Source organism: Gordonia jacobaea, from assembly GCF_965344965.1.
GTDB lineage: Bacteria > Actinomycetota > Actinomycetes > Mycobacteriales > Mycobacteriaceae > Gordonia > Gordonia jacobaea.
The window spans coordinates 1-461,373 of record NZ_CBDRLS010000004.1 but is presented as its reverse complement, the minus strand read 5'-3'; the positions used below and the strand labels follow the sequence as shown (position 1 = coordinate 461,373).

General features: G+C 65.3%; 426 protein-coding genes, 2 tRNA genes, 1 other RNA gene and 3 pseudogenes (1 of these 432 only partly in view). 176 read left to right on the top strand and 256 right to left on the bottom strand.

Translation table 11 applies throughout. The features are described 5' to 3' along the window. A protein-coding gene (locus ACRVY7_RS16290; protein ID WP_431817886.1) for a DoxX family protein crosses the window boundary here: on the bottom strand, positions 1–414 show its 5' portion. The gene continues 822 nt to the left of window position 1, outside the view; the window shows 414 of its 1,236 coding nt (coding positions 1–414); the start codon lies at positions 412–414; the stop codon falls past the left edge of the window. A gap of 175 nt (positions 415–589) precedes the next feature. Between ACRVY7_RS16290 and ACRVY7_RS16285 the strand changes: the two genes are divergently transcribed. From ACRVY7_RS16285 to ACRVY7_RS16275, 3 genes are all read left to right on the top strand, one after another. Continuing rightward, entirely contained in the window at positions 590–1,759 is a 1,170-nt protein-coding gene (locus ACRVY7_RS16285; protein WP_231894270.1) for a PQQ-dependent sugar dehydrogenase, read from the top strand. 121 nt (positions 1,760–1,880) lie between these two features. Further along, the gene (locus ACRVY7_RS16280; RefSeq protein WP_431817790.1) at positions 1,881–2,609 is read left to right on the top strand and encodes a TNT domain-containing protein; all 729 of its coding nucleotides are present in this window, start codon (positions 1,881–1,883) and stop codon (positions 2,607–2,609) included. Then, a complete protein-coding gene (locus ACRVY7_RS16275; RefSeq protein WP_431817789.1) occupies positions 2,606–3,043 on the top strand; it encodes an Imm63 family immunity protein in 438 nt (145 codons plus the stop codon). The genes ACRVY7_RS16280 and ACRVY7_RS16275 overlap by 4 nt, the downstream gene beginning before the upstream one ends. Positions 3,044–3,058: 15 nt before the next feature. On the opposite strand, the gene gatB is transcribed toward ACRVY7_RS16275, so the two are convergent. From gatB to ACRVY7_RS16255, 4 genes are all read right to left on the bottom strand, one after another. Next, positions 3,059–4,561 carry an Asp-tRNA(Asn)/Glu-tRNA(Gln) amidotransferase subunit GatB gene (gatB, locus tag ACRVY7_RS16270; RefSeq protein WP_431817788.1) on the bottom strand — a complete coding sequence of 501 codons (1,503 nt, stop codon included), beginning with the start codon at positions 4,559–4,561 and terminating at the stop codon, positions 3,059–3,061. Between the two features lie 72 nt (positions 4,562–4,633). After that, entirely contained in the window at positions 4,634–5,668 is a 1,035-nt protein-coding gene (locus ACRVY7_RS16265) for an ATP-dependent 6-phosphofructokinase (protein WP_005205247.1), read from the bottom strand. 119 nt (positions 5,669–5,787) lie between these two features. Then, on the bottom strand, positions 5,788–6,483 hold the full coding sequence (locus ACRVY7_RS16260; RefSeq protein ID WP_064870409.1) for a LuxR C-terminal-related transcriptional regulator: 696 nt from the start codon (positions 6,481–6,483) through the stop codon (positions 5,788–5,790). 10 nt (positions 6,484–6,493) lie between these two features. After that, positions 6,494–7,798 carry a sensor histidine kinase gene (locus tag ACRVY7_RS16255; protein ID WP_431817885.1) on the bottom strand — a complete coding sequence of 435 codons (1,305 nt, stop codon included), beginning with the start codon at positions 7,796–7,798 and terminating at the stop codon, positions 6,494–6,496. Between the two features lie 181 nt (positions 7,799–7,979). Here ACRVY7_RS16255 and ACRVY7_RS16250 point away from each other — a divergent pair, with 181 nt between their 5' ends. Together ACRVY7_RS16250 and ACRVY7_RS16245 are read left to right on the top strand one after the other, a co-directional pair. Then, positions 7,980–8,690 carry a hypothetical protein gene (locus ACRVY7_RS16250; RefSeq protein WP_431817787.1) on the top strand — a complete coding sequence of 237 codons (711 nt, stop codon included), beginning with the start codon at positions 7,980–7,982 and terminating at the stop codon, positions 8,688–8,690. Further along, the gene (locus tag ACRVY7_RS16245; protein ID WP_431817786.1) at positions 8,687–9,913 is read left to right on the top strand and encodes an alpha/beta-hydrolase family protein; all 1,227 of its coding nucleotides are present in this window, start codon (positions 8,687–8,689) and stop codon (positions 9,911–9,913) included. The genes ACRVY7_RS16250 and ACRVY7_RS16245 overlap by 4 nt, the downstream gene beginning before the upstream one ends. On the opposite strand, the gene gatA is transcribed toward ACRVY7_RS16245, so the two are convergent. The 3 genes from gatA to ACRVY7_RS16230 all read right to left on the bottom strand — a co-directional run bounded on the left by gatA (position 9,865) and on the right by ACRVY7_RS16230 (position 12,434). Then, a complete protein-coding gene (gene gatA, locus ACRVY7_RS16240; RefSeq protein WP_064870251.1) occupies positions 9,865–11,364 on the bottom strand; it encodes an Asp-tRNA(Asn)/Glu-tRNA(Gln) amidotransferase subunit GatA in 1,500 nt (499 codons plus the stop codon). The genes ACRVY7_RS16245 and gatA overlap by 49 nt on opposite strands. Then, complete coding sequence (gene gatC, locus ACRVY7_RS16235) at positions 11,361–11,690, bottom strand: Asp-tRNA(Asn)/Glu-tRNA(Gln) amidotransferase subunit GatC (RefSeq protein WP_049698409.1); 330 nt, start codon at positions 11,688–11,690, stop codon at positions 11,361–11,363. The genes gatA and gatC overlap by 4 nt, the downstream gene beginning before the upstream one ends. A gap of 153 nt (positions 11,691–11,843) precedes the next feature. Next, positions 11,844–12,434: an antibiotic biosynthesis monooxygenase gene (locus tag ACRVY7_RS16230; protein WP_049698619.1), complete on the bottom strand. Its 591-nt coding sequence runs from the start codon at positions 12,432–12,434 to the stop codon at positions 11,844–11,846. 57 nt (positions 12,435–12,491) lie between these two features. Here ACRVY7_RS16230 and ACRVY7_RS16225 point away from each other — a divergent pair, with 57 nt between their 5' ends. Next, positions 12,492–13,160: an ACT domain-containing protein gene (locus ACRVY7_RS16225; protein WP_049698410.1), complete on the top strand. Its 669-nt coding sequence runs from the start codon at positions 12,492–12,494 to the stop codon at positions 13,158–13,160. 45 nt (positions 13,161–13,205) lie between these two features. Here ACRVY7_RS16225 and ACRVY7_RS16220 read toward each other — a convergent pair whose 3' ends face one another. Further along, positions 13,206–13,529, bottom strand: coding sequence for a nuclear transport factor 2 family protein (locus tag ACRVY7_RS16220; protein WP_431817785.1), 324 nt, complete (start codon positions 13,527–13,529; stop codon positions 13,206–13,208). A 100-nt stretch (positions 13,530–13,629) separates the two neighbouring features. Next, positions 13,630–14,409 (bottom strand): SDR family oxidoreductase, encoded by a 780-nt coding sequence (locus ACRVY7_RS16215; RefSeq protein WP_049698411.1) that lies wholly within the window; start codon positions 14,407–14,409, stop codon positions 13,630–13,632. A gap of 75 nt (positions 14,410–14,484) precedes the next feature. Between ACRVY7_RS16215 and ACRVY7_RS16210 the strand changes: the two genes are divergently transcribed. Beyond that, positions 14,485–15,435, top strand: a complete 951-nt coding sequence (locus tag ACRVY7_RS16210) for a LysR family transcriptional regulator (protein WP_431817784.1) — start codon at positions 14,485–14,487, stop codon at positions 15,433–15,435. Here the strand turns inward: ACRVY7_RS16210 and ligA are convergent. Continuing rightward, the gene (gene ligA / locus ACRVY7_RS16205) at positions 15,365–17,485 is read right to left on the bottom strand and encodes an NAD-dependent DNA ligase LigA (protein WP_431817783.1); all 2,121 of its coding nucleotides are present in this window, start codon (positions 17,483–17,485) and stop codon (positions 15,365–15,367) included. The genes ACRVY7_RS16210 and ligA overlap by 71 nt on opposite strands. Before the next feature lie 66 nt (positions 17,486–17,551). On the opposite strand from ligA, the gene ACRVY7_RS16200 reads away from it, so the two are divergent. Then, positions 17,552–17,935 carry an MmcQ/YjbR family DNA-binding protein gene (locus tag ACRVY7_RS16200; RefSeq protein WP_049698414.1) on the top strand — a complete coding sequence of 128 codons (384 nt, stop codon included), beginning with the start codon at positions 17,552–17,554 and terminating at the stop codon, positions 17,933–17,935. A gap of 170 nt (positions 17,936–18,105) precedes the next feature. On the opposite strand, the gene ACRVY7_RS16195 is transcribed toward ACRVY7_RS16200, so the two are convergent. From ACRVY7_RS16195 to ACRVY7_RS16145, 11 genes are all read right to left on the bottom strand, one after another. Then, entirely contained in the window at positions 18,106–19,140 is a 1,035-nt protein-coding gene (locus tag ACRVY7_RS16195) for a uroporphyrinogen decarboxylase/cobalamine-independent methonine synthase family protein (protein ID WP_431817782.1), read from the bottom strand. Positions 19,141–19,151: 11 nt separating this feature from the next. After that, the gene (mnmA, locus tag ACRVY7_RS16190; RefSeq protein WP_431817781.1) at positions 19,152–20,297 is read right to left on the bottom strand and encodes a tRNA 2-thiouridine(34) synthase MnmA; all 1,146 of its coding nucleotides are present in this window, start codon (positions 20,295–20,297) and stop codon (positions 19,152–19,154) included. Beyond that, positions 20,297–21,505, bottom strand: coding sequence for a cysteine desulfurase family protein (locus tag ACRVY7_RS16185; RefSeq protein ID WP_064870261.1), 1,209 nt, complete (start codon positions 21,503–21,505; stop codon positions 20,297–20,299). The genes mnmA and ACRVY7_RS16185 overlap by 1 nt, the downstream gene beginning before the upstream one ends. Before the next feature lie 75 nt (positions 21,506–21,580). After that, entirely contained in the window at positions 21,581–22,957 is a 1,377-nt protein-coding gene (locus ACRVY7_RS16180) for an FAD-binding oxidoreductase (protein ID WP_431817780.1), read from the bottom strand. 146 nt (positions 22,958–23,103) lie between these two features. After that, on the bottom strand, positions 23,104–26,652 hold the full coding sequence (locus ACRVY7_RS16175; protein ID WP_431817779.1) for an ATP-binding protein: 3,549 nt from the start codon (positions 26,650–26,652) through the stop codon (positions 23,104–23,106). A gap of 8 nt (positions 26,653–26,660) precedes the next feature. Continuing rightward, positions 26,661–28,109 carry an MFS transporter gene (locus tag ACRVY7_RS16170; RefSeq protein ID WP_431817884.1) on the bottom strand — a complete coding sequence of 483 codons (1,449 nt, stop codon included), beginning with the start codon at positions 28,107–28,109 and terminating at the stop codon, positions 26,661–26,663. 267 nt (positions 28,110–28,376) lie between these two features. Further along, complete coding sequence (locus tag ACRVY7_RS16165; RefSeq protein ID WP_431817778.1) at positions 28,377–28,886, bottom strand: DUF4334 domain-containing protein; 510 nt, start codon at positions 28,884–28,886, stop codon at positions 28,377–28,379. A gap of 127 nt (positions 28,887–29,013) precedes the next feature. After that, positions 29,014–29,952 carry a lysophospholipid acyltransferase family protein gene (locus ACRVY7_RS16160; protein WP_431817777.1) on the bottom strand — a complete coding sequence of 313 codons (939 nt, stop codon included), beginning with the start codon at positions 29,950–29,952 and terminating at the stop codon, positions 29,014–29,016. Positions 29,953–29,959: 7 nt separating this feature from the next. Further along, complete coding sequence (locus tag ACRVY7_RS16155) at positions 29,960–30,862, bottom strand: GNAT family N-acetyltransferase (RefSeq protein WP_431817883.1); 903 nt, start codon at positions 30,860–30,862, stop codon at positions 29,960–29,962. A 131-nt stretch (positions 30,863–30,993) separates the two neighbouring features. Continuing rightward, positions 30,994–31,947, bottom strand: a complete 954-nt coding sequence (locus ACRVY7_RS16150; RefSeq protein WP_049698423.1) for an electron transfer flavoprotein subunit alpha/FixB family protein — start codon at positions 31,945–31,947, stop codon at positions 30,994–30,996. 83 nt (positions 31,948–32,030) lie between these two features. Beyond that, positions 32,031–32,816, bottom strand: a complete 786-nt coding sequence (locus tag ACRVY7_RS16145; protein WP_049698424.1) for an electron transfer flavoprotein subunit beta/FixA family protein — start codon at positions 32,814–32,816, stop codon at positions 32,031–32,033. Positions 32,817–33,021: 205 nt separating this feature from the next. Here ACRVY7_RS16145 and ACRVY7_RS16140 point away from each other — a divergent pair, with 205 nt between their 5' ends. Genes ACRVY7_RS16140 through ACRVY7_RS16130 form a run of 3 tightly spaced genes read left to right on the top strand, consistent with a single transcriptional unit; the run spans position 33,022 to position 36,709 of the window. Continuing rightward, positions 33,022–33,855: a class I SAM-dependent methyltransferase gene (locus ACRVY7_RS16140; protein ID WP_431817776.1), complete on the top strand. Its 834-nt coding sequence runs from the start codon at positions 33,022–33,024 to the stop codon at positions 33,853–33,855. Between the two features lie 17 nt (positions 33,856–33,872). Continuing rightward, the gene (locus ACRVY7_RS16135) at positions 33,873–35,438 is read left to right on the top strand and encodes a 1,4-alpha-glucan branching protein domain-containing protein (protein ID WP_431817775.1); all 1,566 of its coding nucleotides are present in this window, start codon (positions 33,873–33,875) and stop codon (positions 35,436–35,438) included. Further along, complete coding sequence (locus ACRVY7_RS16130; RefSeq protein ID WP_431817774.1) at positions 35,435–36,709, top strand: glycosyltransferase family 4 protein; 1,275 nt, start codon at positions 35,435–35,437, stop codon at positions 36,707–36,709. The genes ACRVY7_RS16135 and ACRVY7_RS16130 overlap by 4 nt, the downstream gene beginning before the upstream one ends. 9 nt (positions 36,710–36,718) lie before the next feature. Here the strand turns inward: ACRVY7_RS16130 and ACRVY7_RS16125 are convergent, their stop codons facing one another. Next, the gene (locus tag ACRVY7_RS16125; protein ID WP_064870275.1) at positions 36,719–37,474 is read right to left on the bottom strand and encodes an acyltransferase; all 756 of its coding nucleotides are present in this window, start codon (positions 37,472–37,474) and stop codon (positions 36,719–36,721) included. Between the two features lie 161 nt (positions 37,475–37,635). Here ACRVY7_RS16125 and ACRVY7_RS16120 point away from each other — a divergent pair, with 161 nt between their 5' ends. Further along, positions 37,636–38,964 carry an outer membrane protein assembly factor BamB family protein gene (locus ACRVY7_RS16120; RefSeq protein ID WP_431817773.1) on the top strand — a complete coding sequence of 443 codons (1,329 nt, stop codon included), beginning with the start codon at positions 37,636–37,638 and terminating at the stop codon, positions 38,962–38,964. Then, a complete protein-coding gene (locus tag ACRVY7_RS16115; RefSeq protein WP_431817772.1) occupies positions 38,964–40,247 on the top strand; it encodes an alpha-amylase family glycosyl hydrolase in 1,284 nt (427 codons plus the stop codon). Before ACRVY7_RS16120 ends, ACRVY7_RS16115 begins: the two co-directional genes overlap by 1 nt. 135 nt (positions 40,248–40,382) lie before the next feature. Here the strand turns inward: ACRVY7_RS16115 and ACRVY7_RS16110 are convergent, their stop codons facing one another. Further along, positions 40,383–41,609 carry a THUMP-like domain-containing protein gene (locus ACRVY7_RS16110; RefSeq protein WP_431817771.1) on the bottom strand — a complete coding sequence of 409 codons (1,227 nt, stop codon included), beginning with the start codon at positions 41,607–41,609 and terminating at the stop codon, positions 40,383–40,385. Between the two features lie 119 nt (positions 41,610–41,728). Between ACRVY7_RS16110 and ACRVY7_RS16105 the strand changes: the two genes are divergently transcribed. Then, positions 41,729–42,088, top strand: a complete 360-nt coding sequence (locus tag ACRVY7_RS16105) for a hypothetical protein (protein ID WP_431817770.1) — start codon at positions 41,729–41,731, stop codon at positions 42,086–42,088. Positions 42,089–42,140: 52 nt separating this feature from the next. Here ACRVY7_RS16105 and ACRVY7_RS16100 read toward each other — a convergent pair whose 3' ends face one another. Further along, positions 42,141–43,127, bottom strand: a complete 987-nt coding sequence (locus ACRVY7_RS16100; protein WP_049698432.1) for a class I SAM-dependent methyltransferase — start codon at positions 43,125–43,127, stop codon at positions 42,141–42,143. A gap of 125 nt (positions 43,128–43,252) precedes the next feature. Beyond that, positions 43,253–44,041 (bottom strand): enoyl-CoA hydratase/isomerase family protein, encoded by a 789-nt coding sequence (locus tag ACRVY7_RS16095; RefSeq protein ID WP_431817769.1) that lies wholly within the window; start codon positions 44,039–44,041, stop codon positions 43,253–43,255. 77 nt (positions 44,042–44,118) lie between these two features. Here ACRVY7_RS16095 and ligD point away from each other — a divergent pair, with 77 nt between their 5' ends. Then, on the top strand, positions 44,119–45,138 hold the full coding sequence (gene ligD / locus ACRVY7_RS16090; protein ID WP_431817768.1) for a non-homologous end-joining DNA ligase: 1,020 nt from the start codon (positions 44,119–44,121) through the stop codon (positions 45,136–45,138). A gap of 34 nt (positions 45,139–45,172) precedes the next feature. On the opposite strand, the gene ACRVY7_RS16085 is transcribed toward ligD, so the two are convergent. After that, a complete protein-coding gene (locus tag ACRVY7_RS16085; RefSeq protein WP_431817767.1) occupies positions 45,173–46,003 on the bottom strand; it encodes an NUDIX hydrolase in 831 nt (276 codons plus the stop codon). 77 nt (positions 46,004–46,080) lie between these two features. Beyond that, positions 46,081–46,929, bottom strand: a complete 849-nt coding sequence (locus tag ACRVY7_RS16080) for an ABC transporter ATP-binding protein (RefSeq protein WP_064870289.1) — start codon at positions 46,927–46,929, stop codon at positions 46,081–46,083. Positions 46,930–47,061: 132 nt separating this feature from the next. On the opposite strand from ACRVY7_RS16080, the gene ACRVY7_RS16075 reads away from it, so the two are divergent. Both ACRVY7_RS16075 and ACRVY7_RS16070 read left to right on the top strand, forming a co-directional pair. After that, entirely contained in the window at positions 47,062–48,060 is a 999-nt protein-coding gene (locus ACRVY7_RS16075) for an LLM class flavin-dependent oxidoreductase (protein WP_431817766.1), read from the top strand. A 106-nt stretch (positions 48,061–48,166) separates the two neighbouring features. After that, the gene (locus tag ACRVY7_RS16070; RefSeq protein ID WP_431817765.1) at positions 48,167–49,141 is read left to right on the top strand and encodes a metal-dependent hydrolase; all 975 of its coding nucleotides are present in this window, start codon (positions 48,167–48,169) and stop codon (positions 49,139–49,141) included. Positions 49,142–49,149: 8 nt separating this feature from the next. On the opposite strand, the gene ACRVY7_RS16065 is transcribed toward ACRVY7_RS16070, so the two are convergent. The 4 genes from ACRVY7_RS16065 to ctaD are packed head-to-tail and all read right to left on the bottom strand — an operon-like array spanning position 49,150 to position 53,381. Further along, complete coding sequence (locus tag ACRVY7_RS16065; protein ID WP_431817764.1) at positions 49,150–49,614, bottom strand: cupin domain-containing protein; 465 nt, start codon at positions 49,612–49,614, stop codon at positions 49,150–49,152. Further along, positions 49,611–50,360 carry an aminoacyl-tRNA hydrolase gene (locus ACRVY7_RS16060; protein ID WP_431817763.1) on the bottom strand — a complete coding sequence of 250 codons (750 nt, stop codon included), beginning with the start codon at positions 50,358–50,360 and terminating at the stop codon, positions 49,611–49,613. Before ACRVY7_RS16060 ends, ACRVY7_RS16065 begins: the two co-directional genes overlap by 4 nt. Further along, on the bottom strand, positions 50,357–51,580 hold the full coding sequence (gene serB / locus ACRVY7_RS16055) for a phosphoserine phosphatase SerB (protein WP_064870299.1): 1,224 nt from the start codon (positions 51,578–51,580) through the stop codon (positions 50,357–50,359). Before serB ends, ACRVY7_RS16060 begins: the two co-directional genes overlap by 4 nt. 22 nt (positions 51,581–51,602) lie before the next feature. Then, complete coding sequence (gene ctaD / locus ACRVY7_RS16050) at positions 51,603–53,381, bottom strand: aa3-type cytochrome oxidase subunit I (protein ID WP_049698441.1); 1,779 nt, start codon at positions 53,379–53,381, stop codon at positions 51,603–51,605. A 296-nt stretch (positions 53,382–53,677) separates the two neighbouring features. Between ctaD and ACRVY7_RS16045 the strand changes: the two genes are divergently transcribed. The 3 genes from ACRVY7_RS16045 to ACRVY7_RS16035 all read left to right on the top strand — a co-directional run bounded on the left by ACRVY7_RS16045 (position 53,678) and on the right by ACRVY7_RS16035 (position 56,047). Then, entirely contained in the window at positions 53,678–54,709 is a 1,032-nt protein-coding gene (locus ACRVY7_RS16045) for an ABC transporter substrate-binding protein (RefSeq protein WP_431817762.1), read from the top strand. Continuing rightward, positions 54,687–55,472 (top strand): isocitrate lyase/PEP mutase family protein, encoded by a 786-nt coding sequence (locus ACRVY7_RS16040; RefSeq protein WP_431817761.1) that lies wholly within the window; start codon positions 54,687–54,689, stop codon positions 55,470–55,472. Before ACRVY7_RS16045 ends, ACRVY7_RS16040 begins: the two co-directional genes overlap by 23 nt. A gap of 86 nt (positions 55,473–55,558) precedes the next feature. Beyond that, positions 55,559–56,047 (top strand): beta-class carbonic anhydrase, encoded by a 489-nt coding sequence (locus tag ACRVY7_RS16035; RefSeq protein ID WP_049698623.1) that lies wholly within the window; start codon positions 55,559–55,561, stop codon positions 56,045–56,047. A 7-nt stretch (positions 56,048–56,054) separates the two neighbouring features. Here ACRVY7_RS16035 and ACRVY7_RS16030 read toward each other — a convergent pair whose 3' ends face one another. Beyond that, the gene (locus tag ACRVY7_RS16030; protein ID WP_431817760.1) at positions 56,055–57,530 is read right to left on the bottom strand and encodes a DUF2252 domain-containing protein; all 1,476 of its coding nucleotides are present in this window, start codon (positions 57,528–57,530) and stop codon (positions 56,055–56,057) included. A 191-nt stretch (positions 57,531–57,721) separates the two neighbouring features. On the opposite strand from ACRVY7_RS16030, the gene ACRVY7_RS16025 reads away from it, so the two are divergent. Both ACRVY7_RS16025 and ACRVY7_RS16020 read left to right on the top strand, forming a co-directional pair. Then, a complete protein-coding gene (locus ACRVY7_RS16025) occupies positions 57,722–60,670 on the top strand; it encodes a DEAD/DEAH box helicase (protein WP_431817759.1) in 2,949 nt (982 codons plus the stop codon). 40 nt (positions 60,671–60,710) lie between these two features. Continuing rightward, on the top strand, positions 60,711–61,574 hold the full coding sequence (locus tag ACRVY7_RS16020; protein WP_431817758.1) for an SWIM zinc finger family protein: 864 nt from the start codon (positions 60,711–60,713) through the stop codon (positions 61,572–61,574). Positions 61,575–61,599: 25 nt separating this feature from the next. Here ACRVY7_RS16020 and ACRVY7_RS16015 read toward each other — a convergent pair whose 3' ends face one another. Continuing rightward, complete coding sequence (locus tag ACRVY7_RS16015) at positions 61,600–62,007, bottom strand: VOC family protein (protein ID WP_431817757.1); 408 nt, start codon at positions 62,005–62,007, stop codon at positions 61,600–61,602. A 75-nt stretch (positions 62,008–62,082) separates the two neighbouring features. On the opposite strand from ACRVY7_RS16015, the gene ACRVY7_RS16010 reads away from it, so the two are divergent. Further along, positions 62,083–62,661, top strand: coding sequence for a TetR/AcrR family transcriptional regulator (locus tag ACRVY7_RS16010; protein WP_431817756.1), 579 nt, complete (start codon positions 62,083–62,085; stop codon positions 62,659–62,661). A gap of 108 nt (positions 62,662–62,769) precedes the next feature. Here ACRVY7_RS16010 and nrdF read toward each other — a convergent pair whose 3' ends face one another. From nrdF to ACRVY7_RS15985, 5 genes are all read right to left on the bottom strand, one after another. Continuing rightward, the gene (nrdF, locus tag ACRVY7_RS16005) at positions 62,770–63,771 is read right to left on the bottom strand and encodes a class 1b ribonucleoside-diphosphate reductase subunit beta (protein WP_005206006.1); all 1,002 of its coding nucleotides are present in this window, start codon (positions 63,769–63,771) and stop codon (positions 62,770–62,772) included. 56 nt (positions 63,772–63,827) lie between these two features. After that, positions 63,828–66,038 carry a class 1b ribonucleoside-diphosphate reductase subunit alpha gene (gene nrdE, locus ACRVY7_RS16000; protein ID WP_431817755.1) on the bottom strand — a complete coding sequence of 737 codons (2,211 nt, stop codon included), beginning with the start codon at positions 66,036–66,038 and terminating at the stop codon, positions 63,828–63,830. An 85-nt stretch (positions 66,039–66,123) separates the two neighbouring features. Next, the gene (gene nrdI, locus ACRVY7_RS15995; protein ID WP_431817754.1) at positions 66,124–66,636 is read right to left on the bottom strand and encodes a class Ib ribonucleoside-diphosphate reductase assembly flavoprotein NrdI; all 513 of its coding nucleotides are present in this window, start codon (positions 66,634–66,636) and stop codon (positions 66,124–66,126) included. 38 nt (positions 66,637–66,674) lie between these two features. Further along, the gene (gene nrdH, locus ACRVY7_RS15990) at positions 66,675–66,908 is read right to left on the bottom strand and encodes a glutaredoxin-like protein NrdH (protein WP_431817753.1); all 234 of its coding nucleotides are present in this window, start codon (positions 66,906–66,908) and stop codon (positions 66,675–66,677) included. A 340-nt stretch (positions 66,909–67,248) separates the two neighbouring features. Further along, complete coding sequence (locus ACRVY7_RS15985) at positions 67,249–67,842, bottom strand: NADPH-dependent FMN reductase (RefSeq protein ID WP_431817752.1); 594 nt, start codon at positions 67,840–67,842, stop codon at positions 67,249–67,251. Between the two features lie 112 nt (positions 67,843–67,954). On the opposite strand from ACRVY7_RS15985, the gene ACRVY7_RS15980 reads away from it, so the two are divergent. Both ACRVY7_RS15980 and hpxO read left to right on the top strand, forming a co-directional pair. Continuing rightward, on the top strand, positions 67,955–68,584 hold the full coding sequence (locus ACRVY7_RS15980) for a TetR/AcrR family transcriptional regulator (RefSeq protein ID WP_431817751.1): 630 nt from the start codon (positions 67,955–67,957) through the stop codon (positions 68,582–68,584). Positions 68,585–68,669: 85 nt separating this feature from the next. Beyond that, positions 68,670–69,827 carry an FAD-dependent urate hydroxylase HpxO gene (gene hpxO / locus ACRVY7_RS15975; RefSeq protein WP_431817750.1) on the top strand — a complete coding sequence of 386 codons (1,158 nt, stop codon included), beginning with the start codon at positions 68,670–68,672 and terminating at the stop codon, positions 69,825–69,827. Between the two features lie 30 nt (positions 69,828–69,857). Here the strand turns inward: hpxO and eccB are convergent, their stop codons facing one another. Next, positions 69,858–71,402 carry a type VII secretion protein EccB gene (eccB, locus tag ACRVY7_RS15970; RefSeq protein WP_431817749.1) on the bottom strand — a complete coding sequence of 515 codons (1,545 nt, stop codon included), beginning with the start codon at positions 71,400–71,402 and terminating at the stop codon, positions 69,858–69,860. 289 nt (positions 71,403–71,691) lie between these two features. Between eccB and eccE the strand changes: the two genes are divergently transcribed. Next, on the top strand, positions 71,692–73,443 hold the full coding sequence (gene eccE, locus ACRVY7_RS15965) for a type VII secretion protein EccE (RefSeq protein WP_431817748.1): 1,752 nt from the start codon (positions 71,692–71,694) through the stop codon (positions 73,441–73,443). 51 nt (positions 73,444–73,494) lie between these two features. Here eccE and manA read toward each other — a convergent pair whose 3' ends face one another. The 3 genes from manA to ACRVY7_RS15950 all read right to left on the bottom strand — a co-directional run bounded on the left by manA (position 73,495) and on the right by ACRVY7_RS15950 (position 76,460). After that, positions 73,495–74,760 carry a mannose-6-phosphate isomerase, class I gene (gene manA, locus ACRVY7_RS15960; RefSeq protein ID WP_431817747.1) on the bottom strand — a complete coding sequence of 422 codons (1,266 nt, stop codon included), beginning with the start codon at positions 74,758–74,760 and terminating at the stop codon, positions 73,495–73,497. Beyond that, on the bottom strand, positions 74,760–75,881 hold the full coding sequence (locus ACRVY7_RS15955; RefSeq protein WP_431817746.1) for a hypothetical protein: 1,122 nt from the start codon (positions 75,879–75,881) through the stop codon (positions 74,760–74,762). The genes manA and ACRVY7_RS15955 overlap by 1 nt, the downstream gene beginning before the upstream one ends. Positions 75,882–75,956: 75 nt before the next feature. Next, positions 75,957–76,460 carry a DUF3499 domain-containing protein gene (locus ACRVY7_RS15950; RefSeq protein WP_049698457.1) on the bottom strand — a complete coding sequence of 168 codons (504 nt, stop codon included), beginning with the start codon at positions 76,458–76,460 and terminating at the stop codon, positions 75,957–75,959. A gap of 217 nt (positions 76,461–76,677) precedes the next feature. Here ACRVY7_RS15950 and ACRVY7_RS15945 point away from each other — a divergent pair, with 217 nt between their 5' ends. Further along, on the top strand, positions 76,678–77,154 hold the full coding sequence (locus ACRVY7_RS15945) for a metallopeptidase family protein (RefSeq protein ID WP_049698626.1): 477 nt from the start codon (positions 76,678–76,680) through the stop codon (positions 77,152–77,154). A gap of 4 nt (positions 77,155–77,158) precedes the next feature. Here the strand turns inward: ACRVY7_RS15945 and ACRVY7_RS15940 are convergent, their stop codons facing one another. Continuing rightward, a complete protein-coding gene (locus ACRVY7_RS15940) occupies positions 77,159–77,416 on the bottom strand; it encodes a WhiB family transcriptional regulator (RefSeq protein ID WP_197494574.1) in 258 nt (85 codons plus the stop codon). Positions 77,417–78,010: 594 nt separating this feature from the next. Here ACRVY7_RS15940 and cofD point away from each other — a divergent pair. From cofD to ACRVY7_RS15925, 3 genes are read left to right on the top strand one after another with little or no spacing between them, the layout of a single operon-like run. Further along, on the top strand, positions 78,011–79,057 hold the full coding sequence (gene cofD / locus ACRVY7_RS15935; protein ID WP_431817745.1) for a 2-phospho-L-lactate transferase: 1,047 nt from the start codon (positions 78,011–78,013) through the stop codon (positions 79,055–79,057). After that, positions 79,054–80,433 (top strand): coenzyme F420-0:L-glutamate ligase, encoded by a 1,380-nt coding sequence (locus tag ACRVY7_RS15930; protein ID WP_431817744.1) that lies wholly within the window; start codon positions 79,054–79,056, stop codon positions 80,431–80,433. Before cofD ends, ACRVY7_RS15930 begins: the two co-directional genes overlap by 4 nt. Beyond that, positions 80,430–81,008 (top strand): NUDIX hydrolase, encoded by a 579-nt coding sequence (locus ACRVY7_RS15925; protein WP_431817743.1) that lies wholly within the window; start codon positions 80,430–80,432, stop codon positions 81,006–81,008. Before ACRVY7_RS15930 ends, ACRVY7_RS15925 begins: the two co-directional genes overlap by 4 nt. Before the next feature lie 39 nt (positions 81,009–81,047). On the opposite strand, the gene glgC is transcribed toward ACRVY7_RS15925, so the two are convergent. Next, entirely contained in the window at positions 81,048–82,262 is a 1,215-nt protein-coding gene (gene glgC / locus ACRVY7_RS15920; RefSeq protein ID WP_049698462.1) for a glucose-1-phosphate adenylyltransferase, read from the bottom strand. Positions 82,263–82,375: 113 nt separating this feature from the next. Here glgC and glgA point away from each other — a divergent pair, with 113 nt between their 5' ends. Next, positions 82,376–83,542: a glycogen synthase gene (gene glgA / locus ACRVY7_RS15915; protein ID WP_197494575.1), complete on the top strand. Its 1,167-nt coding sequence runs from the start codon at positions 82,376–82,378 to the stop codon at positions 83,540–83,542. Here glgA and ACRVY7_RS15910 read toward each other — a convergent pair. From ACRVY7_RS15910 to ACRVY7_RS15870, 9 genes are all read right to left on the bottom strand, one after another. Then, positions 83,521–84,381: a putative RNA methyltransferase gene (locus ACRVY7_RS15910; RefSeq protein WP_431817882.1), complete on the bottom strand. Its 861-nt coding sequence runs from the start codon at positions 84,379–84,381 to the stop codon at positions 83,521–83,523. The genes glgA and ACRVY7_RS15910 overlap by 22 nt on opposite strands. 65 nt (positions 84,382–84,446) lie before the next feature. Next, complete coding sequence (locus tag ACRVY7_RS15905) at positions 84,447–84,614, bottom strand: DUF3117 domain-containing protein (RefSeq protein WP_004019232.1); 168 nt, start codon at positions 84,612–84,614, stop codon at positions 84,447–84,449. A gap of 114 nt (positions 84,615–84,728) precedes the next feature. Next, positions 84,729–85,103 (bottom strand): DivIVA domain-containing protein, encoded by a 375-nt coding sequence (locus ACRVY7_RS15900; protein ID WP_049698464.1) that lies wholly within the window; start codon positions 85,101–85,103, stop codon positions 84,729–84,731. Between the two features lie 36 nt (positions 85,104–85,139). Continuing rightward, complete coding sequence (locus ACRVY7_RS15895; protein WP_064870330.1) at positions 85,140–86,183, bottom strand: glucosyl-3-phosphoglycerate synthase; 1,044 nt, start codon at positions 86,181–86,183, stop codon at positions 85,140–85,142. After that, positions 86,180–87,055 (bottom strand): dihydropteroate synthase, encoded by an 876-nt coding sequence (gene folP, locus ACRVY7_RS15890; protein ID WP_431817742.1) that lies wholly within the window; start codon positions 87,053–87,055, stop codon positions 86,180–86,182. The genes ACRVY7_RS15895 and folP overlap by 4 nt, the downstream gene beginning before the upstream one ends. A gap of 72 nt (positions 87,056–87,127) precedes the next feature. Continuing rightward, a complete protein-coding gene (locus ACRVY7_RS15885; protein WP_049698467.1) occupies positions 87,128–88,903 on the bottom strand; it encodes a long-chain-acyl-CoA synthetase in 1,776 nt (591 codons plus the stop codon). Between the two features lie 57 nt (positions 88,904–88,960). Continuing rightward, a complete protein-coding gene (locus ACRVY7_RS15880; RefSeq protein ID WP_331436092.1) occupies positions 88,961–89,497 on the bottom strand; it encodes an LOG family protein in 537 nt (178 codons plus the stop codon). Further along, positions 89,494–90,267 carry an LOG family protein gene (locus tag ACRVY7_RS15875; RefSeq protein ID WP_064870417.1) on the bottom strand — a complete coding sequence of 258 codons (774 nt, stop codon included), beginning with the start codon at positions 90,265–90,267 and terminating at the stop codon, positions 89,494–89,496. The genes ACRVY7_RS15880 and ACRVY7_RS15875 overlap by 4 nt, the downstream gene beginning before the upstream one ends. 300 nt (positions 90,268–90,567) lie before the next feature. Beyond that, on the bottom strand, positions 90,568–91,602 hold the full coding sequence (locus ACRVY7_RS15870) for an aldo/keto reductase (protein ID WP_431817741.1): 1,035 nt from the start codon (positions 91,600–91,602) through the stop codon (positions 90,568–90,570). A 104-nt stretch (positions 91,603–91,706) separates the two neighbouring features. On the opposite strand from ACRVY7_RS15870, the gene ACRVY7_RS15865 reads away from it, so the two are divergent. Then, the gene (locus ACRVY7_RS15865; RefSeq protein ID WP_431817740.1) at positions 91,707–92,384 is read left to right on the top strand and encodes a TetR/AcrR family transcriptional regulator; all 678 of its coding nucleotides are present in this window, start codon (positions 91,707–91,709) and stop codon (positions 92,382–92,384) included. Here ACRVY7_RS15865 and dapE read toward each other — a convergent pair. After that, positions 92,365–93,480, bottom strand: a complete 1,116-nt coding sequence (gene dapE / locus ACRVY7_RS15860; protein WP_049698470.1) for a succinyl-diaminopimelate desuccinylase — start codon at positions 93,478–93,480, stop codon at positions 92,365–92,367. The two genes, ACRVY7_RS15865 and dapE, sit on opposite strands and share 20 nt — an antisense overlap. A gap of 101 nt (positions 93,481–93,581) precedes the next feature. Here dapE and ACRVY7_RS15855 point away from each other — a divergent pair, with 101 nt between their 5' ends. Both ACRVY7_RS15855 and ACRVY7_RS15850 read left to right on the top strand, forming a co-directional pair. Then, on the top strand, positions 93,582–94,598 hold the full coding sequence (locus ACRVY7_RS15855; RefSeq protein WP_431817739.1) for a zinc-dependent alcohol dehydrogenase family protein: 1,017 nt from the start codon (positions 93,582–93,584) through the stop codon (positions 94,596–94,598). A 61-nt stretch (positions 94,599–94,659) separates the two neighbouring features. Beyond that, on the top strand, positions 94,660–95,067 hold the full coding sequence (locus ACRVY7_RS15850; protein ID WP_064870336.1) for a VOC family protein: 408 nt from the start codon (positions 94,660–94,662) through the stop codon (positions 95,065–95,067). Here the strand turns inward: ACRVY7_RS15850 and ACRVY7_RS15845 are convergent. Beyond that, a complete protein-coding gene (locus tag ACRVY7_RS15845; RefSeq protein WP_431817738.1) occupies positions 95,049–95,750 on the bottom strand; it encodes a helix-turn-helix domain-containing protein in 702 nt (233 codons plus the stop codon). The genes ACRVY7_RS15850 and ACRVY7_RS15845 overlap by 19 nt on opposite strands. Positions 95,751–95,914: 164 nt before the next feature. On the opposite strand from ACRVY7_RS15845, the gene ACRVY7_RS15840 reads away from it, so the two are divergent. The 3 genes from ACRVY7_RS15840 to dapD all read left to right on the top strand — a co-directional run bounded on the left by ACRVY7_RS15840 (position 95,915) and on the right by dapD (position 97,682). Further along, the gene (locus tag ACRVY7_RS15840; protein WP_064870337.1) at positions 95,915–96,205 is read left to right on the top strand and encodes a hypothetical protein; all 291 of its coding nucleotides are present in this window, start codon (positions 95,915–95,917) and stop codon (positions 96,203–96,205) included. A gap of 159 nt (positions 96,206–96,364) precedes the next feature. Further along, on the top strand, positions 96,365–96,652 hold the full coding sequence (locus ACRVY7_RS15835; protein WP_064870338.1) for a hypothetical protein: 288 nt from the start codon (positions 96,365–96,367) through the stop codon (positions 96,650–96,652). Positions 96,653–96,713: 61 nt separating this feature from the next. Further along, positions 96,714–97,682, top strand: coding sequence for a 2,3,4,5-tetrahydropyridine-2,6-dicarboxylate N-succinyltransferase (dapD, locus tag ACRVY7_RS15830; protein ID WP_082938049.1), 969 nt, complete (start codon positions 96,714–96,716; stop codon positions 97,680–97,682). Positions 97,683–97,979: 297 nt separating this feature from the next. Here the strand turns inward: dapD and dapC are convergent, their stop codons facing one another. Together dapC and fdxA are read right to left on the bottom strand one after the other, a co-directional pair. After that, positions 97,980–99,104 (bottom strand): succinyldiaminopimelate transaminase, encoded by a 1,125-nt coding sequence (gene dapC / locus ACRVY7_RS15825; RefSeq protein ID WP_431817737.1) that lies wholly within the window; start codon positions 99,102–99,104, stop codon positions 97,980–97,982. A 1-nt stretch (position 99,105) separates the two neighbouring features. Further along, positions 99,106–99,438: a ferredoxin gene (fdxA, locus tag ACRVY7_RS15820; RefSeq protein ID WP_049698476.1), complete on the bottom strand. Its 333-nt coding sequence runs from the start codon at positions 99,436–99,438 to the stop codon at positions 99,106–99,108. 465 nt (positions 99,439–99,903) lie between these two features. Here fdxA and ACRVY7_RS15815 point away from each other — a divergent pair, with 465 nt between their 5' ends. Beyond that, positions 99,904–100,503 carry a cupin domain-containing protein gene (locus tag ACRVY7_RS15815; protein ID WP_431817736.1) on the top strand — a complete coding sequence of 200 codons (600 nt, stop codon included), beginning with the start codon at positions 99,904–99,906 and terminating at the stop codon, positions 100,501–100,503. A gap of 24 nt (positions 100,504–100,527) precedes the next feature. Then, on the top strand, positions 100,528–100,896 hold the full coding sequence (locus ACRVY7_RS15810) for a rhodanese-like domain-containing protein (protein WP_431817735.1): 369 nt from the start codon (positions 100,528–100,530) through the stop codon (positions 100,894–100,896). 41 nt (positions 100,897–100,937) lie between these two features. On the opposite strand, the gene cofG is transcribed toward ACRVY7_RS15810, so the two are convergent. From cofG to ACRVY7_RS15745, 13 genes are all read right to left on the bottom strand, one after another. Beyond that, positions 100,938–102,170, bottom strand: coding sequence for a 7,8-didemethyl-8-hydroxy-5-deazariboflavin synthase CofG (gene cofG, locus ACRVY7_RS15805; protein WP_431817881.1), 1,233 nt, complete (start codon positions 102,168–102,170; stop codon positions 100,938–100,940). Between the two features lie 36 nt (positions 102,171–102,206). After that, positions 102,207–103,712 carry a flavin-containing monooxygenase gene (locus tag ACRVY7_RS15800; protein WP_431817734.1) on the bottom strand — a complete coding sequence of 502 codons (1,506 nt, stop codon included), beginning with the start codon at positions 103,710–103,712 and terminating at the stop codon, positions 102,207–102,209. Beyond that, positions 103,709–104,848, bottom strand: a complete 1,140-nt coding sequence (locus tag ACRVY7_RS15795; protein WP_431817733.1) for a radical SAM protein — start codon at positions 104,846–104,848, stop codon at positions 103,709–103,711. Before ACRVY7_RS15795 ends, ACRVY7_RS15800 begins: the two co-directional genes overlap by 4 nt. Before the next feature lie 80 nt (positions 104,849–104,928). Further along, positions 104,929–105,300, bottom strand: a complete 372-nt coding sequence (locus tag ACRVY7_RS15790; RefSeq protein WP_431817732.1) for a facilitated glucose transporter — start codon at positions 105,298–105,300, stop codon at positions 104,929–104,931. After that, entirely contained in the window at positions 105,300–106,193 is an 894-nt protein-coding gene (gene mshB / locus ACRVY7_RS15785; RefSeq protein WP_431817880.1) for an N-acetyl-1-D-myo-inositol-2-amino-2-deoxy-alpha-D-glucopyranoside deacetylase, read from the bottom strand. The genes ACRVY7_RS15790 and mshB overlap by 1 nt, the downstream gene beginning before the upstream one ends. Before the next feature lie 23 nt (positions 106,194–106,216). After that, positions 106,217–108,124 (bottom strand): ABC transporter family substrate-binding protein, encoded by a 1,908-nt coding sequence (locus ACRVY7_RS15780; RefSeq protein ID WP_431817731.1) that lies wholly within the window; start codon positions 108,122–108,124, stop codon positions 106,217–106,219. Positions 108,125–108,210: 86 nt separating this feature from the next. Then, the gene (typA, locus tag ACRVY7_RS15775) at positions 108,211–110,136 is read right to left on the bottom strand and encodes a translational GTPase TypA (RefSeq protein WP_064870355.1); all 1,926 of its coding nucleotides are present in this window, start codon (positions 110,134–110,136) and stop codon (positions 108,211–108,213) included. Between the two features lie 175 nt (positions 110,137–110,311). Continuing rightward, entirely contained in the window at positions 110,312–111,103 is a 792-nt protein-coding gene (locus ACRVY7_RS15770; RefSeq protein ID WP_431817879.1) for an EamA family transporter, read from the bottom strand. Between the two features lie 160 nt (positions 111,104–111,263). Further along, positions 111,264–112,703, bottom strand: a complete 1,440-nt coding sequence (locus ACRVY7_RS15765; RefSeq protein WP_431817730.1) for a lipase family protein — start codon at positions 112,701–112,703, stop codon at positions 111,264–111,266. A gap of 199 nt (positions 112,704–112,902) precedes the next feature. Further along, positions 112,903–113,313 carry an NUDIX domain-containing protein gene (locus tag ACRVY7_RS15760; protein ID WP_082938052.1) on the bottom strand — a complete coding sequence of 137 codons (411 nt, stop codon included), beginning with the start codon at positions 113,311–113,313 and terminating at the stop codon, positions 112,903–112,905. Beyond that, positions 113,310–114,359: an ABC transporter ATP-binding protein gene (locus ACRVY7_RS15755; protein WP_431817729.1), complete on the bottom strand. Its 1,050-nt coding sequence runs from the start codon at positions 114,357–114,359 to the stop codon at positions 113,310–113,312. Before ACRVY7_RS15755 ends, ACRVY7_RS15760 begins: the two co-directional genes overlap by 4 nt. Continuing rightward, the gene (locus ACRVY7_RS15750) at positions 114,356–115,999 is read right to left on the bottom strand and encodes an ABC transporter permease (RefSeq protein WP_431817878.1); all 1,644 of its coding nucleotides are present in this window, start codon (positions 115,997–115,999) and stop codon (positions 114,356–114,358) included. Before ACRVY7_RS15750 ends, ACRVY7_RS15755 begins: the two co-directional genes overlap by 4 nt. Beyond that, positions 115,975–116,991: a thiamine ABC transporter substrate-binding protein gene (locus tag ACRVY7_RS15745; RefSeq protein ID WP_431817728.1), complete on the bottom strand. Its 1,017-nt coding sequence runs from the start codon at positions 116,989–116,991 to the stop codon at positions 115,975–115,977. The genes ACRVY7_RS15750 and ACRVY7_RS15745 overlap by 25 nt, the downstream gene beginning before the upstream one ends. A 507-nt stretch (positions 116,992–117,498) precedes the next feature. Here ACRVY7_RS15745 and ACRVY7_RS15740 point away from each other — a divergent pair. From ACRVY7_RS15740 to ACRVY7_RS15725, 4 genes are all read left to right on the top strand, one after another. Next, positions 117,499–118,305 carry an Rv1157c family protein gene (locus ACRVY7_RS15740; protein WP_049698488.1) on the top strand — a complete coding sequence of 269 codons (807 nt, stop codon included), beginning with the start codon at positions 117,499–117,501 and terminating at the stop codon, positions 118,303–118,305. A gap of 266 nt (positions 118,306–118,571) precedes the next feature. Continuing rightward, on the top strand, positions 118,572–119,513 hold the full coding sequence (locus ACRVY7_RS15735; RefSeq protein WP_431817727.1) for a hypothetical protein: 942 nt from the start codon (positions 118,572–118,574) through the stop codon (positions 119,511–119,513). Positions 119,514–119,602: 89 nt separating this feature from the next. After that, the gene (locus ACRVY7_RS15730; RefSeq protein WP_431817726.1) at positions 119,603–120,790 is read left to right on the top strand and encodes an alpha/beta hydrolase; all 1,188 of its coding nucleotides are present in this window, start codon (positions 119,603–119,605) and stop codon (positions 120,788–120,790) included. Beyond that, positions 120,790–121,515 (top strand): lysoplasmalogenase, encoded by a 726-nt coding sequence (locus ACRVY7_RS15725; protein ID WP_431817725.1) that lies wholly within the window; start codon positions 120,790–120,792, stop codon positions 121,513–121,515. The genes ACRVY7_RS15730 and ACRVY7_RS15725 overlap by 1 nt, the downstream gene beginning before the upstream one ends. Positions 121,516–121,537: 22 nt before the next feature. Here ACRVY7_RS15725 and ACRVY7_RS15720 read toward each other — a convergent pair whose 3' ends face one another. Beyond that, complete coding sequence (locus tag ACRVY7_RS15720) at positions 121,538–123,058, bottom strand: sugar porter family MFS transporter (protein WP_064870363.1); 1,521 nt, start codon at positions 123,056–123,058, stop codon at positions 121,538–121,540. Positions 123,059–123,219: 161 nt separating this feature from the next. Beyond that, a complete protein-coding gene (locus ACRVY7_RS15715; protein ID WP_431817724.1) occupies positions 123,220–123,747 on the bottom strand; it encodes a hypothetical protein in 528 nt (175 codons plus the stop codon). A gap of 32 nt (positions 123,748–123,779) precedes the next feature. On the opposite strand from ACRVY7_RS15715, the pseudogene ACRVY7_RS15710 reads away from it, so the two are divergent. The 7 genes and pseudogenes from ACRVY7_RS15710 to ACRVY7_RS15680 form a co-directional block, all read left to right on the top strand. After that, positions 123,780–123,875: pseudogene (locus ACRVY7_RS15710) on the top strand (HhH-GPD-type base excision DNA repair protein); the annotation flags it as partial. Between the two features lie 19 nt (positions 123,876–123,894). Further along, complete coding sequence (locus ACRVY7_RS15705; RefSeq protein WP_431817723.1) at positions 123,895–124,269, top strand: recombinase family protein; 375 nt, start codon at positions 123,895–123,897, stop codon at positions 124,267–124,269. Between the two features lie 1,643 nt (positions 124,270–125,912). Further along, on the top strand, positions 125,913–126,038 hold the full coding sequence (locus ACRVY7_RS15700) for a hypothetical protein (RefSeq protein WP_431817722.1): 126 nt from the start codon (positions 125,913–125,915) through the stop codon (positions 126,036–126,038). Positions 126,039–126,606: 568 nt separating this feature from the next. Continuing rightward, on the top strand, positions 126,607–127,533 hold the full coding sequence (locus ACRVY7_RS22585) for a protein NO VEIN domain-containing protein (protein WP_488184319.1): 927 nt from the start codon (positions 126,607–126,609) through the stop codon (positions 127,531–127,533). A 75-nt stretch (positions 127,534–127,608) separates the two neighbouring features. Then, a complete protein-coding gene (locus tag ACRVY7_RS15690; RefSeq protein WP_431817720.1) occupies positions 127,609–127,803 on the top strand; it encodes a helix-turn-helix domain-containing protein in 195 nt (64 codons plus the stop codon). Positions 127,804–128,007: 204 nt separating this feature from the next. Then, positions 128,008–128,598, top strand: a complete 591-nt coding sequence (locus ACRVY7_RS15685; RefSeq protein ID WP_431817719.1) for an HhH-GPD-type base excision DNA repair protein — start codon at positions 128,008–128,010, stop codon at positions 128,596–128,598. Between the two features lie 9 nt (positions 128,599–128,607). Continuing rightward, positions 128,608–129,522 (top strand): hypothetical protein, encoded by a 915-nt coding sequence (locus tag ACRVY7_RS15680; RefSeq protein ID WP_270486790.1) that lies wholly within the window; start codon positions 128,608–128,610, stop codon positions 129,520–129,522. On the opposite strand, the gene ACRVY7_RS15675 is transcribed toward ACRVY7_RS15680, so the two are convergent. Genes ACRVY7_RS15675 through ACRVY7_RS15645 form a run of 7 tightly spaced genes read right to left on the bottom strand, consistent with a single transcriptional unit; the run spans position 129,452 to position 133,838 of the window. Next, complete coding sequence (locus tag ACRVY7_RS15675) at positions 129,452–130,927, bottom strand: WS/DGAT domain-containing protein (RefSeq protein ID WP_431817718.1); 1,476 nt, start codon at positions 130,925–130,927, stop codon at positions 129,452–129,454. The genes ACRVY7_RS15680 and ACRVY7_RS15675 overlap by 71 nt on opposite strands. 14 nt (positions 130,928–130,941) lie before the next feature. Beyond that, positions 130,942–131,499 carry an Asp23/Gls24 family envelope stress response protein gene (locus ACRVY7_RS15670; RefSeq protein ID WP_049698495.1) on the bottom strand — a complete coding sequence of 186 codons (558 nt, stop codon included), beginning with the start codon at positions 131,497–131,499 and terminating at the stop codon, positions 130,942–130,944. Next, positions 131,496–132,143 (bottom strand): DUF6286 domain-containing protein, encoded by a 648-nt coding sequence (locus ACRVY7_RS15665; RefSeq protein ID WP_431817717.1) that lies wholly within the window; start codon positions 132,141–132,143, stop codon positions 131,496–131,498. Before ACRVY7_RS15665 ends, ACRVY7_RS15670 begins: the two co-directional genes overlap by 4 nt. Then, a complete protein-coding gene (locus tag ACRVY7_RS15660; RefSeq protein WP_431817716.1) occupies positions 132,140–132,706 on the bottom strand; it encodes an Asp23/Gls24 family envelope stress response protein in 567 nt (188 codons plus the stop codon). The genes ACRVY7_RS15665 and ACRVY7_RS15660 overlap by 4 nt, the downstream gene beginning before the upstream one ends. Beyond that, positions 132,699–132,881, bottom strand: coding sequence for a DUF2273 domain-containing protein (locus tag ACRVY7_RS15655; RefSeq protein WP_049698497.1), 183 nt, complete (start codon positions 132,879–132,881; stop codon positions 132,699–132,701). Before ACRVY7_RS15655 ends, ACRVY7_RS15660 begins: the two co-directional genes overlap by 8 nt. Further along, entirely contained in the window at positions 132,874–133,332 is a 459-nt protein-coding gene (locus ACRVY7_RS15650; protein WP_431817715.1) for a hypothetical protein, read from the bottom strand. The genes ACRVY7_RS15655 and ACRVY7_RS15650 overlap by 8 nt, the downstream gene beginning before the upstream one ends. Continuing rightward, on the bottom strand, positions 133,332–133,838 hold the full coding sequence (locus ACRVY7_RS15645) for an Asp23/Gls24 family envelope stress response protein (RefSeq protein WP_064870370.1): 507 nt from the start codon (positions 133,836–133,838) through the stop codon (positions 133,332–133,334). The genes ACRVY7_RS15650 and ACRVY7_RS15645 overlap by 1 nt, the downstream gene beginning before the upstream one ends. Positions 133,839–134,156: 318 nt before the next feature. On the opposite strand from ACRVY7_RS15645, the gene ACRVY7_RS15640 reads away from it, so the two are divergent. The 3 genes from ACRVY7_RS15640 to ACRVY7_RS15630 all read left to right on the top strand — a co-directional run bounded on the left by ACRVY7_RS15640 (position 134,157) and on the right by ACRVY7_RS15630 (position 136,828). Then, positions 134,157–134,777, top strand: a complete 621-nt coding sequence (locus ACRVY7_RS15640) for an RNA polymerase sigma factor (RefSeq protein ID WP_231894285.1) — start codon at positions 134,157–134,159, stop codon at positions 134,775–134,777. Continuing rightward, positions 134,774–135,358, top strand: a complete 585-nt coding sequence (locus ACRVY7_RS15635) for a hypothetical protein (RefSeq protein WP_431817714.1) — start codon at positions 134,774–134,776, stop codon at positions 135,356–135,358. The genes ACRVY7_RS15640 and ACRVY7_RS15635 overlap by 4 nt, the downstream gene beginning before the upstream one ends. Positions 135,359–135,586: 228 nt before the next feature. Continuing rightward, entirely contained in the window at positions 135,587–136,828 is a 1,242-nt protein-coding gene (locus ACRVY7_RS15630; protein ID WP_431817713.1) for an AI-2E family transporter, read from the top strand. A gap of 18 nt (positions 136,829–136,846) precedes the next feature. Here the strand turns inward: ACRVY7_RS15630 and ACRVY7_RS15625 are convergent, their stop codons facing one another. Next, entirely contained in the window at positions 136,847–137,632 is a 786-nt protein-coding gene (locus ACRVY7_RS15625) for an enoyl-CoA hydratase (RefSeq protein ID WP_431817712.1), read from the bottom strand. A gap of 308 nt (positions 137,633–137,940) precedes the next feature. On the opposite strand from ACRVY7_RS15625, the gene ACRVY7_RS15620 reads away from it, so the two are divergent. The 6 genes from ACRVY7_RS15620 (at position 137,941) to ACRVY7_RS15595 (ending at position 142,975) form a co-directional block, all read left to right on the top strand. Continuing rightward, positions 137,941–138,267 carry a transglycosylase family protein gene (locus tag ACRVY7_RS15620; RefSeq protein ID WP_049698503.1) on the top strand — a complete coding sequence of 109 codons (327 nt, stop codon included), beginning with the start codon at positions 137,941–137,943 and terminating at the stop codon, positions 138,265–138,267. Between the two features lie 168 nt (positions 138,268–138,435). Next, entirely contained in the window at positions 138,436–138,936 is a 501-nt protein-coding gene (locus ACRVY7_RS15615) for an acyl-CoA thioesterase (protein WP_049698504.1), read from the top strand. Between the two features lie 197 nt (positions 138,937–139,133). After that, positions 139,134–139,874 carry a (Fe-S)-binding protein gene (locus tag ACRVY7_RS15610; RefSeq protein WP_270486806.1) on the top strand — a complete coding sequence of 247 codons (741 nt, stop codon included), beginning with the start codon at positions 139,134–139,136 and terminating at the stop codon, positions 139,872–139,874. Between the two features lie 104 nt (positions 139,875–139,978). Further along, on the top strand, positions 139,979–141,421 hold the full coding sequence (locus tag ACRVY7_RS15605; protein ID WP_431817877.1) for a LutB/LldF family L-lactate oxidation iron-sulfur protein: 1,443 nt from the start codon (positions 139,979–139,981) through the stop codon (positions 141,419–141,421). After that, positions 141,418–142,053, top strand: a complete 636-nt coding sequence (locus tag ACRVY7_RS15600) for a LutC/YkgG family protein (RefSeq protein WP_431817711.1) — start codon at positions 141,418–141,420, stop codon at positions 142,051–142,053. The genes ACRVY7_RS15605 and ACRVY7_RS15600 overlap by 4 nt, the downstream gene beginning before the upstream one ends. 64 nt (positions 142,054–142,117) lie before the next feature. Further along, the gene (locus ACRVY7_RS15595) at positions 142,118–142,975 is read left to right on the top strand and encodes a TIGR03621 family F420-dependent LLM class oxidoreductase (RefSeq protein ID WP_431817710.1); all 858 of its coding nucleotides are present in this window, start codon (positions 142,118–142,120) and stop codon (positions 142,973–142,975) included. 4 nt (positions 142,976–142,979) lie between these two features. Here the strand turns inward: ACRVY7_RS15595 and ACRVY7_RS15590 are convergent, their stop codons facing one another. Both ACRVY7_RS15590 and ACRVY7_RS15585 read right to left on the bottom strand, forming a co-directional pair. Then, positions 142,980–143,615 carry a response regulator transcription factor gene (locus ACRVY7_RS15590; RefSeq protein ID WP_431817709.1) on the bottom strand — a complete coding sequence of 212 codons (636 nt, stop codon included), beginning with the start codon at positions 143,613–143,615 and terminating at the stop codon, positions 142,980–142,982. Continuing rightward, a complete protein-coding gene (locus ACRVY7_RS15585; RefSeq protein WP_431817708.1) occupies positions 143,612–144,811 on the bottom strand; it encodes a sensor histidine kinase in 1,200 nt (399 codons plus the stop codon). Before ACRVY7_RS15585 ends, ACRVY7_RS15590 begins: the two co-directional genes overlap by 4 nt. 204 nt (positions 144,812–145,015) lie before the next feature. Here ACRVY7_RS15585 and ACRVY7_RS15580 point away from each other — a divergent pair, with 204 nt between their 5' ends. Together ACRVY7_RS15580 and ACRVY7_RS15575 are read left to right on the top strand one after the other, a co-directional pair. After that, the gene (locus tag ACRVY7_RS15580) at positions 145,016–146,053 is read left to right on the top strand and encodes an ABC transporter permease (protein WP_431817707.1); all 1,038 of its coding nucleotides are present in this window, start codon (positions 145,016–145,018) and stop codon (positions 146,051–146,053) included. Then, positions 146,050–146,916, top strand: coding sequence for an ABC transporter ATP-binding protein (locus tag ACRVY7_RS15575; protein WP_431817706.1), 867 nt, complete (start codon positions 146,050–146,052; stop codon positions 146,914–146,916). The genes ACRVY7_RS15580 and ACRVY7_RS15575 overlap by 4 nt, the downstream gene beginning before the upstream one ends. Here ACRVY7_RS15575 and ACRVY7_RS15570 read toward each other — a convergent pair. The 6 genes from ACRVY7_RS15570 to ACRVY7_RS15545 all read right to left on the bottom strand — a co-directional run bounded on the left by ACRVY7_RS15570 (position 146,799) and on the right by ACRVY7_RS15545 (position 151,565). Next, on the bottom strand, positions 146,799–147,242 hold the full coding sequence (locus ACRVY7_RS15570; RefSeq protein WP_156525530.1) for a hypothetical protein: 444 nt from the start codon (positions 147,240–147,242) through the stop codon (positions 146,799–146,801). The genes ACRVY7_RS15575 and ACRVY7_RS15570 overlap by 118 nt on opposite strands. A gap of 328 nt (positions 147,243–147,570) precedes the next feature. Continuing rightward, on the bottom strand, positions 147,571–148,242 hold the full coding sequence (locus ACRVY7_RS15565; RefSeq protein ID WP_270486816.1) for a class I SAM-dependent methyltransferase: 672 nt from the start codon (positions 148,240–148,242) through the stop codon (positions 147,571–147,573). A 92-nt stretch (positions 148,243–148,334) separates the two neighbouring features. Next, positions 148,335–148,787: a cyanase gene (cynS, locus tag ACRVY7_RS15560; protein ID WP_005207731.1), complete on the bottom strand. Its 453-nt coding sequence runs from the start codon at positions 148,785–148,787 to the stop codon at positions 148,335–148,337. A 67-nt stretch (positions 148,788–148,854) separates the two neighbouring features. Next, the gene (locus tag ACRVY7_RS15555; protein WP_431817705.1) at positions 148,855–149,925 is read right to left on the bottom strand and encodes a PHP domain-containing protein; all 1,071 of its coding nucleotides are present in this window, start codon (positions 149,923–149,925) and stop codon (positions 148,855–148,857) included. A gap of 144 nt (positions 149,926–150,069) precedes the next feature. After that, positions 150,070–151,050, bottom strand: a complete 981-nt coding sequence (locus tag ACRVY7_RS15550; protein WP_431817704.1) for an isopenicillin N synthase family dioxygenase — start codon at positions 151,048–151,050, stop codon at positions 150,070–150,072. After that, the gene (locus ACRVY7_RS15545; RefSeq protein ID WP_064870429.1) at positions 151,047–151,565 is read right to left on the bottom strand and encodes a nucleoside deaminase; all 519 of its coding nucleotides are present in this window, start codon (positions 151,563–151,565) and stop codon (positions 151,047–151,049) included. The genes ACRVY7_RS15550 and ACRVY7_RS15545 overlap by 4 nt, the downstream gene beginning before the upstream one ends. A gap of 86 nt (positions 151,566–151,651) precedes the next feature. On the opposite strand from ACRVY7_RS15545, the gene ACRVY7_RS15540 reads away from it, so the two are divergent. Next, positions 151,652–153,232, top strand: a complete 1,581-nt coding sequence (locus ACRVY7_RS15540; RefSeq protein WP_431817703.1) for a helix-turn-helix domain-containing protein — start codon at positions 151,652–151,654, stop codon at positions 153,230–153,232. Between the two features lie 72 nt (positions 153,233–153,304). Here ACRVY7_RS15540 and ACRVY7_RS15535 read toward each other — a convergent pair whose 3' ends face one another. Continuing rightward, complete coding sequence (locus tag ACRVY7_RS15535) at positions 153,305–154,720, bottom strand: purine-cytosine permease family protein (RefSeq protein ID WP_431817702.1); 1,416 nt, start codon at positions 154,718–154,720, stop codon at positions 153,305–153,307. 116 nt (positions 154,721–154,836) lie between these two features. Next, a complete protein-coding gene (locus ACRVY7_RS15530) occupies positions 154,837–156,006 on the bottom strand; it encodes an LCP family protein (RefSeq protein WP_431817701.1) in 1,170 nt (389 codons plus the stop codon). Between the two features lie 646 nt (positions 156,007–156,652). Here ACRVY7_RS15530 and ACRVY7_RS15525 point away from each other — a divergent pair. The 4 genes from ACRVY7_RS15525 to ACRVY7_RS15510 all read left to right on the top strand — a co-directional run bounded on the left by ACRVY7_RS15525 (position 156,653) and on the right by ACRVY7_RS15510 (position 162,838). Continuing rightward, on the top strand, positions 156,653–158,839 hold the full coding sequence (locus ACRVY7_RS15525) for an ArnT family glycosyltransferase (protein ID WP_431817700.1): 2,187 nt from the start codon (positions 156,653–156,655) through the stop codon (positions 158,837–158,839). A 79-nt stretch (positions 158,840–158,918) separates the two neighbouring features. Beyond that, positions 158,919–160,385: a S1C family serine protease gene (locus ACRVY7_RS15520; protein ID WP_431817699.1), complete on the top strand. Its 1,467-nt coding sequence runs from the start codon at positions 158,919–158,921 to the stop codon at positions 160,383–160,385. Positions 160,386–160,585: 200 nt separating this feature from the next. Further along, positions 160,586–161,524 (top strand): alpha/beta hydrolase, encoded by a 939-nt coding sequence (locus ACRVY7_RS15515; RefSeq protein WP_431817698.1) that lies wholly within the window; start codon positions 160,586–160,588, stop codon positions 161,522–161,524. Between the two features lie 138 nt (positions 161,525–161,662). Then, entirely contained in the window at positions 161,663–162,838 is a 1,176-nt protein-coding gene (locus tag ACRVY7_RS15510) for an NADH:flavin oxidoreductase/NADH oxidase (protein ID WP_431817697.1), read from the top strand. A gap of 53 nt (positions 162,839–162,891) precedes the next feature. On the opposite strand, the gene ACRVY7_RS15505 is transcribed toward ACRVY7_RS15510, so the two are convergent. The 6 genes from ACRVY7_RS15505 to ACRVY7_RS15480 form a co-directional block, all read right to left on the bottom strand. Beyond that, positions 162,892–163,653 (bottom strand): fructosamine kinase family protein, encoded by a 762-nt coding sequence (locus tag ACRVY7_RS15505; protein WP_431817696.1) that lies wholly within the window; start codon positions 163,651–163,653, stop codon positions 162,892–162,894. Positions 163,654–163,705: 52 nt separating this feature from the next. After that, positions 163,706–164,653, bottom strand: coding sequence for a TIGR03564 family F420-dependent LLM class oxidoreductase (locus tag ACRVY7_RS15500; RefSeq protein ID WP_431817695.1), 948 nt, complete (start codon positions 164,651–164,653; stop codon positions 163,706–163,708). 78 nt (positions 164,654–164,731) lie between these two features. After that, complete coding sequence (locus ACRVY7_RS15495; protein ID WP_431817876.1) at positions 164,732–165,691, bottom strand: glycoside hydrolase family protein; 960 nt, start codon at positions 165,689–165,691, stop codon at positions 164,732–164,734. A gap of 138 nt (positions 165,692–165,829) precedes the next feature. After that, the gene (locus ACRVY7_RS15490) at positions 165,830–166,171 is read right to left on the bottom strand and encodes a DUF1801 domain-containing protein (RefSeq protein ID WP_049698520.1); all 342 of its coding nucleotides are present in this window, start codon (positions 166,169–166,171) and stop codon (positions 165,830–165,832) included. 47 nt (positions 166,172–166,218) lie between these two features. Next, positions 166,219–166,656, bottom strand: a complete 438-nt coding sequence (locus ACRVY7_RS15485) for a VOC family protein (RefSeq protein ID WP_431817694.1) — start codon at positions 166,654–166,656, stop codon at positions 166,219–166,221. A 140-nt stretch (positions 166,657–166,796) separates the two neighbouring features. Next, the gene (locus tag ACRVY7_RS15480) at positions 166,797–167,264 is read right to left on the bottom strand and encodes a hypothetical protein (RefSeq protein WP_431817693.1); all 468 of its coding nucleotides are present in this window, start codon (positions 167,262–167,264) and stop codon (positions 166,797–166,799) included. Positions 167,265–167,456: 192 nt separating this feature from the next. Here ACRVY7_RS15480 and arr point away from each other — a divergent pair, with 192 nt between their 5' ends. Next, positions 167,457–167,867: an NAD(+)--rifampin ADP-ribosyltransferase gene (gene arr, locus ACRVY7_RS15475; protein WP_431817692.1), complete on the top strand. Its 411-nt coding sequence runs from the start codon at positions 167,457–167,459 to the stop codon at positions 167,865–167,867. Between the two features lie 452 nt (positions 167,868–168,319). Here arr and ACRVY7_RS15470 read toward each other — a convergent pair whose 3' ends face one another. The 4 genes from ACRVY7_RS15470 to ACRVY7_RS15455 all read right to left on the bottom strand — a co-directional run bounded on the left by ACRVY7_RS15470 (position 168,320) and on the right by ACRVY7_RS15455 (position 170,275). Then, positions 168,320–168,787: a GNAT family N-acetyltransferase gene (locus ACRVY7_RS15470; RefSeq protein WP_431817691.1), complete on the bottom strand. Its 468-nt coding sequence runs from the start codon at positions 168,785–168,787 to the stop codon at positions 168,320–168,322. Continuing rightward, positions 168,780–169,322 carry a putative immunity protein gene (locus tag ACRVY7_RS15465; protein WP_431817690.1) on the bottom strand — a complete coding sequence of 181 codons (543 nt, stop codon included), beginning with the start codon at positions 169,320–169,322 and terminating at the stop codon, positions 168,780–168,782. Before ACRVY7_RS15465 ends, ACRVY7_RS15470 begins: the two co-directional genes overlap by 8 nt. After that, a complete protein-coding gene (locus ACRVY7_RS15460) occupies positions 169,319–169,765 on the bottom strand; it encodes an acetyltransferase (protein ID WP_431817689.1) in 447 nt (148 codons plus the stop codon). The genes ACRVY7_RS15465 and ACRVY7_RS15460 overlap by 4 nt, the downstream gene beginning before the upstream one ends. Before the next feature lie 156 nt (positions 169,766–169,921). After that, complete coding sequence (locus ACRVY7_RS15455) at positions 169,922–170,275, bottom strand: DUF1801 domain-containing protein (RefSeq protein WP_431817688.1); 354 nt, start codon at positions 170,273–170,275, stop codon at positions 169,922–169,924. A gap of 361 nt (positions 170,276–170,636) precedes the next feature. On the opposite strand from ACRVY7_RS15455, the gene ACRVY7_RS15450 reads away from it, so the two are divergent. After that, positions 170,637–172,625: a hypothetical protein gene (locus tag ACRVY7_RS15450; protein WP_431817687.1), complete on the top strand. Its 1,989-nt coding sequence runs from the start codon at positions 170,637–170,639 to the stop codon at positions 172,623–172,625. Between the two features lie 58 nt (positions 172,626–172,683). Here the strand turns inward: ACRVY7_RS15450 and ACRVY7_RS15445 are convergent, their stop codons facing one another. The 5 genes from ACRVY7_RS15445 to ACRVY7_RS15425 all read right to left on the bottom strand — a co-directional run bounded on the left by ACRVY7_RS15445 (position 172,684) and on the right by ACRVY7_RS15425 (position 176,194). Beyond that, positions 172,684–173,052 (bottom strand): type II toxin-antitoxin system VapC family toxin, encoded by a 369-nt coding sequence (locus ACRVY7_RS15445; RefSeq protein ID WP_431817686.1) that lies wholly within the window; start codon positions 173,050–173,052, stop codon positions 172,684–172,686. After that, on the bottom strand, positions 173,049–173,246 hold the full coding sequence (locus ACRVY7_RS15440) for a type II toxin-antitoxin system VapB family antitoxin (protein ID WP_431817685.1): 198 nt from the start codon (positions 173,244–173,246) through the stop codon (positions 173,049–173,051). The genes ACRVY7_RS15445 and ACRVY7_RS15440 overlap by 4 nt, the downstream gene beginning before the upstream one ends. A 132-nt stretch (positions 173,247–173,378) precedes the next feature. Further along, a complete protein-coding gene (gene ychF, locus ACRVY7_RS15435) occupies positions 173,379–174,458 on the bottom strand; it encodes a redox-regulated ATPase YchF (protein WP_049698527.1) in 1,080 nt (359 codons plus the stop codon). Positions 174,459–174,469: 11 nt separating this feature from the next. After that, positions 174,470–175,750 (bottom strand): AI-2E family transporter, encoded by a 1,281-nt coding sequence (locus tag ACRVY7_RS15430; RefSeq protein ID WP_431817684.1) that lies wholly within the window; start codon positions 175,748–175,750, stop codon positions 174,470–174,472. A gap of 57 nt (positions 175,751–175,807) precedes the next feature. Next, positions 175,808–176,194 (bottom strand): hypothetical protein, encoded by a 387-nt coding sequence (locus tag ACRVY7_RS15425; RefSeq protein WP_431817683.1) that lies wholly within the window; start codon positions 176,192–176,194, stop codon positions 175,808–175,810. 69 nt (positions 176,195–176,263) lie between these two features. Between ACRVY7_RS15425 and ACRVY7_RS15420 the strand changes: the two genes are divergently transcribed. The 4 genes from ACRVY7_RS15420 to ACRVY7_RS15405 all read left to right on the top strand — a co-directional run bounded on the left by ACRVY7_RS15420 (position 176,264) and on the right by ACRVY7_RS15405 (position 180,902). Further along, positions 176,264–177,829: an Ada metal-binding domain-containing protein gene (locus ACRVY7_RS15420; RefSeq protein ID WP_431817682.1), complete on the top strand. Its 1,566-nt coding sequence runs from the start codon at positions 176,264–176,266 to the stop codon at positions 177,827–177,829. A gap of 59 nt (positions 177,830–177,888) precedes the next feature. Then, positions 177,889–178,482 (top strand): methylated-DNA--[protein]-cysteine S-methyltransferase, encoded by a 594-nt coding sequence (locus tag ACRVY7_RS15415; RefSeq protein ID WP_431817681.1) that lies wholly within the window; start codon positions 177,889–177,891, stop codon positions 178,480–178,482. A 79-nt stretch (positions 178,483–178,561) separates the two neighbouring features. Then, positions 178,562–179,776, top strand: a complete 1,215-nt coding sequence (locus ACRVY7_RS15410) for a DNA recombination protein RmuC (RefSeq protein WP_431817680.1) — start codon at positions 178,562–178,564, stop codon at positions 179,774–179,776. Positions 179,777–179,810: 34 nt separating this feature from the next. Continuing rightward, positions 179,811–180,902: a DUF6542 domain-containing protein gene (locus ACRVY7_RS15405; protein ID WP_431817679.1), complete on the top strand. Its 1,092-nt coding sequence runs from the start codon at positions 179,811–179,813 to the stop codon at positions 180,900–180,902. A gap of 3 nt (positions 180,903–180,905) precedes the next feature. Here the strand turns inward: ACRVY7_RS15405 and ACRVY7_RS15400 are convergent, their stop codons facing one another. From ACRVY7_RS15400 to trhO, 6 genes are all read right to left on the bottom strand, one after another. Continuing rightward, on the bottom strand, positions 180,906–181,487 hold the full coding sequence (locus ACRVY7_RS15400) for a nucleosidase (protein WP_431817678.1): 582 nt from the start codon (positions 181,485–181,487) through the stop codon (positions 180,906–180,908). Continuing rightward, on the bottom strand, positions 181,484–182,260 hold the full coding sequence (locus ACRVY7_RS15395; RefSeq protein WP_431817677.1) for a fructosamine kinase family protein: 777 nt from the start codon (positions 182,258–182,260) through the stop codon (positions 181,484–181,486). Before ACRVY7_RS15395 ends, ACRVY7_RS15400 begins: the two co-directional genes overlap by 4 nt. Continuing rightward, the gene (locus ACRVY7_RS15390; RefSeq protein ID WP_431817676.1) at positions 182,253–183,197 is read right to left on the bottom strand and encodes an SDR family oxidoreductase; all 945 of its coding nucleotides are present in this window, start codon (positions 183,195–183,197) and stop codon (positions 182,253–182,255) included. The genes ACRVY7_RS15395 and ACRVY7_RS15390 overlap by 8 nt, the downstream gene beginning before the upstream one ends. A 74-nt stretch (positions 183,198–183,271) precedes the next feature. Beyond that, complete coding sequence (locus ACRVY7_RS15385) at positions 183,272–184,324, bottom strand: N-acetylmuramoyl-L-alanine amidase (RefSeq protein WP_431817875.1); 1,053 nt, start codon at positions 184,322–184,324, stop codon at positions 183,272–183,274. 201 nt (positions 184,325–184,525) lie between these two features. Continuing rightward, entirely contained in the window at positions 184,526–185,626 is a 1,101-nt protein-coding gene (locus ACRVY7_RS15380) for a CobW family GTP-binding protein (protein ID WP_431817675.1), read from the bottom strand. Further along, positions 185,623–186,486 (bottom strand): oxygen-dependent tRNA uridine(34) hydroxylase TrhO, encoded by an 864-nt coding sequence (gene trhO / locus ACRVY7_RS15375; protein ID WP_431817674.1) that lies wholly within the window; start codon positions 186,484–186,486, stop codon positions 185,623–185,625. The genes ACRVY7_RS15380 and trhO overlap by 4 nt, the downstream gene beginning before the upstream one ends. Before the next feature lie 1,081 nt (positions 186,487–187,567). Between trhO and ACRVY7_RS15370 the strand changes: the two genes are divergently transcribed. The 3 genes from ACRVY7_RS15370 to ACRVY7_RS15360 all read left to right on the top strand — a co-directional run bounded on the left by ACRVY7_RS15370 (position 187,568) and on the right by ACRVY7_RS15360 (position 189,222). After that, complete coding sequence (locus ACRVY7_RS15370; protein WP_049698537.1) at positions 187,568–187,906, top strand: histone-like nucleoid-structuring protein Lsr2; 339 nt, start codon at positions 187,568–187,570, stop codon at positions 187,904–187,906. A gap of 310 nt (positions 187,907–188,216) precedes the next feature. Then, positions 188,217–188,289, top strand: a tRNA-Ala gene (locus ACRVY7_RS15365). A gap of 99 nt (positions 188,290–188,388) precedes the next feature. Next, complete coding sequence (locus ACRVY7_RS15360; protein ID WP_431817673.1) at positions 188,389–189,222, top strand: CPBP family glutamic-type intramembrane protease; 834 nt, start codon at positions 188,389–188,391, stop codon at positions 189,220–189,222. 123 nt (positions 189,223–189,345) lie between these two features. On the opposite strand, the gene ACRVY7_RS15355 is transcribed toward ACRVY7_RS15360, so the two are convergent. Both ACRVY7_RS15355 and ykgO read right to left on the bottom strand, forming a co-directional pair. Continuing rightward, positions 189,346–191,115 carry an oleate hydratase gene (locus tag ACRVY7_RS15355; protein WP_064869996.1) on the bottom strand — a complete coding sequence of 590 codons (1,770 nt, stop codon included), beginning with the start codon at positions 191,113–191,115 and terminating at the stop codon, positions 189,346–189,348. A gap of 531 nt (positions 191,116–191,646) precedes the next feature. Beyond that, positions 191,647–191,769: a type B 50S ribosomal protein L36 gene (ykgO, locus tag ACRVY7_RS15350; protein WP_431817672.1), complete on the bottom strand. Its 123-nt coding sequence runs from the start codon at positions 191,767–191,769 to the stop codon at positions 191,647–191,649. 224 nt (positions 191,770–191,993) lie between these two features. Here ykgO and ACRVY7_RS15345 point away from each other — a divergent pair, with 224 nt between their 5' ends. Next, on the top strand, positions 191,994–193,199 hold the full coding sequence (locus ACRVY7_RS15345) for an aminotransferase-like domain-containing protein (RefSeq protein WP_431817671.1): 1,206 nt from the start codon (positions 191,994–191,996) through the stop codon (positions 193,197–193,199). A gap of 157 nt (positions 193,200–193,356) precedes the next feature. Here ACRVY7_RS15345 and ACRVY7_RS15340 read toward each other — a convergent pair whose 3' ends face one another. The 5 genes from ACRVY7_RS15340 to pgm all read right to left on the bottom strand — a co-directional run bounded on the left by ACRVY7_RS15340 (position 193,357) and on the right by pgm (position 199,739). Beyond that, positions 193,357–195,180 (bottom strand): HNH endonuclease signature motif containing protein, encoded by a 1,824-nt coding sequence (locus ACRVY7_RS15340; protein WP_431817670.1) that lies wholly within the window; start codon positions 195,178–195,180, stop codon positions 193,357–193,359. Positions 195,181–195,558: 378 nt separating this feature from the next. Beyond that, entirely contained in the window at positions 195,559–196,149 is a 591-nt protein-coding gene (locus ACRVY7_RS15335) for a DUF1269 domain-containing protein (protein ID WP_431817669.1), read from the bottom strand. A 112-nt stretch (positions 196,150–196,261) separates the two neighbouring features. Further along, a complete protein-coding gene (locus tag ACRVY7_RS15330) occupies positions 196,262–197,056 on the bottom strand; it encodes a YczE/YyaS/YitT family protein (RefSeq protein WP_049698543.1) in 795 nt (264 codons plus the stop codon). A 178-nt stretch (positions 197,057–197,234) separates the two neighbouring features. After that, positions 197,235–197,981, bottom strand: a complete 747-nt coding sequence (locus ACRVY7_RS15325; RefSeq protein ID WP_431817668.1) for a DsbA family protein — start codon at positions 197,979–197,981, stop codon at positions 197,235–197,237. 117 nt (positions 197,982–198,098) lie between these two features. Beyond that, a complete protein-coding gene (gene pgm / locus ACRVY7_RS15320; protein WP_049698545.1) occupies positions 198,099–199,739 on the bottom strand; it encodes a phosphoglucomutase (alpha-D-glucose-1,6-bisphosphate-dependent) in 1,641 nt (546 codons plus the stop codon). A gap of 69 nt (positions 199,740–199,808) precedes the next feature. Between pgm and ACRVY7_RS15315 the strand changes: the two genes are divergently transcribed. Together ACRVY7_RS15315 and ACRVY7_RS15310 are read left to right on the top strand one after the other, a co-directional pair. Further along, positions 199,809–200,396 (top strand): alpha/beta hydrolase, encoded by a 588-nt coding sequence (locus ACRVY7_RS15315; RefSeq protein WP_431817667.1) that lies wholly within the window; start codon positions 199,809–199,811, stop codon positions 200,394–200,396. Between the two features lie 107 nt (positions 200,397–200,503). After that, entirely contained in the window at positions 200,504–201,106 is a 603-nt protein-coding gene (locus ACRVY7_RS15310; RefSeq protein ID WP_431817666.1) for a TetR/AcrR family transcriptional regulator, read from the top strand. A 15-nt stretch (positions 201,107–201,121) separates the two neighbouring features. On the opposite strand, the gene ssrA is transcribed toward ACRVY7_RS15310, so the two are convergent. From ssrA to ACRVY7_RS15260, 10 genes are all read right to left on the bottom strand, one after another. Next, positions 201,122–201,494, bottom strand: a transfer-messenger RNA (tmRNA) gene (gene ssrA, locus ACRVY7_RS15305). 97 nt (positions 201,495–201,591) lie between these two features. Further along, complete coding sequence (locus tag ACRVY7_RS15300) at positions 201,592–202,518, bottom strand: alpha/beta hydrolase (protein WP_431817874.1); 927 nt, start codon at positions 202,516–202,518, stop codon at positions 201,592–201,594. 278 nt (positions 202,519–202,796) lie between these two features. After that, positions 202,797–204,032 carry a glycoside hydrolase family 27 protein gene (locus tag ACRVY7_RS15295; RefSeq protein WP_431817665.1) on the bottom strand — a complete coding sequence of 412 codons (1,236 nt, stop codon included), beginning with the start codon at positions 204,030–204,032 and terminating at the stop codon, positions 202,797–202,799. Between the two features lie 35 nt (positions 204,033–204,067). Then, a complete protein-coding gene (smpB, locus tag ACRVY7_RS15290; RefSeq protein WP_064868235.1) occupies positions 204,068–204,541 on the bottom strand; it encodes an SsrA-binding protein SmpB in 474 nt (157 codons plus the stop codon). Between the two features lie 68 nt (positions 204,542–204,609). Next, entirely contained in the window at positions 204,610–205,521 is a 912-nt protein-coding gene (gene ftsX / locus ACRVY7_RS15285; RefSeq protein ID WP_064868256.1) for a permease-like cell division protein FtsX, read from the bottom strand. Positions 205,522–205,631: 110 nt separating this feature from the next. Beyond that, positions 205,632–206,318: a cell division ATP-binding protein FtsE gene (gene ftsE / locus ACRVY7_RS15280; protein WP_049698999.1), complete on the bottom strand. Its 687-nt coding sequence runs from the start codon at positions 206,316–206,318 to the stop codon at positions 205,632–205,634. Between the two features lie 69 nt (positions 206,319–206,387). Next, positions 206,388–207,050 carry a hypothetical protein gene (locus ACRVY7_RS15275; protein WP_431817664.1) on the bottom strand — a complete coding sequence of 221 codons (663 nt, stop codon included), beginning with the start codon at positions 207,048–207,050 and terminating at the stop codon, positions 206,388–206,390. Then, positions 207,050–208,051: a mechanosensitive ion channel family protein gene (locus tag ACRVY7_RS15270; protein ID WP_152930072.1), complete on the bottom strand. Its 1,002-nt coding sequence runs from the start codon at positions 208,049–208,051 to the stop codon at positions 207,050–207,052. Before ACRVY7_RS15270 ends, ACRVY7_RS15275 begins: the two co-directional genes overlap by 1 nt. Beyond that, entirely contained in the window at positions 208,044–209,159 is a 1,116-nt protein-coding gene (gene prfB / locus ACRVY7_RS15265; protein ID WP_064862386.1) for a peptide chain release factor 2, read from the bottom strand. Before prfB ends, ACRVY7_RS15270 begins: the two co-directional genes overlap by 8 nt. 46 nt (positions 209,160–209,205) lie before the next feature. Then, positions 209,206–209,595, bottom strand: coding sequence for a hypothetical protein (locus ACRVY7_RS15260; RefSeq protein WP_049698996.1), 390 nt, complete (start codon positions 209,593–209,595; stop codon positions 209,206–209,208). A gap of 117 nt (positions 209,596–209,712) precedes the next feature. Between ACRVY7_RS15260 and hisN the strand changes: the two genes are divergently transcribed. Both hisN and ACRVY7_RS15250 read left to right on the top strand, forming a co-directional pair. Continuing rightward, on the top strand, positions 209,713–210,513 hold the full coding sequence (gene hisN / locus ACRVY7_RS15255) for a histidinol-phosphatase (protein WP_064868241.1): 801 nt from the start codon (positions 209,713–209,715) through the stop codon (positions 210,511–210,513). Between the two features lie 120 nt (positions 210,514–210,633). After that, positions 210,634–211,032, top strand: coding sequence for a VOC family protein (locus ACRVY7_RS15250; protein ID WP_431817663.1), 399 nt, complete (start codon positions 210,634–210,636; stop codon positions 211,030–211,032). Between the two features lie 15 nt (positions 211,033–211,047). Here ACRVY7_RS15250 and ACRVY7_RS15245 read toward each other — a convergent pair whose 3' ends face one another. Continuing rightward, the gene (locus ACRVY7_RS15245) at positions 211,048–211,707 is read right to left on the bottom strand and encodes an MBL fold metallo-hydrolase (protein WP_431817662.1); all 660 of its coding nucleotides are present in this window, start codon (positions 211,705–211,707) and stop codon (positions 211,048–211,050) included. 55 nt (positions 211,708–211,762) lie between these two features. Continuing rightward, positions 211,763–212,245, bottom strand: coding sequence for a DUF2752 domain-containing protein (locus ACRVY7_RS15240; protein ID WP_431817661.1), 483 nt, complete (start codon positions 212,243–212,245; stop codon positions 211,763–211,765). Positions 212,246–212,390: 145 nt separating this feature from the next. Between ACRVY7_RS15240 and ACRVY7_RS15235 the strand changes: the two genes are divergently transcribed. Next, positions 212,391–213,761 (top strand): acyl-CoA dehydrogenase family protein, encoded by a 1,371-nt coding sequence (locus ACRVY7_RS15235; protein WP_431817660.1) that lies wholly within the window; start codon positions 212,391–212,393, stop codon positions 213,759–213,761. Positions 213,762–213,811: 50 nt separating this feature from the next. Continuing rightward, complete coding sequence (locus ACRVY7_RS15230; protein ID WP_049698991.1) at positions 213,812–215,035, top strand: acyl-CoA dehydrogenase family protein; 1,224 nt, start codon at positions 213,812–213,814, stop codon at positions 215,033–215,035. Positions 215,036–215,283: 248 nt separating this feature from the next. Here the strand turns inward: ACRVY7_RS15230 and crcB (ACRVY7_RS15225) are convergent, their stop codons facing one another. Genes crcB (ACRVY7_RS15225) through ACRVY7_RS15205 form a run of 5 tightly spaced genes read right to left on the bottom strand, consistent with a single transcriptional unit; the run spans position 215,284 to position 218,653 of the window. Continuing rightward, entirely contained in the window at positions 215,284–215,652 is a 369-nt protein-coding gene (gene crcB / locus ACRVY7_RS15225) for a fluoride efflux transporter CrcB (RefSeq protein WP_431817659.1), read from the bottom strand. Further along, a complete protein-coding gene (crcB, locus tag ACRVY7_RS15220) occupies positions 215,649–216,161 on the bottom strand; it encodes a fluoride efflux transporter CrcB (protein ID WP_431817873.1) in 513 nt (170 codons plus the stop codon). Before crcB (ACRVY7_RS15220) ends, crcB (ACRVY7_RS15225) begins: the two co-directional genes overlap by 4 nt. Further along, the gene (locus ACRVY7_RS15215; RefSeq protein ID WP_431817658.1) at positions 216,118–218,019 is read right to left on the bottom strand and encodes a propionyl-CoA synthetase; all 1,902 of its coding nucleotides are present in this window, start codon (positions 218,017–218,019) and stop codon (positions 216,118–216,120) included. The genes crcB (ACRVY7_RS15220) and ACRVY7_RS15215 overlap by 44 nt, the downstream gene beginning before the upstream one ends. Positions 218,020–218,037: 18 nt before the next feature. Beyond that, positions 218,038–218,286 carry a DUF2630 family protein gene (locus ACRVY7_RS15210; protein WP_049698988.1) on the bottom strand — a complete coding sequence of 83 codons (249 nt, stop codon included), beginning with the start codon at positions 218,284–218,286 and terminating at the stop codon, positions 218,038–218,040. Between the two features lie 43 nt (positions 218,287–218,329). Then, entirely contained in the window at positions 218,330–218,653 is a 324-nt protein-coding gene (locus ACRVY7_RS15205; RefSeq protein ID WP_049698987.1) for a histone-like nucleoid-structuring protein Lsr2, read from the bottom strand. Positions 218,654–219,055: 402 nt separating this feature from the next. Here ACRVY7_RS15205 and ACRVY7_RS15200 point away from each other — a divergent pair, with 402 nt between their 5' ends. The 4 genes from ACRVY7_RS15200 (at position 219,056) to ACRVY7_RS15185 (ending at position 221,047) form a co-directional block, all read left to right on the top strand. After that, positions 219,056–219,775, top strand: coding sequence for a GNAT family N-acetyltransferase (locus ACRVY7_RS15200; RefSeq protein WP_431817657.1), 720 nt, complete (start codon positions 219,056–219,058; stop codon positions 219,773–219,775). A 117-nt stretch (positions 219,776–219,892) separates the two neighbouring features. Further along, the gene (locus ACRVY7_RS15195) at positions 219,893–220,183 is read left to right on the top strand and encodes a DUF1775 domain-containing protein (protein ID WP_431817656.1); all 291 of its coding nucleotides are present in this window, start codon (positions 219,893–219,895) and stop codon (positions 220,181–220,183) included. 49 nt (positions 220,184–220,232) lie between these two features. Continuing rightward, on the top strand, positions 220,233–220,616 hold the full coding sequence (locus ACRVY7_RS15190; RefSeq protein ID WP_431817655.1) for a hypothetical protein: 384 nt from the start codon (positions 220,233–220,235) through the stop codon (positions 220,614–220,616). 155 nt (positions 220,617–220,771) lie between these two features. Then, complete coding sequence (locus ACRVY7_RS15185) at positions 220,772–221,047, top strand: hypothetical protein (protein ID WP_431817654.1); 276 nt, start codon at positions 220,772–220,774, stop codon at positions 221,045–221,047. Between the two features lie 63 nt (positions 221,048–221,110). Here the strand turns inward: ACRVY7_RS15185 and ACRVY7_RS15180 are convergent, their stop codons facing one another. Then, positions 221,111–221,839 carry a hypothetical protein gene (locus ACRVY7_RS15180; RefSeq protein ID WP_431817653.1) on the bottom strand — a complete coding sequence of 243 codons (729 nt, stop codon included), beginning with the start codon at positions 221,837–221,839 and terminating at the stop codon, positions 221,111–221,113. Between the two features lie 340 nt (positions 221,840–222,179). Here ACRVY7_RS15180 and ACRVY7_RS15175 point away from each other — a divergent pair. Continuing rightward, a pseudogene (locus ACRVY7_RS15175) lies at positions 222,180–223,328 on the top strand (IS1249 family transposase). 132 nt (positions 223,329–223,460) lie between these two features. Here the strand turns inward: ACRVY7_RS15175 and ACRVY7_RS15170 are convergent. The 3 genes from ACRVY7_RS15170 to ACRVY7_RS15160 form a co-directional block, all read right to left on the bottom strand. Then, positions 223,461–223,534: transfer RNA gene (locus ACRVY7_RS15170), tRNA-Met, on the bottom strand. 132 nt (positions 223,535–223,666) lie between these two features. Further along, positions 223,667–224,917, bottom strand: coding sequence for an MCE family protein (locus ACRVY7_RS15165; RefSeq protein ID WP_431817652.1), 1,251 nt, complete (start codon positions 224,915–224,917; stop codon positions 223,667–223,669). Between the two features lie 243 nt (positions 224,918–225,160). Further along, complete coding sequence (locus ACRVY7_RS15160; RefSeq protein ID WP_049698984.1) at positions 225,161–228,136, bottom strand: UPF0182 family protein; 2,976 nt, start codon at positions 228,134–228,136, stop codon at positions 225,161–225,163. A gap of 213 nt (positions 228,137–228,349) precedes the next feature. Between ACRVY7_RS15160 and ACRVY7_RS15155 the strand changes: the two genes are divergently transcribed. After that, positions 228,350–228,964, top strand: coding sequence for a PPA1309 family protein (locus tag ACRVY7_RS15155; RefSeq protein WP_431817651.1), 615 nt, complete (start codon positions 228,350–228,352; stop codon positions 228,962–228,964). Between the two features lie 23 nt (positions 228,965–228,987). Here the strand turns inward: ACRVY7_RS15155 and ACRVY7_RS15150 are convergent, their stop codons facing one another. After that, the gene (locus tag ACRVY7_RS15150) at positions 228,988–230,025 is read right to left on the bottom strand and encodes a YlbL family protein (protein ID WP_431817872.1); all 1,038 of its coding nucleotides are present in this window, start codon (positions 230,023–230,025) and stop codon (positions 228,988–228,990) included. Between the two features lie 180 nt (positions 230,026–230,205). On the opposite strand from ACRVY7_RS15150, the gene ACRVY7_RS15145 reads away from it, so the two are divergent. From ACRVY7_RS15145 to ACRVY7_RS15130, 4 genes are all read left to right on the top strand, one after another. Further along, a complete protein-coding gene (locus tag ACRVY7_RS15145; protein ID WP_431817650.1) occupies positions 230,206–231,672 on the top strand; it encodes a zinc-dependent metalloprotease in 1,467 nt (488 codons plus the stop codon). 100 nt (positions 231,673–231,772) lie between these two features. Then, positions 231,773–232,723 carry a hypothetical protein gene (locus ACRVY7_RS15140; RefSeq protein ID WP_431817649.1) on the top strand — a complete coding sequence of 317 codons (951 nt, stop codon included), beginning with the start codon at positions 231,773–231,775 and terminating at the stop codon, positions 232,721–232,723. Between the two features lie 65 nt (positions 232,724–232,788). After that, positions 232,789–234,105 carry an ABC1 kinase family protein gene (locus ACRVY7_RS15135; RefSeq protein ID WP_049698981.1) on the top strand — a complete coding sequence of 439 codons (1,317 nt, stop codon included), beginning with the start codon at positions 232,789–232,791 and terminating at the stop codon, positions 234,103–234,105. 98 nt (positions 234,106–234,203) lie between these two features. Next, positions 234,204–235,721 (top strand): HNH endonuclease signature motif containing protein, encoded by a 1,518-nt coding sequence (locus tag ACRVY7_RS15130; protein ID WP_431817648.1) that lies wholly within the window; start codon positions 234,204–234,206, stop codon positions 235,719–235,721. Positions 235,722–236,093: 372 nt separating this feature from the next. On the opposite strand, the gene ACRVY7_RS15125 is transcribed toward ACRVY7_RS15130, so the two are convergent. The 3 genes from ACRVY7_RS15125 to ACRVY7_RS15115 form a co-directional block, all read right to left on the bottom strand. After that, positions 236,094–236,417: a WhiB family transcriptional regulator gene (locus ACRVY7_RS15125; RefSeq protein WP_431817647.1), complete on the bottom strand. Its 324-nt coding sequence runs from the start codon at positions 236,415–236,417 to the stop codon at positions 236,094–236,096. Between the two features lie 172 nt (positions 236,418–236,589). Further along, the gene (locus ACRVY7_RS15120; protein ID WP_431817646.1) at positions 236,590–236,877 is read right to left on the bottom strand and encodes a hypothetical protein; all 288 of its coding nucleotides are present in this window, start codon (positions 236,875–236,877) and stop codon (positions 236,590–236,592) included. A gap of 118 nt (positions 236,878–236,995) precedes the next feature. Then, entirely contained in the window at positions 236,996–239,221 is a 2,226-nt protein-coding gene (locus tag ACRVY7_RS15115) for an ATP-dependent DNA helicase UvrD2 (RefSeq protein WP_431817645.1), read from the bottom strand. On the opposite strand from ACRVY7_RS15115, the gene ACRVY7_RS15110 reads away from it, so the two are divergent. Beyond that, entirely contained in the window at positions 239,220–239,486 is a 267-nt protein-coding gene (locus ACRVY7_RS15110) for a mycoredoxin (RefSeq protein ID WP_049698979.1), read from the top strand. The genes ACRVY7_RS15115 and ACRVY7_RS15110 overlap by 2 nt on opposite strands. An 11-nt stretch (positions 239,487–239,497) precedes the next feature. Here ACRVY7_RS15110 and nudC read toward each other — a convergent pair whose 3' ends face one another. From nudC to ACRVY7_RS15090, 4 genes are read right to left on the bottom strand one after another with little or no spacing between them, the layout of a single operon-like run. Next, positions 239,498–240,436, bottom strand: coding sequence for an NAD(+) diphosphatase (gene nudC, locus ACRVY7_RS15105; RefSeq protein ID WP_431817644.1), 939 nt, complete (start codon positions 240,434–240,436; stop codon positions 239,498–239,500). Positions 240,437–240,470: 34 nt separating this feature from the next. Beyond that, the gene (locus tag ACRVY7_RS15100; RefSeq protein ID WP_049698977.1) at positions 240,471–241,541 is read right to left on the bottom strand and encodes a potassium channel family protein; all 1,071 of its coding nucleotides are present in this window, start codon (positions 241,539–241,541) and stop codon (positions 240,471–240,473) included. A 55-nt stretch (positions 241,542–241,596) separates the two neighbouring features. Further along, positions 241,597–245,058 (bottom strand): ATP-dependent DNA helicase, encoded by a 3,462-nt coding sequence (locus tag ACRVY7_RS15095; RefSeq protein WP_431817643.1) that lies wholly within the window; start codon positions 245,056–245,058, stop codon positions 241,597–241,599. Then, a complete protein-coding gene (locus ACRVY7_RS15090; protein WP_431817642.1) occupies positions 245,051–248,455 on the bottom strand; it encodes an ATP-dependent helicase in 3,405 nt (1,134 codons plus the stop codon). Before ACRVY7_RS15090 ends, ACRVY7_RS15095 begins: the two co-directional genes overlap by 8 nt. 197 nt (positions 248,456–248,652) lie before the next feature. On the opposite strand from ACRVY7_RS15090, the gene ACRVY7_RS15085 reads away from it, so the two are divergent. Together ACRVY7_RS15085 and ACRVY7_RS15080 are read left to right on the top strand one after the other, a co-directional pair. Continuing rightward, positions 248,653–249,432, top strand: a complete 780-nt coding sequence (locus ACRVY7_RS15085; protein ID WP_431817641.1) for an alpha/beta fold hydrolase — start codon at positions 248,653–248,655, stop codon at positions 249,430–249,432. Positions 249,433–249,439: 7 nt separating this feature from the next. Continuing rightward, positions 249,440–249,745, top strand: coding sequence for an MGMT family protein (locus tag ACRVY7_RS15080; protein WP_431817640.1), 306 nt, complete (start codon positions 249,440–249,442; stop codon positions 249,743–249,745). Between the two features lie 25 nt (positions 249,746–249,770). On the opposite strand, the gene ACRVY7_RS15075 is transcribed toward ACRVY7_RS15080, so the two are convergent. From ACRVY7_RS15075 to ACRVY7_RS15065, 3 genes are all read right to left on the bottom strand, one after another. Next, complete coding sequence (locus ACRVY7_RS15075; protein ID WP_431817639.1) at positions 249,771–250,625, bottom strand: TIGR02569 family protein; 855 nt, start codon at positions 250,623–250,625, stop codon at positions 249,771–249,773. 78 nt (positions 250,626–250,703) lie between these two features. Further along, positions 250,704–251,876, bottom strand: a complete 1,173-nt coding sequence (moeZ, locus tag ACRVY7_RS15070) for an adenylyltransferase/sulfurtransferase MoeZ (RefSeq protein WP_049698971.1) — start codon at positions 251,874–251,876, stop codon at positions 250,704–250,706. A gap of 103 nt (positions 251,877–251,979) precedes the next feature. Beyond that, a complete protein-coding gene (locus tag ACRVY7_RS15065; protein WP_414651998.1) occupies positions 251,980–253,011 on the bottom strand; it encodes a DUF3152 domain-containing protein in 1,032 nt (343 codons plus the stop codon). A 324-nt stretch (positions 253,012–253,335) separates the two neighbouring features. On the opposite strand from ACRVY7_RS15065, the gene fasR reads away from it, so the two are divergent. After that, complete coding sequence (fasR, locus tag ACRVY7_RS15060) at positions 253,336–254,031, top strand: HTH-type transcriptional activator FasR (protein ID WP_049698969.1); 696 nt, start codon at positions 253,336–253,338, stop codon at positions 254,029–254,031. A gap of 65 nt (positions 254,032–254,096) precedes the next feature. Here the strand turns inward: fasR and ACRVY7_RS15055 are convergent, their stop codons facing one another. Both ACRVY7_RS15055 and ACRVY7_RS15050 read right to left on the bottom strand, forming a co-directional pair. Then, on the bottom strand, positions 254,097–254,327 hold the full coding sequence (locus tag ACRVY7_RS15055; RefSeq protein ID WP_049698968.1) for a DUF3107 domain-containing protein: 231 nt from the start codon (positions 254,325–254,327) through the stop codon (positions 254,097–254,099). 236 nt (positions 254,328–254,563) lie between these two features. Beyond that, positions 254,564–255,295 (bottom strand): ferritin-like fold-containing protein, encoded by a 732-nt coding sequence (locus ACRVY7_RS15050; RefSeq protein WP_049699073.1) that lies wholly within the window; start codon positions 255,293–255,295, stop codon positions 254,564–254,566. Between the two features lie 346 nt (positions 255,296–255,641). Between ACRVY7_RS15050 and ACRVY7_RS15045 the strand changes: the two genes are divergently transcribed. After that, the gene (locus ACRVY7_RS15045) at positions 255,642–257,261 is read left to right on the top strand and encodes a DEAD/DEAH box helicase (protein WP_431817638.1); all 1,620 of its coding nucleotides are present in this window, start codon (positions 255,642–255,644) and stop codon (positions 257,259–257,261) included. 38 nt (positions 257,262–257,299) lie between these two features. After that, entirely contained in the window at positions 257,300–258,601 is a 1,302-nt protein-coding gene (locus ACRVY7_RS15040) for an Rv3212 family protein (RefSeq protein WP_431817637.1), read from the top strand. Between the two features lie 21 nt (positions 258,602–258,622). Here the strand turns inward: ACRVY7_RS15040 and ACRVY7_RS15035 are convergent, their stop codons facing one another. Next, positions 258,623–259,414 carry a ParA family protein gene (locus ACRVY7_RS15035; protein WP_049698965.1) on the bottom strand — a complete coding sequence of 264 codons (792 nt, stop codon included), beginning with the start codon at positions 259,412–259,414 and terminating at the stop codon, positions 258,623–258,625. 139 nt (positions 259,415–259,553) lie between these two features. Next, a complete protein-coding gene (locus tag ACRVY7_RS15030) occupies positions 259,554–260,036 on the bottom strand; it encodes a hypothetical protein (protein WP_431817636.1) in 483 nt (160 codons plus the stop codon). Between the two features lie 85 nt (positions 260,037–260,121). Between ACRVY7_RS15030 and ACRVY7_RS15025 the strand changes: the two genes are divergently transcribed. Then, positions 260,122–261,045, top strand: a complete 924-nt coding sequence (locus tag ACRVY7_RS15025) for a diacylglycerol/lipid kinase family protein (protein WP_049699072.1) — start codon at positions 260,122–260,124, stop codon at positions 261,043–261,045. Positions 261,046–261,511: 466 nt separating this feature from the next. Next, on the top strand, positions 261,512–261,766 hold the full coding sequence (locus ACRVY7_RS15020) for a WhiB family transcriptional regulator (RefSeq protein WP_005170735.1): 255 nt from the start codon (positions 261,512–261,514) through the stop codon (positions 261,764–261,766). A 90-nt stretch (positions 261,767–261,856) separates the two neighbouring features. Here the strand turns inward: ACRVY7_RS15020 and ACRVY7_RS15015 are convergent, their stop codons facing one another. The 5 genes from ACRVY7_RS15015 to ACRVY7_RS14995 all read right to left on the bottom strand — a co-directional run bounded on the left by ACRVY7_RS15015 (position 261,857) and on the right by ACRVY7_RS14995 (position 265,182). Next, the gene (locus ACRVY7_RS15015; RefSeq protein WP_431817635.1) at positions 261,857–263,395 is read right to left on the bottom strand and encodes a sensor histidine kinase; all 1,539 of its coding nucleotides are present in this window, start codon (positions 263,393–263,395) and stop codon (positions 261,857–261,859) included. A 16-nt stretch (positions 263,396–263,411) separates the two neighbouring features. Next, on the bottom strand, positions 263,412–263,627 hold the full coding sequence (locus ACRVY7_RS15010) for a biotin/lipoyl-binding carrier protein (protein ID WP_049698962.1): 216 nt from the start codon (positions 263,625–263,627) through the stop codon (positions 263,412–263,414). Between the two features lie 146 nt (positions 263,628–263,773). Continuing rightward, the gene (locus ACRVY7_RS15005) at positions 263,774–263,848 is read right to left on the bottom strand and encodes a 50S ribosomal protein bL37 (RefSeq protein ID WP_109239415.1); all 75 of its coding nucleotides are present in this window, start codon (positions 263,846–263,848) and stop codon (positions 263,774–263,776) included. Positions 263,849–263,953: 105 nt separating this feature from the next. Beyond that, positions 263,954–264,277 (bottom strand): mycothiol system anti-sigma-R factor, encoded by a 324-nt coding sequence (rsrA, locus tag ACRVY7_RS15000; protein ID WP_049698961.1) that lies wholly within the window; start codon positions 264,275–264,277, stop codon positions 263,954–263,956. Continuing rightward, positions 264,274–265,182 (bottom strand): sigma-70 family RNA polymerase sigma factor, encoded by a 909-nt coding sequence (locus tag ACRVY7_RS14995; protein ID WP_431817634.1) that lies wholly within the window; start codon positions 265,180–265,182, stop codon positions 264,274–264,276. Before ACRVY7_RS14995 ends, rsrA begins: the two co-directional genes overlap by 4 nt. A 216-nt stretch (positions 265,183–265,398) precedes the next feature. On the opposite strand from ACRVY7_RS14995, the gene ybaK reads away from it, so the two are divergent. Both ybaK and ACRVY7_RS14985 read left to right on the top strand, forming a co-directional pair. Further along, the gene (gene ybaK / locus ACRVY7_RS14990; protein WP_431817633.1) at positions 265,399–265,890 is read left to right on the top strand and encodes a Cys-tRNA(Pro) deacylase; all 492 of its coding nucleotides are present in this window, start codon (positions 265,399–265,401) and stop codon (positions 265,888–265,890) included. A gap of 85 nt (positions 265,891–265,975) precedes the next feature. Next, positions 265,976–266,743 (top strand): SOS response-associated peptidase, encoded by a 768-nt coding sequence (locus ACRVY7_RS14985; protein WP_431817632.1) that lies wholly within the window; start codon positions 265,976–265,978, stop codon positions 266,741–266,743. 15 nt (positions 266,744–266,758) lie between these two features. Here ACRVY7_RS14985 and ACRVY7_RS14980 read toward each other — a convergent pair whose 3' ends face one another. Next, positions 266,759–267,760: a zinc-binding alcohol dehydrogenase family protein gene (locus ACRVY7_RS14980; protein WP_049698958.1), complete on the bottom strand. Its 1,002-nt coding sequence runs from the start codon at positions 267,758–267,760 to the stop codon at positions 266,759–266,761. Positions 267,761–267,800: 40 nt separating this feature from the next. Between ACRVY7_RS14980 and ACRVY7_RS14975 the strand changes: the two genes are divergently transcribed. Beyond that, positions 267,801–268,472 (top strand): DUF1345 domain-containing protein, encoded by a 672-nt coding sequence (locus tag ACRVY7_RS14975; protein WP_431817631.1) that lies wholly within the window; start codon positions 267,801–267,803, stop codon positions 268,470–268,472. A gap of 33 nt (positions 268,473–268,505) precedes the next feature. On the opposite strand, the gene ACRVY7_RS14970 is transcribed toward ACRVY7_RS14975, so the two are convergent. Continuing rightward, on the bottom strand, positions 268,506–269,987 hold the full coding sequence (locus ACRVY7_RS14970; protein WP_431817871.1) for a flavin-containing monooxygenase: 1,482 nt from the start codon (positions 269,985–269,987) through the stop codon (positions 268,506–268,508). 99 nt (positions 269,988–270,086) lie between these two features. Continuing rightward, the gene (locus ACRVY7_RS14965; RefSeq protein ID WP_431817630.1) at positions 270,087–271,325 is read right to left on the bottom strand and encodes an ATP-grasp domain-containing protein; all 1,239 of its coding nucleotides are present in this window, start codon (positions 271,323–271,325) and stop codon (positions 270,087–270,089) included. Between the two features lie 178 nt (positions 271,326–271,503). Between ACRVY7_RS14965 and ACRVY7_RS14960 the strand changes: the two genes are divergently transcribed. Further along, positions 271,504–272,784 carry an MFS transporter gene (locus ACRVY7_RS14960; protein ID WP_431817629.1) on the top strand — a complete coding sequence of 427 codons (1,281 nt, stop codon included), beginning with the start codon at positions 271,504–271,506 and terminating at the stop codon, positions 272,782–272,784. Positions 272,785–272,829: 45 nt separating this feature from the next. Here ACRVY7_RS14960 and malQ read toward each other — a convergent pair whose 3' ends face one another. After that, on the bottom strand, positions 272,830–274,995 hold the full coding sequence (gene malQ, locus ACRVY7_RS14955) for a 4-alpha-glucanotransferase (RefSeq protein WP_431817628.1): 2,166 nt from the start codon (positions 274,993–274,995) through the stop codon (positions 272,830–272,832). 114 nt (positions 274,996–275,109) lie between these two features. Here malQ and ACRVY7_RS14950 point away from each other — a divergent pair, with 114 nt between their 5' ends. Next, positions 275,110–275,727: a cysteine hydrolase family protein gene (locus ACRVY7_RS14950; RefSeq protein WP_049698955.1), complete on the top strand. Its 618-nt coding sequence runs from the start codon at positions 275,110–275,112 to the stop codon at positions 275,725–275,727. 35 nt (positions 275,728–275,762) lie between these two features. On the opposite strand, the gene ACRVY7_RS14945 is transcribed toward ACRVY7_RS14950, so the two are convergent. From ACRVY7_RS14945 to ACRVY7_RS14930, 4 genes are all read right to left on the bottom strand, one after another. Further along, complete coding sequence (locus ACRVY7_RS14945) at positions 275,763–277,127, bottom strand: MFS transporter (protein ID WP_049698954.1); 1,365 nt, start codon at positions 277,125–277,127, stop codon at positions 275,763–275,765. Positions 277,128–277,213: 86 nt separating this feature from the next. Beyond that, positions 277,214–278,158 (bottom strand): esterase/lipase family protein, encoded by a 945-nt coding sequence (locus tag ACRVY7_RS14940; protein ID WP_431817627.1) that lies wholly within the window; start codon positions 278,156–278,158, stop codon positions 277,214–277,216. 295 nt (positions 278,159–278,453) lie between these two features. Then, a complete protein-coding gene (locus ACRVY7_RS14935; protein WP_431817626.1) occupies positions 278,454–279,860 on the bottom strand; it encodes an FAD-binding oxidoreductase in 1,407 nt (468 codons plus the stop codon). Between the two features lie 7 nt (positions 279,861–279,867). Then, positions 279,868–280,524 (bottom strand): SDR family oxidoreductase, encoded by a 657-nt coding sequence (locus tag ACRVY7_RS14930; protein WP_049699066.1) that lies wholly within the window; start codon positions 280,522–280,524, stop codon positions 279,868–279,870. A 261-nt stretch (positions 280,525–280,785) separates the two neighbouring features. On the opposite strand from ACRVY7_RS14930, the gene ACRVY7_RS14925 reads away from it, so the two are divergent. Continuing rightward, positions 280,786–281,262, top strand: coding sequence for a MarR family winged helix-turn-helix transcriptional regulator (locus tag ACRVY7_RS14925; protein WP_152930056.1), 477 nt, complete (start codon positions 280,786–280,788; stop codon positions 281,260–281,262). A gap of 77 nt (positions 281,263–281,339) precedes the next feature. Then, positions 281,340–283,175 (top strand): MFS transporter, encoded by a 1,836-nt coding sequence (locus tag ACRVY7_RS14920; RefSeq protein WP_431817625.1) that lies wholly within the window; start codon positions 281,340–281,342, stop codon positions 283,173–283,175. A 261-nt stretch (positions 283,176–283,436) separates the two neighbouring features. On the opposite strand, the gene ACRVY7_RS14915 is transcribed toward ACRVY7_RS14920, so the two are convergent. From ACRVY7_RS14915 to ACRVY7_RS14895, 5 genes are all read right to left on the bottom strand, one after another. Continuing rightward, the gene (locus tag ACRVY7_RS14915; RefSeq protein WP_431817624.1) at positions 283,437–283,727 is read right to left on the bottom strand and encodes a hypothetical protein; all 291 of its coding nucleotides are present in this window, start codon (positions 283,725–283,727) and stop codon (positions 283,437–283,439) included. Between the two features lie 81 nt (positions 283,728–283,808). Further along, positions 283,809–284,705, bottom strand: coding sequence for a hypothetical protein (locus tag ACRVY7_RS14910; RefSeq protein ID WP_431817623.1), 897 nt, complete (start codon positions 284,703–284,705; stop codon positions 283,809–283,811). A 133-nt stretch (positions 284,706–284,838) separates the two neighbouring features. Beyond that, positions 284,839–285,081, bottom strand: a complete 243-nt coding sequence (locus ACRVY7_RS14905; protein WP_049698948.1) for a hypothetical protein — start codon at positions 285,079–285,081, stop codon at positions 284,839–284,841. A gap of 62 nt (positions 285,082–285,143) precedes the next feature. Continuing rightward, positions 285,144–285,602: a hypothetical protein gene (locus ACRVY7_RS14900; protein WP_431817622.1), complete on the bottom strand. Its 459-nt coding sequence runs from the start codon at positions 285,600–285,602 to the stop codon at positions 285,144–285,146. Positions 285,603–285,714: 112 nt separating this feature from the next. Continuing rightward, entirely contained in the window at positions 285,715–286,044 is a 330-nt protein-coding gene (locus ACRVY7_RS14895; RefSeq protein ID WP_431817621.1) for a hypothetical protein, read from the bottom strand. A 131-nt stretch (positions 286,045–286,175) separates the two neighbouring features. Here ACRVY7_RS14895 and ACRVY7_RS14890 point away from each other — a divergent pair, with 131 nt between their 5' ends. From ACRVY7_RS14890 to ACRVY7_RS14870, 5 genes are all read left to right on the top strand, one after another. Next, positions 286,176–286,649 carry an NUDIX hydrolase gene (locus tag ACRVY7_RS14890; protein WP_431817620.1) on the top strand — a complete coding sequence of 158 codons (474 nt, stop codon included), beginning with the start codon at positions 286,176–286,178 and terminating at the stop codon, positions 286,647–286,649. 183 nt (positions 286,650–286,832) lie between these two features. After that, complete coding sequence (locus ACRVY7_RS14885; protein WP_431817619.1) at positions 286,833–287,867, top strand: NADP-dependent oxidoreductase; 1,035 nt, start codon at positions 286,833–286,835, stop codon at positions 287,865–287,867. A 127-nt stretch (positions 287,868–287,994) separates the two neighbouring features. Then, positions 287,995–288,825, top strand: coding sequence for an aldo/keto reductase (locus ACRVY7_RS14880; RefSeq protein ID WP_431817618.1), 831 nt, complete (start codon positions 287,995–287,997; stop codon positions 288,823–288,825). Positions 288,826–289,021: 196 nt separating this feature from the next. Further along, positions 289,022–290,212, top strand: coding sequence for an aminotransferase class I/II-fold pyridoxal phosphate-dependent enzyme (locus ACRVY7_RS14875; protein WP_431817617.1), 1,191 nt, complete (start codon positions 289,022–289,024; stop codon positions 290,210–290,212). After that, complete coding sequence (locus tag ACRVY7_RS14870) at positions 290,209–291,399, top strand: serine hydrolase domain-containing protein (protein ID WP_431817616.1); 1,191 nt, start codon at positions 290,209–290,211, stop codon at positions 291,397–291,399. Before ACRVY7_RS14875 ends, ACRVY7_RS14870 begins: the two co-directional genes overlap by 4 nt. A gap of 102 nt (positions 291,400–291,501) precedes the next feature. On the opposite strand, the gene ACRVY7_RS14865 is transcribed toward ACRVY7_RS14870, so the two are convergent. Next, the gene (locus ACRVY7_RS14865) at positions 291,502–292,581 is read right to left on the bottom strand and encodes a hypothetical protein (RefSeq protein WP_431817615.1); all 1,080 of its coding nucleotides are present in this window, start codon (positions 292,579–292,581) and stop codon (positions 291,502–291,504) included. Positions 292,582–292,938: 357 nt separating this feature from the next. Here ACRVY7_RS14865 and ACRVY7_RS14860 point away from each other — a divergent pair, with 357 nt between their 5' ends. From ACRVY7_RS14860 to ACRVY7_RS14820, 9 genes are all read left to right on the top strand, one after another. Continuing rightward, positions 292,939–294,576, top strand: coding sequence for an aromatic/alkene/methane monooxygenase hydroxylase/oxygenase subunit alpha (locus tag ACRVY7_RS14860; RefSeq protein ID WP_049698940.1), 1,638 nt, complete (start codon positions 292,939–292,941; stop codon positions 294,574–294,576). Between the two features lie 186 nt (positions 294,577–294,762). Next, positions 294,763–295,806, top strand: a complete 1,044-nt coding sequence (locus tag ACRVY7_RS14855; RefSeq protein WP_049698939.1) for a 2Fe-2S iron-sulfur cluster-binding protein — start codon at positions 294,763–294,765, stop codon at positions 295,804–295,806. A gap of 47 nt (positions 295,807–295,853) precedes the next feature. Then, positions 295,854–296,960, top strand: a complete 1,107-nt coding sequence (locus ACRVY7_RS14850; protein ID WP_431817614.1) for an aromatic/alkene monooxygenase hydroxylase subunit beta — start codon at positions 295,854–295,856, stop codon at positions 296,958–296,960. A gap of 5 nt (positions 296,961–296,965) precedes the next feature. Then, a complete protein-coding gene (gene mimD, locus ACRVY7_RS14845; protein ID WP_174273062.1) occupies positions 296,966–297,304 on the top strand; it encodes a propane 2-monooxygenase effector subunit MimD in 339 nt (112 codons plus the stop codon). A 162-nt stretch (positions 297,305–297,466) separates the two neighbouring features. Next, entirely contained in the window at positions 297,467–298,528 is a 1,062-nt protein-coding gene (locus ACRVY7_RS14840) for an amidohydrolase family protein (RefSeq protein ID WP_049698936.1), read from the top strand. Continuing rightward, positions 298,525–299,337 (top strand): metal-sulfur cluster assembly factor, encoded by an 813-nt coding sequence (locus ACRVY7_RS14835; RefSeq protein ID WP_431817613.1) that lies wholly within the window; start codon positions 298,525–298,527, stop codon positions 299,335–299,337. Before ACRVY7_RS14840 ends, ACRVY7_RS14835 begins: the two co-directional genes overlap by 4 nt. Beyond that, positions 299,334–300,359: an NAD(P)-dependent alcohol dehydrogenase gene (locus ACRVY7_RS14830; protein ID WP_049698934.1), complete on the top strand. Its 1,026-nt coding sequence runs from the start codon at positions 299,334–299,336 to the stop codon at positions 300,357–300,359. Before ACRVY7_RS14835 ends, ACRVY7_RS14830 begins: the two co-directional genes overlap by 4 nt. Positions 300,360–300,543: 184 nt before the next feature. Beyond that, on the top strand, positions 300,544–302,193 hold the full coding sequence (gene groL / locus ACRVY7_RS14825; RefSeq protein WP_049698933.1) for a chaperonin GroEL: 1,650 nt from the start codon (positions 300,544–300,546) through the stop codon (positions 302,191–302,193). 186 nt (positions 302,194–302,379) lie between these two features. Next, a complete protein-coding gene (locus tag ACRVY7_RS14820) occupies positions 302,380–304,161 on the top strand; it encodes a sigma-54-dependent Fis family transcriptional regulator (RefSeq protein ID WP_064870691.1) in 1,782 nt (593 codons plus the stop codon). 11 nt (positions 304,162–304,172) lie between these two features. On the opposite strand, the gene ACRVY7_RS14815 is transcribed toward ACRVY7_RS14820, so the two are convergent. The 3 genes from ACRVY7_RS14815 to ACRVY7_RS14805 are packed head-to-tail and all read right to left on the bottom strand — an operon-like array spanning position 304,173 to position 305,529. Then, a complete protein-coding gene (locus tag ACRVY7_RS14815) occupies positions 304,173–304,619 on the bottom strand; it encodes an SRPBCC family protein (RefSeq protein ID WP_431817612.1) in 447 nt (148 codons plus the stop codon). Next, on the bottom strand, positions 304,619–305,053 hold the full coding sequence (locus tag ACRVY7_RS14810; RefSeq protein ID WP_431817611.1) for an ArsR/SmtB family transcription factor: 435 nt from the start codon (positions 305,051–305,053) through the stop codon (positions 304,619–304,621). Before ACRVY7_RS14810 ends, ACRVY7_RS14815 begins: the two co-directional genes overlap by 1 nt. Next, a complete protein-coding gene (locus tag ACRVY7_RS14805) occupies positions 305,050–305,529 on the bottom strand; it encodes an SRPBCC domain-containing protein (protein ID WP_431817610.1) in 480 nt (159 codons plus the stop codon). Before ACRVY7_RS14805 ends, ACRVY7_RS14810 begins: the two co-directional genes overlap by 4 nt. Positions 305,530–305,719: 190 nt before the next feature. On the opposite strand from ACRVY7_RS14805, the gene ACRVY7_RS14800 reads away from it, so the two are divergent. The 6 genes from ACRVY7_RS14800 (at position 305,720) to ACRVY7_RS14775 (ending at position 311,725) form a co-directional block, all read left to right on the top strand. Further along, positions 305,720–306,376 carry a class II aldolase/adducin family protein gene (locus ACRVY7_RS14800; RefSeq protein ID WP_064870695.1) on the top strand — a complete coding sequence of 219 codons (657 nt, stop codon included), beginning with the start codon at positions 305,720–305,722 and terminating at the stop codon, positions 306,374–306,376. A gap of 123 nt (positions 306,377–306,499) precedes the next feature. After that, on the top strand, positions 306,500–307,846 hold the full coding sequence (locus ACRVY7_RS14795; RefSeq protein WP_431817870.1) for a flavin-containing monooxygenase: 1,347 nt from the start codon (positions 306,500–306,502) through the stop codon (positions 307,844–307,846). A gap of 64 nt (positions 307,847–307,910) precedes the next feature. Beyond that, positions 307,911–308,363 carry a RidA family protein gene (locus ACRVY7_RS14790; RefSeq protein WP_064870697.1) on the top strand — a complete coding sequence of 151 codons (453 nt, stop codon included), beginning with the start codon at positions 307,911–307,913 and terminating at the stop codon, positions 308,361–308,363. Continuing rightward, a complete protein-coding gene (locus tag ACRVY7_RS14785; RefSeq protein WP_431817609.1) occupies positions 308,360–309,034 on the top strand; it encodes a DUF1028 domain-containing protein in 675 nt (224 codons plus the stop codon). The genes ACRVY7_RS14790 and ACRVY7_RS14785 overlap by 4 nt, the downstream gene beginning before the upstream one ends. A gap of 50 nt (positions 309,035–309,084) precedes the next feature. Further along, complete coding sequence (locus ACRVY7_RS14780) at positions 309,085–310,245, top strand: M20 family metallopeptidase (protein WP_431817869.1); 1,161 nt, start codon at positions 309,085–309,087, stop codon at positions 310,243–310,245. Beyond that, on the top strand, positions 310,235–311,725 hold the full coding sequence (locus ACRVY7_RS14775; protein ID WP_431817608.1) for an aspartate ammonia-lyase: 1,491 nt from the start codon (positions 310,235–310,237) through the stop codon (positions 311,723–311,725). Before ACRVY7_RS14780 ends, ACRVY7_RS14775 begins: the two co-directional genes overlap by 11 nt. Here ACRVY7_RS14775 and ACRVY7_RS14770 read toward each other — a convergent pair. Then, a complete protein-coding gene (locus ACRVY7_RS14770) occupies positions 311,661–312,278 on the bottom strand; it encodes a TetR/AcrR family transcriptional regulator (RefSeq protein WP_049698923.1) in 618 nt (205 codons plus the stop codon). The genes ACRVY7_RS14775 and ACRVY7_RS14770 overlap by 65 nt on opposite strands. 271 nt (positions 312,279–312,549) lie before the next feature. Here ACRVY7_RS14770 and ACRVY7_RS14765 point away from each other — a divergent pair. After that, a pseudogene (locus tag ACRVY7_RS14765) lies at positions 312,550–314,644 on the top strand (oxidoreductase). A 26-nt stretch (positions 314,645–314,670) separates the two neighbouring features. Next, positions 314,671–316,365 (top strand): amidohydrolase, encoded by a 1,695-nt coding sequence (locus ACRVY7_RS14760; protein WP_431817607.1) that lies wholly within the window; start codon positions 314,671–314,673, stop codon positions 316,363–316,365. Here the strand turns inward: ACRVY7_RS14760 and ACRVY7_RS14755 are convergent. After that, on the bottom strand, positions 316,359–317,270 hold the full coding sequence (locus ACRVY7_RS14755) for a LysR family transcriptional regulator (RefSeq protein ID WP_049698920.1): 912 nt from the start codon (positions 317,268–317,270) through the stop codon (positions 316,359–316,361). The two genes, ACRVY7_RS14760 and ACRVY7_RS14755, sit on opposite strands and share 7 nt — an antisense overlap. 138 nt (positions 317,271–317,408) lie before the next feature. Between ACRVY7_RS14755 and ACRVY7_RS14750 the strand changes: the two genes are divergently transcribed. After that, positions 317,409–318,944, top strand: coding sequence for an APC family permease (locus ACRVY7_RS14750; protein ID WP_431817606.1), 1,536 nt, complete (start codon positions 317,409–317,411; stop codon positions 318,942–318,944). Here ACRVY7_RS14750 and ACRVY7_RS14745 read toward each other — a convergent pair. From ACRVY7_RS14745 to ACRVY7_RS14735, 3 genes are read right to left on the bottom strand one after another with little or no spacing between them, the layout of a single operon-like run. After that, positions 318,925–320,493, bottom strand: coding sequence for a GMC family oxidoreductase (locus tag ACRVY7_RS14745; protein ID WP_431817605.1), 1,569 nt, complete (start codon positions 320,491–320,493; stop codon positions 318,925–318,927). The two genes, ACRVY7_RS14750 and ACRVY7_RS14745, sit on opposite strands and share 20 nt — an antisense overlap. Further along, a complete protein-coding gene (locus ACRVY7_RS14740) occupies positions 320,490–321,290 on the bottom strand; it encodes a purine-cytosine permease family protein (protein WP_431817604.1) in 801 nt (266 codons plus the stop codon). Before ACRVY7_RS14740 ends, ACRVY7_RS14745 begins: the two co-directional genes overlap by 4 nt. Further along, on the bottom strand, positions 321,197–321,910 hold the full coding sequence (locus ACRVY7_RS14735) for a purine-cytosine permease family protein (protein WP_431817603.1): 714 nt from the start codon (positions 321,908–321,910) through the stop codon (positions 321,197–321,199). The genes ACRVY7_RS14740 and ACRVY7_RS14735 overlap by 94 nt, the downstream gene beginning before the upstream one ends. Positions 321,911–322,237: 327 nt before the next feature. On the opposite strand from ACRVY7_RS14735, the gene ACRVY7_RS14730 reads away from it, so the two are divergent. Next, positions 322,238–323,734 (top strand): aldehyde dehydrogenase family protein, encoded by a 1,497-nt coding sequence (locus ACRVY7_RS14730; protein ID WP_431817602.1) that lies wholly within the window; start codon positions 322,238–322,240, stop codon positions 323,732–323,734. A gap of 129 nt (positions 323,735–323,863) precedes the next feature. On the opposite strand, the gene ACRVY7_RS14725 is transcribed toward ACRVY7_RS14730, so the two are convergent. Next, a complete protein-coding gene (locus ACRVY7_RS14725; protein WP_331436135.1) occupies positions 323,864–324,451 on the bottom strand; it encodes a TetR/AcrR family transcriptional regulator in 588 nt (195 codons plus the stop codon). A 186-nt stretch (positions 324,452–324,637) separates the two neighbouring features. Here ACRVY7_RS14725 and ACRVY7_RS14720 point away from each other — a divergent pair, with 186 nt between their 5' ends. Together ACRVY7_RS14720 and ACRVY7_RS14715 are read left to right on the top strand one after the other, a co-directional pair. Further along, positions 324,638–326,443, top strand: a complete 1,806-nt coding sequence (locus ACRVY7_RS14720; protein ID WP_431817601.1) for an acyl-CoA dehydrogenase — start codon at positions 324,638–324,640, stop codon at positions 326,441–326,443. A gap of 41 nt (positions 326,444–326,484) precedes the next feature. Then, on the top strand, positions 326,485–327,246 hold the full coding sequence (locus tag ACRVY7_RS14715) for an SDR family NAD(P)-dependent oxidoreductase (RefSeq protein ID WP_431817600.1): 762 nt from the start codon (positions 326,485–326,487) through the stop codon (positions 327,244–327,246). Between the two features lie 41 nt (positions 327,247–327,287). On the opposite strand, the gene ACRVY7_RS14710 is transcribed toward ACRVY7_RS14715, so the two are convergent. Both ACRVY7_RS14710 and ACRVY7_RS14705 read right to left on the bottom strand, forming a co-directional pair. Continuing rightward, the gene (locus ACRVY7_RS14710) at positions 327,288–328,124 is read right to left on the bottom strand and encodes a class I SAM-dependent methyltransferase (RefSeq protein ID WP_431817599.1); all 837 of its coding nucleotides are present in this window, start codon (positions 328,122–328,124) and stop codon (positions 327,288–327,290) included. A 56-nt stretch (positions 328,125–328,180) separates the two neighbouring features. Beyond that, a complete protein-coding gene (locus tag ACRVY7_RS14705; RefSeq protein WP_431817598.1) occupies positions 328,181–328,699 on the bottom strand; it encodes an NUDIX hydrolase in 519 nt (172 codons plus the stop codon). A 78-nt stretch (positions 328,700–328,777) separates the two neighbouring features. Between ACRVY7_RS14705 and ACRVY7_RS14700 the strand changes: the two genes are divergently transcribed. After that, positions 328,778–330,478 carry a nucleobase:cation symporter-2 family protein gene (locus tag ACRVY7_RS14700; RefSeq protein ID WP_431817597.1) on the top strand — a complete coding sequence of 567 codons (1,701 nt, stop codon included), beginning with the start codon at positions 328,778–328,780 and terminating at the stop codon, positions 330,476–330,478. Positions 330,479–330,514: 36 nt separating this feature from the next. Here the strand turns inward: ACRVY7_RS14700 and ACRVY7_RS14695 are convergent, their stop codons facing one another. Further along, on the bottom strand, positions 330,515–330,853 hold the full coding sequence (locus ACRVY7_RS14695; protein ID WP_049698913.1) for a DUF2200 domain-containing protein: 339 nt from the start codon (positions 330,851–330,853) through the stop codon (positions 330,515–330,517). Positions 330,854–330,921: 68 nt separating this feature from the next. Here ACRVY7_RS14695 and ACRVY7_RS14690 point away from each other — a divergent pair, with 68 nt between their 5' ends. The 4 genes from ACRVY7_RS14690 (at position 330,922) to rsgA (ending at position 334,068) form a co-directional block, all read left to right on the top strand. Next, a complete protein-coding gene (locus tag ACRVY7_RS14690) occupies positions 330,922–331,167 on the top strand; it encodes a hypothetical protein (protein WP_431817596.1) in 246 nt (81 codons plus the stop codon). 105 nt (positions 331,168–331,272) lie between these two features. Continuing rightward, positions 331,273–331,659, top strand: a complete 387-nt coding sequence (locus ACRVY7_RS14685) for a VOC family protein (protein ID WP_049698911.1) — start codon at positions 331,273–331,275, stop codon at positions 331,657–331,659. 44 nt (positions 331,660–331,703) lie between these two features. Next, positions 331,704–332,969: a 3-phosphoshikimate 1-carboxyvinyltransferase gene (gene aroA, locus ACRVY7_RS14680; protein ID WP_431817595.1), complete on the top strand. Its 1,266-nt coding sequence runs from the start codon at positions 331,704–331,706 to the stop codon at positions 332,967–332,969. Positions 332,970–333,018: 49 nt separating this feature from the next. Further along, positions 333,019–334,068 carry a ribosome small subunit-dependent GTPase A gene (rsgA, locus tag ACRVY7_RS14675; RefSeq protein WP_431817594.1) on the top strand — a complete coding sequence of 350 codons (1,050 nt, stop codon included), beginning with the start codon at positions 333,019–333,021 and terminating at the stop codon, positions 334,066–334,068. 153 nt (positions 334,069–334,221) lie between these two features. Here rsgA and ACRVY7_RS14670 read toward each other — a convergent pair whose 3' ends face one another. After that, positions 334,222–334,437: a TOBE domain-containing protein gene (locus ACRVY7_RS14670; protein WP_005202233.1), complete on the bottom strand. Its 216-nt coding sequence runs from the start codon at positions 334,435–334,437 to the stop codon at positions 334,222–334,224. Between the two features lie 52 nt (positions 334,438–334,489). Further along, positions 334,490–335,383, bottom strand: coding sequence for a LysR family transcriptional regulator (locus ACRVY7_RS14665; RefSeq protein ID WP_431817593.1), 894 nt, complete (start codon positions 335,381–335,383; stop codon positions 334,490–334,492). A 112-nt stretch (positions 335,384–335,495) separates the two neighbouring features. Here ACRVY7_RS14665 and ACRVY7_RS14660 point away from each other — a divergent pair, with 112 nt between their 5' ends. Continuing rightward, entirely contained in the window at positions 335,496–336,836 is a 1,341-nt protein-coding gene (locus ACRVY7_RS14660; RefSeq protein WP_431817592.1) for an MFS transporter, read from the top strand. Here ACRVY7_RS14660 and ACRVY7_RS14655 read toward each other — a convergent pair. The 10 genes from ACRVY7_RS14655 to hpf form a co-directional block, all read right to left on the bottom strand. After that, positions 336,833–338,047 (bottom strand): fatty acid desaturase family protein, encoded by a 1,215-nt coding sequence (locus ACRVY7_RS14655; RefSeq protein WP_431817591.1) that lies wholly within the window; start codon positions 338,045–338,047, stop codon positions 336,833–336,835. The genes ACRVY7_RS14660 and ACRVY7_RS14655 overlap by 4 nt on opposite strands. A gap of 90 nt (positions 338,048–338,137) precedes the next feature. Further along, complete coding sequence (locus tag ACRVY7_RS14650; protein ID WP_049698907.1) at positions 338,138–339,469, bottom strand: fatty acid desaturase family protein; 1,332 nt, start codon at positions 339,467–339,469, stop codon at positions 338,138–338,140. A gap of 159 nt (positions 339,470–339,628) precedes the next feature. After that, positions 339,629–341,104: an NAD(P)-binding protein gene (locus tag ACRVY7_RS14645; RefSeq protein ID WP_431817590.1), complete on the bottom strand. Its 1,476-nt coding sequence runs from the start codon at positions 341,102–341,104 to the stop codon at positions 339,629–339,631. Between the two features lie 102 nt (positions 341,105–341,206). Further along, complete coding sequence (locus ACRVY7_RS14640) at positions 341,207–342,319, bottom strand: GNAT family N-acetyltransferase (RefSeq protein ID WP_049698905.1); 1,113 nt, start codon at positions 342,317–342,319, stop codon at positions 341,207–341,209. 134 nt (positions 342,320–342,453) lie between these two features. Further along, positions 342,454–343,578: a ferredoxin reductase gene (locus ACRVY7_RS14635; RefSeq protein ID WP_431817589.1), complete on the bottom strand. Its 1,125-nt coding sequence runs from the start codon at positions 343,576–343,578 to the stop codon at positions 342,454–342,456. Between the two features lie 130 nt (positions 343,579–343,708). Continuing rightward, positions 343,709–344,275: a DUF6912 family protein gene (locus ACRVY7_RS14630; protein ID WP_331436151.1), complete on the bottom strand. Its 567-nt coding sequence runs from the start codon at positions 344,273–344,275 to the stop codon at positions 343,709–343,711. Between the two features lie 55 nt (positions 344,276–344,330). Further along, positions 344,331–345,800, bottom strand: a complete 1,470-nt coding sequence (locus tag ACRVY7_RS14625) for a wax ester/triacylglycerol synthase family O-acyltransferase (RefSeq protein ID WP_049698903.1) — start codon at positions 345,798–345,800, stop codon at positions 344,331–344,333. Between the two features lie 84 nt (positions 345,801–345,884). Further along, the gene (locus ACRVY7_RS14620) at positions 345,885–346,373 is read right to left on the bottom strand and encodes an Rv3235 family protein (RefSeq protein WP_431817588.1); all 489 of its coding nucleotides are present in this window, start codon (positions 346,371–346,373) and stop codon (positions 345,885–345,887) included. A gap of 153 nt (positions 346,374–346,526) precedes the next feature. Then, the gene (gene secA, locus ACRVY7_RS14615) at positions 346,527–349,388 is read right to left on the bottom strand and encodes a preprotein translocase subunit SecA (RefSeq protein ID WP_431817587.1); all 2,862 of its coding nucleotides are present in this window, start codon (positions 349,386–349,388) and stop codon (positions 346,527–346,529) included. 134 nt (positions 349,389–349,522) lie between these two features. Further along, positions 349,523–350,290, bottom strand: a complete 768-nt coding sequence (gene hpf / locus ACRVY7_RS14610; protein WP_431817586.1) for a ribosome hibernation-promoting factor, HPF/YfiA family — start codon at positions 350,288–350,290, stop codon at positions 349,523–349,525. 430 nt (positions 350,291–350,720) lie between these two features. Between hpf and ACRVY7_RS14605 the strand changes: the two genes are divergently transcribed. After that, positions 350,721–351,416, top strand: coding sequence for a ComF family protein (locus ACRVY7_RS14605; RefSeq protein ID WP_431817585.1), 696 nt, complete (start codon positions 350,721–350,723; stop codon positions 351,414–351,416). A gap of 13 nt (positions 351,417–351,429) precedes the next feature. Here the strand turns inward: ACRVY7_RS14605 and lpqB are convergent, their stop codons facing one another. Genes lpqB through mtrA form a run of 3 tightly spaced genes read right to left on the bottom strand, consistent with a single transcriptional unit; the run spans position 351,430 to position 355,639 of the window. After that, the gene (gene lpqB / locus ACRVY7_RS14600; RefSeq protein WP_431817868.1) at positions 351,430–353,130 is read right to left on the bottom strand and encodes an MtrAB system accessory lipoprotein LpqB; all 1,701 of its coding nucleotides are present in this window, start codon (positions 353,128–353,130) and stop codon (positions 351,430–351,432) included. Between the two features lie 59 nt (positions 353,131–353,189). Continuing rightward, positions 353,190–354,965, bottom strand: a complete 1,776-nt coding sequence (gene mtrB, locus ACRVY7_RS14595) for an MtrAB system histidine kinase MtrB (protein WP_331436155.1) — start codon at positions 354,963–354,965, stop codon at positions 353,190–353,192. Then, positions 354,962–355,639, bottom strand: a complete 678-nt coding sequence (mtrA, locus tag ACRVY7_RS14590) for an MtrAB system response regulator MtrA (RefSeq protein WP_005170551.1) — start codon at positions 355,637–355,639, stop codon at positions 354,962–354,964. The genes mtrB and mtrA overlap by 4 nt, the downstream gene beginning before the upstream one ends. 96 nt (positions 355,640–355,735) lie before the next feature. Here mtrA and ACRVY7_RS14585 point away from each other — a divergent pair, with 96 nt between their 5' ends. Next, the gene (locus tag ACRVY7_RS14585; RefSeq protein ID WP_431817584.1) at positions 355,736–356,386 is read left to right on the top strand and encodes a dTMP kinase; all 651 of its coding nucleotides are present in this window, start codon (positions 355,736–355,738) and stop codon (positions 356,384–356,386) included. Positions 356,387–356,468: 82 nt separating this feature from the next. Continuing rightward, a complete protein-coding gene (locus ACRVY7_RS14580) occupies positions 356,469–357,266 on the top strand; it encodes a hypothetical protein (protein ID WP_431817583.1) in 798 nt (265 codons plus the stop codon). Between the two features lie 120 nt (positions 357,267–357,386). Here ACRVY7_RS14580 and ahcY read toward each other — a convergent pair whose 3' ends face one another. The 13 genes from ahcY to ACRVY7_RS14515 form a co-directional block, all read right to left on the bottom strand. Further along, a complete protein-coding gene (ahcY, locus tag ACRVY7_RS14575) occupies positions 357,387–358,859 on the bottom strand; it encodes an adenosylhomocysteinase (RefSeq protein ID WP_049698896.1) in 1,473 nt (490 codons plus the stop codon). Positions 358,860–359,086: 227 nt separating this feature from the next. Next, complete coding sequence (locus tag ACRVY7_RS14570) at positions 359,087–360,592, bottom strand: APC family permease (protein ID WP_431817582.1); 1,506 nt, start codon at positions 360,590–360,592, stop codon at positions 359,087–359,089. A 185-nt stretch (positions 360,593–360,777) separates the two neighbouring features. Then, positions 360,778–361,734 (bottom strand): cation diffusion facilitator family transporter, encoded by a 957-nt coding sequence (locus tag ACRVY7_RS14565; RefSeq protein ID WP_431817581.1) that lies wholly within the window; start codon positions 361,732–361,734, stop codon positions 360,778–360,780. A gap of 224 nt (positions 361,735–361,958) precedes the next feature. After that, the gene (locus ACRVY7_RS14560; RefSeq protein WP_049698893.1) at positions 361,959–362,255 is read right to left on the bottom strand and encodes a WXG100 family type VII secretion target; all 297 of its coding nucleotides are present in this window, start codon (positions 362,253–362,255) and stop codon (positions 361,959–361,961) included. A gap of 103 nt (positions 362,256–362,358) precedes the next feature. Further along, the gene (locus ACRVY7_RS14555; protein WP_049698892.1) at positions 362,359–362,688 is read right to left on the bottom strand and encodes a WXG100 family type VII secretion target; all 330 of its coding nucleotides are present in this window, start codon (positions 362,686–362,688) and stop codon (positions 362,359–362,361) included. A gap of 125 nt (positions 362,689–362,813) precedes the next feature. Further along, entirely contained in the window at positions 362,814–363,659 is an 846-nt protein-coding gene (locus tag ACRVY7_RS14550; protein ID WP_049698891.1) for an ESX secretion-associated protein EspG, read from the bottom strand. After that, the gene (locus ACRVY7_RS14545; RefSeq protein WP_431817580.1) at positions 363,656–364,717 is read right to left on the bottom strand and encodes a PPE domain-containing protein; all 1,062 of its coding nucleotides are present in this window, start codon (positions 364,715–364,717) and stop codon (positions 363,656–363,658) included. The genes ACRVY7_RS14550 and ACRVY7_RS14545 overlap by 4 nt, the downstream gene beginning before the upstream one ends. Positions 364,718–364,816: 99 nt before the next feature. Beyond that, positions 364,817–365,122, bottom strand: a complete 306-nt coding sequence (locus ACRVY7_RS14540; RefSeq protein ID WP_431817579.1) for a PE family protein — start codon at positions 365,120–365,122, stop codon at positions 364,817–364,819. Between the two features lie 62 nt (positions 365,123–365,184). Then, positions 365,185–366,612, bottom strand: a complete 1,428-nt coding sequence (locus ACRVY7_RS14535; protein WP_431817578.1) for a hypothetical protein — start codon at positions 366,610–366,612, stop codon at positions 365,185–365,187. Beyond that, the gene (locus ACRVY7_RS14530) at positions 366,609–366,917 is read right to left on the bottom strand and encodes a type VII secretion target (protein ID WP_431817577.1); all 309 of its coding nucleotides are present in this window, start codon (positions 366,915–366,917) and stop codon (positions 366,609–366,611) included. The genes ACRVY7_RS14535 and ACRVY7_RS14530 overlap by 4 nt, the downstream gene beginning before the upstream one ends. A gap of 133 nt (positions 366,918–367,050) precedes the next feature. Continuing rightward, positions 367,051–367,365, bottom strand: coding sequence for a YbaB/EbfC family nucleoid-associated protein (locus ACRVY7_RS14525; RefSeq protein WP_431817576.1), 315 nt, complete (start codon positions 367,363–367,365; stop codon positions 367,051–367,053). A 10-nt stretch (positions 367,366–367,375) separates the two neighbouring features. Then, positions 367,376–367,801, bottom strand: a complete 426-nt coding sequence (locus ACRVY7_RS14520) for a hypothetical protein (protein WP_431817575.1) — start codon at positions 367,799–367,801, stop codon at positions 367,376–367,378. A 304-nt stretch (positions 367,802–368,105) separates the two neighbouring features. Next, positions 368,106–368,903, bottom strand: coding sequence for a DedA family protein (locus tag ACRVY7_RS14515; protein WP_431817574.1), 798 nt, complete (start codon positions 368,901–368,903; stop codon positions 368,106–368,108). A gap of 274 nt (positions 368,904–369,177) precedes the next feature. On the opposite strand from ACRVY7_RS14515, the gene ACRVY7_RS14510 reads away from it, so the two are divergent. The 3 genes from ACRVY7_RS14510 (at position 369,178) to ACRVY7_RS14500 (ending at position 371,382) form a co-directional block, all read left to right on the top strand. Next, positions 369,178–370,188: an alpha/beta fold hydrolase gene (locus ACRVY7_RS14510; protein WP_431817867.1), complete on the top strand. Its 1,011-nt coding sequence runs from the start codon at positions 369,178–369,180 to the stop codon at positions 370,186–370,188. An 82-nt stretch (positions 370,189–370,270) separates the two neighbouring features. Next, the gene (locus ACRVY7_RS14505; protein ID WP_431817573.1) at positions 370,271–370,846 is read left to right on the top strand and encodes a TM2 domain-containing protein; all 576 of its coding nucleotides are present in this window, start codon (positions 370,271–370,273) and stop codon (positions 370,844–370,846) included. Between the two features lie 41 nt (positions 370,847–370,887). Further along, the gene (locus ACRVY7_RS14500; RefSeq protein WP_431817572.1) at positions 370,888–371,382 is read left to right on the top strand and encodes a hypothetical protein; all 495 of its coding nucleotides are present in this window, start codon (positions 370,888–370,890) and stop codon (positions 371,380–371,382) included. Between the two features lie 67 nt (positions 371,383–371,449). On the opposite strand, the gene truA is transcribed toward ACRVY7_RS14500, so the two are convergent. The 8 genes from truA to infA form a co-directional block, all read right to left on the bottom strand. Next, the gene (gene truA / locus ACRVY7_RS14495) at positions 371,450–372,334 is read right to left on the bottom strand and encodes a tRNA pseudouridine(38-40) synthase TruA (RefSeq protein ID WP_431817571.1); all 885 of its coding nucleotides are present in this window, start codon (positions 372,332–372,334) and stop codon (positions 371,450–371,452) included. Positions 372,335–372,358: 24 nt separating this feature from the next. Then, on the bottom strand, positions 372,359–372,967 hold the full coding sequence (rplQ, locus tag ACRVY7_RS14490) for a 50S ribosomal protein L17 (protein WP_431817570.1): 609 nt from the start codon (positions 372,965–372,967) through the stop codon (positions 372,359–372,361). 60 nt (positions 372,968–373,027) lie between these two features. After that, complete coding sequence (locus tag ACRVY7_RS14485; protein ID WP_005207982.1) at positions 373,028–374,080, bottom strand: DNA-directed RNA polymerase subunit alpha; 1,053 nt, start codon at positions 374,078–374,080, stop codon at positions 373,028–373,030. 75 nt (positions 374,081–374,155) lie between these two features. Beyond that, a complete protein-coding gene (gene rpsD / locus ACRVY7_RS14480; protein ID WP_005207981.1) occupies positions 374,156–374,761 on the bottom strand; it encodes a 30S ribosomal protein S4 in 606 nt (201 codons plus the stop codon). 24 nt (positions 374,762–374,785) lie between these two features. After that, positions 374,786–375,193: a 30S ribosomal protein S11 gene (gene rpsK, locus ACRVY7_RS14475; RefSeq protein WP_005207980.1), complete on the bottom strand. Its 408-nt coding sequence runs from the start codon at positions 375,191–375,193 to the stop codon at positions 374,786–374,788. After that, positions 375,193–375,561, bottom strand: coding sequence for a 30S ribosomal protein S13 (gene rpsM, locus ACRVY7_RS14470; RefSeq protein WP_005207979.1), 369 nt, complete (start codon positions 375,559–375,561; stop codon positions 375,193–375,195). Before rpsM ends, rpsK begins: the two co-directional genes overlap by 1 nt. A gap of 274 nt (positions 375,562–375,835) precedes the next feature. Further along, the gene (rpmJ, locus tag ACRVY7_RS14465) at positions 375,836–375,949 is read right to left on the bottom strand and encodes a 50S ribosomal protein L36 (protein WP_005207978.1); all 114 of its coding nucleotides are present in this window, start codon (positions 375,947–375,949) and stop codon (positions 375,836–375,838) included. Positions 375,950–376,036: 87 nt separating this feature from the next. Then, positions 376,037–376,258: a translation initiation factor IF-1 gene (infA, locus tag ACRVY7_RS14460; RefSeq protein ID WP_005170487.1), complete on the bottom strand. Its 222-nt coding sequence runs from the start codon at positions 376,256–376,258 to the stop codon at positions 376,037–376,039. A gap of 379 nt (positions 376,259–376,637) precedes the next feature. Between infA and ACRVY7_RS14455 the strand changes: the two genes are divergently transcribed. The 3 genes from ACRVY7_RS14455 to ACRVY7_RS14445 all read left to right on the top strand — a co-directional run bounded on the left by ACRVY7_RS14455 (position 376,638) and on the right by ACRVY7_RS14445 (position 378,834). Next, complete coding sequence (locus ACRVY7_RS14455) at positions 376,638–377,969, top strand: inorganic phosphate transporter (protein WP_431817569.1); 1,332 nt, start codon at positions 376,638–376,640, stop codon at positions 377,967–377,969. A 37-nt stretch (positions 377,970–378,006) separates the two neighbouring features. After that, positions 378,007–378,351, top strand: coding sequence for an iron chaperone (locus tag ACRVY7_RS14450; protein WP_431817568.1), 345 nt, complete (start codon positions 378,007–378,009; stop codon positions 378,349–378,351). Between the two features lie 87 nt (positions 378,352–378,438). Continuing rightward, positions 378,439–378,834 (top strand): phage holin family protein, encoded by a 396-nt coding sequence (locus ACRVY7_RS14445; protein WP_049698881.1) that lies wholly within the window; start codon positions 378,439–378,441, stop codon positions 378,832–378,834. Positions 378,835–378,901: 67 nt separating this feature from the next. On the opposite strand, the gene ACRVY7_RS14440 is transcribed toward ACRVY7_RS14445, so the two are convergent. Further along, positions 378,902–379,759, bottom strand: a complete 858-nt coding sequence (locus ACRVY7_RS14440; RefSeq protein ID WP_431817567.1) for an LLM class F420-dependent oxidoreductase — start codon at positions 379,757–379,759, stop codon at positions 378,902–378,904. Between the two features lie 129 nt (positions 379,760–379,888). On the opposite strand from ACRVY7_RS14440, the gene dtd reads away from it, so the two are divergent. Genes dtd through ACRVY7_RS14420 form a run of 4 tightly spaced genes read left to right on the top strand, consistent with a single transcriptional unit; the run spans position 379,889 to position 382,594 of the window. Then, positions 379,889–380,338, top strand: a complete 450-nt coding sequence (gene dtd, locus ACRVY7_RS14435; RefSeq protein WP_064870748.1) for a D-aminoacyl-tRNA deacylase — start codon at positions 379,889–379,891, stop codon at positions 380,336–380,338. 53 nt (positions 380,339–380,391) lie between these two features. Further along, positions 380,392–381,279: a formate dehydrogenase accessory sulfurtransferase FdhD gene (gene fdhD, locus ACRVY7_RS14430; protein ID WP_431817566.1), complete on the top strand. Its 888-nt coding sequence runs from the start codon at positions 380,392–380,394 to the stop codon at positions 381,277–381,279. Then, the gene (locus ACRVY7_RS14425) at positions 381,276–381,449 is read left to right on the top strand and encodes a DUF1059 domain-containing protein (protein ID WP_064870713.1); all 174 of its coding nucleotides are present in this window, start codon (positions 381,276–381,278) and stop codon (positions 381,447–381,449) included. Before fdhD ends, ACRVY7_RS14425 begins: the two co-directional genes overlap by 4 nt. Continuing rightward, on the top strand, positions 381,446–382,594 hold the full coding sequence (locus ACRVY7_RS14420) for an EAL domain-containing protein (RefSeq protein ID WP_431817565.1): 1,149 nt from the start codon (positions 381,446–381,448) through the stop codon (positions 382,592–382,594). Before ACRVY7_RS14425 ends, ACRVY7_RS14420 begins: the two co-directional genes overlap by 4 nt. Before the next feature lie 13 nt (positions 382,595–382,607). Here ACRVY7_RS14420 and ACRVY7_RS14415 read toward each other — a convergent pair whose 3' ends face one another. From ACRVY7_RS14415 to ACRVY7_RS14350, 14 genes are all read right to left on the bottom strand, one after another. Beyond that, on the bottom strand, positions 382,608–383,675 hold the full coding sequence (locus ACRVY7_RS14415) for an ABC transporter ATP-binding protein (RefSeq protein WP_431817564.1): 1,068 nt from the start codon (positions 383,673–383,675) through the stop codon (positions 382,608–382,610). Between the two features lie 69 nt (positions 383,676–383,744). After that, positions 383,745–385,061 carry an ABC transporter substrate-binding protein gene (locus ACRVY7_RS14410; protein WP_431817563.1) on the bottom strand — a complete coding sequence of 439 codons (1,317 nt, stop codon included), beginning with the start codon at positions 385,059–385,061 and terminating at the stop codon, positions 383,745–383,747. Positions 385,062–385,292: 231 nt separating this feature from the next. Then, a complete protein-coding gene (locus ACRVY7_RS14405) occupies positions 385,293–386,213 on the bottom strand; it encodes a carbohydrate ABC transporter permease (protein WP_431817562.1) in 921 nt (306 codons plus the stop codon). Next, positions 386,210–387,124, bottom strand: coding sequence for a carbohydrate ABC transporter permease (locus tag ACRVY7_RS14400; RefSeq protein ID WP_197494630.1), 915 nt, complete (start codon positions 387,122–387,124; stop codon positions 386,210–386,212). Before ACRVY7_RS14400 ends, ACRVY7_RS14405 begins: the two co-directional genes overlap by 4 nt. Positions 387,125–387,348: 224 nt before the next feature. Beyond that, positions 387,349–388,143 (bottom strand): type I methionyl aminopeptidase, encoded by a 795-nt coding sequence (map, locus tag ACRVY7_RS14395; RefSeq protein ID WP_431817561.1) that lies wholly within the window; start codon positions 388,141–388,143, stop codon positions 387,349–387,351. 14 nt (positions 388,144–388,157) lie between these two features. After that, a complete protein-coding gene (locus ACRVY7_RS14390; protein WP_431817560.1) occupies positions 388,158–388,712 on the bottom strand; it encodes an adenylate kinase in 555 nt (184 codons plus the stop codon). Beyond that, positions 388,709–390,028: a preprotein translocase subunit SecY gene (secY, locus tag ACRVY7_RS14385; RefSeq protein ID WP_049698875.1), complete on the bottom strand. Its 1,320-nt coding sequence runs from the start codon at positions 390,026–390,028 to the stop codon at positions 388,709–388,711. Before secY ends, ACRVY7_RS14390 begins: the two co-directional genes overlap by 4 nt. Positions 390,029–390,328: 300 nt before the next feature. Continuing rightward, entirely contained in the window at positions 390,329–390,769 is a 441-nt protein-coding gene (gene rplO, locus ACRVY7_RS14380; RefSeq protein WP_431817559.1) for a 50S ribosomal protein L15, read from the bottom strand. 5 nt (positions 390,770–390,774) lie between these two features. Further along, the gene (rpmD, locus tag ACRVY7_RS14375; RefSeq protein WP_005208385.1) at positions 390,775–390,954 is read right to left on the bottom strand and encodes a 50S ribosomal protein L30; all 180 of its coding nucleotides are present in this window, start codon (positions 390,952–390,954) and stop codon (positions 390,775–390,777) included. Positions 390,955–390,957: 3 nt separating this feature from the next. Then, positions 390,958–391,599, bottom strand: a complete 642-nt coding sequence (gene rpsE, locus ACRVY7_RS14370) for a 30S ribosomal protein S5 (protein WP_005170418.1) — start codon at positions 391,597–391,599, stop codon at positions 390,958–390,960. A 49-nt stretch (positions 391,600–391,648) separates the two neighbouring features. Beyond that, positions 391,649–392,053, bottom strand: coding sequence for a 50S ribosomal protein L18 (gene rplR / locus ACRVY7_RS14365; protein ID WP_049698873.1), 405 nt, complete (start codon positions 392,051–392,053; stop codon positions 391,649–391,651). 3 nt (positions 392,054–392,056) lie between these two features. Then, the gene (gene rplF, locus ACRVY7_RS14360; protein ID WP_005208387.1) at positions 392,057–392,593 is read right to left on the bottom strand and encodes a 50S ribosomal protein L6; all 537 of its coding nucleotides are present in this window, start codon (positions 392,591–392,593) and stop codon (positions 392,057–392,059) included. A 15-nt stretch (positions 392,594–392,608) separates the two neighbouring features. Then, positions 392,609–393,007 (bottom strand): 30S ribosomal protein S8, encoded by a 399-nt coding sequence (gene rpsH, locus ACRVY7_RS14355; protein ID WP_005170410.1) that lies wholly within the window; start codon positions 393,005–393,007, stop codon positions 392,609–392,611. Positions 393,008–393,267: 260 nt separating this feature from the next. Continuing rightward, the gene (locus tag ACRVY7_RS14350) at positions 393,268–394,659 is read right to left on the bottom strand and encodes an MFS transporter (RefSeq protein WP_431817558.1); all 1,392 of its coding nucleotides are present in this window, start codon (positions 394,657–394,659) and stop codon (positions 393,268–393,270) included. A gap of 121 nt (positions 394,660–394,780) precedes the next feature. Between ACRVY7_RS14350 and ACRVY7_RS14345 the strand changes: the two genes are divergently transcribed. Together ACRVY7_RS14345 and ACRVY7_RS14340 are read left to right on the top strand one after the other, a co-directional pair. Further along, entirely contained in the window at positions 394,781–395,725 is a 945-nt protein-coding gene (locus ACRVY7_RS14345; RefSeq protein WP_431817557.1) for a LysR family transcriptional regulator, read from the top strand. Positions 395,726–395,756: 31 nt separating this feature from the next. Then, entirely contained in the window at positions 395,757–396,506 is a 750-nt protein-coding gene (locus ACRVY7_RS14340; protein ID WP_431817556.1) for a DUF2127 domain-containing protein, read from the top strand. 632 nt (positions 396,507–397,138) lie between these two features. On the opposite strand, the gene ACRVY7_RS14335 is transcribed toward ACRVY7_RS14340, so the two are convergent. Genes ACRVY7_RS14335 through ACRVY7_RS14315 form a run of 5 tightly spaced genes read right to left on the bottom strand, consistent with a single transcriptional unit; the run spans position 397,139 to position 404,914 of the window. After that, positions 397,139–397,630 carry a hypothetical protein gene (locus ACRVY7_RS14335; RefSeq protein WP_431817555.1) on the bottom strand — a complete coding sequence of 164 codons (492 nt, stop codon included), beginning with the start codon at positions 397,628–397,630 and terminating at the stop codon, positions 397,139–397,141. Then, the gene (locus ACRVY7_RS14330) at positions 397,627–398,484 is read right to left on the bottom strand and encodes a ParA family protein (protein ID WP_064870721.1); all 858 of its coding nucleotides are present in this window, start codon (positions 398,482–398,484) and stop codon (positions 397,627–397,629) included. The genes ACRVY7_RS14335 and ACRVY7_RS14330 overlap by 4 nt, the downstream gene beginning before the upstream one ends. A gap of 57 nt (positions 398,485–398,541) precedes the next feature. Continuing rightward, the gene (locus ACRVY7_RS14325) at positions 398,542–401,469 is read right to left on the bottom strand and encodes a Z1 domain-containing protein (protein WP_431817554.1); all 2,928 of its coding nucleotides are present in this window, start codon (positions 401,467–401,469) and stop codon (positions 398,542–398,544) included. Beyond that, positions 401,466–402,896 (bottom strand): ATP-binding protein, encoded by a 1,431-nt coding sequence (locus tag ACRVY7_RS14320; RefSeq protein ID WP_431817553.1) that lies wholly within the window; start codon positions 402,894–402,896, stop codon positions 401,466–401,468. The genes ACRVY7_RS14325 and ACRVY7_RS14320 overlap by 4 nt, the downstream gene beginning before the upstream one ends. A 41-nt stretch (positions 402,897–402,937) precedes the next feature. After that, complete coding sequence (locus ACRVY7_RS14315; protein WP_431817552.1) at positions 402,938–404,914, bottom strand: hypothetical protein; 1,977 nt, start codon at positions 404,912–404,914, stop codon at positions 402,938–402,940. Between the two features lie 130 nt (positions 404,915–405,044). Between ACRVY7_RS14315 and ACRVY7_RS14310 the strand changes: the two genes are divergently transcribed. Next, positions 405,045–405,374: a cupin domain-containing protein gene (locus ACRVY7_RS14310; RefSeq protein WP_049698866.1), complete on the top strand. Its 330-nt coding sequence runs from the start codon at positions 405,045–405,047 to the stop codon at positions 405,372–405,374. Here the strand turns inward: ACRVY7_RS14310 and ACRVY7_RS14305 are convergent. Beyond that, positions 405,355–406,536 carry a tellurite resistance/C4-dicarboxylate transporter family protein gene (locus ACRVY7_RS14305; RefSeq protein WP_431817551.1) on the bottom strand — a complete coding sequence of 394 codons (1,182 nt, stop codon included), beginning with the start codon at positions 406,534–406,536 and terminating at the stop codon, positions 405,355–405,357. The genes ACRVY7_RS14310 and ACRVY7_RS14305 overlap by 20 nt on opposite strands. A gap of 140 nt (positions 406,537–406,676) precedes the next feature. Between ACRVY7_RS14305 and ACRVY7_RS14300 the strand changes: the two genes are divergently transcribed. Genes ACRVY7_RS14300 through ACRVY7_RS14280 form a run of 5 tightly spaced genes read left to right on the top strand, consistent with a single transcriptional unit; the run spans position 406,677 to position 414,634 of the window. Continuing rightward, positions 406,677–410,384, top strand: a complete 3,708-nt coding sequence (locus tag ACRVY7_RS14300; protein WP_431817550.1) for a nitrate reductase subunit alpha — start codon at positions 406,677–406,679, stop codon at positions 410,382–410,384. Continuing rightward, positions 410,384–412,075 carry a nitrate reductase subunit beta gene (narH, locus tag ACRVY7_RS14295; protein WP_431817549.1) on the top strand — a complete coding sequence of 564 codons (1,692 nt, stop codon included), beginning with the start codon at positions 410,384–410,386 and terminating at the stop codon, positions 412,073–412,075. The genes ACRVY7_RS14300 and narH overlap by 1 nt, the downstream gene beginning before the upstream one ends. Positions 412,076–412,110: 35 nt before the next feature. After that, positions 412,111–412,734, top strand: coding sequence for a nitrate reductase molybdenum cofactor assembly chaperone (narJ, locus tag ACRVY7_RS14290; RefSeq protein WP_431817548.1), 624 nt, complete (start codon positions 412,111–412,113; stop codon positions 412,732–412,734). Beyond that, complete coding sequence (gene narI, locus ACRVY7_RS14285; protein WP_431817866.1) at positions 412,734–413,483, top strand: respiratory nitrate reductase subunit gamma; 750 nt, start codon at positions 412,734–412,736, stop codon at positions 413,481–413,483. The genes narJ and narI overlap by 1 nt, the downstream gene beginning before the upstream one ends. A 56-nt stretch (positions 413,484–413,539) precedes the next feature. Beyond that, positions 413,540–414,634, top strand: coding sequence for an esterase/lipase family protein (locus ACRVY7_RS14280; RefSeq protein ID WP_431817547.1), 1,095 nt, complete (start codon positions 413,540–413,542; stop codon positions 414,632–414,634). An 84-nt stretch (positions 414,635–414,718) separates the two neighbouring features. Here ACRVY7_RS14280 and ACRVY7_RS14275 read toward each other — a convergent pair whose 3' ends face one another. Then, entirely contained in the window at positions 414,719–415,522 is an 804-nt protein-coding gene (locus ACRVY7_RS14275; protein WP_431817546.1) for a DUF8020 domain-containing protein, read from the bottom strand. A 510-nt stretch (positions 415,523–416,032) separates the two neighbouring features. On the opposite strand from ACRVY7_RS14275, the gene ACRVY7_RS14270 reads away from it, so the two are divergent. From ACRVY7_RS14270 to ACRVY7_RS14250, 5 genes are all read left to right on the top strand, one after another. Beyond that, entirely contained in the window at positions 416,033–416,602 is a 570-nt protein-coding gene (locus ACRVY7_RS14270; RefSeq protein WP_431817545.1) for an alternate-type signal peptide domain-containing protein, read from the top strand. A gap of 161 nt (positions 416,603–416,763) precedes the next feature. Then, complete coding sequence (locus ACRVY7_RS14265; protein ID WP_431817544.1) at positions 416,764–417,411, top strand: signal peptidase I; 648 nt, start codon at positions 416,764–416,766, stop codon at positions 417,409–417,411. An 86-nt stretch (positions 417,412–417,497) separates the two neighbouring features. After that, a complete protein-coding gene (locus ACRVY7_RS14260; RefSeq protein ID WP_431817543.1) occupies positions 417,498–417,989 on the top strand; it encodes a hypothetical protein in 492 nt (163 codons plus the stop codon). Beyond that, positions 417,986–418,633 (top strand): SipW-dependent-type signal peptide-containing protein, encoded by a 648-nt coding sequence (locus ACRVY7_RS14255; protein WP_431817542.1) that lies wholly within the window; start codon positions 417,986–417,988, stop codon positions 418,631–418,633. Before ACRVY7_RS14260 ends, ACRVY7_RS14255 begins: the two co-directional genes overlap by 4 nt. Before the next feature lies 1 nt (position 418,634). Beyond that, positions 418,635–420,371, top strand: coding sequence for a signal peptidase I (locus tag ACRVY7_RS14250; protein WP_431817541.1), 1,737 nt, complete (start codon positions 418,635–418,637; stop codon positions 420,369–420,371). Positions 420,372–420,469: 98 nt separating this feature from the next. Here ACRVY7_RS14250 and ACRVY7_RS14245 read toward each other — a convergent pair whose 3' ends face one another. The 6 genes from ACRVY7_RS14245 to ACRVY7_RS14220 all read right to left on the bottom strand — a co-directional run bounded on the left by ACRVY7_RS14245 (position 420,470) and on the right by ACRVY7_RS14220 (position 424,396). Further along, positions 420,470–422,134 carry an alpha-keto acid decarboxylase family protein gene (locus tag ACRVY7_RS14245; RefSeq protein WP_431817540.1) on the bottom strand — a complete coding sequence of 555 codons (1,665 nt, stop codon included), beginning with the start codon at positions 422,132–422,134 and terminating at the stop codon, positions 420,470–420,472. A 347-nt stretch (positions 422,135–422,481) separates the two neighbouring features. Then, complete coding sequence (locus tag ACRVY7_RS14240) at positions 422,482–422,667, bottom strand: type Z 30S ribosomal protein S14 (protein WP_005170384.1); 186 nt, start codon at positions 422,665–422,667, stop codon at positions 422,482–422,484. After that, the gene (gene rplE, locus ACRVY7_RS14235; protein ID WP_005208408.1) at positions 422,667–423,245 is read right to left on the bottom strand and encodes a 50S ribosomal protein L5; all 579 of its coding nucleotides are present in this window, start codon (positions 423,243–423,245) and stop codon (positions 422,667–422,669) included. The genes ACRVY7_RS14240 and rplE overlap by 1 nt, the downstream gene beginning before the upstream one ends. Before the next feature lies 1 nt (position 423,246). Beyond that, on the bottom strand, positions 423,247–423,564 hold the full coding sequence (gene rplX / locus ACRVY7_RS14230) for a 50S ribosomal protein L24 (RefSeq protein ID WP_005208409.1): 318 nt from the start codon (positions 423,562–423,564) through the stop codon (positions 423,247–423,249). 1 nt (position 423,565) lies between these two features. After that, on the bottom strand, positions 423,566–423,934 hold the full coding sequence (gene rplN / locus ACRVY7_RS14225) for a 50S ribosomal protein L14 (protein WP_005208410.1): 369 nt from the start codon (positions 423,932–423,934) through the stop codon (positions 423,566–423,568). A 147-nt stretch (positions 423,935–424,081) separates the two neighbouring features. Next, entirely contained in the window at positions 424,082–424,396 is a 315-nt protein-coding gene (locus ACRVY7_RS14220) for a hypothetical protein (protein ID WP_431817539.1), read from the bottom strand. Here ACRVY7_RS14220 and ACRVY7_RS14215 point away from each other — a divergent pair. From ACRVY7_RS14215 to ACRVY7_RS14185, 7 genes are all read left to right on the top strand, one after another. Beyond that, positions 424,377–438,104 (top strand): non-ribosomal peptide synthetase, encoded by a 13,728-nt coding sequence (locus ACRVY7_RS14215; RefSeq protein WP_431817538.1) that lies wholly within the window; start codon positions 424,377–424,379, stop codon positions 438,102–438,104. The two genes, ACRVY7_RS14220 and ACRVY7_RS14215, sit on opposite strands and share 20 nt — an antisense overlap. 13 nt (positions 438,105–438,117) lie before the next feature. Beyond that, positions 438,118–438,363: an MbtH family protein gene (locus ACRVY7_RS14210; protein ID WP_049698851.1), complete on the top strand. Its 246-nt coding sequence runs from the start codon at positions 438,118–438,120 to the stop codon at positions 438,361–438,363. Continuing rightward, positions 438,356–439,450 (top strand): ATP-binding cassette domain-containing protein, encoded by a 1,095-nt coding sequence (locus ACRVY7_RS14205; protein ID WP_431817537.1) that lies wholly within the window; start codon positions 438,356–438,358, stop codon positions 439,448–439,450. Before ACRVY7_RS14210 ends, ACRVY7_RS14205 begins: the two co-directional genes overlap by 8 nt. Then, positions 439,440–440,222, top strand: coding sequence for an ABC transporter permease (locus tag ACRVY7_RS14200; RefSeq protein ID WP_064870732.1), 783 nt, complete (start codon positions 439,440–439,442; stop codon positions 440,220–440,222). The genes ACRVY7_RS14205 and ACRVY7_RS14200 overlap by 11 nt, the downstream gene beginning before the upstream one ends. Positions 440,223–440,269: 47 nt before the next feature. Then, positions 440,270–440,929 (top strand): ECF RNA polymerase sigma factor SigK, encoded by a 660-nt coding sequence (gene sigK, locus ACRVY7_RS14195; RefSeq protein WP_431817536.1) that lies wholly within the window; start codon positions 440,270–440,272, stop codon positions 440,927–440,929. Beyond that, on the top strand, positions 440,922–441,740 hold the full coding sequence (locus ACRVY7_RS14190; RefSeq protein WP_431817535.1) for an anti-sigma factor: 819 nt from the start codon (positions 440,922–440,924) through the stop codon (positions 441,738–441,740). Before sigK ends, ACRVY7_RS14190 begins: the two co-directional genes overlap by 8 nt. Before the next feature lie 75 nt (positions 441,741–441,815). Beyond that, positions 441,816–442,808: an alpha/beta hydrolase gene (locus ACRVY7_RS14185; protein ID WP_049699044.1), complete on the top strand. Its 993-nt coding sequence runs from the start codon at positions 441,816–441,818 to the stop codon at positions 442,806–442,808. Positions 442,809–442,811: 3 nt separating this feature from the next. Here the strand turns inward: ACRVY7_RS14185 and ACRVY7_RS14180 are convergent, their stop codons facing one another. Further along, on the bottom strand, positions 442,812–443,192 hold the full coding sequence (locus ACRVY7_RS14180; protein WP_231894365.1) for a LuxR C-terminal-related transcriptional regulator: 381 nt from the start codon (positions 443,190–443,192) through the stop codon (positions 442,812–442,814). 291 nt (positions 443,193–443,483) lie between these two features. Here ACRVY7_RS14180 and ACRVY7_RS14175 point away from each other — a divergent pair, with 291 nt between their 5' ends. Both ACRVY7_RS14175 and ACRVY7_RS14170 read left to right on the top strand, forming a co-directional pair. Then, a complete protein-coding gene (locus ACRVY7_RS14175; protein ID WP_431817534.1) occupies positions 443,484–444,230 on the top strand; it encodes an acetoacetate decarboxylase family protein in 747 nt (248 codons plus the stop codon). 123 nt (positions 444,231–444,353) lie between these two features. Further along, positions 444,354–445,367: a pirin family protein gene (locus ACRVY7_RS14170; protein WP_431817533.1), complete on the top strand. Its 1,014-nt coding sequence runs from the start codon at positions 444,354–444,356 to the stop codon at positions 445,365–445,367. A 32-nt stretch (positions 445,368–445,399) separates the two neighbouring features. Here ACRVY7_RS14170 and ACRVY7_RS14165 read toward each other — a convergent pair whose 3' ends face one another. Beyond that, entirely contained in the window at positions 445,400–446,065 is a 666-nt protein-coding gene (locus ACRVY7_RS14165) for an FMN reductase (protein ID WP_431817532.1), read from the bottom strand. Next, positions 446,062–447,171: an LLM class flavin-dependent oxidoreductase gene (locus ACRVY7_RS14160; protein WP_064870736.1), complete on the bottom strand. Its 1,110-nt coding sequence runs from the start codon at positions 447,169–447,171 to the stop codon at positions 446,062–446,064. The genes ACRVY7_RS14165 and ACRVY7_RS14160 overlap by 4 nt, the downstream gene beginning before the upstream one ends. 146 nt (positions 447,172–447,317) lie before the next feature. On the opposite strand from ACRVY7_RS14160, the gene ACRVY7_RS14155 reads away from it, so the two are divergent. Then, positions 447,318–447,824, top strand: coding sequence for an MTB12 C-terminal domain-containing protein (locus ACRVY7_RS14155; RefSeq protein ID WP_064870737.1), 507 nt, complete (start codon positions 447,318–447,320; stop codon positions 447,822–447,824). Between the two features lie 104 nt (positions 447,825–447,928). Continuing rightward, positions 447,929–448,561, top strand: a complete 633-nt coding sequence (locus tag ACRVY7_RS14150; RefSeq protein WP_431817531.1) for a DUF4190 domain-containing protein — start codon at positions 447,929–447,931, stop codon at positions 448,559–448,561. Positions 448,562–448,624: 63 nt separating this feature from the next. On the opposite strand, the gene ACRVY7_RS14145 is transcribed toward ACRVY7_RS14150, so the two are convergent. The 3 genes from ACRVY7_RS14145 to ACRVY7_RS14135 form a co-directional block, all read right to left on the bottom strand. After that, positions 448,625–448,978, bottom strand: a complete 354-nt coding sequence (locus tag ACRVY7_RS14145) for a hypothetical protein (protein ID WP_231894366.1) — start codon at positions 448,976–448,978, stop codon at positions 448,625–448,627. A gap of 254 nt (positions 448,979–449,232) precedes the next feature. Then, the gene (locus ACRVY7_RS14140; RefSeq protein ID WP_049698840.1) at positions 449,233–449,445 is read right to left on the bottom strand and encodes an MbtH family protein; all 213 of its coding nucleotides are present in this window, start codon (positions 449,443–449,445) and stop codon (positions 449,233–449,235) included. Beyond that, positions 449,442–461,339, bottom strand: a complete 11,898-nt coding sequence (locus ACRVY7_RS14135; RefSeq protein ID WP_431817530.1) for an amino acid adenylation domain-containing protein — start codon at positions 461,337–461,339, stop codon at positions 449,442–449,444. Before ACRVY7_RS14135 ends, ACRVY7_RS14140 begins: the two co-directional genes overlap by 4 nt. Positions 461,340–461,373 lie beyond the last annotated feature (34 nt).

Below are 461,373 nucleotides of genomic sequence, written 5' to 3'. Positions count from 1 at the left end.
CTGCGCCGCGGCGGGACTCTCGAAGCGCTCGGTTGTGGCGTCGTCGCGTTGCGGCGCGGGCCTGCGGCGCCGTCGCTGTCCTGTCTCCCCCGCGGGCGGCGGCGTGGACGACGCCACCGAGGGCGGCGTCGACGTGCCTGCCCGTGGCGTCGTCTTCCCGGTCGGCATGTTCTTCGCGGCCGGCGGGGTCGCAGAGAACGGGCGGGTGTGCACCTCGTCCGGATCGAGATCGTCAAGTTCGTCGACGCGGGTCATACGTCCGCGAGAATGCCTGTCGTAGAAGGCATCTCGGTCGTCGGCCGGGCGTTGTTGGATGGGTATGCGTCCGGTCGTCTCGTCGTACGGACTCGCCGAGTCGCCGTCGGAACCAACGTAGGGTTCACTGCTGCCGGTCTCCGCGTTACCGGCCGCCACGCGCCCGGTACCGGTGCCGCGCCCGTGATCGTCGGAGCCCGACGCCGCTCCGGAGACGTCGTCGGCAGGAGTCCGGTCGTCTCGTTCAGTCACACAGTCGACTGTAGAGCGTCGTCAACGGGCCACCTCCCAACAGCGCGCGGTGAGTCGTCGACCATCGCCTACTGTGGTGTGCATGCGAGAGGGGCGGAACGAGCGGCACCGAACCGCCAGATCCCGGCGGGTGCGCCTGTGGGCGCTGCTCACGGGCGCAATGATGCTGGTGGCCGTCGCACTCACCGGGTGCGCCGATTTCTCCGCTCAGGACCGCGACCGCTCGGCAGGCGAATTCTCGGCCAACAACGACTCGCCCCGCAAGCAGCAACAGACGCCGACACCCGAGCCCAGCACACCGCAGAATCAGGGTCCGCCGCCGACCGGCCCGTGCGTCGACCCCGACCCCCAGGTCATCGCCACATGTCTCGCGTCGACCGGAGGACTCATGCCCGGCGACGATCAGGCAACCACAACGGTCGTCGCCGAACGCACGACAGGCAAACTGATCACCGCCAAGCGCTACGGACCGCAACGAGCGATCGCGTCGTTCGACGTCGACGGTTCGGGCGACGGCGGACTCGTCGACTTCGCGTTGTCTCCGACGTACAGCCAAGACCGCCTCATCTACGCGCTCATCACCACCCCGTCCGACAATCGCGTAGTCCGAATCGCGCCGGGCGACGTCGCCAAGCCGATTCTCACGGGCATTCCGAAGGGCGCCACCGGAAACATGGGGGCACTATACTTCCGCTCCCCCACCGAGCTCCTCGTCGCGACGGGCGACGCGGGAGATCCGTCGGCGGCAGCAAACCCCGCGTCGCTCGCGGGCAAATTGCTCTCCGTCACCTCGTTCGGGTCGGGTGCGAATCCGCCTCCCAAGGTCGTCGCGTCCGGCTTCGGATCGAACGTGGCACTGTGCCACAACGACAGCGGAGGGCTCTACGTCGCTGATCGCACCGCGACCGAGGATCGGCTGCAGATCGTCGAGTCGGGCGGACCGAAGGTGCTGTGGACGTGGCCGGACAAACCCGATGTCGCGGGTTGCGCTGTCTCGTCCGGTCAGATCTTCGTGACCACCACACGCACCCAGCAGATCCTCGCCCTCACCGAACCGACTCGCGACAAGCCGACGATCACTCCGCCCGCTGTCGTTCTCGAGAAGCGTTACGGCGCTTTGGGCAGGATCGTCAGCTCTGCAAGTGGCGCAATGCTTTTCGCCACCGTCAACAAGGCGTCGGGTAACCCTGTCGGCACCGACGACCGCGTTGTGCGCTTCATCCCGCCCGCGTCGTCGGAGAACCGGACTTAGGGTTACGAGCCGCGTTCACCGTCACCCGTTCGTCGTACGGATTTCGCGATACCGCCGATGAGCGGCGTCGGCGCACTCTACGCTGCCTTCACCACTGATCATTCAGCGAAAGGCACGGCCCATGCGTCGTCGCGGTCTGGTTCTCGTACTCTCGTTCATTTTCACCCTCGCCTTTGGGTCTGCCGGTGCAGCGGCCGCGGCGCCGGGATTGGGGTCATCCGACTTCGGCAGCCTCGGAGGCATTCCCGGCCTGCCGGGCACCTCGGCCGGCTGTTCGGCGGAACTCTACAGCCCTGGCGATTGGCGCCTCGGCCCGAAGGAGTTCGCGACGGAAGCGCCCGTCGGACCCCAATTGGCCGGCTACAAGCGCCTCGGCAACTTCACCGACGGCAAGGACTTCCTGACCAAGTGGTGGGACCCGGACGCGAAGCCCAAAGCAAACTGGCGCTATCCGGAACAACAGGGTTACGTCATCAGGAACGGCAAGCCCATCAAGCACCGCGCCGCGCTGGACGTCGGCAAGAGCATCGACCGGTACGGCGGTGAGGGCGGCAACTTCTTCGCCCCCACCGGCACGAGTTACATCAAACGGTCACTGCCGCCGTCGAATCTCGTCAACAGCTCCAGCCCACGGTATTGCAACTACCACGTGTACCGCGTGGTCAAGCAACTCCCGATCTACACCGGCCCGATCGCACCGGCCTTCGAACAACCTGGTCTCGGCACTCAGTACGAAGTGGTTCCACAGCTTCTGCCGAGCCGCCCGGAGTGCGGGACCGATGTCAACGTCGGCTGGCTGCTGTGCGCCGGATACCTGCTGCAGACGTTCCCGCCGGTGACCACCGGATGACCGGTATCGACAGCGGGCTCGGCGAGTCGATGACGACACGAATCGTCGAGCTCGGCCGTCGTATGGGGGCGGTCGCCGACGACCTCCCCGAGCTGTCACATCTGCGCGACGACGGTGTTCCGTCATGCTGGCAGCAGGACGGCGTGTGGCATCTGACGGTCAGAGAACGTGCACGCATCCTCTCCGACCGACAGACCACTTCTGCCGACGAGTTCCTCTTCTTCGTCGCCGAACAGGTATCGGAGGCGATGTCGCGGCGACTGCACCCGCCCGGCACCCCTGATTTCCGCAGGGTGTCGTGGCAGGCGCAGTACGACATCCTGCACGGCGTCGACCCTGAATGGGCCGACATGTGGCTCACTCAGACGCGCTCACGACTGGTCGACGCGGGCGTCGACGACGATGTGCTCGCCCTTCTTCCGAACGCGAGCTGATCGGCCCGGACCTCGTCAGGAGCAGGCAGCGATGACCAGCTCTTTCACCCGGGCCGGGTCGGCCTGACCACGCGTCGCCTTCATGACGTCGCCCACGATCTTGCCCGCGGCCGCAACCTTGCCGCCACGGATCTTGTCGGCGATGTCGGGGTTGGCGGCCAGTGCCTCGTCGACGGCCTTCTGCAGTGCGGAGTCGTCGCGCACCACCTCGAGCCCACGGTCGGCGACGATCTGCTCGGGCTCGCCCTCGCCGTCGAGCACCGCGACCGCAACCTGCTGCGCGAGCTTGGTGGTCAGCTTGCCCTCGTCGACGAGTCCGATGACTGTGGCTACCTGCGCCGGGGTGATCGGTAGGTCGGCCAGCTCGGCGCCGCGCGTATTGGCCTGTTGCGCGAGGAATGACACCCACCAGCCGCGCGCGGCCTCGGGAGCGGCACCCGCGTCGACGGTCGCGATGATGAGGTCGACGGCGCCGACGTTGACCAGGTCACGCATGACCTCGTCGGACACGCCCCACTCGGTCTGGATGCGCGCGCGTCGCACCCACGGCAACTCAGGCAACGTGCCTTGGATCTCGGCCACCCACGCCGAATCCGGTTGCACGGGAGGCAGATCGGGCTCCGGGAAGTAGCGGTAATCCTCCGCAGTCTCTTTCCGACGTCCCGCCGACGTGGTGCCGTCGGATTCGTGGAAGTGGCGCGTTTCCTGCACGACCTCGCCGCCCGACTCGAGAACCGCTGCCTGCCTTCGCATTTCGTAGGTAACAGCGACCTCGACACTCTTGAGCGAGTTGACGTTCTTGGTCTCGGTGCGGGTGCCGAACTCCACGGCATCCTTACGCATCAACGACACATTGGCATCGCAGCGCAGCGACCCCTGATCCATACGGACGTCCGAGACGTCGAGTGACTTGAGTAGGTCGCGCAACGCCGTGACGTAGGCGCGGGCGACCTCGGGGGCGCGTGCCCCGGCACCGGTGATCGGCTTGGTCACGATCTCGACGAGCGGCACGCCGGCGCGGTTGTAGTCGAGGAGTGAGTGGTCGGCGCCGTGGATGCGGCCGTCGCCACCCACGTGCAGCGACTTGCCCGTGTCCTCCTCCATGTGGGCGCGCTCGATCTCGACTCGCCACGTCGTTCCGTCGGAGAGCGCGACGTCGAGGTATCCCTCGTAGGCGATCGGGTCGTCGTACTGCGAGATCTGGTAGTTCTTCGGCTGGTCGGGATAGAAGTAGTTCTTCCGCGCGAAGGTGCTCGACGGCCGGATCGAACAGTTCAGCGCCAGCCCGATGCGGATCGCGTATTCGATGGCCTTGGCGTTTGCCACCGGGAGAGAACCGGGCAGGCCGATGCACACCGAGCACACCTGGGTGTTGGGATCGGCGCCGAACGTCGTCGGGCACGCACAGAACATCTTGGTGTCGGTACCGAGCTCGACGTGTACCTCGAGTCCCATCACGGGATCGAACTTCTCGATGACCTCGTCGTAGTCCATCAGTTCGGCGGTCGCGGCAGTCATGGCGTCCAGTTTATGCGTGCGCGCATCGCCGGGTCGGTCGGGTCGTGTGCATCGATAGGCCGCGCGGGGCCATCAACCGAAGATGACCCGCATTTCCTGATACTGGGCTGCCGGGACCTGCTTGTGGTTGGCCAGCGCCTCGTCGAATGTGGTGCGCTCGATCTCGGTGCCACGCAGCACCACCATCTGACCCCAGCCCTTGTCGGCGACGAGATCGGTCGTCGCCATGCCGAGTCTGGTGGCCAGCACACGGTCGAAAGCCGTCGGCACCCCACCCCGCTGCACATGGCCGAGGACCGTTGCGCGGGTCTCGATCCCGGTGCGCTCCTCGATCATCGGCGCGAGCACCTCGGCGATGCCGCCGAGTCGGGGGCGGTTGAAGCCGTCGAGCCCCTTCGTCGAATGTGCGGTCTCCATCTCGGGCAGCTTGAAGCCCTCGGCGACGACGACCATCGGCGAGCGACCGCGGTTCTTCACGCTCGTCACCCAGGCGCAGATCTGATTGAGACTCTCGGGGTGCTCCGGGATCAGAATCGCGTGTGCGCCGCCCGCGATGCCCGAGTGCAATGCGATCCACCCCGCGTGACGGCCCATCACCTCGAGCACCATGCAGCGCTTGTGCGAGTTGCCGGTGGTACGCAACCGGTCGATGGACTCCGTCGCGATCTCGACCGCCGTGTTGAAACCGAACGTGTAGTCGGTCGCTGCGATGTCGTTGTCGATGGTCTTCGGCACGCCGACGATGTTGATGCCGTCTTCGAAAAGCCGCTGCGACGCGGCGGCGGTGCCGTCACCGCCGATGGCGATCACCCCGTCGATCTCGAGGTTCTTGAGGACCTTCTTGATGTTCTCCGCGCCGCCGTCCGGCTCGGAGTACGGCCCGAATCGACTGGTACCGAGGATGGTTCCGCCCTCGTGGCTCAGACCACGCACACGCGCGCGGTCTAGCTCGATGATGTCGCCGTAGACCAGTCCGTACCAGCCGTCACGAAATCCGACGAACTCCTGCCCGTAGACGGTCTCTCCCTTGAGAACCGCGCCACGGATGACCGCATTCAAACCAGGGCAGTCGCCTCCGGAGGTGAGAATGCCGTATCTCTTCGCCATGTCTCTTCGTGCCTTCCGCCGTCCGAGGTCCCGCTATCGGTCTGGGTGATCGGTGTCCAATCTAGTTGGCCGTCGTGCCGTGCGCCGAGCGACAGCGAATGCCGCACAGTTGGGGTTCGTCACTTCACACCATGCTCGTAGGCGTAGACGACGGCTTGGGCACGATCGCGCAGGCCGAGTTTTCCCAGCAGCCCACTCACGTGCGTCTTGACGGTCTGCTCGGTGACGAACAGCTCGCCTGCGATCTCGGCGTTCGACTTTCCCTCAGCCACCAATTCGAGCACTTCACGCTCACGTGGAGTCAGCGATGCGAGTTCCGGTGACCTGGTGCGTCGCTCGCGACGCGACGTCACCTCGGCGATGAGTCTGCGGGTGATCGACGGCGCGAGCAACGCATCACCCGCCGCGACGACCCGCACAGCACGCACGAGTTCGTCGGCCGGCGCGTCCTTGAGTAGAAAGCCCGACGCCCCGATCCGCAATGCCTCGTACACATAGTCGTCGATGTCGAAGGTCGTCAGCATCAGCACACGCGTGTTGCCCGCGGCGCCGTTGGCCGGAATGCCTGCACCAGTACCTGATTCGGCACCCGTCTGGCTCGCAAGGATGCGCTGCGCCGCCCACAGTCCGTCACGCCTGGGCATCCGCACATCCATCAGCACGACGTCGGGGGTCACCCTGGCACACAATTCGACGGCCTCGACGCCGTCGGCGGCGTCGCCGAGCACCGAGAAGTCGGGTTGGGCGGCGAGTAACGCCGAGAATCCCTGTCGGACCATCGCCTGGTCGTCGACGATGACAAGCGTGATCGGCACCGGATGCACGCTACCTCTCTGTACCCGACGAATCGATGGGGTCCGACGAACCGGTCGCGTCCGCTGAGCCGATCGCACGCTGGTTCCCGGTGGGAATCCACGCGCGGACGGCGAATCCGCCGTCCGGGGTGAGCGCGGTGACAAGTGATCCGCCGACGCTGCGCGCTCGATCGGTCATACCGGGGATACCGGCGCCGTTGCCGACTAGGTCCAACGGCGGCCCGGTACCCGGACCATTGACGATCGCGAGTTCGAGCTGGCCTGCGGCGCCGTCGCGCAGCCAGATGTCTGTACGCGCCCCCTGCGCATGTCGGGTCGCGTTGGCCAGGGACTCCTGCACGATCCGATACACCGCCAGACCCGACGCCTCGCCGACCTCTGTTCCGAGAATCGCCTGATGCAACTGCACGTCGGCGCCTGCACGACGTGTCGCCTCGACCAACGACTCGATGTGTTCGAGGCCCGGGTTGGGCGCTGTCCGCGCGCTCGCTTCACCCGACGTGTCGTCGGGTTCACGCAGCACGCCGAGGAGCTGACGCACCTCGTCGAGGGAGGTGCGCGCTGCGACGGCAATCGCGTCGAATTCGGCGGCAGCGGCGTCGCCGACATCTGGCAGTCGATACCGAGCGGTCTGGGCCATCACCACCACCATGGACATCCGGTGTGCGACGACGTCGTGGAGGTCGCGCGCGATGCGTGCCCGCTCCTGCAGTACGGCCGCCTCGGATTCAGCGACTTTTGTCTCCTGCGTGCGCTGGGCGAGCTGTCTGCGCGACGCCAGCAGCCCGCGCAGCAGCGCGATGACGATGGCACCGAACGTCAGACCGAATATCCATCCTGGGCGTTGGTCGTCGGGGGCCGAATTGACCATCACCAACGTCGACGCCAACCAGATCACCGGCAACCACCGAAGCGGGCATCGGAGTGCGGCCATGAACGACAGCACCAGGATCGCGATGATGTGCGTCACCTGGATCGACCATGGCCACCCGTTGACGGTGGGGACCACCGACCCGATAATCATCGCCGCGAGCAGCGAGATCGCCCATCCCACAACGGGAGCCGACCATGCCAGCGCGACCGGCCATGCGATTGCCGCGGCAACCGCCGGCATCGCGTACGCCGGGACGTCGTGCGTCAGGCTCGACGTCGGCCACGCCACCGCGAACAGCACTGCGGCGCACAGGAGGAAGAAGACATTCGTGCGCGACGAGAAGTAGCGTCGTACATCAGGATCCGACAGCGCTGGAGTAGCGCGCACCTCGTCGACGAAGGCGGAACCGGCCTTACGGAGCCCGGTCCGCACGTGCTTCATCATCAGATCACCTCGACGTCCACCGTAGGCGAGCACGTTCCCGATGTCCTCATACCTAAGAGGGAGATCGGGATCGCTCCGCGGTAGCAGGTCGACGACGGCGGGCACTGCGAATGGACTGTGCGACAACCCCACTCGCGGCCGATGTGGGGTTGTGCTCTGCATTTCTAGCGTCGATCACATGACTTCGAGCCACCGACTCCCCCGTAACACCCAGAGACGTCGACGCTGGTCAGCCGCACTTCTGCTCGTCGGCGTCGCCGCGTTCACCGCACTGCCGATGACGCCAGCAGGCCACGCGACCGCGCAATCGTCGACCATCCGGTCCACGTCGAACAGCGAAGCCTCCGAGGGCAGAACCGAGTCCACCGGAGATCCCGCTGCGGCTGCGGTCGTCCGACAGCTTCTCGATCGCAACGGCGCGGGAGCGATAGCGGCGCTCCCGTCCGACTTCGCATCCAGGATGGGGTACCGGCCGGTGCTCGACGGCGACGATGCGAGCAATCCCGGCGGCGATTGCTCGTCACCTGTACCCATGCCCGCGAGGTTCGAACCACTGTGCCGCACACATGATTTCGGCTACGACATGCTGCGCTATGCGGCACGGGTCGGAAATCCGTTGGGCCCCTGGGCGCGACTGGGTCTCGACACCGCCCTGGTGACGCGGATGCGCGAAACCTGTCACGATCCGCTGTGTATGGGTGCGGCGGAGCTGGCACGGGTGGGGGTAGGACTCAACACCTGGCATGAAGGCGACGGCCCACCACAGGACCGCGGCAACGTGCTCGCCGCAACGTCGTCGGCTATCGGGCACCTCGTCCACGACGATCCCGATGGCAACAGCGACGCCGAACGCGATGGCACACAGGCATCGTCGGAGGCGACACGATGACGATCCCGGGAACCGATCGAGCACTCAGCGCACCTGCACCTCCTCACCCGGCGATCGCCTGGGCGATTGTGCTCGCCACCGGGATCGGGCTCTGGCCGTCTCCGCTTCCACGGACGCCGTGGCTCGCGGGTGTCGTCGTTGCCGGGTGCGCAGCCATCGTCGTGGGTGCCACGCTGGTCGGACTGAGACTGTGCCATCGTTCCCGGAGCGCGACTCGATGGTCACCGCTTGTGGCAGCGTGCACGTTCCTCGTGATCGCGGCTACGGCGAACATGTGGTGGCAGAACGGAATTCGCGGCGAGCTCGGCTATGCCCCCGTCGGCATCGAGTGGGTGGCGTTGCTCGTCGGACCGACAGCCGCGGTTGTCGCCGCGATCGTCTGGCTGCCACGCCTGAGCGCGCTGGCCGTCGCAGGCGCTGTCTCGGTTGCCGCCGGACTGCTCACGCCCGTCTCGGGCTCAGCGTCGGCGTCGACGTTGAGCGCACCGGTATCCAGCGCACGCGACGCGAATACCCTTGTCCAGCAATGGGTCGACGCGGGCGGCCGCGGTGACGACGCGGTGTTGATCGCGGTCCCGACGGGCTCGGGGTGGATCGACGCCGGTGCGGTCACGGCGATCGGTGAGCGCGTCGGCCGGATGCGCACCATCACGCCCCGCTACGCGTCGTCGCAGTCGTGGCGGGCATTCGTCACCGACCGGGGTGCGGCCGGACGCGCGTCTGTCGCGGTGGTCGCGGCAGTAACAGCAGCACTCGATTCTGTTCCCGCACAGCATCGTCCGCGCATCATCCTGTACGGCCAGAGCCTCGGAGCGATCGGCGCAGAGACGGCGCGGGTCTGGGCCGACGACCATCGCCCCGGCGCTGTCAGGGCCACCGTTCTCTCCGGGGTTCCCGCGGACACCATCGCGACGCGCGCGCACGGATCGCCACGCATGGTGGTCGCCAATGCAACCGACCCGGTGACCACGTGGTCACCGGCGGCGATCTGGCGCGCTCCGTCCCGACCTTCCGAGACGGTCACGGTCGGCAGACCGACCCGACGCGTTCCGTGGCTGCCCCTGGTCACGTTCGTGCAGAACTCCGCCGACCTGCTGGGGTCGCTCGACGGCCCCGCAGGCGTCGGCCACCGGTATTCCGGTCCGGATCAGGCGCACGGCCTACCCGAAACCGATCAGACGATCGGACCGCGGGCGGCCTCGTACGCTGCGCCCACCCGGTAGAGCCGGTCGTCGGCGAGTGCGGGAGCCATGATCTGCAGCCCGACGGGCAGCCCGTCGTCGACCGACAGACCGGACGGCACCGACATCGCTCCGACACCAGCAAGATTCACCGGCAGGGTGCACAGGTCGAACAGGTACATGCTCAGCGGATCGTCGACCTTGTCGCCGATGGGGAACGCGGTGGTCGGCGTCGTCGGCGAGACGAGGACGTCGACGCTCTCGAAGGCCGTGGCGAAGTCGCGCGCGATCAGCGTGCGGACCTTCTGCGCCTGGCCGTAGTACGCGTCGTAGTAGCCGGACGACAAGGCGTACGTACCGATCATGATGCGGCGCTTGACTTCTGGACCGAATCCGGCCTCGCGTGTCAGTGCCATGACCTCTTCGGCGCTGTGCTTGCCGTCGTCGCCGACGCGCAGCCCGTACCGCATGCCGTCGAAGCGAGCGAGGTTCGACGACACCTCGCTGGGGAGGATGAGGTAGTACGCGCCGAGAGCGTAGGTGAAGTGCGGGCAGGAGACCTCGACGACCTCGGCGCCACGCTCGGTGAGCGTTGCGACCGCCTGCTCGAACGACGCGAGCACGCCGGGCTGGTAGCCCTCCCCCTGGAGTTCGGTGACCACGCCGACCCGCACACCCGTCAGATCGCCGGACGCGCCCGCGCGTGCAGCGCCGACGACATCGGGCACGGCCACGTCGATCGAGGTGGAGTCGCGCGGGTCGTGTCCCGCGATGACCTCGTGGAGCAGCGCGGTGTCGAGGACCGTGCGCCCGCATGGGCCACCCTGGTCCAACGACGACGCGCAGGCGACGAGTCCGTAGCGCGACACCGTGCCGTAGGTCGGCTTCACACCGACCGTCGCGGTGACGGCGGCGGGCTGACGGATCGAGCCACCGGTGTCGGTGCCGATCGCCAGGGGCGCCTGGTACGACGCGAGCGCCGCAGCGCTGCCACCACCGGAACCGCCCGGGATGCGTGAGGTGTCCCAGGGATTCCGGGTCACCTGGTAGGCGGAGTTCTCGGTGGAACTGCCCATCGCGAACTCGTCCATGTTGGTCTTGCCGAGGATCGGGATACCCGCGGCACGCAGCCGCGCGGTCACGGTGGCGTCGTAGGGCGGGACCCAGCCCTCGAGGATCTTCGAGCCGCACGTGGTTGGTGCGTCGGTCGTCGTGAACACGTCCTTGAGCGCGAGCGGCACGCCGGTGAGCGGCGATGACGCCTCTCCCGCCGCGACGGCGTCGTCGGCGGCCTTGGCGGCGACGAGCGCCTCGGAGCTGCTCACGTGCAGGAATGCACCGAGTTGGTCGTCGATCTCGGCGATGCGGTCGAGGTGCGCCTGGGTGACCTCGACAGACGAGAGTTCACGGGAAGCGATCTTCTCGCCGAGTTCTGCGGCGGACAGTCCGGTGATGTCGGTGGCGGCGCGGGTGGCCGGTGTCTGAGAACTCACTGTTCCTCCCCCAGGATCTGCGGAACGGCGAACCGGTCCTGCTCGACGGCAGGCGCACCGGAGAGCGCCTCTTCGGTGGTCAGGCCGGGCTTGACGACGTCTTCGCGCAACACGTTTGCCAGCGCCGCCGGGTGGGCGGTCGGTGGGACATCGTCGGCAGCGACCTCGGAGACCTGCGCCACGTGCGCCAAGATCGAATCGAGCTGTTGCGCATAGAGATCGAGCTCGTCGTCGCTCAGCGCGAGTCGCGACAGCCGCGCCAGGTGCGCGACCTGTTCACGCGAGATCGTCGACCCTGCGTCCTCCGACCCAGATCCGTCAGACATTTGAAGAGATCACGTCCTTCCTCACCAGCAAAACCACCGGCATCGGCAACAGCGCACCGACAACCCCATCAAGCCTAGGCGACGACGGTCTCGGCCGAGTCGACGCGGTACTCGACGACGATCTGGCACGGCGAGGCCGGACCCCGACGCTCCTCAGTGGAGCCACCTCTTGAGGCGACGGGTGATCCACGGCAGCACCAGGTACACCATGAGCGGGGTGTTGATCAGCGTCGCGATCAACGTCTTGAGCACCAGTGGCATCCCACCGAGATGGGGAATCACCAGGAAGTTGATCAGCAGCGACATCGGGAAGAATCCCAGCCAGATGGTGACAGCCTGCTTCCACCGCGGCGGCGGCGCACCCATCACCCGGACCGCGTTGGTCAGCGTCGACTGTGGTTCGAACCACCCCTCGATACCCGAGAGGCGATGCGTCGCGTACTCGACGGCCACACCCTCACCGCGCGACAACCACGCTTTGCGCACCGGCGAGGAGTTCCAATCCTCGAGCGCATCGTCGTCGGCGAAGCGGTAGACGACGTAGTACTCGTCGGGCTTGCTGCTCGACCGCAACCATCCGCCGCCGAGAAAGCCGGGGAACGTACGGGCCAGCGCGATCCCGGCGTCCGTCCAGGTGACGAAGTCGTGTTCACGCCCGGACTCGATGCGTCGCGCGACGGACGTCGTGACGTGCTGTGTGCCGGGCGCGTCGTCGTGATCGGGAACCGAAACCATGTCCTCCATCGTGGCGGCAGCACGCGGCCGATGCCATCCGAGCACGCCCGCGGCCACGGTGCGACAATGTCGCACGTGTCATATCTGCTGCGCGTGTACCTCGAGGACCGCCCCGGCAGCCTCGGTCTGCTCGCCGTGCAGCTCGGGTCCGTCGGCGCTGACATCCTGTCCCTCGAGGTCGTCGAACGAGGTGACGGCTACGCCGTCGACGACCTCGTCGTCGACGTCGCGCCCGGCTCACTTCCCGATGCGTTGATCACCGCGGCCGAACGAGTCACCGGTGTGCGCGTCGACTCCATTCGTCCCTACAGCGGACTACTCGACACCCACCGCGAACTCGAGCTCGTCGACCAGGTGGCCACCGCCGACCACGACCGCCTACAGGTCCTCGTCGACAACGCGCCGCGCGTGCTGCGTGTGTCGTGGGCGATGGTCGTCACCCGGGCGGCGGGTGGTGTCCTCGCGCTCTACGGCAGCTCCGGCGCACCCGAGACGCCGCTGACCAGTGCTGACTGGCTTCCGCTCAGCGAGGCCGCGCAACTCGATCCCGACGCCGACTGGGTCCCCGGCGCCTGGCAGGACATGGACACCCGAATGGCAGCAGCCCCGCTCGGCGACGGCCGAAAAGCAGTGCTGCTCGGCAGGATCGGCGGCCCCGACTTCCGACCGTCGGAGATCGCGCGCCTCGGTTACCTCTCGGGCATCGTCAGCACTGTGCTGCGCACCGAGTCGTAGCCAGGCGGCACTCGGCGGGGATGCCGCCACCGTAGCGACGACGCGTCACTCGCGAATTGTCATGCGCGACAGCTTGTCTCCGCTGACTGTGTAGGTGAAGGTCGACGGACCGTTGAATCCGTCTCCGCCGACAGTCGCGATGACGACGGTGTCGGCACCCGCCGTCGTAGCCTTCGTGACGTCGAGAGTGACGTTCTCACCGATGAATTCGTTGTCGCTCCAACCGGTGATCGCGTCGGGTCCGGTGAAGACCCGCCCCCAATCGTCGACGGAACCGTCCGGCGTGAAGGCGTCGAGGAATGCATGCAGATCACCGGCATTCGTCGCGTCGATCGACGCGGCGACGGGCGCGGGTAGCGAGGTGGTCATGTCATCTCCCTTGATGAATCGGGTCGGGCAGGCACCCGGATCCGCAAGCAATCCGTCGGTGCCAGGTGAGGAAGTAGGGCCAGAATCCAGTCTGACCGGGTCAGCGCGTGGTGTACCCGCCGTTCGCGAAGATCGTTTGTCCGGTGATCCAATGCCCCTCTGTCGCAAGGAAGGTCACGATCGGCGCGATGTCTTCGATTCGGGTGAGGCGGTTTCCCATCGCCTGTGACTTGTGGAATTCCACACGCTCCGGCGTCTCTTGCGGATAGAAGAACGGCGTGTCCATCGGTCCGGGGCCGATGTTGTTGACCGAGATGCCGCGATCGGCGAACTCCTTGGAAGCCGCGCGGGTGAAGTGCTCGACAGGCGCCTTACCGCCGGCGTACGTCGAGTAGCCGTCGGTGTAGGCCGCGAGCAGAGAGGTGACGATGGTGATGATCGCACCGTCGTCGTTGAGCCGCTTTCCTGCTTCCTGCAGGAAGAAGTACGCAGCCTTCGCATTGATGTCGAACATCGAATCGTATTCGGCCTCAGTCGTTTCGACGATGGGCTTGCGCAACACTTTGCCGACGGTGTTGACCGCGATGTCGACGCCACCGAATGCGCCGACGGCCTCGTCGAAGAGCGCGGCGACCGCGGCAGGAGCGGTGAGGTCTCCCTGGACGATGATCGCCTTGCCGCCCAGCTCTTCGACCGCGGCCGCGGTCTTCTCCGCCTCCGGCCTGCTGGCATCGCTGTTGTAGTGGACGGCGACGTTGGCGCCGAGTCCCGCGAGATCGCGCGACACGAGTCCACCGAGATTCTTCGCACCTGCCGCCACGACGGCACTCTTTCCGTCGAGAGGGCGAGTGAGAACGGATGAGCTCTGATTCTGCGTCATGCCTTCGACGCTAGAAATCCCGAAACTCCAATTCAATCGGATCTTCCTGGACCTTACTCAAGTAAGATTTGCGCTATGGCTGAGCTGGACGACGCTGCCGCGCTGGACACCCGGCGACTCGAACAGTTCGTCGCGGTCGCGCAGGCCGGGACTCTGGCTGCGGCGGCGGAACAGATGTTCCTCACCCAGCAGGCGCTGTCGACGGCGCTGAGACAACTCGAGCGCGAGGTCGGCGTGACGTTGTTCGACCGGACAGGTCGACGCCTCGTATTGACCGCCGCAGGCGAGAATCTGCTCGAGGGTGCGCTTCCACTGCTCGCGGGCGCGCGCGAACTCGCACGATCGGTCCGACGTCGAGCCGCGGGCGTCCCCGACGCATTCACCATCGGACACTCGCCCGCCCTGTCGAGCGACGAGGTCTTCGCGCTCGTCGAACCCGCACTGCGGCTGCATCCCGCTGTATCGGTGACGCTGGTCAAGACATTTCCCGATCGATTCACCGACCAATTACTGTCGGGCGAGCTCGATGTGGTGTTGCGCCGAGGCGTCGAGACACCACCGCAACTGACGTCGTCGATCGTCACCTACCACCCGTTGCGGCTGGCGATGGCGGCGGACCACCGCTTGGCCGACGCGGACACCGTCTCGGTGAGCGCGCTCCTAGATGTACCCATCGTGGTGTGGGCACCGGAACGGCATTCCTTCTACACCGACTTTCTGGTCGCGCACCTGCGCGGCGGCGGCTTGGAGCCGACGTTGCGCATCTGCCGCGTCCAAGGTGCGCCGCCCGCGACGGCGGTGCTCGTCGACGACGACGCCGTCGCGTTCGTGACCGATCCGGTGGGCACGAGTCACGAAAATCGAGTCATCGTCAAGGATTTCGACGATCCGCCGCTGACCCCGGTGCAGGCGCTGTGGCTACCGCACACGGTTTCGGAGTTCAGGACCTCACTGCTCAACTCGGCTCCGCGTCGGACTCCGGAAGGGCGGCCGCCGGCCCCTCCCCCGTCTCCAGCAGGTGCTTGAAACCGTCTTCGTCGATCACAGGCACCTCGAGTTGTTCGGCCTTCGCAGCTTTGCTGCCCGGGGAATCGCCGACGACGACGTAGTCGGTTTTCTTCGACACCGAGCCCGACGCCTTGCCGCCGCGCACCAGGATTGCTTCCTTGGCGCCGTCGCGGGAGAAGTCCTGCAGCGAGCCGGTGACGACGATGGTCTTGCCCTCGAGCGTGCGCACGATGGACTCATCGCGCTCGTCTTCCATCGAAACCCCTGCGGCACGCCACTTCTCGACGATCTCGCGGTGCCAGTCGACGGCGAACCAGTCGTGAATACTCTGTGCGAGCGTTCCGCCGAGTCCCTCGACGTCGGCGAGTTGCTCGGGCGTCGCGTCTTCGATGGCCTGCAGCGAGCCGAATTCGGTTGCGAGAGAACGCGCCGCAGTGGGTCCGACGTGGCGGATCGACAGCGCGACGAGCACGCGCCAGAGCGGAACATCCTTGGCGCCTTGCAGATTGACGAGCAGACGCTTGCCGTTCGCCGAGAGTTTGCCGTCCTTGGTGGTGAACAGGTCGACCTTGGCGAGGTCGTCGGCGGTCAGTGAGAAGAGGTCGCCCTCGTTGACGATGACTCCGGAACCGAGCAGCGCTGTTGCTGCTTCGTACCCGAGCGCTTCGATGTCGAAGGCGCCGCGGCCGGCAAGGTGGAACAGCCGCTCACGCAGTTGTGCGGGACAGGATTTCGCGTTGGGGCAACGGATGTCGGCGTCGCTGTCTTTCTCGGGCCGCAGCGTGGAGCCGCATTCGGGGCAGCGCTCCGGCATCACGAACGCGCGTTCGCTACCGTCGCGCAACTCCACCACCGGGCCGAGCACCTCGGGGATCACGTCGCCTGCCTTGCGAATGGTGACAGTGTCGCCGATCAGCACACCCTTCCGGCGGACCTCGGACTCGTTGTGCAGCGTGGCACGCGAGACCGTCGAGCCTGCGACCAACACCGGTTCCATGAAGGCGAACGGGGTGACGCGGCCCGTCCGGCCGACGCCGACCTTGATGTCGAGTAGCTTGGTGGTGGCCTCCTCGGGTGGGTACTTGTACGCGATCGCCCAGCGAGGTGCACGCGAGGTGGAGCCGAGCCGACGCTGCTTGGCGAAGTCGTCGACCTTGACGACGATGCCGTCGATCTCATGCTCGACGTCGTGGCGGTGCTCGCCCCAGTACGCGATGCGGTCGAGGATCGCGTCGGCTCCCGACACCTTGGTTGTGTGCGTCGACACCGGTAGTCCCCACGCCCCGATCGCGAGGTAGGCGTCGTGCAGAGACTTCGGTTTCCAGCCCTCGGTGTGGCCGAGTCCGTGACAGATCATCCTGAGCCGACGCTTCGCCGTGATCTGCGGATTCTTCTGCCGCAACGAACCCGCCGCCGAGTTGCGCGGGTTGGCGAAGGGGGCCTTGCCGTCGTCGACGAGTGATGCGTTGAGCGCCTCGAAATCCTCGACGCGGAAGAAAACCTCACCGCGGACTTCGAGCACGTGCGGTATCGGGTACTCATCGGTCGCGGTCAGCCGCGCCGGGACGTCTTCAATGGTGCGGGCATTGAGGGTGACGTCTTCACCGGTGCGTCCGTCGCCGCGGGTGACGGCGTGGTCGAGCACGCCGTCGATGTAGACGAGCGCGAGCGCGACGCCGTCGATCTTGAGTTCGCACAGGTACTCGGTGCCGACACCGACTTCTTCCTCGACCCGCGAGACCCACGTACGCATCTCGTCGCCGTCGAAGACGTTGTCGAGCGACAGCATCCGCTCGAGGTGGTCGACCGGGGTGAACGCCGTGGAGAATCCGCCGCCGACCAGCTTGGTCGGCGAATCGGGCGTTGCGAGCTCGGGATGCGTGTCCTCGAGTTCTTGCAACTCACGCAGGAGACGGTCGAACTCGCCGTCGGAGATGATCGGCGCGTCCTTGACGTAATAGCGGAACTGGTGGTCGCGAATCTCTTCGGCGAGCTTCGACCACTGCTCACGCAGGTCTGCGCTGGGGTCCCTCGTCGTGGGATCCGTGGTTCCGACGTCTTGTGCCACCCTCAAAGACTATCGAAGGGCACCGACACGCCCTCCCATTCGGTGACGGTGCCCTATCGTCGACTCATGCCGCACCCCATCGTCTTCGACGACGCCGATCCGCTGCTCGGCCGGGTGCGTGCGATCGCACTCGCGCTACCCGACACCACCGAGGTGGTCGCGCACGGCCGTCCGACGTTCCGCTGCGGGAAGATGTTCGGCACGTACGGCGGCAGCATCAAGGGCGGCGAACGCCACGACCAGTCGTTGCTGTTCATCCCCGACGACGCCGAACGCGACGCCCTCGTCGACGATCCGCGGATCTTTCTGCCCGCGTACGTCGGCGTATACGGCTGGCTCGGAATGCTTCTCGACAAGAAGACCGACTGGGACGAGGTCGCCGAGCTTCTCGATGCGAGCTACCGCCACGTGGCGCCGAAGAAGTCGTTGGCCAAGCTTCCGCCGCTCTGAGGCGTCGACTCGGCTGTCGGACCGACCCACCGAGCTGAATGTGTGTCGAATGCGAGGATGTGTGTGCTGCAGCACCCACATCTTTCGAAACGACACACATTCAGGTGAGCGCCCGGCCGCCCACCAGTCCCAACGCCGCCAGCCCCCACGCAGCCGTCACAGCGCAGCCGTCACAGCGCCTGCGGGTCCTCCGACAGCAGTTCCCCTGCGCGTGCGCAGATGCCGAGGGCCGTGCGTGCCCAGGCTGGCGAGGCTCCGGCCAGGCCACACGTCGGAGTCGCGATCACGTTATCGGACAACACTTTTCGATCCAGTCCGATCCGATCGGTGATCGCGGCCAACCCGCTGGCGACCGTTTCGGCGCGGGCGCGTCGGTCGGCCCGCTGAGCCGACACCACACCCGCGACGAGGACATCGCCGCGTTCGATCAGCTCACCGATCCCGTCGAGGGTCTCGGTGTCGAGTACGTCTGGCCCCGAGGAGATCGCGGCGTCGAGCACCACCGAATGTCCGACGCCGCGCAACCGTCCGATCAGATCCCAGCGTGGCGCCGCGCAGTTGTGCACGATCGCCGGTCTACCCAACTGTTCGACGATGCCCGCGAGCGCGTCCACGACCTCGGGGAGTGGGATCGCGCGGATCGGATCGAGTCGGGTCAGCGGAGTCACCGTGCCGTCGAGGACTGCTCCAATCAGAGGTTCGTCGAGCTGCACGGTCACCTGCGCGCCCAGACGTCGGGCAACCTCCGCGGCGTGCTCGCGCAGTCCCTCGGCCGTCGACTCGACGACGTCATGCCACGCGCCGACGTCGCGGAGCACCTTGTGCCCATTGGGCAGCTCGACCGAGGCGGAGAAGGTGAACGGTCCACACACCGCCACCTTCACCTGACGCCCGGTACCGATGAATCCCGCTGTGTCCCAGAGCTCTTCGAGCGCGTCGAGGTCGAATCGCAGGTAGTCCGACGCCGCGCGGGTGACGGCGGAGGGGCGTGCCGCGAGCCGGTAGCCCCACGGCCCCGCGTCAATCGGCATGTCGACGAGCAGCGTACCCATCCGGCCGACCATGTCGGCTCCGATCCCGCGTGCGGGCAACTCCGCGAGGTAGGTGAAGTCGAGTTCGCCGCCCACGATCGCCGCGGCCTCAGTCGGATCGGTGCCCGGCATCGAGCCGACACCCGTACCGACACCGGTCGGCAGCGACGTCATCACATCACCGGTCAGTGCACACTCGACGACGCACCCGCGACGGCCTCGTCGTGGCGACGCACGTGCGAGGTGCCCGCGATACGACCCGAGCCGACGACCAGATCGCCTCGCTCGGCGTCGGGCAGGTACAGCACGGCTGCCTGGCCACGCGCGACGCCGGTCAGCGGCTCACGCAACTCGATGTCGATCCCGGGGCGTCCGTCGTCGCCGGTGACCGGTGTCGCGACCGCCTGCGCGAGTCCGCCGTGCGCGCGCACCTGCACGGTGCACTCGATCGGGCCGCTCGGCACCTGTCCGGACGTCCACACGGCCTTGGTGGCGGTGATCGACCAGACCTGCAGGTTCTCCGCGGCCCCGACGGTCACGGTGCCGGACTCGGGGTCGATGTCGGTGACGTAGCGCGGACGCCCGTCCGCGGCAGGTGCCTCGATACCGAGTCCCTTGCGCTGGCCGATGGTGAAGCCGTGGACGCCCTCGTGGTCGGCGAGACGTTCGCCGGAGTCGGCGTCGACGACGGCACCGGGACGCACCCCGATACGTGCGCCGAGGAACGCTCGGGTGTCGCCGGTCGGGATGAAGCAGATGTCGTGTGAGTCCGGCTTCGACGCGACCGACAGACCGCGTCGGGCGGCCTCGTCGCGGATCTGCGGCTTGGAGGTGTCGCCGACCGGGAACATGGCCCGCGACAACTGCTGCTGGGTCAGAACCGCGAGCACGTACGACTGGTCTTTGTCGTCGTCGACGGCACGACGCAGCTCACCGTCGGAGAGTCGCGCGTAGTGACCGGTTGCCAGTGCGTCGAAACCGAGCGCAACCGCCTTTTCGGCGAGCGCGGAGAACTTGATCTTCTCGTTGCAGGTCAGGCACGGGTTGGGCGTCTGCCCGGCGGCGTAGGCCTCGACGAACTCGTCGATCACGTCGTCCTTGAACTTCTCCGCGAAATCCCAGACGTAGAACGGGATGCCGAGAACGTCCGCAGCGCGTCGCGCATCGTCGGCGTCTTCGCGCGAACAACATCCGCGAGAGCCGGTGCGCAGCGCTCCGGGGGCCGTCGACAGAGCGAGGTGCACGCCGACCACCTCGTGGCCCGCGTCGACGGCACGTGCCGCGGCGACGGCCGAATCGACTCCTCCGCTCATGGCTGCCAGTACGCGCATCAGTTCCCCTTACCTGCGGGAGTCGAGACCAGTCCGGCGACGCGGGCGCGGTCGACGACCTCGCCGATGATCTCGGCGACCGACGCGATGTCGGCGTCGGTCGTGGAATGGGAGAGGGAGAAGCGCAGCGACCCGCGCGCGTCGGCCATGCTGACCCCCATGGCCAGCAACACATGGCTGGCCTGGGCAACGCCTGCGGTACATGCCGAACCCGTCGAGCACTCAACACCGTTGGCGTCGAGGAGCATCAGCAGCGAATCCCCTTCGCAGCCCGCGAAAGACACGTGCACGTTGCCGGGCAACCGACGATCGTCGCGAGGCCCGTTGGCGCTGGCTCCATCGATGGACAACAGCACGTCGAACAGTCGATCACGCATCGCTGAAACCTGCGGCAGCGTCTCGTCGAGAGTGTCGACCGACCGTCGCAGTGCAGCAGCAAGGCCGACGATCCCCGGCACGTCCTGGGTGCCCGATCGCAGATCCCGCTCGTGTCCGCCACCGTGCTGCAACGGAACACACTCGACGTCGCGCCCGAGAAGCAGGGCGCCACATCCGTACGGACCACCGAACTTGTGCCCGGCGATACTCATGGCGGAGAGCTTGCTGCCCGCGAAGTCGACGGGGACGTGACCGGCCGCCTGCACGGCGTCGGAATGCACGGGGACGCCGAACTCGATGCCGAGAGCCGCGATCTCGCTCACCGGCTGGATCGTTCCGACTTCGTTGTTGGCCCACATCACCGAGATCAGCGCCGTCTGCGCCGCATGCTGCTCGAGCTCGGCACGCACGTGCGCAACCGACACCGCACCCTCGGCGTCGACCGGGATCACGACGAGTTCGGCGCCGTCGTTGTCGGCCAACCACTGCGCGGCGTCGAGCACGGCGTGGTGCTCGACCGCGGAGACCATGATTCGACGACGCTGCGCGTCGCCTCTCCTACGTGCCCAAAAAATGCCCTTGACCGCCAGGTTGTCGGCCTCGGTGCCGCCGCTGGTGAAGATCACCTCCGACGGCCGCGCACCGAGTGCCGACGCGACGGTCTCGCGGGCTTCTTCCAGGTGACGCCGGGCACGACGACCCGAACCGTGCAACGACGACGCGTTACCCGGCTGGAGATAGCAGGCGGTCATCGCCTCGAGTGCCTCCGGCAGCAGGGCTGTCGTCGCGGCATTGTCGAGGTAGACCGGGGCGCGGGATGACGTGGACATACGCACCCCAGGATAAACGCGCGAACACCCGTGACCAATTCCGTCGTGCGGAGTCGGGTTACACCGGACCGGGAATCACCGGACGACTTGGCCCACAGCGAGCACGCCGGCGGGGTCGTGCTGGAGTGCCAGCGCTGCCAGCCAGGCCGCCGTCTCCTCGTCGTAGCAGGACCGGACACGTTCCGGGTCGGTGCTGGCGGTGAAGTTGGGAAGTCGTCCGCCGGTCGCCCACTCCGACATGTCGCCGAGCAGCCGGTCGGCGTGCCCGGGCACGATGTCGGCGATCGGTGGCACCAGGACGCCGACGACGTGCAGATTGAGCGCGGCGTCGCGGTGGCAGACCGCACTGTCGGGTCCGCGTTGCTCGGCGAACGCCCCTCCGAGCAGCCTCAGTTCCACCAGCAGTAGCGGCGAAGCGACCTCGGGTCCCGCGTGGTCGAGCAGCGTGCGCACCGCGTCGTCGGGCAGCCCCGACAGCAGCATGCCGTTCTCGTATGCAGGCTTCGGGTCGGTGGGGTCGGCATGGATCATGCCGACGGCGGCGTAGGGCATCGTGCCCACCGCGTCGAGAATCGGGGTCGCCACCGCGCGCATCGGCGCGAAGGTCGACGCCGCGGTGTCGGCGTCGGCGACGCTGGCGTAGCGCACGGCGACAGTGAGCTTGCCCGCGAGCATCGGCGGAACCCCCGGCATGTCGGGCAGCCGCAGGAGCGCGATCGACGTCGACGCCTCGCGGGGAAGATCCTGTGTCCACCGTTGCCATGCCGCGAGCACCGCCGCCGCGTCAGCTCCGTCGAAATAGACTGCGCCGCCATAGAATTCCGCGATCGGCAGTAATTCGATCTCCAACTCCGTGACGATGCCGAGCGTGGCCTTCCCGCCGCGGCAACCCCAGAACAGATCGGGATCTGCATCGGCGCTGACCCGCCGGACGAGCCCGTCACCGGTGACCATCTCGATGGCGCGCACATAATCCGACGACACCCCGACCGACCGGACGAGCGGCCCGATACCGCCGCCGGACAGAAATCCCGCTACGCCAACGCCAGGCGCCGATCCGCACAGCGGCGCGAGTCCGAACTGCGCTGCCGCCTCGATGACCCGCTGCCAGCGGACGCCTGCACCGACCCGCGCTGTCCGCGTTGCTGGATCGATCTCGCACGTGTCGAGCGCACCGGTCCGGATCAACAACGACCGTCCGTCGGTCGGCGTCGCGCCGTGTCCGGTGGCATGGACGGCAACCGTCATGTCGTTTGCCGCGGCGAACGCGACTGCCGCGGCAACATCGTCGCTGCCTGCCGCGTCGACGACCGCCCACGGGCGCCTCGACACCGAGGCGTTGAAGCTCACTGTCGCGTAGCCCTCCTCGGTCGGACGGAAGACATTTCCGCGAATCCTGGCCCGCAGGCCCGCGATGTCGGCTTGGTCGATCCCTGTCGGTGTCTGGGTCATGGCGATGCTCCTCGAATGTGCACGTGGCGACCGGCTGATCCGGCCGCACTCACACGATGTCGGCACACCCTTGGGATGATCTTGCGGTCTTCTTGGAGTGCACACCAGCCGATGTCCATCGTTTAGCGCACACCAATTCGTGCAGGTCAGACAATGCGCCCAGCGGTCGCCGCCGAAGCGAGTGCGCTCATGCCGGCAGCAGCAGCGAGCGCGGAGATATCGGCGAGCTCGCGCTCACGCCGCGCTCCTGCGGGCGCGCGGGATGCCGCGGCCATCCGACGCCGCAGGACCCCTGGTGTACTGGCCTGGGTCTCGGACAATTCTCGCGCACGCCCGAGCGCTTCGATGGCAGCGTCGTCGTCGCCGATCAGGAAATACAACTCCGCGAGGGCGAGGTCGACCGGGCCGATGCACCCGACCTGCCCCACGGTGGCGATGCACCGCGTGAATCGACCGAGGTACTCGATGAAGGGCTCTGCGCGATCGGTCAATTCGAGTTCGACGACGACGCCGGCCAGGATGACTGCCTGCGCGAGCGACGTCCACATCATGGGTTCTCGCTCCCCCAGCCAGGCGTCGATCATCGTGATCGCGAGGTCGACGTCTCCGTGGATGCCCGCAACGGTGGCGACGCCCGAGGCCAGCAGCGTCGCAACGGAATTGCCCGGCGCACCGGACACCACGGAGCGCACCCACTCCAGGCGGTCGCTTCCATCGATTCCCAGGACGTCGTCGACGATCTGCTCGAACATTCCCTCCTGCGTTGCCATCGCCATCATCGCGAGCGCACCACTACCGGCGACGTAGAGTTGCGTCTGCTGGTGGACCGCGTACGCGGTCTCGAAATGCGTACGCGCACGGTCGAATTCACCATGCCACACCGCGATGGCCGCCTCCATCCATCGCAGTTGTGCGCGCAGTATCGGTAGGCGCATCCGTTCGCTGCCGACGATCCCGCGCCGTAGGTGCCGTTCGGCGGCATCAAGGTCGCCGAGTTTTATCGTCGCCATCGACAGCACGGAATCGACGATCACCTCATCGAGCGCCGATGACGCATGCGGAAGTTCGCGAATGGCGACACCGAGTGCGACCGCCTCCTGTGCCCGATCGGCGACACCGGAGTACGTGAGCAGGCGCGCGACCATGACGTCGGCGAGCACGTCGGAATCATCGAGCCGGCGCGCGAGCACCTCCGCACGGGCGAGAAGCGTCGCAGGAATCGCGGCGTCGCGGTTGTAGCAGGTGCCAACGGCCAACGCGCCCAATACCCGTGCGCTGCTCGCGGCGTCGCCGTCGGTGAACTCACCGACGGTCGTCAAGATGTCCTGGAGCGGGCCGGTCTCGGTTCCCGGCGCAACCCACGGCCATCCCCCGCCGGACCTGATCAACGTGGCGGCGAGACGTCCAGCCGTCTGCGGACTCCCCGAACGCATCGCGTCCGTCAGCCGTTCGCCCACCATCTCGAGCACCGTCGCGACATTTCCGGCACGCAGATGGGCGTCGAGCAGGTCGACGAGCAGGGCATCGCGCACTGCGACATCGGCCACGGCCTGATCGGACGCCTCATATGTGCGTAGGGCGGCATCGAGCCAGTACGCGGCGTTGATCGAATCCCATCGTGACGTCGCGTCGGCCGCGACTCGACGACACGCCTCGATCACGTCGGCGACCTCGGCCAACGGCAGGGCTCGCAGGAGATGACCGGCCCGCCGCGCCAACGAAGCCGAATCCGTCGACGGCGCAAGCACGTCGGCTGTCCGCAGGTGAATTCTGCAGCGCCGCAACGTTTTGATGCCCGCCATCGCTTCTTCGCGCAGCAACGCGTGCCCGAACACGGCACGCCCGTGTCCAGCGTCGGTCACCACTATCCGCTCGTCGACGGCGTCGTCGATGCAGTCGGCAACCTCGTCGACATCACGGTCCATCACCTGAGCGAGAAGAGGGACGTCGATGTCGCCGCCGCCGATGACCGCGGCATAGCCGACGACCTCACGTGTCGCGGGGTCGAGCGAGGCGAGGCGTCGATCGAGTACCGAACGGACGGCAGCCGGAACGACTTCTCGGCGTTGCGAATCCGGCAGCCGCGCATACTCTGTGACGAAAAGTGGGTTACCGCCGGTGCGCTCGACGAGCTCGTCGAGCTCGCCCTGCGAGAGCTCGACGTCGGATATCTCTCGCACCAATGCCGTGACCTCGTGGCGTGCCAACGCGGGAACATCGACGACACGACCCCCTGCCCGCACCATCGCCGAACGCAGGCGAGCGATCGCAGGCCCGCCCTCCTCGTCTCGCACCGTGACGATCACCCGCACCGCCACCCGCTGCAACGCCGTGGTCAGGTAGACCAGCAGGTCTATCGACATCGGATCCGCCCACTGCGCGTCGTCGACGATGACGGTGACCGGTCGCGATGCAGCGCGCGACTCGAGGAGAGCCTGTACACGTTCGTACACAGCGAACCGTGCGGCGTCGGCGTCGACGCCGGGTGGAACCGACAACACCGAGTCGGCGTCGGCGTTCAGCCCGCGGCACAGTTGACGCATCGGCCACCACGCCGGAATGCCCTGGGAATCAGGACATCTCACCCACACGACGACGTCGCCGTTGGCCGACGCCATTCGAGCTGCCTCTTCGGCGAGCCTGGTCTTCCCGATCCCTGCCGCACCCCACAGCGCGAGCCATCGCGTGATCGGACCCCGGTCGTCGACGAAAAGCGTTGCCAGCGTGCGCCTCTGCGCATCACGTCCGACAAGGGCGCCTTCCGGCTCGGCCGCCACTCCTTCGACGGCGGCAGTGACGTCCGGAGCCCGGGCGTATGCGTCGCGTGCGTCGACCCCTGGCGCAGCAGGATTGTCGGCATCAGAGTTGTCGGCATCGATCCCGGTGATCGGCGAGGCCACCGTGCCGGCCCCCGACCAGCGGGGCGCGCGCGGCCACGCGGCGATTTCGGCGTCGTGGCGCAGAATGGCGCCCTGCAGATCGCGCAGTTCGTTGCCCGGTTCGAGGCCGAGTTCGTCGTCGAGTCGTCGAACATGCTCGGTGTAGGCCGCGAGCGCATCGGCACCTCGGCCCGCACGGTAGAGCGCCATCATGTGCAACCAGACAGCACGATCGCGGAGCGGGTCGAGCGCGCGCAACGCCGCTGTCTCGGTGAGCGCCTGACCGGTGTCGCCGTGTGCGAGCAGCGTCGTGATGTACGCCTCCGTGACGGAAAGTCGAGTCTCGGACGCCGCAACGGAATCGGCGCCAACCCACTTCTCGTCGGCCATATCTGCCAACAAGGGTCCACGCCATAGTCGGCGTGCCTGTTCGCAGAGTTGCAGTGCGTCATGCCAACGAGCGCCGTCGACCTCGTCGCGAATCCTGCGCGCGAGCGCGAGGTACTCGACAAGGTCGACGGAGTCGTCGGCGATGGTCAGTCGATATCCGGGATTGACCCTCTCGATGGGCGACGGCCCACCGGACTCGCCCCGCAGCGCGCGCCGCAGATTGGAGATGTAGGCCTGCAGGCTCGTCGTTGCGGCGGGCGGCGGATGCGTGCCCCACACCGAATCGATCAGCCGATCAACCGACACCACCGCGCCGCGCGCAAGGATCAACGCGCCCAGGACGATTCGCTGCTTGGGCGATCCGAGGTCGACTGTCTCGCCCGCGCGACGCACCTCGAGGGGACCGAGGATCAGATACTCCCGCATCTCTCCCCTCACACCTGTGGACCGGAATGTCGGAAAAACGGCGATTTCGAGTGTACGACCGGCATCGCAACGATGTTGGCTGTCTGAGCCGGATCGACCGACCCGACAGCATCGACACTCGCACGTGCCGACCGCATTGCCACGATCACCACGACCGCACCGAGTGCCGCGATCGCGGCACTGATCCACAACGCGCGGCCGAGCGCGTCGACGTAGGCGGCGGGCTGTCCGCCGTTCAAGACAGACACCGCAGGAAATACCGCACCCAGTGCTGCCACGCCTAGCGCGATTCCCGACTGACGGAAGACATCGTTGACACCGGCGGCAAGACCCGCGTCGTCGTGCGCTGCCTCGGCCAACACGACCCCGCTCATCACGGGATTGAACACACCCGCGCCGACGCAGGCCACGAGGAAGCCGGGCACCATGATCCAGCCACTGCTGTGCTCGCCGGCACGCGTCATCCAGACCAGTCCGGCGGCGACCGCGACCAGGGCCGTCGAGAGCAGCACCCAGGGCGCGATGCGTCCGACGACGCGATCGGTGAGACCCGCGACGACGAGCATGACCATCGTCCCCGGCAGGTACACGAGGCCCGCGGCGATCGCCGACATCCCGAGCACCCCCTGCAGGTAGATGGTCACGTATACGAACACGGCGAACATCGACGCACTGATCGCGAACGTCGCGACCTGAGCTCCCGTAAAGGCAGGGTTGGTGAACATGCGCAGCGGCAGCATAGGTTGCGCGACAACGGATTCGACGACGATGAGCGCAACGAGCGCGATCCCGGCGATGCCGAATGCGCTCAGGGTGACCGCATCCGCCCAACCGCGCGCGTTGGCTTCGACGAGTCCATAGGTCAGCGCACCCAGCGCGAGAACAACGCTGAGCTGACCCCAGACGTCGCCCCGTCGCGGACAACTACTCGCGGACTCGTCGATCCAGCGTGTCGCGTAGACCATTGCAATCCCCAGCGGAATGTTGACGACGAAGATCGCGCGCCAGTCGATCCAGTCGGTGAGGACGCCGCCGAGCAGTGGCCCCACAGCGAACGACGCTCCGATGGTCGCCCCATAGGCCGCCAATGCCTTGGTCCGTTCTTCTTTCCCGGGAAATGCGTTCGCCAGCAACGCAAGTGACGAGGCGAACAGCAGCGCGGCGCCGAGCCCCTGGCCGACACGAGCGGCATTCAAGGTGCCGATGTCACCCGCAGCCGCACAGACCGCGGACCCGATGGTGAACACCACGGCACCTACGACGAAGACGCGGCGTCGGCCGATGCGGTCGGCCCATGCACCTGCGCTGAGAACGATCGTCGCCAACGCCAGCGTGTATCCATCGATCACCCATTTGAGCGAGGTCATCCCCGCGTCGAACTCGCGTGCCATCGCGGGGAGCGCTGTGTTGACCACCGCGATGTCGAGCATGAGCATCGCGGTTGCCACACACACCACGGCGAGCGTCACGCGCTGGACCGGGGTCCACCTCGGCTTTGCAACGTCGGCGGGGCTGTCGGGCAGCCGGCCCGGGCCGGTTGCGTGAGCGTGTGCTGTGCGAATGTGTGGCCTGTGACTGCGTTTCGTCTGCGCCATGACTTCTGCCTTTGTGTCGATCCTTCAGGGACGACGACAGAGTGCGATGACGCGCTTGGCGATCCCTTGTCGACTTCTTGACGCGGGTGGTCAGGGCGCAGGTGTGGTTGGAGCGTCGACGCTCAGAACTCAGTCACGTTCGAGGTAGAAGTAGAAATGGCGGCCGCCGATGAGGCCGCCGGTGCCATTCATGATGCCCATCACCGTGGTGTCGTCGACGCGCTTGAAGTGGTCGATCACCGGCTGGCCGTCGTAGACCATCGACGCAGTGGCCTCGCCGCGGAACTCGATGGTCCACAGCGACGCTTCACCCTTACCGACGCGGGTGTTGGAATACAGCTCACCCGATTCGTTGCGACATACCAGCGGTTGCACCTCACTGAGCGAGATGAAGTTCTTACCGTGCCAACCGATCTTGGTCAGTAGCCCGTTCATCGCATGCCCGGTGGCGAACTCGCCACCGCGCCAACTCCCGAGCATGTCTGCCGGTCTGAGTGTCTCCAGGTCTGCCCAGACCGCGTCGAGGTCGGCGTCGGCGATGGTGCTGCGAGCCGAACGCAGCTCGACGAACCGCGCCCGTGCGGCCTCGCGGCGTGCGTCGACAGCGTTCTCGGTAGGTGTCTGCGAACTCAAGGTCACGAAATCTCCCCGACGGCTGGGCGCACCGATACACACGGCGCGGCTTTTTTCTCACCGTATCGGATCGAGCGATCGGGTGTGTCCGCAGTCACCGGCGCGAGTGCCGCCGTTCGCGCCCGTCGCCTACTCACGGATGAGCGTGCGCGGGAACCCCTCCGACAAGTTCGGCGCAGCGTTCGGCGAGTTCACGGCGGTCCGAACCGGGAAGTTGGGACTCGTGCACCTGGACGCGCACCGCGAGACCGCGGGTGCGCAGCACGCGTCGCAGCGTGTCTGCGGGCGAATCGTCGCCGATGAAACCTGGTGCGGACGTGACCATTCCGGAGACCTCGAACTCCACGTGAAGCGGAATGACAGGCACTCCGGCGTCGATCGCCGCCTGGAAGAACGCGGGTCGGAAGTCACCGCGGGCACGTCCGCACCACGTGGTGCCCTCCGGGAAGACCGCCACCGAGTTGTCGGCCTGCAGTTCTGCCACCGCCCTATCGACGGTTGCGGGCAGGGTACGCAGCGAGCCGCGATCGATCGAGATGATTCCGAGCCGCCGTGCGAGCGTCGACACGACGGGCATCGACATCACGTCGCATTTGGCGACGAACCGAGCCGGGTTGACGACGGCGACGGCGAGGATGTCGAGATACGAGATGTGATTGGAGACCACGAGCCCACGGGTGCTCGCGGAGAACGGTCGACGATCGTCGATCACCACTCGAACCCCCACCGACCACAGCAGGGTTCGCGCACTCGTGCGGATGTATGCCCGACGCAGGAGTCGTGGCAGGAACACCATGAGCGATCCCACCAGCAGGACGACGGCCGTCGATGCCGCGAGCAGCGCGACCCGAATCGCGACGACGAACACATTCGCCGGGGCGAATGGATTGTCGGCGTGGCAGAGGTCACCGCACGGGCTGGCCGGGTACCACGCGTGACGGTGGCTCTCGGTCCTGATCGTCGCAGGTGACGTGGAGTCGTGGGCGGGAGCAGGATGCACTGTGGGTGCCACTGTCTGCGTTGACAGTTGTCCGGCGGACGTCGGAGGGCTGATGATCGCTGCGGCCGTCATACGAACCTCACTCTCGGGGAGATACTGCGAGTCGCGCGCCTGTCGCACGAAGTCTGTCGAGGTAGCGGGTGTTGGCGTGTTCGCGGTCGATGATCGTGACGAAGTCGCCGACGTCGAAGATCTCGTCGACCGCCGGGTCGCCGCACACCGTCGCGCCGAGGCGCAGGTAGGCACGCAGCAGCGGCGGGAGGGTGAGCGTCGACGGTGGCTCGATCTCGCCGAGGGTGCGGCCGTCGATCAGTGGGGTGTGCAGCGGGAAGGTTCGCCACGGCGCCCGGTGACGCGCGAGCACGTGGTCGCGGACGCCGCGCAGCGTCGAACCCCGCAGTTCCTCACCGGGACCACTGAGCGGAACCGAGACGCAGCCCATCAGGTAGCGGTAGTCCGCATCGTCGAGGTATCGCAGCACCGCGGCCCAGAGCAGCGCGGTGATCGCCCCATGGCGATGGCCCGGCGCCACGCATGCGCGACCCATCTCGACGACCGACCCGCCGATCTCGTTGATCTCGGTCAGGTCGAACTCGGTTGCCGAGTACCAGCCGCCCGCGGCGATGGCTCGCGGCGGTGCGAGCAGTCGGGCGCAGCCGAGGACGCCGTACACGTCGTCGATGGCGACGAGGTGCTCGGCGAAGTCGTCGACGTGGTCGGCGTCGCGGCGGGTTGTCGCGTCGCCGATCTGATCGGAGAAACCCGGCTCTGCGGCGAAGACGTCGTAGCGGAGCCGTTGGACGGCGTCGATCAGCTCCGGGGACTCGGTGAGGACGATCCGCAGGCGCCCGGCATCGACCAGGGTGCGGCTGTGTGCAACACCGCGGGTGTCCAGTACGTCTGTCATGCCCCAGATGAAAGCCAGTCGCAACGACCGGCCTGCTACGTGCGCGTGACGTGTCGGGGCGCGCTCGGTGAACAGAAAGCAGCGATCCCCGACCCAGGTGGGCCGGGGATCGCTGTGGGTGGTTTCGACAGGCTCAACCAGCGGCGGGCAGCTCAACCAGCAAGCCCGATGATCGAGCGATTAACCGCTGATCGAGCTTGTCGAGATCACTTGCGCTTCTTGACCTCTTCGGTCAGCTGCGGTGCGACGTTGAAGAGGTCGCCGACGATGCCGAAGTCAGAGATCTCGAAGATCGGTGCTTCCTCATCCTTGTTGACGGCGACGATCGTCTTCGAGGTCTGCATGCCTGCGCGGTGCTGGATGGCGCCCGAGATGCCCAGTGCGACGTAGAGCTGCGGCGACACGGTCTTACCGGTCTGACCGACCTGGAACTGGCCCGGGTAGTAGCCCGAGTCGACGGCGGCACGCGAGGCGCCGACAGCGGCACCGAGCGAGTCGGCGAGTTCTTCGACGACGGAGAACTTCTCGGCGCTTCCGACGCCACGACCACCGGAGACGACGATCGACGCCTCGGTGAGCTCCGGACGGTCGCCACCGACGTTCGGCTCGACCTTGGTGATCTTCACGCCACCCTCCTGCGCCGGGACCTCGACGTCGACGCGCTCGCCCGCAGCAGCCTGCGGTGCGGCCTCGACGCCACCGGGGCGCACGGAGAAGATGGGGGTGTCACCCTTGGCCTGCGCGTCGACGGTGAACGCGCCACCGAAGATCGAGTGGACGCCGACAGCGCCTTCCTTGACGTCGACGACGTCGGCGAGCACGCCCGAGCCGAGACGCACGGCAAGACGACCTGCGATCTCCTTGCCGTCGGCGTTGGCCGCGACGAGGATGCCCGCGGGCGATGCCTGCTCAGCGACCGACGACAGGACGTCGACCTTGGGGCTGATCAGGTAGTTGGCCGCGTCGTCGGACTCGGCGACGTAGATCTTCTCGGCACCGGCGGCCTTGAGGTCGTCGATGATGCCGTCGGCGCCACCGGGTGCGCCGACCACGACGGCCGACGGCGTACCGAGTGCACGAGCGGCGGTGATCAGTTCGTTGGTCACCTTCTTGAGGGCGCCCTCGGCGTCCTGTTCGACCAGAACGAGTACTTCTGCCATTGTTTTGCTCCTGGATGTCTGGTGGCCTGCGGCGAGTCTGTCGACTGCGCGGGCCGGTGAGGTGGTCTCGGTGCGTTCGGCGCCTAGATGATCTTCTGGCCGACCAGGTACTCGGCAACCTTCACGCCGCCGTCGCCCTCGTCGGTGACACGCTCACCCGCGGTCTTCGGAGGCTTCGGGGTCGAGCTGGTGACGGTCGTGCCCGCATTCTCGAGGCCCACATCGGAAGGCTCGACGTCGATCTCGGCGAGGCCGACGACCTGAACTTCCTTCTTCTTGGCGGCCATGATGCCCTTGAAGGACGGGAAGCGCGGCTCGTTGATCTTCTCGTTGACGCTGACGATCGCGGGAAGCTCGGCCTCGACGTGGTAGATGCCGTCGTCGGTCTCGCGCTCACCCTTGAGGGACTCGCCCTCGACGGTCAGCTTGCGCAGATGCGTGAGATGCGGCAGTTCGAGGTACTCGGCGATCATCGCGGGGATCGCACCGACGCGACCGTCGGTGGCCTCATTACCTGCGATGACCAGCTCGACACCCTCGACGGTGCCGAGTGCGCGGGCGAGTACGTACGCGGTCTGAACCGCGTCCGAACCGTGCAGCGCATCGTCCTTGATGTGGATGGCCTTGTCGGCACCCATCGACAGTGCCTTGCGGATGGCTTCGGTGGCACGCTCGGGACCTGCGGTGAGGATGGTGACCTCGCCTCCGTTGGCCTCCTTGATCTGCAGCGCTTCCTCGACCGCGCGCTCGTTGATCTCGTCGAGCACAGCGTCAGCGGCCTCGCGATCGAGCGTGTAGTCGGTCTCGGAGAGCTTTCGCTCGGACCAGGTGTCCGGAACCTGCTTGATCAGAACGACAATGTTTGTCATGGGTCTACGTCGACCTCCTGCGTCGGGTTCGGCAACTTACCGGCGGGTAAGGCCATCGGTCTCCACCCACTTTAGCGTCTCCTATTTTGCCTTAGAACATCGCCTACCTCACACTATGGCGGCGTTCGAACGGGCGGGATGCGACGAGTGCGGCCGGGCGAAGCGACTGCGGCACGTTCTTGGGACGGCCCCGGGTACTAGTCTCATGGGGATGATCGACGCACAGGGCTCGACAACGGACCGTCGGCCGACGGCAAACCTGGACGCATTGGACACCGATGCCCAACTCGCACTGACCGGCGAGCGGACGGTTCCCGGCATCCCGGCAGAGAACTACTGGTTCCGGCGCCACGAGATCGCCTACCGGTTCATCGCGGAGTCGTGCAGAGGGAAACAGGTTCTCGAGGCAGGCTCCGGTGAGGGCTACGGCGGCGCGATGCTCGCCGCCGCGGGCGCGACGGTCACCTGCGTCGACTACGACGCGTCGGCCGTCGAACACACCCGCAGGCGCTACCCGGAACTGACGATGATCGCCGGCAACCTGGTTGATCTCCCCCTGCCAGACGAGTCGGTCGACGTGGTCGTGAACTTCCAGGTCATCGAACATCTGTGGGACCAGGCCGCCTTCATCGCCGAGTGCCGTCGAGTGCTGCGTCCCGGCGGGCGTCTCCTCATCTCGACGCCCAATCGCATCACCTTCTCGCCCGGCCGCGACACCCCGCTGAATCCGTTCCACACACGCGAACTCGACGCCGCCGAGCTCACCGATCTGCTGACCGACGGCGGGCTGGAATCCGTTGTGATGCACGGCGTTTACCACGGCGCGGGCTTGGCGGAGTTGGACGCGAAGTGGGGCGGATCGCTGATCGACGCACAGATCGAGCGAGCCTTGGCGGGAGAGGACTGGCCCGCCGACCTCGTCGCCGACGTCGCCGCGATCTCCGCTGACGACTTCGTCATCCTCGAAACCTCCCCCGACAGTGCAACCGCAGACATCGACGCGTCGCTCGACCTCTTCGCCATCGCGGTCCGACCCTGACGACCCCGGCACACCCGATGACTGTCTCCTCACCCCGCACTGCGGCGCACCCACAGAGCAGCGGTAGCGCCGTGCCCGGCCAGTTCACCCTGGTGCTGCACTCTCACCTGCCGTGGCTTGCCAACCACGGTCGCTGGCCGGTCGGCGAGGAGTGGCTCTACCAGTCGTGGGCGGCGTCGTACCTTCCGGTCTTCGCCATGCTCCGACGTCTGGCCGCCGACGGATTCACCGATCAGCTCTCGCTGGGCATCACACCCGTGTTGGCCGCCCAACTCGACGACCCGCACAGCCTTCGCTCGATGCACGAGTGGCTCGCCGACTGGCAACTGCGGGCGGTGGCGGCCGCAGACAATCCGGACCCGATCCGACGCGAGCTCGCCGGGCACGAATTCCGGTGTGCGGCAAGGGCGGTGGGCGACTTTGAACGCCACTGGCAACACGGTGCGAGTCCACTGATCCGAACACTCGCCGACAGCAACGTCGTCGAAATCCTCGGCGGCCCGCTCGCCCATCCGTTCGCGCCGCTGCTCGATCCGAGGTTGCGTCGATTCTCCCTCACCGAGGGGCTTGCCGACGCTCGATCACGGTGGGGTACTGCGCCGCAAGGGATCTGGGCGCCCGAGTGCGCGTTCACGCCGGGAATGGAGTCCGAGTATTCGGCTGCGGGCGTACGACACTTCATGGTCGACGGCCCCGCGCTGCACGGCGACACGTCGCTCGCCCGACCCGTCGGAGACTCCGACGTCCTCGCCTTCGGCCGCGACCTGACCGTGAGTTATCAAGTGTGGTCGCCCAAATCGGGATATCCGGGCCACTCCGCCTACCGCGACTTCCACACCTACGACCACACGACCGGCTTCAAGATGTCGCGCGTGACCGGCAAAACCGTTGCAGCGCAGCATAAGAAGCCCTACGACCCCGACCGCGTCGCGCCCGTGATCGAGCGCCAGGTCGACGACTTCGTCGAACACGTTCGCGCACGCCTGATCTCGGAATCGGAGCGGATCGGCCGACCCGCGCTGGTCGTCGCAGCGTTCGACACCGAGTTGTTCGGCCATTGGTGGCATGAGGGACCCGCGTGGCTCGAACAGGTGCTTCGACGCCTTCCCGAAGCCGGGGTGCGGGTCGGGACGATGGCATCGGCAGCGGCCGATGGCCTTGTCGGAGAACCGGTTTCCCTCACCGATAGCTCGTGGGGTTCCGGTAAGGATTGGCGTGTATGGAACGGGCCGCAGGTCGAGCACCTCGTCGAACTCAACGCAGAGGTCGTCGAGACAGCACTCGACACCGTCGACAAACTTCTCGATGCGGGGTCGGGTCGTGATCGCGTTGCCGATCAGATCGTCCGGGAGACACTGCTGACCGTCTCGTCGGACTGGCCCTTCATGGTCTCGAAAGACACCGCGGCCGAGTACGCGGTGCGTCGAGCCCACACCCATGCGCACGCCATGCGTGAGATCGCCGACGCCGCGTTGCGCGGACGCACCGAGCAGGCAGCGCGTCTCGCCGCCAATTGGAATCTCGCCGACGGCCTGTTCGCCGACCTCGACGCCCGTCGGCTCCGCGGAGACGAGCGCGCATGAGAGTTCTTCTCGTCTCGTGGGAGTACCCGCCCGTCGTGGTAGGTGGCCTCGGCAGGCACGTGCATCACCTCGCCACCGAACTCGCCGCCATCGGGCACGACGTCGCGGTGCTGACCCGCAAGCCGTCGGGTACCGACGCACTCACTCACCCGACCACCGACACCGTCGTCGAAGGCGTGCGGGTGATCGCCGTTGCGGAGGACCCGCCAGAGTTCGAATTCGGGCAAGACATGATGGCGTGGACACTCGCCATGGGTCACGCGTTCGTCCGCGCCGGACTGCGCATCCTCAGTACCGGCATCCTCACTGCAGACTCGGACACGCGCTGGACGCCCGAGGTGGTGCACGCCCACGACTGGCTCGTCGCGCACCCGGCGATCACGCTCGCCGAACTGTTCGACGTCCCGCTCGTCTCGACGATCCACGCCACCGAGGCGGGCAGACACAGCGGCTGGGTCAGCGGACGAACCAACCGTCAGGTGCACTCGGTCGAGTGGTGGCTCGCCAACGAGTCCGACGCTCTCATCGCCTGCTCGGCGTCGATGCGTGACGAGGTGACCAGACTCTTCGGGCCTGGGCTGCCCGACGTCCAGGTCATCCACAACGGCATCGACGTCGACACCTGGCCATACGCCGAACGGACACGCACGCAGGGACCCGCGGAGTTGCTGTTCGCCGGGCGCCTCGAATACGAGAAGGGCGTGCAGGATCTTCTCGCCGCGCTCCCCCGCATCCGACGAACCCACCCGGGCACCACGCTGACCGTTGCGGGCGACGGCACTCAGTACGACTGGCTCGTCGATACCGCTCGCCGACACCGGGTGTCGCGCGCGGTGCGGTTCCTCGGCGGCGTCGGGCACGACGAACTCGTCGACCTGATGCACCGGTGCGACGCGATCGTGTTGCCCTCTCGGTACGAGCCCTTCGGCATCGTCGCGCTTGAAGCCGCCGCCACCGGTGCGCCTCTCGTGGTCTCCACTGCGGGCGGACTCGGCGAGGCCGTCGTGGCGCCGGTGACAGGACTGACGTTCACGCCCGGCGACGTCGCGGGTCTGACCGCTGCCGTTCGGTCATCCCTGTCCGATCCGGTGCAGGCCGCTGCGCGCGCACGACGCGCCCGGGCGCGCTTGACTGCCGAGTTCTCCTGGCGGGAGGTGGCCGAACGCACCAGCGGCGTCTACCTCTCCGCAAAGCGTCGAGTCCGCCATCCCGTGGGACGCCCGTTCATCGCCGAAAGGCCGCTCCCGGAACGCGATCCAGGGCAGGCCTGAGCAGACGTGTCAGGCGCCAGGCCCCTGGCGGGCTTGCGCCTTCTTGCGTTCGATGTCGGCAAGTGCGCGTTCGAGTTCGGCGCGCTCCTCGGCATTGGTAGCCCAGTCGTCCTTGCGGTTCTTCACGACTCGCGCGGGCGCTCCCACGGCGATCGAATAGTCGGGGATCACGCCCTTGACCACGGCGTGCGACCCGAGCACGCACCCTCGCCCGACGATCGTGTTGCGCAGGACCGAGACCTTCGCGGCCACCCAGGTGTCGGCGCCGATGCGGACCGGACCCTTCACGATGCCCTGATCTTTGATGGGCAGCGTGATGTCGTCGGTCTTGTGGTCGAAGTCGCAGATGTAGCACCAGTCGGCGACGAGCACCGACCCGCCGATCTCGAGGTCGAGGTAGGAGTTGACCACGTTGTTGCAGCCGAAGACCGTCTTGTCGCCGATGCGCATCGTGCCCTCGTGGCAGCGGATCGAGTTGCCGTCACCGATGTGGACCCAGCGTCCGATCTCCATCCTGCTCAGCTCCGGCGTCGCGTGGATCTCGACGTTCCGGCCGAGGAAGAGCATTCCCCTGAGCACGATGTGCGGGTTGGCCATCCGGAACCGCGCGAGCCGGTAGTACCGAACCAGGTACCAGGGCGTGTACGCCTTGTTGCGCAACACCCAGCGGAGCGAATCGAGGGTGAGGAATCGTGCCTGGCGCGGGTCGCGGCGTCGACCTGCTCGCCACCGCGACCGATACGAGGCGTTCCACATCGTCGTCATGACGACTCACCATAATCGACGGCGCTGCCGGCTTCGGCGGCGGAGCCGCGGCTTCAGTGGGCAGCGGAGCCGCCGTGCGAACCAGCGGCGGAGCGTCGCACGATAGGCTCAACTGCTGGCGTCCCGGTGCAGTGCCGGAGACCGAACATGACGGGAGCAGGATGGCTGTGGTTGGCCCCCGGATTCGGGTACCGCGACGGGTTCTGGCGCCGCTGGCGCTCCTGCTCGGTGCCGTGGTGGCACTCAGCGCCTGCTCGGACGGGCACATCGACGTCCGTTCGGTGGCGAGCCCCGGCTGGGCCAGCTACGGCGGCAACGGCGCGAACTCGAACTACACCTATCCGTCGATCCCCGACGACCTCACCCTGAGCTGGACCCGCCCGACAGGCGGCCCGGTGACCGCACCTCTCACGCTGTCCAACCAATCGAACGTCAACGTCACCGCGAATACCGCCAACGGTTGCAACCTGCTCGCCCTCGATCCCAACTCGGGGCGTATGAACTTCTGCAAACGAATGCGTGCGGGCATCGAGGGAAACTCCACCCTGCTCGACCAATTCGATCAGCCCTACGTCGGCGAGGAGACCACCTTCGTGGCGTTCAACGCCGGCGGCGCGATCCGCTGGCGGATGCCGGTGATCGGGGTGCCGCTGTCGGCCAAGTTCGCCGCCCCCGGCGAGGTACTCGTGGTGACCACGCAGGGTCAGATCCTGATGCTCAACACCCAGAACAGCGACTTCACCGCACCCGAGGTGCGCCTGCGACCCGAGGCCGACCCCGGCGACCCGCTCTGGGGCTACGGCGACTGCGTCAGCAACGGCCCACGCTGCGCCGTGCCCGCGCCGCCCGCCGTCGACGAACAGCACAGCCGCTTCTTCCTGAACTTCTGGCCGACCGGCGCGATCGCGTCGCAGATCCGCGGCTTCTCGTACGCGAAGCAGAACGACGGCCGTGTTGTCCGGGAGGTCTGGCATGCCGACGTTCCCGGTGGTGTGATCGGCGCACCGACGCTGTCGGCCGACAGCAACACGCTCTACACCTTCAGCCGCCTCGGCCAGATCGTCGCGCTCGACGCCGCGACCGGCAAGACCAAGTGGACCTACGACAACGGCGGGTACGGATTCGCGTCCATGACCGTCTCCCCCGACGGCCTGATCATCCCGACCGGTGTCATCGGCGCCCCGCTGACCCTGCTTCGCGACCGCGGCGACAAAGCTGAGCAGGTGTGGCAGCGCAAGGATCTCGCCGCCGTGAGCCTGTCGACCCTCACGTCATCGAAGACCGCGTGGACCGTCGTACGCGATCAGGGCAAGAACTCGCTGTCGCTCATCGAGGTCGACACGTCGAACGGCTCCACGAAGCGCACCGTGGCGATGCCCGGCGCAGAGGGCTTCACGACGGGCGTCGCGGTGTCGCCGTCGGGACAGATCGCCACGGCCACGAACATCGGCGAGGTGTTCTTCTTCGACTCGAAGAAGAACATCGACTGATGACAGCCACCACGCCGAACTGGGTCGCGACGTCGATCTGGTGGCACGTGTACCCACTCGGTGCACTGGGCGCCGACACCACCGGCGTCGACCGGACCTGCCGACGCCCACTGTCGGCACTCATCGACTGGCTCGACTACGCAGTCGCGTTGGGAGTCAACGGGATCGCGCTCGGTCCGATCTTCCAGTCCGCAACCCACGGCTACGACACCCTGGACTACTTCACCATCGACGAACGTCTCGGCGACAAAGCCGATTTCGACGCCCTCGTCTCCGCATGCCGGTCGCGCGGCATCAGGATCATGCTCGACGGCGTGTTCAATCACGTGTCACGCCAGCATGATCGAGTTGCCGACGGTTCGAGCTTGGTGCGTCGCCAACGTGACGGCACCGTGCGCACCTTCGAAGGTCACGACGATCTGGTCGCGCTCGATCATCGCAATCCCGACGTCGCCGATCTGGTCGTCGACGTGATGTGTCACTGGCTCGACGCAGGCGCCGACGCGTGGCGTCTCGATGCGGCCTATGCGGTCCCGAGTGTCTTCTGGCGCACCGTTCTACCCCGCGTGCGTGAGCGATTCCCCGACACCTATGTGCTCGCGGAGGTCATTCACGGCGACTATCCCGGATTCGTCTCCGACAGTGGGGTCGACTCGGTAACCCAGTACGAGCTGTGGAAAGCCGTGTGGAGCAGCATCATCGATGCCAACATGCACGAACTGCAGTGGGCGCTGACACGACACGACGAGATGCTGACCACGTTTGTACCGTGGACGTTCGTCGGCAATCACGACGTGACCCGCATTGCGACCCGACTCGCCCAGCGTTCCGCTGATCTCGCCGTCGTGCTCCTGGCCACCCTGCCCGGCACCCCGGCGATCTACTACGGCGACGAATTGGGTTGGACCGGAACGAAAGAAGAACGCGTCGGCGGCGACGACGCGATCCGACCGACGCTGCCGCAGACACCTCCCGACGACGCGTCGCTGCCGAAAATCTACCGACTCCACCAGCGGCTGCTGGGACTTCGACGCCGCTTCCCCGACATCGAGCACGGGCACGTGCAGACACTCGACGTGAACCAGGGCCTACTGGTCTACCGCGTCCACACCGAACAGCCGATCACTGTGGCGCTCAACGCCGCTCAGGAACCTGCTGACGTGACTGTCGAGCTGGGTACCACCGGGCACCTCGAGTCGGAAGCCTCGCATCGCGAGGGCGACTCGATCCACCTCGAGCCGGGCGGCTGGTACATCGCCGGTACCGAGCTCGCGCAGGACTAGTCGTAGTCATCTGCCCGGGACTGACTTCGGGGGCGCTGACCACATCGCCGGCCGCGCAGAAAGTTACGCCTTGCGGGTGGCTCACATGTACCGGTACGTGCGGAGGACCCGAGGGGTGTGGTTTTCTGCGCGCGACTAGCGCGCCCTGACGCCGGCCTCGCACAGGAACCCGACGCCCTTGCGGCCAATGCGGGTGAGCACGAGCGCCAGTGACCGCGATCCCTTGAGGCGCAACCGCTTCCGCAACGCGTCGGGGTCGACGTCGAGTCCGCGGACGAGGATCTCCAACGTTCCGCAGTCGTGCGCGGCGAGGGTCTTGCGCAACACCTTCTCCGACGTCGAAACCTCCTCGATGACCTCGAATCCCCTCTCCCCCAACGGCACCTGCTCGCCGGTGAGGTAGGCGATCTGCGGGTCGAGTTGCCGCAGCCCGTGCCGCGCGGCGTACTGACGCACCAGTCCCGCGCGGACGACGGCGCCGTCGGGGTCGACGATCCACCGACCGACCGGACCGTGTTGGTCGACGTCGTCGGGCTCGTCGTCGGTGACCTCGAAACCGCTCACAACGCCGTCGCTACCGGTACGCAGCACCGTTGCTCGTGTTCGGTCGACGATCCCCGGTCCGCTCCAGAGGCAGGCTTCACGGACACCACCGTCGAGCGAGGTGATCTGCACCTCTCCGGTGAAGCCGAAGCGGTTACGCAGCGCCCGATAGTCAAGGCCCGGAGCACATTTGACGATCACGACGCGGCCCGCATAGGTCATCAAGACGTCGGGAAGCGGCGGCGTGAGTTGGTCGAGCCGAAAGACCCGTCCGGCGCCGGAACGTCGGGCAGGGTCGGCGATCACCACGTCGGCCGTCGACGTGGGGGTCAGTGCATCGGCGACGAGAAGCGCAGTCGGAGTGTGCAACTGACCGAGGACGTGCTGATTGTGTTGCGCCATGGACAGTCTCACGTGGTCGAGGTCGCTCCCGATCACGCCGGCGATCCCATCCTGTGATGCGAGTTCGACGACCTCACCGCCTATTGAACACGTGATGTCGTGGATCACCGCACCGGGGAAACGCTGCGCGATCTCAGCAGCGCGATGTGCCGCAACCACACTCGGCGTCGCCTGCTGAAGAGCATCGTCGGTGAGCAGCCACTGATCGGCGTCGCGCAGTTTGCGCGCAGCTCGGCGGCGATCACGCACCGTCTCGATGAGCGCGGCGTCGTGAGGCGCGTAGCGTCGTCGCGCCGCTTCGACGTCAGCGATCATCGACGACGGCGTCAACGCCATACCCGAGACGACGTCGAGCGCCTTCTCGCCGTAACGACCACGGAGGAAGGCGACATCGTCGAGCGTGAATTCGTATCCCACAGTCGCAACTCCCCTGGCGCGTGCCGGTTCCACAGACACCTTGGCACACGAGCGGTGAGCACAGGCGCTCGGGCATGCCCGATATTGACTACTAGGTAAGGCTAAGCAACTATGAGGCCGTGAACACGAAGAGAATGGTCATGGTCGGCACGCTCGTCGGGGCGGCGGTCGTCATCGGAACCGCAGTCGGTGCAGCGAATGCGGAGGCCGAGGTCGCCGACGGGCGCTACAACTTCTGCGTGAAGACCCAGTACGGAAGCTCCGTCGACGAGCGATGCAACGAATACCGCGTAGTGGGCAACCAACTGATCGGCCCGGCCAATCAGCCGCTGCAACTCATCGACACACCCAACGGTGCCGTCGCCGTGATCCCACCCGCCAGCGGGCTGGTCATCACGAAGAACGCCAACGGATACAGGGTCGTCAACACGATCCTCGGCGTCCCGGTCGCGACGTCGCAGTTGACGCCCCTGGGCTGATCCGCCACGCCGCGCCGGGAACCCGAGCCGCAGTCCGCAGATCACCCGCCGATCACTTCGGCTTGTACCCGCTCACCACGACGTTGTAGAAGAACTTCGGCGGCACGACCTTACGCAGCACGTTCTCGTCGAGCCAGGTCATCCGCTTCCACCCGCCGAAGGCGAAGCCGGCCCAACCCCAACCGAGCTTCTCCGACGGCACGGCGGCCTCGAAGGTGCGGACGGGCCAGCCGAGCATCGCGGCGGCCAACTCCTCGGTCGCGGTCTCGACCCGGGCTGCCCCGGCCGAACGCGCGATGTCTGCCAACTCGTCGGGATCGAAGGTGTGGATGTCGACAACGGCCTCGAGCGCTGCTGCGCGCGACGACTCGTCGAGCTCCTCCTGCGGTCGACGCCACGCCTTGAGCGGGCCGAACTTGGTGACGTGGGTGGTGGCCCACCAGGTGGCCCGGCTCATCCACCGCGCGTAGAAGTCGCCGATCGTCGAAGGCTCGCCTGCGAACACGAAGCGTCCGCCCGGCTTGAGCACACGAAGCACTTCGCTCAACGCCTGCTCGACGTCGGGGATGTGGTGCAGCACAGCGTGGCCGACGACGAGGTCGAAGGTGTTGTCGTCGTAGGGAATCCGCTCGGCGTCGGCGACACGGCCGTCGACGTCGAGGCCGAGGTTCTCCGCGTTACGCAGCGCGACCTTGACCATTCCCGGCGAGAGATCGGTGACCGAGCCCTTCTTCGCGACACCGGACTGCAACAGGTTGAGCAGGAAAAATCCTGTGCCACAACCGAGTTCCATTGCACGCTCGTAGGGCAGCGACTCGTCGGCGGCCACGGCGTCGAACCTGCCGCGCGCATAGTCGATGCACCGTTCGTCGAAGCTGATCGACCACTTCTCGTCGTAGGTCTCGGCCTCCCAGTCGTGGTAGAGCACCTGCGCGAGCTTGGTGTCTTCCAGCGCGGCCTTGACCTGCTCCTCGGTGGCATGCGGATTGGGTGCCGGATCGACGTGGTCTGCTGCCGACTCGTTCTCCGTGGTCGTCATGTCTCCTACTTTCGCCCTATCCTGTCTCGTCGCGACGGCTCTGGCTGCCGCGACAGCGATTCCTACTCGCCGGTAATGGCACGTTGCCGTTGAACCCTACCCGCCGTCGAATGCAGGACCAGCGGTCACTTCCCGGTGAACTGCGCCTTGCCCGGCCCGTTGGCGATGAACGAATCCATGCCGATCTTGCGATCGTCGGTGGCGAAGAGCGCCGCGAACTGCTGTCCCTCGATCTTCAGTCCGGTCTCGAGGTCGACGCCGAGCCCCTGGTCGACCGACCTCTTCGCCGCTGCCAGCGCCAGGCTCGCGGCATTGCGGAACTGCCCTGCCCACGCCAGTGCTGCGTTGTAGACCTCATCGGGCGCGACGACCTCGTCGACCAGGCCGATCCTCAGTGCCTCCTCTGCCCCGACGAAGCGGCCGGTGAAGATCATGTCCTTCGCCTTGGCGGGGCCGACGAGACGCGCCAGTCGCTGCGTGCCGCCGCCGCCGGGAATCACGCCGAGGAGCGCCTCGGGGACGCCCAGCTTCGCGTTGTCGCCCGCGATACGACGGTCGGCGCCGAGCGCCACCTCGAGCCCGCCACCGAGTGCGTATCCGGTGATCGCGGCGACGGTCGGCTTGGGGATCTCGGAGATCGATCCGAGCGCACGCTGCAGGCGACCGGCCACCTTCGACATCTCGGCGAACGTCATGTCGGTCATCTCTTTGATGTCGGCGCCTGCCGCCAACACCTTGGGTCCGCCGTAGACGACGACGGCCTTGATGTCGGAACGGTCGGTCGCCTCGTGTGCCGCCGCCTCCAACTCGGTCTGGACCTGCCGGTTCAGCGCGTTCATCGGCGGGCGGTTGAGCAGGATCGTTCCCACTCCTGGATGGTCGTCAGAGGTCTCTAGGGTCACGAACTCAGGCATGTGTCGAAGGCTACCGTCCAGCGACGCCCAGCCGTGATGTGGGCCACCGCCGAGACCCGACGACCTACAGTTGGTGCATGGCACCTTCGCCGTCCTCGAAGTCGTCGGCCGGCGAACCCGTCGAACTGTCCGTCGGCGAACGCACGATCCGACTCTCGAGTCCAGACCGCATCTACTTCTCCGAACGCGGCGAGACCAAACGTGACCTCGCCGACTACTACATCGCTGTCGGCGACGGCATTGTGCGGGCGCTGCGCAACCGGCCGTGCATGTTGCACAGATTCCCCAAGGGCGTCGACGGCAAGAAGGTCCACCAGAAGCGGGTACCCGCGGGCGCTCCCGACTGGCTGCAGACCACCGAGATCTACTTCCCGCGCTTCGGCCGCACCGCCGACGAGCTCTGTGTGACCGAACTGGGCAGCGTCATCTGGGCGGTGCAGATGTCGACGGTCGAGTTCCATCCCTGGAACTCACGATGTTCGGATCCCGAGCTGCCCGACGAATGGCGCATCGACCTCGACCCGATGCCGGAGTGCACCTTTGATCGCGTGCAACGGGTGGCGCACGTCGCGCACGAGGTGCTCGACGAACTGGGTGTGCGAGGCTTTCCCAAAACGTCCGGCGGACGTGGCATGCACATCTACGTGCGAATCGAACCGGAGTGGAGTTTCAACCAATTACGCCGCGCCGCATTGGCTTTCGCGCGCGAGGTCGAGCGTCGAGCACCCGACGAGGTCACCACGACGTGGTGGCGCAAGGACCGCGACCCCGCGGCGCTGTTCGTCGACTACAACCAGAACACGCGTGACCACACCATGGCTGCCGCCTACTCGGTACGCGGCAATCCGCGCGCGACGGTCTCGGCGCCGATCCTGTGGTCGGAGGTCGACGACGTCGCACCCGACGACTTCACCATCGCGACGATGCCTGCGCGCTTCGCCGAACTCGGCGACCTGCACGCGGAGATCGACGACGTCGCCTATCGCATCGACACCCTGCTGGAATGGGCCGACCGAGACGAGGTCGACCGGGGAGAGACCGATCAAGAAGAGACCGACGCCACCGACGACCCGGATGTCGTCGACCTCGACCGCTGAGACCCCGCACGCAGGCGGATTCAGGCAGTAGCTCTCAGAGCGTGATGTCGGGAATCGGTTGATCGGCGAGCGTCGCCATGTATGCGTCGGAACCGGAGAAACTCAAGCCGCTCAGCCCATGCCCTGCGCTCACCTCGGGTTCGATCGTCTCGATCGTGCGCTCCGCGGCCAGCAGCTCGTCGACGGTGTCGAACCGGGCGACCTCGGTCAGCTGAGACCAGGTCGGCGGCAGCAGGAAGTGCTTGCCGTCAGACCAGGCCGCGAGAGCGTCGGCCGCGCCTGCCCACCGCGCGACGTCGGCTTCCGACGTCGCGTCGTCGGCGACCTGCCCCTCAGGCATGGCTGCGAGGAAGAAGCGGGTGTCGTAGCGTCGCTTCTCGTTCTTCGGTGTGATCCAGTGCGCGAGCGGACGCAACAGGTCGGCACGCAGCGTGAGATTGTGGGCGCGGAGGAACTCGGCGAACGAGATCGTCTTGTCGACCAGCTTGCGGCGTTCGTCACGCAGCGTCGCCGGGTCGGCGAACGAGCCGTCGGGCCGCGACGCGAGCAGCACACCGCACTCCTCGAAGGTCTCGCGAACCGCCGCGCAGACGAGGGCCTGGGCGAGTTCTTCCGTGGTGCCCAACTGCTGTGCCCACCAGGCCGCGTCGGGGCCGGTCCAAGCGAGATCGGCGTCGGCGTCACGGGGATCGACGCCGCCGCCGGGAAAGACCGTCATCCCACCGGCGAACGCCATCTGCTTGACCCGACGCTGCAGGAAGACCTCGATACCGCCGTCGGCGTCGCGCGCCAGCACGACCGTCGCAGCGTCGCGCAATGGCGCGACGGTCTCCGCGTGGGCTGTCGCGGCCTCTGTATCGGTCATGTCGATCTCCTGCTCTGTGCCAACTCCTACGTGGGCCACAACCTGTGGTCCGCGTCACCGAATCGACACTATCGCTGCTACCCGGCGGCCCGTCGGTGGGATCCGGCACGACGCGAACGACGCGCGAAGAAGCGGGAGCCGTCCTTGGTCAACGTGATCTGCTGACGGAACGTGTCGGAGAGGTTCTTGCTCGTCAGTACGTCACCGAGCAGCCCCTGCGCGACGACGCCGCCTTCGGAGAGCAGCATCGCGTGGGTGAAGCCGGGCGGGATCTCCTCGACGTGGTGGGTGATGAGCACGGTGGCGGGGGCGTCGGGGTCCTGCGCGAGGATCGACAGCCGGTCGACGAGCTCCTCACGACCGCCGAGGTCGAGGCCCGCGGCGGGTTCGTCCAGGAGCAGCAACTCGGGGTCGGTCATCAACGCGCGCGCGATCAGCACTCGCTTACGCTCGCCCTCCGACAGGGTGCCGAATCTCCGGTCGGCGAGATGCTCGGCACCCATCGACTCGAGCGATTCGACGGCCTGCGCGCGATCGACGTCGTCATAATCCTCACGCCACCGACCGATCACCGAATAGCCCGCCGAGATCACGACGTCACTGACGACCTCGTCGTCGGGAACCCGGTCGGCGAGGCCGGGGCTACTGACGCCGATTCGCGTCGACAACTCACGCACCTCCACTCGGCCGAGTGGCTCGTTGAGCAGATACGCGGTGCCCGACGACGGGTGCAGTTCGGCGGCGGCCATACGCAAGAGCGACGTCTTGCCCGCACCGTTGGGGCCGATGATCACCCAGCGTTCGTCGAGCTCGACTTGCCAATCGATCGGCCCGACAAGCGTCTTGCCACCGCGCACGAGTGTGACGTCACGAAAATCGACGAGCAGGTCCGGGTCCGAGGATGCAGTGTCACTCACCCGTCCCATCGTGCCCTACCGGGCGGCCTCCCGGATGCTCGGACGCGAGAGAACATGTCGAGGTTTTCCTCGACGTGTTCGCCCACACCGAAACGGCCCACAAGAGGGAATACCTTCGACGCCGTACTCCTTGCCCTAGGTATGTCCGTTGATCTGTCCATCCTCGACCTCGCCCAGGTCGGTCGCAACGAAACCGTCGCCCAATCCCTGGCTGCCTCAACAGAAATGGCCACCAAAGCCGAGCTGTGGGGCTACCGGCGAATCTGGTACGCCGAGCATCACAACATGCGCTCGATCGCGTCGTCGGCACCCGCCGTTCTCATCGCGCACGTCGCCGCACACACCTCGACGATCCGCCTCGGCGCGGGCGGCGTGATGCTCCCCAATCACGCACCGCTGACGATCGCCGAGCAGTACGGCACACTCGCCGAACTGCACCCCGGCCGCATCGACCTCGGCCTCGGGCGGGCGCCCGGCAGCGACCAGCAAACCTTCACCGCGCTGCGTCGTGACATGGCGTCGGCCGACCGCTTCCCATCCGATGTGCTCGAACTGCAGGGCTATCTACGCGGCGAATCGCGCATTCCCGGAGTCGGCGCAACACCCGGTGCGGGCACCGACGTCCCGCTTTACATCCTCGGTTCGTCGTTGTTCGGTGCACAACTCGCCGCCGCGCTCGGCCTGCCGTATGCCTTCGCATCGCACTTCGCTCCGCAGGCCCTCACCGAGGCCGTCGCGCTCTACCGTGACCAGTTCCAGCCGTCCGAGGCACTCGCCGAGCCGTACGTGATCGCGGGTGTCTGCGTGATCGCCGACGACGATCCGGATGTCGCGGCAGCGCAGCTCCGCCAGGCCAAGCGCCAGCGAGTGACCGCGCTTCTCGGTCGAGGCCGTCGGCAGTTCACCGACGACGAGGCCGACGCGATCCTCGAGATGCCGCAGGGCAGGCAGATCGACTCGATGCTGACCTATGCGGGCGTCGGCACTCCCGCAGAGGTCCGCGACTACCTCGACTGGTTTGCCGGGCACGCCAACGCCGACGAACTCATCGTCGCGTCGATTGCTCCCGACCGTGATGTGTGGCTGAGCACGCTCGGCCACCTCGCGCCTGCGGTGCAGCCCTCCACGCAGCCGGTCTGACCGGAGCCGATCACTTCCGTTTTGGTCATACACACAATCGGTATATGTATGATCAACCTCATCACGCCGAGGCCGAGCCCGGCCCGGCGGGCGATGAGGAGTCAGGATGTCCGACCTCAAGGTCCGCAGAGTCAAGTTCGACCTCGCCGGAGACGACATCCCGTTCAACTGGCACCCGCAGCGACCCGCCTTCGCGATGCAGTGCAACGTCGTGTCGTTCTTCGCGCCCGGCTTCGAGAAGCTGATCGTGCAGTCGACACGCGAAGCTCTGCCGTTGATGCGCGATCCGGAGATGGTCGACGAAGCGACCGACTACATCAAACAGGAGGGGCAGCACACGGCCGCTCACCTGGCCCACCTGCGAGCGCTCATCCGTCGGTGGCCCGGACTCAAACACACGATGGACGAGGTCATCGCATCTTACGATCGGTTGCTCGCGACCAAGCCGCTCGCCTGGCGTCTGGCCTACGCCGCGGTGGTGGAGGCGACCTTCACGCCCTACTTCCGCGTGTTCCTCGACCACGACGACAAGCTGTTCGAACCCGGTGATGAGCGCATTTCGTCGCTCTTCATCTGGCATTTCGTCGAGGAGATGGAGCATCGGAGCTCGGCGCTGAGGGTGTACGACGCCGTCCACGACAGCTACCTCTACCGGCTCAAGACCCTCGCGGGAGTGGTCAGGCACATGAACGAGATGCTGCGGATCGTCGGCGACGGCTTTCGTGAGCACGTGCCCGTCGGTGAAGGCGGCGAATTCGCCGACCTGGTCCCGGCCGGGGTGACCCTGCGGTCGATGGCCGCCGTGTGGCGATTCAACCGGACGCATACGGAATACGACACGACCTACGCCGACGTGCCAATGCGCGAGATGATCGAGATGTTCGTCGGACTCGTGCGATCACAGGCACCCGACCACGATCCGCTCTACGAGCGACTCCCCGACTTCGCGGCCCGCTGGTTCCGACGCTACGACGAGGACCCACGGGCAGCCGCCCGCTGGTATTCGATCGGCGTCGGTGAGATCGCCAAACGTGTCCCCGACGGCCAGGGCGACGTCGTCGACGTAACGTCGACGGCCTGAACCCCTGCTTACCGTCGCGGTTCGAGTAGCGCGAAATCCGCGAAGTCGAAACCCGGCGCGACGACGCAACTGACGAGCGACGCCTCGTCGCCGACTGCACGCGCGCGTTGCCAATTCCCAGGCGGGACAAGGGCTTGCGGACGCTGCCCTATTTCGACGTCGGGTCCGACGACCACGGTCTCGACATCGTTCGGCGCCTCCCCGTCACCGCCGAGGTCGAGTTCCACCGGGGCGCCGCGATGGAAGAGCCACATCTCCGCGCCGCGCACCGTATGCCACGACGACTGCTCGCCCGGCAGCAACACAAAATAGATCGCTGTCGCAGCGACGCGCGTGCCCTCATATCCCAAAGGCAGTGCGCCACCGGGGATCTCGACGCCGCTACGCCAGGTCTCGCGATACCAGCCACCCTCGGGGTGGGGCTGCAGGTCAAGTGTTTGTGCCCACTCAGGTAGCCGCGACGCGTCGCTCATTCGCCGACCACCTCCGCGATCACGGTCACCGACCCGGGCGCGATCTCGGTGAAGCCGGCGTCACGCACCGCAACTGCCCGCTGCTGAGCGTCGGCGGCGAGCAGATCCTTCCATCGATCTCGATCAGCCAGGCACACCGACAGCGGACATCCCGCGTCGCGCCATTGACGCGCCGCCTGCTCGTCGAGGAGCTTCACGGCGAGCATCGACCCGTGGCCGACCTGCGCCGCCAGTTTGCCGACGGTCATCTCGAGATCGGGATTCACCCAGAGGCATACGCCTGCCCCACCGGGCGTCGATGGCAACGACCCGTCGACGTCGGTGCCGCCGATCTGCAGGCGAGAGATGCGGCGGTCGACGTCGCCGACACGTCCGGGGACGAACGCCCGCGCCTGCGCGTCACCCTCGGTGGCCGTGACACCCCACACCTCTTGTGCCGCAAGCCAATGCGTGCCTCGGGCACGGCGCGCGATCTTCCGGATGCGCGCATCACACCACGCCGTCATCGGCTCCGACCACGGGCCGTCGGAGCCGGATCGGTCATCGAGGCAGAGCAATGCGACCGACCGCGCTGCCGCGGTGAGCAACTCGGTGCGGTCGGGCGGGTCGGACTTCTCGATCCGCAACACCATCTGCATCGCGAGGACGTCGGCAGGATTATCGGGATCGTCAGCGCCGCCGACATAGCCGACGAGACGTCGATAGGCGTCGTCGAAGGGATCGACGACGGACTCCGTAGACGTCATGGCAACGGGACGCGCCGCAGGACTCCGTCGGCGGCGTCTGCGGCCTCGATTTCGTCGCGGGTCACGCCGAGGATGAACAGCACCGCGTCGAGGAACGGATGGTTCAACGCGGCGTCGGCGACCTCGCGAAGCGCGGGTTTGGCGTTGAAGGCGATTCCGAGGCCCGCGACCGAGAGCATGTCGATGTCGTTGGCTCCGTCGCCGACGGCGATTGTCTGTTCCATCGGCACGCCTACCTGGTCGGCGAATGCCCGCAACGCACGTGCTTTGCCGGGGCGATCGATGATCTCGCCGATGACCCGACCTGTCAGCCGGCCATCGACGACTTCCAGGGTGTTGGCACGGACGAAGTCGAGTTCGAGGTCGTGCGCGAGGCCGTCGATCACCTGACGGAACCCGCCGGAGACCACACCGCAGCGATATCCGAGGCGGTGCAGCGTGCGGATTGTGGTGCGCGCGCCGGGTGTCAGTTGCAGCGAACCCGCCACCTCGTCGAGGACGCGCGCATCGAGACCCTCGAGTGCCGCGACGCGTTCGCGCAGCGATTCGGCGAAGTCGAGTTCGCCGCGCATCGCAGCCTCGGTCACCGCGGCGACCTCGGCCTCGCGACCCGCATGTGCGGCGAGCATCTCGATGACCTCGCCCTGGATGAGCGTCGAGTCGACGTCGAAGACGACAAGTCGCTTGGCACGCCGTGCGAGTCCACCTCGCTCGATCGCGATGTCGACACCGTGCTTGGCCGCAACGCCCGCCAAACCCTTGCGGAGGTCGGCGTCGGCAGCGACGCTGTTGCGCCCACCGACGCTGACCATCAATTCGAGGCCGGTCACCGGATAGTCGGCAACACCCCGGATCGAATCGATGTTGCCGCCCTGGCCTGCGAGTTCGGCCGCGACCGCGCGGAAGGCTCTGGCGGTCACCGGACTTCCGAGCAAGACCACCGCGTGAGTCGACGGACGGTGCCCGGCCGGCGTGCCGCCGACCTCGACGATCACATCCATGCCGATCGAGCCCATCGCCTGCTCGACGACGTCCTGAACCTCTTCGGGGTCGGTGTCGACCGAGACCATGACCCCGAGCGTCAGGCGGTCGTTGATGACCACCTGCTCGACGTCGAGCAGACTCACCTGCTGCGCCGCGAGCGCTCCCATGAGGACCGAGGTGACGCCCGGCTTGTCCGGGCCGGTGACCGTGATCAGGACCGGTGTGGATTGCTCCATCGAGGCGTTGTGAGGGACGTGATCAGCGATCGCGGTCGCCGGATGCCTCGTGGCTGCCGGTGGTCAGCGGATCGCGGCGAACGTCCTCGGCCACCCTGCTCTCATGCCCGTGGCCACCACCGACGTGCGCTTCTTCACGCATTCGGTCGACCATGTGCGGGTAGTGCAGCTCGAACGCGGGACGCTCCGAACGGATGCGGGGAAGCTCGGTGAAGTTGTGACGCGGCGGCGGGCAGCTGGTCGCCCACTCGAGCGAGTTGCCGAAGCCCCACGGATCGTCGACGGTCACGACCTCGCCGTAGCGGTAGCTCTTGAAGACGTTCCACAGGAACGGCAGCGTCGACAGGCCGAGGATGAACGCACCGATGGTCGAGATCTCGTTCAGGCGGGTGAATCCGTCGGACGGGAGGTAGTCGGCGTAGCGGCGCGGCATGCCCTCGTTACCCAGCCAGTGCTGGACCAGGAAGGTGGTGTGGAAACCGATGAAGGTCAGCCAGAAGTGCCACTTGCCCAGTCGCTCGTCGAGCATGCGTCCGGTCATCTTGGGGAACCAGAAGTAGATACCCGCGTAGGTGGCGAACACGATCGTGCCGAACAACACGTAGTGGAAGTGCGCGACGACGAAGTAGCTGTCGGAGAGGTGGAAGTCCAGCGGCGGGCTGGCCAGCAGAACGCCGGTGAGGCCACCGAAGAGGAACGTCACGATGAAGCCGACAGAGAAGAGCATCGGCGTCTCGAACGTGATGTTTCCCTTCCACATCGTGCCTATCCAGTTGAAGAACTTCACACCGGTCGGCACTGCGATCAGGAACGTCATGAAGGAGAAGAACGGCAGCAGAACCGCGCCCGTGACGTACATGTGGTGCGCCCACACGGCCACCGACAGTGCAGCGATCGCGAGCGTTGCGTACACCAGACCGGAGTAACCGAAGATCGGCTTCCGGCTGAAGACAGGGAACACCTCCGACACGATGCCGAAGAACGGCAGCGCGATGACGTACACCTCGGGGTGTCCGAAGAACCAGAAGAGGTGCTGCCAGAGGATCACACCACCGTTGGCCGGGTCGTAGAGGTGCGCGCCGAACTGTCGATCGACCTCGAGGCCGAGCAGTGCGGCGGTCAGCAGCGGGAAGATCAGCAGGATCAGGACACTGGTCACCAGGATGTTCCAGGTGAAGATCGGCATGCGGAACATCGTCATGCCGGGTGCGCGGAGACAGACGACGGTCGTGACCATGTTGACCGCGCCGAGGATGGTGCCGAGACCCGACACACCGAGACCCATGATCCACAGGTCGGCGCCGACGCCGGGCGAGTGCACCGCGTCGGTCAGCGGCGTGTAGGCGGTCCAGCCGAAGTCGGCAGCGCCGCCCGGGGTCAGGAAGCCGCCGATGGCGATCGTCGAACCGAACACGAACAGCCAGAAGCCGAAGGCGTTCAGACGCGGGAACGCCACGTCGGGCGATCCGATCTGCAGCGGGAGAACGAAGTTGGCGAAGCCGATCACGATGGGCGTCGCGTACATCAGAAGCATCACGGTGCCGTGCATCGTGAAGAGCTGGTTGAACTGCTCCGTCGACAGGAACTGCATTCCGGGACGGGCCAGCTCGGCGCGCATGAGCAGCGCCATCAAACCGCCGATCAGGAAGAACGCGAAGCAGGCGGTGATGTACATCATGCCGATCAACTTGTGATCGGTCGTGGTGATCAGCTTGTAGATGAAAGAACCCTTGGGCTGATAGCGCGCAGGGTACGGGCGCGCTGGCACAACCTGGGTTGTGGGCTGGTCTACCGCGGTCACAGATCCTCCTCTAACCGACCGTGAGCTCGGGACGGCAACGAACGAAAAACTACCGCTGGCAATCACACACCGAGCGCTGGTTACCGATCGTAGCCCCTTCACCCCGGCTGGGCCGAGTGGGTCCTACGATCTGTCGTACAAATTCTCCAGACCACCCCAAAAGGGCACGTCAGTGACCATATTCGGGCGCCGACACGACGTGTCGCACGGCTAATTCCACACCCTGCACCGACGTCGCGCGAACCCGCACGGTCTGCCACGAAAGACGGCCACGCAGCGGTGCTAGGTTGATCTGCGTGTCAGGCGGTAAGCAGAGTGCGGTCGGTCGAGGTCGTACGCGCAAGGTCAGCGTCACTCTCGGCGCCTTCGTCGTGGCGGGTGCGCTCGCGGTGGGGTTGTCGGGGTGCTCCGACGACAACACGGCCTTGACCACGCCCGACGGCAAGACCATCAGCACCTCGACGACGCGCATCGCCGACGTCAACGTGGTCTCACCCGACCGCGATTACAGCAAGACGTGCCTTGCTCCGACGGCGTCGGACGACCCGCAGGCCGACGTCAACCGGATCGTCGTCACCGATCCCTCGCTCCTCGACGCGATCTGCGCACTGGGCATCGGCTCCAAGGTTGTCGCGGTGACCGCCGCACCCAACAGCATTCCCGCCTACCTCGGCCCACAGCTGACACCGGTACCCACGATCGGCACCTCGCCCGACGCCGCGACCGTCGGCACAGCCGCACCCGACGTCGTACTGACGACACCCGAGACGGCTGCGTCCGCCAAGGCATTCGGGTCCACCAGGGTGGCCACCATCGAGCCCGGCGACTGGCGCGCACAGTTCACCGAGGTCGCAGACGCACTCGGCAGGGCCTCGCAGGGACCACGGCTGCTCGACGAATTCGACACGGAAGCCCGCAAGACCGGCAAGCGTATGGATGCCGCCCACTCCCAGGTGTCGCTGGTCCGGTTCGGCAACAACTCGGAAGTGATCGCGGGAACCGACAGCTTCGCAGGCCAGATCCTCTCTACCGTGGGGGTGCAGCGGCCGGCGTCGCAACGCACTGCAGGCACCACCGTCCTCACCGACAAGAACTTCAAGGATGCCGACGCCGACCTCATCTATGTTTCCTTCGAGGGTTCGGCGGGTCTCGCACATGGCAAAGAGGTCTTGCTCAGCGACCGCTGGCTGGACATGGGTGCGCCGACCTGGAAGCGGGTCCTCATCGTCGACGACGACGTGTGGTACCGCAGTTCAGGCCTTGCCGCCGCGTGGCTCGTGCTGAACGACGTGAAAGGTTCACTCAATGGCAACTCCGGAAGCTACTGACTCCTCACCCGACGCTCTGACCGCCAAGGCGCAGGCGCTGCTCGCACTGCACCAGCCCGGTAACCCCGTCGTGCTGCCGACAGTCTGGGATGCATGGTCGGCACAGATCGCCACCAACGCCGAGTTCTCCGGCCTGACCGTCGGCAGTCATCCCGTCGCCGACTCGATCGGCAAGTCCGACAACGAGGGAATGACGTTCGACGACCTCCTCACCCGTGTCCGGCAGATCACCGCCTCCACTGATCTTCCGGTGTCGGTCGACGTCGAATCGGGGTACGGCGAAAGCGCGTCCCGGCTCATCGAGGGATTGCTCTCGGTGGGCGCCGTCGGGCTCAACATCGAGGACACCGTGCATTCCGAGGGCAGGCGTCTGCGCAGCGCCTCCGAGCACGCCGCGCTCATCGGCGAGTTGCGGGCCGCCTCCGACGCCGCAGGAGTTCCCGTCGTGATCAACGCCCGCACCGACCTGTTCATCCGCGCCGACGGCGACGAGTCCGACCGCGTCGAACGCGCAGTGGCACGCCTGTGGTTGTGCGCTGACGCGGGCGCGAGCTGCCTGTATCCCGTCGGCCGCCACACCGATGACGTCCACCGCACGCTCACCGCCGAACTGCCGCTTCCGGTCAACGCGATCGGTAACCCTGCGGCCGATTCCGGACGCGCCTACTACGCCGAGCTCGGCGTCGGCCGCATCAGTTTCGGACCGTTCTGGCAGGCCAACCTCGCCGAACGTGCCGCCGAGCTGTTGACCGCGTGGCACTGAGCGCGTCTCTCGCATTCGCGCCCGAGATCGACCCAGACTGATCGCAACTGTTCCCGCCGGTGCGTGGCGTCGGCAAGGCTCGTCGCATGACTGTCACCGACGAGTACCTGGCCAACAACGACGCCTACGCCGCAACGTTCACCGGCCCGCTGCCCCTGCCGCCGAGCAAGCACGTCGCCATCGTCGCGTGCATGGACGCACGCCTCGACGTCTACCGCGCGCTCGGCATCAACGAGGGTGAGGCACACGTCATCCGCAACGCCGGAGGCGTCGTCACCGACGACGAGATCCGTTCGCTCGCCATCAGCCAGCGGCTGCTCGGGACAACGGAGATCATCCTCATCCACCACACCGACTGCGGCATGCTGACGTTCACCGACGATGAGTTCAAACGCGAGATCCAGACCGAAATCGGTCAGAAGCCCGAGTGGGCGGCCGAGGCGTTTCCCGACGTCGAGGAGGACGTCCGACAGTCGCTCACGCGCATCCGGAACAGCCCGTTCATCACCAAGACCAGTTCGCTGAGGGGATTCGTCTTCGACGTCGCGACCGGGCGGCTCGCAGAAGTGGACTGACGGCCACTCACGGCCAGCCGGGCGCCGACTCGACCGTCCCATCGTCGATCGCGGCGACCAGTTGGGCGTGGTCTCGCTCGGTTTGGTCGGCGTATGCCTGTGCGAAAGCGACCACGGATTCCTGGGTCTTGTCCGACTTGCCGAAGTACTCGTTGATCGCCCTCGCGTCACCGCTGCGTGCGTGGGCACGGGCGAGAACATGGCCACACGCAGTGGCGAAGGTCGCGAGCCGTGGCGCAACCGATTTGCCGTCGGGAATGACCTTTCCGTCACGGAACTGCCTGATGTAGAAATCCCAGTCGCGGATCGTGGACCATCCGAGAAAACTGTCCGACGCACTCTGGATCAGTCGCTGCCCGTTGACCACTCGCTGTCCGTGATTGGGGTACACGCTGGGGCCGAGGAACTTCTCGTACACCGACGGCGCGGCCTGTTTGATCTGGAAGAACAGCGGGTCGCCGGTCTGGTGCTCCTCGTTGAGGGTGAGATAGACACGCATCCCGACGCTGCCGACGCCCACCACCTGCTGCACGACGTCGACGAGATCGAAGCGACGCAGCAACGCCGCGATGTTCTCCCGGATGGAGCCGTAGTAGCCCAGCAGGACGTCGTTGAGTACATCGTCGAACTGCTCCAGCTCGTGCGTACGGTACGGCGGGTCCTCGGTGATGGTCCGTCTGCCGTCGACGAGGTGGGTGAACTTCTTCGACGCTCCCCTGTTGCTCCGCTTCGCGGCGCGTTTGGTGAGGTACTTGTCCAACTGAGCGCCCTCATCCGGAGCCAGGTACCCCACCAGGTCGTCCGCGGAGACCTTTGCCGACCACACGTCGAGGATCGGCCACGTCGCATAGGTGCTGATCGAGTCGCGGTAGCCGGTGAATCCTGCGCGAACCGCCTTGACCGCCGTCTTCTCGTCGATGCCGTTGTCCCGAGCGAGGACGACGAGGCTCGCGACAAAGCGCAGCAGGTCCCATTCGAACGGCCCCGGCAGCGTCTCATCGAAGTCACGGAGATCAAAGGCGAGTGTCCGCTCGGGCGTGTTCCACATCCCGAAATTCAGCACATGGGCGTCGCCGCACATCTGCACGTGGATGCCGGTGTTCGGCCGCGATGCGAGGTCGGCCGCCATGACGGCCGCGGCTCCCCGGTAATAGGTCCACGGCGACGCCGCCATCCGGCCGTGCCGGATGGGGAGCAGTCGTTGATCGCGAATCTCGTTCTGCGACAGGATGGTGTGCAACGCGTCGTGGCCGCGTGTTGACGGGTCCCACTCCCCCAGCGACGTCCTGGGCACCCTCTTGCGCGCCGCCTTGCCCACCGAGCCCTCCGTGGAGGCGTACTCGGTCGGTCCGGCTGCCAGCGCCTCCGACTGGGTGGCCGGTCCGGCGTCGGTGGTGGGTTGAGACGGGAAGTGTGGCGAGTCGGACCCGGGCGATCCGGACTCCTGGGTGGAAGCGTCGGCTGCGTCCGTCGGAGAGGTCATGCGACCAGTGTGGCGCGTGAGGCGGCACCTCGCGCAGCTTCCACCACTCTCGACCACGACGTGTCGTGGTCGGCCGCTAATCTCGAACCATGTCCGCCATTCCCGATGGATACTCCGACCTGCCCGAAAACCCCGCCTTCTCGACCACCCTGTCGCGTCTCGACCACGCGTGCGCATCATGCTGAATTTGAATGTCCATCACGGCGACACGACGTAGCGCGCCACAGGCGCCCGGCTGGCACACACTCTGGCGGCCGGGTATCGGCATGGCCATCTGGCTCGATACCGACGCGGAGCTGCCAGAAGAGCTCGCACAACTGTTGGCGGGCAAGCGCTTTCGACGTGACATCGGGATGGTCGCGGCGACCGGACGCCGTGAGTTCGTCGCCGCGATCACACTGGGAACGTCATCGGCGGTCGCTGCGCTCGACGCATCCCGTTCGACGCCCGTGGCGGGCGACGTCCGCTGGTACCGGATGATGCTCGACGGCGTGCGCCGGTTCGTCGCCGCAGGTTCGGTCGCGCCGGTTGTCACTGACCTGGGCGGCGAGACCGTCGTCCGCTGGACGCCCATTCCCACTGCGGCATGGCGCAGTTGGATGACGGTGATCACCGCCGGGGCACCGGATGCCCTCACCCATAACGGCGGAGCGGAGGCGCTCGCCGACTTCGCGGGCGAATTGGTCGACCACGCATGCCGCGCACGTCTCGCCGACTCGGCAGCACGGCTGGGCCCCGCACGGCCGTCGACACCCGTGCTCGCAGCGCTGGTCGACGACGCCGCGGCACCCGACGCCGCCCGCAGACCCGCCGCGCACACAGCGTGGAACCAGTGGGCGGGCAGCGCACCCCAGGACGAGTCGCTGCTGGTGTTCCGGCTGTTCGAACCCGCGGACCTGCCCGATCCCGACGACACCTTCGGCGCATGGGACGACGAACCCCCTCCCGATCCGCGCTGGCGACTCCAGGTGTGCCGCCGCGCACCCGACGGCCACACCGAACCCGTTGCGCCACACCGCCTCGACGCACACGAGCTCGACCAGGTGACCACCGAACTCGCGTCTGCTGTCCGCGCGTTCGGCGAACTCGCCAAGGCCGACCCCGACCGCAACACCCTCGACTTCCTGCTGCCGACAGACAGCGTCGAACACCTGCTGGCGTCCGGCACCGCGCTGCTCGCCGATGCGGGTTTTCCCGTACTCCTGCCGCGCACGATCGCCGATGTGCGGCCGTCTCTCGGACTACGCGCGGCACCAGTATCGGGCGGCGGCGCACCCGCACGGATGGTCGGGCTACGCGAGATGCGCGAGTTCGAATGGCGCCTCGCTCTGGGCGACGGTCCGGACGCGATCACGCTCACCGATACCGATCTCGACGAATTGTCCAGGCAGAAGGGCGATCTCGTTCGAGTGCGCGGCGTATGGATGCGCGCGGAAGGTGCGGCGTTGACGCGTGCCGCCACCTTCATCCGTACCCAACGGGCGTTGCGCGCGTCCGGCGAGCCCGCCGACATGGGAGAGCTGTTCGGACTCGTGACGGGCACCGCCGACACCCTCCCCATCCCAGTGGGTTCCGTCCGCGGCCTCGGCTGGCTCGACGACGTCGCCGCCGGCTCGACGCTGCGAGCCGACCCGGTCCCGGCACCACCGGAACTACGAGCGGTTCTCCGCCCCTATCAGCAGCGCGGACTCGAGTGGTTGGCCCACCTGAGCGATCTGGGCATCGGAGGCGTACTCGCCGACGACATGGGACTCGGCAAGACCATCCAGGTCATCGCCCTGCTGTGTGCCGAACGCGACGGCGCGCCGACCGACCACACCCCGACGCTCGTCGTGTGCCCGATGTCGTTGGTGGGCAACTGGTCTCGCGAAGTGAACCACTTCGCACCGAGCCTGCGGGTGCATGTCCACCACGGCGCCGATCGTGCCCGCAGCGCCACATTCGCGTCGACGATCGCCGACGTCGACGTGGTGATCACCACCTTCGCGATCGCCACCAGGGATCGTGAGCTGTTGGCCGCGCAGCAGTGGCGACGCGTCGTGGTCGACGAGGCGCAGCATGTGAAGAACGTCAGAACAGCCGCCGCAAAAGCGTTGCGCGCCATCCCCGCCCGTCATCGGCTCGCACTGACCGGCACGCCCGTCGAGAACCGTCTCGAGGACCTGCGCGCCGTGATCGACCTCGTGAATCCCGGCCTACTCGGCTCGGCGTCGATGTTCCGGGCGCGGTTCGCCGAACCCATCGAACGCGACCGGGATCCCGATGCACTCCGACGACTCAACCGCGTTACCAGACCGTTCATCCTGCGCAGGGAGAAGACCGACCCCTCGATCATCAGCGATCTCCCGGAGAAGACCGAGATCACCGTGCGCGCGAACCTCACCGTCGAACAGGCTGCGCTCTACCGCGCGATCATCGACGACCTCATGGTCGCGCTACGCGACAAGCAGCAGCGTGCCATGCGCAGGCGGACCGTCCTCGCCGCGCTGACGCGCCTCAAGCAGGTGTGCAATCATCCGGCACACTATCTCGGCGACGGTTCACCCATGATGCGGCGAGACCGCCACCGCTCGGGGAAGCTCGAACTGCTCGGCGACATCGCGACCACGCTCGTCGACGATGGCGACAAAGCGCTCGTCTTCACCCAGTTCGCGGCGTTCGGAGAGATGCTGGCGACCTGGTTGTCCGAGCAGCTCGACACTCCGATTCCGTTGTTACACGGGGGTATTGGCCGCGCTGATCGCGACCGGATGGTCGCGCAGTTCCAGGGCGACACATGGGGTTCCACACAGGAATCGGCGGCCGACTCTCCCCCGATCCTCGTCGCCACGCTGAAGGCGGGCGGCACCGGATTGAACCTCACCGCCGCCACCCACGTCGTGCATGTCGACCGCTGGTGGAACCCCGCCGTCGAAGATCAGGCGACCGATCGCGCCTACCGCATCGGCCAGCACCAACGAGTCCACGTCCGACGATTCGTCTGCGTCGGCACCCTGGAGGAACGCATCGATGACATGGTCGCCAAGAAACGCGAGCTTTCGCGACTGACCGTGTCGGCGGGCGAGAACTGGATCGGCGACCTCGGCGACGACGAACTGTTCGACCTCTTCCGCCTCCGCGACGAGGCGGTCAGCGAATGAGAAAGCACGTCTCCACACACGACCGGTTGAGGCAGACGCGATGAGGCGCGGGACGGTGCCGGTCCGCGGCTACGCGGTGACCCGCTGGTCGCGCGCCTTCGTCGACGTTGTCGAGGGCCGCACCGACATCGCCGACGCCACCGTGGCGCAGCGCTCCGGCTCGGTTACCGAGTCAGCGGACAGCCGACGAATCAGCAAGGCGCGACGATACTTTCGCGACCGCCACGTGCATCGCCTTTCCATCCGCCCCGGCCAGGTGACGGCGTCGGTCGAGGGCAGCCAACTCGACCCGTTCGACGTGATCCTCTCGATGCGTACGGTCGACGTCGACACCGTCGCCACACTGCTCCGCAGCCGTGCGGGCGTCGCAGAGGTGATGTCGGTGGCGCGTGGCGAACAACCGCCGATCGTCGGAGAGTTGCTCGGGCCGACGGAGTCAGCCGACGTCGCCTCGCAGTGCAGCTGTCCCGACGAGGCGGTCCGGTGCATTCACGTGCTGGCCGTCGCCTACGAGGTTGCCGCGGAGATCGACCGCTCCCCGCTCGCCCTGTTCACGGTCATGGGCACCGACCTACCGTCCCTGCTCGACGCCCTCGGCAACAACAGCGACACGGATTCCGACGAGTCTGCCGCCCAGGGCACGTCAGGCCTCGGAGATGAAAGCGACGGCGATGGGAGCGACGGCGATCCGAGCACCGAGCACGAGACCCTCAGCGCCGTCGACTTCTTCGGGACGCATGCGCCGCTGCCGCCGCTACCTCGGCCGACACGCAGCAACCCGCTCACCGACCTCGACGGCACGGCGTTACGCGCGGCCTTACGGGCGTCAGGGGTGGCTCCCGGCGACATCGCCGAAGCCGTCGACGAACTCGGCGATCTCTACGACAGGCTCGTACAGGAATAGCCGCTGTTCGGCCGGCCGCGGGCATTCATGCCTGGACGTAGGCGTCCGCGTACTCCTCGCTGGGGGCAACGGGCTCGATGATGTCGAGCAGCACGCCGTCGGGTGCGGCAATGATGAAATGTCGCTGACCGAAGTCCTCGTCGCGAAGAGGCAACACCACATTCACCCCCGCCGAGCCGGCCAGCCGATTGTGGACGCCGTCGACGTCGCTGACTTCGACGTTCACGATCACTCCTCGCGGAAGCTCACCGTATCCGCTCGGAACCGTCGGGTGATCGTGAGCAAGGATCGCCAGTTCGTAGTCGCCCAGGCGCAGGCTGACATACCAATCGGATTCGAAGGTCGTCTCGAAGCCGATGAGGTCGCGGTAGAACGACGCCGCAGCCTCGACATCGCGCGACATGAGAACTGGATACAGGCTGGTGACGGCCATGGAGCACTCCTATACATACAATGTGAATGTAACGAGATCAGCTTACATACTCTCTGTACGTAAAGGAAGAGCGTCATGCCCCGTGCCTCCGCGGCCGCCGCTGCTCAGACGGCCCAACGCATCCTCGACTCGGCGACTGAACTGTTCGCCACCCGAGGCTTCAGCGAGGTGTCCCTCGACGACGTCGCCCGCGAAGCCCGGGTTACGCGAGGAGCGGTCTACCACCACTATCGAAACAAGGCCGGGTTGTTCGGCGCGGTCGCCGCTGCGCTCCAGTCCGACGTCGCACGGGCTGTCGTCGCGGCGGCGCAGGATGCGGGCACGCAGCCGAGCGAGCAGCTCCGGGCAGGATCACACGCGTTCCTCGACGCGATCACGGACGGTTCCGCCGTACGCATCCTGCTCATCGATGCCCCGGCGGTGATCGGCTGGCAGGAATGGCGTCGGCTCGACGCAGCGAACTCGGCAACACACCTGCGCGAGGCGCTCCGTGACGTCGGAGTCGCAGACGACCTTCTCGATGCGTCCACCGCACAACTCTCAGGTGCGATGAACGAAGCGGCTCTGTGGACGGCGCAGCACACCGACACCGACCTGGCACGCGAGCAGTCCCATGTTGCGCTGGACAGACTGCTCGCCGCCTACCTGCCCTGAGGCCATTGCAACCCCGCAGCGCACGCCACGAAAAGAGGCCCGGATCTGCAGAAACTGCAGATCCGGGCCTCTTTCCGGTCTTTGTGGACCGTCAGCCAGATCAGGGTGTCAGAAGTCCCAGTCCTCGTCCTCGGTGTTGACCGCCTTGCCGATGACATACGAGCTACCCGAACCGGAGAAGAAGTCGTGGTTCTCGTCAGCGTTGGGCGACAGCGCCGACAAGATCGCGGGATTCACGTCGATGTCGTCGCGCGGGAACATCGCCTCGTAGCCGAGATTCATCAACGCCTTGTTCGCGTTGTAGCGCAGGAACTTCTTGACGTCCTCGGTGAGCCCGACCTCGTCGTAAAGCGCCTCGGTGTAATCGGATTCGTTGTCGTACAGGTCGAACAACAACTCGAAGGTGTAGTCCTTGAGCTCCTGTCGACGCTCGGGGGTCTGCGTCTCCAACCCGCGCTGGTACTTGTACCCGATGTAGTAACCGTGCACGGCCTCGTCGCGGATGATCAGGCGAATGAGATCGGCGGTGTTGGTGAGCTTGGCCCGACTCGACCAGTACATCGGGAGGTAGAAACCGGAGTAGAAGAGGAACGACTCGAGCAGCGTCGAGGCGACCTTCCGCTTGAGTGGATCGTCGCCACGGTAGTAGTCCATGACGATCTGCGCCTTGCGCTGGAGTTGCTCGTTCTCCTCCGACCACCGGAACGCCTCGTCGATCTCCTTGGTGGAGCACAGCGTGGAGAAGATGGAGCTGTAGCTCTTCGCGTGCACCGACTCCATGAACGCGATGTTGGTCAGCACCGCCTCCTCGTGCGGCGTGGTCGCGTCTGGGATCAGCGACACAGCACCCACGGTGCCCTGGATGGTGTCGAGCAGCGTGAGGCCCGTGAACACGCGCATCGTGAGTTGTTTCTCGTACTCCGTCAACGTGTTCCACGACGGGATGTCGTTGGAGACAGGAACCTTCTCGGGCAACCAGAAGTTACCGGTCAGGCGATCCCACACCTCCGCGTCCTTCTCGTCGGGCACCCGATTCCAGTTGATGGCCGATACCCGGCTCACCAGCTTGATGGGTGCGCCGTCTGCGGGACTGTGCGTGCCTGCGGTCATGATGGTCGCCTCCTGCGGCGGTGTTGAGGGTTGTGGAGGTGTGCGGGGTGTGGTGGTTACAGCATGCAGCTGACGCAGCCCTCTACTTCGGTACCCTCCAACGCGATCTGACGCAGACGGATGTAGTAGAGCGTCTTGATCCCCTTGCGCCAGGCGTAGATCTGCGCCTTGTTGACGTCGCGGGTGGAGGCGGTGTCCTTGAAGAACAGCGTCAGACTCAACCCCTGGTCGACGTGCTGGGTGGCGGCGGCGTAGGTGTCGATGATCTTCTCGTAGCCGATCTCGTACGCATCCTGGTAGTAGTCCAGGTTGTCGTTCGTCATGTACGGCGCCGGGTAGTAGACGCGGCCGATCTTGCCTTCCTTACGGATCTCGATCTTCGCCGCGACCGGGTGGATCGAACTCGTCGAGTGGTTGATGTAGCTGATCGAGCCGGTCGGGGGCACCGCCTGCAGGTTCTGGTTGTAGATGCCGTCGCGTGCCACCGCGGCCTTCAGCTCACGCCAGTCGTCTTGCGTCGGGATGTCGATCTCGGCCTCGGCGAACAGCTCCCGCACCCGGTCGGTCGCGGGCACCCACGCCCGATCGGTGTACTTGTCGAAGAACTCGCCGCTGGCATACGTGGACTTCTCGAAGCCTGCGAACGACCTACCACGTTCGCGCGCAATCGCATTCGACGCCCGCAGTGCGTGGAACAGCACCGTGTAGAAGTACATGTTCGTGAAGTCGATGCCCTCGTCGCTACCGTAGAAGATGCGTTCGCGGGCAAGGTAACCGTGCAGGTTCATCTGGCCGAGGCCGATGGCATGCGAATCGTTGTTGCCCTTCTCGATCGAGGGCACCGAGGTGATCGCCGTCTGGTCGCTCACCGCGGTCAAGCCGCGGATGGCCGTGTCGATCGTCTGCCCGATATCGGGAGAATCCATGGTCTTGGCGATGTTGAGTGAGCCGAGGTTGCACGAGATGTCTTTGCCCACATGGGAATACGAGAGATCATCGTTGTAGGTCGACGGAGTCGAGACCTGCAGGATCTCCGAGCACAGGTTGGAGTGGGTGATCTTTCCGTCGATCGGGTTCGCCCGGTTCACCGTGTCCTCGAACATGATGTAGGGGTAACCCGACTCGAACTGCAGCTCGGCGAGGGTCTGGAAGAACTCACGCGCCTTGATCTTGGTCTTGCGAATCCGACGGTCCTCGACCATCTCGTGGTACTTGTCCGTCACGTTGATGTCGGCGAACGGCACGCCGTAGACGCGCTCGACGTCGTACGGGCTGAACAGGTACATGTCGTCGTTGTTCTTGGCGAGCTGGAAGGTGATGTCGGGGATGACCACACCGAGGCTCAGCGTCTTGATGCGGATCTTCTCGTCGGCGTTCTCGCGCTTGGTGTCGAGGAAGCGGTAGATGTCGGGGTGGTGGGCGTGCAGGTACACCGCGCCCGCACCCTGCCGTGCGCCGAGCTGATTGGCGTACGAGAACGAATCCTCGAGCAGCTTCATGATCGGGATGACACCCGAGCTCTGGTTCTCGATCTTCTTGATCGGCGCGCCGTGCTCACGGATGTTGCTGAGCAGCAGCGCGACGCCACCGCCACGCTTGGACAGTTGCAGCGCCGAATTGATCGCTCGCCCAATGGATTCCATGTTGTCTTCGATGCGAAGCAGGAAGCAACTCACCGGCTCGCCGCGCTGCTTCTTGCCCGAGTTGAGGAACGTCGGTGTCGCAGGCTGGAATCGGCCCTCGATGATCTCGTCGACCAGCGCACGCGCCAGCGACGTGTCGCCGTCGGCGAGCGTCAGCGCGACCATGCACACGCGATCCTCGAAGCGCTCGAGGTAGCGCTTTCCGTCGAAGGTCTTGAGCGTGTAGCTGGTGTAGTACTTGAACGCTCCGAGGAACGTGGGGAAACGGAACTTCTTGCCGTAGGCGTGACCGAAGAGCAGCTTCACGAACTCGCGGTCGTACTTGGCGAGCACCTCTGGCTCGTAGTAGTTCTCCTCGAGGAGGTAGTCGAGCTTCTCGTCGAGATCGTGGAAGAACACCGTGTTCTGGTTGACGTGCTGCAGGAAGTACTGATGCGCAGCCTCGCGGTCTTTCTCGAATTGGATCTTCCCGTCGATGTCGTACAGGTTCAACATCGCGTTGAGCGCGTGGTAGTCGAGCTCGCCCGGGTCGTGATCGGCCGGGCCGGCGTGTACGCCCGACACACTCGCCGACGTAGTGGTGTCTGGGACTGTGGATTCCGAGACGGATGCGGTAGGCGACACGAAGAGACTCCTCGGAGATGGGGTGCGTGTGGAGGTGGTGGAAGGGTTGCCGGATGGTCGAGACGATAGCGGGCGCTACCGACACTCAGGCGCGGACGTTGACGGCCGTCTCGGGGTCGACGAAGGCGTCGCTTCGCGAGAAGTCGGCCAACCCGCTACGGACGCGGTCGACGTCGTCGGAAGTGCCCATGAGCTCGAATCGGTAGAGGTACGGAACGGAGCACTTACGGGAGATGATGTCGCCCGCGAGGCAGTACTCCTCGCCGAAGTTCGTGTTCCCCGCGGCAATGACGCCACGGATCAGCGAACGATTGTGTGTGTTGTTCAGGAATTTGATGACCTGCTTCGGCACGAAACCGTTGCTTCCCGTCGACGACGGTTTGCCGCCACCGTAGGTGGGACAGATCAGGACGTAGGGCTCGTCGACCTCGAACACCGCACCCCCTCGCCGCTCGCCGTCGAGAACCGGGATGCGCGCGACGCGCATTCCCAGCTTCTCGACAAACCGATGGGTGTTCTCCGACACCGATGAGAAATAGACGATCAGCGGTGACTCGAGAGACGTTTGCGGACTAAGAGATGGTGCTGTGAGAGACATTCGATCCGGCTTCCCCTTCGGATCGTGATGCGGAGGCTTCAGGCTGCGCGTGTTGCCAGAGCTTTGATGCGATCGAGACGGAAGCCCGACCAGTGCTCGTCGTCGGCGACGACGACGGGGGCCTGCAGGTAACCGAGAGCCATGACGTAATCGCGAGCGTCCGCATCCTGGGTGATGTCGACGATCTCGTACTCGATCCCCTGCTTGTCGAGAGCCTTGTAGGTGGCATTGCACTGCACGCAGGCCGGCTTGGTGTAGACGGTGATGGCCATCAGATTGCTCCTCGGTCGTGGTGACGTCGTACTGCCTCAGGTGATTCTCCAGTGTGAAGATAGTGATCTGGGTCACCGACCTCACCGCCGTCGCTGAGGGTTACAAGCGATCCCCGTCGTCGGCCTTGCTGGTGTCCCAAACACTACACCTTGTGTCTGACATTTGGTTGCACCACTAGAGCTTGTAATCACATTGATGAAAGTCGCAGGTCGCGGGCCTACACGATCGTGAAGTCCGGCGTGTCGCCTCGCGAAACGCAACGGCCGCCCTGGTCGGGACTCACACATTTGTGATTCTTCCGACACGGGCGGCCGCCACAGGCTCTCGCCGATCAGCACCTCATACAGCTACGGCAACCTCGGATCCCAGTACCCGCACGGCGTCGACGGCCCCGTCGATGACCTCGGCGGGAAGTCGGCCCGAGTCGCCGAGCTGGCTTCCGGATACTCCGAACTCCACCTCCTCGACGACCTGGCCACCCGCGATCTTCACCGACTTGCGAATGTCCTCACGCGACCACGCGCCCCCGAAGCGCCCCAGCGCCACCCCGATGACACCGACCGGCTTACCGGTCAGCGCGCCCGAGCCGTAAGGCCGGGACAGCCAGTCGATGGCATTCTTCAGCACCGCGGGAGCCGACCCGTTGTACTCGGGCGTGACGATCAATAGGGCATCCGCGGCGGCGACCCGCTCCCGAAGCGCGACGACCTCGGGATCGAGTACGCCATCGCCCGAACCCGGCGCGTAGTCGATGTCTTCGTTGTAGAACGGCACACGACCGATGTTGTCGACCACCGAGAACTCGATGCCCGCGGGGGCCTTGCCGACGACGGACTCGGCGAGCTGCCTGTTGATCGACGCCGACCTCAGGCTGCCGACCAACACCGCGACCGTGACGTTGGCGTTCTGTGCTGTGATGTCGTGATCTGGCACGAGACTTCTCCTTTACATGGCGTTACACTTGCTTGGTAAACCGGACCGCGGTCCGATTTGTTCCACCAGATTCGATCCGCAGTGCGGATCCGTCAACCGTTAGGCTCATCACATGCGTAAAGAGGTCGAGGGAGGACCACGGTCACTGCAGTTGACCCAACCCGACAGCGTCGAACGCGCTGACGCGGCGCGTAATCGGCGATTGCTGCTCGCCGCAGCGAAGAACCTCATCGACAATCACGGCGCCGCCGCGGTCACGATGGATGCGGTCGCGCGCGAGGCAGGCGTCGGTAAGGGCACCGTGTTCCGGCGGTTCGGTAGCCGAACCGGGTTGATGTTCGCCCTCCTCGACCACTCCGAATCGGAGCTACAGCAGTCCTACCTCTCGGGTCCCGCGCCACTCGGACCGGGCGCCGATCCCCTCGAACGCCTCCTCGCCTACGGTGCCGCGCGGTTGAAGATGAACGCGGCTCACCTCGACATCCTGCTCGAGGCAGACCTACCGGGCACCGAGTTCTGGAGCCACCCGGTGTCCCAAGCGTCGAGCATGCACGTCCAGATCCTGCTGCGGCAGTTGGGTTTCCCGGATCCCGTCGAGGTGACGGCGATCGCCCTGTTGACTCCGCTCGGCGCCACCGCCGTCAAGCACCTGACCGAGGTCGTCGGCCTCGACCTCGAGACGATCATCACGCAGTGGCAAACGATGGTGACCTCGATGGTCGGCGGCTTGCCACTCGACTGACGATCACACGCCGACACACAATCGACCTCGCCGCGCGCGACGCCACGTTCGGCCCTAGCCTGTTCATGGTGGAAGGGAAGACAACGTGAAGGCAGTCATCATCGGTGCAGGCATGGGCGGCATGAGCGCCGCCATCGCCCTGAAGCAACTCGGATTCGACGTCGAGGTCTACGAGCAGGTGACCGAGAACAAGCCGGTCGGCGCCGCGATCTCGGTGTGGTCCAACGGCGTCAAGTGCCTCAATCACCTCGGACTCGAGGAAGAGACCGCGGCGCTCGGAGGCATCGTGGAGACCATGAGCTACATCGACGGCCACACCGGCGAGACGATGTGCCGGTTCAGCATGCAGCCGCTGATCGACGAGGTAGGCCAACGCCCATACCCCATCGCGCGGGCCGAGCTGCAGCTCATGCTCATGAACGCCTACGGATTCGACGACATCAACTTCGGCATGAAGATGGTGTCCGTTGAAGACGGACCTGACGCGGCCACAGTGCATTTCGCCGACGGCACCAGTGCCAGCGGCGACATCGTGATCGGCGCCGACGGCGCGAAGTCGCTGACTCGCGAATATGTTCTTGGTGGCCCGGTCACCCGACGCTACGCGGGATACGTGAACTTCAACGGCCTCGTCGCCACTGATCCCGCCATCGGTCCGTCGACCGAGTGGACGACGTACGTCGGTGACGGCAAACGGGTTTCGGTCATGCCGGTCGCGGGCGACCGCTTCTACTTCTTCTTCGACGTCCCGATGCCCGAGGGGCAGCCCTTCGAGCGGGGAACCGCCCGCGAGGTGCTCACCAAGGAGTTCGACGGCTGGGCACCAGGGGTGCAGACGCTCATCGAGAAGCTCGATCCCGCAACGACGAACCGCGTCGAGATCCTCGACCTCGACCCTTTCGACACCTGGGTCAAGGGCCGCGTGGCGGTACTCGGCGACGCCGCGCACAACACCACTCCCGACATCGGGCAGGGCGGCTGTTCGGCAATGGAAGACGCCGTGGCCTTGCAGTTCGCCTTCCGCGATCACCCCGACGACGTGTACGCCGCGCTCGACGACTACCAGGCCGCGCGTGCCGAGCGAGCGGGCGACCTCGTCCTGCGTGCCCGCAAGCGCTGCGACGTGACACACGCGAAGGACCCCGAGAAGACAGCGCAGTGGTACTCCGAACTCCGAGAAGAGGACGGCACCAACATCATTCGGGGCATCGTCGGCAACATCGTCGGCGGTCCGGTCACCTGAGCACCCAGTAGCGGGTAACCGCGGGGCGCTCTAGCCGCCGGTCTGCTGCGCGCTCTCCGGCGGGTTGACCGCGATGCCTGCCGGGTCGGGAGCCACGCCGTCGTGCGCGACGAGCGCGTTCTCGCGCGAGAGCGTCGGCCCCGCGACGAGCAGTGAGATCACATCCCACGGAGCGGGCGTCGGCGATGCGCCGAGTCGCAGAACCGACCCCGTCTTCGCGTCCGGCACGCCGTAGCGCACACCGGTATCGGCGACGTAGAAGCGCGATTCCGCACGCGCACTGTCTGATTCGTTGCCGGTGACCTGAACGTAGGCGCCCGACCCCGGTCGCACGTACACCTGGTCGACGCCGGGGCCCGATCCGTCGGCGCTCGCGACCCGCACCGGTTTCGACCCGTCCGGCAGCGGCAGCGCGTCCCCGACGAGCAGCGTTGTCCGAGCGGCGTCGGCGTCAGCACCGCGCACCCATGCCCGGCACACGGTGCCCTCGCCGGGTGTGACGAGATGCGTTGTCGTCGTGGGGAAATCGGCGATCGGCAACTCGTCGCGCATAGGTGTCGATGCGACGACGCCCGGCGCGACGGTTGCCACGGGCGCGGCGTCGTCGCGCTCCGCGAGTCGGAGAATCTCTGCCGCGGCGGCACTGATGGGTTGCACACCGCCGCGCAGCACAACGTAGTACTCGACGACACCGTTGGCCGCGGACGTCTTGATGACCGAGCCGACGCGTGCGCCCCCGGCCCACGGTGAACCGACGCCCGCGGGTGAACTCACGCCACCCTGACCCGGAATGTCGGGGAGTGTCAACGGGTCGACTTCGGGAAAGGTGTTGAGTAGTCCGCGACTGATCGGCCGAGGCGTCCGGCCCTCGAGTCCCAGCGCCCGCAGCACCGGAACACTGGAGGTATCCACCTGCGCGCGAACGGGTGTCGGGTGGCCGTCACGGTCGAGTTGGTAGATCAGGAACGCACCCGAGCCGTCGGTCACGTACAGGGCGTCGTCGGCGCCTGCGGCGCGGATGTCCGTCCCGAGTACCGGTTCGCCCGCGACGACCGACAGCGCTCCGGCCGCCGCGCGTCCCGACCCCGCACCGATCCCCGACGTCCCATCGGCCGCACTCGCATCGATACTGTCGCATACAGTCCACGCGGAGACGCGCGAGACCGGCAGGGCCGACGGCGCACCGGGAATGCCGAGCAACGGACCGCGCGGGTAGCGGGCCAGCTTCTTCTCCGACGCCGACGCCGGCTTCTCGTCGCTGCCCGTGATGAGTCGTGCCGACGCCAGGTTGAATACCGGGTGCACGGTGCCGTCGATGACGACGTAGGTGCCGCCGGTTTTCGCCGCGATGATGGTCGACTTGCCAACGGAGCCTTGCGGACTGACAAGGCCCCATACCGCGAATCCCGCGAGCACGAGCACGCCGAGTACCGCCCCGACCGCCAGCGCACGCCCCTGTGATCGCATCGGATCGTGCAACATGCGCACATCTCGACGGATCAGCGCGTGATCGAGGCGCCGCAACACGAATCTGTATCCGTTGACCTGCGCTCTGGTGGTCAGTTGACGCGCCATCGCTTCCCTCCCCCACTTCGTCACCCGCGCACTCCCGTGGCACCGCCTGCGTCAGGGGACTTCTCACGTGACACGTAGCGGCACAACGTCGCGACGGCTGACCGGCGCGGTAGTAGCCTAACCGAACCAGACCCGCACAAAACCGACAATCCGACGTTGCACCTCGGCTGTGGACAACGCCCGATTCGACGCACAGCGGCGTGGAAAACGCTCTACTACTGGGTGATACGTATACGGGGCCTGCCGGTGCGCGGGCTGGTACCGGGTGTGGCGAGAGGGGAGCGAGTACATGGCGTTCGACACGGGGCCGTCCGCACGATCACGGCTACCCGGATTCGCGACACTGGTCGGGATCGAGGCGCTGCTGGCAGCCGGGTTCGTCGGCTGGTGGGTCGCGGGCGGCCGAGCGGGGGTCGCCGCACTCGGCGTGGCAGCGCTCGTGGCGTTGACACTTGTCCCGATAACCGGCCGACAGTCTCTGGCGGGCAACATGATCCGTCGACTCGGCTTCTACTGGTCCCGAGCCAGGCGTCGACTCCCCGAACTCGCACCCGCCCCATTCGACGTACCGACATCCGGTCGCCAACAGCGCGTCTCGCCGACTGGTCTATCCACAGAAGATGGCCCTCTCGGTGTCCGCTGGGCAGGGGGCACGATGATCACCGTCCTGAGGGTCTCCCCCGCACGCTGCACCCCGACGTTCCTGTCCCCGTTCGGATGCGAGACGGCCGAACCAGAGCTGCCGCTGGCGACCCTCGCCGGGTGCATCAACCCCTTCGACATCCCTCTCTCGTCGATCGACGTGATCAGCCACGGTGTCCGAGTCGGCGGAGCGGGACAAGCGGCCGCGATCTACGAACGCACCCTCGGCCCGCTTCCCGCGACGACGCACCGCAGCACCTTCGTCGTCCTGCGACTCGATCCGACCCAATGCCCCAGCGCGGTTGCCCGCCGCGGCGGAGGCGCGACCGGCGCGCTGCGGACCGCGACCATCACCACGCGCCGGGTGGCGCGTCGACTTCGCGAATGCGGCCTCGTCGCCACCCCGCTCACCGCAAGCGAGATGGACTCGCTCACAACGCAATTGACGCATGGCTCGGAGCTCAGCTCGATGAGAGAAGAATGGTCGCAGGTCATGGCGGGACGAATCCGCTTCCGCACCGCGACCATCGACCCCCGCGAGCTACCGCGCGTATTCGGTACGCCCTGCCCCGCAGCGCTCGCGACGACGCTCACCCTCACTCTTTCCCACGGACAGGACGGCGACCTCCGGGTGCGCGCGCTCATGCGCGTCGACGACGTCCCGGACGCCGGACGCGTCGTCGACACCTGGCCGACAGGGGCGACCCCGCTCGACGGACGGCAGTTCGACGCCCTCGCGGCGTCGCTTCCGTATGCCGCCGCGCATCGGGTGCACCGCGGACTGCACGCGACATCGGGCGCACAGGCCCACACCCTGCTCGACGCCCTGCGGATTCAGGTGAGTGGCTGCGGGCAGTTGATCGGCGCCGATCACACCGGTCGTGCCGTCACGTCGCGACTGTTCGGCCCCGGCATATCAGAGGTCTCCCTGGTCGGCGATGCACGCCTTGCCGCACAGGTCGTGCTGCGGATCGTCGCGACCGGAGGTCGAGTCGTGGTGCACACCTCGCGTCCGGATGGATGGCAGCACCTCGTCGAGCGCGTCGGCGATCATCGAGTCCTGACATTCGCCGACCCCCACGGTGGTCGCGACGACAGCGGCCGGATTCACCTCTTCGACGGTGTCGCGCCGCGCCCCGTGTCGGCGGGTGCGACAAGGATCGTCGTCACCCACGATCAGGGGTCGGACAACGAATCTGCCGCCACCGCAATCGAATTGAACGCGGTCGAAGTGAGACAAGATCGGACACAACCGCACGACGTGACGCTGCGAACATCCGATGCCTGCGTCCGCGTCACGATGGTCGCGACGCCGGAGGAGTCGAGCTTCAGCGGCCCGCTGCCCGGGCAGCCGGCGCCCTACCCCGGCCGTCCCGAACGATCCGGACTACTTGTCTGAGAACAGCTTCGCGTCGGGCAGCGGTTAGTGCCGCAGCTATCCGCGCCGCAGCTATTCCTCCGTGAACGACCCCACGGGGTCGTTGACCGGAACTCGTGCGCGGAAGAACAGCGCCCGACTCGACGACGCTCGCACGACGACGTCCGGGTCGTCGTCGGGAATCCATGCCGCGTAACCCGACGGGACCGACAGTGGCGTGTCGCCCGGTAGCCGTGCCTCGATGGTTCCCCCGAGCGCGGCAAGGATCTGCGGACCGGGCATGTCGAAGCAGATCGACGACGGTTGGTGAAGGCCCGTACCCTCCAGCTCGACACGCGAGAGCCGGAATTCGGGCGCAGGCGTCAAGTAGATCCGCTCGGTGCCGACAGTGCGGATTCTCGGCTTGAGATCGTCGGCGTCGACCGGGGTGAAGTCGAGGACGCGCAGCAACTCGGGCACGTCGATGTGTTTGGGGGTCAGGCCACCACGCAGCACGTTGTCGGAGTTGGCCATGATCTCCACTCCGGTACCACTTAGGTAGGCGTGGAGTACCCCGGCGGGCAGGTACAGCCCTTCGGTTGGCGACAGGTGAATCCGGTTGAGCAGCAACGACGCGAGGACACCCGGGTCGTTGGGGTAGATCTCGCCCAGCTCGAGTGCCGTACGCAGTTCCGGGCCGAACCGCGATCCCGCGTTCAGCGCATCGACCGCTCCCGCGAGTACGGCGGGAACCACGGTGCGCAACCGTGATTCGGGCAAGGTGAGCCACGTGGTGAACACCGCGCGCAGCCCTTCGGCGTCCGGTTGGCCTGCCAGCAATCCCAGATACGGGTCGAGCTCTGAGACCTGCAGTTCGCGCAACAAGTCGATCGTCTGCGCGGGATCACGGAAACCGGCCAGAGCGTCGAACTCGGAGATCGCGACGATCAGCTCGGGCTTGTGCGAAGCATCCTTATAGTTGCGCGTCGGCGCATCGATGGGTATCCCGGCGGCCTCTTCACGCTCAAATCCTTCACGGGCCTGCTCAGCACTGGGGTGAGCCTGTAGCGACAACGGTTCGTCGGCGGCAAGTACCTTGAGCAAGAAGGGAAGTCGGTTGCCGTACCGATCTGTGGTCGCCGCACCGAGCGCCTGCTGCGGATCGTCGTCGATCACGTCGAGCAGCGTGCCATCCGGCCCGCCGTCTGCGCCGATGACGGTTGCAGGCCCCTCCGCGTGCGCGCCGAACCAGAGTTCTGCCTCCGGATGCGGCGAGGGAACCGGCTTCTGACGCAGCGACGCGATAGCCGTTCTCGACCCCCAGGCGTAGGGGCGGACCACCCCGTCGAGCAGTTTCATCAGTCTCCGATTCCGGTCAGGCGCAGATACACCGCGGCGATGTCGACACGCAAAGCGAGAAGCACATAGCCGACCAGGTCGGCGGGTCCGTCTGCCAGATCCTCGGGACCGACAGGGCCTGCGGGATGCGTCGCCGGATCGGCACCGTCGACGTCGCCGAACACCGCCTCCGCATCCGGAATGCCGACAATTCTGCGCTCGGCATACCACTGCCTCGACGCCGTCGTGACCGCGAGCACCCGCGGCGGCTCGGCCGCCAACGGTCCGTCGATCTGTGGGTCGTGAAAGATCGAGTCGACGGCGGACGCGCCCCCCGCACTCCACGACTGCAGCGAAATGCTCGCCACGGCGTCGATATCGGCTGTGCCGCAAACCTTTCCGGATAATGCGAGCAGCGACTTCGCGTTGCGGGCGGCGACCACCGAGGCTGCCGGGCCGTCGCCGGTCCACACGACCCGACGATCTGCCAGCCGAGCTGCCAACATCTTGGCGCGGTTGTGGAACGTCTCGCGGGCGGGATGGTCTGTCGCCGCCTCGTCGTCGAGTGCGTCGGCGATGTCGCTCACGAGCGGCGCCGGACCGGTGAACCGCACATCGGACAGCGATGCGAATACCGCCAGCAACGTCGCGACGTACGCCGCGAATCGAAAGCGCGGGTCGACGCGCAGACGAGGCGAAAGGTCGATTCCGCCGCCGCCCAACGCATCTCGTAACGGCCCCTCGATGGGTGCTGCGACGACGACCTCGGCGCGTCGACGCTGTGCCCGCGCCGCGGCATCGGCGAGCGCCATGTCGCCCGCGTCGTCACCGGCGACGACGACCACGTCGAGCGGGCCGACCCAGCCCGGCAGGGCGGGTGCAGACACGATGGGCACGTCGACACGGGTTGCCACGCAGGCCACGACGAGCGCGACCGCATCGCGGGCAACACTCGACGTTCCGTGCACGATCACAACGCTTCGGGGCCGCAGTGCCGCCAACGGCTCGAGTACGCCCTCACGCATGGCCTCGGCAACGGCACGCACCTGCGCACCGGTCAACGCCGCCGCCTGCAGTAGACCCTCGGAGTCGCCCGCAATCAGGTCGTCGACATCATCGAGGTCGGCGGCATCCGTACGCATAGAGTCAGCCTAGCGACGCATGGCGTCGCTGCCCACACACAGCCATATTCTGATCCACCAGATCTCGCGGGCGCGTCAGTCGACCGGGTCTGGCAGCACACGAAGGTGCCCCCGCCTGCCAGGACGCGGCTTCACACCCCCGCTACGACGCGCGGCGTCGGACCCCGAACGCACGTCGGGGCTCGGGCGGAGATCGGTCGTAGACGTACCTGCGCGGTGTCGGCCTGCCCGAACGTCGTCGAACGCCTCCTGGTCGAAACCCGGCGCACGGCCCACGGCACCCGCGATGCCGCGCGCACCGACCTCGCGCCCACCGACTTCACGTACAGCCTCGGCAAGGGCCGTCAATTCGTAGTCTTCGGCGACCGGCGCCGAGAATCCCCGCTCGCTGCGGAGCATTTCCCACCCGCGCGGCACGGTGATGCGTCGTGCATGCTCGTCACACAGATCCCACGAGTGCGGCTCATCCGACGTGGCGAGAGGACCGATGACCGCCGTCGACTCGGCGTACACAAAGGTCAGGGTCGCAACCGCCGACCGGGAGCAAGCCGGGCGGCAGCATTGTCGGGGAAGCTTCACAGCAGAAAGATTAGTCCCACGCCCCGGCGAACGGTGTTTCGACACGCGGCGCGAGGTCTGACATGGGGAGCGAGGGCCGACACGCGGCGCGACGCCTCCGAGTCGACACCGGTGGGTGGAGACTTACAATCTCGGCATGCGTATCGAACGGCGGCGCGCAACGCGCGATCGAGGCCAGGGTTCGCCGGTGCGCTCCTCGGAGAACCGGGTGTCCGATATGCGGCTCTCGGCTGTGCACGCAGCGCGTCGAGCACGCCGCGACCGACGGGGCCGGGGGCTGCGCTCCCCGCTGTTGCCGCAGGGCGTGCCTGCGTGGCGCAGCAAATCGGACGAATTCGACACGGTTGTCCTCGAGGCGTTCGCGGAGATAGATGCTCGCTGGCACGACGAGCTCTCGGGACTCGACATCGCCGTCGACGAAATCCCACGTCTGCTGCCGCGTGACCCCGAAACCGTGCAGTGGCCCGACGAGGTGACCGCCGACGGAGCCGTCCCGCTTGCGCGTCTGATGCCCGCGGGGGTCGATGTCCACGGAGCGCCGACGAGGGCGCAGATCATCCTGTTCCGCCGGCCGCTGGAGAGCAGGGCGAAGAAGGGCGAGGACCTACTCGATCTCGTTCACGAGGTCTTGGTACAGCAGGTCGCAACACACCTGGGTCTCGACGAGGACATCATCGACCGGGGACCCGAGTAAACCGTCAGATGATGCCGCGCTTGAGGCGGCGACGCTCACGCTCTGACAGGCCGCCCCAGATCCCGAAACGCTCATCGTTGTGCAGGGCGTACTCGAGGCACTCGGCCTTCACCTCGCAGCCCTGGCAGATGCGCTTCGCCTCGCGGGTGGAGCCGCCCTTCTCGGGGAAGAACGCCTCCGGATCGGTCTGCGCGCACAGCGCGCGATCTTGCCATTGGTCTTCGATTGCGTCGAACAAGCCCTCGAAGTCGTTGGGCACCAAGGAAAGATGACGACGCTGCGAGTTCTCGTCAGCGCCGAGCGAAACCTCAGGTGTCCCGATCAACGAATCATCAACGGGCCCAAGGGTTGTGTAGTTCGCATCCCCACTCAACGGGGACGCGATCTCTGAATGTCCGTGTGGTTCAAGGGGATTGCCGATCGCGTTGTCGAATGCCATCGTCGGCGCCTCCTGCCTGGGAAGTCGTTGTTCTCTGTCGTCACAGCGGCGCGGCATCGGTGCCACACCACCACTCATACCCGTACATTCTCGATCTTCACCAAGTGTCCGGCGCGATCTGGCACCACCACGGTGTCCGATCAACCTTTCCGAATTCGAACAAGTGATCGAACTTCGTTGCGATGCACCGATTCTCGATCTCGAACCAGAAATGACACTGATGTGATTAGACACGCCAGAGACGTGTCCGGTCAAGTTGAATCAAAATATTCCTTAATACCATCGACCGACAAGAACTCCCCGTAAGACACGAGTTGTGTTGCGCGGACGCATCAATGTCACATCAGATGCGAATGGCGGGCGCGGCGTCGTGGTCCATGATATCGACTCGATCCCGACTCACTAGAGTGGGTCGTTGTGAAGGTGACGGTACTCGTCGGCGGTGTCGGCGGCGCACGATTTTTGTCCGGGGTCCGCGAACTGCTCGGTCCGACGCCGTTTCCGGTCGCCGCGGGCGACTCGGCATCGAGCAACGGAAACGAGATCACCGCGGTGGTCAACGTCGGTGACGACGCATGGATGCACGGCGTGCGCATCTGTCCCGACCTCGACACCTGTATGTACACGCTCGGCGGTGGAATCGACCCGGAACGCAGTTGGGGTCGAGCCGACGAGTCGTGGCACGCCAAGGAGGAACTGGCCGCATACGGCGCAGACCCGGACTGGTTCGGACTCGGCGACCGCGACCTGGCGACGCATCTGATCCGCACCCAGATGCTCGATGCGGGCTACCGGCTCGCCGATGTGACCGCCGCACTGTGTCGGCGATGGCAGCCCGGCGTGCGACTACTGCCCGCAACCGACGAACGTCACGAGACACACGTCGTCGTCGCCAAACCCGATGGGAGCGAAGGCGAACGCGTCGCGATCCATTTTCAGGAATGGTGGGTCAAACACCGTGCGCAGATCCCGACCTTCGGGTTCGCACAGGTCGGGTCGGACGACACCGCACCGGCACCAGGGGTCGCCGAGGCAATCGCCGACGCCGACATCATCCTGCTCGCGCCGAGCAATCCCGTGGTCAGCATCGGGGCGATCGTCAGCGTTCCCGGCATCCGGAGCGCGTTACGCACCACGTCGGCGCCCGTGGTCGGCATCTCCCCGGTGATCGACAATCGTCCGCTGCGGGGAATGGCCGACGAGTGCCTGTCGGTCATCGGCGTCGAGTCGTCCGCTGAGGCGATCGCCGCCCACTACGGCGCCCGCAGCGGCAACGGAATCCTCGACGGGTGGCTGATCGCCGAGGGCGACACCGCACACGTCGACGGCATCGCCATCGGGACGGCGCCTCTGCTCATGACCGACCCGCAGACCACTGCCGTGATGGTCCGTGACGCGTGCGCCCTCGTCGGCGTCGACATTCCGCGGGCTGCGCACCCCGACGCGGCCGGAGACGCTCGATGACGGCCGACGCCGGCGCAGCGTCGCGAGGCGGAGCACTCCGCGACCACCGGGCCCCCGCGGCTCTGGAGATCATCCCGGTCACCGGTCTGCCCGAGTTCGACACCACGACCGACCTCGCAGCGGAGATCACACGCCGCGCCCCGTGGTTACGCGACGACGATGTCGTCGTCGTCACCAGCAAGGTGTTCTCCAAGACCGAGGGTCGGATGATTCCGGCGCCCACCGACCTCGACGAGCGTGATGCGCTGCGGCGCAAGCTGATCGACGCCGAGTCCGTGCGCGTCCTCGCGCGCAAGAACCGCACGTTGATCACCGAGAACAAACTCGGCCTCGTGCAGGCCGCCGCGGGCGTCGACGGCTCCAATGTGCCGACCGACCAGATCGCTCTGCTCCCCGAGGACCCCGACGGCAGCGCACGACTGTTGCGCGAAGCCATCGCGAGACTCACGGGTCACCACGTCGCTGTCATCGTCACCGACACGATGGGCCGCGCCTGGCGTACCGGACAGACCGACGTCGCGATCGGTGCGTCGGGAATCGCCGTGAGCCACCCCTACGAGGGCGGCGAGGACTCGTACGGCAACCCGTTGATCGTCACCGACATCGCCGTCGCCGACGAGATCGCGTCCGCCGCAGATCTGGTGAAGGGAAAGCTCGACGGCGTTCCGGTTGCGGTGGTGCGCGGGCTTCGCGTGCACGACGACGGATCGACTGCCGCGCGACTCGTGCGACCGGCCGACGAGGACCTGTTCCGCCTCGGCACCGCCGAGGCCATCACGCAGGGCAGGGTCGAGGCGATCCTGACCCGACGATCTATCCGCGACTTCTCGTCGGAACCCGTTGCGCCCGAGGATCTCCGGGCCGCATTAGCCGACGCGCTGACAGCGCCGGCGCCCCACCACACCCATCCGTTCCGTTTCGTCTGGGTGCGATCTCGTGAGCGTCGAGTCCGTCTGCTCGACGCGATGGGACACGCGTGGCGAGCCGACCTCTCGTCGGACGACAAGTCACCCGAGTCGATCTCCAAGCGTGTGCGGCGCGGCCAGATCCTCTACGACGCACCGGAACTGGTGATCCCGATGCTCACCGGCGACGGCGCGCACACCTACCCCGACTCACGTCGCAACGCCGCAGAGCACACGATGTTCACAGTCGCCGCAGGCGGCGCGGTCGCGAGCCTGCTCGTCGCGCTGTCGGTCCGCGGGCTCGGTAGTTGCTGGGTGGGATCGACGATCTTCGCACCGGACGTCGTGCGTCGCGAGCTCGACGTCGACCCCTCGTGGGAACCGTTGGGCGCCATCGCGATCGGATACCCCGCCCAGCCGCAGCAGCTACGCGAGCCGGCTCCGACCGACGAGTGGGTGATCGAGAGATGAGCGCTGAATCCCTTCACTCATCGGCCGTCGAACTTCTTCGGTCATGGAATGTGCGGGCGCCCGAGCAGGATTCGCTGCGACACGCCTATCTCGCATTTCTCGACGCGCAGCCGGATGCGTGCCTGCGCCGCAACGTTCACGGACATCTCACCGCGTCGACAATCGTGTTCGATGCCACGCACACCCACGTCCTACTGACGCTGCATCCGCGTGTGGGCAAATGGATTCAGCTCGGTGGGCACTGCGAAGAGTCCGACGACTCGATCGCCGACGCCGCACTCCGCGAGGCGCGCGAGGAGTCGGGAATCGACGACCTCACACTCGGCGCATTGGCCCAACTCCACACCCACCCCATCACCTGTTCTCTCGGCGTGCCCACCCGACACCTCGACGTGCGCTTCGCCGCGGTCGCGCAGCCGCAACCGGGTGGCGCCCTCCCCGACTTCGATATCAGCTCGGAGTCGGACGACCTGCGCTGGTGGCCGGTGAACGCGCTACCCGCCGACGACGGCACCGAGATCGAATCCCTCGTCGCCGCCGCGCTGGCGCAGCTCGCGGCCCGACAGCAGCGTTGAGAGCAGAGGGTTGAGAGCACCCTGCCGCGGGCATGCGCTCTAGATGCGGATGCCCTTGCCGACGGTGACCACCTCGCCGTTGCTGACGGCGAAACGATCGCGGTCGGCGGCGATGTCGACGCCGACCTGCTGGCCATCGGAGACGACGACGTTCTTGTCGAGAATCGCGTGCCGCACGACGGCGCCCTTGCCGATCCGCACACCGGGCATCAACACACTGCCCTCGACGATCGCGCCGTCTTCGACGTGCACGTTCGCGGAGATCACCGACTGCGACACCGTCCCACCCGAGATGATGCTGCCGCCACCGACGACCGAATCCTGCGCGGAGCCACCCTGCACGAACTTGGCGGGCGGGACGTTCAACGACTCGGCGCGGATCGGCCAGTTCTGGTTGTAGAGATTGAAGACGGGGTGCACCGACACGAGATCCATATGGGCGTCGTAGAACGCGTCGAGCGTTCCGACGTCCCGCCAGTAGCCCTTGTCGCGTTCCGTGGCCCCGGGAACCTCGTTGTCCTTGAAGTCGTACACGTAGGCGGCCTTGCGGTCGACGAAGCTCGGGATGATGTCGCCACCCATGTCGTGATCGGAGTCGGCATCGGCAGCGTCCTTGATGATCGCCTCGACAAGCGCATCGGTGGTGAACACATAGTTGCCCATCGAGGCAAAGGTGACGTCCGGATCGTCAGGTGTCCCAGGCGGATTGCTCGGCTTCTCCAGGAAGCGGGTGATCTTGCCCGAGTCGTCGGAGTCGATGACACCGAAGGCCGACGCCTCGACGCGCGGCACCCGGATACCGGCGACTGTCACCTCGGCGCCGGACGCGATGTGCGCCTCGACCATCTGCGACGGATCCATTCGGTACACGTGATCGGCACCGAACACGACGATGTACTCCGGCTGTTCGTCGAAGATCAGGTTCAGCGACTGGTAGATCGCGTCGGCGCTGCCCGTGTACCACCGCGGACCGAGACGCTGCTGCGCCGGAACGGGCGTGATGTACTCGCCATGAAATCCTGATGTCCACCAGGTTTGCGAGATGTGACGGTCGAGTGAGTGCGACTTGTACTGTGTCAGCACGCAGATTCGTTCGTACCCCGCGTTGACCAGATTCGACAGCACGAAGTCGATCAGCCGGTACGCACCACCGAACGGAACGGCCGGTTTGGCGCGGTCCTTGGTCAACGGGTACAGGCGTTTTCCCTCGCCACCGGCGAGGACGATTCCGAGAACGTGCGGCTGCGATCTCACACTCCCAACTTAACCGCCAACCACCAGTGGGGCCATACGAATCGCGGGTCCGTTCTCGAGCGATTCCACACGCGAATGGCGAAGTCTGACGCATGGCACTAGCGTCAGGACCCATGAGGGTGGCGATGATGACGCGGGAGTATCCACCCGAGGTCTACGGCGGCGCCGGAGTCCATGTCACAGAACTGGTCCGGCATCTCCGAAGTCTCGTCACCGTCGACGTGCACTGCATGGGCGTTCCGCGAGACGACGCCTTCGTCTACTCCCCCGACCCCGCGCTGGCCGACGCCAATCCGGCGCTGTCGATGCTCTCGACAGACCTTCGGATGACACAGGGAGCGGCCGACGCCGACATCGCGCACTCGCACACCTGGTACACCGGTACCGCCGGGCACCTCGCGGCTCGCCTGTACGGCATCCCACACATCCTCACCGCCCACTCCCTCGAACCGTTGCGGCCATGGAAGGCCGAACAACTCGGCGGTGGCTACCAGGTGTCGAGTTGGTCGGAACGCAACGCCGTCGAGTACGCCGATGCCGTCATCGCGGTCAGTTCGGGCATGCGCGCCGACGTGGTGAACGCCTACCCGCGGTTGGACCCCGAGCGAGTTCACGTCGTGCGCAACGGAATCGACACGACGCTGTGGTACCCGGTCGAGGAGCCCTACAACCAGGAGTCGACGCTGGTACGGCTGGGGGTCGATCCGTCGCGTCCCGTCGTCGCGTTCGTCGGGCGCATCACGCGCCAGAAGGGCGTCGGGCATCTCATCGCCGCCGCACATCACTTTGATCCGGCGATCCAGCTCGTCTTGTGCGCGGGCGCCCCCGACACCCCCGAGATCGCAGCACAGACCGAGGCCGCCGTCGCCGAACTGGCTGCCGCACGCGACGGAGTCCATTGGGTGCGCGAGATGCTCCCGCTACCCCGAATCCGCGAAATCCTCACCGCAGCAGATGTTTTCGTGTGCCCTTCGGTGTACGAGCCGCTCGGGATCGTCAATCTCGAGGCGATGGCATGCCAGACGGCCGTCGTCGCGTCGGCCGTCGGTGGAATCCCGGAAGTGGTGCGCGACAACGTCACCGGACGCCTCGTCCCTTACGACCCCACCGACGCTGTCGGCTTCGAACACGGAATCGCCGAGGCCGTCAACGACGTCGTGGGAGATCCGGCGGCCGCCACCGCGATGGGCATAGCAGGACGCGAACGCGCAGAATCCGAGTTCTCCTGGGACTCCATCGCCGAACAGACGCTCGACGTCTACCGGTCGACGCTCGCCTGACACACCGTGACCGTCACCGCGACGGTGACCGGGGTCGTCGTCGATCCCGGCGCGAATGTGCGTGCGGCTCGCTCGATCTCGTCACGATCACGATGAAAGGCCGTCGGCCCCATGGACACGAGGTCGGCGATGGTCGACGCCGTCACGTCGCGATGCTCGCGAACCACCGTCTGCTCGACGATCTCGAACCGCTGACCGACCGCGGCGGACACGGCGTCGGACTTGTCGGCAGACACCGACAGCATCGACATCGGCTCGATCAGTTCGGCGAGATGGTCCGGTTGCGGGGTGACGATGATCCACCGCCCACCGTCGCGCAGGATACGGGCGGTCTCGTCGACATTGCGCGGAGCGAACACCGACAGCACGACGTCGGCACAGTCGTCGACGAATGGGAGGTCGCGCCAGACGTCGGCGACGACGGCACCGGCTCCGGGAACTCTGCGCGTCAACGCGCGGGCACAGTATTTCGAGAGATCGACACCGACACCGCGAGCGTGTTCGACGCCGCCGAGTGCGGCCGACAGGTAGTGCCCCGGCCCGGCACCGAGATCGACGATCACCGGTGAACCCGTGTGGACCGACTGCGCCTGGGTGCTCCGAGTTGCAACCGCCTCGGCAACCGCGTTCACGACAGGATCGAGGACGCCTGCGTCGTGCACGCGCAGACGTGCTGACACCATGTCGGCGGTGTCGGACTTGAGCGACCCCGATCGACCGTCGAGCAGGGACACGTACCGCTGCTTGGCGATGTCGAACGAGTGCCGGAGCGGGCAGAACAGGCGTCTGCCCGGTTCATCGAAGGTGAGGGACTCGCCGCAGACCGGACAACGGAGCAGGTCGACAAAGTCGGTGATATCGCCGTCGGGCCCCGTGCTCGATGGTTCGGCTCGCGACTCCTGAGTCAGCCGGTGACCCCGCGCAGTTCTTCGCCGAGCGCTGCGGCTTCGTCTGCGGTCAGTTCGACGACGAGACGGCCGCCACCCTCGATAGGAATGCGGACAACGATCCCACGCCCCTCCTTGGCTGCTTCCAGGGGTCCATCCCCAGTACGTGGCTTCATCGCCGCCATTTCGCAAACTCCCTTCAGAGTTCTCTCGCCGTGGTGGATTCGACGACAGCGCACGGCTGCCGTGTTAATGATACGTGTTCACTGAATCGGCCCGACCGACGGACGCGAAAACCCCTAGTCGCGGTCGTTCTCCGACGGCGAGTCACCGGCGTGCGTGGAGTCGTAGACCGACCTGCTCTCGGTCGACACCGGCTCCGCGCCGTCACGTGCCTGCAGGGTGAGCACCACCGCACGCAGCTCGTCGATCTCCGCGGCAAGCCGCTCGAGCGCCCAGTCGACCTCACGGGGCTTGTAGCCGCGCACGGTCTGGGCGAACACTAGTGACCGCACATCGTCGCCCGCGATGCCCGCGGCGGGCAGGCGGGTCAGGGTCGTCTCGTCGTCGATCGGTGGCAGCTCTTCTCCACGACCGAACACGAACCACACGACAGCGAACACGGCGGCCACGACCACCACCATGATCAGCAGGTAGAGCAACAGCGTCTGCATGGAGAGAAGTCTATGACCGCCGTGGCGACGCTCAGGTCAGCTGGCCATCTCCTCGGCCGTCGCGTCGTCGCCGCGAATGGTGTTCATCGGCGGACGGTCCTCGAGATAGAGGTCGGTGGTGTGCGGAGTGAAGGTGCCGTCGGGCTCCGCGGTGAACTGGGTGAGCCCTGCGCCCGAGTCCTCGATGCCACATCGTCGCATCAAGGTGCCGACAATCTGCCTGCTCATGACGCCCAACTCGATCAGCGGGCGGTTGCGATGCGTGCGGACGCCCAGATTCACCTGGCCGATGCCGGAGAGTCCGTAGAGGTCGTAGGTGTCGATCAGTAGCCCGATCTCCACTCCGTACCCCGGCGCGAATGGGACGGCCGAGAGCAACTCCCTCGTACCCGCGTATTCGCCGCCCAGCGGCTGGAGCACGGCGGTCAACTCAGGTTTCTGCGATGCGAGCAACGGCCGGGCCACCAGTTCGGTGACTCGCCCGCCACCATTGGCGTCCTGGGTGGCTCCGGTCCGCAGCGGACGTCGGTAGTAGCCCTTGACCAGGTGGATGTCCGGGTTGACGAGCAGCGGTCCGAGCATCTTGGGCACGAACATCGGATCGGGATCGATGAGGTCGGAGTCGACGAAGGCGATGAGGTCGCCGGTGACCGCGGCGATGGACCGCCACAGCACCTCCCCCTTGCCCTTCACCGGCTCGAGTTCCGGGACGGCCTCCTCGCGACTGATGACCCGGGCGCCGGCGGCGATGGCCCGCTCCGCGGTGGCGTCGGTTGACCCGGAGTCGAGGACGACGAGTTCGTCGACCAGCGTGCCGAGGAGGGGCCTGATCGTCGCGATCACATCGGCGACGGTCTCCTCCTCGTTGAGCGCCGGCAGTACGACCGACACCGTGCGTCCCTGCTTGGCCGCCACGAGTTCTTCGATGGTCCAATCCGGCTGTTCCCACGTGTGCGTACTCGACCATGATTGCTCCTCGCCGATCGCGTCGGCGGGGGTCGGCCACATGGCTGTGCGGTCGCGATTGTTTGAAGCGGTCGCCCTGTGGCGAGCTTGGGTTCGACGTACCTGTTCGGTCATGCGAGTCCCCTGACTGTTCGGGCGGGTGGCCGTGTTCCCGCTATTGCAGCGACCATGTCGACGACTCGACGTGTGGCGGCGACCTCGTGGACGCGGAAGATTCGAGCTCCAGAAGCGGCGCTCAACGCTGTCGCGGCCAGTGTCCCCTCCACGCGCTCGTCGAGGTCCACACCCAAAGTCTCCCCCACGAAATCCTTGTTACTCAGTGCCATCAGCACTGGCCAGCCTGTATTAACAAGATCTTTTACGTGGCGTAACAGGAGCAGCCCGTGGTGAGTGTTTTTGCCGAAGTCGTGTGTCGGGTCGATAACGATTGAGTCGCGAGCCACGCCCTGCGCTTCGGCCGCTTCGGCCGCCCGGGTCACCTGTGCGATCACCTCTGCCACCACATCGGTCGGTTTCTCGCCGTAGGCGACGCGATGTGGACGCGTGCGGACCTCCATGCCGCCGGTGTGAGAACACACGATCCCGGCACGCCGTGCCGCGGCGACCTTCACCAGATCGGGATCGGCACCCGCCCAGGTGTCGTTGATGAGGTCGGCCCCGACAGCGCACGCGCGATCGGCGACTTCGGCGCGCCAGGTGTCGACACTGATCAGCAGATCCGGGTAGCGCTCACGAATCCACTCGACCATCGGCACGACACGCTCGGTCTCGGTCGCGGCGTCGACTTCTTCGCCGGGCCCCGCCTTCACGCCACCGATGTCGACGAAGTCGGCGCCCTCGGAGACGACCTGCCGGATACGAGCCTTGGCCGCGTCGTCGGAGAACGACGATCCACGGTCGTAGAACGAATCGGGCGTGCGATTGACGATGGCCATCACCAAGGCCCGATCGGCGGGCACCGGCCTACCGCACAGGGTCGCGTTCATGGGAGCCAGCGTAGCGATCGCCGCGCGTCACAGATCGACGGCGACCGCCGGCACTGGCGGTTGTGCGCCTGTTCAGTTCTTGGGCACCGTGGCGTTCGCCACCTCGTCGGCGTAACCGTCGTAGTACTTGACGTAACCCTCCGAGCGGCCCTTGAGCACGTAGAGCGGATCGTCGCCGGTGTCGGAGTAGCTCTCGTCGCGAAGTTCGACCTTGCGGTTCTTGAACGTCGACGTGGCCTCGAGCTGGTCGACGACGCGGACGAACAGCGGAATCGCGTACGGGGGCAGGGCGTCGTAGAGGTGCGCCGCGAGCTCCTTGCCGTCGAGCTCACCTCCGTCGCGCAGGGTGATCGCCCCCATGCCCGCCTTGCCGTCGGTTCCGGGGACCTCGGCACCGAACACGACGGACTGGCCGACCTGGGAGAACCCGTCGAGTCCCGCCTCGACCTGGGTTGTCGCCACGTTCTCACCCTTCCAGCGGAACGTGTCGCCGAGGCGATCGACGAAAGCAATGTGGGAGAAGCCCTGATCGCGGACGAGATCGCCCGAGTTGAACCACTCGTCGCCGTCCTTGAACGCGTCGCGGATGATCTTCTTCTCGGTCTCCGCCGGGTCGGTGTATCCGTCGATCGGGACGCGGTCGTTGATGCCGGAGATCAGCAGTCCGATTCCGCCACGCTTGACCTTGGTCAGTCGGCCGTCGGCATTGCGCTGAGGCTTGCCCTCGTCGTCGTACTCGACGATCGCGTACGGCAGTGGGCAGAACCCGGCGGTGCGCTCGACGCTGAAGGCGTTGACGAAGACCAGGTTGAGTTCGCTCGCGCCGTAGAACTCGACGATGCGCTCGATGCCGAAGCGTCGCTGGAACTCGTCCCAAATATCGGGGCGCATGCCGTTGCCGACGATGAGCCGGACGTCGTGCGAGCGATCGGTTGGCTTCTCGGGCTGGGCGAGGAGGTACCGGCAGAGCTCACCGATGTAGCAGAACGCCGTCGCGCGATTGCGGATCACGTCGTCCCAGAATTTCGACGCCGAGAAGTGCTTGCCGATCGCGATACACGCGCCGGCCGCGAGGACAGAGGAGAGCGAAACGCTGAGCGCGTTGTTGTGGTACAGCGGCAGCGGCACGTACATGGTGTCGCTGTGCTTGAGCCGAACGGCAAGCCCACCGATTCCGGAAAGGCTTGCAAGCCAACGGTTGTGGCTCATCACGCTCGCCTTGGGCATGCCCGTGGTACCCGACGTGAAGATGTAGAACGCCTCGGTGGATGCGGGCAGGTCCGCGGTGATCGAGGGGTTGGTTTCCGGCTTCTGGTCGGCTTCCTTCTCGAACTGCTCGAAGTCGTAGACATGCGACGGCAGCACGTCGGCACTGATGGACTCGAGTGCCTCGCTGCAGTCCGGGTCGAAGACCAGGACGCGCGCGCCGAGAAGCTCCACGCTGTGTTCGAGTACGTCGCCGCGCTGGTTGTAGTTCAACATTCCGGCGATTGCGCCGAGCTTGACCGTCGCGAGCATGAGCATCAGGTCGGTCGGGCAATTCTTCGACAGGATCGCGACGACGTCGCCTTTGGTCACGCCGTCTTCTTGAAGCACCCCGGCGTACCTGTTCACGTGACGATTCGCTTCGCCGTAGGTGATGGTCTTGCCCTCGAAGCGGATGAACGGGCGCTCCGGATGGTCTGCAGCACGCTTGGCGAAGATCGACCCGATCGTGCGCTTGGCGTCGGGCGGGCGCCTGATGAGGCCCGGCGCGGCCTTGATCATGCCGACGGCGTCGGGAGCCATCTTGGCGACACCCTTCAGCAAGTCTGAGATTCCGACGACCTTGGTGGCGTCACCTGACATCTATTTCCACCCTCCGCTACGTGTGCCAACACGCGTCAAAACGTGTTCTTCGACACCTTACCGCTCAGTAGCAAACGCGATGGCGGCCGGCACCGTGTCCGCCACTTTCAGCCTCGCCAGTGACCGCTCTGACACAAACCCCTGGCCCTGCAAACGCCGCAGCCAGTCGAACAGCGGCGCATAAAAATCGAAGGGATCGCAGATGATGACCGGTTTGGCATGCATCCCGAGATAGCCGCCCGTCCAGGTTTCGAAGAACTCTTCCAGGGTGCCGACGCCTCCCGGCAACGTGATGAATGCGTCTGCACGGTCGTCCATCAGTTGCTTGCGCTGTCGCATCGTCTCGGTGACGACGAGTTCGTCGGCATCGAGGTCGGCGACCTCGCGCTCCATCAGCGCCCGCGGGATGATGCCGATCGTCGAGCCGCCTGCCGCGCGTGTCGCCGACGCGACCGCGCCCATCATCGACACGTTGCCGCCACCCGAGACCAGGGTGTGTCCCGCGGCGCCGATGGCGGTCCCGAGGTCTGCGGCGAGGTCGAGGTAGCGCTCGTCGACCGGACCCGACGCGCAGTACACGCAGATCGCGGTCATCGGGTGGGAGTCGCGTCGACGATGATCTTCACCGCTTCCTCGGGGGTGTCGACGACGTGGAACAGGTCGAGGTCGTCGGAGGAGATCATCCCGCCCGCGAGGAGACGGTCGCGCATCCAATCGACGAGCCCCGCCCAGTGCTCACGTCCGAGCAACACGATCGGGAAGCGCACCACCTTCTTGGTCTGCACCAGGGTGAGCGCCTCGAAGAGCTCGTCGAGCGTGCCGAAGCCGCCGGGCAGGCACACGAACGCCTGGGCGTACTTGACGAACATCGTCTTGCGGACGAAGAAGTACCGGAAGTTCATCCCGAGATCGACCCACGGGTTGAGATGCTGCTCGAACGGCAACTCGATGTTCAGGCCGATGGAGCGCGAATCAGTATGTGCGGCACCGCGGTTGGCGGCCTCCATGACACCAGGACCACCTCCGGTGATGACCGCGTAACCCGCCTCACCGAGCGCCTTGCCCAGTCGGACACCGAGGTCGTACTCCGGCGTTCCCTCGGGGGTCCGGGCCGACCCGAACACCGTCACCGCCTCGGCGACGTCGTTCATCGCGTCGAAGCCCGCGACGAACTCGGATTGGATGCGCAGCACCCGCCACGAGTCACGCATGGTGCGTTCTGCTCGAAGCGTCTGATCGCGGGGGTTCACCCACTGCAGCAGCCGCCGATCGGTGGTCTCCGGTCGCTGCAGATCTCGTCGGATGCGCATCGGTCCGACGTAGCAGGCACCCTCCTCGTCGATCACCACCTCGCCGCCCGGCATGTCGCCGCTCGCGTCGGAGTCGGTGGCGCCTTGCGGCGTGCTCGGCACAGCGTCGGACGAGGCATCTTCAGGTACGGATGACATGCAGGTCACGCTAGCAAGCCTTCAGGTGTCACCGATGCTCACTCGCGCATGCGCACTACCGCCGCGAGCGTCGATGACGGGTGGCGTGGCCGGCTCGAGACCGCACCTCATCTGTGACGATCTACCTTCTGCACTGCCGAAGGTGCCGAGTGACAGATGAGGTGCGGATCATCGATGGTCGCGTCGAATGTGGCGCCGACGAATCCGCGACCGCCGTCAGACCAGCGGCGGCGACAGTTGCGCGAAGCCCTCCTGCCGCCGGTACGGGAAGTAGGGATAGGGCGCCTCGCGCTCGGAGACCGCGTCGAGGCGGGCCACCTGGGCGTCGTCGAGTGACCAGCCGACGCTGCCGAGGTTGTCGGCCAACTGCGTCTGCGTGCGCGCCCCGACGATCACGCTCGACACGGTCGGCCGACGCAGCAACCAGTTGAGCGCCACCTGCGGAATGCTCCGGCCGGTCTGCTCGGCGATATCGGCAAGTACATCCACGACGTCGTACAGGAGGTCGTCGTCGACGGGAGGTCCCGCGTCCGCGGTCACCGACAACCGGGACGGTCCGGACGACGTCACCCCGCGACGCAGCTTGCCCGTCAGCCGACCCCAGCCGAGTGGACTCCACACGATCGCGCCGACACCCTGGGCCACTCCGAGCGGCATCAGCTCCCACTCGTAATCACGACCGATGAGTGAGTAGTAGACCTGGTGTGCGACGTAGCGGGCACGCGCACGCCGCTCGGCAACCGCGAGTGACGACATCAATTGCCACCCACTGAAATTCGACACTCCCAGATACCGGATCTTGCCCGCACGCACGAGGTCGTCGAGGGCGTCGACCGTCTCCTCGATCGGAGTGCGGGCGTCGAAGGCATGGAGTTGGAAGAGGTCGATGCGATCGGTGTCGAGGCGTCGAAGTGCTGCGTCGACCGCGCTGATAAGGCGTGATCGCGACGTTCCGGCATCGGTCGCCCGCGCGCCGGTCGGAAGTGCGGCCTTGGTCGACACGATCACATCGTCGCGTCGCCCCTTCAACGCTGCGCCGAGGATCTCTTCCGACGCCCCGTCCGAGTAGACGTCTGCGGTGTCGAACAGTGTCACGCCCGCGTCGAGGCACGCGTCGACCATCGCTCGCGCCTCGTCGACGCCGACACTTCCCCACGCGCCGAAGAAGTCGCCGACCCCGCCGAACGTCGCAGCCCCGAATCCGACCTCAGAGACGACGAGCCCGGAGTTCCCCACGGTGCGATATTCCATATTTCCTCCTTAACGGAACCATTTTCCCGTTAAGAAAGTAGCGCATGCCGACCCTTAACGGAACCCCTGTTCCGTTAAGGGTCGCCGGTGAGTACGCTCCACGAATGGTCGACACCACGACACCGCGTCCGGAAGGTCGCACAGCACCACCGCGTCCGGAAGGTCGCACAGCACCACCGCGTCCGGGCGGTCGCACAGCGGCGGTCCGGACCGCGGTGCTCACCGCGACGGAGGATGCGCTCATCGACGCGGGCTTCGCGGGTATAGACCTCAGCGCGATCGCCGCTGCGGCTGGTGTCGGCAAGACAACGGTCTACCGACGTTGGGGTACGCCCGAGGCGTTGGTGGCCGATCTACTGGGAGAGATGGCGACACAGTCCGTATCTGCAACGCGCACAGGCAATCTCGCCGACGACCTACTGGCAAACGCACGGCTCGTCGTCGACACGCTGCGCGATCGGAGGCAGGGCCCGCTGTTCGGCGCGCTCATCGCGGCGGCCACCGGTGACGACCGCACGCGCGAGGCGCTCGCCGAGTTCTACCGCACGCGGGTGAGAGAATGGGTGAGCTGCGTCGACGACGCGATCGGCCGGGGCGACATCCCCGACGACACCGACACGTCTGCGGTGATCCGATCCGTGTCGGCGCCGCTGTACTACCTGATGCTCACGGGCGTCCGCACGCCGACCGAGCACGATGCGCGAATGGCGGTCGACGCGACACTCGCCGCACTCGACGCCGGGGCCTTCACGGCAGACACGGTCAGGACAGATACGCCCTGAGGAGATCGGTGACCTCGGCGATCTGGGCCACGGGCACGCGCTCGTCGACGCGGTGCGCGAGGTTGGGATCACCCGGGCCGAGGTTGACGGCCGGGATTCCGAGTGCCGAGAACCGCGACACGTCGGTCCAGCCGTACTTCGCACGGAACCGCCCGTGAGCGGCGTCGACCAGCGCGGCTGCGGCGGGATGGCTGAGTCCGGGCAGCGCGCCGGGCGCGGCATCGGTCAGTTCGAGTGTGATCATCTCGGTGTCGAGATCTTCGGCGAACACATCGCGGACGTGGTCGAGGGCGTCGTCGACGCTGCGATCGGGTGCGAATCGGAAGTTGATGGTCACCGAGGCGCTGTCGGGGATCACGTTGCCCGCCACTCCCCCGTCGATGCCGACGGCCGAGAGCCCCTCGCGATACTCGCAGCCGTCGATGTTGACGTAGCGCGGCTGATAGTTCGCGAGCGTGGTGAGCACTCCGGCCAGTTTGTGAATTGCGTTGTCGCCCATCCACGATCGCGCAGAGTGGGCACGGGTGCCCGAGGCGGTGAGCCGAACACGCAGGGTGCCCTGGCATCCGGCTTCGATCTGCCCGGCAGTGGGTTCACCGAGGATCGCGACGTCGCCCGAAAGCCACTCGGGCAGTTCGCGTTCGAGAAATCCGAGCCCGTTGTATTCGGCTGCGATCTCTTCGCAGTCGTAGAAGATGAGCGTGAGATCATGCGACGGATCGTCGAGAGTTGCGGCGAGATGGAGGAAGACGGCGTCGCCCGATTTCATGTCGACAGTTCCGCAGCCGTGCAGCACATCACCCTCGGCATCGTCGACGGTGCGTCGACTCGGCAGGTTGCCCGCGACGGGCACGGTGTCGAGGTGGCCCGCGAGGATGACCCGGCTCGGCTTACCGCGATTCGTGCGCGCGAGAACGCGATTGCCGTGTCGGAGCACCTCGAACCCGACCGTCTGCTCGCGGAGAGCCTTCTCGACGGCGTCGGCGATGGCCGATTCGTTGTGCGACTCGCTCTCGATGTCGACGAGCGCTGCGGTCAGCTCGACGGGATCGGCATGCAGGTCGAGGTCGGCGACGGCGTTCTCGGTGGTGCTCACCTCTCCAACTTATCGCGCGTGCGGCCGCCACCCGACTTTCGCATTCCGGCTCGCAACCCGTTCGGTAGCAGGCACCGAGCACCGGTGGCATGGTGGACCGCATGTTGGGAACCGTCATCCACGCGCCGTTCGACGTGCGCTTCGAGGAGCTCGACCGGCCCGCGATCGTCGAGCCGACCGACGCGATCATCCGCCTGTCGGCGACCTGCGTGTGCGGGTCGGATCTGTGGACCTATCGCGGCATCAACGAGATCACGCGCCCGGTCCCGATGGGACACGAGTACGTCGGCGTCGTGGAGGAGGTCGGGTCGGCGGTGACAAACGTGCGGCCAGGGCAGTTCGTGATCGGCTCGTTCTTCGCTTCCGACAACACCTGCGACATCTGCCGTGCCGGATATCAGACCGGCTGCGTGCATCGTGCACCGGTGCGTGGTGCGCAGGCCGAGTACCTCCGCGTCCCGCTCGCCGACGGCACGCTGGTCGCGACACCCGAGGTTCCCGACGACGAGATCGTGCCCGACCTCCTCGCGGCGTCGGACGTCCTCGGGACCGGCTGGTTCGGTGCCACCGCAGCTCAGGTCGGACCGGGCAAGACCGTCGTCGTGGTCGGCGACGGCGCCGTCGGACTGTTGGCCGTGCTCGCTTCGGCGCAACTCGGCGCCGAGCGGATCATCGCAATGAGCAGGCATGAGCAGCGCCAGAAGCTCGCTCTGGAGTTCGGGGCCACCGATATCGTGGCCGAACGCGGCGACGAGGGCGTCGCGGCGGTGAAGGAACTGACGAACGGACTCGGCGCGCACTCGGTGATCGAGGCAGTCGGCACGCAGCAATCGATGACGCAGGCCATCGATTCGACGCGCCCGGGCGGACACGTCGGCTTCGTCGGGGTGGCGCACGGGGTGGAGATTCCCGGCGACCAACTCTTCTACAAACTCGTCCACCTCCACGGCGGTCCAGCGCCCGTCCGTCAGTTCCTTCCGGATCTCATCACGCGCATCATGAATCGAGACATCAACCCGGGCAAAGTCTTTGACCTCACGCTGCCACTGAGCGGCGTGGCCGAGGGCTACGCCGCGATGGACGAGCGACGGGCGATCAAGGCCCTGCTGCAACCCTGAGACCCACACTCTGTCCGAAAGGTTCATGTGTGGCCGGCGGCTGTCGCATAGTGTCGCGCCCATGAGCGAAGACATCACGCCACGACCCGTTCTCAACGCCATCTCGTTCGTCGTCGCCGACATGGCGGCGACGGTCGAGTTCTACTCGCAACTCGGCCTCGAGTTCGACCCCGACGCCGCGAACGCCCCACACGCGCAAGCCACCGTCGCCGGGATGCAGATCATGTTCGACACCCGCGCCGTCGTGCTGTCATTCATGCCCGACTGGTACGTGCCAGAGGGAGGCCACCGCGCAGCTCTCGCGTTCGAATGTTCGTCGCCGGCAGCGGTCGACGCCGAGCACAGTCGCCTCGTCGACCTCGGCTACCGGTCGCTGCTCACCCCGTTCGACGCGGTCTGGGGACAGCGTTACGCGGTCATCCTCGACCCCGACGACAACCCGGTGGATCTCTACTGCGCCCTGAGCTGAGCCGCGTCGGCCACCGGCGGCACGAACGCTGTCGGAGACGCACCGGCCAGCGCGACGAACTCGCGAAACATATGGGCGTAGTCGGCGTATCCGGTGCGATGCGCCACCGCCGACAGATCCTCATCGCCGAGCACACTCATCGCGTGCCGCATCCGGAGAATCCTGCCCAGCGTCTTGGCCCCATACCCGAAGTACTGCAACGACATTCGATGCAGAGTCCGTTCGGTGACCGACAGCTCCGCTGCACAGTCGCCGACCGCGACACGACGACGCAGCAGGTCGACGAGGTGCCGTGACCAGGGCGGCGGGGCCGTGTGCCGATCAGCGGTGCACAACTCGGTCAGCGTGGCGACCTTGTCGTCGGAGGCTTCCAACAGCTCACACCAGCGCTCGACGCGTGGTCGCTGCCAGAGGGTGTCGGCGTCTACCCGCTGATCACGAAGCTCGACGGCCGGTACCCCGAGCAGACCCTGCGCGTGTCCGGGAAAGAATCGGAGCCCGACCATCTCATGCGGTTGATGTGCGACAAAGACATTCGGACGAGTGTCTGGCCCCGCGAACAACAGGCCCTCACCGGTCCAGATGACATCCATGCAGCCGTCGGGCAAAACCGTCGCTTCGCCGACGTCGACGGCACTTCGCCACGCGTGCACTGCTGCGACTCGCTCGGCCGATGACGTCATTTCTCCAGTGTCGCCCACGGCGAGCGACGGTGTCAGCCCGCTGGTCACGCTGCCATCGCTCTGGACACAAGGCCCTGTCAGCTTGGGACGAAAGACCCTCTCCCCCAAGCCAACCGAGGTCGAACATTGGACACGTAGACCACTCGTCGAGGAGATGATGTCCGATGTCCATCCGCCGCACGCACACCGACAACCCCCAGCACCCTGCCGCCATCGTCGGGTTCGCGATCTTCCTGATCGGCTTCGGCGCCGCACCGCTCGCCCTGACAGCGCTCGCGTTCGGGAGTGGCACTGCCGCTCTCGTCGCCGCGATCGTGGCGGTGATCGGAATGGCGATCGGGATCGGCATCGTCTCGGCGATGACACGACGCCTCCAGCACAGCGCACTGTTGCCCGATGCGACGTCGAAAGAGGAGCAGCACTACCTGGAGGTCTACCGCCACCAGGTCGCCTAGCCTGCCGCACGCAAGCGAGGTCGGGGTCCCGGGTTGGGCGGGACGTCGACCTCGCTGCACTTTCTGCGGTTGACCGTCGGATCTTGCCCTAATCAACCACCGGACTGTGACCTGGATAACACTAGGCTGTATGCGTCGTCGAATCGAGGAGATGGCGCCATGACGGCCTTCCACAGATCTCACGTGTCACACGGCAATCATCCGATGGGTGTTGTCGCCTTCGTTCTCGTGCTGGCGGGCTTTTTGTCGCTGGCAATTTCGCTGACCATGTTGGCGACGGGTGAAACCACTGCCGGCATCGTCTGGGCGGTGGTGATGGTGGCGGCATTCGCGGGTGGCGCGGCTGTGCTGATCGCGCTGAGCCGACAGATGTATCACAGCGCGTTCTTCCCGGTGAACACCGAGCACGACCGCGTCGAGTACGACCACATGTATCACCAGCACTGATTCCGGTCGATGCGGGCGACCTGGCCCAGCCCGTGCGGAGGTCGCCGGTAAACTCCTGCCCGTGACGACGAATGGCGCTTTCGCAACAGGCATCGCAACCGTGACCAACGGGGGGTCCGCCGATCCCGGCGTTGTCCTCGACGTCTGGTATCCGGACCCCGAACTCGCAACGCCGGATCTGGCCGATACCAAGATCCTCGAGGGCGACGACATTCCCGCCGACCTGAACGATCTGGTCGGCCTCGACGAGGCACGCGGCGTCAAGATCGTCGCCGTCCGCACCTCCATCGCTGATCTGTCGGTCGCCCCGTCGGATGCCTATGACGTCTACCTGCGCCTGCACCTGCTGTCGCATCGACTCATCGAGCCACACGAGGCGAATCTCGAGGGCATCTTCGGGCTGCTGTCGAACGTCGTCTGGACCAACTTCGGGCCGTGTCCGGTGGAAGGATTCGAGAAGGTTCGACGACGCCTTCGCGCACGCGGACACGTGACCGTGCTGAGCATCGACAAGTTCCCCCGGATGGTCGATTACGTCGCACCGGGCGGAGTCCGGATCGGCGATGCCGACCGCGTGCGTCTCGGCGCACACCTCGCCCCCGGCACCACCGTGATGCACGAGGGATTCGTTAACTACAACGCGGGCACGCTCGGCTCGTCGATGGTCGAGGGGCGTATCTCCGCGGGTGTGGTCGTCGGCGACGGTTCGGACATCGGTGGCGGAGCGTCGACGATGGGCACGCTGTCGGGTGGCGGCAAAGAGATCATCTCGCTGGGCAAGCGCTGCCTGCTCGGCGCGAACTCCGGTTGCGGCATTGCCCTCGGCGACGACTGTGTCGTCGAGGCAGGGCTGTACGTGACCGCAGGCACCAAGGTGACGGGTCCCGACGGCGCGTCGATCAAGGCGCGTGAGCTCTCCGGGCAGTCGAATCTGCTGTTCCGTCGCAACAGTCTCACCGGCGCCGTCGAGGTGGTGCCGTGGAAGGGCGACGGCATCGCGCTCAACGAGGCGCTGCACAAGAACAACTGACCCGGGGCTGCCGAGTCGGCATTGCGGACGCCTTCGTGGTGGCGTGTGATTTCGACTCGGCAGCTCGCTGCGCTCGCGGCCGGCTCAATCAGCGGGTGAGGCCGGCTCAATCAGCGGGCGGGGCCGGTTCGATCGGCGGGTGGAGCGGCTCAATCAGCGGAGCGGCGTCGGGCCGGGTTGTGGATGTGTGTCGAATCGAAGGATGTGGGTGCCGCAGCACCCACATCCTTACGTTCGACACACATTTACCGCGGGAGTGGGCGGATAAGGCGCCGAGCCGGCGGGTCGGGCGGACTTTCAGGCGGTGAGTCGCGCTGCGGCGGCGTCGATGCGCTCGTCGGTGGCGGTGAGGGCGAAGCGCACGTGGTTGACCCCGAGCGGTCCGTAGAAGTCTCCGGGGGCCGCCAGGATGCCGCGCTGGGCAAGCCACGCAACGGTGTCGCGGCAGCCCTCGTCGCGGGTGGCCCAGAGGTAGAGCCCGGCCTCCGAATCGTCGACGCGGAAACCTGCCTCGCGCACCGCGGGCAGTAGGCGCGAGCGGCGCAACTGGTAGCGGGCGCGCTGTGCCTCGACGTGCGTGTCGTCGGAGAGCGCAGCGGTCATGGCTGCCTGGATCGGGAACGGCACGATCATGCCCGAGTGTTTGCGCACGGCAAGGAGTTCGGCGATCAGGTCGCGGTCGCCTGCGAAGAAGCCCGCGCGATACGACGCCAGGTTGGAGATCTTCGACAGGGAGTGGATCGCGAGCAGCCCGGTATGGTCGCCGTCGCTGACCCGGGGGTCGAGGATCGAGACGGCCTCGGTGTCCCAGGACAATCCGAGGTAGCACTCGTCGGACGCGAGGATCGTGTCGTGCTCGCGGCACCACGCAACCACCTTGCGCAGGTGGTCGACGCCCAGCACGCGGCCCGTCGGATTCGACGGTGAGTTGATGAACATGAGCGCGGGTGCCGAGCTGCCCATGACCGGGCCGAGCTGCAGCGTCGAATCTGCTCGTGTCACCGACGCACCCGCGAGCAGCGCGCTCACTTCGTACGTGGGGTAGGCGACCTCGGGGATCACGACGTTGTCGCCAACGCCGATACCGAGCGCGGAGGTCAGCCCGGCGATCGCCTCTTTGGTTCCGATGACCGGGAGAATCGACGATTCGTCGAGTCCTGTTGCGCCGTACCGGCGCGCCAACGCGTCGACGGCAGCCTTGCGCAGCTCAGGTGTGCCGACGGTTGTCGGATAGCCGGGGAAATCCGACGCCGACGCCAACGCCTCGCGGATCAGCGTGTCGACGGGATCGACAGGCGTACCGACGGAAAGGTCGACGATGCCGTCCTCGTGAGCAGCAGCGGTCGCCTTGGCCTCGGCGAGCGAATCCCAGGGAAAATCGGGTAGCGCCTCACTCACACGTGCCCGGCGGGCCGTTCGCAAGTCAGTCCTCGCCCTCGTTCATCGGGGGGAGTTCCTTGATGAACGGCGGGTCGTAGTCGGTCTTGCCCACCTTGCTCGCACCACCAGGCGAGCCGAGGTCGTCGAAGAAGTCGGCGTTCGCGCTGACGTAGGGCTCCCACTCGTCGGGAACGTCGTCCTCGTAGAAGATCGCTTCCACAGGACACACCGGTTCGCAGGCACCGCAGTCAACGCACTCATCCGGCTGGATGTACAGACTGCGGCCACCCTCGTAGATGCAATCGACAGGGCACTCCTCGACGCAGGCCTTGTCCATCACGTCCACACAGGGCTCCGCGATGATGTACGTCACCACTCTCTCCTTCTCCGCATAACGTTCATGTGTCCGCTCGCGCCCGCGTGTGCTCACGCGGCGGCAGACCTTGACGCGAGGGCTGATCGCGTCGCATGCGCACACCGTCGACCTTCCCCGAAGCAGGCGCGGAGCACACACGCATCGTCAACCTTATCTGCCTGGCCCAGCCCGGGCCCACATCGCCCCGTGCTATCGCTCACATCTGTCCCGGTCAGGGCAACTCGGCACGACGAAGATCACAATTTCGACGTTTCCTTCCCTTCGCGAACTCGCATAGTGGGTTTGCGTTCAGCGTGACGCCAACCCTCCCGCGGCGCAGAGGTCGGGAGCATCCTGTCCTGGTGAGTCTGATCATCGCCCGGAACGGGGCCCAGCAGATCAGCGTGGGATTGGCGATCGCGCACTGTCGACGCCGCTGATCACCCGCCGATCCCCGACCCCTCTCCACCTTCGTCCGGAGTGCTCATGACCTCGACCCTCGATCCCGTGCACCGTGCCGCGACACGACCGACGAGTGCCACCCTTCCCACCAGACTTCGACCCGCCGACCTCCTGCGCATCACAGATCAGGGCGTCGCGGACGTTCTCGACGGTCGCTATAACCACCTCCTGCCCTCGAGCTGGGACCCCGTCGAACGCTGGTCGACCCGCCTCGAATCCGACGACGACCTCGACCTCTGGCTGATCAGCTGGACACCCGACAGGTCGACGGACCTACACGACCACGCCGGCTCGCTCGGCGCACTGACCGTGCTCTCCGGAGCACTGCGTGAGTACCGCTGGACCGGCAACGACCTCGCACTGCGCATTCTGTCCGCGGGCGACCAGGCGTCGTTTCCCCTCGGTTGGGTCCACGACGTGCAGCATCACGCCAGCGCACCTCCGCTGCGCGGACTCAACCAGGCGCACGCAACCTCGCACCGCCTCGGCTCGGTGAACGAGCCCGGCCCCACGCTCAGCGTGCATGCCTATTCGCCACCGCTGACGGCGATGTCGTTCTACGAGGTCACCGACGCGAGCCGGTTGCGACGCACGCGCACAGAACTCACCGACGAACCCGAATGACCCCGATAACCTTGCGATGTGCCGATGACGATCAATGACCTCCTGCTGAACGCCCGCGAAAGCCTCCAGCGAGTCGACGCCGCGGATCTGCCCGCCGAACTCGAGAGCGGTGCAGTCCTCGTCGACATCCGGCCGGCCGCGCAGCGCGCCGCCGAAGGACAGCATCCCGACGCCCTCGTCATCGAGCGCAATGTCCTGGAGTGGCGCTGCGATCCCGCCAGCGACGCCCGGATCGACGAGGCAGTCGATCACGACGTGCGGTGGATCATCCTGTGCTCGGAGGGCTACACGTCGAGCTTGGCTGCGGCATCGTTGCAGCAGTTGGGTTTACACCGCGCCACCGACGTCGTCGGCGGCTACCGAGCGATACTCGCCGCGCAGTCAAACGACTGAGCATCCCAGAGCCGCAAGACTTCCCCGCGCCGCAAGCTCGCTCACGCGACGGCGGGCCAGGGGCGACCCGACGGCCGAGTGTCGGCCGCGAGTCCGGTGACCGGGTTGGCGAGCGCGGCCACGTGCCCGGCCAGCGACGCGTCGATCCAGTTCTCGGCGTCGAGCACGTAGGGCGGCTGGGCCGTGATCCGCTCGGCGAGAACGTATCCCGACTCGGCGGTGATCTCGGCGAGCGTGGTGAGGTTCGGCCACGGGCGTTCGGGGTTGACGTGGTCGGGCGTCAGCGGCGACACGCCGCCCCAGTCGTCGATACCCGAGGCGATCAGCGCCGCGCACTCCTCCCCCGATACCAGGTTGGGCGGCGCCTGCACTCGCATCCGCGGTCCGAGCACGATGCGCGCGGTCGCCACGGCCGCGAGGAACTCCGTCATCTCGGCGTCGGGTGTGCCACGCATCGCGGTGTCGGGCTTGGCGCGGAAGTTCTGCACGATCACCTCTTGGATGTGACCGGCACGCGCGATATCGGCAAGTGCGAGTAGCGATTCCGCGCGTTCGGTCAGACTCTCGCCGATGCCGACGAGGATGCCCGTGGTGAACGGAATCCGCAGATCACCCGCATCGCGCAGCACCTGCAGCCGGACCAGCGGGTCCTTATCGGGGCTGCCGTAGTGCGGTTGCCCCTTCTCGGTGAACAGCCTGCGCGAGGTGGTCTCGAGCATCATGCCCATCGACGGCGCCACCGGTCGCAACACCGCCATCTCCTCGGCGCTCATCACGCCGGGATTGAGATGCGGCAGGAGGCCGGTGTCTTCGAGGACGGCAACCGCCGCTGCGCGAACGTAGTCGAGCGTCGACGAATATCCGCGTGCGGCAAGCCATTCGGCGGCCTGCGGCCAGCGATCCTCTGGCCGGTCGCCCAGCGTGAACAGCGCTTCTTTGCAGCCGAGTGCCGCGCCCTGGCGCGCGATCGACAGCACCTGGTCGATCTCGAGGAACATTCCCTCGCCCGCACGGGCCAGTTTGCCCGGCACGGTCACGAACGTGCAGTAGTGACACCGATCGCGGCACAACCGCGTCAACGGCACGAATACCTTGCGCGAGTAGGTGATCTGACGTTCCCGACCCACCTCGGCGAGCCCTTCGTCACGCATCGCCGACGCGACCGCCGCCACTGCGGTCAGGTCGTCGCCCGACGCCGACAGCAGCGCCGTTGCCTCGGCAAGCCCGACGTCGCCGCCCGCGCGCACCACGTCGAGCGCCTCACGTGCAGTCATCGCCTTACCTGCAGTCATGTCAGTTGTCATCCACGCTCACCCCTCGCGGGTCTCGACGACATACGGCTCTACATCGAACGTACCGTTTCTCTCTCGGAACGAGACGGCCGTACCAGGCCACAGCAGCGTCAATCGCCCGCTGTCGGGATCGACGTACCAGCTGTTGCAGCCGGTCAACCACACTGTCGACGATGCGCGGTCGTCGATCTCGGCGGTGTAGGCGGCTTCGGCGTCCGCGGTGACCTCCAACGAACGGATACCGTCGTCGGAGAGCACATCGAGCGCGCCGAGAACGTAGCCGAGTTGGGTCTCGATCATGTAGATGGCGGAGTTGTGACCGAGTGCGGCATTGGGGCCGTCGAGCACGAACATGTTGGGAAAACCGTGAACGGTGGTCGAGGCGTACGACGTCATCCCGTCGGACCAATGCGCGTCGAGCCGTTCGCCGCGGGCGCCGGTGATGCGTGTGGAGACGGGAGGCCGGGCAGCCTCGAATCCCGTTGCCATCACGAGCAGGTCGAGGTCGTAGCAGCGTCCGCTCGCGGCGCGAGCCTTGGATTCGCGCACCGTGTCGAGCGCGCTCGGCTCGAGAATCACGTTGTCGCGCACAAGTGTCGGATAGAAATCGTCGCTCAACAGGATGCGCTTGCATCCGATCTCGTAGTCGGGGGTGAGGATCGACCGGAGTTCGGGATCACCGATCTGAGAATGCAGATGAGTTCTTGCGCGCGAACGGATCTCGTCGATATCCGGGTGCAGGGCGAGTCGCTGACGGAACGCGGCATCGGCGTCGCGCAGAAGCTGATCGCGCACATCGTCCGCGACGGCGGGATCGAGGTAGGTGGCGCGTTCTTCGACGGTGTACTGCCGATCGTCGCGCGGCACGACATACGGTGGCGTCCGACAGAAGACGACGAGTTCTTCGGCTTTCTCGGCGAGATGCGGAGCGATCTGCACCGCGGACGCACCCGTACCCACCAGACCGATGCGCGCACCGTCGAGCGGCAGGTCGTCGCGCCAGGCGGCGGTGTGGACCACCTCGCCGGTGAACGAGTCGAGTCCCTCGATGTCGGGGATGCGCGGCTCCGACAGCCGCCCCACGGCGAGAACCAATGCACGGCAGGTGATCTCGCCTTCCGACGTCATGATCGTCCACCGGGCCGCTGCGGGATTCCAGGTGGCGTCGAGTAGCTCGCAGCCGAGTCGGAGTCGGTCGTCGAATCCCTCGTCGATGACAGTCCGTTCGAGATACTCGCGGATCTCGGCACCGCTGGGATAGACCGACGACCAATCGGCAGGCGGACGGAACGAGAACGAGTAGAGATGTGCCGGAATGTCGCAGGCAATGCCCGGATAGGTGTTGTCGCGCCAGGTTCCCCCGACGGCGTCCGCACGCTCGAGAACGACGAACGACTCGCGGCCACGTCGGGCGAGTCCTGTGGCCATCCCGATCCCGGCGAACCCCGCACCGACGATCACCACATCGACGTCGAGCTCTGCGACAGTTCGACGGTCAGGCGTGCTCGAGAGGTCGGCAGTCACCCGCAGGCCCGCACATTCTCGTTCTGCGGCAAAGCGATTCGACGCCCCTGCGGCGGTTCGCCGTAATCGGTACGTCGCTGCCGGGGCAGCCGACCGACCGTCTGAGCGATCTCCGCGATGTCGTCGACGGACAACGTCCGACCGGCCTCCTGGCCGGATTCGGGTGAGAGCTCGCCGTCGAGCAGCAAGCCACCGATGTCGTCGGCGCCGCCCGCGAGGACGTCGAGGACGACGTCGCGATCAAGCTTGGTCCAGGCGACCTGGATGTGGTCGATGTGTCCGAGCATCATCAGACGCGCAACCGCGTGGACAGCTCGGGTCTCACGCACGCCGACCGAGTGGGTGGCCGCGTCGGCGAGGTGAGGTGGTGCGTTCTCGGGCAGCAACGGCATGACGATCAACTCGTGGAAGCCGCGGGTTTCGTCGGCGATGCTGGCGAGCAGTCGCAGGTGTGCCACCACCTGTTCGGGCGTCTCGACGTGGCCGTAGAGCAGCGTCGCGGTGGAGAACAGCCCTGCACGATGGGCAGCGCGGATCGTCTCGACCCACTCCGCTACCGGCTGCGGCGCACCTGCGGGATGCAACGCGGCCCGCACCTCGTCGTCGAGGATCTGTGCCGCGGTGCCCGGTACGGACCCGAGCCCCGCGTCGCGTGCCAGCTCGAGGAACCCCGGGACGTCGAGGTTCATGCGCTCGGCGCCGTCGCGAATCTCGGGTGGGCGGAAGGCGTGCAGGTGCATGTCCGGCGACGCGGCGTGGATTCTCTCGATGATTCGCAGGTAGACGTCGCCGCGATCGTCGCCCGGTACAGCGCCCTGCATGCAGATCTCGGTGGCTCCGAGCGACCAGGCCTCGGCGACGAGCGCCTCGATCGAGACGGCCGAATCGTCGGCCGCGACCACCGCGGTGTCGAAGTTTCGGTTCACGACGAAGGTCATGACGTCGGGATCGGTGACGCCCCTGCGGGCGGCGTCGGCGACTGCGCACAGTTCGAGCAGTTCGTCGCCATCGGCGCCGAGCAAGGCCGCCCACTCGGCGTCGGTCACCGACGCCGCGTCGGCTCGCACAGCGGCCAACGCCGACCGAACCGATTCGACTGGGGCGGGGCGGTCACTCGCCCACGCGCGCAACACCATGCAGAACACTCTAACGATCACGCTTACCGCTTCCCCGGCGGACGCCACCCAGAAGACTCAGCGGCCGACGCGGGACCGGGTCAGGCCTCGGCCTCAGGCAGCCGCCTCGACCAGACCAACGCGACGGGTGCGCCGAGTCCGATGATCACGAGTAGCAACGTCGCGAGTGTGGTGCTGCCCTGCAACGCGAGCATGACGTCGCCTCCCGGGCCGCCCATGCCTGCCACAGCGAGCACAATCAGCCACGCCACCAGCGGGCCGTACCGCAGCGGGCCGTCGGTGTACTTCGCGGCCAGCCACAGCAGCAGGCAGTTGAGCACGCCTGCGGCGATCGCAGCGACCGGTACGGGTGTTCCGCCGAGGCGCAGGTAGACGAAGCCGACCGAGAGCAACCCGACGATGAATCCATCGAGGATCAGGAATCCGAGGAGCACACGATCGGCGACACGCATCACGCCACTCCGTCAGAAGAGCCCTCAGACGAGTCGTCCGAGGAATCAGCGAAGAAGAGATCCGCAGCACGACGTTCCGACGTGAGGCGGTCACGGCTCGACCGCAGCACGAAGTGTTCGTCACTCATGATCGGTTGCAGGATGTTGTTGCTGAGCGCGTACTCGGTTCCCGACGGCGCAACGGTCACCTGGGTGGCATGCGCACGCAGGCCCTCGACCTTGCGGTCGTACACGGCGCTGATGTCGATCGCTGCGTCGATCTCGTCGTCGGCATAGCTGGGCAACTCCCCCGCCTCGGGCATCCGCCATCCGTCAGGAACGCTGCGCGCAGAGGCCAATCCCTGGTGCAGCGCGCTGTGTTCGGTCACCGACTCCCAGACGATGAGCTCGCGCCCGGTTCGGGCCTCGACAAGCGGGATCGCGGCCATCGACGCCGTGTGGACCATCTTGTGGTCGGGGTGGCCGTAGGTGCCCGCCATGTCGTAGGTGACGAGGACCTGCGGGTCGAAGTCGGCGATGACGTTCGCGAGGGTTGCGACGACATCGTCGAAACGCGCTTGGGCGAGCGCACGCGGGTGCTCTGCCGACGGCGAACCGGCCATCCCCGAATCACGCCAATGCCCCGCTCCGCCGAGGAACTCCGGACGCAGTGGCGGGGCGCCCTCCGGGGTGAGCGCGGCCAGCGCGTCGGTCAGCTCACGGATCCGATAGCCGCCGAGCTGATCGGCACCGCCGTCGGCGACCAACTGTGCCCATTCGTCACCGATCACCTCGCCCTCTTCACCGAGCGTGAACGTGAGCACGCGCACGTCGACGCCGTCGGCGAGATACCGCGCGATGGTGCCACCGGTCATGATCGTCTCGTCGTCGGGGTGCGCGTGAAGCAGCAACATACGACGATCAGATCGCTGGTCGCTCACCGGAGGTTCCATGTGCTCGCCGAGCCGAAGATCGAGACCTGAATCGGTCCGGACAACGGAACGTCGGTCACCTTGCGCGTCACACCCACCATCATGCTGTCCTGATACAGCGGCAGATAAATCGACTGCGCTGCAAGCAGGGGCTCTGCCTCGGTCAGCTGAGGCAGCGGGTCGTCGGATGCCATCGCGTCGCGCGCGAGACCGATGAGCACGTTGTCGCAGACCCCCGAGGGATTGGACGCGTAGACGTCCTGATTCGACGACTGCTGCTGCTGGTCGGGGGCGTCGCTGGTAGGTGTCGGCGGCGTCGAGAGGCTCGGTGCCGTACCCGGCTTGGGCTGATCGCAGTCGACCTGGGACGCCAGTGCAGCGGCAGGCGGCACGCCGAGGCCGGTCCAGCCGACGGCCATGTCGACGCGCGATTCGGTCAGGGCTACCCCGTACAGCTCGTTATTGGGCAGCGAGACCACCGCGGCACGGACACCGGCGTTGCGTAGCTGGTCGACGATGTTGGCGGCGGCCGCGGTCGACCTCGCGTCACCGCTGATCGCACCGACGCGCACGGCCAGGTCGCGCCCGTCCTTCGAGAAACCGGCGACACCGTCGGGTACCGGTGACATCGTCGACGCGGGGTCGGGTGGCGTCGAGGAGGACGGCGCTCCCGACGAGGGGGAAGCAGAGCTGGTGGCCGGTGCACTCGAGGGAGCCGACGAACCGGCGGACGACGTCGACGTCGGGGTGGCCGCCCCACGCCGGTACCCCGCGGAGGCGAGCAACTCGTCGATCTGCTCGGCACCCGGGCGCTGACGGTCGACCGCGAAGTATCCCGAATCCGACGGCGCGAGAACGGTGTTCGCGTACGGCGTGACGACGGTGTCGCCCGCGCCCGCGTAGGTGACGACCGCCGGGTCGATCATTCCCAGGATCGCCCGACGAACCGCCACCGAATTCATCACCGGGGTGCGCGCGTTGACGCTGATGCTCAACGCTCGTGACGTCGCCGAGCGCTGCGTCGCGATACCCGGGACGGCGGCGAGTTCTGCGCTACTCGCAGGCCCGGTGGCCAGCGTCGCGAGCGACGAGTCGCCCGAACGTACGGACTCCACCATCTGCGACGCCGTGCCCGCCCTGCGCAGCACCACCTGGTCGAGGATCGACGGTTTCACCCAGAAACGGTCGTTGCGGATCAGGCGCACCTCGTCGCGGGTGGTGTCGATCGAGAACACCGAGAACGGACCCGCCGACACCGGCTTTCCGCTGTCCATGCCGGTCTGGAATCCGGCGGGCGCGCCCTTCAGCACGTGACTGGGAAGCAACCAGGTGAACATCTCTCGCCACGCCGGGTAGGCACGCGCGAACTTGACCGTCACCACCTTGCCGCCGCTACTCGACTCCACGGAGTCGATCAACCGGTAGCCGGCGGGAGCGACGACGTTGGGCTGTCGCGACATCTGTTGCCACAGATAGCTGAAATCGTCGCCGGTGACGGGCAGGCCGTCGGACCACTGCGCGTTGGTGTGGATCTTGTAGGTGACCGTGAACGGCTGCTGTGACGTGACCTCCGCCGAGGTGAGCAGAGCTTCGGAGCGCTGCCAGACGACGCCGTTCGGCGTCTGAACCGGTTCGAACGCACTCGGCAGCGTCATCGAGGCGATCGCCGTCGTGACCGGGCTCTGATCAGCGGCCAGGTGCGGATTGAATCCCTGGCCGACGGAATCGGTGGCGACGTAGATCGTCTTCTCCGTCGGGTACTCGGCGGGGGTCTGCGGTGGCGCCTCGGTCTCGCGGACCGGAGGCGGCGGGTCGGACATACACCCGGCCATCGTCGCCACCACAACAGCGCTCAGCACCGCCAACAGGAGGTGCCTACGCCGTCGAGAACGGTCAACCGCTCGCGCCCGCATCGGCGGCCTCCTGCCGGTCACCCACTCACCCCCACCATCACGTCCCGATGTTCACCCAGCACTCACCCCGACACTCGCGAGGTCGGCTAGCCGGCCGCCTGATCACGCGACTTGGCCCGCGAACGCTCACGGGCACGCGTCGACGAATCGAGGTGCACCTTACGCACCCGCACGACCTCAGGGGTCGCCTCGACACACTCATCCGCGGCGCAGAACTCCATCGCACCCTCGAGCTCGAGGTGCATCGGCTTGGCCAGCGTCTCCATCACGTCTGCCGACGACTGACGCATATTGGTCAGCTTCTTCTCACGGGTGACGTTGATGTCGAGGTCTTCCGCACGCGGGTTGATGCCGACGACGTGGCCCTCGTAGGTGTCGTCGCCCGGATTGACGAAGAACGTTCCGCGATCGGCGAGCTGGATCATCGCGAACGGCGTCACGCTGCCCGCGCGGTCACTGACCAGTGAACCGGTGTGGCGTGCGCGGATCTCGCCCGCCCAGGCGTCGTAGCCGTCGAACACGGCGTTGGCGATGCCGGTGCCGCGGGTCTCGGTGAGGAAGTCGGTGCGGAAGCCGATCAGGCCGCGAGAGGGAACCCGGAACTCCATGCGGACCCAACCGGATCCGTGGTTGTTCATCTGGTCCATCCGACCCTTACGCGCGGCCAGCAACTGAGTGACCGCGCCGAGGTACTCCTCGGGCACGTCGATCGTCAGGTGCTCGAACGGCTCGTGCACCTTGCCGTCGACCTTGCGCGTGACCACCTGCGGCTTGCCGACGGTGAGTTCGAAGCCCTCGCGTCGCATCTGCTCGACGAGGATCGCCAGGGCGAGCTCACCACGACCCTGGACCTCCCAGGCGTCGGGGCGATTGATGTCGACGACGCGCAGCGACACGTTACCGATGAGCTCGGAGTCGAGGCGGTCCTTGACCATGCGCGCGGTGAGCTTGTGACCCTTCACCCGTCCGGCGAGCGGCGAGGTGTTGGTGCCGATGATGACCGAGATGGCCGGCTCGTCGACGGTGATGCGCGGCAGCGCGACCGGGTTCTCGGCGTCGGCGAGGGTGTCGCCGATCATGATCTCCGGGATGCCGGCGATGGCCACGATGTCGCCTGCGACGGCCGACTCCGCGGGACTGCGCTCGACGCCGACGGTCGCGAGCAACTCGGTGATCTTGGCGCGCTCGACGACGGGCTCAGCCGTGCCGTCCTCCTTGGTGATCTCACGCATCCAGGAGACGGTCTGGCCCTTCTTGAGGGTGCCGTTGTGGATGCGGACCAGACCGAGGCGGCCGAGGAACGGCGAGGCGTCGAGGTTGGTGACGTGCGCCTGCAGCGGAGCATCCGCGTCGCCCTTGGGCGCGGGGACGTGCTCCATCAAGACGTCAAAGAAGGGGTCGAGGTTCTCGCCCTCGGGGACCTCGCCGTTCGCGGGCTCCACCGTGCTGGCGATACCTGCGCGGCCCGACGCGTACAGGACCGGGAGGTCGAGGACCTGCTCGGCAGCGGCGGCGGCCTCGTCGTCGAGGTCGGAGGCGAGGTCGAGCAGCAGGTCGTGGGTCTCGGAGACGACCTCGGAGATACGAGCGTCGGGACGGTCGGTCTTGTTGACCAGCAGGATGACCGGCAGCGATGCGCTGAGCGCCTTGCGCAGCACGAAGCGTGTCTGCGGGAGCGGACCCTCGGACGCGTCGACGAGCAGCACGACGCCGTCGACCATCGACAGGCCGCGCTCGACCTCGCCGCCGAAGTCGGCGTGACCGGGGGTGTCGATGACGTTGATGACGACCTCGGTGCCGTCGGGCTGACGACGATGCACCGCGGTGTTCTTCGCGAGAATGGTGATGCCCTTCTCGCGTTCGAGGTCTCCGGAGTCCATCACGCGGTCGACGAGCTCGGCACGCTCACCGAACACTCCGGACTGGCGGAGCATCGCGTCGACCAGCGTGGTCTTGCCATGGTCGACGTGCGCGACGATCGCGACATTGCGGAAGTTGGGGACAGCGCTCACTGAGCTCTCTTTCATCTTTTTCGACGTCCCGAAGGCATGTGCGGGCCGTCGGCGATCCGGTTTCGGGCACCGGATGTGGACTCTACGACGCTCAACAGGGTATCTGCTCGGACCATGAGAGCGCGATCACACAGGTGGGAGTGGGTTTTGCGGTGCTCTTCGGGGGTCGCCGTCGTCACCGCGACCGACCACCGGCCTGGACCAGGATCGCCCCCGCGACGGCGAGGATTCCGAGCAGCTCTGTGAGTGCGGGGACCTGCCGTAACGCGATGAAGCCGACCACCGCGGCGGTCACCGGCAGCAGTGCGAGCAGCACGGCGAATCGTGCCGGACCCACCGACCGTAGGACGACCTGATCGAGGGCATACGGAACCGCTGTCGACAGCACTCCGAGTCCCAGCGCGAGCAGGATGAGCCACCACACGTTCTCGCCGGCCTTCACCGCCGGCACGACGGTCAGCGCCAGCGGCGACGTCACGATCGCCGCGACAACGAAACCCGTTGTCAGATCCTCGATCCCCGCTCCGCGCACCGCGACGCGACGGCCGAGCAGGATGTAGCCCGCCCAACACGCGGCGGCGACGAGGGCCAGCACGACGCCGAGCACACTCCCCGACCAGTGCACGTCGACGATGAGTGCCACGCCGATCACGGCGGCAAACAGTGCCGCGACATCGCGCCTCGTGCGTGATCCGGCCGCCGCCACCGCGATGGGACCGAGAAACTCCAGCGCGACTGTCGTGCCGAGTGGTAGGTGATCGAGCGCGAGGTAGAACGCGATATTCATTGCGGCCGTCATCAGGCCGAACACGCCCGCAAGGCGTAGGCGCGACCACTGCCACGCTGCGCGGCCGGGACGCACCACGATCAGCAGGACGAGCGCGGCCCCGGCGATGCGCAACCACGCGACACCCGCGGGCGACACCGCGTCGAAGAGGTCTATCGCGATGGCGGCACCGAGGTACATCGACGTGCCACCCGCGAGCATCAGCGCGGGAGCCAGCCAGCGGACGTCACGCGTGGCGCGGAGCCGCTCGACCCGTTGCCGTCGCTGTTGCGTCACAGCCGACGAACCTACTCCGCGCTGCGGTCACCGCGCACGGCGGTTTGTGCCGACGCTGCCTCGGTCAGGACGAGCCGGATGATCCTGCCGAGCCCGTCGTCAGTCCGTTCGACGGCGCCTTCCGCACGCATCCGCTCGCCGGAGCCTTACCGGCGAATCTGTCGGCGAGCCAGTCGTACGCCTCGTTGTACCCGGCAACTCCACCCGCGATGTGGCCCAACGCAGTTCCTCCGAGTACCGGAAAGGCGATATTCCGGTATTCGAGCGACTTCGGGCCCTTGGCGCACCACTCGGCGAAGAGTGTCTGACCTTGCGAAGCGGGGACGGTCGGGTCAACTGGATTGCTGGACAACAGGATCGGGATGTCGGTGGGCTTGTGCATACCGACCTTCTGCTCGTTCACGCGCGCGGCAAGCGCGGGGGTGGAGTCGATCAGCTCTCCGATCGTCTTACCGCTGGCCGTCCACGTACTCGTCTTGGGTGATCCGATCAGGGTCGTCGCCACGATGCATTGTCCGCGAACGAGATTCATCACACGCTTACCCTCCGCGTTCAGTAGCGGGGGAATCTGTTGTGCCATATCCGGATACAGCGCCATCGCCGCGTCGATCGCCCAACCGATCGCTCCCCCGAGGCGCTGACCGTCGAGGTGATTGAGCAGACTACGCAGATCGGTTGGCGCCCCGCCCGCGTAGATCCCGACAACGTGCTCGGCAAGGTCGGGGGCGTAGTCGTCGATCAGTTCTGCCGCGGCGGCCGTGGCGGCACCGCCCTGCGAATAACCGGCGAGCGCAACCTTTGTCGCGGGATCCACGCCCGGCAGTTGCAGTGCGGCGCGGGCCGCGTCGATCTCCGCATCGCCCTGATCGACCCGCATCGCGAACGTATGGACGCCCGGAGTACCCAACCCGATGTAGTCCGTGCTGACAACGCCGTAACCACGTGCGAGCAGGTTGTAGGTGATGAGAGCTTCGATCTCGGCCATCGGTCCGCCGGGAGGCGCCACGGTCGGCGAAGAGATCAAACGTGAAGGCGCACACTGGTCGCCCATACCGTGCGCGCCCGGCCCGTACGACACGAGCGGCCGAGGTCCCGGTCCGGTCCACGGACGCGACGGCGCGAGGTAGTAGCCGCTCACCGCAACTTTCTTGCCGAGAGCGTTCGTCGACACGTACATGATCTTCGTCGCCGACGCCGGGATCTTCCCTGCGCGGTTCGGAACGGTGATGAACGTCGACATGGACTGTGTCCGAAGCAGTGTGCCCGCTGCGGGAAGCGGACCGGCGGGCGGCGTGTAGAACGGGTCGCTGCCGTCCGACGATCCCGCCGAGCCACTGTCGGCCGACCCAGACGACCCGAGGGGGGACGCCACGGCGCGTCCGGCGTCGAGCATTCCGCACATTCCGGCAAGTGCAACGGCCGCCGTCATGGCCAGCGCGCCGCCGATGGTCGCTATCGATCGGCGCCCGCCGCCGCGAAGCCGACCCGTACGCCGATACGACATCGCTCCCTCGATTCCCGGTCTGGAACACCCGATTCGGCCCGTCGCCACCGTGGCGGGATAGACGCAAAGCGCGGCACCCGCCTGCCTCACGACGCAGCAGTGTAGGACAGTAAACCGCGCATTGACTGGGTCCGCTCGGCGATTACCGAATTGTCATCTACCGAGCCGACAGTCGCCTCAATCGCCCCGAAACAGGACCTCAGTCGCGTTTGCGCAGGACCTCGCACAGCTCGGGCACCCACGCGGTATCGGCAGGAACCAACTGGTTCGAGGCGGCCATGTCTTCGAGTTCGTCGACGCTCACCCAGACCAAGCGGGAATGTTCGACGGCCCTCGGCACGCCGTCGACGATCCGCGCCCAGAGCGCGACAAGTGTCAGGTCGTGGGCGAGTTCGACGGTCTCGGCGAGGAGTGCACCGACCTCGACATCGATCTCGAGTTCCTCCCGCAGTTCGCGACGCAGCGCGGCCGCCAGCTCTTCGCCGGGCTCGACCTTGCCACCCGGAAGTTCCCACAGACCCGCAACCTGAGCCGGATAACTCCTCTGCGCCAACAGAAGTCGACCATCGGATGAGGTGATGGCGCCCGCGACGACCGTCCGCATGCTCACGTGCCGATCACCGCAACGTGTTCGGGACGCAACCGCAGCGCGACCGAATCACCCACGCGCACACCGTCCAGTGACACCGCGTCGACCTCTCCCACCGATGTCGACACCCGAACTCTCTGGCCTGCCGGGAGATCGGCTACCACGACGACCTCGCCACGGACCGAAGCGGCGTCACCGGACGCATGCTGCACTCCTGGCCGCTCCGCGACGAGCGACTCTGCACGAAGTCCGAGTTCGCCTGATTCCCAACCACACTCGATGCCCAGTTCTCTCGGGTCGACGAAGCCCAACGGTGTGCTGATGGCGCCGTCGGTTCGTCGCGCCGGAATGATGGTCGTGCATCCGAGGAACTGCGCGGTCCACGCGTCGACCGGCCTTTTCCACAGTCGCGCAGGTGGACTCGTCTGCACGATGTCGCCCGTCCTCATCACCGAGATGGCGTCTGCAACGAGCGCCGCCTCGGTGTGATCGTGAGTGACCAGGATCGCGGGGGTCTCGGTCGCCCGCACCGCGCGGCCGATGTCGACGGCGAGCTCGTCGCGCAATCTGCGATCGAGCGCGGCGAGCGGTTCGTCGAGCAGCAGCAGTCGGGGATGCGGCGCGAGAGCGCGCGCCAACGCGACGCGTTGCGCCTGCCCGCCGGACAGTTCGTCGACAGCACGCCGTTCAAAGCCGGGCAACTGGACGAGTTCGAGCATCTCCGCAACACGCTCGGCGATCTGTGACCTGCCCATGCGCCTGGCCTTGAGTCCGTATGCGACGTTCGCGCCGACGCTCCGACCACCGAACAATTGTCCGTCCTGAAACACCACGCCGAAATCTCTGCGGTGGGTCGGCACGCGGACCAGATCGGTTCCGTCGAGTCGAATGCTTCCTTGCTCAACCTCTTCAAGACCTGCGATGGCTCGGATCAGCGTCGACTTTCCACACCCCGAAGGACCGAGCAGCGCGCTCACGAGCCCGTCTGCCCCGACGCTCCAGTCGAGACCGTCGATCACCGTGTGCGAACCGTAGGAGATGCGCACGCCCTCGAGTTCGAGTTTCACAGCGGTGCCCCCGACCGCGGCCTGAGCGCTTCGACGGCGACCATCGCCACGGCCGTCGCCACGACGAGCAGCATCGACGCGGCCATCGCGGTGGCCAATTGCGTTGCGCCGGGACGGTTCAGCGCGGAACCGATCAATACGGGCAGCGTCGTGGTGTCGGCGCGCGCCAGAAAGCTCGTCGCACCGAACTCGCCGAGCGCCATCACGAACGCGAATCCTCCTGCGGCAGCCAACGACCTGCCGATCGCGGGAAGGTCGATGGTGCGCAGTACCCGCAGCGGGCCGGCTCCGAGCGTCGCGGCAGCAGCACGCGCGCGGCCGGGAACGGCGTCGAGCGCGGGCACGATGATCCCGATCACGACCGGTATGGCGATGAGCGCCTGGACGCAGGGAATGATCAACGGTGAGGACGACGTTCGCGCGGGGAGCTCCGACAGCACGATCAGATAGCCGAAACCGAGTGTGACAGCGCTGATCCCGAGCGGGATGAGCGCCAGAATCGCGCCGACCGTCCGCGCGGCGCCGCGCGCGGTGTGCAGCGCGATCGCGGCCATGACTCCGACGACGAGCGCGATCAGCATCGCGAGCACCGCGGAGAGAAACGAATAGCGCAGCGTCGCAAGTGGTGTGACACCGTTGACCGGGTCGGCCAGCGCGCGATAGCCGGCGAGAGTCCACGCCCCGTCACGGCCCGGGCGAACCGACCGCACGGCGAGCACCACGATCGGAACGACCAGGATCAGAACCGTCCAGGCCCACGCGAGGGTCGCCGACACTCGCGCCCACCCCCGCAGTCGACGACGCCGCGGCGCACGCGTGCTCGTGGCGAAACTTCGCGACCGCGCCGTGACGAGGCGCGTCAACACCAGCGCGACAACCACGACGACGATCTGCAGCAACGACAATGCCACCGCCTCCGGAATCCGGAAGTAGCCGATGGCCTGTTGGTAGATCTCGGTTTCCAGCGTGCGCAGCGTGCCGCCGCCCAAGATGATGATCACGCCGAAACTGGTCGAGCAGAACAGGAAGATCAACGTGGCAGCGGCGCCGACACTCGGCAGCAGGGCCGGGGCGATCACGGTCCGCCACGCACGAAACCGACCGGCACCCAACGTGCGTGCCGCGTCCACAGCACGAGTGTCCAGCCCGCGCCACGACGCACCGACCACCCTGACGACCACCGCGACATTGAGAAAGGCGTGCGCGGCCAACACCGCCCACCATCCGGAACCGATGTGCGCGAACGCGAGTGGACCGTCGAACACTGCTCGGAACGCGACGCCGACCACCACCGTCGGCAACACGAACGGCACTGTCACGACGACACTCAGAATCATCGCCGACGCTCCGTGCAGCCTCGACGACAACCAGACGATCGGTGCGGCCACCAGCAGTGCCAGTACTGTCGACGCCGCGGCCTGGGCAAGCGTCACACCCAGCAGATGTGCCGCGTGCGTTCGCGTGAACAACTCCCCCAGCGACGCCGATCCTGTTGCGGCGTCGCCGTTCTGGCTGATCGCACGCCAGACGAGCGCGGCGACGGGCCACACGAAGAGCACCCCGAGAAACACCACGGGCACCGCCGCGAGTAGCCAGCGGCCGAGGCGGTTGCTGTTCAGCGACCGACTGCGCTGCGCCATTGCTGAAGCCACGTCTCCCGATTCTGCGCAATGTATGCGGGCGGTAGATTCACCGTCGACTGCGGGATCGGTGCGCGTTGCGCCCAGCCGTCAGGCAACGGCGTGTTCTTCTGCACCGGGTACACGAACATCGACGACGGAAGCGCCTTCTGCACTGTAGGACTCAGCATGAAATCGACGAGTTTACGGGCGCCTGCCACGTTGGCAGCACCCTTGAGTACGCCGACGTACTCGACCTGCCGGAAGCAACTGTCGAGCAGCGCACTCGTCCCCGGCGTCGCTGCGGGCGACGAGGCATAGGACAGCACTATCGGCTTGTCGCCCTTGCCTTCTCCCGCGGTGAAGAGCTGGTTGTAGGCGATCTCCCAGCCCGACACGATGGTCGCGCCCCCAGCGGACACCTGCTTCCAATAGTCCTGCCAGTTGTCACCGAAGACTCCGACCGTACTGAGTAGATACGCCATGCCGGGCGACGACGTGCCGGGGTCGATCAGTGCTGCCTGCTTGGCGTAGGTGGGATCGGTCAGGTCGCGCAGACTCTTCGGCGGAGTCTGCCCCTCGCGCCGGTACCACTCATCGTCGATGTTGAGGCAGACGTCGCCACGGTCGACCGCGGTCAGCTCGTTGTTCGAGTCGGGCACCGCGTACTGATCGGCGCCGTCGGCGAGAGCGGGTGACGCGTACGACTCGAGCGCCCCGGCCTGAATGGGACGGGTCGCGAACGTGTTGTCGATCCCGTACACCGCGTCGCCCTTGGGCGAACCGGGCGTGAGTGACACCGTCGACGCCAATTGGCCTGCGTCGCCGCTCTTGACGACCTTGAGCGTCTGCCCGGTCTCCTTCTTGAACTCGTCGAAGACCGATTGCGGGAGATCGAAAGAATCGTGGGTCAGCAGCGTGACCTGAGAACTCGACGACGAATCGTCGCCGCACGCGGTCAACATCGACGCTCCGACGGCGACGACCGCTGCGGCAACGGCACCGGTGCGCATCAGCCTCCTGCGCTTACTCCCCTGCCAGCGGGTGCGTCTCATTACGGTCCGGTCTGTCACCAGCGCTCCTCATCTCCGGGCGATCCACACATCTCCTGGTGCTCCTCGCGTGCGAGATTGGCGCCGTGCGACACACCGCCACCTGACACAAACGGAGGTCGGGCGACACCGCTGAGTAAAGACACACCACCGAGAAGACCGATCTTGATCGAACTTCTGTCGATCTAACCAGGTGCGTCGCGGACGTTCCGAGGACCAGCGGGCAGCGCCGGTCCCTTCGTAACATTCGTAACAATTGCATCACCTGTACCAAGAATGCGGCACTCGCAGCGTTAGGCTCCCCTGGACACCGCCCCATCGCCGGGGCTTAGAATGACGCGCCGGCGTTTCCGGACAGGACGCCCGGGTAGGGTCCCCAGTGCACCGAGATTCAGTGCTCGATATCTATAGCGCTCGATGAGTCCCAGTGCCCGATAACTACACCGACAACCGATAGGACTCCGACAAGTGCGTCTCTCAGCACTGACCAGTCGCGCCCGCATCGCAGTGGCCGCAGCAACGGTCGCCGTCGCCGCTTCGCTCGCCGCCCCGAGCCTCGCGCACGCGGCACCTGCGCCCACCCAGGCCACGAAGGTTGACCAGCGCACGCTGGATTCCCTCGGAGCCTTCGCGCCCGCGATCATCGGCTCGGTCACCACCCCCGGACCGGACGGCAAGGTGAATGCGCAGCTGTTGCAGCAGGCGCGCGCGATGGCCGACCAGCCGGGTCTCCCACCACAGGTCGCTGCCACCTGGCAGAAGATCACCGACTTCCTCGGCGAGCCCGGCCGCCGGCAGGTCGCCCGGATCGAGGCCGCAAAGCCCGGCGACCCGGAGATCCCACAGGGTCCGAACGCACCGAAGATTCAGGAGTTCCTCTACCCGACGCTCGGCTTCGGCTGCATGCCCGGCGGTGGCAACTCCCTCGGTCGCGCACTCGTGACGGCGGGTCCGCAGAAGGCGCCGGCCCCCGGCCCCAAGCGCGGACAGGCCGGGTACGTGTACACCAGCCTCGGCACCGGTCCCGCAATCAACAACCAGGCCCGCAAGCTGCTGGTCAGCTGGATCAACATCGACAACGGCCGCACCGGCCAGTTCCAGCTCAAGCGCAACGCGTTGATCAACGCGACCGACGGACCGGGCACGTTCACCGGGATCGCATCCACCGGTAAGGGACGCGTGATCTCCACGATCTACGGCGACGTGACCACCAAGACCAAGGGCAAGGTGCTCAGCTGCACCATCATCCCGACGATCGGGCTCGCGATCATCTGATCCGATCCGGGTAGCACTCTCGGCAAAGGCCGGGGAAGCAACACATGCTTCCCCGGCTTTGTCGTTTCCGGCACCCGAGATCCGACCGTCGGATCGCATCGCTCGGGGGCGGCGTCGGGGATCGCGTCGGGGTCGCATGCACATCACAGCTCGGACTCGCGACTTGCAGAGCCAACCTCAACCGTGGTCTCTTGTAACTCTAGAAACATCTGTCACATCAGCACCACGCTACGACGCGTGGGCTGATGGTCGTGTCGAGGAGAAGCATGCTGATGTCGGCTCAACCCACCGCAACCGGTCGCCGCGAGCAGAACCGCCGTCGAATCCGCGTGGGCGTTGCAGGAGCGGTCACGGCAGCCGCGATGCTGCTCGTCGTCCCGGCGACGGCATCGGCGGCACCCGCATTGCCCACCCCGCCGACGACGCTGGCTCCCGATCCTCAGGCGCTCGGCAGCGTTCCCCTCGACCACGAGCTCGCAGAAGCAGTCAAAGTACTCAAGGCCGCAGGCGTCGACCAGATGGCACTCAAGGCGGCCGAGGCCGTGAAGTCCTCGCTCGGGCAACTGTCCACCGCCGACATCGAGAGCAAACTCAACACCCTCTCCGTTGCCCTCGGTGGCGCGTCGGCCTCGCGCGACGTGAGCGCCACCGGCGTCGCACCCTATCCCGTCGCCGGTTCCGACGTCGGGTCCGTTCTCAAATTGCTCGGCATCCAACCGTTCTCGCCCGCCATCGCACCGTTCTGCGCGACGCCCACCGAAGACAACCCGCTCGGGCTCGTGACAGGCGCTGCCGGTGCGGCACCCGGGCCCTGGCCCGCCAAGGATGAGCCGATGAAGGTCGTCGAGCCCCTGGCGCCGCTGCTGAAACTCATCCCCGGCATCACGTTGCCGGAGAAGCTGAACCTCGTCGACAAGGGTGAGACCGCATTCGCATTCGTCCCGGCCACCATGGGCACCGGCACGGCCGACGACGGCCAGATGCAGGTCGCGTGGTTCAACACCTCGACGCTCCAGGGCGGCTTCGAGAAGCTCGCCCCGGTGACGGATGCGCGCGCGAAGGCCCTGCAGCCGTTGCTGTCCGGTGTGCGCCTCGCACCGGTCAAGACCGGAAGCGGCACCGTTCTCGCCGCCATCTACGGAACCTCGAACAACGCGGGACGCTCGTGCTTCTTCCTGCCCGCAGTCGGCGTGGTGAACGCCAAGTGACCACGTCATCTCGGCGTCGGAGGCCACGGAGGCGAAATCACGCATCGGACAGATCACTTCGGGTAGCGACGTGCGCAGCCTTGGTCACCGTGAGCCTCGCAGCAGCACCTGCCCTGGCATCGGCCGCGCCACCACTGTCGGGCGGTAACACGCAGTTCTCTTCGGACACCGCCAAGACTTCCGGCGCCACAACGAGTGTCGATGCCACCACGACCACCGGGGCAACCACAGCCACCGGGGCGTCGGCAGGTTCGGTGTACTCGCGCCGGTCGATCCCGCAGCCGGATCTGGTGCCCGGCGCGGCGAATGGCACCGTGTTCACCTACGCGACAACCGGAGCAGATCACAAGCCTCGACAATCCAGTGGTGTGCTCCTGGCCCCCTTCGGTTCCGTTCCCGCAGGCGGATTCCCGGTGATCGCCTGGGCACACGGCTCGCGTGGATTGGCGGACGGGTGCGCACCGTCGGTGCGGCCGACCGTCGCCGATCTCGACCAGGCACGCACATGGCTGTCGCGCGGATACGCTGTGGTGAGCACCGACTACGCAGGACTCGGAACCGCCGGCACGCCACAGTATTTCGACACAGACGCAACCGCCCGCAATATCGTCGACGCCGTGCGCGCCACCCAATCGTTACGCAGCGATGTCTCGCGTCGCTGGGCCGTCGTCGGTCAGGGGCAGGGTGCTGCGGCCGCCGTCACACTCGCTCGAATCGGCCAAACACTCGGTGGCTCCACTCTGGACTTCCGCGGTGCCGCCGCATCGTCGATCCCGGCCCAATTCTCGTCGCTGCTCACCAAACTCGGCCCGGGTACCGTCAACCTGCCCGCCGGGCTGACGGCCGACGCCCTCTACACCCTGAGCGCCATCAGCAGCGCACGCCCGTCCGTCGACGTCGTCGACTACCTCACCGAGAGCGGCAGAAGCTGGTTGAACCGCGCCGCGCAACTGTGCGTCGCCGATCTGACCCGCGAGGTCGACGGCATATCACTGGGATCGCTGTTCTCCAAACCACTTTCGGGCAACCGCGAGCTCGCAGGCGTTCTCGAGGCAGCCTCGGTGTTGCCGGTCCGTGGCTTCACCCGACCGGTGATGATGACGCAGGGCCTCGTCGACCCGTCCGTGATCGTGCCCCTGACACTGAACTACATCAACGACGCCCGGATGGCCGACAGGCAGGTCTCCCCGCGACCGTATCTGACCCTGTCTGCCGACAGCGCAAACCGGATGGCCGACAACGACATCCGGTCGTTCATCGCCACCACCATGCGCTGATGGCGGACCGACAGCGAGCCGCGTCGGCGAGGTTTCCTCTCGCCTACGCGGCGGCGTCGGCTGCCGCGAGCGCCGCGGGGGCATTCGGGACACGACGCACCGCCGCGCTCACCAAGCCGATCCCGCTCGTGCTGCTCGCGGGGCGAGCACTACTGCGTCGACAGCAACGACAACACACCGGTCTCGGCATCGACGACGCGCTACTCGCCTGCGCGATAGCGTTTTCTGCGGCAGGTGACCGCGCGATGCTCGTCGAAGAATTCACGCCGACCGACACCGAAGCCGATCGCGTAACAAAGGATCGTCGACTCGCCACGGGTGCAGCGCTTTTCGGCGTCGCCCAACTCAGCTATTGCGCACTGCTGTGGCGCCGCGGTGCCCGGCCGACGGTCAAGGCGTTCGTACCGAGGATGGCGGCGCTGGGCGAGTCGGCCGCGATCCTGGCCGCCAACCGACCTCGCCCCCTGCTCGTGCTGGCGCCGTACGGCACCTCGTTGGCGTCGATGTCGACCCTCGCGGGCACTGTCGATACCCCGCAGCCTTCGGCTCGCATCGGCGGGCTGTTGTTCCTCGCATCAGATTTCACGATTCTCAACCGCCGCCACCTGATCGCGGGCGCCATGGCGCGACGCCTCAGCGAAGTCTGGGTTCTCGCAAGCTATTTCGCGGCACAGTACCTGCTCACCGATGCCGTCGACATCGCCAGGTCAGCCGAGACCGACTGAATTCAGACCTAACTCGACTGACCTAACTCGACTTGGCCCGCTTCGTCGCCTCGAAGCGCGAGAGATCGTCTGCCGCAACGGCATCCATCTCCTCGAGTTCGAGACCCTTCGTTTCACGCACCTTCGCCCTGACGAAGAAGTACGACGCCGCGGCACAGAACGCGAAGAAGCCGTAGACCCACCCGAGTCCGAGGGTCGAGCTGGCCTCCGGGAAGAGCATCGAGATGGTGAAGTTCGCCAACCAGTTGAAGGCGGTACACACACCGAGCGCGACCCCGCGGATTCGGTTGGGGAACATCTCGCTGAGCATGACCCACATGACCGGACCCCACGTGGCGGCGAACGCGATGACGAAGAGGTTGGCTCCGATCAGCGCCACGACACCCCAGTGCCCGTTGAGCGTCAGGCAATCGGAATTGGTGTTCCCCGGGGTGCACTGCGTATCGCCGACAGAACCGGTCTCCTTGTAGTGCGACTGCGTGAACGCAACGCACGCCATGATGAGCCCGATGAACATGCCGACCGAACCCCAGAGGAGCAGCACCCGCCGCCCGATGCGGTCGACGAACAGAATCGCCACGAACGTCATCACCACATTGATCGCCGACGTGATGACCGACGTGGTGAACGCGGAGTCGGTGCTGAAGCCGACAGACGTCCACAGGCTCGTCGAATAATAGAAAATGGCGTTGATACCGACGAACTGTTGGAAGATCGCCAGCCAGATACCCACCCAGACAAGCGGATGCAGACCGAACGAGGGACCGCGCAGATCCGACAGCTTGGCCGACGATTCACGCTTGACGGTCAGCTTGATCTCTTTGACACGGTCGAGCGGATGCTGCTCCCCGGTGACCTCCTGCAGGATGCGGGCGGCCTCCTCGTCGCGATTGTGCCCGACGAGATACCGCGGAGATTCGGGGATCAGCAGCGCGAGAATGCCGTACACCACCGCGGGAATGACGCCGACCAGGAACATCCACCGCCAGGCCTCGAGCCCCCACCACAACGTGTTCATCGGGTCACCGCCGGGCGCGGCCTGCTGAAAGAGCTTGTCCGACAACAACGCGGCGAATATACCGAGCGTGATGGCCAACTGCTGCATCGACGCAAGCGCTCCGCGATAGCGCGCCGGTGCGATCTCGGCGATGTAGGCGGGAGCGATCACCGACGCGATACCTATGCCGAGTCCGCCGATCACACGCCAGATGAGCAGATCCCAGACCGTCTGCGTGTAGGCGGTTCCGATGGCCGATGCCGCGAACATCACCGCACCGAGAACCATCACGCGTTTGCGACCCCAGACGTCGGCGAGACGACCGGCGAACCACGCACCGACAACGCAACCGAGAAGCGCGATCGCGACGGCGAAGCCCTTGAACAGCGATCCCAGCCCGAAGGTGTCCTGGATGGAGTCGACGGCGCCGTTGACCACGGAACTGTCGAAGCCGAACAGGAATCCGCCGACGGCCGCTGCGACGCTGACGCCGATGACCCGCGCAGTGTGTTGATCAGATGAAGGGGCAGAACGAGCTTGTGACATTGCCTGACCTCGCCTCGATGCTCGGTTCGCGGGGCCCCAGCGCCCCAGACGTGATTTTCACGTTACCCAATGTTGTTCAGCGTGAAGGCGTTTTGCACGGCACCACACCCGAAACCGTGACAGGGCGACGAGATCGAGCTCAGATCGTGACAGTCGGGCGTTCAGAAAGCAGTTGCAGTGCCGCGGCAGGTCGAGAACTGCGGGTTGACCATCGGCAGGAACGCAATGGCCCCGATCTTCTGTCGAATGACGAACGAGACCGGCCCCGCACCCGGATGAATGTCGATCTGCCAGGAGATGTTTCGTGCCCGGCTCGGCGCACTGACCACACCCGTGCGTCCTGTCGCCAGGTTCCGCCACGAGACCGTGACGTCCATGGAGTACTCGACGAGTCCTGCCTTGCTGCGATCGGTTCCGATGAGTTCGATGGCCGGGGGCGGCAGACCGTCCGACGGGAAACGGATGCCGTTGAAGACATCGACGTGGATGCGCAACGGCCCCAGTGGCCACGGATTGGCGCTATCGCACCTCAACGAGGTCACGAAGTTGGGGTTGCTGGACTCGGGAATCGCCTGCGCACCGCCGACACCGACCGTCGTCAGTCCCGTGACGGCGAACACTGCTGCACCCACGAGCGTCGCGACCCGGCGCGTCGCGACCTTGCTTGCACCGACTACCCCTTCGCGCATGGCGCAAGTGTAGAAGTCCCTAGGATGAAGCCATGGCAAAACTGCAGATTGCCCAGGACCCAGCCGCAGACGAACTGCTGTCGACCGACCCATTCGCACTGCTCACCGGTACGTTCCTCGATCAACAGATTTGAATACGATTGAAGCGTGACGAATTGGCGACCCCTACGCGCCATCGTTGGCGCCCGTGTTTCCGTAGTCCAAGGGCCGCAAAACGTCTCACAACTGATACTGATCGAAACGGCCACCAGGTTGGCCGAGACTAAGGGATACGAGATCGTCGAATCATTCGAGGATCTCGAGGTATCCGCGATGAAGTGTTTAGCGGGTCGTCCCGACCTCGGACCTTGGCTGACCGAGGAGGGTTCCGCCAAGTGGGACGTCATCGTCTGGTCGAAGATGGACCGATCGTTTCGCTCGACTCAGCACTGCGCCGACTTCGCTCGTTGGGCCGAGGGCCGTCAAAAACTCGTCGCGTTCGCCGATGACGGGCTAACACTCGATTACCGGGTTGGGCGTTGAGAAGAGCATCCACTCAATGGCCGAGCTGTTCTTCTAACTCGGATCGTCTTTCGTTCAGCTCGAACTTGACCGATTCAAGAGCCGTACACAGGATTCGCTCCGCGCGCTACGGCAGATGGACCGATGGGCTTAGGAGTCGCGCCGCTCGGGTTCAAGGTGGTCGACCATCCCAGTGGCAAGGGGCCGAGGACTCGACACAGACGACGTCTGCAAGATGCTGCTTCACGCAATGGCCGATCGTCTTCGCGACGGCTGGTCGATTATCCGCATCGCGGCGTGGCTGAACAAGGTTTACACCGACCCGCGATGTGGTCGCGCACATGTCCACGGCTGTGGGTGCCGCGGCTGCAGCACGCACAAACATGGACTGGGCGGGCGTTGCCGAAGGCAATCCCGCCAAGTCCCGGCCCTAGACTGTGAACAATGTGATCGACGGATTAACCTCTTCGCGAAATCAGGAATTCAAGATGACCGGCCGCGGTAAGCAAGCGATGGGTCGTGCCGGACGCCATGTCGAGCCGATCCGGCTCGCCCCCCGACGGTTGACGCTGCCACTTCGAAACAGGTGCAGGATGCTGCACGGCTTCGAAAGCTCAACCGACGGACCTCCAAGTGCCTCTGTGAACCCGATGCTTGGCGTCGGCGTGCGCGGCTGTCAGGGGTGCACCGCGTGCGGAGAAGGTCCGTTAGGAGTCTCTCTGGCCCAGGAGATATCTAGGAACGCCACGAAGTCTGGTCACGTTAACGAGCACCACTACTACCGATGCGGTCGGACCCCGGTCAGTTGCAACGGCGTAATAGCGCAGGGCGACGACGTGGGCTTTCAGCTGATGCATGAATACAACTACAACCTTGGTCACGAGCCAGCGACCCGGCGTGTGTTCGTCGAGGGTGAGGACAACGCCCCGGATCTGGAGCGGGTGAACGCAACCATCGAGCGGTTGCGGATGGAGTCCGACGCGGGGCTGCTGACCACGCCGGATGATGAGCACCAAAGGCTCGAACACATAAAAGTTCAAGTCGCCAAGCGTGACCAGCTAGCGGCGATCTCGGCGTGTGCGTCTGGTTGGCTGAGCGATAGAGACCGACCAGACAAAGCGCGAAGTGTGGCTGTAAGCAGACGACAAGGCGCGTCGACAGCTACATATCGACGCGGGGCTGACTTACATCCTTTGCCGCAAGCCCGAGCTTGGCTATTTCGTGCGGAAAGTAGATTGAGGCGCGGACCGTACTCGCCGCGCGAACATCCATAGCCGCGACACGCCGGTGCGCTTCAAAAAAGGCTTCGGCCTGCAAGTTTCATCAATGTGATTACTAGTTCTAGTGGCGACACCAAATGTCAGACACAAGGTGTAGTGTCCTTCATGTCCGGAAAGCACGATGCCCCCGACTGGGGGCAGATCCGCCAGACGGGGTGACATCGAGTTGCATTTCTGAGGTGCATGCGAGACGTTACACCGACTCCAGCCGAATAGCCTCAAAAGGAGGGTATTCGTGTGTGGCGGGTCACAAGTGTCCGGAGATCGGAGAAGCCGCTATGGCCTCTCGTCAGACGCGTACGCGTCGTGTCACTGTCCGCATGCCTGTCAGGCGGGTCACCCGTGTGACCCGTGTGACCCGCACTATCACCGTGAAGCCTTCCAATGGCTAAGCGCGGAGGTAAGACCTCCACGAAGATCGGGCGCAACGCGAAGACTGGTCATTTCGTGACCGTCGCCTACGCGAAGAAGCATCCGAACACGACGGTCATCGAGACCGTCAAGAAGTAACCTGAGGTCGGGAGAGGGACACGGCTAGCACCGACCCTCTCCCGATCGCAGACGGTACGTTTACGTGCCGACGCTACATTCCGATTGAACCTCGGTAGGTGCCATAGTTCTCCGACATGAGACCGTAGGAGTTGCGTGGAACTCGTGCGAGCGCCTCACCTTCGACATCGACGACTTCGGCACAGTCTCCGGCACCTATGCACTCGAGCGGATGTTTCGGCGGTCTTCACTCACCGTCCTCGACGACCGAATAGAACCTCTGCTCTCGGATGACTCGTTACACCGCGATCTGCCAGCGGAACGTACGCGTGATCTTGCCCTTGTTGGCGGATATCGACGATCCCGACATGTGCCCCCAATGCAAACACTGGATAGATCTTCGGATAGCGGACCCTGCAGAGTACCGGCGCCAGCGCGACTCATGGACCCAAGATCGCCAGGAGCGCGATGAAGAGAGAAAAGCCTTCGAGGAGTGGAAACGACGCAACGGCACCTGGTAGGGCACTTTCCGCGGCGATCGGCTGAGGTTCCGGGCAGGTTCTGAGCCGCTTCCGATAAGTTCCTCGCCATGACTCGTGTGCATAACTCCGAAGGAATCCGTCTGGCGGCCACCTTTGACGTCGAAGTACTAGACGACGAGCTATCGCTCGTTATGGCCAGCGCTGGAGGCACAAGCGGCTCTAGCGTCTCCCGCAACGCTGACTACGCCTTGGGACTCGAGGTCCTTCTCCGAAGATTAGCCGAGCTTCGCGCAACCATTAAAGATGCCTACGTCGACTCGAGTCGAGTGAAGAGGTTGCCCCTCGAGGAACGGAGGCTTGAGATATCGGGTTCGCGATTTCCAATTCGACTAGTTGATCTCGACGACTATGAAACGTTTCGAAAACGTCTGACTCGAGCTCAGAAGTCTATAGGAAGGTCACCGGGCGATACCCGACCCGGCGGCAATGAGCGTAGGCGAATCCGACTCAGCTTGGCTATTCCAGGATTCTTGCCGACATTGGAGTCGGCTGAGCGTCTTGCGCTCGTTCTTTCAAACTCGACTACTCCGCCAGATGCAAACTCTGATTCCCGAGAAGCACTCGCCGAAAATGCACATTCGGGCCAAGGTTTCATCACCGATACGGCTACCAAGCTTGCCATCGAAGAGGCCGCTATGAGGGCCGCGATCGCCCACTACTCCGCGCTTCATTGGGAAGTCGAGGATGTGTCGCGAACAGCCAGCTACGACATTCACTGCACCCGAGGTAGAGAAGAGTTGCGTGTCGAGGTCAAAGGAACCACTGGACTAGCAACCGCGGTCCTGTTGACACCAAACGAGGTTTCACATGCCCTCGAAAATGCTGGACGTGTGGCGCTATATGTATTGAGCAGTATTGAAACATCGATGCAGGATGGTGTAGTTTTTGCAACAGGCGGCATTCCGCAAATACGTGAACCGTGGGAACTTGACATCCGTCAATTGTCGCCTACCGGCTACAGCTACAGCCTTTGAAAAATCAGCCGATTAAGGCGTGGACGCGCCGACGAATGTCCTATCTCGCGGAAGAATAGGAGCTACGGTTTGTTCATGAAGAAACGATTGAGCATTGCGGAGACCGCCGAGTACCTCGGCATCTCAACCAAGACCGTGCGACGCTACATCGCGTCGGGACGCCTCAAAGCCCACCGGCTCGGCCCACGAGTGATCCGTATAGACGTTGAGTCGATTGAGGCTTTGCTTCAGCCGATCGGCAATTGGGAGTCTGGCGGGAGCGTCGGGTAGGCAAGATAGGTCTGACCTCCCAAGCGGCCACCCTCTGGATCGATCCATTCAGGCGACCGCGTCCGTAAAGCGGGTTGCTCAGCCACTCCCGGCAGGGCGGGCGGCGACCAGATTGCCAAATACTGTGGAAGGTGTTGAGTCCAAGCAAGGCAACCAAGCTCGCGTCGGTATCCATCGGCAAGCTGAAACCGTAGGCTGCTTCGCATGGACGCGACCCTATGCATAGCCCAAGATCCGGCCGCAGACGAACTGCTGTCAACCGACCCATTCGCACTGCTCACCGGCATGTTGCTCGATCAACAGTTTCCGATGGAACGTGCCTTCGCCGGACCCGCAAAGATCCGGGACAGGTTCGGTTCGCTCGATCCCGAAGCGATCGCCGACGCCGAACCAGAGGCCTTCGCCGACCTGTGCGCCACACCGCCCGCCATCCACCGTTACGGCCGCTCGATGGCCGGCCGGGTGCAAGCGCTCGCCCGCGTCATCGTCGACGAGTACGACGGGGACACCGCGCGGCTGTGGACAACGGCAACGACCGGCAAAGAACTGTTCGACCGCATCCGCGCGCTGCCCGGGTTCGGCGATCAGAAGGCGAAGATCTTCACGGCACTACTCGCAAAGCAACTCGACGTCGCCCCGCGAGGCTGGACCACGGTCGTCGGCGACTACGGTAAGAAGGGATTTCGCTCGGTCGCAGACGTGACCGACCCCGACTCACTGCAGAAGGTTCGGGACTTCAAGAAGGCCGCCAAGGCAGCGGCGAAAGCAGGCGATCAGGCGTCGTCGAAAGGCTAGGGTGTCGTGGTGGTCGAAGAACGTGGCACCGACGCCGACATCGTGCCTGTGGACATCCGCTCGGCCGTCGACCTGCCGTTCCGCCTGGGATTCGCGATAGCAGGTGTGGCACTGACCGCCGCGGAATCGGCGGTCACCATTGCGCGAGTGACCGCGACGAGTGTCCAGCACGAGATCGGACAGGCCATCGGTGTCTCCGGCGCCGAACTCGGCGGCGCACGCGCTCCGCTCGCGCTGCTTGCTCAACTGAGCGATCTGATGTCGCCCGACCGCCCACTTGGCAGGCTTATCGCGCCGGGAGGTCCGCTCGAGCGGCTGGTGACGCCCGGCGGCGTCGTCGATCGCCTCACCGCCAAGGACGGACTTCTCGAGAAGTTGACGGCCCCGGGCGGGATCTTCGACCAGATCACCGACGAGAACGGCATCCTGGTCCGGCTCACCGCCAAAGACGGGCCACTCGACCGGCTCACCCGAGAGGGCGGAGTCGTCGACCAGTTCACCGAGAACGAGGGCATCCTCGAGCGCCTGACGTCCGAGGGTGGGATCGTCGACCAGCTCACCGCTCCCGGTGGCGTGCTCGAAAAGGCGACAGAGCCCGGTGGCGTCCTCGACCGGCTCGCGGCCGACGGCGGTCTTCTCGACCAGCTCGTCGGCGAGAACGGAGCGGTCGAGCGAGCTATCACGCCCGGCGGCACGCTCGATCGCATCACCGAACTGACCGAGGTCATCGCAACGCTCGCACCGAATCTCATCGCGATGCAAGACACCGTTCACGAACTCGCAGAGACCGTCGACCTTCTCAACCAGACGGTGGCACCGCTCGGCGGGCTCGCCGACCGGCTGCCGAAGCGGCTCACACGTGGCTCGCGGAATTCCCTTCCGAGCGGCCACGATCCATCGCGGGCGCCGCACGACCAGCTCTGACGCCGCTGGTCCTGACGGCGTCGAGCTGGTCTATCGCTTCGGACAGCAATGTCAGGTAGTCGTCGACGTCGGGAGCGATTTCCGGCGACGTCGTCACCGAGATGGTGACTCGATCGGCGATTCCGTGCACGCCGTGCGTCAGCCCCTGCACAGGAGAGAGCGCAGGGAATCCCGTTGTCGCGAGGACGGGTCTGCCATCGAGCATGAGGTCGCCCGCACCACGGTTCACCGACGACACGACGGTGACTCCGGTGATGCGCTCGGGAACTGCCGTCGGGTCGAAATGGCCGATGCCCCAACGAGTCAACGCGGCGGGAGTCGCGGCGGTGGCCGCACGCGACGCGACGCGCGCCGGGTCCTCGTCGGCGCGGCGGGCGGCGTCGATCTCGCCGGCGATCAGGCGAGCCCGCTGCGCAAGATCCCGCTCGTCGACGTGGAGGTCGACGCCGACGTTGCGGAAGTTGTTGCGGCGAGAGCCTTTCCGGAGGAAGTTGTCGCGTGACGGCCGCTTTGAGTTCCTCGCAACGGTGAGCTCGACAACGAGGCGGCCGTCTGGGTCACCGAGGAACGTCGGCAACGCCAGCGAAATCGCAACCAACGCGCCGACGGTGACACCACGATCACCGATGCGCAGAGCATCACGCTCGACGGTGAGCGTGCGCAGGGTTCGGCCCGTGCCCGGTGCACGGTTCAGCCGCGAGAGCGGCACTCCTGCGGCCTGTTGCGGTGGAGCCGCCCGATATCGTTGCCAGGCAACGAATCCGCGGGCGATCATCCACGCGAACTGCGCGGGTAGACGCGCCGCACCGATGACCGCACCGGCGACGCGCAACGTCGAATCCGGAAGTGCGCGTATCGGATACGCGCGGTTCGCCCGTATCGGCGCCGCTGGTCCGAAGAGGTCGCGTGTGATCGCCGCGGTGCGTCGACCGTCCCCGAGCGCGTGTGAGACCTGCAGGGCGACGACGACCCCGGCACGAACGCCGCCGCTCGGACCGGCAGAGGCGTCAGAAACCTCGACGCCAGAGTGCTCGGTTCCCGGAACGCCCGACACGTGAGCGAAAAGATGTACCCGCCAAGCCATCTCAGCCAGATCGAGCTGCTCGGACATCCGGTCCGCCAAGATGGCCAGGCAGTCCTCCCAGTTGCGCTCGGCGTCGTGGACGACGAACTGACTCGGCAGAATGTCGGCGTGCACCCAGTAGGGCCGATCGAGAGTGAACGGGATGTCGAGGACGCGCAGGCTCAAGTCTGCGACGCCCGCCGCCCTCGTCGCGATCCACGCTGCGAGTTCACCGGCGTCGCCCGGACGGTCGTCGGCGAAGACGTAGACGACGAACTGGTCGTTGGGGATGATCGGTGCCATCCAATACGGCACCACATCCGCGGCCGACATCCGTTCCATCCGGCGAGACCCGGTCAGCTCGTGGGTGTTTCGAAGTGGACGAGACCCTGGACGTGCACGTCAGAACCGTCCACAGCCGACCGGATCAGCTCGATCTCGGGTCCGAGCACGGCGGCGACCTCGTCGTAGGAGTAGGTCGGAGGAGCCGTCACGGTGACCCTGATGAGTTTGCGACCCCTGTCGTCGAGAGCCTTGGCCGAGACGTCGTCGAACATCGTGTGTGTCGCGAGGTCGGCGGCGACCGCGTTCGCGATCAGTTTGGGTGCGACGACCAGGTCGCCGTCGTCGTTGCTGCCTGCGAGTTCGAGGTCGTCGACCTTGCTCGGGCGAATGGCCGTGGAGATCAGTGACCATCCCCAGATCAATCCGATGAGGACGATCCCGAACAGCACCAACGTCCACCAATCGGTGCCGTCGAGGCGTGCCGGCCAGCCCGAATCGAGGTGGTCGGCCCACTCCCGAACCTTGGGCACGTCGAGTTGCCACAGCACTGCACCCACTCCGACGACGAGGCAGATCAGACCGATCAGCCCTGCCGTTATCCGATGAAATGACGCGGGTCCGCGGTTCATCGCGATGCCCCCTTCTTGTGTCGGGTGACAACCTTGAGCTTCACGCGCAACGGCTTCTCCAACGACGCCGCGACACCATCGAGCGTGTCGTGCAGCGCCGCCTCGTCGACCTCGGAGTCGGTGGTCACGAGCACCTTGGCGCGCCGTCGTCCGACGACCGTGGTCGCATGTTCGACGCCCGGCACCGACAGCGCGGCCGTGCTGAATCGGCGTGCAACATCGCCTCGTCGAGTCCACAGAACCTCGAAATCGCCGAGACTGACGTGCGTGCGCCTGCGCGGTGCCAATGCCGTCCACAGCAGGAGAAGGCCGACGATGATGAAACCGATTGCGGCAGCCCACATCCAGTCCTGCCACGTCGCGCCGTCGAGCCAGTCGGCAGCGGCCTGAAGCCACCGGGTGCCCGAGATCCAACCCACTTCGACGAGCAGGTCGTGGATGGCGACCGCGACCAATGCAAGCAGTAGGACGCCGATGATCACCCCGGACACAACGGATTTCGGCCCTGCCGAGGGATTGAAGACCTTGCCCTTGTGCGTGTCAGCGGTATGAGCGCGGATCACGGCGCGTACATCCTTGCCTTCTGCGTGCTTACCTTCTGGGGTCTTGGCCTCTGGCGTGGCGTCCGGCGCGGCCGTGCTCATGACTCCTCCTCGCTGGGTTTGGTGTCCTGGTCTCGATCGCTGTTCTGGTCCACACGATCCGGCGAATCCCCGGACTCAGCCGACGGATTCGGGATCTCGACGAACCCCGACTGGCGACGCTTTGCCTGCGTGGCCGTCACGATCTCGGCGACCGTCACATCGACGCGTCCGGGACGCACTCCGGTCAGTCGGGTGACCTCGGCGGCGACGTGATCACGAACCTCCGCGCACACCGCGGCAACCGCACACGGCCACTGCAGTGAGATGGTGAGCTTGATGACCGGCGCGGTCTGTGACATGTCGGTCGACGCGGACGGATAGCCGCCCGCAAGCGGGTTGAGCGAATTCAGTACCGACGCACCCTTGCCGTCGGATTCGATCACACCGTCTACCCCGAGTGCGGCCCGCTCGGCAATCTTCTCGCCGACGCGGTCGTCGAGAATCAGACTGCCGCGCGCCCCTGGGTCGGTCGAGTCGGCGGCCTCTGGAGACAGTGCGGGCGCTGCCGTGCCGACCGCCGACTTGCCTAGGTCGCCGCGGGTGACGGTGACTGCATCAGCCACGGTTCCGACTCTTCAGCACATGGCCGAGATCGAGCACACCGTCGCGGTGCAGCCCGATGACCAGTCCCACCGCTCCGAGGACGATGGCCAGGATGAAGCCGGTGAAGCCTCCGGTCGTTGCCGCGATTGCGAGGAGCAATCCGACAATGAGACCGACGACAGCGTTGTTACTCATCGTTGTTCACCTCTGTTGATCGAGTTGGATTTGCCTGCGCCGATGTACTCCCGACGGGAATGTCGCGAACGGGAATGTCGCCAACGGGGATCTCCCCTGCGGCCGTATCCCCGCCTGATGTGCTCTCGGGGGCGTCGTGGGACTCGGCGGGTCCCACCGAAACGTCCTCGACGACGACAGAGACCGGCACGCCTGCTGCTTGCGACGCGGCAGTGACGACGTCGTCGGCGACCGCGCGCAGGTCGTGGTTGATGTCGACGATGATGTGCACCTCGCCGGAGTCGTCGGACATGCGCACACCGCTCACCCGGCTTCCGGGCAGATAGGTGGCTACCTCGCCGAAAACTCCGGCGTGCAGACCCGTGACGCCAGGCACCGCCTGCGCAGCCGCGGCGACCTGCTGCGCAACCGATCCCGCTTGCGAGGACTCGGATTGCGAAGACTCAGACATCACTGGACCCGCGGCGTGCTCGACGAGTCGTCGTCGTCATCGTCGCCGAAGTGGATGTCGTGCACGGTGACATTCACCTCCGTCACTTCGAGACCGGTCATCTGCTCGATCGAGGTGATCACGTTGCGTCGGATGGCTGCTGCGAGTTGGTGAATAGCGACGCCGTAGTCGGCGACGATCGAGACGTCGACGGCGGCCTGCCGCTCCCCGACCTCGACGTTGATGCCCTGTGTGGTGCTGGTGCCCGTGCCCGGGATCACCTCGCGGACCTTGCCGACCATGCGCTCGGTCGCGCCGCCCACGTCGTAGACGCCGTTGATCTCGCGGGTCGCGATGCCCGCGATCTTGGCGACAACCTGGTCGGCGATCGACGTCTTGCCGCGCTCTCCGGCGGGCGCCACCTTCTTGGAGGCATCAGCCAGTGCGACGGCGCTGCTCTTCGCGCCCTCGGTGCCGGTGGTGCCCGACTGGTTGGTTGCGGTTCCTGTGGCTGCGTTCTCGGCCATGACGCTCCTCTTTCCTCATTCTCGTCCCATGTGGACGGTCAGACGACGGGTCCCGACGACCTCGAACGCTCGCGCCGACCTTTCGGCGCGCCGTCCGGCGGTAACCGGGACGGGGGCGATGACGGCGGGATCTTTGACCCGCTTCCTCATCGCGCCCGTATAAGGTCAGTCGTAGTGAATCCGATATCTGCACGCGTGAATTCGCGTGACGCCGGACACAGTGACGAGTCACCTACAGCGGCGGGCCGACACACGGGCGCGCCGGGTCCGACGCTGCGCTCCGCACCCGGTCCGTCAGCGCCCGCTCCTGCCGCTGCGTTGAGCGACTTCTCCGAGGATGAACTCGCTGCCGCTGCGGCAGCAGGCGACGCCGAGGCGTTCTCGGTACTCGTCGCAAAACTCTCGCCCTCGCTGCTGCGCTACCTACGCCGCATGGTCGACGATCCGCAGACCGCCGAGGATCTGGCGCAGGACACACTCCTCGACGCATGGCGCGGACTACCCGACTTCGCTTTTCGCAGTTCGTTCAAGACGTGGATGTTCGGGATTGCGCATCGCAGAACCGTCGACCACTGGCGTCGACGCCGAGACATTCCGACCGCGGAAGAACGGTTCGCCGACCTCACCGACCCTCATCCCCTCCCTGCCGACGACGTGCTGCACACATCTCTCGTCGATGCGCTGCGTCGAGAATTGACGACACTTCCGGAGACATCGCGCGCCGTATGGTGGCTGCGAGAAGCCGAGGGACTCTCACTCACCGAGATCTCACGGGTCTTGCAGATCTCTGTCGGCTCGGTCCGCGGGCACCTACAACGAAGTAGGCGGTACCTCGCGACCCGCCTTGCCCCCTGGCGGCCCGACGCGACCAACGACGAGCAAGCCAGCACAGGCACGACCAGCACAGGGGCGGGTCCGATGAGAGGAGGACAACGATGACGCGAACAGGCAGGACGACCCGCGGCGCGGGTTCTCCCGGCACCGAATTCGACGACCGCTACGAGATTCTGGACGACGACTCCGACGAGACCGACGCCTGGCTGGTGGAGGCCAGCCGCCGACTCGAGGAGCCCGACCGTGACATCGCGCAGCTGATCTCCTCGATCACGGGAAAACTCGGTCGGGTACGACGCAACGGCCGCCTCCTCGACACCGATGAGAGCACGGTGCGTGTCAACGACCGCGTCGTCAAACAACTGCTCGCCACACGCATCCGACATACGCTCGGCCGACTCGTCGTGCTGGTGGAACTCGACGGCCCCGACGGCATCGAGGCCACCCACAGCGCCGAGAGCACCGACGGCCAGCAAGCAGAGGGCAGCCCGAAAAACGGAGTCAGCCGGGTGCGTATCGGACTCATCGCCCGCTACCACGACGATCTCGTCGCCGATTCCGATCGCGTACGCGAGGTCGTCGCAACCGTGCTCGCGTCCGTTCTCGGCCCCTCGACCACCACGACCGCACGCCAACACATCGACGTCCGGTGGCAGGATCTGTACACCAGGAATTGGATCGACTGACCCCGGGCATGCGCGTGTTTTTCTCTCGCGAGTGGCACGAGCGTCTATATGCTGAGCGCGACGGGTTTCTTCGTCACGACCGTCACAGGGAGCGCTGCGTTCTGGGCAATCCCGTTCTAGGTAGTCCCGTTGTAGGGAAAACTGCTCTTTAGGCAGTGCTGCTGCGTCATCGAGATTGCTGCGTCACACGAGATATCTGCGGGGGCCGACGCCGACAGAAAGGTCGACATGGCGGACGAAGACACTGGTTCGGACGAGGTAGCCGCACAGAAGCCGACAGCGGAGAAAGAAGGGGTGACCGGCGACACGGCTGTCGACGATCCCGGTTCGCCGACCTGGGCACTGCCTCGAGGAACGGTGGTGCTGCTGACCATCGCGGGCATCGTTGTCGCGGTCTTGGGTATCAAATCGATCGGATCGATCGTCGGGCCCGTGTTCCTCGGTTTGATCATGACTGTCGCTGTCGCACCGGTACCCGGCTGGTTGCGGCGCAAGGGCTGGCCCAAGTGGGCGGCGTTCCTCGCGACGGTCCTACTGGTCTACGGGATCATCCTCGGACTCTTCGGTTCGGTCATCTACTGCGTCGCACGGCTCGCGACGATACTTCCCCAGTACAGCGACAAGTTCAACGACCTCATCGACGATGTCCAGAAAGCACTGTCCGACCACGGCATCGGAGAAGACAAGGTCAACGACATGCTCTCGCATATCGACGCGGGCAAGGTGTTCGACGTCGTCGGCGACGTCGTGTCGAGCACGGCGAACGCGGCGTCGGCCCTCATCCTGGTGCTCACCGTCCTGCTGTTCATGGCCGTCGATTCGATCAACGCCGACGAGCGTTACGACGTTCTGAAGAAGGTTCGCCCCGACGTGGCGCACGCATTCCAGACGTTCGCCTCGGGCACGCGAAACTATCTCGTCGTCTCGACGGTGTTCGGCCTCATCGTGGCCGTGTTGGACACCGGCGCCCTGTGGCTGATGGGCATTCCGCTACCGCTGCTATGGGGCCTGCTCTCGTTCATCACCAACTACATCCCGAATATCGGCTTCGTTCTGGGAGTCATCCCGCCCGCGATCCTGGCGCTCCTCGACGGAGGCTGGACCCTCGCGCTGTGGGTGATCGTCGTCTACTCGGCGATCAACTTCGTGATCCAGTCGGTGATCCAACCCAAGTTCGTCGGCGACTCCGTCGGCCTCACCACGACGGTCACGTTCTTGTCGCTGATCTTCTGGGCCTGGGTGATCGGTCCGCTCGGTGCGCTTCTCGCCATCCCGCTGACGCTGCTGTGCAAGTCGCTCCTGATCGACATCGATCCGTCGACCCGCTGGGCCGACGTGCTGGTCTCCTCGGGCCGACCGACCACCGACGAGGTCGAGGACGCGCGACGGCACAATGATCGGGAGGAACGAATCCGCGAGGCAGAGGAGCAGACGCTGCGTGCGGGCGACGGCGGCGAGAGCACGGCCTGAGACAGGGTCATCTGCAGGTCACCGATCTGACCACACCGGCTCTCGCTTGGCGAGAAAGGCCGTCATGCCCTCCTGCGCATCGCACGTCATCGCGTTGGTGGCCATCGTCGAACTCATCGAGCGGTACGCCTGCGGCTCGGACTCGTCGATCTGCCGGTAGAAGGCACGCTTGCCTATCGCCAGGGTCGACGCGCTCGACGACGCGATCTGCAGCGCGAGATCGCGAACAGCGGCGTCGAGAGCATCGGGTTCGACGACGTCGTTGACCAGTCCCCAGTCCGCGGCTGTCGCTGCGTCGATCGGTTCTCCGGTGAGCAGCATTTTCATCGCCCGCTTGCGTCCGATCGCCCTGGTCAGGGCAACCATCGGGGTCGAGCAGAACAACCCGATCCGTACTCCCGGCGTGCTGAACGAGGCAGTCGTGGACGCCACCGCGAGGTCACAGGTGGCCACCAACTGGCAACCTGCCGCGAAAGCCGGCCCGGCGACCTGCGCGATCACCGGTTGGCGGATCTCATGAATGGTCGTCATCAGCTCGACACACGTCGCGAAGACCGCTTCCTCGTCGTCGAGCGTTCTGTCGACGAGTTCAGTGAGGTCGTGTCCAGCGGAGAAGGCCGGCCCTTCTGCTCGAACGACGACCACCCGCACGCCCTGGTCCCTATCGAACTCGCGCAGCGCGGTTGTGGCTGCCTGCATCGTCGACGTCGACAGGGCGTTGCGTCGACGCGGATCGGTCAGCGTGAGGTAGCCGATCGGTCCGTCGTGAGACACGGTGACCGTCGTGGAATTGATTTCCGACATTTCGCCCTCATTTCTCTACACGCATTATTGAGCAACTCGACGATATCTGTGCGCCGGACCACAATATGGAGGTGATCTGTCTCACAGTATAGGCGACCGCTAAACTCGCTAAATAACACAGCAAAACGCCGCAGTGCGCAGGCATTTCACATGAAAATGTCAGATTTATCTTCGCTAATCCTCGCTGCGCAGGTCAGAAAGTCGATGTGACCTTTCCGTGATCACTCCGTAAGGTCGCCGTTGGTCCAAATTCGAGTCACCCGACACCCACTCAATTCGTCCTTACCGGGTGACTGATAGGAGGAACAATGACCACGCGGATGAAGAAGACCGCCCTTCGTGCCGGAATCATCGGCGCGCTCACACTTGCTCCGTTCGGCGTCGCGACCGCGACCGCCTCCGCAGACGGACACGACTGGGATGCCGTCGCCAACTGCGAGAGCAGCGGCAACTGGGCAACCAACACCGGCAACGGCTACTACGGCGGCCTGCAGTTCTCGCAGAGCACCTGGGAGGCCAACGGCGGTAGCGGCAGCGCGTCCAACGCGTCGCGCGACGAGCAGATCCGCGTTGCGGAGAACGTGCTCGCAACTCAGGGACCGGGCGCATGGCCCGTGTGCGGCCAGTACCTCTGATCCTGAGGTCTGCCCACCTGCTGTGAGGACCTGATCGGTTCTACGGTTCTGTAAACGCCCCGCGATTCTGCGGACGCCCGTGGTGTACCACGCGCGTTTGCCAGATCGCGGGGCGTTTGCGCGTCCGACAGCACGCCAGCCACCGTCAAGGCGGCTACGATTCGCGACATGGATGCCGGGCACGGGTCGTCGGAGAGCACTCATCACGTGTCCGACGCCGACCATTCGACGCTGTCGATGTCACTGCTGATGACGCCCGACATGGCCAACTTCACCGGAAACGTCCACGGTGGCACGCTGCTCAAACTGCTCGACGAGGTCGCCTACGCGTGCGCGAGCAGGTACTCACGTCGATACGCGGTCACGTTGTCGGTCGATCGCGTCATCTTTCGTGAACCGATACGCGTGGGCGAATTGCTCATTCTCTCGGCCTCGATCAACTACACCGGGCGTACCTCGATGGAGGTCGGTATCAGGGTCGAGACCGAGAACATCCATACCGGGATTCGCCGCCACACCAACAGTTGCTACTTCACCATGGTCAGCATGGGCGACGACGGACGTCCGCACGAGGTGCCACCTCTCACGCCCGAGACCGACGACCAGAAACGACGCTTCGCCGAGGCAGAACTCCGCCGCGCCGCTCTGCGCTCCGCGCGCGACGGATGACCGCGACGGCCGCCGACAGCACCACCATCGAACGTACGGTGCCCAGCGGTTGACGCTCACTGCGAGTGGCCATAGCGTCGAAGCCAGGTCGGGTCGTAGGGAACACCGACCACCAGCCCTCAGGTTGTAGCCCCCAACCCGAGCCCCCAGCCCTGGCGGTGATCAATGCACCACAGCAGAACCGAGAACAGCACGCGATGAGAGTCGCGCTGTTCGCAACCTGCTTCAACGACACGATGTGGCCGAACACCCCACGGGCAACCGTGCTGCTGCTCGAACGCCTCGGTATCCGAGTCGAGTTCCCCGTCGAGCAGACATGCTGCGGGCAGATGTTCACCAACACGGGCTACGCCGACGAAGCCATTGGCGGTGTACGACAGTTCGTCGACGTCTTCTCCGGATACGACGCGATCGTCGCCCCGTCGGGGTCGTGTATCGGATCGGTCCGCCACCAACATGCGGCAGTTGCCGCGCGAACCGGCGACACCCGGCTATGCCTCGAAGTCGACGAGATCACACCACGATTCTTCGAACTCAGCGAGTTCCTCGTCGACGTCCTCGGCGTCACCGATGTCGGTGCCTACTTTCCCCACCGGGTCACCTACCACCCGACGTGTCACTCCCTACGGATGCTGCGCGTCGGCGACAAACCACTTCGGTTGCTGCGCAACGTACGTGGCATCGACCTCGTCGACCTGCCTGCCGCCGACCAGTGTTGCGGCTTCGGGGGCACCTTCGCGATGAAGAACGCCGACGTCTCGGTGGCGATGGGGGCAGACAAGTCCAGGCATGTCCGCGACACCGAGGCCGAAGTTCTTGTCGCCGGGGACAATTCGTGCCTTGCGCATATCGGAGGGCTCCTATCCCGCGAACGGGCGGGTGTACGCACCATGCACCTCGCAGAAATCTTGGCGTCGACCGAGGAGCACCCGGCATGAGCGAGACCGTTGAGTCCGATCGGCACGCCGAGCAGGAAGCGTTGGGCCGGCACGGTTTCGGGCTCGGACATCCGCACGTCGGGGTGACCGCGACATTCGTCGGGATGCCGAAGTTCCCGAAGGCCGCCCGTCACGAACTTGCGAATACCGTCCAGCGCCGCAATCTCGAACACGCGACGTCGACCATCCGGCACAAGCGCGCAGCGGTTGTCGACGAACTCGCCGATTGGGAGGAGTTGCGGCTCGCGGCGGAGGCGATCAAGAACCGCACGCTACGCCACCTCGACGACTACCTGTTGGAGTTCGAAGAGAAGGCGACGGCCGCTGGCGCACAGGTGCATTGGGCGCGCGACGCGGACGAGGCCAACCGCATCGTCGTCGAGCTGGTCCGCGGCACCGGCGCCTCGGAAGTGGTCAAGGTCAAGTCGATGGCCACCCAGGAGATCGAACTCAACGAGGCGCTTGCAGCCGCCGGCATCGATGCCTGGGAGACCGATCTCGCCGAACTGATCGTACAACTCGGCAACGATTGGCCGAGTCATATCCTCGTGCCGGCAATCCATCGAAATCGCAGTGAAGTCCGCGAGATCTTTCTGCAGAACATGGCGAAGGTGGGACGTCCCGCGCCCGACGACCTGACCGAAGAGCCTGCGCGACTGGCCGAAGCGGCACGAGTGCATCTGCGTGAGAAGTTCCTGCGCGCCAAGGTCGGCATCAGCGGAGCCAACTTCGCGATCGCCGACACCGGGAGCCTCGTCGTCGTCGAATCCGAGGGCAATGGACGTATGTGCCTGACGCTGCCCGAGACGCTCATCTCCGTGGTGGGCATCGAGAAGATCCTGCCGACGTGGGCCGACCTCGAAGTATTCCTGCAGGTACTTCCCCGCTCCAGCACCGGCGAACGCGAGAATCCGTACACGTCGGTGTGGACAGGCGTCACCCCGGGCGACGGTCCGCAGAACGTACACATCGTCCTCCTCGACAACAACCGCACCGGCGTCTTGGCCGACGAGGTCGGGCGCGCCGCGCTGCGCTGCATTCGGTGCTCGGCGTGCCTCAACGTGTGTCCGGTGTACGAGCGCACCGGCGGGCACGCCTACGGCTCCGTCTACCCGGGTCCTATAGGCGCGATTCTCACGCCCCAGCTCCGCGGCACAGCGTCGAAGATCGATCAATCGCTCCCCTACGCGTCGAGCCTGTGCGGCGCATGCTTCGACGTGTGTCCGGTCCGAATTCCCATACCCGACATACTCGTTCATCTGCGCACCCGCGTCGTCGACGAACATCGGAAGGGGCTACCGACCGCCGAGGCCGCAGCGATGAAAGCCATGGAGAAGGTCTTCGCCGATCACCGCAGACTCGAGGCCGCCCAGAAAGCTGCGACGGTGAGTCACCGCTTCTTCGGCAACCGGCGCACGCTCGGCGCGCTGCCCTGGCCGATGACTCCGTGGTCGAGTGCGCGTGACACCCCGGTTCCACCCGCTGAGACGTTCCGCGAGTGGTGGAAACGCGAGCGCGACAACACTTCTGGAGATGAAGCACGATGACCGCCGCCCGTGAGGAGATCATCGGTCGGGTCCGCGCGGCCCTGGCCGACGTACCTGTCGACGACGTCACACCCGTCGACTGGGCCTACGGCCGACCCTCGAGCACAGGCGATCTCGGCCTCGTCGACCGATTCGCCGAGCGTGTTGCCGACTACAAGGCCGTCGTCGAACGCGTCGATTCAGCGCACCTATCGGATCACGTGAGCGTCCTGCTGGAGAACCTCGACGGTCCGGTCATCGCCGACGCCGTCGTCCGCGACCTGCTGTCTGGGGTAGACCCGGTGTGGCTGTCCGATGACGATCTCTCCCCCAGTGAACTCGACGCCGCGTCGGCGGTGATCACCACCGCGGCGGTCGGCATTGCCAACACCGGCACCATCGTGCTCGATCACAGTGCGGGACAAGGTCGTCGGGCCGTGTCACTCGTACCCGATGTTCACCTCTGCATGATCCGCACCGATCAGATCGTCAGCGACGTTCCCGAAGCAGTGGCCCGCCTGATCGAGCAGGGTTCGGCGACCCGCCCCCAAACCTGGATCAGCGGACCGAGCGCGACGAGCGACATCGAACTCGACCGCGTGGAGGGCGTCCACGGCCCGCGAACTCTCCACGTCATCATCGTCGAGGCGTAGTGGCCGGCAGCGAGATCGGTTCCTGCCCGGAATCCATGGCCGGTCGCGGCGGTTGGTACTAGGCATGTCGCCAGATACGCGAAAGATCCGTTTCGGAGTCAACCTGTTGGGAACCGGCACGGGCGATCAGTTCCGTGCGCAGGTGCAAGCAGTCGCCCATTCCGGCGCCGACGTCGTTCTCGTACCCGACCACCTCGGCCTCATCGGGCCGATGCCAGCACTCGTCGCGGCTGCCGCGCAGGCACCGGAGCTGCGGATCGGAAACTTCGTACTCAACGCGCCCTTCTACAGCCCCGCGCTGCTCGCGCGCGACCTCGCAACCGTCGATCAACTCAGCGGTGGGCGCCTCGAGATCGGTCTCGGAGCAGGCTATGTGAAAGCCGAATTCGACGCCGCGGGAATCCCGTTCGGCCGTCCCGGCCAACGAGTCGATCATCTCGAGGAGGTCGTCGACCATCTGCACGTCGCCTTCGACGATCCCGCGCAGGCGCCGCCGTTCGTCCAGCCGCATCCGCCGATCATGGTCGCGGGGATCGGTGACCGCGTGCTCTCGCTCGCCGCACGCAAGGCCGACATCGTCGCGTTCTCCAACCTGCCGACCGAAGACGTGCTGGCCGACCGCGTCGCCCATGTCCGCACCGAGGCCGGTGAGCGCTTCGACGCACTCGAACTCAACGTGATCGTCTTCGACCTGGCCGTCGGGCGCGATCCCGACGTCACCGCGCTGCGCGGGGCCAACCCGGACCTCGACGACGCCGCACTCCGCGGATCGGTGAATATCCTCCACGGCAGCGCTGCGGAGGTCGCCGACAGGATCAACCACCTCAACGAGACCGCCGGGATCTCGTACTTCACGTTCATCGAACCCTCGGAAAAGGATCTCGAGGCACTCTCCGAGGTGATCGGTCTCGTGCGGAGCTGACCGGTCAGTCGATGAGTCCCTGACGACGCGCGCTGGCAACGGCGGCGGTCCGGGAGCCGACGCCGAGCTTGGTGAAGATGTGCACCAGGTGCGACTTCACCGTCATCTCGCTCACGTGCAGCGCCTTCGCGATCTCGCGGTTGCTCCGGCCCGTCGCCACCTGTGCGACGACGTCGATCTCGCGTGGCGTCAGCACGGTGTCGGGCGTGGCACGCACCCGCGTCAACAGTCGGGTCGCGACCGACGGCGACAGCGCACTCTCCCCCGCCGCCGCCGCGCGGATCGCGGCCAGCAGTTCCGCGGGTGCGGTGTCTTTGAGCAGATACCCGCTCGCCCCTGCCTCGATGGCGGCGAGAATGTCGGCGTCGGTGTCGTAGTTCGTGACGACGAGAAGATGCGGCGCCCGCGGCAGGCCGTGAATCCTCCGCGTGGCCTCCACCCCCGACATCCCCTCTCCAAAGCGGAGATCCATCAGGACGACATCGGGTTGCGGGGATCGGTCGGTGTCGGCGCACCAGGCCACCGCATCGTCGGCCTTCGCCACCTCGCCGATGACGTCGATATCAGCGGCGTTGGCGAGCAACGCCGACAACCCGGCCCGCACGATCGGATGGTCGTCGGCAAGAAGTACCCGGATCACCGGCCGCTCTCCTGTACCGACCGCGCGGCAGCAGGCGCCACGGTGGGAATTGACACGGCAGGAAATGACACGGCAGGAAATGACACGGCAACGGTGGTACCCCCGTCGTCGGAGGTGATGTCGACCTGCCCGCCGAGAGAGTCGACGCGTCGTCGAATAGTGGTGAGCCCGTATCCCTCCGACGCATCGGCCGGGAAACCCGTTCCGTCGTCGACGATGTCGAGGTGCACCTCGTCGGCGGTGTACGTGAGGGTGAGGTGCAGCGTGCCTGCACGAGAATGGCGGACCACATTCGACACCGCGCCCTGTGCCACGCGGACCAGCGCCGCCTCGGTGGGCATGGCGAGTGGTTGGGCGTCACCCTCGATGAGCACGCTGACGTTGATGCCGTGTCCGGACGCGTCCGCGGCGACTCGTCGAAGTGCATCTGCCAGCGAGGCGCCGTCGAGCGGCGCCGGCGACAGCTCAGCGATCAGGCGTCTGGTCTCGGTCAGTGCGTCACCAGCAGCGTTGCGCGCCAACGCGATCGACGACGCCGCTTGTTCTCCGGTCGACTGTTCGGCCGCGTGCAACAGGAGTTGGATACTCGACAGGCTCTGCGCGACGGTGTCGTGGATTTCGGCAGCGAGCCGTTCACGTTCCTCGGCCCTGCCGATGGCCTGTTGCTGATCGCTGAGATCGGCTCGCGCAGCGACCAATTCGTCGATGAGTCGCTCACGCTGTCGTGCCTCGGCAAAGAGCTGTGCGTAGCCCGCGGAGATCACGACGGCAACACCTGCACCGAGGACTGGTCCGATGATCGCGGCTGCCGACCATCCGTTGTGCATCGCGTAACCGACCACCGCGACACCGGTCGCCAATGTGACGGCCACCAAGCCGATGCGTCGACCGAGCAGGTGCAGGTACAGGAAGAACAGGACGAAGACGAGATACGTGGCCTCCGCGGTGAGGGCCAGTTCGACCAGCCACACCGCGGTGAGTACGGCCAGCCACACCAGCGCACGCCGACGATTGCGCACCATGAGACCGCCCGCGAAATAGACCGCGAGCCAGACCGCAGCGACGATCGCCGCCACGACGTCGGTCGGAGTCGCGATCAACGCGCGCACCATCACCACCACCGTCAGCGCGACGGCGAGCAGGTGCAGACCCCACCGCAACGCAGCGACAACGGGGGTGAGTGGGGACGGGTGCATGTCGTTCAACGATAGCCGCGCTCGGTCTCCGCGCATCCATCGAAAGGAGGAGAGGGCACGTACGGAGGACGGAACCGATGCCATCCCGACAGGCGACGCGCGGGCGGCGTGTGCGGCCGAGCATGAAGTTGTCACCACACATCGACGCTGCGCTCCGGACGATCACAAGGGTCTCGGGTACGCAGCGACGGAAAGGACTTCTCGATGTTTGTCGCGCTTCGCGACCTGCGGCGCGCCCGTGGACGGTTCGCCTTGATAGCGCTCGTCGTCGTGCTCGTTGCCGTACTCGTCACGTTCCTCAGCGGACTCACCGCGGGCCTACGCCACCAGAACATCTCGGCGGTGCAGCACCTTCCGGGCAACTCGGTGGTGTTTTCAGACACCGGAACCGCGCCGTCTTTCGACGAATCCTCGCTCACCGCAGCACAACTGGGCGCTTGGCGCACGGCGCAACCCGACAGTGTCGGAGTCGGGATATCACGGGCGAGGATAGCGCCATCCACCGCGCCCGACTCCCCCGTGCCCGTGGCGCTCATCGGTACCGACCGCGAATCACCTACACCGGGGAGCGTCGAGTTGAGTTCGTCGGTGGCAGAAACGCTGCACGCTAGTGCGGGCGCTCGCGTCGAACTCGGCGGTCGACCGTTCACGGTTGCGCAGATCGTCGGCGACGACTGGTACGCACACAGTCCCGTCGTGTATCTCTCGCTCGACGATTGGCAGCAGTTGTCACCGCATGCCGGCGCCGCCACGGTTGTCACCTTCACGGCGTCGAACGGTGCTGACACATCGGTCGCACGGGCGACACAGACGACGGTCACGAGTTCCGACGATGCGCTCTCGGCGCTGGCGTCCTACAAGGCCGAGAACAGTTCACTCACGTTGATGACCATCATGCTGTTCGTGATCTCGGCGTTGGTGATCGGTGCCTTCTTCACGGTGTGGACGGTGCAGCGCATCCCCGACATCGCGGTCCTCAAGGCGCTGGGTGCGTCGACCGGTTCACTCGTGCGCGATGCGCTGGGGCAGGCCGCGATGGTGCTCGTCGTCGGGGCCGCGATCGGAACGGCTATCACTGCCCTGGTCGGTGGATTCCTCGGCGGAATACCGTTTGTGCTGACCACGTCCACGACCCTCCTGCCCGCTGCCGCCATCATCGCGCTCGGCCTGATAGGCGCCGCACTGGCGCTCCGATTCCTTGTCACCACTGATCCACTGACCGCACTGGGAGGTGCTCGATGAGCACTATCGTATCGACCAAACCTGTTCGCGCCCTTGATATGTCTGCAGTGACGCTGACCTTTCCCGACGGCTCCGGGCGTGTGCGAGCGCTCGACGATGTCAGCCTCGCGGTAGCGCCCGGCGAGATCGTCGCGATCACCGGACCGTCGGGTTCTGGGAAGTCGAGCCTGCTCGCCGTTGCGGGCAGTCTGATCCGGCCGGATTCGGGGCGCGTTTCGGTTGCGACCCGGTCCGGTGACACCATCGAATTGAGTGGCCTCTCCCGTAGGGAGGCCGCGCGTGCTCGTCGCGAGCACCTGGGCTTTGTGTTCCAACAATCCAATCTCATCGCGTCGCTGACCGCGGTCGAACAGTTGGAGGTCACCGCTCATCTCGGCCAGCGATGGTGGTCGGGACCGAGCCGACGCCGCGACGTGCGTGAGCGCGCCCGACTACTGCTCGACCAGGTCGGGTTGGCCGATCAGTCGCACAAGCTTCCCGCTCAGCTCTCCGGCGGCCAACGTCAGCGCGTCAACATCGCGCGCGCACTCATGAACACGCCGTCGCTCCTGCTGGTCGACGAGCCGACGTCAGCGCTCGACTCGGCACGCGGTGCCGCGATCGTCGAACTGCTCGCCGAGATGACGCGGACCCACGGCGCGGCGTGCGTTCTGGTCACCCACGATCCGACGCACCTCGACCGGATGGACGCCGTCTACGAGATGGTCGACGGACGACTGCGGAGAGTGACCGGCGATCAGGACAATCAGGACGTGGAACCGGGCGTCGGGTCGTCGGAAGCGGGACCGTCATCGCTCAACGGCGTGGGGCTTGCGTCGTTGCGCGGGACAGCGATGTCGAGTGCACTCACCGCGATGCCGTAGGGCAGAAAGCGGACCCGACGGGTGGGATCGGTGTTGTGTTGGTTTGCCCGCAGGGCGTCGAGTTCGTTCGCGAAGACCTGCTCGACGCGTGCGCCGCCGTCGGCGTCGGTGACGAAGACCGCCCAGACGCCCGAGCCGGACTTTCCGGTCGTCTCCGGTTCGGGTGCCGCACGGCGCGCGGGCTGCTCGAAGACGGTCGACCACGCCACTCCCGACGACGGTGAACCGAGGAACTTGCCCACCATGTCGCGCAGGCCGTCGCCGGCCTCGCGTGCGAATCGATCGAAGTCCTCCGGATCAATGCCGAATGGATTGTTGCCTGCCATCGTCTACCTCCCTGCGAGCACCCGGGGAACACCGGACTGCCCTCCAGTGTGGCGACGATGCCGGTTGCGCGCCACAACCCACCGCTGATCGAGCTACCCCTCGCTGATCGAGCTGCCCCCCGCTGATCGAGCCGACCCCCTCGCTGATCGAGCTGCCCCCCTCGCTGATCGAGCTGCCCCCCCGTTGATCGAGCTTGTCGAGATCACCCGCCGACCGAGCCCCACCCGCCGATCGGGCCCCACCCGCTGATCGAACTTGTCGAGATCACCCACCGATCGAGCCCCACCCCGCTGATCGAGCTGCCCCCGCTGATCGAGCTTGTCGAGATCACCGCGGCGCGAGCGCCTCGATCGTCCAGGAGAGGTCGCCCGTGGTCAGCGTGGAGCGCAGCCGGACGTCGAAGGCGGAGTGGAGCAGCTTCCAGACCTGGCGGGCCTGGGGAAGGTCGATCGATTTGTAGTGCGACACCACGATCTCGCCGGTCGGGGCGAGCCACCCCTCCTGCAGGCGGCGGACTGTCGCCAGCGGATCCGGGAGGTAGTAGAGCATCTCGGAGAATACGATCGCGTCGAACCGCGTCTGCGAGGCCGTCGGATCGACATCATCCGGGGTAAACGTGCTGGCGTCGGCTTGCACGAACGCAGCGCGGTCGAGCCCCTTCGCACGAGCCTTTTCGACGGCATCCTCAGCGGCGTCGACTCCGAGGAACTCGGTGTAGTGCGCGGGCGAGAGACGCTGCGCCAACAGCCCTTCGCCGCAGCCGAGTTCGAGCACACGGGGTCGGGGCGTGGTCCGCAGACAATATCCGGCGACGACGTGGAAGCGCGGAGCCTCCTGCTCGTTGGCGAGGTAGTCCCAGTCGCCGCTGCGGTATTCGTCGTCGCAATCGGCGACGCCGTGTGCCGACGTGTACGGCCGCAGATAGCTCGAGACGAGTCCCACGCCGCGGGCCGCCTGCTTCCGCGCACCGCCGACAATTCCCTCGCGCGCCGCACCCATCGCCAGCCCTGCCTTCGTTTGTAGGACAAATCCGACGAAATGCTACCGGTCATCTAGGCGCGACGGATGTGTGCGGCGCCACAGGATCGCGCTCACCAGCGGTAATCGAGGAACTTTCCGTCGAAGGTGACCACCACGCGGTCGCCGTCGGGGTCGGGCCTCCTGGCGATGTCGACCTTGAAGTTGATGGCGCTCATGATGCCGTCACCGAACTCCTCGTGGATGAGCTCTTTGAGCGCGGGACCGTACACCGCGAGCGCCTCGTAGAAGCGGTAGATCGTGGGGTCGGACGTCAGTTCGTCGTCGCGCGTCCGAGCGGGCTGTAGCCGAAGGCTCTCTGCGACGCCCTCACCGAGACCGAGTATCTCGCAGACGATTTCGGCCTTCTCCGCAGGTACAGGATGCTTGCCGAGTAGCGCGGCAACGGTCCACACAAGTGGCGCCTCGATGCGCTCGGCGATCTCGGCCCACGTCAGACCGGCACGCAGTCGCGCTGCGACGATGAGTTCGGCGGCGTCGGATTTGGACATGATCGGTGGGTTCAACGGTCGCTCCCTTGTTGGTGATATGGATGGTTGGTCGATCTGATGGTCGGTCTATTGCGAGGTGCGGTCATGCAACGACGTCGGCGTCGCCCAACCATGCGCGCAGGCGGTCCAGCGGCCATGTCGTCACGATGCGGTCGGCGTCGATGCCGAGTTTCTCCGCGCGCTGGGCGCCGAGTGCTTTGAACTCCAGTTGGCCGGGCGCGTGGGCGTCGGAGTCGATGGCGAACAGGCAGCCGAGGTCACGTGCCAGGGTCAGCAGGTCGTCGGGAGGGTCGACGCGTTCGGGTCGAGAGTTAATCTCGACGGCGGTGTTGGTGTCGCGGCACGTCGAAAACACTTGGTGCGCATCGAATGTCGACTGCGGACGCGTACCGCGTCCGCCGGTGATGAGCCGCCCCGTGCAGTGCCCGAGCACCCGTACGCGAGGGTGTTCGACTGCAGCCACCATCCGTCGGGTCATCGGAGCCGCGTCCATCTTCAGCTTCGAGTGCACCGACGCTGTCACGACGTCGACGCGCTCGAGCATCTCCGCGGATTGATCGAGCGCGCCGTCGTCGAGGATGTCGACCTCGATTCCGGTCAACACGGCCAGGTCGACGTCGCCGCGCGCGTTGAACTGCTCGATGACGCCGATCTGGGCATCGAGACGCTCCGCCGAGAGTCCGTTGGCGACGGTCAAACGGGGCGAGTGATCGGTGATCGCGAGCCATTGCTGTCCGAGAGCGCTTGCCGCCGAGGCCATTTCGTCGATGGACGCACCGCCGTCGCTCCACGTGGTGTGTGCGTGGAGATCGCCGCGCAGCGCCTCGTAGAGCAGGTCGCCTGAGTCCGCTGCGGGGTCGACCATGGGATCGGCTCCGACCTGCAACCCGTCGAGGTAGTCGGGAAGCACCCCTGACACGGCCTCGTCGATCACGGCTGCAGTGGTTTTGCCGATGCCCGACAACGCGGTCAGCGAACCCGCCGCGGAGCGTCGTCGAATCTCGTCATCACCGACCTCGACGACCGTCGCGGCTGCGCGCCGGAACGCCTCGACTCGGTAGCTGCTCTGTCTGTCGCGCTCGAGCAACCACGCGATCCTCGTCAGCGCCTGCGCGGGATCGATCGGCGCGGCGAGCGGGATCAGTGAGCGCATTCCCCGACAGTAGCCTCGCCCGACCCAGCAGCGCACTCTCGAACGAATTCGACGCCCACTCAACCGCTTTCAGCGCACAGTCGACCGGATAGAGCGCACAGTCGGCAGGATAGAGCGCCCAGTCGATGGAAATCTGACGCGGCGCTAGCCGACCGTGATGGCGTCGAGCCGTTCGCGGATGAAGTCGCCGCCGATCACCGGCGGCCGGCCCGCGACCTTGCCGACGGGAGGGTTCAGGGGCGTCACGACGGCGTCGTGGTCGAGTTCGTAGAAGAAGATCAACGAGACGAGATCTTCCTCCGGGGCGTCGGCCTGCGGCGGCAGCACGCGGTGCCTGCCCGCAGGCCAGCGGCCGCCCGACCAGTACTCGAGCAGGTCGCCGATGTTGACCGTCAACGCAGACGGATCGTACGGCGCATCCGCCCAACCGCCCTGCTCGCTGTAGACCTGCAGTCCGCCCGCGCCCGGCTCGCGGTCGAGGATGGTCACGGTGCCGAAGTCGGTGTGCGGGCCGATGCGGTACTGACCGGGCTCGGGCTCGCCGACGTCGGTCATGGGCGGATAGTGATTGATGTTCGACGTCCAGGTGGCCGAGCCCGCGAGGTCGCGGAACGGATTGTCGTCGCCGGAGAGTCCCAGCGATGCGGACATCAGGGCGAGCAGGTCGTCGGAGAGCTTTTTGCACGCCGCGGTCCAGGCGGTGAACAGCTCACGCAGTCGGGGCGCCTCCGCGGGCCAGACGTCCGGCGCGAACCAGTAGTCGTCCACCTCGGGAATGCCGACGCGGGTCTGCGCCCCCGAGTTGTAGGTCTCTTTCAGGTCGGGAGGTGTTTCGGTGCCCTCGGAGTAGCCATTGGCCTCCAGGCCCGGGCCGATCCAGCCTCGACCACCGACGCCGACGGCGTACTGCCCTTTCACCTCCGGCGACATGGCGAAGAACTCCCTGGCGGTGGCGCGCAGCGCTGCTGGCAGCGCCGGATCGATTCCGTGGCCCGTCACCAGGAGGAACCCCGCCTTCTGCAGCGACTCGTCCACCGCGGCGCACACAGCCTCAGCGCCTTCGCCGCCCGCGTGCCACTGCGCGAGGTCGACGGTCAGGATCGGACTCGACGTCTCCCCGCTCACCGCAGACTCCCCGTGTCGGAACGTGCCGCGTTCACTCCGGCGTCGACGACACCGATGTCCTCATTCCAGAGCGCGGGATTCCCGGCGATGAAGTCGGTCATCATCGCGACGCACCGCTCGTCGTCGAGAATCGTCACGTCGACGCCGAGGTCGCGCAGCCACTCCTGCCCGCCGTCGAAGGTGCGGTTCTCCCCGATCACCACCGCACCGATACCGAACTGCCTGATGAGCCCACTGCAGTACCAGCACGGCGCCAGCGTGGTGACCATGATGGTCGACGAGTAGTCGCGTTGCCTGCCCGCGACGCGGAAGGCGTCGGTCTCGCCGTGTACCGATGGGTCGTCGTGTTGCACGCGACGGTTGCGTCCCTCACCGAGGAGGGTGCCGTCGGCGCTGAACAGCGCGGCCCCGATCGGGATGCCCCCTTCGGAGAGGCCGAGTTGGGCTTGTCGGTAGGCGGTATCGAGCGCAGCCACGGCGTCGAACGTGGACGTCGTCCCATGTCGCGAGAGCATGATTCGACTGTGCGCGGCTACGTCGTCGTGTTCAACCGACAGTCCGTCGTGTCGCGCGCCAACCTCAACGTGCATATCGTCTATCCATGCTTCAACGGCCGGCGTCGACGCTCTCGCTCCGACAGATCATCGACGACTACCTCATCGACGCCGATCCGCACGTGCTCACCGCGCACGATCGCCTCGAACGCCCCGTGATCTGGGTGCATTCGAGCGAGATCTACGAGATAGGTCCCCTGCTCTCGGGCGGTGAACTGTTGTTGACGACCGGACTCGGATTGGCTGGCCTCGACGCGGGCACCCGCCGCCATTACGTCCGCGAGCTGGCCGAACGTGGTGTGGTGGCGCTCGCCTTCGAGATCGGACGCAGCTTCGACAGCGTTCCCGACGAGATCATTCGGGAGGGATCTGCGCGGCGGCTGCCGATCATCGAGCTACGTCGTGTGGTGCCGTTCATCACGATGTGCCGCACCTCCAACACGGCCATCGTGTCTGCAGAACTCGCCGACCTGCGGTTACGTGGCGAGCTCGACACCACCCTGCACGACGACATGGCCTCCGGCGGTGGCGTCGCCAAGATGCTCGAACACGTCTCCGACGCCGCGCACTGCCCGATCGTGTTGGTGGGCACCGGAGGTGCGCTGATCGCCGCGCACGGCGTCGACGACGATCGATCAGCGTGGCGGGCCGTCGACGGTCAAATCGCATCGGCATCGATCATCGCGCGCGGACGCGAGATCGCACGATTGATCGCAGGTCCGGGCGCCACACCGATCCCCGGCGAACGCGCCGCGATGCTCCTCGGCTGTGCGGCGGGTCCACTGACGTCGGCACTCGTACGTGGAGGCATCGGACGCTCCGCGGTCGCGTCGCGACTCATCGAGGAACTGCTGGCGTCGCGCCCGATTCGACGCGCCGATCTGTTCGCTCGCCTGTCGGGTTCGGGCGCCCCGGTGGCCCAGTCGACGCAGATCGTGCCGGTTGTCGTCGAGTCGCCCGATTCACGCATGGCCGAGAGTGCGCTCAGTCGTGCCGCGGCCACGCTCGGCGGTGTGGTCTTCGAGACCGTCGACGCCACCGTGTACGGCCTCGTCGTGATGCCGACTCCCACCGGTGACCACGACGCCGTCGACTGCGTCCGCACGGCGTTCACCGACATCGGTGCACACGCCAGCCGCGTGACCGTGGTCGTCGGCCAACCGTGTGCGACCGCTGACGCCGGGCCGGGGCCAGGACTGTCGCTATCGATCGGAGACTCGCTGCGTACCTGTGCCGAAAGACTGGGCAGCGCAGTCGAATCCGTGCAGACCAAGAGTGTTGCCGGGCGCGTGTTCACCGCAAGGTCTCTGGCCGTCGACGCCGCGGCAAGCACCATGTCTGCTGCGGCACGCGACGAACTAATCGACCTCATCGATCCGCTCGTCCGCCACGACGCGGCGTCGTCGACACATCTTGCACGCACACTCGAGGTGCATCTGCGCAACGGCTGCAGTGCAACTCGCTCGGCGCAGGCCTTGCACATTGGACGCCAAAGCCTCTATCAGCGTCTCGACCGTGTGCGCGAAGTGCTCGGATTCGACCCGACAGACCCCGAGATGTATGCATCGATTCTGTTGGCATTCAGCGCTTTACGCGCCGACGGCGCCGGAGCTCGCGCGCCCGCCTGACACAGGCGGACCTTCCGCCGAGACCGAATCTCGGCGGAAGGTCCGCGTGTGTGACAGCGAGAGGCTGTGTCGTCAGACGTATGTGCGCTGCGACTCCTCGACGCTCTTCCTGGCCAGAATCACATACCCCACGAATGCGATTGCGAACCCGACGAACGCGCCGATGTCACCCAACTCGGGAACCGCGCGAACCACGTACCCGACGAACTTCTCCTGATTGCAGAACAGCAGAACCGATCCGACGAGCGCGATGACGAACGCGGCGAGTCCACCCCTGTTCACGTAGCGCGTGTCGTACAGCAGGTCCAACGACGGACGCTTCTTGCGCAGCAATCGATCGGCGAAGACCACACCGAGCCACGGACCGATCCAGTAGGCAACCAAGAGCAGGAAGGCCTCGTACGACGCCGCGGCGTCGGCAAGTGCCCACCAGGCCACCAGGAATCCGACGATGCCGAACAGCACTGTGACAAGCGCGCGCTGCGTGTTCATCGGCAGCTTGAATCCCATGGTCACGAACGCCATCGATCCGGAGTAGACGTTGATCGCGTTGGCCGCGACGGCGCCGACCGCGATGGCGAGCAACGTGAGATCCGCGACGAGCGTCGGCAGGTTCGCGGTGAACGCGGCGGTCGGGTTGTCCGACGTCGCCGGACCGATCGTCACCGACGCCGCACCAACGACCATCAGCACGGTGCACGAGACGAACAAGCCGAGCGACGCGTAGAGGCCGGTGTGCACGCGCGACACGGTCGGCGGGAGGTAGCGGGTGTAGTCGGCGGCGTAGGGCGTCCAGCCCGCGGTGTACCCGAACGCGGCACCGACGGTGAGCCAGAAGCCCGCCATCGAGAAACCGCCGCCCGACGACGGGGGCGCGTCGAGGTGCGACTTGCTGAAGATGATCACCGCGGCGATCAAGAAGATCACCGCCAGGATCGGCGCGGCGATCCGCTCGAATCGCTGCACCAGGTTGTGCCCGAAGAACGCGAACGCGGTCTGCACGATGACGATGATGATCAACCCCACGAGCGGGGTGAATCCGAACAACGACGACAACGCGAACGCGCCACTGGCACTGTTGGTCGCGAACCAGCCGACGCCGCACATGACTGCCATGAACGTCGCGGGCAGGATGTTGCCGCGATATCCGAAGGCGAGCCGACCGAGCACCATCTGCGGCACCCCGTGCAGTGGCCCGTCGGCCGACAGCAGGTAGTGGGCGACCGCGGCGAGTCCGTTGCCGAGCACGACCGCGGCGACGGCCTGCCAGAACGACAGACCGAACACGGCCACAGCGAGCACGCCGACGAAGATCGTGGCGAATTCGAGGTTGGGTGCCGTCCACGTCCAGAAGAGCCCGCGCGGCGACCCGTGACGGGCCTCCACCGGAATCGGCTCGTTGCCACCTGGCTCGACGGCGAGGACTTTGCTGCCGTAGTTCAACTGCGTGATTGCGGCATCGTCGTCGGCGGGTGCGTCTGTACTCATGGCGGATACTGTGCTGCGTCGCGTCGGGAGCGGCAACCGACGGATTGTCCGTTGCACCCGCCCGCAGGCGCGACATTTCGACGGTCGAGCATCGATCGACCCGACGCCGAGCTCACTCAGTCGACGCAGGGAATGGCCGAACCGCTGCTCACGGCTCCGCCCGAGTCCGGCGCGGGACCGTCGAGCGACGCCGTCGTCTCGTCGTCGGCGGGATCGCTCGTCGACGTCGAACCGGAAGACGACTCGGCGGACGGTGACGCTGCCGAGGCGCTGGACGTCGTCGACGCCGACTTCATACCGAAGGCTGTCTGGATCTGGTCGCGCACCTTTGCGGTGTCGATGATGTTGACGTCCTGGCCGTCGACCGTGTCGTAACGCTCGACCGGAAGCGTGCGGAAGCTGACGCGCTGGCCGCTCGGTGCGAGCATCTGCTGACCCCACGACATGAGGTCCCACCCGTCGGAGAGCACCACGTCGTTATTGAGCGCCGTGCTGAGTCTGTTGAGTTTTCCGGGGTCGGTCAGCATTCCGGTGCTCTGTACCTGATGCATCACCGAGAGGAGGAACGCCTGTTGTCGGTGGGTGCGGTCGAGGTCGCCGTTGTCGAGTCCGTGGCGCTGCCGCACGAAGGCCAACGACTGCGACGCGTTGAGGTGCTGGCGCCCCGCGGGGAACCGAGCGCCCGAATAAGAGTCGCGGACAGAATGATTCAGACAGACGTCGATACCGCCGAGCGCCTTGGATATGTCGTAGAAGCCGACGAGGCTCACTTCGGCGAACCGATCGATCGGCACCCCGGTGAGCTGACGCACCGTCTCGATGGTCTCGGCACGACCGGCCTCACGTCCACGTGATTCGAGGGTGGCCTGATCGGTGATGCCCTGTGTTGTCAGTTCGTCCTCGACCATCGCCTTCTTGCGGCCGTATGCCTCCTTGATCTTGGCCTGGCTCACATCGAGACCGTCGACATCGACGAGGTCGTCGCGCGGAATCGAGAACGCGACGATGTTCTTCCTGTCCGCCGGGATGTGCACGAGGATCAGGGTGTTGGTGTTGTAGCCACCCTCGTCGCCATCTCCGGCATGAAGCTGCTTGAGGATGTCCGGTGACAGATTGTTGCCGTCGCGGTCCTTGCGGGTGTCGAGACCCATCAGCAGGATGTTCTCGGCCCCGCCGCTCGACGCTGGTCCGCCGGCCAATGCTGCCGACCTGCCGAACCCTCCGGCGACGTGTGTAACAGTGCCCCACGCGAGTCCGACGACGCCAAGGATCGCGACCGAACACATCGCGACCGCGATCCGCCCGATTCGCACTGCCGACGACCGGCGCTGCGGGCCGGCCGCTGGGCGTCGGTGCGTCGAGCGGGTGCGAGACGAGCGGGTGCGGGACGAGGCGCGAGCTTCATCGTTCGCGGCGGACCTGCGCGTGCGGCGCGAGGTGGTGACCTGCGGAATGGGCTGGGTGAGATCGTCGACCGGCTCCCACCGCGTTCGCGGTTCCGGTCGGGGCGGCGCTTGCTGCGGCACAGGCGGCTTCGTAGGGATACGCGACCGTCGTGCAGCGACTTCGCCCGCAGTCAGGCGCCGACCGTCGGAGCCACGGAAACCACGGTCACCGGAGGGTGCGCGGCGCGCGCGATAGCGCGACGTTCCCTCCTGCTCCACCGATTCCGCCCTTTCTCGATAGTTCACTGCCGCGCCCGTGATCGGCATCACAGGATGACATCACTGGTCGGCATCAATGGCCTCGGGCGGACTCCCCCACCTCGACTGGGTCACCGTAGTGACACCGTCTGTGAGAGCCCTGAGTACTCGACGTTCCGGACGGATCGGACACTGAAACACCCCTGGTGAGAACACATTTCCGCGCTCACAGCTACCTGGCAGCGCAGCCTCAGCCGCACCTCAGCACATCGGCCGCACCATCGTGTTCGTGACCCCAGCCTCCCCAGCCGCAGCTGCGTTTCCCAACGGCACCTCCCATCTCGCCGCACCGCAGGGAACAGACGACCTCGAGATCGGCGCCGACGGCAATCGCCTGCCCCGCGCGACAACCCGTGATCGTGTAGCCCTCGCTGCACTCCTCGTCGGCACCGCTGTGCTCTACCTCTGGAACATCACCGTCAACGGAAACGCCAACTCGTTCTACGCGGGTGCGGCGTGGGCGGGGTCGCGCAACTGGGAGGCCGTACTTTTCGGATCGGTCGATCCGTCGAACTTCATCACCGTCGACAAACCCCCGGTGTCGCAATGGATCATGGGGATCTCCGGACAGATCTTCGGGTACTCGTCCGCGAGCATGCTGATCCCCGAGGCGATCATGGGAGTCGCATCGGTCGCTCTGCTCTACGCCACGGTGACCCGTATCTCCGGCAGGACAGCGGGACTCATCGCGGGCGCAGCCCTTGCGCTGACTCCCGTGGCGGCCATGATGTTTCGATTCAACAACCCCGACGCCGCGATGGTCCTGCTGATGACCGCGGCCGCCTACTGCACGGTGCGAGCGACGTCTCGGGCGTCATTGCGCTGGCTCGTACTGGCCGGTGTTGCACTGGGTTTCGCGTTCCTCGCCAAGATGCTGGAAGGACTCATGGTGTTGCCCGCACTGGGCGTCGTCTATCTGTTGGCCGCCCCGACGACGCTTGGTCGGCGCATCTGGCATCTCGGGGCAGCAGCGCTCGCACTCGTCGTGGCATCGGGATGGTATGTGGTGCTCACGCTCCTATGGCCGGCATCGTCGCGCCCGTATCTCGCTGGTTCGACGGACAACAACTTCATGAACCTGGTGCTCGGCTACAACGGACTCGACCGCATCCAGGGTCACAGCCACGCGGACGGTCCCACCGATGCCGCGCTGGATGAATTCATGCGCCAGAACCCCTCTCTCGCACATGGTCTCGGCGGCGGAATGTTCGGTAGCGCCCCCGGCATCGGCCGACTCTTCGCCGGAGAGTTCGGAGCGGAAATCTCGTTCTTACTGCCGTCAGCACTCATCGCGCTGGTGGTGGTGCTCGCTCTTCGCGGCCGTGCACCACGCACCGACCTCGTGCGCGCAGGCGCGCTGCTGTTCGGACTGTGGTTACTGCTCGACGGAATTGTGTTGTCCTACATGAGCGGAACGGTTCACCCCTACTACTCACTCGCGATCGCGCCGCCCATCGCGGGACTGGTCGGAATCGGGGTCGTCGAGGCGTGGCGCGCCCGCGACTCGGCGACCGTGTGGCGCGCAATCACGGCGCGTGTGGGACTGGGAGCCATGATCATCGCGGGCGGCGTCTGGGCATTCGTGTTACTCGACCGCGAATCGTCGTGGCTTCCCTGGTTGCGGTGGGCGGTACTGCTTGTCACCGTCGCGGCCGCGGTACTTGCTGCCGTGCCAACACGCGCTCGTCGGCCCGTCGCTTTCATCGCGGCCGGATGCGGTGTGCTGGCCGTCCTCTCGGCTCCGGCCGCGTTCGCGATCAACGGCGACACCGTGGCACACACGGGCGGCGGGCCGTCGGTACTGCCCGGGCACAACACTTCTGGGCGCGACACCTCTGGCCACGGTACTTCCGGCCACAGCTCTTCCGGACACAGCACAGGCGGCGGGGGTATGGGCACCGCCGCGGATTCGGCCCAACTGGACCGTCTGTTGCAATCGAGTTCCGCGCGCTGGGCTGCGGCCACCAACAGGACGTCGAGCGCGGCGTCGCTCGAACTCGACGCCCGCGTCCCGGTCATGGGTATCGGCGGATTCTCCAACGATCCGACGCCGACGCTCGCGCAGTTCCAGAAGTATGTGGCCGACAAGGAGATCGGCTACTACGTGGTGACCACCCCGCGTGAGTCCGGAACCGAAACACGCAGCGCGACGATGGCGACCGACGGGTTCGGCGGCGGACAACGCGCGAGCGGACGAGGCAGTTCCGTCACCGCACCCATCGGGCAGTGGGTCACAAGCCATTACGCTGCCCGCACCGTCGGCGACTACACGGTGTACGACCTCAGCGCGCGGCCGGGCACAGGCACGACGGCGGCGTCGGCGGACACCACTTCGGCACAACAGAACTCCGGCACCGCACGGCCGGAAACACATTCGACGACCCGTCGTCGTACCCATCACCTGGCACAAAGCTGAGGAGAACACCGTTGTTTTGTCAGCAAATTCAGAATTTCGCACTGACCATGCTCTCAGTAGCGGACGGCAGTGTGGTCTCGTGAACAGCAACACGCCCGACGAGTCCGACACCTCACCGATCGAGGGGCCCCACCCGGATCAGGGACACCACGGAACCGACCCAGGCACCGCAACCGACCCGGGGACATCGTGGCAGGGCGCACCCTACGAGAACCCTTACACAGAGCCTCATCCCACCGCGACCTATCCCCCTGAGCCTCATCCCACTGCGCCTCATCCCACGGCCGGGCAGTTCCCCGGCGCATATGCGAGCGCTCCGACACCGTCGGCGCCTGCCCAGCGATCCCGCGGGATCGCCAAGCCGGTTGTCGCGACGGCGGTGCTGGCCGGACTGGTCGGTGGCCTCGTCGGCGTCGGAGGGTATGCCCTTCTCGACAACGGCTCGTCGTCGAACGCTCCCGTCATCGCGTCAGCACCCGCCGCGGCAACCAATGCCGCTGACGCGCAACCCGGTTCGTTCACCTACGCCGCACAGGTGGCGTCGAAGTCGACGGCAGACATCAAGGTCGCAACCAGCCAGGGCACAGCGGTCGGTAGCGGCATCATTCTCTCGCCGGACGGCTACGTCCTCACCAACAATCACGTGGTGTCGGGCGTCGGCAGCGGCGCGAAGATCCAGGTGACCACCCCGGACGGAAAGACCTATCCCGCAAGCGTGAAGGGCACTTCTCCGTCGTACGACATCGCGGTCATCAAGCTCGACGGCGCGTCGGGGCTCACCCCCGCGAGCATCGGCGATTCCGGGTCGCTTCAGGTCGGCCAGCAGGTGGTCGCCGTCGGCAGTCCCGAAAACCTTTCCAACACTGTGACATCCGGAATCGTGAGCGCACTGTCGCGGACCGTGACCGCGGGTGACGAACAGGGCAGCTCGGTCACCGTCTACAACGGGCTACAGACCGACACTCCGATCAACCCGGGCAATTCCGGTGGGCCACTGGTGAATCTGCAAGGACAGGTCATCGCTGTGAACTCGGCCGTCGACACCGGACAGAGCAGCAGTGGCGGCCCGCAGGCATTCGGCCTCGGCTTCGCCATTCCGATCGACACGGCAAAGCGCATCGCGAATGAACTGATGCAAGACGGACAGGCCACCAAACCTGTTCTGGGCGTGTCGGGTTCGCTCGCATCGAGCAACGATGCGGTCAACGGAGCCAAGGTCACGTCGGTGCAATCACGCGGTCCGGCTGCCGATGCCGGCATCAAGAACGGTGACGTGATCACCAAGATCGGCAACGCCACCATCGGCAACTACGCCGACCTGATGGCGCAGATCCTCACGCACTCCCCCGGTGAAACCGTGCCCGTGACCGTCAGTTCCGGCGGACAGACCAAGACCATCCAGGTGACACTGGGCAGCACCGTCGACAAGGAACAGACAACGATCTCCGAGCGCGGCAACGGCTCCGACGGAGACGGCTCGGACGGAAGCGGTTCCGGTCGGCAGCGCGAGGGCGGTCGCCTGCCGTTCGGTTTCGGGCTGCCCTGATAGCCGCCGCGGCCGGCTGCAGCGTCCCCGCGCTCTGACTGCGCGATGACCCCCACGCTCGATTTCCGGTTGCCCAGACGCGCGGATTCCGCGCCTCTGGGCAACCGCAAGCGACGGGCCGGGTAACTCGCCAGCTGTTCCGCGCCGGTTCGTCCTCCGAATCGGGTAAGTCGTCGGGCTCATCGTGAGATCCTCGGCCCATGCGCCACACGCGGATCACGACCCTGATCGCCGTCATCGCCGCGGCTCTCGGCGTGGGCATTGTCGGAGCGGGCACTGCCGACGCCGCCGTATACCGTCGCGCCACTCTCAGCGGGTGCGGCATGCCTGCCACGCCGGTCGACATGTGGACGCGTGCGGGCAACTACAAGACCGTGATCGCGCTCTCCGGACTGCGCGTGACGGCGTCGGCCAGCGGATGGAAGCTGAGCACCAACGTCGGCGCCATGGCCGATAGCGGGGTCAACGTGGTAGCGCCCGCGGGCGGTCTCGCGAGCTTCTACACCGACTGGAATGCGCGCAACAGTCTCAGCAACATGGGCTATCGCTATCGGTGGACCTGCCGCCTCGACACTTTGGTCGCAATGCTCGACCGACAGGGGCTCGACGTCGGACCGCGACACAAGTACGCGATCATGGGAATTTCGATGGGCGGCAACGCCGCGCTGATCTACGGCGCCTATCACCACGCGCGCATCTCGCACGCGTTCTCGATGTCGGGGTACCTGAATCTGTCGGCACCGGGGATGCGGGAAGCCATCCGGCTCACACTCCTCGACGCCGGGCTCGAGGCGGGCGTCGGCCCGTTTAATTCCGACGACATGTGGGGTCCCCCGTGGAGCACACGGTGGCTCGACAACGATCCGTTCGTCCAGGCTCCGCGCTTGCGTGGACTGAGTGTGCGGGTGGCTGCCGGATCGGCCATCTGGGGCAATCGCGACACCAACATCTCCAACTCGCTCAAGGGAACTCCGCTCGAAGTGCTCGCGCAGGCACAGACGCGCGCGTTCGAATTCGCGGCGAATCGGGCTGGTCTCCCGATCACAGCCGACTATCCACGTGTTGGCACTCACAGTTGGGGGTACTGGGAGGAAATGGCCTGGCGCGCAAAGAGCGCCGGCTGGTTCAGAGACCGTTGACTCGCGAACCTCACGCGGCGTCGCCGGTCGGTGTGAGGTGAGCGTTACCCGAAGACACGCGCGCGGTAATGATCACGCAAAAGTGTTGGGATGAACTGTTTTCGAACCCATTCGGGACCACCTATTCGGAGACACCTCATGCCAGACCTCTTCTCTCCCTTCACCCTCAAAGGCGTCACCCTGCGCAATCGCATCGTGATGTCGCCCATGACCATGTACGCGTCGCACGACGGGAAGATGGACGATTATCACGTGAGCTACCTCGGCGCTCGCGCGTCAGGTGGCTTCGGGCTGATCTTTCCGGAGCAGATCGCCATCACCCCCGACGGTCGAACCACCACGGAGTGCGCGGGAATCTGGTCCGACGATCAGATCGACGGCCACCGTCGGGTGACCGACATCATCAAACGATTCGGAGCCGTGCCGGCCATCCAACTCGGTCACACCGGCCGCAAGGGCAGTGAGGTGGCACCACACAAGAGCTACCCCGGATTCCCGGGCAACTCGCAGCTACCTGCCGATCACCCCAACGGCTGGCAGTGCATTGCGCCGTCGGCCATCCCGTACGGCGGCGACCACTCCTGGCCCGTCCACGAGCTGACCGTCGATGAGATCAAGGCGCTGCATCGCAAGTACGCCGACGCTGCGCGCCGAGCACTCGACGCGGGCTACCAGTGGCTCGAAATGCACTTCGCCCATGGCTATCTGGGTGCCGAGTTCTTCTCGCCGATCGCCAATCACCGCACCGACCAGTACGGCGGTTCGCTGGAGAACCGGGCGCGATTCCACCTCGAGGCGCTCGATGCGGTGCGCGAGGTATGGCCCGATGAGTATCCGCTCACCATGCGACTCGGCGCAGACGATCTCAATCCGGCGGGAACCCAGTTCGACGATTCGCTGGTCGCGATCGGCTGGATGAAGGAGCACGGACTCGATCTCGCCGACATCTCTCTCGGCTTCAACACCGACGAGATGATCGATCCGCCGATGGGCCGCGAAGCATTCATGGTCGAGAAGACCAACCGGGTGCGGACTCAGCTGCAGATTCCCGTCGGTACGAGCTGGAATCTCGGCATTCCCGAGACCGCAGACCAGGTCATCCGCGACGAACTGGTCGACCTGGTGTTCCTGGGTCGTCCAGCGCTGTCCAACCCGCACTGGCCGGTGTGGGCCGCACGCGAACTCGGCCACCCGACGCCCTTCGAACTGGTGCCTGACGACTGGCGGTGGTGGCTCGAGAACTTCCGCGGGTACGACGCGAGTATCGGGCTACCGCCCGCCGCGGAGCCTTCCGCGCGGCTGCGTTCCGCCTGATTCGGTCGGTAGTCGCCGACAGCGTCGACGACGTTGTCGGCGACCGCCGAAAATCACACGTAGCGACGCGCGATCTCGACAACCTGCCCGCGATAACCGCCGCCGAACACCACGGCGTGCATGAGCACCATCGACAGGTAGTGCAGCGGCACGCGTTCGCGCCAGCCGTCTGCCAACGGATACGTCAGCTGATAGCCCTCGAGGATTCGATCGAGATACGGGGCACCGAACAACGCGAGTGCCGCGAGATCGGTTTCCCGATGGCCGACATGCGCTGATGGGTCGATGAGGACACACCCGTCCGGCGACCACATCACGTTGCCCGACCACAGATCGCCGTGGAGGCGTGCGGGAGCGTCGTCGGTGTCAAAGTCGCCCTCCCGCAAACGTTCACAGAGCTTCTCGACGATGCTCGCGTCGCCACCGCGCAAACCACTGTCGGGCAGTAGTGGCATCAGTCGTTCGTCGGCGTACATCTCGCCCCAGGTGTCGTGAGCCACCAACGAGAGTTCGAGCAGGTGCTCGTTGGGCCCCTGATATCCGGGGCCGTCCCATCCGGGAGGGCCCTGCCCCCAGCGGGCGGGACCGTCGAGGCTGTGGGTGGTGGCCAGTCGTCGACCGAAATCGGTTGCGGCGTCGGGGCCTGGCGAACTCGATTCGACGCGGCGCTCGGTCAGCGTCGACTCGTCGGTGGATACGACGTCGACGATGCTCGCGCCACCGGCCGGTACGGCGTCGGCAAGCCACCGCAGGCCGGCCACCTCCCAACGCGCGGGCCGTCCGGAGGTGTGCTTGGTGAATGTCGAGGAGGCCATGACTCCTTGATACCCCGGTATCGCGCGTGCGGAGATCCAGCGGGCATGGAGGCTAATGCGCGCCGCTCGTGTGCCACGCGCCGATGCTCGCCCAGGTGCGGGCGCGCGCGTCGTCACCCACGAGATCTGCCTGCGTGATGGTGAGTTCGGTTGCGCCGGCGTCGAGGTACCCCTGCAGACCGGCGAGAACCGTCGACTCGTCGCCGATGAGGAACAGATCGCCCGCACGCTCGTGCCCGGATGCCGCGATGATGCGCTGATACGACGGGATGCGGTCGTAGAACTCACCTGCGGAATACGCTGCGGTGCGGGCAGCGTCGACGTCGTCGGTGATGACGGCGGGCACAGCGGCGATCACGCGGGGTGCGGCACGACCCGCCTTCCGAGCTGCCGCGGCGATAGTCGGCACGATCACTTCGCGAATTGCCTTGGGACCGGCCAGGAATGGCAGTGTTCCATCTGCGAGTTCGCCTGTCGCCTGAAGCGCCCGCGGGCCCATCGCTGCCACGACGAGAGGAATCTGTTTGTCTACGCCTGCCACGCGAGTGCTGATCGGCGGAGCGGAGATCAGGGGGTCACCGTGAAACGGCTCGTCGGAGCCGTCAAGCAGGCAACGGAGCGCGGTGAGGTATTCGCGGAGCGCGGGGATCGTCGGCCCCGGGTCGACTCCGAATGTCGGTGTGGTGAACGCCGGAGCACCGAGTCCGACGCCGAGCTGGAATCGGTTGCCCGTCGCAGCGGCGGCGGTCTTTGCGGCTCCAGCGAGGTGGATCGGATGGCGCGGGTGAATCGGGACGACCGACGTGCCCACCACGATGTCGGGGATCTGCGTGCCGACGAGCGCGGCGAGTGTGACAGCGTCGTAGCCGAACTGCTGGGCGAACCAGACCGAATCAATGCCGGCTTCTTCAGCTTCCGTTGCCAGTTCGATTGCCCTGTCGATGACGTTGGTCGTCGTCGGGTCAGCGGCAAACGTCGATAGCGACACTCCGATACTCATGCATCGAACAAGCCTCGACTCGTCGGCAAGATTCCGCCTGCCGCCTTATCGCCCAACGTGATTGGAAGCGCTGCTCATCTACGCCGGCTCGCGCAGGATGCCGAAGTGGCGAACCGAACCGGAGACGCCCGGAAGTTCCTTGACCGGCGACCACGTCTGCATTCCGTCGGAACTGTCGGAGTAGAAGTACTTGCCCTGCTTGTAGGCATCCAGATAGATCCGCCATGCACCGCTGGGTAACTGTGTCACGGCAGGACCTTCCACGAAGGTGCCCCAGTTGCCAGGAGTGACGAACCGGTACGGACCGTAGAGCGACGACGACACCGCGTGCTGCACAACCTTTTTGGTCTCGTTCTTGGTGAACGCGTGATACGTCGAGCCGACCTTGACGATCGTCGTGTCGATGTGGTCGGCACCGAGTCCATTGAGTGGAATCGGCGGACTCCACCACCGCAGCGAGGGGTCGAGAGCGGTCATGATGTAGGGCACGAATCCGCCGCCCGTCGACATCGAGAAGACGACGTTGACCCGTCCACCTTCGACGAACCAGTCGGGCGCCCACGCCTTGGTTGTGAACGGCGAGAGCGACGGGCCATCGGACGAACCCGCTGAACCGGACGATCCCGGGCCACTCGACGAACCAAGGCCCTTGCCGTCGCCGGTGCCGGGAAGGAACGCGCAGCACAGTGGCACCGGCACGTTCTGCACGAATGTCCAGTGGACGCGGTCACTACTGCGCGCGAATCCGATGTTCGCGCCGTCGACCGTCGTGTAGGTGACGTAGTAGAAGCCGTCGGTGTGGCGGAAGATGCTCGGGTCACGCACTCGCCCGGTCGGAGGGCGGTACGCGGGCTTCGCCAGCGGAGTGAAGTCGGTGCCATTCGACGATTGATAGACGTCCATGTACAGGTCGCTGGTGTTGCTGAACCCCACCATCGTGTAGCGCCAACCCGCTGCGGCGCTGGTGCCGGGGCCGGAAAGCAGCAGGCCGATCACGGCGAGCAGCACCACCGGCAGAGCGGAGAACATCGATCGCATGCGGAAGTTCACCGGTGCAGTATTGACCAGGTCGTCGCGCGGGTGCACGCGCTCGAGCGGCTTCCGACGAAATCGTTATGGAAACTGCGCTTGGTTGGATACGGAAAGTCGTTGACAGCAGATCGCGGCGGGCGCCGGTCATTCCCGGTTGAGGGCAACCGCTGACTGCACCAGGGCGACGAATGCGTCGTCGTCCAGAGTGTCGTTTTCCTTGATGTCGATGGCGCGGCGAGTCCCTGCGGTGAGGCTGGCGTTGAAAACCTTCGCCGGATCTGGCAGCGACGCTCCCTTGGCGAACGTGAGCTTGATCTTGTCCTTGTAGGTCTCAAGGGTGCAGATCAGGCCGTCGAGCGAAAATGTCGGAACGCCATCCGGATTGGAGGGTTTGCGCCATTTGACCTCTTCGGTGATGTCGGGGTCGGCGCGCATGATCAGGGTGCGCATCTCGTGTGCCCGCGATTCGCGCCAGTCGTCTGCCATGCAGGTCACCGTAGTCGGTGCGCCAACGGGATTCATGTACTCGGGTGTCACTGCTTCGTCAGGTCTTGGGCGAACATGACGATGATTCCGCTCGGCCCGCGCACGTAGGTGAGCTTGTAGACGTCCTGATAGTTGGCGACGCCGCGCAGCGGATGGCATCCGTGCCGCGCGGCGATGGCGAGGGCGTCGTCGATGTCGTCGACGGAGAACGCGACGCGATGCATGCCGATCTCGTTGGGCAGCGTCGGCGAGGTCTCGATGGCGTCCGGGTGGATGTACTCGAAGAGTTCGAGGCGCCCCGCGCCGTCTGGCGTGGCGAGCATCGCGATCTTCGCGTGGTTTCCGTCGAGTCCTACTGCGGTGTCGGCCCATTCGCCGCTGACCTCGTCGCGTCCGAGGACTGTGAGGCCGAGATCGGTGAAGAACGCAACTGCGGCGTCGAGGCTTTCGACCGCGATGCCGACGTTTTCGAGGGAGATGGGCATGTGGTCGAGGGTAGCGGCGGCGCGGCCTACCACCTCACTAATGGGCGATTGTCCTTGCGAGAGCCGCGGCGCGGGCCACGACCTCACCAACGGCGATTACCCTTGCGAGAGCCGCGACACGTCAGCGGCGATGAAGCTGATCACCCAACGATTTTCTGATACTCGTCGAGGACCGACTTGTACTTGGCCGGACAGTTCGCCAGCGCCCAGCTGTTGATCTTTCCGGGGATGTCCTCGATCGCATCGGTGTTACCGCTCTGGTTGGCCGCCTCCATCTGCTTCCACAGCGCCTTGACGTCATTCGGCGCCATATCCATCAACTGGGTACCGGTCACTTCGGCTTCCGCAGCGGCCGACGTCGCAGCGGCCTGGGCACTCGCGACGCCGGAAGCACTTGTCATGTTGATCGAGTTCATCCTGTCGAGAGTCTGCTTGACCATCGTCGCGTAGGAATCGCAGTAGTTGTCACCCGATGCTGCGACAGCGGCGGGTTTGGTGGCACCTGAGGTCGACGACGACGACGAGTCGTCGGAGCATCCGCCGATTGCCAGAAGTGCGGCGGCAGCCGCTGTCACTGCGAAGACAGAACGAGAAGCACGTGTGGACATTGATGGCCTCATCTGAAAAGTGTTGTCAGGGCGACGATTGCCGCGGCTCTCATGTTGGGCTCCGCCGCGCCGCGGTGCATGCGTAGCGAACTACTCGTCAACGGGTCCGCGATACCCGCAGTGATGGTCGACGATGCGTCCGACCATCGGGACACAGCCCGCCGACACTCCCGATCTGGGTAGCCTGAAGCGATGGGCGAGACGTTGGACGATGGTCCGTTCTTCCACGGGACGAAGGCCGACCTGACGACCGGCGACCTGCTCACCGCTGGCTTCCGGTCGAACTACCGACCCGAGGTCGTCATGAACCACATCTATTTCACCGCCCTGCGCGACGGTGCCGGGCTGGCCGCCGAGCTCGCCGCGGGCAACGGTGAGCCGCGCGTCTACCTGGTCGAACCGACCGGCGAGTTCGAGAACGACCCGAACGTGACGGACAAGAAGTTCCCAGGGAATCCAACACGCTCCTATCGGAGCGCGGCGCCACTTCGGGTCGCCGGCGAGGTCGAGGACTGGACGCGACTGACGCCGGACGCCCTGCAGGATTGGCGGGATCGGTTGGCCATACTGCGGACCGAGGAGCGCGGCGAGATCATCAACTGAATCGACGTCGCCCCTGAGTCCATGTCACGCCCGCGATGTGGCGAAAGTCGTTGTCCGACGCGGGTACGGGCGACCTTGGTCGTCCAGCTCACTTCTACCGATGACGGCGAAACCACGCCGAGCATCTCCAGGCTCGCCCCTGACACTCCTGCGAAGCCAACCGCGAGACCGCCCATGTCGGCAACATACACATCGACCCGCGGCAGGTAGTCCAACGCCAAGTGCGATATCCACTGTCACCTCTCCCGGGTGAATCGGATTGATCACATTAGCCTTTGTGGGAGTCAACGATTTCGACATCTACGGCACCTCAATCTAATTAAACGAGAATCCATTCAAACGAAGCAGATTCGCCAATGATGGTGTTACGGATACACATCCCGGCGATGCCGACGTTTTCGAGCGAGATGGGCATGTGGTCGAGGGTAGCGGCGGCGCGCCCGACCACCTCACTAATGGGCGATTGTCCTTGCGAGGAACACGAGGTCGTAGCTCCCGACGTTCTCGCGCTTGAACTCCACGAAACCTTTCCGCTCATAGAGTCGGATGTTCGCGACGCTGTGCTCGCCGGTGAACAACTCGACTCGCGTGACCGATGGAGGCACCCAGTCGTCGACTGCGGCGAGCAACCTGCTGCCGAGGCCTCGCCCTTGCAGATCGGGGACCACCGTCAGTCGGCCGACCTCGGCGACCTCGCCATGCACCGAAAGTCTCAGTGCTGCAACGAGCCTCGCGCCCAGCTTGATTCCCAATGCAGTCACGTGGGGCAGCTCCAGTTCAGCGACGAGGTCGTCGACGGACTGCGTCAGTGCGGGAAGCGTCAGGTCGTCGTGGAGTTGAGCCTCGGTGACGTACGCCGCTCGCTGCAGGGTCAGCAACTCGCCGGCGTCGTCGACGCCGAGTCGCGACACGTCAGCCACGACGAGTTCCGATGTTCGTCTGGAGCTCGCGGATCGTCGAACCGAGAATGCCGCGCGCGAGCAAGCCCTGCCCCAGCGGACCTGCCGAATCAGCGCCGAGCGCCGGGAGCTGACGCAGGGCTGCCCGCTCGTCATCTGTCAATTCAGCTAGCTGCCAACGTATTTCGTCGTCGATGGCTGACGGGTTGTCGCGGTGTGACAGGTCGACTGCCTTCACCGCGTACGCGGCGGCTCCGAGTGCGTGGGCACCCAAGTGTGCCACCGCCGATGCCTGCGCCACTGCTCGTGCCGCAGCGGCGCCAGCCGGCGTGCTCGCTGCGCCCGCCGCCTTGACCGCGACCATCCGCTTGGCGATCTCCTCCGCACTGGTCCCGAGTCCCGCGCTGTAGGCGCGTGTTCGCGCAAGGGCGTCATCGATGTCGGTGCGCGCAGGGTCGTCGGCCTCGAGAAGCGGGAGCACCCGCTCGGCGCATGCGACCGCCCACCTGGCCACCAGTCGACGGTCGGTTTCGCTGAGTGTTTGAATCGATGTCACGGGTTTCCTGATGCGTCTCGGACCATCCGAAGTATCGGGTATGGCCTGCCCTGGTCATCGAGTGCGCTGCGCTCGAACTCGACGAACCCACGGCGACGGTAGAACCCGACCGCGTCGACGTTGTCCTCGTTGACATCCACACGGGTGATTCCGCAGTCGTCGACGGCTTGGGCGAGAAGCACGCTGCCGACACCGGTTCCCCGGTGAGCAGCGTCGACGAACAGCATCTCGAGGGTGTCCCCCGCTGTACCCGCGAAGCCGACGACCTGACCGTCGACTTCTGCGACGACCAGCCGCACGTGCGGAAAGTAGTCGGCCACAAGGTGCTGCTCGATATCGTCTCGGTCCGCCGGCCGCAGAAAGTAATGCGTTGCATCGACGGCGCTACGCCAGACTTCGACGAGCCGCGGATGGTCATCCGGGACCGCGATCCGCACAATCACGAAGCGGCCCCGAGCAGCGTGCGAAAACGTCTGGCGTGCACAGCTATGGGCATGCGTACAAAGTACGCGGCCGGACCGCGCCGCATGCTGCGGCGTCGTGAAATGCCGCGGCGTTTCGAAGCACAGCGCGGCCCAGCCGGTCTCGGTTCGTCGTATTCAGGAAAGCGCGGATCGGACGATGTCCGCGATCCGCTTCTCCGTGAATTCGTCGAGGGTGTCGAAGTACCATGCCGCCGGCATCAGCGTTCCGTCGATGCCGCCACCCGGGTTGAGCGTGACCTTCTCGGTGAGGGCGAGGTTGATGCGTTCGTCGTTACGCAGCGTCACCAGCGCAGGCGAACTCGACGACTTGGCGTACGCGGGCATGCCGTACCAAATTCTCGGCTTCAGCGTTGGCTCGGCGGCCATGATGACCTCGTGCGCCCGCTGAACCAGCGAGCGCTCAGGCTCCTTCATCTTCGCGATCTTGTCGGCAACCGCCGCGAGGTTCTTCTCATCCTTCGATGCCATGTCATGTCCTCTCGTCAACCGATGTCACACATCGGCTGTGAAGTCGGCGCACTGGTGCGCCACACCCCATCCGGACATGTCCCGAGTGAGTCGGGCCTCTCCGCAATGATTCAGGCATCTGTGCCTGGAAGTGCAGTCGGCAGGATCCCCCTGCCGCGAATCAGGCTAACTCACCGCCGCGGGTGGGCGCGAGTAAGTGCGTGGCCAAGCCTGCAACGCAGAGGCACGACGCCACTACACGTTGAACCGGAACTCCACCAGCTTTCGTTTCCGACCACGTCTGCATGCCCGACACAAGCCCGACTGTCGTACCGCTGCTGCACAATCACACAGAATAAGACCTCGACGTACGGAGTTTGAGATGGCAGAAGCAGACGATCAGCCACGACGAGTGCGGTTCTACAGCACACACGACCTCTCTGTCGGCTGGTACGCGCCCAGAGCGGCCCAGATTGCTGAGACTTTCAACTCTACCGACCCGGCCACGGACATCAACGATGTCCTCGAGCTCTATAACGTCCAGCAGTACCTCGAACACGGGCTGATATCCATAGACTTGGACACAGAAGGGCACAGCAATCTCACAGCGCGGATTCCGCTGATTCGGAGCACGGTGGCGCGCTATTTCTCCGAAATCGATGACAAGAACATCGAAGCAAGAGTGGCCGGGGTCGGCCGCGAGTTTCATATCGACCTCCTCGATCTCTTGTCCAGCCACCAAGTCTTCAAGCGCTGCCGAGCCGATACTGTCCTGCCCGCACTCACAACGGCAGGCGTACACCTGGGAGACCAACTCACCAACAAGCCGTTAGTTAATGCCTATGACACCGAACTTCGTGATTCCATTCTGGCATCGCCAAAGAATGCCGAGTACCTTATTCAGAAGTACCTGCAGGGTGACACCAAAACGCGTATCCACCTTCCAAAGAGTCTAAACGCAGACGATATCAAGGCAATTTTTACTAGTTACATCCAGAGCGATAACCCGAATTTGAACTACATCCGACTGCTCGCCACTGCACGGTATAATTCGACTATTGGAATCGATGCGAGACTCAAGCTTGAGGCGAAGCGGCGCAGCACTACGCTAGAAGAGCAGATCTTTTCTCCAGGAATCGGACTCAAGGTTGGGTGGGAGGTAGCAATAGTCGACGACCAAATCGAGCCCGACAAGCTTGAGATCGACGATTCCGACCGCCTAACCTACAGATACACATACTCTCGAAGCTGGCTAGAAGACACACTCGACTATCCAAGCATTCTAAACAACTTTCTCCACCTGTTTGAGTTCGCCGACCACGCTGCGATACTTAGGTTCCCTTACTACCCTGCTCACGTTGGGGTCCTGGAAAGGCTCATCGGCGTCAGAGGCAAGAACGAATACTTGGCGACGCCATCCGCCCAAGTAGTTGACAACGCAACCCAAGTCCAGACGATCTTGTATCGCAACTTCTTGGAAGAGAAAGAAATCGATCTCGAGCAGGTCATCGCGTGGTTCTGCGCATCATACATTACTGAGCAGTACGGCGCGGAAGGCTTCACATTCTCGCCATCCAACGGGAGTAGCTCGTACCTTCAACGCGTTCGCCACCTATTCGCCGAGATGGAAGGCCTGGCAAGCCAGTTCTCCATGTTTGCCAACGAAGGCAAGGTCGATCGGGAGCTCCTGGCGATCACCGAACCAGCTCAATACAAGAGAATTCCGAGCCTTCTTCAAGGCAACTACATCTACGCCACGGAACACGACGAGATCACAAGAATCCTACACCTCTTGTTTTCCGATCAATCAGAACTCACATACATAGATGAGAAAACTAACGCAGAAAGTGCCGCCGCACTTTTAGCGCGACAAAATCAGAAATACTCTGATTTTCATGATTACCAACGCCCGGCCGTTGATTACTTGATCAATCTGGGCGTAATTAAAATTATAGATGGGAATATAGAGTTTTCGGACATGCAGGCACCGCTCATTCTCAAGGCGCTATTCACGACCCAAGCCGCTAGCTATTACCACCTGTCAGCGCATGGGCGAGCAGCCGCGGATTCGATGGTGGAGAAGGGGTGGGCAGTCAGACGAACAACCCTCCTAACAGACGCAGAGTCCAACTATTTCAATTTTGTCCTCAACGCAGTTGACTTCACCAACGGCCCCCAGCTGCGCAACAGATATCTCCACGGAGTGCAGTCCAGCGAGGCTGGCGAGGACACTCACTTCGCTGCATACATAACGGCGCTAAAGTTGGTGATTGCGCTGGTGATCAAGATGAATGACGAGTTCTGCATAGCTGAGGCTGAACGCGCCAAGAGTCAAGACTGGACAGGCATTGATTTTGTATGCGTGATGTAGCCCCGAGAACGGGCTACACGCTAATCCGGAACTCCGCAACGTGACGACGGCGATAACCTCACTCGAGAACGCAATCCACCCCGACATCGACGCATGCTGCTCGCAACCTCTTGTCCCTCGTCCACAGCGTCGCGCCGTCAACAAGAATCGCCGAACCCAGCAGCCCGGCGTCGACCGGGCTCAGCCCGCGGCCCCAGAGCTTTCGACTCTCGACGAGGTGCAGCAGTTCGGCATGAGTCAGGACCGGAAACTGGACGAGATTGCTCAGCAGATCGATGATTACGTCTCGGTTAGCGATCGATCCCAGTGCGAGTTCTTCGACAACCAGTGGGTGACAGCCGATCTCGTCGTCGGCAAGCAGCCTCGTCAGACGCTCGTCCTTGGCGTGCAGATGGTCGATCCAGACCGACGTATCAACCAGGATCATTCGACCGACGACCGACGACGCGGAGCCGCCTCAGCTGTCGGATCGGTGCCGCCGAGCGCAGCAAGGCGGCGCGCACTTTCAATGCGGATCAAGGCTTCCAGCCCATCACGGATGAGCGCCGCCCTTTCATGAACCCCGGTCAGCTCGGCTGCTTTGGCCAGGAGTTCGTCGTCAAGGGTCACCGTGGTGCGCATGCCGCATCTCCAATCGCATCAAAGTATGTCAATAATGATGCCACCGAGGACTCGCTCTCGCCACGTCTCCACACCGCGCACCGTCACCGTGTTTCACGGCGCACAAGCCAAAGAACGTTGAAGCGGAATACGTCAGACGTTGAACCGGAACTCCACGACGTCGCCGTCGTGCATGACGTATTCCTTGCCCTCCATGCGCACCTTGCCCGCGGCCTTGGCGGCCTGCATCGAGCCGGCGGCGTCGAGGTCGTCGAACGAGACGATTTCGGCCTTGATGAAGCCCTTTTCGAAGTCCGTGTGGATGACGCCGGCCGCCTTGGGTGCGGTGTCGCCCTGGTGAATTGTCCACGCGCGCGACTCTTTTGGCCCCGCGGTCAGGTAGGTCTGCAAGCCGAGCGTGTGGAATCCGGCCCGCGCGAGCGAGCGCAGGCCCGGCTCGTCCTGCCCGATGGAGTCGAGCAGTTCCTGAGCGTCGGCCTCGTCGAGTTCGAGTAGCTCGCTCTCGACCTTGGCGTCGAGGAACACCGCGTCGGCAGGTGCGACGGCGGCCTTGAGTTCGGCCTTGCGGGCGTCGTCGGTCAGGATCGACTCGTCGGCGTTGAACACATAGAGGAACGGCTTGGCGGTCATCAGGTGCAGTTCGCGCACCGACGAGAGATCGAACGAATCCTGCTGCGAGAACAGGGTTTTGCCTGAGTCGAGGATCTCCTGGGCCTTCTTCGCGGCGTCAAGCACCTCGGCCTGGTCCTTGTTCTTGCGCGCTTCCTTCTCGAGCCGCGGAATGGCCTTCTCGAGTGTCTGCATGTCGGCGAGGATCAGCTCGGTCTCGATGACCTCGATGTCCGCGAACGGGTCGACACGGCCATCGACATGCACGACGTCGTCGTCGGCGAAGACACGGACGACCTGACAGATGGCGTCGGCCTCGCGGATGTTGGCCAGGAACTGGTTGCCCATGCCCTCGCCCTCGGAGGCGCCTTTGACGATGCCCGCGATGTCGACGAACGACACGGTTGCGGGAAGGATGCGCTCGCTGCCGAAGATCTCGGCGAGGCGGTCGAGTCGCTTGTCGGGCAACTCCACCACGCCGACGTTGGGCTCGATCGTGGCGAACGGATAGTTCGCCGCGAGGACGTCGTTACGGGTCAGCGCATTGAAAAGGGTGGACTTGCCGACGTTGGGAAGTCCGACGATGCCGAGGGTGAGACTCACGGGTGTCCAGTCTACGGTGACGCGTCGGCGTCGTTTGCGTCGCCACCACCGGCGTCGGGTGGCTCCTTGTCGTCGGGCACCCCGACATTCTCGGTCACCGGGGCGCCCTGTGGCGGCAAGGCCTCCCCGGCCCGCTCGGCTATTCGTTCGTTGAGGTACCGCGAGACGACGGTGAATGTCGCAGCGGCAGGCACCGCGAGGAACGCACCGGTGATGCCGAAGATCGAACCGCCGAGGGTGACCGCGAGCAGCACGATGACGGCGTGCAGGTTCATCGACTTGGCCTGCAACCACGGCTGCAGCACGTTCCCCTCGAGTTGCTGCACGGCGATGATGATCGCGAGAACGATCAGCGCGGTGGTCAGGCCGTTCGACACGAGCGCGATCAACACTGCAAGGGCGCCCGCCACGAACGCGCCGACGATGGGGATGAAGCCACCCATGAAGGTGATCACCACGAGCACCCCGGCAAGCGGCACCTGCAGGATGAAGAGGCCGATGCCGATGAACGTCGCGTCGACCAGGCTCACGATGGCCTGCGTGCGGATGAAGCCACCGAGGGTGCTCCACATACGACGCAGCACTTCGCTGATGTGTGTTGCCGACGGGTTCCCGATGGTGCGGTCTATCCACGGGGTGAATTTGGGTCCGTCCTTCAGGAAGAAGAACACCAGGACGATCAAGGTGAATAGGGTGACGAGCACCGAGGTCGCCGTCCCGACCCCACTGAACACGCCCGAGGCGATGGTGGCCGAACTCGACTGCAGTTTGCTGACGATTGCGTGAACGGCGTTGTCGATCTGCTCGTCTCGAACGTTGAGCGGCGGACCCTGCGCCCATTGCTGGAGCCGCTGCACACCGTCGGTGGCGCGGTTGGCCAGCTCGGGCGCCTGCGCAACCACCGACGGAACGATCAGGCCGATCACGGCAGCGACAATGCCGATCGCGACCAACATCATCACCAGAGCGGCCGCCGCTGGTGGGACACCTTTTCGACGCATCCATGCGACGGGCGGCCACAGGACCGTGCAGACGATGATCGCCAAGAGAACCGGCAGAAGGATCACCCACAGCTTGCCGACCACCCACAGCAACACCCACACGGCAGCCACGACGAGCACGGCCTGCAGTGCGACGATCGCCGACTCGCGTAGGCCCTCCCGGATCACCGACATCCGGGTCGGGTGCGTACGTTCGCCAGCCGCTCCGGAGTCGGTCGCGGTCGTGGCGGGCGTCGCCTCAGCGGGTGTGGATTCAGGTGTCGCAGGTACGTTCTCGGACGAAGCGGTCACGCGATGATCCTCACATGAGCCGTCGCCTCACGCGAAAGGCTCCCTCCCTCACGCGGTTCAGTGGCGCGCGAAAGTCCGCTTGAGCCAGCGCAGCAGCGCGTTGATCGCCTCGATCTCGGCGAGCATGGGGGTCAAGATCTCCGGCGGAACCGGAGCGTCGTCGTCCGCGGTTCCACGTCGAGGGCTTGCCGTCGCAGAAGCGTCGCCAGCGGAAGCGACGCCGCCGTCCGCGCGGGCCATGCGGGTCGACGACGTGCCGTCGAGGTGGGCGAGGTCGTCGACGCTTGCACTCGGCTCGGACAGCTGTTGCTCGGCGAGAATGCTGTCGACCGTCTCGGATCCGTACAGTCCGCGCAGTATGTCCAAACCCCACTCGGGATACTCCGCGAGCGGGAGTTCACGGTTGCGACCTCGATGTCGAAAACCGCCGAAGTGTGTGCTCATGCCGATCATGGTGCCACCGAAATGTAATCTACGTCACGTTTTTGCTGGTATTCCGATGGTGTCGTAGCGATGGCCGATTTCCGCCAGAAACCGACCATCGCGCCGTGTCAGAGTGGACGAGTGAGCACCTCGCCGACGACCCCTGACCTCGACTTCGACACCTTCTACCGAGCGTTGTCGGCTCGAGATCGACGATTCGACGGCCAGTTCTTCGTCACCGTGCACACGACCGGCATCTACTGCCGCCCGTCGTGTCCCGCCCGGACACCACTACCCGCCAACGTCTCCTTCGTCCCGACCGCCGCAGCAGCCCAGACGCGCGGCTTCCGCGCGTGCCGACGCTGCGCACCCGACGCCGTGCCCGGCTCACCGAGATGGAATGCCAACGCCGATCTCGGTGCGCGAGCGATGCGACTCATCACCGACGGCGTGGTGGAACGAGACGGTGTCGACGGCCTTGCCGCGGCACTCGGCTACTCCCCTCGCCATCTCACCCGAGTGCTGAACGACGAACTCGGCGCAGGCCCCCTCGCGCTGGCCCGCGCACACCGTGCAACCAATGCACGCATACTCATCCAGCGCACGACGATGCCGATGGCCGACGTCGCATTCGCCGCAGGGTTCTCGAGCGTGCGGCAGTTCAACGACACAATCCGCGAAATCTTTGGCCTCACGCCGACGCGATTGCGCGCACTCCGCGGTAGCGGCGCCACCGATCCCGATGCTCATGCCGAGGGCGGTGTGATCTCGTTGCGGCTGCCCTACCGCGACCCCTTCGACGCCTCCTGGCCCGCAACACTCTTGGGCGCGCACGCCGTCGACTCGATGGAAGAGTTCACCGGTGATCCCGCGGGAGACTGGACGTTCGCGCGTGTCCTCACCCTCCCGCGTGGGAATGCCCTGGTTCGGATCTCACCGGGATCGGGGCCCGAGCGACACGGTGGCTATCTACGAGTCGATCTCTTACACCTCGACACCCGAGACCTCGGCGCAGCGGTGTCGCGTGTGCGTCGACTCCTCGACCTCGATGCCGACGCCGCTGCAGCAGAAGACGTGTTACGACGCGATCCGCGCCTCGCACCCCTCATCGATGCAGGCCCCGGCATCCGGTTGCCCGGGTCACCAGACCCGGCAGAGGCTCTGATCCGCACGATGATGGGCCAGCAGATCAGCGTCCGCGCGGCACGCCATCACGTCGGGGCGCTGGTCTCGGCGCTCGGTGAGACCACCGGGTGGACCGACGGTCCCGAACGCGCGTTCCCGACTGCGACGGCGATTGCCGAGCAAGGTCGGTCGGTGTTGCGCGGCCCGCGTGCGCGCGTCGACGCCATCGTCGCCGCAGCGTCGGCGATCGCGGAAAATTCGGTGGAACTTCACCAGGGGGTCGCTGCGTCTGAGTTGCGTGCTCGTCTCCTGACTCTGCGCGGGGTCGGGGCGTGGACCGCCGACTACGTGACGATGGTCGTCACCGGCGACCCCGACACCCTGCTCCACCACGACCTCGTGGTGCGGCATGCCGCGAACGATCTAGGCATCGACCTCACCGCCACTCAGGAATGGGCACCGTGGCGCTCCTACGCATCAATGCACCTGTGGCGCCATCGGCTCGGGCAGCAGCTCGGCACGGTCGCCTGACCTGCCGATGTCGGCGTGTCCGCGCACCTAACTGCACCGACACACGCCAGGAGGCAACCATGACGACACTCGACGCCGTACCCACCGACCCCGACACGACAGCCACAGAGCCGTCAACAGTTGACGCCCCAGCGGCCGAGTCATCAGCGGCCCACGCGACCGTCGCGACGCCGACGGGTCCCTTCACTTTTGTCGTCGACGACGCGGGCGCGGTGTTGGCGTCGGGTTGGACCGACGACGCCGCGTCACTGTTGCCGTCGATCCACCGCGTGTTGCGACCGGCGTCGTCTCGGTGGTCGCAGGAACTCACCGCCGTGAGCGACGCGGTCGAGGCCTATTACGCGGGGCAACTCGACGCGATCGACGCGGTGGCGGTCCGGCAGCGTTCGGGCCCCTACGTGGAGAAGGTCTGGGAGTCGCTGCGCGCCGTAGCGCCGGGCAGTCCCACGACGTTCGCCCAACTCGCCGAGGCCGCTGGACACCCGACGGCGATTCGCGCCACCGCCACCGCGTGCGCGAGAAATGGGGCCACACTGTTCGTTCCGTGCCACCGTGTACTTCGCCAGGACGGCACGGTCGCGGGTTTCCGCTACGGCAAGCCGCTCAAGCAATGGCTGCTCACCTATGAGGACGGCGGGACCCCGACGTTCTGACCACCACGGCCCCTGAACTTCGAGCCCCCTGACCTGCGACGACGGAGAATTGTCGGTACCGGACGGCACCATCACTGTCATGTTGTCCGTCGCTGTCGCTCTCTTCGTGGGTCTGTTGCTCGGTGCCGTGCTGGGTTGGCTGGCCAACGCGTCACGCTCGGCCGCGGCGGTATCGGCGGCACGCACCGAGGCCGACGCGCTGCGCAGCTCTCAGGAGCTCGCAGCGCGATCGCTGTCGGCGGCAAGCGAAGACGCCGCACGCAGACAGTCGACGGCGATCGGCACACAGGTCACCCATATCGTCGAGCCGCTGCGCGGGGTGTTGGGCCAGTTGTCGGAGGAACTGCGCAGGGTCGAGCACAACCGGATCGGTGCGTATTCGGGTCTCGCCGAGCAGGTGCGCGGCATGCACATTGCCTCACAGCAGCTCTCGAACGAGACCCGCGCGCTGGCCAACGCCCTGCACACACCGCACGTCAGGGGCCGGTGGGGCGAACTGCAGCTCGAACGGGTCGTAGAGCTGGCAGGCATGAGCGAGCATTGCGACTTCAGCACGCAGGTGTCGGCCGAGTCAGACATGGCGGGCCAGGTTCGTCCGGACATGGTGATCCACCTGGCGGGCAACCGCGACATCGTCGTCGACGCGAAGGTTCCGCTGCATGCGTACCTATCCGTCGCGGACTGCAGCGATCCGGACAAACAGGCGGCACTCCTGGCCGACCACGCGCGGGCGGTCAGGGCGCACATCACGCAGTTGGCCTCGAAGACGTACTGGACGGCGTTCGCGAACACCCCCGAGATGGTCGTGCTGTTCGTACCCGGCGACCCGATCCTCGACGCCGCGGTGCGCGCCGACCCAGCGCTCATCGAGTACGGCTTCACGCGCAACGTCGTGGTGACGACCCCGACCAGCCTCATCGCGCTACTGCGCACAGTCGCTCTCGGGTGGCGCCACGACGCCCTCGCCGCCGACGCCGCAACGATCAGAGAGCTCGGCGTCGAACTTCATCATCGACTCGGATCGGTCCTGAGCCACCTCGACCGAACAGGCGCCTCACTGCGTCGGGCGGTTGAGTCGTTCAACTCGACGCTCGGCGCCGTCGACAGCCGCGTCGGGGTGACGGCTCGCAAATTGGCGTCGCTCGAATCTCTCGGAATCTCCTCCGAACCGGAACGGCCCAGCCCTGTCGACGTCGGGGTGCGCCCCACTCCCGGAATGCCCGTATCGCAGTCCGACAACCCGGACCCAATACCCGACGAACCAGACGCGCGCGCAACATCGAGCACTGGTTAAGGGAAATCCGGGGATCACCCGGTACCGTCTAGGAGTGCCTTTCCCGCAGCGAAGCCGCTCCGCGGTGCCCGTCGACCAACAGTCGGTACTGCCCAACGTCAGGGGTATCCCCTGGTGGGGCGCCGTTCTGGTGGCCGCGGCCTTCACCGCTGTTGGCGCGATCATCGACGCCAATCAGAGCGACGCACTGGGTTCGGTCTTCAATTTCTTCTACCTCGTCGGCTGCGTCGTCGCTGTTCTCGCCGTACGCAGACGGGCGCTCTTCACCGCCGTCGCGCAACCGCCGCTGATCGCGTTCGGAGTGGGCGTGGTCACTCTGTACGGCCTCAACGCCGACGAGGCGTCGGGTCTCAAGAGCCTGATCTTCAAGGTCCTCCTGCCGATCGCCAACGACTTCCCGTGGATCCTGTTCACCTTCCTCGTGACGCTGGCACTCGGCGTCGGCCGTTGGTACATCACGCGCGGCCAGTCACTCACCGATTCGCCGGCACCGAAACGTCGAGCACGCCCGGCAGGCACCGAGCACACGTTCAAGAATTCGGCGTCGAAGGACTCGACGCCGCGCACCGCGCAAGCCGGGAAATCCAAGGCCGCGAACTCGAAGGCTGGGAACCCCAAGGCTGGCAACCCCAAGGCCACGCGTTCGACGCAGCGGGGCGCACCGAAGTCAGACGACGGACAACAATCGGACAGCACTCAGCGTCGGGCGAAAGCTGCTCGACCGGAGTCCGACGCGACACCACGCCCACGCAAAGCGCCCGCACAGGCACCGTCGAGCGACGACCCACGTCCCCGCCGCCGAGCCTCCGGAGAGCCGGGCGAGCGCAGCAGGGGTGAGCGAAACCAGGCTGAGCGCGGCGCAGGGCGTGAACGCCAGGCCCGCGACGGCCGCGAGCGTCCGGCCACCGACGACGCCGCGCGCACTCGTCCGCCGCGGCCCGCACCGCCACAGGACCCTCGCTCGCGCGCGACTGCCGGGCAGGTACAGCGCACTGCTGCGGGCGAGCAACTCGACGGTCAGCCCGTCCGTGCTACCGCCGCCGCCGATCTCGATCGGTATGAGCCCGCGACGCGATCGTCGGGTTCCGCTGTCTACCAGACCACGCGCGCCCGCAACCAGCGCTGAGCCTCACGCCCCTCTGTCGGCAAGCCAATCGCCGAGTAGGCGCGCCGCGTCGTCGACCAACGACGGCCAATCCATTGCCTGCTCGTCGGCGCCATCGCTGACCACTTTGACCAATTGGCACCGGACGTCGAATGCGGCCGCGACGTATGCGGCGGCACAGCCCTCCATGTCGACGAGGTCTGCGTGCTGTGCCAGGCTCGCGCGACGTAGCGGGTCGGCAACAAAAGTGTCGCCCGAGGCGAGTACCGAACCGTCGCCGTCCGGAACCTCCCACCGATCGACGATCGGGTATCCCATGGCACGCAGTTCCGTCGCGCTGATGTCGTGTTCGACGACCACCGACGGCAGAAACAACCCCGCGTGATGATCGTGCAGCGCTCCCGCTGTACCGATGTTGACGACGAGCCTCGTCGACGGCGCCGATGGGTCGGCCAGTGCGCGGGTCAATGCGGCGGTCGCGCGCATCTTGCCGATCCCCGTGACGAGCAGCCGCGCACCGGGCGGCACGTACTTCGCCTCGGCGTGGGTGGCCGAGACGATGAGAATCGAGGGATCGAAGTCGGGGTCAAGCGGCGTCGAATTCATCGGTCGCCTCCTGCAAGGGCCAGTGTCGCCCGGGCCGCATCGCCAAGCGCCACACCGTATCCGGGTCCGTGTCGAACCGAATGCACCGCGAGGGGATGCATCTGGTGTAGCGGAATTCGTTGTCGCCAGCCGTCGGTCAGTGGATGTGCCCGCTCATACGATTCGACGACGCTGTCGAGGTGCGGGCAGCCGAACAGCGCGAGCATCGCGAGGTCGGTCTCTCGGTGTCCGCCGTGCCCAGCGGGATCAATGAGGACTGCACCGTCGGGCGTCCACACCACGTTTCCACCCCATAGGTCACCGTGCAGACGTGACGGTGGAGCACCGTCGTCGAACGTTCCGGAGGCGATGAGATCGCAGGCTTGTCGAGTCGACTCTGCGTCACGCTGCGTGACATTGCCTGCGGCGATTCCCGCTTCGAGGAACGGCAGCACGCGCGCAGAGGCATAGAACTCGCCCCAGCGGTCAAGCTCGACGGTGGGCAGGGGCAGCTTCCCGATGAATTGCCTGCCGTCGTAACCATCTGGTGGAGAACCGAATTGGGCCGCGCCCGCATCGTGGGTGCGGGCAAGCATGTGGCCGAGATCCTCGGCTGCCGCGACGGTCGGGCGTGTGGTCGTCAGTCGTTCGAGTTCGATGTTGTTCGCGGACACCGAGATCACGTCGACAACCCGCGCTCCCCCTGCGGCCAGCCACCGCAACGACGCCGCTTCGGCTGCGAAGAAATCTGGATCGTCGCCCGTCGCAACGGTTTTGACGAAGGAGTTATTCACCCGCGGTCCGCTGTCGTCCCCGACTGCGCGCGTCCTCTTCCGACCGCGTCTCGAGTGTCGTGCCCGCAACACGCGCGAGGTGGTCGAACTGGTTGTTGGCGATGCGCATGACGATTTCGTACGGCAGCGCGAACTTGCGCGCCCACCAGTACCCGAACCGCGTATCGAAGGACGTGTAGACCATGAATTTGTTCTTCCGTACCCCTGCGAGAATTTTGGCCGCAGCGGTTTCCGGACTGACCGAGATGCGGTGAAAGTGGCCGATGGCCTTGGCAACTCGCGGATCGTCGCGGTCGACTCCGACAATGCTCACGGTGTCGACCAACGGGGTCGCGACGGCACCTGGACACACCAGCGAGACACCGATGCCGTGTCGGCGCAGATCGAACCTCAACACCTCGGAGACACCACGGATACCGAATTTGCTCGCGCTGTACGCGGCGTGCCACGGAAGGGCGAGCAGCCCCGCCGCCGACGAGACGTTCACGAGGTGCCCGCCCTGGCCGCGTCGAACCATCTGCGGCACAAAGGATTCGATGATGTGAATCGGCCCCATGAGGTTGACGTCGACCATTGACCGCCAGTGCTTGTGCTGCAGATTCTCGACGGTGCCCCACACGGAGATACCCGCGATGTTCATCACCACGTCCATCACCCCGACCTCGGCGTCGACCTGACGCGCGAACGCCGACACCCATTCGTAGTCGGAGACATCGCCCGCGAGGTGAAAGAGCACCGCGCCGCCTGCAGCGGTTATCTCCGCGACTACCTCGTCGAGTGGCTCGGCGTGCAGATCGGTCAGCACCAGTTCGGCGCCCTGAGCCGCTGCTGCTTCTGCCGTCGCCCGGCCGATTCCGCTCGCCGCGCCGGTGATCAGCACCTTACGACCACGCAACGACGGCACCGGAGTCTTCATGACGAGATCACGGATACCCATGGTTTCCAACAGTAGCCGCAGGTTCAGCGGACGCGAGTGCGGACCGACCGATCAGCCAAGCGGTGTATCGATGCTTATCCGATGGGCAGTTTGCCGTCGAACAACCCGTAGATCACGTCGAGCATCGCGTTGAGCACCTGCGCTGACACGTCGGGCCCCTCGGACAGCAGCAGTTGGGTGATCTCTTTCGGGTCACCCGACTTCAACAACTGCTGAACGAACGGAATCACCAGCGAAAGTCCGCCATCGGAGCTCGGCGCACCCGACGGCGGGGTCGCGGGCGGCTTGTTGAGCGTGTCGGCCGAAGGCGCTGCGGCGCCCGGGCTCGCATAGTTGAGGATTCCGTTGGTGATCGCCATCGCGTACTTCAACTGTCCGTCACGACCGGCGAGAGATGCTGCTTCGGTCGGGTTCGAGAGGTTACCCATCTCGATGAACACGGCCGGCACCGTCGTCAGGTTCACGGCGGCGATGTCGGACCGGGCCTGGATGCCGTCGGCGACACCCGCGTAGTTCGCAGGCGGGAAACCAGCCTTGACGAACGCGTCGCGCATGATGTTCGACGCCTTGCGCCCCTGCCCGCCCTGCACCGCGTTCGCCTTCGCGTCGGGAAGGGGAAGCGTGGGAACGATCATGTGGAAGCCCTTTTTCGCAGCGTCGGCGCCCGCCGTCGTCGAATCGGCGTGCAGGCTGACGGCGACCGCGGCACCCGATCGGCTCGCGGCGGCCGCGCGCTCGTCGACGCATCCGCCCCACCCGGTGTCGTCGGGCCTGCTCAACACCACTCGTGCACCCTGGCTTTCCAGACCGGCTTTGACGAGCTGCGAGATCTGCCAGTTCACTGTGTGCTCAGCAGCCCCGTTGACGCCGGTGGCGCCGGTGGTCTGGCAGTCTTTCTTGCCGCCGCGGCCGTCGGGCACCTGGGCCGACAGACTGTGGCCCGCGGACCCACCCTGATGTCCTGGATCGAGGAACACTGTTTTGCCGGCAAGGGAGGTGCCGGTCGCCGACGGCGCAGCCATCGCGGTTCCGGCCCCTGTCGTAACGGTGACGGTTGCGGTAGCCGCAAACGCGAGCGCAGCGGCAGCAGCAGACACACGGGTCCGCAGGTGTCGTTTCTGGGTCATCACGGTTTCGGGCACGCTCGGCTCATGCCGGGCGAACCTCACTCCTTCCACACGCAACACTGGTCACAACAGTCACATCTTTAACAGCTAAGCAGCAGAGTGTGCAATGGGGAAATCGGTGACCTGGGACGATGAGATTCGTTAGGCACCTGTGACGTCCCTGCAATCGATGGGACTCGCTCCTACCTCAGGGAGAGTCGATCAGTGAGCGTCGGGCAGGTGACGAGTGATGTGCAAAATGCCGTACTCGTCGTCGGCCGTTTCGGCTGTCGCCAGGATGGACTCGAGTGCCTCCCGTGCGGCAACACGATCCATGCCTGATCCGATCGCGACGATCCTGGTTCGGGGCTCCTCCCCCGACCAGCCGTCGCGCGTAATGCGGACAAAGCCGCCGACGCCGTGGACGACGTAACGCTCGGGATACCCCGGCAGATCGAATCGGACCACACCCTTGATGCGATAGCACCCGGCGGGAGGCTCGTGCAGCAGCGCTGCGAGGCGTCGCGGATCGACGGCGTCGGCGGTGTCGAGTTCGACCGACTGGTAGGCGTCGTGCAGGTGCGTGTGCGCCTCGTGCCCTTCAGGGTGTTCGGCGTGGGCGTGTTCGGCGTCGGGGATCAGCATCTCGTCGAGCGTGAGCTGGCGTGGCTCCGTGACGTCTTCGACTTCGCGCGCAAGTCGATCGAACAGCAGCGCCGGATCGATCCGCCCTTCGGCCACCGCGACGACGGGCGCGGACGAATTCACCTCACGGACCGCGGCCACCAACTCCGAGAGCGCCGCAGCGTCGACGAGGTCACGTTTGTTCACGACGACCAGATCGGCGATGGCAATGTGTGAGTCGACTACGGGGTGCCGCTCACGCAACTCCACAAAACCGGCGGCGTCCACCACGTACACGAGTCCGCCGTAGCGCATTGTGGGGTCGTCGAGTCCTGCGACGAGCCGCACGAGCGCCTTGGGTTCGGCGATGCCACTCGCTTCGATCACGATCGCGTCGAGCCCGGCCTCCGGGCGCGCGAGTTCTACCAGCGCGGCGTCGAGTCCCTCTCGGTCGACCGAGCAGCACATGCAGCCGTTGGACAGCGTGACTGCTCCGTCGGCCTGACCCGCCACCAGGAGTGCGTCGATGTTGATGGCGCCGAAGTCGTTGACGAGGACACCGAGCCGCGCCCTGTCCGCGACTCCCCCATCGGTGGTCTGGCCGGCTCCTCCCGCACGGAGGAGATGATTGAGCACGGTCGTCTTGCCCGCACCGAGAAAGCCTGCGAGCACGACGACGGGCACCGCCTCGGCAGTCATGCGGGCGAGTCGGCGAGTCCGTCGAAGCAGTCGGGGCAGACCACTGCCAGCTCGCGTCCCAGCCGATCCGGATAGTTGTCGACGTTGCTCGTCGGCCTACCACACTCGCGGCACCTGCCGACTACAGCGGCGTCGTCGGAGAAGTCGACGGTCATACGCTTGTCGAAGACGTACAGCGAGCCCTCCCAGAGTCCGTTGTCGCCGTACTGCTCGCCATAGCGGACAATGCCGCCGTCGAGTTGATACACCTCCGAGAAGCCGCGCTTACGCATCAGCATCGAGAGCACTTCGCAGCGCACACCGCCCGTGCAGTAGGTGACGACAGGACGATCCTTGAGGTGATCGAGAGCGCCACTGTCGAGGAGCGGAACGAAGTCACGCGTCGTCTCCACGTCCGGTACGACCGCACCGGCGAAACGTCCGATCTGCGCCTCGATCTGATTGCGTCCGTCGAAGAAGACGACGTCGCCTCGCTCGGCAACCAGACGGTGGACGCCATCGGGGTCGAGTCGTTCGCCGCCCCCGATGACGCCATTCTCGTCGACATCGAGTTCATCGGGCGCACCGAATGTGACGATTTCCGGCCGAACCCGAACGACCAGCTTCGGGAAGTCGTCGCCGACACCTTCTGACCATTTGATATCGACATCCCGGAATGCAGGATATTCACGCAATTTTCTGACGTAGCGTTTGACGCTGTCCAGCTCGCCACCGACAGTGGCATTGATACCGTGCGGGGACACGATGATTCTTCCGCGAAGATCAAGCGATTCGCACACGGCTAACTGCCACAGGCGTATCGCTTCGGGATCCGGGAGTGGCGTGAAGACATAGAACAACACGATCTTGGGGGTCGACACAGTGCAAGGGTACGGTCGGCGCCGCGCGCGTTTTCTAGCGGTTCCCGCATTCGCCGCTGCAGCGCTACTCGCCGTTGCGATCACCTCGTGCGGACTGAACACCAGCACCACTCCCTCGTCGATCGTGTTACCGCCAACTGACAACCTGTTGACAGAATCGGATTACCCGAGCTCATCGACCACGATCGCCACCCAAAGCCGTACTGCGACGTTTCTGCCAACCGGGACAATCGGCCGGGCGATAGCGACCGCACCACGCGCCGACAATTCGCGTTATCACCAAGGTTCGACGACCCCACGTGGTCCGGTCATCGAGACGTCGGGGTTTCACTTCACCAGCCCGGATAGAGCTGTCAGTTGCTCCACGGAGATCAACGTCGACGCTTCTCGTCGTGCTCTGACATGCCGGTCAAATGACGGCCAGTCATCGGCGCCACGCCCGGCACGCACACCCCGTTCCTGTGTATGGGCTGAGGATCTCGTCGTCCTGACGGCCGAGCGCGCCCAACAGGGCGGCTGCGAGAATGAGCACCCTGTTTTGTATCGCAGTGCAATCGTCGACTACGGAACGACCATTTCGGTCGGCAGATTCTCGTGTCTGATCGATACCCCTGGAATCTTCTGCCTGCAGTCGGACTCGCAATCCGGATTCTCGCTCAGCTCAAAGGGTTTCGCTCCACTCAACGCCGCAGACAAGGCTCCCGGATCGCTTTCGAACTCCGCGGGGATCGAATCTCCGATAGCTACGACAACCGAGTCCGAGCAGCCCGACAACGACACCCCCGCGTCTCCGACGAATTGAAGTAGGCATTGCTTGATCAGCAATGCTCAGTAGTGACGCAAACCGCATTTCGACGCATGAAGCCTTGCGGCCACTCATACTCACGGCGTCGGCTCGATTACTGATTCCAAGTATTCAAACAAAAGGTGTATAAAGAATGTATATACGATCGGGGTTCGACGAGTCATGACTTCAGAGTCGAGCCGAACGTACAGCCCGCTCGCCCACAAGAACAGCAGTATGTCGCAGTAAGATCGATCCGCTGCGCCCGTAGGTCCACAGCACAACCCGGAGGGGAAAATGGCAAAGAAGGAAATCGTCCAGGTCATCGATGACGTCGACGGGAAAGTACTCGACGAGTACGAAACCGTCCGTTGGAGCCTCGACGGCAAGAGCTACGAGTTCGATACATCGTCGAAGCATGCCCAGCAGTTCCGGGATGGCCTGGCGAAATACATTTCAGTTTCTCGCGCAAGCGGCTCGCGCAGCCCCAAGCGGGTTGCGCAGAACGGCGCCGGCGCAAGAAGCAAAGAGCAGACGCAGGCAATTCGCGCATGGGCAACCAAGAACGGCTTCGAGGTCAGCGACCGCGGTCGAATCCCGCTGAATGTGCTCGAGGCATTCGAAGCAGCACACTGACGTCGAGCGGCACGTCATATCAACTGGCGCACCGCATTGAATCGACACTTGTAACGCCACTGACAAGTAGGGCGTCTACGCAGCATCGGCTGCGTAGACGCCCTACTTGCGTTGACGGCGGTGAGCCAGATGACCAGCTCGTCGGACGGCCGGCGCGTGACGTGAGCGGGACGTTCGGGAGCGCCACGGCCTCACTGCTACGCATGTCGCGATCCACGGGTGACGACCGAATTTGGTTCCGGATACGCGCATGGTGTAGTTTCGCCTTTGCGCTTGGGACGGATTTCGCCGGGCGAAGATTCACGAATACGGGGCTATGGCGCAGCTGGTAGCGCACCACACTGGCAGTGTGGGGGTCAGGGGTTCGAGTCCCCTTAGCTCCACCGAGAAAACCCTCTCCGACCTGATCGGAGAGGGTTTTTTGCTGATTGGTCGTCGTGTTCGGTGTGCAGTCTGGGGCTTCGCGGTATTGAATCGCCCATATGTCACATGGCGAGACTCCCGCCGAGAGCAGGCGTGGCGCCGTCGTCGTGTTTGTGCTCGTGTCGTTCGCCGTCACGTGGCTCATCTGGCTACCGATTCTGATCACAGCTCGGACCGACGGTCTCGGCTCCATGCCGTGGACGTTCTTCCTCGGATCGGCCGGACCCGCATGTGGTGCCGTCGCCGCAGCGATGTGGGAAGGCGGCACGCAAGGGGTGCGGCAGTGGGCACGGCGAACGTTCGCGGTGAACTTCCGGCCGATCTGGTGGCTCGTCGCCATCGGGATGCCGGTGGCCTACGGAGTGATCGCTTATGTGGTGAGTGCGATCGTTACCGGGGAGTGGCCGGATCTCGACCAGTTCGGCGCCACCGAGAAGTTGCCGGGGCTCGCCTGGCCCATCGTGATGGCGGTGTGGATTCTCACCTTCGGCGTCGGAGAGGAAGCCGGATGGCGAGGTTGGCTGCTCCCAACACTCTCACGCCGGATGTCGATCTTCTGGGTGGCGGCCGTGGTGGCAGTGGTCTGGATAGCCTGGCACCTTCCGGCGTTCTACTTCAATCCGACCTACATGGAGATGGGGGCGGGCATCGTCGGCTGGATGCTTGCTCTTTTCTGCGGGTCGTATCTGCTGGCGTGGATGGCGGTGGGCGCGAACTGGAGCATCATTCCGGTGCTGATCTGGCACGCCGGATTCGACCTGCTCACTGCGGCCGATCAATCGGCCGGGATCATCGCCTCCACGATCAGCGCCATCGTCATGGTGCAGGGCGTCTTCTGCGCGGTGTACCTGTGGCGACGACGACGCGACGCTCACCGGCGCTGCACTGCGTAAGTTGCAGTGGGCCAATGACTCGAGCCCCGCTTAGCTCCACGGAAAACCCTCTCCGACGCGGCTCGGGACGTCGCGTCGGAGAGGGTTTCCGTACGGCTCTGCGCTAGCTGGGCAACAGGCGGATCAGGGCTTTTCGATCAGCTTGTATTCCGAGATCAGCTTGCCGACTTCGTTCTCCTGGAACTTGCCGTACAACTTCTCTCGGAGCAGGTGCGGGCCAGGTAGCTTGACTTCTTCGCCGTCCCGCAGCCGTGAAGTCGCGTTGAGCAACTCCCGGACGTCGTAGGTCGATCCATAGACTTCCGGCACGCCACGCTCGATGTCGAGCAACGTGTAGACGGCCTCCATCGGCGTGCGAACCGAGTACTCCGTGGTGAAGATGCAGTCTCGGCTCTGACTCTCGGAGAACTGACCGATGAACGCGAAGTTCACTGCTCCCTCGGGCACCACGGACGGACGGTCGCCGTGCTGGCGTGGCATGAAGAACGCCGTGACGTACGGCATCATGCACGGCACCGCCTTCGCTGCCGTTGCGGCCAACTCGTCGATCTGATTGGTCGGCACACCCATGTGATAGAGCCACTCGCGCGTGATTTCCTCGCCCGTGCACTCGGAAATCGACTTCTTGACGTAGTCGCCCGGGGTGTCGGAGAACAGCGCGTACACCCACACGACGATCTGGTCGGACGGCTGCTGCTTGAAGTGCGGTTGGCGGTTGACCGTCCAACTCATCAGCCAGCTCGAGTCCCGGGCAGTGACGATTCCGCCGGTGACCACTTTGCCGCTGAATGGGTCGCGTTCACAGATCTTGTGGATGTACTCGGGGATACGTTTGTCCAACGTGGTGACCGTGCACGATTCCCACTTGGTCTTGTCGATATCACCGGCGAAGACGTCCGGGTGGCCGAACGCCGGATCTTTCGCGGCGATGCGCCGCCACAGATCCCAGGCCGGCGCCGGTCCGCGGTCCAGTTTGGCCGGAGTCTGGTGGTCACCCTCGTCGGAGTTCTCGGTGAGAGATCCGATGGTCATGAAGACCAGGTCGTTCTCCCCGAGATCGACGCTGCCCTCCTCACCCTTGGTGGTGTAGTGAATCTTGGTGGCTTGCTTGCGCGTGCCATCGATCGTGAAGTCGACGTCGGTCACGGTGGTGGAGAACCGGAACGTGACGCCGTGATCGAGGAGCCATTTGTAGAGCGGGAGCACCAGCGACTCGTACTGGTTGTACTTGGTGAACTTGAGCGTCGAGAGGTCCGGCAATCCCTTGATGTGGTGAATGAACCTATGTAAATAGAGCTTGAACTCCAGTGCACTGTGCCAATTCTCGAATGCGAACATTGTGCGCCAGTACAGCCAGAAGTTGCTGTTCAAGAACTCCTCACTGACGACGTCCTCAATGCGCTTGTTCTCCATCTCCTCTCGGGTGGCGAGGAAGATGCGAACAATGTCCTTTTGGGCCTTGTCGGTGAGCTTGAACTTGAAGTCCGTGCCTGCGTCGACACCCTGCTCCATGGTGACACGCCGCAGCGAGAAGTTCGGATCGTCGTTGTTCAGCCAGAAGTACTCGTCGAGGACACTGGCATCGTCCTGCTCGATCGATGGGATCGAGCGAAACAGATCCCACAGACACTCGAAGTGGGTCTCCATCTCGCGTCCGCCGCGAATGACGAACCCCTTCTTGGGTTCCTTGATGCCGTCCAGCGCGCCACCAGGCAGATCGAGCTCTTCGAAGATGGTGATCTTGTCGCCGGACATTTGCGCATCCCGGATCAGGAACGCCGCTCCCGACAGGGAGGCGAGGCCGGCGCCAACGAACCACGCGGTCTTGTCCTCGACTCCGTCAGGCTTGCGCGGTCGTGCGAAAGCCTCATAGTTGCCGGCACTGTAGTGCATTCTGAATGCCTTCTCTCTGTTGGTCAGTGGTCGTGACGGCAACATGTTCAGCGGCAGAGCGGTCGATCCCACGTTCTCGAAGAAGCTGTGATCGATGCCATTCATTGTCGTCACTCTTGCGAAATCCCGACAATTTCCAGGACCATTTTTCAGGCTAGCCCCAAACCGAGTGCCGCGGTCGGAAAGGCACGAACCTGTGCCATCCCGTCTCGATTCCCACGTCTCACCATGGCAGCTTTGTGATCTGAAGAGCGATAGGGGCGAAAAGTGTTCTTCTCTGCTATTTTTCGGTCCCACTTCGTCAGTCGCTGAAGTGATCCCGGCAGGTGCTGACTCCTATGCGAACCGACCTCGTCGCCGACACGGACGACGGCGGGACGACCGTCGAGTGCCCCCGAACCCCGGCCTTGCGCGCATCACAGCCGCGCGTTGGCGAAGGGCAGACGCCCATGGCGGTGACGGAACGCAGCAATCATCGCGGTCTCGATCGCGGCGGGATGTCAGTGAACCACCGGCGGTCTGCCGCCACCGTCAGCCCTGGCGGCCCTTGTGCCGAGGGTCCTTCTTGTTGATGACGAAGATGCGCCCGCGACGTCGCACCACCTGGGCGCCGGGCTTGTTCTTCAGCGAGCGAACCGAGTTGCGTACCTTCATGTCGCTATTGTAAACGATAGTCGTTTTCATTAGATCAACGCTCCCGTCGCGTGGCCAAGCCCACGCGAAGACGATCATGCGGATTTCACTATTTGGGATTTCGATATCGCTTAGTGAGACTGTTCGGCTAGTCTTGTGGCAGGCGATCCACCCGATGCACGCCTTCCCGGTGACCATCCGCATCACCTCCCCCGTTCAGTTCCCGAGAACAGGAGCGATGTGCGATGCCGCATTCCTCGACAATGCCCACAGTCCCGATCGAGTCAGCAGCACTCCGAGGAGTTCGAGGCTCGGCGATTCGCGACCTCCTCGCGGTCACCGAGCAACCCGGAGTGCTGAGCCTCGCAGGCGGCCTTCCCGCCACCGACCTCATCCCGGGCGACCGCATAGCCGACGCCGCTACACGAATGATCGGCCACCCAAATGCGCTGCAGTACACAACCAGCCGCGGAGTATCGCTCTGCCGCGATGTGGTTGCGAGCGTCGAAGGCGTCGACCCACACCGAATCCTGCTGACACACGGCTCCCAGCAGGCGTTGTCGCTGCTCGCTCAGGCTCTGGTCGACCCCGGTGACGTCGTTGTCGTCGACGATCCCGTGTATGTCGGTGCCCTACAAGCGTTTCAATGCGTCCGCGCCGAGATCGTGGCCCTGCCGATCACGAGTGACGGTACCAACGTCGGAGCACTTTCGAGGCTCCTCGAACGCGGCGTCCGGCCGCGAATAGTGCATACGGTGAGCAACTTCCACAACCCCTCGGGAGCAACCGCGAGCACTGCGACCCGCAACCGTCTGGCTGATTTGGCCGAGACCTACGGGTTCTGGATCGTCGAGGACGATCCATATGGACGCTTGTCGTTCGACGGGGTTTCGCCCACACCGATCCCCGGCGAACGCACGATTCGACTGGGCTCTGCGTCGAAGACACTGGCACCGGCGCTGCGCGTTGGCTGGCTGAACGCGACACCCTCTGTGGTGGATTTGGTGGAACGACTGAAACAGTCTGCAGACCTGTGCGGATCGACGCTCAACCAACTCATGGTGGCCGACTTGCTCTCCGACACAACGTGGTTCGACGCCCACATCGACATGATCGCTTCGGCATACGCGTTCCGCGCACACGCCCTGATGTCTGCTCTCGACGACGAGCTCGGCGATTCGGTCGAATACACCTCACCCAGCGGCGGCATGTTCTGTTGGGTGCGACTGCCGGGAGTCGACACCAGCAAGCTCCTGAGTGTCGCACTGTCTTACGGCGTCGCGTTCGTTCCGGGTTCGGCATTCGCCGTCGATGCCGACCTCACCGACAGTGCACGACTCAGCTTCGCGACCCTGCAACCCGACACACTTCGCGAAGCAGTTCGACGACTGCGCACAGCCATCGACGACGCGGCCGAGCTTCGCGAATCTCGCGCTACCTCTGGGTCCTGAGGCCGTTCCCGCTTCCATCCGTCGCCTCAACCAGATCTGCTCAACCGCGTCTGCCCCGCCACCGGCTGTGGTGGCGGGGTGTAGACGGGTTGCGGCACAACCAGATTCGACGTTGCGTCCGGATAGTTCAGCGTGTCGACATGGTCGCCGCAGCCGGTTAGGCTGCGTCGGCCAACGGTGGGCCGAGGCTGTCTGGCGGGTCGGCGCCGTGGGGTGCGATGGGGCTGGCTGGTGGGGCCGGGCCCGTTGATGGGTTGGGGTCTGTGGGCGGGTCGGGGTCGAGTTCGAGTGGCCTGGGGAGGTTCCATCGGATGTCGACCCGCCTGCTGAGGGTTGGGGTATCGCCGACAGGCACCCTGCCCGCCAGTGCGCGCTCGATCCGCCCGCTGGGCGGGTTGGGCACCAAGTGCGGCAACACAATCCCGGTAACGGTTGTGTCTGTGTCGAACCCGGTACCAGCCGCGCGTGCTGCGGCTGCAGCAGCGTCGTTGCTGGCGTGTTCGGCCGCGAGGTAGTCGCGGAAGTCGGCTTTGACGTCCGCGATGCGGTTGATGCGTTCGGGATTCTCCGGCATACCCGGCTTGGCGTTCAATCGCCACGCAACCCGTCCGGTGTCGGGGCCGTCGGTGATCATCCGGGTGGTGAACTGGCCGGGTTTCGGACCGACCCGCCGATTGTGCACATCGCACGCCGGGACGAGTTGATCGATATCGGTGAGTCCGCCGTCAGCCCAGTCTTTCGCGGCGTGATGCATCTGCACCCGTGAAGCGGGCTGATTACAACCCGGTGCCGAACACATCTTCCCGCCCGGCGAGGCGAACGACGCCAACCGTTGCCCCAGCGACGCGATCCGTTTCGACCGACCCAGGTAGAGCGGGATGCTGGTGTGGTCACCGAACACCGCCAAATACTGGCTCGCTCCGGTAGAGGCGGCCATGTCGATTACATCGCCGATCGGCAGCAGTGTGCCGGACGTGGTCTGTGCGATCCCCGCCTGGGCTTCGAGTTCGTGCAGGCTGGTGGTGACGATGACCTGGATCGGTAACCCGCGGTGAGTGTTGCCGAGCATGCCGGATTCCAACACCTGGCCGAGTAGTGCGGAGAAGGCGTCGTGGTTGCGTTGCGCAGGCGAGCGCTGATCACGTAGAGCCGCGGCCGCGACTTGTTCAGCATTTGCCGTGGTGATCGGACCGACCGGCGACTCCGGATCATCCGGGTTATTCATGCCCGGTTTGGCCCACGCATCCAACACCGTGTCCAGGCGGGCGCGGGCGATCGGATCGAGATCGGCAGTCAACCGCGACATAAGTTGCGCGTTCTGCCGGTTCACCCACAGGCGGCGTCGGCGTTTGCGGTCTTTCGAGGTGGTCAGCGTCCCATCCGGATCCAGATGGGCAAGTAACCGTGAACCCAAATTGGTGATTTCGGCGGGCGTGAATTGGACCGCATAGCCGGCCATCTGTGCTTCGGCGGCGGCTGTTGTCTCGGCCGACACTTCACTGGGGATTGCCTCCAGCACCTCGAGCACCGCCCGGACGTGCGCGCCCGCGACGCGGCCCTCGACCACATAGCCGGCCAACGTCGGGCATGCGGGTGGTAGTCGGTCGCCGCAGATCGTGGTGAACGAGCCAGTCGCAGCGATCACCCGATGCCGCGCCGCCGGATCGCCAATGTGCAGACCATGCCCCATGAAATTGCGAACATCGCGGAAACCCAGGGCGCGGGGCAGATCCCGGTCAGACGCCTCCACAATCAAGCGATCCGTCACCGCACCCGCAGTCCGCAACGCCAGCCGTTCGGCCTCCACGGTGGCTTCCACCAGCGCGGCATCGGATACCAGCGACACATCGACCGCAGCCAACTCATCCAGCACCGCGGCAAGCCGCGACAGTTTCTCCGCCACCACCGCATCCGCAGAACCCACCGCAGCAGTCGCCAAAGCCGAAGGCGCGCCGCCGGTCCCAAGATCTTTGCTGTTCACGTGCCGCCACCCCCGCCCCACGTCGTGTCGAATATGTGTTCTACACTACCCGACAATACCGACAGCGTCGAGGAAATCTCGAACACAAGATCGAATCTGTGGATACTCCCGCGCCAGACGCAATCCGCACCCACTCCGCTTGTACGACAACATAATTCGTGTGACCGACTCAGCCGACTAGTTGATCGAAAAGTCCATATGCGCTTAAGGCTCCCGCCGGATCGCTCATCTGCACACACCAGGTCGCCGACATCGCCCGCCCGAGGAAGTCCCTACTGCCGCAACACGATTCGCCAATACCCAAACCCGCCACAAACAGAACGAGACCCCTTCGACGCGTCGTCGAAAGGGTCTCGCTCAAGCAGTAGGAGTGTCAGCTCAGGAGAACTTCGCCTTCAGCTTTTCGACGCGCTCTTCGCGCTTCTCCTTCTTCTCAGCCTTCTTCTCGTCGTGGAGCTTCTTACGAGCGGCCTCTGCTGCAGCCTCTGCAGCGTCCTGCTGAGCCTCGAGCTCGGCCAGAACCTCGTCGAGCGGGCGACGCACGATGGCACCTTCGTACTTGGTCACCAGGGCGTCGAGCGCTGCGGTGTCGGCCTCGTCGGTCTGCGCGATGATGGCGTTGCCGCCGGGGCGAACAGTCTTGCCGAACTCCGTGATCGCGTCGTCGAGGTCGTCGGAGCGGCTGGCATCAACGAGCGCGCCGCCTGCTGCACCGAGACCGAATCCGAGCAGAACACCGAGTGGGCCACCGAGCACGCCGATCAGCATGCCGATCAAAGACCCGCCAACCGTGGCGTCGCCGGACTCGACATCGCCACCCTCTGTGATCGTCAGATGACCCGCGTCGTCACGCTGCACGATCGCCGCGGCAACCAGTCCGACCGAAGAGCCGGAGTTGGTGATGGTGTTGTACACCTCGTAGGTCGTTGAGTTCTCCGGAAAACTGATCGCTACGACATATTCGGTCATGTCCTGCCTTCCATTTCACAGTTGTACGACTCGTCCCCCCACGGACGGAACCGTCGGCCCCGCATTTACACCGTAGCGTGAATCGGTGACGGTGGGGTGTGGTTGCCTGACGTCAGAAGTGTGATCGTCCCATCACCACGCGTGATTTTTTCGCACTGGCGGCCGTAAGGTCCTTTCGCATCAACGGTTTGTTCACCTTCTCGGTGAAGGTCTCGATCAGCGGTCCGGTAAAGAAAGCGGTGACCACGGTGCCTGCACCGATCGTGCCGTGGAAGATCACCGCAAGCACAACAAAGACCAAATCCTGACATGTTCGCACCGCGCGATACGGCATTTTCGAGTGGTCGACGATGATCGGCGCCACTGCGTCGTAGGGCGAATTGCCAAGCGCCGAAGTCATATACAGCGATGCGCCGTAACAGAAGAAGGTGATCCCGATGGCAAACATGATCATCTTCTGCCATGCCGCGGGATTGTCGGAAAAGTACGGATCCAGCCACGTGCTGAACCACTGGACGAAGTAGCCGACCAGAATCATGTTCATGATCGATCCGATTCCGATGTACTGGCGTCCCCACAGCAGCATCGGAATGAAAAGCACTGCGTTACTGATCAACTGGTAGGTACCGAGGTCGATCCCGAGCGTGTTGCTGATGCCGATGTTCGCGGCGGTGTACGGGTCGACGCCCACCTGGCCGACGCGCAGCACCGCAGACCCCAGAGAGAGGACCGCGATTCCCACCAAAGCCCAGAAGATGCGCCGGACGTAGTAGCCGTCGAGCAGCGTTGAGTCTGACGGCGTCGTCGACGATGCGGCGTCGGAACTATGTGAGTCCGAGCCGCCCGTCGCCGGCTCGTCAGATCGATCAGACTGCGTGTTGTCCCGACTGTCGTCTGGTCCGGTCATCGCTGAACGTCACCGCCTCGGTCACAGGCCCCCCTGATAACAAGTGATACCCAGGGTGCCACCAAAACGACAGCAATCGCGCGATTTCGCGCCATTGTGCTCTCGCGTCGCGTCGTCGCAACGTGTTTGAGATCTGCGACCGTTGCAGCGGGGTTGCGGCAGCATGGCGCTACCCCGACTATTCACTCGCCTTGCCGAGCAGGGCGTCGAGCCAGCCGGTTCCGTCGAGAATTCCGTCGACAGGCACACCTCCGGAGAGAACTGTCGGTGTGGCAACCTGCCCGCCGGTGGCCTTGGCCAGTTGATTCTCCGACTCCTCGGCCGCCTTCTCCCCCTCGGCGACCTTGGCCCCGTCGGCGATGCATTTCTGCGTCACCCCGTTGGCGCCCTGCTCGGCCGCGACCTTCGCCAGGTCGGCGTTCGACTTGTCGGAGTCGCCACCTTCCTTCGGCTGATCTGCGAACAGCGCGGAGTGGAACTTGAAGAAGACCTCTTTGTTTTCGCCTGCGCCAACACATTGCAGTGCGCCCGCGGCACGACTCGAGTAGCTTCCCGACGCCGACTGACGGTTGAGGAAGTTCAGCATGTGGTAGCGAACCCGAAGCCTGCCCGCATCGACGGCGCTGACAATCGCCTGACCCGACTGCTCCTCGAACTGCTTGCACACGGGGCACATGAAGTCCTCGAAGACGTCAATCGTCGTCTTCGAGTCGGGAGCACCGATGATCAACGCGGCATTGGAATTGAGGACCTGCTCGTTGGCTGTTCCCCCGTGATCCCGGTTGCGGTTCCACAGCACGCCGCCGACGACCAGAGCGATCACCACCACAACGGCGATTCCCAGCAACACATACGTCGAGGTGCTCGACGTCGCTCGAGGCTGGTGTTTTGACGTCGATGTGGGTGGCTTACGCCTGTCAGTCACAGATCATCCTTCGTGTGGTCGCCGTGCCCTCCCATGGAGCAGGTGTGCAACACCGATCAGCAGCGTGGCACCACGGGCGAGCCTAACGCACCAGCAATTGACGACAGCACCAACGAGTCACGACAGTGCGGCGTCGACGACCTCCTGCGCTTGCTCCTGCACCTTCGCGAGGTGGTCGACACCCTTGAACGATTCGGCATAGATCTTGTACTTGTCTTCGGTACCCGACGGTCGTGCGGCGAACCAGGCGTCCGCGGTGGTCACCTTCACGCCACCGATCGGCGCGTCGTTGCCCGGCGCTTTTGTCATCACCGCGGTGATCGGATCCCCGGCCAGATCGGTGGCGGTGATCTGATCAGCGGAAAGGTTCGCCAGCACCGCCTTCTGTTCGCGCGTGGCAGGCGCATCCGTTCTGGCATAAGCGGATTCGCCGTACTCTGCGGCCAGCTCGCGGTAGCGCTCCGACGGCGTCTTGCCGGTCACCGCCAAGATCTCCGACGCCAACAACGCCATGATGATGCCGTCTTTGTCGGTCGACCACGGACTGCCGTCGAACATGAGAAACGACGCGCCTGCACTCTCTTCGCCGCCGAACGCGATACTGCCATCGAGCAGGCCGTCGACGAACCACTTGAATCCGACCGGCACCTCGATCAGTTTTCTGCCGATACCGGCGACGACCCGGTCGATGAGACTCGAACTCACCAGCGTCTTCCCGACCGCGGCATCGGGCGACCAGTTCGACCGATGCGTGTACAGATAGTCGATCGCAACGGCCAGATAGTGATTGGGGTTCATCAACCCGCCGTCGGGGGTGACGATGCCGTGGCGGTCGGCGTCGGTGTCGTTACCGGTCGCGATGTCGTAGGAATCACGCGAATCGATGAGCGACGCCATCGCGTCCGGCGATGAACAGTCCATCCGGATCTGGCCGTCGGTGTCGAGCGTCATGAACGAAAACGTCGGGTCCACAGTGGGATTGACGACGGTGAGCTTGTCGAGGTTGTAGCGGAATCCGATGGCAGCCCAATAGCCGACCGATGCACCACCGAGGGGGTCGGCACCGATGTGAACCCCTGCGTTGCGGATCGCCTCGAGGTCGACGACCGACCCCAGTCCGTCGGTGTAGTTCATGACGAACGAATAGTCGTGCACCAAGTCGTCGCGTCGGGCCTTCTCGAACGAAATCCGTTTGACCCCATCGAGTTTCGCCGTAAGCAGCTCGTTGGCGCGGTTGGCGACCCATGACGTGATCGTCGTATCGGCGGGTCCGCCGGTCGGCGGGTCGTACTTGAAGCCACCGTCACGCGGCGGATTGTGCGACGGGGTGACGACAATGCCATCGGACTCGACACCGGGATTGGCAGCGTTGAAGGTGAGGATCGCACGGCTGACAGCAGGGGTGGGCGTGTAGGTGTCGTCTTCTGCGGTATAGACGGTCACCCCGTTGGCGACCAGAACTTCGAGTGCGGACTTCCACGCGGGAATCGACAGTGCGTGCGTGTCGAACCCGATGAACAGCGGGCCGGTGATACCCGCGCCTGTACGGTACTCGACGATCGCCTGGGTGATCGCGAGGATGTGTGCTTCGTTGAATGCCGAGTCGAGGCTCGACCCCCTGTGCCCCGAGGTACCGAAGACGACGCGCTGCCCGGGATCATCCGGGTCGGGCACCCTGTCGTAATAGGCGCCGACGACAGCGTCGACGTCGATGAGGTCTTCGGGCTGAGCCGGAGTGCCGGCACGAGGAGAAGCCATAGTCCTAGATTGTGCCCGAAACCGGCGCCGCCGTCAGTCCCTTGTTCCGTCAGCGGCATGCTGGAGTCGATGACTCCGCGACTCAACGTGCTCGTCCTGCCCGGTGGCACCGACGAGAGCTACCGACCTTTCCGAGCGACCCAGGGAACAGCACTGAGGATGTATCCGTTCACGTGGTCGATCCGCGCGCGGTTCGGCAGCGCCGTCGACGTACGTCAGGTGCGCTACCGCGTCTACGGCTGGAACGGCGGCCAGGCGAGTCCCCTACCGTATGCGCGGGCAGCGCTCGATTCGATCACTCGCGACAACCCCGACGTTCCCGTCGTGCTCATCGGACACTCGATGGGTGGACGCGTCGCGGCGCACCTCGGCGCCGACCCACGGGTCACCGGCCTACTCGCGCTGGCCCCGTGGTGGCAGCATCGCGACTGGCGTCGGATCCGTCGAAGCGCCCACGTGCGCGCCATCCACGGCGACGCCGACACAGTCACCTCAGCTCGACGCACCGCCGAAGGCATAGCCGAACTGCGCGACGACGGTTACGACGCCACGTTCGTCTCGGTGCCCGGGGGTCGGCACGCGATGCTCGATCACATCTCCCTGTGGCAGGGTTCGGCACTCGACGCCGTCGGTCGCGCGCTTGCCGAGGGCGCGTAAGTCCATCGGCCATCGCGGAAACCCGATGCGCGCTGCGCACCGGGCATCGCCTGCTTGTCCCACGCGGTACCGTGTTGCGCATGCCAAGGGCGGGTAGGCGGAAAACGATGTCGGAGAGTCGAATTCTCGATGCTGCATCGGAAATTCTGGAAACCGGCGAGCACTACGCCGACATCCCCGTCGAACGCATCCTCGAGGTCGCCGACGTCTCGCGGTCGACGTTCTACCAGTGGTTCCCCGACAAGACCGCGCTGATTCTGCAGCTCACCGCTCCCCTGCTCGCAGAGTTCGTGGCCACGGCCGACCGCTATTGGAAGGAACCGTCGCAGGCACGTCCGGAGGCCCTCACCGACGTCATCGTCGAACTCCTCGCCTCAGCCCGCCGCTATCGCGTGATCTGGCGTGCGTATCTCGAGACGACCAGCACCGACACCCGCTTCGGCGACAACTTCCGACGGGGCCTGCAGAACTACACAGCCGACATCGCCGAACGAATCCGCACCGAACAGGCAGCAGGTCTCGTGTCCCCCGACATCGAACCCGACCAGACAGCCCGATTCATCGTCGTAGGCATGCAGGCAGGCTTCTCCGACGTCATGCAACTCGCCGACGACGCCCAAGACCACGCATTCGCCGCAGCCATGGCTCGATCGTTCTGGCTCACCATGTACGGCGACGGCACCGCACAAAAAAGCCTCCCACCTGCGTAAACAGGTGGGAGGCCTTCGTGGAGCTGCCGGGAATTGAACCCGGGTCCTCCGTCGCTTCGGTAGGGCTTCTCCGTGTGCAGTCCGCTATATCTCTACTCGGATCTCTCGGTCACGCGAACAAGCCGAGATGACGATCCCAGTCGCTGTGAGTTGTCCCGTTCACTCCCGCGACCGGAGTGGACGGTGAGCTCCCTGAGATGATGCCGGCACCGGGTAAGGGAGCAAAACCCGGGCCGACAGACACGCAGTCGCTGTCAGGCAGCGAGTGCGTAGTCGCGCTGATTCTTATCGGCGCTTAATTGGTTGCCGCGACGCTTAACGGTGGTCTCTGGCCTGCACCGACACGCTTCCCCCACCTCGACGCACGTAGTCGAAACCGATCAGCCCCGAGATGGTTCCACCGGAAACCGGCGGAAGCTCCAGTATAACAACCTGCGGCTCGCTGTTCATTCCCATTTCTGCGCGGCTCGGTTCAAAGCGCCCTCTCACGCGCCGAGCGCTGGTCCGATCACCCGCCAACTGTCGCGCATCTCGGTGGCGAACAGCGACCACGTGTGCGCACCCTGGTCGAACACTCGGTACGTGTGCGGTACTCCCGCGCCGTTCAGTGCCGCGGCCATCTGGTCGGTGCACCAGCGCGTTCCCATCTCCACCTCGGCAGGTCCGGCCAGCAGCGACGGCGCGCCAACGGGAGCGCCGTCGGTGCGTCCCGGTAGGCCAGACGCCGCGCCCAGGTAGATCGCCTTGCCACGCAGTCGCGTCGGATTCCGCGACGGGTCGTGATCAACCCACGCTGGCGATCCGGGAGGACCGAACATATTCAGCGCGTTGCCACCGCCGATCGAGGTCGTCGCCAAGACGCCTGCGGTCGCGGGCGGCGCACTGATGGCCGGGCAACCGCTGTACGACGCCGCGGCACGATAGAGCGATCCGCCGCGGCCGGCGATGTCGAGCGCGGGACCTCCGGAGAGCGACAAACCTGCGATCGCGTTGCGGCCGTTCGCCCGCAAGGGACCTGCGATGGCGGCCGGGAGTTCGCGCAGCAGATAGGTCTCCCACTTGTTGACGCCGAGCGCAGGGTCCGGCCGCTGCCAGTCGGCGTACCACGAGTACGGCCCACCCAGTGGCGACACCACGGTCACGTTCTTGCGAGCAAAGAACGATCGGTAATCGGTCTGCTCGAGCCAACTGTCACCCTCGACACCGCCTGACCGTCCGTTGAGCAGGTAGAAGACAGGCGCCGAGCCGTCGCCTCGCGGTCGCAACACCTGGTTCGGGATCACCTTGCTCATCGACGGCGAGTACACGTAGACGATCGACAGTTGGTCGTCGACCCGGTCGATCCGCACCACCGCCGCCGAAGCGGGAGCCGCAACCGCGGTACCCGTGAGCACTGCCCCCGCAATCGCCATGACAACGGCCAGCAACGTGGCGACGATCGACGTCCCGCGTCGACGACGCCTCGGCGTCTTCGATGGTCGCCATGCTCGCGTCGCCTGTGACGCCTGTGGCTTATGTTCCGTTTGTGGTAGTCCCCTCGTGATCACCCGGCATGTCTACCGACACTCACAGCAACCTTCCAGACTTGACGCGCCGCTAACGGTCAGTCGTCACCGGATCGCGACCCAAATGAGCGTCCCCAGACACCTTCGAGCCGTTAACGACACCGCACCTCGCAAGGTGATCACACTCAACGGATCTCGAGGACCACCGTGTCGTGCACGCCGACAGGTACGGACAACTCGCCGTGCTGCGCCGTGAAAGAGCGCCCGGTCCACGCGTCCACACCGGTCACCGACGCATCGCCAACGAGTCCGATGCTTCCCAACGACACCGACAGCGTGCGAGCATGATCGGCGCGGTTGGTCAGCGAGATGACCAACCCCTTCTCGCCGATCGCCCGCGACCACACCTCAGGGTCGTCGTCGACCATCGCACCGGCGACGACTCGCGAATCCTGGTCGATCGCAATGATTGCCGCGTTACGCAACGTGTCGAGAGTCTGCTGCGACATGTTCGTCAGGTCGTTTCCCGCGATCAGAGGCGCAGCCATCATCGACCACATCGAGATCTGCGTGCGCTGCTGCGCGGGTGTAAGCCCAGTTGATCCGACGACCAGCATGTCCGGGTCGATGAACGACCCCGGCTTCACTCGCGCGGTCAACGGCCCCGCGGCGTCGACGATGTTGACGATGCCCTGATATCCCGACGATCCATTCGCGGTCGACCATGCGGGCGTGACGTCGTTGGTCACACGCGTCGTGGTTGCCGTTCCGCCCCAATCGAATTCGGCACCGGGTACCGATCCCGCGACGCCGCTGTTGGGATTGATCGCAAACACGATTCGACGGTCCGTGTCGCGCAACGCATTTCGCATCGCGGTGAACGAAGCGACCTGATCGTCGTGAGAAGTGTCGGACGAACACCAGTCGTACTTGAGATAGTCGACGCCCCATCCGGCGAATGTCTGGGCGTCGATTGCCTCGTGGCCACCGCTGCCCGTCGCGCCCGGATACGTGCCCTGGAACTGGGTGCAGGTCTTATCCCGTGCGCCTGAATAGATGCCGAAAAGCAGGCCACGCTGATGGAGGTAGTCCCCAAGAGCGGCCATACCCGACGGAAATCGAACCGGATCTGCCTGCAGCCTGCCGGAGGCGTCGCGCTGCGGAGCAGCCCAGCAATCGTCGACGATCACGTACTTGTAACCGGCATCGCGCAGTCCCGACGACACCAGCGCATCGGCCTGCGCACGGATGATCTGCTCGGTGATCCGACATCCGAAGGTGTTCCAACTGTTCCACCCCATCGGCGGAACCCCCGCAAGCCCGGGGATCGCGGGTCCGTCACCGCCGATCCGACCCTCCTGCTGCGGCGCGCACGCGACAGCCGCCAACACAGCGATCACCGCCACGACGGCGGCAACCACCTGGAAGCGCGCTCCACGAGACGTCGACGTCGCGGTCACATGCCCTTGACGCGACGACCCAGCTCGCGTTCGACCTCACGCTGCGCGGTGCGTCGAGCAATGTCGTGGCGCTTGTCGTGTGCCTGCTTACCGCGTGCGAGCGCAAGCTCGACCTTGACCTTGCCGTCGTTGAAGTACAGCGACAGGGGCACCAAGGTGAGGTTGCCGTCGCGGATCTTGCCGATCAGATTGTCGATCTCACTGCGATGCATGAGGAGCTTGCGCTTACGCAGCGGCGTGTGGTTCGTCCACGAACCGCGCCCGTACTCGGCAATGTTCAGACCACGCAGCCACACCTCGCCGTCGTCGATGGTGGCGAATGCGTCGACCAACGACGCCTTGCCCTCCCGAAGACTCTTGACCTCGGTGCCGACCAAAGCGACACCGGCCTCGTAGGTGTCCAGGATGGCGTAGTTATGGCGAGCCTTCCGATTCGACGCAATCACGTTGCGCCCCTTCTCCCTCGCCATCACTCAGCCCTTTCTGTCGCTAATCGTCGGCCAGCTCTCGCTCCGAGCCTCCTCGCTACAGCCCGCTATCACTCACGAACATAGACACGCAGCGTGACATACGCCGTCGCGCCTGCCAACACAATTCCGGCGAGGATCAGCCACGGCGACACGAACAACACGTCGCCCGCGGTGATCCTGGCCAGGATGTTGACGCCGTAGAGGTCGTTCAGCGCCTTGTCGAAGAAGAACACCTTCGCCGCGAACAGACCGGCTATCGCCAGCAGCGAACCGATGAACGCCGAGACCACCGCTTCCAAGAGGAAGGGTAGCTGCGTGTACCAACGGGTCGCACCGACAAGCCGCATGATCGACACCTCTGTCCGCCGGGTGAACGCCGCGACCTGAACCGTATTGACGATCAGTAGGATCGCCGCCACCGCAAGGACCGCGGCCACCGCGAACGCCGCGTTGCGCACCCCGTCGAGCACGCTGAAGATGCGTTTCACCAACTCTCGCTGATCTAGAACGCCGTCGACGCCCAGATCCTTCCGGTCGGCATATTTGTCGAGCACGGCACCGAACTGGCTCGCGTCGCTCATCCGAACCTTGAGCGACGCGGGGTTGGCGTCGGGCGAGATCATGTCGGCGATCTCGGGTGCGCTCTGCTCGAACGCCGCCTTCGCCGCCTTGTAGGCGTCCGCCTTGCTGACGTAGGTCACCGAACCGACGCCCGGCTCGTTCTCCAGGTTGGTGCGCAGCGTCGAGCACGGTGCGCGTTGGCAGTCGGGGTCGGCCGCACTGACGTCGTCGTTGATGTAGAACTGCATCTCGACGCGGTCGAGGAAGATCTTCTGACTCTTGTTCGCCATCTGGATGACCAACAATCCGCCACCGAGCATGCCGAGAGTAATGGCAGTGGTGAGGATCATCGCGACCGTCATCGTGACGTTGCGGCGGAGACCGTTGAGGACCTCTCTGATGATGAAGTTCGCTCGCATGCTGGTGCTACACGTCCTTTGGTCTGTGTGGTGCGCGGCTCGGTGGTACGCGGACTGACGGGCGTCGAAGCGGTCGGTGGCGCGTAATCGCACTCACCCCGGGTCGACGGTCAGCCGATGCCGTACACGCCTTGTGCGTCGTTGCGGACGAGTCTGCCGTTGTCGAACTCGAGTACCCGACGTCGCATCGCGTCGACGATGTGGCGGTCGTGCGTCGCCATGACGACGGTGGTTCCGCGCCGGTTGACGCGGTCGAGCACGTCGACGATCTCTTCGCTGGTCTCCGGATCGAGGTTGCCCGTCGGCTCGTCGGCGAGCAGGACAAGTGGCCGGTTGACGATCGCCCGCGCGATGGCGACGCGTTGCATCTCGCCGCCCGACAACTCATAGGGCATGCGGTCCTGCTTGCCCTCGAGACCCACGTACTCGAGAACCTCCGGCACCACACGGCGAATGGTCGACGGCTGTTTGCCGATCACCTCGAGCGCGAACGCCACGTTGTCGGCCACCGACTTCTGCTGCAGCAACCGGAAGTCCTGGAACACGCACCCGATGGACTGACGCAGCTTGGGTACCGATCGTCCGCGAAGGCGGTTCACGTGGAATTCGCCGACGTACACCTCACCCTTCGTCGGCCGATCCTCTTTGAGCAGCAGCCGAAAGAACGTCGACTTGCCTGAACCGGAGGGGCCGATGAGGAACGCGAATTCGCCCTTGTCGACCTCGAGATCGAGGTCGGTGAGGGCGGGTCGGCTGGATGCCTTGTACTTCATCGTCACGTTCTCCAGCTTGATCACGACAACAGAGTGTAACGGTGACGCCTGAGAGGTCTGTTCAGGTGCGCACCCGCGCGCCGACCCGCTCGGTCAGCGCGACGGGACTGCTGTCGTCTCCTGCTGATTCTGCTGGTTGTTCCTGCCGAAGAAGTCCGAGAAGCCGTTGCTGCCGGTCGTGGTCGGTTGCCCGCTCTGGTTGCCCGGTGCGGCGCCTCCCTCACCGGGTTGTTCGCTCGGATTTCCCGATTCGCCCGTCACGCCCGACGGCTCCGAGGTCGAGGGATATGACGAAGGCGTGGAGTACGTCGACTGCGGAGTCGTCTCGACGGTCGTGCGCTGATGAGTTGGCTGGGGCGCCGGAGCGTCGACGATGCCGTACCGCTGCGAGGTGTACCCGTAGAGCACGACGCACACGATGAAGAGCACCGACACGATCGCCGTGCTGGTCCGGATGCGGGTGTGCGGAATGTGGTGCCAGTCGCGGCGGTGGCGCAGCCTGTGCGGATCACCGATTTCGTCCGACGGCGCGCTCGGAGTCACCGTTCGTTCCGTGTCGGCGTCGCCCTTCGCGTCTGCGCTGTCTTGCGCGTCGCCGTTGCCCTTCGCTTCACCGTCGGCTTTGGCCTCTTCCTGCTTGTCGGCCGCGGCTTCTGCCTGCTCGATCTTGGCGACGACCTCCTCGGCCGCTGCCTTCGCGGCGTCGTCGTCGGATCGACCCGCGCTGTGGTCGGGGCCGTCGTGACGGTGAACCATCACTTGTCACCCCCCGACGATGCTTGTGCGTCGGCTTCGGAATGACCGCTCGGCGGCGCTGACCCCGCCTGCACCTCTTTACCCGAGGCGACGTTGATACCGCGGCGAGCCAGTGCGCGCACAATCCATGCGCGCAGCGCACGGCTGACCTCGAACTGTTTGCCGGGCAGAGTCCTGGTCACCATCCTGACCGTCATCGAATCGAGCTCGAGGTTTGTCACACCGAGCGGCGACGGCGCGTCGAGAAGCAAGTCGTGCCAGTACGGATCGTTGTAGAAGCGCTGGCCAACCTCGGAGAGAACCTCGTTGACCACTCCGATGTCGGAGTCGGCGGGCACCGGAACGTCGACGACGGCTCTCGCCCAGTCCTTCGAGCGGTTGGTGGTCTTGATGACCTGCCCGTTGGGAACGGTGATGACCTCGCCCTCGGATGTACGAAGACGGGTGATGCGCAACGTCACGTCCTCGACGGTTCCCTCGGCTTCACCGTTGCCGGTGACAGTCAGAGCCACGACGTCGCCGTATCCGTACTGCCGTTCGGCGACCACGAAGAATCCCGCGAGGATGTCTTGGACCACCCGCTGGGCACCGAAACCAAGTGCCGCACCGACGACGGCAGTCGGGCCGACCAGGCCTGACAACGGCACCTTGAACACCGTGAGGATGTGCAGGAACACGATGATGCCGACGACGACGACAAGCGTCCACGACACCACGTCGATCATCGCGCGGCGGTGTTTGGAGTCCTCGCTCTGCACAATCAGATCACTGTTGTGGAACTTGGCCTCGATACGGTCGTTGAACTTCTGCGCCGACCAGCGGATGAACCGCACGACGAGGATGCCGCCGAGGATCCAGATGACGATTTCGAGGCCGTTCGTGGCCATCCATCGGTAGAAGCGTCCGATCACCGACTCCGTCGCACCGGGTGCGAACGCGAGTGTGGTGAGGTCGGCCCGCGCCAGCACCGACGAACCTGCCTGCGCGAAGACCTCACGCATCGGCATCAGCCATCCGCCAGCGGATGCCGGCTTCGATGAACTCGTCGATGTCGCCGTCGAGAACCGTGGTCGGGTTGTTGTTTTCGACGTTGGTCCGCAGGTCCTTGACCATCTGATAGGGGTGCAGCACGTAGGAACGCATCTGGTTGCCCCAGCTCGATCCGCCGTCGCCCTTCAGTGCGTCGAGCTCTGCGCGCTCCTCCTGCTGTTTGCGGGCGAGGAGCTTGGCCTGCAGCACCCGCATCGCCGACGCCTTGTTCTGCAGCTGGCTCTTCTCGTTCTGACAGGTCACGACGATGCCGGTCGGGATGTGGGTCAACCGCACGGCCGAGTCGGTGGTGTTGACCGACTGACCGCCGGGACCCGACGACCGGTAGACGTCGACCTTCACGTCGTTTTCGTCGACATCGATGTGGTCGGTGGTCTCGACGACTGGCAGAACCTCGACCTCGGCGAACGAGGTCTGGCGACGGCCCTGGTTGTCGAACGGGCTGATGCGCACCAACCGGTGTGTGCCCTGCTCCACCGAGAGCGTGCCGTACATATAGGGCGACTTGACCGCGAACGTCGCCGACTTCAAGCCCGCTTCCTCCGCGTATGAGGTGTCGTAGACCTCGACGCCGTAGCCGTGCTTCTCCGCCCAGCGGACGTACATACGCATCAACATCTGCGCCCAATCGGCGGCGTCGACGCCGCCCGCACCCGACCTGATGTTGACCACGGCGTCGCGCGAGTCGTACTCGCCGGCGAGCATGGTCTTGACTTCCATCGCCTGGATGTCGCTGCGCAGGGATTCGCGCTCGGCGTCGGCGTCGGCAAGCGCCGACGTGCGTGCCTCACCTTCTTCGGACTCCGCGAGTTCGTAGTGGACGGGCATGTCATCGAGTCGCTGCCGCAATTCGGTGACACGACGCAGCTCCGCCTGGGCGTGCGAGAGTTCGCTTGTCACCTTCTGCGCGTGGTCTTGGTCGTTCCACAGATCCGGGTCGGACGCCTGCATCTCGAGCTCGTCGATCCGCCGACGCAACTCCTCGACGTCGAGGACTTTCTCGACGGTCGTCAGGGTCGAGTCGAGGGATTCGAGATCGGTTGCTACGTCAGGATGCACGGTTTACCAGGGTACCGACTGCTGATTGCCGATGTGCCCCCACTCCTCACGCCGACGGCGGTACCGAGGGCGGCACGTCGGGGGTCTGCATGGGAGGCAATTGGCCGAAACTCCACGTCGTCGCGGTCTTCCCCGGTTTGTAGACGACGGCATGCTCGGATCCGATCTGCGGCCACGGTTCGCCCTCGGTGAGGATCATCGTTCCGTACACCTCGGTCGGGTTGGTTCCCGGACCGTTGATCGTTCCGGAGATGGTGCAGAACGCTTGCCCCTTGCTGTCGGGTTCGGCCTGATCACTCACGCCCGTAACGGTCAGCGTTCCTTGCGCGTAGCCCGCCGTGTTCCCACCGAATCCGCCGATCCGCTGTCCGCGGAAACGCATGATCATCGCGATCACGGCGACGACGAGCAATATGACGAGAATGACGGTCAACATGGCATCAACCCTACCGACCCGACCGGGCATTTCGGGCGGCGAACGCAGCGTCGACGGTCATCGTGGCAGCCATCAGTCCACAGTTTTCGCAACGCGGCCAAGCGTTAGGCTGACCGGGTGCTTCCGACGCCCGGTTCCGACGCCACCGCCGACCTCGATTTCGCGCTCTCTCTCGCAGAGTCCGCCGACGCGCTGACGATGCGGCGCTTCGGCGCGATCGACCTCGAGGTCGACGCCAAACCCGACCTCACCCCGGTCTCCGACGCCGACCTCGCGTGCGAGCAGATGATCCGCGAACGCCTCGCGGCCGTCTTCCCCGACGACGAGGTCCTCGGCGAAGAGTTCGGCGGTGACGCGGTCCTGACCGGTCGGCAATGGGTCGTCGACCCCATCGACGGCACCAAGAACTTCGTGCGCGGCGTCCCGATCTGGGCCACGCTGATCGCTTTGTTGGTCGACGGCGTGCCGGTGGTCGGCGTCGTGTCGGCGCCTGCGTTGAGCCGCCGTTGGTGGGCCGCCACCGGCCACGGTGCGTTCGTCGCGTTCGACCACGGCGACGCGCGTCAGATCGCGGTCTCGAATGTCGCCGACCTCGCGTCGTCGAGCCTAACCTTCTCGAGCCTGTCCGGCTGGGCCGACCGCGGAGTCCGCGACAAGTTCATCGACCTCACCGACCGTGTCTGGCGCGTGCGCGGCTACGGCGACTTCCTCAACTACTGCCTCGTCGCCGAGGGCGCCGTCGACATCGCGGCAGAACCCGAGGTGTCGCTGTGGGATCTCGCCCCGCTCGACGTGCTGGTCCGCGAAGCAGGCGGGCGGTTCACGTCACTCGACGGCTCACCCGGTCCCGGCGGCGGCAGCGCGGTCGCGACCAACGGACTTCTCCACGACGAGGTGCTCGCTGCGCTCGAGGCGTAACCCGCGGCGTCCTCTCAGACCTACCTGCCCGCTCGGATAGTCCGTGCGCAATCCCTGCGTGGCGACCGCCGACAGCTCCTAGCGTGTGCGTCTGAGACCCAACGCTCCAGGAGATTCGCAATGCCCAGCTTTCCCGCACTGACCCACGTGGCCATTACCGTCACCGACCTCGACGCCAGCACTCGTTGGTACACAGCGCTGTTCGACGCCGCGCCCGTCCTCGACGAAGACGAGGAGTCGGGCGACTTTCATCACGCGGTGTTCGCGCTCGCTGGCGGAACCCTCTTCGGACTGCACACGCACACCGACTCGGCGGCGTCGGGAAGCTTTGACGAACACAGGACGGGACTCGACCACATCGCCTTCGCTGTCAGTCGTGCGGAACTCGACGACTGGCTGGTGCGCTTGGACGAGCTCGGCGTCGCGCACAGCGAGATCAAGCACGCGCACTACGGATCGGGCATTTCTTTCCGCGACCCCGACAACATCGCGCTGGAGTTCTTCGCCCCTCCCGAGTGAGCCGCGACGAGGTCGTCACACCTGGGTCGCCGACTCCTCGCCGAGCACGACGAACTCGGTGCCGGGATCCTTCATCTCCTGCAACCGCGCGTAGTGAACGCTGGTCCCCGCGTCGGAAAGCACAGCCTGATGGATCGGGACGGCGACCCGCGGCGCCATCGCACGCAGGTAGTCGACCGACTCGCTGAGTTTCATCCACGGCGCGGCCGAGGGCAGCGCGAGCACGTCGATCTGCTCGAACGGAATGTAGAACGAATCCCCCGGATGCATGAAACGTCCTGGAGCCGTTGATGTTCCGAGTACATACGCGACGTTGTCGACGACGGGGATCTCGGGGTGGATCACAGCGTGGCGTCCTCCGGTGAATCGAGCTGTCACCGCGCCGACGCCGACCTGGCCGCCCGCGAGCGCCGCGGTCCACTCCCCTGCGACATCGTCGGAGTTGAGTTGCGCGGCGGTCTGCGGATCGGCGATACGGATCGCCTGAGGGTTCTCGCCGACGAGATTCGGCAGTCGCCCGACGTCGCAGTGATCAGGATGCTGATGAGTGATCAGGATCGCGTCGAGTCCGGTGAGTCCTTCGAAGCCGTGCGACATGGTTCCCGGGTCGAAGAGGATGCGCGTCCCGTCCAATTCGACGAGCACGCAGGAATGGCCGAAGTGGGTGATCTCCATGTGTCCACTGTGCTCTCACATATGGGTTTGCGCATTGATCCGAACGAACACCGAGTCACACGACCGAGGGAAACACACCCCATCCAGCGGCGGCGTCGACGATGCGGGCGACTCCGTAGACAAGCCACACACCGATCGCCACCACCAACACCGGCAGCAGTCGACGTAGGCGCAGTCGCCTCAATGCCGCCGGACCGGCGACGAGGTATACGGCTCCGGCCACGACTGCGATAGCGGTCGCCGCCAGCGTCAACGGGCCGAACACGTTGTAGGTGAACGCCCCGCTCACATCACCGTGCATGAGGTGCACCCAACTGCGCGTGAGTCCGCAACCCGGGCACGGCAGACCCGTGAGCGCACGGAACGGGCAGAAGTCGGGGCCGTGATCGACCGAGTCCAGTGGCCACACGATCGCGGTGAGCAATGCCGCCCCGCCGACGGCGACCACCATCGCCGGTCCGACACGGCTTCGGTGGCCATCCGAACCCGACGGCGCAGCGGTATGGCGACCAGGGACGTCGGCGCGATCAGTTGACACGTGACCAGCCTAAACCGGCGAGGAGAACACGACGTTCGACGAGCGCGTGACAATCTCCTTACCGAGTAGTAAGGTTCGTACTTACTACCGAGTAAGATACTGCTCACGGTCAGTTCCAGCACCCGTGCGAAGAGAAATGGTTGTCATGACGACTCACACCGAACCCCGCGACACTTCCGCAGTCGGCAAGAACCCGCACAAGCGCAATGCCATCGGTACCGCCATGCGTGTGCTCACGACGGTCACCGGCTCCGACTTCGCGGAGAAGTACCAGATCCGTGAGCCCATCAACCGGATCGCCTACCAGGCGACCAAGACCGGCTTCCAGACACTCGGCGCAGCCAATCGCGCGTTCAAGAAGGTGCAGGGCGGTTCGGGCGGCGCAGCGCGATTGAGCACCACGCCCAAGGACTACTTCAACCTCAACCCCGACGACGAGCAGCAGATGATCGCCGAGACGGTCAAGGAGTTCGCCGAGGAGATCCTGCGCCCCGCCGCCTACGATGCCGACGCCGCCGCGAGCGCACCTGACGACATCGTCAAGCGCTCCGCCGAACTCGGCATCACGATGATCAACGTGCCCGAGCAGTTCGACGGCGCAGCTTCCGAGCGTGGCGTCGTCACCAACGCCCTCGTTGCCGAGGCAATGGCCTACGGCGACATGGGACTTGCCCTCCCGCTCCTCGCACCGAGTGGCGTCGCAACCACTCTCACCAACTTCGGCAGCGACAGCCAGCAGAAGACCTACCTGCCCGACTTCGCAGGCGAGAACGTGCCGCAGTCGTCCGTCGTCATCGCGGAGCCGCGCGCGCTGTTCGACGCATTCTCGTTGCAGACCAAGGCAACTCGGGTGCCGAGCGGCTACCGGCTCAACGGCGTGAAGTCGTTCGTGCCTGCCGCTGGTTCGTCCGAACTGTTCATCGTCGGAGCCGCGCTCGACGGCCAGCCCGCGCTGTTCATCGTCGAATCCGACTCCGAGGGACTGATCGTCGAAGCAGATCCGGGCATGGGTGTGCGCGCCGCAGGTTTGGGTCGTCTGCTGCTGCAAGACGTCGCCGTCCCCGAAAGCGCGCTCCTCGGCGAAGAAGCCGGCGAGGCAGCCCTGGCCGCGTATCGCGACGTCGTACGTCTGTCACGCCTCGGTTGGTCGGCACTGGCCGCCGGAACCGGCAAGGCCGTCCTCGACTACGTGATCCCCTACGTCAACGAGCGTGAGGCATTCGGCGAGCCGATCTCCAACCGGCAGGCCGTCGCCTTCATGGTCGCCAACATCGCGACCGAGCTCGACGGCATCCGCCTGGTCACGCTGCGTGGCGCGTCGCGAGCCGAGCAGGGTCTGTCGTTCGCTCGCGAATCGGCACTCGCACGCAAGCTGACCATCGACAAGGGCCTGCAGATCGGACTCGACGGCGTGCAGTTGCTCGGCGGTCACGGCTTCACCAAGGAGCACCCGGTCGAGCGTTGGTACCGCGACCTGCGCGGCGCTGGCATCGGCGAGGGCATCGTCGTCCTCTGACGGCGGCTGTCTTCCGACGACGAGACCGACCGACCGAGAAAGCATCTGACATGGCAATCAATCTGGAACTCCCCCGGAAGCTGAACACCACGATCGACCAGGCCCACCAGGCCGCGGCCGAGATCTTCCGACCCATCTCGCGCAAGTACGACCTCGCCGAGCACTCCTATCCCGTCGAACTCGACACTCTCGCAAGCCTGTACGACGGCCTCGCCGAAACCGGCCAGGCCGGTGCGGGTGCCGACGGCGGACGAAGCCAGGAGAAGAAGGCCAAGCCGGAGCGCGAAGGCGCAAATATCAACGGCGGCAACATGCAGTCGGTGATGAATGTCATCGAAACATGTTGGGGCGACGTCGGTTTGACGTTGTCGATGCCCTATCAGGGACTGGGCAACTCGGCCATCGCCGCTGTCGCCACCGACGAGCAGCTCAAGCGCTTCGGCAAGGTGTGGGCCGCCATGGCCATCACCGAGCCCAGCTTCGGCTCCGACTCGGCGGCGGTGACCGCCACCGCCAAGCTCGACGGCGACGAGTACGTGATCAACGGCGAGAAGATCTTCGTGACCTCCGGTTCGCGCGCCACCCACATCGTCGTGTGGGCGAGCGTCGATCGCAGCCTCGGTCGCGCGGCAATCAAGAGCTTCGTCGTGCCGCGCGAGCATCCCGGCGTCGAGGTGGTGCGACTCGAGCACAAGCTCGGCATCCGCGTCTCCGACACCGCCGTGATCCGCTTCGAGAACTGCCGCATCCCCAAGGAGAATCTGCTCGGCAGCCCCGAGGTGGACACCAAGAAGGGTTTCGGCGGGGTCATGCAGACCTTCGACAACACCCGCCCGCTCGTCGCGGGTATGGCCGTCGGTGTTGCGCGTGCCGCCCTCGAGGAGTTGCGCCGCATCCTGGAGGAGGCGGGCATCGAGATCGACTACGACAAGCCCGCCGAGAACCAGCACGCCGCAGCCGCCGAGTTCATCCGGATGGAGTCCGACTTCGAGGCCGCCTACCTGTTGACGATCCGCGCCACGTGGATGGCCGACAACAAGGAACCCAACTCACTCCAGGCGTCGATGGCCAAGGCCAAGGCCGGCCGCACCGTCACCGATGTCACCAACAAGGCCGTCGAACTGACTGGCACGCTTGGGTATTCGGAGCGCCTGCTGCTCGAGAAGTGGGCCCGCGACTCGAAGATCCTCGACATCTTCGAGGGCACCCAGCAGATCCAGCAGCTCATCATCGCGCGCCGCGTGCTGAACAAGAGCAGCGCAGAACTCAAGTGAGACACTGACTCTCGACGAGTCACGAGCCCTGCGGCACTATGCCGCAGGGCTCGACTCTTTCCCGACCGCCGACCGAGCAGCCCTCCCGCTGATCGAGCCGCCCCACCGCTGATCGAGCCGCCCCACCGCCGATCGAGCCGCCCCAGCGCCGATCGAGCTGCCCCCACCGCTGATCGAGCGCCTTACCGCTGATCGAGCCGCCCCTCCCGCTGATCGAGCTTGTCGAGATCACCCCACCGCCGGCCAGCTCACACCACCCACGCGAGCGCGAGCCCGACGGCGCAGGCCGCAGTCGCCGCCGCCACCGAACCCACCGCGTTGCACAGCGCGAGCCCGCCTGCGCGCCGCTCGGCCAGGCGCACGGTCTCGACGCTCGCCGTGCTGAAAGTCGTGTAGCCGCCGCAGAATCCGGTCCCGACAATCGCCTGCAACTCGCTCGGCGCCCCGTGGTAGATCACCAACCCCGCGAGCACGCCCAGCAGCAACGAGCCGGAGACGTTGATGATCAGCGTCGCCCAGGGGAACGTCGTGTTCCGCCAACGTTTGATCGCGACATCGACGACGAACCGCGCCACGGATCCGAGCGCACCTGCGATGAGTATCGCCAGCACCGTCACGAGACACCGCCTCGCCGCACCGCATTCCTTCGACCCGCCGCCCCCGCCACGACGATGCCCGCCCAGGCGCCGAGCACGCCGAGCACAACGCTGAGAACCGCATACGCGATCGCCACGCCGGGCGCCCCATGATGGCCGAGTTGGGTGGTCTCGAGCGCGAACGTGGAGTACGTCGTGAATGCCCCGCAGAGTCCGGTGCCCGCAAAGACACGCACATTGCGACGCCAGCCGTCGTCGGGACCCACAAGTGCCAGGAACCCCAGCAACCCGCCGAGCACGAACGCACCGCTGATGTTGATCGCGAACGTCGCCCACGGCCATCCGGTGCCGAACGTGGGGAACGCCTCCTCGATCACATAGCGCAGACCCGTTCCACAGATCCCGCCGAGGAAGACCAGTGCGATCGCTCCGAACTGCAGGTGCAGAGGACGGTCGGCCGGCGCGTCGGGATCGATGTCCGCGATGTCACTGCCCGATCTGTTGCGCGAGCCTCGCCAGGACGTCCGGATCCTCGATGGTCGACGGCACGGCGTACTCCTGGTGATCGGCGATCTGCCGCATGGTCTTTCGCAGAATCTTGCCCGATCGTGTCTTCGGTAGCGCGGCAACCACGGTCACGTCGCGGAACGTCGCCACCGGTCCGATCTCGTCGCGGACCTTCGCGATCAGCTCGTCACGCAGCGTGTCGGGTTCGATCTCGACACCCGACTTGAGCACCACGTAACCACTCGGGCGTTGACCCTTGAGATCGTCGTGGATACCGATCACGGCGCATTCGGCGACCGCGGGATGCGACGCCACGACGGCCTCGATGCTTCCGGTCGACAGGCGATGCCCGGCGACGTTGATCACGTCGTCGGATCGTCCGAGGATGAAGATGTAGCCGTCGTGATCGATGTATCCGGAGTCGCCGGTCAGGTAGTAACCGGGGAAGGCGTTGAGATAGGAACTGCGATAACGCTCTTCGTCGCCCCACAATCCGGTCAATGTGCCCGGCGGCAACGGCAGTGCGATCACGATATTGCCTTCGACGCCCGCATCGACCACGTTCCCCTCGGCGTCGACGACACCGACTCCGAAGCCCGGGACGGCGACGGTCGCCGATCCCGCCTTGACCGGCATCGGTTGCAGCCCACGCAGATTGGCCGCGATCGCCCATCCGGTCTCGGTCTGCCACCAATGGTCGATCACCGGTACACCGAGCACGTTCGACGACCAGGCGAGCGTGTCGGGGTCGAGTCGCTCACCCGCGACGAAGAGCGCGCGGAGCGACGAGATGTCGTACTGGTCAAGAAGTTTCGCGTCAGGGTCGGTCTTGCGGATGGCCCGGATCGCGGTCGGCGCGGTGAACAGCGCTTTGACCCGATGCTCGGCGATGACTCGCCAGAAGGCTCCCGCATCAGGTGTGCCAACCGGTTTGCCCTCGTACATCACCGTCGTCGCGCCGACGAGCAGTGGCGCGTAAACGATGTACGAGTGGCCGACGACCCACCCGACGTCCGATGCGGTCCACCAGATATCGCCAGCGCCGATGTCATAGATGTTGGCCATCGACCAGGTCAGTGCGACAGCGTGCCCGCCGTTGTCGCGCACAACCCCCTTGGGCTTTCCCGTGGTGCCCGACGTGTAGAGGATGTAGAGGGGGTCGGCCGCCGCGACGTCGACGGGTTCGGTGAGGCCGGCCACCTCCATCTCGGCATCCCAGTCGAGCCAGGTGCGCCCCTCTTTGCTCGACGAGCCATAGTCAGCGGCGGAGCCCGCCACTTGCGGGCGATCCTTCACGATGACCGTCGAGACGGCGCTGTCTGATAGGTCGAGGGCGCTTGCCACCATCGGCAGATACTCGACACTGCGTCCAGGCTCCAGACCGCCCGATGCGGTCACGATCGCCACCGGCTCGGCGTCGTCGATGCGTGTGGCGAGTTCGGGGGCGGCAAAGCCGCCGAACACCACCGAATGCACCGCGCCGAGCCGCGCGCACGCGAGCATGGCAATGGCTGCCTCGGGGATCATCGGCATGTAGATGATGACCCGGTCGCCGCGCGAGACACCCCGGCGGCGCAGCACGTCGGCGAATCGTGAGACCTCTAAAAGCAGCTCGGCGTAGGTGTACTCGCGGATCTCGTCGACCATCGCGGAGTCCCAGATCAGCGCGAGTCGGTCACCGTGTCCCGCAGCGACGTGTCGATCGAGCGCGTTGTAGCAGGTGTTGAGTCGGCCATCCGGGAACCAGCGATACATCGGCGCTGCCGAATCGTCGAGCGCGACCGTCGGTGGAACCGACCATTCGACGTCGGCCGCGGCCCGCAGCCAGAAGTTCTCCCTGTCGTCGACGCTGCGCGCAAAAGTGTCGTCGTAGCTAGCCATCGAACGCTCTTCTCGCGCTCAGTCCAGGTACTTCTCGACAACGTCGGCAGGCCTTGTTGCCGCGGCGTCGGGGTCCTGGCCGGCGTCACGTTTGGCCTGACGCTGCCGCAACAGGTCCCAGGCCTGATCGAGGGATACCTCGATCTTCGACAGGCGCGCGTTCTCCTCGTCCGGCGTGATGTCGCCGCGCCCCACCTTGGCACGAAGTTCGTGCTCCTCGGCGATGAGGTCGTTGATGTGTTCGTGGATTTGCTTGTCGGTCGCCATGACCCCCACGTTAGTCCCGACGATGCGCCACGAGCCGCAAATGTCAGACCGCAGCCTCAAATGCCGCCACGATCTCTGACGAGATGCGACCGCGGTTGCTGATCTCATAACCGTTCTCGCGCGCCCACGCTCGGATCGCCTGCGTGCGCGGATGCGCCCGCTTGGAGGGTCGCTCGTTGCCCGAACCATTCGCAACGCGAGAAACTGCAAGATACTTCTGAAGAGATTGTGCGAATTCCTTCGCATGCGCAGGTGACGTGTCGAACTCGTACTGTTTTCCGTTCAGACCAAAAACAACGGTCACCGCTTCGTCCAATTCAGAACCGTCGAGATCGTCGACGAACCTGACTATCTTCTTTGTCGCCATAGTGGCGGTCCCCTCCCTCGTATTACGCCGGAACCCGACAACCCCGGCGGCACCCGTGACTCGACGCAACCCTTCAGTGACGAGCATCACTACACCAGGTCAGTGCACTGTGTTCGCACACGTCACGCTGCCGACCGCACGGTTCACCCCCCGGACGGACCGTGCGCCTGTTGCCCCTACAACTCACAGCACACGCATTGTCATCGAATCGGAATGAGTATATCGAATCTCCGATTGAAGGTGCCCATCAACGCGTCGGATTGTCGAATTCACATAAAGCCAAAGTGTGCCGCTCGCATCGCAAAGTGAAGAATCGACGTGAGCCTAAGACTGCCACCACCGGCCGCTCCGGTGTCTAGTAAATCGGGTGTTGTTCATCTGCATCCACTGCGGGGAGGTGTGGTGAGGGCGATCTATCCCGACGCTCGTGACACGGATCGGGTCCTCGACGACGTCGTCAACCAGTCACTCGCCCACGACCATCGCCACTTCGTCGTCCGGAGCGGACGTATCGTGCGCTACCACCCGCTGGTTGCCGGCTTCATCGGCCATCCGCCGGACATCACGACGGAGGACTGGCACGATCTCACCCTGCTGGTGCCGGCGGGCGTCCAGTTCACACTCCGCGATCTGACGCGGCCTCCCGAGGCAGGCTTCTCTGTTGTCGCTCGCCACGTCGCAGTCCAAATGACCGGCGAACACGTCAATCCACCCCCGCGATCTACCACCGGGTCGCCGCGGATCGAAAAGCTGACACCCGACGACGTTCCCGAGATGCTGGCGCTGGTCGAACTGACTCGGCTCGGCCCCTTCCTTCGACGCACCATCGAGTTGGGCGGGTACGTGGGCATCCGCCACGAGGGCGCGTTGGTCGCCATGGCTGGTGAACGCCTCCGCCCACCAGGATGGTCGGAGATCAGCGCGGTCTGTGTCCACCCCGACCACCGCAACCGCGGATACGCCTCCGCTCTGGTCACCGCAGTCGCCGCGGGCGTCCGCGAAGCCGGGCGCATACCGTTCCTCCACGCTAATGGACTGAACGAGAACGCAATCCGACTCTACGAAGCCCTCAGATTTCGTCATCACAGAACGGTGACGCTGACCGCCCTCCTCGCGCCCTGAGAACACCAGAACCGCTCCGATTCCAAAGCTTCTCGCGCGCTTGATGATCGGGAAACATGACGTCGGCAGCAGCAACGATGTTTGCCTGCCAAGACATGTGACCGATGGGAGATGCGCGTGACTTCTGCGGCGAGACCGCCGATCAGCGTCACGCTGCCTGCCAGTGTGGATCTCAGTTCTGTTCGTACACTGCCGATTCCGAGGTGGACGGCCACGACGGAGAAGACGCAGTCCAACGGTTCCGAACGCGTCTCCAAGATCACCTGGCAGGCCAACACACCCGAGAGTGGTCTCAAGCCAACCGAATACGGCGTCTTCGCGTTCTCCGGCGGCCGTTGGCCCGCAGGCACGACGTCGGTCACGCTCCCCACAGAACAGCGTTACGCCAACGGCACCGTCTTCTCCTAGAACGAACAGGCGGCCGACGCCCAGACGGAACCAGAACACCCCCGCACCCGTGGTGACACTCGTCCCCGAGTCTAGCGGCCACGACGCCGCACACGGTGCGGCGCCGTCCACCGATGCGAACTCGATTGTTGCTCAGCAACAGTCGTCAGACGGGTCGACGTGGTGGAAGGTCATCACCGTCGTCAGCCTGGTGATCGCCGCCGCCGCGGTACTTGCCGTCGCGTCACTCTGGCGCCGGCTGGGCGGCGACATCACGCCGGGGAGTGCGAGTGCGAACGCGCCGGAAGATTCAGACGGCGCAGACAGCGCGGCTGAGACGGATACCGCAGAGCACGCGAGCGTCGGATCCACGGCAACTGCCGACATCGGTGAACGGCGCCGACCGGGCTGGGCGCGCGACGCCGACCGGAGAAACACCTGCACGACGCCGTGATAGCTCACCGAGAACTTCCGACAGGTCATGCCCAATGCTGACGAGGACGACATCGGGCGAACCAGGACCTGCACATAGTCGAATGAAAATCGAAACATGTTTACCCACGCCTAGAGTTCACTGCAAGTACCGCGCTGTACTAAAGGATTCCAACCATGCAGTCGCCAGACCGTGCCATCGTTCATGGCTCGACGCGGATAACCACGAATCGCCGCAACCAGAGGAATTCTTTGAACGGATCATCCAGCCTCATCGGCATGCTTTCGATTTGGCTCGTTCTACTCGGGGCGCTCCTCCAGAGTGAAATGATTTACCGCAAAGTGGACGACGGTTTCCAGCGCCAACTGAGCTATCAGGTCGAGATCCAGGTCAGGAGTTCGGAATGGGACGCAAATAGGTCAATTATTCAATTTTCATCACATAAAGTGTGAGTCAACTGAGATGTCTCGTCGAGTCATTCCAGCAACCTCCTGGCCCACAGCCCAGGTTGGAGTTCAAGATTTGTGCAAGTACATACGCTCAATACCAATACCAAGATCTGCCACTGTCTGAAATGTCTCTTCGACGCTATTGTCTGTAAACATTTGACTTGCATCTTGCGAGCGATCGAAGTACGAACCAGTCAAGTTGTGAGCAAACTGGTTGCGCCTTCGAGCCACTAAAGCAAGCTTCTTCCGGAACAACTTCAAGTCTCGCTTTTCACAGGTGCTCGAGTGCTCGCCTAGAAAATAATCTGCGCGCTTCTGCAATCCAGAATTTGTAGCCGCAGAACGCTCATCCAAGTCTTTTAACAGCGATTCTAGTGCCGCAACTGCCGCCACGGTTACGGCACCAGCCACGGTGTACAGACTCTCGTTTAAGATTGAAATATTTCCTTCAACCAGGATCTTCCTTTCAGCTCCCCAACCGGCTGTCGCGTACGTATCCGATTCATTGTCAGCAAGGATCTGCTCGCGAAACTTCTCAATTTGGTTGCGAGCCGCGCGATAGACCAATATTGCAGAGCTTAGACGATCAGCGAAAAGAATAAACTGAACCACATCAAACTTATGGAAATCAAAATAGATATCCGAAGCCGATGATGGCTCATCTTGCTGAGCAGCCCAATATAGTTCCACGACCTCACCGTGGGTCATGGGATGAGAAAGATCGATATCTCCATCTTCAGTCCCATGATAGTAGCCGTGCATAATCCGGCTACTATCATCCGACGCATCACTCACTCTTTGATGATAGCAACACAAGATCCGTTCGCGGTACCCGATAGTTGTGCTAGCGGTTCTAGAGCCAGTTCCTGCTTGCTGTCGGAACTGATCTCGTCAACTGTCGATCGCCAACAACAGAAGCTGTCCACAGATGATGCCAGGTAGCCGCAGTCAGCAAGTTCTTGGCCGGAGTCCGGCAGCCAGCACCGAATGCCAGCCTCGATGGTTGTGCTCGCATATGAAGCCTTGACGGCCTCGTGAACCTCGGGTTTAGGCCAAAATGTGTACGAAGACCGTGATTTCTGGGTCCTGACCTAGGGCGACGGGGGTCTGAACATGCTCTGAAAGCACGTTCAGTGTGTCAGGTCCCAGGAATGCCCCGGTGTGTGGTGTACGCGGCGCCTGGCTCGTCAAGAACGGCACGACCAGCGCCGGTCGCACCGCTGGCGCTGCACGAGTTGCGGGGCATCGCGTACACAGTCACGCACCGATATCACACGCAAAGCCCAACCCGACGCGTTTGCGAGTTGGCTACTCGAGGGCCCCCGACCTGCCGAACTATCGTCAAGTGGCTGCACGTTCCGCCGAGACACCGCGTGGTGCTGGAAGATCGAGGTCCCACCACCGACCCGACCCCACCGCAGACGCCGGCCGGCCTGGTGCTCCTCGACGGCACCTACTTCCAGTCGTGGTGTCTGCTGATCGCCTTCGACGGCGGCCACGTCTTGGATTGGCAATGGTGTGACCACGAGAAGAAGATCGCCTGGCAGCAGATCCTGGCCCGCCAACCCGCATCGCGGTCATTGACGGGGGCGTGGACCGGCCGCCGCGCTGGCTGACGACAGGCCCAACACCCGGGTCCAACGCTGCTACTTCCACATCTTCCAAACCGTCCGCCGCCACTACACCTTCCGGCTCCGGCTGGAACCCGGACGCTAGATCCTCACCCTGACAACAGCATTGATGAATTTCCGTAACGCAGACCAAGCTGTGCTGCGGCTGGCAACCTACCACGACTGGGAACAGCGATGGAATCACTACCTACGGCACCGCACCTACGCCTGCACACGCACCGAACGCCCCACCGGGGTCCCTGACACCAGCACCTGGTGGTACACCCACCGCGACCTGCGCACGACCCGCGGTCTGTTCCGTCGACTCATCGCCAACAACGAACTGTTCACCTGGATCGACCCCACCCTCTCCGACGACAGCCACCCACTGCTAGCCACCGCCTCGCCCCTAGAAGGCAGCCGAACAAAGCCCTCAAAGACCTGTTCCGCGCACATCGAGGCCTCTTGACCGAACACTCCCGACGGGCGCGGGAATGGAAACTCAACAGCCTCACCGCCCAACCCCCACAAACCCAGGAGCCTCGTCCGGGCCGAGCACTACAACCCGCGCCCATGCCGTCAACGCCGAACCCCTCGGCCCCACCGTGGGTTCGAGCTACAGCTGGGAAGACGGTAACGGCCTCCAACACGGATGGGGCGGCAGATCCCGCTAAACCAACCCCAGACACGCCCAGGCCATACAGACATTTTGGCCGGTTGCGCCCCATTCCGCACTGAGCCGACCCGAGAAACGAATCCGGCCCCGCCGAGACGATTTGCATCGTCCCGACGGGGCCGGTTCCTAGTAGCGGGGACAGGATTTGAACCTGCGACCTCTGGGTTATGAGCCCAGCGAGCTACCGAGCTGCTCCACCCCGCGTTGGTGAACACCACGTTACAGGTGCGTTCGGCGCAGATGCAAATCCATTGCGCCACCCCTTCTGAACTGCGGCGATGCATCGAAAAGTGGGGTCGGCGAGCGTCGTGGTGACCGACGACACATTTGCCCGAATCACCCCGCCGACCGCACGCCCATCAGACCCGCGAGTTGCTGCGCGAGCGGATACAGATTCAGCTTGTCGGGGTCCTTCTTCGGCATCGAGTCCCACGGCTGCGGGGTGTCAGGGTTGGCGGTCGAGACTCGTTGTGCGCCACGGACGGCCGTCGGGTTACCGAAGGGCACGGTGCAGCGCGCCTCGGTGTTGAACGGGAACTCGTCGTAGTTGATGTCGAAAGTCGGCTTCTCACGTCGAACACGCGCGAGCATCGCGTTGGTCGACTCGTAGCCCTGCGTGCACGCCGGCGGGTTATTGGTCTCCAGGACGACGCCGAAGTGGATCTGACCGTCGCCCGGCGCCGTCGTATGCCCCTGCGCGGACAGCAGACTGAGCATCGCGAAGGTGTTCCCGATGTTGTAGCCCGCGGGCTCGATGGTGCGAGCTACCTCGGAGAGTTGCCCGACCACCTTGCCGATGTCGCCACCGTTGCGCTGGATGAGTGTGGAGATCTGCGTGGCCGATGTCGTTCCCGTCGTCAGCAGCCTGCGCAGATCGGGGTCCGACGACGCGAGCGTCGCGGTGATCAGATCAAGGCTGCGCGACCACGCCAGGATCTGATCCGACTGCGCCGCTTGCGTCGCGAGCACGGAGTCTGCCGAATTGATCAGCGAGATCGCCTGCGGCAGTGAGTCAACCCCGGCGCGCGAGAGCTTCCCCAGCGAGTCGACGAGCCGTGTGAGGTTATCCGCCTGCCCGTTGAACGCCGCGCCGAGCTGGGTGATCACGGTGTGCAGATCGTCGATCGGAATCGACGAGGTGAAGTCGAGCGCCGACGACACGACGTCCTCGATCGGCGGCGGGACGGAAGTCTTGGTGATGACCGATCCGTCGTGCAGGAATGGTCCGGACCCCGACTGCGGTCGCAGATCGACATACTGCTCACCGATAGCCGACCGATTCGCCACCACGGCAACCGAATTCGCGGGTATATCGGGTCCGGAGGATTCGAGGATCAGCGGCACGGTGACCCCGTCCGACCTGAGCGCCAGTGTGCCGACACGACCGACCGGCACGCCCATAAAGGTGACCTCGGCGTTGGTGAAGATGCCACCGGACTCCGGTAGATGAGCGTCGACCGTGTAGATCCCCACGCCGACAACACGATTGAGATGCACGTAGCGAATGCCCGCAAAGATCGACACCACAAGCCCTGCGATGATCAGCACAGCGATCTGGATTCGAGCGAGCCGACTCAGCGGTGGCATCTTCCCCGACCTCCCCAACGAACAATCGGCACCCGGCGAATCGAGCACTCGCGATTGTCACATTAGCCATCGGCATCGACGATGCTTGCATCGTGAAGGACCGATGTGATGGTCCCGTGAAACACGGCATTCAGTGCGCCAGAGCACATTTGGGCGCACGATGAGACCGGCAAGACAGGACCCACAACGACTCTCGGCGTCGGACCGCTATGGTCCGACGCCGAGAATCACCGTTGCTTGAGGTCAGTTACCCGCGGGCAGTGACTCGTACTGCTGAACAGCCTTGTTCAGCCGGTCGAGCGCCTCGCCGTAGGCGGTGAAGTCGCCTTTGGTCTGCGCATCCTTCAGCTGGCCGAGTGCAGCACCGATCTCCTTCACCGCGGCCTCACGCTGAGGTGACGAAGGCCCCTGCTGGGTCGGTTGTGTCGGCTGCGCGATCGGCTGTTGGCCATCGTTGCCGACATCGACCGGCCCGTTCTCGGGTGTCGTCGCCTGGGCGGGCGAGATGCCCACCTGCTTAAGCGCCTCGGCCACCGTCGCCGCGTAACCCACGCGGGCCTCGTCGCTGGCCGCGTTGAAGTAGACCAGCACGCGGTAGAGCTTCGGTATCGCGGAGTCGTCGGTCTTCGACTGCGTATACATCGGCTCCATGTAGAGCACGCCGTTCTGTCCCACCGGAAGGGTGAGCAGATTGCCGTAGGTGACCTTGGTGGTGTCCTCGACCTGTTTTCGGTCGGATGCCACGGGTCCGGCGCTCTTCATGTTCTCTTGTGCCTGCTGCGGTCCGACGGTCTGCTTGGTCGTCGGCAGCGTCTTGACGGTGATCTTGCCGTAGTCATCGGGGTCCGACGACGCCGTCATGTACGCCGAGAGGAATCGGCTGTTGAAACCGTTCATCACCGTCGTCAACTGGAACTCGGCCTGCGGCCCGCGCGGCGAGGCCGCGGTGAAGTAGTACGGCGGCTGGCTCAGGCCCTGCTGGGTCGCGTCATCCTTTGTCGGGTCGTTCGGGATCGACCAGAAGTCGTTGCTGCGGAAGAACGTTCCCGGGTCCGACACGTGGTAGCGCGACAACAGCGCACGCTGGATCTTGAACAGATCCTCGGGGTAGCGCACGTGCTGCTTGAGGTCTTCCTGCTTGTCGAAGTCGCTGCGCGGCTTGACCGTTCCGGGGAAGACCTTCATCCAGGTCTTGAGTACCGGGTCGTTCTGGTCGACCTCGTACAGGGTCACCTTGCCGGTGTAGGCGTCGACGGTCGCCTTCACCGAGTTGCGCACGTACGACACCTGCTTGTTGACCTGCGTCCTGCCGGTCTGTCCGCGGTTGAGCTCCTGGGCATCGGTCGTCGCATCCTGCAGCGACGTCTTCTGCGCGTACGGGTACGTCGCAAGGGTGGTGTAGCCGTCGACGATCCACTTGATCGACCCGTCGGCCATCACCGACGGATACGTCTTGGAGTCCACGGTCAGCCACGGTGCGACCTTCTTGACGCGGTCGCGGGGGTCACGGTTGTAGATGATCTTCGAGTTCGAGTTGATCGCGTTCGACAGCAGGATGTTGCGTTCGGTGTACTTGACCGAATAGAGGATCCGGTTGAACCAGTTGCCAAGTGAGACACCCGAATCGGCACTGTAGGTGTAGTTCTTGCCGTCGAGGTCGTACTCGCGGTCGCCTTCTGTGGAGCCGACGATCGCGTAGTCGGGATCAACCTTGGCGATCAGCTCGCCGAAGTAGATGCGCGGCTGGCTCACCTTGATCGGAGCATTGGCCTTATAGTCTTCTGTCTGGTAATTCTCCAGGTCGCTCACCGCGAACACCGGCAGGCCACCACGATCACTCTCGGCATCCGACGAAGCTTCGTCGACGGTGTTCGCCTGCGCCGCAATGAATCCGTTGCCGTGCGTGAAGACGGTGTGCTTGTTGATCCAGTTCTGCTGGTTGGCGTCGAACTTGCTGGGATCGAGTTCGCGTGCGGCGACGATGAAATCGCGCTGCTGACCGTCGACGGTGTAGCGGTCGACGGCGAGCTGCGTCGGGAATCCGTAGAAGTTCTTGAGCTTTTGACGCTGGGTGAATGCCGGCTCGATCACGTTGGGATCGAGGACGCGGATGTTCGACAGCGTTGCGCTGTCATTGTTGACCGCGACAGGATCGGCCGGTTGTTGTGTCCAATTACGTTGATATTCGACGTTGGTCCCGTCGACGAGCCCGTACGCCTGTTTCGTCGCATCCATATTGCGTTGGATGTATTCGAGTTCTTTCTGGGCGGCGTTCGGCTTGACCGAGAACTGCTCCATTGCCAACGGCCAACCGACGCCCATGACGAGCGCGGTGAACAACATCAGCACGGTCGCGAGCGCAGGGACACGCAGATCGCGCATCACCGCGCCCGCAAAGAATGCGACGGCACAGATGATCGCTACGACCATGAGGATCAGTTTCGACGGCAACACCGCGTTGATGTCGGTGTAGCTCGCGCCGGTGAAGATCTCCTGCTTGCGCTGACTCGACAACAGCGAATATCGATCGAACCAATACGACACCGCCTTGAGCACCAAGAAGGTTCCCGCGAGGACTGCCAACTGAATACGCGCGGCGTTGGTGATCGAGTTGCCTCCGCCACCGAGACGAATGCCGCCGAAGAGGTAGTGGGTGATCAGGCTCGCGAAGAAGGAGATCACCACGACCACGAACAGGATGTTGAGCACGAACCGATAGAACGGGAGGTCGAAGGCGTAGAACCCGACGTCGAGGCCGAACTGTGCGTCGCGTTGCCCGAATTCGGTTCCGTGCAGGAAGGTCTGCACCGTGGCCCACGACCCCTGCGCGACGAGCGCGAAGATCAGTCCGATGAGGATCGGCGGGATGATCGCGTACCAGCGGATGTGGCCCATGATCGAGGCCCGGTACCGGGCCAGTGGGTCATTCGGACCGCTTGCGGGCACGAAAACCGGACGCGACCGATAAGCCAGCGCAACGGCTCCGAAGATCAGACCGCCGGCGAGGACGCCGACGATCAGGAAGAGCGCGATGCGTGTCCAGACGATCGTGGAGAACACCTCGGTGTATCCGACGTCGGACATCCACAGCCAGTCGGTGATGATGCTGACGAGCCGTGGCCCCACCAACAACACCACGAGGATGGCGACACCCACCCCGATGGCAATCTTGCTTCTGCGCGACAGTGTCGGCATGCCCGCCGGCCCGCGTACGCCCACTAACCCACTCTCCCAGTGCCATCGTTCTCGGTGCGATCGTTGTTCTCAGCGCGATCATTGCAGGGCGGTCCCGGTTCGGTCATTTCGGACATCTCCGGGGCTGCCGCACCTCACAGCGCGATCGTGGCATTCACTGTACTGTCCTCGCGCGGGCGCCATCGGATCCCATGGTCCCGGTACGTCTTCGTGGCACACGGGGCAGTATTGACAGCCATGACCGACGAGCACACCGACCGCGGCCAGTTCTCCCCCGACGATCTCGGCCGCGCACTGCACGACATACTCGATCACGTCGAACTCGGCGGATGGGGTCAGCCGCCGCAGTTGTTCGCTCTGGTGCCGACGAGTCTGATCGCCGAGCAGAATCCGGGCCTGGTCGCCGAGGACGACGATTCCGCGCTTAGTCCCGTAGCGCAGGAGCCACTCGAGGTCTCCGCGGGCGACGAACCGTACGCACAGCTCGAAGAGTTCTTGGCGACGGCGACGTGGAGCCCGCCGGTGGAAGGCGTGGCGCTGGTTCTGGAGATCGTCGTGTTGCCGCCGGATGCCGAAGGCGACCTCGACTCCGCATTCGAACCACTCCTCGCCGATCCCGCCGCGAGCGAGTCCGCAGCGCGCGCCGCGGCCCGCAAACATCCGTCGGCCCGCACAGCACGCCTGGCCGTCGGCGCTCTGCGCGGTGGAAAAACGCTGTCGCTGATGCGGTTACAGCCCGCCCCCGACGACGATCCCGACGCGCCGATGGAATTGCTCACGCATCCAGAATTGGCGTCGACGCTGCAGTCGGCGTTGGCTGCCACGCTCGACGACCGCGAGGCGCAGGGGTAGAACTCAGCGGGGTCGACCCCCGATCAGCAGTGGGGTGCGTCCTTGCCCGCGCGTACGTCGTCGAGCGCCGAGAGTGCGGAGTCGAGCGAGTTGACCTTGACCAGTTGCAAGCCGTCGGGAGCGTCGGACTTGGCCTCGGTGCAGTTGCGTTCCGGCACCAGGAATACGGTGGCTCCTGCCTCACGGGCGGCGAGGGTCTTGTGTGTGATCCCGCCGATGGGGCCAACTGTGCCGTCGTCGGTGATCGTCCCGGTGCCCGCGATGAACTTGCCGCCGGTCAGCTCCCCGGGCGAGAGGCGATCGATCACCGCGAGCGTCAGCATCAGACCCGCCGACGGTCCGCCGATGTCGCCGACGTTGTAGGAGATCTTCAGGTTGGGGTCAGCGTTGACCACATCCGGGGTGAGTCCGATGTAGGCGACGTCGTTGTCGTCGGGACGAGCGGCCGCGGTGACCGTCACGGTTTGTTTGGTACCCGCGCGATCGATCTCGATCGGGATCTGCGCACCCGGCTTCTGTTTGCGTACGGCCGACTGCACGTCCTCCGAGGTCGAGACCGCTGCCCCACCGACCGACAGGATCTGATCGCCCTGCCGAAGCACCTTCGACGACGGTCCGTCTGCGGCGACGGAGTCGACGATCAGCTTGGTCGGACGGTCGAGGTGGCGCAGCGCAGCTGCGGTCGCGGTGCTCTCCGACCCGGTCATCTGCTGCTGGTTCTGTTCCTGAACCTGCTGCGTCGTCTGGTCGGGCGGGAAGATCTGCTCACGGGGCTGCACGGTGTAGCGGCCCGAGACCCACAGACGGATCGAGTCGAACAGGGTGAGGCCGTCGCTGACCGACACCGTCGTGAGGTTGAGGTTTCCGTCCGTCGGGTCGACGGGGGTACCGGTGATGTCGACGACGGGCTTGTCGTCGAGCTTGCCCAGCGTGTTGACGGTCGGACCTGGTCCGAGGGCGACGAAGGGCACCTGCACCGTTGTGCCGACGACGATGAGAATGAGTAGGAGCAGCGTCGTCACTGCGATGGTGGCGATTCGGCGGGAATGCTGCCGCACCATCGTTGCGGGACCTGTCATTCCGCCCACCATAATCGACGCCGCGAGCGGGATATGCAGGCAGGCGTGAGCGGGCGCGCTTGAGTCGACGTCGCGCAGCGTCGAAGATCATTGAGCGAACTACGCTCAAGGCGAACGGCTCGCAGGTCACCCACGGTCGACTCGGACGGTACCGTGGAACCCATGAGTGATTTGCCCTTCGGTTTCTCCCCGTCCGGCGACGGTGACGACAACAACCGCGACAAGAACCGCGACGACAAGGGCAGTGGTGCGTCCGGCGGCGCCTCTGGCGGCGGTGATTCCGCACAGAATCCGTTCGGCTTCGCGCTCGGCGGTGAGTCCCTCGACCCTGCAGCACTCGGCCAGGTGTTCAGCCAGCTCGGGAGCATGCTCAGCGGGATGGGTTCCGGAACCTTCGGATTCGGCGGTCAGGGCAAGGGATCGGGGCCGGTCAACTACGACCTCGCGTCGAATCTCGCCCGCCAGCAGATCGGGAACTTCACCCCTGTGCTCGAGCGGGAGACGAACGCCGTCACCGACGCTGTGCGTCTCGCCGACGTCTGGCTCGACGACGCGACCACACTTCCCAGTGGCGTCAGCAAGTCTGTCGCGTGGACGCCGGTGCAGTGGCTCGAAGAAACCATGCCGACGTGGAAGCGCCTCTGCGACCCCGTCGCCCAACAGCTTTCGCGTACCTGGGAGCAGAATTTGCCTCCCGAGGCAGCGCAGTTCGCTGGTCCGATGATGGGCATGCTGACCCAGATGAGCGGCATGGCCTTCGGCACCCAGCTCGGGCAGGGACTCGGCCAACTGGCCAAGGAGGTTCTCACCTCCACCGATATCGGTCTGCCCCTCGCACCCGAGGGTGAGGCCGTGCTGCTCCCCGAGGCGATCGCGGCGTTCGCCGAAGGACTCGAGCAGCCGGCACAGGAGATCGTCGTCTTCCTCGCCGCACGTGAGGCTGCACATCTGCGCCTCTTCACGCATGTGCCGTGGCTGCGTCAGCGTCTCTTCGCGACGGTCGAGGAGTACGCGCGTGGCATCACCGTCGATTTCAGCGGCATCACCGACCTCACCGCGAACATCGATCCGGCGCAACTGTTCTCCGATCCGTCGAAGCTCGAGGAGCTGATGAGTTCGTCGGCGTCGTTCGAGCCGACGACAACTCCCGAGCAGAAGGCTGCGCTGAGCAGGCTTGAGACTCTGCTCGCCCTCGTCGAGGGTTGGGTGGAACAGGTTGTGTCACAAGCACTTTCTGATCGAATCCCGAGCACGGCCGCGCTCACCGAGACCATGCGTCGACGTCGCGCCTCCGGCGGCCCGGCCGAGCAGACGTTCGCGACGCTCGTCGGACTCGAGCTGCGTCCCCGCAAGGTGCGCGAGGCGTCGGCCCTGTGGCGTCAACTCGCCGAGGCCAGCGACATCAACAATCGCGACGGCGTCTGGGCGCATCCCGATCTGATGCCCGACGCCGACGACCTCGACAATCCCGCGGGCTTCATCGACCGCGTCATCGGCGGGGACGTGGGCGGCATCGACGAGGCGATCGCCGAGCTGGAACGCACGCTCGCCGAGGAGGCAGCGAAAGACTCCGGCGACGAGCCCGAGTCCGAGTCCGGCGATGACAAGAAGGACGACGGCAACGCCTGACGTGCTCGACATCTGTGCATGAAGTCCTGCGCGCGGCGTCGGCTGTGGATAACGTCGCGCTCCTCGGCACGCGCCCCGATTCTGCTGGCAGAGTTGCCGCATGGCGCGACGTGCACGTGAACTGCTGACATCGACGGCGGCCGCCCCTCAGTCGATTGCAGTTGAGTCGGATGAGTCTCTGCCGGTTGTCATTCCGGGCACCGTCGTGGTGATCCGACCGGGAAATCGGCTGCAGATCGGTAGTGGCCCCGACAGCGGCATCGTGGTCGAACTCGACCGCGAGGTGTCGGCGCGGCAGCTCGCGAACCTACTCGTGAAGCTTGAGAGTCCACAGCGAATGTCCGACGTCGCGACCGATCTCGCCGCGACAGGCCTGACGCCCGACGACCTGTCCACCCTGCTCGAACATCTGGTCGCGGCGGGCCGTGCGTTGCAGGGACTCGCGGCGTCGCCTCGGCGTATCGACGACCGGCTGCGTCGTATCCGCGTCCACGGCTCGGGGCCGTTGGGCTCGCATCTCGCGACGTCCCTGGCCGACTCGGGTTTCTCCGTCACGCGGTCGAGCGGACGGCCGTCGCCCGAGCATCCGGTGTCGGGGTGGCCGACGGATCTGGTGGTGCTCACCGACTATCTCGTGCACGACACGATGCTCGTCTCCGGCCTCATGGACGCGGGACGGCCTCATCTTCAGGTGCGGATGCGTGACGGGGTCGGGATCGTCGGACCGTTGGTGCTGCCGGGACTCACGAGCTGCCTGTCGTGCATCGACCTGCATCGCGCTGACCGTGACCCCGAATGGCCGATCGTCGCGGCGCAGTTGGTGCGGGTCGCCGGCCACGGCCGGCCCGCCACGGTTCGGGCGACCGCCGCCCTCGCCCATGAGCACATCGAGCAACTGTCCGTGGCGATCTGCGCACCCCTGGGCGCGCGACCACCCGAGCTGTTCGGGCGCACCGTCGAACTTCATTCCGAGCCGACGACGAGGATCGTCACCAAAACGTGGGTTCCGCATCCGTTGTGCCGGTGCCAATACGACGTTGCCGCCGGGTGATGGGGCCTGATGGCTGAGGCCGATCCTCAGGTCGGTCCTCTATCCTGTGATGGGGAAAGGACACCATGACCGACATCACACGCGGGCAGCATCGTCGCAACGCACGGTTGGCGACGCTACCCATCGGTATGGCAGGTCGAGCGGCCGCCGGCTTCGGCAAACGGATGGTCGGAAAAGACAAGGACGAGGTCAACCAGGAGCTCCTGGAGAAGGCCGCCGATCAGTTGTTCTCGGTGCTCGGTGAGCTCAAGGGCGGCGCGATGAAGGTCGGCCAGGCCATGTCGATCATGGAGGCCGCGATTCCCGACGAGTTCGGCGAACCCTTCCGTGAAGCACTCACCAAACTGCAGGCAGAGGCTCCCCCGCTACCCGCGACGAAGGTCCACAAGGTTCTCGACCAGCAACTCGGCACCAAGTGGCGTCAGCGTTTCCGCGAATTCTCCGACGAGCCCGCGGCGTCGGCGAGCATCGGTCAGGTCCACAAGGGCGTCTGGTCCGACGGCCGCGAAGTGGCCGTCAAGGTGCAGTATCCCGGCGCCGACCACGCGTTGAAGGCCGACCTCAAGACGCTGTCGAGGATGTCGGGACTGCTGCAGAAACTCTCGCCCGGGACCGACGTCAAGGCGATGATGGACGAACTCATCGACCGCACCGAGGCCGAGCTCGACTATCTCGGCGAGGCCGACAACCAGCGCGCCTTCGCGAAGGCATTCGACGGCGACTCCGATTTCGTCATCCCGAAGGTCATCGCGAGCGCGCCCAAGGTGGTCGTGTCGGAGTGGCTCGACGGCACCCCGCTCTCGAAGATCATCACCTCCGGCGATCAGGCCACCCGCAACGAGGCCGCCGCCCGCATGGCGACGTTCGAGGTGAGCTCGCCGTTCCGCGTGGGACTGCTGCACGGCGATCCGCATCCGGGCAACTTCTTCATTACCGACGACGGTCGCTTCGGCGTACTCGACTTCGGTGCCGTCGGCCACTACCCCAACGGACTACCTCCCGAAACCGGTCCCATCCTGCGGCTCGCTCGTGACAAGCAGTACGACGAGCTGACCGAAGAGATGATCAAGGCAGGCTTCATCCTGCGGTCCCGCGCCGACCGGGTGAGCCCCACCGACATCGAGGCCTACCTGAAGCCTTACGTCGACCCGCTCTACACCGAGTCATTCCACTTCACCCGTAAGTGGCTCCAACGCGCCGCGGGCAAGGCAACCGACGTGCGGGGCGACGTGTACAAGACATCGCGAAACCTCAACGTGCCCAAGCAGTATGTGATGGTGTTCCGTGTCCTCGCGGGCTGCGTGGGCATCGCCTCCCAACTCGACGCCGAGGCCCCCTACCGGGCAATCATGGAGAAGTGGGTGCCGGGGCTCGCCGACTGAGTTTTCCGTGTGTCCGAATTGTCGTACCCACCCTGTAGCGTTGTTGTCAGATCGAACACACAAGCGATCACCGACATAACGGCGCAAAGGGGGTGGCCATGACCGACATCATCGACGACCACGCCCCGACCTCACCGTCCCCTCCCTCACCGCTCTCGTTCACCTCCACCGACCTCGACACGATCGGTCACCTGTCCGGCGTCGAACTCAACGAGGTCGCCCGCACCACCCAACGCCTCGCACGCCAAGCCGAAGCACGCACCGCGCTCCTGGCCTACCGCATCGGCGAATCGATCGCCGACGACATGCTCGTCGTCGCCGCCACCCGCCCGCACACTCACCACGCCGTCGACAAAGCAGCGATCGCCGAAATCTCGTTGCAACTCGGCATCTCCCGATCACTGGCCCGCCGCTACGCCGTACTCGGCGCCCACCTCACCGACCTCCCCGACACCGCCACCGCATTCCTCGACGGCCACATCCGGTTGTCCCGCATCGAAATCGTCGCCGACCAACTGTCGGTACTCGACTCGTCGCTGCGGGCGAATGCCGAACCCCTCGCGCTGGAACTCGCGCGACGCACCTCCGCCGACTCCACCCTGCGCGATCAACTCGCCGAGCTGGTCATCGCCCTCGACCCCGACGCCGCCACCGACGCCCGCCACGACTTCGCCGAGCGCAACCAAAACATCCACATCCGACCCGACACACACGGACACGTCACCCTCGACGGCTGCCTACCCGCCGAACAAGGCCTCCACCTCGCCCAGCGCATCTCCACACTCATCGACGAACGACTCTGTTCTGACGACCCACGCCCACAAGGCCGACGCCGCGTCGCCGCCCTCGCCGACATCCAGGGCCTGCCCGGCGCCCACCTCACCTGCCACTGCGGCAACCCCGACTGTCCCGCCACACCATCCGACACTGAAACAGATTGCGACGCAGCACCGTTCGACGAGGCCGACGTCGAAGTGGCCGCTGACGGCGCGACGTGCGATGAGCGCAATACCGAAGAGCCGACAGCCGAGCCCGCGCAACAGACGGCATTGGAAGTGCTCATCGACCCTGCCGGGGTCGAGGTTCCCCGGCTCGTCGGCTTCGGAGCAATCGACCCCGCCCACGCAGCCGAACTCGCGGCAGGCGTGATCGCACGACCCGTCGCGTTCCCCGACCTCACCGCAGCAAACCTCACCTCACCAGGCCTCACACTCGCCACGATGGCATCGAACCTCGCCGCACAGGGGCTGCCCGACAATCCCGCACCTCCCGCCGACCCCACCGGCCACGGCGGCTACCTGGCCCCACCAGCGTGGGCGCCGCGATACCGAATACCCGACTGGCTACGCGAACAAGTCATCGCTCTACACGGAGTGTGCCGATTCCCCGAATGCGGGAAACCGGCCGAACACGCCGAACTCGACCACCTGGTCAAGTTCAACCACGCCGACCCCCACGCGGGCGGCTGGACCGTGCTGTTCAACCTGGTCCCCCTCTGCGGACCCGACCACCAACGCAAACACCTCGGCATCTGGACACCCACCATGCACACCGACCTCTCCATCACCTGGACCAGCACCCGCACCGGCGAAACCATCACCACCTACCCACGATGACCACCTAGCCGGGGTGACATCGTCTTGTCGCATGAGCCCGATCCGTATGCCAGCCCGATCCGTATGACAACCTGGGCCCATTTCGGGGGTCAACGTCATACAGATCACCGGACGCTCGAGCAGCACCCCAACACTGCACGCGGGCGACGTCTGTGTGCCGGTCGATCCGTCGACGTTGGCCGAACGACTGAACGCAGCGGGCTTCACCGACGTCGAGGTCGAGACGAACGAGTGGGCGGTCCGCTTCCGCGCGCGTCCCTGACGGTGACCCACGCACCAGGTCGCAGTCACCGAGAACGCAACGCGGCCCCCGCCATCTGCGACGTCGTCTGTCGCATGAGGCGGGGGCCGCGTGGGTCGTGTCCGTCCATGTCAGGCTGCGGTCTTGCGCGGGCGGCCGCGGGGGCGCTTGCGCGCGATCACGGCACCACGCTCGAAGATCTCGCCGCCCCAGACGCCCCAGGGCTCGGCGCGGTCAAGCGCGGCCTGCAGGCACTGCGCCCGCAGCGGGCAGTCGGCGCACATCGCCTTGGCGCGCTCGAGGTCACGAGGGTCTTCGGCGAACCACAGGTCGGCGTCGGCTTCCTGACACGGAAGGGTCGATGCGCTCAGTGCCGGTGAGGCACTCAGCGCGTTCCCGGCAGCGACCTCGCAGTCCGCCGAGATACAGGACTCCAGAACACATTCGACGGTCATCTGGTACTCCACATCTGTTCGAGGTTGGTCATCGTCTGTGGCGATGGCCCTCGGCCTCGACGTGATGGGAGTCGCCGATCCACTGGTGTGGTGGTTCGGTGATCCGTCACGAGAAAGGCCACGGGTCGCCTTGTGCGATTCACCCGTGGCCGTTGTGGCTGTCGAAACCCTCCTACGTGGAGAGGTCCCGAGTCAGTACGGGGAACCGCTGCATCGCTCGCTTCGCTGCGGCAGTGCTCGCTACCGGTGCTGCCGGTAGGAAACCGGTGGCACCGAGACGCGGTGCGGGCTGCAGGTCTGCAGCACGCCAGGCGTGGTCACTGACGGCACATGCGCGCGGCGCATGGTGCGTGATGCGATGAGCATCTGGCATCGCTGCGATCGGTTCGAAGAACACAGCAGATGCCGCGTCGTCGACGATCGTGTTCGCAATCACGATTGCGTTGGCGATTCCGTTCACTGATCCACTCCTTTCGGTCTCGATGGTTTCGCGAGGGGTCGTGGCACACATGAGCGTGCCGGTGACCTTCCCGTGCTGACGCGAACCAGACTATGCGGTTCGCTGTAGAGCACACAACCTATTTTTGACCTGCGGTTTTGACGAGTTCGATGACCTCTTCGCCGTACTCGTTGAGCTTGGCGGCACCGATACCCGAGATCGACACCAGCGCAGCCGAATCCGTCGGCCGTTGCTCTGCGATCGCGAGCAATGTCTTGTCGGAGAAGACGACAAAGGCTGGAACCTTCTTCGAGTCCGCTCGGGTACGACGCCACTCCTTGAGTGCCACGAGCAGACCTTCGTCGAGATCCGAGGGACAGTCGGCGCACCGGCCGAGCAGAGTTGCCGTCGAATCGAGCAGCCGCGAACCGCACACCCGGCACGTCGGTCCCCTACGAGGTGCCCTCTTCGACGTCGGCGCGATACGCGATGCGGGCGAGTCGTCGGGCACGAGGTCGGCGAGGAATCGCGAACGACGCCGCGCACGACCACCTTCGTTCCGTGCTGTCGCCCACGAGATGTGCAGATGTTCGCGGGCTCGGGTGACGCCGACGTAGAAGAGTCGACGCTCCTCCTCGACGTCGTCGAACGATCCCTTGATTGCCTGGCTGATCGGCAGCGATCCCTCGGTCAGTCCGACCAGGAACACAGCGTCCCATTCCAATCCCTTCGCCGCGTGCAGCGACGAGAGCGTGACGCCCTGGACAGTCGGTGGGTGCCGAGCCTGCGACCGTGCATCGAGTTCTGTGACCAGTTCGGCCAAAGTGAGTGCGGGATTGTCGGCAAGCATGTCGTCGGCAAGCCCGGACAGAGCACGCAACGACTGCCAGCGGGCCTTCGCCTGCGCACCCGTCGGCTCGTCGTCGGACATGCCGAGTTCGCCGAGGACCGAGCGCACGACAGTGACGAGTTCGACATCGTCGCGGATGCCCCGCTGCGCCACGAGCGAGAGCTGCCGCATGGCCTGGCGGACCTCGGCCCTGGTGAAGAACGCCTCGCCACCACGCACCTGGTACGGGATACCCGCCTGGGTGAGCGCCTGCTCGTGATTCTCCGACTGCGCGTTGATCCGGTAGAGAATCGCGATCTCGGAGGCGGGTACACCCGAGTTCATCAGACGCTTGATGGCCGACGCGACGGCCGACGCCTCGCTCGGCTCGTCGTTGTATTCGGCGAACTCGGGTTCTGGTCCTGCGTCGCGCTGTCCGATCAGTTGCAGTCTCGTCCCGGCGATCCGTCCGCGTGCAGCCCCGATCACCCGGTTGGCGAGGCTGACCACCTGCGGCGTCGACCGATAGTCACGTTCGAGGCGCACGAGCGCGGCGTCGGGAAACCGGCGACCGAAATCCAGGAGGTACTTCGGCGTGGCACCGGTGAACGTGTAGATCGTTTGGTTGGCGTCGCCGACGACGGTCAGGTCGTCACGGGGACCGAGCCAGGCGTCGAGCAGACCCTGCTGCACCGGCGTCACGTCCTGGTACTCGTCGACGACGAAACACCGGTAGCGCGAACGGAATTCGTCGGCGAGACCGGCGTCGGACTCGATGATCGTCGTCATGTAGATGAGGAGGTCGTCGAAGTCGAGGAGGCGGTCGCCGTCGGGTGAGACCTTGGCGTCCTCGTAGGCGGCAAACGCTTTGGCCACCTGCGCGGCGGGCGCGGGCGTCTCCCTGGTGACGCGCGTGACGGCGGCGACGTAGTCCTCAGGTCCGATGAGCGACGCCTTGGCCCACTCGATCTCCGACATCAGATCGCGCACGGTATCGGTGGAACTGTCGAGTCCGGCTTTACGTGCCGCACGTCCGACAAGTGGGAACTTGTTGTCGAGCAGCTCCCACGAGGCACTGCCGAACGCCCGTGGCCAGAAGTAGCGGAGCTGACGCATCGCTGCAGCGTGGAATGTCTGCGCCAACACGCTGGGGCCGTCGGCGCCGACGCCGAGCGACCTCAGTCGGCCGCGCATCTCCCCCGCAGCCCGAGCCGTGAAGGTCACAGCGAGCACCTGACCGGGATTGACCTGCCCCTGATCGATCAGATACGCGATGCGCCGCGTGATGGTGCGCGTCTTGCCGGTCCCCGCACCCGCCAGCACACACACCGGACCGCGCGGCGCGAGGACTGCGGCCCGCTGCTCGGGGTCGAGTCCGTCGAGGATGCTGCGGTCACGTGCGGCGCGGGGCGGTGAGGGGCTGTCGGACACGGGTTCCACTATGGCACCCCGATACGACGCCGACGCGAGCCCGTTCACCGCTGTCCACAAGCGCGTCGGGAACACGCGCCGACGAGTTCGTGTTGTGGATGCCATGAGCGAGACATCTGAGAATCAGACCCCCGCCGCGCTGACCATGTACACCACATCGTGGTGCGGCTACTGCGCACGACTCAAGACGGCCCTGCGCAGCTCAGGCCTTGAGTGGACCGAGATCGACATCGAGCGCAACCCCGACGCCGCCGAGTTCGTCGGCAGCGTCAACGGTGGCAACCATGTTGTCCCGACGGTCCAGTACGCCGACGGCACGACCGCCACGAATCCGTCGATCACCGACGTCAAGAAGAAGCTCGGCGTCTGAGACAGGCCCGGTCAGGCGGGCGTGCGCGCCCAGGCCTCGACCAGCGCCCGGGCGATCGAGATCGAGCCGGGAAGCAGTAGTCGAGGGGCGTCCTCGCCGGCGGCGACGTCGGGTTCGGGCATGCCCCGCAGCCATTCGTCGCCGCGGTCGAGTGCCTCGAGCACCTCGGCGCGCGTGAACCATTGCGCGTCGCCGATCTCACCGTCGAGAAACTGCAGCGGTTCGTCTGGGTCGCCGATCGCGGAAAAACCGAGCATCAGTGATCTGGGGAACGGCCACGGCTGAGATCCCAGGTACCGCGGCTCGCGCACGGTGATCCCGACCTCTTCGTGAACCTCACGGATCACGCACTGCTCCAACGACTCTCCCGGTTCGACGAAGCCGGCGAGCGTCGAGTACCACCGGTCGGGCCAGACGGCTTGGCGTCCGAGCAGGATTCTGTCGGCACCGTCGTGGACGACAGTGATGATCGCGGGGTCGGTGCGCGGGAACTCGTCGATGCCGGTCTCCGGATTGCGACGTACCCAACCGCCACGCGCCGGGACGGTTGGCGAGCCGTTGACGGGTGAAAAGCGCGCTGTCGCATGCCAGTTCAAGATGCCGAGCGCGGTGGCGAGCAGCCCTGCCTCGTCGGCGTCGAGTCGGGATGCTCCGCGTCGGGGATCGGCGGTCTTGCCGTCGAGTCCTTCGACCCTGATCGTCCACAGGTCGGTATCGGTGTGTGCGAGGAACACCGCGTCGACCGGCGGCTCGTCTCCGAACTCAGAACTGTCGATCCACCTCAGCGCCCCGTCGGGCTCGACGGGGTAGCGACCGCCCGTATCGATGCGAAGTACGCGCGCCGTCGGCCAGCCCGCAAGCATGCGGTCGGGCTCGTCACGGACCTCGTCGGCACGATCGAACGTGCCCCGGGACAGCAGCGGCGGTTGGTCGAAGACAAAGGCGCCCATGGTCTCTGTTCTACTCGCTCGCCGGTGGCGAACGTCAGTCGCCCGCGCCCTTGCGGACGTACAGCAGCCGGTCGCCCGCCTCGATCTGCTCGACCTCGCTGTCGTCGACGCGGTGCAGCACACCGTTACGCAGCACACCCAGGACGATGTCGCGGGTGTGGGCGGGCGAGCCGCCCGTTTCGGTCGGATCGACTTCACGTTCGGCGATCGCATACCCGGCGTCGGGGGTCAGCAGGTCCTCGATCACCTCGACGACCGACGGCGTCATGGTCGCGATACCGAGGAGCCTGCCCGCCGTCTCCGACGAGACGACCACCGAGTTGGCGCCCGACTGCCGCATCAGGTGCGTGTTCTCCGACTCCCTGATCGACGCGACGATCTTCGCGCGCGGGTTGAGTTCGCGTGCCGTCAGCGTGGCGAGGACGGCTGTGTCGTCGCGGTTGGCGGCCACGACGATGCTGGCAGCGTGCGCGACACCCGCCAATCGCAGCACGTCGGACTTGGTGGCGTCGCCCCGGACGGTCACGAGACCGTCGGCCTCCGCATGCTCGAGGACACCCGGATTGTTGTCGACGACGACGATCTCGGACGGCTTGATGCCGTCGCCGATCATCGCGTCGACCGCGGTACGACCCTTGGTGCCGTACCCGATGACGACGGTGTGGTTGCGCACGTTGTTCCTCCAGCGCTGGATCTTGAGAGCTTGGCGAGACCGCTCGGTTAGCACCTCGAGCGTCGTACCGATCAACACGATCAGGAACAGCACGCGTAGCGGAGTGATGATCAGCAGGTTGAGCAGGCGAGCCGACGGACTGAACGGAGTGATGTCGCCGTAGCCGGTGGTCGACAACGTCACAGCCGAGTAGTACATCGCGTCGAGAAATGAGAGCGGGTTGTCTTGAACGTCGCGGTATCCACTGCGGTCGACGTAGACGAGAATGGCCGTGAAGAACAGCGCGACGACAGCGAAGATGACCCGACGCCCGATGGCCCGAGCCGGACTCTGCTTGAGCTCCGGAATACGGACGACGCCGACGAGTGCGTAGTCAGGGCCGTCGGACAGCTCCTCGCCCCGCCATCGACGTCGGAATCCGCGTCCGCGCATCAGCCGAACCACCTTTGCTTCACAGGGTGTGAATCTAATGCATCCGGGAGGTGTATCACTGATCCGACTCTCGCGCGAGCAGCGCGACGAGATCGTCATGGTCGGGCAACACCTCTGGCTCGAGGGTGTAGTTGTGCCGGACGTAGTGAAACGCCGCACTGACCCGCTCGACCGGCACACCCGCGAGCTGCGCCCACGCGATCCGATAGGCGGCGAGCTGGATGTCGACGGATTCTCGTTGCGCACCACCGACGGTCGAGTCGTTCGACGCCCCGTCGCGCCGACCACCGGGCACCGCACCCGTCTTCCAGTCGACGACGACCCACGAGCCGTCGGGCTCTGCGAACACCGCGTCGATCCGGCCGCGGATCACCGTGTCGCCGATGACCGTCTCGAACGGGACCTCGACCTCGCTGGGATTGCGCGACGCCCACTTCGACGCCAGGAACGCGTCGCGCAGTGCGTCGAGATCAGCATCCGGCGACGCCGACGAGTCGGCGGCACCCGGTAGTTCGTCGATATCGAGTAGCCGCGTCGCACCGAACCAACGCTCCACCCATGCGTGGAATGCGGTGCCGCGGCGTGCCGTCGGATTGGGCCGAAACGGCGTCGGTCGGCGAAGTCGTCGTGCGAATTCCCTTTCGTCCGAGTCGAGTTCGACGAGTTGACTGACCGACAGGTGCGTCGGGAGCGCGACGTCGACGACCGCCTGGTTACCTCGGTGGTGCTCGGCGAGCAGGGCGTCGACCTCTGCTCGCCACTGCGCGATCTCAGGATCTTCCGCGATCTCAGGATCTTCGGCCGTCGCGTCCGACCCGGCGGCTTTACCCGCGGGCGCGTCGAAGAGCGCCGGAGCACTGCGCGCGGCGACCGCGTCGAGGACGAGTCGTGCCGCGGCGTCGACTCCCTCGCGGCGCGAGCCCAACCGATCCGCGGGCCAGGACTCGCGAATGATCCGCTCGGCCAACGGGTTTGCCGCGCCGTCGTCCGGTGGCGGGGCGAGCTCGTCGATGCTGAGGCCGTCGGAGTCGACGGTCGGGTCGGCGATGGCGTCGGAGACGATAGCGACGAGCTCGTCGAAGAACTCGGACCCACCGCGCGGTTTGTCGCCGGTCTCGCTCCAGTGGTGCGCCGAGACGAGCAGGTCGTGGCGCGCGCGCGTCAACGCGACGTAGAGGAGTCGACGATCCTCCTCCAGCCTGCGCTCGTCGATCGCCTCCTTGTGCAGAGTCAGCGCCTCGGCGAGTTCTTTGCGGTTGCTGATGCCTGCGGCTGCTAGGTCGAAGGTCGGGAAACCCTCCCCCGTCCCCGGTTCCGCGAGGTCGCCACGCAGCGGCCCTGGCAACTCCTTGGCGCTGCGCATCCACGTCGTGTCGGCGCGGCCTCCCGGAAAGATCCGTGCCGCGACGTGCGGCAGCGCGACGACATCCCACTCCAGGCCCTTCGCCGCATGCACCGTGAGGATCTGGACACGTTGCTCGGCCACCTCGATCCGGCCGGGTTCGAGTCCCTTCTCGATGGTCTCTGCGGTGTCGAGAAACGCCAGCAGGCCGGGCAGATTCGCGCCGGGACGGTCGGCGTACGCGGTGACGTACTCGGCAAAGGCGTCGAGATGTTCGCGGCCGGTGATCGCGCCACGCATGCGACGAGCCCTGATCTGAGCCTCGATGCCGACGCCGATCGTGTTCTCGACGTCGGCCACGAGCTCGGGCAGCGGCTGGCCGATGCGCCTACGCAGCGCCTCCAGCTGCGCGCCGAACGCCCGGATACGTGCGTACCCCTGCGGTGTGTACGCATCCGGATCGCCCGGATCGACGACGGCGTCGGCGATTCCGGCACGGTCGACGACCTCGGTCGGCAGCACGGCGTCGAGCGCGGCATCGAGTTCTTCGCGGCTGGTGACCGCACCACCGGACGCAGCGATGGCGTCGGCGGCGAGGTTGGTGGCACGGCGCCAGAGTGCGGCGATGTCGGCTGCACCCAACTGCCAACGCGCGCCGGTCAGGAGCCGCATCGCCGCGGTCCCGGCCATCGGATCTGCCATCAACCGCAGCGTCGCGACGACGTCCTCGATCTCCGGTACATGGAGCAACCCACCGATACCGATCACCTCGGCCGGGATTCCCCGACTCTCGAGTTCTGCCGCCAACGGCGCCGAATCCTCGTTGCGACGCACCAGGATCGCGACGGTCGGTGGGTCGACGCCGTCACGCTCGGCGTCACGGTAATGGCGTTCGATGGCCTCACCCAGCCATGCCCGCTCGTCGACGACCGTCGGGGTGAGCGCCATCGAGACGGTCCCCGACGGCGCGTCGGGTCTGGGACGCAGCACGCTGACCGGAATTCCCCTGCGCCGCAACTCTTCCGACGTCCGGTTCGCGAGCTCGAGCGTGTGTGAGGGGTTACGCCAGCTCGTCAGCAGTTCGAGTCGCTCCGAGGGTCTGCCGTCGGAGCGCGGGAAATCGGCGGTGAAGCGGGGAAGGTTGGCCGCCGACGCGCCGCGCCAGCCGTAGATGGACTGGATCGGATCGCCGACCGCCGTGACCGCAACAGTCGGAATGCGTTCGCCTCCGGACGCTTTCGTAGCCGCACCGCCGAACAGCGTGGACAACAGGATGCGCTGTGAATGGCCCGTGTCCTGATACTCGTCGAGAAGCACGGCCCGGAACGAGCGTCGCTCGCCCGCCGCGACGTCCGGATTACGTTGCACCAGTTGGGCGGCCAGCGACATCTGACTGCCGAAGTCGAGCGCGGACTGTTCACGCATCGCATCCCGCAGCGCTGCCACCATCGGCAGCAGTTCGCGACGCTCGTCGATGACCTCCTGGATCTTGATGAGGTCTTTGCTCGGCGCCGCGCGCTGCCGCGGACCGGGTGGCAACGTATCGACCATCGACCGCAGATCGTCGCCCCACGCGGTCAGCGTGTCGAGATCGACGAGGTGTTCTGCCATCTCGCCGTGTAACCGCAGCACGGCCTCGGTCACGCCGGAGGGCACCTTGGTGGTGTGTAGCGGCCCCGTCCAGTTCGACACGATCGAGAACGCGAGTTGCCAGAGCTCGGTCTCGCTCAGCAGCGTCGAACTCGGTTCGACGGGCAGCAGCAACCCGTAGTCGGCGATGAGCCTGCCCGCGTACGCGTGATAGGTACTCACCTCGGGGTCGGCGGAACGCAGCCGTGCGGCCAGCATGCCGTCGGGGTCCCAGTTCACCAGGGCGGGCGACCCCGCGAGCATCGAGAGTCGACGCCGGATGCGAGCCCCCAGCTCACTCGCCGCCTTGCGTGTGAACGTGAGTCCGAGGATCTCGTCGGGTGACACCAGTCCGTTGGCGACGAGCCACACGACCCGCGACGCCATGGTCTCGGTCTTGCCCGCACCGGCACCGGCGACCACGAGCAGCGGTTCCAGCGGCGCCTCGATCACCGCGACCTGTTCGGTTGTCGGTAGGGGCAATCCGAGGGCGGCGGCCAGCGAGGTCGCGGAGACACGCGCGCGCCTCACATCGACGTCAGTCATCGATCACCGCCTTGCCACGCAACTGGGCGGGACAACTCGTGTGCAATGCGCAGTGTCCGCAGCCGGGGTTGGGCGTCGCGTCGAACACCGGCCCGACGCTCGCCTTGGCCGCCGACCGCACCACGGTGATCCACTCGTCGAGCAATTCGGGTGTCAGCGGAGGTTGGACCCGCTCGGCCGCGCCCGTCGACGCGTTATTCGCCGACACGAACACCAAGCGCCCACCCCCGGGTTCGAGCGTGCCGTCGGCGTCGGGAGGGAACTGCGCCGCACCGCCGTGCGCAAGCGCCACCTGGTAGGCGGCGAGCTGTGCGTGCTCCTCGGCATCGGCGCGCGAAACCGCGGTCTTCGCGGTCTTCACATCGACGACGACGGGCCTGCCTGACGAGTCGGCCTCGAGCCGGTCGACGCGACCGCGCAACCGAACCGGTGGATCGTCGTCGATGCCGGGCACCGTGGCGTCGATAGCCGATTCGACACCACGCTCGCGCAGGTCATCGCGCGAAATACGCAGCCAGTCACGGAAATTGGTGAGCATCTCCTCGGCCCGTTCCAACTCGTGCGCCGAATACCACGCGGCTCCGGTGTCGACGCGCTCCCAGATGTCGCGCAGCGCGCCGGTCACCTCGGCCGGGTCGATGTTGCCCGCAACCGCCTGCACCAGCGTGTGCACCAGACTGCCCGCGATCGCGGGCGTCGCATCGCCGTCGCGCCCACCGTTGCGTTCGAGCAGCCAGCGCAGCGAGCACCTACTCAGACTCTCGATGTTCGACGGCGACAGCGTGATCGGCCCGTCGTCGGCGCGCCACAGCGGCGCGTCGGTGCTCACCTCTGCCAGACCGAACCAGTCACGCGGGTGCGCACCCGGGATGTCGGAATCGGCAAGTGTGGCAAGGAGTTCGGCTGCCGCCCTGGTTCGATCGTCGAGTTCTTGCTCCTGCGCACCGGCGATCACCACGGACCGCAGGGTGGCCACCAGTGACGGGAGCGACAGCACACGGTCGACGCCGGGATCGAGTGCGACACCCTCGATGACCTGCGGCTCATCCGTGTCGGTGTCGGACGCGCTGCCGAGCGCCGCGGCGATTTCGGCGACGAACCTCGACGGCGATGCGTCGCCGCTACCGTCCTCGACCGCTGTGACGAGAAGTCGACGCCGCGCCCGCGTGCACGCGACGAGTAGCAGACGCCGCTCGTCGGCCAGCGCCCCGGCACCACGCGTGACGACGTCGATCCCGTCGGGGGCGACGCCGTCGAGCAGGTCGACGAGCTCGGCGGTGGCGAGCACGCTGCCCCGACTTCGCAACGAGGGCCAGAGCCCGTCGAGGACACCCGCGACAGCGACGACCTCCCACTCACGGCCCGCCGCGGCGTGCGCGGACAGCACCGTCACGGAATCGGCTGCCGCAGAGGCGGTTCGGGAATCACGCGGGATCTGCAACTGGCTCAGGTAGTGCACGAATGCCGCGGGCCCCGCCGACGGGAGGGTGTCGGCGAAATCGCCTGCCGCCTCGAACATCGCCATCATCGCGTCGAGATCGCGGTCGGCCTGCTCACCCGCGGGCCCGCCCCGGATCGCACTGCCGACCCACCGACGCTCGAGCCCACTCGCCTGCCATGCCGCCCACAGCGTCTCCTCGACGCCGCGTCGGGCACGATGAGCGCGCAACGCCGCAGCGATCACGTCGAGCGCACGTCGCAACGGCGCGGCTTCGGCGTCGGACAGCGCGCGCAGGTAGCGCTGCGCAACCTCGTCGTCGAGCAGCGCCTCCCGCAACGATGTCAGCGAATCACGTTGCGCCGCAGTCACACCCGCGGCGTCTCCCGCCGACGACGCAGCCCGCTCCGCCTTCTCGTCGCACCTTCGCACACCACGACGCAGCCGGCGCATCGCGCCCGGATCGGCAGCTCCGATGGGGCCTGTCAGCAACGCGACGGTGTCGTCGATGGAGAACGTCTCGTCGGGAGAAGGAGCTTCCTCTGCTGCATCCGAGCGCGCCGCGACCGCGCACAGCACGGTCATCAGCGCCGCGACGGAACGTTGCCGGTGGATCGGCAGATCGGAGGTGGGCGTCGTCAGCGGGACGCCCGCGGATCGGAACGCTCGACGCAGCGCGGGCAATGCGAGATGGACCGATCGCACGATGACCGCCATGTCGGACCACGGGACACCCTCGAACAGATGGGCACGACGCAGCAGGTCGGCGATGGCTGTGGCTTCTTTGGCTGCCGACGAGAACACCCTGACCGCCGCGCCTGCCTCGTCGTCCGCGGTTGCCGACGCGCGTGGATAGGGATGCGGCCGGGCACCGGGGAGCCGCGATGCGAGCGCACGGCCGACCTCGCCGATGTCGGGATGCGAGCGGAAGTTCTCACGCAACACGATGTCGCGTTCGGACCCCGGATCGGCCAGTCCGTCGGCGAAACGCGGGCTCGCACCACGGAAACCGAAGATCGACTGGTCTGTGTCGGCGGCGATGATCGTCGACTCGGTTCCGGTGCCGACGAGTCGGACCAGTTCTGCGGCCTGCGGGTCGAGGTGCTGCGCGTCGTCGACGATCAGGTGCCGGATGCGACTGCGCTGACCCGCGAGAAGCTCGGGATCTGTCGCGAACGCCGACAGTGCCGACCCGACGAGCTCTGCGGCGTCGACCGCGGGCGCCGACGCACCGGGAGTCGCGAGCCCCACGGCCCCGCGCAACAGCATGTTCTGCTCGTACTGTGCGTATGCCCGCGCCGCGGCGATCCATTCGGGACGCCGGTGTGCGCGGCCGAGCGACGCGAGTTCTTCGGGGCCGACGCCGCGCTCAGCGGCCCGCATCATGAGGTCGCGCAGTGCCTGCGCGAAGCCGTCGGTGCCCAGCGCAGGACGCAGCAACTTGGGCCAGTAGCCCGCACCGTCTTCGATATCGCCCGCGAGCAGTTCCCGCAGCACGACGTCTTGCTCGGAACCGGTGATCAGACGGGGCGGCGGATTGCCGTGCGCGCTCGCCTGCAACCGCAGGATGGCAAACGCGTACGAGTGGATCGTGCGGACGAGGGGTTCGCGCAACGCGCCGCCTGCACCTGTTCCGAAGCCACCCGACGCCGCCAACACTCTGCGGGTGATCCGTTCGCGCAGCGCGACCGCCGCGCGCCTGCTCGACGCGAGCACGAGGATCGACTCCGGATCCGTGTCGGCCGACAGCAACCGCGCGACGGCGGCGTCGACGACCAGCGACGTCTTGCCGGTTCCGGGGCCGCCGTGCACCCGCCAGGGTTGCCAGCCCGAGCCGTCGCCGGGGGCCGGTGCCTCACCGTCGATGACAGCCTGCACCTGCGCGGTCCAGACCCTCGGCTGCGCGGCTCCCTGCGCACCGTCGGGCCCGGTGGTCGACGCGACGAGATGGGTGCGCATGGCCGTGCCGCCACCCTGCCCCTCACGAGAGCGTGCGCGGGGTGTCTGCGTCCGGGACGGTCCCGGTCCCCCTTGTCGTCGAGCCACGAGTCCATCGAATCACGCGCCTCCGACACCCGTTCCGACGACTTCCCCACCCGGACGAGCAGTCGGGGTGGCGCACCCCGAACGCATACGGCGCGGGGCATGATGAGTTCATGGCTCCGCTGCACACCTACGTTTTCGGCCCTCCGGACGGCCCGGCGGTCGTCGCACTGCACGGTCTCACCGGCCACGGCCGACGATGGGAACACTTTGCGTCGAGCAGCATTCCCGAGCTCCGCGTGATCGCTCCCGATCTCCTTGGGCACGGCAGGTCGCCGTGGCGGCCGCCGTGGGGTCTCGACGACCACGTCGACGCCGTCGCCACCGCTGTCGAGACACACCTCGGGGCCACCGAACCGTTCGTGCTGGTCGGCCACTCCTTCGGTGGTGCCATCGCCGTGCGCCTCGCCGCCCGCATGCCCGACCGGGTTCGTCGGCTCGTCCTCCTCGATCCCGCCCAGGGCCTCGACCCGGTGTTCGCGCTCGAAGTCTCGACCGACAGCCTCGACAACTGGGACTATGCCAACGCCGACGCCGCGCGTGCCGCGAAACTGTCCGAGGGGTGGGCCGACGTTCCGACCGACGACCTCGATCGCGAACTCGACGAGCATCTCGTCGACCGTCCACACGGCCGGGTCGGGTGGCGGATCAGCGAGCCCGCCGCGGCGACAGCGTGGAGCGAGATGGCCCGACCGTTCGTCCTGCCACCGCGTGGCGTCGGTACCGACGTAGTCGTCGCCGACCGCGTCGACCCGCCGTTCGTCGGTCGCGCATTCCTCGACGCCTGCGCGGCGGAGCGACCAGACGTCACCGTCCACCACGCCGACTGCGCACACATGGTGCCGTTCCTCGAACCCGACCTGTGCGCCAAACTCATCCGCGAAGGCAAGTGAGGAGCCGTTGGCCCGGATCAGCGAGGCCGACGTCGAAGTGGTGCGCGATCTCGTCGCGGCCATCCCGGTAGGCCAGGTGAGCACCTACGGCGACCTCGCGGCCGCAGCGGGGCTCTCGTCACCGCGGATCGTCGGCTGGATCATGCGCACCGACACCGCGGACCTGCCGTGGCATCGGGTCGTTCCGGCGTCGGGGCGCCCCGCAGCACACCTCGCAACGCGTCAATTGGAACGACTGCGCGCCGAGGGCGTACCCGTCAACGACGACCGCGTCGCGCTGCGCGACTGCCGCTGGGAGATCCCGACGCCGTGATGTACCGATCCGGCCGACAACGCCGCTAGAGCATCATCCGCACGATGTCGACGACCCGCGCGAGTCCCGGCAGCGCGCCGGCCGTCGAGCGTGGATGCAGGGCGTGTACCGCGAGCCGGAACATGGTGGCGCGCAACATCATCTGCGCCCATTCGGGTTGGTCGGACCACCGCTGCACCAGCTCATCGTCGGCCCCGCCCCACGCAAGCGAGTCGACGACGACGACCGCCGACGCCCACGGAGCCGGACGCCAGTAGGGCACGATGTCGGTGATGCCGGGGGCAGCCGCACCCGCGAAGAGGACAGTGCCGAACAGATCGCCGTGCACCACCTGCGACGGCACGTCGACAGGCTTGCGCAGCGTCCCGAGGGTTTTCAGCATCTCGACGCTGCGCTTGCCGTCGTCGGACGTGGGTTCGCTCATTCCGGCGGCGCGCGCCGAACGCAACGGCACGTCTTCCCACGCGGCGCGGTCGGCTGCGGCGAACACGTCGACGTCGGTGTGCGGCGGTGCCGGCTGCTGCAACAGGAAGCGTGGGCGTTCGAGATCGGCGAGCACCTCGTGGAGGCGATCACCGACGGCGAGTACCTCGTCGTGTCGAGGTTCGGGAGACCCGGCGATGTAGGTATCCGCGCGCCACCCCGATACGACGTACCGCCCGTCGGTCGCACGGAACGGTCGCGCGACGCGCAGTCCCTCGACGTAGAGGTTCTCGCGCACAGACGCCGACCATGCTGCCCGCGCGTGGTCGGGTACGAGGGACAACACCACCTCGCCGACCCGCCAGCCACCCACCCAGGTGTCGCCCATGGCGATGGGCGGGTGAGAGGTGAGCCCGAACGTGTTGAGCACGTGATCGGGCGGTTGCGGATTCTGCACGTCTGCAGAGATTACCGAGCACAACGCCGTATGTGCTGCAGCGACGCGGGGCGCGCCGGGACTTGCGACGAACGACGCCTAGTAGACCGGCAGTTCCTTGTCGACCTGATTGGCCCACGCGGTGACCCCACCCTGAAGGTGAGTGGCGTCGGCAAAACCCGCACGCTTCAACGCGGCAAGCGCCTCGGCGGACCGGATACCGGTCTTGCAGTAGAGCACTGTCGGACGGTCCTGCGGGATCTGCGCGAGCGCAGTACCGGAGAGGATGTCGCCCTTCGGGACCAGCGTGGCACCGTCGATGTGCACGATGTCCCACTCGACGGGCTCGCGAACGTCGATCAGCGCCAGCTTCTCGCCGGCATCGAGGCGCTCCTTGAGCTCACGGGGAGTGAGCGTCGAACCGTCGGCTGCCTGCGCGGCCTCGTCGGACACCACACCGCAGAACTCCTCGTAGTCGATGAGTCCCGAGATGCGTTCACCCTCAGGGTCTTTGCGGATCTTGATGGTTCGATAGGTCATGTCCAGCGCGTCGTAGACCATCAGACGACCGAGCAACGGCTCGCCGATACCGCAGATCAGTTTGATGGCCTCGGTACCCATGATCGAGCCGATCGACGCGCAGAGAATGCCGAGAACGCCACCCTCCGCGCAGGAGGGAACCATCCCGGGCGGCGGCGCCTGCGGATACAGATCGCGATAGTTGATGCCGCGTCCGTCGGGTGCGTCCTCCCAGAACACCGACGCCTGGCCCTCGAACCGATAGATCGATCCCCATACGTACGGCTTGTGCGCGAGCACCGCGGCGTCGTTGACCAGGTATCGGGTCGCGAAGTTGTCGGTGCCGTCGATGATGAGGTCGTACTTCGAGAACAGTTCGATCGCGCCTTCCGGCTCGAGCCGTTCGTCGTGAATGTTGACGGTGACGTACGGATTGATCTCCTGGATCGAGTCACGAGCGCTCTCGGCCTTCGGCCGACCGATGTCTGACTGTCCGTGGATGACCTGTCGCTGCAGATTCGACTCGTCGACGACATCGAATTCGACGATGCCGATGGTTCCCACACCCGCTGCCGCGAGGTAGAGCAGCGTCGGGGAACCGAGACCACCGGCGCCGATGACGAGCACCCTGGCGTTCTTCAACCGTTTCTGACCGTCCATCCCCACATCGGGAATGATCAGGTGCCTGCTGTAGCGGGCTACTTCGTCATTGGAGAGTTCTGCCGCTGGTGCGACAAGCGGTGGCAGGGACACGTGGACGCCTCCGTCTAGAAATACCGTCTGGAAAGGAAAACCGACTCACCTACGCAACGACTCGTCCCACACGGGCATTCCCGACAGCCTCGACGCGTGGCGCTCACCTGTCGGGGAACGGCCACGGATTCGGTTTGCACACGAACGCCTTGTCGGCCTGCATGTCGGGGTCGAGCGCCATGATCTGAGAATTCGCGACGCCGAAGGACTGCTGCATCATCACCGGCGCCAGCGCCCCGTTGTGCTTGCACGGCTCGTGGTGCTCGTAGCCGATGCCGTGGCCCACCTCGTGATTGATGAGGTACTGCCGATAGGCGACGTCGTCGCCCTCGTACGACAGCGCACCCCGCACCCACCGGGCTTCATTGATGGTCACCCGCTTGTCGGGTGGGTAGAAGCACGACGTCTCGAGTTTGATCTGGTAGCCGCACAGCTCTCGCGCGGTGCCAGGTGAACTGAGCGAGACCCGCAGATCCGGCTCGCCGTCGGCGATGCGCCGAAACGCCACCTTGCCGTCGCCGATCCAGCTCCGATTGTTGGCGAGTGTGGCGTCGACCATCTTGCCGAAGGTGCGATCACTGCCGTAATCCGACGGCGCGACGCCGTCTTCCACCTCGACTGTGTAGGTGTAGACCTGCGGACCGGTACCGATCTGCTTTCCCGCGCCCGGGACGACGTGGAAGGTCTTCTTGCCCTGCTGCGTGTAGGGTCCGCCGTCGGGCAGGGTTCCCGCGGGTAGTGACACGTCCTTGATCGACGACGTAGGAGCACCGACCGGCTTGGTCTCCTTGGTGACGTCGGTGTTGCGCTGCGCTGCCGGCGTGACGTCGGAACTCTGCGCGTCCGAACTCGACCCGTCGTCGCTCACGGTGACCACGATCAGCACGATGGTGAGGATGATCAGGACCGGAATCGCGTACGCGCGCCACCCGTACGTGGAGACGAAGCGACCGAGCGCGCTCTGCTTCTTCCGCTCAGGTTGGGCGTCGCGGTCGACCCTGGCCCGCCCGTTGTCGTCGGTCGGGTCCCACCGCGCCCGTAGCGGCTGATCCGGCAGCGGACGCGACCGCGGGCGGTGGCCCGGGTTGGACGTCACTCCCGAAGGGGGCGTCGTGCCTGTCCGGACCTTTTCGATCCGGGTGGTGTCCTCAACCGACGACCGCGACGCCCGCTGCTGCGAACGTGCCTCACGCGCCGCGTCCCCTGCCCTGACCCGACGTGTCGATGCGCCGCCCCGGCGGGTCGATCCATTGTCCCGACGGGATAGGTCGACGTCGTCCCCCGACTGTTCGGGCCCACTGTCTGTGTGGCTCACACGGACAACTTTCTCACAGGTGCCCACGCAATCCCGGGAGGCCAACGGCACCCGGCCACCCGTGGGCCACCGGCGCGACACCCGACAGTCGACAAAGGGTGCGACCCCGGTCACGTTGCCGAGCGGCCCGAGTACCCTATATCCATGCCACCTACCGCCAACGCATCGTCATCGGGTACCAGAAACGGGACCCGGATGCCCCGCAGCGCACGGCGGCGACAACTCCTCGACGCCGCCAGCGAGATCTTCGTCGAACGCGGCTACCACTCGGCAGGCATGGACGAGATCGCCGTCCACGCAGGAGTGAGCAAACCAGTTCTGTACCAACACTTTCCGTCGAAGCTCGATCTCTACATCGCGGTCGTCGACTCGCACGCCGAGAAGCTCGTGACCGACGTGAACAACGCACTGCTCACCACCACCGACAACCGGCAGCGTGTCCGGGCGGCAGTAGAGGCGTTCTTCAATTTCATCGATGAGGACAATTCCGGCTACCGGCTGATCTTCTCCTCCGACGCTCTGGATCCCGCGGTGATCCGTCGCGTCGAGGGCGCGACTGAGGCATGCGTCGACGCCGTCTACGGGCTCGTCATGCACGATTCCGGGCTCGACCCCTACCGTTCACGGATGCTCGCGGCCGGGCTGGTCGGCGCGAGTCAGGTCAACGCCAGATACTGGCTCGAGGCCAAGCGCCCCATCGCCAAGAGCGAAGCGGTCGACACCACGGTCGCGCTGCTCTGGGGCGGTTTGTCGCGCGTGCCGAAGCATGGCGAATCCGGCACCCCCGAACAGGCCGGGCACGCGTTCGAGACCGACGCCGCACCCTCCGCTGCCGAGTAACCCACGAGATCGGCCCCCTCCGGTCGCAATGACCGTCGGGGGCCTGGACTAGCTCCTGGGTGCGATCAGCTCCCGAATCCGACGCGTCGCGTCTCCGAGCTGCCGACCTCGACGTAGGCGATCTTGGTGACCGGGATCAGGAATCGCGAACCCTTGTCGTCGGTCAGCGTCAGCAACGCCTCCTTGCCGGCGAGGGCGGACTCCACGGCGGCCAAGGCCTTGTCGCCGCTGAGCGTCGACTGGATGGACAGTTCTCGCGGGCTGTCGGTGATGCCGATCTTCACTTCGACGGACATGGCCACCCTTCCGTTGGCGACGTCGCGCGGAAGTCGCGCGACTGATGTGTGAGGCGAGTCGTCGCGCGCGACTTCTCGTCTTGCACGACTCCGGCGCCCGATCACTCGAGCGCCGCAAGCCTTCGGCACAGTGCTAATTCAATGCCTTCGGCATAAGGCTAGTGCAGGGTCGCGCCACACGGACACCCGCTCCGCTGACAGCGAACGAACCCGAACGCGCAGCGGATGGGAACGCCTCAGCCGAGCCCGAGGTCGGCCATGCGTGCGCTGTGCCGGTCGGCGACGACGTCGAAGAATCCCGCCATGCCCTGCAACGACGCCGCGCCTGCGAAGAGCAGGTCGGTGACCTCCTCCTCCGCCGCGAGCACCCATTGCGCGTGAGTGATGGCCTCGCCGAGCAGGCGACGTCCCCACAGCGTCAGCGGCGACCGCAGCGAGGGGTTCGCGTCGATGGCTTTGCGCACCTCCTCGCGCGCGAATGCCGAACTGCCCGTCGCCGACATCACCTCGGCGACCACCGCGCGAGGTCCTGCGGGCAGAGCACCGGAGACCTCCGCGTAGAAGTCGGCTGCCAGGCCGTCGGCGATGTATGCCTTCACCAGCGCCTCGTACCAGGTCTTGGGATTGGTGACGCGGTGGTACTCGTCGAACACCCCGCTGTAGCGCACCACGGCTTCCGCAGGGTCGATGCCGCGTCGGCTCACCTGCTCGGACAGCCTCTCGAAGTGCGCGATCTCCGAAGCGACCATGCGTGCGATGTTGATGCGCCCCTGCACATCGGGCGCCATGGCTGTCTCGTCGATCAGTCGGTGGAAGGCGGCGAACTCGCCCGCGAGCAGCACCGAGTAGAGCTTGCCGATCGCCGGATCCTCCTGATCGACCGAGGTGACGGAGGCCGACTCAGAAGACGAGGACGGCCCGGAGGGCGACTCAGCAGAAGACTCGGATGAAGGCGCGGCAGACGACATGAGGCGATGGTAGGTCGGCTGCGATCGCTTCACCAAGTACACTTGACAACGGTGCACTGACGCGACCGTGACATCTTGGTACGCCGAGGACTCCCATGCACAACAGAATGGGATCATCCGGGCGGGATCGAGATCGTCGCCGCGACACCGCGTGACCTGTAGGCAACGATCCACACCGACCGCGGGGCACCAGACATTGCGCGCGCACTCATCGAGCCCACGCCTTCGCAGTTCGGACTACTCCGGAAGCGAAGACCTGCATGTCACCGCCGACAAATCGCGGTGATCTTCTCAGTGGAGCCTTTTCGTGCGTGCTGGAACAGATGCGAAAGGCACACAAGAAAACATGACAGAACCCGGCGTGCAGACGACCATCGTCGACGACACCCACACCTCTCCCACCTTCGCCGAGCTCGGCGTCGACGAGCACATCGTCGACGCGCTGATCGCGGACGGTAAGACCCACACCTTCGCGATCCAGGAGCTCACCCTCCCCCTCGCCCTGGCAGGCAGCGACCTGATCGGCCAGGCCCGCACGGGTATGGGCAAGACCTTCGGATTCGGCATTCCGCTGCTGCACCGCCTGATGCACGCCGAGGAGAGCGGCCTGCGCCCGCTCGACAACACTCCCCGCGCCCTTGTGATCGTGCCGACCCGCGAACTCTGTGTGCAGGTCACCGGAGATCTGGAGGTCGCGGCAAAGAACCTCACCGTCACGCTCCCCACGGGCGAGCAGCGCCCCTTCACCATCGCCTCCATCTACGGCGGCCGTCCGTACGAGTCGCAGATCGCCGAGCTCAACAAGGGCGTCGACGTCGTCGTCGGCACACCCGGCCGTCTCCTCGACCTCGCGCAGCAGGGCCACCTGATCCTCGGCAAGGTCGCCGTCCTGGTTCTCGACGAGGCCGACGAGATGCTCGACCTCGGCTTCCTCCCCGACATCGAGCGCATCATGTCGGCACTGCCCGAGCAGAAGCAGACGATGCTCTTCTCCGCGACGATGCCCGGCCCGATCGTCACCCTCGCCCGGACGTTCTTGCAGCGTCCGACGCACATCCGCGCAGAGCACGCCAACGACTCCGCGGTGCACGAGCGCACCACGCAGTACGTGTACCGCGCCCACGCGATGGACAAGGCCGAACTCGTCGCGCGCATCCTCCAGGCCGACGGCCGCGGCGCGACCATGATCTTCACGCGCACCAAGCGCACCGCCCAGAAGGTCGCAGACGACCTCGCCGAGCGCGGCTTCTCCGTGGGCGCCGTCCACGGCGACCTCGGCCAGGTGGCGCGCGAGAAGGCGCTCAAGAAGTTCCGCACCGGAGAGATCGACGTGCTCGTCGCCACCGATGTCGCGGCCCGCGGCATCGACATCGACGACGTCACACACGTCATCAACTACCAGTGCCCCGACGACGACAAGACCTACGTGCACCGCATCGGTCGCACGGGTCGCGCCGGTCGTACGGGTATCGCCATCACCCTCGTCGACTGGGACGAGCTGCATCGCTGGGAGCTCATCGATTCGGCACTCAATCTCGGCGTGCCCGAGCCCGCCGAGACCTACTCGACGTCGGAGCACCTGCGCGAAGAGCTCGGTATCCCCGAGTCGGCCACCGGCCGCGTCGCCGCACCCAAGCGCGAGCGCCCCGAAGGCGAACGCGTCGAGCGCACTCCACGCGCCGAGCGCACCACGAGTTCGCGTACGCGACGTCGCACCCGAGGCGGCAAGTCCGGCTCCAACGCGGCCGCAGCGTCGAACGGCGACAAGAACTCCTCGTCCGAGGCAGACAACGCATCCGATGCAGACAAGGCGACGGCGTCCAACACTGACGACGCGGCGTCGGCCGGGACCGGCGAGAGCAAGCCGCGTCGGCGACGTCGTCGACGCGGAGGCGCAGGCCGCGGGTCCGACGCGACCGCCGCTCACGCAGCAGACTCGGCACCGGCGACCGCCACGGCCGACTAGGACAGCGCCGAGGTGATCCAACCGCGCCCGGGGCGCCCGTGACACGCATCGCCCCCGAACGACGCACCCGCGTCGACCTGGCGGTTTCTGCTGTCATCGTCGTGATCGTCGTGGTGGTCGGCATCATCGTGTGGTCGGTCAGTCCCGTCCGCCATACCGATAGCGCGCAGGCATCGGCGCCGGCATCCGACGTCGCGCGCGCGACGGCGGTCCCGCAGGGATTGCGTGTCGCGTGGACAGCGTCGTCGGACGCTACGCGTGTTCCCGCAGTCTCTCGCTCTGTCGTGATCACCGCCGACAACGGGGGCGACGGAACCGGCACCGTCGTCGGACATGATCCGACGACGGGCCGTGAACTGTGGCGATACGCCCGAGACCTCCCGCTGTGTTCCACCGCTGCGGCGTGGCCGGCGAGCACCGACGAGGTGCTGGGCGTGTACCGCAACTCCCGCGGGTGCTCGGAGGTGACAGCCCTGGCCTCGTCGACGGGTCAGCGCAAGGGCGCACGCACCTCCGACGCCGACGACGATCTGAAACTCGTCACCGACTCGGGATACGTACTCGCGCTGGGCAGCCATCGGCTGGAGACGTGGGGATCGAATCTGGTGCGCGGAATCGAGTACGGCCGTGTCACCGCACCGGTCAAGCCGGGGACGCAACCCGGCCGCGTCGACTGCAGGTTTTACTCCGGCACCATCAGCGGCGACCGTGTCGCAGTCATCGAACGCTGCAAGAACGACCCCGGCTACCGGCTCACTGTGCTCGGTGCGGTGCTCGACAGCGACGAGAAGGTCAAGCAGTACGGATCGTCGGTGATCACCGACACCGCCTCGGGTCCACCTCCGGTGTTGGTTGCCATGAGTAGCTCGGGGATCGCCGTGTACGACGGCGGAGCCAACCGAACTCAGACCCCCGGTCAGGTCGCGGTGCGTCCCGGCGAGGCCACGATTCGCGTCTTCGACTCCGACGGCGTCGAAGGACCGGTGAGCACCGTGCAGGGGCCGGTATCACCGCCAGCGGACAGCGTGGCGCTGACCAGCGATGGACTCGTCACCTACTTCACCGGAGCGGCGACGGTCGTACTCGACGGCCAGACCATGCGACCCACCTATCAGGTCCCGCAGACGCTGGGACCCGGCGAGACGATGGCCGGTGCGCTCCTGCTCCCGACACGCAGCGGCATCAGCGTGCGCGACCCTGCCAACGGCCGCGAAACGGGCTCCATCGCGTTCCCTCGCGATGCAGCGACCGCCACCACGAGCCTGCGGGTCCTCGGCAGCAACGTCGTCGAACAAACAGGCTCGACGGTTCGCGCGCTGGTTCCCACCGACGCGAGCTGACGCTCGACTCGAATCGAAGGCTCAGCTCGGATCGAAGGTCCGCACGTCCTCGCCAGCCTCCCAGTGCTTCCAGAGGTTCTCGGCGAGCTCGCGATATGCCGTGGCGCCCTTGTTCTTTCGACCCCGCATGACCGACGCACCAGACGCCGACGCCTCCGCGAACCGCACCGTCCGCGGGATCGGCGGCTCGATCACGGGCAGATCGTACCGATCCGAGACATCGGAGAGGACATCACGACTGTGAGTGGTCCGAGCGTCGAACAGTGTGGCGACGGCACCCAGCATCGTCAGGTTGGGGTTGGTGATCTGCTGGACCTCGTTGACGGTACGCAAGAGCTGTCCGACGCCGCGATGTGCGAGCGTCTCGCACTGCAGGGGCACGATCACCTCGTCGGCCGCGGTGAGCCCGTTGAGCGTGAGCACCCCGAGCGAGGGCGGGCAGTCGATCAGAATGACGTCGAAATCCTCGGCCACCTCCGCGAGCGCCCGTTTGAGGGCGTACTCGCGCCCGGGCCGCATCAACAGCAACGCTTCGGCGCCCGCGAGGTCGATCGTCGCGGGAAGCAGCGTGACGTTGTCGGCAGTGTCGAGGAGAACGTCGGCGATCTCCTCGTCGCCCAGCAGCACATCGTGGACCGATGCCTGGAGTTGATCGGGATCGTGACCCAACGAAAAGGTAAGGCACCCTTGCGGATCGAGGTCGACGACGAGCACCGACGCGTCGAGGTCGGCGAGCGCGGCGCCCAGGGACTCGACAGTGGTCGTCTTGGCGACGCCACCCTTCTGATTCGCTACCGCCAACATCCGCGTCATGCGAACACTCTACGACCCGTCAGATCACAACGTCTCGAGCGCACCGGCTTGTCACACACAATTTCCATCGTGTGATCGAAATCAACGTCCCGGTTCGAAAGCCCCGGTTCGATCCGACACCCGTCCCGAGGACTTTCACTCACTCAGAAGCGTCGAGGTCTCCCGAGATCCAGCGCACCGACGCAGGGTGGAACAACAGCACCAGCGTCACCACCGCCGCGATAGCCAACGGGATCGCGAAACCCACCTGATGACTGGTGAACAGGTAGTAGGCAACCGGGAGAAGCAGAATCTGGGCGACCAACGAGATGGCCCGACCCCACCGACGACCGAGCAGCAGCGCGATCCCGCCGACGAGAACCCCGCCGAAGATGATTCCGAACCAGGCCGCTGTGCCGTATCCGCTTATCGCCGCCTCGTGGTGCCCCGCAGCCGCACGGATCACCAGGACGACAGCGAAGATGACCGCAATGGCCCCCTCGAGCGCCGTGATGGCCCCTGCCACGCGTAACTGAACCGGACATACCTCGCCCGTGTTCGACGCCGTCTCGGCCTTCTCCCGTCCGTCTCGCGGTGCCGACTTACGCGCACTACGACCGGCCGGGTCCTGCTTTCTACTCACACGTCCAGAGTATTGGGTGCACGGAGTACGGGGGCGCAGGGTCGGCGTTCGCTGCGACCCCATATCCTCGGGAGTCGTGCGCGTCATGCTCATCGTCAATCCCTTCGCGACCGCGACCACTGCCGCGGGTCGTGACGCGCTCGTCAACACCATCAGCGCTCGGGTCCCCGTCGACGTCGAGCACACCACGCACCGTGGTCATGCGGGCGAACTCGGCGCGCTCGCCCGAGAGCAGGGATACGACATCGTCGCCGTGCACGGGGGCGACGGCTCGGTCAACGAGGTGGCCAACGGCATCCTCGGATCGCCCACCGATTTCGATCCGAATCTTCCCCGCCCGGCGCTCGCGATCATCCCCGGCGGCAGCGCCAACGTCTTCGCGCGCACCCTCGGGATCGATTCCGACCCGCTGCGCGCGACGCGCCAACTGATCGACCTCGTCGACGCCTCGTCGATTCATCGAATCGGATTGGGGCACACGGATACTCGCTGGTTCCTGTTCAACGCGGGAATGGGCATGGATGCCGTGGTGGTGCACGCGATGGAGGACAAACGCCACGCGGGCAAAGCGGCAACACCGGGCCGATACCTGTGGACGACGGTCAGTTGCTTCATTCGCGGGTCGTCGAGCCAGCCGCCTTTTCGCGTGCAATACGACGGCCACGAGCCGATCGACGGTGTGCGGTTCGCCTTCGTCAGCAACACCACGCCCTGGACGTTTCTGGGCAATCACGAGATCCGCACCAACCCCGGCACCGACCTCTCCGCACGTCTGGGGCTGTTCGCGGCGACGTCGACGGGCGTACTGCGCAACGTCGGACTCGCCACGCGGCTGCTCACCCAGCGCAACCCCAAAGCGCCACACCTCATTCGCGACGACGACGTCGAGTGGGTGCAGTTCGACGCCGACGAGCCGATCGACGTCCAGATGGACGGCGACTACGTCGGCGCGTTCACGTCAATCCACTTCGCCCACCGCGAGTCCGTACTCGGCGTCGTCGCTCCGTAATGGAGGGCCGCGGGCTCGTTGCGCTGCCCGATGGCAAGCACATCGCCCCCGAGCAGCGCAAACTCGACGCCGTATCCAGCCTCATCTGACTCATCGGTCAGATAAATTTCGGGTTACGCGCAGGCATACGCCAATCGTCGAGTGACCACGATCACCTATCGGGATGCCAGAATGCGATCTATGCCACTAGCTGCGGAAACATATCGGCAATAATCGAACAACCGGCGTAGCATAGAACATTGGCACGGACGCGAGTGCACCACCCCCCTCCCGCAATGGGCCACGGAGAGTGATATTGCACACGTGTCAGCGGAACACCATTGACTTCGGCTGGATTCGTGAAAGTATTCACAAGCAACAGCACGGAAACATTTGGTGTGTCTACGTGAACTGATGGTTACAGCCACAAGAAGCAAGATTTCAATGACGAGTGGTGCGCGCAACACACGCACCTGAAGGAGAAGGAATGGACTGGCGTCACAAGGCAATCTGTCGCGACGAGGACCCCGAGCTGTTCTTCCCGGTGGGAACCAGTGGTCCGGCTATCGCACAGATCGCCGATGCGAAGCTCGTCTGCGCGCGGTGTCCCGTCACCGCCGAATGCCTGTCATGGGCTCTCGAGTCCGGTCAGGACGCCGGTGTGTGGGGCGGCATGAGCGAGGACGAGCGCCGAGCACTGAAGCGTCGTACGGCACGCACGCGGACCCGCAGCAGCGTCTGATCGACTCACAAGCAGTCTGATCGACCCACGGCCCCGAGATATCGGGACCAACAAAAAGACCCGGCCAACGCGCCGGGTCTTTTTATTGCCTCACGTCGGCGTGCGGGCGTGCAGAGGAACGGCGATACGCGCCTGCGCTCCCCGACCTTCCGGGTTCGGCCCGAGTTCCAGCTCGCCGCCGAGCTCGATCGCGACGAGGGTCTGCACGATCTGAAGCCCCAAGCGCTCCGAGTCGTTGATGGAGAAATCGGCCGGCAGCCCGGAGCCGTTGTCGCGCACCGTCACGACCATGCGCCGCACGTCGCGGTCGGCGGATATCTCGATTCTGGCGTCGTCATGCATCTGTGCTGTGTCATCCCCGCGCGGGCGCGCGAAACCATGCTCGACGGCGTTCTGGATCAGCTCGGTCAGCACCATCACGAGCGGCATGGCCAGCTCGGCGGGGAGTACTCCGAGTCGGTCACGGTGGCTCACCGAGACCGGCGTCTCCCCGGCGGCGACGTCGACCATCGTGGGAAGCAGCCGCGAGACGGCCTCGTCCATGTCGACCTCTTCGTCGACGCTGCCCGAGAGCAACTCGTGCACGGTGGCGATCGCGGCCACTCGTCGAACCGCCTCGACGAGTGCCGATCGTGCTTCCTCGTTGGACGTGCGACGTGCCTGTAGACGCAACAGCGCAGACACCGACTGCAGGTTGTTCTTGACCCGGTGATGAATCTCCCGGATGGTGGCGTCCTTGCTGATGAGCGCGAGATCTCGACGCTTGACCTCGGTCACGTCGCGGATCAGCACCACGGCACCGGAACTCACCCCGCGCGGACGCAACGGCACCGCCCGGAGCAGCACGGTTGCCCGCCGCGCGTCGGCTTCCATGCGCATCCCGATGTCGGGGTACGGCCCTTCCGGCGGCGCGACGACGCCCGCGGCGACGTCGATCATGGTCGCGGCGTCGTGAGACTCGAACGGGTCGGTCAGGAGCGACGTCGTGACTTCTGACAGCCGCCTGCCCGAGAGCTCCGACGTCCACCCCATGCGATGGAACGCCGACAGCGCGTTGGGACTCGCATAGAGGACGACGCCGCGCTCGTCGATCCGCACGAAACCGTCGCCCGCGCGTGGCGTCGACAGACCTCGCGGGTTGACCTCGAGGCGCGCGAACGTGCCGTCGGCAACCATCTGGCACAGGTCGTTGGCCGAGTCCTGATATGCCAGTTCGAGCGGCGACGGCAATCGCGGATGGGTGAGGTCGACGGCCCTGGTGAGAACACCGATGACCTCCCCCGAGAATCCGACGGGGACGGCCTCACGCCGAATGGCGACCGGACCGATCCAGGTGGGGTCCTCCTCGCGGAGGATGTGCCCTTCGTCGAATGCGCGCAGCGCCTGCGGGTTGGCGTCCGCACCGACGACCATGCCGACCTGATCGCTGGGGAACACCGTCGACGCGGTGTTCGGGCGACACTGCGCGACCGTCACCACCTCGCCGTTCTCGGCGCGCACGGCGAGCAGGAAATCGGCGAAGGAAAGGTCGGCGAGCAATTGCCACTCGGCGACGACGCGCTGCAGGTATGCCGCTGCGCGGTCGGAAAGTGTTGTGTATTCGGCGAGGAGATCGGCCAGCGTCGACATCGGTGACGGTGTGCGGCTACTCGTAGGTGGCGATGATGTCGCCTGCCTGGATCACGTCGCCCACCTTGACCCTGACGTCTGCGAGCGTTCCCGATTCCTCGGCGAGTACCGGTATCTCCATCTTCATCGACTCGAGCAGGACCAACGTGTCGCCGATCTCGATGGGCTGACCAGGGGTTGCGCGGACTTCCAGAACACTCGCCACGATCTCGGCGACAACGTCTTCTGCCATGTCAACAACCTAGTCCACCGCTGTGACAGGCAGGGCGCGTACCGCGGGCCCGACTGCCGGCAGGAGATCGCGGCACGAAAAAGCCCGGGCGGACGCGGTCGGTATGACCGTCGATCACGCTCCGGGCGTTTTCTTTGGCACGCAGCTCAGGCGTTGGGGCGCTTGCCGTGGTTGGCTGCGCTCTTCTTGCGTGCGCGCTTCTTGCGTCCGCGCTTACCCATGACGGGCCTCCTTCGTCTCCGATGTGCTCAGTGATTGTCCCACGTCGCACCCCGAATCCTGGAATCGGTACCGGTCAGACCTGGGTCGCTTCGACGAAAGCGGGTTCACTCTCCCGAGGAATACCGCGTTTCACGCACGACGACGGTCTTGCGGATCTCGATGCGAAGCCGGTCACGCAGGCTGTCGGGCGCACGATCTCCCCCGCACTTGCGGTTGATCAGCGCCTTGAGCTGACTCTCGATGCCGTAGTGCGCCAGGCACGACGGGCACTCGTCGAGGTGTTGCTGCAGCCGGGCGCGAGCTGCGGAATCGCACTCGTTGTCCAGCACCAGCCACACGTCGGCAATCACAGCGGAGCAATCGAGTGAGGTGAATTCGGGATCGTCGGCGGGCGGTACCGGCGCGACGTCGGGAGTCGAGTCGCTCATCGTGCCACCCCACTCTCGGATGCGGGCTCACGGATGAAGCCGCGGTCACGTGCGACGTCTGTCAGCAGTTCACGAAGTTGACGTCGGCCACGATGTAGACGTGACATGACCGTTCCGATGGGCGTGTCCATGATCTCGGCGATTTCCTTGTATGGGAGACCCTCGACGTCGGCGTAGTAGACGGCCATCCGGAAGTCCTCCGGAAGCGCCTGCAGCGCAGCCTTGATCTCGTCGTCGGGCAGTGCGTCGAGCGCCTCGATCTCGGCAGAACGCAGACCTGTCGACGTGTGCTCGGCATTGGCCGCGAGCTGCCAGTCGGTGATCTCGTCGGTCGGATACTGGGCGGGCTGACGCTGCTTCTTGCGGTACCCGTTGATGTAGGTGTTGGTCAGGATGCGATACAGCCAGGCCTTGAGGTTGGTTCCCTCGCGGAACGAGGCGAATGCCGAGAATGCCTTGACGTACGTCTCCTGGACCAGATCCTCTGCGTCGGCTGGATTGCGCGTCATGCGCAGCGCCGCGCCGTACATCTGATCGAGCAACGGGAGCGCGTCACGCTCGAACCGTTCTGTCAGATCGGCGTCGGTCTCCGAAGGATCGGCGCGACGAGGTGCTGCCGAACCCGCTGCCGAGGTCGAGTCATCGGTTGTCGACGCTTCGGTTTTCGGCGCTTCTGTTTTCGACGCTTGTGAGGCGGTGTCGCTTGTCCTGTCAGCACCGCCGGCAGAGTCGGGGGACTCGGGAGAAGCCACGTAATTCCCTTCGCTGATGACTCCGATGCCGCCGGACCCGGTGAGGGGTCGCGCGGGCGCACCGGTGATGTCGATCAAGCTTACCGACCCGGGTCCTTCTCGCAGCTCACCAGGTCGTGGTTGCCCCGGTCGTTCGAGCAACGTCGCTCCCATCGGCAATCCACCTCCTCGATCTGTTGAATACGCTCAATCTGTTGATGTCGCGGTGTTTTTGTCGCGGTGTCGATATGTGGTGATCGCCCGCTGAACAGGGGTTGCGAGCGCCCTGACATTGTTGGTCAACAGGGCTGCGCCGACAATTGTTCCGCACATGTCCGATTTGTTCCGGCGCCCGCGTCCGCGGCACCGCTGACACATCTGGAGGTTCCGATGGCGGCCACACCCGCGCTCGCGGCGCTCAGCAGGGCCGATGTGCCGCACGAGGTACACAGCTACACCCACGATCGGAAGTCGCAGGCGTACGGAGCGGAGGCAGTGGACGCGCTCTCGACAACACTCGGGGTTGCACCCGAGCAGATCTTCAAGACCCTCGTCGTTACCTTGACCGGCGGTCCCGGCGGCCTGGCCGTCGCCGTCGTCCCGGTGCCTCGCAAGCTGTCGCTGAAGGCCGTCGCGGCGGCACTCGGAGCGTCGAAGGCGGTGATGGCCGAGGCAAAAGACGTCACCCGATCCACCGGTTACGTTCTCGGCGGTGTGTCGCCGCTCGGGCAGCGAACTGCACTGCCGACGGTCATCGACGCTTCTGCACTCGAGTGGGACCGCGTCCTGTGCAGCGCGGGCAAACGCGGCCTCGAGGTAGAACTATCGCCCACCGATCTGATCGCCGCGACGTCGGCCGTCACCGCCGACATCGCGGCCTGAGGGTTTCCCCTCTGTGTCTGTCGGCGTCTGTGTCGGCTCCTGGTGTCAGCCCCTCGTGTCAGCCCCTCGTGACAGCATGGACTGCATGTGTGGACGTTTTGCGGTGACGACCGACCCAGCCAAACTCGCGGCCGAGATCGACGCGGTCAACGAGGTGCCCGCGTCGCCGCCCACCGCAGACGATCAGCCGAGCGACGATCGGGAGCCGCGCACGCTTGGCACCAACTACAACGTTGCTCCGACGTCGACGATCCTGACCGTCGTCGAACGTCATTCCCACGACGACCCGCACGACGATCCGCGGCTGCGCGTGCGGGCAATGCGGTGGGGACTCGTACCGACGTGGGCCAAGGAGGTCGGCAAGGGGCCGTTGCTGTTCAATGCACGTGCCGAGACCGCCGCGGAGAAGAGTTCGTTTCGCAGCTCGGTGAAATCCAAGCGCTGCCTCGTGCCGATGGACGGGTGGTACGAGTGGAAGCCCGGCCCCGAGAACAGCAAGGGCAAGCCGACCAAGATCCCGTTCTTCATGTCGCCAGAAGACGGGACACGCCTGTTCATGGCGGGGTTGTGGTCGGCCTGGCACGACCGCTCGAATCCCGACGCGCCACCCCTGTTGAGCTGCACCATCCTGACCACCGACGCCGTCGGCGACCTGCGCGAGGTACACGACCGCATGCCGCGCATCATGCCCTACGACAGTTGGGATGCCTGGCTCGATCCCGACCACCCCGCGCCGTCGGAGCTCTTCGCCCCGCCCAGCGAGGCAATCGCCGACGCGATCGCCATCCGCGAGGTCTCGCCACTGGTCAACCGCGTGGCCAACAACGGACCGGAGCTGCTGGCGCCGGTCTGACGCTGATGGCACTCATCAGTCGGGAACGAGTACGGCGGCGCCGTCGAATCGGCCCGCCTTGAGGTCGGACAGCGCCTGGTCGGCCTTCGACAGCGGGTAGGTGTGTGTCGTCGCCGCGACACCGTAGCGGGCGGCGAGCTCGAGGAATTCGCGCCCGTCGTCGCGGGTGTTGGCGGTGACCGAGCGGATCTCCTTCTCGTAGAACAACTCTCGCTCGTAGTTCAGTGCGGGAATGTCGGACAGGTGTATCCCGGCGATCGACAGCACCCCGCCCCGGTCGAGTGCGCGCATCGCCACCGGGACCAGGTCACCGACGGGTGCGAAGGTGATCGCAGCGTCGAGAGGGACCGGCGGAGCGTCGTACGCACCGTTGACCGAGGCCGCGCCCAACGACCTGGCCAGCGCTTGCGCTTGTGCACCACGGGTCATGACATGAACCTCGGCGCCCTGCGCGATCGCGAGCTGCGCGCACAGGTGTGCGCTGCCGCCGAAGCCGTACAGGCCGAGACGACCACCCTCCGGCAGCGAGGCACGCTTGAGTGCGCGATACCCGATGATCCCCGCACACAGCAGGGGCGCGAGGGTGACGTCGTCGACGTTGTCCGGCAGGTGATAGGCAAAGTCGGCGGGCACAGTTGTGTATTCGGCATAGCCGCCGTCGACGTCCCACCCGGTGTATAGCGATGCGGGACAGAGGTTTTCGCTCCCCCGCTTGCAGTAGGTGCACGTGCCGTCGGTGTGGTGGAGCCACGCAACCCCGACCCGAGCGCCCCGCTCGAAGCCCAGCGCCCCCTCGCCGGCCTCGACGACTTCACCGACCACCTCGTGTCCTGGCGTGACGCCTGGCCGGTGCACCGGAAGGTCGCCTTCGCTCACGTGTAGATCGGTACGGCAGACACCGCACGCGCGAACCCTGACCAAGAGTTCGCCCGCACCCGGCGTCGGGACTGGTTTGTCCACCAGCTCGAGCGGATGTTCGTCGACCGGTCCTGGTCGGGTGACTGACCACGCACGCATGTCTCCACCCTATTCCGGCCGCGCGGTGTGTACTTGCTCCATGAACTCTCTCCCCGAGAAGTGGCGCGTGCATCGTGGCGACGCCCCGGTGCTGGTTCGTCTCCTCGTGAGCATTGTGGTGGGCGGGGCGGTCGCGGCAGGGATCTGGTCGGAACGCCCCACCGCCGCACCGCTGGCGGGCTGGGCTATCGGCGCAGGTCTGTTCGTGATGTGGACGTGGTTGGCGCTATGGCCGATGGACAACGCGGCCACCGAGGCGCACGCCAGCCGCGAGGAGCCAACACGCTTCGGCGCGTTCGTCATCGTGCTACTGGCAGCTTTCGTGAGCCTCATCGGGATCGTCGAGGTGCTGACGAGGAAAGACCCGGTGCTCCTCTTCATCGCACTGCTATCGGTGGTGGCATCGTGGGCCGCCATCCACACGATGTACGCAACTCACTACGCCCGCATGTACTTCGGCGGCGACGGGGTCAGTGAAAATATCCAGAAGGGCGACGCGCCGCTGATCGATTTCCATCAGTCGGAGTCGCCGCGCTACAGCGACTTCGTGTACGTCGCGATCACAGTCGGGATGAGCTATGCGATCTCCGACACCGACGTCGGCTCATCGCGGCTTCGTCGGACACTGGTCTTCCACGCCCTGCTGAGCTACTTCTTCGGCACCGTGATCGTCGCACTGCTGATCAACCTCACCGCGAACGTCGGATCGTAACGCGGAACCAAATACTCTCTCCCAGAACGCAACTCAGCGATAGGAGTAGGAGTCCAACGGGTAGCTGTCCATCTCGCGCAGCGTGGTCAGCGTCGAATTCGGACGCAGGAGCGTCGCCTCACCGTGTGGGTCGAAGTAGTAGCTGCGCGACGTCGCGCAGTTTCCGCGATAGAACACCGACGACTGCAGATGCTCGGTGACCTCGTCGAGGAACGCGTCGTTGGCGGCGTCGGTCACCTCGAAGACGTCGGACTTGCGTCGACGCATCTCGCCGAACAGGCGCGCGATGTGTTTCATCTGCGCCTCGATCGTCGTGAAGTACGAGAGCCCGCTGTAGGAGTACGGGCTGTTGAGGGACAGGAAGTTCGGGAAACGCGGGACGGTGATGCCCTCGAACGCCTGGAAACGGTTGTCGCGCCACCACTTTCCGAGATTCCGACCCTCCCGACCGATCACCGTCATCGCGGGAAAGTTGGTGTCCCACAGGTCGAATCCGGTGGCGAGCACGAGCGTGTCGATCTCGTGTCGCGTTCCGTCGGCACTCACGATCGCGTCGGGTTCGAAGTGTCCGATGCCTCCGGTCTCCAGCGTGACGTTCGGCTGAGCGTAAGCCCGAAAGTACTTGTTGGAGAATGTCGGTCGCTTGCACCCGAAGTCATAGTCGGGTGTCAGCGCTCGCCTGGTCGCGCGGTCGGGAACCTGGGCGCGCAGATGCGCCCGGGCCAGCAGTGCCGCGGCCTTGTTGCCCGGTTTGAATTGCTTGAAGTGCAAGACGCCGAAGACCATCAACATCTCGAGCAGCGAGGTGTTCACCAGACGAGCAGCGCGTTGTGTGAGCGGCACCGTGGCGAACAGATTCTGCAGCGCAGAGGGAATGGGGAAATCGACCTTGGGCACCACCCAGATCGGTGTGCGTTGGAAGACCGTCAGATGCGCTGCGTCGCGCGCGGCTTCGGGAATCAACTGCACGGCCGTCGCGCCGGTACCGATGATTGCGACCCGCCGCCCGGTGAAGTCGAATCCGTCCTCCCAGTCGGCGGTGTGCAGCACCTTCCCTTCGAACGAGTCGAGCCCGGGAAAATCGGGGACGTGCGGTTGCGACAGGAATCCCGTGGCGGTCACGTAGTAGCGACAGGTGCGACTCGAACCATCCGCGGTGTACACGGTCCACAGCCGCGACTGCTCATCCCACTCAGCCTTCTCGACGTTCGTGCCGAACTCCATGTGCCGCTTGAGGTCGTACTTGTCGGCGATGTGCTCCGCATAGCGTTTGAGCTCCGCGCCCGGAGCGAACAGCCGCGACCAGAACGGATTCGGCTCGAACGAATACGAGTACGTCACCGACGCGATATCGACTGCGAGGCCCGGATAGTGATTGACGTGCCACGTGCCACCGAGGTCGTCTTCGCGTTCGAGAATCGCAATCGATTCGACGCCCTGCCGCTTGAGTTCGATGGCGCCGCCCATTCCGCCGAAACCCGCGCCGACGATGACGACCTCATGATCTGGCTGCACCACGATCCGACCTCACTCCCCGAAGTATCTGTGACCTACAAACACAGTAACCCAGGTCACTCCGGAGGCAAAGAGTGGCGGCTTACGGTCGACGGGAGCTCAGCCGATCGATGAGCCGTCGTAGAGGACGTCGAAGAACTGCGTGGCGACGAGCTGCTCACCCTTCTTGCGATCGACGCCGAGTTGCCTGCGGTACTTGGCGACATGCTGCAACGACAGCGCCGAGTACAGCAGCGGCAGGTGATCCTTGCGCTGGTCGTAGACACCCGCCGCACCCTTCGCCGCCGCGCGATTGGTTTTCCAGTGCGACGGATGCATCAGTACATCGCGGATCACGGCAGCCTTGATCATCTTCTTGCGTCCTGGTGGGACCACGACCAGATCGCCCGGATCAAACAGCGCGGCGTCGAATTCCTCGGGTGTGGCGATGGTGCACCCGGCGGTGGGGCGCGGGTTGCACTCCACCATGTGGTGCACGCCGTCGTCGGTCACCAAGAAGTCGAAGCTGATCTGGCCGTGCCAGTTCAATTCACGCGCGATGGTTTGTGCCGCGTGCAACGACTCGGGAGAATCGACCGACTCGAAAACGATTCCGCCCCGATTGTCGATGGCCAACGGGTGCTCGTAACAGGAATGCAGCACCACCTCGCCGTGGTGCACCACGCTCCAACTGCACCGGTCGACACCCTTCAGGTACTCCTGCACCAACCACGGGTCGTCCGCGGTGGGATGTACGGCGTCGAGACTCGTCTCCGCGGCGAGTGGACCGGTATTCGTGACGACGTCGAGCCCGCCGCGGCCGTAGGCGGCGCGCGCGAACCAGTGCTCCCAGTGGGCGGTGGCCGCCCGCAGTTCGTCATCGTTCGTCGCCGTGATCGATTCGGCCACAGGAAGATTCAACGAGCGACACATCTCGGCGAAGGTCACCTTGTCATGCACGCGATGCAGCGTCGAGAAGTCCGGAAAGAAGAGTTCGAGGTCGGGGTGCCCCGCCAGCAGCCGGTCGCGATGGTAGGCGAGGTAGAACACCTCCTCGAACATCGGCAACAACCAGGTGACGTTCTCGGCGTCGATGATGTCGACGATCGCGGCGATGAACGCCTCGGTCTCCTGGGTCGGCGCGGGCACCGTGAAATGCTTGGAGGCTCCGCGTGAATGGCTCCCCGGTGCGGAACTGAACGTATCGGCGGCAATTACTCGCCGCCCGGTCACGCCGAGCTTGTGAATTTCATCGACGGCAAACGGCATGCGCGACGTGGTGGCAAGAATCGTGGGATCGATGGCTGGCACGGATATACCGTAACGGTCCGATGCGGCTTGTGCGGCGATAGAGGACATTCCCGGCATGGATACGGCGGTGCGGTAGCGGCAGTCGCCCGATCGATCGATAGATGTGTGTCTTACGTAAAGATGTGGGTGCTGCAGCACCCACATCTTTACGTAAGACACACATTCACCAGACACGCACCCAATGCCGCTACGGAATACCGTGGGGTGCTTCGACGCTAGGCCTCGTATGACGCAGACGCCCGGCCCGATGCACTCTCAAGAATCCGCTTCCGCACGGCCTGATTCCGTCGAAACACCTTCTGATTCCGTCGAAACACACTCCGGTGGGGCGCGTTCATTCATAGCGGCCATCGCGGCTTTCGCGGTCGTGATGCTCGGCACCACGCTGCCGACTCCGCTGTACTCGATCTACGCGAAGGACCTCGGCTTCGGCGTCACCACGACGACGGTCATCTTCGCCGTGTATGCGGCCGGCGTGATCGTTGCCCTGATCTGCTTCGGACGCTGGTCGGACATCCTCGGCAGGCGTCCCCTGCTGATCGCCGGCGCGATCCTCTCGGCGATCAGCGCCGTCGTCTTCCTGACCGCGGGCCCGGTGTGGCAGCTCATGATCGGACGTGTGCTCTCCGGCCTGTCGGCGGGCATCTACGCAGGTGCGGCGACCGCAGCGGTCATCGAACTCGCGCCTGCGAGCTGGCGTCACCGTGCGCCCGCACTCGCGACCGCGGCCAACATCGGCGGACTCGGCCTCGGCCCACTCATCGCCGGACTGCTCGCGCAGTACGCCCCGGCGCCGCTGCGCACCGCGTTCATCGTCGACCTCGTCCTGCTTGCGATCGTGTTCGTCGGCATCTGGTTCATGACCGAGCCGGTGACCCGCAAACCGGGAGTTCGTTTGTCGGTTCAGAAGCTGTCGGTGCCACCGGAGACACGCGCGGTCTTCGTACGCGCCGCAATCGCGGCGTTCGCGGGATTCGCGGTGATGGGCACGTTCACCGGCGTGACCCCGTCGTTCGTGTCGCACGTGCTCGGCATCCACTCGCCCGCGCTCGCCGGGGGCCTGGTGTTCCTGCTGTTCGGCGCGTCTGCCGTCGCACAGATCGCCGGTCGCGCGATCCCCACCGAACGCGCACTGATCGCGGGTTGTGCGCTCCTGGTCGTCGGCATGGCCGTTCTAGTTGGCGGACTACTCGCGGCCTCGTTCACATTGCTCGTCATCGGCGCGTTGATCGCCGGTGCGGGACAAGGTCTTTCGTTCAGCAAGGGACTCGCCGCAGTCGTCGCCGCCAGTCCCGCGGACCGTCGGGCCGAGGTGATGTCGACGTTCTTCGTCGTCGCCTACGTCGCCATCTCCATCCCGATCGTCGGCGAAGGTATCGCGGCATCTCACTGGGGACTCAAAACGTCGGGGGTCGTGTTCAACGTGGCCGTCGGCGTGCTCGCGCTCACCGCGCTGGTGTCGACTGCCGTTGCCGTGCGACGCGAGAACGCCCGCGCCTTCGCCTGATGCCCTTCAGGTCAACACCCGCCGCGTGAGGCAGTCAACGGTCGGTCAGTCCTGGAGCAGTGAGCGTCGATCCGCGCCGACGCCCTCCCCCACCAGGGCCGCGACGAGGTCGGCGAACCGACGGCTGCTTGCGAGATCCTCGACGAGCACGACGGTCCCGTCATCGTCGGCGAGCGGGATGCACCAGTTGGGGTACTGATCGCTGTCGGTGCCCGGCTGGTTCTGAATCCGACGCTCCCCGACGGCGTCGACGAGCGCCACTCCGAGCAGCACCGACGGGCTTGCCGCGATGAGCCGATACAGCGCTTCCACCGTCTCCGCGCTCGTCAGCTCGGTGTCGGGGTCGAGCAGCCCGCGTGCGCGAGCGAGGTCGAGGATGGCGTCGCGGTCGCGTGCGTCACGGGCGCGTTCCTCGGACTCGGATGTCTCGAGTAGTCCGAGTTCGGCTCGTAGGTCTATGTGCTCGCCCGCCAGGTAGCCCAACGTCGGTGGCAGATCATGCGTGGTCACCGAGGTGAGACAGAGTTCTCGGTACTCCTCCGGCGGGATCGGCGCATATGGGCCGTGCTCGAACCACAGAATCGACGTCCCGAGGATTCCGCGCTGCGCCAGCGCGGTCTGCACCGTCGGCTCGAAGACTCCGAGATCCTCGCCGATCACCACCGCACCTGCCCGCTGCGCCTCGAGCGCCAGGATGCCGAGCAGCGCGTCGTGGTCGTAGCGGACATAGGTACCGCCTGCGGGACCCATTCCGTCGGGAATCCACCACAGCCTGAAGAGTCCGAGGATGTGGTCGACACGGAGGCCGCCTGCGTGCCGCAGAACCGTCCGCAGCATGTCGCGATAGGGCGCATACCCGGCGGCTGCGAGTCGGCCGGGATGCCACGGCGGCTGATTCCAGCCCTGCCCCTGCTGATTGAAGCCGTCGGGCGGCGCGCCGACGGTCGCACCGGAGGCCAGTACGCCACCGAGCATCCAGGCATCGGCTCCATGGCGGTCGACCCCGACGGCCAGGTCCGTGATGATCCCGATACTCATACCCGACGACGTGGCCGCGTGCTGAGCCGCGGCCAACTGCTCGTCGCAGATCCACTGCAACCACATGTAGAAGTCGACGCGATCGCTGTAGCGTCGGCGTACCCGCTTGAGATATCGGGGATCGGACGTCTTGGCGGGCCAATTCGTCTCGTCATTCCCGAACCGTTCGACGAGGACACACCAGGTGGCGAAACCCTTGAGCCCTTTGCCTTCTCGCTTGCAGAACCGCAGAAACGCGTGCTCGCGACGCTTACTCCGCGGAACGTCGTGGATCAGTTCGAGCACATCGAGTTTCGCCCGGTATGACTTGTTGCGCTTGATTCTCGACGGATCGAGGTCGTCGCCGAAGAATTCTTTCTGCAGTCCCTTGATCCATTTACGTTGCGGTTTCGGCAGGGCGTCGGCCTCGGGGATGTCCTCGACCCTGATGTAGAGGGGATTGACGAAGCGACGTGTTGCGGGCAGGTATGGAGAGGCCTCGACGGGTGGGCGTGGTGCCGCGGCGTGCATCGGATTGACCTGGACGAAGTCGGCGCCGTAGACGCTGCCCGCGACCTCGCACACCTGGGCGAGGTCGGCGAAGTCGCCGACCCCCCACGACGCTGCCGAACGCACCGAATAGAGCTGTAGTGCCAGCCCCCACCGCTGCGCGCCGAGGAGATCGTCTGCGGTCGAGAGCCGACGTGGCGTGACGATCAAGGGTGCGGTCGCGTTGACGTCGCGCGCCGGATTGGCCCCGACGATCTCGTGATAGCCCTGCGGCAGATCCGACGGCAACGCGAACGTCGCGCGCCCGGTGAGCACACCGTCGACGTCCCGCGGCTGAGTCCACACGTCGAGCTGTGTCGGCGCGAGCGTGTCCCCCGATTCCGTTCGGATACAGACCGCGACCGGATCGCCGTGCGGAACGTGCACAGCGAACGTCGCGTCATCTCCCTCGGTGACAACGGTGACCGGAGGCAGGAACGACCGCCACGGAGCCACATCGAGTTCTGCGAGAGACTGCTCGATCTCCGTATCGGTGGCTGCCGCGACGTCGAGCGAGGCGAGCACGGCAACCAGCGTGTCCCGCGAAACCTCGTGATACTCCTGATCCCAACCGGTGTAGCCGATGCTCACTCCGCAGCGCTGTGCGAGCTCGGCCAGCCGGTCACTCACCTGATCGGTCGTCACGTCTGCATCGTCTCACCGATTCGGCGAGCACGCGCGCTCACCGACAACCTTGCGCGACGACGCAGCACGCAGTTGAATTCTTGTGACCCCGATCACTGCACACTGGGAGTACTCATGGCCGACGACACGCTCACCCTCGACCCCGCAACCACCGCATTGGTGCTCATCGAATACCAGAACGAGTTCACCAGCGACGGAGGCGTTTTGCACGACGCCGTCGCCGAGGTCATGGACTCGACGGACATGCTGGCCAACACTGTCACTCTCGTCGACAAGGCCCGTGCCGCCGGGGTGACGATCATGCACGCACCCATCACCTTCGCCCCGGGCTACGGCGAACTGACCCGGCACCCGTACGGAATCCTCAAGGGCGTCGTCGACGGCAACGCCTTCGTGAAGGGCACGTGGGGTGCCGCGATCGTCGACGACCTCGCCCCGACAGAGGGCGACATCCTCATCGAGGGCAAACGCGGACTCGATACCTTCGCGAGCACCAACATCGATTTCATCCTGCGCAGCAAGGGAATCGAGACGATCATCCTCGGCGGATTCCTCACCAACTGCTGCGTCGAGTCGACGATGCGGTCGGGTTACGAGAACGGCTACCGCGTCATCACGCTCACCGACTGCACCGCCGCGACGTCGCAGGCAGAACACGAGAACGCGATCTCGTTCGACTATCCGATGTTCTCGCTGCCCGTCGAGTCGTCGGAGGTTCTCGCGGCGCTGTGACCAGGTCGCACACGTAGGCAGCACCGCCGCGGCGATCAGAAGAACTGGTCGCTGCGGCGGATCAGCGAGGTCGCGACGACGCTGATCAGTCCTGTCAGCACCAGGTAGCCAGCGGCCAGCCACGGCGTGCCACCCGCTGCGCCGAGCAGCGCGGTCAGGATGAGCGGCGTAAGACCCGACGCGTAGATCCCGGAGAACTGATAGACCACCGACAGCCCGGTGTAGCGGACCGGCGTCGGGTACAGGCTCGCGAACAACGTGCCCTGCGCGCCGTAGAACAGGGCGTGCACGACGCCGAACACCGCCACGAGTCCCACCGTGAACCAGACGAGGTCGGCGGTGCCGAAGAGCGCGAACACCGGGTACACCGCCACCGAGTAGGCGATCATGCCCGCCAGATACACACGCTTGGGCCCGAACCGATCGGTGAGTACTCCCGACACCGGCAACAGCACGGCCATCACCAGCGCGGCGATCGTCACCGAGATCAGAACCGAAACCTTGGGCAGGTCGAGTTGTGTTGTCGCATAAGCGATCGCGAAGACACCCCAGGTGTTGAACGCCGACCCCTCACCCCAGCGAGCGAGCAGCCCGAGCACCGTGTTGCGCGTATACGGTCGATGCACCACCTCTTTGAGCGGCGCGGACGACTTCTGGGAGAGTTCGTCGACCTCCTGGAAGGCGGGCGTCTCGTCGACCTTGAGGCGCACCACGAATCCGATGATCACCAACACGATGCTGCCGAGGAAGGCGATGCGCCAGCCGTAGGCGAGGAACGCATCGTCGTCGAAGACCACCTGCAGCAGGGCGAACACCGCCGTGCCCAGTGCGAGTCCGAGCGCCAGACCGATCTGCGGAATCGAACCGAAGAAACCTCGACGCCCCCGCGGACTGTGTTCGACGGCGAGCAGCACCGCACCCGCCCACTCCCCTCCGAGCGCGAACCCCTGTACGACGCGGAGCACCAGGAGCAGGATCGGCGCGACGATGCCGACCTGCGCGGCCGTCGGCAGCACGCCCATCAATGCGGTGGCGAGCCCCATCATCACCATCGTCAGCGCCAGCGTCTTCTTCCGGCCGATCCGGTCGCCGATGTGACCGAATACGACGCCGCCGATCGGGCGCACCACGAATCCGACAGCAAAGGTCGCGAACGTCAGCAACGTGCCGACGAATCCACTCTGGTGCGGGAAGAACACCGTGTTGAAGACCAGACTCGCCGCGGTCGCGTACAGAAAGAAGTCGTACCACTCGACGGTCGTCCCGAGCAGGCTCGCCAGCGCGACCGTCCGCAGCCGCCGTCGCCGTTCGTCGTCTGTCTCGTCTATAGACGGCTCCGTGCTCGCGGCGTTCGTCGATCCGACGAGCCGATCAGATGAGGTCGTGGGAGTCGCAGTCACGGTTGTTCGACGGTACGCACCACTGCGCCGATGTGCCCAGACCAAAAATCACGATGATCCCAACTGGGCACGATCCCGACGAGCCGTCACCGCGCGACGCACACCACGGGTACGTCGGCGCCGAGGCCGCGCAGCGCCAGCGCCTGTGCTCGCGGCGAGTAGGTGAAGTCGGTGTGCTCGGTGTGGTCGCCGGCGCAGCCATTCTGGATAACGATGTTGTCGACCCGTGCACCGGGACCAGGTGTCAGAAACGATGCCGTGTACGGCGTGGAGACCTCGTCGTAGATCGTGGTGAGCACCGTGTAGTCGATTCCCGGCAGAGTGTCACCGCCGCGGTTGAGTCGAGTGATGAACGCCGACCCCACCTGCTGATCGGCACCACCGGGGCCCGACGCCGCGCCGACCTCGGAGCTTATGTCGATGCCCGCCGCCTGCAGATCATTCTCGAGACCGACCAATCCGTCCATCGTCGTACCATGATTCGTCGCGACCATCGTCACCACGTGAGATACCTTGTTGCGCTGCGGATTCGACGCATCCGCACCACCGTGGAATTTCAGGTACCCGCGCGCGATGACACCGCCCTGCGAGTGGCCGACGAGATCGACCTGGCGCGCACCGGTCGCCCGCAGCACCCGATCGACGAACCCACCGAGCTGCGCCGACGACTCGTCGACGTGGCCTGCTCCGTACTCGCCGCCGTGCTGCCGTGCAGGTATTCCGCCACCATCGCGCGCGGACAGGATTCCGAGTTCTGGTGCAAAGACACAGAATCCGTGCCCAGCGAGCATCGGCGCAAAGCCCGCCCAGGTCTGATATGCCGATTCCCAGGTTCCATGCACCAGAACGACGGGACGCGGATGCGCAGCAGATGGCCGGCACGCCCAGTTGTTTGCGCCCGGTGGATTCGCTTCGGGATTCGAGAATCGCGCCGCCGCACGGAAGTTGGACTGCACGGGACCCGTACCAACGGGGTCTGCACCGACGCTCGTCGCCGCATCCGCTGTCGGTGCGAGTATCGCTGCGGCCACGAGCAACGCAGACGCTGCCGTGACGACCGTCGACCCGATACGACGTGAACGAATCGGACAAATACGAAATCTGTTGCGTAACACTGATTCCCCCCGGAATTGACTTATCTCAATCACAAATTCGGGATTGAGCATAAAGGCAATCGGAGGTCGCCGGACCAGCCGTGTGGTCGGTCAGTAGTTGAATACCCAGTGTGTCGACGCTCGCACTGCGTACTCAGATTGTGGCCGCAGATACCAGCGACCCGAAATACCGGGCAATCCGGAAATACCAAGCGATTTGGCGTGCCGATAACTACTCGAAGAGAACTCCAGGGTTGAGCAACCCCGCCGGGTCGAGCGCCGTCTTGATCGCCTTCATCGTGTCGAGGTCGACTGCCGATCGGCCGAGTCCGGTCCACGCAACCTTCGCGCGGCCGATTCCATGTTCGGCGCTGATGCTGCCGCCATGCGCGGAGACAACTCGAAACACCTTGTCAGTCAACGACTCCACCGATTCCTCGGCGACGTCGAGCAGGTTCACATGAATATTGCCGTCGCCCACGTGCCCGAAAAGGATTGGCCGACAATCGTCGTCATCGGCGATCGCGGCGAGCTCGGCGAAGGCTGCAGGCAATGCCCGCAGGGGAACCGAGACGTCGAGCTTGACGACCGGCGTCGTCGTCGACCTCGCAATGGATTCGGTATGGCTTTCACGCACGAGCCACAGATCGCGCGCAGGCCCCGGTTCCACCACCGCATCGACAACGCCCGGCTGACCGTCGAGCACTTGCAGCACAACGTCTTCCGCGTCATGCGGACCCGAGACCTCCAGGAGGACGTAGAACTCGGCGGGGCTCGACACGGGCCGTCGGACTCCGTGGTCGTGCACGAGATCGACACCTGCCTGAGTCATGATCTCCGCAGCCTCTGTGGTCAGCCCGGCGTCGGAGACGGCGTCGATCAACGCGAGCGCCACCGATACGTCGTCGATGGCAGCGACGAATACGACGGTCGCGCCGGTCGTCGGAACCAGGCGGACGAGCACGCGCGTGATGACAGCCAACGTGCCCTCACTCCCCGCGAGCAGACCCGGAACGTCGTATCCCACATTGTCTTTCACGAGACTGCGCCACCGGCGCAGGATCTGTCCATCGGCGCGCACGGCCTCGATCCCGAGTAGCTGACTGCGGGTGTTGCCGTACCGGATCATTCGAGTGCCGCCCGCGTTGGTCGCCACCATTCCACCGAGCGTTGCCGACTCACGCGACGCGAGGTCGACGCCGAACCGGAGACCGGCGCTCGACGCACGCGCGTCGAGCGCCGCGAGTGTCACCCCCGCCTGCACACCGACGCTGCGGCCCACGGTGTCGATCTCGTCGATGTCGGTCATACGTGCGGTGGAGAGCACGATCGCAGGAGTCGACGCATCGGCGGGCGGGATCGACCCGCCGACGAGTCCGGTATTGCCGCCCTGCGGGCAGATGGCGATACCTTCGTCGGCGCACAGCCCGACGACTGCGGCGACCTCGTCAGTGTTGAGGGGCCGAACAACGGCGACGGCGGAGCCGGTCCAGCGACCGGTCCAGTCGGTGAGGTAACCCGCCATCGCGTCGGCGTCGGTGAGGACGTGCGACGACCCGACTATCTCGCCGAGTCTCTCGCTGAGACTGCGCGAGACGTCGGGTCTGCCGCTTGCGGAATCGACGGGATCAGGAGCCACCTCCCGATTATGCGGGCTTGATGGCCTCCGCGATCGGCGTGGAGCCGTCGTTGAATTCGATGAACGTGCCAATGGTCGACGGCTCGGCGATCACGGCGGCCGCAACCTGTGCGACGTTGTCGCGGCTGGTGTGGCCCTTCTTCCAGTCACCCTTGTGCGTGACGTCGATGCGGCCGGTGCCCGGGTCGTTCGTGAGTCCGCTCGGCCCGAGAATGGTCCACTCCAGGTCGGTCTTCTTCAGATACTCGTCGGCCTCAGCCTTCGATTCCGCGTATGCGTAGAACGAATCATCCTCCGGCACACCGTGATCAGGGCCGGCCCCGAAGTAGGAGACCATGATGTATCGGTCGACTCCTGCCGATTTTGCCGCGTCCATCGACCGAATGGCCGCGTCGCGATCGACGGCGTAGGTGCGCTCCGGACTTCCGCCACCAGCACCCGCCGACCACACCACGACGTCCTGGCCGGCCAGGACCGAAGCGAGGCCCGCCGTGTCGAGCTTCTCGACGTCTGCGAGCAGCGGTTCCGCGCCGGTCGCTGAGACGTCGTCGGACTGGGCGTCGTTACGAATGACGGAGGTGACCTTGTCTCCCCCGTCGCTCAGGATCTTGGCCAGTCGCAGTGCGATCTTGCCGTGTCCGCCGATGATGATCACCTGGGTCATGAGAGTCCTCGATTCGTCGGTGAATGTGTCGCCATATCCAACGTACCGACGCCGACGGGTCATCCCCGCCGGAGCGCCGACGCCCTCAGGCGAACACCGTTCGCCGAGTTTACGATTCGATTACTTAGCATCAAGCAACTATATTGATCGTGTCTGGGTCCCTTGACCGACTTCCCGCCATCTGGACTTTCGTAGGCCCCAGAAATCGAGCCCAGTTATCTATTGACCAACCGTTATCGACAAACGAAACCAATCGAGAAGGTGATCACGCTGTCCGACTCGACTTCGCTCGTCTCCACGTCGCTCGACGGGGCGGGCACCAAAGATGTCGCAGTGCTGCATCACCACCTTGTTCGCGTCACCCGCGCACTCCGCACCAGCGGAACCGGCAATCTCAGCGTCGGAACGGCATCGGCGCTCTGGACGATCAACGCCCACGGCCCGCTGCGTATGTCGGCGCTTGCCGAGCGTGAGGCGGTCGCACTGCCGACGGTCTCGCGCCTCGTCGCGAACCTCGAACAACTCGGGTACGTGACCAGGACACCCGATCCCGAAGACGGTCGCGCGCGCCTCCTGGTGGCAACTCCCGAAGGCGCGGATGTGATCACGCACGCCCGTACCAAAAAGGCGCAGTTACTCGGAGCCGCGATGGAGCGACTCGATTCGCAGCAACAAGAGCGCGTCCACGCGGCCATCGAAGATCTCGCCGACGCCCTGGCCGAAGAGATCTCGACCTGACGGGCGCTCAAGTCCCTTCGACTTCTCCGCTACCGAGAAATCTCGACTACCAGCCATGACTTTGCAGAAGGATTCACATGACCACTGCGGTTAACGACGCCGGGTCCGCGCAACCGGCGCAGTCTCCCACTCACGATCCCCACTACAAGTGGATCGCGCTGTCCAATACGACGCTCGGCATGCTGATCGCGACGATCAACTCGTCGATCGTGCTCATCGCGCTCCCCGACATCTTCAAGGGCATCAATCTCAATCCGCTTCTCCCCGAGAACACCAGCTACCTGCTGTGGATGATGATGGGATTCCTCGTCGTCACCGCCGTACTGGTGGTGAGCTTCGGCCGCCTCGGTGACATGTTCGGCCGTGCGCGGATGTACAACATGGGCTTCGCCATCTTCACCGTCTCGTCGATCCTGTTGGCGATCACCTGGTTCGACGGAAGCGAGGCGGCCATCTGGCTGATCTTCTGGCGCATCATCCAGGGAGTCGGAGGCGCGTTCCTGATGGCCAACTCGTCGGCCATCCTCACCGACGCCTTCCCGCCGAACCAGCGAGGTCTGGCGATGGGCATAAACGGTGTCGCCGCTATCGCGGGCTCGTTCCTCGGCCTTCTGGTCGGTGGTCTGCTCGCGCCGATCCAGTGGCACTACATCTTTCTGGTCTCGGTGCCCTTCGGCGTCGTCGGAACCATCTGGGCGTACCTGAAGCTGCGCGACACCGGCGTTCGCAAGCACTCGAAGATGGACTGGTGGGGCAACGTAACCTTCGCCGTCGGTCTGGTCGCGATCCTCATCGCCATCACCTACGGCATCCAGCCTTATGGCGGCTCCAACATGGGATGGGGCAACCCCTGGGTCCTCACGGGGCTCATCGGTGGCGCGCTCGTCCTGGCGATCTTCGTGCTGATCGAAACCAAGGTCGCGAGCCCGCTCTTCGAGCTTTCGCTGTTCAGGAACCGTTCCTTCGCCTTCGGCAACCTCGCCAACCTGATGGCGTCGATCGGTCGTGGTGGTCTGCAGTTCCTGCTCATCATCTGGCTGCAGGGAATCTGGTTGCCGCAGCACGGCTACGACTACAGCCGAACCCCACTGTGGGCTGGTATCTACATGGTTCCGATGACCATCGGCTTCCTCCTCAGCGCACCGGTGTCGGGCGCGCTCAGCGACAAGCTGGGCACCAAGTGGTTCACCACTCTCGGCATGCTCATCACGGCAGGCACCTTCGCCGCACTGATCGCGATCCCGGTCGACTTCGACTACTGGGTGTTCGCGTTGATCCTGCTGATCAACGGTGTCGGCATGGGCTTGTTCGCCTCGCCCAACCGCGCGGAGGTCATGAACAGCCTCCCGATCACGTCTCGTGGTTCGGGCGCGGGCATGATGACGACGTTCCAGAACGCCGCGATGGTGTTGTCGATCGGCCTGTTCTTCTCGTTGATGATCGCGGGCCTGAGCCAGCACCTGCCGTCGGCCATGTACAGCGGGCTCACGTCCAACGGCATGCCGTCCGACGCTGCCAACGGGATCGCACACCTACCGACCGTCGGCATTCTGTTCGCGGCATTCCTCGGCTACAACCCGATCAAGGAGGTGGGCGGACAGGCACTGCAGGGATTGCCGCAGGCCAGCGTCGATCACCTCACGGGGCTCGACTTCTTCCCGCACCTGATCAGCGATCCGTTCTCCGACGGCCTCACCGCGGCGTTCACCTTCGCCATGATCTGCTGCGTGATCGGCGCGATCGCGTCGCTGTTCACCGGCAGCAAGAAGTTGAAGGTCGAGACGGTCGACGGCACGGCCGCGGAGTCGCATCAGCCTGCCGAATCACTCGGTGAGGAGCTCGCCGCCGTCGCGGCCGACGCGAGCGAGATGCCCGGCGAGCTGGTGACTCCCGACTCGTCGCGACGTTCCTGACGCCGCGCCCCGCCCGCAGGGCGAGGCATACCCGCCGGTCGAGTTTGCCCCGCTGATCGAGCTTGTCGAGACCCCCCCGGGGCGGCCTGGCTCGGTAGATGTGTGTCGTTTGTGAAGATGTGGGTGCTGCAGCACCCACATCTTTACGTTCGACACACATTTGGGCAGGAGCGGCCCCACTCCGCTGGTCGAGCTTCCCGCCGGTCGAGCTTCCCCGCCGGGTCGAGCCCGATCCGCTGGTCGAGATTGTCGAGACCACCCTCAGTCGTGGAACTCGTTCCTCGGGAGCCGTGCACGGGCGTCGGCCGACCAGCGTGCCGCGCGGACCCGCAGGTTCCAGCGAGCAGGCGGCACGGTGAACTCCATCCACCGGCCGTCGCCGAGCCAGAGTGCCCAGAGGTCTTCGTCGGGAAAGTCGCCCATCCGCACGTAGATCCGTTCACCCGCTGCGGTCGCGGTCAGCCACCCCTGGTCGGTCGGGTCGTCGATGAAGTCTGCCTTCGCGGCGAGTACCGATTCCAAGTCGACGACGCGGTCGGCGCGACTCACCATTGCTCTCCCCCTTGTTGATTCACGCTCGGTTTATCCACGCTCGGCGCCCCCGCGCCGCCTCGATATCCGACTCTCGGGTCGTCAGTCGTCGAGCCCCACGCTGCTCACCGCGCCCACGACCTCACGGCAGAATTCGCGGCCCTCGCGCAGCGGGACGATGCCGGTCGTGTGGACCAGGTAGGCAACGTTCCCGCGGGCAAAGACCTCGTATCGCAGCGCGCAGAACCTACGCTCCCCGAGATCGAGGTACGTCCCGGTCTGCAGCGATGCGCCCTCCGTCCGAAAGCCTCGAGGAGTGGTGACGACGTCGTCTTCGTCCCAATCCGGCAGGGCGCGGGCTTCGACGGGCGCGTGGTCGAGCAACGCACCGAGGTCGGTGTGATGGTCGACGATGAACCGGGTGAGCACGATCGCGATGGTGCCTTCGCAGCCGTTTCCCGCGACGAAGAGCCGCAGACACCCCGGCGACTGAGCAGACTCCCAGGCGTCGTCGAGGTCGATGGTGATCTCGCCGGGCACCGACATCGGATCGGTGACCCGCCGCGCGGAGACCGCCATGCGGGTGAGTCGGTCGAGGATCGGGACCGGCGCATCGGCTGCCGACCGTGCGGACTCCGCTGACCGACGCCGCCGTGTCGCAGCAGTGCTGCGCGGCGCGTTCGCGGCGTGTCCGCCCAGTCGAGTCGACGTCGCGCCGGGCCGATCGCGACGAGTCATCCGGGTGAAGAACTCGCCCGTTCGCGTGTCGAATTCACCCGTGCAGGCGCCGAAGTCGGCCGGGTCGGCAACCCCCGTCGAGTCGTCTACGCGCTCGGCAGGGGCCGCAACCTCATACGGATCCGCGGCCTGCACGGCCTCCGGTGTGTGGATCGGTTCGGTGAGCGCGGCCTGCTCGCTCAACCCGGCGGGGTCGGGCGTATCCGGGTCGGTCTGCACGAGGAGCCGGGTCACCGGTACGGCATCGCTGTCAACGGACACCGGACAATGGTACGCACGTAACAATCCCGGTGACCATCTCACGCGAGAGTTGGACGCCCCACACTGGTATGAATCCGCTGAAATGAATCTTACTGTCGCGCTGGCGAATTCGCGGGTGGGTCGTTTGCCGTACTCAGAAGCCCGACGAGCCGCCATCCGACTTCGACGATCGCGATGCCCGGAAGAGCATGTAGCCGCCGTAGATGGCCAGCGCGAAGAGTCCGATCCAGAAGAGTCCCTTGAGTACCGGGCCGATGATCGCGAGCGCAATCAGCGCCACGACGACGATCCCGAGAATCTTCCAGAAGCCCATTCCCGAGCCGTTGTTGTTAGTGCCGTTCGACGATGTGCTGGTGCTGTCATATGAAGTGGTCATGACTCCACGATGCGTGAGATCTGCGGGGAAATCACCTGTTCGGAGCCGATCTGGGGGAAAGATCAGGGGCATCCCCGAGCCGGCTGCGGCGCGGTGTAACTCCACCCCAGCGACCCAGGATGCCGCCACGCGCACCGGTCGCGGAACCAGCCGATACAGATGTCGGCGATCAATTCTGCAGAGGCGCTGACGAGATAGCCGTGGGTGCAGTCGTCGAAGCGGTCATCGAGGCGCCACCGGTTTCGCACCGACCGCGGCACCGAGTAGCCGGCAAGTCGTGGACGCTCCATGAGGCCCGTCGAGAGTCTCACCAGGTAGACGCCGCCATGCAAGACGTGCACTTGAGCGCATTCCACGTCGGAGTCAGGCGTGAGGGTGGTGTCGAGACCCGCGGGTCCGAGATCGAGTACGGCCGCGTTCGGCATTGCGCGCAGCTCTTCGGTCAGCCACGTTCTCGCCTCGGCCCAGGCATGCTCAGCGGACGGCCCGCGCGACACATTGTGCGAAGTAGGGGTGTTCATGCTGCCATGCCTCGTTTCGGCGATCGGATGCGCTCTTACACGCGCACATGACAGTGAAGCACCCGCCACTGACAGATTCGCCGAACACGCGTTCGGCAGCGTCGTGTCGCAGCTACTTCTTCTCCGGCTCGTCGCGACCGAGGGCCGCGTCGGTCTGCGCGTCCGCATAGCCGGGCTTCACGACCCAGTTGGCCTCCACGCCGTCAGCGCGCTTTTGCGCCTCGTACTCCTCGGCGATGTTCTCGTTGTCGACGGTGACCAGCGGCGACCCGCCGAACTCCCGATACAACGCGAACACGACCAGCACCAACCCGAGCGCGGCGCACACCCAGGTGCTCCCCGGGACGCTCGACCAGCCGCGATCGACGACGTCGACGATCGCCCACACAACGCCGACCAGTCCGATGCCCACCAGCACCACGAAGACACCCTTACCGCGCATCGACTGCACCTTTCGCCTGCATGTTCCTGCCCGCACGCTCGACCCGGATCGCTCGTAGCCGATCCTGCCACTCCACCGCACGACCCGAGGACCTACGGCACAAATCGAACCGACCACGGCAAGATGGCGTCATGCCGATTCCTGGATTCATCACCGAACTGCGCTCCCACGTCGGGCATATGCCGCTGTGGCTCTCCGGTGTGAGCGGAGTGGTCCGTGACGATCACGGGCGGATTCTGCTCACTCAGCGCGCCGATACCGGCGAATGGGCGGTCGTGTCCGGCGTACTCGAACCGGGAGAAGAGCCCGCGCGCGCGATCATCCGGGAGATCGCCGAGGAAACCGCCGTCGACGCGGAGGTAGTTCGTTTGACCAGTATCGACGTCACTCCGATGGTCACCTACCCCAATGGCGATCAGACGCAATACCTCGACGTGTGTTTCCTGGTCCGCCACCTCGCAGGCACGCCACGCGCAGCCGACGACGAGAACACCGACGTCGCGTGGTTCGCGCCAGATGCGTTGCCCGCGAACCTGTCCGAGACATCGAAGCTGCGCATCGAGAAGGCGCTAGCAGACACCGCGGAGACGTGGTTTCGACGCTGAGCCAACTCCGCCGACATCGCGAGATCGCCGAGTCGGCCGACAGCTCGCGCGTGAGGTCGATCACGCGCATCGGCCCCGACGCGATGCGTTCGTGATGCGGCGGTGCCCGAGTTCGCGCGATCGACACCGGACGGTGACCTCCGGATCGGAATAGCGCCACGGTCGCCGCGCCTTGAAGCAGTTATGGCCGATTCAACGAACTCAGACTCATCGACTACTGACTCAGCGAAGACACCGACCAACGAGAACACCCTCGACATCGAGTCGGCCGCCGTCACCGCGCGGCAGGCCGTGGCCAACGAGTACGGCGAACCTTCGACGGTCGTCGAGATCGTGAAGGCCGAATTGCCACTCCCCGACCCGGGACAGGTCGTCATCGATGTCATGGCGATCGGCGTCAATCCCGCCGACGCCAAGACGGTGCGCGGGGTGATGGGCACCGACGAATCGAAACTCCCCATTCCCATCGGCAACGAACTCGCAGGTGTCGTCCGCGCGGTCGGCGATCCACTCGACGGTCAGACACCCAGCTTCGCGGTCGGCGACGAGGTCGTCGCGTACCCGATCTCCGGCGCCTACGCCGACCACGTCGTCGTCAACGAGAAGTCGGTCCACCTCAAACCGGCAGGACTCGACGACGAACATGCGGCAAGTCTCCTGCTGGCAGGTGTCACCGCAGCCGACGCGATTGCCACCGCAGGCGTGCAGGCCGACGACACCGTGCTCATCCACGGCGGCGCCGGAGCCGTCGGCGTGATCGCCGTGCAGTTGGCAGGCAAGATCGGGGCAACCGTCATCGCCACAGCTGCACCCGCCAATCACGAGCATCTGCGCGAACTAGGGGCCATCCCTGTCTCCTACGGCGACGGCCTTCTCGAGCGTGTGCAAGCGGCCGCACCGACCCCTGTCACGGCGGCCATCGACACGGTCGGCACCGACGAGGCTGTCGACGTGTCGCTCGCTCTGGTCGACGACCGCGACCGCATCGTCAGCATCGCGGCGTTCGGGCGCGGCGACGACGGCATCGTGCTGATCGACGGTTCCACGCCGCAGAGCAAAGAAAACCGCAGCAACGCAATCGACGACCTCATCGCCGACGCGGCATCGGGCGCTCTGGTGACAGATGTCGCCGGGACGTATCCGTTGGACCAAGCCGCCAAGGCGCTCGACGACATCTTGTCGGCGCATCCGCGCGGCAAGTTCGTGTTGCTGCCCTGACCCCTTCAGATCCATCTATCTCGCCAGGGGTAGGCCTCGGCCACTTCGCCGCGCATGCAGACCGAGCGTGCGCGGAATCCCCCGGCGATCGTGTTCCCACTAGTTCCTTAGACGCGAAAGGTGTTCCATGACAGTCCCACTCATCACTCTCAACAACGGCGTCGAGATCCCGCAGCTCGGTTTCGGCGTGTTCCAGATCGAGCCGGAGAAGACGGTCGACGCGGTGCGCACTGCCCTGGACGTCGGGTACCGCCACATCGACACCGCCGAGATGTACGGCAACGAGAAGCAGGTCGGTGAAGGCGTCAACGGGTCCGACATCCCGCGCGACCAGGTATTCATCACCAGCAAGCTCAACAACGGATTCCACGCATACGACGACGCGCTCAAGGCCACCGACCAGACGCTCGCCGACCTCGGCGTCGACGCCGTCGACCTGTTTCTGATCCACTGGCCGCTGCCGGAGGTCGGAGATTTCGTCGAGACGTGGAAGGCGCTGGAGAAGATCTACGCCGACGGCAAGGCGCGGGCTATCGGAGTGTCGAATTTCCAGAAGCACCACCTCGAGCGGCTGTTCGCCGAGACCGAGATCGTCCCCGCGGTCAATCAGATCGAGGTGCACCCCTATCTGACGCAGGACGATCTGCGTGCGTTCAACGCCGACCACGGCATCGCGACCGAGGCATGGTCGCCGATCGCACAGGGCGACGTCCTCGACGATCCGGTGTTGAAGAAGATTGCCGAGGAGAAGGGCAAGTCGACCGCCCAGGTCACCCTGCGGTGGCACATCCAGCGCGGCGACATCATCTTCCCCAAGTCGGTCACCCGCTCGCGCGTCGAGGAGAACTTCGACCTCTTCGATTTCGAACTGTCCGGCGACGACGTCGCAGCCATCGACGGCCTCAACAAGAACAAGCGCCGCGGCCCCGACCCGGACACCTTCAACTACGTGCCATGACCTGCGGCGCACGCCTGTTTCGCTCCCGCTCGGCCGACCAGCCGAGCGGGAGCGGCGCCCACCGCTGATCGAGCCCCCACCCGCTGATCGAGCCCCTTCCGCTGATCGAGCGGGCGCGAGCGCAGCGAGCACCCGAGTCGAGATCACTCCCCCACCCCGAAACATCCCGCGCGCACCGTCGCGCACAATGAGACGAATGAAGATCTCGCAGCGCGCCCAGGAGGTCGCACCGTTCTACGCGATGGACTTCGCGGGCAGAGCGGCCGCCGTAGAGGCGCAGGGCAGCCCGGTGATCCGGTTGAATATCGGCGAACCCGATTTCGGTGCTCCGCCAGCATTTCTCGCGGCGGCTCGCGAGGTCTCCGACGGCCGTCCGCTGACGTACACGGGAGCACTAGGCCTCCCCGAACTACGCGAGGCGATCGCCGACTTCTATCGCCACCACTTCCGCGCCGACGGCGTGACGGCGGAGCAGGTCGCGGTCACCTCGGGTGCGTCGGCTGCGTTGCTTCTCGCATGCGCGGCGCTGATCGATCCCGGCGACGGCGTGCTGATCGGCGATCCGTCGTATCCGTGTAACCGACAGTTCGCGCAGGCATTCGGCGCGCAGGTCAGCCTGGTGCCGACCGGCATCTCCGATCGATTCCAGCTCACTCCCGACCTCGTCGACGCCGCGTGGTCGGAGAGCACTCGCGGGGTGATCGTCGCGTCGCCGTCGAACCCGACCGGCACGTCGCTCCCCTACGACGACCTCGTCGAACTGTGCCACCGCGTCGCCGCGCGCGGCGGGTGGAGCATCGTCGACGAGATCTACCTCGGACTCTCCGATCCCGGCCCCGACGGCCGGCCGCCCCGCAGCGTCCTCGCCGACCCATCCGTCGGCCCCGATGTTGTTGTGGTGAACAGCTTTTCGAAATACTTCGGCATGACCGGCTGGCGGCTCGGCTGGTGCATTCTGCCATCCGACATGGTCGACGTCGTCGAGCGCCTCGCGCAGAACTTCTACGTGTGTCCACCCACTCCCGCCCAACTCGCGGCGCTGAGCTGCTTCACTCCGGAATCCCTTGCGGTATGCGAAGATCGACGCCGCGAATTCGTCGCTCGACGACAACTCGTGCTCGACGCGCTCACTGCGATGGGCTTGCGTGTGCCGGTCATCCCCGACGGTGCGTTCTACGTGTACATCGACGTCTCCGACACCGGACTTGGCTCGTGGGAGTTCTGCGAGCGCGCGCTCACCGAAGCACACGTAGCACTCACTCCCGGAAAGGATTTCGGCGTCGAAACGGCCGATGATCACGTCCGGCTGTCGTACGCGGCGTCGACCGCCGATCTCACAGAAGGTCTCCGACGCCTCGCCTCATTCGTCGAAGGTCTGGCGCGATGAAGGTCGACGCCGCAGACCTCGACACCGCCGCACTCGACCACATCATCGACGCCGCGCCCGCGGACGGCGCGCTACCCGGCGTCGTCGCAGGTGTCACCACCGCCGAAGACACGATCTACCTCAAAGCAGCAGGTCCGCGGGCCGCAGGCAGCGACGAGGCACTGGCCACCGACGCCGTTCTCGCCCTGTTCTCGATGACCAAACCACTGACCGCGACGCTGGCACTGCAACTCGTCGACGACGCCCTCCTCGACCTCGACGCCCCCGCGTCGGAGTACGCACCCGACCTCTCCGAAATCGGCGTCCTCACCGGGTTCGACGGAGACACACCGGTGGTGCGCGCAGCACGCACTCCTGTGACTACCCGCCAATTACTTACTCACACAGCAGGTTTCGCCTACGACTTCTTCGACGCCGACTGCGCGCGGGCTGTTGCGGGCCTCGGCCTGCCCGACGTGGCAACCGCGACGCAGGCATCGCTGCAGGCACCGCTGATGTTCGATCCCGGAACCCGGTGGGAATACGGGACGAATCTCGATTGGGTGGGCAGGGTCATCGAAGGCGCCACCGGACGCCGACTCGGCGACGTCATGACCGAACGCCTACTCACACCATTAGGCATGCGCGACACCACTTTTCGTCGCGGACCACAGATGCTCGAGCGAAGCGCGAACCTGCACGTGCGCACCGCGGACGGCCACCTCAAGGCCTTGCGCTCGCCGACCTCGCCCGACGACCCCGAACTCGACATGGGCGGCCAGGGCCTGCACTCCACCGCCGGAGACTTCCTCAGGTTCATCCGATTCTGGTTGCGCGGCGGCCGATCCGACTCGGGGCAACAACTACTGCGCCCGGAGACCGTCGGCGACGCAATGCGCAACCACCTCGGAGCGCTCGAGATCACGCCACTTCCAGGCGTCAACCCACGTAAGACCAACGACGTCGACTTCTTTCCCGGCGTTGACAAGGGCTGGAATCTCGTCGCGATGACGAACAACTCGCAGGCCCCGACCGGACGCAGCGCAGGCTCGATGGGCTGGGCCGGGCTGGCAAACCTCTACTTCTGGGTCGATGCCCGAAGGGACATCGGCGGACTCTGGGCCACCCAGCTCCTACCGTTCTTCGACCCTGCCGCCGTCGCCGCGTCGCTGCAATTCGAGCAGGCGGTGTACGACTCACTGCGCTGAGCGCCGCCTGGGGGCATCGAACCGCTGCGGGGCGTCGTAAATATGTGTCGAATTGAAGGATGTGGGTGCTGCAGCGCCCACATCCTTCGATACGACACACATTCATGCGCTCGCAGGTTCGACGATCAGCGCCAACTTCACCAGCCAACGTCGAATCAGTGCCACGACCCTCCCTCCGCGAAGATCGTCCCAGGTCCAGCGCACGACCATGACGCCCATCGCGCGCAGCTCGTCTTCCCGACGCTTCTCGCGCAGCACGACCTCGGTGGCGTCCTCCCCCGGTTTGAGCAGCTTCCCGTACTTCACCTTGCCGTCGAACTCTCCGACGAGGCGCCCGCCCCAGTCGAAATCAGTACGCGCCACGTGCTCGCCGTCGACGTCGCGGAACGTGTGCTGCAGCCGCGCGGCGGGCAGACCCGCCTCGATCATCTGCGCTCTACTCCACGACTCGCCCGGATTCTCCGACCGCCCATCGGCGTGGTGCAGCGCTCGGCGCGCAAGACCCACTCCGCGACGCTTGCCGGTGAGCATCTTCGTCATGAGCTCCCGATCGGCACCGAGCCGCAGAGCCGAGTCAACAACCGCGAGCGCTTGAGCGAACGTCGCTGCCCCGCAGGCGATGTCGACGGCCGTTCGTTCGATCGAGGTGACCAGCACGCCGTCAACCTCGACGAGCTCGTCGTCAGACAACGTCGCGACATGGCGGTGATGGGTGGCGGTTCGAAATCCCGCACCACCCACCGTCGTCGAGTGGACGCGCGTCAGCGTCGGCGAGAGCATCTCGAGACCATGCACCGCCGCGGCACTCTGGTGACTCAGCGCCGCGCGAGGTTCAGCTGCCTCCTCGACTTCCGACTCGCCCGCTTCCGATTCCGCTGCGCCTGACTCGGCCGCCTCCGACTCACCCGAGCCGCGATCCCCCGCGCCCTCACCCTTCGCGGCTTGCACGGACGCGAGCGCGACGAGCCGATGGTGTTCGAGCCGCGTCCGGTCGGCGCAGACGACGAACACCCCGCGGTGGACACGCTCGATCTCCCGTCGACGCAGCGACGCCCGCAGGTCGTTGTCGGTGAATCCAGCGGCAAGCACCGCGTTCCGATGAATGAGCCCGAACCGGTCGGCTGGATAACGAGCAGCCGGATGACGGGCCGTGGAGTTGCGCGCGGCGGAGGGTGAGTGCATGACATATCCGACGCACCCCGAGCTCGCCCGGTTCCAATTCCGCCCACATCCACCCGCGCCCGCGGTAGATGTGTGTCGAACGTAAAGATGTGGGTGCTGCAGCACCCATATCCTTCGACACGACACACATCCTCAACCCGGCTCGACGACGCGCCGCCCACACCCGAGCCGCGACCCCGCTGCCCACGCCCCACGCCCGCCCGCAGCCACCCACCCCCATCGCATGCCCGCTGCGCGATCGTGAATATGTGCCGCGTCTCACAGTGAGACGGTTGTGACGCACCTCACGCGGTTGTATCGAAAGCGCTCCAGTCCAGCCAGGTCGGCACAGCGCCGGCCCATACGAGGAGGCGCACATTGAGCAGGCAGAGCTTGACCAAAGCCCATGCGAAGATCACCGAGTTGTCGTGGGAGCCCACCTTCGCCACCCCCGCCACTCGGTTCGGTACCGATTACACGTTCGAGAAGGCCCCCAAAAAGGATCCGCTCAAGCAGATCATGCGGTCGTACTTCCCGATGGAGGAGGAGAAGGACAACCGCGTCTACGGTGCCATGGACGGCGCGATTCGCGGCAACATGTTCCGGCAGGTCCAGGAACGTTGGCTCGAATGGCAGAAGCTGTTCTTGTCGATCATCCCCTTCCCCGAGATCTCCGCCGCACGCGCGATGCCGATGGCCATCGACGCCGTCCCGAACCCGGAGATCCACAACGGGCTCGCGGTGCAGATGATCGACGAGGTTCGTCATTCGACGATCCAGATGAACCTCAAGAAGCTGTACATGAACAACTACATCGACCCGGCCGGCTTCGATATCACGGAGAAAGCATTCGCGAACAACTACGCGGGCACCATCGGCAGGCAGTTCGGTGAGGGCTTCATCACCGGCGACGCGATCACCGCGGCAAACATCTATCTCACGGTTGTCGCCGAGACCGCGTTCACCAACACCCTGTTCGTGGCCATGCCCGACGAGGCGGCCGCCAACGGCGACTATCTGCTTCCGACGGTGTTCCACTCGGTGCAGTCCGACGAGTCGCGCCACATCTCCAACGGCTACTCGATCCTGCTGATGGCACTGGCCGACGAGCGCAATCGTCCACTGCTGGAACGGGATCTGCGCTACGCATGGTGGAACAACCACTGCGTCGTCGACGCCGCGATCGGCACCTTCATCGAGTACGGAACCAAGGACCGCCGCAAGGACCGCGAGTCCTACGCCGAGATGTGGCGCCGCTGGATCTACGACGACTACTACCGCAGTTACCTTCTGCCACTGGAGAAGTACGGTCTGACGATTCCGCACGACCTGGTCGAGGAGGCGTGGAACCGCATCGTCGACAAGCACTACGTGCACGAGGTCGCCCGCTTCTTCGCCACCGGCTGGCCGGTCAACTACTGGCGCATCGACGCCATGACCGACACCGACTTCGAATGGTTCGAGGAGAAGTATCCCGGTTGGTACAACAAGTTCGGGAAGTGGTGGGAGAACTACAACCGCCTCGCCTACCCCGGCAAGAACAAGCCGATCGCCTTCGAGGACGTCGACTACGAGTACCCACACCGGTGCTGGACGTGCATGGTGCCGTGCCTGATTCGCGAGGACATGGTGACCGACAAGGTCGACGGCCAGTGGCGCACCTACTGCTCGGAGACCTGTGCATGGACCGACAAGGTGGCCTTCCGTCCCGAGTACGAAGGTCGCCCGACCCCGAACATGGGGCGCCTCACCGGTTTCCGTGAATGGGAGACGCTGCACCACGGCAAGGATCTCGCCGACATCATCAAGGATCTCGGCTACGTCCGTGACGACGGCAAGACGCTCATCCCGCAACCGCATCTCGATCTCGATCCCAAGAAGATGTGGACGCTCGACGATGTGCGCGGCATCCCGTTCGGCAGCCCGAACGTTGCGCTGAACGAAATGAGCGACGAGGAACGCGAAGCTCATATCGCCGCCTACATGGCCAACAAGAACGGGGCCGTCACGGTCTGATCCGCGACGGACGCACTCGCCGCGCCGGTCGAGCAAGCCCGAGCTTCGCCCGGCTCGGCGAGTGACCCCGAGCCCCGGGGTAAGGGCGTATCGAGACCACCTCCGCAAGCGTGGTCTCGATACGCCCCCCGGCTTCGCTCGCGGCCCCGACCAGCGCGGACATCCCCATAAAGCCCAGGAGACTTCATGGCCGACACGCATCACATCAGCTTCGAACCCGTCGATATCGAGATGGAGGTCGCCGAGGACGAGACCATCCTCGACGCCGCATTCCGGCAGGGAATCCACCTCATGCACGGCTGCCGAGAAGGCCGTTGTTCGGCCTGCAAGTCGTACATGCTCGACGGCGACGTCCAGATGGACGACTACTCCACATTCGCCTGCAACGACGCGGAAGAAGCCGAAGGGTACGTACTTCTCTGTCGCACATATGCATACAGCGACTGCGAGATCGAGCTCCTCAACTTCGACGAGGACGAACTCCTCGGCGGTGCGCCCATCCAGGACGTCACCACCAAGGTCGCCGCCATCGAGCCGATGACCCGCGACATCGTGTCTCTGAAACTCGACGTCGTCGAGCCGGAGACCGTCGAATTCAAGTCGGGTCAGTATTTCGACCTGTTCATCCCGGGCACCGATGAGAAGCGGTCGTTCTCCATCGCCACCACCCCGGCGACTCCGGATCGGCTCGAGTTCTTGATCAAGAAGTATCCCGGTGGTCTGTTCGCCGGCATGCTCACCGATGGCCTGTCGGAGGGGCAAGAGATCAAGGTGAACGGCCCGTACGGGTCGTGCACTCTGCGCAACGGGCACGTCCTACCGATCGTCGCGATCGGCGGGGGCGCGGGGATGGCGCCGCTGCTCTCACTGCTGCGACACATCAGTGAGACAGGGCTGCACCGGCCGGTCCGGTTCTACTACGGCGCACGCACCGCGTCGGATCTCTTCCTTCTCGACGAAATCGCCACTCTCGGTGAGAAAATCGAAGATTTCTCGTTCACCGCGTGCCTGTCGGAGAGCACCGACGACGCTCCTGACGGCGTCACCGTCATCGGCGGGAACGTCACCGACATCGTCAACGACAACGAAGCGGACCTCGCACGAACGGAGGTGTATTTCTGCGGTCCCCCACCCATGGTCGATGCAGCTCTCGCGCTGGCCGAGCAGCATTCGGTTCCGCGCGACCAGATCTTCTACGACAAGTTCACCAGCCCGGCATTCGACTCCTGATCACGACCATCGCGGTCGAATCAGCCTGAACGACAGGAACGAAAGGTATGTCCGCACCAGCTCAACCGAGGGAACGCAGTTTCCCCTCCATCGAATTCACCGACGCCGAGGCCGGCGCAAGGGAATTCCCGAGCAGCCGCAGCCGAAAGTACAACTACTATCAGCCCTCCAAGAAGCGGGCCACGATCTATGAGGACGTCACCGTCGACGTCCAGCCCGACCCCGAGCGTCACCTCACCCAGGGATGGATCTACGGCTTCGGCGACGGCCCGGGCGGGTATCCGAAGGAGTGGACCGCCGCGCAATCGGACAACTGGCATCAGTTCCTCGATCCCAACGAGGAATGGGAACAGTCGATCTACCGCAACAACTCCGCGGTCGTCCACCAGGTCGATCTGTGCCTGCAGAACGCCAAACGGGCACGGGCATACGACGGATGGAATTCGGCGTGGCTCAAGTTCATCGAGCGCAACCTCGGCGCCTGGATGCACGCCGAGAGCGGCATGGGTCTGCATGTGTTCACCTCGATTCAGCGGTCGGCGCCGACGAACATGATCAACAACGCGGTCTGCGTCAACGCCGCGCACAAGCTGCGCTTCGCGCAGGACCTTGCCCTGTTCAACCTCGACCTTTCCGAAGCCGAGGAAGCGTTCGACGGCTCGGCACATAAGGAGGTCTGGCAATCGGCCCCCGAGTGGCAGCCCACTCGCGAAGCGGTGGAGCGACTGACGGCGATCGGCGATTGGGCCGAGCTGCTGTTCTGCTCCAACATCGTCTTCGAGCAACTGGTGGGCTCGCTGTTCCGGTCGGAGCTCGTCATGCAGGTTGCCGCCCGCAACGGCGACTACATCACCCCCACGATCGTCGGCACCGGAGAGTACGACTACGACCGCGACCTCAACTACTCACGCGCGCTGTTCCAGATGCTCTCGCGCGACGAGAAGTACGGCATCGACAATCGAAAGCTCTTCTCGCGGTGGATGTCCGAATGGGTACCGCGCAGCCTCGAGGCCGCCCGCGCCCTGCAGCCGATCTGGTCGCAGCCGGCCGACAAATCGGTCACCTTCTCATCCAGTCTCGAACACGCGAAGACCAAGTTCGCCGACGTTCTGACCGCCATGGACGTCGATATCCCAGAGGAGCTGAACAAGTGAGCACCATGCAATTCGGAGCCGATACCGAGTTCTCCAACATGTGCGGTGTCACGCTCATGAACACGCCGATCGGTCGCATCGTGGCCGACGTCATGGGAGCCAAGGACGGCGTCGAACTCACCGAGTATCCGTCGATGATCCGTGTCGACGGCGTCAACCGCCTCATCTTCGACTACGACGAACTGACCGATGCGCTCGGCCAGGACTTCGACGGGTCGATCTTCGAGGAGATCAGCTCCACGCACTACGGACGGATGGTCCACCTCGACGACAAGACCATCCTGTTCGCCAGCCCGGAGGACGCCGCCGAGTTCATCGGATTCGACCTCACCGCGTCGTCGTAACGCTTCGCCGCAGGCGCCGAGCCCGTCCATCCGGCGCCTGCGGCGGATCCATAGCGGCGACTCACGTTGCCGCACCGTAGTTTTCCGCTACACCTGACAGCCCCAATCTTTACGACAGCCAGATCATCACGACAGCCCAGATCTCAGAGAGCGAGTGAGAAGATGTACGAGAAGAATGGCGAGAAGTACTTCATCGTCGACGCCCACGTCCACCTGTGGGACGGCCGCGAATCCAATCAGCGCAACATTCACGGCAAACAGTTCATCGACTGCTTCTACGACTATCACCGCAACCTGAGTCCCGAGGAACAGGTGTGGGACTACGACACCTACTGCTACTACGGCCCCGACCGCCTGATGCAGGACCTCTTCGTCGACGGGCCAGCCGATCACGCCATCTTCCAGGCCACGATCCTCAAGGACTTCTACGTCAACGGCTTTGCCCAGGTCGACGACTCGCTCAAGCTTGCGCAGGACAACCCCGACAAGCTCACCTACAACCATGCCTACGACCCGCGCGACGGCGAGGACGGTCTGGTCCAGCTCCGACGCGATGCCGAGGCAATGGACCTCAAGGGCGTCAAGCTGTATACCGCTGAGTGGCATGGGGATTCACGCGGATACAAGCTCGACGACCCGTGGTCGCGGCGCTATCTGGAGGAGTGCCTGAAACTGGGCATCAAGAACGTCCACGTACACAAGGGCCCGACGATCCGCCCGCTCGACCGAGACGCCTTCGACGTCGCGGATGTCGACAAGGTTGCCACCGACTACCTCGATCTGAACTTCATCATCGAGCACGTCGGTCTTCCTCGCCTCGAGGACTTCTGCTGGATCGCCACGCAGGAATCCAACGTGTACGGCGGTCTCGCCGTTGCCATTCCGTTCATCCACACGCGGCCGAGGTACTTCGCGCAGATCATCGGCGAACTCCTCTACTGGATCGGTGAGGACAAGATCCTGTTCTCCAGCGACTACGCGCTCTGGACACCGCAGTGGCTCGTCGAGCGCTTCGTCGACTTCCAGATTCCCGAGGACATGACGGAGTACGCACCGATCACCGTCGAGCAGAAGAAGAAGATCCTCGGACTCAACGCGGCGGCGCTGTACCCACACATCTCGGTTCCCGAGGAACTGCGAATCCCCACCGATGCAGCCGATCCCGGCGTCGACGTCGCCGCTGGTGCCCAGGACACGCCGGCAGCGGAGGCGGTAACCGCATGACCGCGCTCGCACATCGCGGGCAGGCACAGGCATCGGGTATGCCGTTGTCGGACATCGTCATCGAAGCTCTCGACACGGTTGCCGATCCCGAGTTGGATCTGCCCATCACCGAACTGGGGTTCGTGCGGTCGATCAGCCTCGACGACGAGGGTGTCACCGTGCACCTGCGACTACCCACGTCGTTCTGTTCGCCGAACTTCGCCTACCTCATGGCATCTGACGCACTCGATGCCCTGGAAGCGATCGACGACATCGGCCGGGTCCGTGTGATGCTCGACGATCACCACGACTCGGACAAGATCAACGCGGGTCTGGCCGCACACGCGGGTTACAAGGGCACCTTCGGTGTCGAGGCGGAGCAGGATCTCGAGGAACTCCGACTCACCTTCTTCCGCAAGGCACACACCGCCGCCATGGAACGTGCCGTGACACCGCTGATCTCATCGGGCGTCGTCGACGTCGAGGGCTGCACGCACCTGCTGCTGCGCGACATCCCCGACGGACCGGAGAAGTACGCACTGTTGCGCAGACGAGTACAGATCGGACTCGGTGTCTGCCCCAACTGTCGGGTCGTCGTCGATGAGGAGGGGCGAACCCTGAGCGCCGACGAGGTTCCGATGCGTATGCGATTCGCACGGTCGGTGCGAATCTCCATGGAGGGCAACGCACATTTCTGCCGCGGACTGCTCGCAACCCGCTACGCCGACGACGACGAGTGCGACGGAACCAGCGGGCCGGTCATCACCGACCTGCGCCACCACATGTTCGACGCATCACGAACAGCAACCATCACCGGGAGGTCATCATGAGAGCCGTACAGGTCGTCGGCTACCACGACAAGCTGCAACTCACCGAGGTGCCCGATCCAGTGGTGACCGGTCCACTCGACGTGATCGTCCGGATCGGTGGCGCAGGAGTGTGCCGCACCGACCTGCACATTCTCGAAGGGCAGTGGGCCGAGAAGAGCGGCGTCGACCTGCCGTACACGATCGGGCACGAGAACGCCGGATGGGTCGAGGCGATCGGCGATGCCGTCACCAATGTGTCGGTGGGCGACAAGGTGATCCTGCACCCGCTGATCACCTGCGGCCTGTGTCGCGCCTGCCGCGCAGGCGACGACGTGCACTGCGAGAACAACAAATTCCCCGGCATCGACACCGACGGCGGTTACGCCGACTACCTGAAGACAACTGCGCGCAGCGTCGTGAAGATCGACGATTCGCTCGAGCCCGCCGATATCGCGGCTCTCGCGGATGCCGGTTTGACGGCTTATCACGCTGCCGCCAAGGTCGCACGGATGACGCGGCCCGGCGACACCTGCGTCGTGATCGGCGCGGGCGGGTTGGGGCACATAGGGATTCAGGTTCTTGCCGCGATCTCCGGGGTGCGCATCGTGGTGGTCGACCGCAATCCCGATGCGGTGGCGCTGGCCGTCGAGGTCGGCGCGCACGAGGGCATCGTCGCCGACGGCACGCAAGTCGAGAAGGTGCTCGCACTGACCGACGGCAAGGGCGCCGAAGCCGTACTCGACTTCGTCGGTGAGGGCGGAGCGACGTCGGAGGGCATCGCGATGCTGCGCCAGGCGGGCAACTATTTCGTCGTCGGCTACGGGGAGAACATCAACATCCCGACCATCGACGTGATCTCGACCGAGATCAACTTCATCGGAAACCTCGTCGGCTCGTACAACGATCTGACCGAGCTCATGACGCTGGCGGCGGCGGGAAAGGTGAAGCTACACACCGTCACTTACCCACTGACCGAATACCAGCAGGCGCTCGACGACCTCGACGCCGGCCGGGTGCGCGGCCGCGCGATCCTCGTCCCCTGAGGTTTCGACAAGCTCAACCAGCGGAGACAATCCGAGCCGCTGATCGAGCTTGTCGAGATCGCCCCACTCGCTGATCGAGCCCGGAACCGCTGATCGAGCCCGGAACCGCTGATCGAGCCTGTCGAGATCACACAGCCCTACCGAAAACCCCAACCCCCACAACCCAATCGAAAGAGGTGCCAACATGGCCAAGGAGTTGCGCTACAACGCCGAAGCGCGACTGCGGCTGGAGCGGGGCGTCAACGCCCTCGCCGACGCGGTCAAGGTGACATTGGGTCCGAAAGGACGCAATGCGGTGCTGGAGAAACTGACCGGACCGCCGACGATCACCAATGACGGAGTCACGATCGCACGCGAGATCCAGCTGCGAGATCCGTTCGCCAACATGGGTGCTCAGTTGGTCAAGGAAGTCGCAATGAAGACCAACGGCGTCGTGGGTGATGGCACCACGACGGCCACCGTGCTGGCGCAGGCCATGGTTCGTGAGGGACTGCGCGCCGTCGAGCAGGGCGCCAATCCGATGCGGGTGCGCCGCGGTATCGAGCGCGCGGTGACCGCGGTCGTCGGGTCGTTGAACGACCAGGCCGTCCAGATCGGCGGCCGCAGCGACCTGGAACGGATCGCATCTCTGGCCGCAAGCGACGACGAGGTGATCGGCGACGTGATCGCATCTGCTGTCGAGCACGTCGGCAAGACCGGAGTGATCACGACCGAGGAGAGCGACACTCTCGGCCTCGCGGTCGACATCGTCGACGGCATCGAATTCGACCACGGCTACATCTCCGGCTACATGGTCACCAATCCCGAACGCATGGAAGCCGTCCTCGACAATCCCGTTGTCTTGTTGACCAACAAGAAGATCACGTCGGTGCAGGAGATCATGCCCGCGATCGAGGTGGCCAAGCGAGCCGATCGGCCGCTGCTCGTCCTCGCCGAGGATGTCGACGGCCCGGCGTTGCAACTTCTTGTCGGTGGCAACATGCACAAGACGATGCAATCGGTCGTTGTGCGCGCCCCCGGTTTCGGGCATCGACGGATCGCCGAACTCGAAGATCTCGCGGTCGCGCTCGGCGGCCACGTCATCGCCAAGGACACCGGCATCGAGTTGTCCGAGGTGTCGATCGAGCACCTCGGGACCTGCGATCGGGTGACGGTCACCGAGAACGAGACGACGATCGTCGGTGCGCACGGCGACCAGGCGTCCGTCGACGCTCGCGTGTCGCATCTGGAAGCGCAACTGCAGCGAGCTCGAATCGATGCAGATCGCGACGGTCTCGAACTCCGCATCGCGCGTTTGACCGGACGCGTGGCCGTGATCAGGGTCGGCGGCGTGACGAGCGTCGAACTCAAGGAACGCATGCTTCGCGTCGAAGACGCGTTGGCGGCGACACGCGCGGCGGTCGAGGCGGGCATTGTCTCCGGCGGGGGTACAGCGTTGGCACAGGCGCATCGCGCGCTCGAACCGCTCGAGGCGACCGGCGACGACGCCGTCGGCATCGACGTCGTTCGACGGTCACTCGCCGAACCGGTGCGCTGGATCGCCACCAACGCGGGCTACGACGGCGACGAAGTGGTGACGGTCGTGACGGGGCTGCCCCTCGGGCACGGCTTCAACGCGCTCACCGGCGAGTACGCGGACATGTTCGACGAGGGCGTCATCGATCCGTGCAAGGTGACCCGCGCAGCGCTGGAGAGCGCGGCTTCCATCGCCGCACTGTTGATCACCACAGAGACCGCGGTGGTCGAGGAGGTCATGGGCAATCCGGGCGCGATCCCCGCACCCGGATTCGGCGACCTCGCCGAAGGAATGGTGCGCCCGTCCAACATCTACTGATCGCTTGGTAGTCCCCCGAACTGGGCCGGCCGCGATCTGAACTAACCGTTCACGGCGTTGATCGCGGCCGGCCCTTCCCAACGCCGAACACACGCGCACACGACCGGCCGTCAACACATGTCCGTCAGACCATGTGTCGGCTACACTCGGAAGTGAGATATAGATCACAGAGGGGTTACCTACCACGTGATATCCCAGCCACCAGCCCAGGCTCCGACATCACGACACGTCGCCCGCGCCCGCGAGCGATTTCTGAGCGACGACGATGTCGATGTCGACGTCCGCGACGCGATTTTCACGTCGTGGCGACGTTCGCGCGCGCTCAATGTCGATGCCGACCGACTCGAACTCCCCTTCGTGCGTGAACCCAATCCCGAGACCCCCCTGATCGCCGCGGCTCGGCCGGTTCTCGATCAACTCGCCAACGACCTCGTCTCCGAACCGATCAGCATCATCCTCACCTCGCCCGACGGCGTCGTACTCTCGCGTGCCACCGCCAATCGGGGCCTGCAGCAGATGCTCGACGACGTCAGTCTCGCTCCCGGATACAGCTACAGCGAAGAGCACGCCGGCACCAACGGAATCGGCACAGCCCTCGAGACCCGGCAACCGACGCTGGTGAGCGGCTCGGAACACTACGCGGGCTGTCTCGGCCGACTCTCCTGCGCGGGAGTTCCCATCCTCAATCCCATCTCCGGAGCCATCGTCGGCGCGCTCGACCTCACGTGCCTGACCGAGCAGGAGCACCCGTCGAGTCTGTTGCTCTCGCTGGCGAAGTCGGCGACGTCGCAGATCGTGCAGCGCATGGTCTCGCAGGCCAGTGAGCGTGAATCCCGACTCCTCAATGCCTATCTCGCGACGTGTCGGCGGGCTCCGCAGGCGATGGTGATCGGGCTGTCCGGCGACGTCGTGTTGATGAATCGCAGGCTGCGCCACAGCATGAATCCGTCCGACCAAACCGCTCTCCTCGAGTTGGCCGTCGACCATTCCGTCGACGCTCATTCCCTCGACGCAGCGATCCCGCGGGTCAGTGCATTGCCCAGCGGGAGGGTGGCACGGCTGTCACCTGTCGACGAGCACTGCGACTCCGATATCGCGGTCTTCCGAGTTCACCTCGTCGACGGCAGCCCGACCCGACACGCACGCGTCACTCGAACCTCCGCCACCGCCCTTCCCGGCCTCGTCGGCCGAAGCTCGTCGTGGCGTCAGTGCTGCGACAACGTTGCCGGGCACGTGCGCGCCGGACGCTGGATCGCTGTCTCGGGGGAATCGGGCTCGGGCCGCACAGCCGTACTCCGGGCCGCGGCCGAGCGTTTCCTGCCCGGCACGACGAGAGTGTTCAACGCCGACGACTTCGAGTCGCCGGAGACGTTCGACGCCCTCGAAGCCGAACTCGACACCGACGGCTTCGGGGTCATCATCCGTGGCCTCGACCAACTCGACGACGACACCGTGAACGCGATATCCGATCTGCTTCCGGGTCGCGAGCACGCAGGATGGCTCGCGGTGACGACGCTGCCAGACGCCGGGAACGCGGCGTCGGTGCTGCTGCCCTTCTTCGGGCACACCGTCGAACTCCCTCCGCTGCGGCATCGCATCGAAGACCTCCACGATCTGGTGCCGACGCTGCTCAAGCAACTGACCCGCGGACGGGAGTTGGCCGTCGCGCCGAACGCGATGAACCAGCTCAGCAAGTACTCATGGCCCGGGAATGTCACCGAGCTACGACAGATCCTGCGCGAGGTGGTCACTCATCAGCGCACCGGCACCATCGAAGCGGCTCAACTACCTCCGCGCTGCCGCTCGACCAGCAGGCACACCCTGACCAGGATCGAATCGCTCGAACGCGACGCGATCGTACGCAGCCTCGAGGAGAACAACCACAGCAAGGCCGCAGCCGCCGCGGCCCTCGGCATCTCGCGGGCGACCATCTACCGCAAGATCCGGGAGTTCGGGATCAACACCTGACCCCGGTGCGCTCAGTGCCAGTCGCTGACCGCGACGTCGCGCGGTGCGGGTGTGCCCTTGCCCGACTCGATCATCGCCTTGAGACTCATCAGGAACACCGCCCACTTGGTGCTGCAGTGATTCATGAACGGCACCTGCTCGCGCCAGCCGTCGTGACTGAACATCACGATGGCGTAGTCGCCCTCCTGGCGAAGCGACCACGTGATGGTCGTGCCAACCCATTCGTCGGGGCCTTCGATCACGCGCCATCGCACCGACTCCGCCGGAACGGTTTCGAGTACCTCCATGTCGAATCCGCCGACCGGTGGAAAGCGGAATTCGAGACGTCCACCGGCCGCACCGTCACCGCTTACGTCTTCTGTCCACCAGCCCGCCAAGCCGTCGATGGTGGTCAACGCGTCGTAGACGTCTGTGGTGGTGGCGCCCTCGACGCCGATTCTGTGCAGGATGCTGCTCATCAGTTACCCCCTTGATCGTTGTGTTCTGGACGGTTCTCTTGTGGACGGTTCTGTTTTGGAGGTTGGCGTTCTGGTTTGCCCTGGTTGCGGGCCTGCTGCAGCGCCTCCGCGATGCCCTTGATGCGGTGGAGCCGGGCATCCCACGCGGCCCCGACGGATTCGAGCTGTGCGGCTGCCTTGGCAAGCTGAGCCTTGTCGACGTCGTAGCGTCGCTCACGTCCCGTGGACGTCGCTTGCACGAGCCCGACTCGGTCGAGGACTCCGAGGTGCTTGGCAACTCCCTGACGGCTGACCGGAAGCTGCTCACTCAACGACGTCGCCGTACCCCCGTCGTCAGCGAGAAGAAGGTCGACGATGCGGCGGCGCGTCGGATCTCCGATGGCCGACCACAGTGCGTCGTCGACGTCGCCTACTGATCCGCGACGACTCGTCACGACGCTGCTTCCATACCGGCAACGTAGGTCACCAGTCGAGGCAGGAAGAAGCTCCAGCCGTCGATGTGTTCACGAAACTGCCGTTCGAGTTCTGCTTCCTCCCAACCTCTTTCACGGAATCCCGTCTCGGTCATCGTCAGCGTCGTACCACTGCCCGACGCGGTGAGGGCGAAGGTGACGAGCAACGAGTTGCCCGCGACCGGGTCGTCGCCGGGCTGGTGAGTCCACCGGAACGAGAACGTGCGTGGAGGATTCGACTCGACGACGGTGAACTGCTGCACGATCTCGCCACCATCGCCGGTACGGAACACCAACTCGCCGGGCGACCCCGGTTCGAGTCGGTATCGAGCTTCATCGGGCCACCACTGTGCGACATGCTCGGGCGAACTCACGACGTCGAACACGATGTCGGGCTCGGCGTCGATGTAGAGCTCTCGCACGAGGGTCCCCACCTCTGAGTCGGTCAGCTTGTCCATAGCTCCTCCTGCAACCTTTGGTTGCGTACGAATCTACGGCTCCTTGACTCAACACGCAACCATTAGTTGCATTCAATGAGCTGCAATGAATCAGACCGCGACCATCCGGGGACCCCCGGAATCAGATCGAGATGAGGAGCCACAGGCGTCTCACTGCGGCGAAGCCATTCGACCGACTACCGTCAAAGAGGTGGACATCGTCGATCAGCGCGTACCCCTGTGCGTCGCTGCGCATCAACTCGCGGCCGCGGGCACGTCGCTGAGCACCGGCGGCAACCTCTCCGTCCGCGTCGGCGATCGCGTGCTCGTCACACCGCAGGGTGCTCGCCTCGGCTCCGTCCAACCGGATCAACTGGTAGTCGTCAACATGGACGGCTCGGTGATCGAAGAAACCCGCTACCGCCCGACGGCAGAACTCGGATTCCACCTCGACCTCTACCGGTCGACCTCCGCCTCGGCGATCGCCCACGCCCACCCGATCGCGTCGGTCGCGGTGTCGACGATCACCGAGCTCCTCCCACCGATCCACTACGACGCCGCCATGGTCGGCGGCTCGGTACGAGTTGCTCCCTACGCGGTCTTCGGAAGCCCGGAGCTGAGCGAGGGCGTGGTGGCTGCATTGTTCGAGCGCACCGCGGCATTGATGCGCAACCACGGGTCGGTCGCGATCGGCGGCAACATCGAGACCGCGTGTGAGCACCTCGGCGTCGTCGAATGGCTCAGTGAGGTGTATCTGAAGGCCGTCAGCGCCGGGGCGCCCGCGATACTCAGCGACGACCAGCTCACCGAGGTCGTGGCCACCGCGGCCCGCCGGGCCTACCAGCCCTATCCCGGTCGCGACCGCTGAGAACGCGGCCCGACCCTGCATCGACTGAACCGATGTAATACCCAGGATATCTCTGCTGTACAGATGCAGGTGGTCCGATGATCATTGAGTCAACGACAACGCATGCAACAGCGGAGGTACGAGATGGTGGAGTTGGCTACGCCGGGGACCCAGACACCCGCGGGTACCGCGGCCACACAGGTCGAGGTGCTCGTCGTGGGCGCGGGGCAGGCAGGTATCGCGATGAGCGAGCACCTCACGGCTCAGGGAATTAACCACCTCGTACTCGAGCGCGATCGCGTCGCCGAACGCTGGCGTACGTGGCGCTGGGATTCGTTGGTCGCCAACGGTCCCGCGTGGCACGACCGCTTCCCCGGACTGGAGTTCGACGTCGATGCCGACGCGTTCGCGACCAAGGATCAGGTCGCTGACTACCTCGGCTCCTACGCCCAGCGCATCAACGCACCCATCCGCACCGGCGTGGAGGTGACATCGGTCCGTAAGAAGCAGGGCGAGAACGGCTTTCGCGTAGAGACCTCGGACGGGCCGATCGAGGCGGACTTCGTGGTCGCCGCGACCGGCGCTTTCCAGACCCCGGTCATCCCCGCCGTCGTGCCGCGCGATGCACCCTTCCATCAGATCCACTCCAGTGACTATCACAACCCGCAGCAGCTCCCCGAGGGTGGCGTTCTAGTCGTCGGCGCGGGGTCGTCGGGCGTGCAGATCGCTGCGGAACTGCGCGCGTCAGGCCGCGAGACGTACCTCGCCGTCGGACCGCATGATCGCCCGCCACGTAGTTACCGTGGTCGCGACTTCTGTTGGTGGCTGGGCGTTCTCGGAAAATGGGATGCCGCGGCACCTCCGGCGGGTGCAGAGCACGTGACCATCGCCGTCAGCGGCGCGGGCGGAGGGCACACCGTCGACTTCCGGCAGCTCGCCGCCGACGGAATCACCCTCCTCGGGCGCGCGCAGGCATTCGACGCAAGCACCATGACGTTTGCCGCGGATCTGCGTACCAATATCGCGAACGGCGACGCAACGTACCTCGCGATGCTCCGAGAGGCCGACGACTACATCGAGCGCAACGGCCTCGACCTCCCCGCGGAGCCGCAGGCCCACGTCCTGGGACCACTCCCCGACTGCGTCACCGACCCGATCGCGCAACTCGACCTCGCCGCCGCCGGGATCACGTCCATCGTGTGGGCGACAGGCTTCGCCTACGACTACGGCTGGCTGAAGGTCGACGCCTTCGACGAGAAGGGCCGCCCGGCACACCAGCGCGGCGTATCGGGCGAACCGGGAATCTACTTCCTCGGACTGCCATGGCTCTCACGTCGCGGATCGAGTTTCATCTGGGGCGTATGGCACGACGCGAAGTATCTGGCCGACCAGATCGCCATCCAGCGGGGCTACCGGGCCTACCGGCCGGAGCAGGTCGACGCCGCCGCACCGTCGGACTCCGATGCGCTTGCCGCGCAGGCGGTTTCCTGAACTCCCCGTAATCCGCCAACACGCAATCCAGCCACTCCACAAAACCTCAGCACGGGAGCAACCCATGAGCGCAGCCGTCAGCCCTGACGTCACCCACACCCGCATCCGTCCCTTCAACACCCGCGAGACCTACCCGGAGCAGAACCTCGACAACGACCTGTGCCAGGCCGTCGTCGCAGGCGGCGTCGTCTATCTGCGCGGGCAGATCGGCCAGGATCTGGACACTCGCGAATCGGTGGGCATCGGCGACGTCGAGGTACAGGCAGAGAAGGCCATGAGCAACATCGCGATGCTGCTCGACGAGGCGGGCAGTTCGCTGCGCGACATCGTCAAGGTGACCGTGTATCTCACCGACATCCGTTACCGCGAGACGGTTTATCGGGTGATGGGCCGCTGGCTCAAGGGCGTGTATCCGGTGTCGACCGGACTGGTGGTCGACGCACTCGCGCGGCCGGAATGGCTCGTCGAGATCGACGCGACCGCAGTGCTCAGCGAGCCGAGCGGAGCGGCACGATGACGATGTCGCTCGTCGCGCGCGACCCCGCGAGTGGCGCATTCGGCATCATCGTCTGTTCGTCGAGTCCCGCGGTGGCAGCGCGCTGCGCCCACCCGCGGGCAGGTGTCGGCGTGGTCGCGTCGCAGAACGTCACCAATCCCGCGCTCGGCCCCGCGGTGCTCGACCGGCTTTCCGACGGCCTCGACGCCGAGAAAGCGCTCACCGCAGCACTTTCCACGGAGCAACACCCCGAGTACCGCCAGGTGAGCGTCGTCGACGCGCACGGGCACACCGCGCTGCATTCCGGCGCACGCAGCTTGGGAACCTACGGTGGCGTCGAGGGCGACCAGTCCGTGGCCGCCGGCAATATGCTTGCCGACCTGTCTGTGCTCGAGTCGCTGCTGACCGGCTACGCCGACAGTGTCGCCGACGCATTCGAACAACGACTGCTCGACGGCCTCCGCGCAGCGCTCGACGCCGGAGGCGAAGAAGGACCGGTGCACTCTGCCGGCCTCCTGGTCGTCGAGGACGTGCCGTGGCCCGTCACCGATCTGCGCGTGGATTTCGCCGACGATCCGCTCGACGACCTCGCTTCGCTCTGGCAGATCTGGCAGCCACAGAAGAACGACTACCGTGTCCGCGGCGTCGACCCGACGCGTGCGCCCTCCTACGGAGTTCCGGGAGACCTGTGACCACCATCGACACCACCCCCGATCGATTCGACGCCGAACTCGGCAGCCGCATCGCGTCGGCGCACCCGGGTCTGATCGCGCTCTCGCACGACCTGTACGACAATCCCGAGACCGCCTGGGAGGAAACCTATTCGGCAGCTCGGGTGGCCGGCTCACTCGCCGACGGCGGCTTCACAATCGTCGAACAGTTCTGCGACCTCCCGACCGCATTCACCGCGACGCTCGGCAGTGGTGACCTCCACGTCGCACTCTGCGCCGAATACGACGCACTGCCGGGACTCGGCCACGCCTGCGGACACAACCTCATCTCGGCGATCACCGTCGGCACGGCACTTGCATTGGCACCGATCGTCGACGACCTCGGTCTGACACTGACGGTCATCGGTACCCCCGCGGAAGAAGGCGGCGGCGGCAAGATCGAACTGCTCGAGCGCGGCGGATTCGACGCTCAGCACGCCGCCGCGATGGTTCATCCCGGACCGGCAGATGTCGCACGCGCGCGGCCATTCGCCGTGTCGCACAGTCACATCGACTACCACGGCAAGTCGGCGCACGCTGCCGCCTATCCCGAACGTGGCGTGAACGCCGCAGATGCGTTCACCATCGCCCAGGTGGCCATCGGCCTTCTGCGCCAACAGCTTCCCGCGTCGGTGCGCGTACACGGCATGATGACACGCGGCGGCGAGGCACCCAACTCCATCGCCGAGCACACCGAGGGACGCTGGTATGTCCGCGCCGAAACGCTCGCCGAACTCGCCGAAGTCGAACCGCGCGTCATGCGATGCTTCGAGGCGGGCGCACTCGCCAGCGGCGCGACGCTCACGGTGACCCCGGAGTCGAAGCCGTACGCCGAGTTCCGCACGGACGAAGAACTTCTCGGCCGCTACGAGCAGCGCGCCCTCGCGGCCGGACGCCGTTTCGGCTCCGGTCCCGACGCGACCATGGCGCGTGCGTCGACCGATATGGGCAACGTCTCGCAGGTACTGCCGGCGATTCACCCCTACATCGGCATCGACTCTCTGCCCGCGGTCAACCATCAGCCCGAATTCGCCGCTGCCACACTCACACCGGCAGCAGAGACTGCGATCGCTCAGGGCGCGCTCGCGCTGGCGGGAACCGTCGTCGACGCCGCCGCGCTCGATACGATCCGCGACAGGCTTCTGGCCAACGCCACCCGCTCGACACACACAGGGGCAACAGGTGACCACTGACGCCGCGGGTGCGGTTCGCATCGAGCACGACCTCCTCGGCGATCACGCGGTCCCCGCCGACGCCTACTACGGGGTGCACACGGCACGGGCGATGGAGAACTTCCCGATCTCCGGCGTCCCCATCTCCACTCACCCCGACCTCATCGTCGCCCTGGCGGCGGTGAAACAGGCTGCCGCAGAATCCAATCGCGAGCTCGGACTACTCGATCCCCCGATCGCCGACGCGATCATCGCGGCATGCAGCGAAATCCGCTCCGGGTCGCTTCACGAGCAGTTCGTCGTCGATCAGATCCAGGGCGGCGCGGGGACGTCGACCAACATGAACGCCAACGAGGTGATCGCGAACAGGGCGCTCGAACTGCTCGGGTACCGACGCGGCGACTATCACGTGCTTCACCCGCTCGAACACGTCAACCTCGGACAGAGCACCAACGACGTCTACCCCACGGCAGTGAAGGTGGCGCTGGGAATCGCTGCCCGTGGACTCTCGGATGCCCTGCGCGCACTGGCGGCCGAATGTGCCGACAAGGCAGTGGAGTTCGGTGACATGCTCAAACTCGGACGTACGCAACTACAAGATGCTGTACCGATGACTCTCGGGCAGGAGTTCGGCGCGTTCGCGGTCACCATCGGCGAGGACGCCGACAGGATGGACGAGGCGATCTCGCTCATCGCCGAAATCAATCTCGGCGGCACCGCGATCGGCACCGGACTCAACGCCCACCCGTCCTACGCCGCGCAGGCATGCGAACGTCTGCGACAACTCACCGGCCTGCCGCTGACCACTGCGGGAGACTTGGTCGAGGCGACGTCGGATGTCGGCTCCTTTGTACAACTCTCCGGTGTCACCAAACGTGCCGCGGTGAAGCTCTCGAAGATCTGTAATGATCTGCGCCTGTTGTCTTCTGGTCCTCGCGCGGGCTTCGGCGAGATCGTGCTTCCCGCCGTTCAGGCCGGATCGAGCATCATGCCGGGCAAGGTCAACCCGGTCATCCCCGAGGTCGTGAACCAGGTGGCCTTCGAGGTGATCGGCAACGACCTCACGGTGACCCTCGCCGCCGAGGCAGGTCAGTTGCAGCTCAACGCTTTCGAACCGACCATCGCGCGGGCGCTCCTGTCGTCACTGACCCATCTGCGCGCCGCGGTCCAGGTTCTCGGCGAACGCTGCATCCGTGGCATCACCGCGAGAGAAGAACGCATGCGCGCAGCGGTCTACGGCTCCGCCAGCATCGCCACCGCACTGAATCCGGTCCTCGGCTACGAGGCGACCACCGCGTTGGTCGCGGAGGCGGTGGCAACCGGAGCGTCGATTCCCGATCTCGTTCGACGCTCCGCACTGCTCGACGACACCACGCTCGACACCGCACTACACCCCGACAACCTGTGCCGGCCACACGATTCGGCGCGTCGAGACGTCAGCGGGAATGCTCGTCGACGACGAGATCAGGACACCGCAGCGCTGCCTGCAGATACTGCGTAACGGCGCTGCGGGCACTCGCGGCATCCAGCGCCCTGGTGCGCCCGACGAGATGGATGCCGCACCCGTCTTCGAGCGCCACCGCAGCCCTGGCGACCAGTTCGCTGTCGACGTCGGCGAAGACACCCGCCGCGATGCCACCGTCGATTGCCTCGCGGTACAGCGAGGTCTCGAGGTCGAAGAGCGTCGACATCAGTTCGGCATGTGCGGGTGAGCGCGCACTGTAGAGATGCAACTCGTACAGCGCAGGTGACATCGGATCGTCGGGGTCGCAGATTCCGAGTTCGACGAGCCTTGTCAGGGCAGTCACCGGATCGTCGACGTCGGTGGCGGCGGTACGTCGACCCTCGTAGAACCGCGTGACCGCGGCCTCGTGCACCGCGAGCAACAACTCGTCGATGCCGGGAAAGTAGTAGGTGATCGACCCTGGCGACAGACCCGCCGCGTCGGCGACGTCTTTGATACGCAATCCCATGAGTCCGCGCGCGGCGATCGCACTCGTCGCGGCGTCGACGATCTCGGCGCGACGTGCGTGCTGATTGCGTGGACGTGCCATACGTCCCGATACTGCCGCCATGCATCGGGTCGGGGCAACTCCGCTGATTACATCGGTTCTCCCGATGAACCAATTCGGAAGTTCACACCGTGAGATGTCCGCAACAGGGCTGCCCGACGGGACAAACCGCGATACCGTCACTTCATTCTTTGCGATTGACCTCAAAGAATGACACGAGTCGCCGCCACTGCCCGACGCCGACTCCACAGCCAACAACTGACTCACTGCGCCAGGCGTTTTCACGCCGCAGCACCTCTCGACGGAGATCCACATGCGCGACCATCGCTACGACATCCTTTTCGAACCTGTCCGGATCGGACCGGTCACCGCCCGCAACCGGTTCTTCCAGGTGCCGCACTGCAACGGCATGGGATACCGCGATCCGTCGGGCGAGGCGGCGGACGAAGGCCGAGGGCGGGTGGGCCGTGGTCTGCACCGAGCAGGTCGAGATTCATCCGACGTCCGATATCGGACCGTTCATCGAGCTCCGCCTCTGGGACGACCAGGACATGCCCGCGATCGCGCGCATCGCCGAGCAGATCCACGAGGGCGGAGCGCTCGCGGGAATCGAGCTGGCGCACAACGGACTCAACAGCCCCAATCTCATCAGCCGCGAAACTCCGCTGGCACCACAGCATCTCCCCGTCGTCTCGTGGAATCTCGATCCGGTGCAGGCCCGTGCGATGACAAAGGCCGACATCGTCGATCTGCGGAAATGGCATGCGGATTCGGTGCATCGGTCACTGAAAGCCGGCTACGACATCGTCTACGTCTACGCGGGACACGCAATCGGCGGTCTGCACCACTTCTTGTCGCGCCGGTACAACAATCGCACCGACGAGTACGGCGGCAGCCTCGAGAACCGCGTTCGACTCATCCGCGAGATCCTCGAGGACACCCGGGAGATCGCCGACGGGAAAGCCGCTGTCGCATGCCGGATCTCGGTCGACGAACTGCTCGGCGACGACGGCATCACCCGCAGCGAGATGGAAGACGTCTTCGGACTGATCGGCGAGCACCCCGACCTCTGGGACCTCGTGCTCGGAAGCTGGGAAGACGACTCGGTCACCTCGCGCTTCGGCCCCGAGGCCGAGCAGGAACCGTACGTCACCGGACTCAAGCAACTCACCACCAAGCCGGTTGTCGGCGTAGGCCGCTTCACTTCTCCCGACACCATGGTCCGGCATGTGAAGTCAGGCATTCTCGACCTCATCGGCGCCGCACGGCCGTCTATCGCGGATCCCTTCATGCCCAACAAGATCGAACGCGGTGACCTCGCAGACATCCGCGAATGCATCGGCTGCAACATCTGCGTGTCCGGCGATTTCACCATGTCGCCGATCCGGTGCACGCAAAATCCCACAATGGGCGAGGAATTCCGGCGCGGCTGGCATCCGGAGCGCATCTCGGTGAAGGGCTCAGACTCCTCGGTGCTCGTCGTCGGTGCGGGACCTGCGGGCCTCGAAGCCGCACGCGCACTGGGTAATCGCGGGTATCCCGTGACGCTCACCGAGGCGAGCCGCGTGCTCGGTGGCCGTGTGGCCCGCGAGTCGAAGCTTCCCGGGCTGTCCGCATGGATTCGCGTCATCGACTATCGGCTGCAGCAACTCGACCGTCTCGACAACGTCGAGGTCTATCGCGAATCGCCGATGAGCACCGACGACATCCTCGAGTTCGGCTTCGACCACGTCGTGATCGCGACCGGTGCGTCGTGGCGTAACGATGGCGTCGGTCGCTGGCACACACATCCCATCGAGATCGATTCCAGCACAGCGGTCTTCACTCCGGACGACATCATGGCCGGAGCCCGGCCCGCCGGCAAGCGCGTCGTGCTGTTCGACGACGACCACTACTACCTCGGTGCCGTCGTCGCGGAGATGCTCGCCAAGGAAGGCTTCGCGGTCACGCTGGTCACCCCGGTCCCGCAGGTGTCGCAGTGGACCACCAACACCATGGAGGCTCACCGCATTCGCGCGCGGATCATGGAGGCTGGCGTCGACGTGCGCACCGACACCGCGGTGACCGCCGTCGACGCCACCGGCGTACAGACCGCATGCCGATTCACCGGGCGGACAGGGCATCTCGACGCCGACGCCGTCGTCATGGTGACCGCGCGCCTCCCCCACGACGAGCTCTACACACAACTGCACGAGCGCAGCGACGACTGGGCCGCGGCCGGAGTTCGCAGCGTCACCGGTGTCGGCGACGCCTGGGCGCCGTCGACCATCGCCGCAGCAGTCTGGTCGGGACACCGATTCGCCGAGGAACTCGACGTGCCACGCAACGACGATCCGGTGCCGTTCCGCCGGGAGGTCACCCAGTTGTCGATCGAGCCGGTGTTCAGTACGCCGGTCTCGGTGTCCTGACGGACCCACGGATCACAGGAGTGGTGATGTACGCAGATCACGTTTTCACCAACGCAGCGGTGTGGCAACCACTCGGTATGCCACCGGCGACCACTGTCGCCGTGTCCGACGGCACCATCGTCGCGATCGGGTCGGACGTCGACCGTGACCTCGTCTCGGCGCCGACCGTCATCCACGACCTCGCGGGAGCAAGCCTGCTGCCGGGGTTCATCGACGCGCACGTGCATCCGGTGGCCGGCGGACTCGCAGCGCTGCGCTGTGATCTGTCCGAACTCGCACACGATCGCCGAGGCTACCTCGACGCGATCGCGGCGTACGTGGATTCACACCCCGACGCTCCGGTCATCACCGGAAGTGGTTGGTACGGCGATGCGTTTCCCGGCGGTCTACCCACGCGTGCCGACCTCGACGAGGTCGTCGCCGACCGGCCCGCTGTGCTCTCCAGCCACGACGGACACGGCGTGTGGGTCAACAGTGCAGCACTGGCGAACGCCGGAATCGACCGGCACACGCCCGATCCGACGGGTGGGCGCATCGAGCGTGACGCCGCAGGCGAACCCACCGGCGTCCTCTTCGAGCGCGCCGCCGACAGTGTGCAGGCGCTCGCACCCGAGATCGACGACGCCGTACTGCGCGAGGCACTGTTGACGGCTCAGCGTCGGCTGCACTCCGTCGGCGTCACCGGCTGGCAGGACGCGGGCGTCGACATCCCGGCATTCGGACTCTCCGACACACTCGCGACGTACCTTGCCGCCGACGAGGCGGGAGAGCTGACCGCACGGGTCTGCGGAGCGCTGTGGTGGGCAGCCGAACAGGGACTCTCGCAGATCGACGTACTCCGCGAACGCCGGGCGGTCGCGCGACACGGCCGCCGGTTTCACGTCGACACCGTCAAGGTGATGCAGGACGGGATTTGCGAGAACTGCACTGCCGCAATGCTCGCGCCCTACTCCGACCTACCGACGGGCGCCGATCCCACCGGACTGTCCTTCATCGACCCGGCAGAACTGAACGAGGTCTGTGCACTCCTGGCACGCGACGAGTTCCACATTCACATGCACGCCGTCGGCGACCGCGCGGTCCGCGAATGCCTCGACGCGCTCGGTGCCGCGCGCGCGGCCAATCCGCAGTTCGATGCGGCACACCAGATCGCACATCTGGATGTGGTTGACCCGCAAGATATTCCACGGTTCGCAGCGCTCGGCGTGATGGCGAACATCCAGGCACTGTGGGCTCGCCGCGACATCGAGATCGTCGAGCGCAAGCTCCCGCTACTGGGCACCGACCGCGAGCGATGGCACTTCCCCTTCGGTTCGATCAGCACGGCCGGTGGGACGCTGGCGATGGGCAGCGACTGGCCCGTCACCGACCCCAATCCGCTGTGGGCCATCCACACCGCAGTGAATCGGACCGGTTCTGATGCGGATCCGCACGCCATCGGCACCGACGCTCGCACCGTGCCCCTCATCGCCGAGGAGGCGCTCAGTCTGCGGACCGCCGTCGACGCCTACACCATTGGCGCGGCGCGCGCCGCACACTGCTCACAACACGCCGGTTCGATCGAGATCGGAAAGGACGCCGACCTCGTCGCACTCTCGGGTGACATCTCAACTGCCCGGGACATCGGTTGCCTCACAGCACAACTGACGATGGTCGGTGGCGATCTCGTTGGCGGTAGCGCACTCGGCGAGGTCGTCGGCGGCAAGGCGTCAACTCAATGAACAGTGTTGTCACCGAACAGATCTCGGCACAGTTCAGCGACGACCGCGGCGCGCCGGGTCGGACGCGCGGCAATCGCGTTGAGCAGGACCATCGTGAGCGCGGGGGTCTCGTCGGCGATGGGTATCGCCGCAACCTGGTGTCCGTCGAGCGCCATCGGTACGGCGGCCTGCAGGTTGAGCACCGTGTACGCCAACCCGCGTCCCACGAGTGCGCGGCACGTCTCGACGGTCGTCGAGCGGTAGCGCACAACGGGTTCGACGCCTGCATCAGCGAATACCTGCCGAAAATAGTCGCGGCTATGCGGCAAGTCGAGTAACGCCATGGGTTCGTCGGCCAGGTCGGCGAGCCTGACCTTCCGCCGTTTGGCGAGTCGGTGCGAGCCCTCGACCAGCACGTAGGGCGGCACGCGGCGTAGTGGCCATCGTTTGAGTCGCGGGTCGTCGACAAGGTCGTATCCGATACCCATCTCGAATGTTCCGTCTGCGACGCCCTCGGCGAGGTCGGCCATATCGACCTCGGTGGTCAGCAACTCCAGATTCGGCAGCTTCTGGGCTGCCACGGACAACAACTCAGGAAGCAGGTACGGCGCCATGACCTCGAAGCAACCGATCGTGAGGGTTCCGGTCAACGATCCGCCCAATCCGTGTGCGACAGAACGAAGATCGGCCGCCGATGCCAGCAACTGGCGACTGGCGACGAGGAGTTGTCGACCCGCGGGAGTCAGCGTGATGCCCTTGGCGTGGTGACGCACCAGAAGCTGAATGCCCAGTGCGCCTTCGAGGTCGGTCAGCGCAGTCGACATCGCTGACTGGGACAGATGCACGGCAGACGCCGCGCGGGTGATACTCCCCGCCTCGGCCACGGCGACGAAATACTCCAACTGACGCAACGTGTAATCAGCCACGACGACCTCACAGACGATCCGGACGCGGCATCGGCTCCATCAATGCCGATGCGCAAGAACCCCGACTCTACAGAACCTTGCTTCATCTCGACGGCCATCTGACGCCGCGCGATATCCACCTCTCCGAGGAGTACCTCCATGACACTCTCGCATTCCGACCCGGGACGGACACATTCGGGACAAGTAGGCCCCGGTCCCGCTCACCCCGACATCGAACCAGCAGGCCCGCACCTCCGACATTCGTTGCGCCGCTTCGACGTTCCGATCATGATCCTGTCGGCGCTGATCAGCCTCGACATGGTCGGCGAGATCTCGTCGTTCGGCGGCGAGACCTTCACGTGGCTCGTCGTGTTGGCGCTGCTGTGGATGGTCCCCTACGGCCTCGTCACCGCAGAGCTCGGTAGCGCATTTCCCGACGAGGGCGGATTGTTCGAGTGGGTCAAGCGCGCCTTCGGACGTCTACCCGCATCGATCGCCACGGTCATGTACTGGTCGATCAACCCGTTGTGGATCGGTGGGTCCCTCGCCTTCATCAGCACCGAAGCATGGAGCACGTTCATCCATCCGATCGGTTCGGGCACCGCGGGCGATTTTCTCTTCAAAACGCTCTTCGTCGTGGCAGCTGTCGCAGTCACCCTGCTGTCGATGCGTCTGGCCCGCGCCGTGCTGCAACTGGGTACCTACCTCAAGCTGATCCTGGCCGCCGTGTTCCTCGTGACCACGGTTGTCTATGGAATTCAGCACGGATTCAACGGAATCGGCTCGGTCACCTGGTCGCCCACGCTCGGCGGCTTCCTCGGACTCGTCCCACTACTCCTGTTCTCCCTCGTCGGCTTCGAGGTTCCCAGCCAGGCAGGCGGCGAGATGCAGAATCCGCAGCGCGACGTTCCGCGCGGTATCGCGATGAGTGGATGCATCGGTCTGTTGGTCTACGCGCTCCCGGTGTTGGCTCTCCTGCTGGTGTTGCCGAGCGACAAGATCACCGGCATCGGCGGTTTCATGGCAGCCCTCGACACCGTCTTCGGTGTCTACGGCTCGGCAGCGTCGATCCTCGTGAAGGTTGCGGTGATCGCGTTCATCATCGCGCTCGCGATCACGGGCGCCACCTGGGCGATGGCCGCGAACCGCGCGTTGGCTGTCGCGGCAGGCGACGGTGGCTTCTTCCCCTACTTCGCCAAGTTCGACGCCAAGACAGGGTCGCCGCTTCGGGTCGGCATCTTCACCGGAGTCATCGCCCTGGCGTTCATGATCGTCGGCGTCATCTTCTCCGGCGGCGACAGCGCGGCAACGTTCACGGTGGTACTCACCATCACCATCTCGACATCACTGATCGCCTACCTCTTCGTCTTTCCCGCCGCATTCCGCCTGCGCATCAACCATTCCGAGACGCCGCGGCCCTACGCCGTGCCCGGCGGCACGATCGGCATGGGCATCGCGTCGGGACTCGCGACGTTCTGGGCGGCGCTCGGAGTCTGGGTAGCCGTGTTCCCCGGCACGCTGGAGAAGCTGTTCGGCCTCGACTACGAGTTCCTCGACACCTGGAACGTCTCTCGCGTCCGCTTCGAGGCGTTCACACTCGGAACGCTGGCGGTGCTCACCGTCATCGCCGTCGCCGGCTACCTCGCCGCGCGAAGGTCGCGCCGGAGCACGTCACTCACTGTCGAGCAGCGATGATCTCCGCGGCGCGTTCGGCAACACTCATGATGGTGCCGACAGGATTGACCGACGTGAGCGTGGGGAAGACCGAGGCATCGACGACGCGCAGACCGCTGACACCACGAACGCGCAGCGATGGGTCCAGCACGGCCATCGGGTCGTCGTCTGATCCCATCCTGCAGGTTCCGGACACGTGGTAGACCGTCTGATGCGTGGCCCGCAGTGCCGACGACAGTTCGTCGTCGGACTGCAGGGCCTCGCCCGGAAACACCTCGCGCACAACCCACTTCGACATCGGCGCGGTCGCGGCGATGCGTCGTGCGGCACGAATACCCGCCACGAGCATCGCCTCGTCCACGCCGTCGGGGTCGGTGAAGTAGCGGTAGTCGATCGACGGCGGAGTCGACGGATCGTCGTCGACGATCTGGACTCGGCCACGGCTGCGTGGTTTGGCGACGTTCGGCGCGATCGAGATGATCCGTTCAGGCATGTCGACGCCGTAGCTGACGGCGTGGTCAGCGACGGCCTCGACCGGGAAGTGCATGAGGACGTCTGGACGTGCTGGACTCGATTCGTCGACACGCAGCGCAGCACCCGCATCCCACCCGGTGGCACACGTCGACGGCACGTCGCGATCGGTCTCCCAGACGATGAGACCCTCGGCATGATCCATCAGGTTCTCGCCGACGCCGGGTGCGACGACGCGCACCGGCACTCCCGCCCGGGTGAGCACGTCACTCGGACCGATCCCCGAGCGCTGCAGCAGGGCGGGTGAAGCGATCGCACCTGCGCACACGATCACTTCGCGCGTCGCGAAGTGATCGCTCACGCTACCGTCGCGCGCGACGGTCCGCACTCCGACGGCGCGGTCGCCGTCGAAAATGATCGAACTGGCCAGTTCATGGTGCAGCACAGTCAGATTGGGCCGCTCGGCGAGTACGGGGTGCAGATAGTGCACCGACGTCGACGATCGCAGGTTGGATTCGGGGGTATACCCGATGTCGAAGAAACCGGACCCCTCACCCGTCTCGGCGAAGTCGGCGTCGTGGTTCCAGCCTGCTCGCGCCCGCAGATCGAGAGCCGAGCGAGCAGCGTCGACGACGTCGGCGACGTACGGATTGCGGTCGGCTTCTGCGACCGGCGCAATGGGCGTGACGAGCTTGTCGAAGCAACGGCCGAGCGTGTCGGCGTCCCAGCCGTCGGCCCCCAGCGCGACCCACTCGTCCATGTCCGCGCGCAGCGGTCGCCACGTGATCATCGTGTTGGCCGTCGCGCAACCTCCGAGGATGTGCATGCGCGCCTGACGGATTCCGGAGTTGCCGCGCTCCTGCGGCACGCTGCGGTAATCCTGGTCGTACTCGCTCTCGAGCATCTCCGCCCAGCGTCGAATCGAGCGGGCGCGGGGTTCGTGCTCGTCACTCGGACCGGCCTCGAGGACCGTGACCGTCACCGCGGGATCCTCACTGAGGCGGGCCGCCACGATGCAGCCTGCGGTGCCGCCTCCCACGACGAGATAGTCAGTGACACTGGGTATATCAGGGGCACCGGGGTTGTCAGGCTGGCTCATGCCGCCGGCTCTGACGCCAGGTTCGCGCTCGCCAACGCCTCGCTCTTACGGGTGGTCATCAGGACGTAGTAGAGGGGGCAGATGACCGCGAGTCCGACAATCCACGAGATGTCGACGCCGCCAATCTCTTTCGCCAGCGGTCCGGTCCACAGTGTTGTCGACAGGAACGGAATCTGCACTCCGATACCGATTGCGTAGCACGCGATGGCGATCCAGTTGAATCGGCCGTACACGCCGCCATCGCGACGGAAGAGTGACTCGATGTCGTACTCGCCGTGGCGCAGGAGGTAGTAGTCGACGAGATTGACCGCGGTCCAGGGAATCAGGACGCACAGCAGCAGAGCCAAGAAGTTGGCGTAGTTGGCCAGGAAGTCGTCTGCACTGAGCAGTGCGGGCAACATCGCGAGGGCGAACAGCACGAGCGCGATGACCGCACGACTCTTCGCCTCAGCTCGCCATCGGGGAAAGATGTTCTGTCCCACGGTGATCGTCGAGAGCGCACCACAGTAGAGGTTCATGCCGTTGGTGACGCTGATACCGACGGCGAAGACGAGGAACAGCCCCGTCGAGATCCCATGGGTCAACGTGCCCATGCCTGTGAGGGTGTCGGAGTCGGGCAGTGCGGCGCCGATCAGCACACCGAGCAGCATCGGAAGTACCGACCCGAGAACACATCCCGCATACGTTGCCCAGAAGGCGGTCTTCACACCGGTGTCGCGCGGCAGGTAGCGCGTGTAGTCCGAGACGTAGGGCGCATAGGCGATCTGCCACAGGGCCGCCGCGGAGAACGTCGCCATGAAGCCCGCCCAGGTGAATCCGTCGCTGTGCCAGTATCAGTCGGCAGCCCGTTGACGCCGATCATCCAGATGAATGCGAGCAGAAGGGCCAGACCTGCGACAACTGACAGCACTGCCGCCATCGAATGAATCAGCTTGTAGCCGATCATGGTCACGACGACGCTGATGGCACCGATGATGAAGATCGCCCAGTTGTCCGGCAGCCCGGTCACTTCGGCAAAGGCCTTGCCGCCGAGCACCGCGTTCGACGCGAAGAAACCCAGATACATGAAGACGACGAGGACCACGACGAGCAGGCTGCCGAGCGAACCGAATTGCGCTCGGGTCTGGAGCATCTGGGGCACACCCATCTGCGGACCCTGCGCCGCGTGCAGTGCCATGACCACACCACCGACGAGGTTGCCCGCGACCACCGCGATCGCGCCCGCCCAGAAGGGCAGCCCGAACACGGTGGTCGCCAGAGCGCCGGTGATGATCGTCAGCAACATGATGTTGGAGCCGAACCACACGGTGAAGATGTCGCGCGCCCGGCCGTGGCGCTCGTCGTGCGGAATGTGGTCGATGGTGCGGCGCTCCACCGACGGAGCTGAGCCCGTCGACGGCTGGGTTGACGTGTTCATCGGGAGATACCTCTGCTCTGTTGCTGTGTTGCCCAATGCGGGTGTGTCTGTGCGGGAGTCACGGGTGAGTGACTCGGATGGAATCGCGGCCACGGCGTCGGGGCTGTTCAGCAAGTATCGGGGTGACCGCTATCACCGGGAAAACAGAAACTTCCGGTCTTTTACATCTGGAGAACAGATGACTTTCGACGCCCCACCACTTCTCGGCGCGGACGGAGAGCACAACCACCCCAGCACACCTTGCATCGACCAGGCCGATGTAGAAAGTCAGATAAATCGGCGCCGCCTGATCTATCGCACACCCGGAAACCCGGTCACGATGGAGTCATGACCGATCTACCCGACCTCACCTCCATCGACTGGTCCGCACGCGCCGGAGAGCTCACCTTCTGCTCGGAGGCGTTCATCGGCGGCCAGTGGGTTGCCGCGCAGTCGGGCACGACCTTCGACGTGGTGAATCCGGCGACGGACACCGTGCTCGCCTCCGTCGCCGCCTGCAACACCGAGGACGTCGACGCCGCTGTTGTCGCTGCGCGTCGCGCCTTCGACGACGGGCGCTGGTCGAAGCTGCCCGCCGGCGAGCGCGGGGCGATACTCATCCGCTTCGCCACCTTGATCGAACAGCACGCCGAGGAACTCGCGACGCTCGTGACGCTGGAGATGGGCAAGGCGATCCGCGATTCCTACGAGGTCGAAGTCCCCGGCGCCGCAGCCGTTTTCCGCTTCTACGGCGAGGTGGCCGACAAGATCCCGGGCGAGTTGCCCCCGACCGCAGACGGCAGCGTGGCCATGGTTCGCCGAGTGCCGCTCGGCGTCGTCGGCGCCGTTGTTCCCTGGAATTTCCCGCTCGACATCGCGGCGTGGAAGGTTGCCCCCGCCCTGGCCGCGGGCAACACCGTCGTACTCAAACCCGCAGAGGAGAGCCCACTTTCGGCTCTCCGCATGGCCGAGATCGCCCTCGAAGCCGGCATCCCACCCGGCGTCTTCAACGTCGTACCCGGCCTGGGCGCCGACGCCGGTCGCGCGCTCGGGCTCCATCCCGACGTGCAGTGCCTGACATTCACCGGCTCCACGGAGGTCGGAAAGAAGTTCTTGGCGTACAGCGCGGAATCGAACATGAAGCAGGTCTGGCTCGAGTGCGGCGGCAAGAGTCCCAACCTGGTGTTCGCCGACTGCGCCGACCTCGACGCCGCCGCAGAAATGGCCTGTTTCGGCATCTTCGGCAATCAGGGCGAGGTCTGTTCCGCCAACAGCCGACTACTGGTGCAGCGCGAGATACTCGACGAATTCGTCGACAAGGTCGTCGAGAAAGCCGCGGCGTATCGGCCGGGCGACCCGCTCGACCCGGCGTCGACGACGGGCGCCATGGTGACGCGCAAGCAACTCGACCTCGTCCTCGGCTTCGTCGATCAGGCACGCGTGGACGGACGAATAGCACTTGGCGGCAACCGAATCGGCGACGTCGGATGCTTCATGGAACCCACCGTCGTCGTCGACCTTCCCGCCGATTCGACTGTGATGACCGACGAGATCTTCGGCCCGGTGCTGTCGGTGATCGCGTTCGATTCCGAGGAGGAGGCCGTCGCCCTGGCCAATGACACTCCGTACGGGCTCGCGGCATCGGCATGGACGTCGAATCTCGACCGCGCACTACGGATGTCGGACAGTCTGCACGCCGGAACCGTCTCGATCAACACCGTCGACGCCCTCTCTCCGGGAACGCCTTTCGGCGGCTTCGGCGCGTCGGGGTTCGGTTCGGACCTGTCGGTCCACGCAATCGAGAAGTTCACCGGACTCAAGACGACGTGGATCGCGCGCGGTTGAGAATCACGTCCGCGAGGTAACTGACACAGCTGATTCAGCACTGGTGCAGTCCCGCTCACCCGTTTCCTTCCGGCTTATTGAATTCAATAAGCGGGAAGGAAATGGGTGAGCGTGCGGTTGGGCGTCGAATCAGCTCTGGCGCGCCAGCACCATGCGCAATGCCATACGCGCGTACGCCGTGCCCAAAGTGCCGGGATCGCGGCGATCACGGCTGGGGAACCAGCGGCACACGTCGACGCACAGCGACGAGATGGCGAGCACGACGTCGTCGGGGTCGTCGGCCGCGAACTCGCCGGCGGCCACCCCTCCGGCGACGATGGTCGCGAGAATCGCGGTCGTCTTGCGTCGAACCGCGCTGATCGAGCGGTAGTGATCGGCGGTGAGCGCGCCCAGTTCGTACTGGACCACCTTGGCCAGCTCGTGATGCTCGGCCTGCCACCGCGCGAAGGCGCTCACGACGTTCTCCAGACGAACGGCGTAAGGGTCCGACGGGTCGTCGACTTCGCGAAGGGCCTCGTAGACGCTGCGGTGTCCGTCGAGGGCGATCGAGTACAGCAGGTCCTCTTTCGACCGAAAGTGTGGATACATCGCCGCGGCGCTCATCTTCAACGACGCCGCGATCTGACGGGTCGACGTGCCGGCATAGCCGAGTTGAGCGAACGACACGATCGCCGCATCGCGGATGCGCTGCGCTGCAGCAGACTCCCTCGTCGTCACGTCGTCGTCACCCCATTTCGCTCGTCGAATTCCCGGCCGATGGTTGACCCCAACCGGCACACCAGGCAGTATAAGCGAGTGCTCATAAAATGAGCGACTGCTTAGGACGACGATTCCGTCACGTCTGATCGTGTGATCGGATCGTCGTGTCGAGCAGTCAGCAATCCGCTGCCCAAGGAAAGTGTCATGGCCGAACCGATCTCCAAGCGCGACCTCGAATTCATGCTCTACGAGTGGCTCGACGTCGAGTCACTGACCGAGCGCGAACGCTTCGCCGAACACTCACGCGACACGTTCGACGCCGTGCTCGAACTCGCCGCCGACCTCGCGACCAAACGCTTCGCGCCGGTCAATCGCCTCGGCGACACGAAGGAGCCCTACGTCGGCGACGACGGCGCCGTCGTCTTGCCCGAGGAAATCCAGTCGGGCATCGCCGAGTTCATCAAGGCCGGCCTGGGTGCGGGCTCGTTCGACGAGTCGCTCGGCGGGATGCAATTGCCCACCGTCGTCAGCCTGGCTGCGCAGTCGTGGTTCCAGGCAGCCAACGCAGGCATGTCGTCGTACTCGTTCCTCACGATCGGCAACGCCAACCTCATCGCCGAGTACGGCACACCAGAGCAGATCGACACCTGGGTACGCCCGATGGTCGAGGGGCGCTACTTCGGCACGATGTGCCTGTCCGAGCCGCAAGCGGGATCCTCACTCGCCGACATCACGACCAAGGCGACGCCAGCAGACGACGGCACCTACCGCATCACCGGAACCAAGATGTGGATCTCGGCAGGCGACCACGAACTCGGCGAGAACATCGTGCATCTCGTCCTCGCCAAAGCCCCGGGCGGCAAGCCGGGAGTCAAGGGCATCTCGCTGTTCATCGTTCCCAAGTACCTGCCGGACGGCACCCGCAACGACGTCGCACTCGTCGGCCTCAACCACAAGATGGGCCAGCGCGCGACCACCAACTGCCTCCTCAACTTCGGCGACGGCACCTACGACACTGAACAAAACTCCGACACTGAACAAAACTCGCCCGCTCACTCCGGCGCGGTCGGCTACCTGGTCGGCGAGGAGCACAAGGGCCTCCAGTACATGTTCCACATGATGAACGAGGCGCGCATCGGCGTCGGATTCCTCGCAACATCACTGGGTTACGCAGGCTACCTCGCCTCCCTCGAGTACGCCAAGGTCCGCACCCAGGGACGGCCGATCGACCAGAAGGACCCGACCTCCAAGCCCGTACCGATCATCGAGCACGCTGACGTCAAACGAATGTTGTTGGCGCAGAAGGCCTATGTCGAAGGAGCACTCGCGCTCGGCCTGTACTCCGGCAAGCTCGTCGATCTCCAGCAGACCGGAGAGGCAAACGAGGCAGCCCGAGCGGGTCTGCTGCTCGATGTACTCACGCCGATCTCCAAGTCGTGGCCATCCCAATGGTGTTTGACCGCAAACGATCTCGCCATCCAGATTCACGGCGGCTACGGTTACACCCGCGAGTTCCCCGTCGAGCAGTTCTACCGCGACAACCGTCTCAACCCCATCCACGAGGGCGCGCACGGCATCCACGGACTCGATCTACTCGGCCGCAAGGTCGTCATGAACGGCGGCGCGGGCCTGGAACTGCTCGCGAACACGATCACCCAGACCATCGACCGCGCGGCCTCGAACCCCGCCACCGCAGCGCTGGCCGACGAATTACGCAGGCGCGTCGAACGACTCGTCACCGTGACCATGCAGGTGTGGTCCGCAGGCGACGTAGCGGTCTCGCTGGCCAATGCCACCGCGTACCTCGAAGCCACCGGACACATCGTCATCGCCTGGATGTGGCTCGAGCAACTGCTCGCCGTCGCAGACAAGGCCGGAGATTTCTACGACGGCAAACGCGTCGCAGCGCAGTACTTCTTCACCTACGAACTACCGAAGGTCGACGCACAGTTCGACCTCCTCGCGGCGCTCGACCGCACGACGCTCGACGCGCGTCCCGAGATTTTCTGACCCACAACACATCCCCGCACGATCGACCCAGGAGAGACTTCATGTCAGTACTCGATCTGTTCAACGTCACCGACAAGGTCGTCGTCGTCACCGGCGCGTCGTCGGGACTCGGTGTCCGCTTCGCCACGGCTTTCGCGGAGGCGGGTGCCGACGTCGTACTTGCCGCCCGACGCGCCGACCGGCTGACCGAGACCGCCGCACAAGTAGAGGCGCTCGGACGCAAGGCCCTGACCGTCGCCGCAGACGTCTCCGACCCCGCGGACTGCCAGCGTGTGATCGACAGCGCCGTCGAAACTTTCGGCCGCGTTGACATCCTCATCAACAACGCGGGCATCGGCACCGCGGTGCCGGCCACGCGTGAGACGCCGGAACAGTTCCGTTCGGTCATCGACGTCAACCTCAACGGCTCATACTGGATGGCACAGGCCGCCGGCCGAGTCATGCAGCCGGGCAGCGCTATCGTCAACATCTCCAGCATCCTGGGCCTGACCACCGCAGGTCTCCCCCAGGCTGCCTACGCGGCCAGCAAGGCTGCCATCGTCGGCCTTACCCGCGATCTTGCCCAACAGTGGGGATCTCGAAAGGGTATCCGCGTCAACGCGATTGCACCCGGATTCTTCGAGAGCGAGATGACCGACACCTACGCACCCGGTTACATCGAGTCGCAGATGCCGCGAGTCCTGTTGGGACGCATGGGAGATCCCTCGGAACTCGCAGCCACCGCGATCTGGCTGAGCTCGGCAGCAGGCGGCTACGTCACCGGCCAGACGATCGCCGTCGACGGCGGGATCACCGTCACCTAGATCAGGCACCGCCTGCAACACCACTCATCGCGGTGGCGACCTCAGACCGTCGCCACCGCGATGAGTGTGTCGCAGTTGATCTCTGCAAGCCCCTCGGATGCCAGCCGTTGGAGCAACACCTGCCGCACCTGTGCGATCTGGTCGTCGTCGAGTGGCGCGAGTGCACCGCGCATTCCCGTGCCCACGACCAACTTCCAGGCGAAGTCCGGCGTGCACTCGATGCGCAATCGGTACACCGACGTGTCGACCTTCTGTGCGCCCAACGTCGTGAACCATTGCGAGACAGACTCTTCGGTGTCGATATCACTGATCGGCATCCGACTTCCGCTCCGCGGCCCCTGATGTGCGGTTTCGCCTGCCACCTCCGCAACCGATGCGCCGTAGATCTCGCTGAACTCGCGAAGACTGTCGGCGTGCCAGATCGATGCGCCCATGCGCCCTCCCGGACGCAGCAGACTCAACACGTTGCGCACGGCGTCGTTCATATTCGGAAGGAAAAAGACTCCGAACGAACAGGCCACCACGTCGAAAGGTGTTGCGCAGGGCGGTGTTCCGGCCTTCAATCCCGTGACGTCGGCGACGACGCAGTCGATTTGCAGACCTTCGTCGGCGGCATTGGTACTCGCGATGTCGAGGAGCTCGGCCGCGAAGTCGACTGCGACGACGGTTCCCGCCGGTCCGGTAGCTCGAGCAGCGGGCAATGCACTCGCACCGGTACCCGAACAGATGTCGAGAATCCGCTCCCCCGACTGGATGTCGAGTTCATCGACGAGAGCCTGACCGGCAGGCCCCCACAGACTCGGGCGCAAGGCGTCGAAATCGGTGCCGATCGAATTGAACAAGCCGACCAACCTGGAACCCGCAGCATGATCTGTCATGCATCCCACCGTAGTGACACCACACCCTTATCGACAATGGTTGTCACAGATGTCGTTCACTGGTCGCCCAGTGCCGCCTCGAGTCGGGCGACGAACTCGGCCTGCGCGGGGTTCAGTTTCACGCGCGCCTCGTCGAGGCCACACCACTGCGCCCGATCGACTTCTGGGAAGGTCTGCATACGCCCCGACCGCGGCGGCCACACCATCTCAAAGGTGTTGCTGACGATTGTCGACACGTCGAGGTCTCCCTCGACGGCGAAGGCGGTGACGACCTTGCCGCTCTTCTGGCGCACGTCGCCGAGCTCGATGACCTCGCCTGCAGGCGCAGCGTGCCCGGTCTCCTCCTCGAACTCGCGCCGGGCCGTGTCGAGCGGCGACTCGTCGGGCTCCGGCAGCCCCTTGGGCACCGACCACGCACCCTCATCCTTACGCGCCCACAGCGGACCACCCGGGTGCGCGATGAGTACCTCGACTCCGTCGAAAGAGCCGGCTTCACCGGCTTCGATTGACGCGGCAACGTCGATGCGTCGAAACACCAGGAGCCCGAAACTGTGTCGGGGAGTGCGCTTGTCCACGCAATATATTCTGGCGGAAACAGGGACGTCACACGAAAGCGTCATGCCCGAAACGTCCGAAAAGTAGAACAATGATCCGTGAATGTTCTAGACACGATCAAACATGGCAGAAAGGCCGCCCGCGCGGTCGACGACATCCCACCGCTGGCGCGGCTGTTCCCATTAGGGCTTCAGCATGTGATGGCGATGTACGCGGGCGCGGTGGCCGTTCCGCTGATCGTCGGCGGCGCGATGGTCGGCGCAGGGCAGATGCGCTCGGACGAGATCGTGCACCTGATCACCGCCGACCTCTTCGTCGCAGGTATCGCCACGATCGTGCAGGCGGTGGGATTCTGGCGCTTCGGTGTGCGTCTGCCATTGATGCAGGGCGTGACGTTCGCCGCTGTAGGCCCGATGATCACCATCGGCCTCAACCACGGCATCACCGCGATCTACGGCTCGGTCATCGCGTGCGGCCTGTTCATGATGCTCGTGGCGCCCATAGTCGGAAGGCTCATCAGATTCTTCCCACCACTCGTGACCGGCACCATCATTTTGATCATCGGCATCTCGCTGATGAGCGTCGCCGCGGGTTGGTTCGGCGGCGGCACGGCGAAGGGTGAGGACTTCGGTGCTCCCAAGTCCATCGCGTTCGGCTTCCTGACGCTGCTGATCATCATCCTGCTCGAACGATTCGGGCCACCCGCCGTCAAACGCGTCTCGATCCTCCTCGGCCTCGTCGCGGGAACACTCATCTCGATTCCGTTCGGGATGACCGACTGGAGCCACGTCGGCTCGAGTTCGTGGTTCGCAGTGCCCGAGCCGTTCTACTTCGGCTTCCCCAGCTTCGACGTCAGCTCGATCATCGCGATGATCATCGTCGCGTTGGTCATCATGACCGAGACGACCGGCGACATCGTGGCCGTCGGAGAGATAGTCGACGAGAAGATCACCCCGCAGCGTCTGGCCGACGGCATGCGCGCTGACGGTGCGGGCACCGTACTCGGCGGCATCTTCAACACGTTCCCGTACACCGCGTTCGCGCAGAACGTCGGGCTGGTGGCGATCACCAACGTCAAGTCGCGCCACGTTGCCACGTGCGCGGGCATCATCCTGGTGATCTTGGGTCTGGTTCCCAAGATGGCCGCGATCATCGAGGGCATTCCCCAACCCGTGCTCGGCGGTGCGGGTGTGGCGCTGTTCGGCATGGTCGCCGCCAGTGGCGTGCGAACCTTGACCAAGGTGAAGTTCAACAACTCCAACATCCTGGTCGTCGCGATCTCCATCGGCGTCGCAATGCTCACCGAGGCGAGCCTGTCGTACACCAACGACGACAAGGTCCCCGTTGCGCTCGACCTCTACGCCAAGTTCCCCGACTGGTTCCAAACCATCTTCCACTCGGGAATCTCAGCGGGAGCCATCTGCGCCATCGTGCTGAATCTGGTCTTCAACTGGCGCAGCACATCTCCCGATCCCGTCGACTACCACAACACCGGTGAAATCGACGTCGCGGGCGACAACGTCGGGATATCGGGGTCCGACGCACCGCGCGGGGCAGCATTCGACCCACGCGACGCTCTCGCCGCCGCGGACCCGAACACGAGTCCGCAGACGCTCCGCATCCTGGCCGAGCACGACCCCGGGCTGCACCCGTTCATCGTCACCAACCCGTCGGCGCCGAAAGATCTGTGCGACGAGATCAAGGCTCTCGGCGACCCCAAGGTGACGAGCTTGTTCGACAAGTGGGACGACGTCACCGACGGCAAGTTCTCCAGCCGCGGACAGGACGCACCGGCCTGAGCTGCGGTGGGTCCAGCATCGGGGACGACGCTGGACCTATCGCAGTACTTTCTCGATGGCCTTGCCCCTGGCGAGTTCGTCGACCAGCTTGTCGAGGTAGCGGATCTTGCGCATGAGCGGGTCGTCGATCTCCTCGACACGTTTACCGCAGACGACGCCAGTGATGAGTTCTGCCCGCGGGTTGAGCTGCGCGTCGTCGAAGAATTCCTCGAAGGTGGTGCCGTCCTCGATGTGACGGGTGAGCGCGGCGTCGTCGAATCCGGTGAGCCAGGTGATGACCTGATCCAGTTCGGCTTTGGTGCGGCCCTTGCGCTCCACCTTGGCGACGTAGAGCGGGTAGACGTCGGCGAAGCTCGTCGTGAAGATGCGATGCATTCCTAGACGGTAACGGGTCGCTGTGCCGTCTCCCCGCGCCACGAGCGGATCAGTCCTATCGTTGGTGCATGTCAGACAGCCCCGACCCCTCAGACAGCCCCGACCCCGAAGTCGACAGCCCCGATGCCGACGACCCCGACATCCCCCACGAGCAGCCTCACGAGTCGGCGTTCGCTTTCGGCGACGCCACACCGATCGGCGAGACCGATCGCATCGCCCGCGAGAAGGCGATCTACGAAGCAGGCCGCCACGGGAACGACCTCAATCGTGGCCACGCGCTCGGTGGCAGCAACGGGACAACCGAGGGGCAGTGACGCCGTCGGCCTGTCAGCGCAGGTGCACCGGGTACCGTCGGCAAGTCCTGACGCGCCGCGATGGCTGGTGTCCGACTCGTCGGTAACCGTGTAGACACTGAAGACATGGAGATCCTGAGTAGTCGCATCCTGTTGCGGTCCCGCGATCCCGAAGCGCTGCAGCACTTCTACCGCCACAAACTCCATCTCGCGATCGCGCGTGAGTACCCCGGCGGCCTCGTCTTCTACGCGGGCAATGGCCTGATCGAAGTACCCGGCCACATGAGCACCGACCTGCCCGACGGCCACGCGAACGGGGCCGCGCTGTGGATTCAGGTGCGCGACGTCGCCGCGACCCAGCGCGAGCTGAGCGCAATGGGAGTCGACATCCGCAGGGAGGCACTGACCGAACCGTGGGGCCTCATCGAAATGCACATCGTCGACCCCGACGGTCGCACCCTCATCCTCGTCGAGGTACCTGCCGATCATCCGCTGCGATTGGACAACCGCTGAGTTGGGCATCCGGCGGTGCAACCACGACATGCGAGACTGAACGCATGAGCATCTGGACTGCGCCCCTCGCCGACGGCCGAATTCAGGCCACCGTCGACCTGCCCGGCTCGAAGTCCATCACCAATCGCGCGCTGGTGCTCGCCGCGCTGGCCGACGGACCGTCGACAATCACCGGAACCCTGCGCAGTCGCGACACCAACCTCATGCTGTCGGCGCTCACCGAACTCGGGATCGGGGTGCGCGTCGATCCCGCCGATCCCACGACTGTGTCCATCGAACCGCTGCCGATGCATGCGGGCGAGGTGTTCTGCGGCCTGGCCGGAACAGTCATGCGCTTCCTGCCGCCGGTGGCCGCGCTCGCCTCCGGCGACGTCGCATTCGACGGCGACCCGCAGGCCAGGCAGCGGCCGCTCACCACCATCCTCGACGCTCTGCGCGATCTCGGGGTGGGCGTCGACGGCGACAGTCTGCCGTTCGTGGTGCACGGCACGGGCTCGGCCGACGGTGGCACGGTCACGATCGATGCGTCCGGGTCATCGCAGTTCGTGTCGGGACTCCTGCTTGCCGCAGCGCGATTCGACAACGGGATCACAGTGCGACACGTCGGCGCGCCGGTACCGTCGACGCCGCACATCGACATGACCGTCGAGATGCTCGCCACCGCGGGGGTCGTCGTCGACACGTCACAACCCGATACCTGGCGCGTACCCCCGAGTGTGATCAACGCGGTCGACGTCGCCGTCGAACCCGACTTGTCCAATGCCGCAGCGTTTCTCGCGGCAGCTGCGGTCACCGGAGGTGAGGTCGGCATCCCGCGTTGGCCCGCGACGACCACACAGCCGGGCGCACAGATCGCCGACATTCTCGCCGAGATGGGTTGCACCGTAGAACTTTTCGACGGCGTGCTGACGGTGCGCGGGCCAGAACGACTCACGGGGATCAGCCGCAACCTCCGCGACATCGGCGAGTTGACACCGACGATCGCCGCGGTGTGCGCGCTCGCCGATGGGGAATCCGTGCTGAGTGGCATCGCCCACCTTCGCGGCCACGAGACCGATAGGCTTGCCGCGCTCGCCACCGAGATCAACAAGCTCGGCGGTGATGTGTCCGAGACCGACGACGGGCTCATCATCCGACCAGCGCCACTGCATGGCGGACAATGGGATTCGTACGCCGATCACCGCATGGCAACCGCGGGCGCGATCATCGGCCTCGTGGTCCCTGGCGTCACCGTCGACGACATCGAGACCACGTCGAAGACGTTGCCCGACTTCCCCGGGATGTGGCAGCAGATGGTCGGACATCCGTGATCTACCGCGCGGCAAAGGTTTTCACAGTGTGTCCTGACGGAGGATGCCGGTGAGCCGCCGCGCGAGCAGCTACGACGAATCCGACGTGCGGATTCGTCCGGGCAAGGGCAGCCGACCACGCACCAAGACCAGACCGACACACGACGACGCGCAACATGCGATGGTCGTCTCGGTCGACCGGGGCCGCTGGGGCTGCGTGATCGACGGAGACCCCGACCGACGCGTCGTCGCGATGCGCGCCCGCGAGCTCGGCCGCACACCGGTGGTCGTCGGCGACGACGTGTCGCTCGTCGGAGATCTCTCCGGCGATTCCGGGAGCCTTGCACGCATCGTGAAGGTGGCGGAGCGTCGAACTGTATTGCGGCGCACCGCCGATGACACCGATCCGTACGAGCGCATCGTCGTCGCGAACGCCGATCAACTCCTCATCGTCACGGCGATGGCCGACCCTCCCCCACGCACCGGATTCGTCGAAAGAGCGCTCGCGGCAGCGTACGTCGGCGGCCTGTCGCCGATCCTGTGTCTGACCAAGACCGACCTCGCCTCCTCGGACGAATTCGCTGCCGCATTCGCCGATCTCGACCTGCCCGTTGTGCGTGCGGGCCGCGACGATCCGCTCGACGACGTGCTGGCCTTGCTCACCAATCACCGCACCGCGCTCATCGGACACTCGGGTGTCGGAAAGTCGACGTTGGTGAATCGCCTTGTCCCCGAAGCGGAACGGGCCACCGGGGTCGTCAGCGGCGTCGGCAAGGGGCGCCACACGTCGACGCAGTCGGTTGCGCTGCCACTCCCGGGTGACGACGACAAGCCACGCGGCTGGGTGATCGACACACCGGGCATCCGCTCGTTCGGCCTGGCGCACGTCAGCGCCGACGACATCGTGAACGCCTTCGACGACCTTCACGAAGCGATCGAGAACTGCCCGCGCGGCTGCACTCACCTCGGACCGCCCGCCGACCCCGAGTGCGCACTGGACTCGCTGACCGGGCACTCGTACCGGCGCGCCATGGCCGTGCGGCACCTGCTGCGCGCGGTGTCGGGGGGCGACGTCGGCGACGCGGAGGCTCCGGGCGACTCCCGCGGCGAGGCGGGCTGAGCCGGCGCGGGGTGGTCTCGACAAGCTCGACCAGCGAGGGGGCCGCTCGACCAGCGGAATGCAGCTCGAGCAGCGGTGGTCTCGACAAGCTCGAGCAGCGGGTGGGCGCTCGACCAGCGAGGGTGAGCTGTACCAGCGGTGTGCGGCGGGTGGCTAGTCGGGGACGCCGATGCTGACCTCGGATGCTTTGACGAGCGCGAACACGCGCGATCCCTCGGCGAGGCCCAGTTCCTCTGCCGCCTCTTTGGTGATCGACGACGTGACGATCTGGTCGCCTCCGTCGAGGCGAACCTTGATCGTGGCGTTGACGGCGCCGAGCGTCACCGACACCACCTCGCCTGCGAGCTGATTGCGGATCGAGAGTTTCATCGCACACCTTCCCTGTCGTATTACTGCTGTGTCGTCGTGCTGCTGCTGCCACTCACGCTGTCACATCGCCGGTCGGCCCGCACACCTCTCGGATGATGTCGAGGACCGCGCTCGCCGCGGTCGTGAGGCTTCTCGATTCCGAGTGCGCGACGTGTATGCCCCACATGAGATCACGGTCGACGCAGTGAGCGAGTCCCGCACCTGACTCGGCGGCCGCAACGCTGGCGGGCACGGCGGTCACTCCGAAACCGCTGCGCGCCAACTGGATTCCGAACACCTGGTCGGCGACCTCGATGACGGAATGCCGATTCGGGATCTCGCGGTCGACGATGGATCGCGTACCCCAGCCCGGCGGATAGTCGATGACGCGCTCGTCGGCGAGATCGGCCGCGACGAATCGCCCCGCCAACGCGAGCGGGTGGTCGGGATGGGTGACCAACACCAGCGGCTCCGCGGCCAGTGAATGGACCGTGATGCCCGAGAGGTCGTCGACGAGTCCGCCGATCAAGGTCAGATCGAGACTGCCGTTGCGCAGGAGCCGGACATTGCCCGCACTGCCCTGCGGGCTCTGGCGCATCGCGATCGAGATTCCCGGGTGACGCCGATGCACAACTTCGAATGCCCCCGCGAGGTCGATCGTCGCGACGTTGACGAGCGCACCGAGCACCACCTCGCCCCGGATCTCGCCGCGCAGCCCTGCGAGCGCGTCGTGCACCTCGTCTCGCGCGCGTAGCGCCTCTCGGGCCGGAGCCATCGCCGCCCGACCGGCGTCGGTAAGCACCAGCACGGTGCGTGTGCGGTCGAAGAGTTTCACTCCCAACTCGCGCTCCAGCTTGGCCACGCCCGTCGACACCGCCGACTGCACCACATGCAACGATCGCGCAGCCGCGGTGAAAGTTCCCTGGTCACAACACGCGAGAAAGTACTCGAGCTGTCGCAGTTCCATAGCCGGCTCCCTACGCACCTCAGCGATCATCGAAAATGGGTATCAACGAACGTGATGTCCGTATCGAAATCCATCGCTTTCCATCATGCCGGAGGCGGCTCACCATAGACGTATGTCCTCTTCAGAGTGCGCGTCTTCCACCTCGGCCGAAACGTCGGCAGACGACAAGCAACTAGCTGTGCCCACGCAATCAGGGCCCACCACACAATCGGGCGCAACCAAGCGGCTGAGTCGGGTCGTCGTATTGCTCTTCGCGATCACCGCCGGGTCGTCGGCGGGTTGCCTCTACTACCTGCAGCCGCTGCTGCACGAGGTCGGTAACGACTTCCACATCTCAACCGCTGCAGCGGGTCTCGTCGTGTCGATCACTCAGGTCGGGTACCTCATCGGCCTGGCCCTCGTGGTTCCACTCGGCGACTTCGTCAATCGACGACTCCTCGTCGGCGGGCTGCTCGTGGTCTCATGCGCAGCGTTGGTGATTGCCGCGTTCTCACCGTCGTATGCGGTCCTGATGATCATGGTGTTCGCAGTCGGCATCTCGGCATCGGCCGCACAGGTGGTGGTGCCGTGGGCAGCCGCGGTGGCCGCACCCGGTCAGCGAGGCGCCATTGTCGGCACGGTGATGAGTGGTCTGCTCGTCGGCATCCTCTTCTCGCGCGTGTTCAGTGGCCTGGTAGCGCAGCTCGGCGGCTGGCGCACGGTGCTGGCAGTCGCCGCGGTCGTGCAGATCGCGATGGCGGCAGCGGTCTGGTGGTTCGCACCGCGCACCCCGGTCAACGCGTCGTCGACCAGCTATCCCCGTGTGCTGTGGTCGATCGTCACCCTGATCCGCAGCGAGAACGTGCTCCGCCACCGCATGCTTCTCGGCGGTTTGAACATGGCCGCATTCAGCGGAATGTGGACGGCCATCGCGTTTCTGCTCGCCGGCGCGCACGGCTCGCAGTATCACTTCTCCGACGCCGCGATCGGCCTCTTCGGTCTCGCAGGTGTCGCCGGAGCCCTGGCCGCGCCACGTGTCGGCAAGCTCGCCGACCGCGGGTACCTACGCCACACCCAGTACGGCGTCTGGGCCGTCGAACTTGTCGGTTGGGCGTTGCTCTACTGGGGAGCGCATCAGGTGATCGTGCTGATCATCGCGCTGCTGGTGTTCGATTTCGGTGTCCAGGGAGTGCAGATCGCCAACCAGGCCGCCGTCTACTCCCTCGACGACGAGGCACGATCGCGCCTGACGACCGCGTACATGGTCGCCTACTTCGCGGGTGGAGTCCTCGGCTCAGCGTTCGGCGGTTGGGCGTACCAGACCGGCGGATGGGCGCTGGTGTGTGCGGCGGGCGCTGGAACGGCAATAGCGGGGATGATCCTGTGGGCCGTCTTCGCCCGCGTCGAACGCGACCACCCGGTGCAGGGCGTCGCGGCACACAGCCGCCTGCGCGTGAAGGCTGCGACCAGCTAGGCCCGACCAGCCCGACGACGCAGCCGCCGGCGTCGACGCACCTCGCCGATGGCGGTCTTGAGACCCATCGCCTGGTCGAGACCGGCGAAGCGTCGCTCCGACGCGGTCTCGGGTGCGTCGTCGGCCGTATCACGCAGGAAGCGGTCGGGCAGTGCGAGCTTGTTGATGGTCCGCAGCGTCTTGAGGTACTGGACCCACAACGATCCCGTCGTATAGGGCAGGTCGTATTTGTCGCAGAGTTCGCGGACACGTACCGAGATGTCGGCGAGGCGGTTGCTCGGCAGATCCGGGTAGAGGTGATGCTCGATCTGGTAGCAGAGATTGCCCGACATGAAAGCCATCGCCGGGCCGGCGTTGAAGTTCGCGGAACCGAGCATCTGTCGCAGATACCACTGGCCGGGCGTCTCGTCGTCGAGGGTGTCGGCCGTGAATTTCTCTGCGCCGTCGGGGAAGTGCCCGCAGAAGATCACAACATACGCCCACACATTGCGGATCACGTTCGCGGTCACATTGGCGGTGAGCGTGTGCACGAAGTTCGGACCGGTCAACGCGGGGAAGAGCACGTAATCTTTCCCGACCTGCTTGCCGATCTTTCGCAGGAATTCCTTGATCTGCGGTATCGCAACCTCTTTGGACTTCTTGCCCGCGATGACGTCCGCAATCTCGAGATCGTGTAGTCCGATTCCCCACTCGAACCCGGCAGCCAATAGGAGGTTGGTGACCGGCTGGATCGCACGTTTGGCCTGCCACGGTTCGTCGCGCGTGACGCGCAGCGTCTTGTAGCCGACGTCGTGATCCATCCCGATGACGTTGGTGTACTTGTGATGGATGTAGTTGTGCGAGTGCTTCCAGTGCGGCGACGCGCACACCATGTCCCACTCCCACGTCGTGGAATGCACCTCGGGATCGTTCATCCAATCCCACTGGCCATGCATCACGTTGTGGCCGAGTTCCATGTTCTCGATGATCTTGGCCAGCGCCAGCGAACCGGTGCCGAGCAGCCACAGTGAACGACGGTGCGAACCGAACAACGCAAGCCGACCCGCGACCTCGAGGGCACGCTGAGCGAGAATCGTCCTGCGCAGATAACGCACGTCGCGCTCGCCGCGATCGGCTTCGATCTCGCGCCGCAAGGCGTCGAGTTCGGCGCCCAAGGCCTCGACATCCGCGTCAGTCAGATGTGCGTATTCATTGATGTCGGTGATAGCCATTGCACTCCATTATGTCGCACGCCGCGTGTGTGCGACACCCATGCTACCCGCGAGTAACCACAGGTAGCGTGGGGTCGCCCGGATTCACGATCAGGCAGCGCGCGTTGAACGTTCCGTAATGAGCCTCGGCGCTGCCGGACGTCCTCGGCGCCGATCACGCAGCGACCGGATAGCGCTGCGCAAGCCGCGTCGACGTCCACTCACCGGGTCGACGACCGACTCGAGGCGAACTCCCTCGTCGAGTTCGGTCTTGAAACGACGCTCGGACGCCGTCTCGGGAGCGTCGTCGGCGGTCGCCTTGAGGTACTTGTCGGGCAACGACAGCTTGGCGATCGTCCGCCACGACTTCGCGTACTGCAGCGGGAACGACCCCGTCGTGTAGGGCAGGTCGTACTTGTCGCACAGCGCCTGGACGCGGACGGCAATCTCGGCAAGCCGGTTGCTCGGGAGGTCGGGGTAGATGTGGTGCTCGATCTGGTACGAGAGATTTCCGCTCATGAAAGCGAGCAGGAATCCGCAGCGAAAGTTGGCCGATCCCAACATCTGTCGCAGATACCACTCGGCTTGGGTCTCGCTGTCGATGTCCTGCTTGGTGAATTTCTCCGCACCGTCGGGGAAATGTCCACAGAAGATGACCGCATTGCTCCACACGTTGCGGATGACATTGCCCAGCGCGTTGGCGGTGGCTGCCTTGCCGTAGGCACGGGCCGATGCCCGGACGTCGCCCTTGGTCACCGCGGCGGTTGCCGCAGCCGCAAGACCCGGGTAGATCACGTAATCCTTGCCGACCTGGCGACCGATCTTGTTGCCGACGTCGGCGAGGTCGCGGCGGAACTCCGCTTTGGCCTCCGGCGTACGACGCTTCTTGCCGATCTCGAGATGCTGCGCGGCAACACCCCACTGGAAGAAGAGCGCGAGCAGCGTGTTGTAGACGAGGTTGCCGTAGTTGAACGGACGCCACCGCTGGTCGCGCGTCACACGGAGCAGGCCGTAGCCCACGTCGTCATCCATGCCGAGCACGTTGGTGTACTTGTGATGGATGTAGTTGTGGGTGTGCTTCCAGTGAGCCGAGGGGCCGGTGTTGTCCCACTCCCACGTGGTCGAATGCACCTCGGGATCATTCATCCAATCCCACTGCCCGTGCATCACGTTGTGGCCGAGTTCCATGTTCTCGACGATCTTCGCGACGCCGAGCGCCGTAGCGCCCGCCCACCAGCACGAGCGACGCGTCGAACCGAAGATCAGTCCGCGGCCGACCAACTCGAGGCCGCGCTGGAAGCGGATGGTGTTGCGCAGATACCGCGCGTCGCGCTCCCCTCGGTCGGCTTCGATGTCGGCGCGGATCTTGTCGAGCTCACGACCGAGCTCTTCGATGTCGGCCTTGCTCAGATGTGCATACTCCGGGATGTCGGTGATCGCCACGGGCGTCCTCACTGGTCGCGGATGGTCAGGGTCAAACGTGCCGTTGCTGTGGCTACGTTCGCGTAACTTACGCAATCGTAGGTTACGGACGCCAGACTGTCCAGACGTGTTCAGTGTACGAGCGCAGTGACCTTGATCGCTGTGGTCACGCAGTGGTCACTACGCTGTGGCCCCGACGAGCGGCCCACAGCTGAACCCCAACCGCTGAGAGGCGATGTCCAGCGCGCGGCGGTAGTTCTCGCGCTTGCGCCGATGGGTCAGCATGAATTGGGCCGACGACGCGAGCCGCGTTGGCATCCGAGCCCACCGGTCAAAACTGACACCACAGTTGGTGAAGACCTTGAGCGGCACCTCGTCGGCAATCAGCCCGATGTTGTACATCGCAAGACAGCAACTGATCCCGATCGCCGCCTGCGGATGTCCGCGTATCACCGCGGCTAGGTCGGTTTGGTACAACGGCACCGAATCGAGCTTGCCCAGCAAGGCGAGGTGGGTGAGGAAATACGCGGCATACGTGGAGAACTGGAAGGCGGCCGAACTGGTGTTGACGGTGAGTACGCGACCACCCTTCGAGACGTACGGATCGTCGTCGGTCGATTTCTCACGAAGGAGGTAGCCGGTGCAGTTGACCACCCAACTCCCCGGAACGACGGACATTTCCTCACCACTACGGAACACCAACTGCGGCATGCCATCTCGATCGACAACATCGGCGAGGTAGTCGGTGACAATGCCGCTCAGCGCAGTAGAGATGGCATCGCATTCCGACGGTGAGAGGTTGCCGTTCAAGAACCTTTGCGACTCGGACATCGGACTGATTCCATACCGCGCGCGGTAGGCGGCGGTCACCTGCTGATCGTTAGTCCCGTCGTACATGTCGGCGAATGAGCTGAATACCTGGCTGGCAGTTTTGGCCGCCCACCATCTCCGCATTCCGACGGGGAAAGCCGCCTCGCGATTGTTGAAGTACGTCCCGACGCCAGCGACCAGATGCACTTCACGACCGGGATTTCTGGTCGTGATCAGAAAGGCGGCATCCATTGCGGTCTTACCGCTGCCAATGATCCAGACCGGGGTATCGGTGTCGGTGAAGTCATCTTCGGAGAAGTCGAAGGAGTCGGGCGAGACCGACTTCACCTGCGCGCTACTCAGCGCGAGAGGTTGATTCGGAGTCACATTGAATCCGTAGGCATTGATCAGAATCGGTGTATCGACGACCATCTCCCCACCGTCGGGGCCGCTGAGATGAACGCTCACACCGTCGGCGCGTTCGTCGAATCGATCCATCGTCCATCCGTAGTACTCGTCGAGTGCGATACGTTCGGCCAGTACGTCCCGGCAGTACCGCAGGTGGTCGAGGACCTCCGGCTTCGTCGCAAGGTAGTCGGGCGGGCGACGCAACCTCCAGGCGATATCGCCGGCGGTGAAGAATTCATATGGCTGATGAAGTCGGACATAGGAATACGTGTCGTTCCACATTCCACCCGCGTCCGGACGGCGGTCGACGAGGGCCACCCGAGCGCCTGCGTCGAGGTATTCGGTGGCCACGGCGAGCGCATTCAAGCCCGCTACTCCCGCGCCGACGATGCAGAGGTCGACGTTCACCACCGCTCCGGCACTGTTCTGTGAAGGCATGATTCACCTGAATTCGGAGTGCGGCGGTGAATCCGTCGCGTTCACCCGATTTTCCCAGTGTTGCCACTCCACGGAAAGCCCCAGCTTGTGGGGACAGTGACGCTACTGATCGCCTGCTTCTGCGAGCAGTTCATACCCGAGCAGGTCCTCGATCTTGCCCGCCGAACTCGCGGCAAGCGGCTGGGTGCCGAACTCGTTGAAGCCCGCTCGCAGCGCAAGGCGTTTGCTGCCCTCGTTGGAGTCGGCCGCGAACATCGTCAGCCTGCGCAGACCGAGAACGTCGAAGCTGTGCCGCACCGACGCGGGGAACGCCTCGCCGAGCACTCCGGCACCACGCGCCTCGGGATGTGTGTAGAAGCCGATCTCGGCGCCGACCACCGGATCGATCTTGAACAGCGAGATATCGGCGAGGTAGTGGTCCGTCTCCTTGTCGGCAACGGCCCACGTGCAGGTCTCACCGCGCGCGGCCGTCCACCATTTCCTGGTGCGCTCTGCGGCGGCATGTTCGACGGTCAGCGGGTCGGGCCGGCCGAACAGGTACTTGCGCGAGATCGGGTCGTCGAGCGTCTCTCGAATGCGCTCGTCGTCCTTGGCTTCCAGCGGCCGCAGCCGGAACCGCTCGGTTTCAAAAGTCGTTGCGTGCCAGACGGTCTTGGGTTCGAAACTCTCGCCGGCGTGCCACTTTCCACACCAGGCGTCGACGACGCCGCTGTTCATCTCGAGCCAATCGGGAAGCCGACCGACCAGCGTGAAGCCTGCGGCGTGTGCGGCCCGCAGACTGGTGAGGTTGCCCTCGGCGGCCTCCCAGCGCACGACCTCGACGTCGCGGTTGTCGACGGCGTACTGCATCGCCAACACCATCGCGCGCCGCGCGAGCCCCTCACCGCGCGCATCGGGATGCAACCCGAAACCGATGTCGACAATGCGCCCGGGTCCGCGGAGATCGATGCTGCCTGCAAACTGGCCGTGGTGCTCGATGGCCCAGATCATCGACGTCCCGTTGCGCCATCCCTGCAGTGCATTGATGATGAACCGCTCGGCGTCGGACCGACCATAGGGCGATGGCATCTTGGCCCATCGCATCGTCAACGAATCGGTGGCATACCCGACGATCCGATCGACGTCGTCGGTCTGATGTGCCCGCAGCGTGATGGTGCCATCGGTCAGCACCGGAACATCACTTGTCGCGGTCAGTTCAATCAGTTCAGCTCGCACGCGGATCCCCTCCGTGGTCGACAGCCTCGCCCACAGAGCCTAACGTGTCGGCTCCCCCTGCGGCGGGGAACACCGTCACCGGGCTCCCAGCAGACCTTCTGACCTGCGCATTCGCCGAGAGTCCCGGCGGTTTGTCACACATCTAGTGTGCAGTCGCCTGCAGCAGCGCTTACGCACGTCTGGATTCGTTCGCCCGCGACATGCTCGTCGCCGGACCGCAGATCGCGCACGCAACCCTTGTCGAGCATGACCACGCAGCTCTGACAGATGCCCATGCGGCATCCGAACGGCATCAACACACCTGCCTGCTCACCCGCTTCGAGCAGGGTCGTCGCGCCGTCCACCTCCGCGGTCTGCCCCGTTCGCCCAAAGGTCACCGTTCCGCCCTGCGCGCCGACCGCGCCACGCTCGAGTGCGAATCGCTCGATGTGCAGGCGCTCGGAGGCATCTGCGTCGACGAACGCGGCCTCGACCATTTCCAAGAAGCCGCCAGGACCACACGCCCACGTTTCGCGCGTCCGCCAGTCGGGGCTGAGCTCGTCGAGCGATTGTGCGGTGACCTTGCCGTCGGCCCTCGTGTACTGCACGTGCAGGTCGATGAGTCCACTCTCGTCCATATCGACGAGTTCGTCGGCGAACAGCAGATCGTCGGGCGTCGGCGCCGAATGCATCACGCGCACGTCTGTCGACTGGCCGCGATGCCGCATCATGCGCAGCATCGAGATGATCGGGGTCAGGCCACTGCCGGCGGTCAGGAAGAGCACTTTGTCCGGCAGTGGCTCGGGCAGGACGAACTCGCCCTTGGGTGCGGCCAATCGCACGACGGTTCCCGGCTCGAGCCCCTTGACCAGGTGCGTCGACAGGAAACCCTCGGGCATGGCCTTGACCGTGATCGCGATGGTGCCCTCTGTGCGCGTCAGATCGGGTACCGACGTCAGCGAGTACGAGCGCCACGTCCAACGTCCCTCGACGAGGACTCCGATCCCGATGTACTGCCCCGGTGCGTAGTCGAGCGTGAATCCCCACCCGGGCTTGATGCGAATGGTGGCGGAGTCGTCGGTTTCCGGAGTCACCGAAACCACCTGGCCGCGCAGTTCACGCGCCGACCAGAGCGGGTTGGCCAGATGTAGATAGTCGTCGGGCAACAGCGGCGTGGTGATCCGCGCGACCGCAGCACGCGCCCACCGTGCTCCGCGACTACGCGCGGCCACTCCAGACACCGGCTCTTCAAACCGTTCCCGCAGCTCCCGCAGATTCACCGTTCCCACTCCCTCGTCGTGCGACCGCGTTGGACGGGGAACCCACAGTCGGGCCCCCGTAGACCTCACGTAAACACTCTAACCTACGGAACCGTAGGTTACGGGGTGAGCGGACTCGGGGGCTACCGCGTCAGAGCAGTTCGAGGAGGAACGGCAGCTCCTGGGTCGCATACCAACCCAGGTCGTGGTCTTCGACGTCGCCGACGGCGAGCTCGGCGTCCTGGTCGCCCAAGTCCGCGGCGTCGATGACCACGACCGCGGTACGGACAGCACTCTCGGCGTCGGCGCCGTCGACCAACACAGACGCGATCGCCGACTTCGCGATCGGACCGGCGACCTTCACGACGGCGTCGTCGAGATCGGGACGCAATGTGGCGTCGTCGACGTCGGCGGCAACGACGGCCCGACGAGGCGGTAGGCGGGGTGTGTCGCCGGGCTTGGCAGTCGCCTCGTCGGCTTCGAGGTCGGCCTCGGCGTCGGGGTCGCCCGGCTCGGGGGCTTCGCCTGCCAACAGGCGCAGCGACGCACGCGCGGCCTCGCGGATGGCTGCCTCCGCCAACTCCTCGTCGTCACCGGCGACATACGACTCGCGCAACGCCGGAGTGAGTGCGAAGCCCGTTCCGCCGACGGGCCGGAACTCTCCGGTCTCGTCGAGTTCGAGCAGCATGGTCAACGTCGCCGGAAAGTAGACCCTCACCGCGTGTTTCCTCCTACGACATCCTCAGCGCACGACCTGGATTCCGCTGCCAACACTAATGGGCGTCGGCGAGTTCCTCGAACGACTCGCGGACGTAATCACCGATGAGCGCGGGGTCGTCGATCACACCACGATCGGCGGTGAACCCGAACTCGATCGACCCCGCGTACTCGCACACGCCGACCGACAACGCGCGCCCTGCGACGAGGCCGGGCACGACGAACAGGTCGGACACCTTGTGCCCCAAGACATATTGCGGGGGAATCGGCACCGTGTTCATCGCGACGGGCACGTTGTACCCGCGGCGGTCGAGCGACCGGAACGCGCGCGAACTGAGCTCCGCGAATGGCACGACGCCCAGTTCACTCAGCAACGGCTGCGTCGACGGCGAGACCCGCCGCGACGATTGCGCGTAGCGATTGGCCAGTCCCGCGACCTGCGCGAGTCGAACCAGCGGATTGGACTCGCCCACGGGGAGGTCGGTGACGAACCGGGGCTCGTCGGTGACGATCCACGTCTCGGGTGACTCCTCCTGCGCAAGGACCCCGGACTGTCGGGCGCCGAGCGGAAGCACCGCGCGCACGGTGTCGCCGAACTGTCCCTCCGCGTCGATGGACAGCAGCCAATGGCGCATTGCGCCCGTGATGATCGCCAGTTCGACGTCGTTGACGGTGCATTCGTTGCGCTCGGCGATCTTTGCGACGTCGCGGCGCGGGACCGATGCCGAGACAAACGTGCGAGTCGACGACCCCGGCGCGTTCAGCAGACTCGACGGCGCAGAATCCGTGAGCTGCTGCACCAGGCGTCCTGCGCGGCGGACCGTTCCCACAACTACAGACCTCGCCTCGCCGAGCAGTCCGTTGCCGCCGATGACCGAGTCGATCAGCTCCCCCGGACGCGCCAACGCCTCGGCCAGCGCACTGACCGCCAACGAGGCCGTGCCGGGCGGCGGGCCGGGCATCCAGACATCCACGGGCAAGGGGGCGACGTCGGGCTCGTCGTCGCAGATGAGTTCGCTCATCTCGGCGCCACCGCCGTCGATCAGACACCGATGCGACTTGGTCAGGATCGCAAACCCGCCGTCCTCGAGTCCCTCGATCAGATACATCTCCCACAGCGGTCGGCTGCGGTCGAGGGGCCGCGACATCACACGAGATACGAGGTCTTCGAGATCGGCGATCGTTCCCGGCGACGGCAAGCCCGATCGGCGGATGTGGAAGTTGATGTCGAAATCGGGATCGTCAGCCCAGACCGGGCGGGCCAGACCGAGGGTGACCTCCAGGACCACCTTCCGGTACCGCGGCACGAGTTGCAGTCGGTTCTCGACGAGCCGCACAAGCGCCGGGTAGTCGAGTACGGGCGGTTCCGACTTCTTCCGTGCGCGGTTGGTCGCGAGATCCTTTGTCGCGGAACGCTTCTTGACGTTGGTTCCAGGAAAGATGATGACTGCACCGAGATGGTTGGTCGCACCCGCACCGTCGAGGAAATAGGAGATAGCCTCGCGCGGAGACAGCCGGTTCGCCACGCGATGATCCTAGCGCTGCGACCACCGTCGCCGACATCGTGATGGCGATACCGACACGTCTGCCGGCTGCGGGCGGGAGGGTACTCATCCAAGTGTCAACACGACCAACTGCCAGCGGTACTCGACGCGGGTCGCCACCGGACTGTAGCGACCACGTGACGCTTGGCCCGCGACGCGAACGCGGCACGGTACGCGTTCGATACGCCCGGCGAACGCGCGCGACCTGCCCTGCCGCGAGTATGTCCCGAAGATCTCCGCGGTGCCCGCGTCACACATCTGGACGTGGACGCGTCGAACCGTGGGTATGCACATGTCGTCACCCGCCGCTCTGGCCCGCGCGAGGGCGTCGATCTGGTCGTCGACCTGCATTCCGACCCGATGCTGCAGGTGAGACGCGGGTCGGCGACGTGAGATGACCTCGAAGATCATCGTGAGGGTGCCAACCGAGAACTCCCGTGCCGCGATGGCTGCCGCGCGGGTCGCTGTGCGGGGAGGCGACTCCTGGCGCTGCATGTCCGCGCCACTGCGAGCGGGAATCGCGGCGGGCGACTCGTCACGTGTTGCGTGGGTCACAGGCCCGCACATCTCGTAGTCGGGGGCGGCCATTATCCGGATACGACTCGGCGCCGGACTCGCTTCGAGCGACGGGTGATCAGTGCAGGTGTTGGTCATGGAAACTCGGACGCACGCGAGGTACGTCCGGTTCCATGAACTTCAGAGAATTTTTTAGCGTCGACGTCGCTTGGACTTCGGAGGCTTCGCGCCCTCACGCTTTCCGCTGGCACGCGCGGCGGCTCGACGCTCTCGACGCGACGCGGACACGAGTGCCGGGTCTTCGAGTTCCTCTTCCTCCGAGTGCACGGACGTGCCGCCGTCCTCGTCGGGACCCGAGTACGTCATCGGGACGTCGGCCTCGGTGCCGACACCGACGGCACGCAGTGCGGCCGGTGCCTCGCTGTTACCCGACGCACCGTTGCCCGACGCACCATTGCCCGATGCCGATGCGCCTGCCATCGCGGGCTGACGGGCGGCGGCCGCAGCGGCAGTTGCTGCAGCGGATGCGGGTGTGACGGTGGGAGCGGGCTCGGCTTGCACCTGCACGTTGTACAGGTACTGGAGGGTCTCCTCCTTGAGGCCTTCGAGCATGCCGGTGAACATGTCGTAGCCCTCGCGCTGGTACTCGACGACCGGGTCGCGCTGCGCCATGGAGCGCAGGTGGATGCCCTCGCGGAGGTAATCCATCTCGTAGAGGTGATCGCGCCACTTGCGGTCGAGAACGCTGAGCAGGATGGTGCGTTCGAGCTGTCGCATGGCGTCCTCGCCACCGATCGCTGTGATCTCCTCCTCGCGCTTCTCGTACGCCTTCTGCGCGTCGTCGACGAGGATCTCTTTGAGCTCATCGGCCGAGATGTCGTCGCGCTCACCGAATTCGTTCTCGCCCATAACTTCTTGCGGGTCGAGCTCGATGGGATAGAGCGCGCGCAGGGCGGTCCACAGCTCGTCGATGTCCCAGTCCTCGGCGTAACCCTCCTCGGTCGCGCCGTCGACGTACGCTCCGATGACCTCGGCGATCATCTGCATGATCTGCTCGCGGTGCTCGGTGCCCTCGAGGATGACGCGACGCTCGGCGTAGATGACCTTGCGCTGCTCGTTCATCACTTCGTCGTACTTGAGGACGTTCTTGCGGACCTCGAAGTTCTGCTGCTCGACCTGGGTCTGCGCGCTGCGGATGGCCTTGGTGACCATCTTCGCCTCGATCGGGACGTCGTCTGGCAGGTTGACGCGGTTCATGATGGTCTCGAGCGCCGCGCCGTTGAAGCGTCGCATGAGCTCATCACCGAGCGAGAGGTAGAACCGCGACTCGCCCGGATCGCCCTGACGACCCGAACGTCCGCGCAACTGGTTGTCGATTCGACGGGATTCGTGGCGCTCGGTACCGAGCACGTACAGACCGCCGGCGTCACGCACCGCTTCGGCTTCCTCAGCGGCTTCCCGACGCGCGACGGTGATCGCCTCTTCCCACGCCGTCTCGTACTCGTCGGGGGTGTTGACCGGATCGAGTCCGGCTTTGCGCAGGCGGGTGTCGGCGATGATGTCGGGGTTGCCGCCGAGCACGACGTCGGTACCACGACCGGCCATGTTGGTGGCGACCGTGACCGCTGCGGGCCGACCGGCCTCGGCGACGATCTGCGCTTCCTGCTCGTGGAACTTGGCGTTGAGCACGGTGTGCGGAATGTCGCGCTTGGCGAGCTGGCGGGACAGGTACTCCGACCGTTCGACGCTGGTCGTACCGATCAGGACCGGCTGACCCGCCTGGTGGCGTTCGGTGATGTCGTCGACGACCGCGGCGAACTTCGCCTCTTCGGTCTTGTAGATCAGATCGCCCTGATCCTTGCGGATCATCGGCTTGTTGGTCGGGATCGGGAGAACGCCGAGCTTGTAGATCTGGTCGAACTCCGCGGCCTCGGTCTCCGCGGTACCGGTCATTCCCGAGAGCTTGTCGTACAGGCGGAAGTAGTTCTGGAGCGTGATCGTGGCGAGCGTCTGGTTCTCCGCCTTGATCTCGACGCCCTCTTTGGCCTCGATGGCCTGGTGCAGACCCTCGTTGAAGCGACGGCCGTCGAGCACGCGACCGGTGAACTCGTCGACGATGAGCACCTCACCGTTGCGGACGATGTAGTCCTTGTCGCGATGGAAGAGCTCTTTGACCTTGATCGCGTTGTTCAGGTAGCTGACCAGCGGCGAGTTCGCGGCCTCGTACAGGTTGTCGATGCCGAGCTGATCCTCGACGAACTCGACGCCCGCCTCGTGCACGCCGATCGTCTTCTTCTTGATGTCGACCTCGTAGTGGACGTCACGCTCGAGTAGCGGCGCAATGCGCGCGAACTCGGTGTACCACTTGCTCGATCCCTCGGCGGGACCCGAGATGATCAGCGGGGTCCTGGCCTCGTCGACCAGGATCGAGTCGACCTCGTCGACGACGGCGAAGTTGTGGCCGCGCTGCACGAGATCCTCGAGTGCATGCGCCATGTTGTCGCGCAGGTAATCGAACCCGAACTCGTTGTTGGTGCCGTAGGTGATGTCGGCGGCGTAAGCGACCTTGCGCTGCTGCGGAGTCATCCCGGTGAGGATCACGGCGGTCTCGAGACCGAGGAAGCGGTGGACGCGTCCCATCCACTCCGAGTCGCGCTTTGCGAGGTAGTCGTTGACGGTGACGACATGCACGCCGTCGCCCGACAGCGCGTTGAGGTAGGCGGGCAACACACAGGTCAGGGTCTTGCCCTCACCGGTCTTCATCTCGGCGATGTTGCCGTAATGCAGCGCCGCACCACCCATGATCTGCACGTGGAAGTGCTTCTGGTCGAGAACGCGCCATGCGGCTTCGCGGGCAACCGCGAATGCCTCGGGCAGCACTTCGTCGAGTGTCTCGCCCTTGGCGATGCGATCCTTGAACTCGTCGGTCTTCGCCTGCAGGTCGTCGTCGGAGAGCGACGCGATCTCGTCTTCCAACGCCTCGACGTGCGATGCGATGGCATCGAGTCGCTTGACCATGCGGCCTTCGCCGACGCGCAGCAGCTTGTTCAGCACCGTGGATCGAGTCCCTTACTCATGTCGACTACTCACGAAATACGGCCTGTGCATGCGAGTGCATGAACGCAGGCCGTATTCCATGGTACCGACGTCGCCTGAAGGGAGCCTGATCGGTGCCCCGTGGCCACCGATCAGACGAGCCGGATCAGTCCGTAATCGAAGGCGTGGCGGCGATAGACCACCGAAGCCTGATCGGTTTCCTTGTCGTGGAAAAGGAAGAAGTCGTGCCCGACGAGTTCCATTTCGTAGAGCGCGTCGTCGACGGTCATCGGGACGGCCGGGTGTTCCTTCACGCGGACGATCTGTCCTGGTGTGTGGCCATCGACGCCGTCGTCCCAGGTTTGCGTGCCGTCGACGGATCCGGGGTCACCGGAAAGCTCGTCGACTGTGAGTTGGTCGACTCGCAGCGGCGGTGCTCCCACCTCGGTTGCCTCGGCGACCGAGATCGGCCGACGGTTCCCGTAGTGCACACGTCTGCGGTCCTTCACCCGACGCAATCGGGACTCGACCTTGTCGAGACTGGCCTCGAGCGCGGCGTAGAAGTTCTCCGCGCACGCCTGCGCGCGGACGACAGGCCCCTTGCCGGTGGCCGTGATCTCCACCTGCTGGCACGCCTTGGACTGTCGCGGATTGCGTTCGTGATTGAGTTCGACGTCGAATCGGTAGACGTTGAGGTCGAACCTCTCGAGTCGCGCGAGCTTGTCGCGGACGTAGATCTGGTAGTGCTCGGGTATCTCGACATTCCGCCCGGCGAAGACGACCGTGGCGTTCGGCTCGGCCGGCTCGTCGGACTCGACTGTTCCGGGGGGCCGTACAAAAGCGAATTCTGCGTCGTACTCGTCGGTGGTGGCACCGACCTTTGATTCACGCCGACCTTTGCGATGGACGACTTGCGACATTCGACTACCTCCTGGGTGTGCTACCACAACCCAACCCCGTCTCGAGAACCTCGAGAGAGATCTGAGAGTTCGAAAGCCGTTGTGCGCAAGGAGATCCCGCTGTGACTCGCGTGAAGCACCAGACGATTCGCGGCTACTGAGGTCAGGAAATGGCTACTCATTCATGCCAACCGGCGGTTGACAACCACTGTCAGGGGCTTCACCTCCCGTATCGGGACTCGGCTACCTTCTGCACCCTTGACCGTAGTCGGAAGTTTGCTTGTTAGCCATCGTTATGTCGGCTCGTCACCACGTTGATTCGAATAAGGGACCAACGGCCCATCGGTGCCCGTGCGACGTGTCCTCCACAGGCTCGAGTGAGTCCACAGATGTGCGTCGGATCGCAGTCGCGCCACGCTTTCGGTCGCACCGGGCGAGCATGCTCGACGCCATGTCAGGAATCACCCGACGGCACGTCTGCGCGATCGCACGCGCGGGCGTCGACCTCATGATCCCGGTGACCTGTGGCGGTTGCGATGTTCCCGGGCCGCGCTGGTGCGCGCGCTGCGCGGCGCTTCTCGCCGACGCCCCCGTGATGCTCTCCCCGAGGGTCCCGGTCGGAGTCGGGGTGTGGGCACTCGGGCGCTATCGCGGCCCTCATCGCAAGGCAGTGATCGAGCTCAAAGAACACGGCCGACGCGATCTCGCCGCCCCACTGGGGCACGCAGTGAGCGAGGCGCTACGTACGCTCGGCCGCTGGGGTGAGATCCCGCCCGCGTCGCGGCTATCCCTTGTTCCCGCGCCGACCCGGCCGCTCGCGGCTCGACGCCGCGGCGGAGACACCGTCACAGCGATCGCCGCGTGTGCGGCCACCGAGCTCGGGCGATACGTCTCGGTGCGTCCGCTGCTGACCATTCGGCCGGGCGGGCGCGACTCCGCGGGACTCGACGCCAGGGCGCGACGTCGAAACCTCGCGCAGCGCGTCGGCATCCGGTCGCCGCCGACTCGTACCGACCGGTCGTCTCACACGGCGACAGTAGTGGTCGACGACGTGATGACCACCGGGGCAACGGCAGCTGAATCGGTCCGCGTACTCGCCGAGCACGGCGTGCGCGTCGACCTCGTCGTCGTCATCGCAGGCGCATGAGGGCGTCTGAGGCTCAGGGCAGCACGGGGATCGCGGTCGGCGACATGGCGGGCTCGACCTCTGTCCAATACTGATCGGGCTGTCCGTTGGTGCTGCCGAGACGCAATATCCCGCGTTGGTCACCGATGTACACGTTGCTGGCATCTGCGGTGACCGCCCGGACGGGCGGTGCCACGTTTCCGCTGATCAAGCCGGACGCGGGAGCACCGTTGATCGGCAACTGCACCACCGGGGAGTCTGAGGCATCGCGGGCGACCATGAGAGTCGACGACGTGGCCCACGACAGCGACACGGCCTGATTGCCGACGTTGTACGCGGCGATCCGCGGGTTGGCCAGAGTGACCTGGCCGTCCTCGTTGGTCGCGATGACCGCCAGCAGCACCTGTCCGCCGACGATGAGTGCGACACGGACACCGTCGGGCGACACCTGTAATTCGGTGATCGGGCCACGGGCAATCGTCGCGATCGACGCCTCGTCGACCGTCGACACCACCTGACCGGAGTTCTGGGAATCGCGCACAACGCGAACAGGTTTGCCGTCGACGACCGCCCACACGGCGTCGTTCCCCTGGTTTCCCCCGAACGATGGACGCGTGATCGACGTACCCGAGGTGAGCGGGGAGACTTCACCGCCATACGTCCCCAACACCAGTTGCAAGCCGGGTCCGCCGCGGGAGGCGACGACCGCCGTCACCGCCTTGCCATCGGAAGAAATCGACGCCGAGCGGACGTCGCGGCTGGTACCCAGCGATCCGCCCGACGGCGTGGTCCCGGTGTCGGTGACCTTGAGCAGCGCTCCGTCGCGCACGATGTTGAGCCCGACATCGGTGGTTGGCGTCGCGAGCGGGTCGAACGCTTTGACGTCGGCGGGCTGCCATCCGGCGCTGCGCTCCGGGACGAGCGGCGCTCCGTCTGCGTTGATCACATACGGTCCACCGATGTCCGCGGCGTTGAGGGTCCAGATGATCTGCGCGGCAAGCGATGTTCGGTCGCGAACTCCGAGGGTTCCGAGGCCGGTCAGTTCGACGCGAACACCGCCGCCGGAGATCTGCGCGGCCTGCCCGCGCAGCGCCGACCCCGACGGAAAGCCGTTGTCGACGCCGGATGCGAGGTCCTCTGCCGGGCCTTCGATCAACCTGTTGAGCAGGACCGTCGGGTCGGCGTCCTGGTTTCCGTACAACCACCGCGGGTCCGACACCAGGTGCTGATGGGTGCGATCGGTGAAGTACAGCGACACCGAACGGTAGGTCGCGACGAACCGGCTCCTGTCGATCATCGCGCCGTTAGGCAGTGGGCCGTCGATCAGCCACTGCTCCCCCACGCGAACAAGACTGATCGTGGTCTCGACCCGCCCGCTTGCGGGCAGTAGTTGCCCGTTGGACTTGAGCACTCCGACGTTGTCGCCGACCAGACGCATGCGCACCGAATTCTGGCTGCGCTGATCGACGAACGTGTTGATCTCGTCGAGGATGATGGCGTCGCCGCGCTCGTCCCACTGCTGCGACGACGGTGCCGTCAGGAATCGGCGGGCGGCCGCATGCCCATCCGTCGGCGACGCCGTGGCTTCCAAAAACGCACGTACCAAAGCCTCGGGATCCATATCCGACTGCGGAACCGGAACCGCGTTCGTAGGTCCCTCGCGCTTGAAGGATTCGATGGGCTGGGGCGACGAATTGTCGGGCACGCCGCCACAGGCCGCGAGCACAATCGCCATCACCAGCAGCCCGACCAGTGCGGCGAGTCGTCGTGACGTAGCGGCGTGGACGCGCGCGTTCACCGTTGCTCCCTGTCGCTCGCGTCGGACCTGTCGTCGGTATCCGGCCCGGCGTCGGCGTCATGACTGTCGTCGGCGTCAGATGTCCCGGCGTCAGACGTCCCGGCGTCGTCGAGTCGCGTGGCACTCGTCCTCGTCGACGACTTCGCGGGCAGACTGCGGACCGGCTGGCCGACCGGTTTGAGCGGCAGCGGGCTGCCGAGAACCTTGTGTCCACGGATCAACGGGATGGTCAGTCGGAAGCACGCACCCTTACCGGGCTCGCCCCACGCGTCGAGACGCCCCTGGTGCAGGCGGGCATCCTCGATGCTGATCGCGAGACCGAGCCCGGTGCCACCCGACCGACGGAACCTCGACGGGTCGGACCGCCAGAAGCGGTTGAACACGAGTTTCTCCTCGCCGGGGCGTAGCCCGATGCCCTGGTCACGCACCGTGATGGCAACGGCGTCGCCGTCGGATCGCATGGTGAGCGTGATGGGTTTGCGTTCGCCGTGGTCGATGGCGTTGGCGAGTAGGTTGCGCAGAATGCGTTCCACGCGGCGTGGGTCGATCTCGGCGATGACCGGTTCGGCCGGAAGATCGAGGATGATCTCGGTTCCCGTGTCGGAGGCGAGGTGCGAGACCGTCGCGAGCGCTCCGTCGATCGGGATGGCCATGTCCATCCGTTCCGCGGCGAGTTCGGCCATTCCGGCGTCGTGTCGGGAGATCTCGAGGAGCTCGTTGAGCAACGTCTCGAACCGGTCGAGTTCTTTGTCGAGTAGCTCGACGGATCGCTTGCGCACGGGGTCGAGGTCGTCGCGGCCCTCGTAGAGCACGTCGCTGGCCATACGAACGGTGGTCAGCGGTGTGCGCAATTCGTGGCTGACGTCTGAGGTGAACTGTCGCTGGAGGCCACCGAACTCCTCGAGGTGGGTGATCTGCTTGGACAGACTCTCAGCCATATCGTTGAACGACATGGCCAAGCGGGCCATATCGTCCTCGCCGCGCACCGGCATTCGTTCCTTGAGGCGCCCATCGGCGAAGCGGACGGCGATCCTCGACGCCGAGCGCACAGGCATCACGGCCTGCCGCGATACCAACCACGCGATGGCCGCCAGCAGGCCGAGCAGCACAACGCCGCCGGTGAGCAGCGTGCCACGCACCAGATCGACCGTGTTCTGCTCGGTGGTCAGCGGAAACACGAGGTAGAGCTCGAGCCCGGGAACCGACGAGTTGGTCGGTGTGCCGATGACCAGCGCGGGGATCGATCCGCCGGTACCGTCGGCGACGCGCGTGTACTGATAGGCGACCTGTCCGCCCTGAACCATGTCGCGCAGGTTGCGCGGAATTTCCGAAATAGGGCCGACGCCGAACTGCGAACCGTCGCTGCCCGATCGCGGAACGATGAGCACACTGTCGAAGGTGCCGACAGTTCCCGACGTCTGGCTGGTGTCGACGTCGCGGTCGGTCAGCAACGACCTCGTCTGCCGGAGCCGGTTCTGCACGGAGGTATTGCCGTCGCCGCTCGCGAGATCGCGTTCGACGGCAACACGCGCACGCTCGACCTCTTCGGTCGCGGCACCCAACTTGACCTCGAGAAGCCGGTCGGTGATCTGACTCATCAGCACGAACCCGAGGATGAGGAGCACGACGAACGACAACGCCAGCGTCGATACGACGACGCGCAACTGGAGCGAACGCCGCCACATGCGGCCGAATGTCCGGCCTACGCCGCCTGCCGCGCGGGTGAACCGACCGAGAGTGCTGTTGACGCGACGTCGAGAACGACCGATCACGGCGGGCCGGCCTTGTAGCCGACCCCCCTCACCGTCAGGACGACCTCGGGATTCTCCGGGTCGGTCTCGACCTTGGCGCGTAGACGCTGGACATGCACGTTGACGAGTCTAGTGTCCGCCGGATGCCGGTATCCCCACACCTGCTCGAGCAGCACATCACGGGTGAACACCTGGCGTGGTTTGCGGGCGAGCGCCACCAGGAGATCGAACTCGAGTGGCGTCAGCGAAATGGGCACACCGTCACGAGTGACCTTGTGTGCGGGCACATCGATCTCCACCGGGCCGATCGAGAGCAATTCGGCCGGCTCCTCGTCGTTGCGACGCAGGCGCGCACGCACCCGCGCGACGAGTTCCTTGGGCTTGAACGGCTTGACCATGTAGTCGTCGGCACCCGACTCGAGCCCGAGCACGACGTCGACGGTGTCGGACTTCGCTGTCAGCATCACGATCGGCACACCCGAATCGGCCCGCAACACACGACACACGTCGATCCCGTTCATCCCGGGGAGCATGAGGTCGAGGAGGACGAGGTCGGGACGAACCTCTCGAACCGCGGTCAACGCCTGCGTTCCGTCGGAGACGACGAAGGGTTCGAAACCTTCGCCCCGCAACACAATCGTCAGCATTTCGGCGAGCGCGGCGTCGTCGTCGACCACGAGGATGCGAGGCTTCATGACTTCAATGGTGACACTTCCGTGATCGAACCGTCGTGATTGACGCGCCGACGCGCGCTCGCGCGTTCTCACCGCCTCCCCGCCTACCATGCGATCGTGGGAGTACTCATCGCGGTGGAGGGGCTGGACGGCGCAGGAAAGAACACGCTGGTCACCGGCGTGGTCGACGAGTTGACACGACGAGGCGCCGCAGTGTCGACCTTCACATTCCCGCGATACGGCTCGTCGGTTTTCGCCGATGTCGCGTCGGAAGCATTGCACGGCGAGCATGGCGATCTGCGTCAGAGCGTCAACGCCATGGCGCTGCTCTTCGCGCTCGACCGCGCCGACGCCGCAACACAGATCCGCACGGCACTCACCGAATCCGACGTCGTGATCCTCGACAGATACGTCGCGTCGAATGCCGCCTACAGCGCGGGGCGACTGCGACAGGACGCATCCGGAGACGTCGTGCGCTGGGTCGCCGACCTCGAGTTCGGCAGATTCGACGTTCCCGTCCCCGACCAGCACCTGCTGCTCGGAGTGCCCGCGACCGTCGCGATGCAACGCGCACGCTCGCGTGCGGCAATCGACCCGTCGCGGGCACGTGACGCATACGAGCGCGACGACGACCTGCAGATGCGCGTCGACTCCGTGTATCGACAGCTTGCCGAGCAGAGCTGGGCGTCGCCGTGGATCGAGGTCGGCACAGATTCTGCAGATTCGGTGGAACCAGCAGGCCTCGTTGCGCGTCTGATGCTCGAATGACTGCACCAGTGAATGACGGTTCTGGGGCGGCCGCTCACCTCTTCGATAACGTCGAAGACGACACCATCGGCCAAGGAGCCACATGACCTACCCGCCCGTACCGGGACGCGGCACACCGCCGCCCCAGGGGCAGTACCCGACTTCGCAGCAGCATCCATCGGCGCCGCAACCGTACCCGGGCGCCCAGCCATACTCGGGTGCACAGCCGTACCCGGGAGGACCCGCGTACCCGGCGGGCCCCACATTTCAGGGACCGCATCCAGGCGCACAGCATCCGGGACTGCAGCAGGCCGCGCCGCCCGGGTGGGATTCACCGTTCGCGCAGATGCAGACCACCAAGTCCACTCTGAATCGGGGCCTGGTCGCGGGAATCGTGGCGGGTGTCGTTGTGATCCTGGCCCTCGGCGTGGTGCTCGTCGTCGCTCTCACGTCGATCAGCACCGGTTCGACATCGACGGTTGCGACCGCGTCGCCCGGACAGACTGCACCCGGCGATTCTGATCAGGGTGGTGCGGGCACGCAGGGCGGCCCGAACGACGACTCTGCCGACGCGCCCGCAAATGACAAGCAAGCCGTGGCGGTCCGTGCGGCGATGCAGCGCTACCTCGACGCATACAACTCGGGCAACCTGGATCAGATCAAGGCCGCGACATGCGCCGGGCTGCGCGACCAGGTTCGGGCACCTCAGGGCAGGGGCACCGTGGTGCTCGACGGCATGTCGGCCGTACTCGTCAGCGGCGACGTCGCGCGGTCGCTCGTCGACACCCACGTGACCGACGGCGTCCGAGCCACCCAGACCAAGACCGCCAAGGCGACGTTCAGCAACGAGAAGGGCACCTGGTACTTCTGCCCCAACGCCGAGCCCTCGTTCAGCACGTAAGGCACGCGAGCGCACCGCTCACACAACGAGCCGGGGGCGTCGACAACTGCTGTCGACGCCCCCGGCTCGTATCGGTCGGTTCCGGCTCGCATCACCCCTGGTGGGTCGCGAGCGGACCGATCAGTAGCGGTAGTGCTCGGGCTTGTACGGACCCTCGACGTCGACGTTGATGTACTCCGCCTGCTCCTTGGTGAGCTTGGTCAGAGTGCCACCGAGCGCCTCGACGTGGATCTTCGCGACCTTCTCGTCGAGATGCTTGGGCAGTCGGTAGACCTCGTTGTCGTACTCGTTGTTCTTGGTCCACAGCTCGATCTGCGCGATCACCTGGTTGGAGAAGCTGTTGCTCATCACGAACGACGGGTGGCCCGTCGCGTTGCCGAGGTTGAGCAGTCGGCCCTCGCTCAGAACGAGGATGGACTTGCCGTCGCCGAAGATCCACTGGTCGACCTGCGGCTTGATGTTGATCCGGGTCGCGCCCGAGTTCTCCAGGCCTGCCATGTCGATCTCGTTGTCGAAGTGACCGATGTTGCCGAGGATGGCCTGGTTCTTCATCTTCTTCATGTGCTCGAGCAGGATGATGTCCTTGTTGCCCGTCGACGTGACGACGATGTCGGCGTCGCCGATCGCCTGCTCGACGGTGACGACGTCGAATCCGTCCATGAGCGCCTGCAGTGCGTTGATCGGATCGATCTCGGTGACCTGCACGCGAGCGCCCTGCCCTGCGAGCGACTCAGCGCAACCCTTGCCGACGTCTCCGTAGCCGCAGATCAGCACCTTCTTGCCGCCGATGAGGACGTCGGTGCCGCGGTTGATTCCGTCGATCAGCGAGTGGCGTGTGCCGTACTTGTTGTCGAACTTGCTCTTGGTGACCGAGTCGTTGACGTTGATCGCGGGGAACGACAGTTCACCGGCAGCAGCGAACTGGTAGAGCCGCAGGACACCCGTGGTTGTCTCCTCGGTAACGCCCTTGACCGACTCGGCAATCTTCGTCCACTTGGTCTTGTCCTCGGCGAAAGTGGCACGCAGCAGTTCGAGGAACACCTTGTACTCGGCGGGATCGTCGTCGTCTGCTGGCGGGACCACACCCGCCTGCTCGAACTGCGCACCGCGCAAGACGAGCATGGTGGCGTCGCCGCCGTCGTCGAGGATCATGTTCGCGGGCTCGTCGGGCCAGGTGAGCATCTGCTCCGCAGCCCACCAGTACTCCTCGAGTGTCTCGCCCTTCCAGGCGAAGACCGGAACACCCTTCGGCTCGTCGACGGTGCCGTGCGGCCCGACGACGATCGCGGCTGCGGCATGGTCCTGGGTGGAGAAGATGTTGCACGACGCCCACCGAACCTGCGCGCCGAGCGCGACGAGGGTCTCGATCAGCACTGCGGTCTGCACTGTCATGTGCAGCGAACCGGAGATGCGCGCACCCTTCAGCGGCGCGACGTCAGCGTATTCGCGACGCAGCGACATCAGGCCCGGCATCTCGTGCTCGGCGAGCCCGATCTCCTTGCGGCCGAACTCGGCAAGCGACAGGTCGGCGACCTTGTAGTCGATGCCGTTCTTGGTGTCCACCTGAGGTGCCTCGTTCTGCACCATGGTCATGTCATCCCCTTGTCCGTGAAATCGCATGTCACCGATGTGTGCCGCTGGGCACGCGCCTGTGTGAGGTGTCGCGCCGACTGTTCGCCGACGACCGATTGAGCGGGTACGCGCGATGCGCAACCGGGAGTCACTCCCCTACGAGGCTATCTAACACTTCAGACACTGCTGAGGCTGGCCACACCTCGGGAGCGAGCAACGGGGTGCCCGTGGTCCCGCGACGGCGAGGCTCACGCCTGCTTGTGGACGGCAACTCCTTCGACCTCGCCGCGCTCTCGCTTGCCGACCATCGAATGCCGCATTCCGTAGAGCAGGTAGATCGCCACGCCGATGGCCATCCAGATCACGAAGCGAATCCATGTCAGCGCCGACAGGTTCAGCATCAACCACAGGCACGCCAGGATCGCGAGCACCGGAATGATCGGCCCTCCCGGCACGGTGAACCCACGTTCGAGGTCGGGCCTGGTCCGACGCAACACCAAGACACCCGCGGCAACGACGATGAACGCGAAGAGCGTTCCGACGTTGACCATCTCCTCGAGCTTGTTGATCGGGAAGAAGCCCGCAACCACGGCGACCACGACGCCGATGAGAACGGTCAAACGCACGGGGGTTCCGAACCGCGGACTTGTCTTGGCCAGACCGCGCGGCAGCAGACCGTCGCGGCACATCGCGAACGCGACTCGTGACTGGCCGAGCATCAGGACCATGACGACGGTCGTCAAGCCTGCCAGCGCGCCGATCGCGATCACCTTCTCTGCCCAGGTGACCCCGTTCAACGCGAAGACGTCAGCGAGGTTCTTGGAGTCACCACCGCTGCTTGCGAGCTGCTTGTAGCTCGCCATGCCGGTGACGACGATCGTGACGAGCACGTAGAGCACGGTGACGATCAGCAACGACCCGAGAATGCCCCGCGGAACGTCCTTGCGCGGATTGCGGGTTTCCTCCGCGGTGGTGGCGACGACGTCGAATCCGATGAACGCGAAGAACACGATCGACGCCGCGGCGAGCACGCCGTACCACCCGTAGGACGAGTCGCCGCCTCCGGTCATCAGAGAGAAGAGCGTCGAATCGACAGAAGCCTTTTCACCTGCCGCGTGTTCGGCAGGCGGCACGAAGGGTTGGTAGTTGGCAGTCTTGATGTAGAAGAAGCCGACGACGATGACGAGCAGCACGACGCCGACCTTGATAGCGGTGATCACCGCGCTCACACGCGACGACAGCTTGGTGCCGATGGCGAGCAGCGTCGTCACGCCCGCGACGATGAGGATCGCACCCCAGTCGATGGTGTGTGAGCCGACTTCAACGGTTCCGCCGGAGAAGCCGAACACGCTGCCGAGGTAGCTCGACCACCCCTTCGACACCACAGCCGCACCGACCGCGAACTCGAGGATCAGATCCCAGCCGAGAATCCAGGCAAGGAACTCACCGAATGTGGCGTAGCCGAACGTATATGCAGACCCCGCAACGGGAACGGTCGACGCGAACTCGGCGTAACACAGCGCCGCCAGCGCGCAGGTGATCGCTGCCATGATGAACGACAGCGAGATCGCGGGTCCCGCTTTGTCTCCGGCAGTCGACACGGTGATCGTGAAGATGCCTGCACCGATCACCACCGAGACGCCGAAGACGAGCAGGTCCCGCCACGTCAGGTCCTTGCGGAGTTTGTGGTCTGGCTCGTCGGTGTCGGCCATCGACTGCTCGACAGACTTGGTGCGTGTGAACGCATTGGCCATCAGTGGTTCTCCCCTGCATATCTGGTCAGCACTGTCAGGTCAGCATCGTCGACGCATCGTCCGCTTCTCGAGCGACGCAGGATCGGAGTGGACTGTCATCCCCCGACTCGACGGTGTTCTCACGCAACCGGCATTTCGGTTATCGCGGATTCACACGCTACCGACAATGCCGGGAATGTGAGGGCTTAACGCGAAGACGTGTCTGCTCGATCAGCACCGGGTTGAGCCGACCCGCGATCGATGTCGGGCTCGAGGTAGATGATCCTCGCTTGTGGTACGGCAGTACGGATTCTTGCCTCAGCGTCGTCGATGGTGTGCGCGACCGCCACGACATCTGTGCCCGCCGGGATCGCGATCTTGGCGGCGACGAGGAGTTCGTCTGGCCCGAGATACTGGGTCTTCATGTGGATCACGCGGTCGACCCCACCGGATTCAAGCGCTTCGCGTAGGGCAGCCTCCTCCTCCACCGTCGCGCCCTCTCCGATCAGAAGGCTCTTCATCTCGATGATCAGCACGATCGCGATGACGCCGAGCAGGACGCCGATCGCCAGCGTTCCGATGCCGTCCCACACCGCATTACCCGTGATCATGGTCAGCCCGACGCCGAGCAACGCCAACACGAGGCCGATCAGCGCACCGGTGTCTTCGAGCAGAACCACCGGGAGTTCCGGGTTCCTCGAGTTGCGGATGAAACGCCACCACGACGCACGTCCTTTGAGAGGTCGCGACTCGCGCATCGCAGTCGTGAAGCTGTAGCCCTCGAGGCAGATGGCGACAAGCAAGATGACGATCGCGACGATCGGCGATTCGAGGCCGTGATCGTCGGCGTGCGTGATCTTCTCGATGCCCTCGTAGATCGCGAACATCGAACCGAGCGTGAAGATCACCAACGCCACGACGAACGAATAGAAGTATCGAGCGCGCCCGTAACCGAAGGGATGAAGCTGGTCGGCTTCCTGGCTCGCGCGCTTCTGCCCGAGCAATAACAGTCCCTGGTTGCTGGTGTCTGCGACCGAGTGCACACCCTCGGCGAGCATCGACGACGATCCCGTGATCGCGAATCCGACGAACTTGGCCACAGCGATACCGGCGTTTGCAGCGAGCGCCGCGAGAATTGCCTTCTTCGAACCTTCAGCCGACACCGTGTTGTCCTTCCATCGACGCCTCCTGCCATCGACGCCTCCTGCCATCGACGCCACTGCCCGTCCGTCGAACAGGCGTCGCCGGAGCCTCTTGTCGCCTGAGACTCTAACCGACTACGCCGCACCGAACATGCCGGAGTTTCACGCGGGTGGGTGTGGGACCACGCAGGCCCCACACCGCCCCGCCTCCCCCAGTCAGGACGCACCTTTCAGGACGGCCGCATTCAGATGGAACCGAAACCGCGCCCGATCGCCCCGTCGAGCTCCGACATCGTGTTCGACGCGTTCTGCACGCCGCGGTGGAGGCCGAACAGCTGATCGCGCGACTGGAGGAAGATGCGGTCCCAGTTCGCCTGCGCCTGTTCATACGACGCCTTGGCCGTGGTCGACGTCCAGCTCCCGTCGAGCGAGTGGACCTGCCGCTTGAGTTCGTCGGCGAGGTCGCTCAGGCGCGCGAACTCCGACTGGAGATTGCCGCTGAGGTCGCCGAGACCCGCGAAGTTGTATTCGATCTGTCCCATGTCTGGATTTCCCTTCTTATCGCTCGAGGCCAATGCTTTCGAGCGTGGTTGTGTCGAACGTGAATATCGTTGTGTCCGAGATGGTTTGGTCGTGGCGGCTACGTCAGAGCCGCACACCTCCCGGCTGGAACCCACTCGCGACCTGGGCATCGTTGTCTTCGTAGCCGGCGAAGCCGCTGCTGAGCTTGTTCCGGATGTCGTCGAGCGCGTTGTGCAACGCCAATGCCGACGAGTTCCAGTCGGCGTGGGTATCGGTGAAGGCCGCCGACGCCTTGCCCTGCCACGACGCCGCGCCGTTCGACGACGCCCGTGCGATGCGACCGATGGTCTCCTGCATGTCCGCGACCACCCCCGCAACCGATTTCGTTGTGGCCATTGCCGATTCGACGTCGACCTTGACCGCTCCCCCGCTGTTGTCACCGAGATTGAGCATCCTGATCCTCCTGTGGTTGAGCACCGAATCACGGTGCCTCGCGGTATCCGCGACTCAGATACCGCTGGTGTGCACGACGATCGGAATCGGTTCCGATGTCGCTTCCCGCACGTATGGCCCGGAGTTCACCGGGACCACCAGCCGTCGGGAAGGGTCTCGATCAGCAGACCTACTGCCTGGCCGATGCGATGACCCGAACCCGGCGACAGCGTGGTCCACACCCTGCCGTCGGGAGATCTACTGGGACCGGCGATGATTCGACCGCGAGACGTGTCGATGACGCCGAGCGCTCCCGGGGACTGCGTGAGCAGGCCGTCGCGCCGGGAGACCGCGACGATCTCTGTACGACGCTCGATAGTCGCGAAAGCACGTGCCACAGTGCCGGAATCGCTCGGCGGCATACCCAATCGCGTCAGTGTTCGCGCAACCTCCCCGGTGGTCAGACAGCGCCCCAGGCGATCTGCGAGTTCGTCGCACGGACACGCGAGTGCACCGAATTCGAGCGGCTCCGCGGGCACTACGGACCGGTCAGCTCTTCCGTCGTCACCGCGATCCGTGCAATGCCGACGTACCAGCGCCGAGATTCCGGCACCGTCGTTGAGTTCCACGACCGTGATGTCGATGGTGTCGCCGCGCCTGACCGCAAAGACATGCTCGCCGTCGCGCCGCGCGAGACACCCACGGATGGTGTCGGATTCGGTGAATGTTCGTATCTCCAACTCTCGCTCAGGCCGGGCGAGTACTCGCAACGCCGCCACAAGCCACGGCGCTGGATCGCCGAGGTCGTCGATGAGTCGAAGCTCTGCGATACGGGAGTCGGCCACAATGTCCGCGGCGCGCGCACGCTCGGCGTCGTCGTCGATGGCGAACAGGTCGAGGACAACCGGCCAGGTGGTAACCCCGAGCCGCATACCGACTCTGCGCAGTGTCGCGACATCCACTCGTCCACCGCGAGTTGCTGTCCAGATCATCGCGTCGACACCTCCCCGAGGCGAAGAGTCTGCTCGAGATAGGCGGGATCTATTGTCGACGAGCCGGATTCGGCGTCGGAGTCGATCGTCACCTGCGAAGTGACCGCCACGCCCGCCTCAGCCCAGGTGGCCGGCGCCTCGTGGGCAATCCCGGCGCCGCCGATGGGCTCGCCGGAAACGGCGGCTACGGATACCGGGCGAGACACACGCTGCTCGTTCGTCGCGGCAACCGCGGGGGCGACGGGCGGTGGCATCGACTCTGGCGACACTGGCCGTTGCGTCGGTGTCGGCGCAGCGGCGGCCGCGGCCTGCGGAGCCGACGCGAGGGTCGTCGCCGCGTACCCGGTTGTGACCGGTGCTGGCGCCATGGTCGCGAACGGCATTCCGCCCCCGCCTACCTGCGTTGCCCCGGTCTGCGGTGTTCCTATCTGCGGCGTCCCCGTCTGGCGCTGCGCCTTTGCGGCGTCCGCCGCGCTGCGGGCCGCCGACTGCTCGGCAAGCAGCGCGGCATCGGAGACCAGCAGCGGTGCGCGGCGATCGACATGCCACGGTTGCGCAGAGGGCATCGCAGCCTGCTCGTATGCCTCCATCACCCGAGCCGCACGCATGCGCTGATCGTGTCGAGCACGCTCGGCATGGGCAGCAGCGCCCGTGATGACGGGCGCGACCGCACTCACCGACCTCGCAAGCTCGCTGAGTCCGTCGACCAGGTCGACCTCCCCCGCAGCGGGCATCGCCAGCCGGGCGACCGCTGCCGCCGCACCCTGCCCCTGCGCCAGAACAGCGTTCGACGCCGCAGTCGCAGCCGCATCGGCAAACCAGCCACCCAACGCGGCGAGCCGATCGAGCGCATCGCTCGCATGGGAGGATTGCCACGATCCGCCCAACCGCGCCAGGATGACGCTGTATTCGACTGCCGCGTCGCCCATCTCAGTCGCAACGACACCCCACGCGCACCCCGCCTCGATCAAGGGCGCAGGACCAACACCGGACGCGAGATCGGAGACGAGCCGATCAGTGGTACGTGCGTCCCAGACAACGCCGGTGAAACCGGTCACTGCACTTCTCCTTTCCCACCGAGAGGGTCACTGCTGCACCGTTGTTCGAGGGCAGCTCTGTCGTGCTGAATACCGTTGCGGGTGACGCGGTAGCGGCACTCAGATGCGCAGTCCTCGTGCGACTGCGTCGTCGGCGTCGACGACACCGGTCGCCTGTGCTCGCAATGTGGCGGCGAGTTTGCGTAGTTCGAGGACTCCCGACGCGGCGTCGGCGTCGAATCCACCCGCGACGGCATCGAAGGAGTTCGCGACCGCGATCGACACCTCGTCGCTACCAGCCGGAGCAACCGTCCGCCGGTCGGTGGTACCGATCAACGACCGTTCGACTCGATCGGCCAGCAAGTCGAGGTCTTTTGCGGCAGTGATGAGTTCGTCAGGATCGACGCTCAGTTTCGGATCGGGCATGGCGCACCTCCAGGTGTCTCGGACGTTGGTCGTTGGTCGTTGGTCGTTGGCGAGAAGGTTGATCAACTCCGTGGCTCGATCTCCAGGTCGGAGTCGTGCCACAGGAGGCGAAGTTCGATGTCCGGGGTCGGCGATGGCTCGGGTTGATCAGGTTGATCGCCGATCACCGAGGGGGCCACCTCGCGCGACTCGCCGACCACCTCTTGACCGTGCTCTTCGGTGACGAGGTAATCCGGAATCTCGTGGTGCTCAGCGGCATCCGCCGCCCCGCGCGCCGCGCCTGCAGCCATCATCGGGGCCATCGATGCAGGCAAAGGTGCGGCGGCCGTACCGGCCGCCCGTGTTGTCTGCGACGGAGTGAGCGATGCCGGCTCGGTGGTCCCGATCCCGGCTGACATTCCCGGCCGTGCTGCCCCGAGCGGCGCCGATCCCGCACCCATGCCCCCAACGCCCAGACCCCCGACTCCCAGTGCCCCCGCACCCATTCCGGCTGCGCCGACGGTTGCGTCACCTGATCCGCCGCCCGGTCCCGCGAGATCGGGACCGCCACCGGCGGAAAGGTGTTCGAGCCGGGCGGCGTCGACGCCGTCGCCCGAGGCGATGCTGAGCATCTCGCTGACGGGTGTCATCAACGTAGAGGGCAGTTGTGTCGCTGTGGACACGAGCGGCGAGACCGCCTCGAGGATCGAACTGGCCAGCGCGAACGGTGACTGCGCCGCCGACGTTGCGGCAGTCGGCGGGGCGGTCACGTTGACCGGCGCGCCGTTGACGACCATTTGCGTTGTGGGACCGAGCAATTGGGCCCGAGTCACCGCAACCGCCGCAGTCGCCTCGGCCAGCCCCTCCGTAGCGAATCCGACCGCGACGCCCTGACCGACCGGCGTCACAAGACCAGGTCCGAGGACCGCGATCTTGCCGATCGTCGCCGCGATGATGCCCTGGACGGCCGCGAGGCCCGCCGCCACGATCCCCGCCGCGGCCTGGATGTCGATCGACATCACCCCGCCCTGTGTCGACAGCGCGGCGCTGTCGGCACTTGCCTGCGCCGTCTTCGTCGTCGCACCCAGCGACGCCTGACCTGCCCACAACGTATCGAGCACACCGAGAGCCTGTGTGGCGGTGGACATCGCGGTATCGAGCACCGTCGACAATCCATCGAAGATCATCGACGGATCGAGCGGCGCGCCGGACAGGTCGCCGGTTCCGAAACCGCCCAGGAGATCGGTGATCGGTTTGAGCAGCATGCCGATGTCGATCGTCAGCAGCGGCGGAAGTCCCGGCATGGGCGGCAACGCCGGGAGCTGAGGAATCGGCGGCAGCCCGAGCCCGGCGAGTACCTCACCAACTGGCCGATCGAGGATCGGTCCGAGTGGCGTGGCGTCGATCATGTCCTGGATCGACATGTCGTTGATGGCAGGAACATCCGGAAGCGATGTATCGATCGGGCCGGGCGGGTGCGGCCCACCTGAGGTGGGTTGCGGCGAGGTCACAGCACCGACCGAATTGCTGCAGCGCCGGCCGCGTCGTTTGCGTCGAATTCGGCGAGGGCGGACACCGTGCTCGCTGCGGTCGATGCATGGACTGCCGCGAGACTTCCGACAGCGGCCAGATGGTTGGCCTGGGCGGTGATGAAAGCTGCCAAGAACTCTTGGCCGATGAGTCCGAACACCCCGATCATCGCAGCGGTGTTCGCAGCGGCATTGATCGTGCCCGCCGCGCCAACCGCCGTGCCGATAGCCACGTTGGTTACCGCAAAGCCTTCCAGCACTTCAGGTGTCACCGTCACGTTGTCCATGTGGTCCCCTCGTTGATGCACGATTGCAGGTTTACAGTTTTCGGAGTCCGAGCAGTTCTCGGGGCTTCGGGGATCTGACGGGCACTCGACCCGAAAGGTTCCATCGAATTTGCCGACGTCGCGTCGGTGTCGGTCATCGACTCTCGAGTTGCTCGGCGAAGGCTGCGGTGAACTCTTCGGTGAGCGCCGCACGCGCGGCGAACGCACGTTGAGCGCCGAGAAGCGCGGTAGCGACAATCTGTTCGCCCAGCCGCGTCTCGCCGAGGTCGTTTGCGCCTTCTGCCAGCCACAGACCGGTGAGCGCCCCCTTGCCGTCGACCTCAGCGGTCACCAGCCCGTCTGGCGAACTCTCCCGCACGCTCAATGCGGCCAGCCGATCTCCGAAGTCGGCGAGGTGGCCCAGTTGGGCCCGTGCTCGCGCTTCGAGTTCATCCATTGCACCCGTCATCGCATACCCCTCACACTCGACGCATCCACGACGCCGGAACGTCGTCGCGCTCGTCGTCGAGTTGCTCGGCGTGGGAGAGGTCGTCGGCTGTCGGTAAGCCCATCGCATCGACGACGTCGCGCGAGGCCCCGGCTTCGAGAAGCTCGTCGCGCCAACGGATACCGGCAGCCATCGCCGATTGCCTGCAGAGTCGCAAGATCTCGCCGGCGAGTACGTCGGGTCTCTTCTCGAGTTGCGATCGGTCGATGCGGACACGCGTTGGCAGACCCTGAGGTGTGGTCACCACCGTGATTGCGCCCGATCGTGATCGCGCAGAAGACATTTGAAATGCTGCAGGAACCTTCGCTTGGTCGCTGGTCGACCCTAAATCCTTGTTGCGCCCGAAGTCGTTGTGCTGCCCGAAATCGTTGTGTTGCACTGCCATCTGATCGCGCACTCCCCCTGTGCCTCCGTACGTGACTCAACCGACCGCGCCGCTGACCTCAGTCGTCCGTCGCGTTGTGCGTTGAGATATTGCCACCCGTCGGGCCTCCCGGCGATACCCCGACGCGTGCTTGTGGATAAGTCATTCTGTCGGATTTTTACGTTTCAGAACGAACAAACGTGTAAACAACTTCGAGGGGCTCGGGTCCGCCACGACGCGGCGCTGGTCAGCGACCCTCCCCAACGGCCCTACACACCGGGCCACCTGCCCCCGGACGTCGACGTAGGAGTCGCTCTCCGAGCGTTCGACCGCCGAGCTAGCGACCCTCTGCGCTATCCACTTCAGCGCTATCGACCTCAGCACTGTCCACTTCAGTGGACAGTGCTGAGTCGCCGACTTGCGCATCGTCACTCTCAGCGCGGCCACCCTGGGGGCTATCGGCCCCTGCGGCACCTACCCTTGAGCTGCCGACCTGCGCGCCGTCGGTCGCGGTCGCATCAGCCGCCTTCAGGCGACGCAGTGCCCGCCACCGTCGTGTTCCCTCGATGAGCGTCGGGACCACAACGGTCAGCACCGACGCCACGATGATCAGTTCGAGATGATCACGGATGATCGGGACGGAGCCGAGAAAATAGCCGAGCACGATGATGCCCGCCGCCCAGACGATGCTGCCGAGAACGCTGAAGAACGTGAACACCGAGTGGCGCATCCCGCTGAAGCCCGCGACAACCGGGGTCAACGTGCGCACGATCCCGATGAATCGACCGAAGAACACCGTCAGCGGGCCGAACCTGTCGAAGAAGCGGTGCGTCCTCTCGACGTAGGTCGGTCCGATCGTGCGCATCAGACGCCCCTCGAGCACGCCGCGCCCAAGCCGTCGACCGATCAGGAACCCACACTGATCGCCGAGGATCGCAGCCAACGGAACCGCCACGCAGAGCAGCCAGAGCGGGGCGAAGGGTTCTGGCTGAGCAGCGAAGACACCCGCGGTGAAGAGTATCGAGTCGCCGGGGAACACGAAGCCGATGAGCAGTCCGGTTTCGATGAAGATCAGCACACACAGCCCGACGAGCCCGCCCGTGGTCAGAAACGCGTCGATGTCGAACGGATTCATTGCCCGCAAGCCTATCGACACCTTGACGCCCGCGATGTGGTCGAGCCCACTCGTTTGCGCTCACGTTAACTCGCTGCAACATGGTGGGCAGACAGCGCCTATCGGGTGTTAACTCGAAGAGAAGGCGTTGTGGTCACATGCCGCCAGCCCAGATATCACGCCGTTGTGATCACGCGAGGAGTCAGTCGTGTCAGAAGCCCCGACCCGAGTCGGCGGAATCAAACGTTCCGGCGGCTCATCGTCTGCGAATCTACGCCCGGTCTCCGACACTGAAATGCGCATCGAATACAAGGTCATCCACGGCTACCGTCGGGCTTATCGGATCGCGGGCAGCGGGCCGGCACTTCTCCTCATCCACGGTATTGGCGACAACTCGTCCACCTGGAACGAAGTCATCCCGATGCTCGCCCAGCACTACACGGTCATCGCACCCGACCTGCTGGGACACGGGCGGTCGGACAAGCCGCGCGCCGACTACTCTGTCCCCGCGTTCGCGAATGGGATGCGCGATCTGCTCGTTGTGCTGGGAATCAGCAAGGTCACCGTCGTCGGGCACTCGCTCGGTGGTGGCGTCGCGATGCAGTTCTGCTATCAGTTTCCCCGGTTTGTCGAGCGACTCGTCCTCGTGGCGGCGGGCGGTGTCAGCCGGGAGGTCAACCCCGCTCTCCGGCTGGTGACGTTGCCGCTGGTCAACAGCGCGCTCACAGCGCTACGGGTTCCGGGCGTGCTGCCGGCACTCCGATTTGGTGCCAACGTGATCGCCGCGACGCCGACGCCGCCGGGAATTCCCGACCTCCCGCACGATCTGTCACCCAAGCGCATGCTCAACGACCACGAGGATCTGCTTCGCGTCCTCGGCGACCTCGCGGCGCCCACCGCCTCTGCGGCGTTTCTCCGCACCCTGCGGGCAGTGGTCGACTGGCGAGGGCAATCGATCACGATGCTGGACCGATGTTATTTGACCGAGTACCTGCCCGTTTTGATCGTCTGGGGCGACGACGACACCGTCATCCCCTATGAACACGCCCTGCTCGCGCATTCCGCGATCGGCCACAGCGAGATGTCGACGTTCCATGGCTCGGGTCACTTCCCCTTCCACGACGACCCGGAGCGCTTCGTGCAGGTCGTCATGGAGTTCCTCGAACGCAACGAACCCATGGAGTTCGACTCCCAGGTCTGGCGCAGGCTGATGACCGAGGGCCGCAAGAGCGCCGACATCGTCGGCGACGAACAGACCGTCGAGGCAGTGTTCGACGCCATCGACGACGAGCGCAGCGCAACCTGAGGTCGGCCAACCGACCGACAAACGCCAAGTCGTTTACACCGCGTAGCGACACCTGTCAGGGGTCCGTGCGAGGATTGGCGCCATGAGTTTTCCCGACAATTCGAACCAGGAGGCCCGCGGCAACGGGCAGCCTTTCGGTTCGTCGCCGTACGGCGCTCCCTCACCGTTCGGCCCCGCCGCCTCCGGCGACCAGTTCCTCCCCCTCCCGTACGAGTACGGAACCCCGGGTTCGCCCCAATACGGTCCCGCCTACGGCGCTCAGGGATACGGCGCGCCCGGATATGGCGCCCAGGGATATGGAAGTCAGGGATACGCGGCCCCCGGTTACGGATTTCATGCCGGTTACCCCGGCGCCCCAGACCCGATGGCTCCCTTTGGCCGTGACCCCTTCACAGGTGAGCGCCTCTCGAACAGGTCCAAGGTCGCGGCAGGTCTACTTCAACTGTTCTTGGGCAGTTTCGGCGCGGGACGGTTCTACCTCGGATACACCGGGATCGGCGCAGCGCAGCTCGTGCTGACGGTCGTCGGGTGGGTCACGATGTTCATGTTCATCGGCATTTTCATTCTGCCCGCGGTCGGGATCTGGGCCTTCGTCGACGCCATCATGATTTTCACCGGCAGTGTCCGCGACTCGAACGGATACAAACTCCAACCTTGATGCCAAGGTGAAGGCGATCAAATAGTGAGGATGGTGACCCAGTGAGCTACCCGGACGCACCTCGACCCGATCTATCGAAGTCTCGCGGCCAGGAATCGGGCGCCCCCGGATGGAACGACGTCGAGCTGCCGCCGACGCCTGACCCCGGAAACTACGCTGCCCCACCGACACCGCCACCGGGCGATCCGATCCTCGTCTCGATCGGCGACATCCACTGCACGCGCAGCGAGGTCATCACGCCTGCGGGCAACGCACCCCTGGCCGGATCGCGGTGGAGCTTCGTCGACATGTCACGCACCACCAATGAGATTCCGCAGTGGGCTCTCATCGTGGCAATCGTGACAGCCGTCTTGTTCTGCGGACTCGGTCTGCTGTTCCTCCTCGTCAAGGAGGAGCGCACCGTCGGGTTCGTGCAGATCACCGTCTCTGCCGGACCGGTGGCCTACACCACGGCGATCCCGGTCACCTCCCGCGCGGCCGTCGCCGATCTCGGGGCGCGCGTCAACTACGCGCAGACACTGGCATATTCGGCGTAGCGCACTCAGTAGCGGGGACTCAACTGCCGGGGCAGGTCACTCATCGACACACCGCCGCTCCCGCCAACTAGTCGCCGCAACATCCTTGTGCGCCTTCGGTTGTCGTGACCCGCACGTCGCGGGTAATGGCATTGCGCGCCGCCAGCTCGTCGGCCGCCGGGTAGTCGACGCCGACGAGACACAGGCCCCGCGCTTCGGCGACGGGCACCTTCGCGCTGCGTTCACGCTCGCCCAGGAGCGCCCGACACCATCCGACGTCGCGCCGGCCATCCCCCACCGACGCCACCGCGCCGACGAGCGAGCGCACCATCGACCAGCAGAACGCATCCGCGCTGACCTCGCCGATCAGCACGCCGTCGGCGTCGCGTGACCACGAGAACCGTTGTAGATCGCGGATCGTCGTCGCGCCCTCGCGGCGTCGACAGAATGCGGCAAAATCGTTGAGGCCCAACAACACCGACGACGCCGCGTTCATCGCCTCCACGTCGAGCGGCCGTCGCCACGCCGCCGTGGTACGCGCGAGCACCGGTTCGGCACCGAACACCGCGTCGGACAGTCGGTACCGGTAGTGACGCCGCAGCGCCGAGAACCGTGCGTCGAAGTGTTCACTGACCGGCGCGGCCTGCTTCACGCGCACATCGTCGGGAAGCATCTTGGCGAGTCGTCCGACGAGGCGCCCGGGGTCGCCGTCGATGGATCGCGTGTCCAGTGCAGACGTGGGAATGTCGGCGTGCGCGACCTGCCCGGTGGCGTGGACGCCCGCGTCCGTCCGGCCGGCGACGGTCAGCCGGACCGGTACCCGCAGCACCGTCGACAATGCGGTCTCGACGACCTCGCATACCGTTCGCTGGCCGATCTGTCGCGCCCACCCAGCGAAATCGGTTCCGTCGTAACCGATGTCGAAACGCAGACGAACGGACCCGCCACCTGGTGTGGTGGCGGGTCCGTTCATGTCTGGCGTGTTCAGCCGTCCGACCTACTTGTCGTCGGCCTTGTCACCGTCGACGTCGGCGTCAGCAGCTTCGGCCTCCGGTGCGGTGGCAGCGGTCGACTCGTCGTCGACAGCCTCGGCCACGGCCTCGGCGTTCTCGACCTGTGCCGGGGTTGCCTCGTCGGCGACGGCCTCGACGACGTTGTCGGCCTCGGCTGCCGGGGCAGCGGCCTTCTCGTCAGTGGCCTTCTTCGACGCAGCGACACGCGTGGCGCGGGTGGCCTCGGTCGACGCGGTGTTCTCGCGCACCAGCTCGATCACAGCCATGGGGGCGTTGTCGCCCTTGCGGTTGATCGTCTTGATGATGCGTGTGTAACCGCCCGGACGGTCCGCGAAGAACGGGCCGATCTCGGCGAACAGCGTGTGGACGACGTCCTTGTCGCGGATGTCCTTCATGACCTCACGACGGTTGGCCAGCTTGCCGGCCTTGGCGTGGGTGATGATCTTTTCCGCGTACGGGCGCAGGCGCTTGGCCTTTGCTTCGGTGGTGGTGATGCGGCCGTGCTCGAAGAGCGAGGTGGCAAGATTCGCCAACATCGCCTTCTGGTGGCTGGCCGACCCGCCGAGGCGGGCACCCTTGGTGGGCTTGGGCATTGTCTTCTCCTAGGAGGACCCGGCGATCGCTCGACGAGTCAGGTTTGGCAGTCGCAGCGACTAGAGCTGCTCGGTCTCCGCGAAATCCTCACCGGAGTCAGCGTCGAAAGACGCGTCGTCCGACCACGTTCCGGTTGCCGGGTCGTAACCGGCGACCTGCGACGGATCGAAGCTGGCCGGGCTGTCCTTGAGCGACAGACCCAGGGTGTGCAGCTTGACCTTCACCTCGTCGATCGACTTCTGACCGAAGTTGCGGATGTCGAGCAGATCCGACTCGGTACGTGCAACCAGCTCGCCGACGGTGTGGACACCTTCGCGCTTGAGGCAGTTGTACGAACGGACGGTCAGATCCAGATCCTCGATCGGCAGGCTGAACGACGCGATGTGGTCAGCCTCCGCAGGCGACGGCCCGATCTCGATTCCCTCTGCCTCGACGTTGAGCTCCCGAGCCAGACCGAACAGCTCGACCAGGGTCTTGCCCGCGGACGCCAGGGCGTCACGAGCGCTGATCGAGTTCTTGGTCTCGACGTCGAGCACCAAACGGTCGAAGTCGGTGCGCTGCTCGACGCGGGTGGCCTCCACCTTGTAGGTGACCTTCAGCACCGGCGAGTAGATCGAGTCGACCGGAATGCGGCCGATCTCGGCTCCCGACGCCTTGTTCTGCACGGCAGGCACGTAACCACGGCCCCGCTCGACGACGAGCTCGATCTCGAGCTTGCCCTTGTCGTTCAGGGTGGCGATGTGCAGATCCGGGTTGTGCACGGTGACGCCGGCGGGCGGCACGATGTCAGCACCGGTGACGGTGCCCGGACCCTGCTTACGCACATACATGGTGACCGGCTCGTCCTCTTCGGAGCTCACCACGAGGCCCTTGAGGTTCAGGATGATGTCGGTGACATCTTCCTTCACGCCGGGGACGGTGGTGAACTCGTGCAGAACTCCGTCGATGCGGATGCTGGTGATCGCAGCACCCGGAATCGAGCTGAGCAGGGTACGACGCAGCGAGTTACCGAGGGTGTAGCCGAAGCCCGGCTCGAGCGGTTCGATAACGAACTTCGACCGGTCGTCGGCGATGATCTCCTCGGTGAGGGTTGGTCGCTGTGAGATGAGCATTTCTTGATTTCTCCTTGTGGCCGACCGCTATTTGACGGCCTAGAAGTGGACCGAAACAGCTTGTGCTGCTTGGTTTTACTTGCTGTAGAACTCGACGATGAGCTGCTCGGTGAGCGGAACCTCGATCTGAGCGCGCTCGGGCACGTTGTGCACGAGGATGCGCAGCGTCGAAGGAACGACCTGCAGCCAACCCGGAACCGGACGATCGCCGACGAGCTCCTTGGCGATCTGGAACGGGGTGGTCTGCAGCGACTTCGGACGGACGTCGATGATGTCGTACTGGCTGACGCGGTAGCTGGGGACGTCCACGCGCACACCGTTGACGGTGAAGTGACCGTGGGTAACCAGCTGACGTGCCTGACGACGGGTACGTGCCAGACCGGCGCGGTACACGACGTTGTCGAGACGGGTCTCCAGGATGCGCAGCAGCTCGTCGCCGGTCTTGCCGTTACGACGGTTGGCTTCCTCGTAGTAGCGACGGAACTGCTTTTCCATCACTCCGTAGGTGAAGCGTGCCTTCTGCTTCTCCTGCAGCTGCTGCAGGTATTCGCTCTCCTTGATCCGCGAGCGGCCGTGCTGGCCGGGCGGGTAGGGGCGACGCTCGAACGCCTGGTCGCCTCCGATGAGGTCGACGCGCAGACGACGGGACTTCTTTGTTGCGGGGCCGGTATAACGAGCCATGTTTTTCTCTTCCTCCCTTTCCCGCTAGACCCGACGCCGCTTGGGCGGACGGCAACCGTTGTGCGGCTGCGGGGTGACATCGGAAATGGTGCCGACTTCGAGGCCGGCTGCCTGCAGCGACCGGATGGCGGTCTCGCGACCCGAACCCGGTCCCTTGACGAACACGTCGACCTTCTTGACGCCGTGCTCCTGGGCCTTGCGCGCAGCGTTCTCGGCCGCGAGCTGAGCCGCGAACGGGGTGCTCTTTCGCGAGCCCTTGAAGCCGACGTGACCCGACGATGCCCAGCTGATGACATTGCCGTTGGGGTCGGTGATCGACACGATGGTGTTGTTGAACGTCGACTTGATGTGTGCGTTGCCGTGCGGGACGTTCTTTTTATCGCGACGGCGTGCGCCCTTCTTGGGGCCTGCGCTACGTGACTTCGGAGGCATTACTTCTTCTTCCCGGCGATGGTCTTCTTCGGGCCCTTACGAGTACGGGCATTGGTCTTGGTGCGCTGTCCACGGACGGGCAGGCCACGACGGTGGCGCAGACCCTGGTAGCAGCCGATCTCGATCTTGCGACGGATATCGGCCTGCACCTCGCGGCGCAGGTCACCCTCGACCTTCACCGAGCCTTCGATGTACTCACGCAGCTTTGTGACGTCTGCGTCGGTGAGGTCCTTGGCGCGCAGGTCGGGGCTCAGCCCGGTGCCCGCAAGGATCTCCTTGGAGGTGGTACGCCCAACTCCGTAGATGTAGGTCAGTGCGATCTCGAGCCGCTTCTCGCGGGGAAGATCGACACCAGCAACACGTGCCATGTGGCGGATTTCCTTTACTTTTCAGAGGTCTTCTCCCGGTCCGTCCCCTACTCTGCGAGGGGCTCCGGCCTCTGCACGAAGCGAGTTGTACTCGCTGCGCGGTGTCTCGCGGTGGTCCGCGTGACACAGTCCGGAGGTAGGCGGTGACGCGTCTGTCGCCGCTGGTGCTGGGAGGGCTTCACAAGTTCTGCTCAGCTCTGGTGTGTGTATTCAGTTGTGTGTTTCACCAAGCGATCTGGTGGGGTGCTCCGCGGTCGTACGACCGTGGAGGTGATCAGCCCTGACGCTGCTTGTGGCGCAGGTTCTCGCAGATCACCATGACCCGGCCGTTACGGCGGATCACTTTGCACTTTTCACAGATCGGCTTGACGCTCGGCTGAACCTTCACGTCAATCTCTCCTGTTGTCGCCCGTGGGCACGACCGAATGGCCGCACCACACGAGGGTTGTCCCGGACCGGTCTCGGCCGGGAAGTCTTACTTGTAGCGGTAAACGATGCGCCCGCGACCGAGGTCGTACGGCGAGAGTTCCACGACGACCCGATCCTCGGGCAGGATGCGGATGTAGTGCTGCCGCATCTTGCCGCTGATGTGGGCGAGAACCTTGTGACCGTTCTCCAGCTCAATGCGAAACATCGCATTGGGCAGGGGTTCGATAACCCGTCCCTCGACCTCGATGGCCCCGTCTTTCTTCGCCATGTCCTCCGCGATCCTCGGCGGTGTCGCGATCCGCTCGCAGGGCAACAAGTGCCCGGACGAACGATTCACCCCACTGCCCGGTTGAATCAGTGTTTATCCGTTAGTGTGTTGGCACCCGCTCCGAGAGCGAGCGCCTGGCGGCGATGTCTCCGGCCGCGCTCACCGGGTAGATGGCATGCGCATACCGGCACGACAAGCGCACCGACGTTCAATCCTACGCGAACTGGCCTAACAGTCCAAACCCGCGACGACTGCCGCCCAGACGCGACTCCGACAAATCGTCCGCTGGGGTGACCACGGGATGAATACCGTCCGAAGAGTCCCGGATCGGGCGGCCACAGCCCCCACCCGGCATCGGTCGACTATCACTCTGGATTGAGTGGACCTCACAACACTCGCCGTGGTCGGCATCATCGCGCTCGCGGCGCTATTCGATTTCACGAACGGATTCCACGATTCGGCGAACTCCATCGCCACCGTGGTCGCGACCCACGTCCTCAAGCCCAAGGTCGCAGTCGTGTGGGCCGCCGGGTGGAACTTCCTCGCGTTCTTCGTGATCGGAACCGCGGTCGCCGACACCGTCGGAGAGACGGTCAAGTCGCAGTACTACAGCGTTGCCGTCGTGTTCGCCGCCCTACTCGCCGCCGTCATCTGGAATTTCCTCTCGTGGCACCTCGGGATTCCGACGTCGTCGTCGCACGCTCTCATCGGCGGTCTCATCGGCGCCGCTCTGGTCAAGGGCGGCATCGACGCGATCAAGGCGTCGAGTGTCGAGAAGACCGCGGCGTTCATCGTGATCTCGCCACTCGCGGGTCTGTTGCTCGGCGGTGCGCTCATGCTCATCCTGCGCGCGGTCCTCTTCCGCGCACCCGTCCTGCGCACCGAGAAACTCTTCCGGTGGTTTCAGCTCGCATCGTCGGGAGCCATCTCGCTTGCCCACGGCGGCAACGACGCACAGAAGACGATGGGCATCGTCGCGGGCCTTCTCGTGTCGACCGGCCACCTCACTCAGACCGGTTCGTCGCTGCCGGTGCCCGACTGGGTGGCGCTGGGCTGCTATCTGTTCATCGCACTCGGAACACTGTCGGGCGGATGGCGCATCGTCCGGACGATGGGCACCGGCATCACCCGACTGCGCCCGGTGAGCGGCTTCTGCGCCGAAACGGGTGCGGCGATCGCACTGTTCGGCTCGACGGCGCTCGGCGCGCCGGTCTCGACAACCCACACGGTCGCAGGCGCGGTCGCGGGAGTCGGCACCACCAACCGCAACAGCACCGTCGACTGGTCGGTGTTCCGCAAGATGGTGGTCGCGTGGGTCGTCACCATGCCTGCCGCGGCAATCGTTGCGGCCGCGGTCTACGGCCTCACCCAACTGCCGAGCCTCGCGGCGTCGACCATCGTCCTCGCGGTACTCATCGCTGGACTGCTCGTGCTGTTGTGGAAATCGCTGCGCGCCGCACCCACGGCAAGCGACGTCGAAGCAGACCTCGACAAAGAAGCCGAGGAGGAATTCCCGATGCTCGCGGGAGCCGGTTCGATCATTCCGAGCGGCAAGCCACGACGCCCTCACGCCCACAAGACGGAATCGGATGGAGACGCCGACGCACCCGGTAAGGACGACGCCAAGGCCGCGAAGGAAGCCGAGCAGCGGAAACAACTCGAGGAGCTGAACAAGGTGACGGCCGACCAGGTCCCCGAGTTGTCCTGGTAGTCACGCGATCGGGCAAGGCGACGTGTCACGCTGAGGCATGGGCACCATCGACGACTATCTGGCCGAACTCGACGACGACACCGACCGCGCAGTGATCGAGCACATCTACGCAACCGCCCGCGAGGTCGTCCCCGACGCCGAGCAGGGCAAGGGCTACGGCATGCCGGCCCTGACCTACCACGGCAAACCATTGCTGTCGGTGATGCGGGCCAAGAAGCACATCGGCATCTATCCGTTCAGCCCGGAAGCGGTCTCGGCAGCGGCCCCGCAACTCGAGGGCTTCGACATGGACAAGGGCACCATACGGTTCCAACCGTCTGATCCCCCATCCGACGACGCCATCCGCGCCCTCGTCACCGCACGCCGCGATCAGATCGGGTGAGCCGAAGGGGCATCCCCCACCAGTGGTGCACCACAGATCCGCTCTACACCGCGCGCCAACCTGTCCGAATTTGGCAAGATCTTGTACATGCGTGCATTTCTGCTCCAGTCGGCGCTCTCGGGCGTCGCACTCTGGGTCGCCACTCTGATCGTGCCCGGCCTGAGCTTCCAGTTCCCCGACAACGCGTCGGGCTGGGAGAAATTCGGGATCGTGGTGCTCGTCGCCCTGATCTTCGGTGTGGTGAACGCCTTCATCAAGCCGATTGTGCAGCTCTTCTCGATACCGCTCTACATCCTCACCCTCGGTCTGATCCACATCGTGATCAATGCGTTCATGCTCCAGATCACCTCGTGGATCACGCACAACACAACGCACTGGGGTCTGCAGGTCGACAGCTTCTTCTGGGCAGCGATCCTCGGTGCGCTGGTGATCTCGATCGTCAGCTGGCTGATTTCAATGGTGCTCAAGGAGCCGGTGCGGTAGCTGACCGCGTGGCCCAGCGTGTCGTCGAGCCTCTCCGGCACCGGGCAGGTGATCGTCGCGCGTACTGCTACGCCGAGATAATCGCGGCGAGTTGTTCGACGGGCGTCTCCGAACCGAGCACCTGGATCGTCACATGATTGGCACCCGCCGCAAGATGCTCGTCGAGTCGAGCCTTCACCTGCGCTGGGGTGCCATGCGCGACGAGGGCGTCGATCAACGCGTCACTGCCCCCGTTGGCGATGTCCTCATCGGTGTATCCGAGGCGCTTGAGGTTCCTGGTGTAGTTGCTCAGATGCAGGTACGGCTGATCGACGGGTGGGCGACCCACGGCACGTGCCTCGTCGGCGTCCTCGGTCAGCACCACCTTGTGCTCGGGAGCGAGCAGGGCGTCGGGTCCGAGGATCTTCCTGGCCTCGGCGGTGTGCTCGGGAGTGGTCAGGTAGGGATGGGCGCCCAGTGACCGCTCGGCCGACATCCGCAGCATGCGCGGACCGAGTGCGGCGAGCAGTCGACGGTTGGGCGGAACCTGCTTGCCGTCGAGAGCGTCGAGGTAGCGTCCGACAGCCTTGAACGGCGTCGTGTACTCCGACGTCGCCTCCGGATGCCCGGCACCGACTCCGAGGTAGAAGCGGCCGGGGAAGTCGCGTTCGAGTGCGTGGAACTCACCGGCGATCACGTACGGGACGGAATTCCAGATGTTCACGATGCCGGTGGCGACGGTGATGTGTTCTGTCGCCTCGAGGATCGTGCGGATGGGGTGCAGATTCTTGGGCGATCCACCGAGCCAGATGGTCCCGTATCCGAGCTCTTCGATCTGGCGGGCCTCGTCTGGCGAGAACTGCTTGAACCAACCCCACGCGCCGTAGGTGCCGAACTTGGCGATGTGTTCTGCCTTGGTCTGCGCTGCCTTGGATGAAGCGGTCATGTTCACAGCGAACCTCATCTCCGCTCGCCGGTATTCCGACGCGTCGAAGTCGTCACCAGATCTTCATCTGATGTCCGACGTACTCGCCCACCAGCGGGTGGGTGCGGCCGATCTGTGATGCTGGTCGGCATGCGCGCAGTGATCCAACGAGCAAGTCAGGCGAAGGTGACCGTCGACGGCGAGACGGTCGGTGAACTCGACATCGCGCCCGGCGGCTTCGGTCTCGTCGCGCTCGTCGGGGTCACCCACGACGACACTCCGGCACACGCGACGAAGCTCGCCGACAAGATCTGGCGGCTTCGCATTCTCGACGGTCCGGACGGACGCGAGAGCTCCGCCGCCGACCTCGACGCTCCGATCCTCGTGATCAGCCAGTTCACCTTGTACGCCAACACCGCCAAGGGTCGACGCCCCTCGTGGAACGCCGCGGCACCCGGCCCGGTCGCCGAACCGCTCGTCGACGCCGTGGTCGCGGAACTGCGTGCAGCCGGAGCGACTGTCGCGACGGGTCGTTTCGGCGCGCACATGGAGGTGTCGCTGGTCAACGACGGCCCGGTGACGCTCGTTCTCGACGTCTGAGGGAGCCGCTGATCGGGTGGGCGAGTCGCCGACCACCCGATACCGTGGTTTACATGGGCCGGATCACAGCACGACGTCGCGTTACTCGCGTCCGTCGCGGTGCGCAGGCAACAACGCGCGTCGACGTGCTGGCCGTCGAGGAGCCGTTGGAGATGCGAGTCAACGGCGAACGGCTCGCGGTCACGATGCGGACCCCGGGACACGACGTCGAACTCGCGTCGGGATTCCTCGTCTCCGAGGGCGTGCTGGTTCGAGCGGAGGACCTCGCCACGGCCCGCTACTGTGCCGGCGCCGGGAGCGATGCGTTGAACTCGTACAACGTGCTCGACGTTGCGCTTGCGCCTGGCGTCGCGTCGCCCGATTCGTCTCTGTCGCGCGACTTCACCATTTCGAGTGCCTGCGGGGTCTGCGGCAAGGACAGCATCGAATCCGTCACGACGCGTTCGCGTTTCGACGTCTCCGACGACCCGCTGATGGTCGACGCCGACGCCGTGCTCGATCTCCCCGGCCGCCTTCGCGAACACCAGAAGGTCTTCGCGAAGACCGGCGGGTTGCACGCGGCGGCGTTGTTCGACGGTCGCACCGGTGAGCTGCGTGTGATCCGCGAGGATGTCGGGCGCCACAATGCCGTCGACAAGGTCATCGGGTGGGCGCTGGCCCACGATCTGCTCCCCCTGCGCGGCCAGATCCTCCAGGTGTCCGGGCGTGCAAGCTTCGAACTGGTGCAGAAGGCGATCATGGCAGGCATTCCGATGTTGTCGGCGGTCTCGGCGCCGTCGTCGCTGGCCGCCGACCTTGCCGAGCAGCAGGGACTGACCCTTGCCGGGTTTGTTCGGGGCGAGTCGATGGTCCTCTACAGCCGTGCCGATCGCGTCTCGTGTAACGACGCGGACTCCCATGAAGAATTCTCAATTGCGACCAATCAGAAAGGGACGTCATGAAGAGCTTCTGGTGTGGTGCGGTCATTCCGAATTGCGAGGCAACATTCGAGGCGGCAACCGAGGACGAAATTCTCGACCGTGTCGCCGCGCATGCCGCCGACGATCACGGGCTCGATGAGCTGTCCCCGACAACAGTCGCTCGTGTCCGTGAAGTGATTGTTGATCAATGAGTTCCTCCGACCGCGCCAACACACAGTCTTTGGGGGCGCGAGTCGAGTCGGAGCTAGAGCGTGAAGTGGATGCTCTGATCCATTCGGCTCAGGCCCCGACGGTGGTATTCCAGCCAATCGCCCATCTACCGCAGTTGAGGGTCGTCGGCTACGAAGCTCTGAGCAGGTTCTCGGCGCAACCGCGTGTCAGCCCCGATCAGTGGTTTGCGGCGGCTGCCCGCATCGGACGAGAGGCCGACCTCAGTGCACTCGTCCTCGAAAAGGCACTGTCGACACGGGCCTCGCTGCCGCGTCGGACTTTTCTGACGGTGAACATCTCCCCCGAGGTGTTGCTCTCCAATGCCATACAGACATTGCTGGAGGTCGGCCCGCTCGACCGGATGGTATTCGAGCTCACCGAGCACGCCATTGTCACCGACTACGACCAGGTTGCTGCTGCTATCGCGAGAGTGCGCGAGCTCGGCGGATTCGTCGCTGTCGACGACGCAGGCGCGGGATACGCGAGCATGCACCACATCCTGACGTTGCACCCCGATTTCGTGAAGCTCGACGGTTCGCTCGTGGCAGACCTGCACCGCGATCCGGCGAAATCGGCGCTCGTCGAAATGTTCGGCGAGTTCACCAGCAGAATCGACGCCTGGTTGATCGCCGAGGGTATCGAGTCATCTGATGACCTCCATCGGTTGCGCCAGCTCGGGGTGCCGCTCGGACAGGGATACCTGCTGGGAAGACCGGCAGAGGCGATGACTGGAATCGATCCGCTGCTCAAGACGCGGACGCGCGATCTGTGCGAATCGAGAGAGACCGTGGCGCCCTTCATCGAAGCGGGCCAGACGGCATCCGCCGACTCCGACGATTCCGTGTTGCGGACGATCTTCGACGCCAACCCGGAGGTCGCGGCGATCGCTCTGCTCGACGCAAGCGGGCGCCCGATCCATCTCGCGGCCAGGTGCGGTGAGCGAGATGTCGCTCGGCACAACACAATGCGCGTCAATCGTGCCGCCGATCGACGAGAAGTGTTGCGACGTGCCATGACCCGGCCGAGGCACACGCGGTTCGACCCGCTCGTGTGCTGCGACGAGAACGGTCAGTACATAGGCATGGTGCCCATCGACGCACTGATCTCGTCGCTCGCTGCCCGCTGAGGCAGTCGACAATTCACAGACGAATACCCGAATCCCCGTCGAACCAGTGCAATTCGCCTGCATCCGGGATCAGGCCGAGCGATTCACCGACCTTGAACTCATGCCTGTGGTCGGCACGGACGACGATCCGTCCGTCTCGAACGGCGACGTCGGCCGAGCAGTAGACGAACTGCTCGGACCCCAGTTCCTCGACCAATTCGATACGCGCCGTTAGTGAACCAAGGGTCCCCGGACCCGTGACCTGCCACGATTCAGCGCGCAGCCCGACGACCAACCGCTGTGGCGCTGAACGGGGAACGGCGATCTCGGCGTCGCCGAGATGCGCACGGCCGGCATCGATGTCGACGTCGATCAGACACATCTGAGGCGAGCCCATGAACCCGGCGACGAAGGTGTTTGCCGGGCGCGCGTAGATTTCGCGCGGGCTACCCACCTGTTGCAGAACACCTTTGCGGAGCACCGCGACACGATCGCCCATCGTCATGGCCTCGACCTGATCATGCGTGACGTAGAGCGTCGTCGTACCCAATTCACGCTGTAGTGCGGCGATCTGCGCGCGGGTGCTCACACGCAGCTTGGCGTCGAGGTTCGACAGCGGCTCGTCCATGCAGAAGACCTTGGGACGCCGAACAATTGCTCGTCCCATCGCCACTCGCTGACGCTGGCCGCCGGACAGTTTCGACGGTTTGCGGTCGAGCAGCTCCTCGAGTTCGAGCATCGCGGCGACCTCGGACACGCGGGTTGCCGTGTCATTCTTCGACATTCCGGCGTTGCGTAGAGCGAATCCCATGTTCTGCGCGACCGTCATGTTGGGGTACAGCGCGTAGTTCTGGAACACCATTGCCACATCACGGGATTTGGGTTCGAGACCGATGACGTCCTGTCCGTCGATGCTGATGGAACCCGCTTCCACCGACTCGAGGCCGGCCAGCATACGAAGCGTCGTCGACTTGCCGCATCCCGACGGCCCGACGAGCACCATGAACTCTCCGTCTGCCACCTCGAGGTCGAGATGGTCGACGGCGGGCGACGCGTCAGGACTGAACTGACGCGTCGCCCCGTCGAATGTCACTACCGCCACGTCACGCTCCCACTGCGTCGATAGCGGCCGAGTCTCTATTGGCGTGGCCGATACCGATTGTGCTACTCATCATTTCGGCAACTTCGGCTTGATCTGGGTGTCGTAGATCTGTTGGATCTGCTTGTTCACATCGGCCATGGTGTCGTTGACGTCAGCGTTCTGCAGGCCGATCTTCTCGTAGCCCGTACCGATGATCTTGTCGCCGCCGGGCACGAAGACGCGAGCGTAGTTCTGCGGCTTGGTCTTCGGCAACTGGTCGATCGCCGTCTTGAAGTTGGGATTCTTGTCGAGGAAGGCCACCATCGACGGGTCGTTCAGCGCCGACTTCCGGACCGGCATGTACCCGACGTTCTGCGAGAAGTACGCCGTGTTGTCGGTGTCGGTGATGAAGTTGATGAACTTGAGCGCGTTGACCTTTCGCGCGTCCGAGATTCGCGCCGGAATCGCAAGGCCCGCACCTCCCGTCGGGCAACCAACCGTCCCGTCGGGCGCAGGTAGGAATGCTGTGCCGAAGTTGAACTTGGCATTCTTGGTGATTCCCGACAGGTCGCCGGTCGACGCCACCGTGGAGGCGATGATGCCGGCGCTGAAATCGCCTGCGATGTCGTTGGATATCTTCGCGTAGCGCTTGGTGTTGATCGACTCACTCAGATAGTTGGCGGCGGCGATCGTCTTGGGATCGGTGAACTTCAGATCCCACTCGTCGGAGTAGGCACCACCGAAAGTCCACGTGGGACCCTGGAACGTCCAGCCAAGGTAGTCGACGGCATTGCCCCAGCCGTGCGCCTGCTTACCGCTACCGACGACACCCTGGATGCGCGGACCCCACTCGTCGAACTCCTGCCAGCTCTGCGGCCCGCGAGCAGGCAGTCCCGCCTGCTTCCAGACGTCGGCGTTGTAGTAGAACAGCGGTGTCGACCTCGCGTATGGCAGTGCCCACGTCTTGTTGTTCCACTTGTAGTCGCCCACAAGCGAATCGACGTAGTCGGAGGTGTTGACGTCCGCCTTGCCGAACAGGTCGTCGAGCGGCGCGATCGCACCGATGAGTGCGAAGTTGAACCACCACACGTCAGACAGGATGATGATGTCCGGCAGCGACCCGCCCGAGAGCGCGGCGTTGAACTTCTGCGCCGCTTCCTCGTAGTTCTTTCCTGCGTCGACCAGTTGGACCTTGATACCCGGATTGGCCTTCTCGAAGCGGGAGATCAACTCCTTTTCGACCGCCGTCGACTTGCCCGGGTGGTTCGACCAGAAGGTCAGGTTGTTGGCGTCACCCCCGTCGTCGGACCCCTCTGAACTCCCCGACCCGGCGCAGGCCGACACCGCCAGGCCTGCCGCCAACGTGACACCGGCCGCGAGAAAACCGCGGCGAGACAACTCGTGCATTCGTGTGCTCCTGTTCCCCACTGTTTGTCGTTCTCTGTCTGTCGCGCAGGTGGTTTCGACACCCCCGCTGATCGAGCCCTATCCGCTGATCGAGCTCCCCTTCGCTGATCGAGCCGTCCCCACCGCTGATCGAGCCGACCCCGCTGATCGAGCCTGTCGAGATCACCCACCCGCCGATCGAGCCGTCCCCACCGCTGATCGAGCTTCCACCGCTGATCGAGCCTGTCGAGATCACCCCTTCACCGCCCCGGAGGTCAGGCCCTTGATCATGTGGCGCTGCAGGAGCAGGAAGACGACGAGCATCGGCAGCATGGCGAGGACCGTCGCGGCCATCACCGGCCCCCAGTTGGTCAGGCCGTCGTTGTTCTGCAACTGCGTCAACCCGACGGGCAGCGTCGCGACGGTGTAGTCGTCGGCCATCAGGAACGGCCAGAGGTATTCGTTCCACTCGTTGACGAGCGTGATGAGTGCGAAGGCAACCATCGTCGGGATCGACAGCGGCATCACCACACGGGTCAGTAGCCGGAAGTGACCGGCGCCGTCCATGCGTGCGGCTTCGATGATCTCCTGGGGTATCGACAGAAAGTGGTTGCGCATCAGGAACGTTCCGAATGCGACGCCCGCAAGCGGCAGGATGATGCCGAGGAACGTATTGCGCAGCCCGAGTTGTGCAATGAATGCGTAGTTGGTGATCGACGTGATCTGATTCGGCACCATCAGCGCGGCGATGATCACGATGAACACCAGGTTCTTGAACGGAAACCGCAGGAACACAAGCCCGTACGCGCTCAGCACCCCGAGCGCGAACTTCACGACGCCCAGGATCGAGGTCACGATCACCGAGTTCCGCATGAAGTCCCAGAACGGAACCGACGTCGTCGCCTCGCTGTAGTTCTCCGGGTGCCACACAGACGGCCACCACACGGCGGGCTGCACGTAGATCTCGGATCGATCCTTGAACGACGCCAACAGGATCCACACGAGCGGTAGCGCCACCAGGAGCACGACGACGACCATCGCGAGGTAACCGAACACCGTGGCAACGCGTTTGCGCCGCGCGTACGCCTTTGCACGCTGGTCGGGGCCGGCGGGACTTGTCGTCGACGCCACATCACCCGACGTCGTCGACTCCGTCATCACGATCTCGCTCATGCCTGCGACCGATCCATCACTCGTACCTGCACAACGGTGACGACGAGCAGCACGACGAACATGATCGTCGCAACCGTCGCTCCGTAGCCGGCGCGGAAGTTGCGGAACGTCTCCTCATAGACCTGGTAGACCATCGTCGTGGTGCCGTTGCCGAGCGGGCCTCCGCGGGTCATCACGTTGATGATGTCGAAGACCTGTAATGAGTTGAGCAGCACGGTGATCGAGAGGAAGAACGTCGTCGGACGAAGCTGTGGCAGCAGAACACGACGGAAGTAGGTGAAGCGGCTGGCCCCGTCGATTGCTGCCGCCTCGTCGAGGTCGATTCGCTTCCCCTGCAACGCGGCAAGGTAGATCACGAACGCATAGCCCAGGTTCTTCCACACGTAGGTCACGGTGACCATGAACAGAGCCCAGTGCGGTTGCTGGTAGAAGTCCGGTGCCGACCCGAGGTGCAGCCGGTGCATCAGGTCGTTGATCAAGCCGAAGCTCGGATCGAATACGAACTGAAACGCGATACCCACCGCAGCACCGGAGAGTACGAACGGCGCAAACACGATGGATCGCACCAGGTTTCGGCCACGCAGCTTGCGGTCGAGCAACAGAGCCAACGCGAGTCCCAGCGCCATACTGCCCGCCACTGCCACAACGGTGAAGACCACGGTGTTGACGACGATGGTCCAGGTGTCGGCGCGCGTGAACCATTCCGTGTAGTTCGAGAACCCGATGAAGTCGGCGCCGGGCGACGAAATGTTCCAGTCGTAGAACGACATTCGGATGTTCTCGATGAGCGGGCGATACGTGAACACTCCGAGCAGCACCAGATTGGGCGCTACGAGCGCGATGAACAGCGCGTAGCTACGCCACGACCGGGCGCGCGACGACGGAAGCACCCGCTCGTTGACTGACGACACCCGGGCAGTATTCAGCCCCGATCTTACGGATTGCGAACGAGATGATTGCCCGTCGACGTCCGGAAGGTGTCGCGTGGACCACGTCACATGAATTGGCCGTGAACACGACCGAACCGAGAGCTACTTGCGGTTGCCCACAGGCGCGGAAACCGCGCGCCTGGGCAACCGGAAAGAATGGGCAACCGGAAAGAATGGGCGACGCAAGAACGGGCCGGCCGAAAGAGTCAGGCGGGGCGCTGCGTCAGAATGCGCGGACCGTCGGCAGTAACCGCGACGGTGTGCTCCCAGTGGGCGGCGCGCGAGCCGTCGTCGGTGACGACGGTCCAGCCGTCGGGAAGTTCGGTGGTGTCGGTGGTACCGAGCGTGAGCATGGGCTCGATCGCCAGCGTCGAGCCGATCACCAACAACGGACCGTGGCCGGGATCGCCCTCGTTCGGCAGGAACGGATCGAGGTGCATCTCGCGCCCGATGCCGTGGCCGCCGTAACCGTCGACGATCCCGAAGCCGCGTCCAAAGGTCTTCTCCGCCTTGCGTGTTCCGGTCTCGATGGCGTACGAGATGTCGGTGAGGCGCGCGCCGTCGACCATTGCGGCGATGCCCGCCTCCATCGACAGCCGTGTCGCGTCCGATAGGTCCTGGTCGGCCTGCGAGAGTTCGCCAACCCCGAAGGTCCACGCGGAGTCGCCGTGCCAGCCGTCGAGAATGGCGCCGCAGTCGATCGAGACGAGATCTCCCTCGGCGAGTACAACGGTCGACGACGGGATTCCGTGCACCACAACGTCGTTCACGGAACTGCAGATCGAGCCGGTGAACCCGTGATAGCCCTTGAACGACGGGACCGCACCCGCGCCCCGGATCACAGACTCGGCCACCTCGTCGAGTTCGAGGGTGCTCACCCCGACCTTCGCGGCGTCTCGTACCGCGACGAGTGCTTGCCCCACAACGGCTCCCGCCGCAGCCATGGCGTCTAGCTCGCCAGGGCTGCGGAACGGAACACGTTTGGTCTTACGGAGCCTCATCGCGGATCGATACTCTAGGAGACCTTGACGCCGAGCGCGTTCAGCACTCGCTGGTGGACTTCGTCGACCTCGCCGACGGCGTCGACGGTCTTGACCTGGTCGCCGTAGTACTCGAGCAGCGGCGCGGTCTCTTTGTCGTACACCGCCATGCGGTTACGGATCACGTCTTCGGTGTCGTCGGCGCGGCCGCGCGCGAGCATGCGATCCACGACGACGTCGGGGTCGACGACGAACGAGACAACAGCGTCGAGCTCGGTGTCGAGGTCGGCGAGGATCGAGTTGAGCGCTTCGGCCTGCTCGATCGAGCGGGGGAAGCCGTCGAGGATGAAGCCCTTCGACGCGTCGGGCTCGCTGAGGCGTGCGCGGACCATGTCGACGGTGATCTCCGGCGGCACCAGGTCGCCGGCGTCGAGGTACTTCTTCGCCTCGATGCCGATCGCGGTGCCCTCAGAGATGTTGGCGCGGAACAGGTCGCCGGTGGAGATGTGCGGAATGCCAAGAGTTTCCGACAGCAGTTCTGCCTGAGTCCCTTTGCCAGCGCCGGGGGGGCCGAGAAAAACAAGTCTCACTTCAAGAATCCTTCGTACTTGCGTTGCATCAATTGACTGTTGATCTGCTTCACCGTGTCCAGACCCACGCCGACCATGATCAACACGGCCGTGCCCCCAAATGGCAGGTTCTGCACTCCCCCGCTGTTGCCGATCTCGAGGAAGAGGTTGGGCAGTACAGCGATGATACCCAGATAGATCGAGCCCGGGAGCGTGATGCGGCTCAGTACGTAGCCTAGGTAATCAGCCGTCGGCTGGCCGGGACGGATACCGGGGATGAATCCTCCGTACTTCTTCATGTCGTCGGCACGCTCTTCGGGATTGAAGGTGACGGCGACGTAGAAGTACGTGAAGAAGATGATCATGGCGAAGTAGACGAGGATGTACACCCAGCTACTCGGGTCGGCGAGATAGCGCGAGACCCACGACTGCCAGCCCGACTCGGTGCCGTCGGCACTCTTGGTGAGCTGCACGATCAACTGCGGCAGATACAACAGCGACGACGCGAAGATCACCGGGATGACGCCGGCCTGGTTGACCTTGAGCGGCAGATAGGTCGACGACCCGCCGTACATCTTCCGGCCGACCATCCGCTTGGCGTACTGCACCGGGATTCGACGCTGGCCCTGCTCGATGAAGACCACGCCCGCGATGATGATCAGCGCCGCGAGACACACGAGACCGAAGACCAGTCCGCCACGGCTGGTGAGGATCGCCCGACCCTCGGCGGGGATGCGAGCTGCGATGCCCGCGAAGATCAGCAGCGACATACCGTTGCCGATACCGCGCTCGGTGATCAGCTCACCGAACCACATGACGAGGCAGGCGCCTGCGGTCATGACAAGCACGATGATCGACAGACCGAAGATCGACTGATCGGTGAGAACGTTGCCGCACTCCTGCGGGAGCAGGGTGCCGCGGTCGGCGAGGGCGACGATGCCGGTCGACTGGAGCAGTGCCAGCGCCACGGTGAGGTAGCGGGTGTACTGCGTCATCTTGGCCTGACCGGACTGGCCCTCCTTACGGAGTTGCTCGAACCGCGGGATGACCACGGTGAGCAGCTGCACGATGATGCTGGCGGTGATGTAGGGCATGATGCCGATCGCGAACACCGAGAGCTGCAGAAGCGCTCCACCGGAGAACAGGTTGATCAGCGAGTAGACCTGGTTGCCGCCACCGCTGTTGATGCGATCGATGCACGCGTGCACGGTCTTGTAGTCGACGCCGGGCGACGGGACCGTCGCGCCGAGGCGATACAGCACGATGATGCCGATGACGAAGAGGATCTTCTTCCTCAGATCGGGCGTCCGAATGGCCGCGACGAGGGGGGAAAACACTAACTCCTCCTAGGAACGACCACGCTCGGGTTGTTCGGGGGCCAGACGGACCCCACCCCCACGTGCTCGGCAATCGACGTTGATCGGTGGTTGCGTTGTGCGGCAACCCCAGAAACTCTACCGGCAGCCACGGCCGGCACTTCTGCGGGACCGCACCACCTGAAGTTTTCGGAGCCCGCTCGCCCGACCCGGCGCGCGTTGTACGTGCACGCACACCCGATGAGCTCGACGAACCGGCCCGCTGGCACCACAGCGGACGGCAGAACAGTGCTGCCGTCCGCTGTGGTCAGAAACGAACTCTTACAGTTCAGTGATGCTGCCACCGGCAGCGGCGATCTTTTCCTTGGCCGACGCCGTGAACTTGTTCGCGGTCACGTTGACCGCGACGCTCAGCTCACCGTCGCCGAGGACCTTCACCAGCTGGTTCTTGCGAACCGCACCGGCAGCGACGAGCTCGTCGACGCCGATGGTGCCGCCCTGCGGGAACAGCTTGGCGATGTCGCCGACGTTGACGACCTGGTACTCGACCCGGTTGGGGTTGGTGAAGCCCTTGAGCTTCGGCAACCGCATGTGGATCGGCATCTGGCCGCCCTCGAACGCGGCAGGCACGTTCTTGCGTGCCTTGGTGCCCTTGGTGCCGCGACCGGCGGTCTTACCCTTGGACCCCTCACCGCGACCCACGCGGGTCTTATCGGTCTTCGCGCCCGGAGCGGGGCGAAGGTGATGGAGTTTGATGGTCATTGCTCTTAAACCTCTTCGACTGTCACGAGGTGTGCAACCACGTTGATCAAACCGCGGTTGATCGGGGTGTCCTCGCGGGTGACGGTCTGGCGGATGCCCCTGAGTCCAAGGGTCCGCAGGCTGTCACGCTGGTTGCTCTTGGCACCGATGGTGCCCTTCACCTGGGTGATCTTCAGCTGTGCCATGTCTTACACTCCCTGGCCTGCGCGCGCCCGGAGCATACCGGCCGGCGCCACATCTTCGATCGGCAGACCGCGACGTGCGGCGACCTCTTCGGGACGCTGCAGCATCTTCAGTGCGGCCACGGTCGCGTGGACCACGTTGATCGCGTTGTCGGAGCCGAGGCTCTTGGCGAGGACGTCGTGCACGCCTGCGCACTCGAGCACGGCACGCACAGCGCCACCGGCGATGACACCGGTACCGGGGCTTGCCGGACGCAGCATCACGACACCGGCAGCAGCCTCACCCTGAACCGGGTGGGTCACGGTGCCTGCGATCAGCGGAACGCGGAAGAAGTTCTTGCGAGCCTCTTCGACGCCCTTCTGGATCGCGGCCGGAACTTCCTTGGCCTTGCCGTAGCCGACACCGACCATGCCCTGGCCGTCGCCGACGACCACGAGAGCGGTGAAGGAGAACCGACGTCCACCCTTGACCACCTTGGAGACACGGTTGATGGTGACGACGCGCTCGAGCTGGTTGCGCTCCTGGTCACGATCGCGTCCGCGGTCGTTACGACGATCGCGGCCACCGCGGCGGTCGTTGCCGCCCTGGTTGTTGTTGTTGTCGTTACCGGCGGGTCCGTTTCCGCCGTCACGCTGACGTCCGGGCATCAGAGGTTCCCTCCGGTCATGTTGGTCTTGCTGTTGTTGCTGGTCATCATCAGAACTGCAGGCCTCCCTCACGGGCGGCGTCGGCGAGCGCGGCGATACGGCCGTGGTAGTTCTTGCCACCACGGTCGAACACGACGGCCTCGACACCTGCGGCCTTGGCGCGAGCGGCGATCAGTTCGCCGACGCGACGAGCCTGTGCCGACTTGTCGCCGCCGGCTGCACGCACGTCAGCCTCGATGGTCGACGCTGCTGCGAGGGTCTTGCCCGCGAGGTCGTCGATCAGCTGCACGTGGATGTGACGGCTGCTGCGCTTGACGGCCAGACGCGGACGCTGCGGCGTTCCGCTGACCTTCTTGCGAAGGCGGAAGTGACGATTTCCGGTCGCGGTGCGACGACGGGTCGACACGTCCTTGCCGATGGGCTTGCGGACAGTTTTGGTTGCTGTATCACTCATGGCTTACTTACCCGTCTTTCCGACCTTGCGACGGATCTGCTCACCCTCGTAGCGAATGCCCTTGCCCTTGTACGGGTCGGGACGACGCAGGCGGCGGATGTTCGCCGAGATCTGGCCGACTTGCTGCTTGTCGATACCCGACACCGAGAACTTGGTGGGCGACTCGACGGCAAAGGTGATGCCCTCGGGAGCCTCGATCGGCACGGGATGGCTGTAACCGAGCGCGAACTCGAGGTCGCGACCCTTGGCTGCGACGCGGTAGCCGACACCGAAGATTTCCATCTTCGTGGTGTAGCCCTTGGTCACGCCGTCGACCAGGTTGGCAACCAGCGAGCGGTTCAGACCGTGCAGTGCACGGTTACGACGCTCGTCGTTGGGGCGGGTCACCACGATGGTGTTGTCTTCCTGCGCCACCTGGATGGGGCTGGTGACAACGTGGCTCAGCTCGCCCTTGGGTCCCTTCACGGTGACCGTCTGTCCGTCGATGGAGACGGTGACGCCCGCGGGGATCTCGATCGGATTCTTACCGATACGCGACATTGTGCTTACCTCCCCTTACCAGACGTAGGCGAGGACTTCGCCGCCCACGCCCTGGTTGGCTGCCTGGCGATCGGTGAGCAAACCGGACGACGTGGAGATGATGGCCACGCCGAGGCCGCCCAGGACCTTGGGCAGGTTGGTGGACTTTGCGTACACCCGCAGGCCCGGCTTGGACACGCGGCGCAGTCCTGCGATGGAGCGCTCACGGCTGGGGCCGTACTTGAGGGAGACGACGAGGTTCTTGCCGACCTCCGCATCTTCGGTGCGGTAATCGGTGATGTAGCCCTCGCGCTTCAAGATCTCGGCGATGTTCACCTTGAGCTTCGACGACGGGAGGGTCACCTCGTCATGGAACGCCGAATTGGCGTTACGCAGACGTGTCAAGAAGTCTGCGATCGGGTCAGTCATGGTCATGGTTGACCGTCAACCTTTCTCGTAGCGGTTCCCATGCAGCGCCGATCGTCAGGATTTCTCCTGTGACCTGCGGTGGGCCTTCCACGAAGTGGATAGTGAATAGGTTCTCGCCGCCGGTGCCCTAGGCATTTCGCCAGCACCGGAGACTATTCAGTTGTAGCCGTGACCCGAGTGCGGACACGCGAAGGTGCACAGGCAACCGTTCTAGTGTAGAGAATCGGCTGGCCAGACCCAAATCGATGGCCGCAGCGACCTTTGCGTCACCGCACGCGGTGCGGACGTACGACCATACCGAGAAGGGCTATCGCCGCCACGACGGCCGCGGCCATCATCGCCCACGCGGCGCCGTCGGCACCACCAACCGACGCCAACACCGCCCCGAGTGCGGCGACACCGAAGGCCCCGCCGAGTTGACGCGACGCACTGAACAAGCCGCCTGCCGTACCCGCGGAACCCGCCGGAGCACCCGCGACGACGAGCCCGGTTATCGGCACGATCACCAGCGGTAATGCCGCTCCGGCCATCAGCATCATCGCGATCAACGCCCATAATGGTCCGCCGACGAACATCACCACGGCGATCGCGACAGAACCCACCACAGCCGCGAGCTGACCGAGCACTGCAGGCAACTGCGGCCCACGTGCAGCGACCACGCGCCCCACAACCGGGCCGAGGACACAGGGCCCGAACGTGTAGGCGATGAGGACGAGTCCCGCACCCAGTGGCGACAGCCCGCGTGCGTTGATCAGATACAGACTCGCGACAAAAAGCGTCGACGCCATCACCACCTGAATTGTGAAGCCGTACAACGTTCCTCGCAGGATCGGCGGGATGCGAAGCAGACGCACGGGAATGGCCGGGGCGTCGCTGCGTCGATCCGACCAGTAGAGCAATCCGGCCGCGCACACCGTCGGGATCAGCGCCCACGCTGCCGTCGAGGATCGCTCCCCTGTCTCGATGATGACGACGACCACAAGCGCGAAGAACACCACCGCGAGTACCTGTCCGCGCACGTCGAGTCGCGCACCGCGCTCGCGTGCCTTCGGGTCAGCCGGAAAGTATCGACTCCAGGCCAGCGCGAGAATTCCCACCGGAACGTTGATCAGGAAGATCCACCGCCACCCACCGGCGGCGATGAGGATTCCACCGACGGTCGGACCTGCCGCGAAACCGCACCCGGTGACCAGCGCGTAGAGGCCGATGGCGCGGTGCCTGTCGGCTGCTTCTGGATTCATCCTCCCGATAAGTGCCAGCGTCGTCCCCGGGATCAGCGCGGCCGCAGCGCCCTGGAATGCGCGCAGGACGATGAGGATCAGCAGCGTCGGAGCGAGAGCGCACAACACGGACGTGACCACGAACGCAAGGACGCCGACCCGGTACGTACGCAGGGCGCCATAGCGGTCGGCGATCGCCCCGGAACTCAGCAGCAGTGCACCCAAGGTGACCAGGTAGGCGCTGACGACCCACTGTTGTCCGGCCACACTCCCACCCAGCGACCTGGCTATATCCGGCAGCGCGACGTTGAGGACAGTCGAGTCGACCAGCACCAACAGGTAGCCGAGCGAGACCCCGACGTTGCTGATGGTGCGACCACGCATGACCTCGCCCGAGCGGCGTCGTGATCTGGAGGGTTCGCGAGTTGTCGTTGGCACGGCATCAGGATGCTGCTGACGCCCGACGTCGATCGACCGGAATAGACGCAGGGAGTGTGCGGTTTTTCCGAACACCATCCGATGCGTCATGCCTCCCGGCCCCAAGCGAGGAGTAGCACTCATGGAAATCCGACACGTACGGACCTTTCTGGCGGTCGCCGAGCATCGCACTGTCCTCGGTGCCGCGGCTGCCCTCGACCTGGCCCCATCGTCGGTGTCGCAGCAGATCAGGGTGCTCGAACGCGACCTCGGAGTGCAGCTATATCACCGCTCGTCGAGCGGGATGCGCCTGACCGACGCCGGACTCGTGCTGGCCGCCCAGGGCCCCGAGTTCCTCGACCGCTGGGCCAGACTCGGCCGTTCCGTCACGGCCGCGGCCACGACCGCGCCCCTGCGTGTCGCGAGCACCGAACACATGGTCGCCACACAGATCCCCGGCATTCTGCGCGAGTTCGGCAACCGGGTTCCCGGCAGTACCGTCGCCGTGGACACACTCAGTGACCCCACGCGCGTCGTCGACGCGGTGGCGTCGGGCAGCGCCGACGTCGGACTCGTACTCGACATGCACGACGACGCGGCCGACCGCTGGCTCCTGCCGGCGACGCAGCGCACAGACGTCTGCTACGCCGACCTGGTCCCCGTCACCACCGCAATCGCGATGGCCTCGGGCCATTCGCTTGCTCGACACAAGCGCCTCACCATCGCCGACCTTGTCGGCGAGCACATCCTGAGCGGCCCCCGACGGTGCGCGACACACCTCGGCATCGAGGACATGCTGCCCGAACCGATGGAATCCATGCCGAGCCTCGTTGTCGCCTTCAGTTGGGCGGCAAACGGCCTCGGAGTGGTGATGGCCCCGAAGTTCGCCATCGGCCGTACGTCGGCCGCCGGGCAACTCGTCGCGGTAGATCTCGACATCGCGCCGCACACATCCTGGATTCGGATGGTGTGGTCGCCCGAGCGGCCGGTCGTCGGCGACTTCCGCGACCTGCTGTACGCGGCAAGCGTCGGAGTGAACGGCGGTGGCGAGGTCGCTCAACCAGGTGAGATCGCCGCGGCGTCGTGACCCGCCTGCCGTCGAGGGCTAGGCTGCTGCGGTGAATTGGGAACTGATCTCCTGCGGCCTACGCGGCCACGAGACCTATCGTCCCGACGAGTCCGACCTCGCGGATCATCTGCACACCGAGACCAGCGTCGGCGACGCGTGGCGGTGCCTGCGTTGCGGCGATTACGCCGTCGGCTCACCACGCAACAGCGGTCCCGCCGACCAGGCGCCGGAGGTTCCGCGCGGTCGGTTGCTGCGCGACCTCATCATCATGCGACTGCTGGCCGTCGAGCGCCTGATCCGCGGAGTCTTCCTCGTCATCGCAGGCATATTCGTGATCGAGCTGCGCAACAGCCAACAGACACTGCACGAGAAGTTCGACGCCGAGATGCCGCTCCTCAAACCGATCGCCGACCAGATCGGCTGGAACATAGACGACTCCAAGGTCGTGCAGTGGATCGAGAAGGCAACCACGTTGTCGACGGCGACCATCGTGCTCGTCGGCTGTGCGCTGCTCGCCTACGGAATCAGCCAGTTCGTCGAGGCGTACGGCCTGTGGTTCGCCAAACGCTGGGGCGAATACTTCGCGGTGATCGTCACCAGCATCTTCATCCCGCTCGAGGTCTACGAACTCGTCGAGAAGGTGACCGTGTTCAAGGTGCTGCTGCTCGCGATCAACGTCGCCGCGGTGGTCTGGCTCATCTGGAGCAAGCGCCTGTTCGGAGTCCGCGGCGGCGAGGCGGCCTACCGCGCCGAACACAGCGCCGAGAGCCTCCTCACCGTTCAGCGGGCGGCCGGCTGAGACAACCGATCCGGCTGCACTGGACGCGCGGTGGGCTAGGACCGTAGTCCGGCGTCGGCCGACTGACAACATCCCGAGTGTCCAAGGAGCGGCAAGGTTGACCTGCAATGAAGCCCGACCATTACGACCAGGAGCACCCGCGCGGCTCGAACCGGTGACCGAATAGCCCATACCCATCAATGGAACCCGGCCATGACGACCGCGAGCACCCGCCCATAGCGCGAAATGTGTGTCGTATCGAAAGATGTGGGTGCTGCAGCACACAGATCCTTCGAATCGACACACATCTAGCCCGGCCGGGATGCTGCCGTGCATATGGGTCGCAAGGTCTGGCTCGAGCCGGGGTGCGTACACAATCGTGACGTCAGCGGGGCGCCGAGGAGATTATTGTCTTGGCGTCGCGCTGACGACCGAGTTGTGTACGCGCGCTGCGGGTGATCTCGACAGGCTCGATCAGCGGGATGCGGCTCGATCAGCGGGATCGCGGCGCCTGTTACCTGCTCGGCAACTGTTGCACCTCAATGGAACCCGGGAAGTCATCCCAGGGGGCACACAACCACAGGACCTTGACGACAAGTCCCGTGGGCGATCCACCGCCCACTGTGCCAGATCTCAGCTGCTGGGGCCGTCCCCTACCGAAACACACTCCCCTTGTTCTCCGACGCCTCGACGCGCTCGACGATCCATGCGGTGATGACCGTTGGACTGCGTTTGCGGCTGGTCTCCTTGCGGGTGTCGAGTTCTTCCTCGGCGATGATGTCGCGCAGTTGCTCGATGTCGAGCTCGCTGAGCCGGGCCGTCAGCCCTGCGGGACCGGCCTCTCGATAGACCACGAAGGGGTCGAGAACGGCGGGCTGACGAACCACCTTCTTGCGCGGAGTCGAAGCACGTTTGCGCGGCGGCGCAGCGATTGTCGACGGCAACGCGTCGGAGCTCGGCGCCAACGCACTCACGACGTCGGCGAGTGCTCCCGCGAATCGCGACGAGCGTTCTGCCTCATCGATGATCACGCGCGTCAGACCCGCAATGATCTGAGCCGCATGCGGATTCTTCACATCGAGCTGAGCGAGGGCTCCCCCGATGGCCTGGTACTCGACGCGGCGGCGTGCGTCGTCGGAACTCATTGCAATTTCTCCTGAGCCTCGGTCATCACATCGGTCGTCAGACCGCGGAATTGGTCGAACTGTCCTTGGTTTCCGTACTTGCCTCGCAGCGTTCCGTAGGGAACGAACTCAGCGGACGCCGCAACGGAATTGGCCTCGTTGATGTAGCTGGGCAGCACGTGCGCAATGGTGGGATCGCGACGCAGCCGCTTCGTCGTGGCACGGTGGACCGCCGAGTTTGCCTTGTACTTGGTGATCACCACACCGAGTTCGACGATGTTTCGACCGATCTCGTCGCCAAACTTGCGCACCCTGTTCTGGATCTGAGGAATCCCGTAGGTGGACAGGTGATCCGGGATCGTCGGGATGATGTAACCATCAGCTGCGGCCAACCCGTTGAGTGTGACCGGACCGATCGTCGGCGGGCAGTCGATCAGAACGTAGTCGTAGTAGTCGACCACGGGAGCAATCGCCTTGCGCAGAAAGTCGACGCCGCCACCGGGATCAGAGCCGCCTACGCGCAGCGCGCTGAGTTCTTCCTGAATCTCGATCAGGTCAAGCGAGGAAGCGAGCAGGTCGACGGTGGCCACCCGCTTCACCGGCGATACCCCGCGCACGATCGCGTCGTCCAGGCGAAAGTCGTTGGTGCCATTGACCGCATCGCCGAAAAGTGATGCGAGTGTTCGGCCGTTGGTGTTCAGCGTGAACCACTGTTCCTCGCTGATCATCATGGTGGTCAGGTTGATCTGCGAGTCGAGGTCGATCAGCAGCACCCGCTGCCCGAACTCGGCCGCCATGAACTCTGCGAGGCCGCCGGTGACAGTGGTTTTGCCGACCCCACCTTTCAGACTGATGGTGGCAATCACCTTTGCCATGACATGAACCTTCCTTCGTACTCAACAAACAGTCGTGCGGCCAACAGGCCGGATCGGTCAGGCGTCGATGATCGCTCCCGCCCCCGAGCGCCTCGTCGTGAAGCCGATCTTCGGCGCAGGGTACGCGGCGTAGGGCAGCGCGTAGCTGAACAGTGTGGCGACGTCGCGCGGACTGACCTTGCCGCGCTTGACGTCTGCGAAGTGTCGGTCTTTGGGATCGCTCGCGAACAGCAGGATCATGGCGCCACGGGTCGGCTTCCGCAGTCGTTGCGCCAACGGCCCGCCGACCTGTTTCTTCGGGTTCCCCGCGATATGTTCGATCGCATCGCGTTCACGCACGGCGGTACCTGTGAAGCCCGTTCGGTACGCCGCCTCCTGTCGTCTGCGATTGACGAGCGGCAAGGGGTCGGCGACATCACCGATAAGCACGGGCGACTTCGTCTTCGGAATCGGTAGCAGGACAGCAAAATCCTCCAATACGCCGCGTTCCATCGCCCGTACAAACGCTTCACGATGCGGCGCGAAGTCCCAGTTGACGTCCCAGACGAACTGCTCAATGGCCTCCAAGACCTCCGATGCCGGCACGATGCCGTACCGGGCCTCGACGTCCCTACTGCGATCGTCTTTGTCGAGGAAAGAGAACGACCCGGAATCGTCGAGGTCAGCCAAGATCGGTTGCACCGCAGCGAAGTGCTTCATGTTGTTGGAACCGTCGTCGCGCGGGCCCTGCATGGTGAAGCTGAAGCTCTGACCACCGACACTTCGGTACGCCACTTCTGCGTTGTACATCTTGTTGGCCGCAGTCGGTTTGAGCCACGGCAGGCGCTGGAAGACCATCGGCGGAACGTCTCGCGGCGTCACCATCGGCTCGCCGTCAGCGTTGAGTCCTCTGAATCTGTTGAGTTCTTCGCGGAAGTCTTCCTCGTCGTCGACGATCGCTTCGAATGCACGGTAGAGGTCGAACAGCCGCCCACCAGGTCCGGGTACTTCCCGACCGATGAAGAGCCGCACCAGATCTCGATACCCCGGCCGGAATCCGAACCACCGACCCATCTGCATGAGTGTGTCGGCCTGGGCGGTGCGCCGGGTGTAGTAGGTGGTGGTGAGGCCCTCAACGGTGAACCCTCGGCTCAGCTTCGTGCCTCCGACGAGGATCTTCCACACCGGGCGCTCTTGAAAGTTCAGACGTTCCTGCTGGTAATCCTTGTCGGCGTCACCGTTGACGATGATGACCGGCTGCAGTCCCTCATCGATCCGATCACACGCGGCGCCGATAAAGGGTTCGAGCTGAGCAAAAGTTGACGGCGACACGACGCCCGGCTCCGCGCGCGCTGCAGAGACGACCCGAAAGTCGTTGTTCCACAGCTCTTCCAATCGTTCAAGGCCTGCCGGCTGACTGTACGACGCAGCCTTCCAGAGCGCCATGAAGTCTTCGGCGAGTGCGGAGTGTTCTGCCTGTTTGACCGACTCATGCACCAGCATGGTGTGGTGCCGGAAGTTCCCCTGCACCCCCTCAGCCTCACGGAACAGCTTGATCGCACCAGCCAACACGAACGAATCGAGCGCGCGCAGCCGCTCGGCGTCGCGATCCTCGTCGCACTGTGGGCGTAGGTCTCGCACGAAGGCCTTCTCGTTCGAGTTCGCAGGCGTGCGTTGCACGCCCTCCCCCAGATCTGCATGGCGGTCGTGGAAGTCGGTGCCTCCCATATAGGCCGCGGGACGCTCCAAACTGACAATGAAGTCGTTCGGAAAGATGTTCACCGCATCTTCGGGGTCGACGAACACATTGGCGAAAGGTGTTGCGGTGTAACCGATGTACTGCGCGCGCGGCAAAAGGTCGAGCAGATTGGCGATCTGCCTGTTGATTGCCGTGCGTTCGATCCGACCCTCCGCGAATTTCTTCGGGTTCTCGGTGTTCACCGACGCCTGGTCAGCCTCGTCGTCGATGATCAGCGTGGGTATCTGGTCGTGCGGTGTCGGAATCTTCGTGACATCGGCGACGAGCTTCTTGAGCACCGTCGAGTTCTTCTTGACCACCGCGATACGGACATTGCTGCCGAACAGGTTGGCGGGATCATTCAGCGGCACAGCATGATCGGCGAATTCGTAGTGCAGCGTGCCGATTCCCTTGGCAAGCGCCTTGTAGTCGTCGATCGCACCGGTGAGTCTGCGGACAGCCGGAGCGTCGTTGGAGTGATTGGGGTCGACGACGTGCTGCAAGAACTTGCCATCAAGCCAATCCTCGTCGTTCTCGTACTCAATCGGATCGATGTTCTGCATGCCGATCAATTCCATGTCGAGCCGACGTTGCGTCTGACTTCGGAGCAGTTCGATGGTCCCGGTGAGCACGATGATCAATCGGTAGCCCGCATCGATCGCCTTCGCGAGCACTCCGGTGAAGTTCGCGGTTTTGCCGCTCTGGACGTAGCCGACGACGAGCCCCTTGGACTGGTAGGGCTCCTCACGTGTCGGATCTGCAAGTCGGCGAACGACTTCCGTGCTTGCCGCATCGAGTCCATCGACGGTCTCCTCCGACCATCCCTTCGAGCGGAGGACGCCTCGATATGCGCGCCAGTAGAAGTCGTGTGCGTTTCGACGCTCCGCGGTGTACCACGGCTCCCACGGCTGTTGCGCCGCGATGACCGTCGGCCCGCCGGCAACCGGGTAATGCTCGGTCAGCGGAGCGAACGCGTCGTTCGGGATGCCGAGTGCCGAGTAGATCAGTTCACGACGAGCCGTCGAATTGGGTTCGGTACCTCCGGCCCAGTCCGCCGCGGCGTCGGCATCCCAGCGCGAGAGCGCAGACCGAACCGCCGTTCGCACTGATGTGACTCGCTCGTCGACCATGACATCGACCACGGTGGCCATGTCGACAGGGTCAAATCCCGCGTCCATCAGTCGACCCGATACCGCTCCGAGGAATCGCGCGGGAGCGTGATCAGGGTTGAACTCACGCGCAATGGCATCGATCAACATGTCGATCATCGACCGTTTTCCTCCTGGGCCCTCATCGCCGCGATCAACACGTGCTGCCACGCCTCGATCTGTTCGGTTTGCCTGGAACTATGCCGCACCGAGTCGAACATCTCCTGGGCAAGGAGGTAGGTCAGAGTGCGCAGCAGCGGAACGTCGTCATTGGAGCGACTGGTTCCGCCCAGTTGTCGACGAAAGCGGGCGTTCAGCCACAGCGTTCGAGCCTCGAGATCCACCTCGAAGAAGCGGTCGACGGAGAGCACCCGCCACCCGATGTCGACGGGATCCGCCGTGTCGGTGAACGTGAACGAATCGGCGAACTCGTCGGCGACTGCGTCGGGCAACCCCGCACCCGGCTCGACGACGGTGATGGGTCGGCGTTGCACACGACGCGCGGCTTTGGCCGCGGTGGCGGCATCGGCGAGATAGTCGGGCGTGAGTACTCGCCGCAGCGCGGACGACAACGTTGCGTCCACGGTGACCCGGGCCTTCTCCGGGTTGATGGTCATGTGGCGTGCGAGGGCGTCGTCGAGGTCGACTGCGACTCGCGCCAGGGCCCACTCCGGCCGCGGACGTACGACTCCGAGCCAGCCTCCCGATTGGAGAAGTCGATCGTTGCGGTAGACGAAGAACCCCTGGGCAGAACGGCCTGACGCGCCGTCGAGCGTGTACGCGGGCAGCGAGCTACGCGCGGGCCACACATGCAGGGCGACGGTGGAGCCCGACCCGACGTCGACCGTCACGTCCCGGGGGTAACCCGATGCGCCCGATCGCTGATATCCGAACGGATCGATAGCACGCACTGTCCGTGGCGCCCCTGCCCGCAACGTCGCGGTGTCATAGACGTCGATCGTCAGCGCTAGGCCACGTTCGATCAGGCGATGAAACACCAGACCGAGCCACGCCTGCGCGTCCTTGATCGCGGTCTCCAACCACACCGATTGCTCGGTGTGGTCCGACGTCATCGGGAAGGTCCGCAGACCGCGCCACTCGACGACGGTGCCCGTCTCGAACGGAAATCGGGGATGTGCCGCAGCCAATGTGGACTCGGCAGCGACGGTGGGCAATGACTCGACAAGCGGCACGTCACCCCGGCCCGCGACGCTGAGCCGTCGAGCAACCGCCGTGTGCCCCTTGGCCGACGAGTAGACCGTCACCTCATCTGCCTGACTGAGCGAGGCCGCCTTGAGACCAACTCCGAAATGGCCGTGTTCGTTGTCCCGGCGAACACGCTCCGTCCCGTAACGCATCGCAGCGTCGATGCTCACGTCGTCCACGCCTGCGCCGTTGTCGATGACCCGAAGTCCCACGGTTGCGTGACCGGTACTCAGAAATCGAATCAAGACGTTCCGTGCCCCGGCGTCAACACTGTTGTCGACCAGGTCCGCGATGGCGGTGACGAGCGTGTGGTGCAGACCGAGTGCACGTTGCACCGCCATCTCATCACTGCTTGCCGATGCGCCCCTTGTCATTTCGTCACTCACCGCGCCGAGACCACCCAGGCGGACTCGAGCAACGCGGCAACGACGTCGTCACGCGTTTGGTAGGCGCTGAGGATCCGACGCGGCTTGGTGCCAGCGGGCAACCCCGCCGCAACGGCGAGCAACGACGCCAGTTCGTCCTTGTCGACGTCGTCGGCCGAGGGATGGCCGACCAGCGCGAGCGCACGCCGAACAGGATCGTCGGAGATCGGCTCGACATACTTGTCGACGCCGAATGCGCCCTCATCCGAGCAGGTCAAGAAGATGGCTTCCCTTGGCTCGATTGCTGAGTCGACGAGAAACCGTCGAATCGTGCCGCACATCGGGTTGGTCCCGGTCCATCTGAGCGTTTGCGGGCCGAGGGGAGACGCGATGTCCCGAACCGTGCCGGGTCGGCAACCGAACGCGAGTGCGACACCCGCCGGAAGGGCCACCCCGGAACCGCGCAACTGATCGGGGGCAACCACCATCCGAAAACGCCACGAGTCGCCGATTCGGTAAAGGCGCCTGGTTCGACGAATGACCTTGCTGTTGCGATCCTCTGCCATTACCGACGGCTCCGGCGCCAGAAGGTGCCAGTGGCCGTCACGGTTTTCGATGCGAGCATCGTCTGCGAGCGCCCGCTCCACCGAAGCGTGTGACTTGTTGGTGTCGATGTCGTCGATCAGCTCCACTGTGGTCATGGGGCGGCCCGATGCCTCGAGAATGCCTGCGGCGTGATCGACGATCCGACGTGTGGCCAACAACGCCGCGCCATTGCAGAGCGGAATCTCGCAGTAGCGCAACCACTCCGCTGTCTGCTCCACGGTGAGTCGGAGGGTGTCGGCTGCGACGCCGAGTTCGACGACACCGTTGTCGGACTCGAACTGTTCGAGCATCGTGATCGTGCGGGCTTTGGCAGCAACCACATCGGGTGCGGCGGCCCACGGTCCGGTGACTTCGAAGTAATCGTCGAGGCGGTCGAGTGCCAGCCAGAGCGGGACGTCGAGCGATGGCACGGTTTCGGTCAGGACGGGATGAAGCTCGAGTAAGCGCTCGAGCGGCGCGACCGGTTCGATCTCGGTCCGGATACTGGCCAGCAAACCGCCTGCGGCAGTTCCGAAGTCGCAGGCCGCGGCGAACTCGTCCTTCACCTTCGCCGCGATGACACCCGCTCGGCTCTTGCTCACGTGCAGTCGGGTGCTCAACTCACCCATCGATATCGGGACGAGCGCCATGAGGTGGTGCCTCAGCACGATGTCTTCGCGCTCGTCGAGTTGTTCGACGAGGTTCTCGATCTCATCGATCGGATTGGCCTCGACGCGCACGTCCAAATCGGTGCCCGTCAGTGCCGCTATGCGCGCGGCCGTGTGCTGGATGACTTCAGGAGCGTCGTCCTCGATCGCGACCTCGATCAGCGCGTCCGAGGAGCGTCCGCGCAGCCGCCGCCACCGCGACAACACTGTGAGGTCGTCGAGCAATGTGGCGAGGGCCGGGTTGTCACCGTCGTCTTCCGGCTCGACGCCGTCACCGGGCACAACTCGTAGTGCCGCCCCGAGTACACCGGCGACGATCAGTTCCGCCGTCTCAACGCTCGTGCCCCGCACCTGAAGGATCGATTCGACGTCCGTCGCCACCAGCGCCGCCACAACGTCACTCGACGCCAGGCGCCTGACGACGGTCTCTGCGCGCGAATCAACTCGCAGCGCTGCGAGAGGGATCGAGGCGTCCAGAGTCGGAGCAAGGACCGAAAGCGGAGTGGTTCGGTGCCTGCTGACAACGAGCGCACCGAGGCGCCCCACCAGGTCGTCGAGAGGAACATCGGCAGCGGTGATCCGGGGCGAATCGGCTATCCACCAATCCGCGACTCCGGGAACCAACGCCTCGAGATGGGCAGCGGCGTCGGATTCATAGGAGTCGAGCCAGGGAAACAGATCGACCCAGGCAACGTCGCGCAGATCGTCAGGATCGGTCGCCGTGAGTCCCAACGTCGACATGTGCAATTCCTGACTCGAACCCGGTGACTACCCGCTGAGCATATCGAAGCCGTAATAGCTCCGATATCGGCCATATACTCATCGCCCTCCAATGCCACCCACCGCCGGGCGGGGCGTGCAATCGTGAGACATGGACACCACGCGACTCCCAGCCCTCGTCGACGAACTCATCGCCACGGCGCGCGACGCGCACAGTCGCCGCGCCGGGCACACGCTGCACGGCAACTCCGCGCGGCACCTGCGCCAAACCGTGATCGCATTGGCGGCCTCCACCGAACTCGGCGAGCACCAGAGCCCCGGCGAAGCGACGCTTCAGGTGCTCCGCGGCGACGTGACGCTCACCGCGGGCGCCGACGAGTGGCACGGCGTGGCCGGCGACCTCATCACCATTCCCGACGCCCGACACAATCTCCGGGCCAACGAGGACTCGGCTGTACTGCTCACCGTGCTGGCGAACTAGTCTCCGAACGTCGCGCTCCGAGCCATCGCCACCACCATCGCGCCATCCCGACGAAGACGATCACCCAGATCAGCAGCGCCACCCACGCCTCCCAGGTACCCATGGTCTTGATCCACGAGACCTGCCAGGCGATCCCCAACTGTCTGCTGGCCACCCCCCACATGCCGATGGGGAACACGATCGACCACAACGCGGTGCGAAATCCCGAATTGGTACCCGGCCTGCGCGCGTGCCAGATCATCAGTGCGACGAGCAGCGGTATCAACCACGTCCCGAAGATCCAACCCAACAGACAGAGCGTTCCGACGACGTCGTGCGAGACCAGCCGCTGCATGGCGCCCACACCGAGAACCTCTGCACCGGCGAGCACCGAAATCGCGCCTGCACCCATGAACACCCAGTACGGGGCGACCTCGTCGTCCGCCGACAGGCCGATGATGATCAGCCGCGCGGCGACCAGCACCGCCATCACGACCAGTATCAGCACACCGGTCCCCCACCACAGGGCGGCAACGACCGCATACCAGTCGACACGCTCTTTGGCCGCGAGCGCCCCGAATGCGACAGCAATCGACTGGGTTCCGACGACCATCAGAAACCAGGTGCCGTTGACGTGTGTCCAGGGCAGCGGGGTCGTCGGCGCCGGGGGATGCTCCCGCGACTGTGCGGCGCTGAAGAACGCGGCGATCACCGCGGTGTAGCCGAGTATCACCCACGACACGAGTGCGACGACAGCAAATGTGACTGCGGCCCAGGTACTTCCCGCCGCCAACGATCGCGCCGCAAGCACCCCGCTCGCCGCGGTGAAGGCCAACACTGTGAACCCGTCGGTCGCGATCTCGCGCCGCACCTCGTTGACCACGCCCGAACCGGTGAACCACCCGGCAATGGTGAACACGGTCAACGCGACATATCCGACCACAGCGAAAGCAAAGAGAATCGCCGAAATGAGATTGGCCAAAGTGGCGTAGGTGCCACTACCGAGCGACGCCGCATTGTGCATTGCCGTCGACACGATGCCGGTCGCCATGACGAAAGTGAACTGGCCAAGGCTGGCGTGCGGTACGCGTCGTCGGAGACGGGTGGGCGAATCGGGCGATACCGCACGCGAAACGTTCACACTGACCGACCTTTTCACGTTGTGACACAAGGACCTACACATTGCGAATGTCTATACCCAATCGAAACACGCGGAGCTCTCGGCCATAACGTCCGGCCGCGCGTCGACGCCTCAGCCGAGCCGCTTCGGATATGCGGCGACGAAACCGCACACCCTCACCTTTTCATCCGTATGGTGAATTCATGGCCCGATCTACTGCAGTTCAGGGCGATGCAGCCACAGCCCTGCTCAATATCGGCAAATTCTTTACCCGTTGGGACGAAACTTCCGACGGGAGAGTCGTTTTCCGTGACGGCGGCCGATCCGGCGACGTCTTCTACCGCGATCGGTGGAACCACGAAAAGATCGTGCGTTCGACCCACGGTGTCAACTGCACCGGATCGTGTTCATGGAAGGTTTACGTCAAAGACGGCATCATCACCTGGGAGACTCAGGAAACCGACTATCCGTCGGTCGGTCCGGATCGTCCGGAATACGAGCCCCGCGGCTGTCCACGTGGCGCAGCATTCTCCTGGTACACGTACTCGCCGACGCGGGTTCGCTACCCGTACGCGCGCGGGGTTCTGGTCGAGATGTACCGAGCTGCCAAGGAAAAGACCGGCGATCCCGTGCTGGCATGGGCCGACGTCGTCGGAGATCCGTTGCGCCGCAAGTCATATCAGCAGGCTCGCGGTAAGGGCGGCCTCGTCCGTGTGAGTTGGGACGAGGCCATCGAGATGGCTGCGGCCGCCCACGTGCACACCATCAAGACCTACGGCCCGGACCGATGCTCCGGCTTCTCGCCGATCCCGGCGATGTCGATGGTGTCGCATTGCGTGGGGACGCGCTTCATCCAGTTGATCGGCGGGGTGATGACGTCGTTCTACGACTGGTACGCCGACCTGCCCGTCGCAAGCCCACAGGTCTTCGGCGATCAGACCGACGTCCCGGAGTCCGGTGACTGGTGGGATGCGTCGTATCTGATGATGTGGGGCTCCAACGTCCCGGTCACCCGAACTCCTGACGCGCATTGGATGGCGGAGGTCCGCTATCGCGGCACCAAAGTCGTATCGGTCAGCCCCGACTACGCCGACAACACCAAATTCGCCGACGAATGGCTACCGGCACAAGCAGGTACCGACGCCGCCCTGGCCATGGCGATGGGGCACGTCATCCTGTCGGAGTACTTCGTCGCGAACACCACCGAGTTCTTCGACGAGTACGTGCGTTCCTACTCCGACCTTCCCTTCCTGGTGCACGTCGAGCAACACGAACACGGCCTCGTCGCAGGCAAGTTCCTGACCGCAGATGAGTTGGCGGGAGCCGATGAGAACGACTCCGACGCCGTGTGGAAGACCGTGGTACTCGACGAGCAGACCGGAGCAGCCGCGGTTCCCAACGGCTCGTTGGGCTTTCGCCGCTCTGCCGCGGGCGAGGGCAGATGGAACCTCGACCTCGAAGGAATCACACCGGCATTGACCCTCTTCGGTCGCGATGACGCGCAACTCGTCGAGATCGCTTTGCCGGCTTTCGACGCCCCGGATGGCAGCGGTTCGGTGCTACGTCGAGGTGTGCCGACCACCGTCATCGATGGCCACCGAGTCACCACGGTCTTCGACCTCATGCTCGCGCAGTACGGGGTGCATCGTGACGGAATGCCCGGCGAATGGCCGTCTGGCTACGACGACGCGTCGACCCCCTACACGCCCGCCTGGCAGGCGGAGATCACCAGCGTGCCTGCGGAGGCAGCGATCCGGGTTGCGCGCGAATTCGCCACCAATGCAGTCGATTCAGGCGGACGATCGATGATCATCATGGGAGCCGGGATCTGCCAGTGGTTCCACGGCGACGCCACCTATCGGGCCATACTCTCGCTGTTGATCCTCACCGGCTGCATGGGACGCAACGGCGGGGGCTGGGCGCATTACGTGGGACAGGAGAAATGCCGCCCGATCACGGGATGGATGTCATTGGCCAACGGACTCGACTGGAGCCGACCGCCTCGTACCATGACGGGTACGTCGTACTGGTACATGCACACCGACCAGTGGCGCAACGACGGCTATTCGGCTGCGTCACTGGCATCTCCGCTGTCGCGCGGCACGCTCGACCACGAACACACCGCCGACGCCATCGCGCAATCGGCGCGGCTCGGCTGGATGCCGTTCTATCCGCAGTTCGATCGCAATCCGCTCGACGTCGCAGACGACGCACGCCAAGCCGTCGACAGCGGCGATGCCGACTCTGCGTCGAGCTATGTGGCACAACATCTTTCCGACGGAACACTGACGCCGTCGATCAGTGACGTCGACGCCCCGGAGAACTGGCCGCGCACGCTGGTTCTGTGGCGGTCGAATCTCATGGGGTCGTCGGCGAAGGGCAACGAGTACTTCCTACGAAACCTCCTGGGAACACACAACAATGTGCTCGGTGTCGAATCAGCCGACACTCCCCGACCCAAAGACGTTCGGTGGCATGAGAAAGCGCCGGAGGGCAAGCTGGATCTGCTGCTATCGGCAGACTTTCGCATGACGTCGACGACGCTGCTGTCCGACATCATCCTGCCGGCAGCCACTTGGTACGAGAAGAACGATTTGTCGTCGACTGACATGCACCCCTTCGTGCACGCCTTCTCCCCCGCCATCGATCCTCCGTGGGAAGCGAAGACCGACTTCGATCTCTTCCACCGCCTCGCCGCCGCGTTCTCCGAGCAGGCGAAGACGCACCTCGGTGTGCGGCACGATCTCGTCAGCACCCCCATGCAGCACGACACTCCCGGTGAGACAGCGCAACCCAAGGGCACCGTCGACGACTGGCACCGGTCGTCGACGGTCGGCCGCCCGGGGAAGAACATGCCTGCGTTCGCGGTGGTGGAACGCGACTACACCGCGATCGCCGACAAGCTTGCGACTGTCGGCCCACTCGCCGATACGCTCGGCTTCGCCACCAAATCAGTCGCCTACGACGTCGCCGAACAGACGAAGATTTTGGCAGACAGCAACGGGGTGATGCTCGGCGGTGCGGGCGACGGTCGGCCGGCGATCGATACCGATGCGAAACTCGCCGAGGCGATTCTGCGGTTCTCCGGGACCACGAACGGCACTCTCGCAGTACAGGGTTTCGAGAAACTTCAGAAGCGAGTCGGAAAGACCCTCGACGACCTCGCAGAAGGCAACGCCGACAAGCACATCAGCTTCGCCGACACCCAACAAGCCCCGGTTCCGGTGTTTACCTCGCCGGAGTGGTCCGGGTCGGAAACCGGCGGTAGGCGATACGCCCCGTTCACCGTGAACATCGAGCGCCTCAAGCCATTTCACACTCTCACCGGTCGCATGCACTTCTATCTCGACCACGATTGGATGATCGACGTCGGCGAATCGATGCCCATCTATCGACCGCCGCTCGACATGCATCGGTTGTTCGGCGAGCCACGACTCGGCCCCGACGGCGCGCAGCAGATCACCGTGAGATACCTGACACCCCACTCGAAGTGGTCCATTCATTCGGAGTACCAGGACAACCTCCTGATGCTGTCGCTGTCCCGTGGCGGTCCGACGGCGTGGCTGAGTCCCGAGGACGCCGCAGCAATCGACGTGCACGACAACGAGTGGATCGAATGCGTCAACGCCAACGGCGTCGTGGTGTGCAGGGCAATCGTCAGCCATCGCATGCCCGCCGGAGTCGTCTATGTTCACCACGCGCAGGAACGCACGATCGACGTCCCGAAATCGGAGGCAACCGGTCGTCGGGGTGGAATACACAATTCGGCAACCCGACTCCTCGTCAAACCCACTCACCTGATCGGCGGATACGCCCAATTGTCTTACGCGTTCAACTATCTCGGTCCCGCCGGGAACCAGCGCGACATGGTGTCAACGATCCGTAAGCGCAGCCAGGAGGTGACGTACTGATGCGGGTGATGGCTCAGGTCGGGATGGTGATGAACCTCGACAAATGCATCGGCTGCCACACATGCTCCGTCACATGCAAACAGGCGTGGACCAACAGGGCAGGCACCGAGTACGTCTGGTTCAACAACGTCGAAACCCGCCCGGGACAAGGTTATCCACGACGCTATGAGGATCAGGAGAAGTGGCGCGGCGGCTGGCATCTGAACGGCAAGGGCAAGTTGAGACTTCGCACCGGCGGTCGGATGCAGAAGTTGTTGACGCTGTTCGCAAGTCCCGTTCAACCGACCATCTACGACTATTACGAGCCGTGGACCTACGACTACCAGATGCTCGTCGACGCCCCGCTCGGCGATGATTTCCCTGTCGCGCGGCCGAAATCGCTGCTCACCGGTGACGACACGAAGGTCACGTGGTCGGCGAACTGGGACGACGACCTCGGTGGCGCACCGGAATTGGGCGAGCTCGATCCGATCGTGGAGAAGCTGCGTCGTGAATCAGAAGATGCCGTCAAGTTCAGCTTCGAGCAGACGTTCATGTTCTACCTGCCCCGCATCTGCGAGCACTGTCTGAATCCCTCATGCATGGCGTCGTGCCCGTCTGGCGCCATCTACAAGCGCAGCGAGGACGGTATCGTCCTCGTCGACCAGGACCGGTGTCGCGGGTGGCGCCAATGCATTACCGGCTGCCCGTACAAGAAGATCTACTTCAACCACCGCACGGGCAAGGCCGAGAAGTGCACTCTCTGCTACCCGCGCATCGAGGTCGGGCAGCCGACCGTCTGCTCCGAGACGTGCGTCGGGAGACTCCGGTACCTCGGATTGTTCCTCTACGACGTCGACGCTGTCACCGAAGCCGCCTCCACACCAAACGACACCGACCTCTACGAAGCCCAACTCAACCTGCTCCTCGACCCCAACGACCCTGACGTGATCGCCGGGGCGCGTGCTGAAGGCATTCCCGAGGACTGGCTCGACGCGGCACGTCGATCGCCAATTTATGCGCTGGCCAAGGAGTTCCGCGTCGCACTGCCGCTGCACCCGGAGTACCGCACCATGCCAATGGTCTGGTACGTGCCGCCGTTGTCGCCGATCGTCGACCTGCTCAGCGGGCAGGGCCACGACGCCGAGGACGCGGGGACCCTGTTCGGTGCGATTGACGCATTGCGCATCCCCGTGGAGTACCTCGCCGAACTGTTCAGTGCGGGCGACACCGCAGTAATAGATGGCGTCCTGCGCAAACTCGCGGCCATGCGCGCGTACATGCGTGACATCACGCTCGGGCGCGAACCCGACCCCGACATCCCCGCCTCTGTCGGCATGTCCGAAGAGCAGGTCTACGAGATGTACCGCTTGATGGCGATCGCCAAATACGAAGAGCGGTATGTGATTCCGACTGCACATCTCGAGCAGGCCGAGCAACTCGACGAGATGGCGTGCTCACTCGACTACGAGGACGGGCCGGGCATGTACGGCTCGGGCGCCTTCGGCGAAGCGAGCGGAACCCCCACTCCTGTCTCAGTGGAGACCTTTCACGCGCTCAAGCAACGCCAGACGACTGACACCGCGACCAGCTCACATCGCCTCGCCAATCGCACGAATCTGCTGAACTGGGACGGTAACGGGTCACCCGAGGGACTGTTCCCCGACCGCCCCGCATCCGGCGACAGCAGCAACTCGAAGGCGTCGTCGTGAGGTGGCCTCGCCGCACGACTGCCGCCGATCATCGCGTGACGCGGCAGGTCTCGTCGTGGTGTCTGAGTTATCCCGACGATCAGTTAATCGACCGAATCTCGCTGCTGCGCAGGGCATTATGTGAGCAGCCTGATCACCCCTCCATTCGTGAGCTGCTGACCTTCGTCGACCATCTCGAGTCGACGCCGCTCCCCAGCCTGGTCGACGACTACGTCGACACATTCGACCTGTCACGCAAGCACACGTTGTATCTCTCGTACTGGACCGATGGCGACACCCGACGACGTGGAGCCGCACTCGGCGAGTTCAAAGCGCTCTATCGGAGCAGCGGCTTTGTCGTCGACCTCCACGGCGAGTTACCCGACCACCTGCCGATCGTCCTGGAGTTCGCGGCGCGTGTCGACGCAGACGCGGGACAAGAAGTGCTGCAAAAATATCGCCCAGCGCTCGAGTTGATCCGATTCGCATTGCGAGACCGTCGATCTCCGTACACGGCTGTGCTCACGGCGATCTGCTCGACGCTGCCCGGTGAGTCACCGGTGGACCGACAGGCTGCGCGCGCGATGACGCCGGCGCTCGGCGTCGAGGCCGTTGGCCTCGAGCCCTACGATTCGCGCCTACTGCCGCTGACCGCGACACACGCGAGAGGTGAGGCGTGATGGACGTATTCCTCTGGGGCGTGCTGCCATACGTCGTCCTGCTCATACTCATCGGTGGCACCATCTGGCGCTACCGCTACGACAAGTTCGGTTGGACCACACGGTCATCTGAGCTTTACGAGTCGCGGATACTGCGGATCGCGTCACCGATGTTCCACTACGGCATCCTCGTGGTCATCGCCGGACACGCGGTCGGTCTGGTCATCCCACAGTCCTGGACCGACGCACTCGGTGTCTCCGAGACGATGTACCACTGGGGCGCAGGCTTTTTCGGTCTGCTCGCGGCGGCGGCCACGCTGCTCGGCATCGGCCTGCTCATCTATCGACGTCGCACCACCGGCCCGGTGTTCATGGCGACGACCCGCAACGACAAGCTGATGTATCTGGTCTTGGTGTGCGCGCTGATCGCGGGAACCTACATCACAGTCGTCGGTGCCGTCGATCCCACTGGACCCGGGGTCAACTATCGCCAGACCGTCTCGCCGTGGTTCCGATCAATCTTCGTGCTGCAACCCGACATTCGCGCAATGAACGCAGCACCACTGCGCTTCCATGTGCACGTCCTGATCGGTCTGGCCCTGTTCGCACTCGTTCCGTTCACACGTCTCGTGCACATGTTCACCGCTCCGGTGCACTACCTGTTCCGGCCGTACATCGTGTACCGCAGTCGCGATCGACTGCCCACCCCCGGTGACCGCACGTCACGCCGAGGCTGGGAACCGGTGGGAGCCAAGGACCGTGACCGGTGAGCTACGCTCCACTCACTTGCGCTATGACCGGCAACACCTAGCTGAGAGGTTCGCACGTGACCACATCGTCGAATCGACGTCGTTCCCGAACCCGCCTGCTGACGACGGCTGTCGCTGCGATCGCCGCATGTATCTCGCTTGCCGCGAACTCCGCAGGCACCGCGTCGGCCGCCCCGCAGCAACAGCTCGCCGACTACATCTCCGACGCCTCGCCCACCCCGGCCCGCGCCGAGACCTTCCTGCTCAACGGCGAGAGTCGCTGGCTCATCCCCACCGGCAACGGACCGAAGCAGACTACGTTCCCCGCGGCATTCGCGCACAGCCTGTCGAATCCCGACGTGGCGCCCGCCGGTGCGAATGACTGGTCGTGCAAACCCCAAGCCGGCCGCAATCCCGTCGTGCTGGTCCACGGAACGTGGGAGAACGCCTACAGCAACTGGTCGATGATCTCCCCGGCGCTCCGGCAGGCAGGCTTCTGCGTCTACGCACTCGACTACGGAATCCAGCCGCCCTCTCAAGGCGGCGGCGTAGCAGCAGCATTGCCCGGCGTGTACGGGACCGGCGACATCGTGAAGTCGGCAACCCAGATCAAGACCTTCGTCGACAAGGTCCTCGCATCCACCGGCGCAGCCAAGGTCGACATGGTCGGCCATTCGATGGGCGGCATCTCGACCCGCCAGTACCTGCGATTCGACGGCGGCGCGGCCAAGGTCGCCAACGTCGTGACGCTCGGCGCGACCAACAACGGCACAACGCTCAACGGCATCGGCACGCTCGGCCGCACCTTCAACGATCTCGGCGTCGACATCCTCGGACCACTGGCACTCGGCGTCGGAGTCTCTGGCACCCAGCAGATCTACAACTCGCCGTTCCTGAAGAACCTCAACAGCGGCGGCGTCTACGCACTCGGCGACATCCGATACACGATCGTCGGCACCCGCTACGACGAGGTGACAACCCCCTACTCCAGCACGTTCTTCCCCAAGGGCACCAAGAACACCCGCAACATCACGCTGCAGGACGGCTGCCCCGAGGACACGTCCGACCACTTCTCGCTGAGCTATTCGCCCCGCGCGACGTCGATCGTGCTGCGTGCGCTCGGCGCCGACGTTCCGCTCGTCTGCGCACCGAACGCCTGGCTCGTCGGCTAGCGCTCCGCCCGCGGGCTCTCGGTCCGTATGACCGTTGATCCGTATGACATTCACGCCCAGAATTCGGGCAGCGCGTCATACGGATCAACGCGACGGCGCTGCTGTCGGCACCTGAGTGGTCGGCCGCTGCGGCTGCTGCGCCTTCGGCGTCGGCGCGCTCATCGTCATCCCGAAGACGATCATCGACACGACGATCGCGGCTCCACCGATCACCACCGATCCCGCGACGGCACCGGCTGTCGCACCCGCCATGAGCCCCGGCAAACACCCGACGATGCCTGCGGCCAGCCCGATAAGGCAGCCGAGAACACCACCGAGAATCGTGCCGACCGACGTTCCGATGGCCATTCCGAGTGACAGTTCCGTGCCCATTCGAGTGATCGCTTTATCGAGTCTGTCCGCGCGGGCATCCGCGTCCGACGTCGCCGAGGTTGGCGGCGTCGAGGTGACGACAACCGTCGTCGTCTCGGCTGCGCGATGCGGTGCCAGCGACACCGCTCGACTGATCGACGACGGATCGACGTGCAGTCGTGCCGCACCGCCCTGAAGTTCGACGCCCAGCTTGTAAACCCTCTGCGCCACTTCATATTTCAGTGGCGCACTGGCGGCTACCCTGCCGTGCGGGTCGACGATCTGTATCTGATCGCCGGCCACCCGCAGAGCACCGGAACCGACCGTCAGGACCACGTCGTCGCCCTTCACTGCCGTGTGGAAATCAATCCGATTCGACGCCGGAGGTGGCGACGCGTCGCCCCGACCCCCGCCACCGACGAGCCCGGCAACGACGCAGACCACCGTCGCCAAAGCGACCGATAACAAGAACACGAACAGCTTTCCTGACCGCGCGGTCAGAAACTCCCCCGAGCTTCGTACACCATGCTTTTTCATTTTATTCTCCCCCGAAAGCGCTACTTGGATTTTCTGGTCGGCAGCTTTCGGCAATGGATCGTACGCCAGAATCAATCGATTCGCGCATTTGTGTCCGCCATCACGCAGCACCCTTCAAGACGCTCCACCAATCCGCAGAGGCACGCCGTTGCGGTAAATGGCTTACGGCTTTCATCAAGTAGTAAAGCCGTAGCGGTAGCTGTTCACGTGCACTAATGGGTAAATCGGACACTCTGTTCGTGATCTCCATCACATGCATATGACAACATTCAATGGCGCATTCATTCGACATCATTAATCGCACACTTCGCAGAATGAAACCGATTTAATGCCGATGATCTGCGGAAACAAGCACATTCACCACTCACCGTCGATCGCCTACTGATCGGTCAGTGAACACCTGTAATCAAGTTGAGCTTGAGGCTCGATAGACAACTATTGGTTGTGCAACCGGCCCCGGCGGGCTAAAAATGCTTCACCACACCACGGAATCCCCGAGGTGGCCAATCGATGCAGAGAGCAACAATGAAGAAACAGACCAAGGGTGCAGTTGCTGCGGGGGGCGCGGCAGTTCTTCTTCTCGGAGGGCTCGGATCACTCGCGTATTGGAACGACAGCACGGCGATCGGCGGCTCGACCATCAGCTCAGGTCAGCTCTCGATGAGCAAAGACACGGGAACATGGACCGATCAGAACGGTGCCATCAATCCGACGTCATTCAAGTTCGTTCCCGGCGACACGCTCACGTACACAACGACCGTGAATATCAATGCGACGGGCGACAACCTGAAGGCGAAACTGTACGCCGATACATCGGGATTCACCTCGTCGGGATCTCTCGCTTCAGAAACGACGAAGACCATTTCAGCCAAAAAGAGTGGTGACGCATCGGCGACCGATATCACCCAGGGTGGAACGTCGCTGGCAATCAGCCCGACCGGCGGGGCGTCGGCCTACACGGTGGTGGTGACTCTCAAGCTTCCGTTTGCCTCGGCGACCAACTCGAGCCAGACGGACACGCTCAACCTGAACAACATCAGTCTGCACCTTGATCAGGTTCAAGGCCCCAACCAGTCCTAAAGACCAGCGGGTCCTGCCCTCGGCAGTATCCGCTCTCGCGGCGCGCGAACTGGGGAGGGATTGCGCTGCAGGACTGACCGGGCACGACGGCCATTCGCGTTGTGCCCGGTCAGGCCCCCATATTCGACCAAGCAGTATTCGATACGCAAGCGGAGAGAACGATGTCCATCACCAGTGGAAGGCATTCGTCACGTGTCGAATCATCTTCGACGCTCCGCCACGCCGCCGACGAACCCGGCTCGGACCAGAAGGGCGACTCCGACTCTGGTCCGCTGGACATGATCAGACTGACGCTGAGCTGGCTCTTTCTGTTCGTAGCCGTGGGATTGTTGGCGGCAGTCGTCGTCGTCCCACGTCTCGCGGGGGCGACGCCGTACACCATCATGACGTCGTCGATGCGGCCACACATGCCACCGGGAACACTCGTGATGGCGCGGACGGCTGACCCCGCGCAGGTGCATACCGGCGACGTCATCACCTATCAGTTGCGCTCCGGTCAGGCCGACGTGGTGACCCACCGCGTCGTCGGCGTCGGCCAGGACGGCCGCGGCGAGCGGTTGTTCACGACGAGGGGCGACAACAACCCGACCACCGATCCGGCCCCCGTCCGCGCCGTCCAGGTCAGGGGAAAAGTCTGGTACTCGGTCCCCTACATCGGGTACCTGAACCAGGTCATCACGGGTCGACAGCATGTGGTCGCTGTCTACGTGGTGGCGGGGCTCCTCCTCGCCTACGCGGTGTTCATGGCGCTGTCGTCTGCGCGCGATCGCCGACGAGCTCGCCGCGAACGCAGACGTGAGACCGCCTGATGCACAGCGCAATACGCATGTCGATGTCATCCGCGCACCGACGCCGACGCATCACTTCACATCAGAGGATCGTCTTCGGATGTCTTGTGGCACTGATCGTCTCGGCGTTGATGGCGATATCGGTCCGGCAGTCCGGCGCATACTGGACGTCGAATGTCGCGGCATCGGCGTCGACCATATCCTCGGGAGCGCTGGTCCTGACCGCGGGCGGTAGCCACAACCTGGCACTGACGTCGCTCGGTGGGACAGCACTGAGTCCCGGCAGTAGGAAGACTGTGAGCGTCACTGTCGCCAACGGCGGCGACACCACGCTCGGATACAAACTCACCAACGTAGCTACGTCCGATAGTCATTTGACACTGACGGCCTCGGCGATGCCGGGAACCGACCCGACGAGCTGCGACGGTTCGACCGCGACAACACTGCCGGGTACCGCACTCACGACATCGGGAAACTACCTGACACTGTCGAGCGGGCAGACACAATTGCTCTGTCTGCGTGGGACTTTGGATATCACCGCGGTCGCGGGTGCCACCTACACGGGGTCCTACACGTTCGGGGCGATCCAGCAGCAATGATCATCAGGACACTCTTCTCCTCACGCCTGCGCGCACTGTGCTCACTGGGCATGGTGCTAGGGCTTTGCGCGATCTCGACGATGGCGTCGTGGAGCGATTCGGCGAGCGTGACCACAGCGGCGTTCACTGTGGGATCGGTCGACCTCAAACTCAACGGACAGGATTCGTTGATGTGGACCGCGATGAACCAGTCCGACATGCAGCCCGGTAGTTCACGGGCAGCCAGCCTCACCGTCAAGAATTCGGGGGGCTACAACGTCACCTACAGCGCGATCATCGCTCCCGTGACCACGGGTGTGATGTACGACCACGGGGTTTTCCGTGTGTACTCCGGGGCGACTCCTGTCAATGGCAACGGCGTCGGAAAGTGTTCAGGCGGAACAGCAATCGGCACTCTCGAACCAGGACTGAGCACCACCGAATCGAGTGCGATCCCCACTCTGCCGACACATACGGGCTACGTGCCCTGGCCGTATTGGGTAGCAGGCAAGACGTATCCCTGGATCGGTACGCGTGCGCTTGCCGCAGGCCAGTCGGAGACGCTGTGCGTCTGGTTCGCCGTCGACCCAGACGTGCTCTACACCGTAGACGAGAACGACGGTGTAGCTGCGGCATTCACGTTCACTGCGACGCAGGCCAACTGAGATGCGCAAGATAGCAAGAGAACTCGTTCTGACCGTCGGAGCAGCCCTCGGCCTTCTGTGCATCGGGTTCGCCATTGCAGTGCATGCGTTCGGAATAGCACCACTGGTGGTCCGCTCGGGGTCGATGGCGCCGACCATGCCGATCGGTTCACTGGCACTCGCCACTCCCGTGCACGGTACCGACGTGCGTCCGGGCGACATCGTATCGATCTCTCGACCAGACGGAAGCCGGATCACACACCGCGTGATCAACACCGCCGCGGCGTCGCAGGTGGCGGTAACCGCCTACCTGAAAGGTGACGCCAACCAGTACCCGGACCCGGCGCCCTACGTCGTCGGAGATGCACATCGGGTCGTCGTGACGATTCCTCTCGCCGGCTACGCGGCGTCGTGGATGCAGACACCCGCGGCCCGAATTCTGCTCGGCGTTGCCTCACTCACACTGGTGTACCTGACTTTTCGACGACGCCGGGGTTCGGCTACGGATGATCCCGGCACTGCTGGACACACACCGGGGGCTGGGTGCACCAGCGAGGACCGGGTTCCGGAGCCGCGCACGCGAGCGACACGTCACCGCGCACGACACACCACCGCCACGGCGGGTGTCGCGTCCGCGGTGGTGGTGGCGCTGGCTACGCAGCAGGTCGGAGCCGCACATGCCGCATCGCTCGTCGACGTTGCAGTGATGTCCAGTTCGATCAGCATGGGCACGTTCGGCAACTCGATCCCCAATGTCCGCGGCGCCGTCACAATCGCCACCACGTCAGGTGCGGCAGGCTGCAAGATCAGTTGGACCGCACCGTCATCCGGGTTCTCGGTGCGGGTGTCGTTTCTTCCGAAAGGCGTGGCGGCGCCGGCCGATCACGACCCCACGCCAACCACCTACCAGTCGGAATACACGCTGACCGCAGGCACGCTCAGCTACATCGCGACCGCGCCGACAGATGTTGTCGGCACCGACACGACGGCCGCCAACGGACAGATCTTCACCATCCGCACGGTGCGCACGTCCGATCAGATGGTCTCGGCGAACTTCGCGTACGGCTATGTATATCGCGCATCGTCGTCGAGCAACTACACCTGCGGAGTGCGCTCGGCCGACGGCAACGCGAACTACACCTGGCCCGCAATGTCGTCGGGTGTGCAAAGCCTCGCACTCAAAGCCGGCGCCGCGGCGTCGACCTCGGGTACGACCAGCAGTTCCACAGCGAGTTCGACGCCCAGCGGTGCGGCATCGAGTTCAGCAGCGGCACAGTCGAGTTCGTCGACGGTCGCGAAGGCGAGCGGCAGCGAGACGTCGAGCACGACGTCGGCTGCAGGGTCTTCGACGCCACCGTCGAGTTCCTCCACGTCGACGTCATCCCCGTCGACTGCCACGGTCACCTCGACGGCCATCGCCGCCGCACCCGGCACCACGTCACCGTCGAAGGCGGTGAGCGCATCGCTCGTCGGAACGACACTCACTCTGACCGATACGGCTTCGGGCGCAACAGTGTTCACCGACACAGTGCAATCGGGGTCGACGCTTACCTGGGATGTCACCGACGACGTCCTGACCGTCCATCAGCCGGACGGCAGCAGGGTGCTCGTCAAGAAGGTCGGCTCAGTGTGGCAGTCCTACGACGTCACCACCACGTCCGTCGCTCCCGCGAGCACGACGACGGCCTCCCCGAGCAGCCAGCCCGGTACGACCTCGTCGACCGGCGCCGCGGCTACCACTGTGACTCCCTCCGGCTGACCTCGGGTCATCAGAAGTGTTCGATCCCAAGGCATATCACGCCAGACCGTCACGTGCGTGACGGTCTGGCGTGAGGGTCTCTCTGCGGATAGCGGAGGTCACCTGTTCGCGCTCGCGGCAGCGGCCGCGATTGCCTCGAGCACCGGCGGGACGTCCAGTTCACCGGTGACTGCTTCGATCAGCGTCAGTGATGTCGGGTGCGCGGCAGCGTCGACGAGCATGCCGGTCAACTCGGCCTGTGTCGTCGCCCGGTGGGTCCGCACTGTCGAGACGTCGCCGCCCAATGCGTACGGCAGCAGCGTCCACCGCCAGGGAGCGATGTCGTTGTAGTCCATCTCCGGACCGTGAATCGCACGCTCGACGGTGTAGCCGTTGTTGTTGACGACGATGATCACCGCGGGGATACGCTGCCGGATGAGCGTGCCGAGCTCGGCAACCGTGAGTTGCGCCGCGCCGTCGCCGATCAGCAATACCGGTCGACGATGCGGTGCCGCGATCGCCGCCCCGATCATGGCGGGCAGCGTGTAGCCGATCGACGCCCACAGAGGCTGGCCGATGAACACCGCACCGCTCGGAAGTCGTTGCGCCGCAATGCCGCAGTAGCTGGTTCCCTGGTCGGCGAGAATCACGTCGTTGCCGGTCAGCGCCGCGGCGACAGCCTCCCATAGCTCCTTCTGGGTCAGCGGTGCATGCGGATCGGGCTCGACGTCGCCCATCGACGTTGCGAGTGACACCGGCAGGTCAGGTCGCGGAGGAACGATCTCGGCCAGTACGGCCAGTGCGTCGCGCATCTCGATGCCCGCGAAGGTCTCACCACCGACTACCGCGGTGTGCGGTTGCAGATCGATGCGGACCGCGTCGTCGAGGCGCTGTGTGAAGTATCCGGAGATCAGGTCGGTGAAACAGACCCCGGCGGTGATGAGACACTCGGCGTCCTCGACCGCGGCGCGCACGTCGGGCTGGGTCGCGTCACCGAGGTACAGCCCGAGGTATCCGGAGCCACGCTCGTCGACGACGCGCCGCCCCCACAGCAGCGACGCGTAGCGCAGTCCACCGACCTTCAGGAGGTGATGCAATTGGTCCACCGCACCGGAACGATGGACAAAGATGTCGGCGAGCACGACCGGCGAACGGTCGGCGATCAATTGTGTTGCGGCGTCGGCGAATCGGGCGAGCTGGTCGACGTCCGTGCGTGCGGCAGGTACTTCGAGGACAGTGGTGGGCGGTTCACACGACTGCTCGGCGACGTCGGCGGGCAGCGAGAGGTATCCGGGACGACCCTCGGCCACCATCGCGGCGAGCACCCGGTCGATCTGTGCGGTGGCCGTGCCGTGCTGCAACATCTCCTGTGCCACAGTCACTTCCGCGGACATGCGCAGCATGTGGGTGAAGTCGCCGTCACCGAGTGAGTGGTGCGTCGCCCGTCCAGCGGCCTGGACCGCCTCGGTGGGCGCACCCACCAGATGCAGCACCGGAACGTGCTCGGCGTACGAACCTGCCACCGCGTTGATGGCGCTGAGTTCACCGACTCCGAAGGTGGAGCACACCACCCCGACGCCGTTCATCCTGGCATAGCCGTCGGCCGCGTATCCCGCGCCGAGCTCATTCGCTGTGCCCACCCAACTGATCGACGGATGCTCATCGACGTGGTCAAGGAGCCCGAGGGTGAAGTCGCCCGGGACACCGAAGATGGTGTCGACGCCGAGGTCGGCGAGACGGTCGAGGAGGTAGTCGGAAACGGTGTAGGTACTCGTGACGTTCATGTCCGCGCCTTTCGTCATCGCCGGGGAGCCCCTTGTGGCTCGTTCAGGAAGCGATGAACTCAGTTTTCGCGATCACGGACGTCCTACCCACCCGTCATCCGGCCGATGTTCGGGTGGATTGCGCGCTCCCCCGATCGGGGGAGGCGGGGCGTCGAGGAGCGGGCGGCGTCGAATCGATCAGTATGACAGCGAGCCCCGAAAACCGGCGCTTCCGTCATACGGATCGGGCGGCCCCAATACGACGACGACCCCGCGTCCCACAGTGGGGACACGGGGTCGAGGTTTCGACAAGCTCAACCAGCGGCCGCAGCGCGCGCCGCCCGTCGAGCTACGTCAGCGGAGCTGGGTCACCAGCTCGACTTCTGCACGCCCGGGAGCTCGCCGGCGTGTGCCATTTCGCGCAGGCACACACGGCACAGGCCGAACTTGCGGAACACCGAGTGCGGACGGCCGCAGCGGTTGCACCGGGTGTAGGCCCGCACGGCGAACTTGGGCTTCTTGTTGGCCTTGTTGACCAGAGCCTTCTTTGCCATCAGTTGTCCTTCACGGAGTTGTCTTTGAACGGGAAGCCCAGCTGGCGCAGCAGCGCGCGGCCTTCCTCGTCTGTGGTGGCCGAGGTGACGACGGTGATGTCCATACCGCGCGGCCGGTCGATGTTGTCGATGTTGATCTCGTGGAACATCGACTGCTCGTTCAGGCCGAAGGTGTAGTTACCGTTGCCGTCGAACTGGCGGTCCGAGAGTCCGCGGAAGTCGCGGATACGGGGAAGCGCGATGGACACGAGGCGGTCCAGGAACTCCCACATACGGTCGCCACGAAGCGTGACGCGTGCGCCGATCGGCATGCCCTCGCGCAGCTTGAACTGTGCGATCGACTTGCGTGCGCGGCGGATTTCCGGCTTCTGGCCGGTGATCAGTGCGAGGTCGGTGACCGCGCCGTTGATCAGCTTCGAGTCGCGAGCGGCGTCGCCGACGCCCATGTTCACGACGACCTTGACGACGCCCGGGATCTGCATCACGTTGGCGTAGTCGAACTCGGTGTTCAGCGCATCCTTGATCTCGGCGCGGTAGCGCTGCTTGAGACGCGGCTGGGTCTTTTCGGTGGTGGTCATATCAGATGTCCTTCCCGGTCTTGCGGGAAATCCGGACCTTCTTGCCGGTCTCCTCGTCGACGCGGTAGCCGACGCGGGTGGGATTGCCCTCGGAATCGACGACCATCACGTTCGACACGTGGATCTTCGCTTCCTGGGTCACGATGCCGCCCGACGCCGCGCCACGCTCGTTGGCCGACGCAGCGGTGTGCTTCTTGATGCGGTTGACGCCCTCGACCAGAACACGCTCTTCCTTCGGGAAGGCCTGAATGACCTTGCCCTTGGCGCCCTTGTCCTTGCCCGAGACGACGATGACGGTGTCACCCTTGTGAACCTTCATGTCAGATCACCTCCGGTGCCAGCGACACGATCTTCATGAACTTCTTCTCACGCAGCTCGCGGCCGACCGGGCCGAAGATGCGGGTACCGCGGGGGTCGCTCTCACCCTTGAGGATGACGGCGGCGTTCTCGTCGAAACGGATGTAGCTTCCGTCCTGACGACGGCGCTCCTTGGTGGTGCGCACGATGACAGCCTTGACGACCTCTCCCCGCTTGACGTTGCCGCCGGGGATGGCGTCCTTGACAGTGGCGACGATGACGTCACCAATGCCTGCGTAGCGCCGAGACGAGCCGCCCAGCACGCGGATGCACAAGATTTCCTTGGCTCCGGTGTTGTCGGCGACCCGCAGGCGAGATTCCTGCTGAATCACTCGTTAGTCTCCTTGACCTGGATGTTGTCGACACGGCGGATCCACCGAGGTGGGCCACCGCATCTGTACGCCGAATTTCCGACCCGACGCACACGGTCTGTTACCACCGGACACACGCCTGCCTGGGGTTTTGTTCCGATCTTGCGATCACAACGCACCACCGGGTGGGTTCGCGAGCCGATTCGCGACGCTCAACGCGCCGCAGGCAACCCCACAAGTGTAGGCGAACGCGCAGGTCCGGGCCAAATCGCTGCCGATAGGCACGACCACGACGGCCACTTCGCCATTCTCCACGACCGCCCGCGCTTTCGATTTTTCTCCAATCCGCACCCATCTGCGGCGCTTAGTCGCGCGAAGCACGGTCAGATCCACCGGGCACAGGGCCACCACCACCGACCGATCGCCGCGCTTGACCGCGACGGTCACCTCACGAGGAGGCACAGTGAGCACCGAGGTGAGCACGACTCATTTCACAAGCGGCCATTCCACAGACGGGCAGCATCCGTCTGCCGACGCGCAGAGCCGACCGCTCCCTCTGACCGCGGCGCAGCGCGGCATCTTCTTCGCGCAGCAGCTCGACCCCGACACCCCGATGTCGGTCGCGGCCTTCGCCGAGTTCTTCGACGACGTCGACGCCGAGGTGATGGACCGGGCGGTGCAACTGACCGCGAACGAAACCGAATCAGGCCTGTTGCGTGTCGTCGACGACGAGGACGGCGAACCTCGCATCGTCGTCGATCGTGGCAGGGACATCAGGCTCGGGCTCGTCGACTTCTCCGACGACGACGATCCGCGTGCGCGGGCTCTCGAATGGATCGACAACCACCGGTCGCGCAACGTCGACGTCTACACCGATCCGCTCCTCGAAACGTATTTGCTTCGTCTGGGCCCGAGCCGCGCGCTCTGGTACTGCTGGGGCCACCACATCGCGTTCGACGGCTACGCCGCGATGTACATGATGGTCCGGGTCGCCGCCCACTACACCGCGATCACCGAGGGTCACGCCGCGCCCGCACCGTCGAGCGCGACGATGGCGCAGATCGCCGAGATCGACCGCGAGTACCACGCCTCCGATGCGTTCACCCGCGCACACGACCACTGGCAGCAGCGCCTGCGCCCCGAGGGAGCCGACGCTCCCGAGCCGACGTCCCTGTCGCCTGCGAGTGCACCGGCAGCGCCGGTCGCCATCGTCGAGAGCACAGAACTCGACGCCGACCTCGTCGCGGACATCCGTTCGCGCGCCGCAGATCACGGAGTGCGAGCCGCGTCGGTGATCACCGCGGCGGTCGCCGTCTACCTGGCGCGCCTCAACGATCGCGACGACGCCCAGCTGAGCCTCCCCGTGGCATGCCGCGACACCGACCTCCTGCGCACGTCGGCGGGCCTCACGTCGAACGTCCTACCCGTCGGCATCGAATTCGACGCCGCGACGACCGTCGCCGACGCGCTGCGGATCATGAACTCCGACATCAAAAACGCTGTGCGACATCAGCGTTTCCGCCACGAAGAGATCACCTCCGACATCCTCGACGACTCCGACGGCAGGCGCGGATTCTTCGGTCCGATGGTCAACGTCATGCTGTTCTTCGAGCACATCGACTTCGGCTCGCTGCGCGGCGAACTGAACGTGCTGTCCACCGGCCCCGTCGAAGACGCGTCGATCAACGTCTACGACGGCTTCACCGGCGGCATGCGACTCGACCTCGAGGCAAACCCGAATGTGTACACCGCCGACGACGTCTCGGTGCATCACAACCGGATCGTGGACTTCCTACGACGATTCGTCGACGCCCCAACCGACCTGCCCGTCGTCGACATCACACCCATGACGGCCTCGGAGTTGGCGGCCATCGACGACGTCGCCCACGGCCGTAGCGTTGCGGCAACCGACTCGACGCTCATCTCGCTGCTCGACGCCGCGCTCGAACAGGGCACCGCCACGCACACCGCACTGATCGAACCCGGCGTCGAGACGCTGGACACCGCGACGTTCACCGCACGCGCACGCAGTGCGGCGGCCGGACTCGCCGCGCGCGGAATCGGCCCGGAATCGGTTGTCGGCGTTGCTCTTCCACGAAGTGCCGACCAGGTGGTTGCGCTGCACGCGGTCATTCGCGCGGGAGCAGCATTCCTGCCCATCGATCCCGCAGAACCCACGCAGCGCCTCGCGCACATCCTCGACACCGCCAAGCCCGCGCTGATCATCGCCGCACCCGGCTGGGCCGGAGCCGACACTCCGGTGGTCACCGTCGATGAACTGACCGAGCCATCACCGTCAACAGCGCGGCCCCACGCACCCCGCCCCGATAACCCCGCCTACGTGCTGTTCACCTCCGGCTCGACGGGCAGGCCCAAGGGCGTCGTGATCGACCACCGCGCCATCGTGAACCGCCTGCGATGGATGCAGGATCGCTACCGCCTCACCTCAGACGACCGGGTGCTGCAGAAGACACCGGCGACCTTCGACGTGTCGGTGTGGGAGTTCTTCCTGCCGTTCGTCGCGGGCGCCACACTCGTCGTCGCACGGCCCGACGGCCACCGCGATCCGTGGTACTTGCGCGACGTCATCGCCGAAGAGTCCATCACGACACTGCATTTCGTGCCGTCGATGCTCTCGGCATTCGCCGACGCGCTCACCCTCGACGAGTCGTTCACACCGGATGCCCTGACTTCGCTGCGACGCATCTTCACCAGCGGTGAGGCACTCACACCCGCGACAGTCGGTGCCGTCGGCGAGCTCACGCCAGCGCCCGTGCACAATCTCTATGGCCCGACCGAGGCGGCAGTCGACGTGACGTATCACGACGAATGCCGCAGCGACGCAGGCGATATCCCGATCGGTCGGCCCGTCGACAACACGTCGACCCACGTGCTCGACCATCACCTGATGCCGCAACCCGTCGGCGCGATCGGTGAGCTCTACCTCGGCGGCGTCCAACTCGCTCGCGGCTACGCGAGCCGTTCCGACCTGACCGCCGCACGGTTCGTAGCCGATCCGCGTCAGCCCGGCGCACGTCTGTATCGCACCGGCGACCTCGTGCGCCGACGTGCCGACGGCGAGATCGAGTACCTCGGTCGCGCCGATTCACAGATCAAGATCCGCGGTCAGCGCGTCGAGTTGGGCGAGATCGAGTCGGCGCTGGCGGCAGTGCCCGGCGTCCGCAGCGCGGCGGTCATCACGTTCGACGACGCGGCCACAGGTGGCATCGAACTGGCAGGCTACGTCGCGGGCACAGATGACCTCGACTCCCGCGACCTACGCGCCGAGCTGACCGATCACCTTCTCCCCCATATGGTCCCGACGACGATCACCGTGCTCACGGATCTACCGACGACCAGCAACGGCAAGCTCGATCGCGCCGCGCTCCCGGCGCCGACTCGCACGTCATCGCAGAGCGAACGGATCGAGCCGGTTACGGCACTCGACGTCGCCGTCGTCGAGACGGTGTCCGCGGTGCTCGGTGTGCCTGGTCGGGTCTCGTTGTCCGATAACCTTTTCGACCTCGGCGGCAACTCGCTGTCAGCCACGAGGGTGAGCGCACGACTTGCGGGCCGCACCGGACACCGACTGCCACTACGCGCCGTGTTCGACGCCCCTAACCTCGCCGCGCTCTGTCACGCGCTGCGCGCAGCAGGAGTCGACGACGAGCTCACAGCCACCCAGCCCGTCGACGAGATCGCAGCGTCGACCGACGGACAGGTCGCACTGTCACCCGCACAGCAGCGACTCTGGTTGACCGCGCGCCTCGACCCGGATTCTGCTGTCGCCTACCACATTCCGTTCAGCGTGCGCCTTGCCGGAGCCCTCGACGTCGACGCTCTGCGTGCCGCGGTAAACGACGTCGTCGCGCGGCACGAGCCGCTACGAAGCACGGTGTCGGAGCACGACGGACATGCCTTCCTCGACATTCACGCCCCCGACGACGCCGCCATCGACATGACTATCGACGAGGTCGACGAGGTCAGCGAGGTAGATCGACGCGCGGCCGAGGTTGCCTCACAGCCATTCGACCTCACACGCGACTTCCCCATCCGCACACGGCTCGTGCGCACGTCCGCCGACGACCACACGCTGATCGTCGTCATCCATCATCTCGCGGCGGACGGATGGTCACTCGCTCCGTTCGCGGCCGATCTCGCCGCCGCTTACAGCGCACGCGTCGACGGTCACGCGCCCGATTGGGAACCCCTGCCCGTCGAGTACTCGACGGTCGCGGCCACCGAACGTGCCGCACTAACCACCACCGACGGCACAGACCTCGACTTCTGGCGCATTCATCTCGCGGATGCCCCCGCAGAAACCGAACTGCCGCTTGATCGTCCGCGCTCGGACCGCGCAAGTGTCGCGGGCAATGTCGTGACGATGAGGGTGCCCAGCGAACGTCACAGCGCGTTGACGGCGCTGGCCGCCGACAGCGACGCGACCCTCTTCATGGTCGTCCACGCCGCGGTCGCCACGCTGCTGCGCGGCTATGCCCGTTCCGACGAGATCGTCGTCGGCACACCCGTGTCCGGTCGAGGCGACGCCGACCTCGACGCTCTCGTCGGAATGTTCGTGAACACCCTCGCACTGCCGACGCACGTCGACAAGAACGCATCCTTCCTGGCTGTACTCGGCCAGATCCGCGACGCCGACCTCGACGCCTTCGACCACGCAGATATCCCCTTCGATCACCTTGTGACCGAACTGAATCCACAGCGATCGGCACAGGTCCATCCGTTCTTCCAGGTCTCGGTCGCGGTGGACAATCGCGATGACATCACCATCGACCTCCCCGGTCTGAGGGCAACGGCCTCGCCGATCGATATCGCGACCACCAAGTTCGACCTATCGTTCACCTTTGTCGAACACACCGACGAGCACGGGCAACCGTCCGGCATCGACATCGAAATCGGCTATGCCACCAGACTGTTCGACGCCGCGACCGTTAGCGGCCTGGGTTCGCGACTGGGCAGGATCATCACCACGGTGACCGACGACCCGACACTCGCCGTCGGCGACATCGCCGTTCTCGACCAGAGTGAGCGACTTGGACTGGTGCCGGCGGTCGGCGCGGGAACCCGCCCCGTCGAACACTTCTCGTCGATCCTCGCCGCTGCGGTTCGCTCGGAGCCCGACCGAATCGCCGTGACCGACGGCGAGACATCACTCACCTATCGCCAACTCGACTCCGACGCAGAACTTCTCGCACAGCGCCTCCGTGACAACGGAGTGGGTCCGGAAGACTTTGTCGCTATTGCACTTCCACGGGGCGCGGAGTGGGTGCGCGCAGTGTGGGCGGTGACCCGATGCGGAGCAGCATGGGTGCCGATCGATCCCGCGTACCCGCACGCTCGCATCGAGTTCATGCTGACCGATTCCCGTGCGCGCCTGCTGCTGAGCGACGCAGACTCGCTCCACAAGCTCGGCGACGCGGCCAACGGCATCACGACCATCACGCTCGACGAGATCCACGGTCCGGGCGGCGACACCCCAACGCCACAGCGCGACGACGCACCCGAACTCTCGGTCGACCAACCCGCGTACATGATCTACACCTCAGGCACCACCGGCACGCCGAAGGGCGTCGTCGTCAGCCACCGAGGTTTGGCGGACTTTGCCGCACAACAGGTGTCACAGTTCGGACTCACCGCCCACAGCCGCACGATGCACATGGCGTCGCCCAGCTTCGACGCCTCGGTCCTCGAACTCCTCATGGCGTTCGCCGGCGCGTCGACGATGCGGATCGTCGGGCCCGATCCCGTCGCCGGTGGCGAACTCACCGATCTGATGCGCTCTGCAGGCATCACCCACGCGTTTCTCACGCCTTCGCTGCTGACCACCATGAATCCCGAGGCCGTGCCGGAGCTCAAGGTGCTTGTGATCGGTGGCGAGCATCCGAATGCCGAAGCGGTCCGTCGATGGGCGCAGACCACGACGATCTTCAACGCCTACGGGCCGACGGAGACGACGGTCGTGGCGACAGTCTCGGACCCGATCGTCGAGCAACCCACGACGTCGCGCTCACCCCGCGTCACGATCGGCAGGCCCATTCGCGGCGTCTCGACGGTCGTTCTCGACGAGCGACTGGTCCCTGTCGCACCCGGCACGACGGGCGAACTCTACGTCTCGGGAACTCACCTGGCCCGCGGCTACCACGGCGTGCACGGACTGACCTCGAAGCGATTTGTGGCCAATCCCTTTGGCGATCCCGGCGAACGGATGTACCGCACCGGCGATCTGGTGCGCTGGACCGCCGATCATCGCCTCGAGTTCCGCGGCCGCGCCGACGACCAAGCCAAGGTACGCGGGCATCGCATCGAACTGGGAGAGGTCGACGCCGCGCTCACCGCGCTCGACGCCGTGCAGTCCTCGGTGAGCGTCGTCGACGGTGAAGGTGCGACGGCGCGCCTGATCTCGTTCGTCGCGTTCGACGGGGTCGATGCCGGCAAGCACACACGCGCGGCACTGCTGACCGAACTGCGAGAACGTCTGCCGCGGCACATGATTCCCTCGGCGATCATCGCTGTTCCCGAGATCCCCAGGACTCCCGCGGGCAAGATCGACCTGCGCGCCCTACCCGCGCCCGGCGACGCCGACGCCGCACGCGAGTCCGAGCCTGTCACACCGCGTTCCGACGCCGAGCGCATGATCTGCTCCGTGTTCGCCCGGGTACTTGACCGACCGGTCGCCGACGTCGGTGTCGACGACGACTTCTTCGAACTCGGCGGCAACTCACTACTGGCGACGCAGCTGGTGGACGCACTCGGACAACACACCGGCTCGCGTCTGGCCGTGCGCGACGTCTTCGATCATCCGACCGCCGCGGAGCTCGCACTTCTGTGCGCGGACGCGGTACCTACGGAACACGATCTCCTGCAGCACGATCCGACAACCGAGATGTTCTGCGGACCTGCGCAGCGGCAGCTCTGGTTCCTCAACACGCTCGGCGCCGACGACGATGCGCCCGACGCGTCGTACTCGATCGCCTTCGCACTCGACATGCGAGGCGCACTCGACGTCGACGCGCTCACCGGCGCGCTCCGCTGGGTGATCGCCCGCCACGAGCCGCTGCGCACCGTATATCCCGAACGCGACGGACTGCCGACAGCGGTGGTCGCCGCGGGCAGCGACATCACGCTCGACGTCCGGGACGTCTCGGCGTCGGACTGGCGTGTAGCCGCGGAATCGCTGGCGCAGCGTCCATTCGACCTCACGCGCGATCTGCCCATCCGCGTCGCGCTGCATCGGCTCAGCGACTCCGCTGACCACCACAAGCTGACCGTCGTCGTGCACCACATCGCCGCCGACGGCGCGTCGATGGCGCCACTCGCGCATGACCTCGCGGGCGCCTACGCGGATCTGTCCGACGGTCGATCACCGTCGGCAGATCCGCTCCCCCTCGACTATCGCGATTATCTGCGGTGGCAGCGTGAACGACTCGACACGCGCCTGACCGACCTGACCGCGTGGTGGCGCACCGAACTCGACGGTCTCGATTCCGCCCCGGTACTGCTGCCCGACATCGCGCCCGCGAAAGACGAAGCGGCACAACGCGGCGCCGACGTCGTCGAGGTGACCCTCGGCCGCGATGTGCGTGCGCGCCTCACCGAACTCGGTACCTCGACGACGACCGAGTTCATGGCAATGCACGCGGTGCTCGTCGCTCTGCTACGTCACCACAGCGCCGACCAGGCCGTGCACACCAGCGGCTCCGACGCCGACATCGTCATCGGGACACCCGTCGCTGGACGAGCCGATCCCCGTCTCGCACAACTGGTCGGAATGTTCGTCAACTCCGTCGCACTGCGCACCCGCGTCGACGGCACGTGGTCGGCAGCCGAACTCGTCGACGAGGTGCGCCGATCCGACCTCGACGCCCTCTCACACGCGGACATGCCGTTCGACGCCGTCGTGGCAGACCTGCGTCCCCCTCGGACGGGCCGTCACCCGATCTTCACCATCTCACTGACGGTCGACGACGATCCGCTCGCGACAACGGACTCCGCGCTACGCGGTCTACGCACCGGGATCGAAGAAGTCGACACCGGCGCAGCACGTTTCGACCTCGAGGTGCAGTCGCGCGGCGACACGCTTCGTCTGACGTACGCGACCGACCTGTTCAGTCGTTCCCGAATCGAGTCTCTGGCAGACGATTTCGTCGAACTCGCACATGCACTGATCGCGCACCCGGACCGCAGCGTCGACGACCATCTCGTCGCAACGCAGCCTGCGCGTGACGTCGCGACGCCCGACCCGGTTCACCTCGGTGACCTGCTCGAGCTCACCGCCACCCGCCACCGTGATCTGATTGCCGTCGAGGACGGCGACGTCGCGCTGACGTATGCGCGCCTCGACGAGATCTCGGCACGATGGGCGAACGCTCTCCGGGCCGAGGGCGTCGGGCCGGAAGACGTAGTCGCCGTGGCACTCCCCCGGTCGTGGCGGTTCGTCGCCGCGCTCTGGGCCGTACTGCGCGCGGGCGGCGTGGTGCTCCCCATCGATCCGCGGTATCCGACCGAACGCATCGAGCACATGCTCCGCGACTCCGACGTCGCAGTCGGAATCACCGACACCGACGGGGCACTCGGAACCGCACTGCTCGACGCGTCGTCCGACCTGCACTGGTTCGACACCGGAGCACTCGATCGCGGCAGCGCGGCACCACCGGCTCCCGCGCCTCGTCGACCCGACGCCGCGGCGTACGTGATCTACACCTCCGGCTCGACCGGCACGCCCAAGGGCGTCACGGTGACGCATCGAGGCATCGGCGCGTTCAGCCAGAGTCAGCGCGACCGCTACGACGTTCATTCCGGCGATCGCACACTGCATTTCGCGTCACCCGGTTTCGATGCGACGTTCCTGGAGTTCCTCCTCGCCTTCGACGCGGGTGCGACGATGGTCATCACGCCGCCGACCATCTTCGGCGGAGACGAGCTCGTCGAGTTCCTCGCCGAGCACGCGGTGTCGCACGCCTTCATCACACCCGCCGCGCTCATGGCAGCCACACCTGCGCCGCTGCCGCTGCTCCGGACGCTCGGCGTCGGGGGCGAGGCATCGCCAGCAGAACTCGTGGCAGCCTGGGCACCGGGAAGACGTTACGTCAACTGCTACGGACCCACCGAGACCACGATCGTGGCGACGATGTCGCAGCCGTTGAGTCCCGGCGAGGCGATCACGATCGGTGAGCCGGTTATCGGTTGCACCGCACTGGTTCTCGACCATCGACTGAACCCCGTGCGCGACAACGTACCCGGCGAGCTGTACCTCGCAGGACCAGGAGTCGCACGCGGCTACCTCGGCCGTCCGGGTCTGACCGCCGCACGATTCATCGCCGACCCGCGAGCGCGCGGCGGGCTGATGTATCGCACCGGCGACGTGGTGCACCGCACCACCGATGGGTCGTTGGTGTTCGACGGCCGCAGCGACAATCAGGTCAAGGTGCGCGGTTTCCGCATCGAGCCGGATGAGGTGAGCCACGCGCTGACGTCACATCCTGACGTCGACGCCGCGCTGACACTCGTGCACGGAGAAGGCGCCGAGGCGCGCCTGGTCGCCTACGTCACCTCGACCCGGCCCGACTCCCCGTCCGACCACGACCTCATCGCACACGTCGCGGCGAGTCTGCCGCGGCAGATGGTGCCGTCGAGCGTCGTCGTGCTCGATCGGTTCCCGTTGACTCCCAACGGAAAGATCGATCGTCGCTCGCTACCCGCACCGACCGCACCGGCGGCGGTTGCTGTGCGTGAGCTCGGTTCGACGGCCGAGCAGCGGGTCGCCGACGCAATGGCCGACGTCCTCGGCGTCGAACGCGACAGCGTTGGCGCAGATACCGACTTCTTCGCCGCGGGCGGAACGTCGTTGCAGGCAACGGCTCTCGCGGCCAAGCTGCGCAGCGACGACGGAACCAGGCTTCGCGTGCGCGAGATCTTCGATCGCCCGACGGTTGCCGCGCTCGCGGAACTCGTCGGCCGCGACGAGCACGTCGAGCAAGGGAGTCATTCCGCCACGCTGATTCCTCTGCGCGGCAGCATCATTCCGATCGCGCCGATGCAGCGTCGACTACTGTCGCTGGCTCGCACGCATCCGGCGTCGACCGACTACCTGATGCCCTTCACACTGCGCCTGACGGGACCCCTTGACCGTCAGACGCTCCGCGACACACTGGTCGATCTCGTGTCGCGGCACGCCGGCCTGCGTACCGTCTACCCCTCCGAAACAGGCGGTACGCAGGTCGGAGGTGTTCTCGTCGGGGCCGACCGCGCGATCGGGCATCTGCAACCGCTCGGCTACAGCGACGACAGCGACGCGTCGGCACTGATCGAGCACCTGTGCGCCACCCCGATCGACATCTCGGCACAGCCAGGGATGCGCGCGCATCTCCTGACGCGGATCTCGCAGGGCACCACCAGCGAGCACATCCTCGTCCTCGTCATCCACCACGCCGCGGCCGACGGCGCCTCGCTGCCGATTCTGATCGACGACCTCGCCACAGCCTACTTCGAAAGACTCAACGGCCGTGACACCTTCTGGGAGGCTTCGGTTTTCGACTATCGCGACTACGCCGCGATCGTCACCGCGGCCGACCGTCGAAGTGAGAAAGAGGACGATCTCGCCTACTGGACGAGCCTGCTCGCAGGCGCCCCGGCCGACTGCGCACCAAAGCCGACCCGCCCCGCGCAGACCCATGCCGACGCACACAAGAGTTCGCCGTCGGTTGCCGGTTCGGTATCGATTCCGCTCGACGACGGGCTGCGCAACGCCGTGATCGATTGTGCGCGAGCCTATTCGACCACCCCGTTCACTCTGCTCCACACCGCACTCGCCACCCTCCTGCATCGACTCGGAGTAGGCGATGACGTGGTGATAGGCACGCCGGTGGCGAATCGGGACATCGCTGAACTCGCAGATAGCCCGGACACCGACCTCGGCCGTGTGGTGGGAATGTTCGTCAACACGCTCGCCCTGCGCACTCGGCTCGACGGCACCGAACCCGTTCGCGACCTGCTCGCGCGGGTGCGAGACGACGACCTCGATGCGCTCGACCATCGCGACGTGCCCTTCGACGACGTCGTCGCAGCGGTCAATCCCGACAGGTCGGTCGGCGGACATCCGCTCTTCGAGGTCGCACTCTCGGTCCACGACTACGGGGCAGACGTCGCGCACGGACAGGTCGACCTGGCACCGGGGCTGCGCGGGGAAATCGGCGAGATCGGCGCCGCCCAGGCCAAATTCGGTCTTCAGTTCACGATCGCGCACCTACACTCACCCGACGCTTCCCTCGAGGTGACGTTTGCCGCCGATCGGTACCGCGACCACGATGCCCACGACCTCGCCATCAGGTTCCTGCGGGTGGTCCGTGCGATCACCACCGACACCACGCGCGCGGTCGGCGACATCCGGATCACCGATCCGCTCGAGGTTGCCGATGTCGCCCCCGCACGCGGACCGCTCAGCGGCGAGCCGATGACATTCGGCGAGATTCTCGACGACGCCGTGTCACGCAACCCCTACGGCATCGCCGCCACCGACGGCCACACCAGCATCACCTACCGCGAGCTCGACGCCCGCGCGCACCGACTCGCACGAGTGCTGCTCGCCAGCGGCGTCTGGGAATCGGACGCATGGGCGACGAGCGAACCTGTTGTGGCCATGGCCATTCCCCGATCGATCGAGGCACTCGTTGCCATCTGGGCCATCGTGCGGACAGGAGCCGCCTACGTGCCCGTCGACCCGACGTACCCGCCGGAGCGGATCGCGCACATGCTCACCGACAGCGGCGCGCGACTCGTGGTGACCGACTCGGCGACCCGCGAGCGCATCCCCTCCTCGACGATGCCGGTACTCGTCGTCGACGAGCAGTCGGTACTCGACCGGCTCGCCGGCGCGTCGACAGCTCCCCTCACAGAGACCGAGGCAGTACCCGCAGGCGTCGACCAGTTGGCCTACATCATCTACACCTCCGGCTCGACCGGACGCCCGAAGGGCGTTCTGGTGCCGCACTCCGGGTTACGTGCGGTCCGAGACGAGTTGCGGGCGAGGATGACACCGGACGAAAGATCGCGGGTGCTTCATTTCGCGTCACCGAGCTTCGACGCCTCGGTGCTCGAGTTCCTGCTCGCCGCAGCGGGCTCCGCATGCCTGGTCATCGCTCCGACCGATGTCTTCGGCGGTAAACCGTTGGCGCGGTTCCTCACTCGGACCGGGGTGACCCACGCATTCATCACGCCCGCCGCGGTGGCGAGCATGTCGCCGACCGACGTCCCGACGTTGACGTGCCTCGCGATCGGCGGCGAGGCCTACGGAGCAGATCTCGCGCGGCGGTGGTCGGCGGGGCGTCGGATCATGAATGTCTACGGCCCCACCGAGACCACCGTGATCACCACCTCGAGCGATCCGCTGCGCGCACACGACGAACTGACCATGGGCACACCGAACAACGGCGTGAGCGCACTCGTACTCGATGCGCGCCTGCATCCGGTGCCCGCGGGTGTCGTGGGTGAGTTGTACCTGATCGGGTCGCAGGTGACCCGCGGCTACCACCGTCGTCCCGGGCTCACCGCGTCGCGGTATCTGCCCGCCCCGATGGTCGCCGGAGACGAGTTCGCCGGTTGCCGCATGTACCGCACCGGAGACCTCGTCCGGTGGACGCACGACGGCCGACTCTCCTACGTCGCCAGAAGCGATGGCCAGGTACAGGTTCGCGGCTTCCGCGTCGAACTCGGAGAGATCGACGACGCGCTCACGGCCGACCCTCGGATCGATTTCGCGGTCACAGTGCTGGCCGGAGCCGGTCAGTCCGGGGACGACTCCGCGTCGACGGAGGGCGGCACCACCTTGCACAGCTACGTGACGCTCGCCGAGCGAGCCGCCCAAGTGGGCACCTCGCATCGAACCGCTCTGGGCGATGACCTGAGAAGTTCCCTGCGAGAACGTCTTCCGCGCCATATGTTGCCCGCGACGGTCACTGTTCTCGACGAGATCCCACTGACTCCCGTCGGCAAGCTCGACCGCACGGCGCTCCCGGCTCCGGAGATCACCCGACGTGGGCGCGCCCCGCGCCCCGGCACCGAGACGACCATCGCGGCGATCTTCATCGAGGTACTCGGACTGCCGGACGACGAGATCGCCGCGGACGCAAGCTTCTTCGATCTCGGCGGAAACTCGTTGCAGGCAACGACTCTCACCGATCGTCTGTCGAGCGCTCTCGGAGTCGAGATACGCGCACACCAGGTGTTCGCGGCACCGACAGTCGCTGAACTCGCCTCACAGATCGACCCCGCGTCACAAGAGTCGGTCAGCGCCTCGAGCCCTCGCTCCGCCTGGGAGGTACTCATCCCGCTGCGGTCGGCGTCGCGCGAGTCTGCGTCGACAAAGGCACCGCTATTCGTCGTACATCCGGCGATCGGACTCTCCTGGGCATTCGCGTCGCTGCTCCCCCACCTGGAACCCGACCGTCCCGTGTACGGACTCCAGCACCCGACGCTGTCCGGGCGGCCTGCGCCATCGTCGCTTGGCGAACTCGCCGCGTACTACGCCGAACAGATCCAGTCGGTCGCGCCGACCGGTCCGTACCATCTGCTCGGCTGGTCGCTCGGCGGGATCATCGCCCAGGAGATCGCGGTGATCCTTCAGGGGAGCGGAGAAGTCATCGGCGATCTCACGATCCTCGACTCGTACGTCCTGTCCGACCGACCCGACCTCGTCACCGAGCCCTCCATTGGCGAGCTCATGAGCGAATTCGGCATCACCACAACCGATCCCACCACTTCACCCGATGTCGACGACGCCTGGCACGCGGTGCGGTCGGCCGGCGGAATGCTCGCGGGGTTGTCGAGAGCCGAATTCGGTACGGTACACCGCGTTTTCGAGCAGGCGGGCTCCCTCGCCAATCCGTGGCGTCCTCGAGTGTTCCACGGAGACATCACCTTCGTCTCCGCCACCCGGGCACCTCAGCGGGGTGCACGAGCCGTCGACGGATGGCGTCCCTACGTCGACGGGCACATCCGCAACATCGACGTCGACTGCACCCACGCTCGAATGCTCCTGCCGCACAACGTCGTCGACTTCGCGCATGTCCTCTCCCCACAACCGCGTCGGACATCGAGGCATCGCATCGACGACGCGCCAACTGCGCGCCATCGGTGGCGCCACACCAGTGGCGTCACGTCAACCGAAGACATCAACTGAGGAGGAATCACTCATGACCAATCCGTTCGACGACGTCAACGGCGTGTTCCTGGTGCTGGTCAACCACGAGAACCAACACTCGCTGTGGCCCCAGTTCGCGCCTGTCCCGACCGGATGGCGCAGCGTGCACGGGCCGTCCGGCCACGACGACTGCCTGCGCTACGTCGAAGAGAACTGGACCGACCTGCGCCCGAAGAGCCTGATCGAAGCAATGGAAGGGAGTAAGCGTGCCGACCACGGGACGACACAGGATGACTGAACCCACCACGGATACGCCCGATCGCGACATGACAGATACCGGGTCGTCCGACACCGGGGCAATACAGAACGCACTCGAAATCCGTGGCGTACGAAAGGTATTCACCTCCGGCCTGCTGCGCCGAGGCCGCGCTGTCGTCGCCGTCGAGGATCTCGACCTCACGATTCCGGCGGGCACCGTCCACGCTCTCCTGGGCCCCAACGGGGCGGGCAAAACGACCACCGTTCGCATGGTGGCCACTCTGCTGCGCCCCGATGCCGGCACGGTCACCGTCTCGGGGATCGATGCACTCCGCGAGCCCGACCGGGCGCGCGAAATCATCGGCGTCTCAGGGCAATACGCCGCTGTGGACGGCACCCTCACCGGCTTCGAGAACCTACGCATGGTGGCGCAGCTCTACGGCCATCATCGACGCGACGCGTCTGTCCTTGCGCGCGACATGATCGCCGAACTCGGGCTCGACGATGCCGCCGACCGACCGATGCGCACCTACTCGGGCGGCATGCGGCGACGACTCGACCTCGCTGGAGCGCTCATCAACCACCCGCGCCTCGTCATCCTCGACGAGCCGACCACGGGACTCGACCCACGGGGCCGACGTCAGATCTGGGACCTGATCGCCGCGCAGGTGGATGCGGGAACCACCGTGTTGCTCACCACCCAGTACCTTGAGGAAGCCGACACACTCGCCGACGAGATCACCGTCATCGACCACGGACGAATCCGCGCGCAGGGCAGCGCAGACGAGCTCAAGAACTCCATCACCCCGGAAATCCTCACCGTCGAGTTCGACGGCGAGCCGACAGCTTCCGAATCCGCCGTCGTCGCAAGAACATTGGCGGCAATCGGCGTCGGAAACCCACATCGATCCGAAACAGGGACGTGGACGGTGCCCGTCGCCGACGGTGCTGCCGACATACCGGACGCCATCCGTGCACTCGACGCCGGAGGCACGCCGGTGCGCAGCGTCTCCGTTGCCGGACCAACACTCGACGACGTCTTCCTTCAACTGACCGACCACACCATCAACGCCGATGGTGACACGGCGACGAACCTCGAGACAAGGGAGCCCGCCGATGTTCACTGACACAGCAGTCATCGTCGAGCGCAACCTGCTCACGGTGCGACGCATCCCCACCCTGCTCGTCAGCGCGACCATTCAGCCGCTGATGTTCGTGTTCCTCTTCGCCTACGTCTTCGGTGCGACGTTCGGAGGACACTCCTACCGCGAGTACCTGATGGCCGGGATCTTCACGCAGACAGTCGTTTTCAACGCAGCGTTCACCACCGTGGGACTTGCCAACGACATGTCGGACGGGATCATCGACCGGCTGCGCTCGCTGCCCATGTCGCGATTGGCCGTCATCGCCGGCCGGGTGGGCTCCGACATGCTGCTCGGCCTCGTCGGACTCGCGGTCATGGTGATCAGCGGACTGGTCATCGGGTGGCGGGTCCACGGCTCACTCGCCGACGCGGCAATCGCATTCGGGGTGATCATCCTGTTCGCGCTCGCGATGGCATGGGTGGGCGCGGTCACCGGCCTGATAGCGCCCAATGTCGAAGTGGCGCAGAGCATCGGGTTCCTGTGGATGTTCCCGGTGACGTTCCTGTCGTCGGCATTCATCTCGGCGGCCAGCCTGCCGGGGCCGCTACGAACGATCGCCGAGTGGAATCCGGTGACGGCTGTCGCCACGACGAGTCGCGAGCACCTCGGCAACGGCGCGCCGTCGAACTTCGTGCCACCGTCCGGGTGGGTCGCCGACCACGCGCTCGGCTACTCGATCGGTGCGAGCCTCGTGATCCTCGCGGTGTGCATGCCGCTGTCGCTGATGCTCTACCGGCGTGCGGCAAGCAGATGAGCCGACGGCCCGATGGTCGTGCCGATCCCGACACGACACGACACCGTATGGGCGTAATCGCGACACCTGACGTCAGGCGTGGCTACGGTGGTGGAGTGACATCCGGCCACGCAGCGACGGGAGACGACGATCGCCCCGGAGGCTCGACGTCGGAAGCCGGAACCCTGCGTGATCTGCTGACCGCATCCGCAGGCGGCGACCGCGCGGCATTCGGTCACCTCTACGACCTCACCAGCGCACGCATCTATGGCCTCGCGCTCCGGGTGATCCGCGACGTGCACTACGCCGAGGAGGTCGTTCAGGAGTCCTATCTGCAGTATTGGCAGAAGGCCGACCAGTATCAGCCGTCGCGGGGCTCGGTGATCACATGGATGATGACGATCGCGCATCGGCGCGCCGTCGATCGCGTCCGCACCGAGGAACTCCAGCAGCGCAAGGCCGCCGAGTACGGCGCAGGCAACGCGAGTACCCCGCACCCGATTCCACTTGAAGTGGTCGTCGACCGCGAGGAGACCCGCACCCTGCACACGTGCCTCGATCGGCTGACGGAACTCCAGCGCGCGAGCATCGAGATGTCGTACTTCAACGGCATGACGTATCCCGAGGTCGCGGCGGTCATGTCCACTCCGCTCCCGACGATCAAATCCCGCATCCGCGACGGCCTCCGCCGGCTCAAGAAGTGTCTGCACGGTGAGTCCGATGGCTGACACCGAGTGGCTCGACGACCACATCGAGCTGTATGCGATCGACGCGCTGACGCCCGCCGAGACCGAACGCGTGCGCCGCGAACTCGACGACCTCAGCGCCGTCGAACTCCGGATCTACCTCGCACGCATCACCGACATCCAGTCGGCCATCACCGACCTCGCGAGTGGATTCGCACTCGCCGCACCCCCAGAGATGCGCACGACGGTTCTCGACCACGTGTTCAGCGCCGACGCCGAAGGGCCGAGCGACACCGACGCCTCACAGCCAAGCGACACCGACACCGACCACCCAGGCGTCTCCGACGGTGACCCCGCGACCGTTGTTCCGATCGACCGCGCGCGCAGCAGGCGCGGGCGTGTCGCAGTCGCGGTCGGCGCTGCAGCGGTCGCGGTGGCCGTCGCGCTCGGTGCTGGTGTACTGATCGGACGATCCACCGCACCGGAGCAGACGACGACAACCACCGCCCAACAGGTCTCCGACATACTCGCCGCACCTGATGCGCGATCGACCGTCTCGTCGCTCGCCGATGATCGAGGCACCATCACCGTGGTGAGTTCGAAGTCGGCGAACCGCGCTGTCGCCGTAGTGCGCGACCAGCGCAACCCCATCCCCGCGGACCAGACATTCCAGTTGTGGCTGATCGGCAAAGCGGCCACCCCGGTCTCAGCGGGCCTGGTCGCGGGTACCGGCTCCAGCGCCCCGCAGGTGATCGATTCCCTCGACTCCTCGACGGTGCTCGCGGTGACGATCGAGCCACAGGGTGGATCGGCTCAACCGACGACCGATATCCTGACGCAGGTCGCGCTGTAGCGCGGCACACGCCTGCGGGTCGACGTTTGAGAAAACGCGGCCTCGCAGACGTCACGAGTGATCGCAGGAGCAATGATGCGTCGACAACACCTGATCTGGCTGACCCTTGGGCTCACGCTGGCCGCGTTCCTCGGGGCGACGGCACCCGCGCAGGCGGCGCCGACGTCGAGCATCGTCAGTTCCACCGACGATTCACCCCAGCAGGTGACGCTGATGGTGCATTCGGCGTCGATGGATCGCATCGTCCCGATCACGGTGTTGACGCCGAAGAACCGCACGCGTCCCGCGCCGACGCTGTACCTGCTCAACGGCGCAGGCGGTGGCGAGGATTCAGCCACGTGGGACGCCCGCACCGACTACAAGAAGTTCTTCGCCGACAAGAACGTCTACGTCGTGACCCCGATCGGCGGTGCATTCTCGTACTACACCGATTGGCAGCGCGACGACCCGGTCCTCGGACGCAACAAGTGGCAGACGTTCCTCACCAAAGAACTGCCACCCCTGATCGACAAGCGCTTCCCGACCACCGGAAAGGTTGCCGCAGCGGGCATCTCGATGGCCGGCACCACGGTGTTCAACCTCGCGCTGGCGGCCCCGGGGATGTACCGCTCGATTGCCGCGTTCAGCGGCTGTGCTCGCACCAGCGACCCCGTCGGTCAGCAGTACATCCGCTTCGTCGTCGAGAACCGCGGCGGCGGCAACATGGTCAACATGTGGGGGCCGCTGAATGGACCCGGTTGGCGCGCGAACGATCCCTATCTCAACGCGGCGAAGCTACGCGGCACCAAGGTCTACATGACCGCGGGCACCGGACTTCCCGGCAAGCACGAACAATTGTCCGACCCGTCGATCGACGGCGACGGGCTGGTGCTGGCGAACCAGGCTCTGCTCGGCGGAGCGATCGAGTTCGGCATCGATCAGTGCACACGTCAGATGGCCACGCGCCTCGCTCAGCTCGGCATTCCTGCCAAGGTCAATCTGCGCTCAGGCGGAACCCACTCGTGGGGCTACTGGCAGGACGACCTGCATCAGACCTGGCCGTCGATCGCCCGAGACATCGGGGCGTAGAACTCACCAGAGGTCGAGGCTGGTGTAACCGTCCTGGAGCGCGCGAGCCAGCAAATGGGTCTTCGTCGGGGCGGGACGGCCGGCGGCCGTGTACTTCGCGCGGATACGCGCGAGGTGGGTGCTCACGGTCGAGGCCGAAATGAACAGCGTCGCCGCTGCGTCTTCCTTCGACTCGGCACGCAGCCAGGTCAACAACACCTCGACCTCGCGGCGCGACAGCACGGGCCGGCGCATGGCGGCGACGTCGTGGCCGTGGCGGTAGTCGTCCATGCGGGCGATCTCGGTGCGAGCGGACGCGGTCGACGTCGCGACGCGATCAACTACGACGCCGGGCACAGGCGATGGCGCCGCGAGAGGCCCCCCGGTCTGAGAAACTACGGTCACCAGTACGTCCTTACACATCATGTCTTTACGACAGCGATCCCCAACTCACAGCAAATAGTAAGGATTGGGTCTGACATGTCGGTAGTCCCCTAAATGGGGCCTTTGTTGCATTCGCAACAATCGGCGCTGGATTGCTGCGCCTATATGTGTGTCTTATCGAAAGATGTGGGTGCTGCAGCAGCCACATCTTTCGATAAGACACACATTCAGGCCGAGGAGCCATCGCTCAGCAGACGGTATGCCAAACTAGAACACGTTCTCGTTTGTCCGTCGCTGTCAGAAAGGGGCCTCATGCCCTCCCCGTCGACCCACACCGTCGCAGGTACCACGCTCACGATGCCCGTCCAGGTCAGAGATGCGCGGTGTATCGTCGCGGGATTCACCGCCGACGCCGACGCGATGGCGCGAGCCATAGCAGCGTCGGGCGCATCGCCCCTTCGTCCACTGCGGATGCGCCCCGGCCGCGGAATGGTGATGCTGGTATTCGTCGACTACGTCGACGGAGATCTCGGCCCATACAACGAGTTCGGTGTGTGTTTGCTCGTCGAGAATCCGGCGCAACGTCCATCGCCCATCAATGCGCTCGGCTCGGTGTTGCGCGGCGATGCGCACGCATTGATTCATCGGCTTCCCGTCGACGGCGAGTTCACCCGTCAGGCAGGGCGCGGGATTTGGGGCTTCCCCAAGTTTCTCGCCGACTTCGACGTCGACCATGACAGCTCACGCAAGCGCGGCAGCGTCTCGCACGACGGAAGCCTCATCGCGGCACTCGAGACCGCACCTGGCCTGCCGGTCCCCGCGGGCTCAGGGGATGCGGAACTCACCGCCTACTCGTGCCTCGACGGAGCGCTGCGCTCCATACCGTGGCGGCTGGGATCACTCAGCGGTGTCCGCGCACGGATCGGCGGCGCCACCCTGACGCTCGGCGGTCACCCGATCGCAGAAGAACTACGTGACCTGAAGTTGGCCCGGCACGCCGCCATGACGATGTCGGTGGCACACCTGGCCATGACATTCGACGACGCCACCGATCTCTGAGATTCGGCTCGCCGATCGCACCGGGCACGCGTCGTCGACCCGGCTGTTCCTAGACTGGCGTCATCAGCCCCACAGCCAAACGGTCCACAAGCCGAAAGGCGCCAGCCGAAAGGCACACGAGCCATGAGCAACCTCGAAGCACACCCGGCCGAGATCGACTGCCAGACCGAAGCCGAGAACGCCGATCCCGATCATGACGGATCGCTGCGCGTCGAAGTGCTCACCGCGCGCGACGTACCGCTCGGCGGGCCGCGTGCCATGACGGTGCATCGCACCCTGCCGCAACGGGAACGGTCGCTGATCGGAGCGTGGTGCTTCGCCGATCACTACGGCCCCGACGACGTCTCGACCACCGGCGGCATGGACGTCCCACCGCATCCGCACATCGGATTGCAAACGGTCAGTTGGCTTTTCACCGGTGAGATCGAGCACCGGGACACGATGGGCAATCACGCGATGGTCCGGCCGGGCGAACTGAACCTGATGACCTCCGGACACGGCATCGCCCATACCGAGGTCTCCACACCCGACACCACGGTCCTTCACGGCGTGCAGTTGTGGGTCGCACTCCCCGGCGAGTCCGCGAACACCGCACGCGACTTCGCCCACTACGCACCACCGGCGATCACCGTCGGCGACGTGACGGCACTCGTCTTTCTCGGCACCCTGCTCGGCAGCACGTCGCCCGTCGAGACGTTCACGCCACTGCTGGGCGCTGAACTGCGTATCCCGCCGGGAGCAGACGTCACGCTCGACGTCGACCCCGGATTCGAACACGGATTCCTCGTCGACTCCGGTCGCGTGGAGATCGTCGATTCGACGACCGGACCGCTCGAGCGGACCGAACTCGGCTACGTCGGAGTCGGCGCCGAGGCCATCGTCCTCGCCAACCGCGGCGACGACGACGCGCGGGTCATCGTGCTCGGGGGTGCACCGTTCGACGACGACATCATCATGTGGTGGAACTTCGTCGGGCGCAGCCACGAGGAGATCGTCCTCGCGCGCGAGGAGTGGATGGCGCACAGTGAACGCTTCGGCCAGGTGCAGGGCTACACCGGCGAGGTGCAGCACCTGCCGGCGCCGACCCTTCCGGGCACACGACTGCGCGCCCGGGAGAACACTCCCGGGCGCGCATAGGCGGTCAATCCGCTTCGGTCAGCCTCTATCACTCAGTCGCCTGCGAGCAGACGAGCGAAGTTGGCGATCCCCGCCTCCTCGCCCGCGTGTACCCGCTGCTCGCCGCGATCAGCGTCCGACGTCTGCGACGCGGCGGCCTGCCGAACAGTTCCGGTGGGCATGAGCGCCACCAATTGTGTTGCGGCCCGGCGGATTCGGTCGGACAGCGTTGCCGTGTCGCCGGAGGTCGACGCCCAGTCCTCCGACGCCGCGTAGACGCCGGTCGGCACAACCACGGTGCGCAGGTAGCCGAACAACGGACGCAGCGCGTGGTCGAGGACCATCGAGTGCCGGGGACTGCCCCCGGTCGCCGCGATGAGGACCGGCTTGCCCTCCATCGCGTCGACGTCGACGAGGTCGAAGAACGACTTGAACAAACCCGAGTACGACGCGTTGAACACCGGGGTCGCGACGATCAGCGCGTCGGCGTCCTGGACGGACCGGATGGCGTCGCCGGCAGCACCGGTCGCGAAACCGGTTGCCAGCGAACGCCCGATGTCGACGGCGAGGTCGCGCAGGTCGATGATCTGCACGTCGACGTCTCCGCCCTGCGACCGCACGAGCGACACGGCGTCGCCGGTGAGCCGGTCGACGAGCATCCTCGTCGACGACGGTTCGCTGAGCCCGGCGTTGACCGCGACGAGTGTCAGTGGCTTCATGCGTTCACCTGTGTTTCCTGCTCTGCAAGCTCCTCTGCGTCGCGTGCCGCGACGAGCGAGGCGTGCGTCGGCGCGTCGGGAACATCTGCCGGGCGGCCTTCTGCGAATCCCTTGCGGAGTTCGGGGAGCACCTCGCCGAGCTCGTCGAGCTGCTCGAGGACCGTCTTGAGCGGCAGTCCTGCGTGGTCGACGAGGAACAGCTGGCGCTGGTAGTCGCCGAAGGTGTCGCGGAACGAGAGCGTGCGGTCGATGAACTCCTGCGGGCTGCCGACCGTGAGCGGCGTCTCGCGACTGAAGTCCTCCAACGACGGTCCGTGCCCGTACACGGGCGCGTTGTCGAAGTAGGGACGGAACTCGTTGACGGCGTCCTGGGAGTTCTTCCTGATGAAGAACTGACCACCGAGCCCGACGATCGCCTGGCTCGCCTTTCCGTGTCCGTAGTGCTCGTAGCGCTCCCGATAGAAGTCGATCAGTCGCTTCGAGTGCTCGGCGGGCCAGAAGATGTGGTTGGCGAAGAAGCCGTCACCGTAATAGGCGGCCTGCTCGGCGATCTCCGGACTGCGGATCGAGCCGTGCCAGACGAAGGGCGCGACGTCGTCGAGCGGACGCGGCGTCGACGTGAACGACTGCAGCGGGGTGCGGAACTTGCCCTCCCAGTCGACGACGTCCTCGGTCCACAACCGGTGCAGCAGGTGATAGTTCTCGATGGCCAGCGGGATCCCCTGCCGGATGTCCTTGCCGAACCACGGGTACACCGGGCCGGTGTTGCCACGACCGAGCATCAGGTCGACGCGGCCGTCGGCGAGGTGTTGCAGCATCGCAAAGTCCTCGGCGATCTTGACCGGGTCGTTGGTGGTGATGAGTGTCGTCGCGGTGGAGAGCTGCAGCTTGCTCGTCTGAGCTGCGATGTAGGCGAGCGTCGTCGTCGGCGACGACGAGAAGAACGGTGGATTGTGGTGCTCGCCGAGGGCGTACACGTCGAGACCGATGTCCTCGGCCTTCTTCGCGATAGCCACCGACGCCTTGATGCGCTCGTGTTCTGTCGGCTCGACTCCCGTCGTAGGGTCGGCCGTGATGTCGCTGACGGAAAACAGTCCGAACTGCATGTCATGCCTCCTGGAATGACGGATACGAAACCTTTCACTCGCCATAACCGGACCACGGTCCGGTTAATTCCCACGTGTAGTGCCGCCCCTCGTCGACGTAAAGCGATCGGTTAGTGTGGCCTTACAATTCGTCGTCAGGAGTAGCAATGAAGCTTCGGAAGTCTCTCGCGGCAGCCATGATCGCGGGCGCCGCACTTGTCGCTGTAGCGGGCTGTTCAGGTTCGGACAGCGCCAGCGATACCGTCGCAAGCGCCACCAGTAAGGTCACCGAGGCGACGAGCCAGGCCGCCGCGGCGATCGCCGGCCTGACCAATTCCGACGCCCAGGACATCCTCCGCAAGGCCGTCGACCCCAATACCTCGTCCGACGAGCTCGAGAAGGTCGTCGACACCAGCAACCCGGTCACCAAGACCGCGATCCAGGCGTACGCCAAGGGCGCGTCGGCAGCGGGCTACGGACCCGATGTGTACACCGTGACCGAGGTCAAGAAGACCGGCGACAACGCTGCGGATGCCAGCGTGGAGGTCAAGAGCCCGCACACGTCCAACCCCGCGAACATCACGCTCTCGTACGTGAAAGTCGATGGCGAGTGGAAGCTGTCCGGCAACGCCGTCACCCAGCTCACCTCGATGATGGGCCAGCACGGCGGCTGATTCGCCGGACGCCTCAGTACAGATCCACACACTCCGCGCCGTTCCGGACTCTTCATTCCGGGGCGGCGCGGTGTGCATCGGTAGACTCACTACGAGGAGGGCCGATGCGAACCGAACACCACACAGCGCCGATCGAACCGGCAGCAACCGACCGTTACGAGCGCTGGCCGCAGTCGAACGTGCTGGAGTCGATGTCGCTGCCCTCCATACCGGATGCTTCATCGACGCCGGATGCCTCGGAGGCGTACTCGGTGCCGGACGCCGCGTCATCTGGCCGTGGCGACAACGCGCCGCGATCACGACGCAATCCTGTGCCCATCGAAGGCCTCCGCGTGCGGACACGAGACACATCACGCGATACCCCACTACCGGAGGTAGGCGACTACTGGGACCTCGCCCACGCTGAACGCGTGATCCTCACGCCGACGGTGATACCGACGGTCCGTCCGGTACCTCTCGCCAGTCAGGTGCCAGCGCGACCGCGGACATCGCCGCTGACCACAGCGTCGTTGGTGACCGCATTGGCCGCGTTCCCACTTATTTCGGTGTTGGGCATCGGCGGGGTCGTCGGGCTCTTGTCGATGGTGCTCGGTGCTGCGGGCGTTCGCCAAATACACCGACACCCGACCCGCTATCGAGGCAGTGGCCGCGCTGTCACCGGAATAGTCCTCGGCACGATCGCCGCGGTGATCGGCATTCCGATCATGCTGCTGGTGCTGGTGATCGCAGGTTTGTGAGTTGGTGCCGCGGCCGGTGGAGTTGGTCGCAGGCTTGTGAGTTGGTGCCGCAGGGCGGGAGCGTCAGCCCACGGCCCGGAGCGAACCACCGGAGAACGGCAGATTGCGACCGAGCCAGGCGAGAACCTGATCGATCATCGCCCCCTGCTTGACGGGATCGCTGACCGTGGCAATCGACGGGAGTGAGTGAAGCAGTGCCGCGTAGATCGCGGCCTCCGACGACATACCGTTTCGCTTCATCACCTTTTCGTACGACGACATGCTCTCCGCAAGCTCGGCGTACGTCGCCGAATCGCCCCCCAAGCGAACAGCCGTCATCCACGGCGTCGCCTCAGCGCGCCGCTTCACGTCGTTACGCAATTCCGTCATCATTCGACCTCGAGCACCCCACGCGTCGACATCTCCGACCTCAGCCATCTTGCCTCCCAACGATGGCGTCGATCCTTTCGAACAGAATGCACCTAAGCGACTTGTTCGGAAGACGAACCACCGTACTATGTGACGAATTCCACTCGGATTTCGTGTTTCTACAAAACCCGATGCTACTGAGGCGTCAGCAGGTATCCAATGTTGCTGATGTGACTGGTGTGAAAGCGTTATATGCGTGTCACCGGTCGGCGATTACGTCGTCGTGTCGCAGCCTCTACAGGGGCGTCTGCCCTTCGCGCCGACTAATCGGCCTCCATCGCTTCGATGAGGCTCTTCGGGCGCAGGTCGGTCCAGTTCTGCTCGACGTACTCGAGGCACGCGGCCCGGCTGTCCTCTCCGAACACCTTGGTCCATCCGTCGGGGATGTCGGCGAATGTCGGCCACAGGGAGTGCTGGTTCTCGTGGTTGACCAGGACGAAGAATCGTCCGTTCTCGTCGTCAAAGGGATTCGTCATTGTCGCTTCCTTTCCTCACCATCGTCTTCGATGTTCGTTGTGTGTTGCTCGTGCGCGTTGCCCGCCAGTCGCAGAGCCAGGACCGGCCCGATGACAGCGAGTGCGTCCGCATTCGCCATGCCGAGGTGGTCGGCGTCGACGTCTACGTTGACAACGTCTCCGTCGACGTGTGGTTCCCACGACCGCGCGACAGCGGATGGGTCTTCCTTGTCGCGTGTCGCCGTGAACACCAGCAGCGAGCCGTCGAACCGGTCGGGGCGGAATTGCTCCACCAACTGCTCACCACCCGCGAAACTGTCCATCACCCACTGCACCTGCTCATCACGCAGCAGTCCCAGCGATGCGATCCTGTCCCGCACGATCGCTGCGACCTCATCGGCAGAGCTCGCCTCAATATCTTCCCCGAGATCGAATAGGTCGCGCCAGCCCCCCAGCAAATCGCCGACGAACTCGCCGCCGGGACGCACCCGCTCGGCCGATTCAGACCCGTTCACCTGATCGACGGACACCGGCGCCGAGTCCATCACGCCGAGGAAGGCAACCTGCTCGCCTGCTTCCCGCAGCGCCGTGGCCATCGCGTAGGCGACGTATCCACCGAGCGACCAACCGAGCAGGTTGTACGGCCCTTCCGGCTGCACGCGTCGGATCTCGGCGAGGTACCGCTGCGCCAGCTCTTCGACAGACGAGGCAAACGGTTCTCCGGACACGGCGTGCGGGTCCTGCAGGCCGTACACCGGCCGATCGGCCAGGTAGGGCACGAACCCGCCATAGAACCACGCGAGTCCGCCCGCCGGGTGCACACAGAACAGCGGAGGCTGTGAGCCGCGCGCGAGTTCGATGAGAACCTCACCTGCCGGCGCGGTGGCGCCTTCGATTCGGGCCGCGATCCCGCGCGGCGTCGGATCGTTGAACAACCAGCCGAGTTCGAGATGATCGCCGTGCACGCGCCGCAAGAGACCGAGAGCACGGGTCGCCGACAACGAATCGCCGCCGAGGTCGAAGAAGCTGTCGGTCGCGCCGACGTTCTCGACGCCGAGGATCTCGCCGAACACCTCGGCCACCGATTCCTCGATCGGCCCGACCGGGTCAACACGAACCCCGCTCGGGCGCTGCGGTTCGGGAAGCGCGCGCTTGTCGAGTTTGCCGACGGCCGTGAGCGGAAACGCATCGAGCACGGTGATGCTCGACGGCACCATATGGGCGGGCAACCGTTGCGAGAGAAAGTGCCGCAGCGTCGTCGACACGGATTCCTCGGGATCGCTGAGGGAATCATCGGGGCCCGGGGAATCGTCGAGCACGACGTACCCGGCGAGCGCTGTCGCCACCGCTCCCCCGACTCCGACGACGACGGCCGATTCGACCTTCGGATGGGCCGACAGTGCCGCCTCGATCTCACCCAGTTCTATTCGTAGACCGCGAAGCTTGACCTGAGCGTCGCTTCGGCCCGCGTACTCGAGTGAGAGTTCACCGGTCTCGTCGCGCTGCCAACGGACGACGTCGCCTGTGCGGTACATGCGTTCGCCCGCGGTGCCGTTCGGGTGCGCGACAAACCGCTCCGACGTCAGTCCCGGCCGATCGAGATATCCGCGAGAGAGCGGTAGTCCGGTGATGTAGAGCTCTCCGGAGACTCCCTCGGGTACGGGATGCAGGCGGGCGTCGAGGACTTCGAAACCTGTGCCGTTGATGGGACCGCCGAGAAGCACTCTGGCACCCGGCCACGTCGGCCGCGCGAACGTCACACTGATCGTCGTCTCGGTCGGACCATAGATGTTGTGCAGGCTGAGGTGGCCCGACCAACCGTCGACGATCGACGGCGGGACGGCTTCGCCGCCCACCGCAACCCCTGCCAGATCCGGCAGTGCAGCCGGATCCATGGTCGACAGCACGGTCGGGGTCAGGAACGTATGCGTCACCGCACGTTCTCGCATGAACCGCTCCAGTGCCTCGCCACCGACCGCGTCCGCCGGGCGGTATGCGATCTCGCCGCCGAATGCTGCGGCGAGGAGGTACTCCAGCACCGAGGCGTCGAAGCTCGGCGACGCGAAGCCCAGCACAACCGGCTTCTCGACCTGCGGGAAGCGGGACGATTCCGCTGCGGCGTAGTTGGCCAGGCCGGAGTGCGTGACGCTCACACCCTTGGGCCTTCCGGTCGATCCCGAGGTGTAGATCACGTAGGCCGTGTTGTCCGGTCGCACCGGCTTCAGTAGCTCGTTCGCGGCGAGCGACGTGGTGTCCTGTGACGAGATTGCGCGCGAGACGGCCGGGTCGTCGAGGTCGACCCAGTCGAGTCCCGGCCGCGTCGGCAGCGAGCGCGAGCGGGTCAGGCCCAGTACGGCGCCGGAATCCTCGACCATCGTCGCGACTCGTTCCGCCGGATAGTCGGGATCGATCGGCACATACCCCGCGCCGGTCTTGGCGACTGCCCAGATCGCGGTGAGCAATTCCGTGGAGCGTCCGATCGCCAGACCGACGAGCGACTCGGTCCCGATCCCACGTGCGATCAGCCACCGCGCGAGGCGAGTGGACTCGGCGTCGAGTTCGGCGTAGGTCAGCGTCGAACCGGCCGCGTCGCTGACCGCAGTGCGCGGTCCGTATGCCGCCGCGGCTTCGGCGAAGAGGTCGGCGAGCAGCCGCGGTCGTTCCCCTTCACCACCGTCGACCGGCGTGAACAGTGCCCTCTGTTGTTCGGTGACGAGGGTGATGTCGGCGGTGAGGCGTGTCGGGTCTGCGGCCATCTGGCGCAGGATCTCGACCAGCGCGGTGCTGAATACCTCTACCTGGTGATCGTCGAACGCCGCAGGCAGATACTTGAGCGTGAGCGAGATCCGGCCGCCCGGCAACGGAGCCGTCGCCATGTTGAGCGGGTAGTGGGTCGCGTCGGTGCCATCGAAATCGAGGATCTGCAGTCCCCCGGTCTGTGCGGGGTTGGCGGTCGCCAGCGAGTCGCCGTCCACCGGGTAGGACTCGTGCACCGTGAGGGTGTCGAACAGCAGCGGGACGTCGGCCAGCGCCATCAGTTCTGTCAGTCCGATGTGCTGGTGGTCGAGCACGGTCACCTTCGCCTGCTGCAGACGGGCGAGCACGTCCGCGACGGGTGCGTCCGGGTCGACGTCGACGACAGCGGGCACGGTGTTGATGAACAGGCCGACCATCGACGCCACGCCTTCGAGATCTGCGGGGCGGCCCGAGGTGGTCTCACCGAATGCGACGACCCGGTTCCCGGTCAGTCGAGACAACAACACAGCCCAGGCCAGTTGCAGCACCGTGGCCACGGTTGCGCCCTGTGCCCTGGCGAGCCGCTCGATTCCGTCGACGATCTGCTCGTCGAGCAGTGCGGAGTGATCGCGCGGAAGCATCTCGCGAGCACCGGACACGCCGGGAGCCACGAGGGTCGGAGCGTCGACCGGTGCGAGCACGCCTCGCCACGCTGCCCGAGCGGCGTCGGGATCGGCGAGCGCGATGCGGCGCGCATGATCGCCGAAGTCGCCACCACCGGGTTGTGTCCCGGTGTAGGTCGACCCGGTCGCGTACAGCGCGAGCAGGTCGGCGAGGACGAGCGGACCCGACCATCCGTCGATCAGAATGTGGTGATTGGTGACGATCAGGTGCGCGTCGTCGCCGTGGCGGACGAGCGTGAAGCGCATCAGCGGGGCGGACTCGAGATCGAATCCACGACGTCGCTCCACATCGGCGTAGCGCTCCACTGCCGACTTGTCATCAGCCGACATGTCATCACCGGCCGACGACGCCGGTACCTCGACGACCTTCCACGGCACGGAGACCGACTCCGGGATCACCGTGACCACGGCGCCGCTTCCGCAACGCACGAACGCCGAACGCAGCGCCCTGTGATGATCGAAGAGTGCTTCTGTCGCACGACGAAGCCGCTCGACGTCGATGTCCCCGCCGAGGTGGAGGATTCCCTGCACCACGTAGACATCCACCGCGTCGTCGCCCGCGAGCTCTGATTGGACGTGCAGGCCCCTTTGGAGCGGCGTCATCGGCCAGACGTCGGCCGAGCCGAAACGGTGCGCGAGCTCGTCGAGGTCGTCCTGGGTCACGCCGGTACCGGGCACGTCCGAGGGCGATAGTCCCGGCCCGCCCGGCTGTCGCGCCGCGGCGGTGACCGCGGCGAGTTCGGCCGCCCATCGATCACCGAGGTCTTCGATGTCCGACCGAGAAAATGCGCCACTCGGGAACAGCAGGTCGGCCGACAGTTCGCGGCCGCTGTCGGTCGTCGCGGTGCCGACGTTGACGGAGAGCGTGTTCATCGCAACCATGCGACCCGACACCGACGCGGGCAGTGCGGGTGCCGCGGGATCGGCGGTGAACGGCAACACCGCCGCGTCGTCGCTGCCGCGGACGCCGGCTCCGAGGTAGTTGAACGCGATACCGGGCAACGCGGTCTGCGCCAACCGTGCGTCACCGTTGCGCGAGAGGTTGTTGCGCAGCAGGCCGAATCCCAGACCGTGCCCGGGCTGACCGAGGCGTTCCTCCTTGGCAGTCTTCACGGCGTGCACGACGTCATCGCCCGGGTCGACGACGATCGGGGCGATCGACGTGAACCATCCGACGGTGCGGGAGAGGTCAGCGGTGCTCGGTGACGAGCCGTGGGCGAGCACGTCCTCGTAGCGTCCGTGACCTTCGACCAGGATCGATACCGGAGCATCGTCGACGATTCCGCGAGCACGCTGCCACGACGTGATCGCGCGCGCCAACGCACCGAGCAGAGCGTCGTTGACATGCCCACCGAACTGTTCGGGGACGCTGGTGAGTAGCGCCTCCGTGTCCACGGCGCCGACGGCGACGGTCACCGTGGAGAGCGTGGCGAATCGATCTCGGTCGCGGTCGACGGTGACGCCGAGATCGGTGGGCTCGCGGTCGACGCGCGCCAGCCAGTAGTCGACCTCGCCCACGTGATCGGGTGTGCGTTCGGCCAGCGCGGAGTGCCACGCCCGTGCCGAGGTGACCTCGGGACGCAACGTCGCATCGCCACCGCTTTCCGACGCCGCCCACGCCGTGATCAGATCCTCGATGAGGATCGGCCACGAGACCGCGTCCACGCCGAGGTGATGGATCGCGAGCACCACCCGCGCACCGTCGGCTCCCACGACGTGTGCGGCGGACACCAGGACCCCGTCGGCCGGTGACAGCTCACGCAGTGCGCGAGCATGTGCCGCCCGCACCGCGGCAGCGAATTCCGGGCTGCCGCCGGCTGCATCGACCCGCTCGCCGACGACGCTCGGTGTGGCGTCGAATCCTCCTGTGGCCACCCACTCGCCGTCGACGCACCGCAGTGTCGACGACAGCATCGGGTGTGCCGAGACAACCGTCGTGAGCAGTCCCCGCAGCCTCTCGGTGTCGAGACCTTCGGGCGCGATGAGTGTCATCGACTGCGAGAAGTCGGCGAAATCGTCTGGCTCGTCGGACAATTCGATCATCCACGCAGCAACCGGCGAGACCGGGACGGCACCCGTCGGCCCGTCCGGCAACTCGGCGAGCATCGGGAGTCGGTGTGCATCGGCTGCTGCTGCCACGGCAAGTGCGCGCACCGACTTGTGCTCGAAGATGTCGCGCGGGGAGATCGGAAGGCCTGCTGCACGTGCGGCCGACGAGAGCGTGATGGCGAGGATCGAGTCACCGCCGAGCGCGAAGAAGGAGTCGGTCATGCCGACCTTTTCGACCCCGAGCACACCGGCGACGAGGCCGGCCAGAGTCTCCTCCGCGGGTGTCGCCGGCACGACGTCGTCGCCGCCGACGCTGTCGATCGTGGGCTGCGGCAGTGCTTGTCGATCCAGTTTGCCGTTCGCGGTCAGCGGCAGACGATCGATCGGCATGATGATTCCGGGAATCATGTACGTCGGCACCGCGCGCGCAACCGAGTCGCGGACCTCGTCCACGTCTATCGAGTCGATCCGGTCTGCGACCACATAGCCGACGAGTTGATCGCCACGTCCGGGGATGTCGACGACCGTTGCCGCGGCCGCGTTGATGCCGGGAGCAGCGGCCAATGCGGCCTCGACCTCGCCGTACTCGATGCGGAAGCCACGCAGCTGCACCTGCGCATCACCGCGACCGAGATACTCGATGTCGTCGCCGATGCGGCGAGCGAGGTCGCCGGTGCGGTACATCCGTTCGCCGCCCGGATCGAAGGGGTCGGCGACGAACCGCGTGGCGGTGAGCTCCGACCGCCCCCGGTAACCCCGCGCCAATTGGCCACCCGTGACATAGATTTCGCCGACGACGCCCGGCGGGACCGGATGCAGTCGCGAGTCGAGGATGTGAATGCCCAACGAGCTCAACGGCCTACCGATCAGCGAGCTGTCGCCGTCGAGGACCGATGCTCGGTCCATGGGCCGGATGCTGACATGCACCGTGGTCTCCGTGATGCCGTACATGTTGACCAGTTGAGCTGTGTCCGAGGGGTTTTCGGTGAACCAGCGGTCGACCTGATCGAATGCGAGCGCCTCGCCGCCGAACACGATGTAGCGCAGGGCGAGATCAGGTCCGACGCGCCGTCGAGCGTCGATGAGTTGGTAGAAGGCGGACGGCGTCTGGCTCAGCACCGTCACCCCTTCGCGGCCGAGGAGTTCGACGAATGCGTCCGGGTCGCGTGCGACGTCGCGGTCGACGATGACCAGACGCGCACCCGACGCGAACGGGCCCCACAGTTCCCACACCGAGAAGTCGAACGCATAAGAGTGGAACATGGTCCAGACGTCGGTCGGGACGAACTCGAAGTCGGTCGCGGTGGTGTCGATCAGGGTGAGCACGTCGCGGTGAGTGATCTGCACACCCTTGGGCTTGCCGGTGGATCCGGAGGTGTAGATGACGTACGCGCCGGAATCAGGTTTGATGACCGGCGTCGGCGTGGGCAGACCTGTCCCCTCGCCCACCAGGTCGTCGACGTCGACGGCCGCGACGGCGTCGGGCAACTGCCCGAACAGCTCGTGATCGACGGTCGCGGCGTCGGTGATGATCAGGTCGATGGCGGCGTCGGCGACGATGTAGGTCAGGCGTTGCACCGGGTTCGTCGTATCCAACGGGAGATAGCCCGCACCCGCCTTGAGGACACCCAGAATGGCGACGGCGAGGTCGACGGTGCGTGCCGTTGCGACACCGACGAGATCTCCCGCGACGACACCGCGCTCGACCAGTGCCGCGGCCACTGCCGTCGACCGGCGGTCGAGTTCGCCGTAGTCGAGCGACTGTCCGGCCGCGCTGACTGCTGGCCGGTCGTGGTGTGCGCGTACAGATTCGGCGAACAGGTCGACGAGGCTCAGGTCTGCGCGCGGCGTGTTCGTTATCGGCGCCGGAAGTGCGGCGAGCGTCGCCTTCTCGTGATCCGACAGCAGCACGACGTCGCCGATCGGCAGGCTCGGATCGGCGGTGCAGCCGTCGAGCATCCGGACGAACCGGTCGGCGATCGTGTCAACCGTCGAGCCATCGAAAAGGTCTGTGGCATAGACGATCTGCGCCGTCCACGGCTGACCGTCGGGAGCGTCGGCGATACCGAAGGTGAGGTCGACCTTGGCCGGGGTGTGCTGCGGCGCGATGGGCGAGATCTGCACTTCGGCAACATGTGTGGCGTTCACATCTGCCGTGAACTCCGGCAGCACCGACTGATGGAACGTGAGCAGCACCTGGGTGAGGGGCGCGAACGCTTCCGAACGCACGGGGTCGAGACGATCGATCACCGCTTCGAACGGAACATCGGCGTGGGCGAACGCGTCGAGGTCGGTGGTCCGCACAGACTCGAGTAGATCGGCGAACGATGCGCCGGGGTCCACGTCGCTGCGGAGTACGAGGGTGTTGACGAACATGCCGACCAATGCGTCGAGATCACGTTGTCCGCGACCGGCAATCGGGGTTCCCACCGTGACATCGGTCGTGGCGGCCAATCGGGACAGGAGCGCAGCGAGTGTCGCGTGCACGACCATGAACGGTGTCACACCGTGCTCGCGTGCCACCGCCGACACCCGGCCTGCGATGGCGGCCGGTATCGCAAACCCGACCTGCGCACCCCGCTCGGAGGCGACGAGGGGTCGCGGACGGTCGGTCGGCAGTTCCACCACATCCGGTACTCCTGCCAGCGCGTCCTCCCAGTAGGACAGTTGACGCGCGACCACCGACGCCGGGTCGTCCGGCCGCCCGAGCACCTCGTGCTGCCAGATGGCCACATCGGCGAACTGCACCGGCAGCGGCGCGAAGTGCGGTGCCGAGCCGGTCGCGCGTGCCGCGTACGCCGCCATCATGTCGCTGACCAATGGGCCCATCGATTCGCCGTCGGCGGCGATGTGGTGGGCCACCAGCCCGAACACATACTCGTCCTGCGCGGACTGCCAGACGCGGCACCGCAGCGGTTCCTCGACACTGACGTCGAAGCCGTCGGTCACCGCGGCCTCGAGCTGTGCGGCGGAGTCGACGACGCCCCAATCGAGGCGGTCCGACACGGTGTCGACACCGCCGATGATCTGCACCGGAACGCCGTCCACCGCCGGGAACACCGTCCGCAGCACCTCGTGACGCTCGACCACGTCGACGACGGCTGCCCGCAGCGCAGCCACGTCGACGTCGCCGCTGAGCCGAAGCAGCACCGGGACGTTGTAGGTGCTCAACGCGGGATCGAACTGGTTGATGACCCACATCCTGGCCTGCGCGAACGACAGCGGAATGCGGGCCGGACGGGGCACGACCGGCACGACCGGGGCAAGGCCCGGCTCACGCTGCGCCGCAAGCGCGGCGAGACCGCGCACGGTTGGCTGCTCGAAGACGTCGCGCACGGTGATGTCGGCGTCGAAGAGTTCGGAGATCCGCGCAGCAACGCGAGTGGCCGACAACGAGTTGCCGCCGAGGTCGAAGTAGCTCTCCGTGACGCCGATGGTCTCGCTACCGAGCACCTCGGCGTAGACGGCGGCGACACGCTCCTCCGCGTCGGTCGCCGGTGCGACGCTGCTGTGTTGCTGCGCTTCTTCGGCAGGTGCAGGCAGCGCGGCAGCGTCGATCTTGCCTCCGGGCGTATGGGGCAGTGCATCGAGCACAGTCAGACTCGCGGGAACCATGTGCGAGGGAAGCCGCGTGGCGATGTGATCGCGGATGGCCGCGACATCGACGTCGGATGATGCCACCACGTACCCTGCCAGCGCGCTCGCGACAGCGCCTCCGACACCGATCACCACCGCGGCGTCGACGTCGGGGTGGGAGGTGAGTGCCGCCTCGATCTCGCCGAGTTCGATCCTCAGCCCGCGCAACTTGACCTGTGTGTCGATGCGGCCGGCGTACTCCAATTCGCCTGTGGCGGTGACCCTGACGAGATCGCCCGTCGCGTACAGGCGCGCGCCCGGTGTCGAGCTGAACGGATTCGCGACGAACGCCTTCGCGGTCAGTCCGGGGCGTCCGAGGTAGCCACGCGCGAGAGAGTCGTCGGCGCTGAGATACAGCGCCCCCGTCACGCCCTGCGGCACTTGGTGCAGTCGCGAATCGAGAACATACGCGGCGAACCCGCGAATCGGGCGTCCGATGGTCACCGACTGCCCGCGCTCGATCACGGCCGCGGTTGCCCACACCGTCGTCTCCGACGGCCCGTAGAGGTTGAGCGTCCGCAGATCGGGATGAGCCGACGCCCACCTGTCCATGAGTTCGGGTGGGCACGCTTCTCCCGCCGATGCGAGATTTCGCAGGCTCGCACCGAAACGCGGGTCGACGGTGGCGAGCACCGTCGGCGTGATGATCGCGTCGGTGACACCGCCGCGCTCGAGGACGCGGCCGAGCGCGTCCGAGGCGTACTCGTCGGCGCCGGCGATCACCAGGGTGTGGCCGAGGCCTATGCCCCAGAGCATTTCGAGTACCGACGCGTCGAAGCTGGGCGATGCGACATGCAGCACCCGGACATCGGATGCGGTTGCCGAGGTCCCGGAGATCTCCGCGAGTGCGTCGACGAGATTGGCGATGCCGCGCTCAGCGACGCCGACCGCCTTGGGGCGACCGGTCGATCCGGAGGTGTAGATGAGATATGCGAGGTCGTCGAGTCTCTTCGGTGCACGGCGCTCGTCGTTCGTGACGGGGCCGTCTGCGACCCCGGGTGCGATCAGGGTGTCGATGTCCATCCATGTGCACGGCGATTCTCCGAAGCCGGGGATGGTGTCGCGATCGCTGATCCCAAGGGTTGCACCGCAATCGGCCAGCATGAAGGCGATGCGGTCCTCGGGATACGACGGCGCGATGGGCACGTACGCGGCCCCTGCTCGGAACACACCGAATACGGCGACAACCGAGTTGATCGACCGGTTCATGCCGACGGCGATCACGTCGCCGGGTCCGACACCCGCGGCGATCAGTCGGCGGGCCACACGATTGACCGCCTTCTCGAATTCGTCGTAGGTCAACTGCTGGTCACCACAGACCAGTGCCGGACGGCCTGGGTCGATCACGCGATCGTCGAGGATGTCGACGAGTACTCGCGGCATCGAGACACCGCCATCGGCCGCAACACCATTGGTGCCCAACGAGTTCCGACTCCGCACCCCGAGTGACACCACCGTGTCGTCGTCGACCGCGAGGTCGATGTCGCCGACGGCGACCCGGGGATTCGCCACCATCGCTTCCAGCACCGTCAACCAGCGATCGGCGAAACCGCGCACCGTCGATTCGTCGAATAATGCGCTGGCATAGATGAATTCGGCCGTCATGGGAGAGTCTGCGCGTCGGTCTGCCACGCCGACCGTGAGGTCGAACTTGGCTGTCGGCGCAGCGATGTCCAGCGGTTCGGCGACCAGTCCGGCCGCCTCCATCTCGGCCCGCGGATCGACGTCGCCCGACACATGGGTGAAGGCGATCTGCACGAGCGGCTCGAATGCGGTGGAACGCGCGGGCGACAACTCGTCGATGAGATCTTCGAAGTTCACGTCGGCGTGCGCGAAGGCATCGAGATCGGTGGTGCGCACCGACGCGAGGAAGTCCTCGACGGTCCGCCCCGGATCGACCTCGGTGCGCAGCACCAATGTGTTGACGAACATCCCGACGAGATCGGCGAGGGCAGAGTCCGTGCGCCCCGTGATCGGGGTTCCGATGACGACGTCGTCGGTGGCGGCCTCGCGCGACACCATGATCGCCAGCGCCGCGTGCAAGACCATGAAGCCGGTGATCTCGTGGTCTCGGGCGAAGGCCTCGATACGAGCCGCCAACGCGTCGTCGACGGTCAGTCTGACCACACCTGCGTCGCTGTCGCGCACCGAGGGCCGCTGCCGATCCCTCGGCAGGTCGGTGACGATCGGGAGTGCCGCGAGTTGCGTTCGCCAGTAGTCCATTTGGCTACCGATCGGGCTCGACGGATCGTGCACGCTGCCGAGGGCCGCCTGCTGCCAGAGCGCATAGTCGGCGTACTGCACGGACAGCGGAGCCTGCGCGGGCACTGCCGGGCTGGTGCGGTGAAGGTAGGCGGCGAGAAGATCGCCGACGAGTACCGGAACCGATCCCCCGTCGAACGCGATGTGATGAACCGTGAGCGCCAGTTCGTGCTCACCGTCGGCAACCCGCAGTACCCGACCCCGGATCGGGAGTTCACGCGCGACGTCGAATCCCGCTGTGGCAGAAATAATAAGCTCATCACGTTGGAATGCGATGCCCCAATCCACCTCGTCGCGCGCCTGTGCGGCGTCGACGATGTGCTGCACTGGGCCGTCACCGTCATCCGGGTAGATCGTGCGCAGCACCTCGTGACGTTCCACGACGTCGCCGACTGCTGCGGCCAGAGCCTCGAGGTCGAGAGTTCCCTTGAGGCGCAACACAAGTGGAATGTTGTAGGACGCCGACGTCGGGTCGAATCGGTTGATGAACCACATCCGCGACTGCGCAGCGGATAGTGGCACCCGCGCCGGTCGCGCCACCGCTGTCACGCGGGGCAGCACCTGGTCGCGGCCTTCGATTGCC

What these genes read in the sequence shown, in the direction of transcription:
- ACRVY7_RS16285 (WP_231894270.1), top strand. Translation starts at nt 590, where the DNA reads ATGCGAGAGGGGCGGAACGAGCGGCACCGAACCGCCAGATCCCGGCGG.
- ACRVY7_RS16280 (WP_431817790.1), top strand. Translation starts at nt 1,881, where the DNA reads ATGCGTCGTCGCGGTCTGGTTCTCGTACTCTCGTTCATTTTCACCCTC.
- ACRVY7_RS16275 (WP_431817789.1), top strand. Translation starts at nt 2,606, where the DNA reads ATGACCGGTATCGACAGCGGGCTCGGCGAGTCGATGACGACACGAATC.
- gatB (WP_431817788.1), bottom strand. Translation starts at nt 4,561, where the DNA reads ATGACTGCCGCGACCGCCGAACTGATGGACTACGACGAGGTCATCGAG.
- ACRVY7_RS16265 (WP_005205247.1), bottom strand. Translation starts at nt 5,668, where the DNA reads ATGGCGAAGAGATACGGCATTCTCACCTCCGGAGGCGACTGCCCTGGT.
- ACRVY7_RS16255 (WP_431817885.1), bottom strand. Translation starts at nt 7,798, where the DNA reads ATGAAGCACGTGCGGACCGGGCTCCGTAAGGCCGGTTCCGCCTTCGTC.
- ACRVY7_RS16250 (WP_431817787.1), top strand. Translation starts at nt 7,980, where the DNA reads ATGACTTCGAGCCACCGACTCCCCCGTAACACCCAGAGACGTCGACGC.
- ACRVY7_RS16245 (WP_431817786.1), top strand. Translation starts at nt 8,687, where the DNA reads ATGACGATCCCGGGAACCGATCGAGCACTCAGCGCACCTGCACCTCCT.
- gatC (WP_049698409.1), bottom strand. Translation starts at nt 11,690, where the DNA reads ATGTCTGACGGATCTGGGTCGGAGGACGCAGGGTCGACGATCTCGCGT.
- ACRVY7_RS16230 (WP_049698619.1), bottom strand. Translation starts at nt 12,434, where the DNA reads ATGGAGGACATGGTTTCGGTTCCCGATCACGACGACGCGCCCGGCACA.
- ACRVY7_RS16225 (WP_049698410.1), top strand. Translation starts at nt 12,492, where the DNA reads ATGTCGCACGTGTCATATCTGCTGCGCGTGTACCTCGAGGACCGCCCC.
- ACRVY7_RS16220 (WP_431817785.1), bottom strand. Translation starts at nt 13,529, where the DNA reads ATGACCACCTCGCTACCCGCGCCCGTCGCCGCGTCGATCGACGCGACG.
- ACRVY7_RS16215 (WP_049698411.1), bottom strand. Translation starts at nt 14,409, where the DNA reads ATGACGCAGAATCAGAGCTCATCCGTTCTCACTCGCCCTCTCGACGGA.
- ACRVY7_RS16210 (WP_431817784.1), top strand. Translation starts at nt 14,485, where the DNA reads ATGGCTGAGCTGGACGACGCTGCCGCGCTGGACACCCGGCGACTCGAA.
- ACRVY7_RS16200 (WP_049698414.1), top strand. Translation starts at nt 17,552, where the DNA reads ATGCCGCACCCCATCGTCTTCGACGACGCCGATCCGCTGCTCGGCCGG.
- ACRVY7_RS16195 (WP_431817782.1), bottom strand. Translation starts at nt 19,140, where the DNA reads ATGACGTCGCTGCCGACCGGTGTCGGTACGGGTGTCGGCTCGATGCCG.
- mnmA (WP_431817781.1), bottom strand. Translation starts at nt 20,297, where the DNA reads ATGCGCGTACTGGCAGCCATGAGCGGAGGAGTCGATTCGGCCGTCGCC.
- ACRVY7_RS16185 (WP_064870261.1), bottom strand. Translation starts at nt 21,505, where the DNA reads ATGTCCACGTCATCCCGCGCCCCGGTCTACCTCGACAATGCCGCGACG.
- ACRVY7_RS16180 (WP_431817780.1), bottom strand. Translation starts at nt 22,957, where the DNA reads ATGACCCAGACACCGACAGGGATCGACCAAGCCGACATCGCGGGCCTG.
- ACRVY7_RS16175 (WP_431817779.1), bottom strand. Translation starts at nt 26,652, where the DNA reads ATGCGGGAGTATCTGATCCTCGGTCCCCTCGAGGTGCGTCGCGCGGGC.
- ACRVY7_RS16160 (WP_431817777.1), bottom strand. Translation starts at nt 29,952, where the DNA reads ATGACGGCCGCAGCGATCATCAGCCCTCCGACGTCCGCCGGACAACTG.
- ACRVY7_RS16150 (WP_049698423.1), bottom strand. Translation starts at nt 31,947, where the DNA reads ATGGCAGAAGTACTCGTTCTGGTCGAACAGGACGCCGAGGGCGCCCTC.
- ACRVY7_RS16145 (WP_049698424.1), bottom strand. Translation starts at nt 32,816, where the DNA reads ATGACAAACATTGTCGTTCTGATCAAGCAGGTTCCGGACACCTGGTCC.
- ACRVY7_RS16140 (WP_431817776.1), top strand. Translation starts at nt 33,022, where the DNA reads ATGGGGATGATCGACGCACAGGGCTCGACAACGGACCGTCGGCCGACG.
- ACRVY7_RS16135 (WP_431817775.1), top strand. Translation starts at nt 33,873, where the DNA reads ATGACTGTCTCCTCACCCCGCACTGCGGCGCACCCACAGAGCAGCGGT.
- ACRVY7_RS16130 (WP_431817774.1), top strand. Translation starts at nt 35,435, where the DNA reads ATGAGAGTTCTTCTCGTCTCGTGGGAGTACCCGCCCGTCGTGGTAGGT.
- ACRVY7_RS16125 (WP_064870275.1), bottom strand. Translation starts at nt 37,474, where the DNA reads ATGACGACGATGTGGAACGCCTCGTATCGGTCGCGGTGGCGAGCAGGT.
- ACRVY7_RS16120 (WP_431817773.1), top strand. Translation starts at nt 37,636, where the DNA reads ATGGCTGTGGTTGGCCCCCGGATTCGGGTACCGCGACGGGTTCTGGCG.
- ACRVY7_RS16115 (WP_431817772.1), top strand. Translation starts at nt 38,964, where the DNA reads ATGACAGCCACCACGCCGAACTGGGTCGCGACGTCGATCTGGTGGCAC.
- ACRVY7_RS16100 (WP_049698432.1), bottom strand. Translation starts at nt 43,127, where the DNA reads ATGACGACCACGGAGAACGAGTCGGCAGCAGACCACGTCGATCCGGCA.
- ACRVY7_RS16095 (WP_431817769.1), bottom strand. Translation starts at nt 44,041, where the DNA reads ATGCCTGAGTTCGTGACCCTAGAGACCTCTGACGACCATCCAGGAGTG.
- ligD (WP_431817768.1), top strand. Translation starts at nt 44,119, where the DNA reads ATGGCACCTTCGCCGTCCTCGAAGTCGTCGGCCGGCGAACCCGTCGAA.
- ACRVY7_RS16085 (WP_431817767.1), bottom strand. Translation starts at nt 46,003, where the DNA reads ATGACCGATACAGAGGCCGCGACAGCCCACGCGGAGACCGTCGCGCCA.
- ACRVY7_RS16080 (WP_064870289.1), bottom strand. Translation starts at nt 46,929, where the DNA reads ATGGGACGGGTGAGTGACACTGCATCCTCGGACCCGGACCTGCTCGTC.
- ACRVY7_RS16075 (WP_431817766.1), top strand. Translation starts at nt 47,062, where the DNA reads ATGTCCGTTGATCTGTCCATCCTCGACCTCGCCCAGGTCGGTCGCAAC.
- ACRVY7_RS16070 (WP_431817765.1), top strand. Translation starts at nt 48,167, where the DNA reads ATGTCCGACCTCAAGGTCCGCAGAGTCAAGTTCGACCTCGCCGGAGAC.
- ACRVY7_RS16065 (WP_431817764.1), bottom strand. Translation starts at nt 49,614, where the DNA reads ATGAGCGACGCGTCGCGGCTACCTGAGTGGGCACAAACACTTGACCTG.
- ACRVY7_RS16060 (WP_431817763.1), bottom strand. Translation starts at nt 50,360, where the DNA reads ATGACGTCTACGGAGTCCGTCGTCGATCCCTTCGACGACGCCTATCGA.
- serB (WP_064870299.1), bottom strand. Translation starts at nt 51,580, where the DNA reads ATGGAGCAATCCACACCGGTCCTGATCACGGTCACCGGCCCGGACAAG.
- ACRVY7_RS16040 (WP_431817761.1), top strand. Translation starts at nt 54,687, where the DNA reads ATGGCAACTCCGGAAGCTACTGACTCCTCACCCGACGCTCTGACCGCC.
- ACRVY7_RS16035 (WP_049698623.1), top strand. Translation starts at nt 55,559, where the DNA reads ATGACTGTCACCGACGAGTACCTGGCCAACAACGACGCCTACGCCGCA.
- ACRVY7_RS16030 (WP_431817760.1), bottom strand. Translation starts at nt 57,530, where the DNA reads ATGACCTCTCCGACGGACGCAGCCGACGCTTCCACCCAGGAGTCCGGA.
- ACRVY7_RS16025 (WP_431817759.1), top strand. Translation starts at nt 57,722, where the DNA reads ATGTCCATCACGGCGACACGACGTAGCGCGCCACAGGCGCCCGGCTGG.
- ACRVY7_RS16020 (WP_431817758.1), top strand. Translation starts at nt 60,711, where the DNA reads ATGAGGCGCGGGACGGTGCCGGTCCGCGGCTACGCGGTGACCCGCTGG.
- ACRVY7_RS16015 (WP_431817757.1), bottom strand. Translation starts at nt 62,007, where the DNA reads ATGGCCGTCACCAGCCTGTATCCAGTTCTCATGTCGCGCGATGTCGAG.
- ACRVY7_RS16010 (WP_431817756.1), top strand. Translation starts at nt 62,083, where the DNA reads ATGCCCCGTGCCTCCGCGGCCGCCGCTGCTCAGACGGCCCAACGCATC.
- nrdF (WP_005206006.1), bottom strand. Translation starts at nt 63,771, where the DNA reads ATGACCGCAGGCACGCACAGTCCCGCAGACGGCGCACCCATCAAGCTG.
- nrdI (WP_431817754.1), bottom strand. Translation starts at nt 66,636, where the DNA reads ATGTCTCTCACAGCACCATCTCTTAGTCCGCAAACGTCTCTCGAGTCA.
- nrdH (WP_431817753.1), bottom strand. Translation starts at nt 66,908, where the DNA reads ATGGCCATCACCGTCTACACCAAGCCGGCCTGCGTGCAGTGCAATGCC.
- ACRVY7_RS15980 (WP_431817751.1), top strand. Translation starts at nt 67,955, where the DNA reads ATGCGTAAAGAGGTCGAGGGAGGACCACGGTCACTGCAGTTGACCCAA.
- eccB (WP_431817749.1), bottom strand. Translation starts at nt 71,402, where the DNA reads ATGGCGCGTCAACTGACCACCAGAGCGCAGGTCAACGGATACAGATTC.
- eccE (WP_431817748.1), top strand. Translation starts at nt 71,692, where the DNA reads ATGGCGTTCGACACGGGGCCGTCCGCACGATCACGGCTACCCGGATTC.
- manA (WP_431817747.1), bottom strand. Translation starts at nt 74,760, where the DNA reads ATGAAACTGCTCGACGGGGTGGTCCGCCCCTACGCCTGGGGGTCGAGA.
- ACRVY7_RS15955 (WP_431817746.1), bottom strand. Translation starts at nt 75,881, where the DNA reads ATGCGTACGGATGCCGCCGACCTCGATGATGTCGACGACCTGATTGCG.
- ACRVY7_RS15945 (WP_049698626.1), top strand. Translation starts at nt 76,678, where the DNA reads ATGCGGCTCTCGGCTGTGCACGCAGCGCGTCGAGCACGCCGCGACCGA.
- ACRVY7_RS15930 (WP_431817744.1), top strand. Translation starts at nt 79,054, where the DNA reads ATGACGGCCGACGCCGGCGCAGCGTCGCGAGGCGGAGCACTCCGCGAC.
- ACRVY7_RS15925 (WP_431817743.1), top strand. Translation starts at nt 80,430, where the DNA reads ATGAGCGCTGAATCCCTTCACTCATCGGCCGTCGAACTTCTTCGGTCA.
- glgA (WP_197494575.1), top strand. Translation starts at nt 82,376, where the DNA reads ATGAGGGTGGCGATGATGACGCGGGAGTATCCACCCGAGGTCTACGGC.
- ACRVY7_RS15905 (WP_004019232.1), bottom strand. Translation starts at nt 84,614, where the DNA reads ATGGCGGCGATGAAGCCACGTACTGGGGATGGACCCCTGGAAGCAGCC.
- ACRVY7_RS15900 (WP_049698464.1), bottom strand. Translation starts at nt 85,103, where the DNA reads ATGCAGACGCTGTTGCTCTACCTGCTGATCATGGTGGTGGTCGTGGCC.
- ACRVY7_RS15895 (WP_064870330.1), bottom strand. Translation starts at nt 86,183, where the DNA reads ATGACCGAACAGGTACGTCGAACCCAAGCTCGCCACAGGGCGACCGCT.
- folP (WP_431817742.1), bottom strand. Translation starts at nt 87,055, where the DNA reads ATGAACGCGACCCTGTGCGGTAGGCCGGTGCCCGCCGATCGGGCCTTG.
- ACRVY7_RS15885 (WP_049698467.1), bottom strand. Translation starts at nt 88,903, where the DNA reads ATGTCAGGTGACGCCACCAAGGTCGTCGGAATCTCAGACTTGCTGAAG.
- ACRVY7_RS15880 (WP_331436092.1), bottom strand. Translation starts at nt 89,497, where the DNA reads ATGACCGCGATCTGCGTGTACTGCGCGTCGGGTCCGGTCGACGAGCGC.
- ACRVY7_RS15875 (WP_064870417.1), bottom strand. Translation starts at nt 90,267, where the DNA reads ATGCCGGGCGGCGAGGTGGTGATCGACGAGGAGGGTGCCTGCTACGTC.
- ACRVY7_RS15870 (WP_431817741.1), bottom strand. Translation starts at nt 91,602, where the DNA reads ATGGAATATCGCACCGTGGGGAACTCCGGGCTCGTCGTCTCTGAGGTC.
- ACRVY7_RS15865 (WP_431817740.1), top strand. Translation starts at nt 91,707, where the DNA reads ATGGTCGACACCACGACACCGCGTCCGGAAGGTCGCACAGCACCACCG.
- ACRVY7_RS15855 (WP_431817739.1), top strand. Translation starts at nt 93,582, where the DNA reads ATGTTGGGAACCGTCATCCACGCGCCGTTCGACGTGCGCTTCGAGGAG.
- ACRVY7_RS15850 (WP_064870336.1), top strand. Translation starts at nt 94,660, where the DNA reads ATGAGCGAAGACATCACGCCACGACCCGTTCTCAACGCCATCTCGTTC.
- ACRVY7_RS15845 (WP_431817738.1), bottom strand. Translation starts at nt 95,750, where the DNA reads ATGACGTCATCGGCCGAGCGAGTCGCAGCAGTGCACGCGTGGCGAAGT.
- ACRVY7_RS15840 (WP_064870337.1), top strand. Translation starts at nt 95,915, where the DNA reads ATGTCCATCCGCCGCACGCACACCGACAACCCCCAGCACCCTGCCGCC.
- ACRVY7_RS15835 (WP_064870338.1), top strand. Translation starts at nt 96,365, where the DNA reads ATGACGGCCTTCCACAGATCTCACGTGTCACACGGCAATCATCCGATG.
- ACRVY7_RS15815 (WP_431817736.1), top strand. Translation starts at nt 99,904, where the DNA reads ATGACCTCGACCCTCGATCCCGTGCACCGTGCCGCGACACGACCGACG.
- ACRVY7_RS15810 (WP_431817735.1), top strand. Translation starts at nt 100,528, where the DNA reads ATGACGATCAATGACCTCCTGCTGAACGCCCGCGAAAGCCTCCAGCGA.
- cofG (WP_431817881.1), bottom strand. Translation starts at nt 102,170, where the DNA reads ATGACTGCACGTGAGGCGCTCGACGTGGTGCGCGCGGGCGGCGACGTC.
- ACRVY7_RS15795 (WP_431817733.1), bottom strand. Translation starts at nt 104,848, where the DNA reads ATGGTGTTGCGCGCGTGGGCGAGTGACCGCCCCGCCCCAGTCGAATCG.
- ACRVY7_RS15790 (WP_431817732.1), bottom strand. Translation starts at nt 105,300, where the DNA reads ATGCGTGTCGCCGATCGTGTGCTCCTCGGATTCCTGATCCTCGATGGA.
- mshB (WP_431817880.1), bottom strand. Translation starts at nt 106,193, where the DNA reads ATGTTGCTGCTTCACGCGCACCCCGACGACGAGACGATCATGACCGGT.
- ACRVY7_RS15780 (WP_431817731.1), bottom strand. Translation starts at nt 108,124, where the DNA reads ATGCGGGCGCGAGCGGTTGACCGTTCTCGACGGCGTAGGCACCTCCTG.
- ACRVY7_RS15770 (WP_431817879.1), bottom strand. Translation starts at nt 111,103, where the DNA reads ATGTACCTCGGTGCCGCCATCGCGATAGACCTCTTCGACGCGGTGTCG.
- ACRVY7_RS15765 (WP_431817730.1), bottom strand. Translation starts at nt 112,703, where the DNA reads ATGTCGTATCGGCGTACGGGTCGGCTTCGCGGCGGCGGGCGCCGATCG.
- ACRVY7_RS15750 (WP_431817878.1), bottom strand. Translation starts at nt 115,999, where the DNA reads ATGGCGCAGCGCAGTCGGTCGCTGAACAGCAACCGCCTCGGCCGCTGG.
- ACRVY7_RS15745 (WP_431817728.1), bottom strand. Translation starts at nt 116,991, where the DNA reads ATGCGCACCGGTGCCGTTGCCGCAGCGGTCGTCGCCGTCGGAGCGTCG.
- ACRVY7_RS15735 (WP_431817727.1), top strand. Translation starts at nt 118,572, where the DNA reads ATGCTGATGTCGGCTCAACCCACCGCAACCGGTCGCCGCGAGCAGAAC.
- ACRVY7_RS15725 (WP_431817725.1), top strand. Translation starts at nt 120,790, where the DNA reads ATGGCGGACCGACAGCGAGCCGCGTCGGCGAGGTTTCCTCTCGCCTAC.
- ACRVY7_RS15720 (WP_064870363.1), bottom strand. Translation starts at nt 123,058, where the DNA reads ATGTCACAAGCTCGTTCTGCCCCTTCATCTGATCAACACACTGCGCGG.
- ACRVY7_RS15715 (WP_431817724.1), bottom strand. Translation starts at nt 123,747, where the DNA reads ATGCGCGAAGGGGTAGTCGGTGCAAGCAAGGTCGCGACGCGCCGGGTC.
- ACRVY7_RS15700 (WP_431817722.1), top strand. Translation starts at nt 125,913, where the DNA reads ATGGCTAAGCGCGGAGGTAAGACCTCCACGAAGATCGGGCGCAACGCG.
- ACRVY7_RS22585 (WP_488184319.1), top strand. Translation starts at nt 126,607, where the DNA reads ATGACTCGTGTGCATAACTCCGAAGGAATCCGTCTGGCGGCCACCTTT.
- ACRVY7_RS15690 (WP_431817720.1), top strand. Translation starts at nt 127,609, where the DNA reads ATGAAGAAACGATTGAGCATTGCGGAGACCGCCGAGTACCTCGGCATC.
- ACRVY7_RS15685 (WP_431817719.1), top strand. Translation starts at nt 128,008, where the DNA reads ATGGACGCGACCCTATGCATAGCCCAAGATCCGGCCGCAGACGAACTG.
- ACRVY7_RS15675 (WP_431817718.1), bottom strand. Translation starts at nt 130,927, where the DNA reads ATGGAACGGATGTCGGCCGCGGATGTGGTGCCGTATTGGATGGCACCG.
- ACRVY7_RS15670 (WP_049698495.1), bottom strand. Translation starts at nt 131,499, where the DNA reads ATGAACCGCGGACCCGCGTCATTTCATCGGATAACGGCAGGGCTGATC.
- ACRVY7_RS15665 (WP_431817717.1), bottom strand. Translation starts at nt 132,143, where the DNA reads ATGAGCACGGCCGCGCCGGACGCCACGCCAGAGGCCAAGACCCCAGAA.
- ACRVY7_RS15655 (WP_049698497.1), bottom strand. Translation starts at nt 132,881, where the DNA reads ATGAGTAACAACGCTGTCGTCGGTCTCATTGTCGGATTGCTCCTCGCA.
- ACRVY7_RS15650 (WP_431817715.1), bottom strand. Translation starts at nt 133,332, where the DNA reads ATGTCTGAGTCTTCGCAATCCGAGTCCTCGCAAGCGGGATCGGTTGCG.
- ACRVY7_RS15645 (WP_064870370.1), bottom strand. Translation starts at nt 133,838, where the DNA reads ATGGCCGAGAACGCAGCCACAGGAACCGCAACCAACCAGTCGGGCACC.
- ACRVY7_RS15635 (WP_431817714.1), top strand. Translation starts at nt 134,774, where the DNA reads ATGACGCGAACAGGCAGGACGACCCGCGGCGCGGGTTCTCCCGGCACC.
- ACRVY7_RS15630 (WP_431817713.1), top strand. Translation starts at nt 135,587, where the DNA reads ATGGCGGACGAAGACACTGGTTCGGACGAGGTAGCCGCACAGAAGCCG.
- ACRVY7_RS15625 (WP_431817712.1), bottom strand. Translation starts at nt 137,632, where the DNA reads ATGTCGGAAATCAATTCCACGACGGTCACCGTGTCTCACGACGGACCG.
- ACRVY7_RS15620 (WP_049698503.1), top strand. Translation starts at nt 137,941, where the DNA reads ATGACCACGCGGATGAAGAAGACCGCCCTTCGTGCCGGAATCATCGGC.
- ACRVY7_RS15615 (WP_049698504.1), top strand. Translation starts at nt 138,436, where the DNA reads ATGGATGCCGGGCACGGGTCGTCGGAGAGCACTCATCACGTGTCCGAC.
- ACRVY7_RS15610 (WP_270486806.1), top strand. Translation starts at nt 139,134, where the DNA reads ATGAGAGTCGCGCTGTTCGCAACCTGCTTCAACGACACGATGTGGCCG.
- ACRVY7_RS15605 (WP_431817877.1), top strand. Translation starts at nt 139,979, where the DNA reads ATGCCGAAGTTCCCGAAGGCCGCCCGTCACGAACTTGCGAATACCGTC.
- ACRVY7_RS15600 (WP_431817711.1), top strand. Translation starts at nt 141,418, where the DNA reads ATGACCGCCGCCCGTGAGGAGATCATCGGTCGGGTCCGCGCGGCCCTG.
- ACRVY7_RS15595 (WP_431817710.1), top strand. Translation starts at nt 142,118, where the DNA reads ATGTCGCCAGATACGCGAAAGATCCGTTTCGGAGTCAACCTGTTGGGA.
- ACRVY7_RS15585 (WP_431817708.1), bottom strand. Translation starts at nt 144,811, where the DNA reads ATGCACCCGTCCCCACTCACCCCCGTTGTCGCTGCGTTGCGGTGGGGT.
- ACRVY7_RS15580 (WP_431817707.1), top strand. Translation starts at nt 145,016, where the DNA reads ATGTTTGTCGCGCTTCGCGACCTGCGGCGCGCCCGTGGACGGTTCGCC.
- ACRVY7_RS15575 (WP_431817706.1), top strand. Translation starts at nt 146,050, where the DNA reads ATGAGCACTATCGTATCGACCAAACCTGTTCGCGCCCTTGATATGTCT.
- ACRVY7_RS15570 (WP_156525530.1), bottom strand. Translation starts at nt 147,242, where the DNA reads ATGGCAGGCAACAATCCATTCGGCATTGATCCGGAGGACTTCGATCGA.
- ACRVY7_RS15565 (WP_270486816.1), bottom strand. Translation starts at nt 148,242, where the DNA reads ATGGGTGCGGCGCGCGAGGGAATTGTCGGCGGTGCGCGGAAGCAGGCG.
- ACRVY7_RS15555 (WP_431817705.1), bottom strand. Translation starts at nt 149,925, where the DNA reads ATGCGCTCACTGATCCCGCTCGCCGCGCCGATCGATCCCGCGCAGGCG.
- ACRVY7_RS15545 (WP_064870429.1), bottom strand. Translation starts at nt 151,565, where the DNA reads ATGCTCTCGCGACATGGGACGACGTCCACGTTCGACGCCGTGGCTGCG.
- ACRVY7_RS15540 (WP_431817703.1), top strand. Translation starts at nt 151,652, where the DNA reads ATGCTTCAACGGCCGGCGTCGACGCTCTCGCTCCGACAGATCATCGAC.
- ACRVY7_RS15535 (WP_431817702.1), bottom strand. Translation starts at nt 154,720, where the DNA reads ATGAGTACAGACGCACCCGCCGACGACGATGCCGCAATCACGCAGTTG.
- ACRVY7_RS15530 (WP_431817701.1), bottom strand. Translation starts at nt 156,006, where the DNA reads ATGTGTTCGGTCGCGATCCTTGGCGTCGTCGGACTCGCGTGGGGCACT.
- ACRVY7_RS15515 (WP_431817698.1), top strand. Translation starts at nt 160,586, where the DNA reads ATGCGCCACACGCGGATCACGACCCTGATCGCCGTCATCGCCGCGGCT.
- ACRVY7_RS15510 (WP_431817697.1), top strand. Translation starts at nt 161,663, where the DNA reads ATGCCAGACCTCTTCTCTCCCTTCACCCTCAAAGGCGTCACCCTGCGC.
- ACRVY7_RS15505 (WP_431817696.1), bottom strand. Translation starts at nt 163,653, where the DNA reads ATGGCCTCCTCGACATTCACCAAGCACACCTCCGGACGGCCCGCGCGT.
- ACRVY7_RS15500 (WP_431817695.1), bottom strand. Translation starts at nt 164,653, where the DNA reads ATGAGTATCGGAGTGTCGCTATCGACGTTTGCCGCTGACCCGACGACG.
- ACRVY7_RS15495 (WP_431817876.1), bottom strand. Translation starts at nt 165,691, where the DNA reads ATGCGATCGATGTTCTCCGCTCTGCCGGTGGTGCTGCTCGCCGTGATC.
- ACRVY7_RS15490 (WP_049698520.1), bottom strand. Translation starts at nt 166,171, where the DNA reads ATGGCAGACGACTGGCGCGAATCGCGGGCACACGAGATGCGCACCCTG.
- ACRVY7_RS15485 (WP_431817694.1), bottom strand. Translation starts at nt 166,656, where the DNA reads ATGCCCATCTCCCTCGAAAACGTCGGCATCGCGGTCGAAAGCCTCGAC.
- ACRVY7_RS15480 (WP_431817693.1), bottom strand. Translation starts at nt 167,264, where the DNA reads ATGTCCACACGTGCTTCTCGTTCTGTCTTCGCAGTGACAGCGGCTGCC.
- arr (WP_431817692.1), top strand. Translation starts at nt 167,457, where the DNA reads ATGGGCGAGACGTTGGACGATGGTCCGTTCTTCCACGGGACGAAGGCC.
- ACRVY7_RS15455 (WP_431817688.1), bottom strand. Translation starts at nt 170,275, where the DNA reads ATGGCATCGAAGGATGAGAAGAACCTCGCGGCGGTTGCCGACAAGATC.
- ACRVY7_RS15450 (WP_431817687.1), top strand. Translation starts at nt 170,637, where the DNA reads ATGGCAGAAGCAGACGATCAGCCACGACGAGTGCGGTTCTACAGCACA.
- ACRVY7_RS15445 (WP_431817686.1), bottom strand. Translation starts at nt 173,052, where the DNA reads ATGATCCTGGTTGATACGTCGGTCTGGATCGACCATCTGCACGCCAAG.
- ACRVY7_RS15440 (WP_431817685.1), bottom strand. Translation starts at nt 173,246, where the DNA reads ATGCGCACCACGGTGACCCTTGACGACGAACTCCTGGCCAAAGCAGCC.
- ACRVY7_RS15425 (WP_431817683.1), bottom strand. Translation starts at nt 176,194, where the DNA reads ATGAGCACACACTTCGGCGGTTTTCGACATCGAGGTCGCAACCGTGAA.
- ACRVY7_RS15420 (WP_431817682.1), top strand. Translation starts at nt 176,264, where the DNA reads ATGGCCGATTTCCGCCAGAAACCGACCATCGCGCCGTGTCAGAGTGGA.
- ACRVY7_RS15415 (WP_431817681.1), top strand. Translation starts at nt 177,889, where the DNA reads ATGACGACACTCGACGCCGTACCCACCGACCCCGACACGACAGCCACA.
- ACRVY7_RS15410 (WP_431817680.1), top strand. Translation starts at nt 178,562, where the DNA reads ATGTTGTCCGTCGCTGTCGCTCTCTTCGTGGGTCTGTTGCTCGGTGCC.
- ACRVY7_RS15400 (WP_431817678.1), bottom strand. Translation starts at nt 181,487, where the DNA reads ATGAATTCGACGCCGCTTGACCCCGACTTCGATCCCTCGATTCTCATC.
- ACRVY7_RS15390 (WP_431817676.1), bottom strand. Translation starts at nt 183,197, where the DNA reads ATGGGTATCCGTGATCTCGTCATGAAGACTCCGGTGCCGTCGTTGCGT.
- ACRVY7_RS15385 (WP_431817875.1), bottom strand. Translation starts at nt 184,324, where the DNA reads ATGACCCAGAAACGACACCTGCGGACCCGTGTGTCTGCTGCTGCCGCT.
- ACRVY7_RS15380 (WP_431817675.1), bottom strand. Translation starts at nt 185,626, where the DNA reads ATGACTGCCGAGGCGGTGCCCGTCGTCGTGCTCGCAGGCTTTCTCGGT.
- ACRVY7_RS15370 (WP_049698537.1), top strand. Translation starts at nt 187,568, where the DNA reads ATGGCAAAGAAGGAAATCGTCCAGGTCATCGATGACGTCGACGGGAAA.
- ACRVY7_RS15360 (WP_431817673.1), top strand. Translation starts at nt 188,389, where the DNA reads ATGTCACATGGCGAGACTCCCGCCGAGAGCAGGCGTGGCGCCGTCGTC.
- ACRVY7_RS15355 (WP_064869996.1), bottom strand. Translation starts at nt 191,115, where the DNA reads ATGCACTACAGTGCCGGCAACTATGAGGCTTTCGCACGACCGCGCAAG.
- ykgO (WP_431817672.1), bottom strand. Translation starts at nt 191,769, where the DNA reads ATGAAGGTACGCAACTCGGTTCGCTCGCTGAAGAACAAGCCCGGCGCC.
- ACRVY7_RS15345 (WP_431817671.1), top strand. Translation starts at nt 191,994, where the DNA reads ATGCCGCATTCCTCGACAATGCCCACAGTCCCGATCGAGTCAGCAGCA.
- ACRVY7_RS15335 (WP_431817669.1), bottom strand. Translation starts at nt 196,149, where the DNA reads ATGACCGAATATGTCGTAGCGATCAGTTTTCCGGAGAACTCAACGACC.
- ACRVY7_RS15330 (WP_049698543.1), bottom strand. Translation starts at nt 197,056, where the DNA reads ATGACCGGACCAGACGACAGTCGGGACAACACGCAGTCTGATCGATCT.
- pgm (WP_049698545.1), bottom strand. Translation starts at nt 199,739, where the DNA reads ATGGCTTCTCCTCGTGCCGGCACTCCGGCTCAGCCCGAAGACCTCATC.
- ACRVY7_RS15315 (WP_431817667.1), top strand. Translation starts at nt 199,809, where the DNA reads ATGACTCCGCGACTCAACGTGCTCGTCCTGCCCGGTGGCACCGACGAG.
- ACRVY7_RS15310 (WP_431817666.1), top strand. Translation starts at nt 200,504, where the DNA reads ATGTCGGAGAGTCGAATTCTCGATGCTGCATCGGAAATTCTGGAAACC.
- ACRVY7_RS15300 (WP_431817874.1), bottom strand. Translation starts at nt 202,518, where the DNA reads ATGGCGATTGCGGGGGCAGTGCTCACGGGTACCGCGGTTGCGGCTCCC.
- smpB (WP_064868235.1), bottom strand. Translation starts at nt 204,541, where the DNA reads ATGGCGAGGGAGAAGGGGCGCAACGTGATTGCGTCGAATCGGAAGGCT.
- ftsX (WP_064868256.1), bottom strand. Translation starts at nt 205,521, where the DNA reads ATGCGAGCGAACTTCATCATCAGAGAGGTCCTCAACGGTCTCCGCCGC.
- ACRVY7_RS15275 (WP_431817664.1), bottom strand. Translation starts at nt 207,050, where the DNA reads ATGGTTCACCGTCACGACGGCCCCGACCACAGCGCGGGTCGATCCGAC.
- ACRVY7_RS15270 (WP_152930072.1), bottom strand. Translation starts at nt 208,051, where the DNA reads ATGCGTGAGGTCTTCGCGCAGGCAGGTTCGTCGGTGCTGGCGCGGGCC.
- ACRVY7_RS15260 (WP_049698996.1), bottom strand. Translation starts at nt 209,595, where the DNA reads ATGTTGACCGTCATTCTCGTCATATTGCTCGTCGTCGCCGTGATCGCG.
- ACRVY7_RS15250 (WP_431817663.1), top strand. Translation starts at nt 210,634, where the DNA reads ATGCCCAGCTTTCCCGCACTGACCCACGTGGCCATTACCGTCACCGAC.
- ACRVY7_RS15245 (WP_431817662.1), bottom strand. Translation starts at nt 211,707, where the DNA reads ATGGAGATCACCCACTTCGGCCATTCCTGCGTGCTCGTCGAATTGGAC.
- ACRVY7_RS15235 (WP_431817660.1), top strand. Translation starts at nt 212,391, where the DNA reads ATGACGACTCACACCGAACCCCGCGACACTTCCGCAGTCGGCAAGAAC.
- ACRVY7_RS15230 (WP_049698991.1), top strand. Translation starts at nt 213,812, where the DNA reads ATGGCAATCAATCTGGAACTCCCCCGGAAGCTGAACACCACGATCGAC.
- ACRVY7_RS15215 (WP_431817658.1), bottom strand. Translation starts at nt 218,019, where the DNA reads ATGGCTAGCTACGACGACACTTTTGCGCGCAGCGTCGACGACAGGGAG.
- ACRVY7_RS15210 (WP_049698988.1), bottom strand. Translation starts at nt 218,286, where the DNA reads ATGGCGACCGACAAGCAAATCCACGAACACATCAACGACCTCATCGCC.
- ACRVY7_RS15205 (WP_049698987.1), bottom strand. Translation starts at nt 218,653, where the DNA reads ATGGCGACAAAGAAGATAGTCAGGTTCGTCGACGATCTCGACGGTTCT.
- ACRVY7_RS15185 (WP_431817654.1), top strand. Translation starts at nt 220,772, where the DNA reads ATGCAGTCGCCAGACCGTGCCATCGTTCATGGCTCGACGCGGATAACC.
- ACRVY7_RS15165 (WP_431817652.1), bottom strand. Translation starts at nt 224,917, where the DNA reads ATGCCACCGCTGAGTCGGCTCGCTCGAATCCAGATCGCTGTGCTGATC.
- ACRVY7_RS15155 (WP_431817651.1), top strand. Translation starts at nt 228,350, where the DNA reads ATGACCGACGAGCACACCGACCGCGGCCAGTTCTCCCCCGACGATCTC.
- ACRVY7_RS15150 (WP_431817872.1), bottom strand. Translation starts at nt 230,025, where the DNA reads ATGGTGCGGCAGCATTCCCGCCGAATCGCCACCATCGCAGTGACGACG.
- ACRVY7_RS15145 (WP_431817650.1), top strand. Translation starts at nt 230,206, where the DNA reads ATGAGTGATTTGCCCTTCGGTTTCTCCCCGTCCGGCGACGGTGACGAC.
- ACRVY7_RS15140 (WP_431817649.1), top strand. Translation starts at nt 231,773, where the DNA reads ATGGCGCGACGTGCACGTGAACTGCTGACATCGACGGCGGCCGCCCCT.
- ACRVY7_RS15135 (WP_049698981.1), top strand. Translation starts at nt 232,789, where the DNA reads ATGACCGACATCACACGCGGGCAGCATCGTCGCAACGCACGGTTGGCG.
- ACRVY7_RS15130 (WP_431817648.1), top strand. Translation starts at nt 234,204, where the DNA reads ATGACCGACATCATCGACGACCACGCCCCGACCTCACCGTCCCCTCCC.
- ACRVY7_RS15125 (WP_431817647.1), bottom strand. Translation starts at nt 236,417, where the DNA reads ATGACCGTCGAATGTGTTCTGGAGTCCTGTATCTCGGCGGACTGCGAG.
- ACRVY7_RS15110 (WP_049698979.1), top strand. Translation starts at nt 239,220, where the DNA reads ATGAGCGAGACATCTGAGAATCAGACCCCCGCCGCGCTGACCATGTAC.
- ACRVY7_RS15115 (WP_431817645.1), bottom strand. Translation starts at nt 239,221, where the DNA reads ATGGCATCCACAACACGAACTCGTCGGCGCGTGTTCCCGACGCGCTTG.
- nudC (WP_431817644.1), bottom strand. Translation starts at nt 240,436, where the DNA reads ATGGGCGCCTTTGTCTTCGACCAACCGCCGCTGCTGTCCCGGGGCACG.
- ACRVY7_RS15100 (WP_049698977.1), bottom strand. Translation starts at nt 241,541, where the DNA reads ATGCGCGGACGCGGATTCCGACGTCGATGGCGGGGCGAGGAGCTGTCC.
- ACRVY7_RS15095 (WP_431817643.1), bottom strand. Translation starts at nt 245,058, where the DNA reads ATGACTGACGTCGATGTGAGGCGCGCGCGTGTCTCCGCGACCTCGCTG.
- ACRVY7_RS15090 (WP_431817642.1), bottom strand. Translation starts at nt 248,455, where the DNA reads ATGCGCACCCATCTCGTCGCGTCGACCACCGGGCCCGACGGTGCGCAG.
- ACRVY7_RS15085 (WP_431817641.1), top strand. Translation starts at nt 248,653, where the DNA reads ATGGCTCCGCTGCACACCTACGTTTTCGGCCCTCCGGACGGCCCGGCG.
- fasR (WP_049698969.1), top strand. Translation starts at nt 253,336, where the DNA reads ATGCCACCTACCGCCAACGCATCGTCATCGGGTACCAGAAACGGGACC.
- ACRVY7_RS15055 (WP_049698968.1), bottom strand. Translation starts at nt 254,327, where the DNA reads ATGTCCGTCGAAGTGAAGATCGGCATCACCGACAGCCCGCGAGAACTG.
- ACRVY7_RS15050 (WP_049699073.1), bottom strand. Translation starts at nt 255,295, where the DNA reads ATGTCGTCTGCCGCGCCTTCATCCGAGTCTTCTGCTGAGTCGCCCTCC.
- ACRVY7_RS15045 (WP_431817638.1), top strand. Translation starts at nt 255,642, where the DNA reads ATGACAGAACCCGGCGTGCAGACGACCATCGTCGACGACACCCACACC.
- ACRVY7_RS15035 (WP_049698965.1), bottom strand. Translation starts at nt 259,414, where the DNA reads ATGACGCGGATGTTGGCGGTAGCGAATCAGAAGGGTGGCGTCGCCAAG.
- ACRVY7_RS15025 (WP_049699072.1), top strand. Translation starts at nt 260,122, where the DNA reads ATGCTCATCGTCAATCCCTTCGCGACCGCGACCACTGCCGCGGGTCGT.
- ACRVY7_RS15020 (WP_005170735.1), top strand. Translation starts at nt 261,512, where the DNA reads ATGGACTGGCGTCACAAGGCAATCTGTCGCGACGAGGACCCCGAGCTG.
- ACRVY7_RS15015 (WP_431817635.1), bottom strand. Translation starts at nt 263,395, where the DNA reads ATGTCGACGCTGGCCGATCTCCTCGCCGAATACACAACACTTTCCGAC.
- ACRVY7_RS15010 (WP_049698962.1), bottom strand. Translation starts at nt 263,627, where the DNA reads ATGGCAGAAGACGTTGTCGCCGAGATCGTGGCGAGTGTTCTGGAAGTC.
- rsrA (WP_049698961.1), bottom strand. Translation starts at nt 264,277, where the DNA reads ATGAGCGACTCGACTCCCGACGTCGCGCCGGTACCGCCCGCCGACGAT.
- ACRVY7_RS14995 (WP_431817634.1), bottom strand. Translation starts at nt 265,182, where the DNA reads ATGGGAGCGACGTTGCTCGAACGACCGGGGCAACCACGACCTGGTGAG.
- ybaK (WP_431817633.1), top strand. Translation starts at nt 265,399, where the DNA reads ATGGCGGCCACACCCGCGCTCGCGGCGCTCAGCAGGGCCGATGTGCCG.
- ACRVY7_RS14985 (WP_431817632.1), top strand. Translation starts at nt 265,976, where the DNA reads ATGTGTGGACGTTTTGCGGTGACGACCGACCCAGCCAAACTCGCGGCC.
- ACRVY7_RS14980 (WP_049698958.1), bottom strand. Translation starts at nt 267,760, where the DNA reads ATGCGTGCGTGGTCAGTCACCCGACCAGGACCGGTCGACGAACATCCG.
- ACRVY7_RS14975 (WP_431817631.1), top strand. Translation starts at nt 267,801, where the DNA reads ATGAACTCTCTCCCCGAGAAGTGGCGCGTGCATCGTGGCGACGCCCCG.
- ACRVY7_RS14965 (WP_431817630.1), bottom strand. Translation starts at nt 271,325, where the DNA reads ATGTCCTCTATCGCCGCACAAGCCGCATCGGACCGTTACGGTATATCC.
- ACRVY7_RS14960 (WP_431817629.1), top strand. Translation starts at nt 271,504, where the DNA reads ATGACGCAGACGCCCGGCCCGATGCACTCTCAAGAATCCGCTTCCGCA.
- ACRVY7_RS14950 (WP_049698955.1), top strand. Translation starts at nt 275,110, where the DNA reads ATGGCCGACGACACGCTCACCCTCGACCCCGCAACCACCGCATTGGTG.
- ACRVY7_RS14930 (WP_049699066.1), bottom strand. Translation starts at nt 280,524, where the DNA reads ATGACCCAGGTGATCATCATCGGCGGACACGGCAAGATCGCACTGCGA.
- ACRVY7_RS14920 (WP_431817625.1), top strand. Translation starts at nt 281,340, where the DNA reads ATGACCACTGCGGTTAACGACGCCGGGTCCGCGCAACCGGCGCAGTCT.
- ACRVY7_RS14915 (WP_431817624.1), bottom strand. Translation starts at nt 283,727, where the DNA reads ATGGTGAGTCGCGCCGACCGCGTCGTCGACTTGGAATCGGTACTCGCC.
- ACRVY7_RS14905 (WP_049698948.1), bottom strand. Translation starts at nt 285,081, where the DNA reads ATGACCACTTCATATGACAGCACCAGCACATCGTCGAACGGCACTAAC.
- ACRVY7_RS14900 (WP_431817622.1), bottom strand. Translation starts at nt 285,602, where the DNA reads ATGAACACCCCTACTTCGCACAATGTGTCGCGCGGGCCGTCCGCTGAG.
- ACRVY7_RS14895 (WP_431817621.1), bottom strand. Translation starts at nt 286,044, where the DNA reads ATGCGCGGTAAGGGTGTCTTCGTGGTGCTGGTGGGCATCGGACTGGTC.
- ACRVY7_RS14890 (WP_431817620.1), top strand. Translation starts at nt 286,176, where the DNA reads ATGCCGATTCCTGGATTCATCACCGAACTGCGCTCCCACGTCGGGCAT.
- ACRVY7_RS14885 (WP_431817619.1), top strand. Translation starts at nt 286,833, where the DNA reads ATGGCCGATTCAACGAACTCAGACTCATCGACTACTGACTCAGCGAAG.
- ACRVY7_RS14880 (WP_431817618.1), top strand. Translation starts at nt 287,995, where the DNA reads ATGACAGTCCCACTCATCACTCTCAACAACGGCGTCGAGATCCCGCAG.
- ACRVY7_RS14875 (WP_431817617.1), top strand. Translation starts at nt 289,022, where the DNA reads ATGAAGATCTCGCAGCGCGCCCAGGAGGTCGCACCGTTCTACGCGATG.
- ACRVY7_RS14870 (WP_431817616.1), top strand. Translation starts at nt 290,209, where the DNA reads ATGAAGGTCGACGCCGCAGACCTCGACACCGCCGCACTCGACCACATC.
- ACRVY7_RS14865 (WP_431817615.1), bottom strand. Translation starts at nt 292,581, where the DNA reads ATGCACTCACCCTCCGCCGCGCGCAACTCCACGGCCCGTCATCCGGCT.
- ACRVY7_RS14855 (WP_049698939.1), top strand. Translation starts at nt 294,763, where the DNA reads ATGGCCGACACGCATCACATCAGCTTCGAACCCGTCGATATCGAGATG.
- ACRVY7_RS14850 (WP_431817614.1), top strand. Translation starts at nt 295,854, where the DNA reads ATGTCCGCACCAGCTCAACCGAGGGAACGCAGTTTCCCCTCCATCGAA.
- mimD (WP_174273062.1), top strand. Translation starts at nt 296,966, where the DNA reads ATGCAATTCGGAGCCGATACCGAGTTCTCCAACATGTGCGGTGTCACG.
- ACRVY7_RS14840 (WP_049698936.1), top strand. Translation starts at nt 297,467, where the DNA reads ATGTACGAGAAGAATGGCGAGAAGTACTTCATCGTCGACGCCCACGTC.
- ACRVY7_RS14835 (WP_431817613.1), top strand. Translation starts at nt 298,525, where the DNA reads ATGACCGCGCTCGCACATCGCGGGCAGGCACAGGCATCGGGTATGCCG.
- ACRVY7_RS14830 (WP_049698934.1), top strand. Translation starts at nt 299,334, where the DNA reads ATGAGAGCCGTACAGGTCGTCGGCTACCACGACAAGCTGCAACTCACC.
- groL (WP_049698933.1), top strand. Translation starts at nt 300,544, where the DNA reads ATGGCCAAGGAGTTGCGCTACAACGCCGAAGCGCGACTGCGGCTGGAG.
- ACRVY7_RS14815 (WP_431817612.1), bottom strand. Translation starts at nt 304,619, where the DNA reads ATGAGCAGCATCCTGCACAGAATCGGCGTCGAGGGCGCCACCACCACA.
- ACRVY7_RS14805 (WP_431817610.1), bottom strand. Translation starts at nt 305,529, where the DNA reads ATGGACAAGCTGACCGACTCAGAGGTGGGGACCCTCGTGCGAGAGCTC.
- ACRVY7_RS14795 (WP_431817870.1), top strand. Translation starts at nt 306,500, where the DNA reads ATGGTGGAGTTGGCTACGCCGGGGACCCAGACACCCGCGGGTACCGCG.
- ACRVY7_RS14790 (WP_064870697.1), top strand. Translation starts at nt 307,911, where the DNA reads ATGAGCGCAGCCGTCAGCCCTGACGTCACCCACACCCGCATCCGTCCC.
- ACRVY7_RS14785 (WP_431817609.1), top strand. Translation starts at nt 308,360, where the DNA reads ATGACGATGTCGCTCGTCGCGCGCGACCCCGCGAGTGGCGCATTCGGC.
- ACRVY7_RS14770 (WP_049698923.1), bottom strand. Translation starts at nt 312,278, where the DNA reads ATGGCACGTCCACGCAATCAGCACGCACGTCGCGCCGAGATCGTCGAC.
- ACRVY7_RS14760 (WP_431817607.1), top strand. Translation starts at nt 314,671, where the DNA reads ATGTACGCAGATCACGTTTTCACCAACGCAGCGGTGTGGCAACCACTC.
- ACRVY7_RS14750 (WP_431817606.1), top strand. Translation starts at nt 317,409, where the DNA reads ATGACACTCTCGCATTCCGACCCGGGACGGACACATTCGGGACAAGTA.
- ACRVY7_RS14745 (WP_431817605.1), bottom strand. Translation starts at nt 320,493, where the DNA reads ATGAGCCAGCCTGACAACCCCGGTGCCCCTGATATACCCAGTGTCACT.
- ACRVY7_RS14740 (WP_431817604.1), bottom strand. Translation starts at nt 321,290, where the DNA reads ATGGCGACGTTCTCCGCGGCGGCCCTGTGGCAGATCGCCTATGCGCCC.
- ACRVY7_RS14735 (WP_431817603.1), bottom strand. Translation starts at nt 321,910, where the DNA reads ATGAACACGTCAACCCAGCCGTCGACGGGCTCAGCTCCGTCGGTGGAG.
- ACRVY7_RS14730 (WP_431817602.1), top strand. Translation starts at nt 322,238, where the DNA reads ATGACCGATCTACCCGACCTCACCTCCATCGACTGGTCCGCACGCGCC.
- ACRVY7_RS14720 (WP_431817601.1), top strand. Translation starts at nt 324,638, where the DNA reads ATGGCCGAACCGATCTCCAAGCGCGACCTCGAATTCATGCTCTACGAG.
- ACRVY7_RS14715 (WP_431817600.1), top strand. Translation starts at nt 326,485, where the DNA reads ATGTCAGTACTCGATCTGTTCAACGTCACCGACAAGGTCGTCGTCGTC.
- ACRVY7_RS14710 (WP_431817599.1), bottom strand. Translation starts at nt 328,124, where the DNA reads ATGACAGATCATGCTGCGGGTTCCAGGTTGGTCGGCTTGTTCAATTCG.
- ACRVY7_RS14695 (WP_049698913.1), bottom strand. Translation starts at nt 330,853, where the DNA reads ATGCATCGCATCTTCACGACGAGCTTCGCCGACGTCTACCCGCTCTAC.
- ACRVY7_RS14690 (WP_431817596.1), top strand. Translation starts at nt 330,922, where the DNA reads ATGTCAGACAGCCCCGACCCCTCAGACAGCCCCGACCCCGAAGTCGAC.
- ACRVY7_RS14685 (WP_049698911.1), top strand. Translation starts at nt 331,273, where the DNA reads ATGGAGATCCTGAGTAGTCGCATCCTGTTGCGGTCCCGCGATCCCGAA.
- aroA (WP_431817595.1), top strand. Translation starts at nt 331,704, where the DNA reads ATGAGCATCTGGACTGCGCCCCTCGCCGACGGCCGAATTCAGGCCACC.
- ACRVY7_RS14670 (WP_005202233.1), bottom strand. Translation starts at nt 334,437, where the DNA reads ATGAAACTCTCGATCCGCAATCAGCTCGCAGGCGAGGTGGTGTCGGTG.
- ACRVY7_RS14665 (WP_431817593.1), bottom strand. Translation starts at nt 335,383, where the DNA reads ATGGAACTGCGACAGCTCGAGTACTTTCTCGCGTGTTGTGACCAGGGA.
- ACRVY7_RS14660 (WP_431817592.1), top strand. Translation starts at nt 335,496, where the DNA reads ATGTCCTCTTCAGAGTGCGCGTCTTCCACCTCGGCCGAAACGTCGGCA.
- ACRVY7_RS14655 (WP_431817591.1), bottom strand. Translation starts at nt 338,047, where the DNA reads ATGGCTATCACCGACATCAATGAATACGCACATCTGACTGACGCGGAT.
- ACRVY7_RS14645 (WP_431817590.1), bottom strand. Translation starts at nt 341,104, where the DNA reads ATGCCTTCACAGAACAGTGCCGGAGCGGTGGTGAACGTCGACCTCTGC.
- hpf (WP_431817586.1), bottom strand. Translation starts at nt 350,290, where the DNA reads ATGTCGCAAGTCGTCCATCGCAAAGGTCGGCGTGAATCAAAGGTCGGT.
- ACRVY7_RS14605 (WP_431817585.1), top strand. Translation starts at nt 350,721, where the DNA reads ATGTCAGGAATCACCCGACGGCACGTCTGCGCGATCGCACGCGCGGGC.
- lpqB (WP_431817868.1), bottom strand. Translation starts at nt 353,130, where the DNA reads ATGGCGATTGTGCTCGCGGCCTGTGGCGGCGTGCCCGACAATTCGTCG.
- mtrA (WP_005170551.1), bottom strand. Translation starts at nt 355,639, where the DNA reads ATGAAGCCTCGCATCCTCGTGGTCGACGACGACGCCGCGCTCGCCGAA.
- ACRVY7_RS14580 (WP_431817583.1), top strand. Translation starts at nt 356,469, where the DNA reads ATGACCTACCCGCCCGTACCGGGACGCGGCACACCGCCGCCCCAGGGG.
- ahcY (WP_049698896.1), bottom strand. Translation starts at nt 358,859, where the DNA reads ATGACCATGGTGCAGAACGAGGCACCTCAGGTGGACACCAAGAACGGC.
- ACRVY7_RS14570 (WP_431817582.1), bottom strand. Translation starts at nt 360,592, where the DNA reads ATGGCCAATGCGTTCACACGCACCAAGTCTGTCGAGCAGTCGATGGCC.
- ACRVY7_RS14560 (WP_049698893.1), bottom strand. Translation starts at nt 362,255, where the DNA reads ATGGGACAGATCGAATACAACTTCGCGGGTCTCGGCGACCTCAGCGGC.
- ACRVY7_RS14555 (WP_049698892.1), bottom strand. Translation starts at nt 362,688, where the DNA reads ATGCTCAATCTCGGTGACAACAGCGGGGGAGCGGTCAAGGTCGACGTC.
- ACRVY7_RS14550 (WP_049698891.1), bottom strand. Translation starts at nt 363,659, where the DNA reads ATGATCTGGACAGCAACTCGCGGTGGACGAGTGGATGTCGCGACACTG.
- ACRVY7_RS14540 (WP_431817579.1), bottom strand. Translation starts at nt 365,122, where the DNA reads ATGCCCGATCCGAAACTGAGCGTCGATCCTGACGAACTCATCACTGCC.
- ACRVY7_RS14530 (WP_431817577.1), bottom strand. Translation starts at nt 366,917, where the DNA reads ATGGACAACGTGACGGTGACACCTGAAGTGCTGGAAGGCTTTGCGGTA.
- ACRVY7_RS14525 (WP_431817576.1), bottom strand. Translation starts at nt 367,365, where the DNA reads ATGACGGGTGCAATGGATGAACTCGAAGCGCGAGCACGGGCCCAACTG.
- ACRVY7_RS14515 (WP_431817574.1), bottom strand. Translation starts at nt 368,903, where the DNA reads ATGAATCCGTTCGACATCGACGCGTTTCTGACCACGGGCGGGCTCGTC.
- ACRVY7_RS14510 (WP_431817867.1), top strand. Translation starts at nt 369,178, where the DNA reads ATGCGCATCGAATACAAGGTCATCCACGGCTACCGTCGGGCTTATCGG.
- ACRVY7_RS14505 (WP_431817573.1), top strand. Translation starts at nt 370,271, where the DNA reads ATGAGTTTTCCCGACAATTCGAACCAGGAGGCCCGCGGCAACGGGCAG.
- truA (WP_431817571.1), bottom strand. Translation starts at nt 372,334, where the DNA reads ATGAACGGACCCGCCACCACACCAGGTGGCGGGTCCGTTCGTCTGCGT.
- rplQ (WP_431817570.1), bottom strand. Translation starts at nt 372,967, where the DNA reads ATGCCCAAGCCCACCAAGGGTGCCCGCCTCGGCGGGTCGGCCAGCCAC.
- ACRVY7_RS14485 (WP_005207982.1), bottom strand. Translation starts at nt 374,080, where the DNA reads ATGCTCATCTCACAGCGACCAACCCTCACCGAGGAGATCATCGCCGAC.
- rpsD (WP_005207981.1), bottom strand. Translation starts at nt 374,761, where the DNA reads ATGGCTCGTTATACCGGCCCCGCAACAAAGAAGTCCCGTCGTCTGCGC.
- rpsK (WP_005207980.1), bottom strand. Translation starts at nt 375,193, where the DNA reads ATGCCTCCGAAGTCACGTAGCGCAGGCCCCAAGAAGGGCGCACGCCGT.
- rpsM (WP_005207979.1), bottom strand. Translation starts at nt 375,561, where the DNA reads ATGGCACGTGTTGCTGGTGTCGATCTTCCCCGCGAGAAGCGGCTCGAG.
- infA (WP_005170487.1), bottom strand. Translation starts at nt 376,258, where the DNA reads ATGGCGAAGAAAGACGGGGCCATCGAGGTCGAGGGACGGGTTATCGAA.
- ACRVY7_RS14450 (WP_431817568.1), top strand. Translation starts at nt 378,007, where the DNA reads ATGGGCACCATCGACGACTATCTGGCCGAACTCGACGACGACACCGAC.
- ACRVY7_RS14445 (WP_049698881.1), top strand. Translation starts at nt 378,439, where the DNA reads ATGCGTGCATTTCTGCTCCAGTCGGCGCTCTCGGGCGTCGCACTCTGG.
- ACRVY7_RS14440 (WP_431817567.1), bottom strand. Translation starts at nt 379,759, where the DNA reads ATGACCGCTTCATCCAAGGCAGCGCAGACCAAGGCAGAACACATCGCC.
- dtd (WP_064870748.1), top strand. Translation starts at nt 379,889, where the DNA reads ATGCGCGCAGTGATCCAACGAGCAAGTCAGGCGAAGGTGACCGTCGAC.
- fdhD (WP_431817566.1), top strand. Translation starts at nt 380,392, where the DNA reads ATGGGCCGGATCACAGCACGACGTCGCGTTACTCGCGTCCGTCGCGGT.
- ACRVY7_RS14425 (WP_064870713.1), top strand. Translation starts at nt 381,276, where the DNA reads ATGAAGAGCTTCTGGTGTGGTGCGGTCATTCCGAATTGCGAGGCAACA.
- ACRVY7_RS14420 (WP_431817565.1), top strand. Translation starts at nt 381,446, where the DNA reads ATGAGTTCCTCCGACCGCGCCAACACACAGTCTTTGGGGGCGCGAGTC.
- ACRVY7_RS14410 (WP_431817563.1), bottom strand. Translation starts at nt 385,061, where the DNA reads ATGCACGAGTTGTCTCGCCGCGGTTTTCTCGCGGCCGGTGTCACGTTG.
- ACRVY7_RS14405 (WP_431817562.1), bottom strand. Translation starts at nt 386,213, where the DNA reads ATGAGCGAGATCGTGATGACGGAGTCGACGACGTCGGGTGATGTGGCG.
- map (WP_431817561.1), bottom strand. Translation starts at nt 388,143, where the DNA reads ATGAGGCTCCGTAAGACCAAACGTGTTCCGTTCCGCAGCCCTGGCGAG.
- rplO (WP_431817559.1), bottom strand. Translation starts at nt 390,769, where the DNA reads ATGACCATCAAACTCCATCACCTTCGCCCCGCTCCGGGCGCGAAGACC.
- rpmD (WP_005208385.1), bottom strand. Translation starts at nt 390,954, where the DNA reads ATGGCACAGCTGAAGATCACCCAGGTGAAGGGCACCATCGGTGCCAAG.
- rpsE (WP_005170418.1), bottom strand. Translation starts at nt 391,599, where the DNA reads ATGCCCGGACGTCAGCGTGACGGCGGAAACGGACCCGCCGGTAACGAC.
- rplR (WP_049698873.1), bottom strand. Translation starts at nt 392,053, where the DNA reads ATGAGTGATACAGCAACCAAAACTGTCCGCAAGCCCATCGGCAAGGAC.
- rplF (WP_005208387.1), bottom strand. Translation starts at nt 392,593, where the DNA reads ATGTCGCGTATCGGTAAGAATCCGATCGAGATCCCCGCGGGCGTCACC.
- rpsH (WP_005170410.1), bottom strand. Translation starts at nt 393,007, where the DNA reads ATGACCATGACTGACCCGATCGCAGACTTCTTGACACGTCTGCGTAAC.
- ACRVY7_RS14345 (WP_431817557.1), top strand. Translation starts at nt 394,781, where the DNA reads ATGGAAATCCGACACGTACGGACCTTTCTGGCGGTCGCCGAGCATCGC.
- ACRVY7_RS14335 (WP_431817555.1), bottom strand. Translation starts at nt 397,630, where the DNA reads ATGAGTTCCGACGACGCACGCCGCCGCGTCGAGTACCAGGCCATCGGG.
- ACRVY7_RS14330 (WP_064870721.1), bottom strand. Translation starts at nt 398,484, where the DNA reads ATGGCAAAGGTGATTGCCACCATCAGTCTGAAAGGTGGGGTCGGCAAA.
- ACRVY7_RS14325 (WP_431817554.1), bottom strand. Translation starts at nt 401,469, where the DNA reads ATGATCGACATGTTGATCGATGCCATTGCGCGTGAGTTCAACCCTGAT.
- ACRVY7_RS14320 (WP_431817553.1), bottom strand. Translation starts at nt 402,896, where the DNA reads ATGGCGGTGCAACGTGCACTCGGTCTGCACCACACGCTCGTCACCGCC.
- ACRVY7_RS14315 (WP_431817552.1), bottom strand. Translation starts at nt 404,914, where the DNA reads ATGTCGACGTTGGGACTCACGGCGACCGATCCTGACGATCTGCGCGAC.
- ACRVY7_RS14310 (WP_049698866.1), top strand. Translation starts at nt 405,045, where the DNA reads ATGGACACCACGCGACTCCCAGCCCTCGTCGACGAACTCATCGCCACG.
- ACRVY7_RS14305 (WP_431817551.1), bottom strand. Translation starts at nt 406,536, where the DNA reads ATGTGTAGGTCCTTGTGTCACAACGTGAAAAGGTCGGTCAGTGTGAAC.
- ACRVY7_RS14300 (WP_431817550.1), top strand. Translation starts at nt 406,677, where the DNA reads ATGGCCCGATCTACTGCAGTTCAGGGCGATGCAGCCACAGCCCTGCTC.
- narH (WP_431817549.1), top strand. Translation starts at nt 410,384, where the DNA reads ATGCGGGTGATGGCTCAGGTCGGGATGGTGATGAACCTCGACAAATGC.
- narI (WP_431817866.1), top strand. Translation starts at nt 412,734, where the DNA reads ATGGACGTATTCCTCTGGGGCGTGCTGCCATACGTCGTCCTGCTCATA.
- ACRVY7_RS14275 (WP_431817546.1), bottom strand. Translation starts at nt 415,522, where the DNA reads ATGAAAAAGCATGGTGTACGAAGCTCGGGGGAGTTTCTGACCGCGCGG.
- ACRVY7_RS14270 (WP_431817545.1), top strand. Translation starts at nt 416,033, where the DNA reads ATGCAGAGAGCAACAATGAAGAAACAGACCAAGGGTGCAGTTGCTGCG.
- ACRVY7_RS14265 (WP_431817544.1), top strand. Translation starts at nt 416,764, where the DNA reads ATGTCCATCACCAGTGGAAGGCATTCGTCACGTGTCGAATCATCTTCG.
- ACRVY7_RS14255 (WP_431817542.1), top strand. Translation starts at nt 417,986, where the DNA reads ATGATCATCAGGACACTCTTCTCCTCACGCCTGCGCGCACTGTGCTCA.
- ACRVY7_RS14250 (WP_431817541.1), top strand. Translation starts at nt 418,635, where the DNA reads ATGCGCAAGATAGCAAGAGAACTCGTTCTGACCGTCGGAGCAGCCCTC.
- ACRVY7_RS14245 (WP_431817540.1), bottom strand. Translation starts at nt 422,134, where the DNA reads ATGAACGTCACGAGTACCTACACCGTTTCCGACTACCTCCTCGACCGT.
- ACRVY7_RS14240 (WP_005170384.1), bottom strand. Translation starts at nt 422,667, where the DNA reads ATGGCAAAGAAGGCTCTGGTCAACAAGGCCAACAAGAAGCCCAAGTTC.
- rplE (WP_005208408.1), bottom strand. Translation starts at nt 423,245, where the DNA reads ATGACCACCACCGAAAAGACCCAGCCGCGTCTCAAGCAGCGCTACCGC.
- rplX (WP_005208409.1), bottom strand. Translation starts at nt 423,564, where the DNA reads ATGAAGGTTCACAAGGGTGACACCGTCATCGTCGTCTCGGGCAAGGAC.
- ACRVY7_RS14210 (WP_049698851.1), top strand. Translation starts at nt 438,118, where the DNA reads ATGACCAATCCGTTCGACGACGTCAACGGCGTGTTCCTGGTGCTGGTC.
- ACRVY7_RS14205 (WP_431817537.1), top strand. Translation starts at nt 438,356, where the DNA reads ATGACTGAACCCACCACGGATACGCCCGATCGCGACATGACAGATACC.
- ACRVY7_RS14200 (WP_064870732.1), top strand. Translation starts at nt 439,440, where the DNA reads ATGTTCACTGACACAGCAGTCATCGTCGAGCGCAACCTGCTCACGGTG.
- sigK (WP_431817536.1), top strand. Translation starts at nt 440,270, where the DNA reads ATGGGCGTAATCGCGACACCTGACGTCAGGCGTGGCTACGGTGGTGGA.
- ACRVY7_RS14190 (WP_431817535.1), top strand. Translation starts at nt 440,922, where the DNA reads ATGGCTGACACCGAGTGGCTCGACGACCACATCGAGCTGTATGCGATC.
- ACRVY7_RS14185 (WP_049699044.1), top strand. Translation starts at nt 441,816, where the DNA reads ATGCGTCGACAACACCTGATCTGGCTGACCCTTGGGCTCACGCTGGCC.
- ACRVY7_RS14175 (WP_431817534.1), top strand. Translation starts at nt 443,484, where the DNA reads ATGCCCTCCCCGTCGACCCACACCGTCGCAGGTACCACGCTCACGATG.
- ACRVY7_RS14170 (WP_431817533.1), top strand. Translation starts at nt 444,354, where the DNA reads ATGAGCAACCTCGAAGCACACCCGGCCGAGATCGACTGCCAGACCGAA.
- ACRVY7_RS14165 (WP_431817532.1), bottom strand. Translation starts at nt 446,065, where the DNA reads ATGAAGCCACTGACACTCGTCGCGGTCAACGCCGGGCTCAGCGAACCG.
- ACRVY7_RS14160 (WP_064870736.1), bottom strand. Translation starts at nt 447,171, where the DNA reads ATGCAGTTCGGACTGTTTTCCGTCAGCGACATCACGGCCGACCCTACG.
- ACRVY7_RS14155 (WP_064870737.1), top strand. Translation starts at nt 447,318, where the DNA reads ATGAAGCTTCGGAAGTCTCTCGCGGCAGCCATGATCGCGGGCGCCGCA.
- ACRVY7_RS14150 (WP_431817531.1), top strand. Translation starts at nt 447,929, where the DNA reads ATGCGAACCGAACACCACACAGCGCCGATCGAACCGGCAGCAACCGAC.
- ACRVY7_RS14145 (WP_231894366.1), bottom strand. Translation starts at nt 448,978, where the DNA reads ATGGCTGAGGTCGGAGATGTCGACGCGTGGGGTGCTCGAGGTCGAATG.
- ACRVY7_RS14140 (WP_049698840.1), bottom strand. Translation starts at nt 449,445, where the DNA reads ATGACGAATCCCTTTGACGACGAGAACGGACGATTCTTCGTCCTGGTC.